This is a genomic window from Acidovorax temperans (assembly GCF_028596105.1).
Classification (GTDB): Bacteria; Pseudomonadota; Gammaproteobacteria; order Burkholderiales; family Burkholderiaceae_C; genus Acidovorax; species Acidovorax temperans.
The window spans coordinates 3611915-4065428 of the sequence record NZ_CP117193.1 but is presented as its reverse complement, the minus strand read 5'-3'; the positions used below and the strand labels follow the sequence as shown (position 1 = coordinate 4065428).

The 453514-nt window shown below is 64.1% G+C and carries 408 protein-coding genes, 6 tRNA genes, 1 other RNA gene, 10 pseudogenes and 1 riboswitch (1 of these 426 only partly in view); of the genes and pseudogenes, 272 read left to right on the top strand and 153 right to left on the bottom strand.

Annotated features, from left to right (window positions below):
- From atpA to PQV96_RS18995, 4 genes are all read left to right on the top strand, one after another.
- Positions 1-679 carry the 3' portion of a F0F1 ATP synthase subunit alpha gene (gene atpA, locus PQV96_RS19010; protein WP_044397386.1) on the top strand. Its footprint begins 875 nt before the window's first position, so the window shows 679 of its 1554 coding nt (coding positions 876-1554); the start codon falls outside the window, past its left edge; the stop codon is at positions 677-679.
- A gap of 18 nt (positions 680-697) precedes the next feature.
- Positions 698-1564, top strand: a complete 867-nt coding sequence (gene atpG / locus PQV96_RS19005; protein WP_044397383.1) for a F0F1 ATP synthase subunit gamma — start codon at positions 698-700, stop codon at positions 1562-1564.
- Positions 1565-1597: 33 nt separating this feature from the next.
- Positions 1598-3004: a F0F1 ATP synthase subunit beta gene (gene atpD / locus PQV96_RS19000; protein ID WP_044397381.1), complete on the top strand. Its 1407-nt coding sequence runs from the start codon at positions 1598-1600 to the stop codon at positions 3002-3004.
- Between the two features lie 75 nt (positions 3005-3079).
- Positions 3080-3496, top strand: a complete 417-nt coding sequence (locus tag PQV96_RS18995; protein WP_207373644.1) for a F0F1 ATP synthase subunit epsilon — start codon at positions 3080-3082, stop codon at positions 3494-3496.
- Between the two features lie 55 nt (positions 3497-3551).
- On the opposite strand, the gene PQV96_RS18990 is transcribed toward PQV96_RS18995, so the two are convergent.
- A complete protein-coding gene (locus tag PQV96_RS18990; RefSeq protein WP_273623891.1) occupies positions 3552-4859 on the bottom strand; it encodes an IS4 family transposase in 1308 nt (435 codons plus the stop codon).
- Positions 4860-5249: 390 nt separating this feature from the next.
- On the opposite strand from PQV96_RS18990, the gene PQV96_RS18985 reads away from it, so the two are divergent.
- The 3 genes from PQV96_RS18985 to PQV96_RS18975 all read left to right on the top strand — a co-directional run bounded on the left by PQV96_RS18985 (position 5250) and on the right by PQV96_RS18975 (position 7320).
- Positions 5250-5699: a YybH family protein gene (locus tag PQV96_RS18985; protein WP_273623890.1), complete on the top strand. Its 450-nt coding sequence runs from the start codon at positions 5250-5252 to the stop codon at positions 5697-5699.
- A gap of 81 nt (positions 5700-5780) precedes the next feature.
- On the top strand, positions 5781-6776 hold the full coding sequence (locus tag PQV96_RS18980; protein ID WP_207375429.1) for a YheT family hydrolase: 996 nt from the start codon (positions 5781-5783) through the stop codon (positions 6774-6776).
- 16 nt (positions 6777-6792) lie between these two features.
- Positions 6793-7320, top strand: coding sequence for a DUF2946 family protein (locus PQV96_RS18975; protein ID WP_273623889.1), 528 nt, complete (start codon positions 6793-6795; stop codon positions 7318-7320).
- Positions 7321-7473: 153 nt separating this feature from the next.
- On the opposite strand, the gene PQV96_RS18970 is transcribed toward PQV96_RS18975, so the two are convergent.
- From PQV96_RS18970 to PQV96_RS18955, 4 genes are all read right to left on the bottom strand, one after another.
- Positions 7474-7989: a c-type cytochrome gene (locus tag PQV96_RS18970; RefSeq protein WP_066691840.1), complete on the bottom strand. Its 516-nt coding sequence runs from the start codon at positions 7987-7989 to the stop codon at positions 7474-7476.
- 78 nt (positions 7990-8067) lie between these two features.
- Positions 8068-9474, bottom strand: a complete 1407-nt coding sequence (locus PQV96_RS18965) for an efflux transporter outer membrane subunit (protein WP_273623888.1) — start codon at positions 9472-9474, stop codon at positions 8068-8070.
- Positions 9467-12622: an efflux RND transporter permease subunit gene (locus tag PQV96_RS18960; protein ID WP_273623887.1), complete on the bottom strand. Its 3156-nt coding sequence runs from the start codon at positions 12620-12622 to the stop codon at positions 9467-9469. The genes PQV96_RS18965 and PQV96_RS18960 overlap by 8 nt, the downstream gene beginning before the upstream one ends.
- A gap of 11 nt (positions 12623-12633) precedes the next feature.
- Positions 12634-13884 (bottom strand): efflux RND transporter periplasmic adaptor subunit, encoded by a 1251-nt coding sequence (locus tag PQV96_RS18955; RefSeq protein ID WP_420482163.1) that lies wholly within the window; start codon positions 13882-13884, stop codon positions 12634-12636.
- 187 nt (positions 13885-14071) lie between these two features.
- Between PQV96_RS18955 and PQV96_RS18950 the strand changes: the two genes are divergently transcribed.
- From PQV96_RS18950 to PQV96_RS18845, 22 genes are all read left to right on the top strand, one after another.
- On the top strand, positions 14072-14707 hold the full coding sequence (locus PQV96_RS18950; RefSeq protein ID WP_273625284.1) for a TetR family transcriptional regulator: 636 nt from the start codon (positions 14072-14074) through the stop codon (positions 14705-14707).
- A gap of 64 nt (positions 14708-14771) precedes the next feature.
- Positions 14772-14847 (top strand) — tRNA-Arg (locus PQV96_RS18945).
- A 67-nt stretch (positions 14848-14914) separates the two neighbouring features.
- A tRNA-Tyr gene (locus PQV96_RS18940) sits at positions 14915-15000 on the top strand.
- Between the two features lie 55 nt (positions 15001-15055).
- Positions 15056-15129 (top strand) — tRNA-Gly (locus PQV96_RS18935).
- 55 nt (positions 15130-15184) lie between these two features.
- Positions 15185-15259: transfer RNA gene (locus tag PQV96_RS18930), tRNA-Thr, on the top strand.
- Between the two features lie 74 nt (positions 15260-15333).
- Entirely contained in the window at positions 15334-16524 is a 1191-nt protein-coding gene (tuf, locus tag PQV96_RS18925; protein WP_207373633.1) for an elongation factor Tu, read from the top strand.
- Between the two features lie 13 nt (positions 16525-16537).
- Positions 16538-16613 (top strand) — tRNA-Trp (locus PQV96_RS18920).
- 90 nt (positions 16614-16703) lie between these two features.
- Positions 16704-17090: a preprotein translocase subunit SecE gene (gene secE / locus PQV96_RS18915; RefSeq protein WP_273623886.1), complete on the top strand. Its 387-nt coding sequence runs from the start codon at positions 16704-16706 to the stop codon at positions 17088-17090.
- Entirely contained in the window at positions 17087-17680 is a 594-nt protein-coding gene (gene nusG, locus PQV96_RS18910) for a transcription termination/antitermination protein NusG (protein WP_273623885.1), read from the top strand. Before secE ends, nusG begins: the two co-directional genes overlap by 4 nt.
- 129 nt (positions 17681-17809) lie before the next feature.
- Complete coding sequence (rplK, locus tag PQV96_RS18905; RefSeq protein ID WP_044397362.1) at positions 17810-18241, top strand: 50S ribosomal protein L11; 432 nt, start codon at positions 17810-17812, stop codon at positions 18239-18241.
- Entirely contained in the window at positions 18242-18937 is a 696-nt protein-coding gene (gene rplA, locus PQV96_RS18900; protein ID WP_015012232.1) for a 50S ribosomal protein L1, read from the top strand.
- A 233-nt stretch (positions 18938-19170) separates the two neighbouring features.
- Positions 19171-19677, top strand: a complete 507-nt coding sequence (gene rplJ, locus PQV96_RS18895) for a 50S ribosomal protein L10 (RefSeq protein WP_044397358.1) — start codon at positions 19171-19173, stop codon at positions 19675-19677.
- Positions 19678-19719: 42 nt separating this feature from the next.
- On the top strand, positions 19720-20097 hold the full coding sequence (gene rplL, locus PQV96_RS18890) for a 50S ribosomal protein L7/L12 (RefSeq protein WP_005797571.1): 378 nt from the start codon (positions 19720-19722) through the stop codon (positions 20095-20097).
- Positions 20098-20386: 289 nt separating this feature from the next.
- Positions 20387-24499, top strand: a complete 4113-nt coding sequence (gene rpoB / locus PQV96_RS18885) for a DNA-directed RNA polymerase subunit beta (RefSeq protein ID WP_273623882.1) — start codon at positions 20387-20389, stop codon at positions 24497-24499.
- A gap of 131 nt (positions 24500-24630) precedes the next feature.
- Positions 24631-28863, top strand: coding sequence for a DNA-directed RNA polymerase subunit beta' (rpoC, locus tag PQV96_RS18880; protein ID WP_273623880.1), 4233 nt, complete (start codon positions 24631-24633; stop codon positions 28861-28863).
- A 150-nt stretch (positions 28864-29013) separates the two neighbouring features.
- Entirely contained in the window at positions 29014-29550 is a 537-nt protein-coding gene (locus PQV96_RS18875) for a hypothetical protein (RefSeq protein WP_273623878.1), read from the top strand.
- 91 nt (positions 29551-29641) lie between these two features.
- The gene (gene rsmB / locus PQV96_RS18870; RefSeq protein WP_409855592.1) at positions 29642-31102 is read left to right on the top strand and encodes a 16S rRNA (cytosine(967)-C(5))-methyltransferase RsmB; all 1461 of its coding nucleotides are present in this window, start codon (positions 29642-29644) and stop codon (positions 31100-31102) included.
- Positions 31103-31112: 10 nt separating this feature from the next.
- The gene (locus tag PQV96_RS18865; RefSeq protein WP_420482214.1) at positions 31113-31712 is read left to right on the top strand and encodes a DUF4390 domain-containing protein; all 600 of its coding nucleotides are present in this window, start codon (positions 31113-31115) and stop codon (positions 31710-31712) included.
- A gap of 26 nt (positions 31713-31738) precedes the next feature.
- Entirely contained in the window at positions 31739-34030 is a 2292-nt protein-coding gene (locus tag PQV96_RS18860; protein WP_273623876.1) for a sensor histidine kinase, read from the top strand.
- A 204-nt stretch (positions 34031-34234) separates the two neighbouring features.
- Positions 34235-34915 (top strand): response regulator, encoded by a 681-nt coding sequence (locus PQV96_RS18855; protein ID WP_142085642.1) that lies wholly within the window; start codon positions 34235-34237, stop codon positions 34913-34915.
- Positions 34916-34967: 52 nt separating this feature from the next.
- A tRNA-Phe gene (locus PQV96_RS18850) sits at positions 34968-35043 on the top strand.
- 171 nt (positions 35044-35214) lie between these two features.
- Entirely contained in the window at positions 35215-36570 is a 1356-nt protein-coding gene (locus tag PQV96_RS18845) for a tyrosine-type recombinase/integrase (RefSeq protein ID WP_270174445.1), read from the top strand.
- Here PQV96_RS18845 and PQV96_RS18840 read toward each other — a convergent pair.
- From PQV96_RS18840 to PQV96_RS18830, 3 genes are all read right to left on the bottom strand, one after another.
- Entirely contained in the window at positions 36506-36796 is a 291-nt protein-coding gene (locus PQV96_RS18840) for a helix-turn-helix transcriptional regulator (RefSeq protein WP_270174444.1), read from the bottom strand. The genes PQV96_RS18845 and PQV96_RS18840 overlap by 65 nt on opposite strands.
- A 193-nt stretch (positions 36797-36989) precedes the next feature.
- Entirely contained in the window at positions 36990-37220 is a 231-nt protein-coding gene (locus PQV96_RS18835) for a hypothetical protein (RefSeq protein ID WP_273623870.1), read from the bottom strand.
- A gap of 134 nt (positions 37221-37354) precedes the next feature.
- Positions 37355-38730 (bottom strand): IS3 family transposase gene (locus PQV96_RS18830; RefSeq protein WP_407655144.1). Its coding sequence is split into 2 segments (ribosomal slippage): positions 37355-38218 and positions 38221-38730, totalling 1374 coding nucleotides; the frame shifts between segments, so codons are not numbered across the junction.
- Positions 38731-38788: 58 nt separating this feature from the next.
- On the opposite strand from PQV96_RS18830, the gene tnpA reads away from it, so the two are divergent.
- From tnpA to tnpC, 3 genes are all read left to right on the top strand, one after another.
- A complete protein-coding gene (tnpA, locus tag PQV96_RS18825) occupies positions 38789-39127 on the top strand; it encodes an IS66-like element accessory protein TnpA (RefSeq protein WP_270174441.1) in 339 nt (112 codons plus the stop codon).
- Positions 39124-39456, top strand: a complete 333-nt coding sequence (gene tnpB, locus PQV96_RS18820) for an IS66 family insertion sequence element accessory protein TnpB (protein WP_270174440.1) — start codon at positions 39124-39126, stop codon at positions 39454-39456. The genes tnpA and tnpB overlap by 4 nt, the downstream gene beginning before the upstream one ends.
- Positions 39457-39534: 78 nt before the next feature.
- Entirely contained in the window at positions 39535-41067 is a 1533-nt protein-coding gene (gene tnpC, locus PQV96_RS18815; protein WP_270174439.1) for an IS66 family transposase, read from the top strand.
- Here tnpC and PQV96_RS18810 read toward each other — a convergent pair.
- Positions 40991-43489, bottom strand: coding sequence for an AAA family ATPase (locus PQV96_RS18810; RefSeq protein WP_270174438.1), 2499 nt, complete (start codon positions 43487-43489; stop codon positions 40991-40993). The genes tnpC and PQV96_RS18810 overlap by 77 nt on opposite strands.
- A 410-nt stretch (positions 43490-43899) precedes the next feature.
- Between PQV96_RS18810 and PQV96_RS18805 the strand changes: the two genes are divergently transcribed.
- The 4 genes from PQV96_RS18805 (at position 43900) to PQV96_RS18790 (ending at position 49442) form a co-directional block, all read left to right on the top strand.
- Positions 43900-44295: an ATPase gene (locus PQV96_RS18805; RefSeq protein ID WP_270174437.1), complete on the top strand. Its 396-nt coding sequence runs from the start codon at positions 43900-43902 to the stop codon at positions 44293-44295.
- Between the two features lie 621 nt (positions 44296-44916).
- Positions 44917-46977, top strand: coding sequence for a ParB/RepB/Spo0J family partition protein (locus tag PQV96_RS18800; RefSeq protein WP_270174436.1), 2061 nt, complete (start codon positions 44917-44919; stop codon positions 46975-46977).
- Positions 46978-47732: 755 nt separating this feature from the next.
- Positions 47733-48041 carry a DUF736 domain-containing protein gene (locus PQV96_RS18795; protein WP_270174435.1) on the top strand — a complete coding sequence of 103 codons (309 nt, stop codon included), beginning with the start codon at positions 47733-47735 and terminating at the stop codon, positions 48039-48041.
- A gap of 570 nt (positions 48042-48611) precedes the next feature.
- Complete coding sequence (locus PQV96_RS18790; RefSeq protein ID WP_270174434.1) at positions 48612-49442, top strand: DUF932 domain-containing protein; 831 nt, start codon at positions 48612-48614, stop codon at positions 49440-49442.
- On the opposite strand, the gene PQV96_RS18785 is transcribed toward PQV96_RS18790, so the two are convergent.
- The gene (locus PQV96_RS18785; RefSeq protein WP_270174433.1) at positions 49443-50243 is read right to left on the bottom strand and encodes a hypothetical protein; all 801 of its coding nucleotides are present in this window, start codon (positions 50241-50243) and stop codon (positions 49443-49445) included.
- Between the two features lie 11 nt (positions 50244-50254).
- Positions 50255-50542, bottom strand: coding sequence for a helix-turn-helix domain-containing protein (locus PQV96_RS18780; RefSeq protein WP_270174432.1), 288 nt, complete (start codon positions 50540-50542; stop codon positions 50255-50257).
- Positions 50543-50718: 176 nt separating this feature from the next.
- Between PQV96_RS18780 and PQV96_RS18775 the strand changes: the two genes are divergently transcribed.
- The 10 genes and pseudogenes from PQV96_RS18775 (at position 50719) to PQV96_RS18730 (ending at position 57884) form a co-directional block, all read left to right on the top strand.
- Complete coding sequence (locus tag PQV96_RS18775) at positions 50719-51060, top strand: DUF2958 domain-containing protein (protein ID WP_270174431.1); 342 nt, start codon at positions 50719-50721, stop codon at positions 51058-51060.
- 142 nt (positions 51061-51202) lie between these two features.
- Positions 51203-51400, top strand: a complete 198-nt coding sequence (locus tag PQV96_RS18770) for a transcriptional regulator domain-containing protein (protein WP_270174430.1) — start codon at positions 51203-51205, stop codon at positions 51398-51400.
- 91 nt (positions 51401-51491) lie between these two features.
- Positions 51492-51962: a DNA -binding domain-containing protein gene (locus PQV96_RS18765; protein ID WP_273623865.1), complete on the top strand. Its 471-nt coding sequence runs from the start codon at positions 51492-51494 to the stop codon at positions 51960-51962.
- Between the two features lie 122 nt (positions 51963-52084).
- A complete protein-coding gene (locus PQV96_RS18760; protein WP_270174428.1) occupies positions 52085-52384 on the top strand; it encodes a helix-turn-helix transcriptional regulator in 300 nt (99 codons plus the stop codon).
- 22 nt (positions 52385-52406) lie between these two features.
- Positions 52407-53222, top strand: a pseudogene (locus PQV96_RS18755) (replication initiator protein A); the annotation flags it as partial.
- Between the two features lie 201 nt (positions 53223-53423).
- Positions 53424-54209: a ParA family partition ATPase gene (gene parA / locus PQV96_RS18750; RefSeq protein ID WP_270174426.1), complete on the top strand. Its 786-nt coding sequence runs from the start codon at positions 53424-53426 to the stop codon at positions 54207-54209.
- Positions 54206-54469 (top strand): ribbon-helix-helix protein, encoded by a 264-nt coding sequence (locus PQV96_RS18745; protein WP_270174425.1) that lies wholly within the window; start codon positions 54206-54208, stop codon positions 54467-54469. The genes parA and PQV96_RS18745 overlap by 4 nt, the downstream gene beginning before the upstream one ends.
- Positions 54470-54489: 20 nt before the next feature.
- The gene (locus PQV96_RS18740) at positions 54490-54984 is read left to right on the top strand and encodes a DUF2840 domain-containing protein (protein ID WP_270175466.1); all 495 of its coding nucleotides are present in this window, start codon (positions 54490-54492) and stop codon (positions 54982-54984) included.
- Positions 54981-55514, top strand: a complete 534-nt coding sequence (locus PQV96_RS18735; protein ID WP_270174424.1) for a S26 family signal peptidase — start codon at positions 54981-54983, stop codon at positions 55512-55514. The genes PQV96_RS18740 and PQV96_RS18735 overlap by 4 nt, the downstream gene beginning before the upstream one ends.
- A gap of 408 nt (positions 55515-55922) precedes the next feature.
- On the top strand, positions 55923-57884 hold the full coding sequence (locus PQV96_RS18730) for a DUF3363 domain-containing protein (protein WP_270174423.1): 1962 nt from the start codon (positions 55923-55925) through the stop codon (positions 57882-57884).
- A 116-nt stretch (positions 57885-58000) separates the two neighbouring features.
- Here the strand turns inward: PQV96_RS18730 and PQV96_RS18725 are convergent, their stop codons facing one another.
- Both PQV96_RS18725 and PQV96_RS18720 read right to left on the bottom strand, forming a co-directional pair.
- Complete coding sequence (locus PQV96_RS18725) at positions 58001-58777, bottom strand: GntR family transcriptional regulator (protein ID WP_270174422.1); 777 nt, start codon at positions 58775-58777, stop codon at positions 58001-58003.
- 594 nt (positions 58778-59371) lie between these two features.
- Positions 59372-59560, bottom strand: coding sequence for a hypothetical protein (locus tag PQV96_RS18720; protein WP_273625299.1), 189 nt, complete (start codon positions 59558-59560; stop codon positions 59372-59374).
- Here PQV96_RS18720 and PQV96_RS18715 point away from each other — a divergent pair.
- The 31 genes from PQV96_RS18715 (at position 59489) to PQV96_RS18570 (ending at position 89362) form a co-directional block, all read left to right on the top strand.
- Complete coding sequence (locus tag PQV96_RS18715; RefSeq protein WP_273625281.1) at positions 59489-60289, top strand: alpha/beta fold hydrolase; 801 nt, start codon at positions 59489-59491, stop codon at positions 60287-60289. The two genes, PQV96_RS18720 and PQV96_RS18715, sit on opposite strands and share 72 nt — an antisense overlap.
- A gap of 85 nt (positions 60290-60374) precedes the next feature.
- Complete coding sequence (locus tag PQV96_RS18710) at positions 60375-61724, top strand: aromatic ring-hydroxylating dioxygenase subunit alpha (protein WP_262969327.1); 1350 nt, start codon at positions 60375-60377, stop codon at positions 61722-61724.
- Positions 61725-61833: 109 nt separating this feature from the next.
- Positions 61834-62397, top strand: coding sequence for an aromatic-ring-hydroxylating dioxygenase subunit beta (locus PQV96_RS18705; protein ID WP_012250636.1), 564 nt, complete (start codon positions 61834-61836; stop codon positions 62395-62397).
- 26 nt (positions 62398-62423) lie between these two features.
- Entirely contained in the window at positions 62424-62729 is a 306-nt protein-coding gene (locus PQV96_RS18700; RefSeq protein WP_269446929.1) for a non-heme iron oxygenase ferredoxin subunit, read from the top strand.
- A complete protein-coding gene (locus tag PQV96_RS18695) occupies positions 62729-63961 on the top strand; it encodes an NAD(P)/FAD-dependent oxidoreductase (RefSeq protein ID WP_012250638.1) in 1233 nt (410 codons plus the stop codon). The genes PQV96_RS18700 and PQV96_RS18695 overlap by 1 nt, the downstream gene beginning before the upstream one ends.
- Positions 63958-64785 carry a cis-2,3-dihydrobiphenyl-2,3-diol dehydrogenase gene (bphB, locus tag PQV96_RS18690; RefSeq protein ID WP_012250639.1) on the top strand — a complete coding sequence of 276 codons (828 nt, stop codon included), beginning with the start codon at positions 63958-63960 and terminating at the stop codon, positions 64783-64785. The genes PQV96_RS18695 and bphB overlap by 4 nt, the downstream gene beginning before the upstream one ends.
- 15 nt (positions 64786-64800) lie before the next feature.
- Positions 64801-65676: a biphenyl-2,3-diol 1,2-dioxygenase gene (gene bphC, locus PQV96_RS18685; protein ID WP_273623857.1), complete on the top strand. Its 876-nt coding sequence runs from the start codon at positions 64801-64803 to the stop codon at positions 65674-65676.
- A 123-nt stretch (positions 65677-65799) separates the two neighbouring features.
- Complete coding sequence (gene todJ / locus PQV96_RS18680; protein WP_273623856.1) at positions 65800-66606, top strand: toluene degradation hydratase TodJ; 807 nt, start codon at positions 65800-65802, stop codon at positions 66604-66606.
- A gap of 108 nt (positions 66607-66714) precedes the next feature.
- A complete protein-coding gene (locus PQV96_RS18675) occupies positions 66715-67665 on the top strand; it encodes an acetaldehyde dehydrogenase (acetylating) (protein WP_270174414.1) in 951 nt (316 codons plus the stop codon).
- A 10-nt stretch (positions 67666-67675) separates the two neighbouring features.
- Entirely contained in the window at positions 67676-68734 is a 1059-nt protein-coding gene (gene dmpG, locus PQV96_RS18670) for a 4-hydroxy-2-oxovalerate aldolase (protein ID WP_270174413.1), read from the top strand.
- 19 nt (positions 68735-68753) lie between these two features.
- On the top strand, positions 68754-70385 hold the full coding sequence (locus tag PQV96_RS18665; RefSeq protein ID WP_270174412.1) for an acyl-CoA synthetase: 1632 nt from the start codon (positions 68754-68756) through the stop codon (positions 70383-70385).
- Positions 70386-70516: 131 nt separating this feature from the next.
- Entirely contained in the window at positions 70517-71173 is a 657-nt protein-coding gene (locus tag PQV96_RS18660; protein WP_270174411.1) for an OmpW/AlkL family protein, read from the top strand.
- 14 nt (positions 71174-71187) lie between these two features.
- Positions 71188-71598: an ABC transporter substrate-binding protein gene (locus tag PQV96_RS22360; protein ID WP_270174410.1), complete on the top strand. Its 411-nt coding sequence runs from the start codon at positions 71188-71190 to the stop codon at positions 71596-71598.
- Positions 71599-71601: 3 nt separating this feature from the next.
- Entirely contained in the window at positions 71602-72585 is a 984-nt protein-coding gene (gene acuI, locus PQV96_RS18655; protein ID WP_270174409.1) for an acrylyl-CoA reductase (NADPH), read from the top strand.
- A 163-nt stretch (positions 72586-72748) separates the two neighbouring features.
- On the top strand, positions 72749-73636 hold the full coding sequence (locus tag PQV96_RS18650; protein ID WP_270174408.1) for a LysR family transcriptional regulator: 888 nt from the start codon (positions 72749-72751) through the stop codon (positions 73634-73636).
- 285 nt (positions 73637-73921) lie between these two features.
- Positions 73922-75976, top strand: coding sequence for a conjugal transfer protein TraG (locus tag PQV96_RS18645; protein WP_270174407.1), 2055 nt, complete (start codon positions 73922-73924; stop codon positions 75974-75976).
- On the top strand, positions 75973-76431 hold the full coding sequence (locus tag PQV96_RS18640) for a CopG family transcriptional regulator (protein ID WP_270174406.1): 459 nt from the start codon (positions 75973-75975) through the stop codon (positions 76429-76431). The genes PQV96_RS18645 and PQV96_RS18640 overlap by 4 nt, the downstream gene beginning before the upstream one ends.
- Positions 76428-77447, top strand: a complete 1020-nt coding sequence (trbB, locus tag PQV96_RS18635) for a P-type conjugative transfer ATPase TrbB (protein WP_270174405.1) — start codon at positions 76428-76430, stop codon at positions 77445-77447. Before PQV96_RS18640 ends, trbB begins: the two co-directional genes overlap by 4 nt.
- Positions 77444-77776 (top strand): TrbC/VirB2 family type IV secretion system protein, encoded by a 333-nt coding sequence (locus PQV96_RS18630; RefSeq protein ID WP_270174404.1) that lies wholly within the window; start codon positions 77444-77446, stop codon positions 77774-77776. The genes trbB and PQV96_RS18630 overlap by 4 nt, the downstream gene beginning before the upstream one ends.
- Positions 77773-78057, top strand: coding sequence for a VirB3 family type IV secretion system protein (locus tag PQV96_RS18625; protein WP_270174403.1), 285 nt, complete (start codon positions 77773-77775; stop codon positions 78055-78057). Before PQV96_RS18630 ends, PQV96_RS18625 begins: the two co-directional genes overlap by 4 nt.
- Positions 78058-78070: 13 nt before the next feature.
- Positions 78071-80512 carry a conjugal transfer protein TrbE gene (trbE, locus tag PQV96_RS18620; RefSeq protein ID WP_270174402.1) on the top strand — a complete coding sequence of 814 codons (2442 nt, stop codon included), beginning with the start codon at positions 78071-78073 and terminating at the stop codon, positions 80510-80512.
- Positions 80509-81240, top strand: a complete 732-nt coding sequence (trbJ, locus tag PQV96_RS18615; protein ID WP_270174401.1) for a P-type conjugative transfer protein TrbJ — start codon at positions 80509-80511, stop codon at positions 81238-81240. The genes trbE and trbJ overlap by 4 nt, the downstream gene beginning before the upstream one ends.
- A 7-nt stretch (positions 81241-81247) precedes the next feature.
- A complete protein-coding gene (locus tag PQV96_RS18610) occupies positions 81248-81535 on the top strand; it encodes an EexN family lipoprotein (protein ID WP_270174400.1) in 288 nt (95 codons plus the stop codon).
- Positions 81532-82902 (top strand): P-type conjugative transfer protein TrbL, encoded by a 1371-nt coding sequence (gene trbL, locus PQV96_RS18605; RefSeq protein ID WP_270174399.1) that lies wholly within the window; start codon positions 81532-81534, stop codon positions 82900-82902. The genes PQV96_RS18610 and trbL overlap by 4 nt, the downstream gene beginning before the upstream one ends.
- A 16-nt stretch (positions 82903-82918) precedes the next feature.
- Positions 82919-83623 (top strand): conjugal transfer protein TrbF, encoded by a 705-nt coding sequence (gene trbF / locus PQV96_RS18600; RefSeq protein WP_270174398.1) that lies wholly within the window; start codon positions 82919-82921, stop codon positions 83621-83623.
- Complete coding sequence (trbG, locus tag PQV96_RS18595) at positions 83620-84648, top strand: P-type conjugative transfer protein TrbG (protein ID WP_407655051.1); 1029 nt, start codon at positions 83620-83622, stop codon at positions 84646-84648. The genes trbF and trbG overlap by 4 nt, the downstream gene beginning before the upstream one ends.
- Before the next feature lie 2 nt (positions 84649-84650).
- The gene (locus PQV96_RS18590; protein ID WP_270174397.1) at positions 84651-85922 is read left to right on the top strand and encodes a TraB/TrbI/VirB10 family type IV secretion system protein; all 1272 of its coding nucleotides are present in this window, start codon (positions 84651-84653) and stop codon (positions 85920-85922) included.
- Positions 85919-86179, top strand: coding sequence for a DUF2274 domain-containing protein (locus PQV96_RS18585; protein WP_270174396.1), 261 nt, complete (start codon positions 85919-85921; stop codon positions 86177-86179). Before PQV96_RS18590 ends, PQV96_RS18585 begins: the two co-directional genes overlap by 4 nt.
- A gap of 272 nt (positions 86180-86451) precedes the next feature.
- On the top strand, positions 86452-86952 hold the full coding sequence (locus PQV96_RS18580; RefSeq protein WP_270174395.1) for a helix-turn-helix domain-containing protein: 501 nt from the start codon (positions 86452-86454) through the stop codon (positions 86950-86952).
- Positions 86949-87491 (top strand): hypothetical protein, encoded by a 543-nt coding sequence (locus PQV96_RS18575; RefSeq protein ID WP_270174394.1) that lies wholly within the window; start codon positions 86949-86951, stop codon positions 87489-87491. Before PQV96_RS18580 ends, PQV96_RS18575 begins: the two co-directional genes overlap by 4 nt.
- A 617-nt stretch (positions 87492-88108) precedes the next feature.
- Positions 88109-89362, top strand: a complete 1254-nt coding sequence (locus tag PQV96_RS18570; RefSeq protein WP_273623854.1) for an Hsp70 family protein — start codon at positions 88109-88111, stop codon at positions 89360-89362.
- A gap of 133 nt (positions 89363-89495) precedes the next feature.
- Here the strand turns inward: PQV96_RS18570 and rsmI are convergent, their stop codons facing one another.
- Positions 89496-90431, bottom strand: coding sequence for a 16S rRNA (cytidine(1402)-2'-O)-methyltransferase (gene rsmI / locus PQV96_RS18565; protein ID WP_273623853.1), 936 nt, complete (start codon positions 90429-90431; stop codon positions 89496-89498).
- Between rsmI and PQV96_RS18560 the strand changes: the two genes are divergently transcribed.
- From PQV96_RS18560 to PQV96_RS18550, 3 genes are all read left to right on the top strand, one after another.
- Positions 90431-90832 carry a YraN family protein gene (locus PQV96_RS18560; RefSeq protein WP_273623852.1) on the top strand — a complete coding sequence of 134 codons (402 nt, stop codon included), beginning with the start codon at positions 90431-90433 and terminating at the stop codon, positions 90830-90832. The genes rsmI and PQV96_RS18560 overlap by 1 nt on opposite strands.
- Before the next feature lie 202 nt (positions 90833-91034).
- The gene (locus PQV96_RS18555; protein WP_142085645.1) at positions 91035-91634 is read left to right on the top strand and encodes an SIS domain-containing protein; all 600 of its coding nucleotides are present in this window, start codon (positions 91035-91037) and stop codon (positions 91632-91634) included.
- A complete protein-coding gene (locus PQV96_RS18550) occupies positions 91634-92290 on the top strand; it encodes a BON domain-containing protein (protein WP_066785267.1) in 657 nt (218 codons plus the stop codon). Before PQV96_RS18555 ends, PQV96_RS18550 begins: the two co-directional genes overlap by 1 nt.
- 146 nt (positions 92291-92436) lie before the next feature.
- On the opposite strand, the gene PQV96_RS18545 is transcribed toward PQV96_RS18550, so the two are convergent.
- From PQV96_RS18545 to PQV96_RS18530, 4 genes are all read right to left on the bottom strand, one after another.
- Positions 92437-93351 (bottom strand): NAD(P)-dependent oxidoreductase, encoded by a 915-nt coding sequence (locus PQV96_RS18545; RefSeq protein WP_273623851.1) that lies wholly within the window; start codon positions 93349-93351, stop codon positions 92437-92439.
- Positions 93352-93449: 98 nt separating this feature from the next.
- Positions 93450-94586, bottom strand: coding sequence for a PilT/PilU family type 4a pilus ATPase (locus tag PQV96_RS18540; RefSeq protein WP_207374676.1), 1137 nt, complete (start codon positions 94584-94586; stop codon positions 93450-93452).
- Between the two features lie 66 nt (positions 94587-94652).
- Positions 94653-95288: a Crp/Fnr family transcriptional regulator gene (locus PQV96_RS18535; RefSeq protein ID WP_198847532.1), complete on the bottom strand. Its 636-nt coding sequence runs from the start codon at positions 95286-95288 to the stop codon at positions 94653-94655.
- A 66-nt stretch (positions 95289-95354) separates the two neighbouring features.
- A complete protein-coding gene (locus PQV96_RS18530; protein ID WP_044397331.1) occupies positions 95355-96398 on the bottom strand; it encodes a type IV pilus twitching motility protein PilT in 1044 nt (347 codons plus the stop codon).
- A 38-nt stretch (positions 96399-96436) separates the two neighbouring features.
- Here PQV96_RS18530 and PQV96_RS18525 point away from each other — a divergent pair, with 38 nt between their 5' ends.
- The gene (locus tag PQV96_RS18525; RefSeq protein WP_273623850.1) at positions 96437-97165 is read left to right on the top strand and encodes a YggS family pyridoxal phosphate-dependent enzyme; all 729 of its coding nucleotides are present in this window, start codon (positions 96437-96439) and stop codon (positions 97163-97165) included.
- A 16-nt stretch (positions 97166-97181) separates the two neighbouring features.
- Here PQV96_RS18525 and ltaE read toward each other — a convergent pair whose 3' ends face one another.
- A complete protein-coding gene (ltaE, locus tag PQV96_RS18520) occupies positions 97182-98252 on the bottom strand; it encodes a low-specificity L-threonine aldolase (protein ID WP_142085651.1) in 1071 nt (356 codons plus the stop codon).
- 143 nt (positions 98253-98395) lie between these two features.
- Here ltaE and PQV96_RS18515 point away from each other — a divergent pair, with 143 nt between their 5' ends.
- Positions 98396-99532, top strand: a complete 1137-nt coding sequence (locus PQV96_RS18515) for an aminotransferase class V-fold PLP-dependent enzyme (RefSeq protein ID WP_273623849.1) — start codon at positions 98396-98398, stop codon at positions 99530-99532.
- A gap of 36 nt (positions 99533-99568) precedes the next feature.
- The gene (locus tag PQV96_RS18510; RefSeq protein ID WP_273623848.1) at positions 99569-100894 is read left to right on the top strand and encodes a DUF445 domain-containing protein; all 1326 of its coding nucleotides are present in this window, start codon (positions 99569-99571) and stop codon (positions 100892-100894) included.
- A gap of 77 nt (positions 100895-100971) precedes the next feature.
- Here the strand turns inward: PQV96_RS18510 and PQV96_RS18505 are convergent, their stop codons facing one another.
- The 6 genes from PQV96_RS18505 to PQV96_RS18480 all read right to left on the bottom strand — a co-directional run bounded on the left by PQV96_RS18505 (position 100972) and on the right by PQV96_RS18480 (position 106538).
- On the bottom strand, positions 100972-101697 hold the full coding sequence (locus PQV96_RS18505) for an LrgB family protein (protein ID WP_044397321.1): 726 nt from the start codon (positions 101695-101697) through the stop codon (positions 100972-100974).
- Positions 101681-102043 carry a CidA/LrgA family protein gene (locus PQV96_RS18500; protein WP_273623847.1) on the bottom strand — a complete coding sequence of 121 codons (363 nt, stop codon included), beginning with the start codon at positions 102041-102043 and terminating at the stop codon, positions 101681-101683. Before PQV96_RS18500 ends, PQV96_RS18505 begins: the two co-directional genes overlap by 17 nt.
- Positions 102044-102052: 9 nt before the next feature.
- Positions 102053-103549: an FAD-linked oxidase C-terminal domain-containing protein gene (locus PQV96_RS18495; RefSeq protein ID WP_420482162.1), complete on the bottom strand. Its 1497-nt coding sequence runs from the start codon at positions 103547-103549 to the stop codon at positions 102053-102055.
- Between the two features lie 207 nt (positions 103550-103756).
- The gene (locus PQV96_RS18490) at positions 103757-104671 is read right to left on the bottom strand and encodes a LysR substrate-binding domain-containing protein (protein WP_273623846.1); all 915 of its coding nucleotides are present in this window, start codon (positions 104669-104671) and stop codon (positions 103757-103759) included.
- Positions 104672-104694: 23 nt separating this feature from the next.
- Positions 104695-105543, bottom strand: a complete 849-nt coding sequence (purU, locus tag PQV96_RS18485; protein WP_044397315.1) for a formyltetrahydrofolate deformylase — start codon at positions 105541-105543, stop codon at positions 104695-104697.
- 86 nt (positions 105544-105629) lie between these two features.
- The gene (locus PQV96_RS18480) at positions 105630-106538 is read right to left on the bottom strand and encodes a ChaN family lipoprotein (RefSeq protein ID WP_273623845.1); all 909 of its coding nucleotides are present in this window, start codon (positions 106536-106538) and stop codon (positions 105630-105632) included.
- Positions 106539-106632: 94 nt separating this feature from the next.
- Between PQV96_RS18480 and PQV96_RS18475 the strand changes: the two genes are divergently transcribed.
- The 16 genes from PQV96_RS18475 (at position 106633) to PQV96_RS18400 (ending at position 127850) form a co-directional block, all read left to right on the top strand.
- Positions 106633-108603, top strand: coding sequence for a type IV pili methyl-accepting chemotaxis transducer N-terminal domain-containing protein (locus PQV96_RS18475; RefSeq protein ID WP_273623844.1), 1971 nt, complete (start codon positions 106633-106635; stop codon positions 108601-108603).
- Complete coding sequence (locus PQV96_RS18470; protein WP_273623843.1) at positions 108600-109316, top strand: response regulator; 717 nt, start codon at positions 108600-108602, stop codon at positions 109314-109316. The genes PQV96_RS18475 and PQV96_RS18470 overlap by 4 nt, the downstream gene beginning before the upstream one ends.
- Positions 109317-109651: 335 nt before the next feature.
- Positions 109652-110941 (top strand): MFS transporter, encoded by a 1290-nt coding sequence (locus tag PQV96_RS18465; protein WP_273623842.1) that lies wholly within the window; start codon positions 109652-109654, stop codon positions 110939-110941.
- 22 nt (positions 110942-110963) lie between these two features.
- Positions 110964-112373: a NarK family nitrate/nitrite MFS transporter gene (locus PQV96_RS18460; RefSeq protein ID WP_207374931.1), complete on the top strand. Its 1410-nt coding sequence runs from the start codon at positions 110964-110966 to the stop codon at positions 112371-112373.
- A gap of 46 nt (positions 112374-112419) precedes the next feature.
- Complete coding sequence (locus tag PQV96_RS18455) at positions 112420-116220, top strand: nitrate reductase subunit alpha (RefSeq protein ID WP_207374930.1); 3801 nt, start codon at positions 112420-112422, stop codon at positions 116218-116220.
- 20 nt (positions 116221-116240) lie between these two features.
- Positions 116241-117764, top strand: coding sequence for a nitrate reductase subunit beta (narH, locus tag PQV96_RS18450; RefSeq protein WP_207374929.1), 1524 nt, complete (start codon positions 116241-116243; stop codon positions 117762-117764).
- A gap of 23 nt (positions 117765-117787) precedes the next feature.
- The gene (gene narJ, locus PQV96_RS18445) at positions 117788-118489 is read left to right on the top strand and encodes a nitrate reductase molybdenum cofactor assembly chaperone (RefSeq protein ID WP_066690176.1); all 702 of its coding nucleotides are present in this window, start codon (positions 117788-117790) and stop codon (positions 118487-118489) included.
- On the top strand, positions 118486-119217 hold the full coding sequence (gene narI / locus PQV96_RS18440; protein WP_066690174.1) for a respiratory nitrate reductase subunit gamma: 732 nt from the start codon (positions 118486-118488) through the stop codon (positions 119215-119217). Before narJ ends, narI begins: the two co-directional genes overlap by 4 nt.
- Positions 119218-119245: 28 nt before the next feature.
- On the top strand, positions 119246-120181 hold the full coding sequence (locus PQV96_RS18435; RefSeq protein WP_211360698.1) for a peptidylprolyl isomerase: 936 nt from the start codon (positions 119246-119248) through the stop codon (positions 120179-120181).
- 26 nt (positions 120182-120207) lie between these two features.
- Positions 120208-120882 (top strand): carbonic anhydrase, encoded by a 675-nt coding sequence (locus PQV96_RS18430; protein ID WP_142082423.1) that lies wholly within the window; start codon positions 120208-120210, stop codon positions 120880-120882.
- Positions 120883-120986: 104 nt separating this feature from the next.
- Positions 120987-123455: an adenosylcobalamin-dependent ribonucleoside-diphosphate reductase gene (locus tag PQV96_RS18425; protein WP_273623841.1), complete on the top strand. Its 2469-nt coding sequence runs from the start codon at positions 120987-120989 to the stop codon at positions 123453-123455.
- Positions 123452-124798, top strand: coding sequence for an NnrS family protein (locus tag PQV96_RS18420; RefSeq protein WP_273623840.1), 1347 nt, complete (start codon positions 123452-123454; stop codon positions 124796-124798). The genes PQV96_RS18425 and PQV96_RS18420 overlap by 4 nt, the downstream gene beginning before the upstream one ends.
- A 23-nt stretch (positions 124799-124821) precedes the next feature.
- On the top strand, positions 124822-125526 hold the full coding sequence (locus PQV96_RS18415; protein ID WP_420482161.1) for a nitroreductase family protein: 705 nt from the start codon (positions 124822-124824) through the stop codon (positions 125524-125526).
- Between the two features lie 46 nt (positions 125527-125572).
- Positions 125573-125986 carry a ribonucleotide reductase subunit alpha gene (locus PQV96_RS18410; protein ID WP_273623839.1) on the top strand — a complete coding sequence of 138 codons (414 nt, stop codon included), beginning with the start codon at positions 125573-125575 and terminating at the stop codon, positions 125984-125986.
- Positions 125987-126037: 51 nt separating this feature from the next.
- Positions 126038-126583 (top strand): hemerythrin domain-containing protein, encoded by a 546-nt coding sequence (locus PQV96_RS18405; RefSeq protein WP_273623838.1) that lies wholly within the window; start codon positions 126038-126040, stop codon positions 126581-126583.
- A 187-nt stretch (positions 126584-126770) separates the two neighbouring features.
- A complete protein-coding gene (locus PQV96_RS18400) occupies positions 126771-127850 on the top strand; it encodes an AbrB family transcriptional regulator (RefSeq protein ID WP_273623837.1) in 1080 nt (359 codons plus the stop codon).
- A 121-nt stretch (positions 127851-127971) separates the two neighbouring features.
- On the opposite strand, the gene PQV96_RS18395 is transcribed toward PQV96_RS18400, so the two are convergent.
- The 3 genes from PQV96_RS18395 to PQV96_RS18385 form a co-directional block, all read right to left on the bottom strand.
- Positions 127972-128268, bottom strand: a complete 297-nt coding sequence (locus PQV96_RS18395; protein WP_044395823.1) for a BTH_I0359 family protein — start codon at positions 128266-128268, stop codon at positions 127972-127974.
- Between the two features lie 192 nt (positions 128269-128460).
- The gene (locus PQV96_RS18390; RefSeq protein WP_273623836.1) at positions 128461-129627 is read right to left on the bottom strand and encodes a DUF3108 domain-containing protein; all 1167 of its coding nucleotides are present in this window, start codon (positions 129625-129627) and stop codon (positions 128461-128463) included.
- A 46-nt stretch (positions 129628-129673) separates the two neighbouring features.
- A complete protein-coding gene (locus PQV96_RS18385) occupies positions 129674-130456 on the bottom strand; it encodes an IclR family transcriptional regulator (RefSeq protein ID WP_066693290.1) in 783 nt (260 codons plus the stop codon).
- 121 nt (positions 130457-130577) lie between these two features.
- Here PQV96_RS18385 and PQV96_RS18380 point away from each other — a divergent pair, with 121 nt between their 5' ends.
- From PQV96_RS18380 to PQV96_RS18370, 3 genes are all read left to right on the top strand, one after another.
- Positions 130578-131597, top strand: coding sequence for a fumarylacetoacetate hydrolase family protein (locus tag PQV96_RS18380; RefSeq protein WP_273623835.1), 1020 nt, complete (start codon positions 130578-130580; stop codon positions 131595-131597).
- Between the two features lie 253 nt (positions 131598-131850).
- On the top strand, positions 131851-133014 hold the full coding sequence (locus PQV96_RS18375) for an iron-containing alcohol dehydrogenase (protein ID WP_273623834.1): 1164 nt from the start codon (positions 131851-131853) through the stop codon (positions 133012-133014).
- A gap of 231 nt (positions 133015-133245) precedes the next feature.
- On the top strand, positions 133246-133926 hold the full coding sequence (locus PQV96_RS18370) for a type 1 glutamine amidotransferase domain-containing protein (protein WP_207374917.1): 681 nt from the start codon (positions 133246-133248) through the stop codon (positions 133924-133926).
- 130 nt (positions 133927-134056) lie between these two features.
- Here PQV96_RS18370 and PQV96_RS18365 read toward each other — a convergent pair whose 3' ends face one another.
- Positions 134057-136132 carry a molybdopterin-containing oxidoreductase family protein gene (locus PQV96_RS18365; protein ID WP_273623833.1) on the bottom strand — a complete coding sequence of 692 codons (2076 nt, stop codon included), beginning with the start codon at positions 136130-136132 and terminating at the stop codon, positions 134057-134059.
- Between the two features lie 133 nt (positions 136133-136265).
- Between PQV96_RS18365 and PQV96_RS18360 the strand changes: the two are divergent.
- A pseudogene (locus tag PQV96_RS18360) lies at positions 136266-136712 on the top strand (ABC transporter substrate-binding protein); the annotation flags it as partial.
- 12 nt (positions 136713-136724) lie between these two features.
- Here PQV96_RS18360 and PQV96_RS18355 read toward each other — a convergent pair.
- Positions 136725-137291: a recombinase family protein gene (locus PQV96_RS18355; RefSeq protein ID WP_003159185.1), complete on the bottom strand. Its 567-nt coding sequence runs from the start codon at positions 137289-137291 to the stop codon at positions 136725-136727.
- 181 nt (positions 137292-137472) lie between these two features.
- Between PQV96_RS18355 and PQV96_RS18350 the strand changes: the two genes are divergently transcribed.
- The 5 genes and pseudogenes from PQV96_RS18350 to ltrA all read left to right on the top strand — a co-directional run bounded on the left by PQV96_RS18350 (position 137473) and on the right by ltrA (position 141424).
- Positions 137473-137724, top strand: coding sequence for an AbrB/MazE/SpoVT family DNA-binding domain-containing protein (locus tag PQV96_RS18350; protein WP_003108276.1), 252 nt, complete (start codon positions 137473-137475; stop codon positions 137722-137724).
- Positions 137721-138116 carry a type II toxin-antitoxin system VapC family toxin gene (locus PQV96_RS18345; RefSeq protein WP_003159186.1) on the top strand — a complete coding sequence of 132 codons (396 nt, stop codon included), beginning with the start codon at positions 137721-137723 and terminating at the stop codon, positions 138114-138116. Before PQV96_RS18350 ends, PQV96_RS18345 begins: the two co-directional genes overlap by 4 nt.
- Before the next feature lie 11 nt (positions 138117-138127).
- Complete coding sequence (locus PQV96_RS18340) at positions 138128-138664, top strand: hypothetical protein (protein ID WP_003159187.1); 537 nt, start codon at positions 138128-138130, stop codon at positions 138662-138664.
- A gap of 168 nt (positions 138665-138832) precedes the next feature.
- Positions 138833-139564 (top strand): annotated as a pseudogene (locus tag PQV96_RS18335) (ABC transporter substrate-binding protein); the annotation flags it as partial.
- Positions 139565-140038: 474 nt separating this feature from the next.
- The gene (gene ltrA, locus PQV96_RS18330; RefSeq protein WP_066691875.1) at positions 140039-141424 is read left to right on the top strand and encodes a group II intron reverse transcriptase/maturase; all 1386 of its coding nucleotides are present in this window, start codon (positions 140039-140041) and stop codon (positions 141422-141424) included.
- Positions 141425-141536: 112 nt separating this feature from the next.
- On the opposite strand, the gene argE is transcribed toward ltrA, so the two are convergent.
- Positions 141537-142694: an acetylornithine deacetylase gene (gene argE / locus PQV96_RS18325; protein ID WP_273623831.1), complete on the bottom strand. Its 1158-nt coding sequence runs from the start codon at positions 142692-142694 to the stop codon at positions 141537-141539.
- A 144-nt stretch (positions 142695-142838) separates the two neighbouring features.
- Here argE and PQV96_RS18320 point away from each other — a divergent pair.
- From PQV96_RS18320 to PQV96_RS18305, 4 genes are all read left to right on the top strand, one after another.
- Positions 142839-143593 (top strand): IS5 family transposase gene (locus PQV96_RS18320; protein ID WP_273623830.1). Its coding sequence is split into 2 segments (ribosomal slippage): positions 142839-143172 and positions 143172-143593, totalling 756 coding nucleotides; the frame shifts between segments, so codons are not numbered across the junction.
- A 43-nt stretch (positions 143594-143636) separates the two neighbouring features.
- Positions 143637-144848, top strand: coding sequence for a M20 aminoacylase family protein (locus PQV96_RS18315; RefSeq protein ID WP_066783268.1), 1212 nt, complete (start codon positions 143637-143639; stop codon positions 144846-144848).
- Positions 144849-144892: 44 nt separating this feature from the next.
- Positions 144893-145993, top strand: a complete 1101-nt coding sequence (locus tag PQV96_RS18310; protein ID WP_273623829.1) for a M14 family metallopeptidase — start codon at positions 144893-144895, stop codon at positions 145991-145993.
- 220 nt (positions 145994-146213) lie between these two features.
- Positions 146214-146468, top strand: a complete 255-nt coding sequence (locus PQV96_RS18305; RefSeq protein WP_066783264.1) for an acyl-CoA-binding protein — start codon at positions 146214-146216, stop codon at positions 146466-146468.
- Between the two features lie 80 nt (positions 146469-146548).
- On the opposite strand, the gene PQV96_RS18300 is transcribed toward PQV96_RS18305, so the two are convergent.
- From PQV96_RS18300 to PQV96_RS18280, 5 genes are read right to left on the bottom strand one after another with little or no spacing between them, the layout of a single operon-like run.
- On the bottom strand, positions 146549-148906 hold the full coding sequence (locus PQV96_RS18300) for an ATP-dependent DNA helicase (protein ID WP_273623828.1): 2358 nt from the start codon (positions 148904-148906) through the stop codon (positions 146549-146551).
- Positions 148903-150639, bottom strand: a complete 1737-nt coding sequence (locus tag PQV96_RS18295; protein ID WP_242638239.1) for a VRR-NUC domain-containing protein — start codon at positions 150637-150639, stop codon at positions 148903-148905. Before PQV96_RS18295 ends, PQV96_RS18300 begins: the two co-directional genes overlap by 4 nt.
- Positions 150640-150668: 29 nt before the next feature.
- Entirely contained in the window at positions 150669-151592 is a 924-nt protein-coding gene (locus PQV96_RS18290; protein ID WP_207374699.1) for a hydroxymethylglutaryl-CoA lyase, read from the bottom strand.
- Between the two features lie 10 nt (positions 151593-151602).
- Positions 151603-151914 (bottom strand): polyhydroxyalkanoic acid system family protein, encoded by a 312-nt coding sequence (locus PQV96_RS18285; RefSeq protein ID WP_207374698.1) that lies wholly within the window; start codon positions 151912-151914, stop codon positions 151603-151605.
- Positions 151907-153085 carry an aminopeptidase gene (locus tag PQV96_RS18280; RefSeq protein ID WP_207374704.1) on the bottom strand — a complete coding sequence of 393 codons (1179 nt, stop codon included), beginning with the start codon at positions 153083-153085 and terminating at the stop codon, positions 151907-151909. Before PQV96_RS18280 ends, PQV96_RS18285 begins: the two co-directional genes overlap by 8 nt.
- A gap of 96 nt (positions 153086-153181) precedes the next feature.
- Here PQV96_RS18280 and PQV96_RS18275 point away from each other — a divergent pair, with 96 nt between their 5' ends.
- The gene (locus PQV96_RS18275; protein ID WP_273623827.1) at positions 153182-153850 is read left to right on the top strand and encodes a DNA-3-methyladenine glycosylase I; all 669 of its coding nucleotides are present in this window, start codon (positions 153182-153184) and stop codon (positions 153848-153850) included.
- On the opposite strand, the gene arsC is transcribed toward PQV96_RS18275, so the two are convergent.
- The 3 genes from arsC to PQV96_RS18260 all read right to left on the bottom strand — a co-directional run bounded on the left by arsC (position 153851) and on the right by PQV96_RS18260 (position 155766).
- Complete coding sequence (arsC, locus tag PQV96_RS18270; RefSeq protein WP_066784252.1) at positions 153851-154273, bottom strand: arsenate reductase (glutaredoxin); 423 nt, start codon at positions 154271-154273, stop codon at positions 153851-153853.
- A 144-nt stretch (positions 154274-154417) separates the two neighbouring features.
- Positions 154418-155188 (bottom strand): DUF1045 domain-containing protein, encoded by a 771-nt coding sequence (locus PQV96_RS18265; protein WP_273623826.1) that lies wholly within the window; start codon positions 155186-155188, stop codon positions 154418-154420.
- Between the two features lie 89 nt (positions 155189-155277).
- Entirely contained in the window at positions 155278-155766 is a 489-nt protein-coding gene (locus tag PQV96_RS18260; protein ID WP_233099640.1) for an Lrp/AsnC family transcriptional regulator, read from the bottom strand.
- 70 nt (positions 155767-155836) lie between these two features.
- Between PQV96_RS18260 and PQV96_RS18255 the strand changes: the two genes are divergently transcribed.
- Together PQV96_RS18255 and PQV96_RS18250 are read left to right on the top strand one after the other, a co-directional pair.
- Complete coding sequence (locus PQV96_RS18255; protein ID WP_142082368.1) at positions 155837-156808, top strand: EamA family transporter; 972 nt, start codon at positions 155837-155839, stop codon at positions 156806-156808.
- A 194-nt stretch (positions 156809-157002) separates the two neighbouring features.
- On the top strand, positions 157003-157347 hold the full coding sequence (locus tag PQV96_RS18250; RefSeq protein ID WP_142082364.1) for a DUF1840 domain-containing protein: 345 nt from the start codon (positions 157003-157005) through the stop codon (positions 157345-157347).
- A gap of 44 nt (positions 157348-157391) precedes the next feature.
- On the opposite strand, the gene PQV96_RS18245 is transcribed toward PQV96_RS18250, so the two are convergent.
- From PQV96_RS18245 to PQV96_RS18205, 9 genes are all read right to left on the bottom strand, one after another.
- Positions 157392-158393, bottom strand: coding sequence for a Bug family tripartite tricarboxylate transporter substrate binding protein (locus PQV96_RS18245; protein WP_142082586.1), 1002 nt, complete (start codon positions 158391-158393; stop codon positions 157392-157394).
- 301 nt (positions 158394-158694) lie between these two features.
- A complete protein-coding gene (locus PQV96_RS18240; RefSeq protein ID WP_142082361.1) occupies positions 158695-159684 on the bottom strand; it encodes a tripartite tricarboxylate transporter substrate-binding protein in 990 nt (329 codons plus the stop codon).
- A 271-nt stretch (positions 159685-159955) separates the two neighbouring features.
- Complete coding sequence (locus PQV96_RS18235; RefSeq protein WP_142082358.1) at positions 159956-161203, bottom strand: phenylacetate--CoA ligase family protein; 1248 nt, start codon at positions 161201-161203, stop codon at positions 159956-159958.
- Positions 161204-161432: 229 nt separating this feature from the next.
- Positions 161433-162242 (bottom strand): ABC transporter ATP-binding protein, encoded by an 810-nt coding sequence (locus PQV96_RS18230; protein WP_066691827.1) that lies wholly within the window; start codon positions 162240-162242, stop codon positions 161433-161435.
- A 244-nt stretch (positions 162243-162486) separates the two neighbouring features.
- A complete protein-coding gene (locus PQV96_RS18225) occupies positions 162487-163815 on the bottom strand; it encodes an ABC transporter substrate-binding protein (protein ID WP_207374692.1) in 1329 nt (442 codons plus the stop codon).
- Positions 163816-164015: 200 nt separating this feature from the next.
- Complete coding sequence (locus PQV96_RS18220; protein ID WP_207374691.1) at positions 164016-165092, bottom strand: branched-chain amino acid ABC transporter permease; 1077 nt, start codon at positions 165090-165092, stop codon at positions 164016-164018.
- A 151-nt stretch (positions 165093-165243) separates the two neighbouring features.
- Positions 165244-166173 (bottom strand): branched-chain amino acid ABC transporter permease, encoded by a 930-nt coding sequence (locus PQV96_RS18215; protein WP_044395551.1) that lies wholly within the window; start codon positions 166171-166173, stop codon positions 165244-165246.
- Positions 166174-166452: 279 nt separating this feature from the next.
- Entirely contained in the window at positions 166453-167238 is a 786-nt protein-coding gene (locus PQV96_RS18210) for an ABC transporter ATP-binding protein (RefSeq protein WP_044395553.1), read from the bottom strand.
- 19 nt (positions 167239-167257) lie between these two features.
- Complete coding sequence (locus tag PQV96_RS18205; RefSeq protein ID WP_273623825.1) at positions 167258-169204, bottom strand: AMP-dependent synthetase/ligase; 1947 nt, start codon at positions 169202-169204, stop codon at positions 167258-167260.
- A gap of 218 nt (positions 169205-169422) precedes the next feature.
- Here PQV96_RS18205 and PQV96_RS18200 point away from each other — a divergent pair, with 218 nt between their 5' ends.
- Positions 169423-170157 carry a Crp/Fnr family transcriptional regulator gene (locus PQV96_RS18200; protein ID WP_066691803.1) on the top strand — a complete coding sequence of 245 codons (735 nt, stop codon included), beginning with the start codon at positions 169423-169425 and terminating at the stop codon, positions 170155-170157.
- Between the two features lie 25 nt (positions 170158-170182).
- On the opposite strand, the gene PQV96_RS18195 is transcribed toward PQV96_RS18200, so the two are convergent.
- Positions 170183-171850 (bottom strand): methyl-accepting chemotaxis protein, encoded by a 1668-nt coding sequence (locus tag PQV96_RS18195; protein WP_273623824.1) that lies wholly within the window; start codon positions 171848-171850, stop codon positions 170183-170185.
- Between the two features lie 433 nt (positions 171851-172283).
- On the opposite strand from PQV96_RS18195, the gene PQV96_RS18190 reads away from it, so the two are divergent.
- The 7 genes from PQV96_RS18190 to htpG all read left to right on the top strand — a co-directional run bounded on the left by PQV96_RS18190 (position 172284) and on the right by htpG (position 182334).
- Complete coding sequence (locus PQV96_RS18190) at positions 172284-173204, top strand: DUF4394 domain-containing protein (protein ID WP_273623823.1); 921 nt, start codon at positions 172284-172286, stop codon at positions 173202-173204.
- Positions 173201-173833 (top strand): methylamine utilization protein, encoded by a 633-nt coding sequence (locus tag PQV96_RS18185; protein WP_273623822.1) that lies wholly within the window; start codon positions 173201-173203, stop codon positions 173831-173833. The genes PQV96_RS18190 and PQV96_RS18185 overlap by 4 nt, the downstream gene beginning before the upstream one ends.
- Positions 173833-176163 (top strand): putative bifunctional diguanylate cyclase/phosphodiesterase, encoded by a 2331-nt coding sequence (locus tag PQV96_RS18180; protein ID WP_273623821.1) that lies wholly within the window; start codon positions 173833-173835, stop codon positions 176161-176163. The genes PQV96_RS18185 and PQV96_RS18180 overlap by 1 nt, the downstream gene beginning before the upstream one ends.
- A gap of 405 nt (positions 176164-176568) precedes the next feature.
- A complete protein-coding gene (locus PQV96_RS18175; protein WP_273625278.1) occupies positions 176569-177381 on the top strand; it encodes a pseudouridine synthase in 813 nt (270 codons plus the stop codon).
- 309 nt (positions 177382-177690) lie between these two features.
- Positions 177691-179019, top strand: a complete 1329-nt coding sequence (locus tag PQV96_RS18170; RefSeq protein WP_082758840.1) for an IS4 family transposase — start codon at positions 177691-177693, stop codon at positions 179017-179019.
- A gap of 27 nt (positions 179020-179046) precedes the next feature.
- Complete coding sequence (locus PQV96_RS18165; protein WP_066693869.1) at positions 179047-179982, top strand: exopolyphosphatase; 936 nt, start codon at positions 179047-179049, stop codon at positions 179980-179982.
- Positions 179983-180360: 378 nt separating this feature from the next.
- Positions 180361-182334 (top strand): molecular chaperone HtpG, encoded by a 1974-nt coding sequence (gene htpG, locus PQV96_RS18160; protein ID WP_066696826.1) that lies wholly within the window; start codon positions 180361-180363, stop codon positions 182332-182334.
- A gap of 145 nt (positions 182335-182479) precedes the next feature.
- Here the strand turns inward: htpG and PQV96_RS18155 are convergent, their stop codons facing one another.
- Positions 182480-184828 (bottom strand): hybrid sensor histidine kinase/response regulator, encoded by a 2349-nt coding sequence (locus PQV96_RS18155; protein ID WP_273623820.1) that lies wholly within the window; start codon positions 184826-184828, stop codon positions 182480-182482.
- Between the two features lie 21 nt (positions 184829-184849).
- Positions 184850-185374: a hypothetical protein gene (locus PQV96_RS18150; RefSeq protein ID WP_273623819.1), complete on the bottom strand. Its 525-nt coding sequence runs from the start codon at positions 185372-185374 to the stop codon at positions 184850-184852.
- Between PQV96_RS18150 and PQV96_RS22325 the strand changes: the two genes are divergently transcribed.
- Complete coding sequence (locus PQV96_RS22325; protein ID WP_337930957.1) at positions 185283-185738, top strand: exosortase H-associated membrane protein; 456 nt, start codon at positions 185283-185285, stop codon at positions 185736-185738. The two genes, PQV96_RS18150 and PQV96_RS22325, sit on opposite strands and share 92 nt — an antisense overlap.
- On the opposite strand, the gene PQV96_RS18145 is transcribed toward PQV96_RS22325, so the two are convergent.
- The 8 genes from PQV96_RS18145 to PQV96_RS18110 form a co-directional block, all read right to left on the bottom strand.
- Positions 185660-186442: a response regulator transcription factor gene (locus PQV96_RS18145; protein WP_082758822.1), complete on the bottom strand. Its 783-nt coding sequence runs from the start codon at positions 186440-186442 to the stop codon at positions 185660-185662. The genes PQV96_RS22325 and PQV96_RS18145 overlap by 79 nt on opposite strands.
- 253 nt (positions 186443-186695) lie before the next feature.
- Entirely contained in the window at positions 186696-187751 is a 1056-nt protein-coding gene (locus PQV96_RS18140; RefSeq protein ID WP_066696816.1) for a serine/threonine protein kinase, read from the bottom strand.
- 49 nt (positions 187752-187800) lie between these two features.
- On the bottom strand, positions 187801-188892 hold the full coding sequence (locus PQV96_RS18135; RefSeq protein WP_207375185.1) for a DUF2855 family protein: 1092 nt from the start codon (positions 188890-188892) through the stop codon (positions 187801-187803).
- 97 nt (positions 188893-188989) lie between these two features.
- Positions 188990-190420 carry a bifunctional serine/threonine-protein kinase/universal stress protein gene (locus PQV96_RS18130; protein ID WP_207375184.1) on the bottom strand — a complete coding sequence of 477 codons (1431 nt, stop codon included), beginning with the start codon at positions 190418-190420 and terminating at the stop codon, positions 188990-188992.
- Positions 190417-191187, bottom strand: a complete 771-nt coding sequence (locus tag PQV96_RS18125; protein ID WP_066695658.1) for a metallophosphoesterase family protein — start codon at positions 191185-191187, stop codon at positions 190417-190419. The genes PQV96_RS18130 and PQV96_RS18125 overlap by 4 nt, the downstream gene beginning before the upstream one ends.
- A gap of 141 nt (positions 191188-191328) precedes the next feature.
- Positions 191329-191745, bottom strand: coding sequence for an organic hydroperoxide resistance protein (locus PQV96_RS18120; RefSeq protein WP_044395577.1), 417 nt, complete (start codon positions 191743-191745; stop codon positions 191329-191331).
- An 80-nt stretch (positions 191746-191825) separates the two neighbouring features.
- Complete coding sequence (locus PQV96_RS18115) at positions 191826-192290, bottom strand: MarR family winged helix-turn-helix transcriptional regulator (protein ID WP_207375183.1); 465 nt, start codon at positions 192288-192290, stop codon at positions 191826-191828.
- A gap of 273 nt (positions 192291-192563) precedes the next feature.
- Positions 192564-193412 carry a 3-hydroxybutyryl-CoA dehydrogenase gene (locus tag PQV96_RS18110; protein WP_273623818.1) on the bottom strand — a complete coding sequence of 283 codons (849 nt, stop codon included), beginning with the start codon at positions 193410-193412 and terminating at the stop codon, positions 192564-192566.
- 155 nt (positions 193413-193567) lie between these two features.
- Between PQV96_RS18110 and PQV96_RS18105 the strand changes: the two genes are divergently transcribed.
- Entirely contained in the window at positions 193568-195160 is a 1593-nt protein-coding gene (locus tag PQV96_RS18105) for a GMC family oxidoreductase (RefSeq protein WP_273623817.1), read from the top strand.
- A 15-nt stretch (positions 195161-195175) separates the two neighbouring features.
- Here PQV96_RS18105 and PQV96_RS18100 read toward each other — a convergent pair whose 3' ends face one another.
- A complete protein-coding gene (locus tag PQV96_RS18100; RefSeq protein ID WP_273623816.1) occupies positions 195176-196024 on the bottom strand; it encodes an ABC transporter permease in 849 nt (282 codons plus the stop codon).
- 155 nt (positions 196025-196179) lie between these two features.
- Here PQV96_RS18100 and purT point away from each other — a divergent pair, with 155 nt between their 5' ends.
- Positions 196180-197394, top strand: coding sequence for a formate-dependent phosphoribosylglycinamide formyltransferase (gene purT, locus PQV96_RS18095; protein ID WP_207375395.1), 1215 nt, complete (start codon positions 196180-196182; stop codon positions 197392-197394).
- A gap of 110 nt (positions 197395-197504) precedes the next feature.
- On the opposite strand, the gene PQV96_RS18090 is transcribed toward purT, so the two are convergent.
- The gene (locus PQV96_RS18090; RefSeq protein WP_207375396.1) at positions 197505-198440 is read right to left on the bottom strand and encodes an ATP-binding cassette domain-containing protein; all 936 of its coding nucleotides are present in this window, start codon (positions 198438-198440) and stop codon (positions 197505-197507) included.
- Between the two features lie 194 nt (positions 198441-198634).
- The gene (locus PQV96_RS18085) at positions 198635-200134 is read right to left on the bottom strand and encodes an AMP nucleosidase (RefSeq protein WP_066785587.1); all 1500 of its coding nucleotides are present in this window, start codon (positions 200132-200134) and stop codon (positions 198635-198637) included.
- A gap of 250 nt (positions 200135-200384) precedes the next feature.
- Between PQV96_RS18085 and PQV96_RS18080 the strand changes: the two genes are divergently transcribed.
- From PQV96_RS18080 to dtd, 4 genes are all read left to right on the top strand, one after another.
- Complete coding sequence (locus PQV96_RS18080; RefSeq protein WP_066786296.1) at positions 200385-201638, top strand: MgtC/SapB family protein; 1254 nt, start codon at positions 200385-200387, stop codon at positions 201636-201638.
- A 34-nt stretch (positions 201639-201672) separates the two neighbouring features.
- Positions 201673-203085, top strand: coding sequence for an ATP-dependent RNA helicase DbpA (gene dbpA, locus PQV96_RS18075; RefSeq protein WP_066789120.1), 1413 nt, complete (start codon positions 201673-201675; stop codon positions 203083-203085).
- Between the two features lie 88 nt (positions 203086-203173).
- Positions 203174-204379 carry a YbfB/YjiJ family MFS transporter gene (locus tag PQV96_RS18070; protein ID WP_207375580.1) on the top strand — a complete coding sequence of 402 codons (1206 nt, stop codon included), beginning with the start codon at positions 203174-203176 and terminating at the stop codon, positions 204377-204379.
- Between the two features lie 77 nt (positions 204380-204456).
- Positions 204457-204924, top strand: coding sequence for a D-aminoacyl-tRNA deacylase (gene dtd, locus PQV96_RS18065; protein WP_273623815.1), 468 nt, complete (start codon positions 204457-204459; stop codon positions 204922-204924).
- Between the two features lie 54 nt (positions 204925-204978).
- Here dtd and PQV96_RS18060 read toward each other — a convergent pair whose 3' ends face one another.
- Positions 204979-205503: a hypothetical protein gene (locus PQV96_RS18060; protein ID WP_273623814.1), complete on the bottom strand. Its 525-nt coding sequence runs from the start codon at positions 205501-205503 to the stop codon at positions 204979-204981.
- Positions 205494-205952: a DEAD/DEAH box helicase family protein gene (locus tag PQV96_RS18055; protein ID WP_273623813.1), complete on the bottom strand. Its 459-nt coding sequence runs from the start codon at positions 205950-205952 to the stop codon at positions 205494-205496. Before PQV96_RS18055 ends, PQV96_RS18060 begins: the two co-directional genes overlap by 10 nt.
- Before the next feature lie 43 nt (positions 205953-205995).
- Between PQV96_RS18055 and PQV96_RS18050 the strand changes: the two genes are divergently transcribed.
- Together PQV96_RS18050 and PQV96_RS18045 are read left to right on the top strand one after the other, a co-directional pair.
- Positions 205996-206238, top strand: coding sequence for a ParD-like family protein (locus PQV96_RS18050; RefSeq protein ID WP_066787173.1), 243 nt, complete (start codon positions 205996-205998; stop codon positions 206236-206238).
- On the top strand, positions 206235-206516 hold the full coding sequence (locus tag PQV96_RS18045; RefSeq protein WP_066787174.1) for a type II toxin-antitoxin system RelE/ParE family toxin: 282 nt from the start codon (positions 206235-206237) through the stop codon (positions 206514-206516). Before PQV96_RS18050 ends, PQV96_RS18045 begins: the two co-directional genes overlap by 4 nt.
- Before the next feature lie 125 nt (positions 206517-206641).
- Here PQV96_RS18045 and PQV96_RS18040 read toward each other — a convergent pair whose 3' ends face one another.
- Positions 206642-207181, bottom strand: a complete 540-nt coding sequence (locus tag PQV96_RS18040; protein WP_156445217.1) for a hypothetical protein — start codon at positions 207179-207181, stop codon at positions 206642-206644.
- Positions 207178-207537 carry a hypothetical protein gene (locus tag PQV96_RS18035; RefSeq protein WP_066787178.1) on the bottom strand — a complete coding sequence of 120 codons (360 nt, stop codon included), beginning with the start codon at positions 207535-207537 and terminating at the stop codon, positions 207178-207180. Before PQV96_RS18035 ends, PQV96_RS18040 begins: the two co-directional genes overlap by 4 nt.
- 146 nt (positions 207538-207683) lie before the next feature.
- Here PQV96_RS18035 and PQV96_RS18030 point away from each other — a divergent pair, with 146 nt between their 5' ends.
- Positions 207684-208109 (top strand): helix-turn-helix domain-containing protein, encoded by a 426-nt coding sequence (locus PQV96_RS18030; protein WP_066694963.1) that lies wholly within the window; start codon positions 207684-207686, stop codon positions 208107-208109.
- A 72-nt stretch (positions 208110-208181) separates the two neighbouring features.
- On the opposite strand, the gene PQV96_RS18025 is transcribed toward PQV96_RS18030, so the two are convergent.
- From PQV96_RS18025 to cyoA, 8 genes are all read right to left on the bottom strand, one after another.
- The gene (locus PQV96_RS18025) at positions 208182-208922 is read right to left on the bottom strand and encodes a sulfite exporter TauE/SafE family protein (protein WP_044395607.1); all 741 of its coding nucleotides are present in this window, start codon (positions 208920-208922) and stop codon (positions 208182-208184) included.
- A gap of 168 nt (positions 208923-209090) precedes the next feature.
- Positions 209091-209624 (bottom strand): response regulator transcription factor, encoded by a 534-nt coding sequence (locus tag PQV96_RS18020; protein ID WP_273623812.1) that lies wholly within the window; start codon positions 209622-209624, stop codon positions 209091-209093.
- Positions 209614-210957 (bottom strand): ATP-binding protein, encoded by a 1344-nt coding sequence (locus PQV96_RS18015; protein WP_273623811.1) that lies wholly within the window; start codon positions 210955-210957, stop codon positions 209614-209616. Before PQV96_RS18015 ends, PQV96_RS18020 begins: the two co-directional genes overlap by 11 nt.
- Positions 210935-211717 (bottom strand): SURF1 family protein, encoded by a 783-nt coding sequence (locus PQV96_RS18010; protein ID WP_273625277.1) that lies wholly within the window; start codon positions 211715-211717, stop codon positions 210935-210937. The genes PQV96_RS18015 and PQV96_RS18010 overlap by 23 nt, the downstream gene beginning before the upstream one ends.
- A 68-nt stretch (positions 211718-211785) precedes the next feature.
- Positions 211786-212223 carry a cytochrome o ubiquinol oxidase subunit IV gene (gene cyoD / locus PQV96_RS18005; protein WP_066690014.1) on the bottom strand — a complete coding sequence of 146 codons (438 nt, stop codon included), beginning with the start codon at positions 212221-212223 and terminating at the stop codon, positions 211786-211788.
- Positions 212224-212859 (bottom strand): cytochrome o ubiquinol oxidase subunit III, encoded by a 636-nt coding sequence (gene cyoC / locus PQV96_RS18000; protein WP_044395617.1) that lies wholly within the window; start codon positions 212857-212859, stop codon positions 212224-212226. It abuts the gene before it with no gap.
- Positions 212852-214855: a cytochrome o ubiquinol oxidase subunit I gene (gene cyoB, locus PQV96_RS17995; RefSeq protein WP_066690015.1), complete on the bottom strand. Its 2004-nt coding sequence runs from the start codon at positions 214853-214855 to the stop codon at positions 212852-212854. The genes cyoC and cyoB overlap by 8 nt, the downstream gene beginning before the upstream one ends.
- A gap of 8 nt (positions 214856-214863) precedes the next feature.
- Positions 214864-215922 (bottom strand): ubiquinol oxidase subunit II, encoded by a 1059-nt coding sequence (gene cyoA / locus PQV96_RS17990; protein ID WP_273623810.1) that lies wholly within the window; start codon positions 215920-215922, stop codon positions 214864-214866.
- Positions 215923-216198: 276 nt separating this feature from the next.
- Here cyoA and PQV96_RS17985 point away from each other — a divergent pair, with 276 nt between their 5' ends.
- Positions 216199-217536, top strand: a complete 1338-nt coding sequence (locus tag PQV96_RS17985; RefSeq protein WP_273623809.1) for an MFS transporter — start codon at positions 216199-216201, stop codon at positions 217534-217536.
- 82 nt (positions 217537-217618) lie between these two features.
- Here PQV96_RS17985 and ybeY read toward each other — a convergent pair whose 3' ends face one another.
- On the bottom strand, positions 217619-218077 hold the full coding sequence (gene ybeY, locus PQV96_RS17980) for an rRNA maturation RNase YbeY (RefSeq protein WP_066690019.1): 459 nt from the start codon (positions 218075-218077) through the stop codon (positions 217619-217621).
- A gap of 60 nt (positions 218078-218137) precedes the next feature.
- Positions 218138-219088, bottom strand: coding sequence for a PhoH family protein (locus PQV96_RS17975; RefSeq protein WP_066784519.1), 951 nt, complete (start codon positions 219086-219088; stop codon positions 218138-218140).
- An 88-nt stretch (positions 219089-219176) separates the two neighbouring features.
- Between PQV96_RS17975 and ruvA the strand changes: the two genes are divergently transcribed.
- The 6 genes from ruvA (at position 219177) to PQV96_RS17945 (ending at position 225789) form a co-directional block, all read left to right on the top strand.
- Entirely contained in the window at positions 219177-219752 is a 576-nt protein-coding gene (ruvA, locus tag PQV96_RS17970; protein WP_066692719.1) for a Holliday junction branch migration protein RuvA, read from the top strand.
- A 231-nt stretch (positions 219753-219983) separates the two neighbouring features.
- A complete protein-coding gene (locus tag PQV96_RS17965) occupies positions 219984-221351 on the top strand; it encodes a trypsin-like peptidase domain-containing protein (RefSeq protein ID WP_273623808.1) in 1368 nt (455 codons plus the stop codon).
- A 36-nt stretch (positions 221352-221387) separates the two neighbouring features.
- Positions 221388-222446 (top strand): Holliday junction branch migration DNA helicase RuvB, encoded by a 1059-nt coding sequence (gene ruvB, locus PQV96_RS17960; protein WP_207373180.1) that lies wholly within the window; start codon positions 221388-221390, stop codon positions 222444-222446.
- Positions 222443-223777 carry an efflux RND transporter periplasmic adaptor subunit gene (locus PQV96_RS17955; protein ID WP_233099643.1) on the top strand — a complete coding sequence of 445 codons (1335 nt, stop codon included), beginning with the start codon at positions 222443-222445 and terminating at the stop codon, positions 223775-223777. Before ruvB ends, PQV96_RS17955 begins: the two co-directional genes overlap by 4 nt.
- Before the next feature lie 10 nt (positions 223778-223787).
- A complete protein-coding gene (locus PQV96_RS17950) occupies positions 223788-225035 on the top strand; it encodes an ABC transporter permease (protein WP_273623806.1) in 1248 nt (415 codons plus the stop codon).
- A 7-nt stretch (positions 225036-225042) separates the two neighbouring features.
- Positions 225043-225789 carry an ABC transporter ATP-binding protein gene (locus tag PQV96_RS17945; protein ID WP_066697752.1) on the top strand — a complete coding sequence of 249 codons (747 nt, stop codon included), beginning with the start codon at positions 225043-225045 and terminating at the stop codon, positions 225787-225789.
- Between the two features lie 106 nt (positions 225790-225895).
- Here PQV96_RS17945 and PQV96_RS17940 read toward each other — a convergent pair whose 3' ends face one another.
- The 7 genes and pseudogenes from PQV96_RS17940 to PQV96_RS17910 form a co-directional block, all read right to left on the bottom strand.
- Positions 225896-227650 carry a lysoplasmalogenase family protein gene (locus PQV96_RS17940; RefSeq protein ID WP_207373176.1) on the bottom strand — a complete coding sequence of 585 codons (1755 nt, stop codon included), beginning with the start codon at positions 227648-227650 and terminating at the stop codon, positions 225896-225898.
- Between the two features lie 37 nt (positions 227651-227687).
- A pseudogene (locus PQV96_RS17935) lies at positions 227688-228857 on the bottom strand (DSD1 family PLP-dependent enzyme).
- Positions 228841-229479, bottom strand: coding sequence for a histidine phosphatase family protein (locus PQV96_RS17930; protein WP_207373175.1), 639 nt, complete (start codon positions 229477-229479; stop codon positions 228841-228843). The pseudogene PQV96_RS17935 and the gene PQV96_RS17930 overlap by 17 nt, the downstream one beginning before the upstream one ends.
- Before the next feature lie 6 nt (positions 229480-229485).
- Complete coding sequence (locus tag PQV96_RS17925) at positions 229486-230100, bottom strand: DUF4136 domain-containing protein (RefSeq protein WP_420482160.1); 615 nt, start codon at positions 230098-230100, stop codon at positions 229486-229488.
- 132 nt (positions 230101-230232) lie between these two features.
- Positions 230233-231207 (bottom strand): tRNA 2-thiocytidine(32) synthetase TtcA, encoded by a 975-nt coding sequence (gene ttcA / locus PQV96_RS17920; protein ID WP_207373174.1) that lies wholly within the window; start codon positions 231205-231207, stop codon positions 230233-230235.
- A 4-nt stretch (positions 231208-231211) separates the two neighbouring features.
- On the bottom strand, positions 231212-231595 hold the full coding sequence (locus tag PQV96_RS17915; RefSeq protein ID WP_205621090.1) for a dihydroneopterin aldolase: 384 nt from the start codon (positions 231593-231595) through the stop codon (positions 231212-231214).
- 34 nt (positions 231596-231629) lie between these two features.
- Positions 231630-232415 carry an SDR family oxidoreductase gene (locus PQV96_RS17910; RefSeq protein WP_066698523.1) on the bottom strand — a complete coding sequence of 262 codons (786 nt, stop codon included), beginning with the start codon at positions 232413-232415 and terminating at the stop codon, positions 231630-231632.
- Positions 232416-232425: 10 nt separating this feature from the next.
- Between PQV96_RS17910 and PQV96_RS17905 the strand changes: the two genes are divergently transcribed.
- Both PQV96_RS17905 and PQV96_RS17900 read left to right on the top strand, forming a co-directional pair.
- A complete protein-coding gene (locus tag PQV96_RS17905; RefSeq protein WP_273625276.1) occupies positions 232426-233544 on the top strand; it encodes a class I SAM-dependent methyltransferase in 1119 nt (372 codons plus the stop codon).
- Positions 233545-233559: 15 nt separating this feature from the next.
- Positions 233560-233754 carry a DUF2905 domain-containing protein gene (locus PQV96_RS17900; protein WP_015015883.1) on the top strand — a complete coding sequence of 65 codons (195 nt, stop codon included), beginning with the start codon at positions 233560-233562 and terminating at the stop codon, positions 233752-233754.
- 54 nt (positions 233755-233808) lie between these two features.
- On the opposite strand, the gene otsA is transcribed toward PQV96_RS17900, so the two are convergent.
- The 3 genes from otsA to otsB are packed head-to-tail and all read right to left on the bottom strand — an operon-like array spanning position 233809 to position 237776.
- Positions 233809-235188, bottom strand: a complete 1380-nt coding sequence (gene otsA, locus PQV96_RS17895) for an alpha,alpha-trehalose-phosphate synthase (UDP-forming) (protein ID WP_273623803.1) — start codon at positions 235186-235188, stop codon at positions 233809-233811.
- 48 nt (positions 235189-235236) lie between these two features.
- The gene (locus PQV96_RS17890; RefSeq protein ID WP_273623802.1) at positions 235237-237042 is read right to left on the bottom strand and encodes a glycoside hydrolase family 15 protein; all 1806 of its coding nucleotides are present in this window, start codon (positions 237040-237042) and stop codon (positions 235237-235239) included.
- Entirely contained in the window at positions 237039-237776 is a 738-nt protein-coding gene (gene otsB / locus PQV96_RS17885; RefSeq protein WP_273623801.1) for a trehalose-phosphatase, read from the bottom strand. The genes PQV96_RS17890 and otsB overlap by 4 nt, the downstream gene beginning before the upstream one ends.
- Before the next feature lie 188 nt (positions 237777-237964).
- On the opposite strand from otsB, the gene trxC reads away from it, so the two are divergent.
- The 3 genes from trxC (at position 237965) to PQV96_RS17870 (ending at position 240392) form a co-directional block, all read left to right on the top strand.
- The gene (gene trxC / locus PQV96_RS17880) at positions 237965-238399 is read left to right on the top strand and encodes a thioredoxin TrxC (RefSeq protein ID WP_207373171.1); all 435 of its coding nucleotides are present in this window, start codon (positions 237965-237967) and stop codon (positions 238397-238399) included.
- Between the two features lie 119 nt (positions 238400-238518).
- Positions 238519-239562: an IS630-like element ISStma10 family transposase gene (locus PQV96_RS17875; RefSeq protein WP_207373170.1), complete on the top strand. Its 1044-nt coding sequence runs from the start codon at positions 238519-238521 to the stop codon at positions 239560-239562.
- Positions 239563-239637: 75 nt separating this feature from the next.
- Positions 239638-240392, top strand: a protein-coding gene (locus tag PQV96_RS17870) for an IS5 family transposase (protein ID WP_273623799.1) whose coding sequence is annotated in 2 segments (ribosomal slippage) — positions 239638-239971 and positions 239971-240392 — 756 coding nt in all. Because the reading frame shifts where the segments join, the coding sequence is not laid out codon by codon here.
- Positions 240393-240405: 13 nt separating this feature from the next.
- On the opposite strand, the gene PQV96_RS17865 is transcribed toward PQV96_RS17870, so the two are convergent.
- Positions 240406-241677 carry a multifunctional CCA addition/repair protein gene (locus PQV96_RS17865; RefSeq protein ID WP_207373168.1) on the bottom strand — a complete coding sequence of 424 codons (1272 nt, stop codon included), beginning with the start codon at positions 241675-241677 and terminating at the stop codon, positions 240406-240408.
- Positions 241678-241748: 71 nt separating this feature from the next.
- Here PQV96_RS17865 and PQV96_RS17860 point away from each other — a divergent pair, with 71 nt between their 5' ends.
- Positions 241749-242204 (top strand): hypothetical protein, encoded by a 456-nt coding sequence (locus PQV96_RS17860; RefSeq protein WP_066785782.1) that lies wholly within the window; start codon positions 241749-241751, stop codon positions 242202-242204.
- Positions 242205-242234: 30 nt separating this feature from the next.
- Here PQV96_RS17860 and PQV96_RS17855 read toward each other — a convergent pair whose 3' ends face one another.
- The gene (locus PQV96_RS17855; protein WP_207373167.1) at positions 242235-242918 is read right to left on the bottom strand and encodes a glutathione S-transferase family protein; all 684 of its coding nucleotides are present in this window, start codon (positions 242916-242918) and stop codon (positions 242235-242237) included.
- A gap of 357 nt (positions 242919-243275) precedes the next feature.
- Here PQV96_RS17855 and PQV96_RS17850 point away from each other — a divergent pair, with 357 nt between their 5' ends.
- Positions 243276-244484: a J domain-containing protein gene (locus PQV96_RS17850; RefSeq protein WP_273623797.1), complete on the top strand. Its 1209-nt coding sequence runs from the start codon at positions 243276-243278 to the stop codon at positions 244482-244484.
- Between the two features lie 25 nt (positions 244485-244509).
- On the opposite strand, the gene PQV96_RS17845 is transcribed toward PQV96_RS17850, so the two are convergent.
- The gene (locus PQV96_RS17845) at positions 244510-245082 is read right to left on the bottom strand and encodes a 5-formyltetrahydrofolate cyclo-ligase (protein WP_044395672.1); all 573 of its coding nucleotides are present in this window, start codon (positions 245080-245082) and stop codon (positions 244510-244512) included.
- 14 nt (positions 245083-245096) lie between these two features.
- On the opposite strand from PQV96_RS17845, the gene PQV96_RS17840 reads away from it, so the two are divergent.
- From PQV96_RS17840 to PQV96_RS17830, 3 genes are all read left to right on the top strand, one after another.
- Positions 245097-247082, top strand: coding sequence for a lytic transglycosylase domain-containing protein (locus PQV96_RS17840; RefSeq protein ID WP_207373165.1), 1986 nt, complete (start codon positions 245097-245099; stop codon positions 247080-247082).
- Between the two features lie 135 nt (positions 247083-247217).
- The gene (locus PQV96_RS17835) at positions 247218-247814 is read left to right on the top strand and encodes a DUF4124 domain-containing protein (protein ID WP_207373164.1); all 597 of its coding nucleotides are present in this window, start codon (positions 247218-247220) and stop codon (positions 247812-247814) included.
- Between the two features lie 150 nt (positions 247815-247964).
- On the top strand, positions 247965-249296 hold the full coding sequence (locus tag PQV96_RS17830) for an IS4 family transposase (protein ID WP_125958944.1): 1332 nt from the start codon (positions 247965-247967) through the stop codon (positions 249294-249296).
- Positions 249297-249356: 60 nt separating this feature from the next.
- On the opposite strand, the gene PQV96_RS17825 is transcribed toward PQV96_RS17830, so the two are convergent.
- Positions 249357-250286, bottom strand: coding sequence for an MBL fold metallo-hydrolase (locus tag PQV96_RS17825; RefSeq protein ID WP_207373163.1), 930 nt, complete (start codon positions 250284-250286; stop codon positions 249357-249359).
- A 102-nt stretch (positions 250287-250388) separates the two neighbouring features.
- A complete protein-coding gene (locus PQV96_RS17820) occupies positions 250389-252077 on the bottom strand; it encodes an AMP-binding protein (RefSeq protein WP_198845555.1) in 1689 nt (562 codons plus the stop codon).
- A 237-nt stretch (positions 252078-252314) separates the two neighbouring features.
- Between PQV96_RS17820 and PQV96_RS17815 the strand changes: the two genes are divergently transcribed.
- Positions 252315-253238, top strand: a complete 924-nt coding sequence (locus PQV96_RS17815; RefSeq protein WP_198845556.1) for an esterase/lipase family protein — start codon at positions 252315-252317, stop codon at positions 253236-253238.
- Here the strand turns inward: PQV96_RS17815 and phhA are convergent.
- From phhA to PQV96_RS17795, 4 genes are all read right to left on the bottom strand, one after another.
- The gene (phhA, locus tag PQV96_RS17810; RefSeq protein ID WP_207373161.1) at positions 253228-254070 is read right to left on the bottom strand and encodes a phenylalanine 4-monooxygenase; all 843 of its coding nucleotides are present in this window, start codon (positions 254068-254070) and stop codon (positions 253228-253230) included. The genes PQV96_RS17815 and phhA overlap by 11 nt on opposite strands.
- Before the next feature lie 17 nt (positions 254071-254087).
- On the bottom strand, positions 254088-255209 hold the full coding sequence (gene hppD / locus PQV96_RS17805) for a 4-hydroxyphenylpyruvate dioxygenase (protein WP_207373160.1): 1122 nt from the start codon (positions 255207-255209) through the stop codon (positions 254088-254090).
- Between the two features lie 146 nt (positions 255210-255355).
- Positions 255356-256315, bottom strand: a complete 960-nt coding sequence (locus PQV96_RS17800) for a lipase secretion chaperone (RefSeq protein WP_207373159.1) — start codon at positions 256313-256315, stop codon at positions 255356-255358.
- Positions 256316-256328: 13 nt separating this feature from the next.
- Positions 256329-257267 carry an esterase/lipase family protein gene (locus PQV96_RS17795; protein ID WP_207373158.1) on the bottom strand — a complete coding sequence of 313 codons (939 nt, stop codon included), beginning with the start codon at positions 257265-257267 and terminating at the stop codon, positions 256329-256331.
- A gap of 269 nt (positions 257268-257536) precedes the next feature.
- Between PQV96_RS17795 and PQV96_RS17790 the strand changes: the two genes are divergently transcribed.
- The 6 genes from PQV96_RS17790 to fabB all read left to right on the top strand — a co-directional run bounded on the left by PQV96_RS17790 (position 257537) and on the right by fabB (position 263515).
- A complete protein-coding gene (locus tag PQV96_RS17790) occupies positions 257537-258019 on the top strand; it encodes an Lrp/AsnC family transcriptional regulator (protein ID WP_207373157.1) in 483 nt (160 codons plus the stop codon).
- A 230-nt stretch (positions 258020-258249) separates the two neighbouring features.
- A complete protein-coding gene (locus PQV96_RS17785) occupies positions 258250-258981 on the top strand; it encodes a GNAT family N-acetyltransferase (RefSeq protein WP_066697438.1) in 732 nt (243 codons plus the stop codon).
- Positions 258982-259098: 117 nt separating this feature from the next.
- On the top strand, positions 259099-259974 hold the full coding sequence (locus tag PQV96_RS17780) for an HlyC/CorC family transporter (protein WP_273623793.1): 876 nt from the start codon (positions 259099-259101) through the stop codon (positions 259972-259974).
- On the top strand, positions 259974-261614 hold the full coding sequence (lnt, locus tag PQV96_RS17775; protein WP_273625275.1) for an apolipoprotein N-acyltransferase: 1641 nt from the start codon (positions 259974-259976) through the stop codon (positions 261612-261614). Before PQV96_RS17780 ends, lnt begins: the two co-directional genes overlap by 1 nt.
- 159 nt (positions 261615-261773) lie before the next feature.
- A complete protein-coding gene (gene fabA, locus PQV96_RS17770; RefSeq protein ID WP_273623791.1) occupies positions 261774-262295 on the top strand; it encodes a 3-hydroxyacyl-[acyl-carrier-protein] dehydratase FabA in 522 nt (173 codons plus the stop codon).
- Complete coding sequence (gene fabB / locus PQV96_RS17765) at positions 262292-263515, top strand: beta-ketoacyl-ACP synthase I (protein ID WP_273623790.1); 1224 nt, start codon at positions 262292-262294, stop codon at positions 263513-263515. Before fabA ends, fabB begins: the two co-directional genes overlap by 4 nt.
- Before the next feature lie 138 nt (positions 263516-263653).
- Here the strand turns inward: fabB and PQV96_RS17760 are convergent, their stop codons facing one another.
- Entirely contained in the window at positions 263654-265573 is a 1920-nt protein-coding gene (locus tag PQV96_RS17760; RefSeq protein WP_242638012.1) for a choice-of-anchor I family protein, read from the bottom strand.
- A gap of 243 nt (positions 265574-265816) precedes the next feature.
- On the opposite strand from PQV96_RS17760, the gene glyQ reads away from it, so the two are divergent.
- The 6 genes from glyQ (at position 265817) to PQV96_RS17730 (ending at position 272196) form a co-directional block, all read left to right on the top strand.
- Positions 265817-266722 carry a glycine--tRNA ligase subunit alpha gene (gene glyQ / locus PQV96_RS17755; protein WP_005799952.1) on the top strand — a complete coding sequence of 302 codons (906 nt, stop codon included), beginning with the start codon at positions 265817-265819 and terminating at the stop codon, positions 266720-266722.
- A gap of 188 nt (positions 266723-266910) precedes the next feature.
- Entirely contained in the window at positions 266911-269064 is a 2154-nt protein-coding gene (glyS, locus tag PQV96_RS17750; RefSeq protein ID WP_273623789.1) for a glycine--tRNA ligase subunit beta, read from the top strand.
- A 72-nt stretch (positions 269065-269136) separates the two neighbouring features.
- Positions 269137-269727, top strand: a complete 591-nt coding sequence (gmhB, locus tag PQV96_RS17745) for a D-glycero-beta-D-manno-heptose 1,7-bisphosphate 7-phosphatase (RefSeq protein WP_273623786.1) — start codon at positions 269137-269139, stop codon at positions 269725-269727.
- Between the two features lie 66 nt (positions 269728-269793).
- A complete protein-coding gene (locus PQV96_RS17740) occupies positions 269794-270579 on the top strand; it encodes a lysophospholipid acyltransferase family protein (protein WP_273623785.1) in 786 nt (261 codons plus the stop codon).
- Between the two features lie 117 nt (positions 270580-270696).
- Entirely contained in the window at positions 270697-271695 is a 999-nt protein-coding gene (locus tag PQV96_RS17735) for a M48 family metallopeptidase (protein ID WP_273625274.1), read from the top strand.
- A gap of 75 nt (positions 271696-271770) precedes the next feature.
- Positions 271771-272196, top strand: coding sequence for a rhodanese-like domain-containing protein (locus PQV96_RS17730; RefSeq protein ID WP_082753246.1), 426 nt, complete (start codon positions 271771-271773; stop codon positions 272194-272196).
- Between the two features lie 55 nt (positions 272197-272251).
- Here the strand turns inward: PQV96_RS17730 and PQV96_RS17725 are convergent, their stop codons facing one another.
- Together PQV96_RS17725 and PQV96_RS17720 are read right to left on the bottom strand one after the other, a co-directional pair.
- The gene (locus PQV96_RS17725; protein WP_044395700.1) at positions 272252-273223 is read right to left on the bottom strand and encodes a tripartite tricarboxylate transporter substrate-binding protein; all 972 of its coding nucleotides are present in this window, start codon (positions 273221-273223) and stop codon (positions 272252-272254) included.
- 75 nt (positions 273224-273298) lie between these two features.
- Positions 273299-274690: an alpha/beta hydrolase family protein gene (locus PQV96_RS17720; RefSeq protein WP_207373152.1), complete on the bottom strand. Its 1392-nt coding sequence runs from the start codon at positions 274688-274690 to the stop codon at positions 273299-273301.
- 189 nt (positions 274691-274879) lie between these two features.
- On the opposite strand from PQV96_RS17720, the gene PQV96_RS17715 reads away from it, so the two are divergent.
- Positions 274880-275686, top strand: coding sequence for an IclR family transcriptional regulator (locus tag PQV96_RS17715; RefSeq protein WP_273623781.1), 807 nt, complete (start codon positions 274880-274882; stop codon positions 275684-275686).
- 85 nt (positions 275687-275771) lie between these two features.
- Here PQV96_RS17715 and lysM read toward each other — a convergent pair whose 3' ends face one another.
- Positions 275772-276269 carry a peptidoglycan-binding protein LysM gene (lysM, locus tag PQV96_RS17710; protein ID WP_207373151.1) on the bottom strand — a complete coding sequence of 166 codons (498 nt, stop codon included), beginning with the start codon at positions 276267-276269 and terminating at the stop codon, positions 275772-275774.
- A 225-nt stretch (positions 276270-276494) separates the two neighbouring features.
- Here lysM and PQV96_RS17705 point away from each other — a divergent pair, with 225 nt between their 5' ends.
- Positions 276495-277271, top strand: coding sequence for a type III pantothenate kinase (locus PQV96_RS17705; RefSeq protein ID WP_044395704.1), 777 nt, complete (start codon positions 276495-276497; stop codon positions 277269-277271).
- Positions 277272-277321: 50 nt separating this feature from the next.
- On the opposite strand, the gene PQV96_RS17700 is transcribed toward PQV96_RS17705, so the two are convergent.
- The 3 genes from PQV96_RS17700 to PQV96_RS17690 all read right to left on the bottom strand — a co-directional run bounded on the left by PQV96_RS17700 (position 277322) and on the right by PQV96_RS17690 (position 279520).
- On the bottom strand, positions 277322-278101 hold the full coding sequence (locus PQV96_RS17700; RefSeq protein WP_273623778.1) for a tetratricopeptide repeat protein: 780 nt from the start codon (positions 278099-278101) through the stop codon (positions 277322-277324).
- Positions 278102-278142: 41 nt separating this feature from the next.
- On the bottom strand, positions 278143-278814 hold the full coding sequence (locus tag PQV96_RS17695; protein WP_273623776.1) for a TetR/AcrR family transcriptional regulator: 672 nt from the start codon (positions 278812-278814) through the stop codon (positions 278143-278145).
- Positions 278815-278989: 175 nt separating this feature from the next.
- Positions 278990-279520, bottom strand: coding sequence for a phasin family protein (locus tag PQV96_RS17690; protein ID WP_420482159.1), 531 nt, complete (start codon positions 279518-279520; stop codon positions 278990-278992).
- A gap of 204 nt (positions 279521-279724) precedes the next feature.
- Between PQV96_RS17690 and rfbB the strand changes: the two genes are divergently transcribed.
- The 12 genes from rfbB to PQV96_RS17630 all read left to right on the top strand — a co-directional run bounded on the left by rfbB (position 279725) and on the right by PQV96_RS17630 (position 293825).
- Positions 279725-280807: a dTDP-glucose 4,6-dehydratase gene (rfbB, locus tag PQV96_RS17685; protein WP_273623774.1), complete on the top strand. Its 1083-nt coding sequence runs from the start codon at positions 279725-279727 to the stop codon at positions 280805-280807.
- Positions 280804-281694, top strand: a complete 891-nt coding sequence (gene rfbD, locus PQV96_RS17680) for a dTDP-4-dehydrorhamnose reductase (protein ID WP_273623772.1) — start codon at positions 280804-280806, stop codon at positions 281692-281694. Before rfbB ends, rfbD begins: the two co-directional genes overlap by 4 nt.
- 66 nt (positions 281695-281760) lie before the next feature.
- The gene (gene rfbA / locus PQV96_RS17675) at positions 281761-282657 is read left to right on the top strand and encodes a glucose-1-phosphate thymidylyltransferase RfbA (protein WP_273623770.1); all 897 of its coding nucleotides are present in this window, start codon (positions 281761-281763) and stop codon (positions 282655-282657) included.
- Entirely contained in the window at positions 282657-283205 is a 549-nt protein-coding gene (gene rfbC / locus PQV96_RS17670; RefSeq protein ID WP_273623768.1) for a dTDP-4-dehydrorhamnose 3,5-epimerase, read from the top strand. Before rfbA ends, rfbC begins: the two co-directional genes overlap by 1 nt.
- A complete protein-coding gene (locus PQV96_RS17665) occupies positions 283205-284032 on the top strand; it encodes an ABC transporter permease (RefSeq protein WP_273623766.1) in 828 nt (275 codons plus the stop codon). Before rfbC ends, PQV96_RS17665 begins: the two co-directional genes overlap by 1 nt.
- Positions 284022-285434 (top strand): ABC transporter ATP-binding protein, encoded by a 1413-nt coding sequence (locus PQV96_RS17660; protein ID WP_273623764.1) that lies wholly within the window; start codon positions 284022-284024, stop codon positions 285432-285434. The genes PQV96_RS17665 and PQV96_RS17660 overlap by 11 nt, the downstream gene beginning before the upstream one ends.
- 34 nt (positions 285435-285468) lie before the next feature.
- Entirely contained in the window at positions 285469-288312 is a 2844-nt protein-coding gene (locus tag PQV96_RS17655) for a class I SAM-dependent methyltransferase (RefSeq protein ID WP_273623762.1), read from the top strand.
- Between the two features lie 168 nt (positions 288313-288480).
- Positions 288481-290295 carry a hypothetical protein gene (locus tag PQV96_RS17650; protein ID WP_273623760.1) on the top strand — a complete coding sequence of 605 codons (1815 nt, stop codon included), beginning with the start codon at positions 288481-288483 and terminating at the stop codon, positions 290293-290295.
- Positions 290270-291301, top strand: coding sequence for a glycosyltransferase family 2 protein (locus PQV96_RS17645; protein WP_273623758.1), 1032 nt, complete (start codon positions 290270-290272; stop codon positions 291299-291301). Before PQV96_RS17650 ends, PQV96_RS17645 begins: the two co-directional genes overlap by 26 nt.
- On the top strand, positions 291288-291638 hold the full coding sequence (locus PQV96_RS17640) for an EamA family transporter (protein ID WP_273623756.1): 351 nt from the start codon (positions 291288-291290) through the stop codon (positions 291636-291638). The genes PQV96_RS17645 and PQV96_RS17640 overlap by 14 nt, the downstream gene beginning before the upstream one ends.
- Before the next feature lie 370 nt (positions 291639-292008).
- Positions 292009-292725, top strand: a complete 717-nt coding sequence (locus tag PQV96_RS17635; protein ID WP_273623754.1) for a glycosyltransferase family protein — start codon at positions 292009-292011, stop codon at positions 292723-292725.
- Complete coding sequence (locus PQV96_RS17630; RefSeq protein WP_273623752.1) at positions 292722-293825, top strand: MraY family glycosyltransferase; 1104 nt, start codon at positions 292722-292724, stop codon at positions 293823-293825. Before PQV96_RS17635 ends, PQV96_RS17630 begins: the two co-directional genes overlap by 4 nt.
- Positions 293826-293850: 25 nt before the next feature.
- Here the strand turns inward: PQV96_RS17630 and PQV96_RS17625 are convergent, their stop codons facing one another.
- From PQV96_RS17625 to PQV96_RS17605, 5 genes are all read right to left on the bottom strand, one after another.
- Complete coding sequence (locus tag PQV96_RS17625; RefSeq protein ID WP_273623750.1) at positions 293851-295683, bottom strand: nitric oxide reductase activation protein NorD; 1833 nt, start codon at positions 295681-295683, stop codon at positions 293851-293853.
- Positions 295683-296564 carry a 4Fe-4S binding protein gene (locus PQV96_RS17620; protein WP_242638010.1) on the bottom strand — a complete coding sequence of 294 codons (882 nt, stop codon included), beginning with the start codon at positions 296562-296564 and terminating at the stop codon, positions 295683-295685. Before PQV96_RS17620 ends, PQV96_RS17625 begins: the two co-directional genes overlap by 1 nt.
- A gap of 115 nt (positions 296565-296679) precedes the next feature.
- The gene (locus PQV96_RS17615; RefSeq protein WP_066783103.1) at positions 296680-297522 is read right to left on the bottom strand and encodes a CbbQ/NirQ/NorQ/GpvN family protein; all 843 of its coding nucleotides are present in this window, start codon (positions 297520-297522) and stop codon (positions 296680-296682) included.
- Positions 297523-297524: 2 nt separating this feature from the next.
- Positions 297525-298955, bottom strand: coding sequence for a cbb3-type cytochrome c oxidase subunit I (locus PQV96_RS17610; protein ID WP_052520957.1), 1431 nt, complete (start codon positions 298953-298955; stop codon positions 297525-297527).
- A gap of 48 nt (positions 298956-299003) precedes the next feature.
- Positions 299004-299429, bottom strand: coding sequence for a c-type cytochrome (locus tag PQV96_RS17605; protein ID WP_044395751.1), 426 nt, complete (start codon positions 299427-299429; stop codon positions 299004-299006).
- Positions 299430-299661: 232 nt separating this feature from the next.
- On the opposite strand from PQV96_RS17605, the gene PQV96_RS17600 reads away from it, so the two are divergent.
- From PQV96_RS17600 to PQV96_RS17525, 16 genes are all read left to right on the top strand, one after another.
- Positions 299662-300252, top strand: coding sequence for a cytochrome c oxidase subunit 3 family protein (locus PQV96_RS17600; RefSeq protein WP_273623743.1), 591 nt, complete (start codon positions 299662-299664; stop codon positions 300250-300252).
- 22 nt (positions 300253-300274) lie between these two features.
- Positions 300275-300547, top strand: a complete 273-nt coding sequence (locus tag PQV96_RS17595) for a cytochrome C oxidase subunit IV family protein (RefSeq protein WP_240485268.1) — start codon at positions 300275-300277, stop codon at positions 300545-300547.
- 163 nt (positions 300548-300710) lie between these two features.
- The gene (argB, locus tag PQV96_RS17590) at positions 300711-301601 is read left to right on the top strand and encodes an acetylglutamate kinase (protein ID WP_044395884.1); all 891 of its coding nucleotides are present in this window, start codon (positions 300711-300713) and stop codon (positions 301599-301601) included.
- A gap of 13 nt (positions 301602-301614) precedes the next feature.
- Entirely contained in the window at positions 301615-302310 is a 696-nt protein-coding gene (locus PQV96_RS17585) for a response regulator transcription factor (RefSeq protein ID WP_142082184.1), read from the top strand.
- A 152-nt stretch (positions 302311-302462) separates the two neighbouring features.
- Positions 302463-303911 (top strand): sensor histidine kinase, encoded by a 1449-nt coding sequence (locus PQV96_RS17580; protein WP_273623734.1) that lies wholly within the window; start codon positions 302463-302465, stop codon positions 303909-303911.
- 268 nt (positions 303912-304179) lie between these two features.
- Positions 304180-304839 (top strand): nucleoid occlusion factor SlmA, encoded by a 660-nt coding sequence (gene slmA / locus PQV96_RS17575; protein WP_066783110.1) that lies wholly within the window; start codon positions 304180-304182, stop codon positions 304837-304839.
- 323 nt (positions 304840-305162) lie between these two features.
- Entirely contained in the window at positions 305163-305927 is a 765-nt protein-coding gene (locus PQV96_RS17570) for a TetR/AcrR family transcriptional regulator (protein WP_273623731.1), read from the top strand.
- A gap of 4 nt (positions 305928-305931) precedes the next feature.
- A complete protein-coding gene (locus PQV96_RS17565) occupies positions 305932-307728 on the top strand; it encodes an acyl-CoA dehydrogenase C-terminal domain-containing protein (protein ID WP_273623729.1) in 1797 nt (598 codons plus the stop codon).
- Positions 307729-307773: 45 nt separating this feature from the next.
- Positions 307774-308211: a DUF2147 domain-containing protein gene (locus tag PQV96_RS17560; RefSeq protein ID WP_044395767.1), complete on the top strand. Its 438-nt coding sequence runs from the start codon at positions 307774-307776 to the stop codon at positions 308209-308211.
- 66 nt (positions 308212-308277) lie between these two features.
- Positions 308278-310701, top strand: a complete 2424-nt coding sequence (locus tag PQV96_RS17555; protein ID WP_273623728.1) for a 3-hydroxyacyl-CoA dehydrogenase/enoyl-CoA hydratase family protein — start codon at positions 308278-308280, stop codon at positions 310699-310701.
- Between the two features lie 11 nt (positions 310702-310712).
- Positions 310713-311222, top strand: a complete 510-nt coding sequence (locus PQV96_RS17550) for a DUF4442 domain-containing protein (RefSeq protein WP_142082178.1) — start codon at positions 310713-310715, stop codon at positions 311220-311222.
- A 12-nt stretch (positions 311223-311234) separates the two neighbouring features.
- The gene (locus PQV96_RS17545) at positions 311235-312434 is read left to right on the top strand and encodes an acetyl-CoA C-acyltransferase (protein ID WP_066783117.1); all 1200 of its coding nucleotides are present in this window, start codon (positions 311235-311237) and stop codon (positions 312432-312434) included.
- A gap of 310 nt (positions 312435-312744) precedes the next feature.
- Positions 312745-313575: an acyl-CoA thioesterase gene (locus PQV96_RS17540; RefSeq protein WP_273623727.1), complete on the top strand. Its 831-nt coding sequence runs from the start codon at positions 312745-312747 to the stop codon at positions 313573-313575.
- 45 nt (positions 313576-313620) lie between these two features.
- Positions 313621-314397 (top strand): enoyl-CoA hydratase, encoded by a 777-nt coding sequence (locus PQV96_RS17535; RefSeq protein WP_207373130.1) that lies wholly within the window; start codon positions 313621-313623, stop codon positions 314395-314397.
- A gap of 123 nt (positions 314398-314520) precedes the next feature.
- Complete coding sequence (locus PQV96_RS17530) at positions 314521-315009, top strand: thioesterase family protein (RefSeq protein WP_273623726.1); 489 nt, start codon at positions 314521-314523, stop codon at positions 315007-315009.
- Positions 315010-315157: 148 nt separating this feature from the next.
- Positions 315158-315712, top strand: coding sequence for a bactofilin family protein (locus tag PQV96_RS17525; protein ID WP_273623725.1), 555 nt, complete (start codon positions 315158-315160; stop codon positions 315710-315712).
- Between the two features lie 23 nt (positions 315713-315735).
- On the opposite strand, the gene PQV96_RS17520 is transcribed toward PQV96_RS17525, so the two are convergent.
- Positions 315736-316164, bottom strand: a complete 429-nt coding sequence (locus PQV96_RS17520) for an acyl-CoA thioesterase (protein WP_044395885.1) — start codon at positions 316162-316164, stop codon at positions 315736-315738.
- A gap of 40 nt (positions 316165-316204) precedes the next feature.
- Between PQV96_RS17520 and PQV96_RS17515 the strand changes: the two genes are divergently transcribed.
- From PQV96_RS17515 to PQV96_RS17505, 3 genes are all read left to right on the top strand, one after another.
- Positions 316205-318031 (top strand): ABCB family ABC transporter ATP-binding protein/permease, encoded by a 1827-nt coding sequence (locus PQV96_RS17515; protein WP_207373127.1) that lies wholly within the window; start codon positions 316205-316207, stop codon positions 318029-318031.
- 28 nt (positions 318032-318059) lie between these two features.
- Entirely contained in the window at positions 318060-318992 is a 933-nt protein-coding gene (locus PQV96_RS17510) for a 2-hydroxyacid dehydrogenase (protein ID WP_273623724.1), read from the top strand.
- 100 nt (positions 318993-319092) lie between these two features.
- Entirely contained in the window at positions 319093-319443 is a 351-nt protein-coding gene (locus PQV96_RS17505) for a nucleotide pyrophosphohydrolase (RefSeq protein WP_420482158.1), read from the top strand.
- 15 nt (positions 319444-319458) lie between these two features.
- Here PQV96_RS17505 and dld read toward each other — a convergent pair whose 3' ends face one another.
- The 7 genes from dld to PQV96_RS17470 all read right to left on the bottom strand — a co-directional run bounded on the left by dld (position 319459) and on the right by PQV96_RS17470 (position 328192).
- Entirely contained in the window at positions 319459-321213 is a 1755-nt protein-coding gene (gene dld, locus PQV96_RS17500; RefSeq protein ID WP_142082170.1) for a D-lactate dehydrogenase, read from the bottom strand.
- Positions 321210-322349 (bottom strand): FMN-dependent L-lactate dehydrogenase LldD, encoded by a 1140-nt coding sequence (lldD, locus tag PQV96_RS17495; RefSeq protein WP_273623723.1) that lies wholly within the window; start codon positions 322347-322349, stop codon positions 321210-321212. Before lldD ends, dld begins: the two co-directional genes overlap by 4 nt.
- Positions 322346-323131: a transcriptional regulator LldR gene (gene lldR, locus PQV96_RS17490; RefSeq protein WP_142082166.1), complete on the bottom strand. Its 786-nt coding sequence runs from the start codon at positions 323129-323131 to the stop codon at positions 322346-322348. Before lldR ends, lldD begins: the two co-directional genes overlap by 4 nt.
- 22 nt (positions 323132-323153) lie before the next feature.
- The gene (gene lldP, locus PQV96_RS17485; protein WP_207373126.1) at positions 323154-324854 is read right to left on the bottom strand and encodes an L-lactate permease; all 1701 of its coding nucleotides are present in this window, start codon (positions 324852-324854) and stop codon (positions 323154-323156) included.
- Between the two features lie 450 nt (positions 324855-325304).
- On the bottom strand, positions 325305-326333 hold the full coding sequence (locus tag PQV96_RS17480) for a DctP family TRAP transporter solute-binding subunit (protein ID WP_207373125.1): 1029 nt from the start codon (positions 326331-326333) through the stop codon (positions 325305-325307).
- Positions 326334-326360: 27 nt separating this feature from the next.
- The gene (locus PQV96_RS17475) at positions 326361-327659 is read right to left on the bottom strand and encodes a TRAP transporter large permease (RefSeq protein WP_207373124.1); all 1299 of its coding nucleotides are present in this window, start codon (positions 327657-327659) and stop codon (positions 326361-326363) included.
- Entirely contained in the window at positions 327656-328192 is a 537-nt protein-coding gene (locus PQV96_RS17470) for a TRAP transporter small permease (protein WP_207373123.1), read from the bottom strand. The genes PQV96_RS17475 and PQV96_RS17470 overlap by 4 nt, the downstream gene beginning before the upstream one ends.
- Before the next feature lie 390 nt (positions 328193-328582).
- On the opposite strand from PQV96_RS17470, the gene PQV96_RS17465 reads away from it, so the two are divergent.
- From PQV96_RS17465 to PQV96_RS17440, 6 genes are all read left to right on the top strand, one after another.
- On the top strand, positions 328583-329521 hold the full coding sequence (locus PQV96_RS17465) for a LysR family transcriptional regulator (RefSeq protein WP_207373122.1): 939 nt from the start codon (positions 328583-328585) through the stop codon (positions 329519-329521).
- Positions 329522-329727: 206 nt separating this feature from the next.
- Positions 329728-330615: an amino acid ABC transporter substrate-binding protein gene (locus PQV96_RS17460; RefSeq protein ID WP_273623722.1), complete on the top strand. Its 888-nt coding sequence runs from the start codon at positions 329728-329730 to the stop codon at positions 330613-330615.
- 108 nt (positions 330616-330723) lie between these two features.
- Positions 330724-331623, top strand: coding sequence for an amino acid ABC transporter substrate-binding protein (locus PQV96_RS17455; RefSeq protein WP_066695037.1), 900 nt, complete (start codon positions 330724-330726; stop codon positions 331621-331623).
- Between the two features lie 108 nt (positions 331624-331731).
- Complete coding sequence (locus PQV96_RS17450; RefSeq protein ID WP_066696305.1) at positions 331732-332490, top strand: amino acid ABC transporter permease; 759 nt, start codon at positions 331732-331734, stop codon at positions 332488-332490.
- Between the two features lie 2 nt (positions 332491-332492).
- Positions 332493-333158, top strand: coding sequence for an amino acid ABC transporter permease (locus tag PQV96_RS17445; protein ID WP_044395812.1), 666 nt, complete (start codon positions 332493-332495; stop codon positions 333156-333158).
- 23 nt (positions 333159-333181) lie between these two features.
- Positions 333182-333919, top strand: coding sequence for an amino acid ABC transporter ATP-binding protein (locus tag PQV96_RS17440; protein WP_067513213.1), 738 nt, complete (start codon positions 333182-333184; stop codon positions 333917-333919).
- A 96-nt stretch (positions 333920-334015) separates the two neighbouring features.
- Here the strand turns inward: PQV96_RS17440 and PQV96_RS17435 are convergent.
- Positions 334016-334570, bottom strand: a pseudogene (locus PQV96_RS17435) (MurR/RpiR family transcriptional regulator); the annotation flags it as partial.
- On the opposite strand from PQV96_RS17435, the pseudogene PQV96_RS17430 reads away from it, so the two are divergent.
- From PQV96_RS17430 to PQV96_RS17400, 7 genes and pseudogenes are all read left to right on the top strand, one after another.
- Positions 334551-335051 (top strand): annotated as a pseudogene (locus PQV96_RS17430) (peptidase dimerization domain-containing protein); the annotation flags it as partial. The pseudogenes PQV96_RS17435 and PQV96_RS17430 overlap by 20 nt on opposite strands.
- A gap of 70 nt (positions 335052-335121) precedes the next feature.
- Positions 335122-335747: pseudogene (locus PQV96_RS17425) on the top strand (Bug family tripartite tricarboxylate transporter substrate binding protein); the annotation flags it as partial.
- 271 nt (positions 335748-336018) lie between these two features.
- Positions 336019-336375: pseudogene (locus tag PQV96_RS17420) on the top strand (Bug family tripartite tricarboxylate transporter substrate binding protein); the annotation flags it as partial.
- Positions 336376-336515: 140 nt separating this feature from the next.
- Entirely contained in the window at positions 336516-337556 is a 1041-nt protein-coding gene (gene pyrC / locus PQV96_RS17415) for a dihydroorotase (protein WP_207373118.1), read from the top strand.
- Positions 337541-338278, top strand: a complete 738-nt coding sequence (locus PQV96_RS17410; protein ID WP_273623721.1) for a DUF3025 domain-containing protein — start codon at positions 337541-337543, stop codon at positions 338276-338278. The genes pyrC and PQV96_RS17410 overlap by 16 nt, the downstream gene beginning before the upstream one ends.
- 217 nt (positions 338279-338495) lie before the next feature.
- Positions 338496-339374 (top strand): protease HtpX, encoded by an 879-nt coding sequence (htpX, locus tag PQV96_RS17405; RefSeq protein WP_207373117.1) that lies wholly within the window; start codon positions 338496-338498, stop codon positions 339372-339374.
- A gap of 181 nt (positions 339375-339555) precedes the next feature.
- Positions 339556-341138, top strand: a pseudogene (locus PQV96_RS17400) (methyl-accepting chemotaxis protein); the annotation flags it as partial.
- Between the two features lie 24 nt (positions 341139-341162).
- Here PQV96_RS17400 and PQV96_RS17395 read toward each other — a convergent pair.
- From PQV96_RS17395 to PQV96_RS17360, 8 genes are all read right to left on the bottom strand, one after another.
- Positions 341163-342677 carry a DASS family sodium-coupled anion symporter gene (locus PQV96_RS17395; protein ID WP_273623720.1) on the bottom strand — a complete coding sequence of 505 codons (1515 nt, stop codon included), beginning with the start codon at positions 342675-342677 and terminating at the stop codon, positions 341163-341165.
- Positions 342678-342869: 192 nt separating this feature from the next.
- Positions 342870-343418, bottom strand: a complete 549-nt coding sequence (locus tag PQV96_RS17390; protein WP_273623719.1) for a VUT family protein — start codon at positions 343416-343418, stop codon at positions 342870-342872.
- Positions 343415-345139 (bottom strand): NAD(P)/FAD-dependent oxidoreductase, encoded by a 1725-nt coding sequence (locus tag PQV96_RS17385; RefSeq protein ID WP_273623718.1) that lies wholly within the window; start codon positions 345137-345139, stop codon positions 343415-343417. The genes PQV96_RS17390 and PQV96_RS17385 overlap by 4 nt, the downstream gene beginning before the upstream one ends.
- Positions 345140-345315: 176 nt before the next feature.
- Entirely contained in the window at positions 345316-346329 is a 1014-nt protein-coding gene (locus PQV96_RS17380; protein ID WP_207373113.1) for a lysylphosphatidylglycerol synthase transmembrane domain-containing protein, read from the bottom strand.
- Positions 346307-347548, bottom strand: a complete 1242-nt coding sequence (gene clsB / locus PQV96_RS17375) for a cardiolipin synthase ClsB (protein WP_273623717.1) — start codon at positions 347546-347548, stop codon at positions 346307-346309. The genes PQV96_RS17380 and clsB overlap by 23 nt, the downstream gene beginning before the upstream one ends.
- Entirely contained in the window at positions 347545-348309 is a 765-nt protein-coding gene (locus tag PQV96_RS17370; protein WP_066691376.1) for an endonuclease/exonuclease/phosphatase family protein, read from the bottom strand. Before PQV96_RS17370 ends, clsB begins: the two co-directional genes overlap by 4 nt.
- Before the next feature lie 198 nt (positions 348310-348507).
- Positions 348508-349425 (bottom strand): cysteine synthase A, encoded by a 918-nt coding sequence (gene cysK, locus PQV96_RS17365; RefSeq protein ID WP_273623716.1) that lies wholly within the window; start codon positions 349423-349425, stop codon positions 348508-348510.
- Between the two features lie 172 nt (positions 349426-349597).
- Entirely contained in the window at positions 349598-350200 is a 603-nt protein-coding gene (locus PQV96_RS17360; RefSeq protein ID WP_207373110.1) for a class I SAM-dependent DNA methyltransferase, read from the bottom strand.
- A gap of 81 nt (positions 350201-350281) precedes the next feature.
- Here PQV96_RS17360 and rnpB point away from each other — a divergent pair.
- An RNA gene (rnpB, locus tag PQV96_RS17355) (RNase P RNA component class A) lies at positions 350282-350649 on the top strand.
- Positions 350650-350713: 64 nt separating this feature from the next.
- Here rnpB and PQV96_RS17350 read toward each other — a convergent pair.
- From PQV96_RS17350 to PQV96_RS17325, 6 genes are all read right to left on the bottom strand, one after another.
- Entirely contained in the window at positions 350714-351934 is a 1221-nt protein-coding gene (locus PQV96_RS17350) for a M48 family metallopeptidase (protein WP_207373109.1), read from the bottom strand.
- A 3-nt stretch (positions 351935-351937) separates the two neighbouring features.
- Positions 351938-353209 (bottom strand): YjgN family protein, encoded by a 1272-nt coding sequence (locus PQV96_RS17345; protein WP_207373108.1) that lies wholly within the window; start codon positions 353207-353209, stop codon positions 351938-351940.
- A gap of 131 nt (positions 353210-353340) precedes the next feature.
- Positions 353341-354126 carry an rRNA pseudouridine synthase gene (locus PQV96_RS17340; RefSeq protein ID WP_207373107.1) on the bottom strand — a complete coding sequence of 262 codons (786 nt, stop codon included), beginning with the start codon at positions 354124-354126 and terminating at the stop codon, positions 353341-353343.
- A 37-nt stretch (positions 354127-354163) separates the two neighbouring features.
- A complete protein-coding gene (locus PQV96_RS17335) occupies positions 354164-355843 on the bottom strand; it encodes an MBL fold metallo-hydrolase (protein ID WP_207373106.1) in 1680 nt (559 codons plus the stop codon).
- 80 nt (positions 355844-355923) lie between these two features.
- The gene (locus PQV96_RS17330; protein WP_047351093.1) at positions 355924-356676 is read right to left on the bottom strand and encodes a maleate cis-trans isomerase family protein; all 753 of its coding nucleotides are present in this window, start codon (positions 356674-356676) and stop codon (positions 355924-355926) included.
- Positions 356677-356768: 92 nt separating this feature from the next.
- Entirely contained in the window at positions 356769-357731 is a 963-nt protein-coding gene (locus tag PQV96_RS17325) for a Bug family tripartite tricarboxylate transporter substrate binding protein (protein WP_052952277.1), read from the bottom strand.
- 98 nt (positions 357732-357829) lie between these two features.
- On the opposite strand from PQV96_RS17325, the gene PQV96_RS17320 reads away from it, so the two are divergent.
- The gene (locus PQV96_RS17320; protein ID WP_047351092.1) at positions 357830-358699 is read left to right on the top strand and encodes a LysR substrate-binding domain-containing protein; all 870 of its coding nucleotides are present in this window, start codon (positions 357830-357832) and stop codon (positions 358697-358699) included.
- Between the two features lie 74 nt (positions 358700-358773).
- A pseudogene (locus PQV96_RS17315) lies at positions 358774-358893 on the top strand (LysR family transcriptional regulator); the annotation flags it as partial.
- Positions 358894-358920: 27 nt separating this feature from the next.
- Here PQV96_RS17315 and PQV96_RS17310 read toward each other — a convergent pair.
- Together PQV96_RS17310 and PQV96_RS17305 are read right to left on the bottom strand one after the other, a co-directional pair.
- Entirely contained in the window at positions 358921-359127 is a 207-nt protein-coding gene (locus tag PQV96_RS17310; protein WP_207373105.1) for a hypothetical protein, read from the bottom strand.
- A 113-nt stretch (positions 359128-359240) separates the two neighbouring features.
- Positions 359241-359945 carry a glutathione S-transferase N-terminal domain-containing protein gene (locus PQV96_RS17305; RefSeq protein WP_207373104.1) on the bottom strand — a complete coding sequence of 235 codons (705 nt, stop codon included), beginning with the start codon at positions 359943-359945 and terminating at the stop codon, positions 359241-359243.
- 94 nt (positions 359946-360039) lie between these two features.
- Here PQV96_RS17305 and dapF point away from each other — a divergent pair, with 94 nt between their 5' ends.
- The 4 genes from dapF (at position 360040) to lepB (ending at position 363570) form a co-directional block, all read left to right on the top strand.
- On the top strand, positions 360040-360930 hold the full coding sequence (gene dapF / locus PQV96_RS17300) for a diaminopimelate epimerase (protein ID WP_142082109.1): 891 nt from the start codon (positions 360040-360042) through the stop codon (positions 360928-360930).
- Positions 360927-361619 (top strand): DUF484 family protein, encoded by a 693-nt coding sequence (locus tag PQV96_RS17295; protein WP_207373103.1) that lies wholly within the window; start codon positions 360927-360929, stop codon positions 361617-361619. Before dapF ends, PQV96_RS17295 begins: the two co-directional genes overlap by 4 nt.
- A 173-nt stretch (positions 361620-361792) precedes the next feature.
- A complete protein-coding gene (locus tag PQV96_RS17290) occupies positions 361793-362770 on the top strand; it encodes a tyrosine-type recombinase/integrase (RefSeq protein ID WP_207373102.1) in 978 nt (325 codons plus the stop codon).
- Positions 362771-362889: 119 nt separating this feature from the next.
- Positions 362890-363570, top strand: a complete 681-nt coding sequence (lepB, locus tag PQV96_RS17285; RefSeq protein WP_207373101.1) for a signal peptidase I — start codon at positions 362890-362892, stop codon at positions 363568-363570.
- Positions 363571-363610: 40 nt separating this feature from the next.
- Here lepB and PQV96_RS17280 read toward each other — a convergent pair whose 3' ends face one another.
- Entirely contained in the window at positions 363611-365182 is a 1572-nt protein-coding gene (locus tag PQV96_RS17280; RefSeq protein ID WP_207373100.1) for a methyl-accepting chemotaxis protein, read from the bottom strand.
- A 104-nt stretch (positions 365183-365286) separates the two neighbouring features.
- Positions 365287-365799 (bottom strand): chemotaxis protein CheW, encoded by a 513-nt coding sequence (locus PQV96_RS17275; protein ID WP_207373099.1) that lies wholly within the window; start codon positions 365797-365799, stop codon positions 365287-365289.
- 227 nt (positions 365800-366026) lie between these two features.
- Between PQV96_RS17275 and PQV96_RS17270 the strand changes: the two genes are divergently transcribed.
- The 22 genes from PQV96_RS17270 to PQV96_RS17165 all read left to right on the top strand — a co-directional run bounded on the left by PQV96_RS17270 (position 366027) and on the right by PQV96_RS17165 (position 393465).
- Complete coding sequence (locus tag PQV96_RS17270; protein ID WP_273623714.1) at positions 366027-367262, top strand: class I SAM-dependent rRNA methyltransferase; 1236 nt, start codon at positions 366027-366029, stop codon at positions 367260-367262.
- 140 nt (positions 367263-367402) lie between these two features.
- Positions 367403-368512: a CobW family GTP-binding protein gene (locus PQV96_RS17265; protein WP_207373097.1), complete on the top strand. Its 1110-nt coding sequence runs from the start codon at positions 367403-367405 to the stop codon at positions 368510-368512.
- 167 nt (positions 368513-368679) lie between these two features.
- Positions 368680-369441, top strand: a complete 762-nt coding sequence (gene dksA / locus PQV96_RS17260) for an RNA polymerase-binding protein DksA (RefSeq protein ID WP_082758775.1) — start codon at positions 368680-368682, stop codon at positions 369439-369441.
- Positions 369442-369489: 48 nt separating this feature from the next.
- Positions 369490-371262, top strand: a complete 1773-nt coding sequence (locus PQV96_RS17255) for an STAS domain-containing protein (protein WP_273623711.1) — start codon at positions 369490-369492, stop codon at positions 371260-371262.
- Between the two features lie 73 nt (positions 371263-371335).
- On the top strand, positions 371336-371899 hold the full coding sequence (gene hslV, locus PQV96_RS17250) for an ATP-dependent protease subunit HslV (protein WP_066695630.1): 564 nt from the start codon (positions 371336-371338) through the stop codon (positions 371897-371899).
- Between the two features lie 94 nt (positions 371900-371993).
- Positions 371994-373319, top strand: coding sequence for an ATP-dependent protease ATPase subunit HslU (gene hslU / locus PQV96_RS17245; protein WP_273623709.1), 1326 nt, complete (start codon positions 371994-371996; stop codon positions 373317-373319).
- 425 nt (positions 373320-373744) lie between these two features.
- Positions 373745-374173, top strand: a complete 429-nt coding sequence (gene mraZ, locus PQV96_RS17240; RefSeq protein WP_273623707.1) for a division/cell wall cluster transcriptional repressor MraZ — start codon at positions 373745-373747, stop codon at positions 374171-374173.
- 7 nt (positions 374174-374180) lie between these two features.
- A complete protein-coding gene (gene rsmH / locus PQV96_RS17235; protein ID WP_207373094.1) occupies positions 374181-375104 on the top strand; it encodes a 16S rRNA (cytosine(1402)-N(4))-methyltransferase RsmH in 924 nt (307 codons plus the stop codon).
- Positions 375105-375189: 85 nt separating this feature from the next.
- The gene (gene ftsL, locus PQV96_RS17230; RefSeq protein ID WP_207373093.1) at positions 375190-375510 is read left to right on the top strand and encodes a cell division protein FtsL; all 321 of its coding nucleotides are present in this window, start codon (positions 375190-375192) and stop codon (positions 375508-375510) included.
- Positions 375507-377252 carry a peptidoglycan D,D-transpeptidase FtsI family protein gene (locus tag PQV96_RS17225; protein ID WP_142082088.1) on the top strand — a complete coding sequence of 582 codons (1746 nt, stop codon included), beginning with the start codon at positions 375507-375509 and terminating at the stop codon, positions 377250-377252. The genes ftsL and PQV96_RS17225 overlap by 4 nt, the downstream gene beginning before the upstream one ends.
- A complete protein-coding gene (locus PQV96_RS17220; RefSeq protein WP_082758795.1) occupies positions 377249-378778 on the top strand; it encodes a UDP-N-acetylmuramoyl-L-alanyl-D-glutamate--2,6-diaminopimelate ligase in 1530 nt (509 codons plus the stop codon). Before PQV96_RS17225 ends, PQV96_RS17220 begins: the two co-directional genes overlap by 4 nt.
- The gene (locus tag PQV96_RS17215; RefSeq protein WP_207373091.1) at positions 378769-380190 is read left to right on the top strand and encodes a UDP-N-acetylmuramoyl-tripeptide--D-alanyl-D-alanine ligase; all 1422 of its coding nucleotides are present in this window, start codon (positions 378769-378771) and stop codon (positions 380188-380190) included. Before PQV96_RS17220 ends, PQV96_RS17215 begins: the two co-directional genes overlap by 10 nt.
- A 43-nt stretch (positions 380191-380233) precedes the next feature.
- Entirely contained in the window at positions 380234-381412 is a 1179-nt protein-coding gene (gene mraY, locus PQV96_RS17210; protein ID WP_066691752.1) for a phospho-N-acetylmuramoyl-pentapeptide-transferase, read from the top strand.
- Positions 381413-381507: 95 nt separating this feature from the next.
- A complete protein-coding gene (gene murD, locus PQV96_RS17205) occupies positions 381508-383415 on the top strand; it encodes a UDP-N-acetylmuramoyl-L-alanine--D-glutamate ligase (RefSeq protein ID WP_420482213.1) in 1908 nt (635 codons plus the stop codon).
- The gene (gene ftsW, locus PQV96_RS17200; protein ID WP_066691441.1) at positions 383415-384704 is read left to right on the top strand and encodes a putative lipid II flippase FtsW; all 1290 of its coding nucleotides are present in this window, start codon (positions 383415-383417) and stop codon (positions 384702-384704) included. The genes murD and ftsW overlap by 1 nt, the downstream gene beginning before the upstream one ends.
- A 163-nt stretch (positions 384705-384867) precedes the next feature.
- The gene (gene murG, locus PQV96_RS17195) at positions 384868-385929 is read left to right on the top strand and encodes an undecaprenyldiphospho-muramoylpentapeptide beta-N-acetylglucosaminyltransferase (RefSeq protein ID WP_273623704.1); all 1062 of its coding nucleotides are present in this window, start codon (positions 384868-384870) and stop codon (positions 385927-385929) included.
- On the top strand, positions 385926-387359 hold the full coding sequence (murC, locus tag PQV96_RS17190; protein WP_066782425.1) for a UDP-N-acetylmuramate--L-alanine ligase: 1434 nt from the start codon (positions 385926-385928) through the stop codon (positions 387357-387359). Before murG ends, murC begins: the two co-directional genes overlap by 4 nt.
- Complete coding sequence (locus PQV96_RS17185) at positions 387356-388342, top strand: D-alanine--D-alanine ligase (protein WP_273623703.1); 987 nt, start codon at positions 387356-387358, stop codon at positions 388340-388342. Before murC ends, PQV96_RS17185 begins: the two co-directional genes overlap by 4 nt.
- The gene (locus PQV96_RS17180; protein ID WP_273623702.1) at positions 388339-389136 is read left to right on the top strand and encodes a cell division protein FtsQ/DivIB; all 798 of its coding nucleotides are present in this window, start codon (positions 388339-388341) and stop codon (positions 389134-389136) included. The genes PQV96_RS17185 and PQV96_RS17180 overlap by 4 nt, the downstream gene beginning before the upstream one ends.
- Positions 389137-389186: 50 nt before the next feature.
- Entirely contained in the window at positions 389187-390416 is a 1230-nt protein-coding gene (ftsA, locus tag PQV96_RS17175) for a cell division protein FtsA (protein ID WP_066691430.1), read from the top strand.
- Between the two features lie 154 nt (positions 390417-390570).
- On the top strand, positions 390571-391806 hold the full coding sequence (gene ftsZ / locus PQV96_RS17170) for a cell division protein FtsZ (protein ID WP_273623701.1): 1236 nt from the start codon (positions 390571-390573) through the stop codon (positions 391804-391806).
- Between the two features lie 327 nt (positions 391807-392133).
- Complete coding sequence (locus PQV96_RS17165) at positions 392134-393465, top strand: IS4 family transposase (protein ID WP_125958944.1); 1332 nt, start codon at positions 392134-392136, stop codon at positions 393463-393465.
- On the opposite strand, the gene PQV96_RS17160 is transcribed toward PQV96_RS17165, so the two are convergent.
- Positions 393458-395266, bottom strand: coding sequence for a methyl-accepting chemotaxis protein (locus PQV96_RS17160; protein ID WP_207374437.1), 1809 nt, complete (start codon positions 395264-395266; stop codon positions 393458-393460). The genes PQV96_RS17165 and PQV96_RS17160 overlap by 8 nt on opposite strands.
- A gap of 216 nt (positions 395267-395482) precedes the next feature.
- Here PQV96_RS17160 and lpxC point away from each other — a divergent pair, with 216 nt between their 5' ends.
- The 4 genes from lpxC to PQV96_RS17140 all read left to right on the top strand — a co-directional run bounded on the left by lpxC (position 395483) and on the right by PQV96_RS17140 (position 400730).
- Entirely contained in the window at positions 395483-396406 is a 924-nt protein-coding gene (gene lpxC / locus PQV96_RS17155) for a UDP-3-O-acyl-N-acetylglucosamine deacetylase (RefSeq protein ID WP_198846758.1), read from the top strand.
- A 10-nt stretch (positions 396407-396416) separates the two neighbouring features.
- Positions 396417-396593, top strand: coding sequence for a hypothetical protein (locus PQV96_RS17150; RefSeq protein WP_167336969.1), 177 nt, complete (start codon positions 396417-396419; stop codon positions 396591-396593).
- 34 nt (positions 396594-396627) lie between these two features.
- Positions 396628-396751: riboswitch (TPP riboswitch) on the top strand.
- Positions 396752-396865: 114 nt separating this feature from the next.
- Positions 396866-398758 carry a phosphomethylpyrimidine synthase ThiC gene (gene thiC, locus PQV96_RS17145; protein WP_198846759.1) on the top strand — a complete coding sequence of 631 codons (1893 nt, stop codon included), beginning with the start codon at positions 396866-396868 and terminating at the stop codon, positions 398756-398758.
- 322 nt (positions 398759-399080) lie between these two features.
- The gene (locus PQV96_RS17140; RefSeq protein ID WP_273623700.1) at positions 399081-400730 is read left to right on the top strand and encodes a methyl-accepting chemotaxis protein; all 1650 of its coding nucleotides are present in this window, start codon (positions 399081-399083) and stop codon (positions 400728-400730) included.
- Between the two features lie 68 nt (positions 400731-400798).
- Here the strand turns inward: PQV96_RS17140 and PQV96_RS17135 are convergent, their stop codons facing one another.
- From PQV96_RS17135 to gspG, 10 genes are all read right to left on the bottom strand, one after another.
- Entirely contained in the window at positions 400799-402187 is a 1389-nt protein-coding gene (locus PQV96_RS17135) for a GspE/PulE family protein (protein WP_066692732.1), read from the bottom strand.
- Positions 402188-402247: 60 nt separating this feature from the next.
- Positions 402248-404875: a type II secretion system secretin GspD gene (gspD, locus tag PQV96_RS17130; protein WP_273623699.1), complete on the bottom strand. Its 2628-nt coding sequence runs from the start codon at positions 404873-404875 to the stop codon at positions 402248-402250.
- A gap of 4 nt (positions 404876-404879) precedes the next feature.
- Positions 404880-405656, bottom strand: coding sequence for a type II secretion system protein N (gene gspN / locus PQV96_RS17125; protein ID WP_273625272.1), 777 nt, complete (start codon positions 405654-405656; stop codon positions 404880-404882).
- A gap of 115 nt (positions 405657-405771) precedes the next feature.
- Complete coding sequence (gspM, locus tag PQV96_RS17120) at positions 405772-406311, bottom strand: type II secretion system protein GspM (RefSeq protein WP_273623698.1); 540 nt, start codon at positions 406309-406311, stop codon at positions 405772-405774.
- On the bottom strand, positions 406308-407567 hold the full coding sequence (gene gspL / locus PQV96_RS17115) for a type II secretion system protein GspL (protein WP_273623697.1): 1260 nt from the start codon (positions 407565-407567) through the stop codon (positions 406308-406310). The genes gspM and gspL overlap by 4 nt, the downstream gene beginning before the upstream one ends.
- A gap of 62 nt (positions 407568-407629) precedes the next feature.
- Positions 407630-408643 carry a type II secretion system minor pseudopilin GspK gene (gene gspK, locus PQV96_RS17110; RefSeq protein WP_273623695.1) on the bottom strand — a complete coding sequence of 338 codons (1014 nt, stop codon included), beginning with the start codon at positions 408641-408643 and terminating at the stop codon, positions 407630-407632.
- Positions 408640-409383, bottom strand: coding sequence for a prepilin-type N-terminal cleavage/methylation domain-containing protein (locus PQV96_RS17105; RefSeq protein ID WP_273623694.1), 744 nt, complete (start codon positions 409381-409383; stop codon positions 408640-408642). The genes gspK and PQV96_RS17105 overlap by 4 nt, the downstream gene beginning before the upstream one ends.
- Positions 409384-409749, bottom strand: a complete 366-nt coding sequence (gspI, locus tag PQV96_RS17100) for a type II secretion system minor pseudopilin GspI (RefSeq protein WP_273623693.1) — start codon at positions 409747-409749, stop codon at positions 409384-409386.
- Positions 409746-410195: a prepilin-type N-terminal cleavage/methylation domain-containing protein gene (locus PQV96_RS17095; RefSeq protein ID WP_420482212.1), complete on the bottom strand. Its 450-nt coding sequence runs from the start codon at positions 410193-410195 to the stop codon at positions 409746-409748. Before PQV96_RS17095 ends, gspI begins: the two co-directional genes overlap by 4 nt.
- 78 nt (positions 410196-410273) lie before the next feature.
- Positions 410274-410726, bottom strand: coding sequence for a type II secretion system major pseudopilin GspG (gene gspG, locus PQV96_RS17090; protein WP_273623691.1), 453 nt, complete (start codon positions 410724-410726; stop codon positions 410274-410276).
- 49 nt (positions 410727-410775) lie between these two features.
- On the opposite strand from gspG, the gene PQV96_RS17085 reads away from it, so the two are divergent.
- The gene (locus tag PQV96_RS17085; protein WP_066782495.1) at positions 410776-411225 is read left to right on the top strand and encodes a type II secretion system protein N; all 450 of its coding nucleotides are present in this window, start codon (positions 410776-410778) and stop codon (positions 411223-411225) included.
- An 83-nt stretch (positions 411226-411308) separates the two neighbouring features.
- Here the strand turns inward: PQV96_RS17085 and PQV96_RS17080 are convergent, their stop codons facing one another.
- From PQV96_RS17080 to ilvA, 3 genes are all read right to left on the bottom strand, one after another.
- Positions 411309-411905: a histidine phosphatase family protein gene (locus PQV96_RS17080; protein WP_273623690.1), complete on the bottom strand. Its 597-nt coding sequence runs from the start codon at positions 411903-411905 to the stop codon at positions 411309-411311.
- A complete protein-coding gene (locus PQV96_RS17075) occupies positions 411902-412714 on the bottom strand; it encodes an adenosylcobinamide-GDP ribazoletransferase (protein WP_273623689.1) in 813 nt (270 codons plus the stop codon). Before PQV96_RS17075 ends, PQV96_RS17080 begins: the two co-directional genes overlap by 4 nt.
- A 72-nt stretch (positions 412715-412786) precedes the next feature.
- Positions 412787-414349: a threonine ammonia-lyase, biosynthetic gene (gene ilvA / locus PQV96_RS17070; protein ID WP_207374429.1), complete on the bottom strand. Its 1563-nt coding sequence runs from the start codon at positions 414347-414349 to the stop codon at positions 412787-412789.
- A 394-nt stretch (positions 414350-414743) separates the two neighbouring features.
- Between ilvA and PQV96_RS17065 the strand changes: the two genes are divergently transcribed.
- Entirely contained in the window at positions 414744-415193 is a 450-nt protein-coding gene (locus PQV96_RS17065; RefSeq protein WP_198846768.1) for an OsmC family protein, read from the top strand.
- Positions 415194-415228: 35 nt separating this feature from the next.
- Here PQV96_RS17065 and coq7 read toward each other — a convergent pair whose 3' ends face one another.
- Entirely contained in the window at positions 415229-415846 is a 618-nt protein-coding gene (coq7, locus tag PQV96_RS17060; protein WP_273623688.1) for a 2-polyprenyl-3-methyl-6-methoxy-1,4-benzoquinone monooxygenase, read from the bottom strand.
- Positions 415847-416146: 300 nt separating this feature from the next.
- Between coq7 and PQV96_RS17055 the strand changes: the two genes are divergently transcribed.
- The 9 genes from PQV96_RS17055 to PQV96_RS17015 all read left to right on the top strand — a co-directional run bounded on the left by PQV96_RS17055 (position 416147) and on the right by PQV96_RS17015 (position 427753).
- On the top strand, positions 416147-417211 hold the full coding sequence (locus PQV96_RS17055) for a porin (RefSeq protein ID WP_273623687.1): 1065 nt from the start codon (positions 416147-416149) through the stop codon (positions 417209-417211).
- Positions 417212-417541: 330 nt separating this feature from the next.
- Positions 417542-418672 (top strand): porin, encoded by a 1131-nt coding sequence (locus PQV96_RS17050; RefSeq protein ID WP_273623686.1) that lies wholly within the window; start codon positions 417542-417544, stop codon positions 418670-418672.
- 375 nt (positions 418673-419047) lie between these two features.
- Complete coding sequence (locus PQV96_RS17045; protein WP_207374426.1) at positions 419048-420622, top strand: ABC transporter substrate-binding protein; 1575 nt, start codon at positions 419048-419050, stop codon at positions 420620-420622.
- A 266-nt stretch (positions 420623-420888) separates the two neighbouring features.
- Positions 420889-421869 carry an ABC transporter permease gene (locus PQV96_RS17040; RefSeq protein ID WP_044399781.1) on the top strand — a complete coding sequence of 327 codons (981 nt, stop codon included), beginning with the start codon at positions 420889-420891 and terminating at the stop codon, positions 421867-421869.
- Positions 421869-423086 carry a M20 aminoacylase family protein gene (locus PQV96_RS17035; protein WP_273623685.1) on the top strand — a complete coding sequence of 406 codons (1218 nt, stop codon included), beginning with the start codon at positions 421869-421871 and terminating at the stop codon, positions 423084-423086. Before PQV96_RS17040 ends, PQV96_RS17035 begins: the two co-directional genes overlap by 1 nt.
- A 61-nt stretch (positions 423087-423147) precedes the next feature.
- Entirely contained in the window at positions 423148-424725 is a 1578-nt protein-coding gene (locus PQV96_RS17030; protein WP_273623684.1) for an ABC transporter substrate-binding protein, read from the top strand.
- A gap of 92 nt (positions 424726-424817) precedes the next feature.
- A complete protein-coding gene (locus PQV96_RS17025) occupies positions 424818-425729 on the top strand; it encodes an ABC transporter permease (RefSeq protein ID WP_273623683.1) in 912 nt (303 codons plus the stop codon).
- 30 nt (positions 425730-425759) lie between these two features.
- Positions 425760-426740: an ABC transporter ATP-binding protein gene (locus tag PQV96_RS17020; protein ID WP_273623682.1), complete on the top strand. Its 981-nt coding sequence runs from the start codon at positions 425760-425762 to the stop codon at positions 426738-426740.
- Positions 426737-427753 carry an ABC transporter ATP-binding protein gene (locus tag PQV96_RS17015; RefSeq protein WP_420482157.1) on the top strand — a complete coding sequence of 339 codons (1017 nt, stop codon included), beginning with the start codon at positions 426737-426739 and terminating at the stop codon, positions 427751-427753. The genes PQV96_RS17020 and PQV96_RS17015 overlap by 4 nt, the downstream gene beginning before the upstream one ends.
- Before the next feature lie 146 nt (positions 427754-427899).
- Here PQV96_RS17015 and PQV96_RS17010 read toward each other — a convergent pair whose 3' ends face one another.
- Positions 427900-428796 (bottom strand): LysR family transcriptional regulator, encoded by an 897-nt coding sequence (locus PQV96_RS17010; protein ID WP_198846776.1) that lies wholly within the window; start codon positions 428794-428796, stop codon positions 427900-427902.
- Positions 428797-428940: 144 nt separating this feature from the next.
- Here PQV96_RS17010 and PQV96_RS17005 point away from each other — a divergent pair, with 144 nt between their 5' ends.
- From PQV96_RS17005 to PQV96_RS16955, 11 genes are all read left to right on the top strand, one after another.
- Positions 428941-431061 (top strand): 3-hydroxyacyl-CoA dehydrogenase NAD-binding domain-containing protein, encoded by a 2121-nt coding sequence (locus tag PQV96_RS17005; protein WP_273623680.1) that lies wholly within the window; start codon positions 428941-428943, stop codon positions 431059-431061.
- Positions 431062-431202: 141 nt separating this feature from the next.
- Positions 431203-432402 carry an acetyl-CoA C-acyltransferase gene (locus PQV96_RS17000; protein WP_273623679.1) on the top strand — a complete coding sequence of 400 codons (1200 nt, stop codon included), beginning with the start codon at positions 431203-431205 and terminating at the stop codon, positions 432400-432402.
- A 39-nt stretch (positions 432403-432441) separates the two neighbouring features.
- Positions 432442-433638, top strand: a complete 1197-nt coding sequence (locus PQV96_RS16995; protein ID WP_273623677.1) for an acyl-CoA dehydrogenase family protein — start codon at positions 432442-432444, stop codon at positions 433636-433638.
- Between the two features lie 10 nt (positions 433639-433648).
- Entirely contained in the window at positions 433649-434782 is a 1134-nt protein-coding gene (locus tag PQV96_RS16990) for an acyl-CoA dehydrogenase family protein (protein WP_273623676.1), read from the top strand.
- Positions 434783-434786: 4 nt separating this feature from the next.
- Positions 434787-435623: an oxepin-CoA hydrolase, alternative type gene (locus PQV96_RS16985; RefSeq protein ID WP_273623675.1), complete on the top strand. Its 837-nt coding sequence runs from the start codon at positions 434787-434789 to the stop codon at positions 435621-435623.
- Positions 435620-436870: a CaiB/BaiF CoA transferase family protein gene (locus PQV96_RS16980; RefSeq protein ID WP_273623674.1), complete on the top strand. Its 1251-nt coding sequence runs from the start codon at positions 435620-435622 to the stop codon at positions 436868-436870. The genes PQV96_RS16985 and PQV96_RS16980 overlap by 4 nt, the downstream gene beginning before the upstream one ends.
- 80 nt (positions 436871-436950) lie before the next feature.
- Positions 436951-437958, top strand: coding sequence for a Bug family tripartite tricarboxylate transporter substrate binding protein (locus PQV96_RS16975; RefSeq protein ID WP_273623673.1), 1008 nt, complete (start codon positions 436951-436953; stop codon positions 437956-437958).
- Between the two features lie 180 nt (positions 437959-438138).
- The gene (locus tag PQV96_RS16970) at positions 438139-439152 is read left to right on the top strand and encodes a Bug family tripartite tricarboxylate transporter substrate binding protein (protein ID WP_207374416.1); all 1014 of its coding nucleotides are present in this window, start codon (positions 438139-438141) and stop codon (positions 439150-439152) included.
- 162 nt (positions 439153-439314) lie between these two features.
- The gene (locus PQV96_RS16965; RefSeq protein WP_273623672.1) at positions 439315-440064 is read left to right on the top strand and encodes an electron transfer flavoprotein subunit beta/FixA family protein; all 750 of its coding nucleotides are present in this window, start codon (positions 439315-439317) and stop codon (positions 440062-440064) included.
- Positions 440065-440997, top strand: coding sequence for an electron transfer flavoprotein subunit alpha/FixB family protein (locus PQV96_RS16960; protein WP_273623671.1), 933 nt, complete (start codon positions 440065-440067; stop codon positions 440995-440997).
- Positions 440998-441126: 129 nt separating this feature from the next.
- Positions 441127-442110: a tripartite tricarboxylate transporter substrate binding protein gene (locus tag PQV96_RS16955; protein ID WP_273623670.1), complete on the top strand. Its 984-nt coding sequence runs from the start codon at positions 441127-441129 to the stop codon at positions 442108-442110.
- Positions 442111-442162: 52 nt separating this feature from the next.
- On the opposite strand, the gene PQV96_RS16950 is transcribed toward PQV96_RS16955, so the two are convergent.
- Positions 442163-443008: a MurR/RpiR family transcriptional regulator gene (locus PQV96_RS16950; protein WP_207374800.1), complete on the bottom strand. Its 846-nt coding sequence runs from the start codon at positions 443006-443008 to the stop codon at positions 442163-442165.
- A 171-nt stretch (positions 443009-443179) separates the two neighbouring features.
- Here PQV96_RS16950 and tal point away from each other — a divergent pair, with 171 nt between their 5' ends.
- Positions 443180-444127 carry a transaldolase gene (gene tal / locus PQV96_RS16945; RefSeq protein WP_207374799.1) on the top strand — a complete coding sequence of 316 codons (948 nt, stop codon included), beginning with the start codon at positions 443180-443182 and terminating at the stop codon, positions 444125-444127.
- An 18-nt stretch (positions 444128-444145) separates the two neighbouring features.
- On the opposite strand, the gene PQV96_RS16940 is transcribed toward tal, so the two are convergent.
- Complete coding sequence (locus PQV96_RS16940; RefSeq protein ID WP_273623669.1) at positions 444146-445540, bottom strand: sensor histidine kinase; 1395 nt, start codon at positions 445538-445540, stop codon at positions 444146-444148.
- 81 nt (positions 445541-445621) lie between these two features.
- A complete protein-coding gene (locus PQV96_RS16935) occupies positions 445622-446338 on the bottom strand; it encodes a response regulator transcription factor (RefSeq protein WP_273623668.1) in 717 nt (238 codons plus the stop codon).
- 168 nt (positions 446339-446506) lie between these two features.
- Between PQV96_RS16935 and PQV96_RS16930 the strand changes: the two genes are divergently transcribed.
- From PQV96_RS16930 to gloA2, 7 genes are all read left to right on the top strand, one after another.
- Entirely contained in the window at positions 446507-447757 is a 1251-nt protein-coding gene (locus PQV96_RS16930; RefSeq protein WP_207374797.1) for an ABC transporter substrate-binding protein, read from the top strand.
- A 15-nt stretch (positions 447758-447772) separates the two neighbouring features.
- Positions 447773-448957, top strand: a complete 1185-nt coding sequence (locus PQV96_RS16925; protein WP_207374796.1) for a carbohydrate porin — start codon at positions 447773-447775, stop codon at positions 448955-448957.
- 141 nt (positions 448958-449098) lie between these two features.
- Entirely contained in the window at positions 449099-449977 is an 879-nt protein-coding gene (locus PQV96_RS16920) for a carbohydrate ABC transporter permease (RefSeq protein ID WP_066696759.1), read from the top strand.
- Positions 449967-450836, top strand: coding sequence for a carbohydrate ABC transporter permease (locus tag PQV96_RS16915; RefSeq protein ID WP_044400368.1), 870 nt, complete (start codon positions 449967-449969; stop codon positions 450834-450836). Before PQV96_RS16920 ends, PQV96_RS16915 begins: the two co-directional genes overlap by 11 nt.
- A 17-nt stretch (positions 450837-450853) precedes the next feature.
- A complete protein-coding gene (locus tag PQV96_RS16910; RefSeq protein WP_207374795.1) occupies positions 450854-451915 on the top strand; it encodes an ABC transporter ATP-binding protein in 1062 nt (353 codons plus the stop codon).
- Positions 451916-452040: 125 nt separating this feature from the next.
- A complete protein-coding gene (locus PQV96_RS16905) occupies positions 452041-453015 on the top strand; it encodes a glucokinase (protein WP_207374794.1) in 975 nt (324 codons plus the stop codon).
- Complete coding sequence (gene gloA2 / locus PQV96_RS16900; protein ID WP_273623667.1) at positions 453012-453464, top strand: SMU1112c/YaeR family gloxylase I-like metalloprotein; 453 nt, start codon at positions 453012-453014, stop codon at positions 453462-453464. Before PQV96_RS16905 ends, gloA2 begins: the two co-directional genes overlap by 4 nt.
- Positions 453465-453514: the final 50 nt, after the last annotated feature.

The following is a 453514-nucleotide window of genomic DNA, read 5'->3' as shown; positions in this document are numbered from 1 at the left end:
TGGCGACGTGTTCTATCTCCACAGCCGTCTGCTGGAACGCGCAGCCCGCGTGAATGCTGATTACGTCGAAGCCTTCACCAAGGGTGAAGTCAAGGGCAAGACCGGTTCGTTGACAGCGCTGCCTATCATCGAAACGCAAGCCGGTGACGTGTCTGCATTCGTGCCTACCAACGTGATTTCGATCACTGACGGTCAGATCTTCCTGGAAACCAGCCTGTTCAACGCCGGTATCCGTCCCGCCATCAACGCCGGTATCTCGGTGTCGCGCGTGGGTGGTGCTGCTCAGACCAAGCTGGTGAAGAACCTGTCCGGCGGTATCCGTACCGACTTGGCCCAGTACCGTGAACTGGCTGCTTTTGCGCAGTTCGCTTCCGATCTGGACGAAGCCACCCGCAAGCAGCTGGACCGCGGCGCCCGCGTGACCGAGTTGCTCAAGCAGGCACAGTACAGCCCCCTGTCCATCTCGTTGATGGGCGCAACGCTGTTCGCTGTGAACAAGGGCTTCATGGACGATATCGACGTCAAGAAGGTTCTCAGCTTCGAACACGGCCTGCACCAATTCCTGAAAACCAGCCACGCCGCATTGCTGGCCAAGCTGGAACAGGCCAAGGCCATGGACAAGGATGCTGAAGCCGAATTGACCGCTGCCATCGCCGCGTTCAAGAAGACGTTCGCTTAATCCGGACGAGGAGCCATCATGGCAGCAGGCAAGGAAATACGCGGCAAGATCAAATCGGTGGAAAACACCAAGAAGATCACCAAAGCCATGGAGATGGTGGCCGCATCCAAAATGCGCAAGGCGCAGGACCGGATGCGTGCAGCTCGTCCCTACAGCGAAAAGATCCGCAACATTGCAGCCAACCTCGGCAAGGCCAACCCTGAGTACACGCATCCGTTCATGCAAGTGAACGATGCGAAAGTGGCAGGCGTCATCGTGGTCACCACGGACAAGGGTTTGTGCGGCGGCATGAACACCAACGTGCTGCGCACGGTGACGACCAAGCTGCGTGAACTTCAAGCGGCAGGCATCTCTGCGGAAACCGTAGCCATTGGCAACAAGGGCTTCAGTTTCCTCAACCGGGTGGGTGCCAAGGTGGTTTCGCATGTGACAGGTCTGGGCGATACGCCCCATCTGGACAAGCTGATTGGCCCTGTGAAGGTGCTGCTGGACGCCTATGCGGAAGGCAAGATCAACGCGGTGTATCTGAGCTACACCAAGTTCATCAACACCATGAAGCAAGAGTCGGTGGTGGAGCAACTGCTTCCGCTGTCGTCCGAGCAGATGCAGGCTGACAAGACGGAACATAGCTGGGAATACATCTATGAGCCGGACGCACAAACCGTGATCGACGAGCTGCTGGTGCGCTATGTCGAGTCGCTGATTTACCAGGCAGTTGCAGAAAACATGGCGTCCGAGCAATCGGCGCGCATGGTGGCCATGAAGGCCGCAACGGACAACGCCGGCAGCGTCATTGGTGAGTTGAAGCTGGTCTACAACAAGACGCGTCAAGCAGCGATCACGAAAGAACTTTCGGAAATCGTCGCAGGCGCCGCCGCTGTGTAAGCAGCTCGACATACAACATTATTGGAGCGAAAAATGGCTCAAGTGCAAGGCAAGATTGTTCAATGTATCGGCGCTGTGGTGGACGTTGAGTTCCCACGCGACCAGATGCCCAAGATTTACGATGCTCTGAAGCTGGAAGGTTCGGCTCTGACGCTGGAAGTTCAGCAACAGCTGGGCGACGGCGTGGTGCGTACCATTGCCCTGGGTTCGTCCGACGGCCTGCGCCGTGGCCTGATGGTGACCAACACTGGCAACCCCATCACGGTGCCCGTGGGCAAGGCCACCCTGGGCCGCATCATGGACGTGCTGGGCACACCCATCGACGAGCGTGGTCCCGTGGGTCAGGAACTGACGGCTTCCATCCACCGCAAGGCTCCTGCGTACGACGAACTGTCGCCATCGCAAGAACTGCTGGAAACCGGCATCAAGGTGATCGACTTGGTCTGCCCGTTCGCCAAGGGCGGTAAGGTGGGGCTGTTCGGTGGCGCCGGTGTGGGCAAGACCGTGAACATGATGGAACTCATCAACAACATCGCCAAGGCCCACAGCGGTCTGTCGGTGTTTGCTGGTGTGGGCGAGCGTACCCGCGAAGGGAATGACTTCTATCACGAAATGGCCGATTCTGGCGTGGTGAACCTGGAGAAGCTCGAAGACTCCAAGGTGGCCATGGTGTACGGTCAGATGAACGAGCCCCCAGGCAACCGTCTGCGCGTGGCCCTGACCGGTCTGACGATTGCGGAATCTTTCCGTGACGAAGGCCGTGACGTGCTGTTCTTCGTGGACAACATCTACCGCTACACGCTGGCCGGTACCGAAGTGTCCGCTCTGCTGGGCCGTATGCCTTCCGCCGTGGGCTACCAGCCTACGCTGGCCGAGGAAATGGGCCGCCTGCAAGAGCGTATTACGTCCACCAAGGTTGGCTCGATCACTTCCATCCAGGCCGTTTACGTGCCAGCGGATGACTTGACCGACCCTTCTCCTGCAACCACGTTTGCTCACTTGGACTCCACCGTGGTGTTGTCCCGTGACATCGCTTCGCTGGGTATCTACCCTGCCGTGGATCCTCTGGATTCCACCAGCCGCCAGCTGGACCCCAACGTGGTGGGCGAAGACCACTACGCGACGGCCCGTGCTGTGCAGGGTACCCTGCAGCGCTACAAGGAACTGCGCGACATCATCGCCATTCTGGGCATGGACGAACTGGCTCCAGAAGACAAGCTGGCCGTGGCCCGCGCTCGGAAGATCCAACGTTTCCTGTCGCAGCCTTTCCACGTGGCTGAAGTGTTCACGGGCTCGCCCGGCAAGTACGTTCCGCTGTCGGAAACCATCCGTGGTTTCAAGATGATTGTGAACGGCGAATGCGATCACCTGCCAGAACAAGCGTTCTACATGGTCGGTACCATCGACGAAGCCTTCGAAAAGGCCAAGAAGGTCGCCTGATTGTCCGAGGGCTGAGCAACTGAGTTGTTCAGCCCCCTGTAGCAGTCAAGCCCCCACCTTTTCCTAGGAGCAATGATGAACACTATCCACGTTGATGTGGTCAGCGCCGAAGAGTCCATCTTCTCGGGTGAAGCACGTTTTGTCGCTTTGCCCGGTGAAGCTGGCGAGTTGGGCATTTACCCCCGCCATACCCCGCTGATCACCCGCATCAAACCCGGTTCGGTGCGCATCGAAACAGCAGACGGCAAAGAAGAATTTGTTTTCGTGGCCGGTGGCATTCTGGAAGTTCAGCCCAACTGTGTGACGGTTCTGTCCGACACCGCCATCCGCGGCAAGGATCTGGACGACGAAAAGGCAAATGCCGCCAAGGCAGCTGCCGAAGAAGCGCTCAAGAACGCCAAGAGCGATCTCGATTTGGCCAAGGCCCAGTCAGAACTGGCTGTGATGGCCGCCCAGATTGCTGCTCTGCGCAAGTACCGCCAGAAGAAGTAATTCCGCGCTGCGGAGTCGTACTCAGAAAACCAGGCCAACGCCCAATGCCAGTCAGTTAAGAGCTGACTGGCATTTTTTTCGTTGGGAATTTGGAAGCGCGTTTTTTGACGACCCTTGGGAAGCTGCGCCCAGTGCGGCGTGGCGGCAGCACGAAGTGTCGCGATTGCGCCAACAGGGCTGCCAACTGCTTGGGCAAGGTGCCGGCAGAGTCCAGGCTGGGGACCGCCAGTAAGTTCACGATGGCGTAGCTGGCTGTGTGGAAGCTGATGCGCTGGGGCTCGACCTGGACGTGCGCTGCCATCTCGCGCATCCAGCGGCGCAGCAGCGTGTAGGCGATCAGCACACCCCACAGCTCCTGGCGCACCAGCGCGGGCTGCTTGCTGCGCAGCACCGGCTCACCCTCCTGCAGGGTCTGCTTGATCTCCCGGAACCCCAACTCGATCTCCCAACGCTGGCGGTAGAGCTCGGCCAGCTCCTGCGCCGGATGCGTGCGGGGACACAGCAAGGATGTGATGAAGCGGCGCAGCCGTCCACCCACGCTCACCTCGATCAGGCGTGCCTGCCAGTGGCTGGGCAGATGCGGGTGTGCCTTGCGCGCTTGTGGGGACACCGGCATGCGGATCAGCGCATCGCCGCGCGCCAGTTGCTGGACGATCTCATGGCGCAGATTGTCCCGCGCGCGCATCAACCAGTGGCGCTGCGTACCCGCAGCCTGCCAGTCCAACAGGAACGCTGCCGAGAAGTACGCTCGGTCAAACAGGGTCACGGAGTGATCCTCGCCGCGCAACTGCGCTGCCAGGCTCAATTCGCCGCAGTCCATGGCGCCGAGCTTGGCATCAAGCATCTCGTGGCTGTGTGTGTCCATCAGGCAAGTGGCGCGGATCTGCGGCCAGGGCGAGAGGCCATGCTGGTTGCTGCAGCTGCCCAGTTCGACTCGATTCTCAGGGGTGTCCGGCGCCGACCAGACCACACCATCCACAGCCAGTACGCGCAGTGGCTGGCGCACATTCACCGCAGGACGGCTCCAGGCTTGGGTCAGTAGAGCGAACAGCTCGGCCAGAGGCTCCTCGCCCAGGCGCTGGCGGGCTTGCACGCTGACGCTCGGTGCGGGCGGCGCTTGTCCATCCAGGCTCAAATCCAGCTGCTGCACCACCTGCCACAGTGGCCGGTCGCGAAACAGCGCCAGTCCGATCACAAGCCACACGGCATGTTCGGCAGGCAGCTTGCGCCGGCGGATGGAGGCCTTGCCGCTGGTCCCCAGCGCCTGTGCGATCCAGGCAGGGTCTATCAACGCGCTGAGCTGCTCGAGGCGATCAGGTACTCGGGGCAGGGTCTGGCGCAAGGCGTTTGCAAGCAGGCTCATCAAGCAAAAAAGGGAACGTGTTGAACACGTCCCCTTTTTACTGGATCAAGCCGCCTGCGGGCTTAACTGACTGGCATTAGGCCCAGGCCGGGTTTTTTTTGGTCTTGAATTTCTTTAGACCCTCGTCAATGAAGACCTTGATGGGGAAGACGAGGGTTGCCTTGAGCGGGCTGAAGTCTGAAGGTAGCTCAGTTGCCGCCACAATAAGGGTTGTCTTCAAGATGACTTGGGCGCATCTGAATCGTGCAGCATTCGCCGGGCCCTCGCAGCTTGTGCAAGCCGAATGGGCCGCCCGGGGCATCAAGACGTCTGCCGCCCTTGGGGGCCTTGCTCGCCAGAGTTCTGCCAATTTGAACAGGTCAACTAATCCTCTATCTGGACAACCGTCGCATGCCACGTACCAAACTACCTGTGTCGCCCCACGGTGGCTCGCCCGATGAGACGGAAGCCATGTTCTATGAAGCCCTGCAAAAGGGCGATGTAGATCTGCTGATGTCTTGCTGGGCAGAGGATGACGAAATCGTATGTGTGCATCCTGGCGGTTCCCGCTTGATGGGTGCCGCAGCGATCCGTGCAGCGTTTGAGGGAATGTTTGCGCAGGGCAGCATCCGGGTGACGATTTCCCAGGTCCACCGTGTGCAGTCGGTTTCCAGTGCCGTGCACAACGTGGCTGAGCGGGTGGAAATCATGCTGCCTGATGGGCTACACGCAGCGTTTCTGATTGCCACCAATGTCTATCACCGTACGTTGGAGGGATGGCGTCTGGTGGCTCACCATGCCAGCACGGACGGCTCGCCGGAGGGTATCTCCGGTACTGAAACTTCGCAGTTGCTGCATTGAACGGTGTGGCGCAGGTTGCTGATGGTTTTGGGATATGAATAAAAAGTGGTTCTACCGCCCGTTGAATAAGCGCTAGCAGCTATGAAATATGTAGCACCTTGGTGGCTCCCTGGAGGTCAGATGCAAACCATCTGGCCTGCGGTGTTTTCGCGACGCACGCATGGCCCCGCGCCGGTTTTTCGACGTGAACGCTGGACAACGCCCGACGCTGATTTCATTGACGTGGATTTCTTGGCGGGTGGCGAAGATCGCCCACCTGCTGCGCACCCTGTCGAGACTCCGATGCTGGTGGTTTTTCACGGGCTGGAGGGATCTTCACGCAGCCACTACTGTCAGGCATTTGCTGAAGTGGCCCAGGAGCGGGGTTGGGCGTGTGCATTGCCCCATTTTCGCGGCTGCAGCGGTGAGCTCAACCACGCCCCGCGTGCCTATCATTCAGGCGATTACGAAGAGATTGCCTGGATACTGGCCCAGCTCCGTGCCCGCCATCCTGGGCCGGTGATTGCTGCTGGTGTATCGCTGGGCGGCAATGCTTTGCTGCGCTGGGCTGCGGAGGCTGGTTCAGACGCATCGAGTCATGTGAAGGCCGTGGCGGCGATTTGCTCTCCCTTGGATCTGGCGGCCGGTGGCCACGCCATAGGTCGCGGCTTCAATCGCCAGATCTACACCCGCATGTTCCTGCAAACCATGGTCCCCAAGGCATTGCGGAAATGGGAGCAACATCCTGGTCTTTTCGACCGGGACGCGCTGTTGGCCGCGCGTGATCTCTACGCTTTTGACAACGTCTTCACCGCGCCTGTGCATGGCTTTCGCAATACCGAAGACTATTGGCATCGCGCATCTTCCAAGCCACTCATCTCCCACATTCGGGTGCCCGCCTTGGTGGTGAATGCGCTCAACGATCCGTTTGTGCCTGCAAGCAGCCTGCCCCGGGCCGGGGAGGTGGGGCCATGCGTGACGCTGTGGCAACCCAGCCACGGTGGTCATGTAGGTTTTGCGCAAGGCCCGTGGCCTGGGCATGTGCGTGCGATGCCAGATGCTGTAAGCGCTTGGCTGACAGCGCAACTGCCCGGATGAAAGGCACAATTCGGTCATGGATGACATCGTCAAACAAGCATTGGCCAAATGGCCCAACGTACCGGATTGCTACGGATGGCTGGGGCTGGATGCGCGAGGTCGCTGGTTCATGCGCGACGACGCTGCCCAGGCCGCTGGAGATTTTCCGCAAAGCCGTGGTTCGTGGCTACGGCACGAAAAACTCATTGATTTCATCGGCCGCAATTATGAAAGCGACGACGAGGGGCAGTGGTTTTTTCAGAACGGACCGCAGCGCGTGTACATCGAGTTGGAGTGCACTCCGTGGATCTGGCTGGTTTTGCCGGACTACCGCTTGCAGTCCCATACCGGCTTGCAAACCAGTGCGGAGGAATGTCTTTTGGACGAAGAGGGGCGTTTGTATATCGCTTCGCCCCAAGGGCTCGGTTTGGTGCACTCGCAGGATATGGTGCTGGCTGCGGAAGCGGTAGAGCAAGGAGTCTGGGTGCCCCGTGATGTGGTGTCTGCCGACTTGCCAGCGCAGTACGGCTTTGTTCGCAGCCCTGCGAGGTCACAGCGACGTTAAGTTCCAGCAGCTGCGCGCAGAGATCTGACGCTGGCTGCTGATCGTGATGTGTCTTTAGAAAAATGGCTGGCCGTGGCATGTTCGGCATCAGCCAATAAAAAAGCCGGTGCAATGCACCGGCTTTTTTTGATCAATAGACTTGGGTCGCCTTAATCACTTGGCCTCTGCAGCAGCAGGCGCAGCGGGTTCCTCGAACTTGGCACCTGCTGCATTGCCCATGTAAGCCACGGCACGTGCAATTTCTGTGTCATTGAAATCACCACCGCCTTGTGGCGCCATGGCACCCTTGCCCTTGAGTGCGGATTGCACCAGCGCTTCAAAACCAGTCTTGATGCGCGGGGCCCAGGCTGCCGCGTCTGCCAGCTTGGGTGCGCCTGCAGCGCCCGTGGCGTGGCAAGCAGCACATTGGCCCTTGTAAACCTCTTCGCCTGCACGCAGGGGGCGGTTGGCGTCGCGCACTTCCACCATGCCTACTTTCTGGATGCGCTCAGCCAAGGCCTTTTCAGGGTTGGACGCGCCCGGTGCGGGCTTGTTGCTGGACGAGACGTACAGCACCAGGCCGATGATGGCAAAGATCGGCACCACGAACGAGAGGAATCCCGCCACGAGTAGTTGCTTAGGGGTCTTGATCGGGCCTGTATGCGCTTCTTCGTGGTGGTTGTCGCTCATGACGTCCTCTGGAGTTTCGGGGGCTTTGATGAAATCAACCTTAAATTATATCTACAGGCTGCGGAACTTTGTCCCCCATCAAGGCTTGGCGCTTGATGTCTCGTCGGTCCAGCCGCCGCCAAGTGCCTTGAATAACGACACCTGGTTTTGCAACTGGCTCAACCGGACTTGCACTACGCCCTGCTGGGTACTGAACAGAGACCTTTGCGCATCGAGCAAGTCCAGGTAGCTGGCCACACCATTTTGGTAACGCAGGTCTGCCAGCTTGAAGCGGATGGATTCTGCTTCGGCTTGCTTGCGCTGCGCTTCTAACTGCTCTGTGAGCGAGCTTTGGCTGGCGAGCGCGTCCGCCACTTCTCTGAACGCTGTCTGGATGGCTTTTTCATACTGGGCAACGGCTACGCTGCGAGACGCCTGAGCGCTCTCCAGATTGGCCTGATTGGCGCCCGCATCAAACAATGGCAGCAACAGTGAGGGCGCTAGGGTGAAGCCCCAGGAGCCGTTCTTGAACAGACCGGACAGTTCTCCACTCGACGTTCCGGCTTGGGCTGTCAGTGAAATGCGCGGGAAAAACGCGGCTCGCGCTGCACCAATGTTGGCATTGGCGGCGATCAGCTGTTGCTCTGCCTGGCGGATGTCAGGACGCTGCACGAGCAGATCGGAGGGGAGGCCCGCAGGCACGGTCTGCATGGATGGCGCTGCGTTCAGGTCACTGCGTCCGAGGGTAGCGCGGATGTCTTCGGGCAAGGGTTGGCCCAGAAGCAAAGCCAGCGCATTTTCATCCAGTGCCCGCTGGCGCTGCTGCTGGGCCAGCGTGGCCCGCGCAGCTTGCGCCAAAGATTCGGCCTGCCGGTAGTCGAGCTCGGACGCAGCACCAGAATCCAGCCGCAGTTTGGTCAGGCGAACCGACTCTTCGCGGGTAGCCAGAGTGCGTCGAGACAGTTCCAGCAATTCTTCTTCGGCCAGCAAGTTCAGCCACCCGTTGGCGACGGAGCTGATCAGGCTGACCTGGGCCGCATTGCGGCCTTCTTCGGTAGCCAGGTACTGCGCAAGCGCCTGTTCCTTCAAGCTGGCCACCCTGCCGAAGAAGTCCAGCTCCCACGCAGTCACAGCCAACCCAACGCTGAAGTTGTTGGTGATGTTGCCTGTGCCGGACGCAGGCGCGCGTGAGGCGTTGGCCGCCAGCCCCACAGCTGGGTATTGCGCAGCACGACGTACCTGGAACTGGGCTCGGGCTTGCTCTACGTTGAGGCTTGCAATGCGCAGGTCGCGGTTGTTGTTCAGCGCCAGCTCAATCAACTGCTGCAGCCGTGGTTCGGCAAAGTAGGTACGCCATGATGGCAGCGTGGCAGGACTTTCCGAAGCGGTCACGTTGGGGAAGCCCGTGGGTACGGGCGCGGCGGGGCGCTCGTACATTGGGATCATGGAGCACCCCGTCAGCAGGGTGACCAGGGCCAAAGCGAGATGTGTGATTTTCTTAGTCATGGTTTCCAATTCCGGCTTCTTCTGCGTGGCGGCGGTTCATCTCCTGCTGGCGTGCGCTGCCTTTGAACAGGCTACGCACCACCACGAAGAACACCGGAACAAAAAACACTGCCAGTACAGTGCCCGTGACCATGCCACCCAGCACACCGGTGCCGATGGCGCGCTGGCTGGCGGAGCCCGCGCCGCTGGCGATGGCCAGGGGCACGACACCCAGGCCGAATGCCATCGAGGTCATGATGATGGGACGGAAGCGCAGATGAGCGGCTTCCAGGGCAGACTCGATGAGCCCCTTGCCCTGTGCCTGCAGGTCTTTCGCGAACTCGATGATCAAAATGGCGTTCTTTGCCGACAAGCCGATGATCGTGATCAGGCCCACCTGGAAATAAACGTCATTGGCATAGCCGCGCATGAGGGTGGCCAGCAGAACACCCAGCACACCGAGTGGCACCACCAAGATCACCGCCAGCGGGATGGACCAGCTTTCGTACAGGGCCGCCAGGCAGAGGAACACGGCCAGGATCGCGAAGCTGTAGAGGATCAGCGACTGTGAGCCTGCCAGCTTTTCTTCGCGTGACTGTCCGGTCCACTCGAAACCAAATCCTGCCGGCAGTTGGCCAGCCAGCTTTTCCATTTCAGCCATGGCCGCGCCAGTGCTGTAACCGGGGGCGGGGCTGCCCGAGATGCGCATGGCCGGATAGCCGTTGTAGCGCACCGTTTGCTGGGCACCTTTGACCCACTTGGTGGAGGCAAAGGCTGACAGTGGCACAGGCTTGCCCTGGGTGTTGCTGGCGTTGAGCTTCAGCAAGTCGTCCGGCTGCATGCGCGCGGGTGCGTCGGCTTGCACCACCACACGCTGCAGGCGCCCCTGGTTCGGGAAGTCGTTGACGTAGCTGGAGCCCAAAGCAGTGGACAGCGTCGAGTTGATCGCATCGAAGGTGACGCCCAGTGCGTTGGCCTTGTCGCGGTCGATGTCGATTTGTAGTTGCGGGGCATCCTCCAGCCCGTCTGGCCGCACCTGCGTCAACACCTTGCTCTGCGAGGCCATGCCCAGCAACTGGTTGCGTGCATTGACAAGTGCCTCATGGCCTGCGCCGCTACGGTCTTGCAGACGGAAGGTGAACCCGCTGGCATTACCCAGCTCTGGGATGGGCGGTGGGCTCAAGGGGAAGATAAATGCATCGCGAATGCCGGACAAGCCGCCAAACGCGCGGCCTGCGACATCTTGTGCAGACTGGCCAGGGCCATGGCGTTCACTCCAGTCCTTGAGTGTCACGAAGGCCAACGCGGCGTTCTGTCCCTGACCGGAGAAGCTGAAGCCCAGAACGCCCACCATGCTTTGCACTTCGGGCTGCTTCAGGATGAATTGCTCCACCTGTTCCATCACAGCCAGCGTCCGCTCTTGCGTGGCGCCGGGCGGGAGCTGCACGTTCACGATGATGTTGCCCTGGTCTTCGCTGGGCAGGAAAGACGTGGGCAGCCGCATGTAGACCACGGCCACAGCTCCCACGATGGCTGCGTAGATCACAAGGTAGCGAACCGCACGCTTGAGCATGCGGGCCACCCAGCCTTCATAGCGCTTGGCGCCAGAGGCGAAGCTGCGATTGAACCAGCCAAAAAAGCCGCTCTTTTCGTGGTGATGGCCTGCTTCGACAGGTTTGAGCAGCGTGGCACAAAGGGCCGGCGTGAGCGACAGAGCCATGAATGCCGAGAACCCGATGGAGGCCACCATCACGGCCGAGAACTGGCGATAGATGTTGCCTGTGGAGCCTGCAAAGAAGGCCAGCGGGACGAATACCGAGATCAGCACCACGGTCACGCCGATGATGGCGCCTGAGATTTGGCGCATGGCTTTGCGCGTGGCTTCCAGCGGGGACAGCCCTTCCTCGCTCATGATGCGCTCGACGTTTTCCACCACGACGATGGCATCGTCCACAACGATACCGATTACCAGCACCATGCCGAACATGGTGAGCACGTTGATCGAGAAGCCCAGGGCCAGCAAGGTGGCGAAGGTGCCCAACAACGCGATGGGAACCACGATGGTGGGGATGACGGTGTAGCGCCAGTTTTGCAGGAACAGGAACATCACCAGGAACACCAGGGCGACGGCTTCGAGCAGCGTCTTGGCCACCTGGGTGATAGAGATATCCACGAAGCGCGAGCTGTCGTAGGGAATGCTCCAGCTCATGCCTTCTGGGAAGTAGCGCGAGAGCTCGTCCATCTTGGTGCGGACTGCTTTTGCGGCCTCCAGCGCATTCCCACTGGGCGACAGTTGGACGCCAATACCTACGGCGGGTTTGCCGTTCAGTCGCGCAGCGGTAGCGTAGGCTTGGCCACCCAACTCCACGCGCGCCACATCCTTGAGGCGAACGGTGGAGCCATCGGCGTTGGCCCGAAGAATGATGTTGGAGAACTGCTCGACGGTAGACAGCTGCCCGCTAACGACCACGGTTGCTGAGATGCCCTGGCCAGACAGGTTGGGCAGATCACCGATGGTGCCGCTGGCAACCTGCGCGTTCTGCGCCCGGATGGCGGCAGTGATCTCCGCGGTGGAGATGTTGAAGCTCAGCATCTTTGCGGGATCGATCCAGATCCGCATGGCACGCTCTGTACCGAAGAGCTGGGCTTGCCCAATGCCTTGCAGTCGCTGCAGCTCTGGCACCACGTTGCGGGAAGCATAGTCACCCAGAGCGACGGTATCGGTTTCGGGGTTGCTGGACGAAAGCATCGTGAACAGCAAGAAGTTGGACCGCGACTTGTCCACGCGCACGCCTTGTTGCGTGACGGTAGAAGGCAACCGCGGAGACGCGCGCGACAGGCGGTTCTGCACATCCACTTGCGCCAAGTCGGCGTTGGTTCCGGGTTGGAAGCTCAGGGTGATGCTCCCAGAACCATCGGCCTGGGCCACAGACTCCATGTAGATGAGCCCTGGCGACCCGTTCATTTCACGCTCGATCACGGAAAGAACGCTGTCCTCCAGCGTTTGCGCAGAAGCGCCCGGGTAAGACGCGTTGATAACGATCGAAGGCGGTGCAACCGGGGGATATTGCGAGATGGGCAGCTGCGTGATGGCAACGCCCCCCAGCACCATGATGAACAGTGCAATCACCCACGCGAAGATGGGACGGTCAATAAAAAACTTGGCCATGTGTATGCCTCTCAGGGCTTAGCGGCGGATGCGTCGGCGGCAGGCGCAGGTGCTGCTGCTTGGCTCGGTGCTTGCCAAGGGACCGCTTTCACGGGCGTGCCAGGTGGAAGCATTTGCAGCTTCTGGAAGCCGTCCACCATGACTTTCTCGCCCGCCTGTAGTCCTTCGCGAACAATCCAACGGTTGTTCTTCGCCGCGCTGATCTTGACTGCGCGCTGGCTGACTTTTCCGTCTTCAGCGACTACGTTGACGATGTCCCCTTGCTGTGTGCGTGTCACGGCCTGCTGCGGAAGGGTGATGGCATTGCTGGCCTGGGCTTGCTCCAGCTTGACCCGTAGGTACAAGCCGGGTAACAGTTCACCCTTGGGATTAGGCACCTCTGCGCGCAAGGTGATCTGGCCTGTGGTGGAGTCCACTGTCAGGTCTGAAAACAGGAGTTTTCCAGGGTGCTCGTACTCAGTTCCATCGCTCAAGATCAAGCGCACGCTCGCTGCGTCTTTACCCTCGGCACGCTTGAATTGGCCGCTGGCCACGGCTTTGCGCAGCTGAAGAATGTCGTTGGCAGATTGGGTGAAGTTGACGTAGACGGGGTCAATTTGCTGGATGACAGCCAGAGGCGTCGCCTCGCCTTGACCTACCAGCGCACCTTCTGTCACGAGGGCCCTGCCGATTCGGCCTGAAATCGGTGCTGTGACCGTTGCGTAACCCAAGTTGATGCCTGCGGTACGCACCGCTGCCTTGGTTGAGGCTACGTCTGCCTGGGATTGTTTGACTGCAGCCTCTGCGTTGACGAAATCTTGCTTGCTGATCGCATTGGCTTCGACCAACGGACGGTACCGTTCCAGCTGCGCTTGTGTTTGTGCCAGGCTGGCTTCTGCCTTGGCTTGGTTGGCCTTGGCGCTGTCCAAGGCTGCTGCGTAGGGGGCTTCATCGATACGGAACAGGGTTTGTCCCGCCTTCACGTCGCTGCCCTCGTTGAACATCCGTTGCTGCAAGATGCCTGCTGCCCTGGCGCGCACTTGAGCCACCCTGGAGGCCTCCACGCGCCCCGGCAACTCGGTGACCAGACCCACATCGCCTGGAGTCGCCGTGACAGTACCCACTTCAACGGCAGGCCTCTGTCCTGCAGCGCTGGGTGCCGTTGGCGCTTCCTTGGTGCAGCCAGCCGCTATCAGCGCGGAAGCGAGCATGCCGACAACAAGCCGTGCTTGCATGCGAGGTGGATGGTGTGGTGTGGATGGCGCGTCATGCAAGCTCTTCATGGAATTCCTTTGAAGCTGGAGCGAGGGCAGGTCGATCATTTCAGAAGCCGAAGAAGATGACCACAGTAGATTGCAGTCGAACGAAAGCCCGACGGATAAGGTGCGGGATTATACATACAATCGTGAATGTATAATTGAATGGTGACCGCGGATTTTCGGGTTGCCGTTAAAGAAATGGATGGTGGAGATGGCGCGCAGGACCAAGGAAGACGCAGCTGCGACACGCAATGGATTGATTGATGCGGCCGAGCGTGTGTTTTGTGAAAAGGGCGTGTCGCGGGCTTCGTTGAGTGACATTGCCTCGGCGGCGGGGGCGACGCGCGGGGCGCTCTACTGGCACTTCAAAGACAAGGTCGATCTGTTTAACGCCATGATGGATCGCGTGACGCTGCCTTTGGAGGAGGGCTGTGCTCAGTTCTCGTGTCTTGCGAGTGGCGATCCTGTGGGGCGTCTGCGTTCGGTGATGGCGTTCGTTTTGGGGGTTGTGGCATCGAATGCCCAGGCCCGGCGTGTGTTTGAAATTGCCATGTACAAAGTTGAGTATGTGGAAGAGATGGCTGCTATCCGGGATCGGCACATTGCTGCGTCGGGTGCTTTCACGGCGCAGCTTGCCAAAGACTTCGCTTTGGCGGCTGAAGTGAGTCCATTGCCGGTCTCTCTGTCTCCGCATGAGGCTGCGGTTGCTTTGCATGCTCTGTTTGATGGGCTCATTCAAAACTGGATCTTGTGCCAGGGGGCGTTTGATTTGGTGAAGGTGGGTGCGAGTGCGACCGACGCCTTTTTGTTGGGCCTGGGTCTCAAATGGTGTGATGGCGCGGTTTGATGTTCCAGTGTCGTTGTTGTTGTGTGCTTGCGTGCAATAATGTTGGGCTTGCACGTCAATTAGCGCGGCTGTAGCTCAGTGGATAGAGTATTGGCCTCCGAAGCCAAGGGTCGTGGGTTCGATCCCCGCCAGCCGCGCCAAATCTTTTGTCTTTTCGCCGATTTTTGTGGGTGTTGATGAAAGTCGTGCTAGAATTCGAAATTCTTCGGAGGGGTGCCCGAGTGGCTAAAGGGGGCAGACTGTAAATCTGTTGGCTTACGCCTACACTGGTTCGAATCCAGTCCCCTCCACCAAATTTAGTGAGTGGCTTGTCAGTCTGACGAGCTTCGCAGAGGCTGAAAAGCCAATGCGGGAGTAGTTCAATGGTAGAACCCTAGCCTTCCAAGCTAATGACGCGGGTTCGATTCCCGTCTCCCGCTCCACTTTTTTGGTTCTTTGGTTTTTCGTCTGTCATTATTTTTTGTGATGATCAGATTTGCCCATGTGGCTCAGTGGTAGAGCACTCCCTTGGTAAGGGAGAGGTCGCGGGTCCGATTCCCGCCATGGGCACCATTTGAAGGTGCGTCCGGTTCTGGTTGCGCCGAGATCCTGTTGTTTTGAGATAGATATTTTTCGGAGTCGGAAAAATGGCAAAAGGAAAATTCGAGCGTACCAAGCCCCACGTCAACGTGGGCACGATCGGTCACGTGGACCATGGCAAGACGACCCTGACGGCTGCTATCGCAACCGTGCTGTCTGCCAAGTTCGGCGGCGAAGCCAAGAAGTACGATGAAATCGACGCAGCGCCCGAAGAAAAGGCACGCGGCATTACCATCAACACTGCCCACGTTGAATACGAAACCGCTAACCGCCACTACGCTCACGTGGACTGCCCCGGCCACGCTGACTATGTGAAGAACATGATCACTGGCGCCGCTCAAATGGACGGCGCCATCCTGGTGTGCTCCGCCGCTGACGGCCCAATGCCCCAGACCCGTGAACACATCCTGCTGGCTCGCCAAGTGGGCGTGCCCTACATCATCGTGTTCCTGAACAAGTGCGACATGGTGGACGACGAAGAGCTGCTCGAACTCGTCGAAATGGAAGTGCGCGAACTCCTGGACAAGTATGACTTCCCAGGCGACGACACCCCCATCGTGCGCGGCTCCGCCAAGCTGGCTCTGGAAGGCGACAAGGGTCCTCTGGGCGAACAAGCCATCGACAAGCTGGCCGAAGCTCTGGACACCTACATCCCCACGCCTGAGCGTGCAGTGGACGGCGCTTTCCTGATGCCCGTGGAAGACGTGTTCTCCATCTCCGGTCGCGGTACCGTGGTGACCGGTCGCGTTGAGCGCGGCATCATCAAGGTCGGCGAAGAAATCGAAATCGTGGGTATCCGCGAAACGCAAAAGACCACCTGCACTGGCGTGGAAATGTTCCGCAAGCTGCTGGACCAAGGTCAAGCTGGCGACAACGTGGGCCTGCTGCTGCGCGGCACCAAGCGCGAAGACGTGGAACGCGGCCAAGTGCTGTGCAAGCCCGGCTCGATCAAGCCCCACACCCACTTCACCGCTGAAGTGTATGTGTTGAGCAAGGACGAAGGCGGCCGCCACACTCCCTTCTTCAACAACTACCGTCCTCAGTTCTACTTCCGTACGACTGACGTGACTGGCGCCATCGAGCTGCCAGCCGACAAGGAAATGGTGATGCCTGGTGACAACGTGTCGATCACTGTGAAGCTGATCAACCCCATCGCCATGGAAGAAGGTCTGCGCTTCGCTATCCGTGAAGGCGGCCGTACCGTGGGCGCTGGCGTGGTTGCCAAGATCATTGCTTAATTAGCGTGTTCGTAGGGGTATAGCTCAATTGGCAGAGCGTCGGTCTCCAAAACCGAAGGTTGTAGGTTCGATTCCTACTGCCCCTGCCACTTGAATGTGGCTCAAACAAAGCCCGCCAGGATCTGGCGGGCTTCGGTGTCTTGTGTGATGCCGTGTGAAATGAAGTGGAAATATTAAACATGGCTGCCTCACAGGTTGAAACCGTCAGTTCGGGTGCAGACAAGGCGAAGCTCTTTGCTGTTGCTGCCTTGGTCGTTGCTGCTGTTGCCGGCTTTTATTTCTTGGCAAAGCAAGGTGTCTATGTTCAATGGGGCGTCTTGCTGGTTGGCTTGGTGGCAGCGGCAGGCGTATTCCTGATCTCCGAGTCCGGTCGTCAGTTTGTTGCTTTCGCCCGTGATGCATGGCGCGAAGTCAAAAAGGTGGTGTGGCCTACGCGCAAGGAAACACTGCAGATGACTGCTTATGTGTTTGCCTTCGTTGTCATCATGGCGCTTTTTCTGTGGTTTACGGACAAAACCCTGGAATGGGTTTTTTACGACCTCATTTTGGGATGGAGAAAGTCATGACAATCGATGCTGTGATGGTAGATGGTGGTGCTTCGGCGCCTGCGGCGTCTTCTAATCCTGATTTGCGCTGGTATATCGTCCATGCCTATTCAGGCATGGAGAAGGCTGTAGAGCGCAATATTCTTGAGCGTATTGGCCGCGCAGGAATGCAAGACAAGTTTGGTCGCATTCTCGTTCCCACCGAAGAGGTGGTGGAGATGAAAAACGGCCAGAAGAAAACAACTGAACGCCGACTGTTTCCGGGCTATGTCTTCGTCGAGATGGTCATGGATGACGATACGTGGCACTTGGTAAAGCACACCAACAAAGTGACGGGTTTTGTCGGCGGTGCGAAGAATCGCCCTGCCCCGATCTCTGAAGAAGAGGTGCAAAAGATCGTTAGCCAGATGCAGGAAGGCACTGACAAGCCTCGCCACAAGATCGAATTCATGGTGGGTGAGTTGGTTCGTGTCAAAGAAGGCCCATTCACTGACTTCAATGGTTCGGTGGAAGAGGTCAATTACGAGAAGAATCGTCTGCGTGTGTCGGTGATGATCTTTGGTCGTTCGACTCCTGTGGAATTGGAATTTGGTCAGGTTGAAAAAACCTGATCTGAAAGTGGCCCTCGCATTTTTCGGCTCAATGCGAGGATTTGTTTGATGAGTCGTTAACCCCGGGGAGCCGGTTTTCGTACGCGACGGTGCACGAGAGCTGGCGTTACAACCCGCAAGGAGCAAAACATGGCGAAGAAAATCGTCGGTTTTATCAAGCTGCAAGTTCCAGCTGGTAAGGCCAACCCATCCCCACCAATCGGTCCTGCACTGGGTCAACGTGGTCTGAACATCATGGAGTTCTGCAAGGCGTTCAATGCCCAGACCCAGGGCGTTGAGCCAGGTCTGCCACTGCCCGTGGTGATCACTGCGTTTGCCGACAAGAGCTTCACCTTCATCATCAAGACGCCACCAGCGACGACCTTGATCAAGAAGGCCATCAAGCTCGAAAAGGGTTCTTCCAACGCGCTGAAGACCAAGGTAGGCAAGATCACACGCGAACAGCTCGAAGAGATCGCCAAGACCAAGATGAAGGACATGAATGCTGCTGACGTGAACGCCGCTGTGCGCACGCTGGCTGGTTCTGCTCGCTCGATGGGCGTGACGGTGGAGGGTTTGTAAATGGCCAAGTTGACTAAAAAGCAAAAGGCCCTGCAGGGCAAGGTAGACAGCACCAAGCTGTACGCTTTCGCTGATGCCGTGGCTTTGGTGAAGGAAGCAGCTACTGCCAAGTTCGATGAATCCATCGACGTGGCTGTGCAGCTCGGCATCGACGCCAAGAAGTCTGACCAAGTGGTGCGCGGCGCTGTGGTGCTGCCCAACGGCACAGGCAAGACAACTCGCGTTGCCGTGTTTGCACAGGGTGCCAAGGCTGAAGAAGCCAAGGCTGCCGGCGCTGACGTGGTTGGTATGGACGACCTGGCTGCCATGGTCAAGGCCGGTGACATGCCTTTCGACGTGGTGATTGCTGCTCCCGACGCGATGCGTGTGGTGGGTACGCTGGGTCAAATTCTGGGCCCACGCGGTCTGATGCCTAACCCCAAGGTTGGCACAGTGACTCCCGACGTTGCCACGGCTGTGAAGAACGCCAAGGCTGGTCAGGTGCAGTTCCGTGTCGACAAGGCCGGTATCGTGCACAGCACCATTGGTCGCCGTTCGTTCGACAACGAAAAGCTCCAGGGTAACCTGGCTGCGTTGATCGACGCGCTGAACAAGGCCAAGCCTGCTTCGAGCAAGGGTCTGTACCTGCGCAAGGTGGCTGTTTCCTCCACGATGGGCGTTGGCGTCCGCGTGGACACACAGTCCATCGCAGCGTAATTGCAAGAAATCTTCGGGTCTTTCGCGAGGCCCGATGTGGTGGGCTGGGAGTGCTGCACAAGAACTCCCAGGCCATCCAAGACCGTTGGTGTGCGCTGCTGCACTTAATCCGTTAGAGGGCCAACGCAGATGGCGATCCCGCTGCAGATGGAATTCGTTCCGAAACAGTTGGTCGCTGCAACAAGAGCGTGCATGAGGGTGAAAACCTGATTGCGCAAATGAAGGAGTAGACCTTGAGTCTTAATCGCAGTGAGAAAGAAGCGGTCATTTCTGAAGTGACCAGCCTCGCCGCAAAAGCTCAAACGCTTGTGATCGCGGAATACCGTGGCATCACGGTCGCCGACATGACCAAACTGCGCGTTGAAGCACGCAGCAAGGGTGTGAGCCTGAGTGTTCTGAAGAACACCCTGGCCCGCCGTGCTGTGGCTGGCAGCCAGTTTGACGTGGTGGCCGACCAGATGACTGGTCCCCTGATCTATGGCTTCTCCGAAGATGCCGTGGCCGCCGCCAAAGTGGTGGCCGATTTCGCGAAGACCAACGACAAGTTGGTGATTCGCGGCGGTGCTTTCGGTGGCAAGGCCCTGGATGTCAACGGCGTTAAGCAACTGGCCAACATTCCTTCCAAGGAAGTGTTGCTGGCCCAGTTGTGTGGCTTGCTTATGTCGCCTATTTCCCGCACCGCAGTGGTGTTGGGTGCCTTGGCGGCGAAAAAAGGCGAAGGCGAAACTGCCGCTGCTTGATAGCAGTGCAGTCACGTGTTAACCAATTGTTAGGAAATCAAAATGGCATTCGATAAAGACGCATTTCTGACCGCTCTCGACAGCATGACGGTCCTGGAACTCAATGACCTGGTGAAGGCCATTGAAGAGAAGTTTGGCGTGAGCGCTGCAGCCATGGCTGCTCCTGCTGCCGCTGGTGGTGGCGCTGGCGCTGCTGCTGCTGAAGAAAAGACAGAATTCAACGTGGTGCTGACCGATGCTGGCGCCAACAAGGTTTCCGTCATCAAGGCAGTGCGCGAAATCACTGGTCTGGGCCTCAAGGAAGCCAAGGACCTGGTGGACGGCGCTCCCAAGAACGTCAAGGAAGGCATTGCCAAGGCAGATGCCGAAGCCGCTGTCAAGAAGCTGGTGGAAGCCGGCGCCAAGGCCGAACTCAAGTAATTCGGTTCCTTTCAAGGGCTGGAGTGCTCCTCAAGGGCCTCCAGCCTTTGGCGCTTTCAGAGCGCACTCGAAAACCGGCTTGGCTCTTCATTCAAGGGCCTTGCAAACAGCCCAGGTTTTCGAGTGTCTTCTGACAACCCCGACAGCAGAAGATACCTTGGTTCGGGTGATGTGCAACGCATCGCCGTCCGCCATGGTTGGTAGTGGCCAACCGCCAAGCCCGCACAGGAACGCACCTTGCGGGTCAGTCGTCGAAGACCCAGGACTCATGTCTTTGCCCGGAGATCTCATGGCCTATTCTTACACCGAACGCAAGCGAATTCGCAAAAGTTTCGGCAGCCGCGATAGCGTGCTCGAAGTTCCTTACCTGCTGCAGATGCAGAAGGATGCGTACACCGCTTTCTTGCAGGCTGATACGCCCCCCCAGAAACGAACCATCGAAGGGCTTCAGGCCGCTTTCGACGCAGCTTTCCCTATCGTCTCTCACAACGGTTTTGTGGAGATGAAGTTCATTGAGTACAACTTGGCCAAGCCTGCCTTTGATGTACGTGAATGCCAGACCCGTGGTCTGACGTTTGCGTCGGCCGTGCGTGCCAAGGTGCAGCTCATCATTTATGACCGCGAGTCTTCGACTTCGCAGTCCAAAGTGGTCAAGGAAGTGAAAGAGCAAGAGGTCTACATGGGCGAAGTGCCCCTGATGACTGACAAGGGCTCGTTCATCATCAACGGCACGGAGCGCGTGATCGTGTCCCAGCTGCACCGTTCGCCAGGCGTGTTCTTCGAACACGACAAGGGCAAGACGCACAGCTCGGGCAAGTTGCTGTTCTCCGCCCGCATCATTCCTTACCGTGGCTCGTGGCTGGACTTCGAATTCGATCCGAAGGACATCCTGTACTTCCGCGTGGACCGTCGTCGCAAGATGCCCGTCACCACGCTGCTCAAGGCGATTGGCCTGAACCCCGAGTCGATCCTGGCGAACTTCTTCGTCAACGACAACTTCCGCCTGATGGACAGCGGCGCACAAATGGAGTTTGTGCCCGATCGCCTCAAGGGTGAAGTTGCCCGTTTCGACATCACCGACAAGAGCGGCAAGGTCGTCGTCGCCAAGGACAAGCGCATCACCGCGCGCCATACGCGCGAGCTGGAGCAGTCTGGCACGACCCACATCAGCGTGCCCGAAGACTTCCTGATTGGTCGCGTCGTGGCCCGCAACATTGTGGATGCGGACACTGGCGAAATCATCGCCAAGGCCAACGATGAGCTGACTGAAGCCCTGCTCAAGAAGCTGCGCTCCGCTGGCGTGCGTGACCTGCAAGTCATCTACACCAACGAACTCGACCAAGGCGCCTACATCTCGCAAACCCTGCGCATCGATGAAACGGCCGATGAGTTCGCTGCGCGCGTGGCCATCTACCGCATGATGCGCCCCGGCGAGCCGCCGACGGAAGACGCCGTGCAGGCCCTGTTCCAGCGCCTGTTCTACAACCCGGACACGTACGACCTCTCGCGCGTGGGCCGCATGAAGTTCAACGCCAAGATCGGCCGCGACGAATCCACGGGCCCCATGGTGCTGTCCAACGAAGACATCCTGGCCGTGGTCAAGATCCTCGTGGATCTGCGCAATGGCCGTGGCGAGGTGGACGATATCGACCATCTGGGCAACCGCCGCGTGCGCTGCGTGGGCGAACTGGCTGAGAACCAGTACCGCACCGGCCTGGCGCGTATCGAAAAGGCTGTGAAGGAACGTCTGGGTCAGGCTGAGCAAGAGCCGCTGATGCCCCATGACCTGATCAACAGCAAGCCGATCTCGGCTGCTCTGAAAGAATTCTTCGGCGCATCGCAGCTGTCGCAGTTCATGGACCAGACCAACCCTCTGGCCGAAATCACGCACAAGCGCCGTGTGTCCGCTCTGGGCCCAGGCGGTTTGACCCGTGAGCGCGCAGGCTTTGAGGTGCGTGACGTGCACGTGACCCACTACGGTCGCGTCTGCCCTATCGAAACGCCTGAAGGTCCCAACATTGGTCTGATCAACTCGCTGGCTTTGTACGCCCGCCTGAATGAGTACGGCTTCATTGAGACGCCTTACCGCCGCGTGGTGGACGGCAAGATCACCAACGAAATCGACTACCTGTCGGCCATTGAAGAAGGCAAGTACGTGATCGCCCAGGCGAACGCGCAGCTCGACAAGGATGGTCGCCTGACGGGTGATCTGGTGTCTGCCCGTGAAAAGGGTGAATCCATCCTCTGCAGCGCAGACCGTGTGCAGTACATGGACGTGTCTCCTGCACAGATCGTGTCGGTGGCTGCCTCGCTGGTTCCGTTCCTGGAGCACGATGACGCCAACCGCGCGTTGATGGGTGCGAACATGTCGCGTCAGGCGGTGCCTGTGCTGCGTCCCGAGAAGCCCCTGGTCGGCACGGGCATCGAGCGCGTGGCGGCGGTGGACTCCGGCACCGTGGTCACGGCCAACCGTGGCGGTGTGGTGGACTACGTGGACGCCACCCGCATCGTGGTGCGCGTGAACGACGCTGAAGCGGTGGCCGGTGAAGTGGGTGTGGACATCTACAACCTCATCAAGTACCAGCGTTCCAACCAGAACACGAACATCCACCAGCGCCCCATCGTCAAGAAGGGTGACAAGCTGGTCAAGGGCGACGTGATTGCGGACGGCGCTTCGACCGACTTTGGCGAAATCGCCATCGGCCAGAACATGCTGATCGCGTTCATGCCCTGGAACGGCTACAACTTCGAAGACTCGATCCTGATCAGCGAGCGCGTGGTGGCTGAAGACCGCTACACCTCGATCCACATCGAAGAGCTGGTTGTGATGGCCCGCGACACCAAGCTGGGCGCCGAGGAAATCACACGCGACATTCCGAACCTGTCGGAGCAGCAACTGAACCGCCTGGACGAGTCCGGCATCATCTACGTGGGTGCTGAAGTGCAGCCTGGCGACACGCTGGTGGGCAAGGTCACGCCCAAGGGCGAAACCACGCTCACGCCTGAAGAGAAGCTCTTGCGCGCCATCTTCGGCGAGAAGGCTTCGGACGTGAAGGACACCTCGCTGCGTGTGGACCAGGGCTCGTCGGGCACCGTGATCGACGTGCAGGTGTTCACCCGTGAAGGCATCCAGCGCGACAAGCGCGCCCAGCAGATCATCGACGATGAACTCAAGCGCTTCCGCCTGGACCTGAACGACCAGCTGCGCATTGTGGAAGCCGATGCGTTTGACCGTATCGAAAAGCTGCTGACTGGCCGCGTCGCCAACGGCGGCCCACAGAAGCTGGCCAAGGGCACGAAGATCGACAAGGCCTACCTGTCGTCGGTGGAGAAATTCCACTGGTTCGACATTCGCCCTGCCGAAGACGAAGTCGCGACCCAGCTCGAATCCATCAAGAACGCGCTGGAGCAAACCCGCCACAGCTTCGACCTGGCTTTTGAAGAAAAGCGCAAGAAGCTCACGCAAGGCGACGAGCTGCCTGCGGGCGTGCTCAAGATGGTCAAGGTGTACCTGGCCGTCAAGCGCCGCTTGCAGCCTGGTGACAAGATGGCTGGCCGCCACGGTAACAAGGGTGTGGTCTCCAAGATCGTTCCGGTCGAAGACATGCCTTACATGGCCGACGGCACCCCTGCCGACATCGTTCTGAACCCGCTGGGCGTGCCTTCGCGGATGAACATTGGTCAGGTGCTGGAAGTCCACTTGGGCTGGGCTGGCAAGGGCATTGGTCAGCGCATTGGCGACATGCTGCAGCAAGAAGCCAAGGCTTCTGAACTGCGCGCCTTCCTGGAAGAGGTCTACAACTCGCGTGGCCGCAAGGAAGACCTGTCGCAGCTGTCGGACGAAGACCTGATGGCCATGGCGCAGAACCTGACGGCCGGCGTGCCTTACGCAACGCCAGTGTTCGACGGTGCTTCGGAAGAAGAAATCAAGGACATGCTGAAGATTGCATACCCTGATGACATCGCCGAACGCAAGGGCCTGACGCCTACCCGCACGCAAGCCTATCTGCACGACGGCCGCACGGGTGACCGCTTCGAGCGTCCCACAACCATCGGCTACATGCATTACCTGAAGCTGCACCACTTGGTGGACGACAAGATGCACGCCCGCTCGACTGGTCCTTACTCGCTCGTCACGCAGCAGCCGCTGGGTGGTAAGGCGCAGTTCGGTGGCCAGCGTTTCGGGGAAATGGAAGTGTGGGCGCTGGAAGCGTACGGCGCCGCCTACGTGCTGCAGGAAATGCTGACCGTGAAGTCCGACGACGTGGTGGGCCGTACCAAGGTGTACGAGTCCATCGTCAAGGGCGAACACGCCATCGAAGCCGGCATGCCGGAATCGTTCAATGTGCTGGTCAAGGAAATTCGTTCCCTGGGCCTGGACATCGAACTCGAACGCTCCTGAACAGGATCGGGATTATTAAAAAAGTGAGCTGCTAGCGCTTGTTGATAAAGGCTTTGCGTATGTTTAAGCATCCAAAGCCCCGTGTATCAAGCGCTGGTAGCTATGATTTTTGACGAAAAGGAAAGAGTCACATGAAATCGCTACTCGACCTGTTCAAGCAATTCACGCCGGATGAGCACTTTGACGCCATCCGCATTGGCATGGCCTCGCCCGAGAAGATCCGTTCGTGGTCTTTCGGTGAAGTGAAGAAGCCCGAAACCATCAACTACCGTACGTTCAAGCCCGAGCGCGACGGCCTGTTCTGCGCCAAGATTTTTGGTCCCATCAAGGACTACGAATGCCTGTGCGGCAAGTACAAGCGCCTGAAGCACCGCGGCGTGATCTGCGAGAAGTGCGGCGTTGAAGTCACACAGACCAAGGTGCGCCGCGAGCGCATGGGCCACATCGATCTGGCCGCGCCTTGCGCCCACATCTGGTTCCTGAAGTCGCTGCCATCGCGTCTGGGCCTGGTGCTGGACATGACCCTGCGCGACATCGAACGCGTGCTGTACTTTGAAGCCTACGTGGTGACCGACCCCGGCATGACCCCGCTGAAGAAGTTCAGCATCATGTCCGAGGACGACTACGACGCCAAGCGCAAGGAATACGGCGACGAATTCATCGCCAAGATGGGCGCTGAAGGCATCAAGGACCTGCTTGAATCCATCGACATCGACCTGTCGATCGAGAAGCTGCGCGGCGACCTGACCGGCTCCGAAGTCAAGGTCAAGAAGAACGCCAAGCGCCTGAAGGTGCTCGAAGCGTTCAAGAAGTCTGGCATCAAGCCCGAGTGGATGGTGCTGGAAGTGCTGCCCGTGCTGCCCCCGGACCTGCGTCCGCTGGTGCCGCTGGACGGCGGCCGTTTCGCCACATCCGACCTGAACGACCTGTACCGCCGCGTCATCAACCGCAACTCGCGTCTGCGCCGCCTGCTGGAGCTGAAGGCCCCTGAAATCATCGCCCGCAACGAAAAGCGGATGCTGCAAGAGGCTGTCGATTCGCTGTTGGACAACGGCCGCCGTGGCAAGGCCATGACCGGCGCCAACAAGCGCGCACTGAAGTCCCTGGCTGACATGATCAAGGGTAAGTCGGGCCGCTTCCGCCAGAACTTGCTGGGTAAGCGCGTGGACTACTCCGGTCGTTCCGTGATTACCGTGGGCCCAACGCTCAAGCTGCACCAGTGCGGTCTGCCCAAGCTGATGGCGCTGGAGCTGTTCAAGCCATTCATCTTCTCGCGCCTCGAAGCCATGGGCATCGCGACGACGATCAAGGCCGCCAAGAAGGAAGTCGAATCCGGCACCCCCGTGGTGTGGGACATTCTGGAAGAGGTCATCAAAGAGCACCCCGTGATGCTGAACCGTGCGCCTACGCTGCACCGTTTGGGTATCCAGGCCTTTGAGCCCATCCTGATCGAAGGCAAGGCCATCCAGCTGCACCCCCTCGTTTGCGCGGCCTTCAACGCCGACTTCGACGGTGACCAGATGGCTGTTCACGTGCCGCTGTCGGTGGAAGCGCAGATGGAAGCCCGCACGCTGATGCTGGCCTCCAACAACGTGCTGTTCCCCGCCTCGGGCGAACCCTCCATCGTTCCTTCGCAGGACGTGGTGCTGGGCCTGTACTACGCCACCCGTGACCGTATCAACGGCAAGGGCGAAGGCCTGGTGTTTGCTGACACCGGTGAAGTGCAGCGCGCTCTGGACGCCGGCGAAGTGGAACTGGCCGCCCGGATCACCGTGCGCATGACCGAGTGGACCAAGGACAAGGAAACGGGCGAATTCGTGCCTTCGACCTCGCTGGTGGAAACCACCGTGGGCCGTGCACTGCTGTCCGAGATCCTGCCCAAGGGCCTGCCGTTCTCGTACATGAACAAGGCGCTCAAGAAGAAGGAAATCTCGCGCCTGATCAACGTGTCCTTCCGCAAGTGCGGTCTGAAGGAAACGGTGGTGTTCGCCGACAAGCTGCTGCAAAACGGTTTCCGTCTGGCCACGCGCGCTGGTATCTCCATCTGTATCGACGACATGCTGGTGCCTCCACAAAAGGCCAGCATCATCGAGCGCTCCGAAAAGGACGTGAAAGAGATTGCACAGCAGTACGCCTCCGGTCTGGTGACTTCCGGCGAGCGCTACAACAAGGTGGTGGACATCTGGGGCAAGGCCGGTGACGAAGTCTCCAAGGTGATGATGGCCCAGCTGTCCAAGCAGAAGGTGGTGGATCGCCACGGCAAGGAAGTGGACCAGGAGTCCTTCAACTCCATCTACATGATGGCCGACTCCGGCGCCCGCGGTTCTGCAGCCCAGATCCGTCAGGTGGCTGGTATGCGCGGTCTGATGGCCAAGCCAGACGGCTCGATCATTGAAACGCCTATCACCGCGAACTTCCGCGAAGGTCTGAACGTGTTGGAGTACTTCATCTCCACCCACGGTGCCCGTAAGGGTCTGGCCGACACGGCGCTGAAGACCGCTAACTCCGGCTACCTCACCCGCCGTCTGGTGGACGTGACGCAGGACTTGGTCGTGACCGAAGAGGATTGCGGCACTGCCAATGGTTCGCTGATGCGCGCCATCGTTGAAGGCGGTGAAGTGATCGAATCGCTGCGCGACCGTATTCTGGGCCGCACGGCAGCGGAAGATGTGCTGCACCCCGAAAACCGCTCGGTGCTGGTGCCTGCCGGCACGATGCTGGAAGAAGACCTGATCGAAGAGATCGAGGCTGTGGGCGTGGACGAAGTCAAGGTGCGCACGGCGCTGACCTGCGAAACCCGCTACGGCCTGTGCGCCAAGTGCTACGGCCGCGACTTGGGCCGCGGTGGTTTGATCAACCTCGGCGAAGCCGTGGGTGTGATCGCTGCCCAGTCCATCGGTGAACCCGGCACGCAGCTGACCATGCGTACCTTCCACATCGGTGGTGCCGCTTCGCGTGCTGCCATCGCTTCGAGCGTGGAAGCCAAGTCCAACGGCGTGATCGGCTTCAATGCCACGATGCGCTACGTGAGCAACACCAAGGGCGAGCTGGTGGTGATTGCACGTTCGGGTGAAATCATCATCCAGGACGAGCATGGCCGCGAGCGTGAGCGCCACAAGGTGCCTTACGGTGCGACGCTGACCGTGAAGGCCGACCAGGCCATCAAGGCCGGCACGATTCTGGCCAACTGGGATCCGCTGACCCGACCCATCATTACCGAATTCGCCGGTCAGGTGAAGTTCGAGAACGTGGAGGAAGGCCTGACAGTGGCCAAGCAGGTCGACGAAGTGACCGGCCTGTCCACCCTGGTGGTGATCGACCCCAAGCGCCGTGGCGCTGCCAAGGTCGTTCGCCCACAGGTGAAGCTGATCGACGCACAAGGCCAGGAAGTGAAGATCCCCGGCACCGACCACTCGGTGACGATCGGCTTCCAGGTGGGCGCTCTGATCCAGGTGCGCGACGGCCAGGACGTGGGCCCCGGCGAAGTGCTGGCCCGTATCCCTGTCGAAGGTCAGAAGACCCGCGACATTACCGGCGGTCTGCCCCGTGTGGCCGAGCTGTTCGAAGCCCGTACGCCGAAGGACAAGGGCACGCTGGCAGAAATGACCGGCACCATCTCCTTCGGTAAGGAAACCAAGGGCAAGGTCCGTCTGCAGATCACCGACCCCGAAGGCAAGGTGTGGGAAGAACTCGTGCCCAAGGAAAAGAACATCCTGGTGCACGAAGGCCAGGTGGTCAACAAGGGCGAATCGATTGTGGACGGCCCCGCCGACCCACAAGACATCCTGCGCCTGTTGGGTATCGAAGAGCTGTCGCGTTACATCGTGGACGAAGTGCAGGACGTGTACCGCTTGCAAGGCGTGAAGATCAACGACAAGCACATCGAGGTGATCGTTCGCCAGATGCTGCGCCGTGTGGTGGTCGAGAACGTTGGCGAGTCGAACTACATTGCCGGTGAACAGGTCGAGCGCTCCGAGATCCTCAACACCAACGAGGCACTGCAGGCCGAGGGCAAGATCCCCGCGACCTACAGCAACTTGCTGCTGGGTATCACGAAGGCCTCGCTGTCGACCGACTCGTTCATCTCGGCCGCTTCCTTCCAGGAAACGACCCGCGTGCTGACCGAAGCGGCGATCATGGGCAAGCGCGACGAGCTGCGCGGCCTGAAGGAAAACGTGATCGTGGGTCGCCTGATTCCTGCCGGTACGGGTCTGGCCTACCACCAGGCGCGCAAGGCCAAGGAAGCCATGGACGACGCCGAGCGCCGCGCCATTGCCGAAGCAGAAGCCGCCGAAATGGCCGCGACTGCCGACGACTCCGAGGTGGAGAGCAGCGCTTCGGCGTCTGACGCCGCTGCCGACTAAGCCCTTGGGCTTTGTCTGAAAGCGCTCCCGTCCTGCCGCTAGGTGGGCCGGGAGCGTTTTTTATTGGAACCGTCTTTCTCTTTTTCTCTGTGCTTTGGCTATTGGTGCCATGGCCCGCCAGGGCCGCGCATTGCCTTGTTTGTGCCCTGTATGTGGTCGTCCCCCCTGTTCTGGATCTTGGTTGCGGTGATGGTGTTCTGGGCGCTGGGCGCTTACAACCGCCTGGTGCGCCTGAGGGCTGCAGTGCAAGCGGCTGATACCCAGTGGCAGGAGGTGCTGCGCCGCTGGGTACAGACGTCACAGGCCTGGCGGGCGGCTGCCCCGGTGCAAGCTGCTGATTTGGCGGACGGCGCTGCCTTGGCGGCGACTGAGCGGCTGGAGCACGCGAGCCAGGTGCTGGAAGCGGCCCTGGTGGCCGCCCAGACGCAGGGTGGAGGGCGCCTGCCCAGCCACACGGAATGGGATGCTTGCCGCGCCTTGCTGGCGGCTGGGACCGACATGCTGGCCAACGCTGGCGGCACCGAGGGGGCAGAGATGGCGCCCTGGCGTGCGCAGGCTGCCGATTTGCAGGCCGTGACCACCATCGCCGCGCGCAATGCGGAGGACGCCATGCAGGCATACCAAGCGGCCATTGGCCAGTTCCCCGCCAGCGTGTTGGCGCAGGTTTGTGGCTTTGGTCCAAGGTAGCGGCGCCTCTGGCGCTACCGGCGAGCTGACCGCCCCTCTTTTTTGAAGCTGTTGCACACTGCTGCGTGCTGACTTGTCACTGGACTCCTTGATGAACCCCTCTGCCCCACGCCCCGCCCGACCCTCCCCCCGACCTGCGGCGCCGCGTGCCCAGGCCGCCGCTTCGCGCTCGCCCGCCGCCGCGTCCGGTGCGCCAGCGTCTGCAGCGCCTGCGGGCACCGGCGTGCCCTTGTGGCAGCAGCTGATGCTGGTGTGCCAGGCGTTGCAGGGCATTCGCGGAGGGCAGTCGGGTACGGCGGTGATCGAGGGCGTGGAACCGCGTCTGCGCCCCGGTGTGCAGGCGCTGTTGTTCCAGGTGCTGCGCAACCTGGGTCGGGCCGATGCACTGCGCAGCCAGCTCGTCGCCCGCAAGCCGCCCCCGGCGGCAGACGCGCTGCTGTGCACGGCGCTGGCGCTGGCGTGGGACCCGCAGGCCGCGCCCTATGAGCCCTTCACCTTGGTCAACCAGGCGGTAGAAGCCGCCAAGCGCGGCCAGGCCACGCGGGGGCAGGCCTCCTTCATCAACGCCTGCCTGCGCCGCTTTTTGCGTGAGCGTGATGCACTGGTGGCCTCCACCGACGGCGACCCCGTTGCGCGCTGGAACCACCCCGCCTGGTGGATTCGCCGGTTGCAGCAAGACTATCCGGCGGATTGGGAACGCATTCTGCAGGCCAACAACGCACATGCGCCCATGGCGTTGCGGGTCAATCAACAAAAATGCACTCTGGCGCAATACCAGCAAGCGCTAGCAGCTATCAATTTAGAAGCAAAAGTGGTGGGGCCGCAGGGCCTGGAGCTGGCACAGCCCGTGCCGGTGCAAGTGCTGCCTGGGTTTGCTGACGGCTGGGTGTCGGTGCAAGACGCTGCTGCCCAGCAGGCGGCGCCCCTGGTGCTGCAAGGGCTGGATTTGACGCAGCCCTTGCGCGTGCTGGATGCCTGCGCTGCGCCGGGTGGCAAGACTGCGCATCTGCTGGAACATGCGCCCGCGGGCTCGCCGCTGCAGGTCACGGCGCTGGAGGTGGATGAAAAGCGCAGTGCGCGCATCCATGACACGCTGGCGCGGCTGGGCTTGTCGGCGCAGGTGCTGGTGGCCGATGCGTCGCGCCCCCAGGACTGGTGGCAGTCGCAGTGCGGCGGAACCCCCTTTGACGCCATCTTGCTGGACGCGCCTTGCACCGCCTCGGGCATCGTGCGCCGCCATCCTGACGTGCGCTGGTTGCGGCGCGAATCGGATGTGGCGCAGCTGGCGCAACTGCAGCGTCAGATTCTGGAAGCGCTGTGGCCGTTGCTCAAGCCGGGCGGGCGCCTGCTGTACTGCACCTGCTCGGTCTTCAAGGCCGAGGGCGACTTGCAGATCCAAACGTTTCTTGCACACAACACCAACGCCCAGTTGCTGCCCTCACCAGGCCATTTAATTCCAGGAGTGGGGGAAAAATCCGGGCCTGTCCGGGACAATCCGGCAGGTGACCACGACGGTTTCTTTTACGCCCTGTTGCAAAAATCGGCCCATTGAGTCCCTGGTGATTCGCTGGCTGCGCTTTGTCGTGTGTTGCTGGGCCCTGTGGTGGGCCCCCGGCGCAGCTGTTTTTGCGCAGCAGGACGCTGGCGAGGCGCAGGGCTTGCGCATAGAGCGTGCAGAAGACGGCCTCTACCTGGGCGCGTCGTTCGACTTCACCTTGCCCGATCTGGCCGCGGATGCCTTGCACAAAGGCATTCCCATGTTTTTCGTGATGGAGGCCCAGGTTCGGCGCGACCGCTGGTATTGGTCGGACCGTGTGGTGGCCGAAGCCACGCGCTACCTGCGCCTGAGCTACCAGCCGCTCACGCGCCGCTGGCGGCTCAGCACCTCGTCGGTGCCGTTCACCAACAGCGGGCTGGGCGTGGTGCTGGGGCAGAACTTTGACGAGCTGGACGAAGCCCTGTCTGCCATGCGGCGGGTGATTCGCTGGCGCATTGGAGATGCTGATGTGCTGGAGCCCGACGCCGCGCACACGGTGCAATTGCGCTTCCGGCTGGACATGTCCCAACTGCCGCGGCCTTTGCAGATTGGTGCCGTGGGTCGCTCGGACTGGAGCCTGCTGGTGTTCCGCAGCCAGCGGCTACCTTCGCGCGCGAAGCCTTAATCCCGCTTTTTTCTGAGATGCCTGCTGTGCCGGACGCTTCCTCCGCCCCCCCATCCGCCTCCGCTGAAGCCGCCAGCCGCGCCTCGGTCGCCGTGCGCTGGGCTGTGGGCGTGGGCGCCGCCATCATGACGGCCATTGGCCTGGTGCTGCTGTTCCTGCTCACACTCGCCACCAACAACCGGGCGCTGTACGAGCGCAACTACGCATGGCTGTTTGGCGTCAACGTGCTGGTGGCGGCACTGCTGCTGGGGGTGCTGGTGTGGATTGGCGCCCGGCTGCTTTTGCGTTTGCGCAAGGGGCGGTTTGGCAGCCGCCTGCTGGTCAAACTGGCGGCCATCTTTGCCTTGGTGGGGCTGATGCCGGGGGTGCTGATCTATGTGGTGTCGTACCAGTTCGTCACGCGGTCGATTGAAAGCTGGTTTGATGTGAAGGTGGAAGGCGCGCTGGTGGCGGGGGTGAACCTGGCGCGGGTGTCGCTGGAGTCGCAGGCCGCCGACATGGCCGCCAAGACGCGCGCGGCCAGTGCCCAGGTCGCGCAGGGCTCATCCGCCACCGTGGGGCTGGCGCTGGAGCGCATCCGCGACCAGCTGGGCGCCACCGATGTGGTGCTGTGGAATGCCGCGGGCCAACCGATTGGCAGCGCGGGGCAGTCCCGCTTCAGCCTCAATCCCGAGCGGCCCAGCACCGCCTTGCTGCGGTCGGTGCGTGAGCAACGGGCTGTCACCCAGATCGAGGGGCTGGACGATATTGCCGACCCCAACGCCGTGCAGATGGCCCGTGTGAAAGTGCTGGTGCTGGTTACCAACCCGGGGCTGGGCCTGTTGACCGAACCCCGGTTTTTGCAGGCCACCTTGCCGTTGCCCCCCGCGCTGGTGTCCAACGCCATCGAGGTCCAGGAGGCCAACCGCCAGTATCAAGAGCGTGCGCTGGCGCGGGACGGCCTGCGCCGCATGTATGTGGGCACGCTCACACTCAGCCTCTTCCTGGCGGTGTTTGGCGCGGTGCTGCTGGCGGTATTGCTGGGCAACCAGCTGGCGCGGCCGTTGTTGGTGCTGGCCGAGGGCGTTCGGGAGGTGGCTGCAGGCAACCTCAGCCCGAAAGCGGCCTTGCAGGGCAAGGATGAACTTGGTGGTCTGACCCGGTCATTTGCCATGATGACGCAGCAGCTGGCCGATGCGCGGGCGGCGGTGGAGCAAAGCATGGTCAAGGTCGATGCTGCCCGCTCGAACCTGCAAACCATTCTGGACAACCTCACCTCCGGGGTGATCGTGCTGGGGGAGGGCGGGATCATCCGCTCCTCCAACCCCGGCGCCACCCGCATTCTTCGCGCACCCATGGCGGCGTACGAAGGCCGGCCATTGTCTGAAGTGCCTGGGTTGGCTGATTTTGCGGCGGCGGTAGAGCGGCATTTCCTGGCGTTTTTTGGTGACCGCGACCGCCACGGGCTGGACCACTGGCAGCAGCCTTTCGAGTTGCATGCATCGTCTGCTGGTGCGGGTCAGCACGCGACTAGCCTGGTGGCGCGGGGCGCAGAGCTGCCCGATGGCGCGCAATTGTTGGTTTTTGACGACATTTCAGAGATTGTTTCCGCCCAGCGCGCACAGGCCTGGGGCGAGGTCGCGCGCCGCCTTGCGCACGAAATCAAGAACCCGTTGACCCCCATCCAGCTGTCTGCCGAACGCCTGGAAATGAAGCTGTCGGGCAAGGTGCCGCCTGCAGAACAGGCCATCCTGGCCAAGTCGGTCAAGACCATCGTGGACCAGGTCGATGCGATGAAGCGCCTGGTCAACGAGTTCCGCGATTACGCGCGGCTGCCAGCGGCAGAGCTGCAGCCCCTGGACCTCAATGCCTTGATCGCCGATGTGCTGCATCTGTACGGCGAAGAAAACGCGTCAGTCCCCGTGAAAGCCGAGCTGGACCCGCGTTGTCCTCGCATCGCAGGCGATGCGCAACAGCTGCGCCAGGTCGTGCACAACCTGCTGCAAAACGCCCAGGACGCCACCATGCAGGCACGGGCAGAGGGCAAGGAAACAGAGCCTTTCGTTCGCATCTCGACCCGGTTGAGCGAGTCCTCGGGGCGGGTGCGGCTCAGCATTTCAGACAGCGGCACGGGCTTTCCTGCCCACATCCTGCAGCGTGCCTTCGAGCCCTATGTGACCACCAAGGCCCGGGGCACAGGCTTGGGTTTGGCGGTGGTGAAAAAGATCGCAGACGAGCATGGCGCCCGCATTGATCTGTCCAACCGCATGGAAAACGGCGAGTTGCGCGGCGCGCAAGTGTCGCTATCATTTGCCCCAGAAACCGCGGTGGTGTCTTAGTCACCCTCCGCACAACTCCTGCGGACTGTGTTAGTGCACACCTCGGGTGGTCGGGAAGTTGGCACCGGTGCTTGCGCATGGCGCCAACGGATCGTGGCCTCGGCACAGCCCATCCGGGCTGCAGTCCAGACTCCCGCCCAAAAGAAGCTGTGCAGAGAGTCCCATCGTTACCGCACGGCAGCATTCCTAGGCGCTTCTATACACATGGCAAATATTCTGGTGGTCGACGATGAACTTGGCATTCGCGACCTGTTGTCTGAAATCCTGAACGACGAGGGCCACAGTGTGGACCTGGCGGAAAACGCCACGCAGGCCCGCGCGGCCCGCCTCGCCAACCAGTACGACCTGGTGCTGCTGGACATCTGGATGCCCGACACCGATGGCGTGTCCCTGCTCAAGGAGTGGGCCGCCGCCAGTGTGTTGACCATGCCTGTGATCATGATGAGTGGCCATGCCACCATCGACACAGCGGTGGAAGCCACGCGCATTGGCGCTTTCTCCTTCCTGGAAAAGCCCATCACCATGCAGAAGCTGCTCAAGGCGGTGGAGCAGGGGCTGGCACGCAACCACGCGCGCCCGGCCGCTCCTGCCGCGGCAGCCCCCGCCGTCATGCAGGCGTCGGTGGATCCGAACGTGACCACATTCGCTGCCATCACCGTGCCTGTGGGCGTGGATCCCGGCCCGCATGCACACCAGGGCTTTGATCTGGATCGTCCGTTGCGAGAAGCGCGTGATGGCTTTGAAAAGGCGTACTTCGAGTTTCATCTCGCGCGTGAAGGCGGCTCCATGACCCGTGTGGCCGAGAAAACAGGCCTGGAACGCACCCACCTGTACCGCAAGCTGCGCCAGCTCGGCGTGGACTTGGGGCGCGGCAAGCGCAATTAATTTTCAGAAATTCCGTTTTACTGGAAATTCTCTGGTTATAATTTGAGGCTCAGGCCCGGTAGCTCAGTCGGTAGAGCAGAGGATTGAAAATCCTTGTGTCGGCGGTTCGATTCCGTCCCAGGCCACCATCTTTCTTTCTCAGACGATCCCAAGTCAGCTCAGAAGTCCTTGTAAATCAAGGGCTTAGCCCGAAAAGGCGGCTCAAGCGGTATCGTTTAATCTCACAAAATCCTGTTCTTGCGTGTACCCAACGGTGTACCCCAGACTGCTTTTCAACCGCAGTCATTTTTGGGTACACCATGGGTCAACTCAACGAGCTTCAGATCAAGGCGGCAGCGCCGCGTGACAAGGAATATTTGCTGGCGGACGGCGATGGTCTTTACCTTCGCGTGCGGCCGACCGGCAAGGTGTGGGTCTACCGCTACAAGCAGTTCGGCAAAGAAGCCAAGCTGACCCTCGGCCACTACCCGGTGGTCTCGCTCGCGGCGGCGCGCAAGAAGGCGCGCGCCGAGGCCGAGAAGCGCGCTGACGGTATCGATCCCCGAGAGGCGCGGCGTGTGGAAGAGGAGCGCGAGCGCGTTTCTCGTCTGAACACCTTCGAACTCACGGCCCGCGCTTGGCACGCTCAGGCGAAGAAGGATCAGGAATGGTCGGACGGCTATGCCGTCAAGGTGATGCGCCATCTGGAACTGCACATCTTTCCGTGGATCGGCGCACTGGCGATGGAAGCCATTGCCCCCACGGAAGTGGTCCGGTGCCTGCACCGCATCAAGGAGCGCGGCCATTTGGAGACGGCGCAGCGGGTGCGCGAAGCGGTGCAGCACGTGTTCCAGTATGCGGTGGATGTGGGGACGCTGGGGGCGGGGCAAAACTTCGTGAACAAGCGCACCGGCGGTTTGCCGGCGCCGCGTGCCCGCCACTACGCGGCCATTACCGATCCACAGAAGCTGGGGCAGTTGCTGCGAGACATCCAGGCCTACAGCGGCAACGTCATCACCCGTGCGGCCCTGCAGCTTTCGCCGTTGCTATTCCAGCGCCCCGGCCAGTTGCGCCTCGCGCATTGGGAGGACGTGAACCTCGACCAAGCCGTGTGGCGTTGCCCACCGGAGAAGATGAAGCTGCGGGAATGGAAGAAGCGCGACAGCCGCACGCCGACCCACCTCGTGCCATTGCCTACCCAGGCCGTCGCTATCCTGCGGGATCTTCTCCCGCTGACCGGCCCCACCGGACCGATCTTCAAGAGCATGGCCAAGCGCTCGGAGAAGACGCGCTACATGAGCGACAACACCGTCAACAGCGCCTTGCGAACGCTCGGCTACGACACGAAGGAACAGATCACGGGGCATGGCTTCCGTGCCACGGCGCGCACCCTGATCCGCGAACTGCTGGGCTGGGACCGCGAGGTGATCGAGCGGCATCTGGCGCACGTGTCGGACGAGGAGCTGGGCGGCAGCTACGACAGGACGACGCACTTCGAGCAACGCCGCCGGATGATCCAGGTCTGGGCGGACCTGCTGGATCACCTTGCTGCGGGCAAGCCGGTGGGGCCGGTGCGCGACCTGCGTCAGACCGACCCGGTGCCGCAGGAACTCAAGGAATGCTTTGCCTCGTTTGCAAGTGCTGAAAACGGGGAGGGCTTTCTGGCTGAGGCGTAGCCGTCCGATAGCCTGCTGGATCGTCGATCCATGCCTGAAGCTCGAAGCTGGACCACGCGGAAGCCCGACCTCCCAGGTGAACCGGGGCAGGAAAGCGCCCTTCCGCAACACGTCGGTAGATCGTCGAGCGGCTGAGAGCAGAGATCCGCATCACGTCGCGCAAGCGGTAGTAGGCGGGCGGAGCCTTGGAGGTGTTCGGCTTGGGGAGGGTCTGGTGGAAGAGCATGGCGATTCCTTATCGGGCAATGCCGAAAGGATGCGTCTCATCAAGGCCCAGACCAACCCAGGGGAGAGAGGCTAAGCGTACGCGGTACGAAAGTAGGGCATCCGCAGCCACGTTTACGACCACTTGCGCGGAGCCGTTGACCCAACGCCCAAGCGCCAATGACAGCAACCTGAGCCGTCTGCGAGAAAAAGGCCTACGGTGCTGCTGTGGTCTGTATGGCCGCGGGCCGGGCCTTACGCTTCTTGATCGTGTCTGCGCTTCGCTTCTCGATCTGCCCACGCCATGTTTCCAGCGCCATGATGTCGGCGAGGAGTTCATCAGGTTCCGGAATGGCGACGCCACCCATGAGCGCTTTGTCGTGCGCATAGTTGGAGCACTTCGCCATGCCCGCATTCACCTGGGCGTAGTCGTCATCCTCGACCACCACACCTACCAGCCGCTGGGTCTCGACACCTGTAAGCGCACGGTCATCCCACCCTTGAGGTTCACGACGTAAGCGGCAACGATGGTGTCCACCAAACGAGTGAACCGACCCCCAAACCTTGGACAGTTATGGTTTCATGCGGGCGCCGCGGCGGCCTGCGTCCTGTACGCCACTGGGCTCAGGCCTCCGAGCCCGATCTTGATGCGATCCACGTTGTAGTAGCGAATGTAGTCGTGAAGGGCGGCCTTCAACGTCTCGGTCGTGTCGAACTTGTTGAGATGGAACAACTCGCACTTCAGCGTTCCGAAGAAGCTCTCCATGGCTGCGTTGTCATAGCAGTTGCCCTTCCGCGACATGCTCTGAACGACCCCGCTTTGATGCAGGCGTTGGCGGTACGCGGGCATGCGGTACTGCCATCCTTGGTCCGAATGCAGGATCGGTCGCTGGCCTGAGTCGAGCCGGTTGAACGCCTTGGTGAGCATGTTCTTGATCATGACCGGCAGTGGACGCTCTGCAATCTCGTACGACACGATCTCGCGGTTGTAGAGATCCATCACCGGCGACAGGTACAGCTTCTGGTTGTTCACCTTGAACTCGGTCACATCGGTCACCCACTTCTGATTGGGCTCATCAGCCGTGAAGTCGCGCTCCAAGCGGTCCGGGGCCGTCTCGGAAGCTGCGCCGTCATAGGCCTTGTAGCGTTTTGGGCGGACCAGCGACTTCAACTGCATCTCGACCATCAGCTTTTGGACCGTCTTGTGGTTGACGACGAGACCTTGCTGGCGCAGCTCAGCGGTGACCCGTCGATAGCCATATCGGCCTTTGTGACGGTTGAAGATCTCGCGGATCTTCGCTTTCAGGTCGCAGCGTTTGTCACCCGTGCGGATAGCCTTCAGCTGGTAGTAGAAGCTGCTGCGCGCCAGCTCAGCCGCGCGCAGCAGATCGGCGAGAGGGAAGTGCGGCCTCAACTCGAGCACGATCAACGTCCTTTCACGGGCGCCGAGCGCGACTTGGTTCGAGTCAAGGCCTGCACTTTTTTTAGGTAAGCATTCTCCGCGCGCAGTTGCTGGAGATCGCGTAGCAACTCTTCGCGGCTGCGTTGGTCGTTCGTCACCGCCTCGCGGTCATCGTGCCTGCTCGGCGGCTTGCTCATCCTCGTCTGTTCCCATTTCCAGCCAGGCTGCAAAGCTGCTGCCCCATGAGCGGCGTACAACCGGCTCCACTCCGCTACCAGGTCGAGGCGCCGGATGTTGAAGAGGGCCGCAACCTGCCTACACGACAGACCCTTATCCTGCATCCGGCGCAGGACCTCGAGCTTGAAGTTCAGATCGTAGATGACGCGCCTTTTCGCCACCAGACCAGCTTTCCCATTGGCCTCGTACGCGGCGATCCACGCCCTCAGCGAATCAACGCCGACGTCGTGCGCGCTGGCGGTGGCGCGCAAGCCGCCAGCGCCCTTCCGGTAGGCCGTGACGGCAGCAAACTTCTGTTTCTCTGTGTACCTGGTCACTTCGATTCCTCGAATTCGTCCAGGTTTCGGGGGTCAGATCACGAGATAGGTGGACACCATGAACGAAGCCAAGAACAAGACCCGTCGGCGCCACAGCGCCGAGCTCAAGCAACAGATCCTGGCCGAGTGCGCCCAGCCCGGTGCATCGGTGGCCAGGGTTGCGCTCTCGCACGGCATCAACGCCAACGTCGTGCACAAGTGGCGCCGACTGGCCCATGCCCCCAGCACAGATGTGCAAGTCCCCACCTTCGTGCCGGTGGCGCTGCCTGCGCCCAGTTGCGCGCCGGCCCCGGACATCCGCATCGAGTTGCGCCGTGGCGCCACAAGCGTCTCGCTGACGTGGCCGGTCGGTGCTGCCGAGCACTGCGCAGCCTGGATGCGGGAGCTGCTCAAGTGATCCGCATCGATGCCCTGTGGCTGGCCACCGATCCACTGGACATGCGTGCCGGCACAGACACCGCTGTGGCCCGAGTGGTGGCCGTCTTCGGTGCTGCGCGCCCGCATCACGCCTACCTGTTTGCCAACCGGCGAGCCAACCGCATGAAGGTGCTGGTGCACGACGGCATCGGGGTGTGGCTGGCAGCACGGCGCCTGAACAGCGGCAAGTTCGTCTGGCCTCGTGAGGGTGCGTTGACCGCCACGCTCAGTCGCTCGCAGTTCGATGCGCTGGTGCTGGGCCTGCCCTGGCAGCGTCTGGGCGATGGTGGCGTCATCACCGTGATCTGACTGGCCTGTGCGCAAGCACTTGCCAATTGGGGCATGCGCCGATGGTGCGGCTGCACCGGCGCTGGCACAGTCCTGCCCATGGTGGTCGATCCGCAATCGCTGGAGAGTCTGAGTGCAGAACAACTGCGCGAGCTGACCGCTCGGCTGATGGTTCAGGTTCGCCACCAGAGCGCGCTGCTGGACAAGCTCACCCACGAGAACGCGCTGCTCAAGCGCATGAAGTTCGCCGCCCAGTCCGAGCGATTCAACCCCGAGCAGAAGAGCCTGCTCGAAGACGAGATTGAAGCGGACCTGGCGGCCGTGGCCAGCGAGATCGACGCCCTGGCGCAGACGCAAGCACCGGCCACCTCCGAGAAGAAACAAGCCAAGCGGCTGCCCTTGCCAGCGCACCTGCCACGCCGCGAGATCCGCCACGAACCCACGTCCACCAAATGCGCGTGTGGGTGTCAGATGAAGCGCGTGGGCGAGGACGTGGCCGAGAAGCTGGACTATGTGCCCGGCGTCTTCAGCGTCGAGCGCCACATCCGCGGCAAGTGGGCCTGCGCCCGGTGCGAGACCATTCAACAGACACCGGTCGACGCGCACGTCATCGACAAAGGTATCCCCACCACCGGCCTGCTGGCCCAGGTGCTGGTGGGCAAGTACGCCGATCACCTGCCGCTGTACCGGCAGGAGGCGATCTTCGGCCGCGCCGGCCTGGCCATCCCGCGCTCGACCCTGGCGCAGTGGGTGGGCACCTGCGGGGTGCGGCTGCAGCCGCTGGTCGATGCACTGAAGACCGAGAGCCTGGGCCACCGGGTGCTGCACGCCGATGAGACACCGGTGGCCATGCTCAAGCCCGGCGAGGGCAAGACGCACCGCGCTTACCTCTGGGCCTATGCGCCGGGGGCCTTCGAAGGCATCAAGGCTGTGGTCTACGACTTCTGCGAGTCGCGCTCGGGCGAACACGCCCGGCGCTTCCTGGGCCACGGCACCGACAAGGCCTGGAAGGGCAGCCTGATCTGCGACGACTTCAGTGGCTACAAGGCGCTGATCGCCAGCGGCGTGACCGAGGTGGGTTGCCTGGCCCACGCAAGACGCAAGTTCTTCGACCTGCACGCGGCCAACCAGAGCCAGATCGCCGGATTCGCGCTGCAGCAGTTCGCCCGGGTCTATGAGATCGAGCGCGGGGTCAAAGAGTTGGACACCGAGCAGCGGCAAGCCGTTCGGCAGCAGCAGACCCGGCCGATCCTGGACGCCCTGCATGAATGGATGACGCTGCAACGGCGCCAGGTGCCCGACGGATCAGCAACCGCCAAGGCGCTGGACTACAGCCTGCGGCGCTGGGATGCGCTGACCCGATTCGTGGATGACGGACAACTGCCGGTGGACAACAACTGGATCGAGAACCAGATCCGGCCCATTGCCATCGGTCGCAACAACTGGCTGTTTGCCGGCAGCCTGCGTGCGGGCCAGCGAGCGGCCGCCGTCATGAGCCTGATTCAGTCGGCCCGCATGAACGGGCATGACCCATACGCCTACCTCAAGGACATCCTCACGCGACTGCCCACGCACAAGGCCAGCCGCATTGACCAGCTATTGCCGCACCGCTGGAAACCCGCCGACGCCTGATCATCAGCCTCTGTGGACCTGTGTTTGCCGGACGCTTACCGACACCTTTGCGGAAGCGAAGGATGACCTCACGCAGCAGCACCTCTTCGACGGCGCGCTCCCACGCCATGCGCAAACGGAAATAGGCTTCAACGGTCAGTCTCCGGCATTCCTGTTCTTCGCCGTCCTTGTGGAGCTTGGCGACGGTTTGATGCTGGGCCTTCAGGGCACCGATCCGCTTGCTCGCGGTTTTTCCCTCGAACGGCAGATCCGGATCGGCAATCCCAAAACCTTCGGCGCGCCGGATCAGGCTTTGGGTGGCAATCGAGACGCCAGCCAGTTTCGCCTCCTCGGCGAGCAGGCACAGGAAGTAGATGTCATGGGTGAATACGATGACTTGGCGTTGTGCTGCCTCGACGGCCAGGCGCCTCGCGACACGCTCGCGCCGGCGGTGGTCGAGGGATGACACTGGATCATCAAACACGATGCCGCCCTTGCCCCCGCTCAGTCCCACTTCGGCCAGAAAGGAGCCGATCGCGATTGCGCGTTGCTCCCCCTCGCTCAGGATGTCGCCCGGACTGCGGCTTTGCGGCAACTCCAGCTTGAGTTTGTGCAGGGCTTTGCCCCGGTCCGAACGGCTCTGCAACGTCACGCGCAGTGTCCCAACGCCCAGCGCCTTGAACTCGCGGTTCAGCGCCTCGGCCAATTCCTTGGATACCACCTTTTCCGCCAGTTCCGATGCCTTCAACGAGATGGCGTTGGTCTTCACGGCCGATAGACATTTCGTGAGTTTGGCTTGATGGGCGAGCCGAGCGACGGCCGTGACGACGGCATCCTTGACCTGGCTAAGCCGCACCCGTGCATCCAGTTCCACGAACTGCTTTTGCAAGGCTGCTCGGGCCTTCTCATCCGAGGCCTTCTCCAGGGTCTCGGCTTCGGCATTCAGCTTGTTCGCCAACGCCTGAAGCCGCTCTGCCGGATTGACCAGGGCCTGATCGAGGCTGTCCCACTGGTGCGAGAGCACGGCCGCTTTGATGGCCTCCTGGCGAGCCGTCAGAAGAGGCTCGAAAGCCTTGGCATCGGTGGCAAGTTGCGCGTCCAGGGCTTCGATCTCTCCATGCGTCACATCATCGAGGTTCAGCGTCAGGATCTGTGCAATGAACGGCTTGTATTCGGCGTACAAAGCGACACGGCGTGCCTGGGATGTTTTCTCCGCTTCTTGTTGAATGAAGGCTTCGAAGCGCAGCAAGCGGTCAGCACCTTCGGCGAGAGGTTGCTGGCAAAGGGGGCAAGGAGCTTCCGCGCCCAGCTCGGGAAACGCCTTGTCCGGATGGGATTCGACCGCGAACTTGCGAGCTGCATCGAAAAGTTCGCGCCATGCCTCGCCGCCGGTGCCCGGCAGCAAATTCTCACCTTCCTTGAATTGCTTCGCCGCGAGCGCGGCCGCAGCCTGCGCCGTGCGATAGCTGTCCGCCAGGCCTTTCAGTTTGGCGACAACGGCTTGATCTACCAGCGCGCCTTTGTTGGACGCATTCGTCGCGATGGCCGCCACACGACGGGCACGCAAGCGCAGTTGAGTGGCTTTCTCCTTCGGGTTGTTCTCCTTCAGACTTTTGTCCAGGGACACATGCTGGGCAAGTTCCTCCGGGGTCAACGTAGCGAGTGCATCGATCTGGGCTTGGGTCGTTTTGGCAGAAAGAGACGCGATCAGCTTGCCGACGAGCGTGTCGCCCTGCAGGGGCGCGAACGCCGTGAGATCGGCGGCGGAATGTGCATACTCAGTCTCTACCGCCGCCTTGAGCTGCTTGCAGATCTTCGCCAGTCCCTCGAACACATCAAGCCCGTAGGGCACATAGGAAAAATCGTCCTCGCTATCGAGGTACGCACGAGCGCAGCGCGAGTCGAAAATCGCAAACGATGACAGCGCAGCCGGAGCCGGCTTTCCATGCACCCAGTGTGCATCCTGCGCAACTCCGTCGATGGCAATCTGGAAGATGGCTTCGGGGTTCCCGGCCTTGCCTGCAGGCAGATTGGCGTTCGGATGAATCGGTTCCGTCCGGTCGCGCGCACGACATGCGCGTTTGAGCACGCGCGAGTATCCCGATTTGCCTGAACCGTTATCGCCATAGATGACTGTCATCCCGGAAGCGCCGAAAGGCAGATGCTGATTCTCCGCAATCGCATTGACATGCCGCATGTTCTTCATGGCATGCAGTTCAACGTGGGTTGTCACTTTTACCGGAGCTGGAATCTGCTCGGCTGTGAGTGGCTGGGGCTTGCGGTCCTTGGGGTCCGGAATGCCATGCGCGGCCTTGAGCAACGCGAACAGGTCGTCCTGGTCTTCTATCGTGAGCGCTTGCTTGGCCAGCAGGCGTGCCACGGCATCGCTCTGCCAGGCAGGCAATCCCTTCGTCCAGTCCAGTATTTCCTGCAGTATCGACATGGGTCTCCTCCAGTCGTCGCTGTCTTACCGTCCAGAAGGCACCCACCTGATTGCGGAATGGCGTAGAGCGACGTTCGATGTTTCAAGTAGAAACATTATGGTGTCCCGGCGTTCCGCCGTCGGGCTCGCGGGCTGCGCCCCGCGCTTCGTGCCGAATCGCGGCCATCCGGCTTTGATCCCTGACACCTCCGGCCCTTGAGGCCTGCGCGCTGCGCTTGCCAATGCAGGTGTGGTGTGTGGTGGGCTGGCTTGCTGGTCCCCTTCATCCTTGCACACCGTTCTCGCGCTCAAGGTCTACGCGTGCCTTGCACGCTGGCGTCCTGTCGGCCGTCTTCGAACCTGTGACCGCTGCGCTGCGGCGTGCCGGGTGCCGGTTCCGGGCAATTCCGCCCGAGCAACCGGAGATCGTCATGAACGACAAATCACACGTTTCGCTGGAACAACACGTCTGCCTGGTCTGCGGCGTGGCTTTCGACACCGGCGCCATCCTGCTGGACAAGCGCCTGCGCGCGAGCCTGGAGCGCCACACGGCGACCGGCTGGGGCCTGTGCGCCGAACACCAGAAACTGGCCGATGATGGCTTCGTCGCGCTGGTCGAATGCGATCCGCAGCGCAGCGGCTCGCCGGCGAGCAACGGCAACCTGAAGCCCGAGCAGGCGTATCGGACGGGACGGCTGGCCCATCTCAAGCGCGAGGTGTTCTCCAGGCTGTTCAACGTGCCGATTAAGGACAAGCAGGCTTGCGTCTTCGTCGAGCCAGGCGTGATTGAGCAGTTGCAGTCGATGGTGGCGTCGGCGGCGGATTGATCGACCGCTGACACCATCGGTGCGTCGTCTCGCGGGACGGCGCACTTTTTTTGCTGCGCCTGGTGTCGATGACTCCGCGCCTTCGGCGCTGCGCGCTGCGCTTGCCCTCCAGGGGATCGGCCAGTGGCCCATCCCCGCCGCGCTGCGCTTGGCGCCCCTGCAAGCCCGCCGAACCGGCTGCGCCGGATCGGCCACCCCACTGAACAGCCGAAGCGCACCCCGCACACAGGGGCGTGCAGTGGAGGCCGGTCTATGCCCGGCCTGGGTGACTTCTGTCCTCCCGCTCGAACGTGTTCTCTCCGGTGGCGGGACCCGCCACCTGCGCGCCGCCCTTGGCGGCTTGCCTGGCCTCTGCGGGTGCTCCTTCCGTCAAGGGCCGCTACGGCGCCCGTGTCCTCGGCTTCGCCTGCGGGCCGCGCCAGCGCCTTCGCTTCCTCCCTTGACGGCGCACCCGCGCCGGCCCCAGCCGGCCCTCAAGGCCGCGAAAGCGCTTCGCGGCCCCTGCGGAGCCCGAACTTCCAAGGAGAGCGCCTATGCAGAGCACCGAGTGATCCACCCACCCCTGTTTCTTTTCTTTCCATTCCTGTTGAACGTCCCCGAGAGGGACAAGGAGTCATCATCATGAATACCGTTTCCCATTCCGAATCCCAGGCCCTGCATGCCGTGGCCGCTGCTGCCGCTGCAGCAGCGGCAGGCGAAGCCATCACCTTCCCGGTGGCCGCGCCCTATGAACTGCACCTGATCGCACTGTCCAAACTGCGGCCCTCGGCGCGCAACGTGCGCAAGAGCGGCGGCACCGCGATTCCCGAACTCGCGGCTTCCATCGTCCGGGTCGGGCTGCTGCAGAACCTCACCGTGATCGCAGCGCCCGATGGCGAGCACTTCGAGGTGGTCGCGGGCAAGCGGCGGCTGGCGGCATTGAAACTGCTTGCCAAGCGGCACAAGCTCGGGAGGGACCATCCGGTGCCCTGCCTGCTGGTGCCCGATGCGTCGGCGCGCACCGTCAGCCTCACGGAAAACGTGCACCGCGAATCCATGTCGCCGGTGGATGAACTGTTCGCATGGAAGGCGCTGGCGTCGGAAGGGCGGGCGCTGGAAGACATCGCGGCGGACTTCGGCGTCACGCCGCTGGTGGTCCGACGGCGGCTGAAACTCGCCAACGTCTCGCCGCGTCTGCTGGCGGACTACCAGCAGGGGTCCGTCTCGCTGGAGCAGTTGATGGCACTCGCCATCACAGACGACCATAAGGCCCAAGAGGCTGCGTTCTATGAAGCCCCGCAGTGGCAGCGCAGCGCGGAATCGCTGCGCGATCACCTGACCTGCGAAGAGATCGACGCCAGCCGCGATGCGGTGGCGCGCTTCGTGGGGGTGGAAGCCTACGAAGCGGCGGGCGGCGGCATCCGGCGCGATCTGTTCTCGGACGAGCAGAACGGGGTGTTTCTCACCGATGCCGGGTTGCTGGACTCTCTTGCGCGGGACAAGCTCAGCGCCGTGGCCGAATCCGTGCGGGCCGAAGGCTGGGGCTGGGTGGAGGCCGCCCCGCGTGCCACGGCAGCGGAACTGCATGGCTTCCAGCGGGTGCGGCCCACGCGCCGGGAGCCGGGCAAGGCCGAGGCCAAGCGCATTGCCAAGCTGGAGGCCGAGCAGAGCCGCATTCAGGACAAGCTCGACGACGAGGACGCCGACCTGTCCGACGATGGTGTGCAGGCGCTGCACGAGGAGCTGGACCGGCTAGGCGATGAACTGGACGCCATCGAGCAGACCTTGATGGTGTACGCGCGGGGTGTGGTGCCGGTGGCCGGGGCCGTGGTGTCGGTCGATCACATGGGCGCGGTCGTGGTGCATCGTGGGCTGCTGCGCGAGGAACAGGCCAAGGCGTTGCGGGCGCGGGAGCGGCAGGAGGCCGGGGGGACGGCCAGCGAAGGCGCCAGCGGCGGCGCAGATGCGGAGGATGCCGAACCGGCCAAGCCGGGCATTTCGGAGAGGCTGGCGAAGCGGCTGAGTGCGCACCGCACCGCCGCCTTGCAGGCTGAGGTGGCCCGGCATCCGCACATCGCGCTGGTGGCCGTGGTGCATCAACTGGCGCACCGCGTCATCCTCGGCGGCTATGGCGGCACGCCCATCAACATCACGGCATCCGCGCAGGACAGGCTGGTGCAATACGCGCCGGACGTGGACGAGGCCCCAGCGGCGGTGGGCCTGCGCGAGGTGCGGGAGGCCTGGGCGGCACGCCTGCCCGGCAACCCGCAAGCGCTGTTCACCGAACTGCTGGCGATGCCGCAAAGCGAACTGCTGTCGCTGCTGGCCGTGTGCGTGGGTTACACCGTCTCGGCCATCGCCTCGCACGAAAGCGAGGTTCCCGCTGCCGCGCTGGCGCAGGCCGTGGGCCTGGACATGCACGGCTGGTGGACGCCGACCGCTGCGGGTTACTTCGATCACGTGTCGAAAGCCAAGGCACTGGAGGCGGTGCAGGTGTTCGCGCCGGGCGAGGTTCACCGGCTGGCCAAGCTCAAGAAGGCGCAGATCGCCAGCGAGGCCGAGCGGCTGGCGGCGGGGTCGGGGTGGCTGCCGGTCATGTTCAGGCAACCGGAGGCGGTTGCCGCCGTAGAGCAGGCCGGGGTTGACGCGGATGCGGACAGCGTGGAGCTTGACGCAGACGAAGGAGCGCATGCCACGGCGTGAATCGGTGCCCCGGCTTCGGCCGGGGCTTTCCGGTCTTGTCCCGCGCCTCGGCCTGCGGTCTCGGCGCGGCGCGCGCGGCGGGTGTGCCGCGCGCGTTTGAACTTCTGGATTCCAGCGGGCTTTGCCCGTGCCTCCTGGCAAGGCGCCTCGCCGTGTGGTGCGCGGGCTTGCGATCGGCCTTGCTGCACCCGGTTGTGCGTGAGGGCGCTGTCCTCGATGCTGGCAGGGCGCAATCGCCGTGATCGACGGTGGCTCGCCGACAGGCCGGATGCCATGCTGACTTCTCTGCCGCTGCTTTCTTCCTCTCTGCTGTCGGGCCGATGCGGCGGGGCGTTCTGCCCTGTCCCTGGACTCTCTGGTCAGCCGGCTTGGCGTTCGGCGGGGCCGAACCCATGCCGGAAGGCGGTTGCCGTGTGGATGTTGCCTGTGCTCGTGGTCCTTTGCGAGGCGTTGGTCCGCTCCCACGGCCTTGTCTTTGAGCGTGAATCCTGGCGCGGGCACGGCACCCCTTCTCTTCGCTGCCGCTGCGTTGCGGTGCGCCTCGGGCTTGTTCGCCGCAACCGGCCTGCCCAACAAATTTCCCCTGCGCTGCGCGCATTCCTCGCGAGGCAAATTTCCCGGGCCTGCCGGTCCTCCACGTTGTTTCGGCCCTTCGCTGCGCTGCGGGTGCGGCGCGCCCGGCACCTTGCCTGACCGGATCACCGCACAAGGCCGCGATGGGCGCGGACCTGGCACCACCTCGAAAGGAAATCATCATGAGCACCATCGGCAACTTCACCGTTTCGGGCAACGGCTTCACTGGCACGGTTCGCACCCTGACCTTGAACGTCAAGGTCCGCATCGTGCCCAGCGACAAGGGCAGCGAGCACGCCCCGGACTACCGCATCGTCGCGTCGGCGGGGCTGGAGATCGGCGCGGCCTGGAAGAAGGTCAGCAAGGCCGACCGGCCCTACCTGTCGGTGACGCTGGATGACCCGTCGTTCCCGGCGACGATCTACGCCCGCTTGGTCGAGGGCGAGGACGGCACGCACAACCTGATCTGGACGCGCAGCAAGGGCGACTGATTGCCGCCCCGGCGCCCCGCTTCGGCGGGGCGCCTTGTTGCGTTCGGCATCGACCTGGCGTCTCGCTCGGCGGTGGCGGGCGTTGTGTGGGGTGTGCTGGATGAAGTGGCTGGAGTTTCCCGTGGCCGTCGTAAAGATGATTTTGCTGCCTTGTGCTTTGACGGGTCGTCGTAAAGGCGTACAGCCGATTTCACTCTTCGTCGGGTTTCGGAGAAAGAGGTTCTGCGGTTCAACGATTCCGTGCGTCTCCGGCGATGCCGGACCGCGCTCTTGTGCTGCGCATCGAGCCGCCAGGCGTCTCGACCCATTCGGGCGCCGATCGCTGACGCCTTCGCGCCTGCGGCGCTGCGCGCTTCGCTTGCGGAAAACCGTGGCAGGCTGAGGGTGTGTGTGGGGCTGGCTAGCTGGTGAGCCCATCGTGCCACGGCGGTCTCGCCGTCAAGGTCTGCGCGTGCCTTGCACGCTGGCGGCCACCTTGCAGGATGGCCGTCTGCGAACCCTGACTGCTGCGCTGCGCCGTGACCCGGAGGGCTCGGGCAATCCCGCCCGGCTTCCTTTCGGAGATCCATCATGCAACTCGCATCCCGTTTCGCTCATCATTCCCCGTCGCTGCGCAGTAGCTCGCCGCTGACCGACGACCAGATCCGCGCGGTGGCGCCGTCCATCTTCGCCTTGGACAAGCACGCGAGCCGGTCCGACCGCTACACGTACATCCCGACCGGCGAGGTGCTGACCGCGCTGCGCAGGGAAGGCTTCGAGCCGTTCATGGTCTGCCAGACGCGCGTGCGGCAGGACGACCGGCGCGATTTCACCAAGCACATGGTGCGGCTGCGCCATGCGCGGCACATCGGCGATGCCGAGGCCAACGAGATCGTGCTGCTCAACTCGCACGACGGCACCAGCAGCTACCAGCTGATCGCGGGCTTGCTGCGCTATGCGTGCAGCAACGGACTGGTGTTCGGCGACACGTTCTCGGACGTGCGCGTGCACCACAAGGGGCAGATCGTGGACCGCGTGATCGAGGGCGCCTACGAGGTGCTCGACGGGTTCGACCTGGTGCGCGAACGCCGTGACGCAATGCGTGCGATCACGCTGGATGCCCAGGAGCAGGCGATCTTTGCGCGGGCGGCGCTGGCGCTGAAGTACGAGCCCGATCCGGTGCGGCCGGCACCGATCACCGAGACGCAGGTGCTGGAAGCCCGGCGCAGCGCCGATGCGCGTTCCGACCTGTGGTCCACGTTCAACCGGACCCAGGAGAACCTGCTGCAGGGAGGCATTCCGGGACGCAGCGCGACCGGGCGCCGGATGCGCACGCGGGCGGTGCAGGGCATCGACCAGAACCTGAAGCTCAACCGGGCGCTGTGGATGCTGGCCGAGGAGATGCGTCGGCTCAAGGGCTGATCATTGATGCGGTGCGCTCGCACCGCTTGACGTCTCATCGGGAGGAGTGCGCTGCTTCAGTGCTCCTTCCTCGACGAGTCGCTCATAGCTTTCCCGCAGCATTTCACGGAACCGGGCATGCTCTTCCTTGCAGGTGCCCTCCATTTCCTTGAAGCCGGTATCGATGGTGGATTCAGGGTGTTGAATCAATCGAATGGTGTCGCGCCCGAACCAACGCGAGTTCCATTTCGGTGTGATTTCAAGGACCAGGCCATCATGATGTAGCTTGAACTCCGCGTAGACCTTCGTGTGCCCCTGCACAAACTCGTAAATTTGAATCTCTGCGCTGTTTCCGAAATGAGAAATGGTGCCCCGTACAAGTTTGAAGTCCTTTGGAGGGAAGATTCCGCACAGCCTCTTTTCCGACATACCACCGTCAATGGTGTTGCCTGATGCCTGCAATGCCAGTGTCATCGATGAGTCGTTGGAAAGATTCATCTCCTCTAGGTTCACGATGCCTTCGAAGAAGTTGCTGAAGTAGCCGTGCCAAAGCTCCGTCTTGTAGTGCCACGCGACGATACGATCCGCATAGCGCTTGAACGTCTCCTCGTCGCTGGCATGAACCTTCAGCAGTGTCAGGAGGCCGGTGACCAACGCAACCAAGGTGACCAGCACGCCGACGAAGAGCTTTGTTTTGGTCAAAGCGCCTTCTGACAGACCGAAGCGCCACCATTTCTTGTTCTTGGGCGTCGCGCGAAGGGAACTGGGCTTTCGCAGTTTCTTCTGCGGGATACGCAGGCTGCTCTTGCGATTGCTGTGCATCTGTATCGCAGTCAATTGCCGGGTAGCCGGGCCTCGGTTTCAAGAATGAGTTCCCCCGCACTACGCCCCAGTGCCCGTGCGATTTTCAGGATCACCGCCAGCGTGGGCATGTGCTCGCCGCGCTCGATCTTGCCCATGTGCGAGCGTTCGATGCCGGCCAGATGCGCGAGGGTTTCCTGGGCGATGCCTTCCTCCGTGCGGATCGCGCGCACGGCTGCGCCAAAGGCCAGGGCCGGCGCGGCCTCGAAGGTCGTTGCGCCGACGGGTCTTCCACGCTGGATTCCTCGCTTTGCTTGCATCGCAGCAAGCGTCGCGATGGATGCCTATTAAAACCACGTTAAAGATAACTATTTTTCACCAATGCACGCGGGACGGACCTAGAATTCCCGCTTATGCAAAGGCAGGCACAGCGCTCACCCATGCCCCACGGTATGCCCGGCCTAGAGGCCGGCCCTCTTTGACTCCTGGAGCTTCCATGGCCTTTCTGACCGATGAGCAGCGCCGCCGGATGCTGGCCAACGGTGTTGCCAGGGCGCGCGGCGAAGACAGCGATCCGTATCCGGTGGTCAAGCTCTACACGCCGGATGCCGGCGCTGCCTGGGTGCTCACGGCCCTGGCCGCCGATGGCGACCTGGCCTACGGGCTCATCGACGCGGGTACCGGGTTCCCTGAGTTGGGCGAGGTGAGCCTGGCCATGCTGGCCGGCATCAAGGGTCCGAAGGGCCTGCCCGTGGCGGTGGAGCCGCAGTACCGCCCACGCAAGACCTTGTCCGCCTACGTGGCGGACGCGCAGCGCGACGGCATGATCACAGACTAAGGGCCACTGGTTTCCGGCGGATACGCTCGGATGCCGAAGTTACCGCGCAGGCGCACCGCGCTGCGCTGCCCCGACGGGAAAGCGGCCCACACCGGCCTGATCCATGGCAGCTTGCCATCTTCAACCGAAGGAGCTTGCCGCCATGACGATGCACAGCGATCTCACCCCCGCGCCCTGGGCTGCCTCGGCCGCCTACCTCTATGCGCTGGACCTGGATGGGCCGACGCTGGCATGGGAGTATCTGCGCCGGCATCCCGGCTACCGCGTGGCCTGGCTCGGCGCGCCCCGCAAGCGGCGCGCCGCCATCGCACCACGCTGGGGCTTGCGATGTCGATCTTGATCCGCGCCTGGATGCGCGCGAGGCGCATCCGGTCTGGATCGGCGCCGAAGACCGGTTGCCGCACCTGCGCCTCGCGCAGGTGCGCGGCAGCGTGGGCGATGGTCCGGTCTTCGGCCTGTGGCGCATCCGTGGCCGCAAGCACCTGCTGCATGCGGGAGCCGATCTGATTCTTTGCGCACTGGACGGCCGGCAAAGGTTGCAGACCAGCGTGTCTCCCGCCTTGGCCGAGGGCTCGGCTTGCCGACTCTCCCTGCCGCCTGGCGGCGAAGCCGCGGCGGCCTCCGCCGCGCTGCAGGTCTTGCGCGGCGAACACCACGCACCGGCCTTTCGCCATGTTTCGCGCATGGACCTGCTGCACATGCGCGGCCTGCAGGCACTCGATGCCTTGCAGGCCGGCTGCGGCCACCGGGAGATCGCGGAAGCGGTCTTCGGCGCCGATGCCGCTGCCGGCCGCTGGCACGCCGACAGCGACCTGCGCGCCCAGATGCGCCACATCCTCTCCCGTGCGAAGGCCTTGATGGCGGGCGGCTACCTCCGGCTCGCTGGCGTGCGCCCCGGTTAGCGCCTGCCCACGGAGACGAGACTGGCCACCGAATCTCCCTTCGCAGCCCACCCCCCTTTGCCCAGACTGCCTCCATCGGGCCGCGAATCGTTTGCGGCCCATCCACCGAGATGGAGGCCTTCATGGCAGCAGGACATTCGATCCCTTCGCGCGGCGCGGCAGCGGCTGCGCCGCAGCCCGCCCCTGCGGTGCCGGCTGCAGCCGCAAAACCTGAATTCCTGACCACCGACGAGGCAGCCGCGCTGCTGCGGCTGTCGCCGCGCACGCTGGAGAAGCACCGCGTGCTGGGCGGCGGACCGCGCTTTCGGAAATTCGGCGCGCGCGTGGTCTACGCCATGGCGGACCTGCGCACCTGGGCCGACAGCCACACCTACGGTATGACCTCGGACCCCGGCTACGTGATGCGGGATTCGGTGCGCTGAGCGGAAATCGAAGGTGTCTGCCATGTCCCGGCGCTCCAGCGAACGCGAACAGCTCGCGCTGTTCCGCGCGCTGCCGGGCGACGACATGGCCCTGCGCGACGCGCAGGACCTGATGGCCTATCCCTTCTTCAGCCTGGCCAAGTCCCGGCGCACCGTGCCCATCCGCTTCGATGCCGGTGGCGTCTCGCTTACCGTCGAAGGCGTGCCCGAGCACGGCATCGCCACCATCTGGGACGCCGACGTGCTGATCTGGGCCGCCAGCCAGATCGTGCAGGCGCGCGATGAGGGCCGGCCCACCTCGCGCCTGATGGCCGCCACGCCCTACGAGATCCTGCGCTTCGCCCAGCGCGCCACGGGCCGGACCGAATACCTCGGGCTGCGCGCATCGCTGGACCGGCTGCAGTCCACCACGGTGCTCACCTCGATCCGACAGGCCGGCAAGCGCATGCACCGCTTCTCGTGGATCAACGAATGGCAGGAGCACGTGCGGCCCGATGGCCGCTCCGACGGCATCGAGCTGATCCTGCCGGACTGGTTCTATTGCGGCGTGATGGACGACGCGCTGGTGCTCACGCTCGATCCCGCGTACTTCCGGCTCACTGGCGGCATCGAGCGCTGGCTGTACCGCCTCGTGCGCAAGCACGGCGGGCGCCAGCGCAACGGGTGGCGCTTCGACATGCGCCACCTGCACCAGAAGTCCGGCAGCCTGCAGCGCTACCGCGACTTCGCGCTGCACCTGCGCGGCCTGGTGCTGCGCCAGGCCTTGCCGGGCTACCGGCTCGCCATCGAATGGGCCGGCCGCACCGAGTGGCTGACCTTCCGGCCCGATCCCGGCACACCCGACCGGGGCGACTTATTCACAGCACCTGTTGAAGAAGCTGTGGATAGCGCGGGGACGGACTCGGGAGATCACCGGCGCGGGAGTCGGGAAATCGCCGACGCCGCCATCGGGAAATCACCGGCGCAAAACCTTCCGCAAGCCGCGCCCTGCAACGGTTTGGGCCTTCCTTAACTTTTATCCAAAACAAGGACTAACTCTATGAATAAAAGATGGGGCGCCAACACCGCTGCGCAAAAAACAGGCAGTCTCGCATCCGGTGTATCTGAAAACAGCTTCCCAGAAACTCCGGCCAATGGGGTTGGCAAGGTCATCGCGCTGCTGAACCAGAAGGGCGGCGCAGGCAAGACCACGCTGTCCACGCACCTGGCCGGCGAGTTCGCCAGGCAGGGAAGGCGCGTGACGCTGATCGACGCCGATCCCCAGGGCTCGGCCTTGGACTGGGCACAGCGGCGCCTGCAGAGCGCCCAGGGGCGGCTCTACGGGGTTTTCGGGCTGGCGCGCGACACCCTGCACCGGGAAGTGCCCGAGATCGCCCTGCAGGCCGACTACGTGGTGATCGACGGCCCGCCCCGGGTCGCGGCGCTTGCGCGCTCCGCGCTGCTGGCCGCCGACCTGGTGCTGATCCCCGTGCAGCCCAGCGCCTACGACGTATGGGCGACGCAGGAGATGGTGGGTCTCATCACCGAGGCACGGGTGTTCCGGCCTGCGCTGCGCGCGGCCTTCGTCATCAACCGGCGCGTGGTCGGCACCGTGATCGGACGCGAGGCGCGTGCCGCGCTCGCGGATCAGCCGTTTCCAACGCTGCACGCCGACATTGCGCAGCGCATCGCGTTCGCCGACTGCGTGGCGGCGGGCAAGCTGGTGTGGGAGGTGTCGCCGAAGGGCGCGGCCGCGCGCGAGATCGCGGCGCTCGCACAGGCCGTGCAGAACGTGCAGAACGTGCTCGGCGATGCACTGGAAGAGAGCAGGGAGGTGCTGCGATGACAGGCACCGCCGATTCCCCGAAGCGGCGCCGCGCGCCGATCGGCCGCCGGCCTGCGGCCGATCCGGCCACGGCCTGGGTGCATCGTGAAGATGCCGCCGCTGCGCAGGCCAAGGCGGCGGTCTTCACCGCCCGGCTGACCATCGACGTGACGCCAGCGCTGCGCGGACGCATCAAGGTGATCGCGTTCCAGCGCGGCGTCACGGCCGCCGACATGCTGCGCGAACTGCTGGAGCGTGAATACCCGGAGGCACGGCCATGATGCCGGCGCGGGCACCTGGCATGCAGGCCTCGGCGCGGGCGGCGCTGCCGCCGCGCTTCACTCCTATGCGCGTGTCGCTCGCTTTCGTCGAGCACCGCGTGAACGTCTACTTGCGCTTCGGCCGGCCCGTGCGCGAAACCGTGCTGGACCGCTGGCGGCGCGCCGCGCTGTTCGCGCCGGGCGCGGTCTGCTGTCGCATCAAGTGGTTGGGCAACGACTACGGCACGGCACTGTGGCAGCTCATGGTGCTGCAGGCGCCCATGTCGTTTGATGACGCCCAGCGCGTGGCCGGCGTGTCGCCCGGCGCGCGCATTCTGCTGCGCGCCGATGGTGAACCGGCCGTCAAGGCGGTGCTCGCCGCCATCGATGCCATCGAGACGGACGGCATTGATCCGTGCGTGGTGGCCACCATCTACTGGCGCATGGTGGGAAACCGGCTGGCGGCACGCCGGCCGCTACCGGCGTATACGGCAGAGCGCCATGCGGCGCATCTCGCGCGCGAGGCGCTGCGATGACGCCGCGCATGTCTCGGGCGGCGCTGCTGGCCGTGGCAGGTATCGGCCTGGCGGCGCTGTGCGCGCCGGCCCTGATGCAACCTTCCGCGCGCATCGTCTACAACCCCAGCGCCAGCGTGGCGCGCGGCTGGTACCGCATCGCATCGCTTGCCCATCCCGGCTCGCTGCCGGTTGGCAGCATCGTGCTGGTCCGGCTTCCCGCCAGTGTGGCCACGTTCGCGGCGCAGCGCGGCTACCTGCCTGCGGGCGTGCCCATCCTCAAGCGCGTCGGCGCCGTAGCGCCGCAGCCGGTGTGTGTTCGGGGGCGCATCGTGCACGTCGATGGCGCTGTCGTCGCAACCGTGCTCGCGCACGACGGCGCGCATCGGCCTCTGCAGCCGTGGGCGCCATGCCGCGCACTGGCCGAGGGCGAACTGTTCCTGCTCAGCGACACGCATCCGGCCTCGTTCGACAGCCGCTACTTCGGGCCTGTCGATGCGTCCGCCGTACTCGGCGTTGCGCGGCCACTGTGGACATGGGGTGCACCATGAGCCTGTCGCCAGCCATGCACCGGCCGTGCGCCGATGCTGCATCCATCCGTGCGTCAGCCTTGCCGCCGAACTGCAGGCGAAGCCGCGCTTCGCCTGCACTCCAACGTGCAGGGATCCCGGCGCCAGCGTGCAGCGGACGCTGCACCCGCGCGGCCTTACGGGCTGCGCTGCGTGCCCCGTGCGCGGCTGGCGGCTCGCCGGAGCCGGGAGCGGATGCGGGGGCGCAGGCGGAGGGCAAGAGAAAAGGACCGGCACGTCTTCGCCCGCCTGCCCAGTCTGCACGTGGGTTGGGCACGGCACCGCGCCTGCGGCCGCGTGTGCCGTGCGGGAGCCGTTTCGCCATCGCTGCGGGCTGCCTGCGCGTGCCGTTCCCGATGCACTGCGCCCTGATGCGCTGGAGGTTCCACCATGGCATCCGCTGACGAAGACCACTTCCGCGTCCGCCCGAGCCCGCCCAAGGCGCGCTCCGGAGCGAAGCCGAAGGGCTTCGTGTCGCAAGTGCTCAAGGCCGTCTCCAAGTCCGGCGCCAAGGCCTCGGGCGCACGCGGCGCGCGCCCGGCATCGACCTTCGGCCGGGGCCGCGTGGCCGCTGGCATGGCGGGCCGCGGCCTGGGCGCGAACGCCCGGCGAGTGGTCATCAAGTCCCGCTTCGTGGTGCTCAGGCGCGCCGGCGCAACCGCCGTCTCGGCGCACCTGCGCTACATCGAGCGCGAGGGCGTCACCCGGGACGGCCAGAAGGGCCAGGCCTACGGTGCCGACACCGACGCGGCGGACCTCAGGGGCTTCGAGGAGCGCGGCCGGGGCGACCGCCACCAGTTCCGCTTCATCGTCTCGCCCGAGGACGCCGTGGACCTGGAAGACCTCAAGGGCTTTACCCGCCAGCTCATGCAACGCATGGAGACCGACCTGGAGACGCCGCTGGACTGGGTGGGGGTAGACCACTGGGATACCGACAACCCGCATACCCACATCGTGCTGCGGGGCTGGATCGGCAGCGGGCGCCAGGGCCGCGACCTGGTGATCGCGCCCGACTACATGGCCCACGGCATGCGGCTGCGAGCCAGCGAGATCACCACCGAATGGCTGGGCCCGCGCACCGAGGCCGAGATGCGTCGGAGCCTGCAGCGCGAGGTGGACCAGCATCGCCTGACCAGCCTGGACCGGCAACTGCAGCGGCAGGCCACAGTGAACGTCGTGGACCTGACTGAGGCGCCGGGCACTGCCCAGGGAGCGCAGCGCCAGACCCTGCTGCGCGCGCGACTGCAGCGGCTCGAAGCGATGGCTTTGGCCGAGCGCATCGATGCCAACCGCTGGCAGCTCTCGCCCAGCATGGAACAGACCCTGGCCGCCATGGGCGAGCGCGACGACATCCTGCGCACCATGCACCGCGCCATGAAGGGTGAGCAGCGGGAGCTGGTGACGGACCCGCCGGCGGATGCACCCGTCATCGGGCGCATCGCGGCCAAGGGCCTGGACGATGAACTGCACGACCGGCCCTATCTGGTGGTCGATGGCATCGACGGCCGGGCGCACTACCTGAAGCTGCCGGCCGGCACCGATCTGGCCGAGCTGCCCATCGACGGCATCGTGGAGGCCAGGCCACCTGCGCAGGTGAGGGCCGTGGACCGCAAGATCCTGGCGGTGGCCAGGGACGGCATCTACACCACGGCCAGCCACCAGGACCAGCTCGCGCAGATGGGCGACCGCGATCCGCAGGCCACGGCCGAAGTGCACGTGCGCCGGCTCGAAGCGCTGCGCCGCAGCGGCATCGTGGAGCGCGTGGCTGATGGCGTCTGGGCCGTGCCGCCAGATCTGCTGCAGAAGGCCCGGCAGCACGATGCGCACAAGGCCGCAGGGCATGCCATCGAACTGCGCTCGCACCTGCCTATCGAGCAGCAAGTCAAGGCGATGGGCGCGACCTGGCTGGACCGCGGTTTGGTGGCGGACGACGCCAACAGCCGACCGGCCGGGCAGGGCTTCGGCGCGCAGGTACGCGAGGCCATGGACCAGCGTGTGGACTTCCTGGTCCGGCAGGGGATGGCCGAGCGTCGGGGCCAGCGCGTCATCCTGGCGCGCAGCCTGCTGGCCATCCTGCGCGACCGCGAACTGGCCCAGGTGGGCCAGGAACTACAGCAGCAAACCGGCAAGGCCTGGCGCCCGGTGCAGGACGGTCAACTCGCCAGCGGCGTCTACCGCCAGTCCATCCAGCTCGCCAGTGGCCGCTTCGCCATGCTCGACGACGGCATGGGCTTCCAGCTGGTGCCGTGGAAGCCCGTGATCGAGCAGCGCCTGGGACAGCAGCTCAGCGCCGTGGTACGGGGATCGTCGGTAACCTGGAACCTTGGTCTTCAGCGCGGCGCTTCTCGTTGAGTCGGTCGTCTCGTGGATCGTTGTCAATCCGTGATGGCTCGAACTCGCCGTGTTGCGTTAACCCGGATATTTCGCGGCCACCATGCACATGGTCACGAGGCCGAGCGCGAGAAGCGTCATCTGGATTCTTCCTGCTCCTTTAGCAATCCGTTGGAACGGATTACATTGGCGGCTCGGCGAATGTGCTGCGAAAGCGCCGAAACCGCCTGATCCACATCACGGGCCATCGCGGCTTCGAAGATTGCCTTGTGCTCCTCGTGCACTTCGACAGGAAGTGGGCCTTGCGCACCGGACAACCTGCGATAGCGTTCGGAGTTGTGAAGCAAGATTCCTCTGAAGTTCGCGAGCCATTTGGACGGAGAGGCGGCCACGAGCGCGTTGTGGAATTCCTGGTTCCTCGTTTCCCAAGCGTCGAAGGCCTCTACCGGATCGGCTTCGAGCCACTCCTGCGCCCGAGCCAGTCGACGGAAACTGGTGACAAGCTGGTCTTCCCAGTCGCCGCCACCGAGTTGGATGCTCTCGACGAGGGCCGTGGTTTCCAACGTGATGCGTGCGTTCGTCAGGTCGTCGAGATCGCAAAGCGACATCGGGGCGACCTTGAACCCCTTCTGCCCTTCGGCGACGACGAAATGCTCTCCAATCAGGCGCGTTAATGCTTCGCGCAGCGTGCTTCCGCTGACACCCAGCGACGACTTGAGCGTTTCGAGGTGGAGCTTTGATCCCTGGGGGTAGCTTCCCTTGATGATCCGGTTGCGAAGGGTGGCATAGGTGGACTCGATGGCGGTTGAGGCTTTTCGCCTTTTCGGGCCGAGGTCGGGTTCCGCTGCTGGCCCTTCGGCCAGCTTTGCCGACTCAACCAATCGAGTCAGAACTGCTTGATCTTGCTGTGTCATGGTTTTCGTTTCGTTGTTTGGCCGCTATCGGCATTTTCCCGGTTGTGCGATCAACGGATGGAGTGGCCCCCTGTACGCGCGATGACGCAGGCCGCAAGACCGCTCCGCATGGTCGCCGTGGGTCGGTCCGTGCCACCCGAGGTCCGCCGTAGAAGCCAAAGCCGCCGCATGCCACACGCCGCGTCGCAGGACCAGCGTGCCGGCAGCCACACGAAGCAGCGGCAACGGCCGCCCACATGCCGTTGAAGCCTCGGGTAGCCAGACGGGCGGGCATGTGCTCTGAGTTGGCCACAACGCGGGGTTGCCGGTCTGCTCGTTCCCATCCGACTGAATGTCTGTGCCGAGAGGGTTCTTCCCCGGCTGATGCGCCGCAGCGCCTCTGCACTTCGGCGGAACCCCACTGAATGCCAAGTTGGCCCGTCGTTGGACTCTAGGCGTGAAGTGGAGGGTCGTCATAGGGTTATCCCTGTAGCTGAAAATTCGAGCATGCATGCAAAATCGTCTCATTGAAAGAATAACGTTATTTATTGAAAGTGACGACATGCTGATTGAAAAAAGACGCTTACGTATGGAGGCAATAGTGCCCTGCGGCGCTCATTCATGCAACCACATTGCGGCGATCGGAGGCAGCGCGCTGCCTCCGGCCGACTGCTGGGTCGCACCGCACCTGGAGTCCCGCAGATGACGAATGCAAACGCAGAAGTCGGTCGCATGGTGCGAGCCGGCAGCATCGACACCAATCTTCATGACGTCGGCGCCGGCAAGCCGGTCCTGCTCGTTCATGGTTCAGGCCCTGGCGTGACCGCCTGGGCGAACTGGAGAACGGTCATGCCCGAGTTGTCCCGGCGCCGGCGCGTCATCGCACCGGACATGGTGGGCTTCGGCTTCACGGAGCGGCCGCAAGGGATTCGCTATGGCCTCGATACGTGGGTCGAGCATCTGGTCGGGATTCTTGACGCCATGGAACTCGACCGTGTCGATTTCGTGGGGAATTCGTTCGGAGGCGGCTTGTCTCTGGCCTTTGCCATCCGGTTTCCGCACCGGGTCCGCCGGCTGGTGCTGATGGGATCAGCGGGCGTGAGCTTCAAGCTCACCGATGGGCTGGACGCCGTGTGGGGCTATGAGCCGTCCGTGCCCAACATGCGCAAGGTCATGGACTACTTTGCCTACGACCGAAGCCTCGTTTCCGATGAGCTGGCGGAACTGCGCTACGGCGCGAGCATCAGGCCCGGCTTCCAGGAGGCCTTCGCGTCCATGTTCCCCGCCCCGCGGCAGCGATGGGTGGATGCGCTGGCCAGCCCCGATCAGGACATCCGGGCGATCCGGCATGAAACGCTGATCTTGCATGGCCGTGACGACCGCGTGGTTCCCCTTGAAACGTCGTTGCGCCTGAACCAGCTGATCGAGCCCTCGCAGTTGCATGTCTTTGGAAGATGTGGCCATTGGGTGCAGATCGAGCAAAACCAAGGCTTCATCCGTTTGGTCAACGACTTCCTCGACACGGAGGACTGATCTCAAGACCGAAGCGCTCATTGATTTCGAAACCGCGCAATCACCCACCACCCACCCATCCACCACCATGAAACGTGAGGAGACAATGAATCACACCGACACCTCCCCTATCAAGCTGCGCAAGAACTGGAACGCCCGCGAGATGCAGGCGCTCTTTGACGAGCGCGCCGGACGTATCGACCCGCGCATCTATACGGATGAAGACCTGTACCAGATCGAACTGGAGCGCGTCTTCGGCAGGTCGTGGCTTCTGTTGGGGCATGAAACCCAGATCAAGAAACCGGGCGACTACACCACGAACTATATGGGCGAAGACCCCGTCTTGGTCGTGAGGCAGAAGGACGGCAGCATCGCTGTATTCCTGAACCAATGCCGCCACCGCGGCATGCGCATCTGCCGCTCGGATGCCGGCAACGCGAAGGCTTTCACGTGCAGCTACCACGGCTGGGCCTACGACACGGCGGGCAACCTGGTCAACGTCCCCTTCGAGGCTGAATCCTTCCCTTGCCTGGACAAGAAGGAATGGAGCCCCTTGAAGGCCCGGGTCGCGACCTACAAGGGCCTGATCTTCGCCAACTGGGACCACGACGCCCCGGATCTGGACACCTATCTGGGCGAGGCGAAGTTCTACATGGACCACATGCTCGACCGTACCGAGGCCGGCACCGAAGCCATCCCGGGTGTGCAGAAGTGGGTCATCCCCTGCAACTGGAAATTCGCCGCCGAACAGTTCTGCAGCGACATGTACCACGCCGGCACGACCTCGCATCTGTCCGGCATCCTGGCCGGTCTGCCGGACGGCGTTGAGCTGGCCGATCTCGCTCCGCCGACGGTCGGCAAGCAATACCGTGCGCCGTGGGGCGGACACGGAACCGGTTTCTATATTGGAGAACCCAATCTCCTGCTCGCCATCATGGGGCCGAAGATCACCAGCTACTGGACCGAAGGCCCCGCCTCTGAAAAGGCGGCCCAGCGCCTGGGCAGCGTCGAACGCGGCTCCAAACTCATGGCCGAGCACATGACTGTGTTTCCCACGTGCTCCTTCCTTCCAGGCATCAACACGGTTCGGACATGGCATCCACGCGGGCCGAACGAGGTGGAGGTGTGGGCGTTCACGGTGGTCGACGCCGATGCTCCCGACGACATCAAGGAAGAGTTCCGCCGCCAGACGCTGCGCACCTTCTCCGCTGGCGGGGTGTTCGAGCAGGACGACGGGGAGAACTGGGTCGAGATCCAGCACATCCTGCGCGGCCACAAGGCACGCAGCCGACCGTTCAACGCGGAGATGAGCATGGGCCAGACCATTGACGACGATCCGGTCTACCCCGGGCGCATCAGCAACGTCTACAGCGAGGAAGCGGCCCGCGGGATGTATGCCCAGTGGCTGCGGATGATGACCTCGTCTGACTGGGCCGCGCTGAACGCCACACGCTGAATCACGACACCTCACGCCGCAAAGTCGCGCTGGCCAGGAGCCGCGTCCGATTTCGGGCCGAGGCCGATTTAGCGACCCTTCTTCGATTTGAAATTATCAAGGAATGACCATGCTTGATTCCGTCAAGAGAGCCGACGTCTTTCTCCGTAAACCCGCGCCGGTGGCGCCCGAGCTGCAACACGAAATCGAGCAGTTCTACTACTGGGAAGCCAAGCTGCTCAACGATCGCCGCTTTGAGGAGTGGTTCGCCCTGCTGGCGGCTGACATCCACTACTTCATGCCGATCCGCACCACGCGGATCATGCGGGACGCACGCCTGGAGTACTCGGGCACCGGCGAGTACGCGCACTTCGACGACGATGCCGCGATGATGAAAGGCCGGCTGCGCAAGGTCACATCCGACGTGAGCTGGTCGGAGAACCCCGCTTCGCGCACCCGGCACCTCGTGAGCAACGTGATGATCGCCGACGGACCGGTAGAAGGCGAGTACGAGATTTCCAGCGCTTTCATCGTGTATCGCAATCGCCTGGAACGGCAACTCGACATCTTTGCCGGCGAACGCCGCGACACGTTGCGCCGCAACAAGACCGAGACCGGGTTCGAGATTGTCAATCGGACCATCCTGATCGACCAGAGCACCATCCTGGCGAACAACCTCAGCTTCTTCTTCTAGGGCGGGTCATGGCTTGGACGTACATCATGCGGCAGTCCGACCTGCCGCCAGGCGAGATGCAGCGCCATGAAGGCGGCCCCGAGCCGGTGATGGTCTGCAACGTCGACGGGGAGTTCTTCGCCGTGCAGGACACGTGCACGCATGGAAACTGGGCGCTATCGGATGGCTATCTGGACGGTGGCGTCGTCGAATGCACGCTGCATTTCGGCAAGTTCTGCGTTCGAACCGGAAAGGTGAAGGCGCTGCCAGCCTGCAAGCCGATCAAGGTGTTTCCCATCAAAGTGGAAGGCGGCGACGTGCATGTCGATCTTGACGCCGGCGAGGTGAAGTGATGGCGACGCATGTGGCGATCATCGGCAATGGTGTGGCGGGCTTTACGACCGCGCAAGCCCTGCGTGCTGAAGGCTTTGAGGGGCGGATCTCGCTGATCGGGAACGAACCGCATCTGCCCTATGACCGACCGTCTCTGTCCAAGGCCGTGCTCGGCGGCAGTCTTGAGCATCCGCCCGTATTGGCGGAAGCCGACTGGTACGGCGAGGCGCGCATCGACATGCTGTCCGGCCGAAGTGTCACCAACCTGAACGTGGACGCTCGAACGATCAGCCTAGACGATGGAAGCACGTTCGCTGCAGACGCCATAGTCATCGCCACGGGCAGCCGGGCACGAACGCTTGCGTTGCCTGGCAGCCAACTGACCGGCGTTGTCACGCTTCGCACCTACGACGACGTGCGGCCGCTGTGCCGTGGCTGGACGCCTGCAACGCGACTGGTGATCGCAGGCGGCGGATTGATCGGCTGCGAAGTCGCGACGACGGCGCGCAAGCTCGGCCTGGCGGTGACGATTCTGGAATCCGCCGACGAACTGCTGGTGCGTGTGCTGGGCCGGCGCATCGGCGCCTGGCTGCGCGGCCTGTTGACGGAACTCGGCGTACGGGTCGAGCTGGGAACAGGCGTGGCCGGCTTCTCTGGCGACGACCGGCTCGAAGAGGTACTGGCCAGCGATGGACGCCGCTTCGCCGCCGACAACGCGCTTGTCTGCATCGGCGCCGAGCCCGAGGATCAACTCGCGCGTCAGGCGGGCCTGTCCTGCGACCGGGGCGTCATTGTCGATGACCACGGCGCGACGCATGCCGAAGGGGTATTCGCAGTCGGCGATGCGGCCAGTTGGCCGCTGCGCGATGGCGGCAGGCGTTCGCTCGAAACCTACATGAACGCGCAGCGCCAGGCCGCCGCGGTGGCAGCGGCCATTCTGGGAAAGCATGGATCGGCGCCGCAGGTGCCCGTGTCCTGGACGGAGATCGCCGGGCATCGGATGCAGATGGCGGGCGATATCGAAGGGCCGGGCGAATTCGTCTTGCGCGGCACGCTGGGGGATGGCGCGGCGCTGCTGTTCCGGCTGCGGGACGGAAGGATTCAGGCCGTCGTCGCGGTCGACGCGCCGCGTGACTTCGCGATGGCGGCCCGATTGGTGGAAGCGCGTGCAGCCATCGAGCCGGCGCGGCTGGCAGATTTTTCAAACAGCATGCGCGATCTCGTGCGTGCACAACAAGGAGACTCAGCATGAAACTCAAAGGTGAAGTGGCATTGGTGACGGGCGGAGGCGCCGGACTGGGGCGAGCGATCGTCGATCGCTATGTCGCAGAGGGCGCCCGCGTCGCGGTGCTGGACAAGTCGGCAGCAGGCCTGGAGGAAATCAGGAAGCGCCACGGCGATGCCGTGGTCGGCATCGAGGGCGATGTTCGGTCGCTCGACAGCCATCGTGAAGCCGTGGCGCGCTGCGTCGAGACCTTCGGAAAGCTCGATTGCCTGATCGGCAACGCCGGCGTTTGGGACTACCTGACCCAACTGGCGGACATTCCCGACAACGGCATCTCGGAAGCCTTCGACGAAATGTTCGCGATCAACGTCAAAGGCTACATCCTGGCCGCCAAGGCCGCGTTGCCCGCGCTGTACAAGAGCAAAGGCAGCGCGATCTTCACCGTGTCGAACGCTGGCTTCTACCCTGGTGGCGGAGGCGTTCTCTACACCGCGGGCAAGCATGCCGTGATCGGCTTGGTCAAGCAGCTCGCGCATGAATGGGGGCCTCGCATCCGTGTCAACGGCATCGCCCCTGGAGGGATCCTCGGCAGCGACCTGCGCGGGCTCAAGACGCTGGGTCTGCAAGACCAAACCATTGCGACGATGCCACTGGCCGACATGCTGGGTCCTGTCCTTCCGACCGGGCGGGTGGCCACCGCCGAGGAATACGCCGGAGCCTACGTGTTCTTCGCCACGCGCGCGGATACCGTCCCGCTCACCGGCAGCGTGCTGAACTTCGACGGCGGCATGGGTGTGCGCGGCTTGTTCGAAGCCAGTCTTGGTGCGCAGCTCGATAAACACTTCGCTTGATAAAGGAGAAATGACATGAGCATTCAAAGACTGGGCTATATGGGCTTCGAAGTTGCGGATGTGCCGGCATGGCGCTCCTTCGTTACCAGCAAGCTGGGGGCGATGGAAGCCTCCGCCAACGAGGCGGAGGCCACGTTCCGGATCGACTCGCGCACCTGGCGGCTATCGGTCAGCAAGGGCACTGCGGACGACTACCTGTTTGCCGGCTACGAGGTGGACAGCGAGAAAGGACTGCAAGAAGTCAAGGAAAGCCTGGAGGCCCACGGCGTTGCTGTCAAGGTCGAAGGTCGGGAACTGGCCGCCAAGCGCGGTGTGCTTGGGCTTATTTCCTGTAGCGACCCGTTCGGCAACCGCGTCGAGGTCTACTACGGCGGCACCGAGCTGTTCGAGCGGCCGTTCGCTTCACCCACCGGCGTCACGGGATTCCAGACCGGCGACCAGGGTATCGGTCACTATGTACTCAGTGTCCCGGACGTGGACGCAGCGCTCGCCTTCTATACCAAGGGGCTGGGTCTCCAGCTTGCCGACGTCATCGACTGGACGGTCGGCGAGGGGATGACCCTGACCGTCTACTTCCTCTACTGCAACGGCCGCCACCACACTTTCGCATTTGGCAAGCTGCCCGGGCCGAAGAAGCTCCATCACTTCATGCTGCAAACCAACAGCATGGACGACGTTGGCTTGGCCTACGACAGATTCGATGCTGAACGCGCGATCGTCATGACGCTCGGCCGGCATACGAACGACCACATGGTTTCGTTCTACGGGGCCACGCCTTCGGGCTTTGCGGTCGAGTACGGCTGGGGTGCCCGTGAGATGCCCCCCCGCTGGTCGGTCGTGCGCTACGACCGCATCAGCATCTGGGGGCACAAGTTCCAGCCGCCCGCATGAACCGCCAGCCTGGCTGGACGCTAGGCTGACCCCCCCGCTCGCACCCGCATATGCCGTCGATCCCGAGCGGCAGGGCAGCGCACACGGAAATCGCAGAAGACATGAACTGAGGAGAAATATCGAATGAGCAAACCGGATACGGTGCTGACCAGTGCGGTAAGTGAAGCCGCCAACCTGCTGTACGAGGCGGCCCGGACCGGGGTGGCCGTGGCGCCGGTACGCAATCTGATCGGCGAGAGGGATCTCGACGCGGCCTATGCGGTGCAGGAGATCAACACCCAGCGGGCGCTGGCAGCGGGGCGGCGCCTGGTGGGACGCAAGATCGGACTGACCTCCGTGGCCGTCCAGAAACAACTCGGGGTTGGACAGCCGGACTACGGCATGCTGTTCGCCGATATGGCACGAACCGAGGGTGAAGAAGTCTCCCTCAAGGACGTGCTGCAGCCCAAGGTCGAAGCCGAGATCGCCTTTGTATTCGGCCGTGACCTCGAAGGTGATCAACTGACTGTGGCTGACCTCTTTCGCGCCATCGAGTTCGCGGTTCCGGCGATCGAGATCGTGGGCTCGCGGATAGCGAACTGGGAGATCCGCATCACCGACACCATTGCCGACAACGCCTCGTCGGGCCTATATGTGCTGGGTTCCACGCCGAAGCGGCTAAGTGACTTCGATGCGCGCCAGGCAGGCATGGTGATGGAACGGCAAGGCACGCCGGTGTCCTCTGGCGCAGGGTCGGCCTGCCTGGGTTCGCCGCTCAACGCAACGCTCTGGCTGGCCAAGGTCATGGCCCGGGCCGGTCGTCCGCTGCGTGCTGGCGATACCGTGCTTTCCGGTGCGCTGGGGCCGATGGTCGCCGTGGCGGGGGGCGATGTATTCGATGTACGCATAGCCGGACTTGGATCGGTGACCGCCGCCTTCGCGAAGGAATAAGTCTGTGCGAACGATCCCATTCACTGCCGGGGTCATCCCGGTCTCGCGCATACAGCAGCAGGCCTTGCGACCCGACGCGATGGCGAACTGATTCCAAGGAGCATCACCATGACCCGAAAACTCAAGGCTGCCATCATCGGCAGCGGCAATATCGGCACCGACCTGATGATCAAGATCCTCAGGCATGGCCAGCACATCGAAATGGGCGCCATGGTCGGCATCGACCCTGCCTCCGACGGCTTGGCGCGCGCGCAGCGCATGGGCGTGGCCATCACCCACGAAGGCGCCGAAGGCTTGACGCGCCTGCCGGTGTTCGCCGACATCGACGTTGTGTTCGACGCCACCAGCGCCGGCGCGCACGTGAAGAACGACGCCCTGCTGCGCCAGCACAAGCCCGGACTGCGCATGATCGACCTGACGCCGGCGGCCATCGGCTCCTATTGCATCCCGGTGGTCAACGGCGAGGCCCACCTTGACGCCAACAACGTCAACATGGTCACCTGCGGCGGCCAGGCCACCATTCCGATGGTGGCGGCGGTGTCGCGCGTGGCCAACGTGCACTACGGCGAGATCGTCGCCAGCATCTCCAGCAAGAGCGCGGGCCCCGGCACGCGCGCCAACATCGATGAGTTCACCGAAACCACGTCGAAGGCCATCGAGGTGGTCGGCGGCGCGGCCAAGGGCAAGGCCATCATTGTCCTGAATCCGGCCGAGCCGCCGCTGATCATGCGCGACACGGTCTATACCCTGAGCGACTTCGCCGACACCGACAAGATCGAGGATTCGGTGCAGCGCATGGCCGCCGCGGTGCAGGTCTACGTGCCCGGCTACCGCCTGAAGCAGCGCGTGCAGTTCGACCGTATCGAATCCGACCGGCCGATTCGCATCCCCGGCGTGGGCGACCGTCTCACCGGGCTGAAGACCTCGATCTTCCTGGAGGTCGAAGGCGCCGCCCACTACCTGCCGGCTTACGCCGGCAACCTGGACATCATGACCAGCGCCGCGCTGCGCACCGCCGAGAAGATGGCCGAGCGCTTGCTCGCCACCCTGGTTGCCTGAGGACACTTCCATGACACAGAAGAAGATATACATCTCTGACGTGACGCTGCGCGACGGCAGCCACGCCATCCGCCACCAGTACAGCGTTGAGAACGCCAGGACCATCGCCCGCGCGCTGGACGAGGCGAAGGTGGACTCCATCGAGGTCGCCCACGGCGATGGCCTGCAGGGCGGCAGCTTCAACTACGGCTTCGGCGCCCACACCGACCTGGAGTGGATCGAGGCCGTGGCCAGCGTGGTGAAGCACGCGAAGATCGCCACGCTGCTGCTGCCGGGCATCGGCACCATCCACGACCTGAAGGCCGCCTACGACGCCGGCGCGCGCATCGTGCGCGTGGCCACGCACTGCACCGAAGCCGACATCTCCAAACAACACATCGAGTACGCCCGCCACCTGGGCATGGAGGCCGTTGGCTTCCTGATGATGAGCCACATGAACACCCCGCAGGGCCTGGCCAAGCAGGCACAGTTGATGGAAAGCTACGGGGCAACCTGTTGCTACGTGGTCGACTCCGGCGGCGCCTTGTGCATGGATGACGTGCGGATGCGGTTCCGCGCCTTCAAGGACGTGCTCAAGCCCGAGACCGAAACCGGCATTCACGCCCACCACAACCTGAGCCTGGGCGTTGCCAACAGCATCGTGGCCGTGGAGGAAGGTTGCGACCGCGTCGATGCCAGCCTGGCCGGTATGGGCGCTGGCGCTGGCAACGCGCCGCTGGAGGTGTTCATCGCCGCCGCGGAACGCCTCGGCTGGGCTCATGGCTGTGACTTGTACAAGCTGATGGATGCGGCCGACGACATCGTGCGCCCGCTGCAGGACCGCCCGGTGCGGGTGGACCGCGAGACGCTGGCGCTGGGCTACGCCGGCGTGTACAGCAGCTTCCTGCGCCATTCGGAGGTGGCGGCCCAGAAGTACGGCTTGAAGACCGTGGACATCCTGGTGGAACTCGGAAAGCGCCGCATGGTCGGCGGCCAGGAAGACATGATCGTCGATGTCGCGCTGGACCTGCTCAAGCTGCAGAAGCACGAGCGCATCCATGCAGAGCCGGTTTCCAGCGAGGCGGGATGACGCCGTCAAGGGCACGATCATGGACACTACCGGACTGGAACGCAACGCGGCCAACCATGCGCCGCTCACTCCCCTCGTCTTCATCCGTCGTGCGGCCGAAGTTCACGGTGACCGCACGGCCATCGTCTATGGCAACGTGCGGCGCAATTGGCGCGAGACCTGGGCCCGTGTGCGGCGCCTTGCATCGGCCCTTCGTCGGCGTGGCATCGAGCCCGGCGACACGGTGGCGGCTTTGCTGCCGAACACGCCGGAGATGATTGAACTCCACTTCGCCGTGCCGTTGGCTGGCGCGGTGCTCAATGCGCTCAACACGCGTTTGGACGCAAACAGCATCCGCTACATGCTCGAACACGCCGAGGCACGAGTACTGCTGGTTGATCGCGAGTTCGCGCCGCTGGCCGACGAAGCCATCCGAGGCTGCGGGCAGTCGCTGCTCGTGGTGGATGTGGCTGATGCATCGTTTGGCGGCGAGCCGGCCGCGAGTGCCACAGTCGACTATGAAACGCTGCTGGCAGACGGCAACGAGCGTTTCGACGGTGTGCCCATCGCTGATGAATGGGATGCGATCTGCCTGAACTACACGTCGGGCACGACGGGCCGGCCAAAGGGCGTGGTCTACCACCACCGCGGGGCGTACCTCAACGCGGTGAGCAACATCCTGGAGTGGGATCTGCCGAGGCATCCCGTCTACCTGTGGACGCTGCCTCTGTTTCACTGCAACGGCTGGTGCTTTCCCTGGACCATCGCCGCGCGGGCCGGCGTCAATGTCTGCATGCGCAGGGTGGATGCGGAGAAAGCGCTGGCACTGATCGCAGAGCATCGCGTGACGCACTACTGCGGCGCACCGATCGTGCACAAGCTGCTGGCCAGCGCTCCCGCATCCTGCCGCGCGCACATCAGTCATCGGGTACATGCCATGGTGGCAGGCGCCGCGCCGCCTGCTGCACTGCTGGCGGAGATGTCGAGGATGGGCTTCGAACTGCGGCACGTCTACGGCCTGACGGAGGTCTATGGTCCCGCCGCCGTGTGCGAGCCGCAACTCGAATGGGATGGTCTCGATCCGGACGAACTGGCGCGCCTGAACGCCCGGCAAGGGGTGCGCTACCACTTGCAGGACGCCGTGGATGTGGTCGATCCAGAGACCATGGCGCCTGTGCCGGCGGACGGCGAAACGATTGGCGAGGTGGTTTTCCGCGGCAACATCGTCATGAAGGGGTATCTGAAGAACCCCGGAGCCACTGCGGATGCATTCGCCGGGGGCTGGTTCCGCACCGGGGACTTGGCGGTCAAGCATCCAGACGGCTATCTGAAGGTCAAAGACCGCAGCAAGGACATCATCATCTCCGGCGGCGAGAACATCTCGAGCATCGAGGTCGAAGATGTGCTGAGCCTTCACCCGGCAGTGCTGATGGCTGCGGTCGTGGCCTGTCCTGACGCGCACTGGGGCGAGACGCCCGGTGCTTTCGTCGAGCTGCTTCCCGGCGCCTCGGTGTCGGCGGAGGAATTGCGAGATCACTGCCGCCTTCACCTAGCCGGATTCAAGTTGCCGCGCCGATTCGAGTTCGGTGAATTGCCCAAGACGTCCACCGGCAAGGTCCAGAAGACCGTGCTGCGCGAAAAGATCAAGGCGGTGCACGCAATCGACGTTTGATCTGCCTTACGACAGTCTGCGCCAACGCTTCAAGTCAAGGCCGGCTTGCAGACGGAATGCAGGTCCGCGTCATTCAAACAGGTTCATCAGCATCGCTCTTTCGAAGCGATATCACACAAAGGAGGCACCTTATGTCAAAGCTGTTCTGGATGCGCATTGCATCCGCATTCTCGATGATGCTCACCCTGACCGCTCACGCGCAATCGGCCGACAAGAAGTTCTGGGCGCACGTCGGCCCGGTCGGGGTTCAGTTCAATACCGATACGCGACTGGTTGTCGCGGGCGCCCCTGTCAATGGCGCCAACGCCGATGCCAAGAACAATGTTTCGCTGGGCGTCGAGATAGGCTACGAAGTGGCTCCGTCCGTCATCGTGTCGCTGACCGCGGGCTTGCCGCCGACCACCACCTTGATCGGAAAGGGCGGCCCAGTCGATGGCTTGCAACTGGGCCGAGTGAAGTACGGTCCTGCGGTGCTGTCCGCGCACTATCACTTTGACGCCGGTTCGTTCAAACCCTATGTGGGAGCCGGCATCAACTACACGGCCGTACTGGAGTCCAAGGACGGTGCGGTCGCGGAGCTGGACGTGAAGAGTGCATGGGGCAGCGTGCTGCAGGTGGGGGTCGATGTGCCACTGTCCAACGGATGGGGGCTCTTTCTCGATATCAAGAAGATCTACGTGAAGACGACGGCCAGGGGCACGGTTCCTGCGTTCGGTGGCCCACCCGCGGAAGCCTCGATACGCCTGAACCCGCTGCTGGTCCATGCCGGCATTAGCTGGCGCTTCTGATTGGTTCCATTCAGATGGACGGACTCCATTCTCATTTGACCTCCCTCCCGGTCGTGAGGGGCGTGCGGCAGCGCATCCGAGCCTTGGGTGCGGCGCTTCTCTTCGCAGTTCTCGTGTGCAGCGTGTACGCGGCAGAGAAAGAAATCGTCGTTGCCCAAGTCGCGCCTTTCAGCGGTCCTGTGTCGTTCTACGCACGAGAAACTCAGTTGGGCGCGGCGGCCTATTTCTCAGCTGTCAACGCGAAGGGCGGTGTGCGTGGGGCCAAGATTCGCTTTGTCACCAGAGATGACGGATTGGATCCAACAAAGACCGTTGCGTTGTTTCGCGAGGTGGCCGGGGGCGAAGCGCCGGTCTACTCGCCTTGCAGCATTGATCATCCTTCTTGTGCACGTCGCGACTCTTCAATCACTTTGTCAGGGCAGTAGGCAATGTTCAAAGCCATCCTCATCGAAAAAGACGAATCCGGCTATCGCGCCACCTTGCGTGACATAGACGAAGGAATACTGTCGCAAGGCGACGTGACCGTGCAGGTTGAGCGCTCTACGCTGAACTATAAGGATGGGCTCGCCATCACTGGCAAGGCACCCATCGTCAAGCGCTTTCCAATGGTGCCAGGCATCGATCTATCTGGCACGGTGATCAAAAGTCAGCACCCGCGCTGGCAGTCAGGTGACCGCGTTGTGCTGAATGGCTGGGGCGTTGGTGAAGCGCATACGGGCGGTTTGGCACAGCGTGCGCGTTTGAGCGGCGATTGGCTTGTCCCGCTACCAGATGCGTTCACACCGGCGCAGGCGATGGCGATCGGGACTGCCGGCTACACCGCGATGCTGTGTGTGCTGGCGTTGGAACGGCATGGCGTCAAGCCCATAGATGGGCCTGTGGTGGTCACAGGCGCCGCAGGTGGTGTCGGCAGTGTTGCGGTGACTTTGCTCAGCCGGCTTGGCTATGCGGTAGCAGCGGTAACCGGGCGGCCACAGGAGGCCGATTATTTGAAGCAACTCGGAGCCAAGGAGATTCTGGCGCGGACTGACTTCAGTGCGCAGGGAAAGCCGCTGGAAGCGGAGCGCTGGGCAGGAGCCGTTGATACTGTCGGTAGCCACACGCTGGCCAATATTTGCGCGCAGATGAAGTATCGCGGCACTGTGACCGCCTGCGGGTTGGCCGGAGGCAGGGATTTTCCGGCGACGGTCGCTCCGTTCATTCTGCGCGGCGTGACGCTGGTGGGTATTGACAGTGTGATGTGCCCTCTGCCAGAGCGCCTGCTGGCTTGGCAGCGATTGGCGCGCGACCTTGATGTGACACAGCTGGCGTTGATGACGCGTGAGATTGGTCTCGGCGAGGCCATTGCCACTGCCTCCGAATTACTCGCCGGGCAAGTCCGTGGTCGCGTTGTGGTGGACGTAAACCGCTGACACAGAAGGCGCGAGAAGAAAGTCGGAGAAGGCCTTATCACGAGGCGACCGAAATGGGGTCACCAACATGCAGATTGGGTAGTCGCAGAATAGGTTCCCCCGAAGCATTGGTGAAGGTTCAGGGTGTGGACTTTTGAGTTTTTGATCTAAGGGGGAAAAGTGCGTGATCGAACTTCGCCACCTGCGCTACTTCATCGCTGTGGCGGAAGAACTGAACTTCACTCGGGCGGCCGAGCGCGTGCACATCGACCAGACGCCGCTGTCGCGCGCTGTGCGCGACCTGGAGGATGAACTGGGCGTGCAGCTGTTCGTGCGTAAGCCGCGCCAGCTGCTGCTGACCCCGGCTGGGGCGCGGCTGCTGGAGGAAGCGCGCAAGCTGTTCATCCGCTTCGAGCGGACCAAACGCGCTGTGCGCCAGACCCACTCCCTCTACCAGGCACCGCTGCGCATCGGCGTGGCCGATGGGATCTCGCAGCCTTTGCTTTCGGAGTGCTTCCTTCGTTGGCAGAGCGTTGCACCGGAAGTGCCGCTGGAGTTGATCGAGATGCGGGCGCGCGAACTGGCGGCCGCCTTGAAGCACGAAGATCTGGATATCGGCTTCTCGTTTGGCGTTCCCGAAGATGACGCGATCGCCCAGCGGCCGGCATGGAGGTACCGGCTCATGGCGATGCTGCCCTGTACCCATGAACTGGCTTCCCGCTCGGTGGTCTCGCTGCGGGAACTGCTGGCGTTTCCGCTGCTGTCGTGCAGTGAAGACCGCCTGCCGGGCATGTTTGCGCAGATGCGCGATATCGTGCGCCGCCACACGGAGCAGACCACCGTCGCCGACGTGGCATTTACAGCGCAGGGCTATGTCACCCGCATCGCTGCTGGCGTGGGGGTGGGACTTGCGGATGCGGGCCATGCCCAGACCTTGCATCGCAGCGACGTCGTGGTGATCCCGCTCGCGGAGGAGGAGCAGATCGTCACCTACGTGCTGCACAAGCATCAGCGCTTCGGCATCGCGGGGCCGGTGCAACGTTTCCTTACCCACGTCAGCACTCTGTCATAAACGTTACGCAACCCGGTGCTCCAGGGCATGGTCGCCTCTCCATCGGCCTTGGACTGTATGGCTCGCAGCGGAGATGCTTCATAGCCTGCGAAGCCGCGGGCCACCATGTCATCTGCTCCCAGGATTCCAGCCAGCCACCTGCGTTTTCTCTGACGCATCCGCCAGCCTGCGCTGCGCTACGCCCAGATGGGTGGCCTGTGCGACGCATCAATTCCAAACTCCTGCGATGCGTGCTGTGGGCACGCACGCACATGGCGCGCGCAGGCGCCGAAGGAACCAGCGGGCATGGCATCTCGATCCTATATCGGCGAGCACGGCGCATCCAGCGGGCACACGGGCATCCTGTTCGGCCAGATCGCGGCTGTCACGGCTGTTGCCCTGGGCGGCGTGTGGGCCGCCACGCAGTGGAGCGCACACGCGCTGGGCTACCAGGCGCGCTTGGGGCCGCCGTGGTTCTTCGCGGCGGATGTGCCGGTCTACGAACCCTGGAAGCTCTTCGAATGGTGGTACTGGTACGACGCTTATGCGCCAGAAGTGTTCTTGCGCGGAGGTGTCATCGCGGCGTCTAGCGGGTTGCTGGCCACGGGCGTGGCCATCAGCATGGCGGTATGGCGCTCGCGCATGGCCCGGCGCGTTACCACTTACGGCTCGGCCCGCTGGGCCGAGCACGAGGAGATAGCCAAGGCCGGGCTGACCGGCCCGGCAGGTGTCTTTCTGGGACGTGCGCCATCGAAGGAGGGCAGTTACTTGCGCCACGAGGGCCCGGAGCACGTGATGGCCTTCGCGCCCACGCGCTCGGGCAAGGGCGTCGGTTTGGTTGTGCCCACGCTGCTGTCCTGGCATGGCTCGGCCGTGATCCATGACATCAAGGGCGAGAACTGGCAGGTGACGGCCGGCTGGCGCTCGCGCTTCTCGCACTGCCTGCTGTTCAACCCGACCGATGCGAAGTCGGCAGCGTACAACCCCCTGCTCGAAGTGCGGCGCGGCGCGCACGAGGTGCGTGATGTGCAGAACATTGCGGACATCCTGGTGGATCCCGAAGGCGCGCTGGAGCGGCGCAACCACTGGGAGAAGACTTCGCACGCGCTGCTGGTCGGCGCCATCCTGCACGTGCTCTACGCCGTGGAAGACAAGACCTTGCGCGGCGTCGCCAACTTCCTGTCCGATCCCGCGTGCCCGTTCGAGGTGACATTGCACCGGATGATGACCACGCAGCATCTGAGCGATCAGGTGCACCCCGTCGTGGCCTCGGCCGCGCGTGAGGTCCTCAACAAGAGCGATAACGAGCGCTCGGGCGTGCTGTCCACCGCCATGAGCTTCCTGGGCCTGTACCGTGATCCGACGGTGGCCGAAGTCACCTCGCGCTGCGACTGGCGCATCGCAGACCTGATCTCGGCCGAGCATCCGGTGTCGCTGTACCTGGTGGTGCCGCCCTCGGACATCAGCCGCACCAAACCTCTGATCCGGCTGATCCTCAACCAGGTGGGCCGGCGCCTGACCGAATCGCTGGACGGCTCGGACGGCATCGCGCGGCGCCACAAGCTGCTCTTGATGCTCGACGAGTTTCCTGCGCTGGGCCGCCTGGATTTCTTTGAGTCGGCTTTGGCTTTCATGGCGGGCTATGGGCTGCGGGCCTTCCTGATCGCGCAATCGCTCAACCAGATCGACAAGGCCTATGGCCCGAACCACTCCATCCTCGACAACTGCCACGTGCGCATCGCGTTTGCCACCAACGACGAGCGCACGGCCAAACGGATCTCGGATTCGCTGGGCACCGCGACCGAGTTGCGTGCGCAACGCAACTACGCGGGGCACCGGCTCGCACCGTGGCTGGGGCACCTGATGGTGTCGCGCCAGGAGACGGCGCGCCCGCTGCTCACGCCCGGCGAGGTGATGCAACTACCGCCCGACGATGCGGTGGTGATGGTGTCGGGCCACCCTCCAATCCGTGCGAAGAAGCTGCGCTACTACCTGGACCGCAACTTCACGGCCAGAGTATCGCCAGCACCGGTCCTCGCGGGTGGGGTCTATGCGGATCGGCCCGTGGTGCGCCTGGACGACTGGAGCACGCTGCCCGTGCTTGTGGTTCAGTCAGCTGCAGGGGCCGGCGACGCTGCCGGCCTTGCCGACGAGGGCGGCCACCAGCTCAAGCCGGAATTGGAGGTGGTGGAGAAACCCATGCATGAGCCCGATGCCGGCGACCTGATCCTGCTCGACGACGAGCGCGATGACGATGGCGCGCCGCTGCTGCCGCGTGATTTCGACCGCCAGTTGGAGCGCGACTTGGTGCGCACTGCGCGTCTGGCCGCCCTGGACCCTGACGACGGGATCGCCCTATGACCCGCGCTCGCCTGAATATCTTCGTTGAGCCCGAGCATGCGAAGCGCCTGGAGGACTTCGCCGCGCACCGCGGGGTTTCGAAGTCGTCGGTGATCGCGGCAGCGCTGGCCTCGTTCCTGTCGCCCGATGCCATGGACCAGCGCGAGGCGGCCATGGCCAAGCGCTTGGACCGGCTCTCGCGCCAGTTCGACCGACTGGAGCGCGACCAGTCCATCCTGATCGAGACCCTGGCGCTGTACCTGCGCCATTACCTCACCCTGGCACTGCCGGTGCCCGAGCACCAGCAAGACGCCCTGCGCGCGCAGGGGCGAGCGCGCTATGCCCAGTTCATCGAACAGCTCGCGCGTCACATCCAGCGTGGGCGCAGCCTGGTGCGCGAGATCCATGAGGAGATGGGCCCGTCGGAGGAGGCTGCGCCAGTTGGAAACGAAGGCAATGGGGAGGGTATCGCATGAAACGCATCGACGGTTTGCCTGGCGATGAACCCGCTCAGCGCCGCATTCGCATGCTGCGCACTGCCATGGGGCAAGAGATCGCGGAAGCGCTCGAAGATCCTGAGGTGGTCGAGGTGCTGCTGAACCCGGACGGCTCGCTCTGGGTAGACCGGCTGGGCACCGGCCGCTCGCCCACGGGGCACGTGATCCCGCCGCCGGTGGCCGAACGCATCATCCGTCTGGTTGCCGCTCACGTGCGCGCCGAGGTGCATTCTGGCGCGCCGCTGCTGTCGGCCGAACTGCCCGAGACGGGCGAGCGCTTCATGGGTGCCTTGCCGCCCATCGTGCGTGCGCCGTCCTTCGCCATCCGCAAACGGGCGCTGCGCATCATGACGCTGGCCGACTACGTGGCCGATGGCGTCATGACCGGTGAACAGGCGGCCTTCCTGCGACAGGCCGTGCGGGAGCGCCAGAACATCGTCGTGGCCGGCGGCACCAGCACCGGCAAGACCACGCTGGCGAACGCGCTGCTCGATGAGATCGCGGTCACCGGCGACAGGGTGCTGATCCTCGAAGACACGGTGGAGCTGCAATGCCGCAGCGACGACTTTGTTGCCATGCGCACCGAACCGGGCGTCAGCACGATGGCCGACCTGGTACGCGCCACGCTGCGGCTGCGGCCGGACCGCATCGTGGTGGGCGAGGTGCGGGGCGCCGAAGCGCTGGACCTGCTCAAGGCCTGGGGCACCGGCCACCCCGGCGGCGTCGCCACCGTGCATGCGGGCTCGGCCCATGGCGCGCTCACGCGTCTCGAACAGCTCGTGCAGGAGGTCAGCGTGACCGTGCCGCGCGCACTGATCGCCGAAGCCGTGCACGTGATCGTCTTCATCGCCGGACGCGGCCATGCGCGCCGCGTGCGCGAGATCGTGCGCGTGATCGGCCACGGCAGCCAGGGCTACCAGCTCGATGCCTCTCTGGGGCCTGCGCTCCCCTCTATTTCCACACCACCGTCATCCACCACAGGAGAACCGACATGACGATTCCGCGTCTATCCGTAAAGCCGTATCTGCCAGCAGCGGCTCTGGCCGCATTGCTTCTGGTCGTGGCGCTGCCCGCGCACGCGGCCGGCTCCAGCATGCCCTGGGAGGCGCCGCTGCAGTCCATCCTCGAATCCATCCAGGGGCCGGTGGCCCGCATCGTGGCGGTGATCATCATCATCGCCACGGGGCTGGCGCTGGCCTTCGGCGATACCTCGGGCGGGTTCCGCAAGCTGATCCAGATCGTCTTCGGGTTGTCGATCGCCTTCGCGGCGTCCTCGTTCTTCCTGTCGTTCTTCTCGTTCTCGGGCGGGGCGGTGCTGGCATGAGCGCGCAGGGGATCGCTCCTGGGTTCGAGGTGCAGGGCTTTGAGGTTCCTCTTCACCGTTCGCTGACAGAGCCCATCCTGCTCGGCGGCGCGCCGCGCACGGTGGCGATCGCCAACGGCACGCTGGCCGCCGCCGTGGGCCTCGGGCTGCAGCTGTGGATTCCGGGCCTGGTGCTCTGGATCGCCGGCCATTCGCTGGCGGTCTGGGGCGCGCGCATGGATGCGCAGTTCATGGCCGTGTTCGCGCGGCACATCAAGCACCGTCCCTTGCTGGACGTGTGAAGGAGAGGCCGCTATGCTGAACCTCACCGAATACCGCCAGCGCCCGGCGCTGCTGGCCGACTGGCTGCCCTGGGCCGGCTTGGTCGCACCGGGTGTCGAGTTGAACAAGGACGGCTCGTTCCAGCGCACGGCGCGCTTTCGCGGACCGGACCTGGACAGCGCGACGCGGGGTGAACTCGTTGCCACGTCGGCGCGGCTGAACAACGTGCTGCGCCGCCTGGGTTCGGGCTGGGCGCTGTTCGTGGAAGCCGAGCGGTGCGAAGCCGCGGACTACCCCGAATCGTCCTTCCCGGAGCCGCTGTCATGGCTGGTGGACGAGGAGCGGCGCGCCGGCTTCGAGGATGCCGGGAGCCATTTCGAGAGCCACTACCACCTGACGCTGCTGTACCTGCCGCCGGAGGAATCGAGGGCGCGCGCGGGCCGGCTGCTGTACGAGAACCGCAAGACCGAAGGCGTGGACTGGCGGGAGCGTCTCGAAGCCTTCGTCGCCGAGTCCGAGCGCTTCCTGGGGCTGCTGGAAGGCGTGATGCCTGAGATCGGCTGGCTGGACGATGCGCAAACGCTGACCTATCTGCATGGCTGCATCTCGACGGCCCGGCATCCGGTGACCGTGCCCGAGGTGCCGATGCACCTCGATGCGCTGCTGGCGGACCGTCCGCTGGTGGGAGGGCTCGCGCCCATGCTGGGCGATGCCCATCTGCGCGTGCTGACGATCCGCGGCTTCCCGACCTCGACCTGGCCAGGGATCCTCGACGACCTCAATCGCCTGGGCTTCGCCTACCGCTGGAGCACGCGCTTCCTCTGTTTGGACAAGGCAGAAGCCGAGAAGGAACTGGGCCGCCTGCGCCGCCAGTGGTTCGCCAAGCGCAAGAACATCGTCGCGCTGCTGCGCGAGACGATCTTCAACCAGGAGAGCCCGCTGGTCGATACTGACGCGAGCAACAAGGCGTCCGATACCGACGCGGCGCTGCAGGAACTGGGCAGCGACCAGGTGGCCTTCGGCTACGTCACCGCCACCGTGACGGTGATGGACCGGGATGCTGCTGCCGCCGATGAGAAGCTGCGACAGGCCGAACGCGCGATCCAGGGGAGGGGCTTCGTCACCATCCCCGAGACCTTGAACGCCGTGGAGGCCTGGCTGTCCTCGATTCCGGGCAACGTCTACGCCAATGTGCGCCAGCCCATCATCTCGACGCTGAACCTCGCGCACCTGATGCCGCTGTCGGCCGTGTGGGCCGGGCAGGAGCGCAATGCACACCTCGACGGGCCGCCGCTGATCGTGACGCGCACCGACGGCGCGACGCCGTTCCGGCTGGTCACGCACATCGGGGACGTGGGCAACACGCTGCTGGTCGGCCCCATCGGCATGGGCAAGTCGGTGCTGCTGGCGACCCTGGCGCTGCAGTTCCGGCGCTATCCCGGCTCGCGCATCCTGGCCTTCGACATGGGCCGTTCCATTCGCGCCACCGTGCTGGGCCTGGGCGGCGATCACTACGACCTGGGCACGGATCCGGAGGATGGTGGAGCGATCGCCTTCCAGCCGCTCGCGCGCATCGACCGGGAGGGCTACCGCGCCTGGGCGGCCGAGTGGATCGAAGGGCGGCTGCTGCAGGAGGGCGTGGCCGTGGGGCCGCCCGAGAAGGATGCTGTCTGGTCGGCGCTGAACAGCCTGGCCAGCGCCCCGGTGGAGCAGCGCACGATGACCGGCCTGTCGGTGCTGCTGCAGAGCAACGCGCTGCGCCAGGCGCTGGCGCCCTACGTGCTGGGCGGCGCCCATGGGCGGCTGCTCGATGCCGATGCCGACCGGTTCGGCACGGCGGACGTGCAGGGCTTCGAGATGGAGGAACTGATGCCCAGCAAGGCCGCGGTCATGGCCGTGCTGGGCTACCTGTTCGCACGCTTCGGCGAGCGCTTCGACGGCGCGCCCACCCTGCTGATCCTCGACGAGGCCTGGCTGTTCCTGGATGACCCGGTGTTCGCGGCGCGCATCCGCCAGTGGCTCAAGACGCTGCGCAAGAAGAACGTGTCGGTCATCTTCGCCACGCAGAGCCTGGCGGACATCAAGGATTCCGCGATCGCGCCCGCGATCATCGAAAGCTGTGCGAGCCGCATTTTTCTGCCCAACTCGCAGGCGACCGAGCCACAGATCCGGGTGATCTACGAAGGGTTCGGGCTGAACAGCCGGCAGATCGACATCGTCGCTACGGCTCAGCCCAAGCGCGACTACTACTACCAGTCGCGGCTGGGCAATCGTGTTTTCGAGCTGGGCCTGGGGCCGGTGGCGCTGGCCTTCGCCGGGGCATCCACGCCAGAGGACCAGCGGGCCATCGATGCGGTGGTCTCCGCAGCCGGTGTGCCTGGCTTCGCATCGGCCTGGCTGCGCCATCGTGGCCTGGACTGGGCCGCCGATCTCATCCCTTCGTTTCCTTCACCACTTCAGGAGAACACGCCATGAAGAAGACTTTGCTTTCCCTCACCGCTGCCGCGCTCTTCGCGGCGGCTCCGGCCGCGCATGCGCAGTGGGTTGTGATCGACCCCACGAACCTCGCGCAGAACATCCTCACCGCCGCCAACACGCTGGAGCAGATCAACAACCAGATCCAGCAACTGCAGAACGAGGCCCAGATGCTGATGAACCAGGCGCGGAACCTGACCGGGCTGGATTTCAGCGCCTTGTCGCAACTGCGCTCGGCGCTGTCAGCGACGAACCGGCTGATCCGGCAGGCGCAGGGCCTGGCGTTCAACGTGCAGCAGATGGAGGTGCAGTTCAGCGAGCTGTATCCCGAGTCCTTCAGCGCTTCCGTCACCAGTGCCCAGATGGTGTTCGATGCGCGCAGGCGCTGGACCAACTCGCTGGAAGCGCTGCGCACCGCGACCCAGGTGCAGTCCCAGGCGGTGCAGAACTTCGCGGCGGACGAGCAGGCGCTGGCGGAGCTCGTGAACCGCAGCCAGTCCGCCGTGGGCGCGCTGCAGGCCATGCAGGCGACGAACCAGTTGCTCGCCTTGCAGTCCCGGCAGGCGATCCAGGCGCAGCAGCTGCAGCTCACGCAGGACCGGGCCGTCGCGCTGGAGCAGGCACGGCAGGTGGCCGTGCACGAGCGGGCCCGGGAGGTGCGGCGCCGCTTCCTGGGCAGCGGCACGCCGTACACGCCCCAGCCGGTGAATTTCTACGGCAACCCGTGAGGACACCATGAACAGACTTCTTGCCCTTACCGTAGCCCTCACGCTCGCTGCGTGCAGCAAGCCCGACCCCGTCGAATCGGTCGAATCGCTGGTCGCCAATCCCGAGCGCCTGAAGGAACTGCGCGCCGCCTGTAAGGCAGATCACGCCAAGGCGGGTGATGCGCAGTGCAACGCGGTGGCCGAGGCGACGCGCCAGCGCTTCATGCGGCCGACGCCCTCGCCGTACGCGAACGACCCCGTGAAGCCACCGCCGCCGCCCGCGTCGCCACCGGCGGCGAAGGACGGACCGCCGTGAACGACGTCTCGGTCATCGACCGCTTCCTGGACGTCTTCTCGCGCTACATCGACTCGGGCTTCGGCCTGCTGGGCGGGGAGGTCGCCTTTCTCACCGCCACCTTGGTGGCGATCGACATGACCTTGGCGGGCCTGTTCTGGGCCATGGGCCACGCCTCGGGCCAGGGTGACGACGTGATGGCCAGGCTCATCAAGAAGGTGCTCTACGTGGGTGCCTTCGCCTACATCCTGGGCAACTTCAACCGGCTCGCGGGCATCGTCTTCAACTCCTTCGCGAGCCTGGGCCTCACGGCCTCGGGTTCAGGCCTGTCGCAGGGACAACTGCTGCAGCCCGGACGTCTGGCGCAGGTGGGCATCGACGCGGGCCGGCCGATCATGGCGCAGCTCAGCGATCTGACGGGCTTCCCGGAGGTGTTCGCCAACCTCGACGTGATCGCCGTGCTGTTCCTCGCGTGGCTGGTGCTGATCGTGTGCTTCTTCGTCCTCGCGGTGCAGCTTTTCGTGACACTGATCGAGTTCAAGCTGACCACGCTCGCGGGCTTCGTGCTGGTGCCCTTCGCGCTCTGGAACAAGACCTCGTTCCTGGCCGAGAAGGTCCTGGGCAATGTGATCTCGTCCGGTATCAAGGTGCTGGTGCTCGCGGTGATCGTGGGCATCGGGACGGGGCTTTTCAGCGAGTTCACCGTGGCGCCAGGTGCGGACCCCAGCATCGATCATGCGCTGGTCATCATGCTCGCGGCGCTGGCCATGTTGGGCCTGGGGATCTTCGGGCCGGGGATCGCGACCGGGCTGGTGTCCGGCGCACCGCAGCTCGGCGCCGGGGCCGCAGCCGGGACAGCCATCGCGGCAGCGGGACTCGCTGTGGCCGGCGGAGCCGCCGTGGCGGGGGCGGGCTCCGCCGTCGCCGCGGGAGCCCGCATGGCGCCAGGAGCTGCGCGCGCGGCCATCGGCGGCGGTGCAGCGGCCGCGCGTTCGGCTTCCGCGTTGGCCAGCGGCGCCAAGGGCGCCTACCAGGCCGGCGCGGCCGCATCAGGCGGGGGGGCGGTTCGCGCAGCCGGTGCTGGCGTTGCCCATGTGGCGAAGGCCGGCGCCGCAGCTGTGGGACAGCGCATCGCTTCCGGTGCGAAGGCGGTCAAGGACCGCGCAGTCAACTTCGTGGCCGATACGGCGGCGCCGGCCACCGCTTCCGCAGCCAGTGCCGAGGTCGAGGCCTCGCCGGCTTCTGCCTCCGAACCCGCCTGGGCGCAGCGCATGCGCCGCAAGCAGCAGGCGACCCATGCGGCCATGACCACCGCGCACGTGCTGCGCTCGGGCGACCACGCGGGCGGCGGGACTGGCCCCAGCCTGCGCGACGACTCCAGTTCTTGACTTGAAAGGAATCTCCATGCGTTTCAAACGCCCCCTGGTGCGGTATTCGGACAGCCCCGTGCCTGCCACGCCGTACCAAGCTGCCGGCCAGGTGTGGGACGAGCGCATCGGCTCGGCCCGGGTGCAGGCACGGAACTGGCGGCTCATGGCCTTCGGTTCCTTGTCGCTCGCGTTGCTGATGGCTGGCGGCCTGCTGTGGCGCTCGGCGCAGTCCATCGTCACACCGTACGTCATCGAGGTGGACCCAGCCGGGCAGGTGCGGGCGGTGGGAGAAGCCGCTACGCCCTACAAGCCCAGCGACGCGCAGACGGCGCACCACCTGGCGCGCTTCATCTCGCTGGTGCGCTCCCTGTCCATCGATCCCATCATCGTGCGGCAGAGCTGGCTCGATGCCTACGACTACACGACCGACCGGGGGGCGGCCACGCTCAACGACTACGCCCGCGCGGCCGACCCGTTCTCGCGCGTGGGGCAGGAGTCCGTCACGGTGCAGGTCAACAGCGTCGTGCGCGCGAGCGATTCATCGTTCCAGGTGCGCTGGGCCGAGCGGCGCTACGTCAACGGCGCGGCCGCCGGGCTGGAGCACTGGACCGCTGTGCTGTCCATCGTGCTGCAGACGCCTCGTACCGAGGAGCGGCTGCGCAAGAACCCCCTGGGCATCTACGTCAACGGGCTGTCGTGGAGCCGTGAACTCGACGCCTCGCAAGGAGCAAAGCCATGAAGACACATTTGCACAAATCCGTACTGCCGGGGATCCCGCTGGCCGCATTCATGTTCCTCGTCGGCTGCGCCACGCAGGGCAAGCCGCCGCCGGTGATCTCGCTCGATGAGCCGGTGGCCGTTACGGCACAGCCGCTGCCCGACCCACCCAAGCCGATGGAGGTGGTTGCCGTGCCCCAGCCGCTGGCGCTGCCAGCGCAGTTGAAGCCCTTGCCGGAGATCGCGGAAACCAGGCCTGTGCCCGAATCGGCCGACGAGAAGATACGGGTGTCGCGCGCGAACGAGGAAGCGCGCGTGGCGCCCACGCGCGAGGGCTACGTCAATGCGATCCAGGTCTGGCCGTACAGCGACGGTGCGCTGTACCAGGTCTATGCGGCGCCAGGCCGCGTGACGGTGGTCTCGCTGCAGGCCGGCGAGGAGCTTGTGACAGTGGCCGCCGGCGACACGGTGCGCTGGATCGTGGGCGACACGTCCAGCGGCAGTGGCGATGCGTTGCGCGTCAACGTGCTGGTCAAGCCGGTGCGCTCGGGTTTGAAGACCAATCTGGTCATCACGACCAACCGGCGCACCTACCTGATCGAACTGACCTCGACCGAGAAGGTCTGGATGGCCTCGGTGTCCTGGGACTACCCCAAGGACCGCATGCTGGCCCTGCAGCGACAGGCGCACGCAGCGCAGGCGAGCGCGCCGGTCGATACCGGGTTGTCGCTGGAGAAGATCCGTTTCCGCTACGCGGTCAGCGGCAGCAATCCGTCGTGGAAGCCGCTGCGCGCCTTCGACGATGGCGAGAAGGTCTACATCCAGTTCCCGGCGGGCATTGCCCAGGGCGAGTTGCCGCCGCTGTTCGTGATTGGCGCGCAGGGCGACGGGCAGTTGGTGAACTACCGTTTCCGCTCGCCGTACTACGTCGTGGACCGGCTGTTCGGCGCGGCCGAACTGCGCCTGGGTGCCGACAAGGGCGACGTGGTGCGCATTGAACGCACCGATGGTGTGTCCGCTGCGTCGGCTTCGGTGCAAAGGGACTGACTATGAGCCAGGACGACACTTCCGGAATTGCCGCGCCGCCGGCGGGCAAGGTGGCACCCGAGGCGGTGGCGCTGCGCGCCCAGCCGCGCCCGGTGATGCGCCTGAACCGGCGCATGCTGGCGGTCCTGGCCGGTGGCGTTGCCGTGGCCGTGCTGGGCGCCACCATGTGGTCATTGCAGCCGCGCCAGCGTGGCGCCGGTGAGAACACCGAGCTTTACAACGTGGATCGCGTCTCGCGCTCCGATGGATTGAGCCAGCTTCCGTCCGACTACTCGAAGCTGCCGCCCTCGGTGCCCGAACTGGGGCCACCGTTGCCGGGCGATCTGGGGCCGGCCATCGTGAGGTCGCAGTCGCCGGTGGTGGCCAGCTATTCGCCGCCTGGTCATGACCCGGCTGCCGCCGAGCGCGATGCGTTGCGCAAGGAGGCCGATGCGGCGGCGGCTTCGTCGGTGTTCTTCCGGTCGGGCAACCAACGCGCGGCTGCGGTACCGGCGCAGGTCGCTGCGGCGCCAGCTTCCCGCCTCGCGGGCTTCGACCCGTTGGAGGCTGGTCCGGCTTCGACGGCCGCGCAGGCAGATCCGACAGCGGTGCAGAACCGGCAGGACCAGAAAGAGGCTTTCCTGAAAACCGGCTCCACGGAGACCCGCAATTCCGGCAGCCTCAAACTGCCGGCCTCACCGTACCAGGTGATGGCAGGCACGGTGATCGCGGGCGCGCTGGTGACGGGCATCAAGTCGGACCTGCCGGGTGACGTGATCGCCACCGTGACCGAGCCGGTCTACGACACGGCCACGGGGAAATACCTGCTGATCCCGCAGGGCTCGCGCATCCTGGGCAAGTACAACAGTCAGGTGAGCTACGGTCAGAGTCGCGTGCAAGTGGTGTGGAGCCGGGTCATCCTGCCGGACATGTCCTCGTTCCAGTTGGACAACCTCGTGGGCACGGACCCGGCCGGCTATGCCGGCCTGGAGGATAGTGTGGACTGGCATTGGGACCGCGTGTTCGCCGGCGCAGCGCTGACCACGCTGCTGGGCATCGGAGCCGAGCTGGCGGCACCCGAGAACCGCCAGGATGGCAACCGGGTGGTGATTGCCGGGCGCGACGGCCTGCAGGACAGCGTGAACCAGGTCGGACAGGAGATGACCCGGCGCAACATGAACATCCAGCCGACGCTGACCGCGCGGCCGGGGTTGCCGGTGCGCTTGCTTGTGAGCCGAGACATCGTATTGCGACCCTACCAGCCGCTGTTTTTCCAGAGGGGAGGAAGTCAATGAGCAAGGCAGGCCATCGCCTGAGCCTGGGGCCGATACCGAGGCCCGATGCGGTCAAGCTCACGATCACGCTGTCGGCGGAGCTGAAAGCGCAGCTCGATGCTTACGCGGAGGTGCATGGACGGATGCACCAGGCACCGGTGGATGCGGTGGCGCTGATCCCGCACATGCTGGCGGCGTTCATCGCGCGGGACCGGGGATTCAAGTCGAGGCTGAATGGCAAAAACCCAGCGGCCAAGGCTCAGACGCCTGCGGCGTGAGCTGGCTTGTTGTTTTCTGGCGCTGGCCACCATCTAGAATTTCGCCTATGGGGGGTGTTGATGCCCTCCAGTGGAAGGTGGCGTCGCCTCCCACCTGGGCGGTGTGTGCGCCCCCCGAAGAAGGATGCAGGGTAAGCACATCAAGCGATAGCACACGGAACATAGATAAGCGGGTGGGAGGTGCAGGTGCCTCCCTGGGGTACGGCCTGATCTCCGGGATCGCGGCCTTGGCTTGCTTATGCTGAGAGCCATCGAACGAACTGGAGATTGTCATGAGCGTTGCAGCAGTCGCACCTGTACCCGAGCTGGAATCCGATCCGAAGGCCGCGGTGCGAGAAAACGAAAAGAAATGGGGCAAGCCCCTGATGGATGCCGGCTGGACCTGCATTCCCAGCACCATCATCCTGCGTCAGCAGGCGCTGGGCCTGGACCCGGTTGACATGAATATCGTGCTGGTGATCGCGGCGCACTGGTGGAAGGCCAATCAGCTCGCATTTCCGTCCAAGAAGCTGATCGCCGACACGATCGGCAAAGACCCGACCACGGTGCGCCGGCGGCTGGCAAAGTTGGAAAAGGACGGAATGATCGAGCGCATCCTGCGGCCGCAGCCGGGCGGGCGCCACAACTCCAATGAGTATCGACTGACTGGCCTGATTGCTGGGGCGGAGCCGCTTGCGAAGGAGGAAATCGCCAAGCGCGCCGAGGGCAAGACTTACCGGAAGGCGCGTGCGGTCAAGAAGGGACTGGGCCTCGTGTCCGTGGTCAAACCATGATCGCATGGAGGCCATTCGTCCATGAGGGCACGAACTACGACCTGTCCCACCTGCACCCCTTCGTGCATACGTTCGAGCAGGCCGCACAGGCCGGCAAACCGGCGCGCGTTTATCCGGTCCAGGTGATCTTCAGCCTGCATTGCTTCACGCGCGGCGCGGACGGGATTGAGGACCCGAAGGGGCCACTGGGGTACGCGGATTCGCGCGAGACGCGCGTCTTTGATTTCGGGCGCTACGCACAGTCCCAGCAGTTGCCCGAGATCGTGCGTGCCTTGCCCACATCACCGTGTTTCCACACGGACCACGGCAACTTCTTCACAGTGAGGCTGCTCAACGCGGCGACTGGACAGGAGGACACCTACGAGGTGTACTTCACCGCCTCGCGGTCCAGCTCGAAGGCTGTCCCGTTGAACCTGTTCGTGCAGAGCGCCTACGTGCGCGACAGGCTGCATACCAACAGGCCGTCGCGCAAGAAGATCGGGTTCTTCGTGATCCTGCACAACACGCTGAACGGCCGGCCGATCAAGGCGCCGAAATGAAAACGCCCTCCACAGGGGAGGGCGTTGGAAAAAATCGGACCTCTTGGCTATCCCTACGCTTGGGTGGGGGCCCCTTACGGGGTGGGATCAACGCACAGCTTTCGCTGCTCCGTTCATACGCTGATGCATCGATGATAGCGCATCGGGGAGGACCACGCAACCGCCTCTGGGGGGCGCGGACGCCCGCCAGGGCGCTTGCCGGGGTTCGCCGCCGCCCTCTCTGGTGGCCCGGCATGCCCTCCGCTGGGATGCCCTTCTTCAGGGTACACGGACCGCCTGAATCGTGAGACAATCACATCCAGACTCGTGGTTCGATTCCACAGTTCCTCTTGGTTGGTCTGGTGTACCCAACGATGTACCCAGAGAACAGGAGAGATGAGAAAAGCTAGTGTTGGCACGGGTTGCGGACGATTTTTCGAACCAGTCCCAGGCCACCAAATTGAAAAGCCCTTGATCTCTGGTCAGGGGCTTTTTGCATTGCGCCTTCGGCTGGTGCTTCGATCCAAGCCACCCTTCAAAGCGCTCGCAATCGTGGCGCTTGCCGCGCACGTTTCCGTTTTCAAACTGCTTCAGGCCGGCGCAATTGGCGCGCTGGTCTGCATTCCCCCCGCTTCAAGATGGCTCTCCTGCAAGACGTCACCCTCGGCATCGACTTCGGTACCTCCAACTCGGCCATGTCCGTGCGCCAGGGGCAAGGCGCAGCGCGCATGATTTCGCTCGAAGGCGATGCCCGCACCTTGCCCACCGCCCTGTTCTTCAACGCGGAAGAGCACCGCACGCACTTTGGGCGGGATGCGATTGCGCAGTACCTGGAAGGAACCGAAGGCCGCCTGATGCGTTCGCTCAAAAGCCTGCTGGGCAGCGCGCTGCTGCAGGACAAGACGGCGGTGCACCAGCAGTTGATCAGCTACCAGGACGTCATCAGCCTGTTCCTGCGCATGCTGGCCCAGAAGGCGCAGGCCGATCTTGGCGGTATGCCGGGGCGTGTGGTGATGGGTCGCCCGGTGCATTTTGTGGATGATGACCCCGTGCGCGACCAGCAGGCCGAAGATGCGCTGCGCCAGGCGGCTGTGGATGCAGGCTTTGAAAACATCTCCTTCCAGCCCGAGCCGATTGCGGCGGCGCTGGATTACGAGCAGCGCATTGACCACGAGGCAGTGGTGCTGGTGGTGGACATTGGCGGGGGCACCTCGGACTTCACCGTGGTGCGCCTGGGCCCCGGCCGCATGGGGCGCGCTGACCGCCTGGACGATGTGCTGGCCACCACCGGCGTGCATGTGGGCGGTACGGACTTTGACCGCCGCCTGAGCCTGGAGCTGTTGATGCCGCTGCTGGGTTTTCGGCACCTGGGGCCCAGCGGGCGCGAGGTACCCAGCCGGGTGTTTTTTGACTTGTCCACCTGGCATCTGATCCAGTGGCTTTACTCACCCAAGGCGCTGCGCGACGCCCAGGCTTTGCGCACTGACTACGCCGACCAGCGATTGCATGCGCGTCTGATGACGGTGCTGAACGAGCGCTTGGGCCACAAGCTGGCCAACGCCATGGAGCAGGCCAAAATCGCCGCATCGGTGAGCCATGCAGATGCGCCCATCCCGCTGGACTGGATCGAACCTGCGCTGGCGTCCTGCGTCACGCCCGAGGGGCTGGAGCAGCACCTGGACGGCCCGCTGGCGCAGGTTGTGGCTTGTGCCCAGCAGTGCCTGCAGCGGGCAGGTCTTGAGGCGGCAGACCTGCATGCGATTTATCTCACCGGGGGCTCGTCGGCTTTACGGCCCTTGCGCGATGCGTTGCGCAAAGCGTTTCCCGACACTGCCCAGGTGGAGGGAGACTTGTTCGGGGGCGTAGCCATGGGGTTGGCTGTGGCCCCTTAGTTTGCTATCAAAAGAGAAGCTGCTTGCGCTTGCTGGATAAGCGTTAGCGCCGCTTTTTTCTTATAACCTCATCGGCCATTGAGCTGACCGGCGCGCGCCTGCCGATGGGGCTCGGCCTATGCGCCTGTCTCCCTCAAGCGTTGTCGTCGCCTTCGCCATCGCGCTTCCATTCCAGCGCGGTGTCGTACAGGGCGTTGCGCGATGCACCGCTCACTTCGGCCGCCAGCCGCACAGCGGTTTTCAGGGGCAGTTCCTTGAGTAGCAGGCGCAGCACGCGCAGGCTTTCGCCATTGCCATCGCTGGCCACCGCCACCGGGTGCAGCAGCACCACAAATTCTCCCCGTGCGCGTTGCGCCCCTCCTTCCAGCCAGGCCGTCAAAGCGTGGGCGGGCTGGGTGGTGATTTCTTCAAACTGCTTGGTCAGTTCACGGGCCAGGGTCACAGGCCGTTCGCCCAGCGGGGCCAGCGCCTGCGCCAGTTCCTGGATGCGGTGCGGGGCCTCCAGCAGCACGACGCAGCGCGGCTCGCCCGCCAGCACCTGCACCGCAGCGGCGCGCTCGGCTTGCTTGACGGGCAGGAACCCTGCAAACACAAATCCCCCCTGTTCAGCGCTGTGGGCCACGGCCCCTGCGGCGCTGAGGGCCGTGGTGATGCTGCTGGCTCCTGGCAGCGGCACCGAGCGCAGCCCTGCCTCGCGCACGGCCTGGGCCAGCCTGGCGCCGGGGTCGCTCACGCCGGGCGTGCCTGCGTCGCTCACATACGCCACGCGTTGCCCTTGCTGCAGCCGTTGCACCACCTGCTGGGCTGCCTCGGCTTCGTTGTGCTGGTGCACGGCCAGCAGCTGGTGTGCGCTTTTATCGATGCCGTAGGCCCGCAGCAGGGCCTGGGTGTGGCGCGTGTCCTCGCAGGCCACCGTGTCTGCGAGTTGCAGTACGTGCAGCGCGCGCAGGGTGATGTCGGCCAGGTTGCCAATAGGCGTGGCGACGACGTACAGGGCGCCCTGCGGATAATGCTGCGCTGCGGCCGCATCGCGTGCGGCGGCCAGTGCTGTTGCGAAAGATGCGCTCAATGAAATTCCTTGGAAAAAGGCCCGCCCCCACGGGCGCTGCGGCAAACGCCACCACCCGCCAACGCGGCAATGCTGCCGAAGACCGGGCGCTGGCGTATCTGCAGGCGCAAGGCTTGCAGTTGCTGGAGCGCAATTATCGAACGCCAGGGCGGGGAGGGGGCGAGATCGACCTCATCCTGCGCGAAAGTGACGGTACGGTGGTGTTTGTGGAAGTGCGCAGCCGCAGCAGCAATGCCTTTGGCGGTGCGGGCTCCAGCATCGGTGCAATCAAGCAGCAGCGGGTGGTGTTTGCCGCACGCCACTACCTGCTGCGCTACGCATCGCCGCCGCCATGCCGCTTCGATGCGGTCCTGATCGAGGGACAGGTGCAGTGGATCAGGGCGGCGTTTGATGCGCAGTAATCCCGCGTGGCAGAGGCCGTGGCGTGCACCGTGCATCTCTGTGCTGGTGCAAGGTCTGGGGCGGCAGTAGCGCTGGTAGCCCATGCCCGGGGTGCGTTGCCGCCGGCGCGGGCACTGGTGCTGGCTGCAGGCGCTGGGGCTTGCTGCGAGGCAACCCTTTGCTACAAAAGCGATAACAAGCGGCGGGTATCATCGGGCCCTCATGCTTGAGCAACGCATCCAACAACACTTCATCGACAGCGCCGATCTGAAATACCAAGCGGCGCAAGTCTTGAGCCAACCCATCGCCGCCGCCGTCCATGCCATCCTGGCCTGTGTGACCAGCGGTGGCAAAGTGCTGGCGTGTGGCAACGGCCCCTCTGCCGCCGAAGCGCAGCAGTTTGCTGCGTTTTGTGTGGCGGGGTTTGAACGCGACCGGCCCGAGCTTGCGGCCATGGCGCTGACAGCAGACAGCACGCTGTTGACGGCTTCGGCCAGTGGGCTGGACATGTCTTCCCAGCAGTTTGCCCGGCAGGTGCGGGCCCTGGGCCAGGCGGGCGATGTGCTGCTGGCGCTGTCGGTGTCGGGCAACGACGCCAACTTGCTGGCGGCCACAGAAGCCGCCCATGAGCGCGACATGACCGTGATCGTGTTGTCGGGTCGCACCGGAGGCCGTTTGGCAGCTGTGTTGCGGGAGACAGATGTGTTGATCAACGTACCCCATGACCGCGCTGCGCGCGTGCGCGAAGTGCATGCCCTGGTGCTGCATTGCATCAGCGATGGCGTGGACGCCCAATTACTTGGTGACCAGGAGATTTCTTGATGAAGCAGACCTTGAACCGCACCCTTTGTTCTTTGCTGGCCGCCGCTGCGCTGGCTGCCGGCCTGTCGGCTTGCGCACCCCTGGTGGTGGGCGGCGCCGTGGTGGGCACCATGATGGCGGTGGACCGCCGTACCACCGGCACGCAGGTGGAAGACGAGGGCATCGAGCTGCGCTCGGCCAATCGCCTGAGTGAGCTGCTGGGCGACCGTGGTCACGTCAACGTGACCAGCTTCAACCGCCAGGTGCTGCTGACGGGCGAAGTGCCCAGCGCTCAAGACCGTCAACGGGTCGAGCAAGTGGTGCTGGGGGTTGAGAACGTCCGCTCGGTGGTGAATGACTTGGCGGTGATGCCGCCCACCAGCCTGGGGCAGCGTTCCAACGACACTTTCATCACCGGCAAGGTGCGCGCCAGCCTGGTGGATGCCAAAGACCTGTCTGCCAGCGCCTTCAAGGTGGTGACTGAACGCAACGTTGTCTACCTGATGGGGCGTGTGACCCAGCGCGAGGCGCAGCGTGCGACCGAGATTGCCCGCGGCGTGAGCGGTGTGAGCAAGGTGGTGCGCGTGTTTGAAATGCTGACAGAAGAAGAACTGCGCAACATCACTCCAGCCCCAGTGGTGCAAGACGCACCCCCTGCGTCGACTCCCCGCAACTGATCGCTGGAGAGATGTGTTCGCCGGCCCCTGAGGGTGGCAGGGCGGCGAGCGTAATTTCATCTTTGGGGGAGGCACACATCCTCCGGGGTGGTGTGCCTGCAGGCTCCGCGCTTGCGGAAGTTCAGCGCGGGCCTTGGGGCTGATCTTTACTTGAGCCGCTTGATCAGGCTGGACGTGTCCCAGCGGTTGCCGCCCATTTTCTGAACGTCGGCGTAAAACTGGTCCACCAGCGCAGTCACAGGCAGACGCGAGCCGTTGCGCTTGGCTTCATCCAGCACCAGCCCCAGGTCCTTGCGCATCCAGTCAACGGCAAAGCCGAAATCGAACTTGTCGTCCACCATGGTCTTGCCACGGTTGTCCATCTGCCAGCTCTGGGCGGCACCTTTGCCAATCACATCCAGCACCTGCTTCATGTCGAGCCCTGCGTTCTGCCCGAACGCAATGGCTTCGGAAAGCCCTTGCACCAGGCCTGCAATGCAGATCTGGTTGACCATTTTGGCCAGTTGACCGGCGCCGCTGGAGCCCAGCAAGGTGAAGGCGCGCGAAAACGCCATGCCGACAGGTTGCGCTGCGGCAAATGCGTCGGCATCACCTCCGCACATCACCGTCAGCATGCCGTTTTGTGCACCGGCCTGGCCGCCCGAGACGGGGGCATCCACAAACTGCAAGCCCTGAGCCTTCGCGGCGGCATACAGCTCGCGCGCCACCTCGGCCGAGGCCGTGGTGTGGTCCACAAAGATGGCACCGGGCTTCATGCCTGCAAAGGCGCCGTTACTGCCCAGCGTGACCGAGCGCAGGTCGTCGTCGTTGCCGACGCAGCAAAAAACGATATCGGCGCCAGTGGCTGCTTCTCGCGGCGTAGCCGCACTGCGCGGCGCCGGGGTGGCGGCAAATTCCTCGCACCATGCCACGGCCTTGGCGGCAGTTCGGTTGTACACGGTCACCTCATGGCCGGCCAGGGCCAGGTGCCCAGCCATGGGGTAACCCATCACCCCGAGGCCTAGGAAAGCGACTTTGCGGCTGGCAATGGATTCGTAAGAGCGTGGGTTGGTGCTGGGCATGGTATGGCTCGGGAGGTCAAAGAAAAAACGCCTGCCTTGCGAACGGATTCCAAGGGCAGGCGCCGGGGTGGGAGTGGGGCGCGCCGCAGCGCAGGGGCTCAGACGATAGCGAAATGCTCGGTGCCCGAAGCCAGGTCAGGTGACCTGGCGCGCTGGCTGTTGAGCTTGATCTGCAGGCGCAGGTCGTTCAGCGAATCGGCATTGCGCAGTGCGTCTTCGTAACTGATCACATTGGCTTCGTACAAGTCAAAGAGCGACTGGTCAAACGTCTGCATGCCCAGGTTGCGGCTCTTCTTCATGATTTCTTTGATTTCCGAGACTTCACCCTTGAAGATGAGGTCGGAAATCAGGGGCGTGTTGATCATGATCTCCACGGCCGCCGCACGGCCTTTGCCGTCCTGCTTTGCCACCAGGCGTTGCGACACCATGGCGCGCAGGTTCAATGACAGGTCCATCAGCAGCTGAGCGCGGCGCTCTTCAGGAAAGAAGTTGATGATCCGGTCCAGTGCCTGGTTGGCACTGTTGGCATGCAGCGTGGCCATGCACAAGTGCCCGGTTTCCGAGAACGCGATGGCGTGTTCCATGGTTTCGCGGTCGCGGATTTCGCCCATCAGGATCACGTCCGGGGCTTGGCGCAGGGTGTTCTTCAGGGCCGCTTCCCAGCTGTCGGTATCAAGCCCCACTTCGCGCTGCGTGACCACGCAATTCTTGTGCGGGTGCACAAATTCGACAGGGTCTTCCACGGTGATGATGTGGCCGAACGAGTTTTCGTTGCGCCAGTCCACCATGGCCGCCAGGGTGGTCGATTTGCCCGAGCCTGTGGCACCCACCATGATGCACAAGCCGCGCTTGGTCATGGTGATTTCCTTGAGCACCTGGGGCACGCCCAGGCCGTCAATGGTGGGCAGCGTCAATGGAATCGTACGCAGCACCATGCCCACTCGGCCTTGCTGCACGAACGCATTGACCCGAAAGCGGCCGATGCCTGCGGGCGAAATGGCGAAATTGCATTCCTTGGTGCGCTCAAAGTCCGCCACCTGCTTGTCGCTCATGATGGCGCGCGCCAGTGTGAGCGTGTGGGTGGGGGTCAATGGCTGCGGCGATACCTTCGTCACCTTGCCATCGACCTTGATGGCGGGCGGGAACTCCGCCGTGATGAACAAGTCGCTGCCGTTGCGGCTCACCATCAACTTGAGCAGGTCATTGATGAATTTACTGGCCTGATCGCGTTCCATCCGAAATCCTCTCTGGCGTCATTGTCACCCGCTGGTGCGGATGTGATTTGTACTTCTTACGTGCCGTTATTTTTGGTAGTCGCTCAGGCGGGCACTGACCACACGCAAGCGCAGCGACAGTTTACGCGCCAGCAGGGCTACCAGGCTGGCCGCCAGTTGGGGGTCCTTTGACATCATTTCGTCCATGGCTTCAGCGCTGAGCACTGCAATTTCGCAGTCGGTCAACGTGGTGCAGGCCGAAAAGCGGATGCCGCTGTCCAGCAGGGACATCTCGCCGAGGATGTCGCCAGGGCGGGTTTCTGCCAGGCGCAGCTGCTCACCCCAGGGCTGAACGCGGTCCACCGCGATGGTGCCCGTCAGCAGCACCACCATGAAGTTGCCGTATTCGTCTTGACGAATCAGGTCGCGGTTCGATGGCACCGACGCAAATTCAAAGAAGCGCTCCATGCGCTCCACAGCGTCCTTGTCCAGGTGTGCCATGTACTTGTCTTTGGCCCACAAGCCTTGCAGCAGCTTGCCGCCCCGGCTGGCAGGTAGCCGCTTGGCGCCCACTTCTACCGCACGGGCTTCCCAGGGCACCAGCATGGAATCGTCCACGCCCTGGCCGGCGAACGCGGTGGAGAAGAGCATGGAGTCCGTGCTCTCGTCCTTGGGTTTGTTCACCAATGTTTTAGAACGCAGAAGGCCAAGAATGCCTTTCATAAGTTGCTCCGGTCTGCGGCAGGATGTGCCGCCAAGTGTGTTCGGGTGGGCTGGCGTGGGTGCCTGTCAGCCTGGGAAGTTTTCAGGGATCTTGGCTTTGCTGCGCGCTTCAGCAGGGCTGATGATGTTGCGGCGCACCAGATCCGTCAGGTTCTGGTCCAGCGTCTGCATGCCCACGCTGTTGCTGGTCTGGATGGTCGAATACATCTGCGCCACCTTGGCCTCGCGGATCAGATTGCGGATGGCACTGGTGCCCAGCATGATCTCGTGCGCAGCCACACGGCCCGAGCCGTCCTTGGTTTTGCACAGGGTTTGCGAGATCACGGCCTGCAGCGATTCCGACAGCATCGCGCGCACCATTTCCTTTTCTTCAGCCGGGAACACGTCGATGATCCGGTCGATGGTCTTGGCGGCGCTGGAGGTGTGCAGCGTGCCGAACACCAAGTGGCCTGTTTCGGCAGCGGTCATGGCCAGGCGGATGGTTTCCAGGTCGCGCATTTCGCCCACCAGAATCGCGTCCGGGTCTTCACGCAGCGCAGACTTCAGAGCTGCCGCAAACGACAGCGTCATCGGCCCCACTTCGCGCTGGTTGATCAGGCACTTCTTGGATTCGTGCACGAACTCGATCGGGTCTTCCACCGTGAGGATGTGGCCGTACTCGGTTTCGTTCAGGTAGTTGACCATGGCGGCCAGCGTGGTGGATTTGCCCGAGCCCGTGGGGCCGGTCACCAACACCAGGCCACGGGGCTTGAGGGCCAGGTCGCCGAAGATCTTGGGCGCGTTGAGTTGCTCCAGCGTCAGGATCTTGCTGGGAATGGTCCGGAACACGGCCGCCGAGCCGCGGTTCTGGTTGAATGCGTTGACGCGGAAACGGGCCAGGCCTTCGATTTCAAACGAGAAGTCAACCTCGAGAAATTCCTCGTACTGCTTGCGCTGCGCGTCGTTCATGATGTCGTACACCATCGCGTGCACGGTCTTGTGGTCCAGTGCTTCCACGTTGATGCGCCGCACGTCGCCGTGGACTCGAATCATGGGTGGCAATCCCGCGGACAAGTGCAAGTCGGAGGCCTTGTTCTTGACGCTGAACGCCAGCAATTGGGTGATGTCCACGGGGTTCCCTCTATCGTTTGGTACGCTTGGCGGCCATTATGACCACGATTGCCAACAACCTTCAACAAGTGAACGACCGCATTTCCCAGGCGTGCCAGGCCGCCGGGCGTGCGCGTGAAACGGTGTCCTTGCTGGCGGTTTCCAAGACATTTGGGGCCGCCGCAGTGGCCGAAGCCGCCGCTGCCGGCCAGCGGGCGTTTGGAGAGAACTACATCCAGGAAGGCGTGGACAAGATCCTGGCGCTGCGTGAGATGGTGCCGTATGCGTTGCAGTGGCACTGCATTGGCCCCATTCAGAGCAACAAGACGCGCCTGGTGGCCGAGCACTTCGACTGGGTGCACACGGTGGATCGTCTCAAAATCGCCCAGCGCTTGTCAGACCAGCGGCCCGCGCATCTGCCGTCGCTGAACGTTTGCATCCAGGTCAATGTGGATGGCGGCGACAACAAAGCCGGTGTGCCTCCCGAAGAAGCTTTGGAGTTGGCCCTGGCCGTGGCAAAACTGCCACGGTTGCAGCTGCGCGGCGTGATGAGCATTCCCGAGCCTTATCCCGAATTTGCCGCGCAAAAGGCAGTGCATGAAGCCGCGCATGCGCTGTTCGAAAAAATCCGGGCGGCTCTCGCGGCATATGCAGATATGCACAGCGCTCCATGGGACACCCTGTCGATGGGCATGACCGCCGACCTCGATGCCGCCATCCATGCGGGCAGCACCATGGTGCGCGTGGGCACGGGTGTCTTCGGTGCGCGCACCTACCCGGCTGCTTGAAAGAGTCCCCGGCCGGTCAGCCCGGTAGCGTAAAACGCGCCACGCAGTCGAGCGCAGCCTGTACGTCGGCAGCGTTCACGTCCAGATGCGTCACCCAGCGCAGGCGCGACTGCCCGCCGTACAAACTGCTGGTCACCCGGATCTGGTGCTGCGCCAGCCAGGCGGTGAATGCCGGTGCCACATCGGCCTGCACATCGGTGAACAGGATGTTGGTCTGCCAGGGGTGCACCGTGATGCGCCCGCGCAGAACCGGGTGGTTTTCACCCACGGCACGCAGGCCTGACGCCAGCGTGTGCAAATTGGCGTGGTCTTCTGCCAGACGCCTGACGTGGTGCTGCAGCGCGTAGTGGCCCGCCGCTGCCAGCACGCCAGCCTGACGCATGCCGCCCCCCAAAATCTTGCGCGTGCGGCGTGCCTGGCGAATAAAGGCCGCGCTGCCCAGCACCAGTGAGCCCACGGGGGCGCCCAGGCCCTTGCTCAGGCATACCGATACCGAATCAAAGTGGCTGCACAGCTCGCGCGCTTCCTGGTACACATCGGTGCCGCGGCGCGCTGCATTGGCCGTGGCTGCATTGAACAGGCGCGCGCCATCCAGGTGCAGTGCCAGCCCGCGCTGGCGCGCCAGTTGGGCCACCTCGGCCACGTACTCGGGCGGTAGCACCTGGCCGCCGGTGGTGTTCTCCAGCACCACGAGGCGGGTGCGTGCAAAGTGCGGGTCGTCGGGCTTGATGGCGGCGGCGATGTCGGCCAGGCGCAGTGTGCCGTCGGGCTGGGTTTCGACCGGCTGCGGCTGGATCGAGCCCAGCACCGCCATGCCGCCCGCTTCCCAGCGGTAGGTGTGCCAGCTCTGCCCCACGATGGCCTCGTCACCCCGCTGGCAGTGGCCCCACAGGGCGATCAGGTTGGTCTGCGTGCCGGAGGGGGCGAAGAGCGCTGCTTCAAAGCCCAGCAGCTCGGCCGCGTGCTCCTGCAGGGCATTCACCGAGGGGTCGTCGGCAAACACATCGTCGCCCAGCGGGGCCTTGAACATGGCTTCCCGCATGGCTGGGGTGGGCTGGGTCACGGTGTCGCTGCGAAAGTCGGGCATGGCGGTCCTGCGGATAAAAAGGGCATCGTAACGCCCTGCGTACATCAGGGCTGGCGCAGGTCTTTCGCGCTCTCTGCGTGCTAAGCTGACTCGTCTAGCCCGCCCCGTGCCGGGGCGGCATTCCTGTTGATGGAGAGGTTTACATGCCCGGACTGCTGCCCGATGTCGATCCCGACGGCCTGCTCGAATTCTCGGTGGTCTACACCGACCGTGCGCTCAACCACATGTCCAAGCGCTTCACCGGCGTCATGCAGGACATCCTGGCCATGCTCAAAGAGGTCTACCACGCCCATACCGCCGTGCTGGTGCCCGGCAGCGGCACGTTCGGCATGGAGGCCGTGGCGCGCCAGTTTGCCAACCAGCAAAAAGTGCTGATCGTGCGCAACGGCTGGTTCAGCTACCGCTGGAGCCAGATTTTTGATGCCGACAAAGGCCTGGGCGGCGGGGCCGTGGTTTGCAAGGCGCGCCGTCAGGGCGATGGCGCGCAGGCCCCCTGGGCACCTTGTCCGGCCGAGGAGGTGGCCGCCACCATCCGCGCAGAAAAGCCCAAGGTAGTGTTCGCGCCGCATGTGGAAACCTCCAGCGGCATCATCCTGAGCGACGACTACATCCGCACCGTGAGTGCTGCCGCACACGAAGTGGGCGCGCTGTTCGTGCTGGATTGCATTGCTTCGGGCGCGATGTGGGTGGACATGCAGGCCACAGGGGTGGACGTTTTGATCTCCGCCCCGCAAAAGGGCTGGAGCAGCAGCCCCTGCTGCGCCATGGTGATGCTGAGCGAACGCGCCCGGCAAGCCATTGAAGGCACGCAAAGCTCCAGCTTCGCGTGCGATCTGAAAAAGTGGATGCAGATTGCCGAGGGCTATGAAAAGGGCCAGCACGCGTACCACACCACCATGCCCACCGACGCGCTGGTTCGCCTGCGCGACGTGATGGCGGAAACGCGGGCCTACGGCTTTGAAAAAGTGCGGCAGGAACAGATGGACCTGGGCTCCAAGGTGCGTGCCCTGCTGGAGTCGCGCGGCTTTCCCAGCGTGGCGGCAGACGGCTTCAAGGCGCCCGGCGTGGTCGTGAGCTACACCAGCGACCCCGCCATCCAGAGCGGCAAGAAATTCCTCGAGGTGGGGCTCCAGACGGCTTCCGGCGTGCCCCTGCAGTGCGACGAGGGACCAGACTTCAAGACCTTCCGCATCGGCTTGTTTGGGCTGGAGAAGTGGCACAACGTCGATCGCACCGTGGGGCACCTGAGCGCCGCGCTCAACAAGGTTGCAGCTGCTTGATGCCTGGGATGCGCTGGATGGAGTGGCAGCCTTCGCATGCAGGGTAGCGAGCGCGTTGAGCACACCGCTGGGGCTGTGGAAACCCCGGCGCATGTAGCGCTGCGCCGGGCCAAGCGCCAAGCGCTGGCGCTGCTGCTGGTGGTCACAGCCGTATTTGTGGCTACCAGCCTGGTGGAGCGCGGCCTGCTGCTCAACTGCATCAAGGCCATGGCCGAGGCCGCGATGGTAGGGGCCCTGGCCGACTGGTTTGCCGTGGTGGCTTTGTTCCGCAGGCCGCTGGGGCTGCCCATCCCGCACACAGCGGTGATTGCCCGCAACCAGGAACGCATCGGGCGCAACCTGGGCACCTTTGTGCGCGACAAGTTCCTCGACGTGCCCTCGCTGGTGGCGTTGATTCGCAGGCACGACCCGGCTGAGCGCCTCTCGCAGTGGTTGCTGGCCCCCGGCAACGCGGCCTTGCTGGGCCAGCAGGCGGTGCGCCTGGCGTCTGCCGCGCTGGAGACGGTGCAGGATGCGCAGGTGGAGCGCTTCATCCAAAAGGCGGTGCGCACCCTCATTGGGCAACTGGATCTGTCGCGCGCCCTGGCGGCGGTGCTGGGTACACTCACGCACAACGGGCGCCACCAGGCGCTGCTGGAAGAAGTGCTGCACAAGCTCGTCGAGTGGCTGCAGAACCCCGAGACGCGTGAATGGGTGGCGCAGACCATCGTGGCCTGGCTGAAGAAAGACCACCCCCGCACTGAAAAGCTGCTGCCCACCGACTGGCTGGGCGACAAAGGCTCTGCCATGCTGGCCCGGGCGCTGGAGACCCTGATGTCCGAGGTCGCCGCCAACCCCCAGCACACGCTGCGGGCCCAGTTTGACGGCGCGCTGCAGCGCTTTGTCGAACGCCTGCGCCACGACCCCGAGTGGCTGCGCAAAGGCGAAGAAATCCGCACCTATCTGCAAACGGATCCGACCGTGGGTGAGTATGCGAAGACGCTGTGGGTGGACCTGCGGGCCGCATTGCAGCGCGATCTTGCCGACGCCGATTCCGTACTGGCGCGTCAGGTGGTCAAGCTGGGCGTGTGGTTGGGCGAATCGTTGGCGGCCGACCCGGCGCTGCGCCAGTCATTCAACACGCGAATGGAAGGCTGGGTGCAAGGCCTGGCGCCGGATGTGTCGCAGTTTGTGGCGCAGCACATCCAGGACACGGTGCAGCGCTGGGATGCCGAGCAGATGTCTGCCTTGATTGAGTTGAACATTGGCAAGGACTTGCAGTACATCCGCATCAACGGCACCGTGGTGGGCGGGCTGATTGGCTTGGTGCTGTTCGGGCTGTCTCATGCCCGCGAGATTGCGCGGGCCGTGGCCGGTGGCTGAGTGGTTGTGAAGTGTTTGCTATTAAAAATATAGCTACCAGCGCTTGTTGAATAAGCGCTGGAGCCACTTTTTATCACTTAAAAAAGCCGAAACACCAGCGGCATCAACACGGCCGCCAGCACCACCTGTAGGCCCAGTGCCAGCCCGGCATAGGCTCCGGCATCGGCATTCACCTGCATGGCGTGGGCGGCGCCAATGCCGTGGGAGGCTGTGCCCAGCGCAAAGCCGCGCAGGGCCATGCCCTCAGCGTCGGTGGGCAGGCGCATCAGGCCAAACAGCCAGCGGGCCGACAAGGCGCCCACCATGCCGGTCAGCGCAGCGAATACCGCCGCCAGCGCGGGCACGCCGCCAATCTGCGCGGCCACGCCCATCGCCACCGGGGCAGTGACGGATTTGGGGGCCAGGGACATCAGCACATCCCCAGGCAGACCCAGTGCCCAGCCCAGCCCCACGGCGCTGGCTGCCGCTGCGGTGCCCCCTGCCAGAGAGGCCAGCACCAGCCGCCCCCAGCGTGCGCGCAGGGCGGCCCGGCGCTGCCACAGCGGCCAGCCCAAGGCCACCACGGCGGGGCCCAGCAAGAAGTGGATGAACTGCGCGCCCGCAAAGTAGGTGGGGTACGCCGTGCCGGTGGCCAGCAACACCCCCGCCAGCACCGCCACCGAGAGCATCACCGGGTTGGCCCATGGGGCATGCCCGGCACGCAGTGACACCGCCTGTGCCAGCACATACACAGCCAGTGTTGCCGTCAATCCGAACAGAGGGGCCGACGACAGGTAGACCCAGAGTTCAACGAAGTTCTGCATGCTCACTCGCCTTGGGCTGCAAAAGGCGCAGCACCCCTGCCGTGACGGCCATGCCCACCCAGGTGGACACCACGATCACCGCCACCAGCTGCAGGCCGTGCGCACTCAGCAGGGCCAGATGCGTCATCACCCCCACGCCCACGGGCACGAACAGCAGCGACAGATGGCTCAGCAAAAAACCGGCCGCCGGTGCCACAGCCGCCTGCACGGGAGACCACCGCAACGCCAGCAGCAAAAGCACCATGCCCACCACCGGGCCTGGCACGGGCAATTTCAGGAAGTGGGAGAGTGCCTCGCCTCCCGATTGCATGAGCAACAAGAACGCCAGGCCTTGCAAGGGTCGCATGGGCAAGCGTCAGAACCGGGGCAGGTCCGGGTGCTTGATCTGCCCGCCGCGCACCAGCATCTTTCCGTACTCGGCGCACCGGTTCAGCGTGGGAATCACCTTGCCGGGGTTGAGCAGACCGGCCGGGTCAAACGCATGCTTGAGCCCGAACATCTGCGCGTTTTCCTCGGTGGTGAACTGCACGCACATGCTGCTGAGCTTTTCCACGCCCACGCCATGCTCGCCCGTCACCGTGCCGCCCATGGCCACGCTGGTCTCCAGGATGTCGGCGCCAAACAGCTCGCAGCGGCGCAGCTGGTCCGGGTCGTTCGCATCGAACAGGATCAGCGGGTGCAGGTTGCCGTCGCCCGCGTGGAACACGTTGGCGCAGCGCAGCTGGTACTTTTTCTCCATCTCGGCAATGGCCAGCAGGATGTCGGCCAGGCGCTTGCGCGGGATGGTCGAGTCCATGCACATGTAGTCGGGGCTGATGCGGCCGCTGGCGGGGAAGGCGTTTTTGCGGCCGCTCCAAAAGCGCAGGCGTTCGGCCTCGTCGCGGCTCACGCTGATGGCGGTGGCGCCTGCCGCGCGCAGCACCTCGCTCATGCGGCCAATTTCTTCTTCCACCTCTTCGGGCGTGCCGTCGCTTTCGCACAGCAAGATGGCTTCGGCGCTCAGGTCGTAGCCGGCGTGCACAAAGTCTTCCACGGCGGCGGTCATGGGCTTGTCCATCATTTCCAGGCCGGCGGGGATGATGCCCGCCGCAATCACGGCGGCCACGGCGTCGCCTGCTTTGCGCACATCGTCAAAGCTGGCCATGATGCAGCGCGCCAACTGGGGCTTGGGCACGAGCTTGACGGTGACTTCGGTGGTCACGGCCAACATGCCTTCGCTACCGATCACGGCGGCCAGCAGGTCGTAGCCGGGGGTGTCCAGCGCCTCGCTGCCAAATTCCACGGGCTCGCCTTCCACCGTAAAGCCCTTCACCTTGAGCACGTTGTGCACCGTGAGCCCGTATTTCAGGCAGTGCACGCCGCCCGAGTTCTCGGCCACGTTGCCGCCGATGGTGCAGGCGATCTGGCTGCTGGGGTCCGGCGCGTAGTAAAGGTTGTACGGTGCCGCCGCCTCGCTGATGGCCAGGTTACGCACACCGCACTGCACCACGGCCGTGCGGCTTTCGGGGTTCACTTCCAGAATGCGGTTGAACTTGGCCAGCGACAGCGTCACGCCCATGGCATGGGGCATGGCCCCGCCCGAGAGGCCCGTGCCCGCTCCGCGGGCCACCACGGGCACCTGCAACTGGTGGCAAGTGCGCAGCACGGCCTGCACTTCGTCGTACGTTTCGGGCAGGCACACCACCAGCGGGCGCTGGCGGTAGGCGGTCAGGCCGTCACATTCGTAGGGGGTGGTGTCTTCAGCGTTCCAGAGCAGGGCGTGGGCGGGTACCACGGCAGACAGGGCCTGCACCACACGGGATTGCAGCGCCTGGCGCTCGGCAGGGGAGGGGTGGGGTGTTTCGGTGATCACCTGCGCACTGTAACGCGGTGTACCGCTGCTTGGGAGGGATCCCGTTTTGAAGTTTTGTCACGCGCTGTGTGACAAAAGCGCTCGGAAGGTCTTTAGAGCGGCTAACAAAACTCTTCTGGCGTCGTTGCCGCGTCTTGTCGTACTACGCGTACTGCCTGCGACGCGGCGCCTAGCCAGAACCGCTTCGCTGAGTTTTGTTAGCCGCTCTTATAGCGTGGCCTTGAGCCACTGCGCAAAGGCCGAACACTCCCAGCGCTCCATGGCGCCCGTGCGCCAGCACAGGTAGTGGGCGTGGGGGCTGGGCGCTTCGATGGGGAGCAGGCGCACCAGCGTGCCGTGGTCCAGCCAGGGCGCGCCCAGCTTCAGGCGCACCAGGGCCACGCCCATGCCGGCAGCGGCTGCGTCGCACATCAGGCCAATGTCGTTGAACTGCGAACCCTCGCTGGGCTCTGCCCAGTCCAGGCCGCTGACCGAAAACCAGGTGCGCCAGGGCTCCAGCGGGCTGCGCAGCAGGGGCAGGCCCTCCAGGTCTTCCGGGCGCTCGAACGGGCCGTGTTCGCGCACAAACGCGGGCGATGCCAGCGGCGTGACCACGTCGCGTGCCAGCTCGATGTGTTCCACATCGGCGTAGTGGCCGGGGCCAAAGCGCACCATGAGGTCGGCGTCTTCCGCCACCACGTCCAGCAGCGGGATGGACACCTGCAGCGCCAGGTCGATTTCGGGGTACGCCTCGGTGAACTGGCGCAGCCGGGGAATGAGGATGGTGCGGGCGAAGGTGGGCGTGACGGCCAGCTTCAGCCGCCTGCGCCCCGGCGCCGAGGCCGCGCCTGGAAAACGCTGCAGCGCGCCCAGCCCCTCGCGCACATGGGCCAAGTAGGCGCTGCCTTCGGTGGTGAGCGAAAAATCTGCCCGGCCAAACAGCCGCACGCCCAGAATCTGCTCCAGCTGCTTGACCCGGTGGCTCACCGCGCTGGGCGTAACGCACAGCTCGTCCGCCGTCAGCGTCACGCTGCGCAGTCGGGCCAGTGCCTCAAAAGTAAGCAGGCACTGGATCGGCGGGATGCGCCGTGCGTTGCCTGCCTGGAAGGCCAGGGCGTTGCTGCTCACCGGGGGCTGGGCCATGCGGCGGGGTGTTGCGCCGCTGCTTAGCGGAAGACCACAGTCTTGTGGCCGTTGAGCAGCACGCGGTGTTCGCTGTGCCACTTCACGGCGCGGGCCAGCACCTGGCTTTCGGTGTCTCGGCCCCGGGCTGTCAGGTCTTCCACCGTGTCGGTGTGGTCTGCGCGGGCCACGTCCTGCTCAATGATCGGGCCTTCGTCCAGGTCCGCCGTCACATAGTGGGCCGTGGCCCCGATGAGCTTCACGCCCCGGTCGTGCGCCTGGTAGTAGGGCTTGGCGCCCTTGAAGCTGGGCAGGAAGCTGTGGTGGATGTTGATGGCGCGGCCTGCCAGCTTGCGGCACAGATCGTCGCTGAGCACTTGCATGTAGCGGGCCAGCACCACCAGTTCGGCGCCTTCGGCTTCGATGATCTCGAACTGCTTGGCCTCGGCCTGGGCCTTGGTGGCCGCAGTCACCGGGATGTGGTGGAACGGCACGTTGTAGCTGGCGGCCAGTTGGTAGAAATCGCGGTGGTTGCTGATGATGGCGCGGATGTCCACCGGCAGCAGGCCCGATTTCCATCGGAACAGCAGGTCGTTGAGGCAGTGGCCTTCCTTGCTGACCATCAGCACCGTCTTCATCGGCTCGGCCGTGGTGTGCAGGCTCCAGCGCATCTGGTGGGGCTCGGCAAAGGTGGCCAGGCGGGCCTTCAGGGTGGCGTGGTCGTGCTGGTCGCAGGCAAACTGAACGCGCATGAAGAACAGGCCTGTGGCGTTGTCGTTGTACTGGGCAGCTTCTTCAATGTTGCCGCCGTGTTCCATCAGGAACCCGGACACGGCGTGCACCAGCCCCAGTCGGTCGGGGCAGGACAGGGTAAGGATGTAGGCTTGGGTCATAGGCGCCCGATTGTCGCAGCACCGGCGCCAGTTTGCTGCGCAAGGCCTATGGTGGGCGCCCGCCAATGGCGCCCTTTTGCGTTGCGTCACTGCAATTGCTGGCGCAGTGTCTCGCAGTGGTCGGGCCCTTCGCGCCAGGGGGAAGCCCACACCAGGTCGGCATCGGCCGGAACGGTGCGCGCAATCGCCTGGGCCATCGCGTCGTCCGCCGGGGCGGGGGCTCCATCACTGGGCGGCGGCGCCTTGTGCTGCATGGCAATTACGATGCGCGCAGTGAGGTCTTTGGGGAGGTGCACTGGTACCCCCGCTGTGCGCAGCACATGGCCGGCGCCGGTGATCAGCACCGTCGTCTGGCCATATTGCCGCTGGGCCTCTACCAGGACCTGGGCCATGCTCTTGTCGCGGGCAATCTGGATGCGCGCCATGGCGGGCACCTGGGTTTCCGCCAGCAGGCGACAGTGCCCCTGGCGAATGGCCTCGCGCTGGCGCTCCAGGGCGGGGGGCGTCAAGACCAGGTCCAAGGTGTCATCGCGCATCGCGCTGCGGTTTTGTGTGCGGGGCAGGTTGCCCCCCAGCACCGGTACGCCAGCCCGCACGGCTTCCATGATGGCCGGGGCATAGGCGGCCCAGGGCCAGGCTGCGTCGTTCCAGCGCAAAGCGTTCTGCACCTGGGCGGGAGTGGCATCTGCCGGCAGGGCGGCAGTGCTGGTGCCACGTTCTGCCATCTCCAGCACCACGGCCCCCAACTGGTTGCGGATGGCCAGCCACTGCACGGCAGCGTGCTGCATGCGCTGGTGCTCAGGGTCGTCGTGCTGCTCGCCCAGCAGCAGCACCTCAGCGGGCAACACGGTGCGCAGCACCAGGGGCCATTGCTCCCCCTCGGCCACCGGGGGGCGCTGGGCGCAACCTGCCAGGGCCAGGCCCATCAGCAGGGCCAGCGCGGTGCGGCGCGTTGAAAGAGGGAGAAGAGGCAAACGGAAGGACATAAAGCGCATGCGCAAATGCTAAGCGCTTGCTTTGGTGAATGTGCGAGTGCGGGTCTTGACCTTGGTCAAGACTTGCTGGGCAGCCCATGCCTACACTGCGCCGATGCGAAATTCCCCGTCCCTCACAACCAAGCTGCTGGCGATGGGTGCAGGCTTCCTGCTCGTGGCCCTCAGCTCTATTGGACTGACCCTGTGGGTGACCTGGAAGCTGGAAGGCGGTGCCGCGGCCGTGAACGAGGCGGGGCGGCTTCGCATGAACATGCTGCGCATGGTGATGGTGCTGCAGACCGAGCCGGTGCAGGCCGTGCAGCAGCATGCCAAAGAATTTGACGCCAGCCTGGAGCTGCTGCGCACGGGCGATCCGTCCCGCCCCCTGTTTGTGCCATGGAGCGATGAAACCCGCCCCCGCTTCGACGCCATCCGACTCAACTGGGCCCAGCTGCAGCAACAGTGGACGCAGGAGCCCCGCCCCAGCCGGGACCAGGCCCTGGCGCAGGCCGACCACTTCGTCAGTGAGGTGGATCGGTTTGTAGAAACCATTGAGGTGCAGATCGCGGGCTGGACGGCCGGGCTGCACCTGTTTCAGCTGTGCATGATGGCCCTGGCCATTGCTGCGGCCGTGACCTTCATGGCCGTGAGCTATCTGCTGGTGATCAACCCCGTGGCCCGACTGCAAGGCGCGCAGGCGCGTCTGCGCCAGGGTGATCTTTCTACCCGCTTGCCGGTGGACACCGATGACGAATTCGGCCAGCTGTCTGCTGGCTTCAACCTGATGGCGCATGCGCTGCAGGCATCGCATGAGGGGCTGGAGCAGAAAGTGCAGGAAAAAACGGCCAGCATTGCCGTGCAGAACCAGCGGCTCGAAGCCCTGTACGCCGTGAGCGCCCTGGCCTCGGATGCGGCCAGCCTGACGGAGCTTGCCACTGCGTTTGTGCGCCAGGTCCGGAAAGTGGCCGGGGCCGATGCGGTGGCCGTGCGCTGGTCTGACGAAGCCAACGAGCGCTATGTGTTGCTGGCCAATGACGGCCTGCCCCGGGCCATGGCGGAAGAGGAACATTGCCTGCACACGGGCTCTTGCCATTGCGGCCAGCCCCAGGAACAGGCGCGCACCCGCGTCATCCCCATCACCCCCACATCCATGGTGGCGCTGCCCCATTGCCGCGAAGCCGGGTTTGAGACGATGGTGACCATTCCTGTGCAAATGCAGCAGCGCGTGCTGGGCGAGGTGGACCTGTTCTTCCGCTTCCCGGTGGCGTTGAACGATGATCTGCGCGAGTTGCTCGAAGCCATGACGCGCCACCTGGCCAGCGCCATGGAGGGCTTGCGTGCCACGGCCCTGGAGCGGGAAGCCGCCGTGGCGCAAGAGCGCAGCATGATCGCGCGGGAGCTGCACGACTCCATCGCGCAGTCGCTCGCCTTCCTCAAGATCCAGACCCAGCTGCTGCGCGATGCCGTGGCCAAGGGCGACGCCGCCAAGCGTGATCGCAGCATCGACGAACTGGATGTAGGCGTGCGCGAGTGCTACAGCGATGTGCGCGAGTTGCTGGTGCACTTTCGCACCCGCACCAGCGAGGAGGACATCGAGGCTGCGCTGCGCGCCACGCTGTCAAAGTTTGAGCACCAGACGGGCATGGCCACTTCGCTGTCCATGGCAGGCCACGGCGTGCCCCTGCCGCCCGATGTGCAGATCCAGGTGCTGCACATGGTGCAGGAAGCCTTGTCGAATGTGCGCAAGCACGCCAAGGCAACGCGGGTGGAACTGCGGGTGGAGCGCCATCCGCGCTGGCGCTTTGAAGTCCAGGACGATGGCATAGGCTTTGAGGTAGAGCAGGTTCCGCCCGATTCCTTGCACGTAGGCCTGGGTATCATGCGCGAGCGCGCCCAGCGCATTGGCGCGGTGGTGCAGGTGCAGTCGCACCGCGGGCATGGCACACGCGTGTGCATTGAGCTGCCCAGCAACCCCAGGCCACTCGCACCAGCCAATGCTGCCGCCAGCCCGACCCAGGCCGCGCCTGTGGGTGCCGCGCCCATCGCCCCCCATTCGCCCGCCCCCCTTCAGGAGCCATTGACGTGACCCAGCCCGCTGCCGCCGCCCCCGTGACCTTGCTGGTGGTGGACGATCACACCTTGTTCCGGCGTGGCCTGATCGCCCTGCTGGGGCAGGATGCCGGCCTGCATGTGGTGGGCGAGGCGGGTGATGCCGCCGAGGCCTTGAGGCTGGTGCCCACCTTGCAACCCGATGTGATCTTGCTGGACAACCATCTGCCCGGCGTGATGGGGGTGGACGCCATTCGCGGCTTGCGTGAAGTGTCTCCACGCTCGCGCGTGCTGATGCTCACGGTGAGCGAAGACTCGCAAGACCTTGCTGCGGCGTTGCGCAACGGCGCCCAGGGGTATCTGCTCAAAACCATTGACGGCGATTTGCTGGCGCAGGCCATTCGCCGTGCCGCGCAGGGGGAGCCTGTGGTCAGCCCGGAACTCATGGGCAAGCTGGTGGCGGCCTTCCAGTCGCAAGGGGCGCCTTCGGCGGCCAGCCCGACGCCTGCGCCGGAGGTGGTCGAAGCCTCTGGCAGCGCCGCGTCTGACAGTGGCACCCCTCTGTCCCCGCGCGAAGAAGAAGTGCTGCGCGAGATTGCGCGCGGTATGAGCAACAAGGAAATCGCACGGGTGCTGGACATCGCCGAGACCACGGTGAAGATCCATGTCCAGCACATCCTGCGCAAGCTCGGCCTGACCTCGCGCGTGCAGGCGGCGGTGTACGCATCCGACCGCCAGCGCGCGGAATAGCCGCCACGCCCCGACCTTTCATTCCTTGGCAATGAGCCCCTGCGGGGGCTCTTTTCATTTCTGCTATCAAAAAAAGAGCTGGTGGCGCTTATCCATAGGCACTTTCAGCCCATTTTTGCTTGAAATTCAGATGTGCCACATCTTCGTCACGGTGGCGTTCTACAACCAGCGGTGCGGTCAGCCCCTTCTGCGGCAGACGGGGTAGTAGTTCTTTCGAACGATGCGCTTGCACGGTGACTACTACCTCTGCCGTGCTGCACATGGTCTAGCGAAGGATGGGCAAAACCCTCGGTAACGCGGACGATACCTCCCATACGAAAGAGAGGAACAGCGCAATGGTTAACGAAACCCTGCCCCAGGGCGCAAGCCCCCAGCGCACGCGACAGGCTTGGTCGGTGCTCATCGTCAGCACCTTCGCCTTCACCGTCTGCTTCATGGTCTGGATGATGTTCGGCGTCATCGGCATCCCCATCAAGAAGATGCTCAACCTGAACTCCACGCAGTTCGGGCTGCTCATGTCCATGCCCGTGCTCACCGGCTCGCTGGTGCGGGTGCCGTTGGGCATCTGGACGGACAAGTACGGCGGCCGCATCGTGATGGCCGCTGTGATGGCTGCCACCGTGCCCGCCATCTGGATGATGGGCTACGCCACCGAATACTGGCACTTCCTGACCATCGGCCTGTTCGTGGGTCTGGCGGGCGGCTCCTTCTCGGTGGGCACCCCTTACGTTGCCCGCTGGTTCCCCAAGAATCGCCAGGGCACGGCTATGGGTATTTATGGCGCAGGCAATTCGGGCGCGGCCGTCAACAAGTTTGTTGCGCCGGTCATTCTGGTGGCCTTCGGCTGGACCATGGTGCCCCAGGTGTACGCCGCCATCATGCTGGGCACGCTGGTGCTGTTCTGGCTGTTCAGCTACAGCGACCCTGCCCATCTGGTGCCCAGCAACGTCAAGTTCACCGACCAGCTCAAGGCGCTGAAGGACCCCAAGGTGCTCAAGTACTGCCAGTACTACAGCATCGTGTTCGGTGGCTATGTGGCCCTGTCGCTGTGGATGGTGCAGTACTACGTGGGAGAGTTTGGTCTGGACATCCGCGTGGCCGCCTTGCTGGCTGCCTGCTTCTCGTTGCCCGGCGGCGTGCTGCGCGCCATTGGCGGTATGCTGTCTGACAAGTACGGCGCCCACAGCGTGACCTGGTGGGTGATGTGGGTGAGCTGGATCTGCCTGTTCCTGCTGAGCTACCCCCAGACCGATTTCACCATCGCCACCGTCAACGGCCCCAAGACCTTCCACATCGGCCTGAACGTGTACGTGTTCACCGGCATCATGTTCCTGCTGGGCATTTGCTGGGCGTTTGGCAAGGCCAGCGTGTTCAAGTACATCAGCGACGACTACCCCCAAAACATCGGAACCATCAGCGGCATCGTCGGCCTGGCTGGTGGCATGGGCGGGTTCGTGCTGCCCATCATGTTCGGTGCGCTGATGGACCTCACCGGCATCCGCTCCAGCGCTTTCATGCTGATGTACGGCGTGGTGTGGGTCTCGCTCATCTGGATGTACTTCACCGAAGTGCGCCGCGCCCCCGTCATGGGTGCGCAAGGTGCCGCGCAAGCCGGCAACCGCTGATTTTTTCGAAGGAAACCTCACCATGTCTGCCACCACCACCAGCGGGCGCCAGGGGCGTCTGCTCACCATCTGGGCACCGGAGGACAAGTCCTTCTGGGAGCGCGAAGGCGAAGCCATCGCCAAGCTCAACCTCTGGATCTCGGTGCCTGCGCTGTTCCTGGCCTTCGCCATCTGGCAAGTCTGGAGCGTGGTCGCTGTGAGCCTGCCAGGCCTCGGCTTCAAGTATTCGACCAACCAGCTCTTCTGGCTGGCCGCAGCGCCTGCTCTCTCGGGCGCCACGCTGCGCATCTTCTACTCGTTCATGGTGCCGCTGGTGGGCGGCCGCCGCTGGACAGCCATCTCCACCGCCTCGCTGCTGATCCCGGCCATCGGCATTGGTTTTGCGGTGCAGGACAACACCACGGCCTACCCGACCATGCTCATCCTGGCGCTGCTGTGCGGGCTGGGTGGCGGCAACTTCAGCTCCAGCATGGCCAACATCAGCTTCTTCTTTCCGAAGGAGCGCAAGGGCTCGGCACTGGGTGTGAATGCGGGCCTCGGTAACCTGGGCGTGTCGGTGGTGCAGTTCCTGAGCCCTCTGGTCGTCACGGCCGGCATCTTTGGAGTTTTTGGGGGTGAACCCCAGACCATCGTCAAGAACGGCCAGACCGTGCAGGTGTGGACGCAGAACGCCGCCTTCATCTGGGTGCCATGGATTGCCCTCACGGCCCTGGCTGCCTGGTTTGGCATGAATGACATTGCCGACGCCAAGGCCTCGTTTGCTGCACAGGCCGCCATCTTCAAGCGCAAGCACAACTGGCTGATGTGCTTGCTGTACCTGGGCACCTTCGGTTCGTTCATCGGCTATGCCGCAGGCTTCCCGCTGCTCATCAAGAGCCAGTTTCCCAATGTGAACCCTCTGGCATACGCGTGGCTCGGCCCATTGGTGGGTGCGGTGGTTCGTCCCTTTGGTGGCTGGCTGGCGGACAAGCTCGGCGGTGCTCGCGTCACGCTGTGGAACTTCATCGTCATGGCCATCGCAGTGGTAGGCGTCACCGTGTTCTTGCCATCGGCTGGCAATGAAGGCCACTTTGGCGGCTTCTTCGTGTGCTTCCTGGTGCTGTTCCTCACCACCGGCATCGGCAACGGATCGACCTTCCGCATGATCCCAGTCATCTTCCTCACGGAAGCCATGCGTGGCGTGGACAAGAACAACGCCGCCGCCGTGGCCCAGGCCAACAAGGAAGGCAACACCCTGGGCGCTGCCACGCTGGGCTTTACGGCTGCGATGGCTGCCTACGGCGGGTTCTTCATTCCCAAGAGCTACGGCAGCTCGATCGCACTGACCGGCGCCCCACATGCCGCGCTGTGGTGCTTTGCCGCCTTCTATCTCGTGTGCATTGCCGTGACCTGGTGGTACTACGCGCGCAAGCACGCCGAAATGCCTTGCTGATGGCCGTTTGACCCATCTGCACCCCCTATAGAACAAGGAGCCCCCGATGAGCCATTTTCTTGATCGCCTCACGTACTTCTCGCAACCCCGCGAGACATTTGCACAAGGCCACGGCGAAACCAACGGTGAAGACCGTACCTGGGAAGATGCCTACCGCGACCGCTGGGCACACGACAAGATCGTGCGCTCCACCCACGGTGTGAACTGCACGGGCTCTTGCTCGTGGAAGATCTACGTCAAGGGCGGCATCGTCACCTGGGAAACCCAGCAGACCGACTACCCCCGCACCCGCCCCGACCTGCCCAACCACGAGCCCCGTGGCTGCGCACGCGGCGCCAGCTACAGCTGGTACCTGTATAGCGCCAACCGCGTGAAGTACCCCATGGTGCGTGGCCGCCTGCTCAAGCTCTGGCGCGCTGCCATTGCCCTGGCCAAGAGCCCGGTGGACGCCTGGGCCAGCATCGTCGAGAACAGCACTTCGCGCAGCGACTGGCAAAAGCAGCGTGGCCTGGGCGGCTTCGTGCGCAGCACCTGGGATGAAGTCAACCAGATGATTGCTGCGGCCAATGTCTACACCATCAAGAAGCACGGCCCCGACCGCATCATCGGCTTCTCGCCCATCCCTGCGATGTCGATGATTTCCTACGCAGCCGGTTCGCGCTACCTGAGCCTGATTGGCGGCGTGTGCATGAGCTTCTACGACTGGTACTGCGACCTGCCCCCCAGCAGCCCGCAAACCTGGGGCGAGCAAACCGACGTGCCCGAGTCGGCCGACTGGTACAACAGCTCGTACATCATTGCCTGGGGCTCGAACGTGCCCCAGACGCGCACGCCCGACGCGCACTTCTTGACCGAGGTTCGCTACAAGGGCACCAAGGTCGTGTCCATCACGCCCGACTATTCCGAAGTGGCCAAGCTGGGTGACTTGTGGATGCACCCCAAGCAGGGCACCGATGCGGCCGTGGCCATGGCCATGGGCCATGTGATCCTGAAAGAGTTCTACTTCAAGGACGGTGGCAAGGGCCGGAGCAGCTACTTTGACGACTACGCCCGCCGCTACACCGACCTGCCTCTGTTGGTGGTGCTCAAGGAAAAGACGCTGCCCGACGGTCGCAAGGCCATGGTGCCTGACCGCTACGTGCGCGCCAGCGACTTCCCCAACAAGCTCGACCAGTCGAACAACCCTGACTGGAAGACCGTGGGCTATGACGAGCTGGGCCAGGTCACGCTGCCCAATGGCTCCATCGGCTTCCGCTGGGGCACCGACGGCCGCCCCGACCAGGGCCTGTGGAACCTGGAGAACAAGGACGCCCGCACGGGCAATGACGTCAAGCTCAAGCTGTCGGTGATCGAAGACGGCGAGCAGCCCCACGACGTGGCGGATGTGGCCTTCCCTTACTTTGGCGGCGTGCATGCCCCCAACTTCACCGCCAACGACCAGGGTGGTGACGTGATGGTGCGCCGCGTGCCTGTGAGCCATCTGGAGCTGGACGGCCATGAAGTCCAGGGCCGCGTGATGGTGGCCACGGTGTTCGACCTGCTGGCAGCCAACTACGGCATCGACCGTGGCCTGCCTGGTGAAGAACCTGGTGGCAGCTATGACGCCGATCGCCCCTTCACCCCTGCATGGCAAGAAAAGATCACCGGTGTGCCGCGTGAGCAGATCATCACCGTGGCCCGCCAGTTTGCCGACAACGCCCACAAGACGCATGGCAAGTCCATGGTCATCATCGGCGCGGCCATGAACCACTGGTACCACAGTGACATGAACTACCGCGGCATCATCAACATGCTGATGCTGTGCGGCTGTATTGGCCAAAGCGGTGGTGGCTGGGCGCACTATGTGGGCCAGGAAAAGCTGCGCCCGCAGACCGGCTGGACGGCCCTGGCCTTTGCGCTGGACTGGATCCGCCCACCCCGCCAGATGAACAGCACCAGCTTCTTCTACGCGCACACCGACCAGTGGCGCTACGAAAAGCTGGGCATGGAAGAGATCCTTTCGCCGCTGGCCGACGCCCGCGCCTACCACGGGGCCCAGATCGACTACAACGTGCGCGCCGAGCGCATGGGCTGGCTGCCTTCCGCGCCCCAGCTCAAGACCAACCCCATGCAGGTGGCCAAGGACGCTGCTGCGGCGGGCATGGACGCGAAGGACTACGTCGTCAAATCGCTCAAGGACGGCAGCCTGACCATGAGCTGCGAGGACCCAGACCACCCAGACAACTGGCCGCGCAACATGTTCGTGTGGCGCTCCAACATCCTGGGTTCGTCGGGCAAGGGGCATGAGTACTTCCTCAAGCACCTGCTGGGCACCACGCACGGTGTGCAGGGCAAAGACCTGGGCAAAGACGAAGCCAAGCCCGAAGAAGTGCAGTGGCACGCGAATGCGCCTGAAGGCAAGCTGGACCTGCTGGTCACGCTCGACTTCCGCATGAGCACGACCTGCCTGTACTCCGATATCGTGCTGCCCACGGCCACCTGGTATGAGAAGAACGACCTCAACACCAGCGACATGCACCCCTTCATCCACCCGCTGTCCACCGCGGTGGACCCTGCCTGGCAAGCCAAGAGCGACTGGGAGATTTACAAGGGCTTTGCAAAGGCTGTGAGCGAGGTCAGTGTGGGCCACCTGGGCGTGGAAAAAGACGTGGTGCTCACCCCCATCATGCACGACACGGCCGGCGAAATGGCCCAGCCCTACGGCGTGCGCGACTGGAAAAAGGGCGAGTGCGAACTCATCCCTGGCAAGACTGCTCCGCAGATCACGGTGGTCGAGCGCGACTACCCGAACCTGTACAAGCGCTTCACCGCTCTGGGCCCCTTGATGGACAAGGTGGGCAACGGTGGCAAGGGCATTGGCTGGAACACGCAGACAGAAGTGGGCCAGCTGGGCGACCTGAATGGCCGCGTGAAGGAAGAGGGCGTGACGCAGGGCATGCCCCGCATCGTGACCGACATTGACGCCACCGAAGTGGTGATGATGCTGGCGCCTGAGACCAACGGCCATGTGGCCTGCAAGGCTTGGGAAGCCCTGGGCAAGCAGACGGGCCGTGACCACGTGCACCTGGCACTGCACCGCGAAGACGAGAAGATCCGCTTCCGCGACATCCAGGCGCAGCCGCGCAAGATCATCAGCTCGCCCACCTGGTCGGGGCTGGAGAGCGAAAAGGTCAGCTACAACGCCGGCTACACCAACGTGCACGAGTACATCCCATGGCGCACCCTCACCGGACGTCAGCAGTTCTACCAGGACCACCCTTGGATGCGCGACTTCGGCGAAGGCTTTGTCAGCTATCGCCCACCGGTGCACCTGAAGACGCTGGAAGAAGTCGAAGGCAAGAAGCCCAACGGCAACAAGGAAATCCAGCTGAACTTCATCACGCCGCACCAGAAGTGGGGCATCCACAGCACGTATAGCGACAACCTGATGATGCTGACGCTGAACCGGGGCGGCTCGGTGGTGTGGCTGAGCGAAGACGACGCCAAGAGCGCCGGCATCGTGGACAACGACTGGGTGGAACTGTTCAACGCCAACGGTGCCATTGCGGCCCGTGCGGTGGTGAGCCAGCGTGTGAACCCCGGCATGGTGATGATGTACCACTCGCAAGAGAAGATCATCAACACCCCCGGCTCCGAGATCACTGGCACCCGTGGCGGTATCCACAACTCGGTCACGCGCATCGTGCTCAAGCCCACCCACATGATTGGTGGCTACGCACAGTACAGCTACGGCTTCAACTACTACGGAACCATTGGCACCAACCGCGACGAGTTTGTGCTGGTGCGCAAGATGGACCGCGTGGACTGGCTGGACGACGAAGTGTCTGACACCGGCGCACACGCCTGAGCCCGCAAGGAGAAAACACGATGAAAATTCGCGCACAAATCGGCATGGTGCTGAATCTGGACAAGTGCATTGGCTGCCACACCTGTTCCGTCACCTGCAAAAACGTCTGGACCAGCCGCCCCGGCATGGAATACGCCTGGTTCAACAACGTGGAAAGCAAGCCCGGCATTGGTTACCCCAAGGAATGGGAAAACCAGGACCGCTGGAACGGCGGCTGGGTGCGTAACCCTGACGGCTCCATCGCGCCCCGTCAGGGCGGCAAGTGGAAGCTGCTCATGCGCATCTTCGCCAACCCCAACCTGCCGCAGATCGACGACTACTACGAACCCTTCACGTTCGACTACGACCATCTGCAGTCGGCGCCTGAAAGCAAGGCTGCGCCCACGGCCCGCCCGCGCAGCCTGATTACCGGCAAGCGCATGGCGAAGATCGAGTGGGGCCCGAACTGGGAAGAAATCCTGGGCGGCGAGTTCAGCAAGCGCAGCAAGGACAAGAACTTCGACGATGTCCAGAAGGACATCTACGGCCAGTTCGAAAACACCTTCATGATGTACCTGCCGCGCCTGTGCGAGCACTGCCTGAACCCTGCCTGCGTGGCATCGTGCCCCAGCGGCTCGATCTACAAGCGCGAGGAAGACGGCATCGTGCTGATCGACCAGGACAAGTGCCGCGGCTGGCGCATGTGCGTGAGCGGCTGCCCCTACAAGAAGATCTACTACAACTGGCAGTCGGGCAAGGCCGAGAAGTGCATCTTCTGCTACCCCCGCATTGAGGCGGGCCAGCCCACCGTGTGCTCGGAAACCTGCGTGGGTCGTATCCGCTATCTGGGTGTGCTGCTGTACGACGCAGACCGCATTCAGGAAGCCGCCAGCGTGGAGCGCGACCGCGACCTGTACCAGGCCCAGCTCGACATCTTTCTGGACCCTAACGATCCAGACGTCATCAAGCAGGCCCGCATCGACGGCATTCCCGACAGCTGGATGGAAGCCGCCCGCAACAGCCCGGTCTACAAGATGGCCGTGCAGTGGAAGGTGGCCTTGCCGCTGCACCCCGAGTACCGCACGCTGCCCATGGTCTGGTACGTGCCACCCCTGTCGCCCATCACGGCCGCAGCCAACGCGGGCCATGTGGGTGTCAATGGCGACATTCCCGACGTCTCGCAACTGCGCATTCCGGTGCAGTACCTCGCCAACCTGCTCACCGCTGGCGACACCGGCCCCGTGGTGCGAGCCCTGGAGCGCATGCTGGCCATGCGCACCTACCAGCGCGACAAGCACGTCGAGCAACGCCAGAACCTGGCCGTGCTGCAGCAGGCGGGCCTGTCGATGGCCGAGGTGGAAGAGATGTACCACGTGATGGCGATTGCCAATTACGAAGACCGCTTCGTGATTCCGACTGCCCACCGCGAGTACGCCGAAAACGCTTTCGACATCCGTGGCGGTTGCGGATTCTCGTTCGGCAACGGCTGCTCGGACGGCGCGACCGAAGTCAGCATGTTTGGCGGCAAGAAGCCACGCACCATCCCGATCAAGGCCACGGTCTGAAGCGGGCGCAAAAAGGAACCACCATGTTCAAGAAGAACCCGACCTCTTTGCGACTGACGCTGCGTGCACTGGGCTACCTGCTGAGCTACCCCGATGCACAGCTGCGCAGCGTGATGCCTCAGCTCGTCGATGCCCTGCGCTCCGAAGGCGCCTTGACCAGTGAGCGCATGTCTGAAATCGAAGCCGTGTGCCAGCACCTGGCGGCGCTCGACCCCCTGGAAGTCGAAGCCCGCTATGTGGACAACTTCGACCGGGGCCGCCAGACCTCGCTGCACCTGTTTGAGCATGTGCATGGCGACTCGCGCGACCGTGGCCCGGCGCTCATCGATCTGATGCAGACCTACGAAAAGGCGGGCCTGCAATTCAACGCCGACGAGCTGCCCGATCACCTGCCCGTGGTGCTGGAGTTTGCCTCCACCCAGCCGCCCGAAGTGGCCAAGGAATTCCTGGGCGAAATGGCCCACATCCTCAATGCGCTGTTCAGTGCGCTGGTGGCTCGCAACAGCCCCTACGCCAGTGTCATCGCCGCCGTGCTCGAAGTCTCGGGCCAGCGCGTGCAATCGGTGGCGCTGACCCCCGAGCCCGAAATGGACGAGGTCTGGGCGGAGCCCGAAGCGTTTGGGGGTTGCAGCACCCAGGGTCAGTCCAAGCCTGACCAGCCGCAACCCATGCATTTTGTTCGTACCCCCCGCGCCGAGCGGGCACCAGAAGGAGTCTCCGTATGACCGCCTGGCTTGATACCCTGTTGTTTGGCATCTATCCCTATATTTGCCTGGCCGTGTTCTTCATTGGCAGCTGGGCGCGGTTTGACCGCGACCAATACACCTGGAAGAGCGACTCCTCGCAGCTGCTGCGCACCGGCAGCCTGCGTTGGGGCAGCAACCTGTTCCACATCGGCGTGCTGTTCCTGTTCTTCGGTCACACCTTCGGCATGTTGACGCCCCACGTGGTGTACGAGCATTTCATCAGTGCTGGCAACAAGCAGTTGATGGCCATGGTCTCCGGCGGTATCGCTGGCGTGCTCGCCTTTGTGGGCGTGACCATCCTGCTGCACCGCCGCCTTTCAGACCCACGCATTCGCGCCACCTCCAAGACCAGCGACATCGTTCTGCTGTTCCTGCTGTGGCTGCAACTGGCGCTGGGCCTGGCCACCATTCCGCTGTCTGCGCAGCACCTGGATGGTTCCATGATGATGAAGCTGGCCGAGTGGAGCCAGCGCATCGTGACCTTCCGCAGCGGTGGCGTGGAGCTGCTGGCTGATGCGGGCTGGATCTTCAAGACCCATATGTTCCTGGGCATGAGCATCTTCCTGATCTTCCCGTTCACCCGTCTGGTGCACGTGTGGAGCGGCTTTGGCACGCTGGCCTATGTGCTGCGCCCCTACCAGGTGGTGCGTGCACGCCGCATGAACCTGCCCGCAGGCCATATGCAGTCGCAAGACCGCCGCGCCTGAAACCCACGATACCCAAGGAGCACACACCATGAGCGGATGTGGAACCGGGAGCTGCGGCTGCAGCTCCACAGAAAGCAGCCAGGCGAGCGCGCCCGCCAGCACGCTGACACCAACGCAGGCTGCGGCCTATGAGGCTCTGGCGGCATCCATGGTCGATGCCCCTGTGCAGTCGGCGCCTTCATCCGCGCCCAGTGCCGGGGCTGCCCCTGTGGCTCGCGTCAACGGCGTGCCGTTGAACACGCCCAGCGAATGGCTGGACGAGGAAACGCTGCGCCAGCGCGCCTGCACTGAATTGCTGCGCCAGGCGGCGCAGCAGGCAGGCTTGCTGTCTGCCCACGATGCTCCGGGCGTCGAAGGTGCCACCAGTGCGGAAGCATCGAATGCCATTGAGCAATTGCTCGACCGCGAGCTGAACATCCCCGAACCCTCGCTAGAGGCTTGCCGCCGGTACCACGAGGCCCATCCCGCCGCCCACGCGCAAGGCGAACGCGCCCATCTGCGCCACGTGCTCTTTGCCGTCACGCCAGGCGTGGACGTGAAGCAGCTGCGTCTGCGGGCCGAAGCCCTGTTGATCGAGCTGCGCTGTGCTGATGATGGTGGCGCCAAGTTCGCGCAAGCGGCTGCTCAGTGGTCCAACTGCCCCAGTGGCCAGCAAGGCGGTGACCTGGGCTGGCTCACGCGGGCCGACTGTGCCCCCGAATTTGCCCGCGAAGTCTTTGGCGGAGCCGAAGTGGGCGTGCTGGCACGCCTGGTGCACAGCCGCTTTGGCCTGCATGTGGTGGAAGTGGTAGCCCGCGATCCAGGCCAGCAGCCTTCCTTTGAGGAAGTGCGCCAGGCCATTGCCCTGACCTTGCGCCAGCAAGCCTGGGTGAACGCTTTGCGCCAGTACCTGCAGTTGCTGGCTGGTGCAGCCACGGTGGAAGGGGTGATGCTGGACGCGGCCGACACGCCGCTGGTGCAGTAAGCCCTGGCACCTTTGCGGATGACACCATGCCTGATGAACTGCTAGACCGCCTGCGTCGTTTTCACAACGATGCTTTTCCGCAGTACCGCGAGCAGTTCCAGAACCTGGTGGATGAGGGCCAACACCCCACCACCTTGTTCATCGGCTGTTCGGACTCGCGCCTAGTGCCCTATCTGCTGACGGGTGCCGGGCCGGGGGAGCTGTTTCTTGTGCGTAACGTCGGTGCCTTTGTGCCACCGTACGACGGCTCGCATGGCCACCACGGCACTACAGCCGCCATCGAATTTGCCGTGCTCAACCTGCAGGTGCGCCGCATCATCGTGTGCGGCCACAGTCACTGTGGGGCTATCAAGGCGATGTATGGTGAGGTGTCGCCCGAGGCCCCCAACCTCAACCGTTGGCTGGATCTGGGGCGCGAGGCCTTGCTGCCGGTGCAGCCAGGCCCCGAGGCCCTGCGCCGCACAGAACAGCGGGCCGTGGTGCTCCAGCTGGAACGGCTGATGGAGTACCCCATGGTTCGCAGTCGCGTGCAGTCGGGGCAGATCAGCCTGCACGGCTGGCATTTCGTGATTGAAGATGGGGAAGTCCACGTTTTTGATGTGCAGACGGGCGGTTTTGTGCCCGCATCGCGTGCCGACAACAGCGGCACCGGGCCCTACCACCCCTATGTGGAGCATGACGGCCAGGTGCTGCTGGACTAGCCTTTGCCGCCCTGGCGTGTTGCCAGGGTGGTGGGGCGTTGCTTTTACCCCTTCTTGATGGAGCGCAAGGCCGCCGCCAAGGGAACCTTGAATCATTCCGAGCCATGAAGCGCGAAACTCCCCCCTCCCTTACCCCCTCCATCTCCCCCCTGCAGCCCATCAGCCTGGATGTGCTGCGCGAGAAATACCTCAAACCCGGCGAGAGCAGCGTCGAAGACCTGTACAGCCGCGTGGCCCGTGCCCTGGCCTCTGTCGAGGCCCCGGCCCTGCGTGAAAAATACGAAGCCCTGTTCCTGGCCAACCTGCATGCGGGTGCCATCGGCGCCGGTCGCATCATGAGTGCAGCGGGCACAGACATCCAGGCCACGCTCATCAACTGCTTTGTGCAGCCCGTGGGTGACTGCATTCAGGGCGTGGACGAAGAAGGCTACCCCGGCATTTACGAAGCCCTGCGCGAAGCGGCCGAAACCATGCGGCGCGGTGGCGGCGTGGGCTATGACTTCTCGCGCATCCGCCCACGCGGCGCTGAAGTCAAAGGCACCCACTCCATGGCGTCGGGGCCCTGCAGCTACATCAATGTGTTCGACCAGTCCTGCTCCACGGTCGAAAGCGCGGGCTCGCGCCGTGGCGCGCAGATGGGCGTGCTGCGCATCGACCACCCCGATGTGAAGGAGTTCATCACCGCCAAGCGCACGCCTGGCCGCTGGAACAACTTCAACGTGTCGGTGGGCGTGTCCGATGCGTTCATCGAAGCCGTTCAGGCCGATGCCCCGTGGGAGCTGGTTCACCGCGCGCGGCCGGGCGCGGCCCTGCAGGCGCAAGGCGCCCACCAGCGCGCTGATGGGCTGTGGGTGTACGCGACCGTGCCTGCGCGCGAGTTGTGGGACACGATCATGAAGTCGGCCTACGACTTTGCGGAGCCCGGCATTTTGTTCCTGGGCCGCATCAACGAGGACAACAACCTCCACTACTGCGAAGACATCGCCGCCACCAACCCCTGTGGCGAACAGCCTCTGCCATCGTACGGCTGCTGCGACCTGGGGCCCATCATCCTGACGCGTTTTGTGCGCAACGCTTTCGGGCGGGGCGGTGCCGCAGCGTTTGACTTTGAAGCCTTTGAACGGGCCGTGGCCTTGCAGGTGCGTGCGCTTGATAACGTGCTGGACGTCACCTTCTGGCCCCTGCCGCAGCAGCGCGACGAGGCCATGGCCAAGCGCCGCATTGGTGTGGGCTTTACCGGCATGGGCAACACGCTGGCCATGCTGCAACTGCGCTACAACGCACCCGAAGGCCGCGCCATGGCCGCCCGCATCGCCGAGCGCATGCGCGACGCGGCGTACGAGGCATCGGTGGCGCTGGCCCAGGAAAAGGGCGCGTTCCCCAAGTTCAATGCAGATGGCTACCTGGCCCCTGGCACCTTTGCCAGCCGCTTGCCTGCGGCTCTACAAAAAAGCATCCGCAAGCATGGCATTCGCAACAGCCACCTGCTGTCCATCGCGCCCACCGGCACGGTGAGTCTGGCCTTTGCCGACAATGCATCAAACGGCATCGAGCCACCGTTTTCGTGGATGTACAAGCGCAAGAAGCGCGAGGCCGATGGCAGCACCAGCGAATACGCGGTGGAAGACCATGCCTGGCGCCTGTACCGCGACGGGGGCGGTGACGTCAACGCGCTGCCCGACTATTTTGTGTCGGCCCTGGCCATGTCGGCCCAGGACCACATCGCCATGATGGAAGCCGTGCAGCCCTTCGTGGACACGGCCATTTCCAAGACGGTGAACATCCCGGCCGACTACCCGTACGAAGACTTCAAGGACCTGTACCTGCATGCCTGGCGCGCACGGCTCAAGGGCCTGGCCACCTATCGGCCCAACGCCATCCTGGGCTCTGTGCTGGAAGTGAGCACGCCCGCCCCGGCACCGGCCGCCGCAGCCCCGGCACCGGCCGCCGCAGCCCCGACGCCTGCGCCCGCAGCGCCCGTGGTGGACCCCATGCGCACCGTGATTGAAAGCCGCCCCAAGGGCGGCCTATCGGCCGTGGCCGAGAAGGTCGAATACTGGACGCAGGAAGGCCACAAGACGCTGTACATCATCGTCTCGTTCCTGCCTGTGCCCACAGGCGTGGGCAACCACACAGTGGACCGCGCCATCGAATTCTTCATGCCCGTGGGGCAGAGTGGCGAGTCGCAGCAGTGGATCACCTCCAGCATGCGGCTGCTGTCGCTCGCAGCGCGCGGCGGCTTTCTGGAGCGTGCCTTGTCGGACATGCGCAAGGTGGCGTGGGACCGCGGGCCCGTACGCTTGGGCACGCACCAGCGCGCCGATGGCGCCATGGTGCCCATGTGGCACGACTCGGAAGTGGCTGCCATCGCCTTTGCCGTGCAAAACATTCTGGCCCGCCGCGTGGCCGAGCCGCAGCAGCAATCCCTGCCGCTGGACGAGCCTGAAGCGCCCGCTGGCATGCCGCCTGCCATGGCAGGAAAGAAGTGCAGTGAATGCGGCGCGCACGCCGTGATTCGCAAGGACGGCTGCGACTACTGCACCCAATGCGGCCACCTGGGTAGCTGCGGATGAATGCCCCTCGCCCCACCATCCCGCTGAAGGTCGCGTCAGGCAAGCCCTCCAAAGAAGCGCTGGCGCAACTCGACAAGCACTGGCGCGTGCAATACCTCATGCTGGCCCCCCACCGGCTGAGCTTCTTTCTGGCCATGGTGGTGCTGGTGGCGTCTGCGCTGTGGTGGGGCGCTGTGCAGGTGGACCGGGCCACGGGCTGGCTGGGCTTGCCCTATGCCTCGGGCTACGCTGTTTCACCCACGCTGGTGCATTCGGCGGTGATGGTGCTCGGCTTCATTCCGCTGTATTTCGCAGGCTTCCTGTTCACCGCTGGCCCCAAGTGGCTGGGGGTGGATCCACTGCCCGTGTCTGCCGTGCGGCCCCCGCTGTTGCTGCAAGCCCTTGGGTGGTTGCTGTGGCTCGCCGGTGCGCATTTGCATGCTGCTTTGGCACTGGTCGGCCTGGCGCTGGCGTGCGCCGGGCTCGCGTGGATGACCGTGCAGTTCTGGGGCCGGGTGCGGCTGAGCCAGGCGGAAGACCAGCTCCATGCCCGCGTGATCGGCTTTGCCTGCGTGCTGGGCACTTTGAGCGCGGCGGGCGTTTGGGTGGCCATGCTGCTGCAGGCCCATACGCTGGCCCGGGTGTGGGTGTTTTGCGGCCTGTGGGGCTTTGTGGTGGTGGTCTATGTCACCGTGGCGCACCGCATGATTCCTTTCTTCACCTCCAGCGCCATGCCGCTGGTGCAGGCCTGGCGTCCGTTCTGGGTGCTGTGGCTCATGCTGGCCGCCGCGGGCATGCAGGTGCTGGCTGCGTGGCTGGAGTGGGGCGGCATTGCCGCCAGCCCGGCGGGGCCCGCATGGGCGGTGGTGCACGGCACGCTGCAGGTGCTGGTGGGCGGTGTTCTGGTGTGGCTGGCGTGGGTGTGGGGGCTGGTGCAAAGCCTCAAGAACAAGCTGTTGGCCATGTTGCACATTGGATTTTTGTGGCTGGGCGTCGCCTTCTTGCTGGGTGGCCTCGCGCAGTGGCTGGCGGTGGGGCTGGGCCTTGGCAGCCTGGGCCTGGGCGCACTCCATGCGTTGTCGATGGGCTGCTTGGCGTCGCTGATGCTGGCCATGGTCACGCGGGTGTCGTGTGGCCACGGCGGGCGGGCTCTGGTGGCCGACCGCATCGTGTGGTCGCTGTTCTGCCTGTTGCAGCTGGCCACCTTGCTGCGCATTGCAGCCACCTTGCCTGTGTGGCCAGCGGGCGCATTGCCTTGGTTGTTGCTGGCCAGCGCCAGCGTGTGGCTCATCACCATGGGGGTGTGGGGTGGGCGGCTGGCGCGCTGGTATGGCCGCTTGCGCCCCGATGGGCGCCCCGGCTGACCCCTGGACGAAAGGACTTCCTCATGTCTGTCATCCCTTGGCCCTTGGATCCCGTGCGCGGCGGTGGCCGCCGCAGCACCGGGGCACTCAAACATGCCATGATCGAACACATGCCCAGTGCCGATGACACCGCCGGTCTTGCAGCGGCGTTGATCCAGTCCCGCCAGACCATCTTGCCCAAGCGCCTGGGGGCGCCGGGCCCCAACGTGGCCGAGCTAGCGGCCATCCTGCAGTCGGCCGCCCATGCGCCAGACCACGGTCAGCTCACGCCCTGGCGCTTTGTGCTGGTGCCCGACACCTCGCGCACGCTGCTGGCCGATGTGTTTGCCGAGGCCCTGCTGGAGGGTGACCCCGACGCCGCGCCCGAGCAGGTGGAGCAGGCGCGTGAAAAGGCCTACCGCTCCCCCGTGTTGCTGCTGGCCATCGTGGATGGCGAGCGGGGCGATGCAGACATCGAGGTGGCCGAGCGTATGGTGTCGGCCGGCTGCGCCATCCAGAACATGCTGCTCATGGCCACTGCCCAGGGATATGGCTCGGCGCTGACCAGCGGCAAGGCCCTGAAGGCTTCGAGCCTGCGTGCGCTGTTCCGGCTGGCTCCGGGGGAGCAGGCGCTGTGCTTTGTGAGCATTGGCACCGTGGTCTCGCGCAAGGGCGCACGGCTGCGGCCCACGGCCAGCAGCTACGTGAGCACGCTGGACGAACACCGGGGCATACTGCCCGGCTTCTAAAAACAGGTTCTAACCCATTGATTGATCGCACTTCAAAAGACTACCCATGGACATCTCCAGCTTTGACGATTTGCTGCACGCCGCGCGGCTGCAACCCGAGCCCCAGCGCCTGCTGTTTGTGTTTGTCGGCGTGGAGCTGCCCGATGACGCCACCCCGGCCCAGCGTGCGCGCTTTGAGCAAGGGCAGGGCGGTGCGCTGGTGCCCCTGATGTGTGTGGACAAGACCCCACAGGAGCTGCCATCGTTTGCCGCCCTGGTGACCGAAGCCCAGCAGTTCACGGCGCCGGGGCATGACTGGGTGATGGTGTTTGCTGCCGCCATGTCGGGCACGCTCAACCAGGCCCCCACCAGTGCGGACGCCGAAGCCCCGCTGCAACGCATGGTCGATTCCATCAAGCGTGGCGCCATCGAGGCCTTCATTCCGTTTGACCGCCAAGGGCACCCCGTGCGCCTGGGCTGAATCAGGTCGCGGCATTCTTCTGACGACCTGCAACTCCACCTGTCCACTCACATGGCCACGTCCGCCGGCTTGCCCGGATTCAACACCCCCGCCGTAGGGTTCGAGCAGCCCTTCGCGATGCTGGAGGCTTGCCACGAGCGCGTTGAGCGCACCCTGACCCTGCTGTCGCGGCTGCGCTCCTACCTGCGTGAGCAGGCGGTAGATGATGCCGCCCGCCAGGCGGCCCGCGACGTGCTGCGTTACTTCGACATTGCTGCGCCCTTGCACCATGAAGACGAAGAACTGCACGTATTTCCGCTGCTGCTGGCGCGGGGCGCACCATCGGTGGTGGCGCTGGTGCGGCAGCTCCAACAAGACCATGTGCACATGGCGGCCGATTGGGCCGCCGCCCGGGGCGCTCTGGCGGCTCTCGCCGATGGCAGCGCTGCGGGCCTGAGCGCTCAGGACGAAGCGCTGCTCGAGCAGTTTGCCCAGCGCTACGGCCAGCACATCCAGGCAGAAGAAGGCACCGCCTACCCCAGCGCACAGGCCCTTTTGGGCGAGGGCGACCTGCGCACCATGGGGCTGGAGATGGCGGGCCGCCGCCGCGCTTCGTAAATAATTACTACTGAATTGATAGCTGGTAGCGCTTTGTGTATAAGCGCTGGAGGCACTTTTGGCTTGAAATAGGCCATCCACACTCCCTCTTAGGGTGGACGGCTTCGGTTGGCAAGACTGCCTCGCCACCGGCCCCGGCAGCGCGATACTCGGCAGCTTGCTCTTTTCTGCGCTCTTCCCGCCCCCGATGTCTGTGAAATTTCTGCTCCGCGTTGCGGGCACCCTGCTGCTGGCCTGGGCCGCTGCGGCTGCCTGTGTGGCGCTGCACACCCCGCTGCCCTGGATGCTGGGCCCCCTGGTTGCCACGTCCGTGCTGTCCATGGCCGGTGCGCCCACCGAAAGCTGGGGGCCGTTGCGCAATGGCGGGCAGTGGGCGATTGGCGCCGCGCTGGGCCTGTATTTCACGCCCGAGGTGTCGGCGCTCGTGGGCAGCCTGTGGTGGGCCATCGTGCTGGGCATTGGGTGGGCGCTGCTGCTGGGCTGGGGCTTTGGCGCGTGGCTCTACCGCCTGCACGCGCCCCGCATGCACGGCGTGCCCGCTTCGATGCTGCGGTCTACCAGCTACTTCGCAGGGGCGATTGGGGCCGCGTCTGAGATGACCCTGCTTTCCGAGCGAGAGAACGCCCGCACCGATCTGGTGGCCGCCAGCCACAGCCTGCGCCTGCTCATCGTCACGATCACCATTCCATTTGCCCTGCAGTGGAGCGGCCTGCAGGGGCTGGACATTCTGACCCCCACCGTGCGCGAGGAGAGCTGGCCGGGCCTGGCGCTGCTCGCCTTGCTGACCGGCGCGGGTGCTTTGGTGATGGACCGCCTGGGCCGCGCGAACCCGTGGTTCATGGGGGCGATGCTGGTGTCCATGGCGGTCACCATGGCGGGGCTGCATCTGTCGGCAGTGCCGCAAGCGGTGGTCAATGCCGCGCAGCTCGTGATCGGTGTCAGCCTGGGCGTGCGCTTTCGCGCGGAATTTCTGCACACGGCGCCGCGCTGGCTGGCTTCAGTGGCCGTAGGCACGTTCGGTTTGATGGGCATTTGCGCAGCATTTGCCGCCGTGCTGGCATGGGCCACGGGGCTGCCCTGGGTCACGCTGCTGCTGGGCACCTCCCCCGGCGGCATCACCGAGATGGCCATCACGGCCAAGGTGCTGCAACTGGGTGTGCCCGTGGTCACCGCGTTTCAGGTGTGCCGGCTGATTGCCGTGCTGATGCTGGTTGGGCCGATGTACCGCAGGATCTACCCGCCAACGAAGGATGGTTCTGCAACCTGAAAAAAGAACCGCCCTCGTTGACACTGGCGCGCGGTCGTCGCGCAGGACGACAAGCAAGGGCCGCCCCGCAGCAAGGTCGTCGTCCCCCTTGGGGGAAGGCGCGCAGCGCCTCAGGGGGGATTCAATGCACCACTACAGGGTTTTGTGCCAGGCCAGCATACCGATCCAGCGCGTCTTCCACTTCTTCCTGCGTGGGCGTGTCGCGCTGCCAGGCCAGGATTTGCTGCTGGAACATCTCTGCCCAGGAGCCATCCAGGTACACCTCCTTGCCCGAGCGCTTGTCCACGATTTCAAAGCCGTGGCGCGCCAGTTGGGGGCGGGGTGGTGCCGTGTCGTTGAGCGCCTGGGTTGATGTCTCCACGGCGTCGGGCAGCATGTGGACCACCACAAAGGATTCAGAGTCGTAGAGCATTTGCATGGTGTTACCCCGGTCGATACCCAGGTCAGATTGCAGCGGTTGCGCAGAGTTCAAGGGGGAAGCCCCTGAACCTTCTTCCTGGGTCGCAACCAGTATTTCATGAAATCCGCAGGTGCGCGGCCTGGCAGGGCTTTTTTGCAGGGGTGGCGCGCGGGCGCAACAGGCCTTTGAACAGGTTTTTTGAACAGGCTCTCAGGGCGGGCTGCTGTTGCGCAGGCGCAGGTCGGCAAAGTCGCCATTGGCCTGGGTGATCTTGATGCGCACGGGCAGGTAGCCCATGTCCGGGGCCAGCCACAGCTCGGCCTTCTGGTCGTAGTCGCGCCGGGGCAGGCGTTGTAGCTTGAGGGCGGGCAGCGTGCCTGCGGGCAGGTTCAGGGTTTCGGTGGCTTCCACGGTGAAGGTCCAGCGGTCGGCGCCGGTGGCGCTCACGGTGGTCAGCGTCAGCTGGGTGCCGGGCACAAAGCGGTCGGGCGTGGCGGCCAGAAGGCCGGCCAGCTGGATGAAAACGCTCAGGCGGTCTTGTGCGCCAGGGCCAATGGCGGCTTCGGGCGTGTTGGCGCTGAAGGTGACGCGGCCGCGCTGGTAGTCGAAATGGGCGGCGCGCTCGCTGCGGTTGCGGTCGCCAAAACGCTCGGGCTGCAGGCCCTGCGTCGTCACCAGGCCGGTGCTGCGCTGGGTGCGCGAACCCACTAGGAATGCGCTCACTTCCTGCCGCGCTTCGTAGCGGGCGCCATCGTGCTGCCACACCAGTTCCGCCCGGGCCTGGTAGTCAAACTTTTTGGCCTGCCCCGCCACGTCAAACGCCAGCTTGATGGGCGCAGGCAGGCGCACGGGGGGCGCAGCGGTGCTGGTGCCTTGCCCAGGGGTGCCGCCCGGCGGGGTGATGTCTACGCCCGAACCATCGGCCACGGGCAATGGGACTGTGGCGCTGGCAGCCGCCGCTGGTGCTGCGGCCACCGTTGCGGAAGCCTCTGGCGCAGGCGCTTCGGCAGCCGAAGCGGTGGTGCCGTCCGTCCCCTGTTCGGTGTTGCCCGTCGGCTCGGCCACCTCCGGCTCCGCTGTGGTCACGTCGGCGGGCTCGTTCGGTGCGGGGGCTGGCTCTGTGGTGGCAGGGCGCGTGGGCGCAGCCTTGCGCGGTTTGGTGGGCTGGGGCGGCGCAGCCGCAGGGGGCGCGGCGGCAGGGCTGGGTGATGGCGCGGGGGCTGCCGCTACCGCAGGCGGCGCTGCCACGCTGCGGGTGGTGAACACCTTGCCTGCTGGCGCAGCAGAGCCGTCCCAGGCCAGGGGCACGCCTTGCAGCACCAGCCAGTGAACGGCCAGCACCAAGGCGGTCAGGATCCACAGGGTGCGCCGTGGCATCAGCGGGCCCTGGCAGTGCAACAGGCCTGGGGCCAGGCGCAGCGGCTCATGCGCTGCCTGCGCCCAGGTCGGTGGAAAGCTGGGCGGCGGCAGCGCGCAGCGGCACCTCGATGGCGCCACCCCATTCCGGGTCGAACGTGGCCACCGAGCCCAGCGTGGTGATGCCCAGCGCCAGATGGCCGCCCGCATCAAACACCGGGGCGCAAAACGCGACGATGCCGGGCAGCAGTGTGTCCACCACCCGGGCCATGCCGCGCTCGCGCACATCGGCCAGCACATCCTGCGCCTGCTCCAGCGTGGCGGGCAGGTCCGTACGCCGCAGCTTGGCGGCCTGGGCCAGCTCCTGTTGCAGCAAGGGCGCCACGGCTTCGGGCGGCATGTAGGCAGCAAAGCAGCGCCCGGTGGCGGAAGACAGCAGCGGCATCACATCGCCCAGGCGCAGGTTGGCGGTGACGGCCTGGGGCGATTCCTCCCAGTGCACGATGGTGGGGCCATGGTTGCCCCACACCGCCAGCGCCAGGGTGTGGCCGATCTGCTCCATCCAGCCGGGCACGCGCTCGCGCGCCAGCCGCATGGCGTCCAGCCGCGCCAGCGATGCCAGCCCCAGCTTGAGCGCGGCGGGGCCCAGGTCGTAGCGCGCAGTGCGCGCGTCTTGCGTGACCAGCCCCAGGCGCTGAAAGCTCACCAGGTAGCGGTGGGCCTTGGCCGCGCTCATGCCGGCGGCAGCGGCCACATCTTTGAGCATGAGCGGCCCGCGCGCGCGGGTCAGCCCTTCCAGCAGGGCAAAACCGACTTCCACCGACTGGATGCCTGCGCGTTCTTTGTCCATGTGCACTAGAATTTGCGAGTTTTGTTTAGTTAAATCAATTTACCAAATCGTAATTTGGCCAGGGCTTCCAGCCATTCGGTTTGGTGCCTTGCCACTCTGAGAGACAAAGGTCCCCGCCACCATGAAACTCGCTACGTACAAAGACGGCTCGCGCGACGGCCAGCTGGTTGTGGTCTCCCGTGATCTGGGAACAGCCCATTATGCGACCGGCATTGCCAGCAAGCTGCAGCAGGTGCTGGACGACTGGAGCTTCCTCTCGCCCCAGTTGCAAGACCTGTATGACCAGCTCAACAGCGGCCGCGCACGCCACCCCTTCCCCTTCGATCCGGCCCAGTGCATGGCCCCGCTGCCCCGCGCCTACCAGTGGGCCGACGGCTCGGCGTACATCAACCACGTCGAACTGGTGCGAAAAGCGCGCAACTCCGAGGTGCCTGAGAGTTTTTACACCGACCCGCTCATGTACCAGGGCGGCAGCGACGACTTCATTGGCCCCTGCGACCCGGTGGTGGTGCCCAGCGAATCCATGGGCATCGACTTTGAGGCCGAGATCGCCGTCATCACCGGCGACGTGAAGATGGGCGCCACGCCTGAGCAGGCACTCGAAGGCATCCGCCTGGTGATGATTGCCAACGACGTGAGCCTGCGCAACCTGATTCCGGCCGAGCTGGCCAAGGGCTTTGGCTTCTTCCAGAGCAAGCCCGCCACCGCGTTCAGCCCCGTGGCCGTGACGCTGGACGAGCTGGGCGACGCCTGGGACAAGGGCCGCGTCAACCTCACCGTGCAGTCCACCTGGAACGGCCGCAAGGTCGGCATGTGCGACGCCGGGCCCGAGATGACCTTCCACTTCGGCCAGCTCATTGCCCACATTGCCAAGACGCGCAACGTGCGCGCTGGCTCCATCGTGGGCAGCGGCACCGTCAGCAACAAGGGCGTGGAGCAGAACGGCCGCATGGAATGGCCCAAGGGCTACAGCTGCATTGCCGAAAAGCGCTGCATCGAAACCATCCAGGACGGCAAGCCCACCACCGAGTTCATGAAGTTTGGCGACACCATCCGCATCGAGGTAAAGGGCAAGGACGGCGCCAGCATCTTCGGCGCCATCGACCAGGAAATTGCCGCACCCGGTGCTGCAACCTATTGATCCGGCACGGTTTATTGCAGAGTCCCGATGCCGTTCAACTTGAGCCCGTCGAGGGGCTTCGACACCTCAGCCCGAGCAAGGTTTACGAATAAAGCCTGCCGGATCAATAAGTTTTAAGTAGAAAGTGCCCCAGGCGCTTGCCTATCAAGCGTGAGCAGCTATCAATTAGATAGCAACTGGGGCGGCTGTCACCCTTGTGCGGCCAGGGGTGGGCAAAGGCGCTACGCTGCGCCTTTTAGCCCAAGGTCAGTTCATGCTCAATTTTGACTTTCACAACCCCACCCGCATCCTGTTTGGCCAGGGCCGCATTGCCGACCTGGACAAGCAGGTGCCCGCTGCCGCCAAGGTTCTGATCCTGGTGGGCGGCGCGAGTGCTGAAAAAAACGGCACCCTGGCCGAAGTGCGCGCCGCGCTCGGCAGCCGCCAGCACGCCACCTTCACCGGCATTGAGCCCAACCCCAGCTACGAAACCTCCATGCAGGCCGTGGCGCAGATCCGCGAAGGCGGGTTTGACTTTCTGCTGGCCGTGGGCGGCGGCTCGGTCATCGACGCCACCAAGTTCATCGCTGCCGCCGTGCTGTTTGAAGGCGGCGACCCCTGGGCGATTCTGGAAAAGTTTGGCCGCAACGTGCAGCGCGCCATGCCGTTTGGCGCCGTGCTCACGCTGCCCGCCACGGGTTCGGAGATGAACAACGGCAGCGTCATTACCCACCGCGCCAAGGGCGCCAAGCTGCCCTTCAGCAGCGAGCACACCTACCCCGTCTTCTCGGTGCTCGACCCCACCAAAACCTACACCCTGCCGCCCCAGCAGCTGGCCAACGGTGTGGTCGATGCCTTTGTGCACACGGTGGAGCAGTACCTGACTTACCCCGTCAACGCCCTGGTGCAAGACCGCTTTGCCGAAGGCATCCTGCACACGCTGATCGAGGTGGGCCCGCGCCTGCTCACCGCCACCGAGCCCGTGTACGACGACCGCGCCAACCTGATGTGGGCCGCCACCATGGCGCTCAATGGCTTGATTGGCGCTGGCGTGCCGCAAGACTGGGCCACGCACATGATTGGCCACGAGCTGACAGCGCTGCACGGCATTGACCACGCCCGCACCCTCGCCATCGTGCTGCCCGCGCTGCTCAATGAGCGCCGTGGCCCGAAGCGCGCCAAGCTGTTGCAGTACGCCGAGCGCGTGTGGGGCATCACCACCGGCAGTGAAGACGAACGCATCACCGCCGCCATCGAACGCACCCGTGATTTCTTTGAGAGCATGGGCATCCGCACCCGCCTGTCCGGCTACGGCCTGGGCGCGGAAGTGATCGACACCGTCATCACCCAGCTTGAAGCCCACGGCATGGTCAAGCTGGGCGAGCAGCGCGAGATCACGCCTGCGGTGAGCCGCCGCATCCTCGAAGCAGCGCTGTAAGCCAACGCCGCGATTTGACGCGCCGCAGTACCCGGCAGCCTTGGTTGGGGGTACGGTGGCGTTTTGGTTTTTTACAACCGGTTTTTGGAGCGGCTAACAAAACTCAGCGAAGCGGTTCTGGCTAGGCGCCGCGTCGCAGGCAGTACGCGTAGTACGACAAGACGCGGCAACGACGCCAGAAGAGTTTTGTTAGCCGCTCTTAGACTCCCCTGAACAAAGAAAGCGACCCCCATGGCACACATCCTCATGGTTCTGACGTCCCACGACCAACTGGGCAACACTGGCAAAAAGACCGGCTTCTGGCTGGAAGAGTTTGCCGCTCCGTACTACGTTTTCAAAGATGCTGGCGTGCAGATCACGCTGGCATCGCCCCGGGGCGGCCAGCCGCCGCTGGACCCCAAAAGCGATGACGAGAGCGCCCAGACGGACGCGACGCGCCGCTTCAAGGCCGATGCCGAAGCGCAAAAGCAGCTGGCCAGCACGGTGCCGCTGTCGAGCGTGAAGGCCGAGGCGTTTGACGCCGTGTTCTACCCCGGCGGCCACGGCCCGCTGTGGGACCTGGCTGAAGACGCACAGTCCATCGCACTCATCGAACAGACCTTTGCCGCTGGCAAACCGCTGGCGCTGGTGTGCCACGCGCCGGGCGTGCTGCGCCACACCAAGGCACCCGATGGGACCCCGCTGGTGAAGGGCAAAAAGGTGACGGGCTTTACCAACACCGAAGAAGACGCCGTGCAGTTGACCGACGTGGTGCCTTTTCTGGTGGAGGACATGCTCAAGGCCAACGGCGGCGTGTACTCCAAAGGCCCTGACTGGGCTCCTTATGTGCTGACCGACGGCACCCTCATCACGGGGCAGAACCCCGCCTCGTCCGAGGCGTGCGCCCATGCGGTGCTGAAGTTGCTGGGGTAACTCCGCAGCGCATGCCCTTCGCCTGCCAGCCGCATGGGTGCTGAATTTTGATGAAAATGGCCGCCAGCGCCCGTCAAATAAGCGCTGGCAGCTATTCAATCAATAGCGTTCTAGCCGGGCTGCGCGTTCTTCAGGCGGCGGCGCTGGCTTCCACTTCCACCAGGCAGTCATAAAACGTGGGCGCGCGGCCCAGGTCAGTCAAGGCCTGGCTGGTCAACTCGTTCACGTTGGTGCCGTTCAGCCCCAGCTTGCGCCACCAGATGCCCAGGCCGTTCACCACGCCGGGGCGGGCGCGGGTGGACACTTCGGCGTGGCATTCGTAGCTGCCCCGGTCGTTGAACACGCGCACGGTGCTGCCGTCGGCAATGCCGCGTGCGGCGGCGTCGTCGGGGTGCATTTCCAGCAACGGGCGGCCTTCGATGGTGCGCAGGCTTTTGACGTTGACGAAGGTGGAGTTGAGGAAGTTGCGCGCGGGCGGCGAGATCATGGCCAACGGGTAGCGGGCGTCGGTGCCCTGCAGTTCGTGGTTGGGAACGTGGTCGGGCAGGCCGTCCATGCCTTGCGCGGCCAGCCGGGCGCTGAAGAATTCGCAGCGGCCCGAGGGCGTGGGGAAGTGGCCTTCGGCAAATGGCGCATCGGGCACGCTCAGCGTGGCAAAGCCCTGGCGTTCGAGCAGGGCGTAGTCCACCGCGTTGCCAAAGGCCTGGCGGCACAAGGCCTCGTCGCTGTCGGTAAAGCAGGGGTCGGCAAAGCCCATGCGCGCCGCCAGGTCGCGGAAGATTTGGGCGTTGCTGCGTGCCTGGCCCACGGGGGCAATGGCGGGGCGGTTGAGCATCACGTCGGTGTGGCCGTAGGCCAGGTGCACGTCCCAGTGCTCCAGCTGCGTGGTGGCGGGCAGGATGTAGTCGGCGTAGTCGGCCGTGTCGGTGTGAAAGTGCTCCAGCACCACGGTGAACAAATCCTCGCGGGCAAAGCCCTGCACCACCTTGCCCGAATCGGGTGCTACTGCCACGGGGTTGCTGTTGTAGACCACCACGGCTTCGACCTGGGGGCCGAAGGTGGGCGAGGCCTCGCGCAGCAGGTCGTCGCCAATGGTGGACATGTTGATGGTGCGCGGTGTGCGCCCGGCCAGCAGGTCTGGGCGGTGCAGCGCGGCGCGATCCACCGGAAACTGGCCCGAGCTGGACAGCAGCAGCCCGCCCGCCCGGTGCCGCCACGCACCGGTGAGCGCGGGCAGGCAGGCCACGGCGCGCACTGCGTTGCCACCGCCGCGCACGCGCTGCATGCCGTAGTTCAGGCGGATAGCGGCGGGCTTGGTGGTGCCGTAGTCGCGGGCCAGTTGGCGGATTTGTTCGACCGGAATGCCGCACACCTCGGCCGCGCGTTCGGGCGGCCATTGCAGGGCGCGGTCACGCAGCTGCTCCCAGCCCAGGGTGTGCTGGGCGATGTAATCGTGGTCCAGCCAGTCGTGGGCGATCAGCTCGTGCATCAGCGCAAGCGCTAGGGCCGCGTCGGTGCCGGGGCGCAGTGCGATGTGTTCATGGCACTTGTCGGCGGTTTCGCTCTTGCGGGGGTCGATGCACACCAGCTTGGCGCCATTGCGCTTGGCCTGCTGGGCGTAGCGCCAGAAGTGCAGGTTGCTGCCAATCGAATTGCTGCCCCAGATGAGGATGAGCTTGGATTCGGCAAAGAACTCCACCTTCATGCCCACCTTGCCACCCAGCGTCTGCACCAGCGCTTCGCCGCCGGCGGACGCGCAGATGGTGCGGTCCAGCAGCGAGGCGCCCAGGTGGTGGAAGAAGCGGCGGTCCATGCTCTCGCCCTGCACCAGGCCCATGGTGCCTGCATAGCTGTAGGGCAGGATGGCCTCGGGGGCGCGGGCGGCAATGGCTTGCAGGCGCTGGGCAATGTCGCTTAGCGCTTCGTCCCAGGTCACGGGCGTGAACTGGCCGCTGCCTTTGGCGCCGCTGCGCTTGAGCGGCGTGAGGATGCGCTCGGGGTGGTAGGTGCGCTCGGTGTACTTGCTCACTTTCGCGCACAGCACGCCATCGGTGTGGGGGTGGTCCGGGTTGCCTTGCACCCGGGTGGCCACGCCGTTTTCCACAGTGGTGACCAGGCCGCAGGTGTCGGGGCAGTCGTGCGGGCAGGCGCCGCGAATGCTCAGAGGCGCTGCGGGTGTGGGGTTTTCGCTAATAAATGCAGACATTTGTTCGTGGCCGTCTGAAAATTCGACTGTAATGATTTGTGGACGCAAGCTCGCGACTTGCCCGCGCTGCAGCAAGGGCCGGTGTGGCGGTTATACGTTGCCCCTGACACAAAACCAACCCTCAACACCCACCATGCAACCCTCCGTTTTGAACCGCAGACAGTTTTCCCTAGGCATTGGCGCTACCGCGCTGGCCGGTTTCGGCGTGGCACGGGCCCAAAGCGAAGGCCGCATCGTGCTGGGGCAGTCTGCTGCATTTTCAGGCCCTGCCGCGCAATTGGGTATCCAGTTCAACCAGGGGGCCAAGCTGTTTTTTGACCAGCTCAACGCCGCCGGAGGCGTGGGCAAGCGCATGGTGGAAATCCGCACGCTGGACGACGGCTACGAGCCCGACCGCTGCGCAGAAAACACCCGCAAGCTCATCGCTGACGACGTGTTTGCACTGTTTGGCTATGTGGGCACACCCACCAGCCTGGCGGCAGTGCCCCTGTTCAACCAGGCCAAGGTGCCGTTTTTCGCCCCGTTCACGGGGGCTGAGTCGCTGCGCCAGCCGTTCAACCGTGTCATTTTCAGAAGACGACTGCACGGAATATCAGGAGTCGGCTGCACTGGTGGATTGCAGCGCGGTGTACAGGGCCGTCTTGCTCACCTTGAGCCGTGTAGCGGCCTCTCGGACATTAAGCCCGTTGGCGATGTGCTCCCGCGCTCGCTGCAACTTGTCGGCGGTGACAACCGGCTTTCGCCCGCCCTTCCTCCCACGAGCGGCGGCGGCAGTCAACCCGGCCTTGGTGCGCTCGCGGATCAAGTCGCGCTCGAACTGGCCCAGCGCGCCGAACACGTGGAAGATGAGCCGCCCGCCTGGCGTGGTGGTGTCGATGGCTTCCGTCAGAGAACGGAAGCCGACGCCTCGCGCTTCCAGCGCGCCTATCGTTTCGATTAGGTGCGGCATAGAGCGCCCGAGCCGATCCAGCCGCCAGACGGCCAGCACGTCGCCGTCGCGCAGGTAGGCCAGCGCATCAGCCAAGCCGGGGCGGTCGGCCTTGGCCCCGGAAGCCGTGTCCTCGAAAACGCGCTCGCAGCCTGCCTTGCGTAGCGCATCCGTCTGCAAGGCGGTGTCCTGTTCCGCCGTCGATACCCGCGCATAGCCGATCAGTGCCATTTGCCGCCTCTCTTGTCCGTCATTCCGTCCGCCTATCTTAATGTCCGACAACCCGTTGTGCAATAACTTTGCTGGACAGTGTCCGGCATGGCCGACTAATGATCGTTTGACGGACATTGACGGTAAGGCATTTTTGCATTACTATGTGAAGCATCAACCTTGATTGCGAGGGCAAACCACCATGACCACATTGACCGTTACCGCACGGGGACAAGTGACGTTTCGGAAGGACGTACTGCAACACCTCGGCATCAGGCCAGGCGACAAGATCGAGCTGGACTTGTTGCCAGACGGTCGGGGCGTGCTCAAGGCGGCACGGCCCGCAGGGACGATAGCCAGCTTTGTCGGCCTGCTCGCGGGCAAGACGCAGAAGGTTGCCACCATCGAAGAAATCAACGAGGCGGCGGCGCAAGGCTGGGCAGGTAAGCAATGAAGGTCGCAGTCGATACCAACGTCCTTGTGCGTGCGGTTGTGCGTGACGATCCCGCACAAGCGGACGTTGCCGCCGCAGTCTTGACCGACGCCGAGTTGATCGCGGTCGCGCTGCCGTGCCTATGCGAATTTGTTTGGGTGCTGCTGCGTGTCTACGGCTTCCAGCAAGCCGACGCGGCCAGCGCGATCCGGGCACTACTGGCCGCCGCGAATGTGGAAGTGAACCGGCCTGCCGTGGAGGCTGGCTTGCTGGTGCTCGACGCGGGCGGAGACTTTGCCGATGGCGTCATTGCCTACGAAGGCAACTGGCTTGGCGGGGAAACCTTCGTTTCCTTCGATAAGAAGGCGGTGGCACTTCTCACGGCGCAAGGGCAATCAACGCGCCTTTTGTGACGGACATGAGCATGAACGAATTCCGCCGACTGGCCGCGAAGATCGACCAACACATGCAGCAGCTTGCCGCCCAGGGTGTCAGCGAGGCCCATGCCATCATCAATCGCATGATGGGGTACGGGCCTGACCTGCACAGGATTTGGGTCGGCACATCCGATCAGCAGCTCATGGCGCTGTCCCGCGAGTTCCCAGGGTTCTACCGCTACGCCCGCATCATGGAAGAGGCATCCGAAGCCGAGCGCCGCAAGGCTTCGCGGCCCTATGACGGCATGGCCGAGTTCTCCGAACAGCACAAGCAAATGGGCGCGCAACTGCTGACCACGGCGGCCACGCTTGAGCGTGGCTACCAGGCGTTTCGTGCGAGCGGCAGTCTCCAAGACTTCCGGCCTCAGCTCGACGAGCTGGGCCGCCTGCATCGGCAATGGCTGTCCGACCTGGAAGCCTTCAAAGACTCGCTGCGCACGCAGGGCGCAGAACCCAAGGTGCTGGAATACGTGAACGAGGCTTTCGGCCGCCTGGCCGAGCGCATCAAGCAGCTTGCCGGTTGATCGCCGGAATTTTCGGCGGTTCCGGCTTTGTCGCGCCGTGCACAAGAGTTCTGAGCAATTCCGATCTCTCGCGGCGCTTCGTGCATAGAACTTCTGACCGTTCCCGGTCAGAAGTTCTATGCACACACGGCGGCCAGCCCAGTGAACTGGTGCAGTCGCCTTCTGAAAACGACAAACCGGCTGGTGTTCCATGTGCGGGCTTCGTACTACGACGAAACCGCGCTCATTGTGCGGCAACTGGTCAATCTGGGCGTCAAGAAGATTGCCGTGTTCCACCAGAACGATGCCTACGGCAAGGCCGGGCTTGACGGCGTGAACAAGGCGCTGGCCGAGCACAAGCTGCCCCTGGCAGGTGCCGCCACGGTGGAGCGCAACTCGGTGGACGTGGCCGCTGCCGTGGAAAAGCTGGTGGCCGCCAAGCCCGATCCGGTGGTGCAGATCGCCGCCTACGGCGCCAGCGCCGCCTTTGTGCGCGCCGCCCGCAAGGCAGGTTTCGGTGGCACGTTCTACAACGTGTCGTTCGTGGGCACGCAGGCGCTGGCCGACGAGCTGGGCAAGGATGGCGCCGGTGTGGTGGTGTCGCAGGTGGTTCCGTCGCCCTACCAGCCCTCGCGCCAGATCACCCGCGAGTTTCTGGATGCCATCAAAAAGGCAGGCGACAAGGTGCAGCCCAACTACTCCAGCATGGAAGGCTTTCTGGCCGCCCGCATCTTCACCGAAGGCCTGCGCCAGGCAGCAGCCAGCGGCAAGATCAGCCGCGACAGTTTCATCTCTGGCATGGAAGGCCTGGGCTCCCAGGTGATTTCGGGCTTCCCGGTGTCGTTTGGCCCGAATGACCACACGGCATCCAGCTTTGTGGAAATGTCGATGCTCACCGGCGACGGGCGGGTGAGAACCTGACACGCTGCGCAAGCACTGCAATCACCATTCAAGCCCGGCGCGAAAGTGCCGGGCTTTTTTTTTGGTGCGCCCAGCATGGGCGCACACCTGCGGGTGCAAGTCCTGCTGCGAGCTGGTCACAGTGAGTAAAGTGAAGCGCAACTGCATGAGGGTGACCGAATGTGGGGAGGAAGCGTGGAGCGTAAATCGTGAGCCGATGAACAAGAACCGCATAGAAGGCGCTGCCGAGCAGGGTGAGTGGGCCATTTACCACGAAGCTCTTGTGACCAAGGCTTGGGCGGCGTAGATGCGGCGGTTGTGCGATGAAGGTGTGCGACCCTTACCTGGGGAGATCTCGCCTTGTGCCTGAAAGGGTGACGGTTATGCCGTAGCGAGAAGTCAGCAAAGGTCGTAGTAGTGCAAGTCCGAAACCCGAAGGGGAGGTGTGGCGAGCACGAAGGGCCGAACGAGAGTGAGTGAACGAGGACACGTGTGATGTCAAAGGCCATGCGTCAGATGCCAGGGCGACCTGGGCGGGTGAGCGCAGCGCACGGTGAAGCCGTGCGTGATCTCATCAGCGACGAAGCCAGCGGCCCGCCGCGTGAACACCCGGACACAGGGTCGGCAAGGCAGCCTGCAGGCACAGGTGGCTTGCTGGAAGCGGCGCTGACGAGACAGAACCTGCAACTGGCGTGGAAACGGATCAAGGCCAACAAGGGCGCAGCCGGGGTGGACGGGCTCGACATCGAGCAAACCGCCCAGGTGATACGCCAGAGATGGCCCGACATACGCCAAGCGCTGTTGCAAGGGCGCTACCGGCCCAGCCCGGTACGCAAGGTGATGATTCCCAAACCTGACGGCAGCCAGCGCGAGCTGGGCATCCCGACGGTGCTGGATCGGCTGATCCAGCAGGCACTGCTACAAGTGCTGCAGCCGCTGATAGACCCCACCTTCAGCGAACACAGCTACGGGTTTCGTCCCGGTAGGCGTGCACATGACGCAGTCAAGGCTGCGCAGACGTACGTCCAATCGGGCAGACGCGTGGTGGTGGACGTGGACTTGGTCAAGTTCTTTGACCGGGTCAACCATGACATCCTGATCGACAGGCTCAAGAGGCGCATAGACGACGCTGGCGTCATCCGGCTGGTGCGAGCGTACCTGAAAGCCGGGATCATGGATGACGGGGTGGTGGTCGAGCGCCATCTGGGCACGCCGCAAGGCGGGCCGCTATCCCCATTGCTGGCCAACGTGCTGCTTGACGAAGTAGACAAGGCGCTAGAGGCGCGGGGCTGCAGCTTTGCGCGCTACGCTGACGACTGCAATGTCTACGTGGGCAGCACCAAGGCCGGCGAGCGGGTGATGGCCTACCTCAGGAAGCTATACGGCGGCCTGAAGCTTGAGGTCAACGAAGCCAAAAGCGCGGTGGCCTCAGCCTTCGGGCGCAAATTCCTGGGTTATGCGCTGTGGGTGGCCAAGGGCAAAGAAGTCAAATGTAAGGTGGCCGCCAAGCCGCTGCAAAACTTCAAGGCCCGCATCCGGCAACTCACACGCCGCTCGGGCGGGCGCAGCATGGAGGAGGTCGTTGACAAACTGCGGCCCTACCTGCACGGATGGAAGGCGTACTTTGGGTTGGCGCAGACACCCGGGGTCTGGCGGGAGCTGGACGAATGGCTGCGCCACCGACTGCGAGCCATCCAGCTGCGGCACTGGAAGCGATCCAGGACGATCTACCGGGAACTCAAGGCACTGGGGGCGTGCGACGATGTGGCCAACCAAGTGGCGGGCAACTGCCACCGTTGGTGGCGCAACAGCAATGGAGTCATCAGGCGCGTGCTGACGATTGCGTACTTCGACTGGCTGGGAGTGCCCAGGCTGTCCTGACCTCAAACTCTCGAACCGCCCGGTGCGGACCCGCATGCCGGGTGGTGTGGCAGGGGCGCCTCCTATCAGGGAGGCCCCCTATGCCGATCCTCATGGTGGGACAGGTGCGGCGTCAGTCCATGGACTGGGTATTCGCCAGCCCCTGCATGAACGCTTCACAGCGCCCCAACTGTTCCAGGCTCACGAACTCGTCGGGCTGGTGGGCTTGCTGGATGCTGCCGGGGCCGCACACCACGGTGGGGATGCCGGCGTTTTTGAACAGCCCGGCTTCGGTGCCGAAGGCCACCAGCGTGGTGCCGGTTTCGCCGCTCAGCCGCTGGGCCAGACGGGTTGCGGCGTCGTCCTTGCTGCCCAGAAAGCTCGGGATCTCGCAGATGGTCTCAAAGCCAAAACCTGCGTCTGGCGCCACCTTCTTCATCGCGGGCTCCAGCGACTTGGCATACGCCAGCACTTCCGCTTGCATCTGGGCGGCGTTGGCCGTGGGCAGGTCGCGGAATTCGTAGCGGAATTCGGCGTCGCGTGGCACCACGTTGTCGGCAATGCCACCGTGGAACTGGCCGACGCTGGCGGTGGAAAAGGGCACGTCAAAGCCTTCAAAGCGGGGCTCGTGCTGCTCAAAGCCCTCGGCCATGTCGCGCACGCGACCCACCACGCGGGCGGCCATTTCAATCGCGTTCACGGAGTGTGGGGTCAACGAAGAGTGCGCCTCTTTCCCGCGCACACAGCACTTGTAGCGGTACACACCCTTGTGGGCAATGGCGGGCACCATGAGCGTGGGCTCACCCACAATACAGGCCAGGGGCTTGATGCCGGCGTCGCGCAGGTCGGCAATCAGCTCTTTCACACCAAAGCAGCCCACTTCTTCGTCGTAGCTGAAGGCGAAGTGCACTGCGAACGGGGCCTGGCTGTTCAGGAAGGCTTCTGCGTGGGCCAGGGCCAGGCCGATGAAGGCCTTCATGTCGGCACTGCCGCGGCCGTAGAGCTTGCCGTCCTGTACCAGCGCGCTCAACGGATCCATGCTCCAGTCTTGCCCCGTCCAGGGCACGGTGTCGGTGTGACCCGAGAGGATGATGCCGCTGGGCTTGCCTTCGCCCAGCGTGGCGAACAGGTTGGCCTTGGTTTTGTCTGCATTGAACGTGAGGCGGCTGGTGACGCCCAGCTTGGCCAGCGTATCGCGCACAAAGTGGATGAGCTCCAGGTTGGAGTTCTGGCTGACGGTGTTCATGCGCACCAGGGTTTGTGCAAGTTCGAGGGCGTGGGCAGAGAGCATGGGCGGAACCAGGGCTGAAGGTGGAAATACCCGTCTCGGCAAAAGGTGGTCTGCCACCACTAGCGTGGCAGGGCTCTTGCTGGCGGGCTAGGGTCTGTTGAGAATCATTCTGAGATGCGTGAATGGATGTGTTGCAATAGGCGCATGAGCATTCGACGGGTACTGACAGACGAGCAATGGGCCAAGATGGAGCCGCACTGCCTTGGCAAGCCAAGTGATCCTGGACGCAGCGGCACCGACAACCGCCGCTTCGTTGAGGCAGTGCTGTGGATTGCCCGCACAGGCAGCCCTTGGCGAGACCTGCCGCCAGAGTTTGGCAAGTGGAACACGGTGTTCAAGCGCTTTAGAGACTGGCTCAAGGCCGATGTGTTCCAACGTCTGTTCGATGCAGTGAGCGAGCAGCCGGACATGGAATATGCGATGGTGGATGCCACGATTGTGAAAGTGCATCGGCACGGCCAGGGGGCAAAAGGGGGACTTCGGGCCAGGCCATAGGCCACTCGAGGGGCGGCATGACCACGAAGATACTGGCGCTGACAGATGCATTGGGCAATCTGGTGAAGTTCGTCTTGATGCCAGGGCAGCGCCACGACACCAAAGGGGTCAGAGAGCTGATTGCCGATGTGCGCTTTGATGCCTTGCTTGCCGACAAGGCCTTCGATGTGAATTGGCTGATCCAGGAGTTGGGCAAGCGCGGGGCGCAGGTGGTGATCTCGCAGATGCCGCGAAGGAGAGCGCCACTGGAGATTGACCGGGAGGTCTACAAATGGCGTCACTTGATCGAGAACTTCTTTGGCAAGCTCAAGGAGTTCAAGCGAATTGCAATGCGCAGCGACAAGACGGATAGCAGCTTCGCAGCGATGATCTATCTCGCGGCTGGGGTTATCAACTCTCGGTGATTCTCAACAGCCCCTAGACTGTGCGATCGTAAGGATGCATATCATGAACGTTATCGACTCCATCGTCACCCAGGCCGCGGGTATTGCAGCGGTGCGCCGGGATATCCACGCCCACCCCGAGCTGTGCTTTGAAGAAGTGCGTACCGCCGACGTGGTGGCGGGCAAGCTCACCGAATGGGGCATTCCCATCCACCGCGGGCTGGGCAAGACCGGTGTGGTGGGCATCGTGCATGGCCGCGACGGCGGCGCCTGCGGGCGTGCCATTGGCCTGCGCGCCGACATGGACGCCCTGCCCATGCAGGAGTTCAACACCTTTGAGCACGCCAGCAAACACCACGGCAAGATGCACGCCTGCGGCCACGATGGTCACACGGCCATGCTGCTGGCAGCGGCGCAGCACTTTGCCAAGCACCGCAATTTTGACGGCACGGTGTACCTCATCTTCCAGCCTGCGGAAGAGGGCGGCGGCGGGGCCCGCGTGATGATTGAAGACGGCCTGTTTGAGAAATTCCCCATGCAGGCCGTGTACGGCATGCACAACTGGCCGGGCATGCCCGCAGGCACCATGGCCGCCAGTGCGGGGCCGGTGATGGCATCCACCAGCGAATTCAAGATCACCGTGCGTGGCAAGGGCGGCCACGCTGCCATGCCCCACATGGGGGTGGACCCGGTGCCGATTGCCTGCCAGATGGTGCAGGCCTTCCAGACCATCATCAGCCGCAACAAGAAGCCGGTGGATGCGGGCGTGATCTCGGTCACCATGATCCACACCGGCGAGGCCACCAACGTGGTGCCCGACAGCTGCGAGTTGCAGGGCACCGTGCGCACCTTCTCTTTCGAGGTGCTCGACCTGATTGAAAAACGCATGCGCCAGGTGGCCGAGCACACCTGCGCCGCGCACGACGCGGTGTGCGACTTTGAATTTGTGCGCAACTACCCGCCCACCATCAACACCCCGGCCGAAGCGCAGTTTGCCCGCAAGGTCATGGCCAGCATCGTGGGCGAAGACCGGGCGCTGGACCAGGAGCCCAGCATGGGCGCGGAAGACTTTGCCTACATGCTGCAGGCCAAACCGGGCGCCTACCTGTTCATTGCCAACGGCGATGGCAGCCACCGCGAAATGGGCCACGGTGGCGGGCCTTGCACGCTGCACAACCCCAGCTACGACTTCAATGACGACCTGATCCCGCTGGGCGGCACGTTCTGGGTGCGGCTGGCCGAAGAATGGCTGGCGGCCCAGGCCAAGGCTGCCTGAGAGACCACCCCACCTGCCCTGCCGTTGACTGAAAGAACCGCTCCATGATTGGTATCCCCGAAGCCTTTTCGCCCACCTACGCGGTAGCCCGCCGGAAGTTTCTGGAGGCCGTCGCCGCAGGCGGGCTGGAGGTGGAGTCCCACACCCACCCGCTGGCCGGGCGTGACGGCGAGGTGCTGGCCATGGACGTGGCTTTGGACGGCCCCCGTGGCGCAGACAAGCTGTTGATGGTGAGCAGCGCCTGCCACGGGGTGGAGGGCTACTGCGGCAGCGGCGTGCAGGTGTTTGCGCTGCACGACGCCGAGTGGCGCGCCAAGGCGCGCGATGCTGGTGTGGCGGTGCTCTACATCCATGCGCTCAACCCGTACGGCTTCTCGCACATTCGGCGCGCCACGCATGAAAACGTCGATCTCAACCGCAACTTCCATTCCTTCACCGGGCCCTTGCCAGACAACGCTGCCTACCGCGAGGTAGCGCCCCTGCTGCTGCCCGACGTGTGGCCGCCCAACGCCGCCAACGTGCAGGCGGTGCAAACCTTCATTGCCGCGCGCGGCGAGTCCGCCTGGCAGGCCGCCATCACCCGGGGGCAGCATGAGTTTGCGCAGGGCTTGTTCTATGGCGGCACCGCACCCACCTGGAGCAACCAGACCTTGCGCCAAGTGCTGCGCGAACACGGCACCCGTGCGCAGCGCCTGGCCTGGATTGACCTGCACACGGGCCTGGGCCCGAGCGGCCTGGGTGAGCGCATTTACGCGGGCAAGGATGATGCCGCCGCCGTGCAGCGCGCGCGCCAGTGGTGGGGTGGCGGCGGTGCCACGCCCGTGACTTCGATCTACGACGGCTCATCCACCTCGGCCTTCCTCACGGGGCTGATGTGGACGGCCATTTATGACGAGTGCCCGCAGGCCGAATACACCGGCATTGCCATGGAATACGGTACCGTGCCGGTCACCGAAGTCATCCAGGCGCTGCGCGCCGAGCACTGGCTCAATATCCACCCCGAAGCCCCGGCCGAGCTGGCCGCACAGATCAAGGCCCAGATGCTGGCCGCCTTCTACACCGACACCGATGCATGGAAGGGCCAGATCATCAGCCAGGCGCGGCAGTCGCTGTTCCAGGCGGTGGATGGTTTGACGGGTTGTTGATAAAAAAGCCCTGCAGCGCTTATCTGGTAAGCGCGATACGCTATCAAAATATGAGCATTTTGGTGAAGGCCCATGCGTTACTGGCGCTGCCGGGGAGTGTCGTGTGGACGTCGCTCGCCGGCCGCAGCACTGGGCAGTGGCGGGCAGAGGCTCTAAGATGGCGCGGCTCATTTTTTGCGCTTTTTTGCATCCTTTCCCCATCCGATACGGAGACAACCGCATGTCCGACCTGAACGCCGCTTTTGAAGCCGCCGTCGCCAATTCCAAGAACCTGTCCGAGCGCCCCGACAACGCGACCCTGCTCAAGATCTACGCCCTTTACAAGCAAGCCACCGTGGGCGACAACACCGAGAAGAAGCCCAGCTTCTCCGACATGGTGGGCCGTGCCAAGTGGGACGCCTGGGAAAAGCTCAAGGGCACCGCAGCCGATGCCGCCAAGCAGCAGTACATCGACCTGATCACCGAGCTGAGCTGATCGCATTTTTCAAGGCGCCACCTTCCGTGGTGCCTTGCCCTCCAGCGGCCTGCGGGCCGCTTTGTTTTTGGGGCCGGCGTTTACCTGCCGGGCTGGTGCGGCGAAGCCCGATCCAGTGCCCACCACGCGGGCAGCAGGGCCCGCACTGCGGCGCGGCGGTAGCGGTCGTCGATCAGGAACACCACGCCCTGGTCCTGCTCGGTGCGAATCACCCGGCCCGCCGCCTGCACCACCTTGCGCAGGCCCGGAAATAGGTAGGTGTAGTCATACCCCTTGCCCGCGCCAAAGTGCCGGTCCATCGCGCGGCGCATTTCTTCGTTCACCGGGTTGACCTGCGGCAGCCCCAGCGTGGCGATGAAGGCGCCAATGAGCCGGTGGCCGGGCAAGTCCACCCCTTCTGAGAACGCCCCGCCCAGCACGGCAAAGCCAATGCCCTGGCCACCTTCCTGAAAGCGGTCGAGAAACGCCTGGCGGGCCGCGTCGTCCATGCCTGCGGTTTGCTGCCACTGGGGCACCTCGGGGTGGGCCTGCTGCAGCTGCGCCGCAATGCGCTGCAGGTAGTCAAAGCTGCTGGCAAAGCACAGGTAGTTGCCCGGCAGGCGCGCAAACTGCTCGGCCATCAGGTGGGCGATGGGGTCCAGCGACTGGGCCCGGTCGGCAAAGCGGGTGGACAAGTGCCCCACCGTGTGCACCGCCAGTTGCCCGCTGTGAAAGGGCGATTCCACATCCACCCAGCCCGTCTCGGGCGGCAGACCCAGAAGGTCGCGGTAGAACGCGGGCGGCGTGAGCGTGCCAGAAAACAGCACGCTGCTGTGCGCCGCCGCGTGGCGCGCCGCCAGGTGCGGGGCGGGCACCACGTTGCGAATGCACAGTGTGCTGGATCGACCCCGGCGCCCGTAGCGCGGCGGGGCGAGCGTCACGTCCAGCAGCGCGTGGCTGCCGAACTGCTCGGCCATGGCGGCGAAGTGCAGCGCGTCCAGGTACAGCGCCAGCACCGGGTCGCCGGGCAGCAGGGGCGCATCGGTCTGCGCCTCGGCCACCGCGCCAATGGCGCGCTGCAGCGCCTGCACAAAGGCCTCGGGCAAGGCAGGGTGCGCGCAGTACGCATCGACCTGGTCGCGGTGGATGGCGTTCCACTGCCGCTGCATTGCGTCCAGCGCCTTGCGCACGGCTCCGGTGGCGGCCGCGCGGGCGTCGGCCAGCGTGCCTTGGTGCAGCTCGGCGGTGTACATGCGGCGGGCGCGGTCGGGCAGGTTGTGGGCTTCGTCCACCAGCACGCCCACCTTCCAGCCATGCGCCACCGTCAGGGCATGCAGCATGGCGGCGCTGTCGTAGAAGTAGTGGTAGTCGGCCACCGCCACATCGCACCAGTGCGCCATCTCCTGCGCCAGGTAATAGGGGCAGATGCCATGCGCCAGCGCCGTGGTGCGCACGGCGGGGCCATCCCACAGGCGGGTGTGCTGCGCCAAGGCATGGCGCGCAGCAGGCAGCCGGTCGTAAAAGCCCTGCGCCAGCGGGCAGGATTCGCCGTGGCAGGCCTTGTCGGGGTGCTCGCAAACCTTGTCGCGGGCCAGCACGTCCAGCACGCGCAGGGGTGGGATCTGTTCGGGCGGAGCCAATTGGTCGTGCACACGTTCCAGCGCGTCGAGCGCGAGTGCGTGGCCCGTGCCCTTGGCCGTCAGGAAGAACACTTTGTCCAGCCCCTTGCGCGCGCTGGCCTGCAGCATCGGGAACAGCGTGCCCAGCGTCTTGCCGATGCCAGTGGGGGCCTGGGCCAGCAGGCAGCGGCCGCCGGTCTGGTTGCCATCCTGGCCTTGGCCCACGTTGCGGTACACGGCCACGGCCAGCTCGCGTTGCCCGGCGCGAAAGCTGCCGTGCGGAAAGGCCAGTGCGGCCAGCGCCATGTCGCGGGACTGGCGGTGCTGTTGCTCGCTGTGCGCCCAGGCGAGGTAGCGCGCGCACAGTGCCTCAAAGTGCGCTTGCAGGTCGGCGGCGGTGTGGGTTTCTACCAGCTCGGTCTCTTGCCCCGTGCCGGTTTGCACATAGACCAGTGCCACCTGCAGGCGCGTGAACCCCCGCGCCTGGCACAGCAGGTGGCCGTACACGCGGGCCTGGGCCCAGTGCAGTGCACGTTGGTGGGGGCGCACGCCATCCAGCTGACCCCGGTAGGTCTTGATCTCTTCGAGCTGCTGGCGGGCTGCATCAAATCCGTCGGCCCGCCCGCGCACCGCGAGCTGCTGGAACAGCCCGCTCAGCGGCACCTCGGCCTCGTAGCCATCGCCCCGGCGGCCTTGCACCAGGCGGTGGCTTTCCATGCCCTCCAGCGCGCTGGGGGCGGGGGTGAAGCGCAGGTCCAGGTCGCCCGTGCGGGCGGTGAAGGCGCACAGGGCACGCACCGAGACCGCCAGTGGGGCCGGAGTGGGAAGGGATGCGGTCATGCGGCCGCCGAGCCCGCAGAGTGTTCCACGTCGGGCGCATCCAGCCAGCGCACATGGCACACGCTGGCGGGTAGGCCATGTGCGTGGCAATACTGCAGCCAGCGGATCTGGTTGTCCTGCAGCTTGTCGCCAGGGCCTTTGACTTCGACCAGTTCGTAGCGCTGCTCGGCAGGGCGTGTGGGCCAGAACCGCACCAGGTCCGGCAGGCCGCTGCGGTGGGCCACCGGGGCTTGAAGCAAGCGCTCAAAAAAAAGGCGCAGGTGCGCGGCGGGAATACAGTGCAGGGCCAGCTCGAGCAGCGGCGCGCTCAGCGCCCCCCAAAACACATAGGGCGACTGCCGCCCGTGCTTGCTGGCAAAGCGCTCCCGGATGAGAGCGCGGTAGCGGCCATCGTTCAGCGTCTGCAGGCACTCGGCAAACAAGGCCGAGCGGCGCTCTGCAAAATCGGGCGCGCTCAGGTCGGCCGGTGCGGCTTGAAACGGGTGAAAGAACGCACCCGGCAGCGGCGCAAAAATGGCGGGCCAGCACAGCAGGCCGAACAGGCTGTTGATGAGCGCATTCTCGGTGTAGTAAACGGGCGCCTCATCGGTGTGCCAATGTGCGCGCAGGGCCCATTCCACCGACGTGGCCGGGCCGGGGTAGGGCAAGGCCAGCTCCAGCGGGGGCGGCAGGGTGCGGGCGCTGCGCGGGGGCTTGGCTGCGGGCGCGGCAGCACTGCCTGGCTGCGCTGCGGCACGCTGCAGGCGCGGCAGCATGCGCGCCAAGCGCTGGGCTTCTTCCTCGCTTTCGGGCGCGGCCAGCGCCAGCAGGGCCAGTGCCAGCGCGTCGGCATGGCGGCCCATGCGCTCGTGCACGCGGATGCGCCGGTGCCGTGCGCCGGGGTGCTGGCTGTGGGCGTAGGCCTGCTCTGCCAGTGGCCAGTCGGCCGCCTTTTCGCAGGCCTGGCCCAGGCGCATCAGCAGTTTGGCGCGGCGGCGTTCCAGCCAGGGGTTGGGGCTGGTGGCTTGCACTGCGGCGGCCAGAAGAGGCGCGCGTTCTGCGCCATCGTCCAGCGCCTGGCGCAGGGCGTGCAGCGCAAGGTAGTGATCCACATCGGCGCGGCATTGAAACGCCCTCGATTGCGCATCAAACGGCACCACCTCGTACTGGAACAGCCCCAGGTCGGCCAGTACGAATTCCGACCAGCTTTGGTGCAGGTTGCCAAAGAACATGAGCCGCAGCCGGGTGCACAGCGCCGTCACCCCTTGTGCCACGCGCCACACGGCTTCGGTGCTGGCGGGGTGCCACTGGCCGTGAGGCAGGGCGGTGGGGTAGTGCGGTTGCAGGGCTTGCAGCAGGGCGCCTTTGGTCAGCGATCTGGGCTGGGGCGGGTGCGGGCAGGTGGCGGCAAACAACGTCGCCACCTCGCGATGCGTGTGTGCCGCAAACAGCTCGGCTAGCGTCATCGGGGCCGCCGCATCCAGCCAGCCAAGGGCCAGCAGCGGTGCGGCTGCGGCGTGGATGTCGCCAATCTCTTCGTACGCCAGCTTGCCCGCACGAAACCACGGGCCGCGTCGCATCACCAGCCGCACCAGCAGCGCTTGGGCGGGTTCGGGCAGTTGCGCAAAGCGGGCGATGAAGTCCTGCTCCGGCGCGCCCAGCACGTCGGCATAGCGGGTGCGCAGCCAGTCGAGCGCACGCACAAAGTTGTGCAGGTAGTACAGGCGGTGCGGGGGCAGGGCGGTGGTGCCCAAAAGGCGGTCTCCGTCGGGGCTTGGCTGGGTCAGGCCGCGGGCTGCCAGCCCTTGGGCAGCCCGGCTAAGGGAGTCATGCCGTACAGGGGCTCGTCAGGCAGGCCCGCTTGCAGCGCTTCACGCGCAGACATCAGCAGGTTGTAGTCCACGCCGGTGGCGATGCCCATCGCTTCGAACATGAAGACCAGGTCTTCCGTGACGACGTTGCCCGAGGCTCCGGGCGCGTAGGGGCAGCCGCCCAGCCCGCCTTGCGATGCGTCGAACGTGCGCACACCCACGTCGTAGGCGGCCAGGCAGTTGGCCAGGCCCAGGCCGCGCGTGTTGTGCATGTGGGCTGCGCCTGCTTTGGTGCCCAGCTCGGCGCGCAGGCGGGTGAACAGGCGGCGCACCTGGGCCGGGTTGGCCATGCCGGTGGTGTCCGACAGGCCCACCTCGTCCACACCCGCTTCGGCGCATTGCACGGCCAGGCGGATCACCTCGTCCTCGGGTACCGCACCTTGCAGCGTGCAGCCAAAGGCGGTCGATAGGCCCACTTCAATCAGCGCATGCGGTGCGGTGGCAGCGCGCAGTTGCACCACGGCCTGCAGCTCCTGCACCATGGCGGCGGGTGTCTTGCGCACGTTGGCCAGCGAATGCGCTTCGCTGGCCGACACGGGCAGCGTCACCTTGTGCGCTCCGGCCTGCAAGGCGGCTTCGGCGCCGCGCAGGTTGGGGGCCAGCGCCATCACGGTGATGTGCGGGTGCTGGGCCACGGCATGGCGCACCACCTCGGCCACATCGGCCATTTGCGGCAGCAGCTTGGCAGGCACGAAAGAGCCGACCTCGATCTCGCGCAGGCCAGCGGCCACCAGCGCATCCACCCAGCGCAGCTTGTGTGCGGTGGGCATGGTGGTGGCGATGGACTGCAGCCCGTCGCGCGGGCCGACTTCGCTGATGAGAACGCTGGGGGCCATGCTGGGCACGTCAGGCCACCGAGGTGGGGTTGGGCGTGCCCAGCAGCTCGTCGAGCTGACCGCTGATTTCTGTTTCGATGCGATCCTTGAAGGCACTGAACAGGAAGCCGAGCTTGGCCGTCATGCCGAACTGCTGCGCGTCCACCACCAGGGTGCCGTTCACGCCTGCGCGGGTGAAGCTCAGGGTGTCCTGCGTGTCGCCTTCTTCGTAGGTGCATTCCATGTCGAATTTTTCCTCGGCCTTGCGGGCCCAGGCACGCGCCACTTCACGGGCACGGGGCAGGCCCAGGTGGTGGTCGCGTTGTATGTGAAGGTCAGACACCGGGTTTCTCCTTGGATGGGGTCAGAGGCTGAGAGTTTCTTGCAAGTGCCCGCAGCGCGGCGTGGCGCTCGGGCTGGGGCAATTGGGTGAGTTGTCGCACGGCATCATAAAACCGGGGCCAGTCGCGGCCCTCGCGCTCGAACAGGGCTTCAAACGCGGGCACCAGTTCGTCGTAAGCCGCCTGGGCCGCAAAGCTGGCGTTGTTGGCCTTGGCCACCCAGCGGTCGTAGCCCGCCAGCTGGGTGTGGGGCGTATTGCTGGGCATGGCCGCCAGCCACTGCGCACGCAGCTGGGCATAGTTTGCCCGAAAGCGCTGCATTGCTTCTGATTTGATAGCTGCCAGCGCTTGTGTATCAAGCGCTACAGCCTTATTTTGTTCATAAATGGCTTGCAGCTCGGCGCGGGTGGTGCGGGTCAGGGCGCGCCACTGGGCGCGGCGCTGCTCGCTGGTGGCCAAGGCGGCGCGGGCCTCGGGGGTGCTGTGCTCTGCCATCCAGCGGGCGCTGCCCAGGCGCTCCACCGCCGTGGCAAACGATTCGTTGAATACCGTGTGCCCCTGGGCGTACACCACCTGGTGCGCCAACTCGTGGAACAGCAGGCGCACAAAGTCGCCCTCGGGCCAGCCGATAAAGGTGCTCAGCAGCGGGTCGCCCCCAGCCCAGTTCATGTAGCCCAGCGTGGAGTAGGCGGGCACACCGTACACATCCACCTCCAGCCCCTGGGCGGCCAGCCGGTCGGCCTCGGCCTGCGCGTCGGCCTGGTCAAAGTAGCCCCGGTAGCCAATGCAGCCTGTCACCGGAAAGCACCAGGTGTGGAGCTTGAGGGCATCGGGCGGCGCGGCCACCACGTTCCACACGGCGGCGGGGCGCTTCAGGTCGGCATAACGGCGGTAGCTGGCGTTGTCGGGCAAGTGCAACTCCGTCACCGCAAAGGCGCGGGCGCGCTGGGCCAGTTGCAGGCGCGTGCGCAGGGCGGGCGGGGTGCCCTGCTGGGCAATCCATTCGTCCAGCGGCCGGGCGGCTTGCATGAGCTGTGCGTGGCCGTGGGCCGACTGCCAGTAGTAGCCCAGTGCATCGCGCGTTTGGGCGCAGCCCAGCAGCAGTGCGGGCAGCGCCAGCGCGCCAATCAGGGCGATACAGCGGGGGCGGGAAAAGCAAAAACGCGGGCGCATGATGTCAGAACAGGTGCTAAGGGTACGACATGGCGCGTCCTGGTGGGTGGGCGGGGTAGTCAGCAGCATGGCGCGACCCCTTCCTAGAATGGCCGCATGAACGAAGCCCTTTCACCCGACAGCGCGGCCCCCTTGCCCGAGGGCCTTTTTGCGGATGACGAAGCCTGCCCGCGCTGCGCCTGGTGCAAGGCCAGCCCGCTGTACCGCCACTACCACGACCACGAGTGGGGATTCCCGGTGGCGGACGAGCGGCGTCTGTTTGAAAAGATCTGCCTGGAAGGCTTTCAGTCGGGCCTGAGCTGGCTGACCATCCTGAACAAGCGTGAGGGCTTTCGCGCCGCGTTTGCCCATTTCGACGCGGAGCAGGTGGCTGCCTTCGACCAGGCTGATGTGGAGCGGCTGGTGCAGGACGCCGCCATTGTGCGCCACCGGGGCAAGATCGAGTCCACCATCAACAACGCCCGCCGCGTGCTGGAGCTGCGCCGCGAATTTGGCTCGCTGGCCCGCTACGTGTGGCAGTACGAGCCGACCGCGGCCGACCGGCCTGCGGTGTTGACGCTCGAAGCCGCGCGCACGCTCACGTCCAATGCGGCGTCGGTGGCCTTGTCCAAAGACCTCAAAAAACGCGGCTGGAGCTTTGTAGGCCCCACCACGGTGTACGCCTTCATGCAGGCCATGGGCCTGGTCAACGACCATCTGGAAGGCTGCCACGCCCGAGCCAAGGCGTTGCAGGCGCGCGCCGCCTTTGTCGTGCCGCGCGGTTGATCAGGCCCGCTGACCCTGTGCGTTGACCACCACCTCACCATCTTCCTTGGTGAACGCGCCTTGTTGCGGGGCGGGCAGGATGTCCAGCACCAGCTCGGAAGGGCGGCACAGCCGCGTGCCCAGTGGGGTGACGACGATGGGCCGGTTGATAAGGATGGGGTGCGCGAGCATGGCGTCGATCAGCTGCGCATCGGTCACGCCCGGCGCGCCCAGCTGCAGCTCGGTGAACAGGGCTTCCTTGGTGCGCACGGCGTCGATGACGGGTTTGCCGGTGGCGGCGATCAGCGCCTGCAGCGTGGCGCGATCGGGTGGCGTCTTGATGTATTCGATGACCTGGGGCTCCGCGCCGCTGTTGCGGATCATGGCCAGGGTGTTGCGCGAGGTGCCGCACTTGGGGTTGTGGTAGATCGTGATGTCAGACATGGTGTTGGAGCTGGTTCTGAGGGGCAGGCCGGGGCAGAAGTGTGCCATTGGTGCCTGCTGCCTGGCGGCCGGTCATTGCTGACCGCCCTTCGACTTTCAGCGCAGTGTCGTCGAGCGCTCACGAACCTATTGATCCGGCAGGCTTTATTCGTAAACCTTGCTCGGGCTGAGGTGTCGAAGCCCCTCGACGGGCTCAAGTTGAACGGCATCGGGACTCTGCAATAAACCGTGCCGGATCAATAGTTCGAGGTGGTCGAGCAGCACGAAGTCTGCGCCAGGCGTGGGTTCGGCGAACAAGGCCAGCTGGTTGAACTGGAGTGTGGGCAGGTCTGAGAAGAACTGCTGCGCTGCGTCCAGCACCAGGGCCTGTGTGCCTTCATCGACCAGCGACAACGGCCCCGTGAGCGGCATGTGAAAGCGGAACTCCTCTGCTGCGCGGCGCTGGGCCAACTCATCGCCAGACGGGCGTGCCGCGAGCGGCTGCAGTTGCGTGACGCAAGCGGCCGCTGCCGCGTTGATGGCTGCGTTGGCTGGGTGCGATGGCATGGGCACGAGTGCCAAAAAATCGTCGATGCGCTGCACCTGCATGGGCGGCATGGTGAAAGGCGTCAGGCGGCGCGCCACCTGCTGCACGGCGTGGTGCAGCGTGAGCCAGTCGGTGCCCGGTGCAAGGGCAAAGGGTGCTTTCAGCGTGGCATGCCAGCCATGGCGTCGCGGCGCTGCCGTCAGGCGCTGCAGGTCGGCAGGGGCCACACCATGGATGTCCAGCTGCGGCAGGGGTCGCAGTTGGGCCGCACAGCGCCCGAGCCAGTGGCTGCCGGCCAGCCAGCCCAGGGTGCCGGGGCTGGGGGCGAAGTACACCGCGTAACGGTGGGCGGTGGTGGCTGCCTGCGGGGTGGTGGATTCAGTGTTCATGGGGGTCTGTGGTGGGCGCCGTGCAGCTGCCCGCCTTACAGGTTCAGAAGCGATGCGGCTTCGCACGGGGCTGTGCGCCCTCACGCGCTTCAGTCGGCCTTGGCGGCATTCACCCAGGACAGGTCCAGCGGCCGGTCTTCAAATTCGGTGTTGAGCACCACGGTGCTGGTGGTGCGGGCCACACCGGCAATGGCCTTGATTTCATAGATCACGTCTTCCAGCGCCCGCGCGTGCGTGGTGCGGATCTTGGCCAGGAAGTCGTATTCCCCCGCCACGCTGTGCAGCTCTTCCACCTGCGGCATGGCCCGCAGCCGGGGCGCCACGTCACGGCAGTGGATGCCGCCGTCGTTGCGGATGGCCACGAACGCCGTGAAGTTCAAACCCACGCGCTCCGGGTCCACGCTGATCGAGAAACGGCGGATCACGCCCTTGTCCAGCATCTTCTTCACGCGCTCGTGCACCGCGGCGGTGGACAGGCCCACCTCGGCACCGACATCGGCGTATGAACGTCGGCCATCAGCCCCCAGGGCCGAAATAATTCTGGCATCGATGTCGTCTGTCTGAATATTTGCTTGCATTGGGGCCTGTTTCTGGTAAAAATTCCGAAAACCTCAAGGTTTCCATAAATTATTCGGTAAGGTGAAGAATATGCCGGCAAATTTCAATGTGCAAGCGCGTTCCCGTGGTTCCTGGGCGGTTGCCACGGCTCTGTTGCTGGTTTATGTGGTGTGGGGCACCACGTATTTCGCCACCAGCATCGCCCTGCAGACCATGCCCCCGTTGCTGATGAACGCGGTGCGCTTTCTGTGCGCGGGCGTGGTCATGTTGCTCATTGCGTTGTGGCAGGGCCATGCCTTGCCCACGGCGCTGCAGTGGCGCAACTCGGCGCTGGTGGGCGGGCTGATGGTGTTCTTGGCGATGAACTTCATCGGCTTTGCGCAGAAGCTGGGCATTGGCTCGGGCTTGATGGCCACGGTGGTCACCACCATGCCCATGTGGCTGGCGCTGTGGACGCGCTGGGGTGGCGAGCGTGTGCCCCTGACGAGCTGGATCGGCCTGGGCCTGGGCGTGGTGGGCGCGCTGCTGCTGGCGAGGGAGGGCGACTTCTCTGCCACCTGGGTGGGCGCATCGCTGGCTTTTGCTGCACCCCTGTGCTGGAGCCTGGGCTCCTACGCCTCACGCAAGCTCTCGCTGCCTGCACCGGCCATGGCGGCGGCAGCCCAGTGGTTTGTGGGGGGCGCGATGGGGCTGGTGGTGGCGCTGTGCGTGGAGCCCGTGCCCGCGCTGTCGCAGATCAGCGGCAAGTCGTGGGCTGCCTGGCTCTACCTGCTGGTGTTTGGCACCATGGTGGCCCTCAATGCCTACCTGTGGCTGCTGCAAAACACCACGGCCGCACTGGCGGGCAGCTATTCGTTTGTGAACCCGGCCGTAGCCCTGTTGGTGGGCGTGGCGCTGGGGGGCGAGCTGCTCACCGGCTGGGTGTTTGCGGCCTTGCCGCTGATTGCTGGCGCGCTGGGCTGCATTCTCTACGGGCCCATGGTGCTGGGCTGGTGGCAGCGCCGCGTGCTGCCCCGCTTGCGGGCTGCCTGTGCGCCCGCCGGTTGCCAGGAGCAGGGTTGATGCTATTGAAAATATAGCTGATGGCGCTTGATGGATAAGCCTTGGAGGCACTTTTTACTCAAAATTGAATCAGAGTGCATTTGCCTGGCTCCTAGGGCGTTGATCGGTATGCGCTGACACGCTTCCGCGCAGTTGCGGTTAGGCTAATGCTTTGGTTACCTCACCGAGCAACCTGCCATTCGGAGTTATGCGCCATGTTGTACAAATTCAAATCCCGCGCTGCGGCGGACCTCATCCTGCTGGAGCCGCACGGCCGGCAAATTTTGGAAATCATCGGCAAAACGCCGGGGCCCACAGGCATCGTGACAGCGGCGCAAATCCCCGCCGCCCTGGCCGCGCTGGAGGCCGCCGTGGCCCGTGATGAAGCCCGCCTGCGCGCTGCCCAGGCAGTCGCTCAGCAAGAGCCGGGTTCTGCTGATGCGAACCCGGCTGAAGACGAGCCCAACGACACCATCCACCTGCGCCAGCGCGCCACGCCTTTCATCGACCTGCTGCGCCGCAGCCAGCAAGAGGGCTGCGACGTGGTGTGGGGTGTGTAGCGGCTGACACGGTCTGACGCAGAGGGCTGCGTCAGCGCCCAATATCAATCGACCTTCGCGCCGGAGGCTTTCACCACCCCGGCCCATTTTTGGTGTTCGTTGTCGATGTGCCGCGCAAACTCGGCCGGTGTGTTGCCGCCAGGAACGGCGCCCTGGGCCATCAGCCGCTCTTTCACCGCCGGGCTGGCCAGTGCCTTGGCCGTTTCTTGCTGAATGCGGTTGACGATGTCTGCGGGCGTCCCGGCCGGGGCCAGCAGGCCAAACCAGGAACTCGCTTCATAGCCCTTGAGCGCCGCGCCACCGGCCTGTTCCACCGTGGGCACATCGGGCAGGGCGGTAGAGCGCTGGCTGCTGGTCACCGCCAGTGCCACCAGTTTGCCTGCCTTGATCTGCGCCATGGACGAGGGCAGGTTGTCAAACATCACATCGGCATTGCCCGCCACCATGTCCATCAGCGCCGGGCCCGAGCCACGGTAGGGCAGGTGCAGCATGTAGGTGCCAGTCATGCTCTTGAACAGCTCGCCCGCCAGGTGGATGGAGGTGCCGTTGCCGCTGGAGGCCATGTTCAGCTTGCCAGGGTTGGCCTTGGCCGCCTTGATGAACTCCTGCACATTGGTCACACCCAGGGCCTTGGCCTTGTCGGGGTTCATCACCATCACATTGGGCACAGCGGCCACCAGGGTGATGGGGGCGAAATCCTTGATCGGGTCGTAGGGCAGCCTGGCATACAGCGCGCGGTTGATGCCGTGCGTGCCCACGGTGCCCATGAGCAGCGTGTAGCCATCGGCGGGCGACTTGGCCACCACTTCGGCCCCCACGTTGCCGCCCGCGCCCGCGCGGTTGTCCACGATGAACTGCTGGCCGAACGCGCGGCTCAGCTCGGGCGCCATGGCGCGCGCCAGGATGTCAGTGGTGCCGCCGGGTGCAAACGGCACCACGATGCGCACCGGCTTGGTGGGCCAGCCCGCAGTGCTGGGCGCGGCTTGCGCGTGCGCGTTGCCCGGTGCCAGCAGGGCGGCAGCCGCAGCCAGCGCCATGGCGCCCATGGCCGTGACGGTGAGGCCCAGCGCCAGGGCCTTGCGGCGGCTGCGGGCCCGGCTGCGGGCCTGGATTTGTGCTCGGGAGCTGGCGGGGGTGCGGAAGTGGTGCTGCGATGTCATGGGGCCATTCCTTCTCGAATCGGGGGCGTTGCTTGTGCGATACCTTGTGCCCTCAGTTCTACGCGCGGGGGTGCTGCAAGGGCAGATGGATTACCCGAACACGCGGCCGCCAACCCATGAAAAAAGCCACCGGGCCGGGAGGCGCGGTGGCTGGTGTGGCTCGGGCAACTCCTGCCCATCGCAGAGCTTAGTCGGCGTAGGTGCCGGCGGCCTTGATCACCGCGCCCCACTTGTCGATTTCAGACTGCACAAACTTCTTGTGCTCGGCAGGCTCGATGCGCTTGTCGGTGGCGACCACGGCACCCAGGCCTTCTTGCTTCTTGATGAATTCAGGGTCTTTCAGCGCGGCCTTGATGGCCTGGTTCAGCTTCTTGAGCACGTCAGCCGGTGTGCCCTTGGGGGCGTACACGCCGTGCCAGATGGTCACGTTGAAGTCCTTCAAGCCCGACTCGGCCAGTGTGGGCAGGTCTTTGAGCGCAGGCGTGGTGAGGCGCTTGGTGGTGGTCACGGCGTAGGCCTTGACCTTCTTGCCTTCGATCTGGCTGGTGGTGTTGGTGGTCTGGTCACACAGCAGGTCGATCTGGCCGCCGATCAGGTCGGTGATGGCAGGGGCCGTGCCCTTGTAAGGCACAGGCGTCATGTCGATCTGCAGAGCGCTTTGGAACATCAGGCCGCACAGGTGCGAGGCAGAGCCCAGGCCGGCATTGCCCAGGTTGATCTTGCCCTTGTTCTGGTTGATCCAGGTGGACAGTTCCTTGTAGTTGTTGGCCGCCATGCTGGGCTTGGCGATCAGCGTCATGGGCACATCGTTGATGATGCCCAGGTATTCAAAGTCGTTCACCACGTTGAAGGCCAGCTTGCGGTACATCGTGGGCATGGTGGACATGCTGATGTGGTTGAGCAGCAAGGTATAGCCATCGGGCGTGGCGCGTGCAGCCTTGGCGGTGCCGATGGTGCTGCCTGCACCTGCCGCGTTGTCCACCACCACGCTCACGCCGCCCAGGGGCTTGCGCAGTGCTTCGGCCAGGTCACGGGCCACGCGGTCTGTGGGGCCGCCCGCTGCATAGGGCACGACCAAGGTCACCGTCTTGTCTTTGGACGGGAACTCTTGCGCTTGCGCACCGAAGGCTGTGATAACGGCAGTGGCGGCCAGCGAGAGTTTCAGCAATGTTTTCATGGATGCTCCTTTGATTAACGGCGCGATGATAACGAGGGCGTTTTTTTGGGGTAATGCGGGTTGTACGTAGCCGCCACGCTGTAATGTCTTTAACGAAAAATAGCTGCAGCGCTTTTGTGTCAAGCGCTGCAGCTATGTATTTGATAGCGTTTGCGCGGGTTATCCCTGACGCAGGCGGGCGTTTGCAGCCCGCCGGTTGGCGCTTCAGGTGCCCGGTATTTGTGGCAAATCAACAGCGCAGGCGGGGCCTGCGCTGTCACACCACGCGCAGTCAGCGGTAGCTGCGAGCGTCTTCAATCACCTTGCCATCGTTGGGCAGGGTGCCGGGCGGCACCATTTCCACATCGCCGCGCAGCTTGGTCACTTCGCGGATGGCGTCGCCCAACTGGTGGGCCAGGCCCTCGGCCGTTTCGGTGGTTTCCACCCGCAGCACCATCTGGTCGTTGGCCATTTCGCCGCTGACCACCAGCCGCGCGCGCTGCACCTGCGGGAAACGCTTGGCGATGGCGGCCACCTGACCGGGGTGCACGAACATGCCGCGCACCTTGGTGGTCTGGTCGGCACGGCCCATCCAGCCCTTGATGCGGGTGTTGGTGCGGCCCGTGGGGCAGGTGCCCGGCAGCACGGCAGACAGGTCGCCAGTGCCAAAGCGGACGAGCGGGTAGTCGGGGTTGAGCGTGGTGATGACCAGCTCGCCCACCTCGCCCTCGGGCACCGGGTCGCCCGTGCCGGGTCGGACGATTTCGACGATCACGCCTTCATCCAGCACCAGGCCTTCGCGGGCCGAGGTTTCATAGGCAATCAGGCCCAGGTCGGCCGTGGCATAGCACTGGTAACCCGCAATGCCCTGCTGCGCAAACCAGTCGCGCAGGCTGGGCGGAAACGCCTCGCCAGAGACCAGAGCCTTGGTCACCGTGGGCAGGGCCACGCCCATCTCGGCGGCCTTCTCGATGATGATTTTGAGGAAGCTGGGCGTGCCGATGTAGCCCGCAGGCCGCAGCTCGGCCATGGCATGCACTTGCTGTTCCGTCTGGCCCGTGCCGCCGGGGAAGACGGTGCAGCCCAGCGCGTGGGCGCCGGTTTCCATCATCGAGCCCGCAGGCACAAAGTGGTAGCTGAAGCTGTTGTGGATCAGCTCGCCGCGCCGAAAGCCCGCCGCATAAATGGCCCGCGCCATGCGCCAGTAATCGGGCCGCGTGCCCTCGGGTTCGTAGATGGTGCCGGGGCTGGCAAACACCCGCGTCATGCCCGGCCCAAAGCCCAGCGCGCTGAAGCCGCCAAACACATTGGTGGCTCGGCCCGCCTGCTGGCGCTCCAGCAGCTCGTGCTTGCGTGTCACGGGCAACTTGGCCAATGCCTCGCGGCTGGTGACCGCACCAGCATCCACCCCCGCCAGAATGCTGGCGAACGCGGGCGATGCCTTTTGGGCATGGGCGATCTGCTGCGGCAGCGCCGCCATCAAGGCCGCTTCGCGCTCAGCGGGGCTGCGCGTTTCCAGGGCGTCATAGAAGGTGCTCATGCCTGTGTTTCCTTGTGAGGTGGTGGTTTTGAATGAAATCGGCCTCTGGCGCTTATCCATCAAGCGCAAGCAGCTATCAAATTAAGAGTAATTTCGTCCAGCGTCTGAAAAGGATGACTGCCCGGGGCGCCCGCGCTGCCGAAGGCCAGCGCACCCGTGGAACTGGCTTTGCCAGGCCACCGGGTGCGTCCCCCTGAGGGGGAAGGCGCGCAGCGCCACAGGGGGCACCCTAAGCAAGCCAGCGCTTGCGCCGCTTGTAACTCTTGACATCCTTGAAGCTCTTGCGCTCGCCGCCGCCCATGCCCAGGTAGAACTCCTTCACGTCCTCGTTGCTGGCCAGGTCGCTCGCGGCGCCGTCCATCACCACGCGGCCACTTTCCATGATGTAGCCGTAGTCCGCGTACTTCAGCGCCATGTTGGTGTTCTGCTCCGCCAGCAAGAAGGTGACCTTCTCCTTGGTGTTCAGGTCTTTGACGATGTTGAACACCTCTTCCACGATCTGCGGCGCCAGGCCCATCGAGGGCTCGTCGAGCAGCACCATGCTGGGGTTGGCCATCAGCGCGCGGCCAATGGCGCACATCTGCTGCTCGCCGCCCGAGGTGTAGGCCGCCTGCGAGGTGCGGCGCGTTTTCAGGCGCGGGAAGTAGTTGTAGACCTTCTCCAGGTTGGCCTCGATTTCGCCCTTGCTGGTGCGGGTGTAAGAGCCCGTCATCAGGTTCTCTTCGATCGTCAGGTGGGCAAAGCAGTGACGGCCTTCCATCACCTGCACCACGCCGCGCTTGACCAGATCGGCGGGCGACAGGTTTTCAATGCGTTCGCCGCGCAGCTCGATGCTGCCCTTGGTCACCTCGCCGCGCTCACCCTTGAGCAGGTTGGAGATGGCCCGCAGCGTGGTCGTCTTGCCCGCACCGTTGCCACCCAGAATGGCCACGATGCTGCCTTCGGCCACCTGCAACGAGACGCCCTTGAGCACCAGGATCACGTGGTTGTAGATGACCTCGATGCCGTTGACGTTGAGAACAATGTTTTTAGAGTCCATGGTGTTGCCTTCGCTGTGCCAATCCAAAGAGCTGCAAGCAATTCTTTGGATTGGCGGCTGTTCTGCGTGGGAGCAGCCGCTTTGTTACCAGCCATTGATACGGTCGCGGCCCAGAGGCCAGGAACGCCGCGCAAGGGCCTACGCCGGCCGCGCCGCCCCGCCGCGCTGGCGTTGTCCCCCTTCCCGCAGCGCGAAGCGCTAAGAGAGAAGGGGGAAGGCGCGCCAGCGCCTCAGGGGGATGACCTCAAGAGTTGCAATCAGCAGGATCGCGTCGTGTCATCTTCTTGTCGGCCAGGTACTTGTCCGCGCCTGCCTTGATCATGGGCTTCAGGATCTGCTCGTCGGCCTGGTACCAGTCAGACGAGAAGTTCCACTTTTTGCCGTCCCAGGTGTGCACGCGCGACCAGGTGGAGCCCATGTGGTCGGCGCAGCTGGTGGACAGCGGGCGCATCACATCGTTGAAGCCCAGTGCGTCCAGCTTCTTCTGGTCCAGGGCCAGGTTTTCCATGCCCCAGCGTACTTGTTCGCCCGTCATGACCTTGCCCTTGCCAAAACGCTCTTGCGCGCGGCGCACGGCTTCCACGGCCAGCATCTGGATGATCACGCCGCGGGTGTACAGCACCGAGCCCACTTCGTCCTTCGGCCCTGTGCCCTGGCCCTTGTCGTGCACGTGCTTCATGATGTCCTGGATCACCTTGGACTGGGTGCCGTAGCCGTTCAGAGCCAGCGCGTTGTAGCCCTTGGCGCCTTCGCCCACGTCACGCACATCGGGCTCGGCACCGGCCCACCACACGCCATACATCTTGTCGCGGGGGTAGCCAGTGGCCTGGGCTTCCTTCAGGGCGGTGGAGTTCATCACGCCCCAGCCCCACAGCAGCACGTAGTCGGGGCGGCTTTGGCGCACCTGCAGCCAGGTGGCTTTTTGTTCCACGCCGGGCGCGGTCACTGGCAGCATCTGCAGCTCAAAGCCATGCATCTTGGCGCGCTCCTGCAGCACCGGGATGGGCTCTTTGCCAAACGGGCTGTCGTGGTAGACCAGCGCGATCTTCTTGCCCTTGAGTTTGTCCAGACCGCCATTGACCTTGCCCAGGTGCTGGATCAGGATGTCGGCGCCCGTCCAGTAGCTGCCCATGAAGGGGAAGTTCCACTTGAAGGCCTGGCCGTCCTGCGCCACCGACAGGCCGTAGCCCAGCGTCATCAGCGGGATCTTGTCCACGGGGGCTTTTTCGGTCAGCGCAAAGGTGATGCCGGTGGCCTGGGGGTCAAACAGCGAGACACCGGGGCGGCTCTTCAGGCGCTCGTAGCATTCCACGCCACGGTCGGTGGCGTAGCCGGTTTCGCACTCTTCAAACGTCAGCTTCACGCCGTTGATGCCGCCATCGCGGGCGTTGATCATCTTCAGATAGTCCTGCTTGCCATTGGCCCATGGCACACCGTTCGGCGCGTAGGGCCCCGTGCGGTAGGACAGCAGCGGGAAGAACTGTTCCTTGGCCTGGGCCATGGCGCTGGTGGCCAGCGACGACGCACCGGCGGCAACCACTGCGGCGGCGATCACGATTTTGGAAAGCTTCATGGATGTCTCCTTTGGATGAATAGGGTGAAGCAAGCACGGGAACAAACTTGGCTACGTTTCAGGGCGCCACCGTAAAAACTGGCGCTACCCAGGCCGGGGCAGCCGAGCAAGGGCCGCCCCGCAGCGAGGGCTGCGTCCTCCCTCCCGCGCGCAGCGCGAGAGAGGGGGAAGGCGCGAAGCGACTCAGGGGGTGTTTCATGTCAGTGCGGGAAGGGCCACAGGCGCAGCTTCTGCTTGGCGGTGGACCACAGCTTTGCGAGGCCATGCGGCTCGACGATGAGGAACCACACGATCAGGGCGCCGAAGATCATCAGCTCGGCATGGGACACGCCCGCCGTCGAAATCTCGATGCCGAACAGGCCCAGAAAGGCAGGCAGAAACTGGTTGAGCACGATGGGCAGCACCACGATGAAGGCCGCGCCAAAGAACGCACCCATGATGGAACCCAGCCCGCCGATGATCACCATGAACAGCAGGCGGAAGGACACTTCGACCGAGAACGCGGCAGGCTCCCAGGCACCCAGGTGCACAAAGGCCCACAGCGCGCCGGCCATGCCGACGATGAAGGAGCTGACGGCGAAGGCGCTGAGCTTGGCGTATATGGGGCGGATGCCAATCACGGCGGCGGCCACATCCATGTCGCGAATGGCCATCCACTCGCGGCCAATGGCACCGCGCACCAGGTTCTTGGCCAGCAGGGCCACCAACACCAGGATGGCCAGGCAGAACACGTACTTGCTGGTGGCGCTGTCAATCGGCATGCCCAGCACTTGCAGGTTGGTCACGGACACCGAGCCCGAGTCAGAGTTGTTGGTGAACCACTTGATGCGCAGGAACATCCAGTCGCTGAAGAACTGCGCCGCCAGCGTGGCCACGGCCAGGTACAGGCCCTTCACGCGCAGGCTGGGCAGCCCGAACAGAATGCCGAAGAACGTGGCGCACAGCCCGCCCAGGATGAGTGCCGGAATCAGCGGCATGCCCGGAAAGCGCACAAAGAAGTTGTAAGCCCCATAGGCCCCCACGGCCATGAAGGCGCCCGAGCCCAGCGAGATCTGCCCGCAGTAGCCCACCAGGATGTTCACCCCCAGGGCGGCCAGTGCCATGATGACGAAGGGAATCAGGATGGCGCGGAAGATGTAGTCGCTGGCAAACGCAGGCACCACCAGGAAGGCCGCCGCGAGGATGAGCCCGATGGCAATGCGGTCCTGCGCAATGGGGAAGATCTGCTGGTCAGCGCGGTAGCTGGTCTTGAACTGGCCGTTTTCGCGGTAGAGCATGGTGTGTCTCCTGTTGTTCTTGTGGTGGGTTAGGCGCGATCAATGATCTTTTGCACGGGGGCGCACCTGCGGTGCCACGCGGAGCCTGCGGCCCCGCTGACAACGCGCGGTGCGCGTTGTGCCTCCTTCGAAAAATTATTGATCTCGTATGTCATACGCGATCAATAATTTTTTCTCCGAACAAGCCCTGAGGCCTGAAGAGAAGGAACACCAGCGCCAGCACATACGCAAACCAGATCTCGATGCCCCCGCCCACGAACGGGCCCAGGTACACCTCCGACAGCTTCTCGCCCACACCGATGATCAGACCGCCGATGATGGCGCCGGGCACCGAAGTCAGGCCGCCCAGAATCACCACGGGCAGGGCGCGCAGGGCCACGGTGGTCAGCGAGAACTGCACCCCGAGCTTGCTGCCCCAGATCATCCCGGCCACCAGGGCCACCACACCGGCCACGCACCACACGATCACCCAGATGCGGTTAAGCGGAATGCCGATGGATTGCGCGGCCTGGTGGTCGTCGGCCACGGCGCGCAGCGCACGGCCGGTGGAAGTCTTCTGGAAGAACACCGACAGCAAGGCCACCAGACCCGCAGCAATGGCGGCGGCAATCACGTCTTCCTTGTTGATCAGGATGCCGCCCTGGAACACGGAGTCCAAGGCGAAGATGGGCTCCTTGGGCATGCCCACGTCGATCTTGTAGATGTCGCTGCCAAACAGCGTCTGGCCCAGGCCTTCGAGGAAGTAGGTGATGCCCAGTGTGGCCATCAGCAGGGTGGCGCCTTCCTGGTTGACCAGGTGGCGCAGCACCAGCTTTTCAATCAGCCAGGCCACCACGAACATGATGGCGCCTGCGATCACGAAGGCGGCCAGGTTCGCCACGATGGGGTTGTCGATGCCAGTCCACTTCGGAATCCACTCGGCAAAGCGGGCCATGGCCAGCGCTGCGAACAGCACCATGGCGCCCTGGGCAAAGTTGAACACGCCTGAGGCCTTGTAGATCAGCACAAAGCCCAGCGCGACCAGCGAATACAGCATGCCGGCCATCAGGCCGCCGATGAGGGTTTCAAGAAAGAATGCCATGTTGTTGTTCTCAGAGTCTGTTCAAAGTCTTTTCATGGAGTACGTTGCCCCGCAAAGGCAGTGGGTGCAAGGCGTCCACCGCAAGCCGCACTTGTGTGCGGCGAGGATGGGCAACGCCGCAGACGCTGCCTTTGCGGGACAACCCGAAGGGCATGGCAACAAACGGCCACGCTCGTTGTTGCCCGCCTTGCCCAGGCCGCCAGCATGTGCCGCGGCGGGCGCCTAGATCGTGTCCGTTTGTTGTCATGCGTACCCCGTGAAAAGGCTTCGAACAGACTCTTAGTGCGATGTGCCCAGATAGGCGCTGATCACGTCTTCGTTGTTGCGCACTTCGTCAGGGCTGCCGTCACCGATCTTCTTGCCGTAGTCCAGCACCACCACGCGGTCGCTGATGTCCATCACCACACCCATGTCGTGCTCGATCAGCACGATGGTGGTGCCGAACTCGTCGTTCACGTCCAGGATGAAGCGGCACATGTCCTGCTTCTCTTCCACGTTCATGCCGGCCATGGGCTCGTCGAGCAACAGCACCTGCGGCTCCATGGCCAGGGCGCGGCCCAGGTCCACGCGCTTTTGCAGGCCGTAGGGCAGCTGGCCCACGGGGGTCTTGCGGAAGGCCTGGATTTCAAGGAAGTCGATGATGTGCTCGACGTATTCGCGGTGGCGGATTTCCTCGCGTTCGGCAGGCCCGATGCGCAGCGCCTGCAGCAGCAGGTTGCTTTTGATCTTGAGGTTGCGGCCGGTCATGATGTTGTCGATCACGCTCATGCCCTTGAACAGCGCCAGGTTCTGGAAGGTACGCCCGATGCCCATCTCGGCCACCTGGCGGCTGTTCATGTGGTCAAACGTCTTGCCCCGGAAGGTGATGGAGCCTTCGGACGGCGTGTACACCCCGTTGATGCAGTTGAGCATGGAGCTCTTGCCGGCGCCGTTGGGGCCGATGATGGAGCGGATCTCGTGCTCTTTGACGTTGAAGGAGATGTCGGTCAGCGCCTTTACGCCACCGAACCGGAGGCTGATGTTCTTGACGTCGAGGATGACGTCGCCGATCTTTTTGGTGCTCATGGGTTGCTTCCTGGCGCGTTCAGGCGGCGCTCTTGACGGGCGGGAAAGTCTTGGTGTCCATCAGCTTGAGCGTGGCGCTCACGCTGCCGGTGCGGCCGTCCTCGAACTTGACCTGGGTCTCGATGTACTGCTCGGTGCGGCCTGCGTACAGCGCATCGACGAGCACGCCGTACTTCTCGGCGATGAAGCCCCGGCGGACCTTGTTGGTGCGGGTGAGTTCGCCGTCGTCGGCGTCCAGCTCCTTGTGCAGCACCAGGAAGCGGCTCACCTGGCTGCCAGCCAGCATACTGTCGCCCGCCAGGTCGGCGTTCACCTTCTCGATGCATTCGCGGATCAGCTCGTACACCTCTGGCTTTTGCGCCAGGTCGGTGTAGCCGGCGTAGGGCAGGTTGCGGCGCTCGGCCCAGTTGCCCACGGCGTCGAAGTCGATGTTGACCATCACGCACACTTTCTCGCGCTTGTCGCCCAGGGCCACCACTTCCTTTATGTACGGGAAGAACTTGAGCTTGTTCTCCACATACTTGGGCGCAAACATGGCACCGTCGTTGGCACCGCCCATGATGCGGCCCACGTCCTTGACGCGGTCGATGATCTTGAGGTGACCGTGCGCATCCAGAAAACCGGCATCGCTGGTGTGGTACCAGCCGTCGGCCGTGAGCACTTCTGCGGTGGCTGTGGGATTCTTGTAGTACTCCTTGAGCAACCCTGCCGACTTGACCAGGATCTCGCCGTTGTCGGCCACCTTGATCTGCACCCCGCGGATGGGCACGCCCACCGTGTCGGCGCGGGCCTGGTTGTCGGGCTGCAGGCACACGAACACGGCGGTTTCGGTAGAACCGTAGAGCTGCTTGAGGTTGATGCCGATGGAGCGGTAGAAAGTGAACAGGTCGGGGCCAATGGCCTCGCCCGCTGTGTAGGCCACCCGCACGCGGCTGAAGCCGAGGTTGTTGCGCAGCGGGCCGTACACCAGCACGTTGCCCAGCGCGTACTTGATGCGGTCCAGCGTCCCCACGGGCTCGCCGTCCATCAGGGCGGGGCCCACGCGTTTGGCCACACGCATGCAGGCCTCGAACATCTTGCGCTTCAAGGTGCCAGCGTCTTCCATGCGGATCATCACGCTGGTCAGCAGACCTTCAAAAATGCGGGGGGGTGCAAAGTAGTAGGTGGGGCCCACTTCCTTGAGGTCGATGGTCACGGTGCTGGCCGATTCGGGGCAATTGACCACGTAGCCGCAGGCCAGCCACTGGGCGTAGCTGAAGATGTTCTGGCCGATCCATGCCGGGGGCAGGTAGGCCAGCACTTCTTCGCTGCTGGTGAGCTTGTCGAACTCGGCGCCTGCCGTGGCGCGGTCGAGCAGCGTGCTGTGGGTGTGCACCACGCCTTTGGGGTTGCCCGTGGTGCCGGATGTGAAGAACATGGCCGCCACATCGTCTGGCTGGGCCTTGGCCACCTCGGCTTTGAACCAGCCGGGGTTCTTGGCCACAAAGGCGCTGCCGGTTTCGATCAGCGAGTCCAGCGCATCCAGGCCTTCTTCGTTGTAGTTGCGCAGGCCACGGGGGTCGTCGTAGATGATGCGTGCGATCTGCGGGCACTGCTCGCGGATTTCGAGCAGCTTGTCCACCTGCTCCTGGTCTTCCACCAGGCAAAAGCGCACTTCGGCATTGTTCAGCGGGAAGATGCATTCGGCGGCCACGGCATCCTGGTACAGCGGCACCGGAATCGCGCCCAGCGACTGGGCTGCCAGCATGGTGGCGTACAGGCGGGGGCGGTTGGCGCCGATCACCACCATGTGTTCGTGGCGCTGCAATCCGGCCTGTTGCAGCCCGGCTGCCACCTTTTCCACCAGCTGGGCCAGGTCTGCCCAGGTGTGGGTTTGCCAGATGCCATATTCTTTTTCGCGCAGCGCCGGGCTCTGGGGCCTCTGGGTGGCGTGCTGCAACAGCAGCTGGGGAAACGTCGTCTTCATTCCGTGTCCTCTTTGATCGGTATCTGTCCCGGGTGCAACAGACCTTCTCAGCTGCCAGGTGCCGCCGCGAGGTGTTGCTCTGGCATAAATACTAGGACTGGCTTTGACGTTATTCTGTCTTTTGGACGACAATTTACGGGAAACTCCTCATCGGGTTAAACCCTCCCTGTCCCGTGACGTTGCCGGTTTTTGCCGGCTTTTGGGTGACGCTTGCCGGCATGAATCACGATTTGTCTTTGCATCAGCGCCGCCGCGCGCCCACTTCAGAGGAATTGAAGGGCATTCCGTGGCTGGCACAGCTTCAGCCAGCCGCGCGCACGCGCGCTGTGGCTTCCCTGTTGGTGGGTGATGCCCTGCCCGGTGACTTCGTGTGCCGCGTCGGCAAGCCCGTGACGTACTGGTTCGGGGTGGTGGAGGGGCTGCTCAAGATGAGCAGCGACAACGCCCAGGGCCAGACCATGACGTTCACGGGCGTGCCCCCTGGCGGCTGGTTTGGTGAAGGCACGGCCATGAAGCGCGAACCCTACCGCTACAACATCCAGGCGCTGCGCAAGAGCGTGGTGGCGGGCTTGCCCATTGACACGTTTCACTGGCTGCTCGACCACTCCATCGCGTTCAACCGGTTCGTGATGCACCAGCTCAACGAACGGCTGGGTCAGTTCATTGCCGCGCGCGAAATCGATCGCCTCACCAACCCCGATGTGCGCGTGGCCCGCAGTCTGGCGTCCCTGTTCAACCCGGTGCTCTACCCCGGCGTGGGCGAGGTGCTGCGCATTACCCAGCAGGAACTGGCCTACCTGGTGGGGCTGTCGCGCCAGCGGGTCAATGAAGCGCTGATGGCACTGCAGGCGCAAGGCGCCATTCGTGTGGAGTACGGCGGCGTGCGTGTGCTGGACCTGGCGGCGTTGCAGTCCAGCGTGTTTGTCCGCAGGGCCTCTACCAATGAAGACTGAGCGCCGATTGCTTGGATTCCGTAGGCTAGCTGCGAGGCAGGGCGATGCGTTGATTCGCTCGCGCCTGGTCTGCAATGGCCGGGGCGGTAGGTGCTTCCCATGCCCGGGCCTGGGCGTGTTCGCGGGTGAGGCGGAAGGTGTGCACCATCTGCGTCAGGCGCCCCGCCTGGTCCTTGAGGCTTTCGGCGGCGGCAGCGCCTTCCTCCACCAGTGCAGCGTTCTGCTGCGTCATTTCTTCCAGCGACCCCACGGAGTGGCTCACTTCGGTGATGCGCTGGCTTTGCTCCTGCGTGGCGGCGGTGATCTCGGCCATGATGCTGGAGACCTGCCGCACCGATTGCACCAGCTGCGCCATGCTGTCGCCCGCGTGGTTGACGAGCGTGGCGCCCGCCTGGACCTGCTGGGTGCTGTCGTTGATGAGCGCCTTGATCTCGCGCGCCGCGTTGGCCGCGCGACCTGCCAGGCCACGCACCTCGCTGGCCACCACGGCAAAGCCCCGGCCTTGCTCGCCCGCGCGCGCGGCTTCCACGGCGGCGTTGAGCGCCAGGATGTTGGTCTGGAAGGCAATGCTGTCGATCACGCTGGTGATGTCGGAAATCTTGCGCGAGCTGGCGCTGATGGCGTCCATGGTCTGCACCACCTGGGTCACCACTTCGCCTCCTTCTGCCGCCGCGGTGGATGCTTTGGCCGCCAGGCCGTTGGCCTGATGGGCGGCCTGCGCACTTTGCGCCACGGTGCCCGTCAGATCACCCAGCGCCTGGGAGGCACCTTGCAGGTTGTGAGAGGTCTGCTCGGTGCGGATGCTCAGGTCCTGGTTGCCTGAAGCCACCTCAGAGCTGGCCACCAAAATGGAGTCTGCTGCCTGCCCGATCTCGGCCACCAGGCTGCGCAGCCGGTCTTGCATGGCGGCAATCGCTTCCAGCAGCCGGCCGGTTTCGTCGTGGATGCGCACTTCCACTTGCGACGTCAGGTCGCCCCGGGCAATGCGCTCTGCCACCACCACGGCGCGGGCGATCGGTTGGGTGATGCTGGCGGTGATGCGCCAGGCAATCAGCAGCCCGAGTGCCATGGCTGCCACCACCAGCACGCCGCCGATCCAGCGCGCACGGCTCTGGATGGCTTCGGCCGACGCTGCGGCCTCGTCATTGAGCCTGTTTTGCAGCGCAATCAACTCGCCCAGCTGTTGCCGCCAGATCGATTCAGCCGGCGCGGCGCGGGTCATCAGGTTCAGGCTGGCGGTGACGGTGTCGCCATCGTCAGCTGCTTGAATCGCGCTCTCAATCTCTGGCTTGGCCTTTTGGGCTGCTGCCTGCACCTGCTGCAGCAACGCAGTCTCGGCGGCGCTGGCGGTGGCTGGGGTCATGAGTTGTGCGAGCTGCGCTTCCTGCTTGGCGTATTCCTGCAAGGTCTTGCGCACGGCCTGGATTTGCTCCTGCGCCTGCTTGGGGTCGATTTCGTTGAGCATGGCGCTGGAGCGGCTTTGAATGCCCAGCGAGCCCACGCTTTCCAGCATGCTGTTGACCAGCTTGGTCTTGGTTGCCCCTGCGCCGGTCATCTCCTGCATTCGGTTGTTGACCTGGTTCAGGGAAAGCTGGCCCACCGTTGCCATCGCAACCAGAAGCACCAGCAGGCAGCCAAACCCCAGGCCCAGGCGGGCGGAGATGGACAAGGATTTGAAAATAGAGGAACTCATGGTTTCTTTCGTGGCGCACACAGCAGGGCTGGTTGGCGCCGTCATGCCGCAGCAAAGCCCTTCTGGGGCGCTGTGGTGGTCATGCCGCACTTGGTGCGTGCAATCAAGTTTTGCTTGCTCGGGGTTCGCGGTGGCTGCGAGTGCTGAAGTCTAGAGAGAACCGGGTTTTTGCGTGATGAACCTTTCGGATGGACTCATGCCTTTGCGGCATGGAGATGTTGTTACAGGTTTTCGATTTGTATCGCGAACCGGCGGCGCTTGCAGAAAGTTGGGAAGATTGCCTGTGTGGATAACAAGGTCATCGCCAGCGCTTTCTGGTATTGGTTTTGGTGCTATGAAAATTGACAGCATAGTTTTCTTGCGCAGTGTGCGCGGACTCAGTGCAACAATGTTCGCCTGTGTACGGCCTTGTTACATCTTTGGGAGCTGCTCCATGCCTTCGCTGTCTCTGCTTTCGCGCTTGCATTTCCGTTGGCAAAGCCCCTTTGGCCTTGCCGCAGCGTTGGCTGTCGCCAGCTTGGCGGCGGGTTGTGCAGCCCCTGTTCAAGAACCACTGGAGCTGCGCGAACAAGTCGTTGCCGTGACTGCTGCACATGAGCTGCTGACGTTCAACGCTGCAAGGCCCGACCACATCCTGGAGCGCAGACCGTTGCAGGGCTTGCCGGCGGGTGACAAGCTGGTGGGCATCGACTTTCGCGTGGCGCGGGGTGTGCTGTATGCGCTTGGACAATCAGGGCGCCTGTACACGCTGGAGTTGGGCACAGGCCAGCTCACCCCCGTGGGCGCTGGTACACCGCCCGTGGCGTTGAAAGGCTCGGCGTTTGGTGTGGACTTCAACCCTGCGGCTGACCGGGTGCGGGTGGTGTCGAACCTGGGGCAGAACCTGCGTCTGCACCCTGACACGGGCGCCCAGGTGGATGGCGACAACTTGCGCCCAGGGCTGCAGTCGGACCCCTATCTTCGTTATGCGTGGAGTGATGTGAACCACGCGCGTGCGCCCGAGGTGGTCGCTGCCGCGTACACCTACAACCCCAACGACGGCAAGCTGACCACCAACTACGCCATTGACCGGGCCTTGGGGGTGTTGGTCATGCAGGGATCGCGCGAGGGTGAAACCCCCGTGGTCTCGCCCAACACAGGGCAACTGCGTACCGTGGGCTCCTTGGGCCTGGGGCCGTTGACGGATGCCTCCATGGACATTTCCGACGTGAACAACACCGCCTTGGCGGCCGTGCGAACGGCAGCCGACCCGAAGACGCGGCTGCACCTGATTGACCTGAAGACTGGCAAAGCCACGCTGCTGGGGGTGGTTGCTGACGGCAGCCCCCTGGTGGGCATGGCGATTGAGCCATGACGCAGTCGGGTGCTTGCTGGCGGTGGGCCGCGCGCGCCGTGGTCTGCTGGGCTGTCTTCAGCAGCGCGGGCGCATGGGCCGCCAGCGTGCAGGTGGATGTGGTGGATGAAGCGGGCCGCCCGGTGCACGGTGCGGTGGCGTTTCTGGAGTCTGCTGCCGCCAGTGCCCAGGCCAAGCCCCTGGCGGGGGCCGAGATGGCGCAGCAAGGCAAGCAATTTTTGCCTGACGTGCTGGTGGTACCGGTGGGCACTTCCGTGCATTTCCCGAACCGCGACAGCGTGCGACACCATGTGTACTCGTTTTCTCCTGCCAAAAAATTCGAGCTCAAGCTCTACACCGGCACGCCCGCCAATCCCGTGGTGTTTGACCGGGCGGGCGTGGTCACCCTGGGTTGCAACATCCACGACCGCATGGTGGGCTGGATTGTGGTGGTGGACACGCCGTACTACGCGCGGGCTGCCGAGGGCGCCGCGCAGGTGCAGATCAACGGCGTGCCGGCCGGCAACTACAAGCTGCGCGTCTGGCACCCCCGCATGGCACCGGGCGCTGCCGCCCATGAGCAACCGGTGGCAGTGCCTGCCACCGGCAATGTGCGCGCTGCGGCCAAGCTAGTAGGGTTGGCACCTTGATGTGGAGGATCCTCGGCCGTAGCCTGATCCTGCGCCTGGTGGAGGTGTCCCTGTTGCTGCTGCTGATCGTGCAGCTGGCCGGGTTTGCCGTGGTGCGCGCCGGCATCGAGCGCAACGCCCGCAGCCAGATTGCGCGCCAGCTCGATGTGGACGAAAACGTGTGGCTGCGCCTGCTGGAGCAAAACGCCGAGCGTCTGCGCCAGGGCTCGGCCCTGCTGGCGGCTGATTACGGGTTTCGGTCTGCGGTTCATTCTGGCGACGAGGAAACCATCCAGTCGGTGCTGGAAAACCATGGAGAGCGCATCGGCGCAGCAGCCACGGCGCTGCTGGATACCAACATGGTCTACCGCGCACTGACGGCTCCGTCGTCCGCCCAGGCCTTCATTCCCACTCTGGAGCAAGTGGCGCCGCAACTGGCGCGCAGCCCCCAGGGCAGCCAGATTGCCGTAGTGGATGGCGTGCCCTACCAGTTTGTGATGGTGCCCATGCGCGCGCCTGTGCTTATGGGCTGGGTGTTGATGGGCTTTCCGCTTGACCAGGCGCTGGCCGATGAAATGCGCCGGTTGTTGTCGGTGCAGGTGGCGCTGGTGGTGCAAGAGGCCGATGGACGAGTGACTGTGCCCGTGAGCACGCTGCCAGCCACCCTGCGTGACCAGATCGTTGCGCAAGGCGGTCAGGTGGATGAGATCGATTCGCCCGACGGGGTACTGCTGTCACGCTCCAGCCCTCTGCCCAGTGTCAATGGCCAGGTGCAAGCATTGCTGCTGCGGTCGGTGGACGCGGTGGTGGCACCCTACCGCCAGTTGCAGCTGCTGCTTGCATTCATTACCGCTGGCGGCGTATTGCTCTTTGCGCTGGGCAGTGGCCTGATGGCCCAGCGCGTGATCACCCCGTTGCAATCCCTCATGCGCGCCACCCAGAGCCTGTCGCGGGGTGAGTACGACACCCCCATGGAGCACACCCGCAGGCAGGACGAAATTGGCCGGCTGGCGCGTTCGTTCGACCGCATGCGCGTGGACATCGGCGCACAGCAAAAGGAAATCATGCGGCTGGCCTATTGGGACCGGCTGACAGGCCTGCCCAACCGCGAGCGCTTTCGTGAAACCCTGGTGCGGGCCTTGGAACCAGGCGCAGGCCAAGCCCCGCCGGTGAGCGTGCTGACGCTGGATCTGGACCGCTTCAAGCATGTGAACGACGTGATGGGGTACGCCTTTGGCGACCGTTTGCTGCAAGCCGTGGCGCAGCGGATGGCTGACCTGGTGACGTCGCCCGACGATATGGTGGCGCGCCTGGGGGGCAATGAATTTGCCGTGCTGCTGCGGGGCGTCGAAGCCCCTGGGGCGCTGGCGGTGGCCCAGCAGATCCTGACCTCGTTTGAGCAGCCCCTGGCCCTGCAGGACCAGACCGTGGACCTGAGCGCCGGCATCGGCATCGCTTGCTGGCCCGGCGATGCAGAAGACGCCGACATGCTGCTCAGCCATTCCGAAATCGCCATGTATGCCGCCAAGCGCAAGCTCAGTGGCGCGTTGCGCTACGACGCCTCCATTGATTCGAGCAGTGCCCAGAATCTGTCGCTGCTCACGGAGCTGCGCCGCGCGGTGGAACGCAACGAACTGCGGCTGTACCTGCAGCCCAAGGTGCCCCTGCACGGCCAAAGCGGCTGGGCGGCAGAAGCTCTGGTGCGCTGGCAGCACCCCCAGCGCGGCATGGTGCCGCCGATGGAGTTCATCCCCTTTGCCGAGCAAACCGGGTTTGTGCGCCAGCTCACCCTGTGGATGTTTGAGGAGGTAGCGAAATTCCTTGCCCAGCCCGCGCAGCAGAGCCGGGGATTGCGGGTGTCTGTGAACCTTTCCACGCGCGACCTGCTGGACCCCGATCTGAGCCACAAGCTGGCTACCCTTTTAGATCGCCACGGGGTCAAGGCGTCATCGTTTTGCCTGGAGATCACCGAAAGCGCCATCATGGACGACCCCGTCCGCGCCGAAGACATGCTCAACCGGTTGTCCGAGCAAGGCTTCAAGCTGTCCATCGACGACTTCGGTACGGGCTATTCGTCGCTGGCCTACCTCAAGCGGCTGCCGGTGGATGAGCTCAAGATCGACAAGTCGTTTGTGATGGGCATGGAGCAGGGGAAGGACGACGCGATGATCGTGCGCTCCACCATTGATCTGGCCCACAACCTGGGCCTGACCGTGGTGGCCGAAGGCGTGGAGACCGGCGGCATTCTGGAGCGCCTGCGCGCGCTGGCATGTGACGAAGCCCAGGGTTACCACATCAGCCGGCCGATGCCTGCGCAAGAATTTCTGGCGTGGCAGCAAAGGCAGGGGTAATCTTCGCAATGCCAGATGAGCAGGCGCCGCCCGGCGGCGACAATACGCCCAATGTCTTCATCCAGTTCCCGTCCACCCCAAAGCCCCGCCAGTGCCGCTGCGCCTGCTGAGGGCGCTTCCGCGCGGCCCGTGCTGCGCCGCCCCACCTTGTCGGCCAAGCCAGCACCTGCCGCACCGGCTCCGTCCAGGGCCTTTGCACGGCCTTCCGCAGCAGGCGCGGGGCCTGCTGCGGCGCGGTCCGAGCGCGCCATCGGCCCCACGTCTACTCGCACCTGGTCTGCCGATGCAGGCGGGCGGCCTGCGCCAGTGCTGCCTCAGCGGCCCCCGGCAGCACGCTCTGCAGCCCCCCGGCCTGCCGCTGCGCCGGCGGCGCGGCCCGCGTCGGCTGGTGGCGATACATCGCGCTTGAACAAGCGCATGGCCGAGCTGGGTTTGTGCTCGCGCCGCGAGGCCGATGACTGGATTGCCCAAGGCTGGGTCAAGGTCAATGGCAAGGTGGCGACCATGGGGCTGCAGGTCACCGCTGCAGACCGCATTGAGGTGGACAAGATTGCCCAGGGTTTCCAGGAGCAGCGCGTCACCATCTTGCTGAACAAGCCGATCGGCTATGTCAGCGGGCAGGCCAAGGATGGCCACACGCCCGCAGTGGCGCTGATCAATCCCCGCACCCACTGGCGCGAGGACCCCAGCCGCAACCGCTTCTCTCCGCCGCAGTTGCGGGGACTGGCGCCTTGCGGACGGCTCGATATCGACTCGGTGGGCTTGTTGGTGCTGACCCAGGACGGGCGTGTGGCACGGCAGATCATTGGCGAAGACTCTGAGGTGGACAAGGAATACCTGGTGCGCGTGGTCTACCAGGCACCGGGCCAGGCGGTGCCACGCCACCCCGGCGAGCGCTCTGCGCCGTTGCAGGAAATCGACGAGCGTGACCCTGTCAGCACCAACGTGCAGGCGGTGTTCCCCAAAGAGTTGCTGGAACGCCTGCGCCATGGCCTGAGCCTGGACGGTGAGCCGCTCAAGCCCGCCAAGGTGGAGTGGCAAAACCCCGAGCAGCTGCGCTTTGTCTTGACCGAAGGCAAGAAGCGCCAGATTCGCCGCATGTGCGAGCTGGTGGGGCTCAAGGTGGTGGGGCTCAAGCGCATCCGCATCGGCCGTGTGACCCTGGGCAACCTGCCTGTAGGCCAGTGGCGCTACCTGGGACCGCACGAGCGGTTTTGAGATTTTTTTTGCGGCCGCACGGGGTGCGGCACCAGGGGCGTTGCTAGCATGACCGCACCCGCCTGTTCTAAGAGCGGCTAACAAAACTCTTCTGGCGTCGTTGCCGCGTCTTGTCGTACTACGCGTACTGCCTGCGACGCAGTGCCTAGCCAGAACCGCTACGCTGAGTTTTGTTAGCCGCTCTAAGAGGCATCCCTTTCAAGGTGTTGTCCCTGCTCCCGCAGCAGTAACCTTCGCCCCACAGAGGGAGAACTGCGGATGTGGAAAGAAGTCTTGGAGAGGTTTGAGAGCCATGCGCCGGTGAGCGTGATGACCCGGGTGGCGTTGGAGCATGCCTTGCCGGCGTGCTGGGTGGATGAAGTGTTCCAGACCAGCCGCCAACGCCAATATCCACGCGAGTTGCTGTTCTCCAGCGTGGTGGAGCTGATGATGCTGGTGAGCCTGGGGCTGCGCCCCTCGCTGCACGCGGCGGCCAAGAAGATGGCGCAGTTGCCCGTCACGCTGGCGGCGCTGTACGACAAGGTCAAGCGCACAGAGCCCCAGGTGCTGCGGGCACTGGTGCAAGGCAGCGCGGCGCGCCTGCAGCCGGTGGTTGCTGCGGTAGGCAGCCAGCCCAGCCTACAGGGCTGGCAACTGCGCATTCTCGATGGCAACCATTTGCCAGCCAGTGACAAACGCCTGGCGCCACTGCGCTCGCACCGGGGAGCGGCCATGCCGGGCCACACGCTGGTGGTCTACGACCCCGACAGCGCCCTGGTCACGGACATCCTGGCCTGCGAGGACGCGCACGAGAGCGAGCGCGTAGGCGCGGCCACCTTGCTGCAGCAGGCCCAGCAGGGCCAGGTGTGGATCGCCGACCGCCACTTCTGCACCCGCACCCTGCTGCAGGGCTGGCAACAGCGCCAAGCGGGCTTTATCGTGCGTGAGCACGCCAGGCACCCGAAGTTGGACAATACCGGCCCCTGGAGCGAAGCCGTGCCAACAGAGACAGGGCAGGTGCGTGAGCAAGCCATTGAGCTGGCGGCCACCCAGGAGACGGTGCTCGCCCCGCCGTCCTGGCGCCGCATCGAGATCCAGTTGCAGGCGCCCACCGAAGCGGGTGACCAAAGCATTGCCTTGTGGAGCAACCTGCCGGCGAGCATCGACGCGGCCACCATTGCGCAGTTGTACCGCAAGCGCTGGCGCATCGAGGGCTTGTTCGGACGGCTCGAATCGGTGCTGCACAGCGAGATCCGGACCTTGGGCCACCCGCGTGCGGCGCTGTTGGGGTTTGCTGCAGCAGTGCTGGCGTTCAACGTGTTGGCGCTACTCAAGCGCTGCGTGGAGCAGGCGCACTGCGAGCGAGCGCCTGGTCTGGATGTCTCGACCTATCACCTGGGCGTGCATGTGGCCAGCGACTACCAGGGCATGCTCATCGCGCTGCCATCTGAGGTGTGGCAATCGTGGTGCGAGGCGTCAGGCGGGGAGGTTGCGCAGCATCTGCTGCGCTTGGCAAGGACGGTCAACCCGCGCAGTGTTGCCACGGCCAAGCGCGGCCCCAAGAAGGAAAAGCCTGGGGGATACGTGGCTGGCGCTGTGGCTCGCAAGCAGCTGTCCACCGCTCGTGTCCTCAAACAGGCTGCGGGGACAAGACCTTGAAAGGGATGGCTCTAAGAGGAGATGTCTGTGAGTGAAGAGAAATACCGGTTGGTCACCCGCAGTGACTTCGATGGCCTGGTGTGCGCCGTTTTGCTCAATGAACTGAACCTGATTGACGAGATCACGTTCGTCCACCCCAAGGACATGCAGGATGGCAAGGTTGCCATCACGTCGCGCGACATCACCACCAACCTGCCCTACGTGCCGGGTGCGCACCTGGTGTTCGACCACCACGAGTCGGAAACCGTGCGCAATGCAGGCCGCCGTGACACCAACCACATCATTGAGGCCCATGCCCCATCCGCGGCGCGCGTGGTCTATAACCATTACGGCGGCAAGGCCGCGTTCCCCCGCATCACCGATGAGATGATGGCGGCGGTGGACCAGGCCGACTCGGCCCAGTATTCGCGCGAAGACATCCTCGACCCGCAGGGTTGGGTGCTGCTGAACTACCTGATGGACTCACGCACCGGCCTGGGCCGTTTCCGCGATTTCCGCATCAGCAACTACGCGCTGATGATGGATTTGATCAAGTACTGCCGCGACCACACCATCGAGGAGATTCTGGAGTTGCCCGACGTGCAGGAGCGCGTGGCCCTGTACCGCGAGCATGCCGTCAAGGCCAGGGAGCAACTGGAGCGCTGCGCCATTGAGCTGGGCAACCTGGTGGTGCTGGACCTGCGCCAGGAAGAAACCATCTGGGCCACCAACCGGTTCACGATTTACGCGCTGTTCCCGCAGGCCAACATCTCTATCCACGTGATGTGGGGCCTGCAAAAGCAGAACACCGTGTTTGCCACGGGCAAGTCCATCCTTAACCGCAGCAGCAAGACCCATGTGGGCAACCTGATGCTGGAGTTTGGCGGTGGCGGCCACGCCGCTGCGGGCACCTGCCAGGTGGCCAACGAGAAGGCAGACGCGGTCCTCAAGATGCTGGTAGAACGCATCAACACCGACGGTTGAAGCTTGCTGCTTGCATATTGATCCGGCAGGCTTTATTCGTAAACCTTGCTCGGGCTGAGGTGTCGAAGCCCCTCGACGGGCTCAAGTTGAACGGCATCTGGACTCTGCAATAAACCGTGCCGGATCAATAAGAGCGGCTAACAAAACTCAGCGAAGCGGTTCTGGCTAGGCGCTGTGTCGTCGGCAGTACGAGCAGTACGACAAGACACAGCAACGACGCCAGAAGAGTTTTGTTAGCCGCTCTAAGTGGGGGGCTCGCCCCCTCTTGAAACCTTCACCCCTGCCCATAAATCACGCCTGCCGGGCTGGCACGCGTGATTTTTTTGTGCCCCCCGTTGTGCGATTCCATTCAAAAATTTACCGAGAGAGAACCCTCCCATGAGCAAGCAAACCCTGTCGTTCCAGGCCGAAGTGGCCCAGCTGCTGCACCTGGTCACCCACTCGCTGTATTCCAACCAGGAAATCTTCCTGCGCGAGCTGATCTCCAACGCCTCGGACGCCTGCGACAAACTGCGATTTGAGGGCCTGAACAACGCCGCGCTGTTTGAAGACGCCCCCAACCTCGAAGTGCGTGTGACCTTCGACAAGGCCGCCAAGACGCTGACCATCACCGACAACGGCATCGGCATGAGCCAGCAAGAGGCCATCGACCACCTGGGCACCATCGCCAAGAGCGGCACCAAGGACTTCATGGGCAAGCTCAGCGGCGACCAGAAGGCGGACGCCCAACTCATCGGCCAGTTCGGCGTGGGCTTCTACTCCGGGTTCATCGTGGCCGACAAGATCACCGTGGAGTCGCGCCGCGCGGGCCTGAAGCCCGAAGAAGGTGTGCGCTGGATCAGCAGCGGCACGGGCGACTTTGAGGTCGAAACCATCACGCGCGCCCAGCGCGGCACCAGCATCATCCTGCACCTGCGCGAGGATGCCGAGGAATACCTCAACGCCTGGAAGCTCAAGCAGGTCATCGCCAAATACTCCGACCACATCAGCCTGCCCATCCTGATGGAAAAGGAAGAGTGGAAAGACGGCGAGCTGATCAACCCCAACGATGAAAACGGCGGCCGCCAGCCCGGTGGCATGGTCAAGACGGGAGAGTGGGAAACCATCAACAAGGCCAGCGCCCTGTGGACGCGCCCCAAGAAGGACATCACCGACGAGCAGTACGCCGAGTTCTACAAGACCATCAGCCACGACCACGAAGCCCCACTGACCTGGGCGCACAACCGCGTGGAAGGCAACACCGAATACACGCAGCTGCTGTACATCCCCGCCAAGGCGCCGTTCGATTTGTGGAACCGCGACAAGAAGGCTGGCGTGAAGCTGTATGTGAAGCGCGTGTTCATCATGGACGACGCCGAAGCGCTGTTGCCCACCTACCTGCGCTTTGTGAAGGGCGTGATCGACTCGACCGACCTGCCGCTGAACGTGAGCCGCGAGCTGCTGCAGGAAAGCCGCGACGTGCGCTCCATCCGCGAGGGCTCGACCAAGCGTGTGCTGAGCATGCTGGAAGACCTGGCCAAGCACGACAAGCACACCACGGGTGAAGGCGCCGATGGCGTGACCGACGTGGTGAGCGAGGAAGACAAGGCCAAGGAAGGCAAGTACACCAAGTTCTATGCCGAATTTGGCGCGGTGCTGAAGGAAGGCCTGGGCGAAGACTTTGCCAACCGCGAGCGCCTGGCCAAGCTGCTGCGTTTTGCCTCCACGCAGAGCGATGCCGTGACAGTCTCCTTTGCCGACTACAAGGCTCGCATGAAGGAAGGCCAGGAGGCGATTTACTACATCACCGCCGACACGCTGGCCGCTGCCAAGAACAGCCCGCAGCTCGAAGTCTTCAAGAAGAAGGGCATCGAAGTGCTGCTCATGACCGACCGCGTGGACGAGTGGGCGCTGAACTACCTGCACGAGTTTGACGGCACCCCGCTGCAAAGCGTGGCCAAGGGCGCGGTGGACCTGGGCAAGCTGCAGGACGAGGCCGAGAAGAAGGCCGCCGAAGAGGCAGCTGAAGCCTTCAAGCCCGTGCTGGCCAAGCTGAAGGAAGCGCTCAAGGACAAGGCCGAAGACGTGCGCGTGACGACCCGCCTGGTCGATTCGCCTGCCTGTCTGGTGGTGCAGGACGACGGCATGAGCACGCAACTGGCCCGCATGCTCAAACAAGCTGGACAACAGGCGCCCGAGACCAAGCCCGTGCTGGAGGTGAACGCTGAGCACGCGCTGGTCAAGAAGCTGGACGGCAGCGTGCACTTCCACGACCTGGCCCACATCCTGTTCGACCAGGCCCTGCTGGCCGAAGGCGGCCTGCCGGAAGACCCGGCAGCCTACGTCAAGCGGGTGAACGCCTTGCTGGCCTGACAAGGGCCAAAATGGCTGCTAGCGCTTACGGATAAAGCGCTGGCAGCTATTGAATTGATAGTGCTTGTGGCCCCGGCGGCATGTGATGCCCCGGGGCTTTTTCGTGCTTGTGTAGCGGTGCCTCTGTCGGGCTTGTCGTGCTGGGCTACCCGCCCTGGTGGGAGGCCGGGTTTTCCAAAGCCTGTGCGTGGGCGCGCAATTGCTCCAGCCCTTGCTGGGCCAGTTGCTGCAACTCGGCGATGCAACGGTCGGTGGCTGCCGCATCCTGGGTCTTGGCGGCGGCTTCCAGCGGGCGGGTCAGCTCGCCCAGGGTGGACAAGCCGAAGCTGCCTGCCGTGCCACCCAGGTCATGCGCTTGGCGGCGCAGGGCTTCCCATTGGCGGGCCTGGGCGGCTTCGGTGATGCGTGCGACGCGCCGTTCGCAGTCCTGAACAAATTGTGCAATCAGCGGCAGCAGCCGTGCCGTGGTGATGGACTCCTGCAAATCCTGCAGCAGCGCCACGTCGAATACTGGTGCCCGCGCTGCAGCGGCTTCTGCGCTGGTCGGGCTGGTCGGGCTGGGTTCCGGGGCTGGTGGGGGCGGTACGGTGCCCGCAGCGTGATGGGCCGGTAATGCGCTCGCCGAACGTGCCAGCCAGCGCGACAGCGTCTGCCACAGCGGCGCCTCCAGCAGCGGCTTGGCAATGTGGTCGTTCATGCCACAAACGCGGGTTCGCTCCATGTCGGCCGGGGCGGCGTTGGCCGTCATGGCGATGATGGGCAGCGCTTCAAAACGGGGCAGGGCGCGCAGGGCACGCGTGGCGCTCAGGCCATCCATGACGGGCATCTGCATGTCCATCAGCACAGCGGCGTAGGTGTGGTCGGCTGCGCGGGTCAGCTGGTCCACGGCTTCGGCACCGTTGCGTGCCCGGTCCACCTGGAGGCCACCGGCTTCCAGCAGCCCCTGGGCGACCTGCAGGTTCACCTCGTTGTCGTCCACCACCAGCACACGCAGCCCTGCGGTCTGGCCCACGCCCAAGGCTGGGGGGCTCAGGGGTTGTTCCAGTCCCTCGTGCGCCCAGTCTTTGGCGGGGGCGCGTTGCAGGCGCGCCGTGAACCAGAAGGTGCTGCCACGGCCCGGTTCGCTGTGCACGCCCGTCTCTCCGCCCATGGCCTGCGCCAGCTGGCGGGCAATCACCAGCCCCAGGCCGGTGCCGCCAAAGCGGCGGGTGATGGAGCTGTCAGCCTGGCGGAAGGCTTCGAACAAGCCTTCCATCTGCTGCGCCGTCATGCCAATGCCGGTGTCTTGCACTTCGCTGCGCAGCAGCAGGTGGTACCCGTCTTGCTCGACCACGCGCAGGCGCACCACCACCTCGCCCTGGTGGGTGAACTTGATGGCGTTGTGCACGTAGTTGATGAGAATCTGCGAGAGCCGTTGGGCATCGCCCACGCAATGCTCGGGCACGTTATCGTCGACCTCCATGCGCAGCTGCAGCGAGTTGGCCAGCGCCTTGGGGCTGAGCAGATCGGCCAGGGTGCCCATGATCGACGACAGCGAAAACGGCTTGTGCTCCAGCTGCAGGTGGCCGCCGTCGATCTTCGAAAAATCCAGGACGTCGGTGAGGATGCCCAGCAGGTGGCGGCTGGCCCGTCGGATCTGCTCCACGCGCTCGCGCTGCTGCGCGGGCAGCTCGTCCTTCAACGTCAGCTGTGCCATGCCCAGAACGGCGTTGAGCGGCGTGCGGATTTCATGGCTCATCACGGCGATGAAACGGGCGCGTTCCTGCGCAGCCCGTTCTGCCGCCTCTTTGGCAGTGGCCATGGCGTGTGTCTGGCTCTTTTGCTCGGTCACGTCCATCCACACGCCGTGAAACAGCACGCTGCCATCCGCCAGCCGCCGCGCGGTGGCAGAGGTTTGCAGCCAGCGCGATGCGCCCTCGTGCTGCACCTCGGTGTCAAAGTCCAGCGGCTCAGGGTTGCGCAGCCGTTCCATGAACGCGGTCTGGATGCGCTGGCGCACTGGCCGAGGCACGGCATAGGCCTCGCCCACCGGCCCGCCGCTGCGCAGCAGCGCCAGTACCCGCAGCCCAGGCATCGCACCGGCCTTGTCGCTCACTAACAGAAACCGGCATTTGCCGTTGGCCTGCAGATGGAGTTGAAACACCACGCCAGGAATTGCGCTGGTCAGGTCCATCAACTGTTCCGAAAGCCTGCGCGCCTCCTCGCTGCGCTGCACTTGCGCCGTGAGCTGGTCCGCGCCCTCCATCGTGTTCTTGAAGACCTGCAACGCACGGGCCATGGTGCCCACCTCGTCGCGCCGGTCTGTGGCCGGAATCACATCGTCGTATTGGTGCTCTGTGAGCCGCTGCATGATGCGCGCCAGCTGGCTCACAGGGCGTGAAATCTGCGTCAACGCCACATAGGCCGACAGCACCAGAACCCCCGCCAGCGCCGCAGCCACAGCCGCGGCAATGCGCCACAGGGTTTTTTCCGTCGCCAGATTTTGCTCGTTCATGAGCGCTGAAAATTCGCCGTGCTAGCGGTTGCGAAAGGCGTCGAGGTCTTGCTTCAGTTCCAGCAGGGCTGGCTCAAACGCCTGGTACAGCAAGGTGGTCGCCGCCTCCTTGTACCCTTTGGTGGCCGCATCCAGCACCTGATCGCCTGCATCAAACACCTTCTGCGAGCGCGAGCGCAAACCCATCAGTTCGCGGCCCTGGTGCGGGATGTCCTTGGCAATGTCGTTGAGCTCCGTCTCGAACTCGCGCTGCAGGGTGCGCAGCCGCTGCGAGGCTTCGGCCGCCAAGGGGGCGGCGGCGCCCTGGGACGCGCTGTGCGCGGCATGCACTATCCGCTGGGATTCGCCCAGCAGCACGCCCGTGCGGCCAAAGCTCTGCGCCAACTCGGACTCCAAGGAGATCAGCGTGCGGTACTGCTCGTCCATCTGGCGCATGTGCACCATGGCGTAGCCGATGATGGCCATCGACACCACGCCCATCAGCCCCACCAGCAAGGTGATCTTGCCCGCCAGGGAGAGGTTGGAGAAGAGCGATTCGCGGGGCATGGGTGAAAGCGGTTCGAAGCGGAGTCTGGCCAGACAGTTGCGTGTGCCGTCTCCAGTCCAAGGCACGCACAGCATGGCTGTGTGCGTTCACGCGAACTGGCCAAAGGTGGCTGCCTTCGTTCACACTCGTGCAGCTTACGATACCCGCAGCGGCGGTGAGCCCTGCCACATGGCAAGCTCACTCACGAGGTCACAGTTTCGGTTTTCTGTGATGTACGGCTACCAGGTGGGCTCTTTGGTGGTGCCCACGCTGGCGCCCATTCTGGTGTGGCTGTGGCTAGACCGTCAGTTCGTGGCCAAGGTGGTGGTGCCTGCCTGGAAGCCCTCGGCGCCGGCCTCGCCATCGGCTGCCGATCCGTCCTGACCTGCGGGCGGTGTCGCGTTGGCGTCCACGGCGTCCAGGCGGTAGCCCATGCCGTAGATGGCGCCCACCACGTAACCGTTGGCAGGGGTTAGTTCCAGCTTGGTGCGCAGGCGCGACATGTGGGTGTCCAGCGAGCGTGAAGGTGCTTCGCTGGTTTCGCCCCACACCACTTCACGCAGGTGGGCGCGCGAGAGCAGGCGGCCTGCGTTGCGGAACATGAACAGGGCCAGTTCGTATTCGCGGTTCTTGAGCTCCACGGGCTGGTCGCGCAGCCACAGCGAACGCTTTTCGGGGTCGAACCGGTAGGGGCCGAACACCAGGTTGTCGCTCATGGCCTGGGGGTACGCGCGGCGCAGCAAGGCAGTGGTGCGGGCCACCAGCTCACCCATGCGCAGGGGCTTGGTCATGAAGTCGTCGGCGCCGCAGGACAGGGCTTCGATCACGTCTTGCTCTTCGCGGCGGCGGGTGACGAACAGGATGGGCAGGTGCCGCCCTGTCGTCTGGCGCACGGCGGAGACCACCTCGGGGCCTTCCATGTCGGGCAGGTGCCAGTCCACGATGAGCAAATCGAAGGTCTCGTGCCGGATGTCCTGCAGCAGCTGGGTGCCTGTCAGGTAGGTGTGGCAGACGTGGCCATGTTGCTCGGTGGTGGCTTTGATCAGCTCCAGCAGGATCGGATCGTCGTCGAGGGCGGCTATTCGCATGGCGTGGTCACAGCGCTGGGGCGCACTTTGGAGGGGTCAAAGAAAACCTTCTGATGTTGCCTCAGAACCGACGCCTGGTCGAATTTCTGACAATCGTTTGCACTCGTTGAAAAACGAAGTCAACAATCGCGCCACCGAAGTATCATTTGTGCGTTATTGTAAGCGCTTTGTTAAAAGTTAACAATCATATTTGCCATATATGGCAAATATTTTGAGATCACATGCGCAGTTCCATTCCCTCTTTCGGGTGTCTTCAGGCGTAAAGCGGCTCTTCGCCCATGGCTTCGATTTGCTCGTGCAGCATGTCCACCTGGCCGCGCCAGTAGTCGCTGCTGCCAAACCAGGGGAAATTGACGGGAAACACCGGGTCTTGCCAGCGCCGCGCGAGCCATGCGCTGTAGTGGATGAGGCGCAGCGTGCGCAGGGGCTCGATGAGCGCCAGCTCGCGGCGGTCAAAGCTGCGAAATTGCTCGTAGCCTTCCAGCAGCGCGCTGAGCTGCTGGGTGCGCTGGCTGCGGTCGCCCGACAGCAGCATCCACAAGTCCTGCACGGCAGGGCCCATGCGGGCGTCGTCCAGGTCCACAAAATGGGGACCGCCGCCGGGCTGGTCGGTAGGCGTCCAGAGGATGTTGCCGGGGTGGCAGTCGCCGTGCAGGCGGATCTGGCGCGCCTGGTTTAAGCCAAATTGGCCTCCATCGCCCGTGGATAAAGCGCTGCTAGCTATCAATTTAAGAGCGTTCTCGCAGGCGCCTTGCCAGGCCGATTGCATGTCCAGCGGAATGATCTCGTGGGCCAGCAGCCAGTCGCGCGAGTCAGCACCAAAGGTCTGCACGGTGAGCGCCGGGCGGTGCGCAAAAGGCTGCGCCGCCCCCACGGTGTGGATGCGCGCCAGAAAGCGGCCAATCCACTCCAGCACCTCAAAATCGTCCAGCTCGGGCCCGCGCCCGCCGCGCCAGGGGCTGACCGAGAAGGAAAAACCGCCATGCGTGTGCAGCGTGGTGCCGCCCAGCACCAGTGGGCCTATGGCGGGCACCTCGGCGGCGGTCAGTTCGGCGGCAAAGGCGTGTTCTTCCAGAATCTGGGCCTGGCTCCATCGCTCGGGGCGGTAAAACTTGGCCACCACGCGCTGGCCGTCTTCCAGCGTGACCTGGTACACCCGGTTTTCGTACGACGACAGCGCCATCAGTCGCCCGTCACCGTACAGCCCCACGCTGGCCAGTGCGTCCAGCACCACGTCGGGCGTCAGGGCGGCAAAAGGGTGTTGGGCGTTGGCGGCGGTGTTCGTCGCAGTGTCGTTGTGGGCGTGCATGCAGAGATTGTCGTCGCTGCCTGCCTGAAACAGGCACTCAATCGGGTGATTACGCCAGCAGACTGGCCATATGCCCAATACGCGGGCTGCCCTGGCCGCCCAGCACTTGCAGGTACACCGCCTGCGTCGCGGCACTGCCTTGGTGGTGCTGCACCACCAGCCAGGGCTGTGGCGGTGCCTGTACTGCGGTGCTGAACTGTTGCCAGGCCTGCACCAGCCGGTCGTTCAGGCCCTGGGCGCCCCAGTCAGCGTTGCGCTTTTTGACCTGTGCCGGGGCAAAGAACATGGTGGGGCGGGGGCCGGGCAGGTTGCCTGCGCCGCCCAGGTCTTGTACATGGCTGGCACCCACGGCGCAGCTGTAGGCAAGCCCTGTCAAATGCCGGTGGATGCGCTCGCGCAGCGCCACGCTGCCGGCAAAGTCCACGTACACGCTGGCCGGTTGGGCGGGCAGCTGTTCCAGTTCTTCGTAGGCCAGCACCCGGTGGTAGCAGCCCAGGCTTTCGCAAAACGCGCGGTTGGTGGCAGAGGTAAGCCCCACCACCTGGATGCCTGGGCGCTTGGCCAGCTCAAATGCCGTGCCGTAGGCCGTCTTGCTGGATGCGCTGGACAGCAGCACGGTGCTGGCGCCAAAGAACTGCTGGTCGGCCAGAAAGTCATCAATGAGCCACGAAGTGATGAACAGCGGCCGCAGCAGGGCCTGGATGTCTTCATTGAAGGGCTGGTAGAACGGGTCGGTGTTCGTGCGCAGGTAGTGGTTGTAGACCGCATGCAGCCCCGCGCGGTGCGGTGCGCCATCGCTGAAACCGGTGTTGCTCACGCGGTGCGGGGCCAGCACGGCATGGGTGGCCATGGGCCAGTAGCCATACAGGTGTTCGCCCACCGGTATGTCCGGGTGCCGCGACTCTTGCACCGTGCCAAAGCCCCACACCGGAATGATCCCCCAGCCCGCTTCACCCGAGGGGAAGAACTGCCAGTACTGCAGCATCTCGCCCATGGCCGCGTAGGTGATGTTGTTGCTGGTGAGGGCGAACCGGTCCACCTGGACGCGGATCTCGCCGTCTTGCAGCGCTGAATCAGCTGTGGTGCGCACAGCGGTGTCGGCCAGCTGGTTCTGGCGCACGAGAAGGGTGGTGGTGCTCATGCCCGCACGCTAAGGCAAAGGCGGCGCCGGCTCAAGTGCCGGGCGCCGCGTTGGCGACAGGCCACAGCGCGGCCAGCCCCGTTCTTGGAACCGGTGCTCAGCTGGCACCCGCCAGGCGCGCAAACGGCAGCGACTGTTTGACGAGGATGACGGTGCAGGGCGCGTCGCGCGCCACGCGCATGGGCACGGTGGCAATGAAGCGCTGGGTTTGCAGCCCGTGGGTGGCGGCGCCCAGGATCATCATGTTGACGTGGTTGCCCTCGGCGTAGCGCACCAGGGCATGGGCCACGTCGCTGGATTCGAGTACGTGGTAGCTCACCGGGTGCTCGGTCAGGTCCAGCGGTTGCGCCCACTGGCGCAGGCGGGCGTGGTGCAGGCGGTGCAGGGCGGTTTCGCTGCGGGTGCTGTCGCTGGTGCTGCTGGCCGAGGGCGACAGCACCGTGACGCAGGCCAGCCGCGCCCCCGGCCGGATGCCCAGTGAGCGCGCCACCGCTTCGCGCAGCGAGTACAGCGTGGCGTCCGTCACATCGCTGTGCGGCACCGCCACCATGACGATGGGGGTCTCTTCAATCTGCCGCGAGGGCAGCGGGCTGGGCTGGTAGTGCATGCCCGCCGCCCGCAGCCAGCGCTTGAAGTGAGTGCGAAACGGCGTGCCCTGGGTGCGGTGCCCTCGCTCGGTGATGCGCACCTGGGTGGGGTGGGCCAGGTCCAGGGCCAGGTGGGCGGCCGAGGGGTAGCGGCGCGCGGCTTCGGGCTCCAGGCAGCGCAGGATGATTTCCTGCAGCCACGGGGCCAGGTCGGGCCGGTGCTTGCGCGGCGGGGCGGGGGCCATCCACAGGCGCTGGCGCAGACCGCCCGTGGTGGTGGGGGCGCCAAACGGCAGCTCGCCCGTGGCCAGCTCGTACAGCATCACGCCAATGGCGAAGATGTCGCTGCGCGGGTCGCCCCGCACGCCCACCACTTGTTCGGGTGCCATCCACGCGGGCGAGCCCACGGCCTTGCGCTGCTCTTCGGCCAGCAGGTCGGGGAAGTGCGCGTGCCACGACAGGCCAAAGTCCAGCAGCACGGCATGGTTCTCGTGCGTGAAGAGCACGTTGCCGGGCTTGAGGTCGAGGTGGCAGGCGTTTTGCTGGTGCAGGCTGTGCACCGCGTGGGCCAGGGCGGTGCCCAGGCGGGCGATGAGTTCTTCGTCGGGCCGCTCGCTCGCGTCCAGCCAGTGCTGCAGGGTGTGGCCCTGCAGGTATTCCATGGTGATGTAGGGCAGCCGGTGCAGGTCGCCAGCGGCCACAAAGCGCGGCACGTGTGGCCCGGTGAGTGCGGGCAGTATTTGCAGCTCCACCTCAAAGCCCACGATGTTCTCGGCCCCGTCGCCCGCGGTCATGCGCGGGATCTTCATGGCCATGGGAAAGCCAGGGTCGGGCGCGCCGCTGGCGTATTCCACCCGGTAGATATGGGCCATGCCCCCTGCGTGGATGCATTCGCGCACCACAAAGCCGTCCACCACGGCGCCGGGTTCCAGCAGTTTCATCGGCCTACCTCCAGGCGGTGCGCAAAGCTTGCGGGCAAGGCGCCGCCAGTAGCGAGGATGGCGGCCGCTGCATCGGCTACGGCATAGGGCACCCGCTCAAAGCGCAGATGCCAGTGGTCGGTGTCCAGCAGCGCGTACATGGCGCGCGGGTCGCCGTCACGCGGCTGGCCAACCGAGCCCACCGTGCCCACCCACTGCCGGTGGGGCGGCACCGGCACCGGCACCCCGGCCGTGGGGGTGAAGCGCATCAGCCCCCGCCCGGTGCCCCGGTAGTACAGCGTTTGCTGGTGCACATGGCCGCAAAAGACATGCTTCACGCCCGGGTGCTTGGTGGCGGCTTCCAGGCATTCGGCGGCCACGATTTCGTTGTCTACATAGCGCCAGTTTTCGGGCGCTTCGGCGCTGGCGTGTACCAGCAGCACCCCGCCCACCTGGGCGGTGAGGGGCAAATGGGCCAAAAAGCTGCGCTGCTCGGGGCTGAGTTGTTCGTGTGTCCACAGCGCGCCCTGTGCGGCCATGCTGTGGGCGCCCTTGTCGGTTCCTGCGGGGGGCTGCACGGCAAAGGCGTCGTGGTTGCCGCCAATCACCGTGTAACCGGCAGCGACCAAGTCCATGGCCTGCTGCACCACGTAGGCCGGGTCGGCGCCATAGCCCACCAGGTCGCCCAGCAGGGCAAAGTGATCGGCGCCATGCGCGCGGGCGTGCTGCAGGCAGGCGTCCAGCGCCTGGCGGTTGGAGTGGATGTCTGACAAAAGGGCCAGTTTCATGGTGTTCTCCCCATGGCTGCATCATGCCCCAGGGCGAAGGGGCGCCGTCTACGGTTTTCTCCGGGGGCACCCCAAAAAGCACACCGCCGGTGCTCCCTGGGCGGGGGCACCGGCGGTGTGGGGTGGGCAGAGCCCGGGGCGTTACACCAGCGTGATGGTCACGTCGATGTTGCCGCGGGTGGCGTTGGAGTAGGGGCAGACCTGGTGAGCTGCGTCCACCAGGGCCTGGGCGGCGGCGCGGTCCATGCCGGGCAGGCTCACGGCCAGGCGGGCGGCGATGCCGTAGCCCTGGCCGACCTTGCCCAGGTCCACGCTGGCGTCGATCGAGAGGTCAGCAGGCAGGCTGATCTTTTGCATGCCGGCCACGGCCTTCATGGCGCCGATGAAGCAGGCGGAGTAGCCCGCAGCAAACAGTTGCTCGGGGTTGGTGCCGGTGCCTGCGGTGCCGGGGGGCGAGAGCTTCACGTCCAGACGGCCGTCATCGGTGCGCGATGCGCCGTCGCGGCCGCCAGTGGTGTGGGCGTTGGCGGTGTAGAGAACTTGGTCGAGCTTGGCCATGGTGTCTTCCTTTGAGGTGATGCCCGCAGCGCGGGACGGTGGTGAGAATCAGTGATGCAGGAGCAACGTAGGCAGGCGGCTCAGCGCTGGCTGAGCCGCTCGCGCAGGGTTTTGAGCTGGCTGGTCAGCGCCACCAGCTCGGGCAGGGTGCACTGGCTGCTTTCCAGCACGCAGTGCGGAATGCGCTCGGCCTGGTTGCGCAGGCCCAGCCCTTGGGGCGTGAGGGCGATGCGCACCCGGCGCTCGTCCTGCGCATCGCGGGTGCGGCGGATGTGGCCGCTGGCTTCCAGCCGCTTGAGCAGCGGGGTGAGCGTGCCCGAGTCCAGGTACAGGCGCTCGCCCAGTTCCGAGACGGTGATGCCGTCCTGCTCCCACAGCACCAGCATGACCAGGTACTGCGGGTAGGTCAGCCCGATGTCGTCCAGCAGGGGCTTGTACAGCTTGGTCATGGCCAGCGATGCGGAATACAGCGCAAAGCAGACCTGGTTGTCCAGCCGCAAGGCGGCGGGGCTGGGGCTGTTTTCGGAGGTGGGCGTGCGGGGCATGGGTTGAATTGTTGTGTTCAATTAAATTGTGTGCAATTTAATTGGTGAATGCCTGCGCTGCGGGCATGGGATTGCCACTGCTTCCGAATGGAGCTCTAAATGCTATGAAAAACGTAGCTAATGGCGCTTGCTGTGAAAGCGCTAGAGGCTGTTTTCGTCTAAATATTCCAAGGGCTACATCGGTGCCGCGCCCAAAAAAATGGCGGCCCGCAGGCCGCCAAGGGGCGCAGCACGGTTGCGCTGCGCGTGGGGGAAGGGGCGCGAGGGCGCCGCTCAGTACGTGTAAACGCCCTGGCCCGTCTTGCGGCCCAGGCGGCCTGCGGCCACCATTTCCTTGAGCAGCGGGCAGGGGCGGTACTTGCTGTCGCCAAACTCGGTCAGGTACACATCCATCACGGCCAGGCACACGTCCAGGCCAATCATGTCGGCCAGCGCCAGCGGGCCAATCGGCTGGTTGCAGCCCAGCTTCATGCCGGCATCGATGTCCTCGGGGGTGGCCAGGCCTTCGGCCAGCACGAAGAAGGCTTCGTTGATCATGGGCACCAGAATGCGGTTGACCACAAAGCCAGGCGCGTTCTTCACGGTGATGGGGCTCTTGCCCAGGGCCTCGGCCAGGGCCTTCACGGCGTCGTGTGTGGCGTCTGAAGTCTGCAGACCGCGAATGATCTCCACCAGCGCCATCATCGGAACGGGATTGAAGAAGTGCATGCCGATGAAGCGGTCGGCGCGGCTGGTGGCGGCAGCCAGCTTGGTGATGGAGATGGACGAGGTGTTCGACGCCACGATCACTTCAGGCGCCACGATGGCGTCCACCTGCTTCAAGATCTTGAGCTTGAGTTCGTAGTTCTCGGTGGCGGCTTCGATGACCAGTTGCGCGGCCTTCAGGTCGTCGTAGCTGGTCGATGTCTTGATGCGCGCCAGGGCCGCATCCTTGTCGGCAGCGGTGATCTTTTCCTTCTTGATCAGGCGATCCAGGTTGCCCGCCACCGTGGCCAGGCCCTTTTGCACGGCCGCGTCCGAAATATCCACCATCACCACACTGATGCCCGACACCGCACAGGCCTGTGCAATGCCGTTGCCCATGGTGCCTGCGCCGATGATGCCAACCGTTTGAATCGTCATAAAAAGAGCTTTCTTCCAAGTGAAACAGACGCCTGCATGGTAAGGGACGCGGTGGTGCGGGCCGTTGGAACCCCGGGAAAGTTCCTGAGTAAAAAGCACGGCCGTTCGGTTATCTTGGGGGCGGCCACTGTGCTTGGCCGGGGGAAGACACAAACATGTTCGACTACATCGTGGTGGGCGGGGGCTCGGCAGGGGCCGTGCTGGCAGCGCGTTTGACGGAGGACCCCGCCGTGCGGGTGTGCCTGCTGGAAGCCGGGCCGGCCGACCGCAGCGTGCTGATCCACTGCCCCGCAGGGCTGGCCGCCATGGCGCGGCTGGAGCTGAACAGCTGGCGCCAGAGCACGGTGCCGCAACCGGGGCTCAACGGCCGGCGCGGCTACCAGCCCCGGGGCAAGGTGCTGGGCGGCAGCAGCTCGGTCAACGCCATGATTTACGTGCGTGGCCAACCGGCCGACTACGACCACTGGGCCGCCCAAGGCAACCCCGGCTGGGGCTGGGCCGATGTGCTGCCCTACTTTGTGCGGGCCGAGCACAACGAAAGCATCCGCGGCCCCCTGCACGGGCAGGGCGGGCCCTTCAACGTGGCCGACCTGCGCTCGCCGCACCGCGTGAGCCAGAGCTTTGTGCACGCCGGGGTGCAGGCGGGCTACCCGCACAACCTGGACTTCAACGGGCCAGACCAGGAAGGCGTGGGCCTGTACCAGGTCACCCACAAGAATGGGGAACGCCACAGCACCGCCAAGGGCTACCTCACGCCGCACCTGGGCCGGCCTAACCTGCAGGTCATCACCGGCGCGCAGGCCACGCGGGTGCTGATGGAGGGCCGCCGTGCGGTGGGCGTGCAATACCGCCAGGGTGGGCAGCTGAAGGAAGTGCGGGCCGCGCGCGAAGTGCTGCTCAGCGCCGGGGCGCTGCTGTCGCCCCAGCTGCTGATGCTCTCAGGCATTGGCCCCGGCGCGCAGTTGCAGCAGCACGGCATTGCGGTGGTGCACGATTTGCCTGGCGTGGGCGAGCACCTGCACGACCACCCCGACGTGGTGCTGCTGTATGACGCGCCACACCTCAAGGACCTGTTCGGCGTGTCGGCCGTGGCGGCGGTGCGCATTGCGCGCGGTGTGATGGACTGGCGCCGCGCCCGCACCGGCATGCTCACCACCAACTACGCAGAGGCGGGTGGCTTCATCCGCAGCAGCGCGGCCGAGTCGGCACCCGATCTGCAACTGCACTTCGTCATCGGCAAGCTGGTGGACCATGGCCGCAAAACCGCGCTGGGCCACGGCTATTCATCGCATGTGTGCCTGCTGCAGCCGCGCAGCCGGGGGCGGGTGGCCCTGGCCAGTGCGGACCCCATGGCCCTGCCGCTGGTAGACCCGAACTTCCTGGCCGATGAGGACGACCTGCAGCGCATGGTGCGCGGGGTGCGCCGCATGCGCGCCATCCTGTCGCAACCGGCCCTGGCCGACCTGGGCGGCAAGGAGCTGCCCGTGTCTGCAAGTGCGCAGACGGATGCCGAGATTGCCCAGTTCATCCGCAGCCATGCCGACTCCATCTACCACCCCGTGGGCAGCTGCCGCATGGGCCCTGGGCCCATGGACGTGGTGGATGCGCAGCTGCGTGTGCACGGCGTGCAGGGGCTGCGGGTGGTGGACGCCTCCGTCATGCCCCGCATCACCAGCGGCAACACCAACGCCCCCACGGTGATGGTGGCCGAAAAGGCGGTGGACTTGCTGCGCGCCAGCGCCGCCTGAGGCTCTTGGGCCGCTTCAGCCGCGAAAGCGCCGCCGCGTCAGCGCCAGTGCCAGCCAGAAGGCCACCACCGTGGTGGCTGCCAGCACAACGGCGTGGCGCAGCGGCTGTTGCGGCCACTGGTCCATGAACAGCGGGCGCACCAGCTCCACTGCGTTGGTCAGCGGCAGCCAGTCCGAGATCGCGCGCACCAGCGGTGGCAATTGCTCGCGTGGGAAAAACACGCCCGACAAGAACATCATGGGCGTGAGCACCAGCGTGAAGTAGTACGTGAAAAAGTCATACCCCTTGGCCAGCGCATTGAAGATGAGGGCAATGCTGGAAAACATGATGCCCACGCCCAGCAGCACCGGCCACGCCACCAGCAACTTGGGGCTGTGGCTGATGCCCAGGGCCAGCATCACACCCAGGATGGCCGTCACGGTGAAAAGCGCCTTGAACGCCGCCCACAGCATTTCGGCCAGCACCACGTCGTCCAGGCTCACCGGCGCGTTCATGATGCCGTCCCAGGTCTTTTGCACATGCATGCGCGAGAAGGCCGAGTACAGCGCCTCGAAGCTGGCCGCGTTCATTGCGCTCATGCAGATCGAGCCGCTGGCCAAAAACAGGATGTAGGGCACCTTGGCATCGCCACCCGCGCCGCCCACGCTCACCTGCCCCACCAGCGCGCCCATGCCGTAGCCAAAGGCCACCAGCCACATCAGCGGCTCGGCAATGTTGCCCACCAGGCTGGGAATGGCCAGCTTGCGCCACACCAGCAGGTTGCGCAAAAACACCGGCCACCAGCGGGCCGACAACGCAGGCGGGCGCCAGACCGAAGCCGGTGCGGGCGGGCGGGGGCGCAAGGCGCTGGGCGTGGTATTCATGGGGCTATTGTGCGGCGTGCGGCAGAGCCTGTGGATGCGCTGCTGCGAGAGGCGCAGCAGGTTCTCAGGCTTTGCGCAGCAGGCAAAATCCAGGCCGACCCTGTTCAGCATGGTCCCGACTTCGTTTTCACAATCACCGTTTGAAGGCCCCGCCCATGACCACCCTCGGAACCCCCCTGTCTCCCCACGCCACCAAAGTCATGCTCCTGGGCTCGGGAGAGCTGGGCAAGGAAGTGCTGATCGCGCTGCAACGCCTGGGCGTGGAAACCATTGCGGTAGACCGCTACGACAACGCCCCCGGCCAGCAAGTGGCCCACCACGCGCGCACCATCACCATGAGCGACCCGGCCCAGCTCAAGGCGCTGATCGATGCCGAGAAGCCCCACCTGGTGGTGCCCGAGATCGAAGCCATTGCCACCCCCATGCTCGAAGAGCTGGAAGCTGCCGGTGTGGTGCGCGTCATCCCCACGGCCCGCGCCGCGCGCCTCACCATGGACCGCGAAGGCATCCGCGTGCTGGCCGCCGAAACGCTGGGCCTGCCCACCAGCCCGTACAAGTTCTGCAACTCTCTCGAAGAGCTGCAGGCTGCGATTGATGGCGAGAACGGGAAAGGGGTGGGCTACCCCTGCATCGTCAAGCCCGTGATGAGCAGCTCCGGCAAGGGCCAGAGCAAGATCGACGGCCCGGAAGATGTGAAGAAGGCTTGGGACTACGCCATGGCCGGTGGCCGCGTGAGCCACGGCCGCATCATCGTCGAAGGCTTTATCGACTTTGACTACGAAATCACCCAGCTCACCGTGCGTTCGGTCGGCGCCGATGGCCAGATCGTCACCAGCTTCTGCGACCCCATCGGCCATGTGCAGGTGAGCGGCGACTATGTGGAAAGCTGGCAGCCCCACCCCATGCACCCCGCTGCGCTCGAAAAATCGCGCCAGATCGCCAAGGCCGTGACCGACAGCCTGGGCGGCCAGGGTCTGTTTGGCGTGGAGCTTTTCGTCAAGGGCGAGCAGGTCTGGTTCAGCGAAGTCAGCCCCCGCCCGCACGACACGGGTCTGGTCACGCTGTGCACCCAGCACCAGAGCGAGTTTGAACTGCACGCCCGCGCCATCCTGGGCCTGCCCGTGGACACCAGCCTGCGCAACCCCGGCGCCAGCGCCGTGATCTATGGCGGCATGGAAGCCCAGGGCATTGTGTTTGACGGCGTAGACGAAGCCCTGCGCGTGCCCGGCACCGACCTGCGCCTGTTCGGCAAGCCCGAGAGCTTCGCCAAGCGCCGCATGGGCGTGGCCCTGGCGCGTGCGGCGGATGTGGAAACAGCGCGCAGCAACGCCAAGCTGGCGGCTGGCAAGGTCAAGCCGCGCAAGGCTTGAGGCTGTTTTTTAAGTGAAATGGGCCGCTAGCGCTTATTCAGAAAGCGCTGGTAGCTATCATTTTTGATAGTGTGGGTGGGTGTGCAGTCACCTGACGCCACGCTGGCGCCTCACTCCCGAATCTGCCGTCCCGTCAGCTTGAGGAACAAGTCCTCCAGGTTCGCAGGGCGGTGCAGCGTGCGCAGGTGGCCATGCTGGCCCAGCGCCTGCAACAGGGGCTGCGCGTTCTGGGTGTAGAAGAACACCGTCTCGCCGCTGATCTCCACGCGCGCGGCCAGGGCACGCAGGTGGGCGTCCTCGGCCAGCGCCACGGCGCCCACGCCGAAGACTTCGACCACATCGCTTTCCAGGTGCTCTGCAATCAGCTCGCGCGGCTTGCCTTCGGCGATTTTCTTGCCGTGGTCCAGCACCAGCAGGCGCGAGCACAGGCGCTCGGCCTCGTCCATGAAGTGCGTGGTCAGCAAGATGGAAGTGCCTTGTTGCAGCAGCAGTTGCAGGCGCTCCCACATCAGGTGGCGGGCCTGCGGGTCCAGGCCGGTGGTGGGCTCGTCCAGCAGCAGCAGGCGCGGGCGGTTGACGAGGGCGCGGGCCAGTGACAGGCGCCGCTTCATCCCGCCCGAGAGTTCGCCCGGCTTGGCGTCTGCTTTGTGCGTGAGCGCGGCAAACTCCAGCAGCTGGGGCACGCGCTCGTCCATGGTGCGGCCCTTGAGCCCGAAGTAACGGCCAAACACGCGCAGGTTTTCAGCGCAGGTGAAGTCCGGATCCAGCGTGTCGAACTGGGTGACCACGCCCAGCTGCGCCTTGATGGCCAGCGCATCGCGCGGCATGTACAGCGGCTCGGTCGCGCCCTCGGGGTAGAACAGCACGTTGCCGCTGTCGGGCGCCGTCAGGCCCAGGCACATGCGGATGGTGGTGGTCTTGCCCGCCCCGTTGGGGCCGATGACGCCAAGGCATTCGCCGGGGGCGATGGCAAAAGACACATCGTTCACCACCGTGGCGTCGCCATAGTGCTTGTACAGGTTCTGGGCAGCAAAGAGTTCGCTCATGCCGCCATTGTGGCGGCATTGGGGTTGCGTTGCTTCAGGGCTTGCGGAGAAATAGGCCTCTAGCGCTTATTGGATAAGCGCTGGCAGCTATTGAAAAGATAGCGTTTTGCGTGGGGCTGCTCAGCGGGGCGCCACCCCAGCACCGTGGGCGCGGGGCGGTAGTGGAGTGCGCAGCCTTTGAAACGGTGCAGCGCTTACTGGAAAGCGACTTCCGCAAAGCTGCGCAGCTTGCGGCTGTGCAGGCGGGCCATGCCTTCGGCTCGCAGCATTTCCAGGGCGCGGATGCCGATGCGCAGGTGCTGGTCCACGCGCTCGCGGTAGAAGTGGTTGGCCATGCCGGGCAGCTTGATTTCGCCGTGCAGGGGCTTGTCGCTTACGCACAGCAGGGTGCCGTAGGGCACGCGGAAGCGGAAACCGTTGGCGGCGATGGTGGCGCTTTCCATGTCCAGCGCCACGGCGCGGCTCTGGCTGAAGCGGCGCTGGGGCTGGTTGTCGGGCAGCAGCTCCCAATTGCGGTTGTCGGTGCTGGCCACGGTGCCGGTGCGCATGATGCGCTTGAGGTCGGCACCGCTCACGCCAGTCACGCCTGCCACGGCGGATTCAAGGGCGAGCTGAATCTCGGCCAGCGCGGGGATGGGCACCCACAGCGGCAGTTCTTCGTCCAGCACGTGGTCTTCGCGCACATAGCCGTGGGCCAGCACGTAGTCGCCTAGTTGCTGGCTGTTGCGCAGGCCCGCGCAGTGGCCCAGCATGATCCAGGCGTGCGGGCGCAGCACGGCGATGTGGTCGGTGATGTTCTTGGCGTTGGCCGGGCCCACGCCGATGTTGACCATGGTGATGCCGCTGTGGTCGGCCCGCACCAGGTGGTAGGCGGGCATTTGCGGCAGGCGCGGGGGCGGGGCGCCCAGCTCGTCGCCGGGCTCGGCGCTCAACCCCACACGGCGCGTCACCACGTTGCCGGGTTCGATGAAGGCGATGTATTCGCTATCAGGCTTGGCCATTTCTTCATGGCCCAGGCGCACAAATTCGTCGATGTAGAACTGGTAGTTGGTGAACAGCACAAAGTTCTGGAATGCGCGCGGCGAGGTGCCGGTGTAGTGGCGCAGGCGGTGCAGTGAATAGTCCACGCGCGGTGCGGTGAACAGCGACAGGGGCTGCGCCTCGCCGGGCTTGGGCGCCCAGGTGCCGTTGGCAATGCCGTCGTCCATGGCGGCCAGGTCGGGCAGGTCGAACACGTCGCGCATCAGGGTGCGGCGCTCTTGGCTCATCTGGCCTTCCACATGGTCGTGTTCGCTGAACGAGAAGTGCACCGGGATGGGCTGGTGGCTGGTGCCCACTTCCAGCTCCACGCCATGGTTTTGCAGCAGCAGCTGGAATTGCTCCAGGTAGTACGCGTGGTACAGGTCGGGGCGCGTCAGCGTGGTCTCGAACCGGCCGGGCCCGGCCACGAAGCCATAGGCCAGCAGGGCCACGTCGGGGTGGGGCTTGGCGCGGGCCACGGTGTCCGTCTGAATGCGCACATAGGGGTAGCAGGCGCGCACGTGGCCTGGCAGGGTTTCGCCAGCGACAAAGCGCTGCATGCTGTCGCGCAGCAGCCCGATCTGGTGGTTGTAGATGTGGTGCACCTGGGCCAGAGCCGATTCGGCCGTGGTGTGGCGGGTGGGGGCGATGAAAGCAGAGGATGTGGGGGCCATGGCGCTATTGTCCACAAGCTTTCGTGACAGGTTGTGGCAAGGGATGTCCTGCATAACTCCCTGCGGTCCGTGATAGCGCGGCCTCGGGCAGTCCGCTGCGTTGCTTTTCTTGCCAATAGCCCGGCTATTGGCTGCAAAAAGACGCCTTGCAGCCTATCCCGATCCGCACTACCACCGACTCGCGAGGGTTATGCAGGACATCCCACGCTGCCAGAATGGCGAGAGGCATCCGTGGGGTGCAGGAGCGGGCATGCAGGATTTGCAGGGTTTTTATGCCGCGCTGGCCGTGCTGGCCAGCGCTTTGGGCTGTGGGTTGTTGATGGGCATTGAGCGCGAACGCCGCAAGGGCAGTGGGCCGCACCGCGCTCTGGCAGGCGTGCGCTCGTTCACGCTGGCAAGTTTGACGGGCGCGGCGGCGGCGTTGTCGGGTTCGGTGGCCCTGCTGGGGGCTGGTGCCGCGTTTGTGGCCGCGCTGGGCGTGGTGGCCTATGCCCGCGACCGCTCGGAGAATCCCGGCGTTGCCACCGAAATCGCCCTGCTGCTGGCCTACCTGATTGGCGTGCTGTGCGCCAGTGACCGCCTGCTGGCCGCCGCCCTGGCGGTGATGGTGACCGGGTTGCTGGCACTGCGGGCGCCGCTGCACGAATTTTCGAGCCACTGGCTGCAGCCAGGCGAGGTGCGCAGCGGCCTGGTGCTGGCGGCACTGGTGCTGCTGGTGTTCCCGCTGGTGCCCAACCAGCCCATGGTGCAGGGTTTGCTGAACCCGCAGGTGGTGTTCCGCCTGGTGATCGTGCTGCTGGTGATCCAGTCGCTGGCGCATGTGGCGCGGCGGCTGATGCAGGCGCGCCAGGCCGTCGTGCTGTCGGCCCTGGCTTCGGGCTTCGTTTCCAGCACGGCCACGATTGCCAGCCTGGGCATGGATGTGCGCGCCGGCAAGGCGCCCGCCCGTACGCAGGCCGCAGGGGCTGTGTTGTCGTGTGTGGCCACGGCCCTGCATGTGCTGGTGGTGGCGGCCACGGTTCAGCCGCATTGGCTGCCGTACCTGGCGCTGCCTGCGCTGGCTGGGGCCGGGGTGGCCGCCATTTGGGGCTTGTGGCTGCTGTGGGGTGCGGCCGACCAGTCCACCGCCAAAGCGCCGCTGCAGGCCGATGCACCCATGTTCAAACTGCGCGACGTGGTGTTGATCACCCTGCTGCTCACAGGCATCCAGGTGGGCGTGGCGTGGCTGGAGCGCACCCAGGGCAACGCCGGGATGATGGCAGGCGCTCTTTTGGCCGCGCTGGCCGATGTGCACGCTGCCGCTGCGGCGGTGCTGATGCACGCCCTGCCCACCGAGCCCGAGGCCGTGGGCGTGGAACGCGCCCTGATGGCGGCGCTGCTGGTGCACGCAGTGAGCAAAAGCGTGGTGGCCTGGGTGAGCGGCGGCGGCGCTTACGCGCTGGCGGTGGCGCCGGGGGTGCTGGCGCACACGCTGGCATTCGTGGGGGTGCTGGTACTGCTTTGAGGCCCGCCAGGGCGGGGGCCGGATAATCCGGCCCATGACCTCCAAAGAAAACCAAGCCAGCACGGACTTCAGCACGCTGGCGCTGAGCCCTGCCACGTTGGCGAACCTGCAGCAGCTGGGCTACACCACGATGACCCCGATCCAGGCGGCCAGCCTGCCCCCTGCGCTGCTGGGCAAAGACCTCATCGCCCAGGCCAGCACCGGCAGCGGCAAAACCGCCGCGTTTGCCCTGGCCCTGCTGGCCAACCTCAACCCCCGCCGCTTCGCCGTGCAGGCCCTGGTGCTGTGCCCCACGCGCGAACTGGCCGACCAGGTGACTGCCGAGATCCGCCGCCTGGCGCGGGCCGAAGAAAACATCAAGGTCGTGACCCTGTGCGGTGGCGTGCCGCTGCGCGGACAAATGCTGAGCCTGGAGCATGGCGCGCACATCGTGGTGGGCACACCCGGCCGCGTGATGGACCACCTGGAGCGCCAGCACCTCACGCTCGAAGCGCTCAACACCCTGGTGCTGGACGAAGCCGACCGCATGCTGGACATGGGTTTCTTCGACGACATCGTCACGGTGGCGCGCCAGTGCCCCAAAGAGCGGCAAACCCTGCTGTTCTCGGCCACCTACCCCTTGGCAATAGCCAAGCTCAGCGCCCAGTTCATGAAGCAGCCCGTGCAGATCACGGTGCAGGCCCAGCATGCCGAAGGCAAGATCGAGCAGCGCTGGTACGAAGTGAAGAACAGCGAGCGCCTGCATGTGGTGTCGCAGTTGCTCAACCACTTCCGGCCTGAATCGTCAATTGCCTTTTGCAACACCAAGCAGCAGTGCCGCGACCTGGTGGGCGTGCTGCAGGCCCAGGGCTTCAGCGCGCTGGCGCTGTATGGCGAGCTGGAGCAGCGCGAGCGCGACCAGGTGCTGGTGCAGTTTGCCAACCGCAGCTGCTCGGTGCTGGTGGCCACCGACGTGGCCGCGCGCGGGCTGGACATTGCCAACCTGGCCGCCGTCATCAACGTGGACGTGACGCCCGACCCCGAAGTCCACATCCACCGCATTGGCCGCACCGGCCGGGGCGATGCCCAGGGCCTGGCGCTGAACCTGGCCAGCATGGATGAGATGGGCTACGTGGGCAAGATCGAGGTGCTGCAAGGCCGCGAATCCACCTGGTTCCCTCTGGCTGACTTGAAGCCCACGGGCAACGGCCCGCTGGTGCCACCCATGGCCACCATCCAGATTGTGGGTGGGCGCAAGGAAAAAATCCGCGCCGGTGACGTGCTGGGCGCGCTGACGGGCGACATGGGCTACACCCGCGAGCAGGTGGGCAAGATCAACGTGAACGACTTCTCCACCTACGTGGCGGTGGACCGGGCCATTGCCGCGCAGGCCGCGGCGCGCCTGAACAGTGGCCGCGTCAAGGGCAAGAGCGTGAAGGCGCGCCTGATCGAGGACGAGCGCGGCTGACATCTCTGGCGGCCGGCGCAGTCGTGGCGTTGACAGCTGCCCTGCCCGGTGGTCGCTACCATCGTTGCTCCTGAACCGTGGAGCCCACATGCACGCCCCTCTTGCGATCAAGCAACCCGCACGCTGGCGTGTCATCGTGGCGGGCATTTGTGCGCTCATCCTCACGGTGGGGCTGGCGCGCTTTGCCTACACGCCCATGCTGCCCATCATGCGCGAGCAGGCGGGCCTCACGCACTGGGCGGCGGGGTGGCTGGCCACCGTCAACTATGCCGGCTACATGGCGGGCACCTTGCTGGCAGCCTCTATCAACGACCTGGGGCGCAAGTACCTGATCTACCGCTGCGGTCTGGTGATTGCCGTGGTCAGCACGGCGGCGATGGGCTGGACAGACAGCGTGCCCGTCTGGTCCGTGCTGCGGTTTGTGGCGGGGTTTTCCAGCACGGCGGGGCTGCTGCTGGCGTCGGGGCTGGTGCTCAACTGGCTGATTCGGCAGGGGCACCGGCCGCAGCTAGGGCTACATTTTGTGGGGCTGGGCTTGGGCATCGCCGTCTCTGGCGTGGCGGTGGCGGCGCTGGTGCAGGGCTTGCCGTGGGACCGCCAGTGGCTGGGCCTGGGCTTGCTGGGCATTGTCTTTTTTGGGCCTGCATGGCTCTGGATGCCGCCCCCCGTGACTGTGCAGCCTGCAGCCGCCCAGGCTGCGCCCACTTCCACCACGCCGCCCCGGCGCTGGATGTGGTTGCTCATCGCCGCCTACTTTTGCGCAGGCTTTGGCTTTGCCATGGGCGCCACGTACACGGTGGCCATCTTGGTCAAGTTGCCATTGCTGGCCGACAAGGGCGGGTGGGTGTGGGTGATTGTGGGGCTGGCGGCAGCGCCGTCGTGCTTCCTGTGGGACCGCGTGGCGGATGCGGTGGGGCAGATCCGCGCGCTGATGATGGCTTTTGGCTTGCAGATGGTTTCCGTCCTCATGCCCATCGCCACCGATAACGCCTGGTTCAACGTGGGCGGCGCCATGCTGTTCGGTGCCACCTTTGTGGGCATCGTCAGCCTCACGCTCACCCTGATCGGGCGCTGCTTTCCGGCCAACCCGGCCAAGGCCATGGCGCGGATGACCCTCAGCTACGGCGTGGCCCAGATCATTGCGCCCGCCATGGCGGGCTACATCGCCACGGCCAGCGGCAGTTACCACGGGGCTCTGGTGGTCACGGCGCTGGTCATGGGCTGCGGTGTGGTGGCGTTGCAGGCACTGATCCATGAAGAAAAGCGTGCAGCCCAGGCGGCTGGCGCCCGTTGAGGGCGAATGCCGCCCGCGGCGCCTTCTCGCTGGCGGCACAATCGCACGCTCTACCTTGACGGACAAAGAGGCTTTTCTTGATCGCTGTATCGCAACGGGTGCGGCAAGCCCGCGTGGAAGTGGACGGTGCCGTGGTGGGCGCCATTGGCCCTGGTTTACTCGTGCTGGTGTGCGCCGAGCGGGGTGACACCGAAGCCGAGGCCGACAAGCTGCTGGCCAAAATTCTCAAGCTGCGCATCTTCAGCGACGACGCGGGCAAGATGAACCGCAGCGTGCAGGATCTGGACGGGCAGGGCGCCTGTGGCGGCCTGCTGCTGGTAAGCCAGTTCACCCTGGCGGCAGATACCACCGGCGGCAACCGCCCCAGCTTCACCCAGGCCGCAGCGCCTGACGAGGGCCGCAGGCTGTACGACTACGCCGTGGCCCAGGCCCGCAAGCTGCACCCCGAGGTGGCCACCGGCCAGTTTGCGGCCGATATGCAGGTGCACCTGGTCAACGATGGGCCGGTAACGATACCGCTGCGAATGCCGCCAGCGGTTAATTAGTATCAATTTGATAGCTGTTAGCGCTTGTTGGATAAGCGCTAGAGGCCAATTTGGCTAAATAAGGCTGGTTTGCAGCGAAGCATTCGCCAGAGGCCGCAGTCGCGCATAGTCCAGAAGCTCTGCCAGCCGCGCGCCCTTGGCCTGCCACTCGTAGACCACGTTCTCCGCCAGCAGCACGTAATGCCATGGCGGGCCGCCGCGCTGCTCGGGTGTGAGGGCGTTGATGCGCTCACACCACGCCAGCGCGGCCTTGAGCTTGCGCTGCACGTTGGGGTGCGCGGTTTGCTGCTGGGCTTTGGTCTCCGCCAGGTACACCGCACCCGCCGTGCGCACCAAAAAGTCGGGCGAGTAGAACGCGGGCAAACCGTCTTCCTTCACATAGCGCAGCCGGGCAAAGGTGTGGCGGTTGTCGTGTATAAAGGCAAACACCGCATCACGGTGCTCCTCGGGCATAAACAGATCGGCAAACTTGAACACATCGGAAGTGCTGAAGTCCCGCGAACTGGTGTCCGCTACCAGCTTCCCGCAAAAGGCGTCCAACAGTCGCTCGTACGCAATCAGCCCCGGCGTCACCACCATGAACAGGCGGGTAAAGCGCGCATCGTCCCGCCCTCGGCCAGGGCGGCGTTTTTGTTCAGCAGCTGCCAGATCAACAGCGCCTGCAATACCCAGGTTTTACCCGTGCCGGTGGCCATCTTGAAGCAGTACTTGGGGTGCGCGTGTTTGGCCGCCGACACCTCCGCCAGCCGGTTCCCCGCCAGCAGCGCATCGGGCGCTACATGTTGGTACAAGGCCAGCAGCGTGGCCGCACCCAGCACCTTGTGCGCCACGATGGCATTCAGGATGGCTTGCTTTTGCCTGGCATGAAAATTCAGCCTGCTGCGCGCCGCCACCATGTCTTCGCCAAACCACCACCACCGCAGCAGCTCGGCGGCGCCATGTTCAAGCCCCAGCGCCAGCGCGTTGGTGCGGGTGGTAAGGCGGCGGAGAGGGCCAGGGGAAATTCGTTGTTCAAAGCCATGCGGCAATCCGGGTCTGCCTACAATTGTGGTAATTCAAGAAAGGAATGCAATGTCCACCATTTCTGTTCGCATCGACGAGGCCCTGGTTGATGCTGCCCGCGCCGCCGCGAAGGCGGAATTTCGCACTGTGCAGGGGCAGGTCGAGTTCTGGGCCAAGGTGGGCCGGGCCGCGCTGGACAACCCCGATCTGCCCGCCTCCTTCATTGCCGAAAGCCTGATGGGCCTGGCCGAGCCCCGCGAAGACGCCACGCCCTTCGTGCCGCGCAGCACCGTCGCCGGGCGCCCCGCATGAGCTGGGAAGTGCGCCAAACCCGGCGCTTTGCCCGCACCTACAAGAAGCTGACCAACGCCACGCTGATTGCCGACACCGACGCGGCGGTGGCCACCGTGGCGCAAGACCCCGATGTAGGTGAGCGCAAAAAAGGCGACCTGGCGCAACTGTGGGTGCACAAGTTCCGCAGCAACGGCCAGCTATACCTGTTGGGCTACACGCGCGAAGACGCTGTGCAGCTGGTTTATCTGGAAGCGCTGGGACCACACGAGAATTTCTATCGGGATGTGAAGCGCTGACACTTATTCACCAGTCTTCACGCAGCATCATCCACCATGGTCACCATTTCGGTTTCAAAGCCAAATACATCCACCATGTGCAGCGCGTCGGCATCGTTGGCGGTGTTGCCCGGTGGCTCTGTCAATCAATCGGTCTTCATCATGAGCAGGTCATTGATGAGGAGCTCGATGTTCTTTTTGATGGATCCCTCGGTCGCAAGGCGCACCCGAGTGGCACCCAAGGGCGAGTCGGAAAAACCAGCGGTAAACGGTGCGCGGATCAGCCGTGAGTACACCTCTTTGCCGGTTTTGGTATCGACGACGGTGTATTTGATGGATGACGTCACGGTCATGTCAAAACCAAAAGCAGGCTGTTCCAGTTGGTTCAGGTCAGCCGTCAGCCGGTATTTGCTGGCAGACAGTACGCGCTCGAAAACACCGGCGTTTGCCAAAGAGTCCTCCAGCGCGCTGCGGAAGGCGTCGCTGGCCACCTGTGAAACCCACAGCGGATTGGTTTCCCGGCCGCCTGTTACATCGGCTACGGCAATGGCGTTTTTCAAAGCGGCGGGCGCTGTGCGTTGGGTGGTGTAGACGCTCATGTTGCTGACCGCTGCGGGCGTGGCGCAGCCTGCCAGCAAGGCCAGCAGCACCGTGCTGGCTACCAAGTGAGGGATTCTTTTCGTCATGCTGCGCATTTCTTGGTGGTGGATGTCGCCTCGATCGCGTCGTATTCACCCTTCAGCCGTGACAGTTCCGCCTCTTGCTGCTTGGTGCCGCCCAGCGCGAAGAGCGCAGGCCAAAAAAGAATCATGCCGACGCCAGCGATCGCTTTGTCGTTGCTGGCAGCTTCATCCAACCGGCCAGTGAGTTGGTTGACGCGACCGCTGATGCGCATGGACTCTGCGCGCAGTTGATCGCAGTCGTAGTTGGCGTACTGCATGGGTGATACATAGCTGGATGCAACATCTTTGCCCGCCGTGGCGCAGGCGGTCAGGATGCCGCTGGCGACCAGAGCGGCGATGGATTTGCTGAAACGAATCATGAGAACTCTCCGGGGAAAACAGGTGACTGCCTTGGCTTGCGAAGGGCGGTAGTGCTTCTTTTTTCAATCGTTTAGACAACAAACGATTGAATTAATAGTACAACAAAGAGTTCAATGCAAATTCAACCGAAATTTAACGTTTCGGCATGGATCAGAAGTTGGAATTTGCCGAACGCCTGCAAGCGGCTATGCGCGCTGCGGGGCTGGAGCCGCGCCCGGCGGTGCTGCTCAATTTGTTCAATGCCAACTATTGGGGGCGATCCGTCACATTTCAGGCCGTGTCGCGTTGGTTGCGCGGTGAATCCATTCCGGCGCAAGACAAATTGATCGTGTTGGCCCAGGTGCTCAAGGTCGAGCCGGAGGTGTTGCGCTTTGGCGGCACGGTGCGCAAGTCGGTGCGGGAGCACCACCAGCGCTGGCAAGAGGGCGTGGGCTACCTGGAGCGTGAGACGTTTGACGCGTTTTTGCAGCTGCCCGCCCCGCAGCGCAAGCTGATCCGTGAAGTGATTTTGACGTTTGCCAAAGTGCACTCGCCAGATGCGAGCGCGCCCGCTGACCAGGCGGGCGATTGATGGAACTTCAAATTTGATAGCTGCCAGCGCTTGCCAGATAAGCGCTGGAGCCTGATTTGGCTTGTAGTCTGCTCACTGCCGCCAGAAGAACAGCCCGGCCATCACCAGCCCCGTGACCACGATGCCGCCACGCAGCCAGGGGGCGGGAATGCGCCGTGCCACGCGCGCGCCGCCGTAGCCGCCTGCGGTGGCGGCCACCATCATCATCAGCGCCTGGGGCCACTGCACCACGCCGCCTGCGGCGTAGATGACCACGGCAATGGCCGTGAGCAGGGCCGAGACCCAGTTCTTCAAGCCGTTCATGGCGTTGAGCTGCGTTTGCCCCAGCAGCCCGAACAAGGCCAGCAGCAAGATGCCCAGCCCGCCGTTGAAATAGCCGCCATAGGCCGCCACCGCCAGCACGCCCACCGTGGCCTTGGCGGTAGACGGCTTGCCGCCCGCCAGCATGGAGCGCAGTTGCGGGCCGAAGGCGAACAGCGCCGTGGCCGCCAGCAGCAGCCAGGGCACCACGCGGCGGAAGGTGGCATCCGGCGTGATGAGCAGCAGCGCCGCGCCCGCCGCACCGCCGATGAGCGACAGCACCACCAGCAGCCGCATCGACAGCCCCGGTGGCGGCGCGGTGTCTTCGCGAAAGCCCCAGGCCCCGGCGATGTAGCCGGGCAGCAGGGCCACGGTACCGGTGGCATTGGCCACCACGGGCGGCACGCCGGTGAAGACCAGGGCGGGCAGGGTGAGGAAGCTGCCGCCTCCGGCCACAGCATTGAGTGCACCGGCCACAAACGCGGCAGCCAGCAACAGGGCGCTATCGAACATGTCTTCTCCAGGGGCAGATGGGCGGTGGCGCTGCTTTGGCGCCAGATGGCTGGATCTTAGGAGAGTTGCCACCCGCCCCGGGCCTTGAGGCGGCGCAGCGGGCGTAAAGGTGTTTTGCTCAAAAAGGTGGGGATGCGGCCGGGTGCGCAGCGCCTTTTGAGCGGCTTCTTACACCCGCTGTTTGCCCAGCTTGCGGCTGAGGGTGCGACGGTGCATGCCCAGGCGGCGCGCGGCTTCAGAGATGTTGAAGTCGCTCTCGGCCAGCACTTCGTGGATGCGCTCCCATTCCAGGGTCTTGATGGAGCTGGAGCGGTTGGTCAGCTCTACCTCGGTGTTGCCTTCCTGCAGGGCAAAAGCGGCTTCGATGTCGTCGGTGTTGGACGGCTTGGCCAGGTAATGCCCCGCGCCGAGCTTGATGGCTTCCACCGCCGTGGCAATGCTGGCAAAGCCGGTCAGCACCACGATGCGCATTTGCGGGCTGTGCGCGTGCAAGGCGCGTACGCAGGCCAGGCCGTTGGCTTCGCCCTTGAGCTTGAGGTCTACCACCGCGTACTGCGGCGTGTGCACGGCCAGCAGTTCTTCCATGCGGGCGATGCCCTCGGCGTGCAGCACCTGATACCCGCGCCGCTCGAACGAGCGCGCCAGCGTGCGGGCAAACGCTTCGTCGTCTTCCACGATCAGCAGCTGGCGGTCAGTGTCCATGGTCTTCCGAGTCGGTGTCTTGCAGGGTGATGGCAGCCAGCGAAAGCGTGATGGTGACTTCGGCGCCGCCTTCGGGGCGGTTGCGTGCCACCACGCTGCCGCCCAGGGTGCGCGCCACGTTCATCGACAGAAACAGCCCCAGGCCGCCCCCCGGCCGCCCTTTGGTGGACTGGTAGGGCGTGCCGATGTGGCGGAGCACGGCGGCCGAAAAGCCGGGGCCCCGGTCGGTGACCACGATTCGCAACGCATCGGCATCGCACTGCGCCTGCAAGCGCACCCAGTGCGGCGATGCATCCCGGGCATTGTCCAGCACATTGAAAACCATTTGCTCCAGCGTGGCATCGGCCACCATGGGGCTGTCGCCTTCCAGCAGGTTGTCGTAGACGAAGGTGTCCACCGAGCGCGTGGCGCGCCAGTTCTGCACCAGGGTGTCGAGAAACTGGCGCACGGTGGTCTGGCTCGACGCTTCGCCGCGCGCCTCGCCGGCAGACAGCAGGATGCCGCTGACGATGGTCTTGCAGCGCTTGACCTGGGCTTCCATCTCGGCAATTTCTTCCTGCAGCACCGGGTCCTGCGTCAGCGCGGGGATGCGCTTCCAGTCGCCCAGGATCACGGCCAGGGTGGCCAGCGGCGTGCCCAGTTCATGCGCAGCGCCCGATGCCAGCAGCCCCATGCGCACGATGTGTTCTTCTTCTGCCGCCCGCTGGCGCACGGCGGCCAGGCGCGCATCGCGCCGGCGCAGGTTGTGGCTGATGCGGGTGATGAACACCACCACCAAAATGGCGTTGAGCATGAAGCACACCAGCAGGCCCAGCACGTAGGGGCTGGCCCAGCCGTCGCGCACATTGGTGGCCAGGGGCAGGGGCTGGCTGTGTTGCGCCAGCAGCACCACGCAGGCCGATGCCACCACCACGATGGACCAGATGTAGCCGCCGCGCAGCAGCATGGCCCCCACCGCAATCTGCAGCAGGTACAGGAACACGAAGGGGTTACCGATGCCGCCGCTCAGGTACAGCTGGGCGGTGAGGGCGGCCACGTCGATCAGCAGGCCGATGAACAGCTCCACATCGTGCACGCCCCGGCGCGTGCGCCAGCGCAGCAGGCTGGCAATGTTGAACACCACCATGCCCGCCACGATGGACAGCATGGCCTGCAAAGGCAGCGGCAGGCCCAGGCTGTAATGGGTGGCCTGGATGGTGAGCAGCTGCCCCACCACGGCAATCCAGCGCAGCTGGATGAGCTGGTGCAGGTTGCGCAGCCCGGCCGAGGTGTTGGCCGAACTGGCTTTGCTCACGGGCTGCTGGAGGGCTTTAGAGAATGTGCTGCGGTTCATGGGTGGTGTGGCTGCGATAGGCCGCACGCAGCCTGGATTCGTAGCGTGCCACAACCACCGCAGCCCCCACCACCATCAGTGCCAATCCAAACCAGGTCAGCGCATACACCAGGTGGCTGTTGGAGAAGCGCACCACCGTCAGCCCCTCACGCGGCCAGGGGCCGCTTTGCGCCGGGGGCAGGTCGGCTGACGCGAGGCTTTTGAGCGAGGGCAGGCCCGCGTCCACAAAGAAAGGCGCCGGGCGTGCCAGCTGCAGCGCCTGCGCAATGGCCGCTACATCGCGCGAATGCCAGCGCTGCTGCGCAGGGTCGTTGCTGCGCAGAAAGCCGCCGCCGGGCTCGCTCATGCGCAGCAGGCCCACCACGGTGGCGGGTGTGCTGGCAGATGTATCGGCACCTGCTCCGCCTTGCCAGCGCGCGCGTTGGTCCTGGGGCACAAACCCGCGGTTGACCAGCACCTGGGTGCCCTCGCTGGTTTGCAGCGGGGTCAGCACCCAATAACCGGCGCCGAGGGCTGTGGTGGCCTGGGTGAGCACGGTCTTGTCGGCCAGCCACTGGCCTTGCAGGCGCACGGGCTGGTATTCATATGCCGCAGCCGTCACTTCAGGCCATTGCACAGGCGGGGGTAAGGGCTGGGGCGGGGCCTTCAGGCGCTGGTCCACGCGCTCGATGAGGTCGAGCTTCCAGGACAGGCGTTGCACCTGCCATGCGCCCAGCGCCACAAAGCCCAGAAAAAGGGCGATGCCCACCGCAGTGAGCATCGCCAGAATCAGCGGGGAATGCGGACGCCGGGGCAGCGCTGCAGCGTGTGCCACGGCCAGCTCCCGCGTCAGGGCGCCGCGTGGTGTGCGCCGCCAGCGGCAGGAGCCTGCTGCCCGGCGGGGGCGATCTGCGGATGGTCGGGCATCATGTTCGCGTTCATGTGGAACATGACCCACAGCGTGCCCGCAATCGCGATGGCTACGAACACCACGGTGAAGATGGTGGACAGCATGGTCCAGCCGCCTTCGATCTTGCCGTTCATGTGCAGGAAGTACACCATGTGCACCACGATCTGCACCACGGCAAAGGCGCCCAGTACCAGCACGGCGGTGTTGCGGTCGGCAATCACCTTGGCCATGACCAGCCAGAACGGAATGGCCGTGAGGATGATGGACAGGATGAAGCCCGTCATGTACCCCGACAGCGTGCTGTGCGGGCCGTCGTCGTGGTGGTCGTCATGCCCGCCGTGGCCGTGGGCTGCGTGGGTTGTGTGTTGTGCGCTCATTTACAGCACCCCCATCAGGTACACAAAAGTGAAAACGCCGATCCAGACCACGTCCAGAAAGTGCCAGAACATCGACAGGCACATGAGGCGACGGTTGTTCTCGGGGATCAGGCCGTGCTGCTTGATTTGAATCATCAGCACCACCAGCCAGATCAGACCGAAGGTGACGTGCAGCCCGTGCGTGCCCACCAGCGTGAAGAAGGCCGACAGGAAGGCGCTGCGCTGGGGCGTGGCGCCCTGGTGGATCAGGTGGTAGAACTCGTACAGCTCCAGACCCAGGAAGCACAGGCCGAACAGCCCGGTAATGGCCAGCCACAGCAGGGTGCCGTTCACATCCTTTTGCTGCTTGCGCAGCATGGCAAAGCCGAAGGTGATGGACGACAGCAGCAGGAAGGCCGTGTTGATGGCCACCAGCGTCAGGTCAAACAGCTGCGCGCCGGTGGGGCCTGCCGCGTAGCTGCGGCCTAGCACGCCATAGGTGGCAAACAGGGCGGCAAAGATGAGGCAGTCGCTCATCAGGTACAGCCAGAAGCCCAGGGCGGTGCCGTTTTCGGGATGGGGCTCGTGCGCGAGGTGGTACTCGCGTGGGGCCAGGGCGCCTGCGGCGGCGCCAGCGTTAAGGCGAAGTTCAGACATGGCGGGCCAGTTGGAGTGTGCGAGCTTCTTCGGTGGCCTTCACTTCGGAGGCCGGGATGTAGAAGTCACGTTTGTAGTTGAACGTGTGGATGATGGAAGCCAGCAACAGCGCCGCGAACGACGCGCCCGCCAGCAGCCACATGTGCCAGATCAGTGCGAAGCCGAACACCAGCGAAAGGCCCGAGATCACGACACCCGCGCCGGTGTTGGCAGGCATGTGGATGGGCTGGAAGCCGGTGAGCGGACGCTGGTAGCCGTGCTTCTTCATGTCCCACCAGGCGTCAATTTCGTGCACCACGGGGGTGAAGGCGAAGTTGTAGGCAGGTGGAGGCGACGATGTGGCCCATTCCAGCGTGCGGCCGTCCCAGGGGTCGCCGGTCTCGTCACGCAACTGGTCGCGCTTGAGGTAGCTGACCAGCAGTTGCATCAGGAAGCAGCCAATGCCGGCCGCGATCAGGCCTGCGCCGATGGCGGCGATGATGAACCAGATCTGCAGGGATTGGTCTTCAAAGTGGCTGACGCGGCGGGTAACGCCCATCAGGCCCAGAACATACAGCGGCGTGAACGCGACCCAGAAGCCCACGACCCACAGCCAGAAGGAGCGCACGCCCCAGGTGCGGTCGAGCTTGTAGCCGAAGGCCTTGGGGAACCAGTAGCTGATGCCGGCAAACATCGCGAACACCACGCCGCCAATGATCACGTTGTGGAAGTGGGCGATCAGGAACAGGCTGTTGTGCAGCACGAAGTCGGCTGGGGGCACGGCCAGCAGCACGCCGGTCATGCCGCCGATGGCGAACGTCACCATGAAGGCCACAGTCCACATCATGGGCAGCTCAAAGCGGATGCGGCCCTTGTACATGGTGAACAGCCAGTTGAAGATCTTCGCCCCCGTGGGGATGGAGATGATCATGGTGGTGATGCCGAAGAAGGTGTTCACGCTCGCGCCCGAGCCCATCGTGAAGAAGTGGTGCAGCCACACCAGGTACGACAGGATGGTGATACACACCGTGGCGTACACCATGGAGGTGTAGCCGAACAGGCGTTTGCGGCAGAAGGTGGCCACCACTTCGGAGAACACGCCGAACGCGGGCAGCACCAGGATGTACACCTCAGGGTGGCCCCAGATCCAGATCAGGTTCACGTAGAGCATGGGGTTGCCGCCCAGCTCGTTAGTGAAGAAGTTGGTGCCCACGTAGCGGTCCAGCGACATCAGAACCAGCGCGGCCGTCAGCACAGGGAAGGACGCCACGATCAGCGCATTGGTGCACAGGGCAGTCCAGGTGAAGACAGGCATCTTCATCAGGTTCATGCCGGGTGCCCGCATCTTGATGATGGTGACGATCAGGTTGATGCCCGAGAGCGTGGTGCCCACCCCGGCAATCTGCAGCGCCCAGATGTAATAGTCCAGCCCGGTGCTGGCGCTTTGTGAGCCCAGGTTGGACAGTGCCAGCCAGCCGGAGGTGGAGAACTCACCCAGGAACAGGGACACCATCACCAGCACGGCGCCAGCGGTGGTCATCCAGAAGCTGAAGTTGTTCAGGAACGGGAACGACACGTCGCGCGCACCGATCTGCAGCGGCACGAGGTAGTTCATCAGGCCTGTGACCAGCGGCATCGCCACGAAGAAGATCATGATCACGCCGTGGGCGGTGAAGATCTGGTCGTAGTGGTGCGGCGGCAGGTAGCCCATGTTGTCGCCAAAGGCCATGGCCTGCTGCAGGCGCATCATCACGGCGTCGGCAAAGCCGCGCAGCAGCATCACCAGGCCCAGGATCATGTACATGATCCCGATCTTTTTGTGGTCGATGCTGCAGATCCAGTCGCGCCAGAGGGTGCCCCACAGGCGGAACTTGGTGATCAGCGCCATCACGGCGATGCCGCCCAGCACGACGGCAATGAAGGTCCACAGCACGATGGGCTCGTGCGCCATGGGCACGGCGTCCCAGCTCAGGCGGCCCAGTGCCCAGTGGGCAGGAGTTGCGTTTTCAGGGGTCATAGCGAGGCTCATTGACGGATGCTGGCGCCGGAGGTTGGGGCCGGTGCATTGCGGGTTTCAAGCGCGGCCACCACTTGGGCGGCGTTTTGTGCGGTGCACACGTCCTGGGGCAGGTTCAGGCCGGCAGCGCGCATGTACGCTTCTCCACCCAGGGAGTCGATGGCCATCATGTGGTGCATGCACATCTTTCCTTCTTCCACGCAGCGGTTGAGCACCTTGTCGTACAGGCCCTCTTCCACCGAGGCAAAGCGCTGCACGGGGTCGCGCTCGCTGGGCTTGGCCAGGTTCAGGTAGGTGGCCTTGTCCAGCGGCTTGCCTTCGGACTTGGCTTTTTGCACCCATTGGGCAAAGTCTTCGTTGCTCAGGCCGTGGAACTTGAACGTCATGCCCGAGAAGCCTGCGCCGCTGTAGTGCGACGACATGCCGTGGAACACGCCAGGCTTGTTGATCACCGCGTTCAGCTCGGTCTGCATGCCGGGCATGGCGTAGATCATTCCGGCCAGGTCGGGCACGTAAAACGCGTTCATGGTGGACGTGGCCGTGAGCTTGAACAGGATGGGGCGATCCACCGGCGCGGCCAGTTCGTTCACCGTGGCAATGCCTTGCTCGGGGTAGAAGAACAGCCACTTCCAGTCCATCGCCACCACCTGCACTTCAAGTGGCTTCACATCGGCGGGCACGGCGCGCTGCGCGTCGATGCGGTCCAGGGGGCGATAGGGGTCGAGCTTGTGGGTGCCGATCCAGGTGAGTGCACCCAGGGCGATGATGATCATCAGGGGCACGGTCCAGATCACCAGTTCCAGCGTGGTGGAGTGGTGCCATTCGGGGTCGTACTCGGCTTCGGTATTGCTCTGGCGGTATTTCCAGGCAAAGAACAGCGTGAGTGCGATCACCGGCACGATGATGATGAGCATCAGCAAAGTGGCGGTAATGACCATCTGGCCCTGTTGGGCGGCAATGTCACCAGCCGGGTTCAGGACAACGGCCTTGCTGCAACCGGCCAGGCCGGTTGTCAGTGCGATCGCTGCCAGACCGGCGGGCCTGCGGAGTTTTTGGGTGTTCAACATGCGAAGAGCGCGACAAAGGCGCGTTTAGGTGTAAACGCGAATGACTGAGGGTTCGCAATGTAGTACGGCTAGCGAATTTGTCGATTGGACATTTTGTCCAACATCAAAGGCGCACGACTGTTTTTCACTCTTTCGCAGGAGTCTTGATCTGTCGCAGTGCCGAAAACGCCCTGCGCAATCAGGGTTTTCCTACGCGCAGCCTAGCGAAACCTCACTTGTGGCGCGGCAGGGTGGCGTGTAGAACGGAGCCGTATCACTTGCTTGAGGAGCGTCAATATGTACAGCCCAGGTTCTGCGGCACTGCCTGTTCCAGGCTTTGAAAGTTCGGTCTCCCTCGCACGTGCCCACACCGACGAGGACGTCACCCCTGGTGAGATCGCGGTGGGGGTCATCATTGGGCGTTCGTCTGAATATTTCGACTTTTTTGTCTTTGGTATCGCCAGCGTGCTGGTGTTTCCCTCGCTGCTATTTCCGTTTGTGTCGCGGCTTGACGGCACGTTGATGGCATTTGCCATCTTCGCGCTGGCTTTTGTGGCCCGCCCGGTGGGCACGGCCATTTCCATGGCCGTGCAGCGGCGCTGGGGCCGGGGCACCAAGCTCACGCTGGCGTTGTTCCTGCTGGGCGCTTGCACGGCGGGTATGGCGTTTTTGCCCAGCTATGCCTCGGTGGGCAGCACGGCCATTGTGGCGCTGGTCATCTTGCGCATTGGCCAGGGGCTGGCGCTGGGCGGCACCTGGGACGGCCTGCCCTCGCTGCTGGCGATGAGCGCGCCCCAGGAACGGCACGGCTGGTTTGCCATGATCGGACAGCTGGGCGCGCCAGTGGGCTTTGTGCTGGCTGCCAGCCTGTTTGCCTACCTGTACGGCAGCCTGAGCACGGCAGAGTTTCTGGACTGGGGCTGGCGCTATCCTTTCTTCGTGGCCTTTGCCATCAACGTGGTGGCGCTGTTTGCCCGCCTGCGCCTGGTGGTGGGCCAGTCATACGCCGAACTGTTGCAGCAGCGTGAGCTGCAACCCGTGAGCGTGAGCCAGGTGGTGCGTGATGAAGGCGGCAATGTGCTGATTGGCGCGTTTGCCGCGCTGGCCAGCTTTGCGCTGTTTCACCTGGCTACGGTGTTCCCTCTGTCGTGGATCGTCATGTATTCCGAACAGTCCATCACCGAGGTGCTGAGCGTGCAGATTGTTGGCGCCTTCCTGGCGGCGGGGGCGATCATGCTGTCGGGCTGGCTTGCCGATCGCATTGGCCGACGCAATCTGCTGGGTTCCATGGCGGTGTTGATTGGCCTGTTCAGCTTTGCGGCGCCCTGGCTGCTGGGTGCAGGGTCTGCGGGCAACAACGTGTTCCTGCTGGTGGGCTTTGTGCTGTTGGGTCTGTCTTATGGGCAGGCTTCGGGCACCGTCACGGCCAATTTCTCGGCCCAATACCGCTACACGGGCGCGGCCCTGTCTGCAGACCTGGCCTGGTTGCTGGGCGCAGGTTTTGCGCCGCTGGTGGCGCTGGGGTTGTCGGCCAAGTTTGGCCTGGGCGCCGTGTCGGTCTACCTGCTGTCGGGTGCGGTGTGCACTTTGGCCGCGTTGCGTATCAACCGGTTAATTGAGCGGCGCGAGTCTTGAAAAGTGCCATCACCCGCCGCCTCTGGCGCGGCGGGTGGCAGGCCTTTTCCGGGCCTCTTCTTTGGACCTTGAGTTTTTCGGGTTACTTGGCGTACGGGTCCGCAAACCCCAGCTCTTGCATGATGGCGGTCTCGTAAGACTCCATCTCGTCCGCGTCTTCGGCACTGGTTTCGTGGTCCCACCCCTGGGCGTGCAAGGTGCCGTGCACCAGCAGGTGGGCGTAGTGCTCTTGCAGACTCTTGTTCTGCTCCACCGCCTCGCGCGCCACCACGGGCGCGCACAGCACCAGGTCGGCCGTCACCACAGGTTCCTGCGTGTAGTCGAAGGTGAGTACGTTGGTGGCGTAGTCCTTCTTGCGGTATTCGCGGTTGAGCTGCTGCCCTTCCTCGGTGCCCACAATGCGCACGGTGATTTCCGCGTCGCTCGACAAGGCGTGGCGAATCCAGCGCGTGACCTTGTGGCGTGACAGCACAGCGCGGTGTTCCGCCACGCCATCAAACTTGCCAAATTGCAGGGACAGCGAGAGTTGGTTCAGAGTCATATTGGCACCTGGCGCTTATCCAATAAGCGCAAGCAGCTATCAAATTAATAGTAAAAATAATCAACTACGCGCTGCCAGGGCCCGGCGGGGCGCATCGTACGCATCCACAATGCGCGCCACCAGCGGGTGGCGCACCACGTCGGCGCTAGTGAAGCGCGTGATGGCAATGCCTTTGACGCGCTTGAGCACCCGCTCGGCGTCGATCAGGCCGCTCATGGCACCCTTGGGCAGGTCGATCTGGCTCACGTCGCCTGTGACCACCGCGCGCGAGCCAAAGCCGATGCGGGTCAGGAACATCTTCATCTGCTCAGGCGTGGTGTTCTGCGCCTCGTCCAGGATCACAAAGGCATTGTTCAGCGTGCGCCCGCGCATGAAAGCCAGCGGGGCAATTTCAATGGCGTTGCGCTCAAACGCTTTTTGCACCTTGTCGTGGCCCATCAATTCATACAGGGCGTCGTACAGCGGGCGCAGGTAGGGGTCCACCTTCTGCGCCAGGTCGCCCGGCAAAAAGCCCAGGCGTTCGCCCGCCTCCACCGCCGGGCGGGTCAGCACAATGCGCTGCACCGAGCTGCGCTCCAGTGCATCCACGGCGCTGGCCACTGCCAGGTAGGTTTTGCCCGTGCCCGCAGGGCCAATGCCGAAGGTGATGTCGTGGGTGGCAATGTTCTGCAGGTACAGGCTCTGGGTGGCAGTGCGCCCGCGCAGGTCGGCCCGGCGGGTGCTCAGCACGATGGCGTCCTCGGGCGCGTCCAGCAGGTCGCTGTCGCCGGCCAGCATCAGCTGCAGGTGGTCTTCCGGGATGGGGCGCTCGGCAATTTCGTACAGCGCCTGCAGCAGCTCCATCGCCTGCGTGGCCTTGGCCTTGGGGCCGTCCACCTTGAACTGCTCGTGCCGGTGGGCAATGCCCACGCCCAAGGCCACCTCGATGGTGCGCAGGTGCGCGTCCGCCGGGCCACACAGGTGGGTCAGGCGGGTGTTGTTGTGCGGGAGGAAGGTGTGGCGCAGGATCACGCTGATAATTCCAGTCGGCAAAAAAGCCAATGACGGCAAAAACGAGGGCGCCACCCGCATCGGCATGCGGCGGCGCCAAAGGACTCCAATGATAGGCAAATTGACCGGCACCCTGCTGGAGAAGAATCCCCCCGAGGTGCTGCTGGACTGCCACGGCGTGGGCTACGAGGTGAATGTGCCCATGAGCACGTTCTACAACCTGCCCGCCGTGGGCGAGCGCGTCAGCCTGCTCACGCAGTTCATCGTGCGCGAGGATGCGCAACTGCTCTACGGCTTTGCCACGGCCCCGGAGCGCCAGGCATTCCGCGAGCTGATCAAAATCTCGGGCGTGGGCCCGCGCACGGCGCTGTCCATTCTGAGTGGCATGGGCGTGAGCGATCTGGCGCAGGCGATTTCGCTGCAGGAGGCGGGTCGTCTGGTGAAGGTGCCGGGCATCGGCAAAAAGACCGCCGAGCGTTTGCTCCTGGAGCTCAAGGGCAAGCTGGGAGCGGACATCGGTGCTGTGCGAGGTGCCGCCAACAGCGATGCGCAGGCCGACATTCTGCAGGCCCTCCTGGCTTTGGGGTACAACGACAAGGAAGCGGCGGCGGCGCTCAAGGCGCTGCCCGCGGAGGTGGGGGTGAGCGAGGGGATCAAGATGGCGCTCAAGGCGCTGGCGAAGTAGTGGATGGGATTCAACCAGAAGGGGATGACTGAGATGATGATGTATCGCGCTTTGCTTCAAGGTGCCGGACTGTTGGTAGTCTTAGCGGTGGCTGCCTGTGGCGGAGGCGGCGGCGACTCGCCAGCCGCACCGCCGGCCCCGTCCACGCCGGTGGCCCCGGAGCAGCCTAACCCGCCCCTCACTCCCGCACCACCTTCCGCACCGCCGCCGCCTCCCGTCACACCTGTGCCCGTGGTTACCGACCGCATCGAGGCGCTGGATACCGGTCTTCCCAGGCTGGCCCCCCAAATGTCGGCTACGGCGGTGGCGCGCCGCACGGGTGGGCCGGTCGCCACCCCCGTGAACCTCGGCCCGCTACCCAGCGCTCAAGGGTTTGAGAAAAAGGCCACCGAGCGTGCGGCGCTCGCCAAAGGCGCCCCGCAGCAGATCGGTGTGGCCCGCCCCGTGGCCGCCACCGCCAGGCCGCGCGATATGCTGGGCCAGCTCCAGTGGCAGGCCGTGGGCGGCGGCTTGCAGCGGGCGGCCGTCAGCTTCAAGGCCGAGGGCGCGCATGGCGTTCGGCTGGGGGTGTTGGTGCGCAATTTGCCGGCCGGCACCGTGCTGCGCTTTTATGCCCAGGCGGGCGGCGATGCCGTGCAGATCACGGGCGAAGAGGTGCTACGCACCATTCAGCGCAATCTGGACGCGGGTGACAAGGGCGATGCCGCACGCACCTACTGGGGGCCCGATTTTGGCGGCGCCGAAACCACGCTGGAATTGCAGGTGCCGGTGGCGGCACGGCTGGAAGAGCTGGATATCGCCGTGCCCACGCTCTCGCACTTCTTCGTCTCGCCCGATCAGGCCACGGCCGCGTCGTTTGCCAAGGTGGGCGAGTCGGGCAGCTGCAACATCGACGTGTCGTGCAAGGCCGAGCTCAATGCAGAAAGTCGCGCCGTGGCACGCATGATTTTCGTACAGGAAGGCGGCAGCTACCTTTGCACGGGCACGCTGCTCAACGACATATCGTCGAGCAGAATTCCGTACTTCCTGTCGGCACACCACTGCATTTCAACCCAGACCGTTGCGTCGACGCTGACCACTGACTGGTTCTACCGCTCCACGTCATGCAACACGGCCAGTGCCAACCCGGGCGCGCAAAAGGTCACCGGAGGCGCTGCGCTACTGTTTGCTGATTCGCAGACCGACACATCGTTCATGCGCCTGAACAGTGCGCCGCCTCAGGGCGTCGTGTACGCGGGCTCGTACTTTGGGCCGGTGACGCAGTCCTCGCCGGTGGTGGGCATCCACCATCCACGCGGTGACCTGCAAAAGACCAGCGCCGGGAGCGTTGAAGCGTTCAGTTACTGCAGCAACGAGCAATGTTTCCCCAGCACCCAGCAAGACGGGCGTTACTACTCGGTTGGCTGGGTGTCAGGCACCACAGAGGGTGGCAGCAGTGGCTCGGGACTGTTTTCAACCATTGATGCGAAACGCTACGTGGTTGGCCAGCTCTACGGCGGCGCTTCCAGCTGCCAGGCGCCTACAGGCCGCGATTTCTATGGGCGGTTCGACCTGCCGTTCCAACTGGCCATCAAGACCTGGCTGACGCCCGGTTTGTAATCAGCAATCCTCAACCGTGCGTGCAAGCCTGCCCGAATGACCATCCAGACCGACGACTTCACTCCCGCCCCCGCCAAGCGCGTGATCTCCGCCGCCCCCGTCTCGCCGCAGGAAGAGGCGCTCGAGCGGGCGCTGCGTCCCAAGCTGCTGCAGGAATACGTCGGGCAGGCCAAGGCGCGGGAGCAGCTGGAGATCTTCATCGGTGCGGCCCGCAAGCGGGGCGAGGCGCTGGACCATGTGCTCTTGTTCGGCCCGCCCGGGCTGGGCAAGACTACGCTCAGCCACATCATTGCGGCCGAGTTGGGGGTGAACTTGCGGCAGACCAGCGGGCCGGTGCTGGAAAAGCCCAAGGACCTGGCCGCCCTGCTCACCAATTTGGAAAAGAACGACGTTCTTTTCATTGATGAGATCCACCGCCTCTCGCCCGTGGTCGAGGAAATCCTCTACCCCGCGCTGGAGGACTACCAGATCGACATCATGATCGGTGAGGGCCCGGCGGCGCGCAGCATCAAGCTGGACCTGCAGCCCTTCACGCTGGTGGGCGCCACCACGCGGGCGGGCATGCTCACCAACCCGCTGCGCGACCGCTTTGGCATCGTGGCGCGGCTGGAGTTTTATACGGCCGACGAGCTGGCCAGCATCGTCCAGCGCAGTGCGGGGCTGCTCAATGCGCCCATGGACGAGGAGGGCGGTTTTGAAATCGCCCGCCGCTCGCGCGGCACACCGCGCATTGCCAACCGGCTGCTGCGCCGGGTGCGCGACTATGCCGAAGTCAAGGGCGACGGTCGCATCACCAAATCCATTGCCGACAAGGCACTGGCTATGCTGGATGTGGACCCGCAAGGGTTTGACGTGATGGACCGCAAGCTGCTCGAAGCCGTGATCCACCGTTTTGACGGCGGCCCAGTGGGGCTGGACAACATCGCAGCCAGCATTGGGGAAGAGGCAGGCACCATTGAGGATGTGATTGAGCCCTACCTCATCCAGCAGGGCTACCTGCAGCGCACGCCCCGTGGCCGCATCGCCACGCTGGCGGCGTTCCGCCACCTGGGGGTGGCGCCACCGCAAGCGGCCGGTGGGCTGTTTTCTGAATGAGCAAAAACGCAGCAACTGGCAGCCAGGGTGGTCGGGTGAATCGACGCTGGCTGGCATGGGCGCTGGGCGCTGCCGTCTTGCTGGCGGCGGTTGCCATGGGCGCAGCCACACTGCGCGGCCCGCAGGTTGATGCCCTGGTGGTTCCATCGGCGCCGCTGGTGCGCACGCTACAGTTTTCAGCGCGTGTGGCCACGTTGTCGCGGGTGGAGGTGGGCAGCACCGTCACCGGCCGTGTGGCCCAGGTGCGGGTAACGGAGGGAGCCGCCGTGCGCCAGGGCGATGTGCTGGTGCAGCTCGAATCCGACGAATTGCGCGCGGCTTTGACCCAGGCTGTGGCTTCAGAACGCCAGGCAAAGGCGCGGCTGGAAGGCCTTCGCAGCACGGGCCGCACTGCCGCGCAGGCAGCCCGGGCGCAGGCCGATGCCTCGCTGCAAGCCGCCAGCGCCAGCTTGGCGCGGGTGCAGCAGTTGGTGACCGAGGGGTTTTACAGCCCGGCGCAGCTTGACGAGGCACGCCGTGCGGTGGACGTGGCGCGGGCGCAGCATCTCAGCGCGCAAGCGCAACTGCAAGCCAACGCCGACGCGGGCACTGAGGTAGCCCAGGCCCAGGCCGAGTTAGCGCTAGCCCAGGCGGCCACGGTGGCTGCACAGGCCCGCCTGGCACAAGCCACGCTGGTGGCCCCCGCCGATGCGCGCGTGCTGGTGTGTGAGGTGGAGCCTGGGCAGATCGTGCAGCCGGGCAAGGCCTTGCTCAGCCTGGCGCTGGCCGGGCCCACGCAGCTGGTGGCCCAGGTGGATGAACGCTTTCTGGAGCAACTGCAACTGGGCCAGCCGGCCTGGGTGGTGGCCGATGCCTTTGCGGGGCAGCGCTTTGCGGCCCGCGTGCTGTCCATCGCGCCGGCGGTGGATGCGCAGCGCGGCGCCATTGAGGTGAAGTTTTCGATTGAGCAGACACCTGCCTTTTTGCGCGAAGACATGACCTTGTCGGTGGAGGTGGAGACCGCCCGACGCGAGCGCACCCTGGTGCTGCCCCAGGCCGCTTTGCGCGGCCCGGCCGGTGGCGATCAAGCCAGCGTGCTGGTGCTGCAGGATGGGCGCGCCCAGGTACGCAACGTGCGGCTGGGCCTGCGCACGCTGGATGCGGTGGAGGTGCTTGACGGCCTGAAGGAAGGCGACATGGTGCTGCGCGGCAACGCGAGCTTGCAGGAAGGTCAACGCGTGCGTGCCCGCACGGCGCCATGGACCACTGCTTCGTCCGCGCCCACTCCGGCGGCCCAAGGCAATCAGGGCGGTGGCGCGGGCCCTGCGTTGACCGGCACCATGGGCCGTTGAGCCTGCCGCCATGTGGATCTGGCCTGGTTTCGAGTTCCGCGTGGCGCTGCGCTTCTTGCGCGAGGGGCGCATGCAGACCGTGCTCATCATCGTGGGCGTGGCTGCGGGCGTAGCGGTCATTGCCTATATCTCGGCGCTCATCAGCGGCTTGCAGGCCAACACCCTGGCCAAAACACTGGGTGCGCAGGCGCACGTCACGCTGCGCGCGCCGGACGATCTGGTCACCCCGGCCGCCCCGGCCGCCCCGGCGGCGCCGGATACTGCCGCGTTGACCGAAACCCAGCCGCGCGCGCAGCGCTTGCGTTCCGTAGCCAACTGGCAGGCGCTGGTGCCGCTGCTGGAAGGGTTGCCTGCCGTGGCTGGGGTTTCGCCCATGGTGTCGGGCTCGGGCCTGGCGCTGCGCGGCGAGGCATCGCAGGCGATTGCCCTTATGGGCGTGGAGCTGGACCGCTATGACCGCCTGGTGGGCTTGCGCGCCAAGGTCGTCAGCGGCAGTGCGCGGCTGGCGCCAGGGGAGGCTGTGATAGGCCGCGAGCTGGCGCAGGACCTGGGGGTGCGCGTGGGCGACCGCCTCTCGGTACAGACGGGCAGTGTGAGTGGAACAGTCAGCGACTCGGTGCGCGTGACCGCGCTGGTGGACCTGGGCGTGAAAGACCTGAACCGCCGCACCGTGATCGTGCCGCTGCGTGCCGCGCAAAGCCTGCTGGCGCTGCCCGGTGGCGCCACCCAGCTGGACCTGACCCTCAAGGACGTGTGGGTGGCCCAAACCCTGGCGCGAGAGCTGCAAAGCCAGTTCCCCTACAAGATCGAGAGCTGGCAAGAGAGCAATGCCCAGCTGGTGTCAGCGCTCAACGCGCAGTCCATCAGCACCTCCATCATCCGGGGCGTGGTGCTGGCGGTGGTGGTGCTGGGCATTGCCAGTGTGCTGGTGGTGTCGGTGGTGCAAAAGGGGCGCGAGATCGGCATCCTGCGCGCCATGGGCGCCACGCGGGGCCAGGTGCTGCGGGTGTTTCTGGTGCAGGGCGCTGTGGTGGGCGCACTGGGCTCGGTGCTTGGTCTGCTGCTGGCGGTGGCGCTGATCTGGGTGTTCACCCACTTCGTGCGCGGCTCGGATGGCCTGCCGCTGTTTTCAATTGCGTTGCCGCTGCCCATGGCGCTGCAGATCGCGCTGATTGCCTCGGTGTGCGGCGTGCTGGCGGCTGTGGCCCCGGCGCGGCGCGCGGCGGCGTTGGACCCGGCGCAAGCCATCCGCATGTGAGGCCTGGATGAACACTGCGGATGCTGCAGTACCTCCTGAGCTGATTGCGCTCGACGCCGTGCGCAAAAGCTACAACCTGGGCCGCCCCAGCGAGGCCGAGGTACTGCACGGTATCGACCTGCAGGTGCGCCGGGGCGAATTCATCGCGCTGATGGGGCCCTCGGGCTCGGGCAAGAGCACCTTGCTCAACATCCTGGGCTTGCTGGAGCGCATGACCTCGGGCAGCTTTCGGCTGGATGGCGAAGAAGTGCGGGGCCTGGACGATGCGGCCCTGACTTTGCGCCGCCGTAGCACGCTGGGCTTTGTGTTTCAGTTCCACCATCTGCTGCCCGCGTTCTCGGCGCTGGAGAACGTCACGTTGCCCGCCCTCATGGCCGAGGGCCGCGTCAGCACCGCCCACCGCGACCATGCCCGCAGCCTGCTGGACGCCGTGGGCCTGGCCCAGGCCATGAACAAGCGCCCGGCCGAGCTGTCAGGCGGCATGCAGCAGCGCGTGGCCATTGCGCGTGCGCTGGTCATGAACCCGCCGCTGGTGCTGGCCGATGAGCCCACGGGCAACCTTGACACGGCTTCTTCTGCCGAAGTGTTTGCCCTGCTGCGCCGCATTCACGCTGAACGCGGAACGAGCTTTGTGGTCGTCACACACGACCCGCGCCTGGCGGCGCGCTGCGACCGGCTGGTGGAGCTGATTGACGGCCGCATTGCGCGCGATGAGGCCATCGCCGAGGGTGTGGAGCCGGCACCGCACGGGTGAGTTAGACAGGGTAGATGCTATTAAGTTAATAGCTGCTTGCGCTTTATAGAAGAGCGCTAGAACCTGATTTGATTAAAAATGGCTTGGCGCGGCAAGCTGTGGGGCCTCAGGTGCCGGCTACTGCCGTGTCTGGTGCCTCGTGCGCCAGCCAGCCGCTGACGATCAGCACCTGCGCTGCGTAGTACGTGGACAGCACCCACACCGGGGCCCATGGCAGGGGCGTCACAAACCGGTCGGTCGCCAGCAAGGAATCGCTCAGCATGAAGCACCCCGCCCCCAGCGCCACCCGCAGTGCTGGCCCGCTGCGCAGCACCGTCGCCCGGCCCATGGCCTGCGCGGCCATCAGCGCAATCACCAGAACGTAGGCGGCCACCGGCACGCGCAGGGCCGGGGGCAGGCCTCCCGTCCATAAAAAGGCGTACATGCCCACGCCAATACCCAAGGTGGCAGCCAGCGCGCCCCGGTGGGGAAACCACACCTGCCCGCGTTTGAACAGCGCGACATAGAACAGATGCGCCACCAGAAAACTCACCAGGCCAGGGATGAAAAAGCCCTGGAACATGAGGAACACATCTCCCGCCAGCGATCCAGCCAACGCGGCAGCCAGCAGAAGCGAGGTTTTTGAATCAAATAGGCCTCTGGCGCTTGTTGAGTAAGCGCTAGCAGCTACTAAAAAAAGAGCAAAAATCATCGTCAGCGGTTTGAACAGCCAGTGCCATTCGGTGAACCCCAGCGCGCTGGTGGCGGTGGCCAGCGCAGCGCTTTGCAGCATCAGTGCCATCAGCATGCCGATGCGCCCCTGCATCACCGCGCCCAAAGCCCATTGCCCCACCAGCAGCACCGCAAACCAGATGGCGTTGTGCGCCAGTGGTGCGGTGTCGGCTTGCCATAAAAAAGCGCCCACCCCCGTGAGCAGCACCGCAAACTGCACCAGCGCAAACCACTGCACCGCGCGTGACATGGGCGGCTGAAAGATCTGCATCTGCGCCATGCTGAAGGCGGGCTTGGGAAAACGCTCCGCCACATCGGCGGGCCGCCAGCCCGGCGGCTTGATCCAGACCTTGAGCTTGTCTGCCCAACTGCGCGCATGCCAGCTGTCGTGCGCCAGCCCGGCGTACACCTGCGCGTTGGCCCACAGCGGATCCCAGCTGTTGAGCAGCCCACGTGTGCCGTACGCGCATCGGTCAAGCGCATCCTCCTCCTTGAAGGTGCCAAACAGCCTGTCCCACAGGATCAGGATGCCGCCGTAGTTCTTGTCCAGATAGGCATCGTTCACTGCGTGGTGCACGCGGTGGTTGCTGGGGCTGCAGAACCAGCGGTCGAACCAGCTGAGTTTGCCCACCTGCTCGGTGTGCACCCAGAACTGGTAGAGCAGGTCGATGAGCGCCACCACGCCAAACACCAGCGGCGGCACGCCCGCCAGCGCCATGGGCACATAAAAGACCCAGCCCAGCAGCGCGCCAGAACTGGTCTGGCGCAGCGCGGTGCTGAGGTTGTAGTCCTGGCTTTGGTGGTGCACCGCGTGCGCCGCCCACAACACGGCCGACTCGTGCCCCATGCGGTGCAGCCAGTAGTAGCAAAAATCGTAGAACACCAGTGCCAGCAGCCAGCCGGGCAGGCTGGTCCAGAACGCGTCGTCGCGCCACAGCGCGACATGCTCGAACACGGCGGTGTAGATACCGATGCGCAAGAGATGCGTGAACGCCGCGCTGGTCTGGCTCAGCATGCCAAGGCTGATGCTGCTGACCGCATCGGCCAGCCGGTAGGTGTTGCGCTGGCGCCGCCAGCCCACGGCCAGTTCGATGGCGATGAGCAGCAAGAAGACAGGGGTGGCGAGGACGATGATCTGGCTGGGGCTCATGGAGGACACCAAAATTGTCCGCCGATTGTTTCCCTGATCAGGTCAGCGCGCCTCTGGCATCAACCCTGATGATCCGCTCCACCACGCCTTGCGCCAGCCCACCCCGCACACCGATCATGAAGTCGTACAGGTTCACCGTCGGGTCGCAATGGCCGGGCACCAGCCACAGCATGCGGCCCAAGGCCGGCAGGCGGGCTTTGTCGCCCTCGGCATACAGGATGCCGTGCTCGTCACCCCCATTGGCGTAGCGCAGCGCCCGGTCTGCGGGCAGGTGGGCCACGGTGGGCAGGCCCGAGTCGATGGCGTGGCTCTTGTGGCCCGCGTCGCACACCGCGTGGGTGTCGCGCACGGAAATCACCTGGGTCTTGACGAACAGGGCGTGCTCGAACGCGGGCTGGGCCGGGTCGCGTTCGTTGCGGGCGTAGTCGGCGTCCATGAAGAGGAAGGAACCCGCCTGCAGTTCGCCATACACCCCGCTGGCCGCTTCGTTCACCAGTGTGCCGGTGCCGGAGCCCGTGACCAGCGGCACGGGCAGCCCGGCGGCCTCGATGAGGTCGCGCGTGTGCGCGGCTTGCTGCACGGTGCGCGCAATGGCCTCGCGCCATTCGGCAGCGTTGGCAAAGTGCTGGGCGCGGCCGTGTTAGGCCTGCAGGCCTGCAAAACGCAGCCGTGGGTGGCGGGCTACGGCCAGTGCCAGCGCCACGGCGGCGTCGCCCGGCGGCACACCGCAGCGGCCCTGGCCCACGTCAATCTCTACCAGCACATCCATGCCCGCGTCGCTGCCAGACTGCGCCATCGCTTCGGCCAGGCGCTCGATGCCCTCCGCGCTGTCCACCGCCACGCCCAGGCGGCCGCCCCGGCTGGCAAGGGCCGTGGCCAGCCGCGCCGCGCGGTGCAGCTTGGGCATGGCAATCACTTCGTTGGTGATAGCGATGTCCCGCACGCCGCCAGCGGCCAGGGCTTCGGCCTCTGACACTTTTTGTACGCACACGCCCTGTGCCCCGGCTTGCTGCAGCAACAAGGCCAGCTCGGCGCTTTTGTGCATCTTGGCGTGGGGCCGCCAGCGCACCTGGTGCTTGCGGGCGAAGTCGGCCATGCGCTGGATGTTGCGGTCCATGGCGTCCAGGTCCACCACCAGGGCGGGGGTGTCGATCAGGTCTACCCGCTGGCCGATGAGGGCGGCGAGGGCGTCAGGCGTGGTTTTCATCGCGTACGGCGTTGTCCAGGTGCTGTGTGTCGGCCCAGCCCACCAGGCTGAGGCCGTCGGGTGTCCAGAGCAGGCGGTTGATGGCCGCATTGCCCAGCTGCCAGGTGCGCGGGGCTTGAATGTCCTGTCGGGTGGCGGCGCGGTACAGCACGTCCAGCACGCCGCCGTGGGCCACCAGCACGATCTGCCCGCCCACATGCCGGGATGCCAGGGCGTGGGTGGTCGCGGTGATGCGCTCGCGCAGCGCGATCAGCGATTCGCCACCCTCGGGCGCAAAGGCGGGGTCGCGCTTGCGCCAGCGGTAGGCTTGTTCCGGCTCTTTGGCTTCCAGCTCTTCAAAGGTGTGGCCTTGCAGCACGCCAAAGCTGCGTTCACGCAGGCCCTGGTGGGCGGCCAGCGGCGCCTGTGTGGTTTCTGCGATGGCCTGGGCCGTGACCCAGGCGCGTTGCAGGTCACTGCTGTAGATGGCGTCGATGGGCTCATCGGCCAGCGCCAGGGCGGCCTGGCGGGCTTGCCACAGGCCCACGTCGTTCAGCGGAATGTCCAGATGGCCCTGGAGGCGGCTGTCCACGTTCCAGGCGGTCTCTCCGTGGCGGATGGCGATGATGCGGGTGGCGTCCATGCAATGTCAGGGCTGGGTCGGTAAGGGGATGCGCACCTGGCGCGGGCCTTGGGGGGGCTGGGGAAAGCCGTTGAGCGCGGCGTCGAACAGCACGCCGTACACCGCGGGGTCAGACACCCACACGTCTTCGTGCACGGCCGAGGTTTCGTACACCACCTCCTGCGTGCGCGCATCGCGCATCACGATGCTGACCACGCGCCGGTGCAGTGGGGCGGGTGCACCCACCTGCCACAGGCCGCTCATGCCCCAGCCGCTACGCCCGCCGTACCAGCCCCAGCCGCCAAAGGCCCAGGGCGGGTGGTCATCAAACGGGTCGCGGCGCGGGGTGAAGCCCGCCTGCGCGCCCAGTTGCACCACCCACTGGCCGCTTTCATCATTGCGCTGCAGCCCGGCGCGCGCCAGGGCTTGCTCGGCCAGCGCCAGGATGGGGTCGAACGAGGGTGTTTGCTGCGAAGGCAGGCGTTCCAGCCGGTACGTCATGGGCTGCTGGGCGCTGGCAGCGGCGGGCAGTCTGGAGAAGCTGCGCACATCGCCTTCCACCACGCGGTGGGTGGCGCACCCGGCCAGCACGGCCGCCATGCCCAGTAGCACGGCACATTTCTTCCATTGCAAAGTCATCATGGCAAGTCTCCTGAAACGGTTGCGGTGGATGGCTGCAGTGGTGCAGCGCGCGGGCTGGGGTGGCCTTCAGGGGGCGCGGCCGCCTGGCTAGGGATTCAAGCAGTCAGAGCGTGAAGCTGGGTCAAAGATTCCTCAACCGATCTGCACCACCTGCACGCCGGGCAGTGTGGGTGCGGGCGCAAACTCTTCCTTGTCAAACGCCTTGTCGCCGTTTTCGTCGGCCACGCCGGTGGCCCGGGCGTTCTTGAAGTCGTAGAGGCTGCCATCCAGCAGGTGCGATGGCACCACGTTCTGCAGGGCGTTGAACATGTTTTCGATGCGGCCGGGAAAGCGCTTCTCCCATTCGCGCAGCATCTCGCCCACCTGTTTGCGTTGCAGATTTTCCTGACTGCCGCACAGGTTGCACGGGATGATGGGGAAGTTGCGGTGGGCGGCCCAGCGGGCGGTGTCTTTCTCGGCCACGTAGGCCAGCGGGCGGATCACCACATGCTTGCCGTCGTCGCTCACCAGCTTGGGCGGCATGCTCTTCATCTTGCCGCCAAAGAACATGTTGAGCAGCAGCGTTTGCAAAATGTCGTCGCGGTGGTGGCCCAGCGCGATCTTGGTGCAGCCCAGCTCATCGGCCACGCGGTACAAAATGCCCCGGCGCAGGCGGCTGCACAGGCTGCAGGTGGTCTTGCCCTCGGGGATCAGCTTCTTGACGATGCTGTAGGTGTCTTCGTTTTCGATGTGGAAGGGCACGCCGGTGCTGGCCAGGTATTCGGGCAGCACATGCTCGGGGAAACCCGGCTGCTTCTGGTCCAGGTTCACCGCCACCAGGTCAAAGTGGATGGGCGCGCGGGCCTTGAGCTTGAGCAGGATGTCGAGCAGCGCATAGCTGTCTTTGCCGCCGGACATGCACACCATCACCTTGTCGCCTTCTTCAATCATGTTGAAGTCGACGATGGCCTTGCCCACCTCGCGGCACAGGCGCTTTTCGAGCTTGTGGGTTTCGCGTTCGATTTTCAGGCGGGCCGCGTTGGCCGTGGGCTCTTGCGGTGCTTCGGCCTCGTCGGTCCAGCCGGTGTGGGTGGAAGTAGGGATGGGGTTGTTGATCACTGCGTTCATAGGTTTACCACTGCCCCGTTTCCATGCGAATCGCCACTTCGCAGTCGTCAAAAATTTCCAGCTTGGCGATCTTCACGCGAACGCCCAGCACGCCGGGCAGCTGCATCAGGCGGTTGGCCAGCTTGCCGATCAGGCTCTCCAGCAAGTTCACATGCTCGGCGGTGCATTCGTCGATGATGATCTGGCGCACACGGCGGTAGTCCAGCACATGGCTGATGTCGTCGTCGCGCGGGGCCAGGGGCTGCACGCCCAGGCTCAGTTCGGCATCGACCTGGATGGGCTGGGGATCGATTTTTTCGTGCTCAAGGATGCCCAGGTTGGCATCAAAGCGCAAACCGGTCAGCGTCAGGATCTGCGTGCCAGTCATCTGGGAAGGGGTCTGTGTCATGGTGGGGGGCTCGTTCTGTGCGCAAGCGCCGGGCTCACATCAGGGAGAAGTCGCGTTCAAATTTCATCAGGTGCTGGCCCCCGTCCACCAGCAGCGTGGTGCCGGTGATGGACTGGTTTTCCAGCGCAAACTTCACTGTGGCAGCTACGTCTTCGGGCGTGGACGAGCGGCCCAGGGGGCTCAACGCGTGCAGTTGGGCGAATTTTTCGTCGCTCAGCATGTGACTGGTCAGCGTCAGGCCCGGGGCCACGCCCACCACGCGCACGCGCGGGGCCAGCGCCAGGGCCAGCATGGTGCCCGCCGCCTCCAGCGCCGCTTTCGAGAGCGTGTAGCTCATGAAGTCGGGGTTCTGGTTCCAGAGCTTCTGGTCCAGCAGGTTGACCACCGCGCCGCGTGCATCGGCTTCGCCCGCCGCCGCGCGGTCGGCCACATGTCGGTGCAACGCCTGGGCCAGCAGCACCGGCGTGGCCGTGTTGCTGCGCAGGTGCTTTTCCAGCGCGGCAAAGCCGAAGGTCTGCACATCGTCGTGCTCGAACAGCGATGCGCTGTTGACCACCGCGTCCAGGTGGCCAAAGTGCGTGATCACCCGTGGCACCAGGTTGCGTACGGCATCCTCGTCTTCAAAATTAGCATCAAAATGGGCGCTAGCGCCCGCCATATCAGCGCAGGCAGCTACGGTGTCGATAGCGTCCTGGGCCGAGGCACGGTAATGCACGGCCACTTGCCAGCCCCCGGCGGCCAATGCCAGGGCAATGCTGCGGCCCAGGCGCTTGGCAGCGCCGGTGACCAGAACGGTGCGAGGACGGGAGGTGGGGGACATGTGGTGGACAATGCGGGCCGTGACCCAAAGCCCCGACAGTTTAACGACCGCCCTTCACCAGTACATTGCCCAGGCCATTGCCGCCGAGGGCGGATGGCTGGGTTTTGACCGCTTCATGGCCTTGGCGCTGTACACGCCCGGCCTGGGCTACTACGCCAACGACTCCACCAAATTCGGCGCCATGCCCGAATCGGGCAGCGACTTTGTGACTGCCCCTGAACTCACGCCCCTGTTCGGCCAGACGCTTGCCGTGCAGGTGGGCGAGGCGCTGGAGCGCACCGGTACCGACGAAGTTTGGGAGTTTGGTGCGGGCTCGGGCGCGCTGGCGCTGCAGTTGCTGGATGCGTTGGGCGATCGGGTGCAGCGCTACACCATCGTCGATCTGTCGGGCAGCCTGCGCGCGCGCCAGCAGGCCAAGCTGGTGGCCCACGCGCACAAGCTGCGCTGGGTGGATGCGCTGCCCGAAAAGTTCAGCGGTGTGGTGGTGGGCAATGAAGTACTGGACGCCATGCCCGTGCAATTGCTGGCGCGCCACGGTGGCCAGCAGGGCGGTGTGTGGCATGAGCGCGGCGTGGTGGTGGCTGAAGACGGCAGTTTTGCCTGGGCCGACCGCCCAACGGCCCTGCGCCCGCCCATCGATATCGAAGGCCCACAGGACTACCTGACCGAAATCCACGCCCAGGGCGAAGGCTTCATCCGCATGCTGGCCGACCGGCTCACGCGCGGTGCGGCGTTTTTGCTGGACTATGGCTTTGGCGAAGACGAGTACTACCACCCCCAGCGCCACATGGGCACGGTGATGTGCCACCAGGGCCACCTGGCCGATGGCGACCCGCTGGTGGAGGTGGGCCGCAAAGACATCACCGCCCACGTCAACTTCACCGCCATGGCCCTGGCCGCGCAAGAGGCTGGTATGCAGGTGCTGGGCTACACCACCCAGGCGCACTTTCTCATCAACTGCGGTTTGCTATCAAAAATGGAGCTGCTCACGCAAGCAGAGCGGGCGACAGCGGCCAAATTGATCATGGAGCACGAAATGGGCGAGCTGTTCAAGGTGCTGGCCCTGGGCGCGGGCGATGCGTGGGAGCCCGTGGGGTTTGCGCGCGGAGACCGGTCGCACCGGCTCTGACCGCGCAGGCACCCCATGCTCCGCTGGCTCATCGTCATCTTCCTCGCGCTGGTGTTCATCAACGGCCTGTCGCCGCTGCTGCAGCGCCTGGGGCTGGGCCGCCTGCCGGGCGACTTCAAGTTCAAGCTGTTTGGGCGCGACTGGTTCATTCCGCTGGCCAGCACCGTGCTGCTCAGCTTTGTGGTCAGCCTGATTGCCAAGTGGGTGTGAGCGGAGTTGCAGGAGAGGCCTGAGCGCCCTCATCAGTGACGAGTGTCGAGGGCTTCAGTCCGCAGCGGCCTGCAGCGCATCCATGAATGCCTTGCGCCACCAGTGCACATCGTGTTCCTGGATGCGCGCCATGAGCTTCTGGTGGCGCGCCTGCCGCTCGGCCAGTGGCATCTGCAGCGCATGCTGGATGCTGTCGGCCATGCCCTGGGGGTCGTAGGGGTTGACCAGCAGCGCTTCTTTCAGCTGCTCTGCCGCACCGGCAAAGCGTGACAGTACCAGCACGCCGGGGTTGTCCGGGTCTTGCGCCACCACGTATTCCTTGGCCACCAGGTTCATGCCGTCGCGCAGCGGTGTGACCAGCCCCACGGCGGCGGCGCGGCACAGGCCCGGCACACGTTTGCGCGCCACCATGCGGTGGATGTAGCGCACGGGCATCCAGTCCAGCTCGCCATAGTCGCCGTTGACCGAGCCGCACAGGCCCTCCAGCTCCTGGCGCAGGTCGGCATAGGCGTGCACGTCATCGCGGCTGGGCGAGGCGATCATGATCATCGTCGCGCTGCCCCGGTTTTCGGGGTAACGGTCCAGCAGCTCGCGGAAGGCCCGCACGCGGTGCGGGATGCCCTTGGAGTAGTCGAGCCGGTCAATGCCCAGCAGCAGGCGCCTGCGCGAATACTCGTCGCGCATGTTCTCGTAGGTCTCCACCGCGTCGGGGGCGTGCGTGAGGCGCGTGAACTCGTCCACGTCGATACCGATGGGAAAGGACTGCACCACCACCGTGGCGCCGAAGGCGCGCACGCGCTTTTCGTCTACCGCTTCGGCGCTGCCTTCGTTGCGCACATAGCGCGTGAAATGCGCCACATCGGCCTCGCTTTGCAGGCCCACCAAGTCGTAGGCGAACAGCGACCGCATCAGCCACTCGTGCTGCGGGATGGCCGCCATGATGAGCGGTGGGGGCATGGGGATGTGCAGGAAGAACCCGATGCGCTGCTTGCAGCCCATGGCGCGCAGCTCGGCGGCCAGCGGGATCAGGTGGTAGTCGTGCACCCAGATCACATCGTCGTCGCGCAGCAGCGGCAGCAGCTTGCGCGCAAACATCTGGTTCACGCGCCGGTAGCCCGCGATGTAGCTGGCGTTGAAGTCGGCCAGGTCCAGCCGGTAATGGAACACCGGCCACAGCACGCTGTTGCTGTAGCCGTGGTAGTAGCTGTCGTGGTCTTCGCGGCACAGGTCTACGGTGGCCAGGGTGACGGGGCCGGCCTGGCGGGTGTGCAATTCGCCCTCGCCGGGCGTGCCGCCTTCGACCACGGTGCCGCTCCAACCAAACCAGAGTCCTCCGGTCTGGTTCAGGGCTTCACCCAGGGCCACAGCCAGGCCCCCGGCTGCGGGTTTGCGGGGATCGGCAAGGCGGTTGGAGATGACGACAAGACGGCTCATGGGGGAAGCATCCGTGCAGACCGCCCCCGGCCGCTGTCGGACAGCGCCTCAAATCACGCTGTCCCAGGGCGCCGACAGGCGCACGGCGGCGTTGATCACGCCCACCATGGAATAGGTCTGCGGGAAGTTGCCCCACATCTCGCGGGTGTCGGGGTGCGTGTCTTCCGACAGCAGTCCCAGCGGGTTGCGGGCGGCCAGCATGGTCTCGAAGATGGCCCGTGCCTCGGCCTTGCGGCCAATGCGTGCCAGCGCGTCGATCCGCCAGAAGGTGCAGATGTTGAAGGCTGTCTCGGGCTTGCCAAAGTCGTCGGCCGCTTCGTAGCGGCGCATGTAGGGGCCATCGCACAGGCTCTTTTCCATGGCCTCCACGGTGCTCACAAAGCGCGGGTCCTTGGGGTCGATGAGGCCCACCTCGGCCATCAGCAGCACGCTGGCGTCCAGCTCGTGCCCGCCAAAACTCTCGGCAAACGCCTGGCGTTCTTCGCACCACGACTTGTCGAGAATCTCGGCGCGCATGCGGTCGGCATGTTGCTGCCATTGGCTGGCACGGTCGGCCAGCTGCAGCGTGGCGGCGATCTTGGCCAGGCGGTCGCAGGCGGCCCAGCTCATCAGGGCCGACGAGGTGTGTACCCTGGCGCGCGTGCGCAGCTCCCACATGCCGGCGTCGGGCTGGCCGTACACACGCACGGCGTTGTCGCCCACCTGTTCCAGCCGCTTGAATTCGGCCAGGCCCGCGCGGTGCAGCAGGCGGTGGTCGTGGAAGGCCTGGGCCGCGCCCAGCACGATGTTGCCGTACACGTCGTGCTGAAAATGCTCGGCCGCCTGGTTGCCCACGCGCACCGGGCCCATGCCCCGGTAGCCTGCCAGCTGGGGCACAAAACGCTCGGGCAGGTCTTTCTCCAGCCCAATGCCATACAGCGGCTGGATGTGGCCGTCACCGCCTTCAACCACCACGTTGCTCAGCCAGCGCAGGTAGTCCTCCATCGTGCCCACCTCGGAGATGCTGTTGAGCGCGCGCACCACAAAAAACGCATCGCGCAGCCAGCAGTAGCGGTAGTCCCAGTTGCGGCCGCTGTGGGCAGATTCGGGGATGCTGGTGGTCATGGCAGCCACGATGGCGCCGGTTTCTTCGTACAACGACAGCTTGAGCGTGATGGCTGCGCGGATCACCGCGTCCTGCCACTCCAGCGGAATGGCCAGCGCGCGGCTCCAGCCGCGCCAGTAGGCCGTGGTCTCCTGCTCGAAGTGGCGGGCGGTGTCGGCAATGCCGTCCACCAGCGTCTCGTCGGCGCCCAGCAAAAAGTTGTGCTCGCGCGTGAGCACAAACGCCTGGCCCGACAGCACATGCGACACCGGCGCATCGGTGGACAGGCGCAGCGTCATGCTCTCGCCCACATAGCGAATGTGGTTGCTGCCGCGCGTGATCTCGGGGGTGGTCTGGCCCCAGTCGTAACGCACCTTGAGCGCCACCCGGATGCGCGGCGCGCCCTGGATGGGCCGCACCCGGCGCACCAGCGTCATGGGCCGGAAGTAGCGCGAGCGATTGTAAAAGCGCGGCGCAAAGTCGGTGATCTCGATGCCATGTCCCGCCTTGTCGAATAACTGCGTGCGCAGGATGGCGGTGTTCGGCTCGTACCACTGGTGGGCCGATGCCAGGTCTTCCACCTCGATCGCAAAGTGGCTGCCCTCATCCCCGGGCTGCAGCAGGGCGTTGAACACCGGGTCGCCATCAAAGCGCGGCAGGCAGCACCACACCATGCGGGCGTGGTCGTCGATGAGTGCGCTGATGGCGCAGTTGCCGATCATCCCAAGGTTGAGCGAGCCCGCTTGGGGGTGTGTGGTGGCGGTGTTCATCGTTCGCGCTCCAGCGTTGTGCGTGCAGACGACAGCCAGCCCCGCAGTGCGGCTGATGTCATGCAGCGGTGTTGTGCCATGGTGGGCCCTTCGCCCACCTTGATGCCCCAGCCGCCGAGTGCCTGAACGGCGGCAAAGCCGGCCTCGTCGGTAACGTCATCGCCCACAAAGACCGGCGTGCGGCCCGCAAAGGGGGGCTGCGTCATGAAGTCGATGATGGCCTGGCCCTTGTGAACGCCACGGGGTTTCACTTCAAAGACGCATTTGCCGCGCAGCAGTTCCACACCGTCCACCTCCCGCATGGCTTGCACCAGCGTGTCGTGGCACAGGGATTCGAGGTGGGGCGCCAGGCGGTAGTGCAGGGCGACGCTCACGCGTTTGGTTTCCACTAGCAGGCCGGGGTGGCGTGCGGCCAGGGCTTGGGCGGCCTGCAACACGGGTTCGAGGGCCGGTGGTGCGGTGGCGGGCACCGAAGTGTCAAAGAGGCGGTATTGGGCCCCATGTTCGCTCGCCAGTGGCAGGCGCAGCGGCGCCAGAAATCCGTCGATGTCGGCTTCGGGTCTGCCGGTCACGATGGCCAGTGCGCCACCCAGCTGGGCGTGCAACGATGACAACGTGGGAATCAGGCCCGATGCGATGCGCACCGCCTCAGGGCGCGGCGCCAGCTCGGTGAGCGTGCCATCGAAATCCAGAAAAAGCGCATGGGCAGTTGTCAGTGTAGGGAGCAGCTGCATGCGCTAAACCATAGCAGACGCCGCAATGCAGGCAAGGCCACCAGGGCGATTCAGGGCTGGTAAACGCGCGCAAGGTCTGCGACCGGTTGCAACTGGGGTGGCCGCAGATTGCCGCGCGGACTCTTGAAACCGCGCGCCTGCGGCGCCAAGTGCTCACCAAGCTTTTTGCCTTTAACTCTTGCTGCGCCATGACCGAAGCCCTGCACATCGTCTGCCCCCATTGCCACACCACCAACCGCGTGCAGAGCGCTGACCTGGGCAGCGCGCCCGATTGCGGCCAATGCCATCGGCCCCTGTTTGCAGGGGCGCCGCTGGAGCTGGATGCGACCAGCTTTGACAAGCATGTGGCGCGCAGCCATATCCCGGTGCTGGTGGACTTCTGGGCCCCGTGGTGTGGACCTTGCCGCCAGATGGCGCCCGCCTTCGCGCAGGCCGCCCGCGAGCTGGAACCCCGCGTGCGCCTGGCCAAGCTCAATACCGAAGACCAACAGGCCATCGCTGCGCGCTATGCCATCCGCAGCATTCCGACCATGATCCTGTTCCAGCAAGGGCGCGAGGTGGCGCGCATCTCGGGCGCGCTGGGGGCTGCGGACATCGTGCGCTGGGTGCGCTCGGTGGTGTGAAGCCGCGAGCCGCAGCGATTCGATTCTGCGGGGGCTGTCGGCTTCTCGCGTCTGCCGTGCACTATAAACTCGGCATGATTTATTCATGAACTTTTGTAGATTGCGTGAGTCGAACGTTCATGGAAAAAGAAGATGCACGCAAGCAGTCGCGGGAAGTGCTGCATGAACGGCGCAAGCAGGTCATTCGCTTGCATCGAAAAGGTGTTGGCGTGATGCAGATCGTTGAGCAAACCGGGCTCAGTTGGTCTGGGGTTAACACTGCACTGCGCCTGTTCGAGCAAGGCGGTGCGGCCGCACTCAAGCCCCACGCCAGGGGAAAGAAACCAGGTAGTGGACGCAGCCTGAGCACTGAGCAAGAGCGCGTGATTCGAATGACCATCATCGACAAACGCCCAGAGCAGATCAAGATGGAGTTCGCGCTTTGGAGTCGGCCCGCAGTGCGCGAACTCATTGAACGCGACCTGGGGATCAAGCTGTCTGTGCGGGCGGTGGGCGACTATCTGGCACGCTGGGGTTTTACACCGCAAAAGCCGATCAAGAAAGCCTACGAGCAGCGGCCCGAGGCCGTCCAGGCCTGGCTCGAAGATGAATACCCCACCATTGAGGCCAGAGCCAAGCGTGAAGGCGCAGAAATTCATTGGGGTGACGAAACAGCGCTGGTCAACACGGATGTGCGTGGCAGAAGTTACGCACCTGCGGGCCAAACACCAGTGACGCGCGCAGTCGGCGGAACGCGGCAAAAGCTCTCCATGATTGCCACCGTCACCAACCAGGGCAAAACGCGCTGGATGATCATTGACGAGGCGTTCAATTCAGACAGGCTGATCGAGTTCATGCAGGCCTTGATCAAGGAGTCGCAGGGCAAGAAGATATTCCTGATTCTGGACAACCTGAGGGTGCACCACAGCAAGCCAGTCAAGGAGTGGGCGACACAGCACAAACAGGACATTGAATTGTTCTACCTGCCCAGCTACAGCCCTGAGCTCAACCCAGAGGAGCGGCTGAACGCTGATTTGAAGCATGCGATTGGCAGCACGGTTCCGGTGCGAACCAAGGCCAAGCTGCGCGCAGCGGCGACTGAACACATGACGATGTTGGAGAACACACCAGAGCGGGTCAAGAAGTACTTTGGTGACAAGCATGTCGCCTATGCGGCCTCATGAATAATCCCCGCCGGATCAATAGGGGCTGTTGAGAATCAAACACAACGGCTCGGAGGGCTGTGATGCAATAGGCGCATGAGCATTCGATGGGTACTGACAGACGAGCAATGGGCCAAGATGGAGCCGCACTGCCTTGGCAAGCCAAGTGATCCGGGGCGCAGCGGCACAGACAACCGCCGCTTCGTTGAGGCAGTGCTGTGGATTGCCCGCACAGGCAGCCCCTGGCGAGACCTGCCGCCAGAGTTCGGCAAGTGGAACACGGTGTTCAAGCGCTTTAGAGACTGGGTTAAGGCCGATGTGTTCCAACGTCTGTTCGATGCAGTGAGCGAGCAGCCGGACATGGAATATGCGATGGTGGATGCCACGATTGTGAAAGTGCATCGGCACGGCCAGGGGGCAAAAGGGGGACTTCGGGCCAGGCCATAGGCCACTCGAGGGGCGGCATGACCACGAAGATACTGGCGCTGACGGATGCATTGGGCAATCTGGTGAAGTTCGTCTTGATGCCAGGGCAGCGCCATGACACCAAAGGGGTCAAAGAGCTGATCGCTGATGTGCGCTTTGATGCCTTGCTTGCCGACAAGGCCTTCGATGTGAATTGGCTGATCCAGGAGTTGGACAAGCGCGGGGCGCAGGTGGTGATCTCACAGATGCCCCGCAGGAGAGCGCCACTGGAGATTGACCTGGAGGTCTACAAATGGCGCCACTTGATCGAGAACTTCTTTTGCAAGCTCAAGGAGTTCAAACGTATCGCAATGCGCAGCGACAAGACGGATAGCAGCTTCGCAGCGATGATCTATCTCGCAGCTGGGGTTATCAACTCTCGCTGATTCTCAACACGTCCTAGGCCCCGTGGGGCTCTGGTGAAGGTGATGCACCGCTGTGCAGCCACTGCGCTACGGCTTCGATGCGTGCCTGGTGGATGAGCTGGCCTACCTGCGGGCCCACCAGGCCGTGGGCGGCGGCGTGGGCCGCAATGTCGCGCGTGACCACACTTTGCACAGCGGCTAGCACACCCAGCAGGCGTGGGCGCTGCGGGTAGGCGGCTTCCTCAAACCCCAGGCGGCCCCGCGCATCGCATTCGCAGGCCAGCAGCACATCGGCAAAGCGCTCGGGCTTGCGGATGGCGTCGCAGCGCTCCAGCAGGCGCACCAGTGCTGCCGCGCCCAGGTCGCCGCTGCGGTGGATGTTGCCGTGCTCGCGCGCCACCACGTCGGCGGTTTCGCGGCAGTCCACGGGCACGCGCAGGCGCTCGGCCACATTGCGCAGCAGTTTGGCGCTGCGTTCCTCATGACCAATGTGCCGGGGCAGCACATGCTGCGGCGTGGTGCCCTTGCCAAAATCATGTGCCAGGCAGGCAAAGCGCACCACCAGCGGCGCGTTCAGCCGGGCGGCCATGTCCAGCACCATCATCAGGTGCACGCCGGTGTCCACCTCGGGGTGGTGCTGGGGGGGCTGGGGCACGCCCCACAGGCGCGCCACTTCGGGCAGCAGCACCTGCAGCGCCCCGCACTCGCGCAGCACCTCGAACATGCGCGAGGGCTTTGCTTCCATCAGGCCACGCGCCAGCTCCTGCCACACGCGCTCGGGCACCAGGTGGTCCACCTCGCCATGCTCCACCATCTCGCGCATCAGCTGCATGGTTTCGGGGGCCACGGTGAAGTCGGTAAAACGCGCCGCAAAGCGGGCCACGCGCAGGATGCGCACCGGGTCTTCGCGGAACGAGTCGGTCACATGCCGCAGCAGCCGGGCCTGCAGGTCTTGCACGCCGTGGTATGGGTCGAATAGCACGGTAGCGCCCGTTGAATCTGCGCTGCTAGCTATGGAATTGATAGTGAGGTCGCGCCGGGAGAGGTCTTCTTCCAGTGTGACGTTGGGCGAGCTCTCCACCACAAACCCCCGGTAACCGCGCCCGCTCTTGCGCTCGGTGCGCGCCAGCGCGTATTCCTCGCGCGTTTCGGGGTGCAGAAACACCGGAAAATCGCGGCCCACCGGCAAATAGCCCAGCTCCAGCATCTGCTCGGGGGTGGCGCCCACCACCACCCAGTCGTGGTCATTGACGGGGCGGCCCAAAAGGCGGTCACGCACCGCGCCGCCAACCATGTAAATTTGCATGGGGCCGAGTTTATAGAGCCGGGCCCACCCTGCTGCTGTTGTGTGTAGCGCCTTTATCGTTCTGTCTGCCCATGTCCATCGCTTCTTCCCTCACCATCGCCCAGCCCAACCCCGACGGCAGCCTGCCCGTGCCTGCAGCGCCTGATGCTGCCGCCAATGCCGCTGCCGAGGCACTGCAGCGCGAAGCGCAATTGGAAGCGCTGCAAGCCCAGGTGGCGCAGTTGCAGGAAATTCTGGCCAAGCCGCTGACCGAGATCCTGGCCGAGCACGACAAGGCCAAGGAAGCTGCCGCCGCGTGGGATTCGTTCGGGGCGATGTGGATGCTGTCGCAGCGCGCCATGCGCCGGGTGGCGATGGACTTGGCCGCCCAGCAGGGCGTGAGCGAGCAAGAGGTGGTGGCCCGCGCCCTGGCCTATGCCAACCAGGTGCTCAATGTCGAAGACGAAGACCTGGGCGGCACCGTGGCCCCGGCGCAGTTGGCGCACATTGCGCGGCACAAGGCGTTTTTGCGCAAGCAGTTTCGGTAGGGCCGAACTGCAGCGCGCACACCCCGGACTTCAGCGCCCCAGCCGGTAGGGTTCTTCAAAGTCCAGAAAGTCTTTTTCCGCCAGCGCTTCGTCAATCCAGGCCTTCACGCCGGGCAGCTCGCGCACGCGCTGCACGTAGGCGGCGATGTGGGGCGGAACAGGCAAAGCGTAGGTGTGCAGGCGCATGCACACGGGGGCAAAGTAAGCGTCGGCCACGCTGAACTGGCCGAACAGCATGGGCCCGCCGTGCTCCTGCAGCAGTGCGCCCCACATCTCCACCAGGCGCTGCACGTCGGCGCGTACGCCGGGCTTGTCGCGCCAGATCAGGGCGCCGGTGTCGGCCAGGTCGGCCTCGATGTTCATGGGGCAGTGGCTGCGCAGAGCGGTGAAGCCGCTGTGCATTTCGGCGCACACGCTGCGCGCCCGGGCGCGGGCTTTTGCGTCGGCAGGCCAGAGCTGCTTGTCGGGCCAGGTTTCGGCCACGTATTCGGCAATGGCCAGGGTGTCCCACACCACCAGATCGCCATCGACCAGCACGGGCACTTTGCCGGTGGGGCTCACGGGGCCCATGGCGCGTTTGAAGTCGGAGTCTGCGTCAAAGCTGTCGAAGCGAACCAGCACTTCGTCAAACGCAATGCCCGCCTGCTTGAGTAGCACCCAGGGGCGCATGGACCAGGACGAGTAGTTCTTGTTGCCGATGTAGAGCTTGAGCATGGGGTTCCTGTCAGTCATTCCAGATGGAGCGCGTAGCAATGGATCCGGCCTGAGCTGCTTGACCCGTTCACTGAACGCAGTCGGTGTGCCGCGCACAGGTCGAAAAGCTCCACCTGAACGGATATTTCAAGTTCAAAGAGGCCGACTCGATGACCATGCTAGCGCAGTCTTTAGGTTGGCAGGGCTTGCCACTGATGATCATTTGCGCGGCCATTGATGCGCCCTCCGCATGGGCTTCCCACCGATCCCGGCTGGCGCCGGGTGTCGTCCGGCTGCTGTGTGGTTTTACACTACGCAGCATCGCCTGCCGCGCCTTGTCTAGGGCGTGGTTCCGCTCCCTCTTTGCAAATGACCATAATGGATTCTTCCCAGGCAGATTTTTTTGGCGACGGACAGTCCCCGTCTACGCACCATTCCCCTTCCACGCCGGAGGCCAGTCGTCTCAAGGTGTTGCCGCGTGGACGTGAAAAGCTCAGTCCCGCGCAACAGCGGTTCAATAAATTGCTGGCCCGTGTGGAAAACCTGGGCCGCCAGTTGCAGGACCTGCAGCAGCTGGCTGACAAGCTGCGGCCCCCTCATTTGGCGCGGATGGCGGAGCTAAAGCGCAAGATGGACGAGGCGCGCCGCGAGATGCTGGTGTTTCTGCACCAGCGTTTGCAGCGCAAAGGCTTGACGGCTGCGCAACAGAAAGCGATGCGCGAAATTTTGCAAAGCCTGTTGCCATCGAGCGGCCCCGTGGATGAGTCCGACCCTGAGTTGGCCGAACTGTGCTCTATCTATGCACCACCGCCTCTCGAAGACGACTTGGGTGACCAGGCCAATATGGTGCGTGAGCAGATGCTGGATATGGCTCAGAGCGTGTTGGGCAAAAACTTGGACCGGGAGGCGTTCAAGGGCATCGATTCGCCGGAAGAGTTGATGGAAGCGCTGATTCAGCAAGTGCATACCTTTCAGGAGGCAGAGGATGCGCGGCAGGCCGCGCGCCGCTCTCGCCGTCCTCCATCGGCCCGTCAGCTCAAGGCCCAGGAGCAGGCCCAGGATGCCAAGGCCGCGTTGCGCTCCATTTACCGCCAGCTCGCCAGCGCACTGCACCCCGACCGCGAGCCTGACCCCGTGGAGCGCGAGCGCAAGAGCGCGTTGATGAGCCAGGCCAACGCAGCGTATGAGCGGGGTGACCTGACGGCGCTGTTGCAGTTGCAATTGCAGGCCGAGCAGGTGGACGAGGCTCATATTGCCCAAATGGCCGACGACAAGCTGGCCGCTTTGTCGCTGCTACTCAAGGATCAGGTTAAAACGCTGGAAGGCGAATTGGGAGACGCAGAGATGCGCCTGAGCGTTGAGTTGGGCATACCCGTGGGCGCCCGGATGAAGGAGGCACTGCTCACGCGCCTGCTGCAGGAAGAGCAAGAGGAGCTGGCCGATGTCGTGTCGCAGATGCAGGACGACTTGGTGCGGGTGCGTGACGACGCACAGCTCAAGCTCTGGCTGCGTGAGCAGGCGGCACTGGCCCGCGAACAGGAGCGGGAGGAGGCCTTTTTGGCGCGCCTGGGCGGCGGGTTTTTCTGACCCGCCCTCCCAGATCCAGGGGGGATCACACGGGCCAGACCACGCCGTTGTCGTTCAGGATGGCGTCCAGCGGCAGGTCGAACTCTTCGGGCTCGAACTCGTCCAGATAGCCGTTGGTGAAGCCCAGCCCCACGGTGAAGGGTTTGGGCTGCAGCGTTGCCAGGGTGCGGTCGTAAAAGCCGCCGCCGTAGCCCAGGCGGTAGCCGCCAGCGGCGTAGCCCACGCAGGGCACAAACAGCAGCGTGGGCACGATCATTTCGGTGTCTTTGGGCTTGGGGATTCCGTAGGCGTCTGGCTCCATGGGGCAGCCGGGGTACCAGGCGTGGAAGGTGAGCGTCTTGTGCTCCTTGTTCACCACCGGCAGACCGATGCGACGGCGCAGGGGCTCGTCGAGCAACTCGCCGTCTTCCTTCCAGCGGTGCAGGGCTGGCAGGGGGTCGAATTCGCCCTTGATCGGCCAGTAAGCGCCGATCACGGTGTCGGGCCGGTTGACCAGCCAGATGCGCATCACCTGTTGTAACAAATCGGCCCGATGTAGGCGATCAGGCAGGTTGAGGCGTTCTTCAATCAATGCGCGCCGAAGGGCTGCTTTGTCCATCAGATAATTCCCCCATGCAATTGCTCAGAGCGATTTTGACACCCCTTGTGGCCGCCGCTGTGCTGGCCACTGCAGCGCCCCTTGTCCAGGCGCAAAACCGTGGCGACGACACCTTGCTGGAAATGCACCAGGCCTTCCGCAAGGGCGACCGCAAGAAGCTCGAACAGCTGCTGCCCGCCGCACGCGGCCACGCCCTGGAGCCCTGGGCGGCTTACTGGGAGCTGAAACTGCGCCTGGGCGAGGCCAGCCCGGCAGAAATCCAGGCCTTTTTGAAGCGCTACGCCGGCACCTACCAGGAAGACCGCCTGCGCAACGACTGGTTGCTGCTGCTGGGCCAGCGCCGCGACTGGGCGCAGTTTGCCGAGCAGCACCCCAGCTACCGTATGTCGGACGACAAGGAAGTGCGCTGCTATGCCCTGCTGATCGAGACCCTGAAAGGCACTGCACCGGCCACGGCCGCCGACGAGGTGCGCCGCAACTGGTATGCCCAGCGCGACAGCGATGACGGTTGCACCCATGCGGCGGGCGAGCTGTACAGCTACAAGCAGCTCACGGCCCACGATGTCTGGCGCAAGGCGCGCCTGGCGGTGGAAGCCAACCGCATGCGCTCGGCACGCGCTGCGGTGGAAATCGTCTCGCCTGAATCTTCGGCCCAGGTGAAGGAACTGATGGATTCGCCCACCAAATACCTGCAGGCCCGCGCCACCGCGCGCGGCCAGGTGCGCCAGGAGCTGGTGACGCTGGCGCTCATCAAACTGGCGCAGGGCGATGCGGACAACGCCGCCACGCAGCTCGACAACAAATGGAGCGTGCACCTCTCGCCCGAGGAGCGCAACTGGGTGTGGGGCGTGATTGGCAAGCAGGCAGCGCAGCGCCTGTCGTCCGATGCCGTCACCTACTTTGGCAACGTGACCAAGGACTCTGACCTGACCGACGACCTGCTGGGCTGGAAGGCCCGCGCAGCCCTGCGCGCCGGCCAGTGGAAGGTGGTGCGCAAGGCCGTGGAAGCCATGGGCGACGATGCCCGCCGGGACAGCACCTGGGTGTATTGGCATGCCAAGGCGGTGCTCAATGGCAAGCCCAGCGATGCCGAGCGCGCCGAAGCCCGCCAGGCGCTGGAGAGCATTGCCAGCCCCAAGGGCTTTTACGAGCAGCTGGCCCTGGAAGAGCTGGGCCAGCGCGTGGGGGTGCCCCCAGCGCCTGCGCCCCTCACGGCCGAGGAAAAGGCCGCTGCCCGCGCCAACCCCGCGCTCAACCGCGCGCTGTATGCCATCTTGCTGGGCATTCGCGGCGAAGGCGTGCGCGAGTGGAACTACGCCACCAACCTGCACACCCCTGGCGGCATGAGCGAGCGTGAACTGCTGGCGGCTGCCGACTTTGCCTGCCAGCGCGAGGTGTGGGACCGCTGCATCAACACCAGCGAACGCACCAAGACCGTGATCGACGTGACCCAGCGCTTCCCCATGCCGTTTCGCAATACGGTGGTCGAGCGCGCCCAGGGCATTGACCTGGACCCGGCCTATGTTTACGGCCTGATTCGGCAGGAAAGCCGCTTCATCATGGATGCCCGCTCGCATGTCGGCGCCTCTGGCCTGATGCAGGTGATGCCCGCCACCGCGCGCTGGACGGCCAAGAAGATTGGCCTGACCGGCTTCACGCCCGATCAGATCTCGGACCGCGACACCAACATCACCATCGGCACCGCTTACCTCAAGCTGGCGCTCGATGATTTTGCGGGCTCCATGCCCCTGGCTGCTGCCGCCTACAACGCCGGCCCCGGCCGCCCCCGCAACTGGCGCAACGGCCCGGTGCTGGACGCCGCCATCTGGGCCGAAAACGTGCCCTTTGCAGAAACGCGCGACTACGTGAAGAAGGTGCTGGCCAACACCACCAACTACGCTGCGTTGCTCACCGGCCAGCCGCAGTCGCTGCGCAGCCGCCTGGGCACCGTGGGGCCACGCGATGCAGCGTCTCCCGTGGTGAACGCCGACTTGCCCTGAGAGGCCAGCGGCGGGCGCGGAATGGGTTGCGGGCACTGACCGTGCCCAGTGTGAGTTTGCTATAAAAAGAGAAGCTGCTGGCGCTTGCTGCATAAGCGCTAGAGGCATATTTGATTCATAAAGAGGGAGGGCGCCATGGCGCGAGGGAAGCTGGCGGTTTTGGCCGCTGTGTTGGTGTGGTCGGTGGGCTTGCAAGCGCAGCCCGTGTACAAGTGGGTGGATGCCAACGGCAAGACGCATTACGGCTCGCAGCCTCCGGCGGATAAGGACGATGCCGCCCCGATGAAGCTGCAGGGCACCAATGGCACCACCACGGGCAGTGCGTCGGGCCCCGCTGGTTCAGGGGGCGGAAAGAGCACTTCGACCAAAGGGGTGGAGTACAACGCCGACGGCACCAAGAAGATTCCAGAGGGCGTCAAAGACATGGCCGAAGGGCTGCGCAAGTCGCTCGGCACGGTCGATAGCAAGCAGGTGCCCATGAACTGCGCTGTGGCGGTGAGCAACATCCACTACCAGGCTGACCTGATGCTGGAGGTGGGCCAGAAAAACGTGCGCGATGGCTACATGACCCAGGCGGCCTTCGACACCACGGCCCCCAAGATCCGCGAGGCCAAGGGCAAATACAGCGTGGGCGACTGCCAGTCGTCCAGCGGCAACAAGAAGTCGTTTTACCAGTGCATGTCCAGCAGCAACAACCACGTGACGGGCTGCGACCGCCAGTTCAAGCACTGAGCCCGACGGCCCCAGGCCAAACCTCCACCCAAACAGCCCGCCTTCGCGCCAATGCCAGTAAGTTAAGCAAAGGCCCTTCGGGGTCTTTGTTGTTTGTACAGTGCAGGCTTGATCAATTGAGCTTTGGCCATAGAGGTCAAGCGATAGCCAATGCTGCTGCAAGAGTACCTGAACGATACCCATGAGTTTGCGAGCCCCGAACAATGGGGTGTCGTTCAAAGCAACATACCCCAGCAGTGGATTGAACAGGCCTTGCAGATGACGGGTGTAGCCACGCTGCGCAAGCGGCGACTGCCCATGGAGCAGGCACTTTGGCTGGTATTGGGTGTGGCCTTGCTTAGAGACCGCTCCATCGTGAACGTGGCCGAGGTACTGGAGCTGGCACTGCCTGGGCAGCACAATGAACCCATCAGCTCCAGCGCGCTGAGCCAGGCGCGCCAACGGCTGGGCAGTGAGCCCCTGCAATGGCTGTTTCGCCACACTGCTGCCCATTGGGCGCACCAGCAGGCCGCTCGCCACCGCTGGCAAGGCTTGGCGCTGTACGCATTGGATGGCGTGGTCTGGCGTACCCCCGACACACAAGACAACCGCCAGCACTTTGGTTGCCAGCGCAACCACGCAGACCACCAAAGTCCCTTCCCCCTGGTGCGCATGGCCTGCTTGCTCGATGCCAGAGCTCGTTTATTGGTAGATGCCAGCCTGGATGCCTACGACACCAGTGAGTACGCATTGGCTGAACGCTTGTGGCCGAAGTTGCCGCCTGACTCGCTGGTGATTGTGGACAAAGGGTTTTACTCGGCAAGTCTGCTGTGGCCGCTGCAACACCGCCAGGGACGTCACTGGCTGATCCCTGCGCGTGCCGGACTCAGGGGCGAGGTGGTGCAAACGCATGGCCCTGGCGATGTGAGCTTGCGCATGAAGGTCTCGCCCCAAGCTCGCAAGAAAGACCCCGGCTTGCCGCTCACGTGGGAGGTGCGCGCCATCACCCGTGAACTCGATGGCAAACCCAGAACCTTGTTCACGTCCCTGATGGATCCGGCACGCTACAAGGCCGAGGAGGTGTTCGCGCTGTACCACGAACGCTGGGAGATTGAGCTGGCCTATGGAGAGATGAAGACGGACATGCTGGGCCAGGCGATGACGTTGCGCAGCCAGCAACCCGATGGGGTCAAGCAAGAGCTGTGGGCAACCTTGCTGATGTACAACCTGATCCGCTTGGAGATCACGCGCATCGCAGACGAGGCCAAAGTGCAGCCCTGTCGCATCAGCTTCATCACGGCGCTGCGCTACATCGTGGATGAGTGGCTGTGGAGTTCAGGATCACACACCCCTGGGGCCATCCCGGCCAAGCTTGCGGCCATGAGAAAGAACATCCGCCGCTTCGTGCTGCCGCCTCGCAGATCCCACAGGCGGTATCCGCGTGAGGTTCGTATGACCAAGACCCAGTATCCCGTCAAAAAAATGCCGCTCAGACTTAACTGAGCGGCATTGCGCCTTCGCGCGGGCTTTTTTGCGCTTGCCGCAGCGGCCTGGGGCAGCCGTTCAGGCGTTGTGCAGCGCCTCGCCCTGGCGCACGGCGGCGCCGGAGCGTTCCAGGTCCGCCACCAGGCTGTGCAGCCATTGCGCCTTGGGCTGGTCGGCAAAGTGGGCCTGGTGCAGCAGGCCGAAGTAGGGCGTGCCATCGGCCCACTGCTGTAGCGCGGGCACGGTGGTGTGCTGCAGTTCCAGCAGCTTGTACTTGAGCAACACCTTGGCGGCATACAGCGCATGTTTGCCGGGGCTGCGCACAAAGCCTTCCAGGCGTTTGCGCGCCGTGGCCAGGGCGCGGGGTGCATCGGTGAATACCGGACCGTGGCCGGGGATCACGGTGCGCGGAGCCAGCCTCTCGATCACGTCCAGCGTGGCGGCCACTTCGTCAAAGGCGGCTGTGCCCTCGATTTCCGGGAACACCACGCCGAAGCCGTTCTCCCACAGGGCGTCGGCAGAAATCAAGGTAGCGCTGACTGGCTCAAACAGCACCACCGAATGCGGGTCGTGCCCGGGCGCTGCATGCACCTCCCAAGCCAGCCCCGCCAAGGGCACCGTGGTGCCCGGCTGCAAGGGCGCATCGGCGCGAAAGCGGGGGCAGTCCTGGCCCGTGGGGGTGTAGCTCAGTGCGCTGGCGTCCCACTGCTCTACCAGCGCCATCTGGCCTGGCGGGATGTGGGTGGTGGCGCCGGGCCAGGCCGCCTGCAGCGCGGCGTTGCCACCGCAGTGGTCGCTGTGCAGGTGGGTGTTGAAGATGCGCTGAAGTGGCTGCGCGCCCAGCAGCCCTTGCACCAGGGCTAGGGTTTGTTCGCTGTGGGTGCAGTAGCCGGTGTCTACCACTGCGGCCCCCTCAGGGCCAATGCAGACCACGTTGTTGGCCGAGAGCCAGCCGCGCTCCAGCACGGTGATGCCGGGGGGCAGTGGGGCGGGAGGGAATGCAGTCATGGGGGCGGTAGGCAGGACAATGGCAACGGCTTCAGCGTACCGCACAGCGGGGCTGCGTGGGGCCTCCAAAACCCGTGATGGTCTTGTGGCCCTCGCCCGCGTTCAGGCAGTGGGGTTGCGCAACTCCCGCCGCAAGATTTTGCCCACGTTGGTCTTGGGCAGATCGTCGCGGAATTCGATGTACTTGGGGCGCTTGTAGCCGGTGAGGTTTTCGTGGCAGAACGCTGCCACGTCGTCCTCGGTCAGGGCGGGGTCGTTCTTGATGATGAACACCTTGATGGCCTCGCCCTGCTTCTCGTCGGGCACGCCAATGGCTGCGCATTCCACCACGCCAGGGCACAGGCTGATGACCTGCTCCAGCTCGTTGGGGAACACGTTGAAGCCGCTCACCAGAATCATGTCCTTCTTGCGGTCGATGATGCGGGTGTAGCCCTGCGCATCCATGATGCCGATGTCGCCCGTGCGCATGAACCCGTCGGCCGTGAAAGCCTTGGCGTTTTCTTCGGGTTGGTTGTAGTAACCCGTCATCACGTTGGGGCCACGGATGCAGATCTCGCCCGACTCGCCCTGGGGCAGGCTGTTGCCTGCATCGTCTTTGATGGCGATATCAATGCCCGGCAGGGGCAGGCCGATGGAGCCGGTGAACTCGGTATTGGTGACCGGGTTGTTGGTGCCGATGGCGCAGGTCTCGCTCATGCCCCAGCCTTCGATCATGGTGCTGCCTGTGACCTTCTGCCACTGCTTGGCCGTGCCTTCGCTGGCGGCCATCCCCCCGGCCTGCGACACGCACAGGTGCGAGAAGTCCAGTGCGCGGAACTGGGCGTTTTGCAGCAGCGCATTGAACAGCGTGTTCACGGCGGGCAGCATGTGGAAGGGGCGTTTTTTCAGCTCGGCCACAAACTTGGGGATGTCCCGCGGGTTGGGAATCAGCGTGAGGCTGGAGCCCTGGCGGATGGCCAGCAAGCACAGCGTCAGCGCGAAGATGTGGTACAGCGGCAGCGCGGCGATGCTGTTGGCCTTGGTCACATCGCCGATCTTGGCGAGGGCGGGGGTGAACCAGGCCTCGGCCTGCAAGGTGGCTGCCACGATGTTGCGGTGGGTGAGCACCGCGCCCTTGGACAGGCCCGTGGTGCCGCCGGTGTATTGCAAAAAGGCAATCGAATCGAGCGTGGCGGTGCTGGGCGCGAGGGTGCGCCGCTCGCCCAGGGCCAGGGCCTTCTTGAAGGAGACCACCTTGCGCCCGTTGGTCAGGGGCAGCTCGTACGCGGGCACCATCTTGGCCAGGTGGCGCACGGCGAAGGTGATCCATTTGCCAAACCAGAAGCCCAGCAGGTCGCCCATCGATGCCATCACCACATGCTGCACGTTGGTGTGGTCCACCACATCGGCCAGGGTGTGGGCAAAGTTCTCAAGAATGACGATGGCGGTAGCGCCCGAGTCCTTGAGCTGGTGCTCCAGTTCACGGGCGGTGTACAGCGGGTTCACGTTCACACAGGTGTAGCCTGCGCGCAGCACGGCCGCCATGGTCACGCCAAACTGCGGAATGTTGGGCAGCATGATGGCCACACGCGCACCGGGCTGCAGGCCCAGGCCTTGCAGGTAGGCGCCCAGTGCGCCTGACAGCCGTTCCAGCTCGCCGTAGTTCATCCACCGGTCCATGCAGACCGAGAACGGGCTTTTTGCGTGTTTGCGGAAGGACTCTTCCAGCAGGTGGGCCACAGAGCGGTACTGCTCGGGGTTGACGTCGTGCGGTACGCCCGGGGGGTAGCTCTTGAGCCAGATCTTTTCCATGCGCTTTCCTTGTGCTCGCCAGTGGGTGGATAGACAGATAAAACAGCTTCGGTCCCATTCTGGAGCGTGGAGGGCGCCAGGGGTTATCGGGCTTGTCCTAGGGTGCGAGGCATATCCGTCTCAAAGGCGACAGAAAAGCCCACAAACACAGGGGGCGGCGGGCACAGGCCTTCGTGCAAACTCAGGGGCTTCGGCTTGAATAGTCCTTTGTCTCATCGGGTCTTGTGCCCCCTTCTCATGATCGCGCGCCTTCAGACAACTTTCCTGCTCTTTGCGGTGCTATACGGCGCTGCCTGTTTGGTGTGTTGGTGGCCGCAGCAGCCCCTGTGGGCGGTGCTGATGGCGCTGCTGCCGCTGTGGGGGCTGGCGGCGGTGCTGGCTGTCGAGCTGGTGCTGATGCAGCGCCTCAACCGGCGCGATGCAGTGCCTTTGGCCACCGCAGCGCAGCTGCTTCGGGCTTGGTGGTATGAGGTGGGTGCGGCCCTGTTGATTTTTGGCTGGCGCCAGCCTTTGTGGTGGCGCAGTCCGCCCGACTGGTTGCCCGAGCAGCCTACCGGGCGCAGGGGCGTGGTGCTGGTGCATGGCCTGATGTGCAACCGGGGCGTGTGGCTGCATTGGCTCGGACATCTGCGCGCTGCAGGCCACGCGCATGTAGCCGTGAATCTGGAGCCCGTGCTGGGCTCAATTGATGGGTATGCCAAAGCCATTGATGAAGCGGTGCAGCGGGTGACCGAGGCCACCGGCCTGCCACCCGTGCTGGTCTGCCACAGCATGGGCGGCTTGGCCGCCCGGGCCTGGCTGCGCGCCTATGCGGCTGACGCGCGCGTGCACCGTGTGCTGACGCTGGGAACGCCACACACAGGCACTTGGCTGGCCCGCTTCAGCCACACAGAAAATGGCCGCCAGATGCGGATGAACAGTGCCTGGTTGCAGGCGCTCAAGGCCCAGGAGCCGCCCGGCCGGGCGAAGCTGTTTGTGTGCTGGTATTCCAACTGCGACAACATCGTGTTCCCCGCCACGGTGGCGGCTTTGCCAGGGGCGCAGCACCGGCTGGTGACCGGCGTGGCCCATGTGCAAATGGTGCTGGACCCCCTGGTGGTGCAGGCGTGCCTGCGGGAGCTGGAAGCCCCCGTGTCTGAGCTGCCTGCGCTTACGCGGTGAGCGCTTCCTCGCGCTCGTTCGCTGCAAACTCGGGCTGGCCTTTCAGCGCCTGGTAGATGGGCGAGAAGTCTGCCGCCGTCATGTCGAACAGCTGCTGGAAGCTGTCGATCACAAAGTAGGTTTGCTGGAACGTGTCGATCTTGTAGCGGGTGCGCATGGTGCGCGCCAACTGCAGCGGCAGGCGTTGCGGCTCGGGGCTCTGCACAGAGTACGGCAGTTCCCCTGAAGAGCTGAGGATGCCCGCACCATAGGCCCGCAGCCCTTCGCTTTCGCGAATCAGCCCGAACTCGATGGTGTACCAGTACAGCCGCGAGAGCATTTCGCAAGCGCCCAGCCCATGCGCCTTGAGACCGCCCTGGCCATAGCGTTGCACATAGTCTGCGAACACCGGGTTGAACAGCAACGGCACGTGACCGAACAGGTCGTGGAAGATGTCGGGCTCGACGATGTAGTCGAACTCCTCAGGCGTGCGAATCCAGTCGGTGACCGGAAACTTGCGGTTGGCCAGCAGGGTGAAGAACGGCACCTCGGGGATCAGCCCTGGCACGGCCACCAGTTCCCAGCGGGTGGCGCGGTAAAGCCGCTCGTTCACTTCATCGAAGCGCGGGATCCGGTCGCGCTCGCCCAGGGAGGGGAGGGCGTCGATGAACGCCTGGCTGGCCAGGCCCGGCAGCAGCCGGCTCTGGCGCTCGTACAGGCGCCGGTAGGTGTCGTGGTCGGCCTCGGTGTAGGCCGCGTAGTTCTGAGCGCAGGTGTAGTCTGCGCCCGCGCGGGCATAGTCGCCGCGCGGTGGGCGCTCGCTGGCGCCGTAGACAACGGGTTCAACGGCCATGGTGCCTCCGTTCGGGGTCAGGCCTTGTCGGCGGCAAGCACGCCACGGCGGATCTGGTCGCGCTCCAGCGACTCGAACAGCGCCTTGAAGTTGCCCTCGCCAAAACCGTCGCGGTAGTCGCCTTCGCGCTGGATGAATTCAAAGAACACCGGGCCCAGCATGGGTGTGGAGAAGATCTGCAGCAGCAGGCGGGGTGTGCCGTCAGCGGTGGTGCCGTCCAGCAAGATGCCGCGCGACTGCAGCTCAGGCACCGGCTGGCCGTGGCCTGGCAGGCGGGTGTCCAGCATTTCGTAGTACACGTCGTTGGGGGCGGTGGCCAGTGGCACGCCCGCCATGCCCAGCTTGTCCACCACGTCCAGCAGGTTGTCGCAGATCAGCGCGATGTGCTGGATGCCTTCGCCGTTGAACTGCATCAGGAATTCTTCGATCTGGCCGCCGCCCTGCTTGGACTCTTCGTTCAGCGGGATGCGGATTTTGCCGTCAGGCGCGGTCATGGCTTTGGAAGTCAGGCCCGTGTATTCGCCCTGGATGTCGAAGTAGCGGATTTCGCGGAAGCCGAACAGCTTTTCGTAGAAGTTGGCCCAGAAGCCCATGCGGCCCCGGTACACGTTGTGCGTGAGGTGATCAATCTCGTTCAGACCGTGGCCCACGGGGCGGCGGTCCACGCCTTCGATGAATTCGAAGTCGATGTCGTAGATGGACTTGCCATCTTCAAACCGGTCAATCAAATACAGCGGCGCGCCGCCGATGCCCTTGATGGCGGGCAGGCGCAGCTCCATGGGGCCGGTGGGGATCTCGATGGGCTGGGCGCCCAGTTCCAGCGCGCGGTTGTAGGCCTTGTGGGCGTCCTTCACGCGGAAGGCCAGGCCGCAGGCCGAGGGGCCATGCTCGGCGCCAAAGTAGGCCGCCTGGCTGTGGGGCTCGCGGTTCAGGATGAAGTTGATGCCGTTCTGGCGGTACAGCACCACGTCCTTGGAGCGGTGCTTGGCGACCAGCGTGAAGCCCAGCTTTTCAAACACCGCTTCCAGCGCACCGGGCTGGGGCGAGGTGAACTCGACGAACTCGAAGCCCATCAGGCCCATGGGGTTGTCCCACGCGGCGGTTTCTTTCAGGGCTTGGGCGGGCAGGGCGGCGTTCATGGTGTCTCCGAAAAATTGATGAATGTCACGCACTGTAGGCGCGCCATTCATCACGATTTCGGCGTTCTGGGCGCAGATTGTTTGCGCGAATGCATGAATATTGCGCGCGGTCAATGCGGCGCGCAGTGTTTTGCGATTGTGCGGTGTCAGCGCTGTGATTGCCGCAGCGCCAAGGCCGCTTCCAGCCGCAGTTGTTCCTGGGGGGTGAACAGCTGTTCGCGCAGTGCCTGCATCTGGCTGGGGTCATGGGCTTGGGCCTTGGCAGCGGCGTAGTCGTCCAGCTTTTGGTTCCAGGCGCGCTCTTCTTGGTCCAGGCGCGCCAGGGCCTGTGCGGCGTCGGTGCCGTAAGTGGCGCTGCGCAGCTGGTAGCGGGTGCGATCGTCCACGCCGCGCGTTTCAAAGTCTTGCGTTTGCGCCGCTGCGCCCAGGTGGGCCACGGCATGGGCGCGGTCTGCCCGCTGCTCTGGCGGCAGTTCTGCCTCGGTGTCTTTGAGTGCGCGGGCTTTTTCTTCTTTCGTTAGCCCGGTGTTGTGCTGGATTTCCAGGCGGGCCAGGGTGTAACGGTCCAGCGCCGATTCGCGCTCAAACAGGGCCTCATGTTCTTCCGGGGCGAAGTAGCGCTCGCGAAGACGCTCGCGTGCGTTCAGGCTGTTGCGCAGCGCCGTGGGGTCGTCCGGCCGGGGGGCTTTCAGCGTGCCCAGGGCCACGCGGTAGTCCACGTAGCGCTCCGCCAGGGCCAGCGCCCGGGTGGCCAGATCGGCGCCAAAGTGTTTGCGCACAAGCTGGCTGAGCCGGAGCTTGAGCTCTTCGGGTGTGGTGGCGTCGCCCGCGTCCAGCAGCATGGCTTCGATCTGGTAGCGCAGGTCCGGGGTGAGGAAGGGGTCGGCTGCGGTGTGTGGGTCCAACGGCAAACGGGTCGTCGTCTGCGGTACGCCGCTCGCGCTCGGTGCGGTGGCCGCGCGAGTCAACGCGCTTCCGCCACTTGGCAAGCCAGGCGGCGGGTCGGCCCGCCCCACCAGCCAAAGAACGATCAGCGCTGCGGCCAGCGCGGCGCCCCCGCCCACCACGGCAGAGATGCGCGCACGCCAGGGTGAGGGTGGGTTCATGCGCGCATGCCCTTCACAAACCCGCTTGTTGCAGGCGGTTGGCGTGCTGGCGGTACAGCGTGACGGGGTCTGCAGAGAACCAGTCTCGCAACCCCACCATCTGGTTCACTTCGTCCAGATGGTTCTGGCGGTAGTCGCCCAAATGCTTGCCCAAGCGGGACGAGCACGCCGACACCAGTCCGTCATTGGCCTCACCAAACGTCCAGCCCAGGGTGACCAGAAAGGCGTCGCTGGGGTCGAGCAGGTTGGTGGCCGTTTTGGTGCCCGTCCATGAGTAATAGCGCACGCCGCTGACCAGTTCAGCACCGTTGCCGCAGTCCGCCGGGATGCCTTGAGGAAATTTCTGGTTGAACTTGGCGGAGCCTTGGGTGGTGAGGGAATCCAGCGCTGCCGTGGGCATCTGCTGCAAGCCTGTGCCGCCAGAGAGCAGATTGATCATGCCGACCAGCGCGGTGGCGGCGGTGTTCGCTACCGTTTCGCTGACCGACCCTGCAGGCGCCACGCCGCGCACGATGTCTGCCACGCGAGAGCCCCGGTTCACGCCTGCCACCGAGGTGGCCGATGCCACGAGCTGGGGCGCCACGCCCGCCACATAGCGAATGGTGGGGCCACCATGCGAGTGGCCGATCAGGTTGACCTTGCTGGCCCCCGACAGGGCCAGGATGTTTTTCACCTGGGCCAGCAACTGCTCGCCCCGCACCTCCGTGCTGTTGGCTGCGGACACCTGCGCCACATACACCTTGGCGCCGCTTTGGCGAAGCGCATCGGGAATGCCATAGAAGTAGTCGACGCCCAGCACCGAGTCAAAACCGAACAGCCCGTGCACCAGCACGATGGGATGCCGGGTGGCGGTGTATCCGGTCTGTGCCTGGGCTGGTGGGCCCAGAAGCAGCAGGGCGGTGGGCACCGCGATGGCCAGGCCCTTGATGAAGCGTCCAAAGATTCCAGTCATGGTTGTCTCCGTTGTGATGTTGTTTGACGCCACCCACACCTTCCGGCAGAGCCTCCGCTCCCTCTCCGCCAGCCAGGCATTGAGCAGTTCTGCAGTGCCTGGGCGTTGAACCTGCTTCCAACCGCGCAAGGCTGCAATTGCAAAAAAGAACGGGCGTTCATTTTTGCGAGAACCATTGTTCTGGCGCCGCCCGCTCCCCACCATCAGGACATACCCGTGAAGAGAAAACACCTGCGTTTAGGTGCTTTTCGTTCATAAAATCTTGCGCCATGACCACCCCAGACGCACTCGACAAGCTCGACAAGGCCATCTTGCGATGCCTGCAAAAGAACGGCCGTGAGACTTATGACGTGATCGGTGCGGCCATCGGGCTCTCGCCCAGCGCGGTGCTGCGCCGCGTCAAGCGGCTGGAGGAAGCGGGTGTGATCGGCCGTTACGTGGCGCTTGTCAAACCCGAAGCCGTGGGACTGGGGCTCATTGCTTACTTGAATGTGCGCCTGGAAAAGCACACCGAGAGCCACAAGCGCAACCCCATGGATGTGTTCCGCGCCAGCGTGCAGACCTGGCCAGAGGTGGTGGAATGCTCGTCGCTCACGGGCGAGATGGATTACCTGCTGCGCGTGGTGGTGGCTGACATGGCCCACTACAGCCGTTTCATCATGGACACCTTGCTCAAGCACCCCAGTGTGCAGGATTGCAAAACCAGCTTTGTGCTGGACAGCGTCAAGGCTACGACGGCGCTGCCTGTGTGATGGATCGGGGCGCGAAGTCACGGGATTTCGCCACCCCTGTCTGCGCGGCAGGGGCGTAGAGAAAACCCTGTCTTGAAAGTGGGTGTCTGGGCCGTTAAGGTGCTTCGGCTGCTGTGGCAGCACCCGATCAGTGGCAAAGTCCGCTGGCGGCCAAGCGTCCTGGGTGGGTTTTTTGCTGCGTTGCAACAAAGTGCTGGAAATTATCAGGGAAAACCCTTAAAGTTCAGCCCATGATCGCTACCAAAGCCCTGCTCAAGGCATCCTGGCACGCCAGCACTGGCATGCTGCGCACCCGTAACAGTCATTCTTTGAAGGAGGCTGCTATGCCTTCCACGCCCCTGATGGTCCCCATTCGCTCTCTGGGCCCGTCTTCCCGCGAGCGCATCACTGCCCATTTGCTCAAACTGGAGCCCGCTGACCGCTACCTGCGCTTTGGCTATGCCGCCAATGACGAGCAGATCCGCCGCTATGCAGAGCAGCTCGACTTCAGCCGCGACGAAATCTTCGGCATCTACAACCGCCGCCTGGAGCTGATTGCCATGGCCCACCTGGCTTTCTCCGAGCACCCTGAGCACAAGCACTGCGCCGAGTTCGGCGTCTCGGTGCTCAAGCATGCCCGTGGCCGTGGTTTCGGCAACCGCCTGTTCGAGCGTGCTGTCATGCACGCCCGCAACGCTGGTGTGAACATGGTCTTCATCCACGCCCTGTCTGAAAACACGGCCATGCTGAAGATTGCGCGCAACGCTGGTGCCACAGTGCACCGCGATGGCTCCGAGTCCGAGGCGTATCTGCAGATTCCCCCGGCCAACTTCGACACCCGCATGACCGAAATGGTGGAGCAGCAGTTCGCCGAGGTGGACTACCAGGTCAAGAAGCAGGCCAAGCAGTTCTGGGACTTCCTGGCCGGCGTGCAAGAAGTGCGCCGTGGCGTGCAGCACGCGCGGCACCAGTCGGCAGAGTAAGCCGGCACAGCCCCCGCCCGGTACTGCAGTGGTGCATTGCCGGGCGTTGTCTTGTCAAGACAATCCGCTATCCTTGGGCCCTGTCCACCACAACTGCAAGTCCTGCAATCCACGACAGTGTCCGATCCACACCCCGATCGTTTGCCTGAAAAAGAAGACAAGCGCAGCTTTCTGCAAAAAGTGGCCGAGTTCATTCACCCCGGCCCCGACTCTGCGGAAGAACTCATCGAAACCCTGGCGGAAGCCGAAGACAACCAGGTAATCGGCGCTGACTCGCGCGTGATGATCGAGCGCGTGATTCGCATGGCCGACATGACCGCTGGCGATGTCATGGTGGCGTCTCCGCGCATGGACATGATCGACATCGATGAGACGCCCCATGCACTGCTGCGTTCGGTGATTGATACCGGCCACTCGCGCTTTCCGGTGTTCCAGGGGGAGCGCGAAAACATCATCGGCATCCTGATGGCCAAGGACCTGCTCAAGCTGCAGCGGTCCCCAGATCTCCACATCCGCACGCTGATCCGGCCTGCCGTGTTTGTGCCCGAGAGCAAGGGCCTGAACGATCTGTTGCGTGAATTCCGAGGCAACCGCAATCACCTGGCCATCGTGATCGACGAGTTTGGCCGCGTGGCGGGCCTGGTCACCATCGAGGACGTGCTCGAACAGATCGTGGGCGAAATCGAAGACGAATTCGACATTGCCGAAGACTCGGGCGACATTTTTGGTCTGGCCGACAAGACCTACCGTGTGAGTGGCGACACGCCCATCGATCGGGTCTCCGAAGCATTCGGGGTACCCATTCAGGGCAGTGCGCCGGGCGAGGACTTTGACACCATCGGCGGGCTCATCACGCATGAAATGGGCCGGGTGCCCAAGCGTGGCGAGCATCTGCAGTTGTGCGGGCTGCACTTTGTCGTGCTCCACACCAAAGGCGGCGCGGTGCGCTGGTTCAAGGTGTCGCGGGTGGACGACAGCGTCCCTGCCAATTGATGGGGGCCGTTCTGTACCCGCTTTCCCACTCCCCCGCATGGGGTTCCTGGGCGCGCATCGGCGCCATTGTCGTGGCAGCCCTGGCGGGCTTGGCGCAAGCCGCCTCGCTGGCACTGCCGGGCACCGGGCAGCCTGTGTGGTGGCTCCAATGCGTGTCGATGGTGGTGCTGGCGGGCTTGCTGCACCGGCTGCGGCCGACCTGGCGGCAAGGCGCCTTGCTGGGGTTTGCCTTTGCTTTGGCCTGGCTGTGCGGCACCTTCTGGTGGCTGTTCATTTCATTGCACACCTATGGCGGCTTGGCCGCGCCGCTGGCCGTGGCAGCCGTGGTGGCGCTTGCGGCGTTTCTGGCCATCTACTATGCGCTTGCTTTAGGGCTTTTTAGCCTTCTAGCGCCCGCCAATAAAGCGCTGGCAGCTATGCTTTTTGCAGCATTGTGGCTGCTGGCCGAGTTGCTGCGCGGCACCTGGTTCACCGGCTTCCCGTGGGGCGCAGGGGGCTATGCCCACGTGCAGGGGCCCCTGTCGTCCCTGCCGCGGGTGGTGGGGGTGTATGGCGTGGGCGCGATTTCGGCGGGGCTGGCCATGGCGCTGGTGCAATGCCGCTGGCGCGATCTGCGCCACTGGCGTACCTGGGTCGTAGCACTGGTGCTGCTGGGGGCAGGAGGTTTTGCCTGGGTGCAACGCCATTGCGCGGTAGAGCTGTGCCACACCCCGGCGCAGGCGGCGAAGGCGCCGCTGAAGCTGGCGCTGCTGCAGGGCAATATTCCTCAAGACGAAAAATTTGAACAGGGCAGCGGCGTGCCGCTGGCGCTGGCCTGGTATGCCGAGCAGTTGCGCAGCGAAACCGCTTCGCTCGTGGTGGCGCCTGAAACCGCCATTCCGCTGCTGCCCCAGCAGTTGATTCCCGGCTACCTGGAGGGGCTGCAGGCCCGCTACACCCAGGGCGATCAAGCGGCCCTGCTCGGCATACCGCTGGGCAATGCGCGCGAGGGCTACACCAATTCGGTGCTGGGCTGGCGCCCGGCTGCGGGGGCGGCGCCCGAGCCAGCCTACGTCTACCACAAGCACCATCTGGTGCCATTTGGTGAATTCATCCCGCCGCTGTTCAAGTGGTTCACCGAGATGCTGAACATTCCCCTGGGCGACTTCAACCGGGGCACGGTGGGGCAGCCCTCGTTTGAGTGGCAGGGGCAGCGCATTGCCCCCAACATTTGCTACGAAGACTTGTTTGGCGAGGAACTGGCAGCACGGTTTTTCGACCCCGCCCAGGCACCCACCGTGCTGGTGAACTTCAGCAACATTGGCTGGTTTGGCAACACCCTGGCGGTAGACCAGCACCTGCAAATCAGCCGCATGCGCGCCCTGGAGCTGGAGCGGCCCATGGTTCGCGCCACCAACACAGGGGCCACCGTCATCATTGACCACCGTGGGGTGGTCACGCATGCGCTGGAGCGCTTCAGCCGGGGTGTTTTGCGCGGCGAAGTGCACGGGCGCGGGCTGGGGGTGTCGGGTGGTGCTGCCATCACGCCCTTTGCCTGGTGGGCTTCGCGCTGGGGGCTGTGGCCGCTGTGGCTGCTTGCTGGCCTCGGTGTGGCGGCCGGCTGGCTGGGCAGGCGCCGCCGCACGCAGGCTCAGGCTTGATGCAGGTCACGCTGGCACGGGGAGCCCAACCAGCAATGAGGGTGTATACGCGCCAGTGGCCACGCTTACCTTGGATAATAGGGGCCCGCAACCAGGGGCTACGGTTGCACGAACGATGATTTGAGGCGGCCAAGCCGCCGTTCTGGAGCACGACTGAAAATGGCAGATTCCTTTTCCTACGAACAACTGATCGCCTCGGGCGAGGGACGGCTGTTCGGCGCTGACAGCGGGCGCCTGCCGCTGCCACCCATGCTGATGTTCGATCGCATCACGCACATCGACAGCGATGGGGGCGCGCACGGTTTGGGAAAGATCCGCGCGGAACTGGACGTCAAGCCCGACCTGTGGTTTTTCGCCTGCCACTTCCAGGGCGACCCTGTCATGCCCGGCTGTCTGGGCCTGGATGCCATGTGGCAGCTCATCGGTTTTTACCTGACCTGGCTGCAATTGCCCGGCCGTGGCCGCGCGCTGGGCGCGGGCGAAGTCAAGTTCACAGGCGAAGTTGGCCCCGACGTGAAGCTGGTGACGTACGAAATCGACATCAAGCGCGTTATCAAGCGCAAGCTGGTCATGGCCATTGGCGATGCCCGATTGCTGGCCGATGGCGAGGAAATTTATGTCGCCAACGACCTGCGTGTAGGTTTGTTCAAACGTGAGGAAGACGGCAAGGACGCAGCATGACCAAAAAGCGCGTAGTCATCACCGGCGCGGGCATCGTCTCGTGCATTGGCAACGATCTGGCCACCGTGGAAGCCTCGCTGCGTGCGGGCAAGAGCGGTATCAAGGCCGTGGAAAAGTTCAAGGAACTGGGTCTGCGCAGCCAGGTGGGCGGCGCGCCTGAGATCGACATCGAAGCGCGCATCGACCGCAAACAGCTGCGCTTCATGGGCGACGCGGCTGCCTATGCGCAGATCGCTCTGGAAGATGCGATCCAGCAGGCGGGCCTCACGCCCGAGCAAGTCAGCCACCCACGCACTGGCCTCATCATGGGCTCGGGCGGCGGCTCGCCCGCCAACCAGATCGAAGCGGCCGACACGCTGCGCGAAAAGGGCATCCGCCGCGTGGGGCCGTACCAGGTCACGCGCTGCATGAGCTCCACGGTGTCTGCCTGCCTGGCCACCAACTTCAAGGTCAAGGGCATCAACTATTCCATCACCTCGGCCTGCTCCACCTCGGCGCACTGCATTGGCGCGGCAGCCCAGCAGATCGCCTGGGGCATGCAGGACGTGATGTTTGCTGGCGGTGGTGAGGAGCTGAGCTGGGGCATGTCGCTGCTGTTTGACGGCATGGGTGCCATGTCCAGCAAGTACAACGAAACGCCCGAGAAAGCCTCGCGCGCCTACGATGCGAACCGCGACGGTTTCGTGATCGCCGGCGGCGGCGGTGCCGTGGTGCTGGAAAGCCTGGACCATGCCCTGGCCCGTGGCGCCAACATCCTCGCCGAAGTGGTGGGCTTTGGTGCCACCAGCGATGGCGAAGACATGGTGGCCCCCTCGGGCGACGGTGCCATTGCCTGCATGCAGCAGGCCATGGAAGGGCTCGACACCCCCATCGACTACATCAACACGCACGGCACTTCCACACCAGTGGGAGACATGCAGGAAGTGCGCGCCATGCGCGCGCTGTTTGGCGACAAGGTGCCGCCGTTCTCCTCCACCAAGTCGCTCACCGGCCACTCGCTGGGCGCCACGGGGGTGCAAGAGGCGATCTACTGCACGATCATGCTGAACAAGGGCTTCATCGCTGGCTCTGCCAATGTGGAAACGCCCGACCCAGCGCTGGGCGACATGCCCTTGGTGACGCAGACGCGCGATGCGCAGCTGAACACGGTGCTGTCCAACAGCTTCGGTTTTGGTGGCACCAACGCCAGCCTGGTGCTGCGCCGCTGGACTGGCGCTTGACGGACGGGGCGCTTTCCCGCAGCCCCAGGTAGACTGATAAAAAAGGGCGTTGGCTTTTAAAGCCAACGCCCTTTTTTTGGACTGCATCGGGGGAGCCCTGGCGCGCAGTGCATGCGCCGCGCCAGGGTTCATCGGCGGTCAGTACGCCAGGTTGAGCTGGAAGATCGCGGTGCTGCCGCTGACTTCATTGCCCACCAGCAGCAGGGGCTTGCCATTGGGCGAATCCTTGGCGGGAACGAAGGCCAAGCCTTCGGGGCCCAGATCGCCCACCTTGTCCAGTGCGGGTGGGGTGGCGGCGCCAAATGCAGTTGTCCAGTTTTCACGGGTGTTGATGTAGTCCACGCGCTTGGGTGTCTTGGCATCGGTGATGTCGAACACCAGCACGCCGCCCATGCGCTCCAGTCCCACGAAGGCAAACGTCTTGCTGCCGATGGTGCCCACAGCCAGGCCTTCTGGCTCTGGTCCCTTGGCAGAGCTGCGTGCATCCAGGGCAGCGGTGGCGTCATGGCCGCTGTTGAAGTAGGTCTTGCAGGCGATGTCGCGCTTGGCACCCAGCTTGCAGTCGTCGCTGGCCAGGAACTGCTCGATGGCTGCGCCCGAATCCCACACCTGCTTGCCCTGGGCATCCCAGATGGAGATGGAGCGGCCGCCGTAGGCATAGAGCTTGTCGTACATCAGGCGATTGCCTGCGGGGTCTACCTGACCTGCGGCGTTGTACCACTTGGGGCTGCCGTCGGCGTTGGTCTGGTAGCCCTGGGTCCAGGTCACCTTGAGGCGGCCGAGCTTGTCGTCGTCGCGGCAGGTCTTGGGGTCGCCGGCCACGGCGCCGCACCAGGCGAAGTTGGCTGGGTTGAGCAGTGCGCCGCCGTTGCCCTTGGCCAGGGCGATCAAGTGGGCGGGCAGGTCATCGTCAGCACGGCGCAGGAAGCCGTCCTTGTGCACCAGGTGCTTGACGCGCCACTCTTCCACGAAGCCCTTGGTCACATCGCCAGGGCCTTTGGCGCCGTTGCCAAAATAGGCTGGCGTGCCTTCGCCCCAAGCGCGGGCGTCGCCCTCGTTGGCGCTGACCAGGTAGGTCTGGCCGTCGCCCGCCTGGTAGGCGGCAATGGCGTCGGGCTGGTACATGCCCAGCACGTTGGGGGCGGTGGTGATGTTGATCACGGGGCTCTTGCCGTCGCTGTCGGCAAAGTCTAGGGCGTTGGCGGCCACGCCGTGGTCCTTGTAGCCCAGTGCCACGATGTCGGTGACGGCGGCCTTGGCGATGTCCACGATGGCCAGGGCATTGTTCTCTTGCAGGGTCACCCAGGCGGTCTTGCCATCGGCCGATACGGCAATGTATTCGGGCTCCAGATCCTGTGCCACCGTGGCGCGGCCCTTGCCGTCTGCTGTGGGGCCAAACAGGCGCACTCCCTTGGCCATCAGCTCAGCGGCGCGGCTGTTGAAGGCTTTGAAGTCGGCGGTGCGCACCACGGGCGCGCCGGGGTTGCTCACATCCACCATGCTGATGGAGCCTTCGGGGTCAACCTGGTAGTCATCGCTGGGCTCGGCTTCGTTGGCGACCAAGATGGTCTTGCCATCGGGCGTGAAGGTCAGCATGTCGGGCAGTGCACCGACGGGGGCGGAGCCTAGCAGCTTCAGGTCTGCGGCCTGGTAGATGGCGATGCGGCCAGCATCGGTCTTGGGCTTGGCCTGAATGGCGATGGCCACCAGCCCGTTCTTTACGGCCACGCTGTTGACTTCGCCGTTGGTCAGTACGGCTGCGCCGTTGACTTCCCCGACTTTCTTGGGGTTCTTGGGGTCGCTCAGATCCAGCACATCCAGCTTGCCTGACTGTGCATTGACCACGAAAGCGCGCTTGGAGGCTGCATCAAAAGCAGGAATTTCTGCCGCACTCTTGAGGAACTGCCCGGCAGAGTAGCCGCCAATTTTTTCGAGCTGCAGCGAGGCGGGGGTGCGTTCGGGCTCATCGTCGCTACCGCCACAGGCGGCAAGGGCGGCCACGGCCAGCAGGGAGATACCGAAAAGCTTGCGGTGAGAGGCGTTCAACAGAGGATTCATGTGGGGTAGTTGCTGGTGAGAGGGGCAAAACAGATCACGCTGGATTGAATGTCACCACCATGACGGTTTTGTGAATGTCATGGTGTGGCCTAAGGTGGCCTGCATCTCTGGTGTGCAGTGCGTGCCCTGGAGGCTGTTCCCCCGTCCGGGTGCGATGGGCGCCGTAAAATCGACGTTTGCGCAGTGCAAACTGCCCTCGATTCACCGGCGCAGGCTCCGCCTGCGGTAAGTCAGACACCATCCATGCTCACCTTCCAACAAATCATCCTGAAGCTGCAGTCTTACTGGGACGCCCAGGGCTGCGCCCTTTTGCAGCCCTACGACATGGAAGTGGGCGCAGGCACCTCGCACACCGCCACCTTCCTGCGCGCCATTGGCCCCGAGCCCTGGAAGGCCGCTTACGTGCAGCCCAGCCGCCGCCCCAAGGACGGCCGCTACGGCGAGAACCCCAACCGCTTGCAGCACTACTACCAGTACCAGGTGGTTTTGAAGCCCGCCCCGGCCAACATCCTGGAGCTGTACCTGGGCTCGCTCGAAGCCCTGGGGTTTGATCTGAAGAAGAACGACATCCGCTTCGTGGAAGACGACTGGGAAAACCCCACGCTCGGTGCATGGGGCCTGGGCTGGGAAGTCTGGCTCAACGGCATGGAAGTGACGCAGTTCACCTACTTCCAGCAGGTGGGCGGCATCGATTGCAAACCCGCCACCGGCGAAATCACCTATGGCCTGGAGCGCCTGGCCATGTACCTGCAGGGCGTGGACAACGTCTACAACCTGCAGTGGACCGATACCCTGAAGTACGGCGACGTGTACCACCAGAACGAGGTGGAGCAGTCCACCTACAACTTCGAGCACAGCGACGCCGACTTCCTGTTCACCGCGTTCAACGCGCACGAAAAGCAGGCCAAGTACCTGATGGAGCAACAACTGGCGCTGCCTGCGTACGAGCAAGTGCTCAAGGCTGCGCACAGCTTCAACCTGCTGGACGCACGCGGCGCCATCAGCGTGACCGAGCGCGCTGCGTACATCGGCCGCATCCGCAACCTGGCCCGCGCCGTGGCGCAAAGCTACTACGAGAGCCGCGAACGCCTGGGCTTCCCCATGGCGCCGCGCGAGTGGGTGGAGCAGATGCCCAAGAAGGCTGCTTGAAGTGAACACCCCCCTGAGCCGCTGCGCGTCTTCCCCCCGCTCTCGCATTGCCAAGCAATGCGGGCAGGGGGACGCAGCCAGCGCGGCGGGGCGGCCCTTGCGCGGCTGCTTGCGCATGGGGCACGCCAGTTTTCAGGCATCGCTTGCGTAGCGGATGCCGTAATGAATGACGGAATAGAGCCGACAACATGACAACCCAAAACCTCCTCGTCGAACTGTTTGTGGAAGAGCTGCCCCCCAAGGCGCTCCAGAAACTGGGCGATGCCTTCGCCACCGTGCTGGGCGACCAGCTCAAGACCCAGGGTCTGGCCAGCGCCGCCTCGGTGATCACACCGTTCGCCTCGCCCCGCCGCCTGGCCGCCCATGTGACCGCCGTGGCCGACAAGGCCGCCGACAAGGCTGTGCAGCAAAAGCTGATGCCCGTGACCGTGGGCCTGGACAAGGACGGCAATGCCACCCCTGCGCTGCTGAAAAAGCTGCAAGCGCTGGGTGCGGATGTGTCCAACCCCACAGCCGCCGTGGCCGCCTTGAAGCGCGCCCAGGACGGCAAGGCCGAAGCCCTGTTCTACGACAGCGTGGTGCCCGGCGCGACGCTGCAGGCCGGTTTGCAAAAGGCCTTGGACGAAGCCATCGCCAAGCTGCCCATCCCCAAGGTGATGAGCTACCAGCTCGAAACCGATTGCGGCATGGACAACTTTTTGCCCGGCTGGACCAGCGTGAACTTTGTGCGCCCCGCCCACGGCCTGGTGGCGCTGCACGGCAGTACCGTGGTGCCCGTGAAGGCGCTGGGCCTGACGGCTGGCAACAGCACCACGGGCCACCGTTTTGAAGCCGCCGTGTCGCCCGTGGTGCTGGCAGATGCCGACAGCTATGCCGCCACGCTGCAAAAAGACGGTGCGGTGATCGCATCGTTTGCCGAGCGCAAGGCCGAGATCGCACGCCAGCTGGCCGGTGCCGCTGCCAGGGTCGGCAACGGCGCCCGTCCCATCGAAGACGAAGCCCTGCTCGACGAAGTGACCGCGCTGGTCGAGCGCCCCAACGTCGTCATCTGCCAGTTTGAAGAGCAGTTCCTGGGCGTGCCGCAAGAGTGCCTCATCCTCACGATGAAGGCCAACCAGAAATACTTCCCGCTGCTGGACGCCGCTGGCAAGCTGACCAACAAGTTCCTGGTGGTCAGCAACATCAGCCCCGAAGACACCAGCTTTGTGACCGGTGGCAACGAGCGCGTGGTGCGCCCGCGCCTGGCCGATGCCAAGTTCTTCTTTGACCAGGACCGCAAGAAGACCCTGGCCTCGCGCGTTGAGAGTCTGGGCAAGGTCGTGTACCACAACAAGCTGGGCACACAGGGCGAGCGCGTGGAGCGCGTGCGCGCCATTGCCAAGGCCATCGCACAGCAACTGGGCGACGCTCAATTGGTGGCAGACGCTGACCAAGCCGCGTTGCTGGCCAAGACCGACCTCGTGACCGACATGGTGGGCGAGTTCCCTGAGCTGCAAGGCATCATGGGCGGCTACTACGCCCTGAACGACGGCCTGGGTGAAACCGTTGCCCACGCCATTGAAGACCACTACAAGCCCCGCTTTGCGGGCGATGCGCTGCCCCGCAACACCGCAGGCGTGGTGGTGGCCCTGGCCGACAAGCTCGAAACCCTGGTCGGCATGTTCGGCATTGGCAACCTGCCCACCGGCGACCGCGACCCGTTCGCACTGCGCCGCCACGCGCTGGGCGTGATCCGCATGCTGGTCGAAAAGGACTTGCCGCTCAACTTGAACGCCTTGCTGGCCGGTGCCGTGCCCGCCTTTGGCGACAAGATCACCGACGCATCGGTGCAACTCGCCGACTTCATCTACGACCGCCTCGCAGGCAGCCTGCGCGAACAAGGCTACAGCGCTCAAGAAGTGGATGCCGTGCTGGCCCTGCGCCCGCAGCGTCTGGCCCTGGTGCAAAAGCAGCTGGCGGCCGTGCGGGCCTTTGCCGTGCTGCCCGAAGCACCCGCGCTGGCGGCCGCCAACAAGCGCGTGGGCAACATCCTGAAGAAGGCCGAAGTGGAAGGCCCCGTGGACGCACACGTGAACCCCGCGCTGCTGCAAGAGCAGGCCGAGAAGGATTTGTTTGCCGCCCTGCAGCGCTTTGTGCCTGAGGCCAATGCGCAGTTTGATGCGGGCGACTACACCGCCAGCCTGCAAACCCTGGCCGTGCTGCGCGCGCCCGTGGACGCCTTCTTTGACGACGTGATGGTGAACGCCGAGCAGATGGACGTGCGCATGAACCGCCTGGGCCTGCTCAAGATGCTGCACAACGCGATGAACCGCGTGGCCGATCTCTCGCGTCTGGCGGCTTGAGGCCCTGCGGCCCCATGCACATTTGTTGGCTCTGGTAGGCTGGTGCTGGTGACCTCGCAACGGAAGCAACCCATGAAACTCGCCATCCTCGACCGTGACGGCCTGCTCAACGCCCTGGGCGATGACTACATCACCTCGGCAGACGACTGGGTGCCCGTGCCGGGCGCGCTGGAGGCCATTGCACGGCTGAACCACGCGGGCTGGCATGTGGTGGTGGCCACCAACCAGCCCGGGCTGGGCCGGGGCTTGCTGGACGTGGTGGCCCTCAACGCCATCCACACCAAAATGCACCGGCAGATGGCGGCGGTGGGCGGGCGCATCGACGCCGTTTTCTACTGCCCCCACACGGCCGAAGAGGAATGCAGCTGCCGCAAGCCCGCCCCGGGCCTGCTGCAGCAGATTTGCGAGCGCTATGGCGTGGAGCCGCACGATGTGCTGGTGGTGGGCAACTGCCAGGCGCACCTGCAAGCGGGGGCCGCCCTGGGGGCCAAGTTGCACCTGGTGTGCACCGGCCATGCCGCAGGGCTGCAGCCGGGGCAGGCGTTGCCCGAGGGCTGGCCTGCGGGCATTCAGGTGCATGCCAGCCTGGCGCAATGGGTGGAGCAACTGTTGCCCGCAACGCCGCAGTCGCAGCCTGTTCCGGCACCGTCGGCGGTGGGTTGATACTATAAAAAATATAGCTGCTGGCGCTTGTATATAGGGCGCTGGAGGCCAGAAAGACTGAAAACTATGGCGCTGATCCGTTCCATCATCCACATGCTGTGGATGGCCATCACCGTGGTGCCCTACACCCTGGCCATCGTGCTGGGTTCGTTGTTCGGGATGCGCGGCACGTCGCTGTACCGCATTGCCCGCGCCTGGCTGTCGATTTGTGTGCACAGCGCTCGTCCGCTGCTGGGCATCCAGTACCGCGTCACCGGCATGGAGCACCTGCCCCAGGGCGAGAAAAGCGGTGCGGTGTTGCTGTGCAAGCACCAGTCCACGTACGAGACGTTTTTGATGCCAGCCATCATGCCGCACCCCCTGGCCTACGTGTTCAAGAAAGAGCTGCTGTACGTGCCGTTCTTTGGCTGGTCCATCGGTCGCCTGGACATGATCCACATCGACCGCAGCCTGCGCGCCAAGGCGTTCCACAAGGTGGTGCAGCAGGGCAAGGCGCTGCTGGCCAAGGGCACCTGGGTCATCATGTTCCCCGAAGGCACGCGTGTGGAGCGGGGGCAGAAGGGCCAGTACAAGAACGGCGGCACCCGGCTGGCCATCGACACCGGCGTGCCGGTGATTCCGATTGCCGTCACATCGGCCAAGGTGTGGCCCCGCAAGGCCTTCATCAAAAAGCCGGGCGTGGTGGATGTGTCCATCGGCCCCGCCATTGCCTCCGCCGGCCGCCAGCCCGACGAGCTGATGCGCGAGGTGGAAGCGTGGATCGAGGCCGAAATGCGCCGCCTCGACCCCGAAGCCTATCCCGCAGAGCCCCAGCCCCTGGCCGCGCCCGCACAGGGCGGCAGCGCCGACTGATCTCGCTTCACGCAACCCTGCCATGCGCCAGCACCCCGCACAACGCCACCCGCCGGTGCCCGCCGTTGACGGCCCCAGCGCATGGCGTGGCCCGCGCGTGGCGGCTGGCAGCCTGTGATGAAGCGCCTGGTGCAGTTGGCCCTGGATTTTTTTGACGCCTCGGCAGGGGCGCGTGGCACAGCGCAACCGCCCGCCGCTTCGCCTGCCCACCCGCGCAGCGGCACTCAGCCCAGCGTGCCTGGCCCCTCGGGTTTGAAGCCAAAAGTGCCTGCAAGGCGCACCCGCAAAGCGCCGCCAGCTCCTGAAAACATAGCAATTTCTGCGCTGCCCACGGCGCCATTGCCAACGTTGTTGGCCCCTGCTGAATTCCGCCACCCCCAGGCCAACCGCGAGGTGCTGCTGGGCGACGCCCTGGTGGCCTATGCCCTGCACCGCTCGCGCAGGCGCACCATTGGCTTCACCGTGGGGGCGGATGGCCTGGCCGTGCGCGCCCCCAGCTGGGTGGCCCTGTCGGCCGTGGACACCGTGCTGCGCCAACGCAGCGCCTGGGTGATGACCAAGCTGGTGCAGGCGCGCGAGCGCCAGCAGCGCCTGGAAAGCGGCCGCATTGTGTGGGCCGATGGCGTGCAGCTGCCTTACCTGGGCCAGCCCCTGCAGGTGGTGCTGGATGCCACGCAAAGCCGCAGCGGCCGGGGCGGGGCCCTGCATGCTGCCGCGCCCGACACCCCGGCGCGGCTGGTGATTGGCCTGCCGGCAGATGCCAGCGCCACGCAGATCCGCGATGCCGTGCTGGCCTGGCTGATGCGCGATGCGCGCCGCCACTTCACCGAGCGGCTGGACCATTTCGCGCCGCTGCTGGGTGTGCAGTGGACGAGCCTGCGCCTGTCCAGCGCCGAAACCCGCTGGGGCAGCGCCAAGGCCGATGGCTCCATTCGCCTGAACTGGCGCCTGCTGCACTACCGCCCCGCCGTCATCGACTACGTAGTAGCGCACGAACTGGCCCACTTGCGCGTGATGGACCACAGCCCGCGCTTTTGGAACACCGTGGCCACCGTGGTGCCCGACTATGCTGCGCTGCGCAACCACCTGCGTGAAGAGCCCGCGCCCCTGTGGTGATGGAGCGCTGCCGAAGCCACACCGCTTTTCAAGAACAAGCCCGATTGAACCGACTGAACGGAAAGGATTGCACCCATGACCTCATCTGCTACCCCCACCGTGATCCCCGCCGAAGGCTACGCCGGCGACGTCACCCCCCAGCAAGCCTGGCAGTGGGTGCAGGAAGGCAAGGCCGTGCTGGTGGATGTGCGCAGTTCGGCCGAAATGGAATGGGTGGGCCGCGTGCCCGGCGCCGCGGCTGTGCCGTGGAAGCAATGGCCCGGCATGGCCATGAACCCCGACTTTGATGCCCAGCTGCGCGCCGCCGTGCCCGCCGGGCAAAGCGCCGTGCTGCTGTGCCGCAGCGGCGTGCGCTCCATCGCCGCCGCCAAACGGGCTACCGAACTGGGGCTCACCGCCTACAACATTCTGGAAGGCTTTGAGGGCGACCCGGATGACAACGGCCAGCGCGGCAAAAAGGGCGGCTGGCGTTTTCGCGGCCTGCCCTGGCGGCAGGGGTAGGGGCATCTCCGCGCGGCGTTACCGCTCTGCAGAGATGGTCGTCCGCCGAAATCGCCTACTTGCCCATGCCTAGTTTTTCAATGATGGCCTTCTCGGTTTTCATGGTGTCCAGCGCGTACTGCTTGTAAGTGGCGCTGTCCATGTAGTAGGTGTCCATGTCGAACTTGGCCAGGGACTCCTTGTAGTTGGGCATGTCCATGGCTTTTTTGAATGCGTCATGCAGTGTCTGAACGACCTTGGGATCCGTGCCCTTGGGTGCCACCAGGCCAAACGGCGACGTTTGGATCAGGTTGATACCCGATTCCTTGAGTGTCGGCACATTCGGAAATTTGGCTGAGCGCTTGTCGCCCCAGGTGGACAGCAGACGCAGCTTGCCCTGCTCCACATAAGGCGCCCAGCCGGGCGTGTCAGCCACCGACATCACGTGTCCGCCCAGCACCGCCTGCAGCGACTCGGAGTTGCCCTTGAAGGGAATGTGGTTGAGCGTGACGCCTGCCTGCATGGCGATGTTCTCCATCGTCAGGTGCAGCGTGGTCAGCGGGCCCGGGGTGCCGTAGTTCAGTTTTCCGGGGTTTGCCTTCGCGTAGGCGATGTAATCCTGCATGGATTTGATGGGCGAGTCTGCTGGCACCACCAGGCCAAAGGCGTAACCGGCCAGGCCGATCACATACTGCAGATCCTTGGATGGGTCCCAGTCAATCTTCTGCGTGTACGGCAGGCGGAACACCGGCAGCGGGACCTGCGCCAGCGTGTAGCCGTCCGCAACGGCGTTCTGCATCATCTGAGCGGGTAGCACGCCGCCAGCACCTGGCTTGTTCTCGATGATGACGGGCTGGCCCAGGATTTTGGAGGCGTTTTCCGCAAGTACGCGGAATGGTATGTCGGTCGATCCGCCGGCCGTGAAGCCGATCATGACCTTGATGGGGCGGCTCGGGAATCGGTCAGCCTGTGCCAGGGCGGGGCCGGCCACGAAGCCAGCGGCCAGCAGCAAGGCCAGGGTGCGGCGGTGGATGAGAGGTGGGGTCATGGAGTGGTCTTCCAGTCAGGTCAGGTCGATGGCCCCGGTGCCCCAGTGTGGGCGGCCAGGGCCGTTGGTAGAAAATCAGGAGGCTGGGCAGGCGTTCGGAGTGCGCGAGCGCGAGGAGAACTTGCAGCCGTAGTGCGGGTGGGCCACCGTGGCGCGGTCCAGTACTTCGTCACCCTCGGGCTTGACACCCTTTTGGTCCCACAAGGCCATGGCATCAAAGGCCGAGGCCTGCTCTTCCACGGTGAAGTCGCAATGGGACACGCCGCGGATGGCGCGCTGCACCAGCCATTTGTCCGTGCCCTGCGCCATGGCGCGGCGCTTGTAGATCTGCTCCATGCTGAAAGGCACGTACACATCGCCCAGCGTGTGGATGGTCACCACCGGCACGTTGATGCGCGCGTTCGTCTTGGGGAACCAGCGCAGGCCGTCGCGGCGCAGACGATTGGCTTCGGGGTCGGCGCGCAGCCGGTAGGCCGTCTGGTTGAAGGATTGCTCGGTAGCGGTGAGCGCCGGATCGTTGTCGAACTGGTAAACGATGCCGGTGGTGTCGTAGCCTTCGCGGTTGAGGATGCCGTTGATCGTGCCATCGCGTCCGAACGTGCCCCATACCGTCGCGTTCATGCTGCCAGCAAAGCCCTCGTTGAACATGGGCCGCTCGCCGCCTGTGAGTTGCTTGACGATTTCCTTGTACTGGTCGCCCTGAGGGGTGGTCGCGGTCGGGAAGGTGGTGAACAGTGCGGAGCGAACCTTGGGGCCTTGTTCCGCCCAGTTGGGCACGGGCCAGGTGGTGACAGGCATGCCAGCCAGCTGCTGGGCCGCGATCTGCGAGGCGCCGAAGTAGTTGTAGAGCTCGGTATCGCCCAGCACGCCGCACATGGGAACGGACCCGTCGTAACGCACTTTGTTGTTGGCGGTCTCCTGCGTCTCGGCGTCCACCGCTGCGGCAGCAATGTGCCCGCCCATGGAGGTGCCGACAATGTAGGTCTTGGTCGGTGCCGCCAGCGTGCGGCCGTTTTGAGCTGCGATGCGCTGGAATGCGAGCGCGAGACCGTTCGTGTCCTCAATGCCAGCGCGCACGTCGTAGTAGTTCTTGGAGAAGCTGGACGCGCCCCAGGCGTAACCATTGCGGATCAGGTGCTCTCGGATCGGGGGGTCGCTGACGTTGACAGTGGGCCCTGTGCCGCCGTAGCCGTGGGCGTACATCACCAACATGCCATTCCAGTTCTTGGGCACTTCCACACGATATCCGGCGCCATCCAGCACACCCCACCAGCGATCGGTTTCCGGGGCGCCTGCCACAGCACTGAACGGAAGACGGGAGGGATCTGGCGAGAACTGGCGGCTGTCCTGCGCGCGCGTTTCCTCGGGCTCTGGCTGGGTGCTGCCTCCTCCGCATGCGGTCAATGCGAGGGTACTCAGCAAGGTCATGGTGGCGGCCCAGCGGCCGCGCGAGATAGTGAATGCCACAGCGTCAGTCTCCTTATTGATGATTTTGTAAATTAATTTCACCGTGCGGAATTAATGGTTTCAAGCATATCGGCACAGCACAATCAGTATCTGCGTATAGAAAATTGAACATTTATAGGGAAATCCCCAAAAGCACCATAAATATTACTGAAAAATAATTCCGTCAGAAGAAATTAATTGGAGTGAGCCATGGCGCGAACCAGACATCTTGACTTTGACGAAGGCGCAGACAGCAGTCGCTTTGTGACGGCGCTGGCCCGGGGGCTGGACGTGCTAGCCTGCTTCCATGTGGACGAGAAGTGGTTGACCAATGCCGAGATCGCTTCGCGCACGGGCCTGCCCAAGCCGACGGTGGTGCGCATGGCGTATACCCTGTGTGTACTGGGCTATCTGCGCCAGTCGCATGAGAGCGGCAAGTACGCGCTGGGAGACAGCGTGGCGGCGTTGGGTATCACGATGGTGTCCAATCTCAAGCTGCGGCGCATCGCTCGGCCCTACATGCAGGATTTGGCAAACCGCTATGACATCTCGGTATCGCTCGGTATCCGCAATGGTCTGTCAGTGCTGTACGTGGAGAACTGCAGATCCGGGGCGCCGCTGTCGCTGGGGTTGGATCTGGGCGCCCGCATCCCGATTGCGGAGACGGCCATGGGACACGCGCTGCTGGCCGTGATGGAGTCTCGCGAGCGCGAGCGACTCCTGGCCGAGATTTGTAAGGACGAAGGGGAGCAGCGGTGGCCCCAGGTGCTACAGACCATCAATGCGGGTTGTGCCCACTGGCGTGCGCGTGGCTTCACAGTTGTGGTGCGTGATTGGCAGACTGATATTGTTGGCGTAGGGGCCGCCATCCGCCAGCCCGACGGACGTGTTATCGCCTTCAACGCGGGGGGGGCAGCCAGCAAGTTCCCGCGCGAGCTGTTGGAGCAGGAGGTCGGGCCCCAGCTGGCGCGCATGGTCAAAGGGCTGGAGTCATTCGTGCGCAGCGACGAGGTTTGAGCGCGCCCGTCCCATCCCCGAATACGCCTGCAGAACAGCGCGTTTCCGCGCTGCCGCGAGGCCTGAAACGGTGCAGGCGGAGTTGTCAGGCCAAGGGTGGAATGCGCAGCTTCTGGCCAGGGTAGATCTTGTCGGGGTGGCTCAGCATGGGTTTGTTCGCCTCGAAAATCACGGGGTACTTGTTGGCGTCGCCGTAGAACTTCTTGGCAATGGCCGACAGGGTGTCGCCGCGCACCACGTCGTGGTACTGGGCTTCGGGCGAGGGGGCCGACACGGCCATCAGGTTGTCCACGTCTTTCACACTCGCCACGTTGCCGCAGCACAGGGTGACTTTTTCCTTGGCTTCCTGCGTGGGGGCCTGGCCTTGAACCACCACCTTGCCGCTGGCGCCGTCAAACGCCACCTGCACGCCCTGCACCCCCAGGTTTTGCGAGGCGATATAGGCCTCAATGGCGCGCGCAGCCTTGTCGTTCAGGTCTTGCAAGGGGGCCGGGTTGCTGGCCGCTTGCGCCGCTGCGGCCTCCACCTCTTTGCCGCCAAACAGCTTTTCACCCGCTTCTTTGATAAAACTGAAAAGACCCATGAGATACCTCCTAGTGCAGCCAACATTGGAAAGGCCACTGTAGACCGAGTGTGCGACAAATGGGTGTAGGCCAAGCGCGCATGAAAATTGTTGGCAATCACACGGTGCGGCTTGCAGCTTGCCCTGGCCTGCCGTGGCGGCCATTTCGTTCAGCGGGTGACAGTGCCTGTATCTTTGTGTACCCCCTGTGCAGGGGGCTTGGCAAAACTCGGGATAATCCGCGCCATGACATTTTTGGCCATCGACGTCGGCAACACCCGTCTCAAGTGGGCGTTGTACGACGCTCACCGCCCCGGCGCAGCGCTCATCGCGCATGGTGCCGAGTTCCTCGACCACATCGACCGCCTGGCCGAAAGCAGCTGGGCCCAATTGCCTGTGCCCACGCGCATGCTGGGCTGCGTGGTGGCCGGGGACGCCGCCAAGCGCCGGGTGCAAGAGCAGATGGAGCAAATGGTGCGCTGGGACGTGGAGCCGCAATGGGTGGTGTCGTCGGCTGAAGAGGCGGGGCTTACCAACGGCTACGACCACCCTTCGCGCCTGGGGTCAGACCGCTGGGTGGCGATGGTGGGCGCGCGCCACCATGTGCTGGCCCGGGGCCCGGCACGGCCCCTGGTGGTGGTGATGGTGGGCACCGCCGTGACGGTGGAATGCATTGATGTGGACGGCAAGTTCCTGGGCGGCCTCATCCTGCCGGGCCACGGCATCATGCTGCGCGCACTGGAAACCGGCACCGCTGGCCTGCATGTGCCCACGGGCGAGGTGCGGCCCTTTCCCACCAACACCAGTGATGCCCTGACCAGCGGCGGCACCTACGCCATTGCCGGCGCGGTGGAGCGCATGTACCAGCACCTGCTGCAGCACAGCGGCCAGGAGCCCGCCTGCATCATGACCGGCGGCGCGGGCTGGAAGATGGCGCCGAGCATGACCCGGCCTTTCGAGTTGGTGGACAACCTGATTTTTGACGGCCTGCTCGAAATTGCCTCGCGCCGCTTTGGCGCCTGAGGTGGTCAGCGGCAGGTAGCCGCTGGTAGTTGCTGGGGCGTGGGGCTTGCTCAGCTTTCCTCGTGCAGCTCGGCCCGCGCCATGGCCACGTGCAGCTCTTCCATCGCGTCTATCGGCTGGCAGGCTGCGGCGCGTTCATACAGCGCGGTGGCTTCGTCAATGCGTTCGTCGCCTTCGAGCATGACCAGGGCGTTGGCGTAGTCCACTATGCCAATGGCCGAGCCGGGTTGCAAGGCCAGCGCTTCTTCAAACAGCTGCAGGCCAACTTCTTTCTTGGCGCCATAGGTCATGCCGCCCACCATCGCCCCCACTTTGTCGATGACTTCTGCGTGGAAGGTGCCCAGCGCAATGCGCGCTTCCACATGCCGGGGCGACAGGGCTATGGCTTTTTCCAGCGATTCTTTCACCTGCTGGCCGAGCCCCTGCGCCAGGGCCTTGGCCACGCTGATGCCCTGGCAGTAGCGGCCCAGGGCGTAGGCGTTCCAGTACCAGGCGTTGGCGTGCTGCGCGTTGGCGGCAGCCTGTGCCTGGGCACGCTCGGCAATCTGCATGAACAGCCCGAGCCGCGTTTGCTCGCGCGGCTCCAGGTAGGTAGCGTACACCGCCGTTGCCTTGTTGGCAGCCGTGATGCCCGCGCCGCCTGCGGCCAGGCCAGCTTCTGCCGCCTTTTGAAACTCGCCGTTATGGAACAGCGCCCAGGCGTGCAGCACGGCGGGGTCCTGGGGCAGGGGCTCCGCGTCTCCCAGGTGCAGCTGGCTCCATTGTTGCTGCACACGGGTGGTATCCCAGGCGTAGTCGCCTGCGTGGGGGAAGGGGGTCCAAGGTGCCATGGGTGTCTCCGTCATGTTGTTGTTGATCGTGTGGTGGCGAGTCAGCCCGCCGGTGGGGCATAGGCCTGCGCCAGGGCTTGCAAATGGGCACGCTGCGTGGCTTCCAGGTAGGGCTCCAGCAAGTTGAGCACATGCCGCGCGCCGCGCAGCAGGGCATGGTGGGCGTTGCCGGGTTCCAGCGCATGGCGCGGGTCGCGCACGTATTCGTAGCTGAGCCAGTAGGTCAGTACCACCACCATGCTGGTAGCGGTGGTGGGCAGGGCCGCACGGGTCTCAGTGCCGGGCAGCAGCGCATGTGCTTGCTGCATGCCTTCAAGCATGGTGTGCACGGCCTTTTCCTTGCGGTGCAGCACCGCCTGGAAATGGGTTTCCAGGCGGCGGTTTTTGGACAGCAGGTCGTTGAGGTCGCGGTACAGAAACCGGTATTCCCAGATCAGCTCGAACAGGGTGTGCAGGAAGAACCAGGCGTCTTCCACGTTGTGCACGCTGTCGCTGGCGTGCAGCAGCCCATTCAGTGCCTCTTCGTACTGGTCGAACAGGGTGTTGATCAGCGCGTCTTTGGCAGGGTAGTGGTAATACAGATTGCCGGGGCTGATGCCCAGCTCGGCAGAAATGGCGGTGGTGGACACATTGGGCTCGCCGAACCGGTTGAACAGGTCCAGCGTCACTTCCAGAATGCGTTGCGCCGTGCGGCGTGGCGCTTTCTTAGCCATGGGAGTTGCCCTTTTCGCGCTGAGTGGGATGCGTCTGTGCCCACCACTCTAACGCAGCCCCATTTGCTGCGATGCAGCATTCACCGCAGCAATGCTTGGGGGTTTCCCGGCCGGTGTCGGCTTGGCTGCGTGCGGGCCTTGCGCGCTGGGCTTCGCGCAAGGCTGGGGTGGCCGCCTACTTGGCTGCAGGCTTGCGGGCGCGGGGTGCAGCCTTTTTGGCGGGCGTGGGGGGTGTTGGCTTGCCTGCCGTTTTGCCTGCGGCCTTGGCGACCCGGGCGGCCGGGGCCTTGCGGGTTTTGGCCAATTCCTCGGTCAATGCGTCGATGCGCTCGTTCAGCGCCTGCAGGTCGCGTGCGGTGGGTATGCCCAGCCGGCCCAGGGCCTTGGCCACGCGGTCTTCAAAAATGGTTTCCAGCTTGTCCCACTGACCGGCAGCACGCGAGCCCATCTCTGTGGCTGCGCTGGTCATGCGCTGGGCGGCTTCGGTGATTTTTTCCTCTGCCACCGTCTGGGTCTTGCGCTGCATGTTCACGCCTTCCTTGACCAGCGCCTCAAACACCTTGCCGCCTTCGGCCTGTGCCTTGGAAAACGCCCCCAGCCCCGCCAGCCAGATCTGCTGGGCCGATTCCTTTACGGCGTCGCTGAACGGAACGGCGCCGGATGCCATGTCTTCGGGACCGAAGGGGAAAGACTTCTTGCTTGCCATGTAGAGCCTCCTGTGGCGGTTGGTGAACAAACACATTCCACTGTACGGCGGGTTGGGGCGCATGGGTTAGGGGCGTGTGCCTAGAAAGCGGCGAGTCTGGCGGTGCCGAGTGGCGCACCCTGGCACAAATCCTGTTACAGGCCAGGGGCCATGGATGGGATAATCGCCAGCTTCGCCTGCAGGCGTATCAACACTGCCCATCCTATGATTTTGGTAACTGGCGGCGCCGGCTTCATTGGCGCCAACTTCGTGCTCGACTGGATAGCCAACGGCGACGAGCCCGTGGTCAACCTCGACAAACTCACCTACGCTGGCAACCTGCACAACCTCGATAGCGTGCAGGGCAACCCCCGCCACATCTTTGTGCAGGGCGACATTGGCGACACCGCCTTGCTCGAACGCCTGCTGGCCGAGCACCAGCCCCGTGCCATCGTCAACTTCGCGGCCGAATCGCATGTGGACCGATCCATCCACGGCCCCGAAGACTTCATCCAGACCAACGTCGTCGGCACTTTCAGGCTTTTAGAGGCTGCAAGGCAATACTGGCAAGCGCTGCCAGCTATCAAAAAAGAAGCATTCCGCTTCCTGCACGTCTCCACCGACGAGGTCTACGGCACCCTTTCAGCCACCGACCCCGCCTTCAGCGAAGACAACCGCTACGAGCCCAACAGCCCGTACTCGGCCAGCAAGGCTGCATCCGACCACCTGGTGCGTGCTTGGCACCACACCTACGGCCTGCCGGTGCTCACCACCAACTGCAGCAACAACTACGGCCCGCTGCACTTCCCGGAAAAACTCATCCCCCTCATGATCGTCAACGCCCTGGCAGGCAAAAACCTGCCCGTGTACGGCGACGGCATGCAGGTGCGCGACTGGCTGTACGTGCGCGACCACTGCAGCGCCATCCGCCGCGTGCTCGAAGCCGGGCGCCTGGGTGAGACCTACAACGTGGGCGGTTGGAACGAAAAGCCCAACATCGAGATCGTCAACACCGTGTGCGCCCTGCTCGACGAGCTGCGCCCCCGCGCCGACGGCCAGAGCTACAAGATGCAGATCACCTACGTCACCGACCGCCCGGGCCACGACCGCCGCTACGCCATCGATGCCCGCAAGATCGAGCGCGAGCTGGGCTGGAAGCCCGCCGAGACGTTTGACACCGGCATCCGCAAGACCGTGCAGTGGTACCTGGACAACCCTGAATGGGTGGCGCAGGTGCAATCGGGTGCTTACCGGGAGTGGGTGCAGAAGCAATACCAGGCCAACACCACGGCAGGGAGCGCCGCATGAACATCCTGCTCTTCGGTAAAGGCGGCCAAGTGGGCTGGGAGCTGCAACGCAGCCTGGCCGTGCTAGGCCGCGTCACGGCGTTGGACCATGACAGCACCGACCACTGCGGCGACTTTGCCAACCCCGAAGGCGTTGCCGCCACGGTGCGCGCCCTCAAGCCCGACGTCATCGTCAACGCAGCCGCCCACACCGCTGTAGACAAGGCCGAGAGCGAGCCCGAACTGGCCCGCCTGCTCAACGCCACCACCCCCGGCGTGCTGGCCCGCGAGGCCGCCGCCCTGGGCGCCTGGCTGGTGCACTACAGCACCGACTACGTGTTCGACGGCAGCGGCACCCGCCTCTGGGTCGAGACCGACACCCCTGCACCCTTGAGTGTGTACGGCCGCACCAAGCTCGAAGGCGAACAGCTGATCCAGCAGTCGGGCGCCAAGCACCTCATCCTGCGCACCAGCTGGGTGTACGCCGCACGCGGCGGCAACTTTGCCAAGACCATGCTGCGCCTGGCGCAAGAGCGCGAGCGCCTCACCGTCATCGACGACCAGTGGGGCGCCCCCACCGGTGCCGAGTTGCTGGCCGATGTGACAGCCCACGCCATCCGCCACCTGCAGCAGCGCCCGCAAGACGCGGGCCTGTACCACCTGGTGGCAGGCGGTGAGGTGACCTGGAATGGCTATGCAAAATTCGTGATTGAGCACGCCAGTAAAGCGCAGTCAGCTATCAAAATAGTAGCTAAAGAGGTCGCGCCTGTGCCCACCAGTGCCTTCCCCACGCCCGCCGTGCGCCCGCACAACTCGCGCTTGAATACGTCCAAGCTGCAAACCACCTTCGGCCTGACCTTGCCGCACTGGCAAGCCGGTGTCGAGCGCATGCTGACCGAAATCCTGTAAGCCCATCCGGACAGCGGCGCCCCTTGCGCCCTGCACCGATGGGCTGGCCCCTTGAGGACTTGCCCCATGACCCCAACCACCTCCCAGCGCAAAGGCATCATCCTGGCCGGCGGCTCTGGCACGCGCCTGCACCCGGCCACCCTGGCCATCAGCAAGCAACTGCTGCCGGTGTACGACAAGCCCATGATCTACTACCCGCTCAGCACCCTCATGCTGGCGGGCATCCGCGACATCCTCATCATCAGCACTCCGCAAGACACGCCGCGCTTTGAACAACTGCTGGGCGACGGCAGCCAATGGGGCCTGAACCTGCAATACGCCGTGCAAGCCAGCCCCGACGGCCTGGCCCAGGCCTTTGTGATTGGAGAGCAGTTTGTCGGCAACTCCCCCTCAGCCCTGGTGCTGGGCGACAACATCTTCTACGGCCACGACTTCCACGAGTTGCTGGGCAACGCCATGCAGCGCGAACAAGGCGCCAGCGTCTTTGCCTACCACGTGCACGACCCCGAGCGCTACGGCGTCGCCGAATTCGATGCCCAGGGCAAAGTGCTGAGCCTCGAAGAAAAGCCCCAGGCCCCCAAGTCCAGCTACGCCGTCACCGGCCTGTACTTCTACGACAATCAGGTCGTAGACCTGGCCAAGAGCCTCAAACCCTCCGCGCGCGGCGAATACGAAATCACCGATCTGAACCGCCTGTATCTCGAGCAAGGCCAGCTCAACGTCGAAATCATGGGCCGCGGCTACGCCTGGCTGGACACCGGCACCCACGAAAGCCTGCTCGAAGCGGGGCAATTCATCGCCACGCTGGAGCACCGCCAGGGCCTCAAGATTGCCTGTCCGGAAGAGATTGCGTGGCGCTATGGGTGGATTGATGCGGCTCAGCTGGAGAAGCTGGCCAAGCCGCTTGCCAAGAACGGGTATGGGCAGTACCTGCAACGAATTCTGAAAGAGACGGTGTACTGATGAAAGCAACGCGACTGGCCATCCCTGAAGTCGTCCTCATCGAGCCCAAGGTGTTTGGTGACGCCCGAGGCTTTTTCTTTGAAAGCTTCAACCAGAAGGCCTTTAACGAGGCCACGGGCACCAATCACCAGTTCGTGCAGGACAACCACAGCCGCAGCTCCAAGGGCGTGCTGCGTGGCTTGCATTACCAGATTCAGCAGCCCCAGGGCAAGCTTGTGCGTGTGGTGCGAGGGGCTGTATTTGATGTGGCGGTGGATATCCGCAAAAGTTCGCCCACCTTCGGTCAGTGGGTAGCTGAGGAATTGAGCGAGGACAACCACCGCCAGCTTTGGGTGCCGCCCGGTTTTGCGCATGGGTTTGTGGTGCTGTCCGAGATGGCGGAGTTTTTGTACAAAACCACTGACTACTATGCGCCGCAATTTGAGCGCTGCATTGCATGGAATGACCCGGATCTCGCTATTGACTGGCCGAATATGGGCATGGCTCCGTTGCTTTCCGCCAAAGATGGTGCTGGGCGAAAATTATCTAACGCAGATTGTTTTAATTAATGAATCCTCATGCCGTGCCGCCTGCATCATTGCAGGGTATGTTTCGTTCCTTGTGGGTGCATCGCCAATTAATTGCGCGTATGAGTCAACGCGAGATCATAGGTCGATATCGGGGCTCTACCTTGGGATTGGTCTGGTCATTCCTGACACCCTTGTTCATGTTGGCCATTTACACCTTTGTGTTTTCTGTGGTGTTTAAAGCCCGCTGGGGTACAGGGGAAGAATCGCGCACAGAATTTGCTGTAATTCTTTTTGCCGGGCTTGTCGTTCACGCACTTTTTGCGGAGGTCATTAACCGAGCACCCGGGCTGGTACTTGATAATGTCAATTATGTGAAGAAGGTGGTATTTCCTCTCGAAATTTTGCCGGTAATACAGTTGGTTGCCGCAACTTTTCATGGGCTGGTCAGTGTCGTGGTTTTATTGGTGGCAAAGTTTTTTTTGACGGGCTCTGTGCCCGTTACGGCGGTCTTTTTTCCGATAGTGATCTTGCCGTTGTTAATATTAATCATGGGGTTATCTTGGGGGCTGGCGTCGCTAGGTGTTTTTGCACGTGATGTGGGGCAGACGATTGGGTTGATTACATCCGTCATGCTTTTTATGTCACCAGTATTTTTTCCGATTCAGTCCTTGCCTGATTTTTTGCAGCCATGGATGCAACTGAATCCACTCACTTTCATTATCGAGCAGATGCGTGAAGTGCTTGTTTGGGGGCGTCAGCCTCAGTGGTTTGGTCTTTTGGTGTACGGGTTGCTCGCTCTAGCTGTGGCGTGGTTGGGTTTTGCTTGGTTTCAGAAAACACGTAAGGGATTTGCTGATGTCCTTTGATGCGATAAGCGATGCGCCGGTGGCTATTCGTGTCAACGCGCTGCACAAGTGTTTTCAAATTTATGCTACGCCGGGGCAGCGTTTGCGGCAGTTTGTTCTGCCCCGGTTTCGGCGTTGGTTGGGGTTGGATGCTGCTAACTATTACCGTGAGTTTTGGGCTCTGCGTGATGTTTCTTTCGAAATAAAAAAGGGTCAAACTGTCGGAATTATTGGGCGTAATGGCTCTGGTAAATCAACCTTGCTGCAAATGATTTGTGGTACCTTGCACCCTACCGAAGGAAATATTGAGGTGCAGGGGCGGGTTGCGGCGTTGCTTGAGTTAGGTTCAGGATTTAACCCTGAATTTACAGGGCGCGAAAACGTATTTTTTAACGCAGGTGTGCTAGGCCAAAGTGAAGAGCAGACTCGCAAAAAATTTGCTGATATCGAAGCCTTTGCTGATATTGGTGATTTTATGGATCAGCCCGTCAAGACCTACTCCAGCGGTATGCTTGTACGCTTGGCATTCGCCGTGATTGCTCATGTGGATGCAGATATCCTGGTCATTGATGAAGCCTTGGCGGTGGGAGATGCTTTCTTCACACAGAAATGCATGAGATTTCTACGTAGCTTCATGCAGCATGGCACCGTGCTTTTTGTCAGTCACGACACCGCTGCCGTGAAAGGTCTGTGCAACCACGCCATCTGGCTCGATAAAGGGCAGGTGCGCGAACAAGGTGACCCTAAAACTGTTTGCGAGCATTATTTACAGGCCTATTACGAAGCCCAGCAGGCTGACCAGGCGGCAGACGGCACGTTGTTGCCTGTTGCTGCCTCAAAGGGCGAAGCTGTTGACATCTCAAAAAGCCAGGCCTTCAAGCCGGCGGTGATGCGTTTCGACCAACGCCTGCCTTATTTGAATGCCAGCAACCTTCGTAATGATCTGCGCCTTTTTGAGTTCGATCCCGATGCTCCGTCGTTTGGAATGGGCGGAAGTCGTGTGGTGCGTGTGGAGTTGTGTAACGACCACGGGCAGCCTTTGGCTTGGGCTGTGGGTGGTGAGAATGTGGAGCTGGTGGTGGAGGCCGTGGCCTTGCAGCATTTGAGCAGCCCCATTGTGGGTTTTGTCGTCAAGGATCGACTGGGTCAAACCTTGTTTGGCGACAACACATTCATCGCATACGAGCACCGGCCATGCGAGTGCAAAGTTGGGCAGACCTTGTGTGCCAGGTTCCAATTTCAGATGCCCCGTATGCCTGTGGGTGATTACAGCATTACCATTGCCATCGCCGACGGCACGCAGCAAGAGCACGTGCAGCACCAGTGGATTTTTGATGCGATCACGTTCCGCTCCGAATCCACCAGCATCGCTGCGGGACTAGTGGGTATTCCCATGGCCCACATTTCCATGGATGCACGATAGCAATATTCCGTTGCTCTGAGCCTTATCTTTTTTCATGAACTTCATTACACCTGCCGCTCTACTGGAGCCTCAGCATTTTTCTGTGCCCGCACCATGGGCGGGGCATATTCCTTTTGCCTCCTGGCTTGTAGCGGTACAAAAACCAGAGACACTAGTGGAATTGGGTGCGTATTCAGGCATTTCGTACATGGCGTTTTGCCAGGCCATTAAAGAGCAGGGCCTGCCTACCAAGGCGTATGCTGTGGACACTTGGCTAGGCGACGCGCATGCCGGCGCCTACGGCGAAACCATCTACCAGACGCTACAGCGGGAGCACGATCCGCGTTATGCCTCGTTCTCGACGCTGCTGCGCATGACCTTTGACGAGGCTCTGCCGCAGTTTTCCAATGGCAGCGTGGATCTGCTGCACATCGACGGCTTGCACACCTACGAAGCGGTGCGCCATGATTTTGAAACTTGGCTCCCAAAAATGTCGCACCGCGGAGTGGTTCTTTTTCATGACACCAATGTATTCCGTGATGATTTTGGCGTTCACAGGTTATGGGCTGAACTTTCGGTACGTTACCCATCCATGCAGTTCTCCCACAGCAATGGATTGGGTGTGCTCCTGGTCGGGGCGCAGCAACCACCTGAGCTACTGCAGTTGTGTGGCGCATCCTCTGATGCAGCGACTGGACTCACGCCTGGGGCGGCTCGCCAAGTGTTTTGCATTTTGGGGGGGCGACTCGAGCAACTTGCCCAGGTACTGATACTGCAAAACCAGTTGCATGATGCTCGCGAACGCGAAACCCAGCTGGAGCAGGCGGGTCAGCAGCGCCACGAATGGATAGAGAACCTGGACAGGCAACTGCTTGATCTGCAGAACCAGCTGATGCATTCCCAGCAGCGGGAGGCAGAGTTGGAGCGGGCGGGTCAGCAGCGCCACGAATGGATAGAGAACCTGGACAGGCAACTGCTTGACCTGCAGTGGCGCAACACCGAGGCCGAGAAGGTTGTCGAAGCTGTCAACCAACTGCTGAACGTGCGTGATGCCGAAGTGCATGAATTGCGCCAACGGCTAGTGGTTGCCGATGCACAAGTGCAGGAAATTTATCAATCGCGAAGCTGGCGCGTGACAGCCGGCCTGCGTGCTGCCGGTAAGCTGGCTCGTCGTTGGGGTCTGGGCACCTTGGTGCGCCGTGCGCTCAAGGCAGCAGGATATGCTGTGCGAGGGGACTGGCGTGCGTTGGCTGGTCGCTTGGCTGCGGTGCGTCGCGAAGCTGTCCTGGAACAACAGTTGAGCATTGCCTCTGATGGCGCTCGACATGTCGGTGTGATGGCCACACCGCACACCCTATTTGTGGCGCATTTGCTGGCCCAGGCACTGCACAAGGCCGGAATCACTGTGGATGTGATGACAGAGCCGCCTGCGGAGGGTTTCGGGCTCGACGGGTATTTCGTTGTCTGCCCACAAATGTTCAAGCATCTGCCGCCTGGCGAGAAGCGCATTGTGTTTCAGATGGAGCAATCGGTAAGCCCTCGCTGGTTCACGCCTGAATACCTTCACACGCTTGAAAACTCTCTCGCTGTGCTGGATTACGCGCAGGCCAATCTTCAATTTCTGGAGAAGCGCGGCATTGCCTATCCGCACACGTTCTTGGTGCCTGTGGGGGGATTTGCAGGCTATCGTGACTACCTCCGACACAACAACCTGCAGCCTCAGGGTGTGGATGCGCCTTGTGATGTGCTTTTTTACGGTGATGCCAACGCCCCGCGCCGCCAGCAACTGCTTGAAGCCGTTGGCGAGCGTTTCCAGCTGCGTATTGTGGGGAACCTGTTTGGCCCCGAACTGCACCGTGCCATCGCCAGCGCTCGTGTGGTTGTCAACCTGCACTACTATGAGGGCGCACTGCTCGAAACCACACGCATCTACGAATGCCTATCGCTGGGGGTGCCGGTAGTATCAGAAACCAGCGCCGATCAGGCGGAGCACGCCGCTCTGGACGGTGCTGTGCGCTTTGTTCCCGTGGGCGACCTGCCTGCGCTGCTGCAGGCTCTTGATGAAGTGCTCCATGTCAGCTCCCAGCAAAGCGCTGCTGCCCAGTCTGATCGTGAGGCTGCCGTGGAGGCCTCACAGGCTCGCTTTGAATTCATGCTCTACCGGATGCTGCTAGCGCGGCGCTGGCTTGATTACACGCAGTTTCAGACACTCACGAGCACAACCCCCTTGCCTGGACCGCGTCTGGCGTTGAGTCTTCCCGAAACCACTGCGCGGCGCGCCATGTTCGTCAGCCATCAAATGCCTGGTGTGCAGGTGTTCGACGGTGTGCGCTACAGCCCTGGCTGGATAGGAGCAGCGCTCAGCTACAAATATTTGGCACAGCAAGCGCTGGCCGCCCAGTGGCCGCAGCTTGAAGTGATGGAGGACGATGTGCTCTTTTTGCCTGACTACGTCGAGCACAAAGCGGTGGTTGACGCCTACCTGGCCCAGCGCAGCGGTCAGTGGGATGTGTTTGTGGGCCTGATTGCCATCATGCACCCTGACACTCGAGTGCTGGGTGTAGAGCGCCAGGGCGGCCTGGTGTTTATCACCATCGACCGCATGATCAGCATGGTGCACAACATCTACGCTCCCACGGTATTGCGCCTGCTAGCCCAATGGGACGAGCGCCACGCCGACCCTGAGACCAACACCATCGACCGATACCTACAAACACAGTCGCAACTACGGGTCGTTACCACCTTGCCGTTTTTGGTGGGCCATCACGAAGAGTTGCATTCGTCGCTGTGGGGTATTCAAAACAGCCAATACGCGGAAATTATTGCGAAGGCTCAGTCCGAGCTGGAGGCCAAAGTGCGGGCGTTTGAGCAAAATACATCGTGCCACGGGGTGACGTAACCCGCTCCCGCAGCAAAAGATCTGGTTCGATGAAGGAGGGCTGGGGTTGTACTCGCTCAACTTTTTCGGCGGTTCCAACCGCCGCGGCCGGTATGTGACTTGCGTTACCGAAGGGCCAGCTCAGAAGTGAAATCGTAAGCTTGATAAAAAAACAGAGAATGGCGCGCAATGTTGACTGAGTTTGTTATTGCTTTGGCTTGGTGTCTGGTGATTCTTGCCTGGGTGCAGGGCACGGGTATAACTTTGTATGGGGCATTTTTCTCAAAAGCATGTGAGGCGGATCAGGAGTTGCCAGTGTTGCTGCGCATCTTCTTTCAGCAGGTCTTGGGGCTCACTGCATTCATCGGTGTTCTTGCCCTATTGGCGATAGGGCATGAAATGACCAGGGAGGCGCTTTGGCTGCTGTTTGGCATTTCTGGGCTGGCAGGGGGAGTTGCCTGTTGGCGGAGGATGAAAGTCAATACGCTCCGGGTTGAGCTTGTGAGCTTGCGCCCAGCCTCGGATATCTTTTTGCTGGTGAGCGTTTTTGTGATTCTCATGCTCCGAGCCTTTCAAGCGCCTGGCCATTGGGATGACGTGTCTTACCACCTTCCTCTCGCTCGCTTGTTTGTGGAGCATCAGGGGCTCGCGGTCAGCGAGCATCTGCGGTTCCCATATTTTCCGGCCAACATGCAGCTGCTATTCAGCGCCGGACTGTTGCTGTCTGGCGATGTATTGGCCCAAATGCTTGCGACTCTGCCTGTGTTCATCACCTTGATCGGCTTGGCAGGGGTTGCTCATTGGTTGCTGGGTTCCAGCGCTTGGGGTTATATCGCTGGTGTCCTCTACATCACCTTGGATCCAGTACGCCAGACATTGGGGTTTGCCTATGTGGACAACGGCTTAGCGCTTTTTTGCACGGCAGCACTTATTGGTGTGGCGGTGTGGCTGCGCCTCGGCATGCAGGGCAACCGCTGGCTGATTTTTTCCGGGCTAGTCGCAGGGGTTGCGGGGGGCATCAAATTGTTGGGTTTGGTCTTTGCTGCGGTGTTGAGCCTTGCTATCTTGGCCGCCAGCCGCAAGTGGCGGGCGCCATGGGTATTCGGGTTGATGTGTGCGGCTGTAGCCGGAGGTTGGTACTTGCGCAGTTACCTGCTGTCCGGTGACCCTGTGCATCCGATAGGTGGACCCGTGTTTGGCTTTCATTTGTGGAGCTTGGAGGATTTGGTGTCACAGCAGGGTGAGCAGTCCCGCCACGGGGTGCCAAAGCACTGGTACAACTTCTTTGCAGCGTTTTCGCATGCCCACCTTCAGGTTGTCTGGGTGGCGCTTGCTGCCATCGTGTTCGCGCCCCGTCTGCCAAGACCCGTGGTAATGCTCTGGGCTGTGTTGGTCATGTTCTGCCTCTTTTGGTTCAGCGTATCGCAAGTCAACAGATACCTCATTCCAGCGCTGCCAGTGGCATGCTTTTTGGCAGTGACTTTTGCGCTGGAGCTTTGGCGCACGACGGGATGGCCAGCGCTATTGACACACCGACTTCCCGTCCGGGGGGCGTTGCTGGGTACCATGGTTGCGTGGGTGGGGGTAGCTTCTGTCACTGTATTCCTGGCCGTGGGTTGGACGAGGCAACCTTCAATACAGGCGCAGCTCAACGCCCAACCGGCTTATTTGCTTTCCAAAAAAGCCGATGACGTCGCAGCGCAGTTTGGCCCGCAGATGATGAACGTAGGCTTTGAAAATGCTCACTACTTCTACAAAGGCCAACTCTTGGGCGACTGGTTTGGCAAAAATCGTTTTACAGACTACGCGGTCTATCAAGATGGCGGCTGGCGCATGCGGCCAGCCCAGGAAGTGCTGGCGCGCATGCAGAAAAATGGCGTCAACTTATTGCTCATTCACAGTGGCTCGTTTGCTTTCGACGCAGCAGACTACGGTGAACATTTCGAATTGCTGCTGAATGCAGGGCCTGGCTATCTCTATGCAAAAAAACCATCTTCAAACTGACGCCCAGGGCGGCGCCAAAGTGGCAGTCATCATTCCTTGTTACAAAGTAGTCAGGCATGTGCTGGGGGTTATTGAATCCATCGGGCCTCAGGTGCATGCCATCTACGCTGTGGATGATTGCTGCCCCGACGGGTCCGGCCGCTACATCCAGGCGCACTGCAAAGACCCGCGCGTGCGAGTGTGCTTTAACGCCGAAAACCAGGGCGTCGGTGGCGCTGTCATGGCGGGCTACCAGCAGGCTATCGCAGATGGCATGGATATTCTGGTCAAGATCGATGGTGACGGTCAGATGGACCCCGCCCTCCTCGACGATTTCATCGCCCCTATCATTCACGGAGAGGCTGACTACACCAAGGGCAACCGCTTTTTCGACCTGGAAGGTGTTCGCACCATGCCGCCGGTGCGCATTTTTGGCAATGCTGTGCTGTCCATCATGTCCAAGTTCTCTACGGGCTACTGGCATCTGTTCGACCCTACCAACGGCTACACCGCCATTCATGCCGCTGTGGCCAGTCGCTTGCCGTTCAGCAAAATCAGTCGACGCTATTTTTTTGAAACCGACATCCTGTTTCGCCTCAACACCCTGGGCGCGGTGGTGCTGGATGTGCCCATGCAGGCGCATTACGGCGACGAGGTCAGCGGCCTGCACATCCGCAAAATCGTGGGTGAATTTTTGGTGAAACACCTGCGCAACAGTGCCAAGCGTGTTTTCTACAACCACTACCTGCGCAACGTCTCCATTGCATCGCTGGAACTTCCGTTGGGCGTGCTCTTGTTGCTCGCGGCCGCCACCTATGGGGGGTACCACTGGGCACAGTCTGCCGCCGCTGGTTTGACCACGCCGGCCGGCACTGTCGTGCTGTCTGCCGTGTTGCTGTTGGCTGGGTTGCAATTTCTGCTGGCCTTTCTGGCCGCCGACATGGCAGCCTTGCCCACACGGCCATTGCATTTGACCCAAAGTGTGCGGCTGGGCCGCAAGCAGAAGGTGCCCCATGACGCCCTTTAGCCTAGCCGCCATCATTGGCACTGTGTTTATGCTGGCCGTGGGCCAGGTGCTGTTCAAATTTGCCGCCAACGGCATCGACATTGCCCAGAAGGGCTTCGTGGGCGCCGTACTGCTCAACAAGTGGCTGATCGTGGCGCTGGTGGTCTACTTTGTGGCCACGGTGCTGTGGCTGCTGGTGCTTCGCAAGGTGCCACTGAACCTGGCCTACCCGTTTGTGGCGTTGGCTTTCATTTTTGTGCCCGTGTTGGGGCACTATCTACTGGGCGAACCGCTGCGCCTTCAGTCGCTTCTGGGCGCCGCACTCATTGGTCTTGGTGTCTGGGTGTCGGTGCGTTGAAAGGCGATTGATCAATCATAGCCAGCAGCACGGGTCTGGTAGGGGGGCCGCAATTCCAATAGACCCACTCGCAATAGCGCTGCTGTGCAGGGGAGCGTCACACCCAACATGTCGTAGTACGAAAAACATGGTTCTATTATCGCCTCCGATCATTAGCCGACCATGTTCATAAGGTCATGAAGTGGCATACAGCTGGTTGATGGCAAGGTTCGCCAAGCGGAAGGGCCCCGCGATCAAGGGTCAAGTGGGTGGAGGAGAATGGGAACCAATGAAATTTTCTTTATCGCCCCCAAGCATTACTACTGTTGTGCATCCATGCCGCCCAGGAGGTTTGGTGATTTCTATTGTGAGTCACGGACACGGAGTTTCCGTGCAGGAGTTGATTTGGACGCTGGCACGTCTGCGTTCCGGAGTGATCTCGCGAGTTGTGTTGACGCTGAATTTGCCAGAGACCGATCCTGTGCCGCCGGCGGATGGTTGGCCGTTTGTTTTTCAAATAATCCACAATGCGCGCCCTGCGGGTTTTGGAGCCAATCACAATCGGGCGCTTGCGGGGGCAATGGAGCCTTTCGTGTGTGTGCTTAATCCAGATGTGAAATTGACTGAGTACGACCCTTTTGTCGATTTGGTGTGTTCGGCGGCCATGCCTGGAACGGGGTGTGCTTACCCTCTACAGATAGACGCTCAAGGGCGGCTGCAGGACAGCGAGCGTGCGTTGCCCACACCTTGGGCGCTTTGGCGCCGCCGGATTTTGGGGCTGCGCGAAACAAAAGTGGATTGGGTTAACGCCGCTTGCCTGGTATTGCCGCGGCCGGTGTGGCAAAAGTTGGGTGGTTTTGACGAGACATATTTCATGTACTGTGAGGACGTGGACCTGTGTCTGCGACTGCGGCTGGCAGGGTTGGCTCTGAAACGTTCGCCTGTTCAACTTGTGCACACTGGGCAACGCGCCAGCCACCGACGCTGGGCGCATTTCCGTTGGCATGTGCGTAGTCTTCTCCACCTGTGGAGTTCGCCTGTGTATAGGCGCGCATGCCAATTGTTACGAGCACAGGACGATGTCGCAGGTACCATCGGTCGCTCATGATCTTGTTGTCTTTGGTGGCTTTTGTCGTGGCGGCGCTGGCGGCGGGGCTCATTGTCCGGTGGATGGGAAGGCGCGCGTCCGTCTATGGCAACGGTATGCCCCAGCGCTTTCATCTGGGAGATGTGCCCCGCGTGGGAGGTGTCGCGGTGCTGTTGGGGATGTGCTGTAGTTGGGGGCTTGGGGTGGTGCAGTCGCAATCGTGGGGGGACTCTGGTTCTCTTCGGTTGGGCGGCTGGGTAGGGCTGTGGCTATTGGTGATGTTGCCGGCAACTGTTAGTGGTATTACCGAAGATCTGACCCAACGGCTAGCCGTGCGCTATCGACTCGCCTTCACCGGAATGTCGGGTCTGCTGACTATCGGCTTGTTGGATATGTCAGTGCCGCGTTTGGGCATTCCATGGCTGGACACCCTGTTGTTGGCTGCACCCTGGCTGGGTTTGTGCATTGCGCTGCTGGCTGTGACGGGGCTCCCCCACGCATTCAATATCATTGACGGTTACAACGGTCTGGCGGCTATGGTCGCCATCATCGTCTGTCTTGCGCTGGCCCATGTTGCGCTGCAGGTTGGGGACCGTGGGCTGGCTGCTCTGTTGGTATCGACTGCGGCTGCTACCGCGGGCTTTTTGGTGTGGAACTATCCACGTGGCATGCTGTTTGCCGGTGACGGCGGCGCTTATATCTGGGGGGTGGTGATTGCGTTGGCTAGCATCTCCCTGGTGCAGCGCAACGCAGAGGTGTCACCGTGGTTTCCCATGCTGTTGCTGATTTACCCGGTATGGGAAACGATTTTTTCCATCTACCGCAAGGCGGTGCGTGGTGTCTCTCCCGGCGTGGCTGATGCTTTGCACTTCCATCAGCTCATCTATCGCCGTATTGTCCGTGGCTTTTTCCATGATGACGAGTCCCGCCGGGTGTTGATGCGTAACAACCGAACCTCGCCGTACCTCTGGGGGTTCACGCTGTTGACCGTGGTGCCTGCGGTGCTGTTCTGGAACAACACGTGGCTGTTGATGGGCTTTTGCTGCCTGTTTGTGATCAGCTATGTATCCGCGTACCTGGCCATCGTGCGCTTCAAGGTGCCTCCCTGGCTGCGCCATTGAAAGCGTTTTCCGGGACCGCCGTTGGTTATCTGGTGAGTGTGGTCCAGGCCTGCGTGAGGTGTTTGACCAGATCCTGAGGGCGGTGCACCAGCGCATAGCCTTGTGCCCCAAACAACATGGGCAGGTACTGGTGGGCTTCGTGGTCAATCGTGACGCAAAACGGAATCAGCCCCGCAGCCCGTGCTTCCTGAATGGCGTGGCGGGTGTCTTCCAGGCCGTAACGTCCTTCGTACACATCAATGTCGTTGGGCTTGCCGTCCGTCAGTACCAGCAGCAGGCGCTGGCGTTCAGGGCGGGCCGATAGCCGTTGGGTTGCATCGCGCACCGCTGCGCCCATGCGGGTGTAGAAGCCGGGTTTCAAGGCGCCAATGCGGGTGTGTATCGCGTCGCTCCAAGGTTCATGGAAGCCCTTGATGTGCTGGATGCGCACATGCTGTCTGCGCACGGAGCTGAACCCCAAAATCTCAAAAGCGTCGCCCGTGCCTGACAGTGCTGAGCCAAAAACGTACAGAGCTTCGCGAATGACATCAATCACGCGGGCGTTTGACGTTGCGTAAGCGTCCGTGGACAGCGAAAGATCTGCCAGCAGCAGGGTTGCCAAGCTGCGTTCTGTCCGTTGGCGATGGGCGTACACCGGGGGGGTGTCGCTGTGGATGTTGCCGCCGCAGGCTTCGCTTTGGAAGCGTACCCATGCATCGATATCGATCTCGTCTCCACTGACCTGGGCTTTATGCCAGCGGGGTGCTGCTTGCAATATCTCCAGACGTCGGCGCACGCGGCGGGCCGTGGCTTGCAGATGCGCTGGGGGGCGATAGGGTTCTCCGGCGCGGGCCACCACGCACTGCAGCGCGCAGTAGTCGGGCCGCAGTTCGTTGCGGCGCCAGTCCCATTCTGGGGTTTTGGTCCCCGGCCCCAAGGGCAGGTCGTCCGCGCTGGCGCTGGGCAAATCCAGGTCAAAGCGCACGCGAGATGCAGTGGTTTGTTCCGACCGGGCCAGAGACAAGGTGTCCATGTCGTTGGCTGCGGCCGAAGCGTTGTCATCCGCAGAGTCGTCCGTGCCGCGATCCAGGCGTATCAGTTCACTCCAACTCGTCAGCGAGTCGGTCTTGGCGGCCAAAAGCATGGAGTTGCGCGATGGCTGGTGCTTGATATTGCGAGCGCGGCGGCGGTGCGCATCCAGAGGGGAGGAGGCGGGCTCTTCTTCCGATGTGCCGTTGGATGGTGTGGGCGTAGCGGCTGGCTCTGCTCCTCCCCCCGTTTCGCAGGCGTTCAGCCACAGCCACACGGGCGCGACTTCGCGCGGGGTCACGAACAAGGCCGTGTGTTCTTCCCCGCGCAGGGCAGCCTGTACTGCTGCTTCCCAGGGTGCGTCCTTGGCACGCAGGCTGCTGAGCAAAGGGCGCTGCGCCAAGTGCGCGGCCGTCAAGCGGTGGTGGCGTTCACGTAGCCCTGCGAACCGCTGCAGTGCGCGTGCGGTAGCAGCACGGTTATCGGCAATCCAGTCGCCCGTAGGTTCAAAAACAGAGGCCAGTGCAGCAAGCCAGAGGTACAGGTCGCGGTTCAGCTCTACAGAGTCGAATACGCTGATCACGGGGGGTAGCGCGAGTGTCTGTGCATCCAGTTCTGGCATGGCACTGCGCAGGCCCGAGCCTGCCACTTTTTGAAGCCAATGCCGGGGGCCACCGTGACGGCTGGCCGCCACCGGTGTTACCCGCACGGCTGCGTCGCCACCGCCTGCACGGTAGAGCAGCGAGATGCTGCGTTGCATGTCTTTCAGGGCCACTTGCACATGCGTGCGCTGCGGTTCTGCCAGATGGGTGATGGCGCGGTGCCACCATTGGCCAATCCACTCTTCCATCAAGAGGCTCCATCGCGCCGTTGGCGCAGCGTTTCTTTCACGGCATCCAGTCCAATCTTCCACTCCAAGGTGGGCGTGCGTCCTTGCTGCCCTTGGGTGGTATCGCAGGCAGTGAGGCACTGGCCACACTGCACGCAAGAAAACATCATGCGCTTGATATTGCGCGGATGCAGGCGCATGGGGCATCCGTGGTCGCAGGCGCTGCCACGGGGGCTGTCGCAAGTACGGCATTCACGGGCCCGGTCTCTGGCGAACGAGACGACCATGCCCTTGGGGTTGGCCATCCAGGCCAGGCTTTGAAACAGGCCCACCGCGCAGCCAAATCGGCAAAACAGGTGCCGCGCCAGGGTGAACTCCAGCGTGAAGACCAGCGTGCCTATTGCCAGAAACCGCATCTGGTTGGCGGTGAGCGTGCCGTGCCAGAGATTGCCCCAGATTTCGGCTGGTGGCAGCAGGTAAGTGAGCAGGGTGATCGCCCAGGCAAAGCCACAGACTAGGCAGGCGGTCAGAAAAAGAGGCCACCAGCGCGCGTTGGGTTGGCGTGTGGCGTGGGGGGTGGGGGAGTTGTCCCAGATGCTGAACTTGCCCGTTGCGCGGTGCAGCAGGTCGTTCAGAGTTTCCACCATCGAAAAGTGGGGGCACAGCCAGCCGCAATACAAACGACCATAGCGGTAGGCAATGCCCAGGAAGATGGCGATCAAACCCAGAGCGGGCAGAAAGCCGCGCCAAAGAATAGCCCAGCCGGTCTGCACTGCCGTGGCTTCACCGCGCAGGAAGGCATCAATGCCCAAAGACCAGCGCATGCCAAGAACCCACAACTGTGTTTCGTTGAGGTCAAAGCGCAAAAGGTTCAGCGCAGGAGCCAACAAGAAAAGCGCCATGAAGGAGCCTTGCAGCCACCTTCTGCGGCGCTGAAGGGGAATCCCGCTCCACAGCGCATGCAGTCCGTCAGGCGCTGTGTGGCACTCCATGGGAGTGCCGCCGGGAGGCTCGGTTTCAGTCCTCATCACCCACCACCGCACGCACCACCTCATCCAGTGCGAGGACGGTGTCCAGGTCATCGCTCAGCGCATCGACGACAGCGGCACGGCAGGCCTGGCGCAAGCCCATTCCGGCAGAAGCCAGCCGGGCTGCCATGACCAGCAGGCGGGTGCTGGCAGTCTCTTCCAGGTCGTGATCCGTCAGCCTGCGCAGCGCTTGGGCCAGTTGCACCAGCCGTGCGGCCACGGCGGGTGACGCGCGTCCCTCTTTTTCAAGAATGCTGCGCTCCACGGCGGGGGCAGGGTAGTTCAGCGTCAGCGCGGTGAAGCGCTGGCGTGTGCTGGGCTTCAGCCCCTTGAGCAGGTTTTGATAGCCTGGGTTGTAGGAGATGACCAGCATGAATTCTGGCGGCGCCTTGAGCTGCTCACCCGTGCGCTCGATGGGCAGAATGCGCCGGTCGTCTGCCAGCGGATGCAGCACCACCGTGGTGTCCTTGCGGGCCTCCACCACCTCGTCCAGATAGACGATGGCGCCCTCGCGCACAGCCCGTGTGAGCGGGCCATCCGCCCACACGGTGCTGCCGTTGCCAATCAGGTGACGCCCCACCAGGTCGGCGGCGCTCAGATCATCGTGGCATGACACGGTGATCAACGGCCGCCCCAGGCGCGCCGCCATGTGCTCGACGAACCGCGTTTTACCGCAGCCTGTAGGGCCCTTGATGAGCAGAGGCAGCTGCTGTGCGTGGCACTGTGCAAACAGGGCGCACTCGTCGCCTTGCTCCGCATAGAACGGCAGGCTGCTGCTTGCAGCTTGGGCTGCCGTGGCGGCTTCGCGCTGGAGGGTGGGGGTCGTCGTCATGGTCAGGCCCGTTGCAAGCGTGTGCTTACGCCAAGGGACAGGCTTTCTTCATCTGCGGCAGGGCCGATAAAGAAGCTGCTCAGGTAGGCCAGCAGGCCCAGCAGGAACATCACGCCACCCGCCACACGCACCCAGTAAAAGAACACCAGCTGGTCTTGCGTGGCCATGAAAGGCATGGCACCGGTGGTGGGCATGCGTTGCAGCCACACTTGCAAGATGCCGGCGCCGCTCAGGGCCAGCACCATGACGGCCATACCAATGCTCATGATCCAGAAGCTCCACATTTCCACACGCTGTGCACGCAGGGGGTTGGCTTCACGGCCACGCAGAATGGGCATGGCGTAGCTGATGATGGCAAGCACCACCAGAACATAGGCGCCGTAGAAGGCCAGGTGTCCGTGGGCTGCGGTGACTTGCGAGCCGTGGGTGTAGTAGTTGACGGTGCTGAGGGTGTGGATAAAGCCCCACACGCCAGCGCCCAGGAAGCCGATCACGGCAGTGCCCACGGCCCACAGCACAGCGGCCTGGTTGGGGTGTTCACGGCGGCGGCGTTGCACCATGTTGAAGGCGAACAACGTCATCATGAAGAAGGGGATGGGCTCCATGGCTGAGAACACGCTACCCACCCAGTGCCAGTAGCCTGGCAGACCGATGAAGTAGAAGTGGTGGCCTGTGCCCAGGATGCCGGTGATCAGCGCAAAGGCCACGATCATGTACATCCACTTGTCGATCACTTCACGGTCTACACCGGTGGTCTTGACCAGCACGAAGGCCAGCAAAGAGGCCATGATCAGCTCCCAGGTGCCTTCCACCCAGAGGTGCACCACAAACCACCAGTACATCTTGTCGCGCACCAGGTTGCTGGGGTTCACAAAGCTGAACAGGAACATCAGCGCCAAACCCCACAGGCCCATGAGCAGCACCATGGAGATGGCGGTCTTGCGGCCCTTGAGCACGGTCATGCTGATGTTGAAGAGGAAGCCCAGCGCCACCACCACAATGCCGAGCTTGGTCGGCAGGGGTTGCTCCAGGAACTCCCGGCCCATGGTGGCCAGCAGGTCGTTGCCCGTCATTTCGGCCAGCTTGGCGTAAGGCACCAGCAGGTAGCCGAGGATGGTGGCTGCGCCAGCTGCCAGGAAGACCCAGAACAGCACTTTGGCGAACAAGGGGCTGTACAGCTCGGTCTCGCTCTCTTCGGGCACCATGTAATAGGCAGCGCCCATGAAGCCGAACAGCAGCCACACGATCAGCAGGTTGGTGTGAACCATGCGGGCGATGTTGAAGGGGATCGCCGGGAACAAGAAGTCACCGATGACGTATTGCAGGCCCAGCGACAGACCGAAGACGATCTGGCCAGTGAACAGGCCCAGTGCGGCAATGAAGTAGAGCTTGGCTACCGCCTGCGACTGGTATTTGATGGTTGCGGGTTGCATAGGATGATCCTGAAGGGTTGGATATGACATCGCGTGAGGCGCAGGCGCTCACCCTTCGATGTTGGGAGGCCACTTCTCGGTGTTGATGCCGTTCGACCAGCGCAGGAACTCCACGAGATCGTTCAGTTGATCGTCGGTGAAGTTGAACTGCGGCATCTGACGGCGACCGGGGGTATTCGTCGGCATGGCCTTGATCCATCCCTTGATGAAGTCAGGGCCGCGGCGCTCATACACATTGCCCAGCTCTGGTGCGAAGTAGGCGCCTTCGCCCAGCAGCGTGTGGCAGCCGATGCAGTTGCGCGTTTCCCAAAGGTGCTTGCCGCGCACGACGGCCGGGGTCAATTCCGCGGATTTGGATCGCTCGGGAATCTTGGTTTCGGTGTGAAAGATCAGCGCCGCAAAAAGCAGTACGAAGAACGTGGTGCCTCCGTAGAAGATGTTGCGCGCCATCTGGCTGGTGAAGCCTTGGCTCATGGTGGGTTACCTCTCTGTAGTGGGACGAGGGATACGGTACTGATCTCTCACAGGTCCGGGGTTGATTTCTCTCAATAAGATTCATTTTGCGTGAATCTTTGTTTATCATACCCACACTCGAACGCCAAATCCAGCCTCTGTTACTTCTTCAACGTGGCTGGCTGGCGCGTCACCAAGCGGGTTACGCACCTTCTGTTGCGCAGAAGCGTGACCCATCCATGGGGAGTTCCCGGTGCCATCCATTCCATTGCCGCACGCTCCAGAGTCCGCGCCGCGCTTGCGCGGCGACCTGGGGGTGTGGTTGATCATCCTGGCCGAGCTGTTGACCTTCGGCATCTTCTTTGTGTCGTACGCGTTTGCGCGCAGCCGCGATGTGGCGGGCTTCAACGCAGCGCAGGCCACGCTGGACCTGCATTCCGGCGCGTTCAACACCGTGCTGCTGATCACGGGCAGCTGGTGCGTGGCCCGTGCCGTGCAGGCGGTGCGTAGCGATGCGCGCAGCGCCGGCCTGCGCTGGTTGCTGGCTGCGATGGCTTGCGGCGCAGGCTTTGGCGTGGTGAAGCTGGCTGAATACGCGGCCAAGCTGAACCAGGGCATCGACCTGACTTCCAACACCTTCTACACGCTGTATTTGATGCTCACCGCATTCCACTTCCTGCACGTGGTGGTGGCCATGCTGGCGCTGGGCTACCTGGCGCTGCGCTTGCAACGCGGCGCCTACGGCAGCCACGACAGCCATGCCATGGAGACCGGCGCTGCGTTCTGGCACATGGTCGATTTGCTGTGGATCGTGCTGTTTCCGCTGGTCTATGTATTGCGCTGAGATGGCTGCGAAGGAGAAAGCTGTGCACGAAACCCGCTGGTTGAATGCTGCCTGGGTGCTGCTGTTGGCCGCCACCGCCATCACCTATGTTCTGGGGGAGATGGGCCTCGTGTCGCAAGCAGGAGGCTGGTTCCTGGCAGGTCTGGGTGTCTTGACTGTGGTCAAGGGCGTCGTAGTCATCCAGGTGTTTTTGGAGATGCGCCATGCCCCCGCGCTGTGGCGCTGGCTGCTGCTGGGGTGGCTGGCGTTGGTGATCGCGCTGGTAGCGCTGGCCTACCTGTTGGGGCGGACGTGAGGTTCTCGGACGAAGCCCCTGCCGCCACATAGATTTGCTGACGATTTTTGGGGCGCTGGGCAGATCAGCCCCTGGGTGGATGGGCTTGCGCGCGCCAGCCTTCCGGGCGGGCGTGAATGCGGCACAATTGCGCCTCATTGTTTTCACCGGATGGCACGCCTCCATGACCGACCTTCTTTCGATTGCCCCCCGCGACAAGGCTGAAATTCTGGCCCAGGCGCTGCCCTACATTCGCAAGTTCCATGGCAAGACCATGGTCATCAAGTACGGCGGCAACGCCATGACCGACCCCGCCCTGCAGGCCGACTTTGCCGAAGACGTGGTGCTGCTCAAGCTGGTGGGCATGAATCCGGTGGTGGTGCACGGCGGTGGCCCGCAGATCGAAACTGCGCTCAACCGCCTGGGCAAGAAGGGCCAGTTCATCCAGGGCATGCGCGTGACGGACGCCGAAACCATGGAAGTGGTGGAATGGGTGCTGGCCGGTGAAGTGCAGCAAGACATCGTGGGCCTGATCAACCAGGCAGGCGGCAAGGCCGTGGGCCTGACCGGGCGTGACGGCGGCATGATCCGCGCGCGCAAGCTCAAGATGGTGGACAGCAAGGACCCCAACATTGAACACGATGTGGGCCAGGTGGGCGATATTGTCTCCATCGACCCCAGCGTCGTGAAGGCGCTGCAAGACGACGCCTTCATCCCCGTCATCAGTCCCATTGGCTTTGGCGAAAACAACGAGAGCTACAACATCAACGCCGACGTGGTGGCCAGCAAGCTGGCCGAAGTGCTCAAGGCCGAAAAGCTCATGCTGCTGACAAACACGCCCGGCGTGCTCGACAAGGCCGGCAACCTGCTGACTGACCTGACAGCCCGCCGCATCGACGAGCTGTTTGCCGACGGCACCATCTCGGGCGGCATGTTGCCCAAGATTGCGGGCGCGCTGGACGCCGCCAAGGCTGGTGTGAACGCCGTGCACATCATTGATGGCCGCGTGCCGCACGCCATGCTGCTCGAAATTCTGACCGAGCAGGCCTACGGCACCATGATCCGGTCGCACTGAGCGCGCACGCACCATGCGCCTGCTTCTGGTCGAAGACGATGTGATGGTGGCCAGCGGCATCAAGCTGGGGCTCACCGACGCGGGCTATGCCGTGGACTGGGTGGGCAGCGGCGAGCGGGCTGAGGATGTGCTGCGCAACGAATCGTTCGATGCGGCCATCATCGACATTGGCCTGCCGGGCATGGATGGGCTGGAGCTGACCCGGCGCTTGCGCCGCCCCGATATGCCCAGCCGCAGCATGCCGGTGCTCATCCTTACCGCGCGCGATGCCCTGCATGACCGGGTGCAGGGGCTGGACCTGGGGGCCGACGACTACATGGTCAAGCCCTTCGAGCTGCCCGAACTGCTTGCACGCCTGCGTGCGCTGCTGCGGCGCTCACAGGCCGCCACCACGGCGGTGCTCAGTTTTGGACCGCTGGAGCTGGACACCGCAGGCCGCCGTGCCTGCGCCCGCGTGGACGGGGTGGAGCACGTCATTGAGCTCGGGCCGCGCGAATGGACGGTGCTGGAGTACCTGCTCATCCACGCCCCCAAGCCCGCCAGCAAAGACAAGCTCTTGCAGGCCTTGACGGGCTGGGACAAGGAAATCACGCCCAACGCGGTGGAGGTGTATGTCTCGCGCCTGCGCGGCAAGCTGGAGCCGCACGGCGTGGCACTGCGCTCTATCCGGGGCTTTGGCTACCGGCTGGAACTGGCGCAGCAGGCCTGAAGCCGAGGAGGACTGCCCATGCCAGCACACCGTGAAGCCTGTTCGTGTTGGCATGGTCGCGCAGCGCTTCAAGGCCGCTGCAATCCTTGAGGAGGCATCGCTGCATGTCTTTCCATAGGCCACGTCCCGTAACCCGTCTTGGCTTGAGCGGGATGACCTCTGACTTGCGCAACCGCCTTCTGCTGCTGCTGGTGCTGCCGCTGTGCGTGCTGGCTGTGGTCGGCGTGTGGATGGATTACCGCTCAGCCGACGACGCTGCCAGCCGGCATGACCAGCGGCTCTTGCGCCTGCTGCCAGCGCTGGCCGACTCCGTGGTGGCGCCTTCCATCCATGAACATGGCGCGCCCCTGCTGCTGCTGGCCCCGCCCGTGGAGGACTTTTTGCGCCAGAACGCCGGGTTCGCGGGCTACAGCGTGCGTGACAGCGACGGCCAGTTGTTGCTGGGAGATGAGTGGGTGGATGGCGTGGTCCCCACCACCGCCCAGCCTGAATTCCATAGCCTGGAATATGGCGGCGTGACGTACCGGGTGGCGGTGCAGCGCGGGCGCACCGGGGCTGGGGAGCTGGTGATGGCGATTGCCGATGGTTCAGACCCCCGCCAGCAATGGGCTCAGCAGCTGCTCTTGCGGGTGCTGCTGCCCAACCTGGTGCTGGTGGCTGCCGCCGCGCTGGCCATCCACTGGGCCGTGGGCCGGGCTTTCAAGCCCTTGGTGGACCTGGCCGAGGCGGTGGCGCATCGTTCGCCGCGCGATCTCAGTCCCATCGACGAAAGCGCCTCGCCCACCGAGGTGCGTCCGCTGGTGCATTCGCTCAACCGCTTGTTTGCCCTGGTCAACGCGCAGGCGGAGGGGCAGCGCCGGTTTGTGGCCGACGCAGCCCACCAGTTGCGAACGCCGCTGGCAGGCCTGCAGGCACAGGTGGAAGCCTGGGCCATGATGGCCAAGGCGGCTGGGGTGGTGCAGGGTGATTCTGCTAATTTAGATAGAAAACAGCCTCTAGCGCCCGCCCACAAAGCGCAAGGTGCTATTGTTTTAGGAGTTGAGCAGATTGAGAAGCTGCGCAATGCCACCCGTCGCACTTCGCAGCTGGCGCACCAGCTGCTTGCCTTGTCGCGGGCCGATGAGCGCAGCATGGACGCGCAGCCGCTGCAGCGCGTGGATTTGAAAGACCTGTGCGAGACGCTGCTGGAAAACTTCCTCGACGCGGCCACCGGCAAGGGCCTGGATCTCGGGCTGGAAGTGCAGCCGGTGCACGTCACCGGCCACGGCTGGCTGCTGCGGGAGTTGATGTCCAACCTGGTGGACAACGCCATCAAATACACCCCGGCGGGTGGGGTGGTCACCATGCGCTGCGGGCAGCGGCTGGTGCCTTCGGGGGCATTGCGGGTGTATCTGGAAGTGGAAGACGACGGCCCGGGCGTGCCCGAGAGTGAGCGCTCTCGCGTCATGCAGCGGTTTTACCGGGTGCCCGGCGCGGTGGGCGAGGGCACGGGTTTGGGCTTGGCCATTGCCGACGAAATCAGCCGGGTGCACCGTGCAACGCTCACGCTGGACACGGGAGCGCATGGCCGAGGCCTGCGCGTGACGGTGCTTTTCCCCTAGTCATCGTGACCCAGCCGGAGTGCGGCTGTGGTGTACCGTCTGGCTGTGGGGGCTGCGCGCAGTCTCGCCGTCAAGGGCTGCGTTTGCAAACCATTTGCAAACCGACGGCGAACGGGTGTGCGAGAATCATTTGCACACAGGATTTACGCCCTGCCGCGCGCTTGAAGGCGCCCGGGTGTTCTTCCAGCCTACCGTGCTACCGGTCGCACTCCACCAGTCCGGGGCTCCGTCTACTTGGCCTGTGGGTCTTTCTCTTTGTTGTTTGCGCATGTCTGATACCTCGTCTCTGATTGAACCTGCCGACTCCGTTGACGCTGAAGAAGCGCCAGCGGCCCGCAAGCGGCCCAAGCCAGGCGAGCGGCGCGTGCAGATCCTGCAAGCGCTGGCGGCCATGCTGGAACAACCCGGCGCCGAGCGCATCACCACGGCCGCACTGGCTGCGCGCCTGTCGGTGAGCGAAGCGGCGCTGTACCGCCACTTCGCCAGCAAGGCGCAGATGTTCGAAGGGCTCATTGACTTCATCGAGCAATCCGTGTTCACGCTGGTGCAGCAGATCACCGGGCGTGACGTGCCTGCCCCCGACCAGCCTGCCGAAGTGGGGCTGCGCCAGGCCAGCCGCATCATCGCGCTGCTGCTGCAGTTTGGCGAACGCAACCCCGGCATGGTGCGGGTGATGGTGGGTGATGCGCTGGTGTTTGAGCATGAACGCCTGCAGCAGCGCATGAACCAGTTTTTTGACCGCATCGAGTCCACCCTGCGCCAGTGCCTGCGCACCAGCGGTTCAGAAACGCCCACCGTGCACGCCCAGGTACAGGCCAGCGTGCTCACCTCATTTGCGCTGGGGCGCCTGCAACGTTTTGCGCGCTCGGGCTTTCGCCGCAACCCGACCGAGCACCTCGACGCCAGCCTGGCGCAGATGCTGCATTGATGGGCTTGCGTTAAATAGGGCGCAGCGCCCGGTCTGCCTTTCCTTCCAAGCCCCACGCTCAACGGTGTGGGGCTTTTTTGTTGGGCGAGACCTGGGTGGGTGGCTCCGTGCTGGCGTTTTCCCTGCTGCACCGGGCGGGTGGGCGGCATAAACTGGTCACTGGGTTGACTCGCGCCCCTGCGCGCGGCCCCGTTCGCGCTTCGGTGTCACACAGGTGGCTGCAGAACAACAGGCTTTGGGTGTTACCTCTTTTTTTCGAGGGGGCTTTCCCCGAAGATCAAAAATGCTGCAAAATAGAACGAACGTTCGTTTTATTTGCACGCATGCCCGCCAAATCTGATTCTTCCGCTCCACGCGCCCCCCGCACCCGTGCCACCACTGGCCGGGCCATGCAAAAGGGCCCGCAGACCAAGGCGGCCATCGTTGAAGCCGCCCTGGGCCTGGCCACGCACATTGGGCTGGAGGGGTTGTCGATTGGCGCGCTGGCGGACATCACCGGCATGAGCAAGTCGGGTGTGTTTGCCCACTTTGGCTCGCGTGAAGAGCTGCAGATTTCCGTTATCCGCGAATACCACACGCGCTTCGAGCAAGAAGTTTTCTACCCCGCCATGTCTTCGCCCCGCGGCATCGCGCGTTTGAGCGCGATGTTCGACAACTGGATGAAGCGCACCTCCATCGAAATCGACTCGGGCTGCATCTACATCAGCGGCGCTGTGGAGTTTGACGACCGCACCGGCCCCGTGCGCGATGCGTTGGCGGGCTCGGTTATGACCTGGCACGCCGCCATGCGCCGGGCCATCACGCAGTGCAAGGACTGCGGCGAACTGCGTCCTGAAACCAACGAAGACCAGATGCTGTTCGAGATCCATGGCCTCATCCTGGCACTGCACTACGACGCTCGTTTCTTGCAAAACCCCGGCTCCATCGAGCGGGCCGTGATGGGTTTTCAAAACATTCTTGCGCGCTACCGCACCGAAGGTGCAGCAGCGCGGGCGGCATCGCCCGCCAAAGCCGCCCCGGCGGCACACCGACCTGCCGCTGCGCGGCGCAAAGTTTCCGTTTCAACGACCACCCCCTCCAAGGAGTAAACCGATGCCTACCTACACGCCGCCCCTGCGCGACATGCAATTCGTGATGCATGAAGTCTTCAAGGTCACCGATGAATTCAAGGCCATGCCCCAGCATGCCGAGGTGGATGTGGACACCATCAACGCCGTCATCGAAGAGGCGGGCAAGTTCGCCTCTGAGGTGATCTTCCCGCTGAACATCAGCGGCGACACCGAAGGCTGCGTGCTGGACAAGGCCACCCACGAGGTCAAGACCCCCACGGGCTTCAAGGAAGCCTATGACAAGTACGTCGAAGGCGGCTGGGCGGCGCTGAGCTGCGACCCCGCCTATGGCGGCCAGGGCCTGCCCTTCGTGCTGAACCAGTGCCTGTACGAGATGATGAACTCGGCCAACCAGGCCTGGACCATGTACCCCGGCCTGAGCCACGGCGCCTATGAAGCCCTGCATGCGCATGGCACCGACGAGCAAAAGAAGCTGTACCTGCCCAAGCTGACCAGCGGCGAGTGGACTGGCACCATGTGCCTGACCGAACCCCACTGCGGTACTGACCTGGGCCTGCTGCGCACCAAGGCCGAACCCCAGGCTGATGGCACCTACAAGCTCACCGGCAACAAGATATTCATCAGCGCTGGCGAGCACAGCATGGCTTCCAACATCGTGCACCTGGTGCTGGCACGCCTGCCCGATGCGCCCAAGGGCAGCAAGGGCATCAGCCTGTTTGTGGTGCCGAAGTTCAAGGTGAATGCCGATGGCAGCCTGGGCGAGCGCAACCCCATTTACTGCACGGGCCTGGAGCACAAGATGGGCATCCACGGCAATGCCACGGCGCAGATCGCCATCGACGGTGCCGTCGGCACCCTGGTCGGCCAGCCGCACAAGGGCCTGGCCGCCATGTTCGTGATGATGAACGCCGCCCGCCTGGGCGTGGGCAACCAGTCGCTGGGCCTGACCGAAGTGGCATTCCAGAACGCGCTGGCCTACGCCAAGGACCGCATCCAGATGCGCTCATTGAGCGGCACCAAGGCCAAGGACAAGGAAGCCGATCCCATCATCGTGCACCCCGACGTGCGCAAGATGCTGCTCACCGCCAAGGCCTACGCCGAAGGCGCCCGCGCGCTGCAGATCTACTGCACGCTGCTGCTGGACAAGGTGCACAGCCACCCCGACGAAAAGGTGCGTGCCGAGTCTGAAGAACTCGTGGCCCTGCTGACTCCCATCGTCAAGGCCTTCATCACCGACAACGGACATATCTCCACCAACCACTGCATGCAGGTCTTTGGCGGCCACGGCTTCATCAAGGAATGGGGCATGGAGCAGTACGTGCGCGACAACCGCATCAACATGATCTACGAAGGCACGAACACCGTGCAGTCGCTGGACCTGCTGGGCCGCAAGATCCTGGGCAACAACGGCGCCACGCTGAAAAAGCTGGGCAAGCTGATTGGCAAGCTGGTGGAAGAAGAAGGCGTGAACGAGAAGATGGCCGAGTTCATCAACCCGATCGCGATGCTGGGCGACCAGATGACCAAGTTCACCACCGAAATCGGCTTCAAGGGCATGCAAAACCCCGACGAAGTGGGCGCTGCCGCTGTGGACTACCTGCGCGTGGCCGGCCACCTGGTGTTCGGCTACCTGTTTGCCCGCATGGCCCAGGTCGCGCTGCGCGAAATTGCCGCTGGCAACACCGACCCGTTCTATGGCGCCAAGCTGCAAACCGCACGCTTCTACTTCGCCAAGCTGTTCCCCGAAACGGCGACGCTGATGCGCACAGCGCGCGCTGGCAGCAAGGTGCTGATGGACACCGATCTGGCCCTGGCCTGATCGGCGTCGGATGCGGATTTCAAGTCTTTTTGCCATGGAGCGCTTATGTATAAAGCGGTAGCAGCTATTGTTTTGGTAGCAAGTGCCTTGCCGGCCTGGGCGCAGATGACGCCCGAAGGCCTGTGGCGCAACATCGACGACAAGACCGGCGAGGCCAAGGCCGAAATCCGCATCCGTGACACGGGTGCGGGTGGGTTGCTGGGGGTGCTGGAAAAGCGCCTGTCCAAGGACGCCAAGCCGGACGATGTGTGCAAGGAATGCACCGATGACCGCAAGGACAAGCCGGTGCTGGGCCTGGAAATCATCCGTGGCGCCAAGAAGGCCGACGGCAAGGACGTGTGGGAAGGCGGCAAGATTCTCGACCCCGAGAACGGCCGCAACTACACGCTGCGCCTCACGCCCATCGAGGGCGGCAAGAAGCTGGAAGTGCGTGGCTCCATCGGGCCGTTTGGCCGCACGCAGACCTGGATCCGCATCCAGTAACCCCCATTCCCGTGGCCGCGCGCACCCCGGCGGGGTGGCGCCGCGCCCCAACAAGGAACCCAACCCATGTCCCGATTCCAAGTGAAAAAAGTCGCCGTGCTCGGCGCAGGCGTGATGGGCGCGCAGATTGCCGCCCACCTCGTCAACGTGAAGGTGCCTGTGGTGCTGTTCGACCTGCCTGCCAAGGAAGGCCCGAAGAACGGCATCGTCACCAAGGCCGTTGAAGGCCTCAAGAAGCTCAAGCCTTCGCCCCTGGGTGTGGCTGATGATGCGGCGCTGATCCAGCAGGCCAACTACGAAGAGCACATGCACCTGCTCAAGGAATGCGACCTCGTGATCGAGGCCATTGCCGAGCGCATGGACTGGAAGCTCGACCTGTACACCAAGATCGCGCCCCACGTGGCCAAGCACGCCATCCTGGCGTCCAACACCTCGGGCCTGTCGATCACCAAGCTGAGCGAAGTGCTGCCGGAGAGCATCAAGCCCCGTTTCTGCGGCATCCACTTCTTCAACCCCCCGCGCTACATGACGCTGGTGGAACTGATCAACACCCCCACCACCCAGCCTGAAGTGCTGGACCAGCTCGAAGCCTTCGTCACCAGCGGCCTGGGCAAGGGCGTGGTGCGCGCGCACGACACGCCTAACTTCGTGGCCAACCGCGTGGGCATCGCGGGCATGCTGTCCACGATGAAAGAGGTGGAGAACTTTGGCCTGACCTACGACGTGGTGGACGACCTCACGGGCAAGAAGCTGGGCCGTGCATCGAGCGGCACCTTCCGCACCGCCGACGTGGTGGGCCTGGACACCATGGCCCACGTGATCAAGACGCTGCAGGACAACCTGAGCCTGGAGACCGACCCCTTCTACGAAAGCTTCGGCACGCCCGCGGTGCTGAAGAAGCTGCTGGAGCTGGGCAACCTGGGCCAGAAGACCAAGGCCGGTTTCTTCAAGAAGGTTGGTCGCGACGTGATGCGCTTCGAGCTGGAAAGCGAAGAGTATGTGCCCGCCGGCCAGAAGGCCGACGAGGTGTACGCTCGCATGCTCAAGAAGCCCGCCGCTGAACGCCTGCGCCTGCTGCGCAACGCCGAAGGCGCGCCCGGCCAGTTCCTCTGGGCCATTTTGCGCAACAGCTTCCACTACGCTGCCGTGCACCTGGCCACTATTGCCGACAACGCCCGCGACGTGGACCAGGCCATGCGCTGGGGCTTTGGCATGAAGCAAGGCCCCTTCGAGCTGTGGCAGGAAGCCGGCTGGCTCGAAGTGGCGAAGATGATCCAGGAAGACATCGACGCGGGCAAAGCGCTGTGCAAGGCACCGCTGCCCGAGTGGGTGTTCAAGGGCCCTGTGGCCGACGCCGGTGGCGTGCACACCGCGCAAGGTTCGTGGAGCGCATCGCAAGGCAAGTTCGTGCCCCGCCGCCAGCTGCCCGTGTACGAACGCCAGATCTTCCCCGAGGCGCTGCTGGGCGAAACCAGCCTGCCCGACTGGCGCACCGCTGGCACCACCATTGCCGAATCGAAAGCCCTGCGCACCTGGACGCTTGACGAGGATGGAAGCCCCTTCGGTGGGCGGGTCCTCATCGCCAGCATCAAGAACAAGATGCACGCCATCAGCCCCGAAGTGATGGAAGGCTTGGCCGAAGCCCTGGAGCTGGCCGAGCGCGAATACGACGGCATGGTCATCTGGTCGGGCGATGCGCCTTTCAGCGTGGGTGCCGACCTCGAAGCCACCATGCCCGCCTTTGCCGTGGGCGGCCCCGACGCGGTGGAAAGCATCGAGCAGGAACTGCAAAACCTGATGATGCGCATCCGCTACGCGCAGGTTCCCGTGGTGGCTGCCATCCACGGCATGGCGCTGGGCGGCGGCTGCGAGCTGGCCGTGTATTCGGCCAAGCGCGTGGCGCACATGGAAAGCTACATCGGCCTGGTCGAAGTGGGGGTGGGCCTGGTGCCCGGCGCCGGCGGCCTGACCTACATCGCCCGCCGCGCGGCCGAGAACATGGCGGCCTCGACGAGCAAGGACATCCTGCCCTTCCTGACCGAAGGCTTCACCGCCGCCGCCATGGCCAAGGTGGGCACCAGCGCGCTGGAGTCGCGCAAGCTGGGCTTCCTGCTGGACAGCGACGTCATCGTTCCGCACAAGGACGAGCTGCTGTTCGTCGCCATCAACGAAGCCAAGTCCATGGCTGCCAGTGGCTGGCGTGCACCGCACAAGCGCCTGTTCCCCGTGGCGGGCCGCAGCGGCCTGGCTACCATCAAGGCCCAGCTGGTGAACATGCGAGACGGCGGCTTCATCAGCGCCTATGACTTCAAGATCGGCGCCATGATCGCCGAGGTGGTCTGTGGCGGCGATGTGGATGCGGGTTCAATGGTGAGCGAGGAATACCTGCTCACGCTGGAGCGCAAGGTGTTCTGCCACCTGATCGCCCAGCCCAAGACGCACGAGCGCATCCTGGGCATGCTGTCCACCGGCAAGCCTGTCCGCAACTGACCGCCTTCGCCGTGACGGACCACCGCCCCAACAAACTCCAGCGCTCGCTGATGCGTCTGGACGAAGCACCCGCCTTCATGCGGGGCTTTGTGCAGAACATCATCCTGCGCCGGGCCGTGCCTTTCACCGGCACGGCCGGGGTGAAGTTCGTGTCGCTCACGCCCGAGCGTGTCGAGGTGCATCTTGCCAACGAGCACCGCGTGCAGAACCACATCGGCGGCGTGCACGCCTCGGCCATGAACCTGCTGGCCGAAACGGCCACCGGCATGGTCGCGGGCATGAACGTGCGCGACGACTGCCTGCCGCTGGCCAAGGAGTTCAGCATGGCGTTCAAGAAGCGCGCCACGGGCGGCCTGAAGGCCGTGGCCACGCTCACCGCCGAGCAGCGCGCCGCCATGCAGGGCAGCGACAAGGGTGAGGTGCAGGTGAAAGTCACCGTGACCGACGAAGCCGGTGTGGAGCCGGTCGAATGTGTATTTACGTGGGCCTGGGTTCCTTCCAGCCGCCCCCCCAAGAATTGAAGGAGTTTCACCATGGCTCAAAAACAAGTTCAGGACGCCTACATCGTCGCCGCCACGCGCACGCCCATCGGGCGCTCGGGCCGCGGCTATTTCAAGAACACCCGCCCCGACGACCTGCTGGTCGCCGCCGTCAAGAGCGCCATGCTGCAGGTGCCCACGCTGGACCCCAAGGCGATTGAAGACGCCATCATTGGCTGCTCGTTCCCCGAAGGCGAGCAAGGCATGAACATGGCCCGCATTGCCATGGGCCTGGCGTTCGACCACCCCGTGGGCGGCGTGACGGTGAACCGCTTTTGCGCATCGGGCATCACCGCGCTGCAGATGGCGGCCGACCGCATCCGTGTGGGCGAGGCCGACGTGCTGATCGCCGGTGGCGCCGAGTCCATGAGCCTGGTGCCCATGGGCGGCAACAAGCCCTCGTTCAACGCCGAGATCTTCGCGAAGGATGAAAACGTGGGCATCGCCTATGGCATGGGCCTCACCGCAGAAAAGGTCGCCCAGCAGTGGAAGGTGAGCCGCGAAATGCAGGACGCGTTCGCGCTTGAGTCCCACCTGCGCGCCATCAAGGCGCAAAAGGCCGGTGAGTTCACCGACGAAATCACCCCCATCGAAATCGTGGAACGCTCGCCCAATCTCGCCACCGGCGAAGTGGTGGAAAAGCGCCGCACCGTGAGCCTGGACGAAGGCCCACGCCCCGACACGTCCCTGGAAGGCCTGGCCAAGCTCAAGCCCGTGTTTGCCGCACGCGGCAGCGTCACGGCGGGCAACAGCTCGCAGACCAGCGATGGCGCGGGCGCCCTCATCGTGGCCAGCGAAAAGGCCGTGAAGCAGTTTGGCCTCACGCCGCTGGCCCGCTTTGTGAGCTATGCCGCGCGCGGCGTGCCACCCGAGATCATGGGCATTGGTCCCATCGAAGCCATTCCGGCGGCCCTGCGTTATGCGGGCCTCAAGAGCGATGACATTGGCTGGTATGAGTTGAACGAAGCGTTCGCGGCGCAGTCGCTGGCGGTGATCAATACGCTGGGGCTGAATCCTGCGAATGTGAACCCGATGGGCGGCGCGATTGCGCTGGGCCACCCGCTGGGGGCGACCGGTGCGATCCGTGCGGCTACGGTGGTGCATGCGCTGCGCCGGCACAAGCTGAAGTACGGCATGGTCACGATGTGTGTAGGTACAGGCCAAGGCGCCGCCGGCATCATCGAAGCTCTTTGAGTTGACTGGCTACTGCGCGGCTTTCATGCGTCGTTGGGCGGTGCTCGCAATCCTCACGTACCGCAAGTACGTTCCGGTTGCTGCGCTCCGTCCGCCTAGCCTGAAAGTCGCTCGCTACGCCCTTGAGGGTGGGGTGTGAAGGCAGGGGCAACGCCCTGCCTGTTTTTGTTTTCCATTCAAGCCGGTACAGATCGGTTTAGCGCGAGGAGACATATTTGGCTCACTTCGGCAAATCGGTGTCAGACGGTGCGCGGTGGCGGCAGTCGCCGTTACGACGCCCTGGCGTTCGGTTTCGCGGCACACTAGCGGAATGACTTCATCCATCCATCCTTTGGACGAGGCGCTTGCGCTGACGTCTTCCGCGCCCGGGCAATACACGGGTCAGACCCATGCCGGCTACTGGAACATGGTGGGGCCGTTTGGCGGCGTGACTGCGGCCACGCTGCTGCAGGCCGTGATGCAGCACCCTGACCGGCTGGGCGACCCCTTGTCGCTCACCGTCAATTACGCGGGGGCGCTCACGGCGGGGGCCTTTACCGTGCAGGCCACGCCCGTGCGCACCAACCGGTCCACCCAGCACTGGACTTTGACCATTCTCCAGGCCGATGCCGAAGGCGCGCCCGTGGTGACCACCACGGCCACGGCCGTGACCGCCGTGCGCCGCGATACCTGGAGTGCTGGCGATGTGCCCATGCCTGCCGTGCCCGGCCCCACCGCCCACCCCGCCATTGAACACGGGCCCGAAGCCATGGAATGGCTCAACCGCTATGAAATGCGCCCCATCACTGGCGCCTTGCCCCGTGCCTGGGATGGCAGCGGAGACCATAGCCTGACCCAGCTTTGGATGCGCGACGCACCGGCCCGGCCGCTGGACTTCTGCGCCCTGTCTGCGCTGGCCGACCTGTTCTTTCCCCGCGTGTGGTTGCGCCGCGCGCACCGCGTGCCCGCAGGCACCGTGTCCATCACCGTGTACTTCCATGCCAGCGCCGAGCAACTGGCGCAGACCGGCACCGGCTACCTGCTGGGCCAGGCGCGCGGGCAGGAGTTCCGCAACGGGTTTTTCGACCAGACCGTGCAGTTGTGGAACGAAGCCGGCACCATGCTGGCCACCAGCCACCAGATCGTTTACTACAAGGAGTGAGCGCACCACCGTGCGCCGCTACGTTCCTCATTCACCTCTTTGACCATGACCGAAACCACCAAAGACATCCTCGTTCACACCGAAGCCGGCGTGACCACCATCACCTTCAACCGGGTGGACAAGAAAAACTCCATCACCACCACGATGTATGCCGCCATGGCCGACGCCCTGGCCGCTGCTGAGCAGGACGCCAGCGTGCGCGTGGTGGTGTTCCAGGGCGATGTGGCCATCTTCAGCGCTGGTAACGACATTGGCGACTTTTTGCAGCAGCCCCCTGCCACGCAGGAGTCGCCCGTGTTCCGTTTCCTGCACCGTCTGGCCGCCTTCCCCAAGCCCGTGATCGCCTCGGTGTGCGGCCCGGCTGTGGGCATTGGCACCACCATGCTGTTCCACTGCGATCTGGTGTACGCGGGCGACAACGCAGCGTTCTCCATGCCCTTCGTCAACCTGGGCCTGTGCCCTGAAGCCGCATCCAGCCTGCTGGTGCCGCAAATGCTGGGCTACCACCGCGCCGCCGAAGCACTGCTGCTGGGTGAGCCCTTCTTTGCCGAAGCTGCCCTGGAAGTGGGTCTGGTCAACCGCGTGTTGCCACCCACCGAATGCAACGGCGTGGCGCAAGCCCAGGCCAAGAAGCTGGCAGCCAAGCCCCTGTCTTCGCTGATCGAGACCAAGCGCCTGATGAAGAAGCACCAGCTGCCCCAGATCGCCGCCGTGATGGCCGAAGAAGGCGCCAGCTTTGGCCGCATGCTGCGCGAGCCCGCCGCCCGCGAAGCATTTGGCGCGTTTATGGAGAAAAGACATCCTGATTTCAGCAAGGTCTGAAGGCTGCTACTGATGTCCGTGATTTAAGCGAAATTGGCTTCCGGCGCTTTATTGACAAGCGCTGGCAGCTATCAAAAGCATAGTAAAGATGGCGGGTGGCCCGCCGCAGCCTCAAGGGTGTTTATGTCCGCTTCGTCCGCTTCCGCTGCCGCCATCGTGTTCGAGCCCGAGTTCCTCGCCGGGCTCACCACCATCTTTGAAGAGCAGATCGTCTTCAACCAGCTGCTGGGACTCAAGGTCACCAGCATTGCCCCGCAGCAGGTGGTGGCGCGCATCGACATGCGGCCAGAGCTGGTGGGGCACTATGCCTACAACCGCATCCACGGGGGCGTGATCAGTGCCGGGCTGGATGCCATGGGCGGGCTGGCTGTGATGGCCGCCATTGGCGCCAAGCACATGAGCGAGCCGCCCGAGCAGCGCCTGCACCGCTTTGCCAAGCTGGGCACCATCGACCTGCGCATTGACTACCTGCGCCCCGGCATTGGCAGCCACTTTGAGCTGCGGGCCGAGGTGCTGCGCCTGGGCTCGCGCGTGGCCACCACGCGCATGGAATTCTTTGGCCCCGATGGGCAGCTCATGTCGGCCGGGGCGGCGGCCTATATCGTTTCGTAAGTTGTGCTGCGCCGCAGGCGGTGGGCGTGTGGTCCTGCAAGCCTTGCAAGCGCATGCTACGAACGAACCGTTTGGTTACTGCTTTTGCGGAAGATGGCAACTTTTGCCGGCATGAAAACCTAGGATGCATCCTTTTCAAGGAGATCTGATGGCCGTGCAAAACCCCTTCTTTGGCAAACGCGAACCCGAACCCTTCCAGCGCCACACCACCCCTGCCAATGGTTTGAACACGCTCGCCTCGGGCTCCGCCCCAGCGGTGGGCGCGCCAGCGGGCGGCCTCACGGGGCACAAGCCACAGGCCTCTTCGGTGGGCGACAGCTCGGGCAGCAAGCTCACGGTGGGCCCCAACATCAAGCTCAAGGGCGTGGAGATCACCGACTGCGACACGCTGGTGGTGGAAGGCACGGTAGAAGCCACCATGGATTCGCGCGTGATCCATATCTCGGAAAACGGCGCATTCAAGGGCTCGGCAGAGATCGACATTGCCGAGATCCATGGCGAGTTCAACGGCACCCTCACCGTGCGCCAGAAGCTGGTGATCTACAGCACGGGCAAGGTCAACGGCAAGATCCGCTACGGCAAGCTCGTGGTGGAAGAGGGCGGGCAGTTGGCGGGCGAGATCGAAGCTGGCATCGGCGCTGGTGTGCGCGCATCGGTGGCGCCTGCTGTGGTGCGCGCAGAGCCTGCCGCCATGGCGGCCTGAGGGCTCAGAAAACCGCCCGGGGCTCAGCCCTGGGCAGGCGCCTGCGGCTTGGGCAGCGGGCGTGGGCGCCCATTGGCGTCTATGGCCACATAGGTCAGCGTGGCCTCGGTCACCTTCACATAGCGGCCCTGGTCGGAAAAGCGCTCGGCATACACCTCAACCTGCACGGTGACCGAGGTGTTACCCACGCGCGTGATGTGCGAGAAGAACGACAGGATGTCGCCCACGCGCACCGGCTGCTTGAAAATGAATTCATTGACGGCCACCGTGGCCATGCGGCCCTGCACGTAGCGCGCGGGCAGCACCGATCCGGCCAGGTCCACCTGGGCCATCACCCAGCCGCCAAAAATATCGCCGTTGGCGTTGCAGTCGCCAGGCATGGGAATGACTTTGAGCACCAGTTCGTGCTCGGAGGGCAATGCGGCGGGTGGCGGGCTGAAAGAGGCAGACATAGGCACAATCACTAAATAACAACAATCAGGATTGTCCCCCATGCGCCAACGCGGTGAATCCGGCCCTCCACATTCCCCATCGTCTCCTCCATCCGAGCAGCGATCCCGCACCGACTGGCTGACCCTGCAGCGCCTGTTGCCCTACCTGTGGCAGTACAAGTGGCGCGTGGTGGCTGCCATCGCCTTCATGGTGGCCGCCAAGCTGGCCAACGTGGGCGTGCCCCTGCTGCTCAAGACCCTGGTCGATGCCATGAGCTTCAAGCCGGGCGATCCGGCCGCCATGCTGGTCGTGCCCGTGGGCCTGCTGGTGGCCTACGGCGCGCTGCGCCTGTCCACTTCCGTGTTCAACGAGTTGCGCGAGCTGGTCTTTGCCAAGGCCACGCAGGGGGCGGCGCGCTCGATTGCGCTGCAGACCTTTGAGCACCTGCACGCGCTGAGCCTGCGCTTTCACCTGGAGCGGCAAACGGGTGGCATGACGCGCGACATCGAGCGCGGGGTGCGCGGCATTGAGTCGCTGATCTCGTTCTCGCTGTTCAATGTGTTTGCCACGCTCATTGAGGTGGTGCTGGTGCTCAGCGTGCTGGCCGTGAAGTTTGACGCCTGGTTTGCCTGGATCACACTCACCGCGCTGGTGCTGTACATCGCCTACACGGTGCTGGTGACCGAGTGGCGCACCAAGTTCCGCCGCGAGGCCAACGAGTTCGATTCGGCTGCGCACACCAAGGCGGTGGATTCGCTGCTGAACTACGAGACGGTGAAGTACTTCAACAACGAAGGCTTCGAGGCCCGTCGCTACGACGAAAGCCTGGAGCGCCTGCGCCGCGCGCGGCTCAAGAGCCAGACCACGTTGTCCATGCTCAACGCGGGCCAGCAGCTCATCATTGCCGTGGGGCTGGTGGCCATGCTGTGGCGCGCCACGCAGGGCGTGGTCGATGGGCGCCTGACGCTGGGCGATCTGGTCATGATCAACGCGTTCATGATCCAGCTCTACATTCCGCTCAACTTTCTGGGCGTGATCTACCGCGAGATCAAGCAGAGCCTGACGGACCTGGACAAGATGTTCGTGCTGATGGACAAGGAGCGCGAGGTGGCCGATGCCCCCGGCGCGCAGCCGCTGCAAGGCCTGGCGCAGCCCACGGTGCGGTTTGAAGATGTGCACTTTGCCTACGACGCTGCGCGGCCCATTCTGCAAGGCGTGAGCTTTGAAATCCCTGCGGGCAAGACGGTGGCGGTGGTCGGGCCCTCGGGCTCGGGAAAATCCACGCTGGCGCGGCTGCTGTTCCGCTTCTACGACATCCAGCAAGGCCGTATCACCATCGCCGGGCAGGAGATTCGCAGCGTGACGCAGGCCAGCGTGCGCCAGGCGATTGGTATCGTGCCGCAGGACACCGTGCTCTTCAACGACACCGTGGCCTACAACATTGCCTACGGCCGCACGGGTGCCACGCAGCAAGAGGTGGAGGCCGCCGCTCGCGCCGCGCGCATCCACGACTTCATTGCCGCCACGCCCAAGGGCTACGCCACCATGGTGGGCGAGCGGGGGCTCAAGCTCTCGGGCGGTGAAAAGCAGCGCGTGGCCATTGCCCGCACGCTGCTCAAGAACCCGCCCATCCTTATCTTCGACGAGGCCACCAGCGCGCTGGACTCTGCCAACGAGCGCGCCATCCAGGCCGAGCTGCAAAGCGCTGCGCAAAACAAGACCACGCTGCTCATTGCCCACCGCCTCTCCACGGTGGTGGACGCGCACGAGATTCTGGTGATGGATGCGGGCCGCATCATTGAGCGCGGCACGCACGCGCAGCTGCTGGCCCAAGGCGGCCGCTACGCCAACATGTGGGCCTTGCAACAAAGCGATGGCGCCGCCTGATCCCCCCTGTATTTGGAACCTTGAACCCATGAAGCCTCTCCTGCTTGCCCTCACTTTTCTCTCGGAAGAACACCGCGCCCAGATGGCCGAGGTGTTTGAAGTGGTCTACGCGCCCGATGCAGCGCAGGCTGCGGCCGCGATTGCTGAACACGGCCCGCGCGTGCGGGTAGCGCTCACCATCGGCGCCATCGGCCTGTCGCCCGCGCAGATCGACGCGCTGCCCGCGCTCACGCTGATCTGCGTGCTGGGCGCGGGTTATGAAAACGTGGCGGTAGACCACGCCAAGGCGCGCGGCATTGTGGTGGCCACCGGTGCGGGCACCAACGACGACTGCGTGGCCGACCACACCTGGGGCCTGCTGATTGCCGCGCAGCGCCGCATCCTGCCGCTGGACAAGGCCACGCGGGCCGGTGTGTGGCGCACGGCGCTGCCGCTGCCCCCCAACGTGTCGCACAAGCGCTTGGGGCTAATCGGCCTGGGCACCATCGGCAAGAAGATTGCGCAGCGCGCGCTGGGCTTCGAGATGGAGGTGGGCTACCACAACCGCAGCGCCCGCACCGATGTGCCTTACCGCTACTTTGCCGATGTGGCTGCGCTGGCCGAGTGGGCGGACTTTCTCGTCATCGCCACGCCCGGTGGTGCTGCTACCCGGCATCTGGTCAATGCCACCGTGCTGAACGTGCTGGGCCCGCGCGGCGTGGTAGTCAACATCGCACGCGGCAGCGTGATCGATACTTCGGCCCTGGCCGCCGCGCTGCGCGAAGGCCGCATCGCTGCAGCCGGCCTGGACGTGTACGAGAGCGAGCCCGCGCCCCCGGCCGAGCTGCTGGGCCTGGACAACGTGGTGCTCACACCCCATGTGGCGGGCTGGTCGCCTGAAGCGGTGCAGAACTCGGTGGACCGCTTCATGGAAAACGCCCGCCGCCACCTGGCGGGCGAAGCACCTGTGACGCCGCTATGAGCATCAAATCGGCCTCTAGCGCTTTATTAACAAGCGCAAGCAGCTATGAAATCAATAGCATTTGCGTTGGGCGATGTGTGGGTCAACCCAGGAGCGGCGCATGACGCTGGACCTGACCGACCTTCAGCAACGCCTGCGTGCCTTTGCCGCTGCACGGCAATGGCAGCCGTACCACACGCCCAAGAACCTGGCCATGGCGCTGATGGTGGAGGCGGCCGAGCTGCAGGAGCTGTTCCAGTGGCTCACGCCCGAGGAGTCGCAACAGCTCACCGCCGACCCCGCGCAGAAAGAGCGTGTGGGTGAAGAGATGGCCGATGTGCTGCTCTATCTGCTGCAACTGGCCGACCACACCGGCGTGGACTTGCGCGACGCGGTGGAGCGCAAGCTGGTGAAGAACGCCATCAAGCACCCGGCGCCGCCCGCTGGCCCGACTTCGGCCGATGGACCATAGCTGGGCTGCGCGCGCTCAGGCGTTTTCGGAATACCCCTTGGGCCAGCCGCCGTTGGCGTGGTTGCACTCCTGCCAGTTGCGCCCGCGCGGGGTGTGGCCGATGCCGGGATTGAAGGTGTTGGTCGGGTCCAGCGACTGGTAGAAGCCTGCCAGCGCGGGCTTGGCCACGTAGAGGTGGCCCACGTTGTGCTCGGCGGGGTATTCGGCGCGGCGCGCGTCCAGCAGCTCCCACATGCGGTGCTCCATGGCCAGCGGGTCCACGCCTTTCTTCACGATGTAGTCCTGGTGGAACACATGGCAGAAGAAGTGGCCGTAGTACAGCTTGTGCACCACATCGCGCTCCACGTCCTGCGGCAGTTGCTCCACCCATTCGCGGTCGTTGCGGCGCAGGGCGATGTCCAGCGCCACGATGTCTTCGACCTCGCTGCGGTGCACCTCGCGGTAGCGGATGGCCGCGCCTGCGATGGCAAAGCGGTGCAGGAAGGCTTTGCGGCCCTCGTCGGCATCGCACTCGAACCAGCCGCCCTGGGTGCTGTTCGCAAAGTGCTCGGTCAGGAATGCACGGGTGGCTTCCACCTGGTCGTTCGATACGCGCACCAGCAGGTGGTGCTCGTACAGATCGCGCCACTGGCGCACGCGCCGGGGCAGGTGGCTGGGCAGCAGGCGTGTCACGGCCTGGATGGCGTGGTCCACAAAGCCGCGCATGCCCAGGCGTTCAAAGAACCCATCAAACCGGCTTTTGAGCGCAAAGGCCGCAGGCACGCGGGCCGTGCCAAAGCGGTCGATGAGCAGGAAGGTGTCCTTGCCGTACTTCTCGCCAATGTCAAACGCGGTGCGGTGGATGTATTCACCGGCAATGGGCGGGCGGGGCAGGGCGGTGAGCAGGTGGCGGCGCACGGCGGTGAGGTCATCGGGCGTGTTGCTGCCGATGTAGAACACGGTGCTGGGTTCCTTGGGGAAGGTGTCCAGCCGCACGGCAAACAGGCACACCTTGCCTGCGGAGCCCGAGGCCTCGAACAGGCGGGACGGGTCGGCATTGAAGCGGGCGGGGGTGTCTGCATCCACGGCACGCACGTCCTGGGCGTAGCGGGCGTCGGAGGCGACCCGGCCGGTGTCGCGCTGGATGTCGGCCTCGGCGTAGTCGCCGTTTTGCAAGCGCGTCAGGATTTCTTCGGGTGTATCGCCCAGGGCGATGCCCAGGTGGTTCACCAGCTCCAGCGTGCCGTCGTCCTTCACGCGGGCGTACAACGCCAGCTCGGTGTACGCCGGGCCCCGGCGCACCAGCGCGCCGCCCGAGTTGTTGCAGATGCCACCCAGCACCGACGCGCCGATACACGACGAGCCGATGACCGAGTGGGGCTCGCGCCCCAGCGGGGCCAGCGTCTGCTCCAGCTTGTCCAGGGTGGCACCGGGCAGGCACACCACCTGATCGCCCCCGGCAATCACTTGCACACCGGTGATGCGCAGCGTATTCACCAGCACGATCTCGCGGTCGTAGTTGGCACCGTCGGGGGTGGAGCCGCCGGTCAGGCCCGTGTTGGCGGCCTGCATGATGACGATGCGGCCCGCCGCCACAGCGGCCTGCAGCACCTTCCACTGCTCCAGCAGCGTGCCGGGGCGCACCACGGCCAGCACCGGGCCTTCGCCCGTGCGGTGGCCTTTGCGAAAGCGCCGGGTGGCCTGGTCGTCGGTGAGGACATGGGCAGCACCCACGGCGTTGCGCAACTGTGCAAGCAGGGCTTCGCGTGGAACCTGGGGGGCGCTGCTCACGCTTCGCGCACCAGCAGATCGCCCGAAATGTCCGCCACTCGTGCCACGCTGGTCAGCGTCATGGCCACGCGCATTTCTTTTTCCAGCAGCTCCAGCAGGTGCTTGACGCCCGCCTCACCCGCTGCGGCCAGCGCGTAGATGTAGGCGCGGCCAATCATGGCGCAGTCGGCGCCCAGGGCAATGGCGCGCACCACGTCCAGCCCGTTGCGGATGCCCGAGTCGGCCAGGATCTTGATCTGGCCCTTCACCGCGTCCGCAATGGCGGGCAGGGCGCGGGCGGACGACAGCACGCCGTCGAGCTGGCGGCCACCGTGGTTGGAGACGATGATGCCGTCCGCGCCAAAGCGCACGGCGTCCTTGGCGTCCTCAGGGTCCAGGATGCCCTTGATGACCATGGGGCCCTTCCAGAAGGCGCGAATCCATTCCAGGTCTTTCCAGGAGATGGATGGGTCGAAGTTGGCGCCCAGGTAACCCATGTAGTCCTGCAGGCCTGTGGGGCTGCCGCGGTAGGCCGAGATGTTGCCCAGGTCGTGCGGGCGACCCAGCAGGCCCACGTCCACCGCCCAGCGGGGGTGCGTCATGGCCTGCCAGTAGCGGCGCAGCGGGGCGTTGGGGCCGCTCATGCCCGAATGCGCGTCGCGATAGCGGGCGCCGGGCACGGGCATGTCCACCGTGAACACCAGGGTGGTGCACCCTGCGGCTTGGGCGCGCTCCAGCGCGTTTTGCATGAAGCCACGGTCTTTCAGCACGTAGAGCTGGAACCACATGGGGCGCTGGATTTTGGGCGCCACTTCTTCAATGGGGCAGACCGACACGCTGGACATGGTGAACGGAATGCCGTGGCGATCAGCCGCGCGGGCCGCCTGCACCTCGCCGCGGCGGCGGTACATGCCGGTCAGGCCCACGGGCGAGAGGGCGACGGGGATGCTGAGCTTTTCGCCAAACAGCTCAATGCTGGTGTCGAGCTGGCTCATGTCCTTGAGCACGCGCTGGCGCAGCGCCACGGCGGCGAAGTCGTCCACATTGCGGCGCAGCGTTTGCTCGGCATAGGCGCCGCCGTCGATGTAGTGGAACAGGAAGGGCGGAAGAAACTGTTGCGCTGCTGCGCGGTAGTCGGCGCTGGAAGAGATGATCATGATGGTGGCTGTTTCAGGTCTTGGGGGGCTAGATCCAGGGGAAGGCGTGTGGAACGTTCGCGCCGGGCGCGGTCTTCGTCCATGCGCTGGATGGTGGTGCGCACATGCTCCAGGTGCTCGCCGATGCATTCGCGTGCGTGCTGCGGATCGCCGTCCAGAATCGCCTGCATCAGCTTCTGGTGCTGCGCCGTCAGCGCCTGCAGCGTGATGGGCGCGCTCAGGCGGAACATGTCGTGGCGGTTGCGCTCCACGGTGGAGAGCACCACGGTGAACAGGCTCTGCATCACCTGCACCAGCACCAGGTTGTGCGAGGCTTCGGCAATGGCCAGGTGGAACTGCGCATCGGCGCGGGCGGCCAGTTCGGCATGGCCGCTTTGCTGGTGCTGCAGCATCACTTCAAAGCAGCGCTGGATGTGGACTTTGTCTTGCACGGTGGCGCGCTGTGCGGCCAGCCAGGCGGTGCTGGTTTCCAGCGCGTGGCGCGTCTCCAGCACGTCGTAGCGGTAGTGCGGGTCTGATTCGATCAGGCCCGCCAGCGGCACCATGGCTTCTTGCAGCCACTCTGCGGGCTTGTGGATCTGCTGCACATAGGTGCCATCGCCGCGCCGGGCCGAGAGCACACCCTGGCTGGTGAGCTTCTGGATGGCTTCGCGCACCGAGGTGCGCGACACCCCCAGCTCCTCGGCCAGTTGCCGTTCTGCGGGCAGCTTCTGTCCGGGCTGCAGTCCGCGGTCTTGCACGAGGGCAAGCAGTTTCTCGACAACGTGATCGGCCAGGCGCATGGGGGCTCTCAGATGCAGGGTTTCAATGACCCGGAATCATCCACGTAAACACATAGGCCTGCAACGTGCAGATGATGCCGATGATGGCAGCGAACACCAGGCTGTGCTTGACGGTGAAGCGGAACAGGTCCGATTCCTTGCCCGCCAGGCCCACGGCCGCGCAGGCAATGGCGATGGACTGGGGCGAAATCATCTTGCCGGTGACGCCACCCGTGGTGTTGGCCGCTACGGTGAGCACGGGCGACAGGCCCAGCTGGTTGGCCGTGGTGGCCTGCAGCGCGCCAAACAAGGCGTTGGCCGAGGTGTCCGAGCCCGTGAGGAACACACCAATCCAGCCCAGGAAGGGCGAGAAGAAGGTGAACGCCTTGCCCGTGTGGGCCAGCGCCAGGGCCAGCGTGGCCGACAGGCCGGAGTAGTTGGCCACGAAGGCAAAGGCCAGCACCATGCCGATGGAGTAGATGGGGATGACCAGTTCACGCACCGTCTCGCCCAGCGTGGCCACGGCCTTGGCGGGGGAGAAGCGGGCGAAGGCGATGGTCAGGACGGCGGCGATCAGGATGGCCGTGCCAGTGGCGGCCAGCCAGTTGAAGGTGTACACCGCGCCGTAAGGCGTGGCCTGCGCGACCACCGGGGGCATCTTGGCGACCAGCTTGTCGAGCATGGGCACGGGGATGCTGATGATGGTGGAGGCCAGCGGGCCACCGGCAGCAAACAGTGCCTTGAAGGGCTTGAGGCTCCACAGCGTGACCATCGCGGTCAGGATGATGAAGGGCGACCAGGCCTTGAGGATGGCGCCTGCGGTAAGTGGGGCAGCGGCACCGGCTTGGGGCTTGGCTGCAGCGGGTGCGTTCGTGCCGGTGGTCTGGCTGGTCGTGCTTTCTGCCGTATCAAAACGGAAGATGCGCTTGGGCTGCCACACCTTGAGGAAGGCTGTGAGGGCAATCAGCGAGACGATGGCCGAGGTGATGTCGGGCAGCTCGGGGCCAATGTAGTTGGCGGTGAGGAACTGCACCACGGCGAACGAGCCGCCACCCACCAGCACAGCAGGCCAGGTCTCCTTCACGCCGCGCCAGCCGTCCATGATCGCCATGATCCAGAACAGCACCAGGATGGTCATGAAGGGCAACTGGCGCCCGGCCATCTGGCCGATGAGGAAGGGGTCGATGCCCGACACCTGCCCGGCCACGATGACCGGAATGCCCATCGCGCCAAAGGCCACGGGGGCGGTGTTGGCAATCAGGCACAGACCGGCGGCATACAGCGGCTTGAAGCCCAGGCCCACCAGCAGCGCAGCGGTGATGGCCACGGGGGCGCCAAAGCCGGCAGCGCCTTCCAGAAACGCGCCAAAGCAAAAGCCCACCAGGATGAGCTGCAGGCGCTGGTCGTGCGTGACGGACAGGATGGAGCTGCGGATCACATCAAACTGCCCGGTCTTGACCGACAGCTTGTACAGAAACACGGCCGCCACAATGATCCAGGCGATGGGCCAAAGTCCGTAGAAGAAGCCATACACGGCCGAGGCCAGCGCGGCGCTCACGGGCATTTTGTAGAACAGCAGCGCCACGCCCAGGGCCAGCAGCACCGTGACGGTGCCCGCCTGGTAGCCCTTGAGCCGCAGTTTGGTCAGGGCCAGAAAGAAAAAGACGATGGGAATGAGGGCTACGAGCGCGGACAGCCAGATGTTCCCGGCCGGGTCGTAGTTTTGCTGCCAGAGGGTTTGCATAACGAAGACAAAGACATTGAAACGCAGACAGGGGCCCAGGGCCCATGGCTTTCTTCACCGCAGTGGACGCGCCGACCAGGCGGCGTGGTCTCCTGAGGCTCGCGTTGCGGGTCGGCGGGCGACCTGTGCTTGCGGGCCTGCGTGAAAGGGGCGGGCGGCGCCTTGCTTTCACAGGTAGACGTTGGTCTAAATTGGTGTGACCAAAAAATGCTAATCCATGCGAATTGGCGAGATTCTGGGTCTTTCTAGGAGCTATGCCTGATAGGGTTAATACTGATTTATGGTCTTTGTAGCTTTATTTTTCTTTATTGGTATTACCAATGTTGAATCGTTAGCTTGCGTTGTCTCAGTCGGGCCTATGCCCAGTTGGGGTCAGGGTTTTAGGCATAAAAAAAGCTTCTAGCGCTTGCTGTACAAGCGCTAGAAGCTATGGTTTTAGGAGCGTTACGCTTACTTGCGTGCGGCAATTGCCTTTTCAGCGGCGGTCACCAGGTCGGCGCCGATCTGGTTCTTCCACTTGTCGTACACGGGCCGGGTGGCCTTGACGAAGGCTTCGCGCTCGGCGGCCGACAGCTGGGTCACCGTTACGCCGTTGGCGGCAATTTCCTTGAGCAGGGGCTTGTCGGCCTCGACCATGCCTTTGCGGGCGATGGCGATTTCTTCCTTGCCTGCGTCAATGGCGGCCTGCTTCACGATCTCGCGGTCGGCGGGTGTCCAGCTGTTCCAGATGTCTTTGTTCACCACAAAGATCAGCGGGTCGTTCACGTAGCCCCACATGGTGATGTGCTTCTGGGCCACGGTGTGCAGCTTGGCGGCCTGGTACACGGCGATGGGGTTCTCCTGGCCGTCCACCGCGCCGCTGGCGAATGCGGGCTGGGCATCGGCCCAGCTCATCTGTGTGGGATTGGCGCCCAGGGCGGTGAAGGTGTCCAGGAACAGGGGCGAGCCCACCACGCGGATCTTCAGGCCCTTGAGGTCGGCGGGCGACTTGATCGCGACCTTGGAGTTGGAGATTTCGCGGTAGCCGTTTTCGCCCCAGGCCAGGGGCACCACGCCCGCCTTGTCCAGCGTCGCGAAGATTTGCTTGCCCACGTCGCCTTGCGTCACCGCGTCCACGGCTGCGTAGTCGGGGAACAGGAAGGGCAGCGAGAACAGGTTGAGTTGCTTGACCTGGGGCGACCAGTTGATGGTGGAGCCCACGGCCATGTCGATCACGCCTTGGCGCAGCGCGCTGAATTCACGCGTCTGGTCGCCTTGGATCAGCGATACGCCAGGGTACAGCTTGATGTTGATGCGGCCATTGGTGCGCTCGCGCACTTTGTTGGCCCACAGCTCGCCGCCCTTGCCCCAGGGGAAGGCGGTGCCCAGCACCAGCGACATGCGGTATTCGCTCTTGTACGCGGTTTGCGCCAGGGCGGCAGGGGTGGTGAAGGCCAGGGCGGCAGCCACGGCAGAGGTCAGGAAGGTACGCAGTTTCATCGGGTCAGTCTCCTTGTTAGAAATCAATCAATAGCCCATTTTGGCGGGCAGCCACAGGGCGAGTTGGGGGAAAGCGATCACGGCCACCATCACCAGGAACATGGCCAGCAGCATCCAGCCGACCCAGCGCACGGTGGACTCCATGCGCACACCGGCGATGCGGCACGACACCATCAGGTTCACGGCCAGCGGCGGGGTGAACTGGCCCAGCGCCACCTTGAGGGTGAGGATGACGCCGAACCAGACAGGGTCCCAGTGGTAGTGCTGCATGATGGGCAAGAGCAGCGGCACAAAGATCAGGAAGATCGAGATGCCGTCGAGGAACATGCCCACGGTGATGAGCAGCACGATGAGCAGCGCCAGCACGCCGTATTCGCCCAGGCCCGAGTTCACGATGGCCTTGGCCACGGGGTCGATCACGCCGAGGGTAGACAGCGAATAGGCAAAGATGCCCGCCAGCGACACGACGATGAGGATCACCGCCGACAGCTCGCCCGACTCGCGCAGGATGGGGAACAGGTCGCGCACCTTGATCGTGCGGTGTATCACCATGCCCACGAACAGGCCGTAGAACACGGCCACCACGGCAGCTTCCGTCGGTGTGAACCAGCCAGCGCGCATGCCGCCCAGAATCAGCACCGGTGCAGCCAGGCCCCAGGTGGCTTCGCGCAGGCTCTTCCAGAACGGTGGGCGGGGCATGGTGGCCTCAAGCGCGCCCATCTTGTGTTTGCGGGCCATCCACACGGCGGGCACGATCAGCGCAATGCCGGCCAGCACGCCGGGCACCATGCCGGCTGCGAACAGCGCGGGCACCGAGGCGCCGGGCACCAGCACCGAGTAGATGATGAACGCCACCGAGGGCGGGATCAGGATGTCGGTAGCCGCTGCTGCGCCCACCACGCTGGCCGAGAACGAGGGCGGGTAGCCCGCGCGCGACATGGCCGCAATCATCACGCCACCCACGGCGGCCGCATTGGCGGGGCCGGAGCCCGAGATGCCGCCCAGGAACATGGCCACGGCAATGGCGACCAGTGGCAGCATGCCGGGGCCACGGCCGACCATCGCCACGGCGAAGTTGACGAGCCTCAGTGCCACGCCCGAACGGTCAAAAATCGAGCCCACCAGCACGAACATGGGAATGGCCAGCAGCGGGTATTTGCCCAGGCCCGCGTAGAAGTTCTGCGGCACGGCCAGCAGGCCAAACCACTGGCTGTCGGCATTGGCCAGCGCAATGGCGGCGGCACCCGCCAGGCCCAGCGCAGCGCCAATGGGCACGCCCACGAACATCAGGCCCAGAAAGGCCACAAAGAGCAGCGTGGCGATCATGCTTGGGGCTCCTGTGGGCGGGCGGCTTCCGAATCATCGACCTTGCTGCGGCTGCGGCGGATGAACAGGCCCACGGCACGCAGCGTGATGAGGGCCGAGAACACGGGCAGCCAGATCGAATACCACCACTGCGGCACGCCAATGCCGGGCGAGGTTTCGCCAAAACGGTAGTCGTCCCACACCACGCGTACGCTGAGCACGGCAATCACGCCAAACAGCACAGCCACGGTGGCCGCGCCCAGCATGGACAGGCGCTTGCTGCGCAGGGCCGAGCCGCCCTCGGCAAAGTACTCGATGCGGATGTGCTGGTCGCGTGCGACGGCGGCAGAGCCTGCAATGAGTGCCAGGGCAATCATCAGGAAGACGGAGATTTCTTCCGTCCAGGCGAACGACGAATTGGTGAAGTAGCGCACCAGCACATTGGCAAAGGTGATGAGCGCCAGGGCCGCCATGACGATGACGGTGAGCCAGTCTTCAAACTGCAGTGAGCGGGGCTCCTGCTCGGACGGGCTGGGGGGAGGGGTGGAGGACATGGAGAGCGGGTGCGGAAAAACGGAACAGGTTTCAGAACCTGTTCAGAGTCTCTTTGCTGGCTTCAACGCAACCCTGTGGGCGAGTGCCTCGCCGCCCGATCTGCTGCGGGCCATGCTGGGTGAGCAACAGCGCCGGCAAGCGTACGGGGCGATGGAGCGCATTCCAGGCCTTGCCCTCATCGCGGCAAGCCATGTCAGCAGCACCAAAAAGACTTTGAACAGGTTCTCAATGTCGATGCCCCGAGGATGTTGTGCAACCCAAGGCAGGACGTGGGCGCGTGGTTGAAGCCCCCGTTACATTATGCGACGCTTGAAGCGCCACCCATTCCGCAGGGCCTGTCGGCCGGGTTGCGTGCGCAAGGTTCCAGTCAGGCGCGGATAATGTTGCCGATGGAAACCAAGTGGTTAGAAGATTTCGTCAGCCTTGCGGAGACCCGCAGCTTCAGCCGTTCAGCCCAGCTGCGGCATGTGACACAGCCCGCGTTCTCGCGGCGCATCCAGGCCCTGGAAGCCTGGGCGGGCACTGATCTGGTGGACCGCAGTTCGTACCCCACGCGTCTCACGCCCGCGGGCAAGACGCTGTACGACCAGGCGCTGGAAATGCTGCAGGCACTGCAAAACACGCGCGCCATGCTGCGCGGACACACCAGCGCCGGCAAGGACATGATCGAGTTTGCCGTGCCGCACACACTGGCGTTCACGTTCTTCCCGGCCTGGGTGTCGAGCCTGCACGAAAAGTTCGGGCCCTTCAAAAGCCGCCTGATTGCGCTGAATGTGCACGACGCCGTGATGCGGCTGGTGGAAGGTGGCTGCGATCTGCTCATTGCCTACCACCACTCATCCCAGCCCTTTCAGCTGGATGCCAACCGCTACGAAATGGTCAGCCTGGGGCAGGAAGTGCTGTCGCCCTACAGCAAGCCCGACGCCGATGGCGACCCGCTGTTCCGCCTGCCGGGCCGCGCCGGGCAGCCACTGCCCTACCTGGGCTATGCGCCGGGGGCCTACCTGGGGCGGGTGACGGAGCTGATCCTGAAAGAGTCCCACACGCCCATCCATCTGGAGCGGGTGTACGAAACCGACATGGCCGAAGGCCTGAAAGCCATGGCGCTCGAAGGGCATGGCGTGGCCTTTCTGCCCCACAGTGCGGTGAAAAAGGAACTGCGTTCCAAGCGCCTGGTAAGTGCTGCACCCGCCGATACCGAAGGCTTGCAGATGACCATGGATGTGCGCGCCTACCGTGAAAAGCCTGCGGGCAAGGAGTCTGCCAAAGGCACGGCCCAAGCCCTCTGGGCCTACCTGCAAACGCAGTCTGGCCCATGCCTAGGGTAAATACGGGTATAAAAGTTTTGCATAACAGGGCGCGCAATCAGCATTGGTGTTTCACCAAACTGAAACGTACAGTCGCGCCTTGATCTGAAAGTCTGCAGTAAGTTTTTAGTTGGCCCGCGCGGGTGAATTGCACTTGCTGGCCGCCACCGGCGGGCAATGGCGCAAAGTTTGCAAGGTGCTTTCTGGGTCACGCAGGGAAACTTTGTATGACTAAACAATATTGGGGATTTGCATGGTGCCTTGCGGCCCTGTGCTGTGTGCCTGCCGCAACGGCCGCCACGGTGCTGGAGCGCATCAGCGCCGGGGGCAAGCTGGTGATTGCACACCGCGAATCTGCCGTGCCGTTTTCGTACGTGGCTTCGGGCAAGCCCGTGGGCTATGCGGTAGACCTGTGCCTGCGCCTGGCCGAAGTGGTGCGCAAGAAGACGGGCGCCAAGGACATGGCGGTGGAGTTCGTCATGGTCTCACCCGCCAACCGCATCGAAATGATCGAGCAGGGCAAGGCTGATCTGGAATGCGGATCCACCACCAACAATGCCGAGCGCCGCCAGAAGGTGGCTTTCACGGTGCCCCACTTCATCACGGGCGCACGCTTGTTGACCAAGGCCTCCAGCTCCATTGATCGCCTCGAAGACTTGCAGGGCAAAATCCTCGCTTCGACGCAAGGCACCACGCCCCTCAAGGCGGTGACGCAAGCCAATCGCGAGCGCCTGATGGGTATCAAGATCGTGGAGGCGCCAGACCATGCCCGTGGCGTGGAAATGGTCGAGAAGGGTGAGGCCGATGCGTTTTTGATGGACGATGTGCTCCTGTACGGTCTGGCAGCTGCTCGCCCAGACCCGAAAGCACTCAAGGTGGTGGGCCGATTCGTCACCACCGAGCCCTTGGCCATCATGCTGCCCAAGAACGACCCCGAATTTAAAAAGCTGGTGGACGAAGAAATGAAGCGTCTGATCACCAGCCGCGAGATCTATCCGATTTACGATAAGTGGTTTGCCCAACCTATCCCACCCCACAACAAGCCGTTGAACATACCGGTCAGCTATTTACTCAGGGACTTCTGGAAATACCCTACCGACCAGGTTCCGTTCTGAATAAGATGACCGCCCACGGCTTATTGCTGGAAGCACTTGCCTCGCCGGCACGATTGGCATGCAAGCGCGCTTCCGATTCTCTCTGTCCTATCCACTAAGGAGACCTCTATGAAAAAGCATTTGTTGGCTATTGCCGTCACCGCCTTGGCTGCTGGCAGCGTGTTTGCTCAGGCGAACGACACGCTGGCCAAAATCAAGGCCTCCGGTAGCGTAACCCTCGGAGTGCGTGAGTCCTCCGGCTTGTCCTACACCCTGGGCAACGGCAAGTACGTGGGCTTCCACACCGAGATGGCTGAAGTCATCCTTGCCGATATCCAGAAGCAACTGGGCTTGCCCAAGCTGGACATCAAGTACCAGCCCGTCACCTCGCAAAACCGCGTGCCCCTGGTGACCAACGGCACGGTGGACCTGGAGTGCGGCTCCACCACCAACAACGCCGCCCGCCAGAAGGACGTGGCGTTTGCCGTGACCACCTATGTGGAAGAAGTGCGCATTGCCACCAAGGCCAACTCGAGCATCAATTCCATCAAGGACCTGAACGGCAAGACCGTGGCCACCACCACCGGCACGACCTCGGTGCAGACCCTGCGCAAGCACGAACGTGCTGGCGGCATCGACTTCAAGGAAGTGTTCGGCAAGGACCACGCTGACAGCTTCCTGATGCTGGAAACCGGCCGTGCCGACGCATTCGTGATGGATGGCTCCATCCTGGCCGCCAACATCTCCAAGTCCAAGAACCCTGCCGACTACAAGATCGTGGGCGAAGTGCTGAGCGTGGAACCCATCGCCTGCATGTTGCGCAAGGATGACCCCGCCTTCAAGAAGGCTGTGGACGACTCCATCAAGCGCCAGATCAAGGACGGCTCGCTGGCCAAGCTGTACGACAAGTGGTTCATGCAGCCCGTGCCTCCAGCCAACGTGAAGATCGGCCTGCCTTTGTCTGAAGCCACCAAGGCTGCCTGGGCCAACCCCAACGACAAGCCCATGGAAGACTACGCCAAGAAGTAATTCCTGGATCACCTGCGCCCCTTCGAACAGTGGGTTTGAAGGGGCGTTTTTTGTTGGGCTTCCAAGCGGTGGCGCCAACGCAATATCAAATAACTAAGGGGTGATCCTATGAGTTGGGATTGGCAGGTGTTCTGCCAGGACACCATTGAACGGGAAGTGGTGCAAGGCTGCTTTGGCAAAGGCGGCGACATCACTTACCTCGACTGGATGCTGTCGGCCTGGGGGTGGACGGTGTCTGTATCGCTGCTGGCTTTGTTGCTGGCGTTGGTCATTGGCTCGCTGATCGGCACGTTGCGCACGTTGCCCAACAGCCCCATCGTGACCCGGTTGGGCAACGCGTGGGTGGAGCTGTTCCGCAACATACCGTTGCTCGTGCAAATTTTCTTGTGGTACCACGTGGTGCCGACCCTGGTGCCAGCCATGAAGGGCGTGCCGGGGTTTGTGCTGGTGGTGTTTGCCTTGGGCTTTTTTACCTCGGCGCGTATTGCCGAGCAGGTGCGCTCGGGCATCCAGGCGTTGCCACGCGGCCAGCGCTATGCAGGCATGGCCATGGGGTTCACCACGTTCCAGACGTACCGCTATGTGCTGCTGCCGATGGCGTTTCGCATCATCGTGCCGCCGCTGACCAGCGAGACGATGAACATCTTCAAGAACTCGTCGGTGGCGTTTGCCGTTTCGGTGGCTGAGCTCACGATGTTTGCCATGCAGGCGCAGGAAGAAACCTCGCGCGGCATTGAGGTCTACCTGGCGGTGACCGGGCTTTATATCGTGTCGGCCTTCGCCATCAACCGCATCATGGCCTTCATTGAAAAGCGCGTGCGCATCCCCGGCATGGTGGTGGCAGGCGGAGCGGGCGGAGGTCACTGAACATGAATCTCGACTTTTCCTTCTACAACTGGGACCTGATCTCCAACTTCGTCCTGAAGGGGCTGTACTTCAGCCTGATGCTCACCCTGGTCGCCACCATTGGCGGCGTGCTGTTTGGCACGGTGCTGGCGCTGATGCGCCTGTCGGGCCGCAAATGGCTGGATGTGCCCGCCACCATTTACGTCAACGGCATGCGCAGCATTCCGCTGGTCATGGTGATTCTGTGGTTCTTCCTGCTGATGCCCGCCATCATCGGTCGCCCCATTGGTGCTGAGTTGTCGGCGGTGGTCACCTTCATCGCGTTCGAGGCCGCGTACTTCAGCGAAATCATGCGTGCGGGTATCCAGTCCATTCCGCGTGGGCAGGTGTATGCCGGGCAGGCGCTGGGCATGACCTACAGCCAGAACATGAAGCTGGTGGTGCTGCCCCAGGCCTTCCGCAACATGCTGCCTGTGCTGCTGACCCAGACCATCATCCTGTTCCAGGACACCTCGCTGGTGTACGCGATTGGCGCCTACGACATGCTCAAGGGCTTTGAAGTGGCGGGCAAGAACTTTGGCCGACCCATCGAGGCGTACCTGGCCGCTGCCGTCCTGTACTTTGTGATGTGCTACGCGCTGTCCTGGGCTGTGAAGCGCCTGCACCAGAAGATCGCCATCATCCGGTGATCCGAGAGACTGAGGAATAAAACATGATCGAACTCAAGAACGTATCCAAGTGGTATGGCCCAGTGCAGGTGCTCAACGAGTGCTCGGCCACCATCAGCAAAGGTGAAGTGGTGGTGGTGTGCGGCCCCTCGGGCTCGGGCAAGTCCACGCTCATCAAGACCATCAACGCGCTCGAACCCTTCCAGAAGGGCGAAATCACGGTAGACGGCATCAAGCTGCACGACCCCAAGACCGACCTGCCCAAGCTGCGCAGCCGCGTGGGCATGGTGTTCCAGCATTTCGAGTTGTTCCCGCACCTGTCGGTGACGGACAACCTGACGATTGCGCAGATCAAGGTGCTGGGCCGTACGGCCGATGATGCCAAGAAGCGCGGCCTGAAGATGCTGGAGCGCGTGGGCCTGATCGCCCACAAGGACAAGTTCCCAGGCCAGCTCTCGGGTGGCCAGCAGCAGCGCGTGGCCATTGCGCGCGCGCTGTCGATGGACCCCATCGTGATGCTGTTCGACGAACCCACCTCCGCGCTCGACCCTGAAATGGTGGGCGAAGTGCTGGACGTGATGGTGGGCCTGGCCAACGAAGGCATGACCATGATGTGCGTGACCCACGAAATGGGCTTTGCCCGCAAGGTGAGCAACCGCGTGATCTTCATGGACGTGGGCGGCCGCATTCTGGAAGACTGCTCGAAAGAGGAGTTCTTCAACAACCCCGACGCACGCCAGCCCCGCACCAAGGACTTTCTCAACAAGATCCTGCAGCACTGATGACTCTGCGGCGCGCTGCCGCAGTGCGTTGGTTCAAAGGCAGCCTCGGGTGCCTTTTTTCATGCCGCCTTGCGGTGAGGGCGTGGCGGGCTGGCGCTACTTCTTGTCTGCTGGTTTGCGGCGCGTACCGGCACTGCGGCAGGCGGGAGGATCCAGCAAGCGCTGTGATTCAAACTGGTCCCACAGGCTGTCGCGCCGGGCCAGCACCTGCGGCACTGCCCCGTGCCGTAGCTGGGCCACAGCAGAGACGAGCGCGTTGCACAGGAAGAACGCGGCGGTTTATGAATCGAACGGCGAGGCGTTTGAGGTATGCACTTGAAGATGGTGGTGTGCCAGCGTCGCCACGGGTGCGGCCGGGCTGTCGGTAATCGCCAGTACCTGGCCCCCCGCGTCGCGAAAGTGCTGCGCCACTTTGGCAGGGCCACTGGCGTAGCGGCGGATGCTGAAGACCAGCAGCACATCGTCGGGCTGCACCCACAGCAGTTGGTCGGTGGTGTCCATGGCGCCAGCGCCCAGTTCCTGCACGCCGGGGCGGCACATGTTCAGGTGCAGGGCCAGCCACGAGCCCACGGGTGCACTGTTGATCTGCGCCAGCACATGCACCCGGCCCTTGTCCTGCGCCAGGCACGTGGCCCTGGCCCGCAAGACGCTGGCCCTGCACGCGCTGACCGACCCTGCCACTGGCGTCACCGCCAACGTGGGTGTGGTGCACGGCGGTGTGGTGTCCAACATGGTGGCCCCCCATGCCCGGGCGGAGCTGGACCTGCGCTTCACTGCCGACACCAACCCGGAGGATCTGCTGGCCCGTGTGCGCGCCATCATCGAAGAAGAAAGCGTGCCGCGCACCCAGGGCCGCATCACCGTGGCCCGCAGCACCTTGCCCATGAAACCCACGCCCGACTACCTTCTGGCGCTGTACCAGGAGAGAGCGCGCGCGCTGGGCTTTGAAGTGCAGGGCGAGTTCACTGGCGGCGCAGCCGACAGCGGCCTCACCGCCTCGGTGGGCGTGCCCACCCTGTGCGCCACCGGGCCCGTGGGCGGCCACCCGCACACCGAGCGCGAATATTGCGAGCTGACCACCTTTGTGCCGCGCGCACAGGCCGTGGCACTGGCCGTGCTGCGGCACCCCTGAAGCCTACGGTGCAGCCGTGGAGCGCGCTCATTGAAGACTTTTTATTGATCCCGTGAGACCTTTGAGCCCTATGAAATTCTCTTCCCGCCGACTTCTCCTTTCCATCGGCCTGGGCCTGGCTGGCCTGGCTGCGCTGCCTGCCGTTGCGCAAGACAAATACCCTTCGCGCCCCATCACCATGGTGGTGCCCTTCCCACCCGGCGGCTCGGTGGACATCATGGCCCGCCAGTATTCGGAGCCTCTGTCGCGCGTGCTGGGCGTGCCCATCGTGGTGGAAAACCGTCCCGGTGCGGGTGGCTCTGTGGGTGCGCAATACGTGGCGCGTGCCAAGGCCGACGGCTACACCCTGGTGGTGTCGTCGCAAAGCAGCCATCTGGCCAACCCGCTGACCCAGCCCCAGGTGGGCTACGACCCGGTCAAGGACTTTGAAAACATCGCCATCCTGGGGCGCCTGCCCAACGCGCTGGTGGTGCACAGCAGCCTGCCGTTCAAGACCTTCAAGGAGTTCATCGACTACGCCAAGAAGAACCCCGGCAAGCTCAACTACGGCAGTGGCGGCGTGGGCAGCATGGGCCAGTTGAACGTGGAAATGCTCAAGGCCTCCACGGGCGTGTTCACCACGCACATTCCCTACCGTGGGGCACGCCGCTGATCACGGGCGTGCTGGGCAACGAGGTGCAGTTCATCCTCGACAACCCAGGGCCTGTTCACGCTATTTTTGGGGATCGCGTTGCCCGGCCTGGGGGCTGGATGCCAGGTGCCCGCGCGCGGCAAGGTAGGTACCTTGCAAGCGCGGGCAACGCCGCAGACGGCCCCTCAGGCCGGGCAACCCGAAGGGAAGGCCCTTGCCGACGCGCCACTCGTCGTTGCGCTCCTTGCGTGTGCACATGCACACGCGGCGTCACGCGCCTAGATTGACCCGTCGGCAAGAGCCTTCGCGACTCCAAAAATAGCGTGAGCAGGCCCTGTCATCATGCTGCCGCACATCCAGGCGGGCAAGGTGCGTGCACTGGCGGTAGCCAATGACCAGCGCCTGCCCCAACTGCCCGATGTACCGACCCTGGCCGAAGTGGGCTACCCCCAGCTCAACCTCACGTCCTGGATCGGCATTGCCGCACCCGCCGGTACGCCCGACGCTGCGGTGCAAACCCTGCACAAGGCCGTGCGCCAGGTGGCAGCATCGCCCGCGATGATCGCCAACCTCAAAGACCGTGGCGTCATCCCGCCCGAAGAGATGACGCCTGCCGCCTTCGAAAAGATGATGGCCGAGCGCATGGTGAAGTTTGGCGACGTGGTCAAGCGCGCTGGCATCAAGGCCGAATAACTTCAATGTCGGGCACGGGCGCGTGAATTGAAGCCAATTCAGGCTCTAGCGCCCGAATAGAAGGCGCAAGTAGCTATTAAAAATATAGCAATGCTGCAGAAGGCTGTGGCAGGGCTGGAGGCAATGGGACAATGGAGCCCATGACTGCAGCACCCCACACCCTCACCATCACCCGCCCTGACGACTGGCATCTGCATGTGCGCGACGGCGAACCCCTGCACACCGTCGTGCCCCATACGGCCGCCCAGTTTGGCCGAGCCATCATCATGCCCAACCTGCGCCCGCCGGTCACCACGGCAGAGCAGGCCCTGGCCTACAAGCAGCGCATCCTGGCCGCCGTGCCCGCAGGTGTGAGCTTTGAGCCGCTGATGACGCTGTACCTCACCGACAACCTGCCGCCCGAAGAAATCGTGCGCGCCAAGGCCGCAGGCGTGGTGGCCTGCAAGCTCTACCCCGCTGGCGCCACCACCAACAGCGATGCGGGCGTGACCGACCTGCGCAAGACCTACAAAACGCTCGAAGCCATGCAAAAGGCTGGCATGCTGCTCTTGGTACACGGCGAAGTGACCAGCAGCGACATCGACCTGTTTGACCGCGAGGCCGTGTTCATCGAGCAGCAGCTCATCCCGCTGCGCCGAGACTTCCCCGAGCTGAAGATCGTCTTCGAGCACATCACCACCAAAGACGCTGCCGACTACGTGGCCCAGGCGGATCGCTTCACCGCCGCCACCATCACCGCGCACCACCTGCTGTACAACCGCAACGCCATCTTTGTGGGCGGCGTGCGCCCTCATTACTACTGCCTGCCCGTGCTCAAGCGCGAAACGCACCGTGTGGCGCTGGTGCAGGCCGCCACCAGCGGCAGCAGCAAGTTCTTCCTGGGCACCGACAGCGCCCCGCACCCCGCGCACCTCAAGGAACACGCCACCGGCTGCGCCGGCTGCTACACCGCCCACGCGGCCATGGAGATGTACGCCGAAGCGTTTGACAACGCGGGCGCGCTCGACAAGCTCGAAGGCTTTGCCAGCTTCCACGGCCCCGACTTCTACAGCCTGCCGCGCAACACCGGCACCATCACCCTGCGCCGCGAGTCGTGGACGCCGCCCGAAAGCTTTGTGTTTGGCGAAGCCAACCTCAAGCCCCTGCGCGCGGGTGAAGCGTTGCCGTGGCGCCTGGTGTAGAGCGCATCGACTGGGCTGCACCCTGGCTGCAGCCCTGGAAGACCCGGGGAGAGCCTCTGGCGGCGGCGCTGCAAGCGCCCGGTGTGCCAGTGCATGCCGCGCTTTCAGCCGCCCCCGCGCCGGTGCGTTTTGTGCCCCAGAGCGATCTGCCCGAGGGGCAGGCCTACGAGCAATTCATCTGGGACACCCGCTGCGTGCCCACGCGCGACAACCTGCACGATTTTTTCAACGGCCTGGTGTGGCTGGAATTTCCGCAGGCCAAGCGGCGCATCAACGAACTGCAGGCCCAGGCGATTGCGCAAGACGGCGTGGGCGCGGTGCGCGGTCCGCTGCGTGACGCGCTCACGGTGTTTGATGAAAACGGGGCTCTGCTGCAAGCGCCCGCTGCGCTGTGGCAGGCCCTGCGCGCGCGGGACTGGCAGCGCCTTTTCATCGAGCTGCGCCCTTTGTGGGCCGAGGCCCGGCTGTTGCTGTTCGGCCACGCCCTGCTGGAAAAGCTGGTTTCACCACGAAAACCGATGGTGGCGCACGTCTATCAAGCGCCGGAAGCTATAAAATCCATAGCTGCTTTAGATGGCTGGCTGGCGCAGGCCATGCAGCCCCAGCCCTGGGATACCAAGCCTTTCGCACCCCTGCCGGTGCTGGGGGTGCCCGGCTGGTGGCCGGATAACGAAGCGCCGGAGTTTTACGCAGATGCCCAGGTGTTTCGCCCGCCCCGGTGAGCAGACTCGCGCCAGGGGCATATCCTGGGCAGGCGGCGTAATTCCCGCCGCGGCCTGTGTGATAAGCCCTGCAGTCAGTTTGCCCCTACCATAGCGCGATGCAATCGCGTCCATGAAGGGGCGGTGGGCCGGCAATCCTGCCATCCATGCTTGAACTGCACGGAACCAGCCCCCACATGAGCGAACAAACACTTGTTGTTGACCCCACGGAGAGAACATGAAACGGATCTTGTTATTTGTACTGACCAACCTGGCCGTCGTGCTGGTGCTTGGGGTGGTGGCCAGCCTGCTGGGTGTAAACCGCTATCTCACCGCCAACGGCCTGAACCTGGGCGCGCTGCTGGGCTTCGCGCTGGTCATGGGCTTTGGCGGCGCCATTATCTCGCTGCTCATCAGCAAGCCCATGGCCAAGTGGACCTCGGGCGTGCGCGTGATTGACGGCAGCGGCTCGCCCGACGAGCGCTGGATTGTGGACACCGTGCGCAAGTTTGCCGACAAGGCCGGCATCGGCATGCCCGAAGTCGGTATCTTTGAAGGCGACCCCAACGCGTTTGCCACAGGGGCCTTCAAGAACAACGCCCTGGTGGCCGTGTCCACAGGCCTGCTGCAAGGCATGACCCGCGAAGAAATCGAGGCCGTGATCGGCCACGAAGTGGCCCACATCGCCAACGGCGACATGGTGACCATGACGCTGATCCAGGGTGTGATGAACACCTTCGTGGTGTTCCTGTCGCGCGTCATTGGCTATGCAGTGGACAGCTTCCTGCGCAAGAACGACGAGGAAAGCTCTGGCCCCGGCATCGGTTACTACGTGACCACCATCGTGCTCGACATCGTGCTGGGCTTCCTGGCTGCGATCATCGTGGCCTGGTTCAGCCGCCAGCGCGAATTCCGCGCCGACGCCGGTGCCGCCCAACTGATGGGCCGCCGCCAGCCCATGATCAACGCCCTGGCCCGCCTGGGCGGCATGCACCCTGGCGAACTGCCCAAGAGCCTGGCCGCCATGGGCATTGTCGGTGGCATTGGCAAGCTGTTCAGCACCCACCCACCCATTGAAGAGCGCATTGCCGCCCTGCAAAACGCGCAGCAGCAATAACTGACCGGCGCAACGCCTTCTCGGCCCTCAAGGCCGCCGCAGTCTGGTACTGCGGCGGCTTTTTGTTTTTGGGGTTGCTCTCGCGCGCAGGGGTCTGGTATCGATTCGTTCAAGGGTTCGTCGCCATTTGTCGATATCACTTCGGCAGCAGCCGCACCGGTGGGGCCGCGATATTCATTTCATACTCTCGAGAGCCTCCACGTCTATCTCCCATGCACGTGTTGCAGTCCGCTTGGCCCTCGCCTTTGGGGTGGTCTGTCTCGTCATGTCCCTGTCTGCAGCGGTGGGCATCTGGCGACTGGCGGGCTTGCAAGACATTGCGGATGACCTGGGCGGTGCATCGTCCGAGCGCGCATTGCTGGCGCGTGAACTGCACGCGATCGTGGTGCTCAGCTCCGCCCGCGCGGAAACGCTGTTAGAGATCGACAACCCAGCTTACGCCGCGCGCATCGACGCCGACCGCAAAGCCACGTCGGCCCGCTCCTCTGAAGTGCGCAAGCGCCTGGACGAGCTGGCAGCAGATGCAGAGTCTCAGGCGCTGTTCGACGCTATCGACAAGGCTGGCAATGGCTTTCGCACGGTGCGGGATGACCTCGTAAAGCGCCGCAAGGCGGGCGAGGCTTTGCCGCCAGACGCCATTGCCAACCAACTGCGGCCTGCGGCCGATGCCTATGCAGCGGCGGTGAACAAGCTGGCCGAATTCCAGCGCCAGCGTGTGGCCGAGGCCCGTGAGGCCGCCGCGCGCAGCGAACGCCAAGGCATCACGCTGTTGGCGGCGGGCTCGCTGGTGGGCCTGTTGCTCAGTCTGGCCTGTGCTTGGCTGCTGTCGCGTTCCATCCTGCGGCCTCTGGCACATGCCTCCGAAGTGACCGATCGCATTGCCGAAGGTGACCTCACCTCGGCGGTGCCCGAGCCGCAAGCGGGCAGCCGGGACGAACTGCGTGCCCTGTTGGCGCGCCTGTCGGGCATGCAAGCGCGCCTGGCGGAATTGGTGGTGGGCATGCGCCAGGCCAGTACCTCGGTGGCGGGCGCCAGCAGCGAGATCGCCGCAGGCAATAGCGATCTGTCGGCGCGCACCGAACAGACGGCCTCCAACCTTGAAGAGATCGCTGCGAGCATGGAGGAACTCCTGGCCACCGTGCGGCACAGTGCTGATGCGGCTGTACAGGCCAGCACACTGGCCACGGATGCAGCAGCATTGCCCAGCGCGGCCGTGACGCTGTGGACCGTGTGGTGGGCACCATGGACGGTATCGCACTGTCGTCGCGCCGCATTGCGGACATCACCAGCGTGATTGACGGCATTGCCTTCCAGACCAACATCCTCGCTCTGAATGCGGCAGTCGAAGCCGCCCGGGCCGGTGAGCAGGGCCGGGGTTTTGCGGTGGTGGCCAGCGAGGTGCGCAGCCTGGCGCAGCGATCGGCCACGGCGGCCAAGGAGATCGGCGGGCTGATCAGCGACAGCGTGCGGCAGGTGGATGAAGGTACCCAGCTGGTTCACGCTGCGGGCGGCACCATGGGCGAGATTGTCCAATCGGTGCAGCAGGTGGCCACGATCATTGGCGAGATCAGCACTGCCGCCCGTGAACAGACCACGGGCCTGAGCCAGGTGAGCGAAGCCGTGTCGCAGCTTGACCAGATGACCCAGCAGAATGCCGCGCTGGTGGAGGAATCTTCCGCTGCCGCGCAGGGCCTGCGGGTGCAGGCGCAGCAGCTGGCAGGCTTGGTGGAGGCCTTCCGCTTGCCTGCTGGTGCCGGTGGGCAGAAGGCGCTGCGCTCACGGGGCGCTTCAGGCGCGCGTCACCATCAGCCCCAGCCAGGGCCAGTAGGTCAGCGCAAACACCACCAGCAGAACCACCGCCGCCAGCGTGATCACAATACCGGTGCGCACGAAGTCGCGCGCCTCGAAGGTGTCGGTGCCGTAGGCAATCATGTTCTGCGGTGCGTTCACCGGCAGGATGAAGCCGAAGCTCACCACGAACTGCAGGATCATCGTCATGCCCACGACGTTGATGCCGGGTGTCTGCACGGTGCTCAGCACGCTGATGACGATAGGGATCATGGTGGACGCCAGTGCGGTGGCGCTGGCGAAGCCCAGGTGGATGACGATCAGGAAGGCCGACAGCAGCATCAGAATCACGAAGGCCGACGCCATTTGCAGGCCCAGGTTGCTCACGATGAGTTGCGCCAGCCAGCCTGCGGCCTTGGTCTGCAGCAGCGCAGACCCCACGCTGATGCCCACGGCAAACAGCACCACCGTGCCCCAGGGGAAGCCCTTTTGCGACTGCTTCCAGTCCATCACGCCGATGCGCGGGAACAGCATCAGCGCTACGGCGGCGATGGTGGTGGAGGTGGTGTCAAAGTTGTGCAGCACCTTTTCGGTGGACCAGAAGCCCAGCAGCACCAGCACCACCGCCAGTAGTTTCCACTGGTTCAGCGTCATGGGGCCCAGCTCGGCCAGTTGCTGGCGAATGGTCTCCTGGCCGCCTGCAATTTCCTTCATCTCGGGCTCCATCATGCGCGTCATGATGAAGAACAGCGCCACCGTCATCAGCGCGGCAAACGGTGCCGCTGCCACAAACCATTCACCCCAGGTGATCTGGGCGCCCAGCTGCTTTTCGATGAAGCCGATGGCCACCATGTTCTGTGCGGCAGCCGTCTTGATGCCCACGTTCCAGATGCTGGCGGTTTGCGCTGTGGTGATGACCAGCAGGGCGGCAAAGCGGCTCTTGCGGTCCACCTTGAAGGCGAGCACGAAGCCCATCATGATCGGCATGAGGCAGGCCACGCGGGCCGTGGTGCTGGGCACGATGAACGACAACAGAAAGCCCACCACCATGGCGCCGATCACGATGTGGTGCGTCTTGGCCCCTACCTTGGACAGCACCGTGAGTGCAATGCGCCGGTCCAGCCCGGTAGCCGTCATGGCCGATGCGATGAAGCACGCTGCTGCCACCAGTGCCACGGCACTGTTGGCAAAGCCCGAAAGCGCCAGGTTCAGCGCCGCGCCGGTGCCCATTTCTGGCCCATCGGGCTTGGCCACGCTGGGCGCATAGGCCAGCAAAAACACCATCAGCGCAGCAATCACCACCGCGCTTGCCGAATATTCGAGCGCCTCGGTCATCCACACGATCACAGCGAACGCCAGGATGGCCAGCATCGTCTGCCCCGCCAAGGGCAAGCCCGCCGGGGTGGGCAGCGCCAGCACCAGGATCAGCGCGAGCACCGCGCCGACCAGGCCGAGCCGTTGGGAGAGACTGCCTGAAGGGGCGGCGGGGGTTGCACTGGGCGCGGTGGAAGACATGGAACAACTCCGGTTTGTGAAGGCACGGGAGCGATCCGCCGAAGGCCACTTCAGCGAGACGCGCGGAGACCCCAAGTGTTGCGCGCTGCCCGGCGCGCGGGGTGATGCAAGTCAAGAGAGGGGCGCGGTGCGGTCGCACCAGCGCTCTGCCTCCCCGCAGCCAAGTCCGCGTGAGCGTGGCACCGAAGCCCGTCAGGCGGCGCGCTGTGCCAGCTGGCGGCCGATGAACAGGCGAAACGGCAGCAGCAGCGCCACGCCCAGGGCCAGCTTCACGGCCAGGTCGCCCAGCGCCCAGGTCACCCAGGGGTCCTCGGTTCCCGCAAAGGCAATGCTCCAGAACACGGCGGTGTCCAGCACCGCGGCGAGCAGGGTGGCCACCAGCGGGGCGCGCCACCAGGTGGCATGCCGCAACCGGTCAAACACAGCAATGTCCAGCCATTGCGACAGCAAAAAGGCGGTGCCTGAGGCTGCGGCAATGCGCGCAGGCGCCAGCACCAGCGATGCCGCTACGGCTGCGGCAAAACCCACCCAGGCCACGCGCCGGGCTTGCGCTGGCCCATGGGCGCGGTTGACCAGCTCGCTCACCAGGAAGGCCACCGGGTAGGTGATGGCGCCCCAGGTCAGCCAGTCGTTGATGGGGAACTGCACCAGGATGTTGGAGGCCAGCACCACCACCGCCATGGCCAGCGCTGCGGCGGCAAACTGCGCCTTGCTGGGGCGTTGCAGGGTCGCGCCCGTCATGCGGCACCTGTGCCCAGCAGGCTGCGTGCCACGGCTTCGCCCACCTTGATACCGTCCACCCCTGCCGACAAGATGCCGCCCGCGTAGCTCGCGCCTTCGCCCGCCGGGTACAGGCCGGCGGTGTTCAGGCTTTGCAGGTTATCGCCCCGCGGTATCTTGAGTGGCGAGGACGTGCGTGTTTCCACCCCCGTCAGCACCGCGTCGTGCATGTCAAAGCCCTTGATCTTGCGGCCAAAGGCAGGGAGCGCCTCGCGCATGGCCTCGATAGCGTAGCCAGGCAGGGCGGCGTGCAGGTCACCCAGGGCCACGCCGGGCTTGTACGAGGGCTCCACCCCGCCCAGTTGGGTGGACGGCTTGCCCGCAATGAACTCGCCCACCAGCTGGCCCGGCGCGCTGTAGTCGCGCCCGCCCAGCACAAAGGCGTTGGACTCGAGCTGGCGCTGCAGCACGCTGCCCGACAGCGGGTGGAACTGCCCGGCAGGCAGCGCCTCCACGCCATAGGTCTGGCCCAGGTGGGCCTCGAACGCAGCGGGGTCGTGTGGGTAGTCGCGCGGGTCAATGCCCACCACCATGCCTGCGTTGGCGTTGCGTTCGTTGCGCGAATACTGGCTCATGCCGTTGGTCACCACCCGGTTGGGCTCGCTGGTGGCGGCCACCACGGTGCCCCCAGGGCACATGCAGAAGCTGTACACCGCGCGGCCGTTTTGCGCGTGGTGCACCAGCTTGTAGTCGGCCGCGCCCAGCAGCGGGTGGCCCGCGTGGCGGCCCCAGCGGGCGCGGTCGATGACGCTTTGCGGGTGCTCGATGCGAAAGCCGATGGAAAACGGCTTGGCTTCCATGGCCACGCCGCGCTCGTACAGCATGGCAAAGGTGTCGCGCGAGCTGTGGCCCAGCGCCATCACCACGTGGTCGGCGCGCAGCTCGGTGGTTTCGCCCGTGGCCTGGTTCAGCACCTTCAGACCGCGCAGGTGGCGCTGGCCCTGGGCGTCGTTCTCGACGATCACGTCCGTCACGCGCTGCTCGAAGCGGATTTCGCCGCCCAGCGCAATGATCTGCTCGCGCAGGTTTTCCACCACCTTCACCAGCTTGAAGGTGCCGATGTGCGGGTGGGCGACGTACAAAATTTCTTCGGGTGCGCCGGCCTTGACGAACTCGTTCATCACCTTGCGGCCCAGATGGCGCGGGTCTTTGATCTGGCTGTAGAGCTTGCCGTCCGAGAAGGTACCAGCGCCGCCCTCGCCAAACTGCACGTTGCTCTCGGGGTTGAGCGCGCGCTTGCGCCACAGGCCCCAGGTGTCTTTGGTGCGCTCGCGCACGGTCTTGCCACGCTCCAGCACGATGGGCTTGAAACCCATCTGCGCCAGCACCAGCGCGGCAAAGATGCCGCAGGGGCCGAAGCCCACCACCACCGGGCGCAGGGGCAGGTCGGCCGGCGCCTGGCCCACCGGGTGCCAGGCCATGTCGGGCGTGGGCTGGATGTGCGGGTTGCTGGCGAACCTGGCGAGCAGCGCGGCTTCACGCTCGGGCTGGGTCAGCGTGACATCGACGATGTAGACGGCCAGCAGGTCGGCCTTGCGGGCATCAAAGCTGCGCTTAAAAACGTGGATGTGCGCGATGTCGGAGGCAGGCAGGCCCAGCAGTTGCGAAACGGCAGCGCGCAGGGGCGCCTCGGGGGCCTCGGCCACCGTGAAGGGCAGCCGGATTTCAGAAAGTCGGATCATGGTTTTGCGGGCCCGTGTCGATCGGGCGGCAGGCAAAGTCGAGGGGCCGTGATTTTACCGGGGGTGGCCTTCCTGCGCATCGCCAAAACCGTGCGGCGCCCGCTTGTGGTGAATGCACTGATTCAAAATTGATAGCTGCCAGCGCTTGTGTAATAAGCGCTACAGGCCGATTTGCCCTAATTTTTGGCAGGAGCTGCTGCACTGTGGCGCCAGCGCAGTTCTGCTGCACCCAGGGCCAGCGAAGCTAGTACCAGGGGCACGAAGTAATACAGCGCACGGTAGGCGAGCAGGGCAGCCAGCACCTTGTCCTGCCCCAGGCTGGGGCTGGTCAGCAGGGCAACGCCCACGGCTTCCAGTACCCCCAGGCCCGCGGGAACCCGCAGCACCAGCCCCGCCACGGCGCCCAGCAGCACGGTAGCCAAGGCAGCGGGGTAACTCACCTGCGCCTGCAGCGTGGCCCACAGCGCGGCACCCATCAGCATCCAGTTGCCGGCCGACGCAGCCATTTGCCACAAGGCTACGGGCCAGCGGGGCAGTGCAAACGCGTGGCCCCGCAGCGTGAGGGCACGCCCCGCGCGCAGCGCACACACCACACCGTAAGCCAGTGGAATGCAGCCCAGCAAGGCGCCGCCCAGGCGCCATTGCCATGCGGGTGCACTCCAGCCTGCCAGAGGCGGCGGTGCCCACAGCCAAGGCAGCACGGCAGCCAGCAGCAGGTAGCCTACCCAGTTGGTCAATACGCTGGTGCCCACCACCTGGCCGATGGTGCCCGCATCCACCCCGCGCCGCGCATAGAGCCGGTAGCGCACGCCCACCCCTCCCACGAGCGAGCCCAGGTTCAGTGTGAAGGCATAGCTGGTCATGGCAATGTCCAGCGTGGTGCTGCGCCGCAGGTGGTGCCCGCAGCAGTGGCGCGCCACCAGGTCAAACGTGCCATACAGGCAGTGGCTGGCCAGCGCCAGCGCACCGGCCACGGCGAGGGTGCCCGGGGGCAGGGCACGCAACGCCTGCAGCACGGCGGGCCAGTCCACCGTGCGGGCCTGGCGAAACAGCAACCCGGCCACAAGCACAAAGAATGCCGCGGCAGCCCCGCGTGTCAGCCAGGGCCACCACGGGCGTTGCGCAAGGCTGCGCCAGCCGTGCCGCTGCTCATGCTGCTGGTGCAGTTCAGGCAGGGCTGCGGGTTGCATGGCGCGTGGGCTCTGCGGCTGAATCGGCTTTGGCCTTGGTGATGACCGGCTCATGGCGGGGCAGCCATCCGGCCCAGGTGGGGAACCAGCGCATGAGGTGGAACACCACATAGCTGCGCAGCAGGCGCAGCCCCTCCCACGGCCCGGAGGGCGAAGCTTGCACCTGGCGGCAGCTGTGGGTCATCAGGTGCGAGAGGCGGCGGTGCAGCTGCGCGTTGAAGGCGCGGTCCTGGATGATGACGTTGGCCTCCAGGTTCAGCGACAGGCTCAGCGGGTCGAGGTTGCTGGACCCCACGGTGGCCCAGGCCTCGTCCACCAGCGCCACCTTGCCGTGCAGAGGGCGGTCGCAGTATTCGTAAATGCGCACCCCGGCGCGCAACAGGTGGTCATAGAGCAGCGACGCGGCCGTGCGCACGATGGGCATATCGGGTTGCCCCTGCAGGATCAACCGCACATCCACACCGCGCTTGGCCGCGCGGCGCATTTCTCGAATGAAACGGTAGCCTGGAAAGAAGTAGGCATTGGCAATCACCACGCGGCTGCGCGCAGCCCGCAGGGCCACGCGGTAGTGGCGCTCAATGTCATTGGTGTGCTGTTGGTTGTCGCGTGTGACGAACATGGCATGCGCCGTGCCCGCGTGCGGGCGCCCCAGCACGCCCGCCTGCCGGGCGCGTTGGCGTTCTGCCTTGGGCAGCACGGCTTGGCGCGTGAAGTGGTGCAAGTGGGCCACCACGGGGCCGCGCACCTGTACGGCGTAGTCCTGCTTGGCCTCGGGGCCGAATTCGGCCACATGGTCGGCAGAGTAGTTGATGCCGCCGATGAAGCCCAGCTGCCCGTCCACCACCACGATCTTGCGGTGCATGCGCCGCAGCACGTTCAGCCGCTGGCCCAGAATGCGCCGCCCCGGGTCAAAAATGCGGAAATGCACTCCGGCGGCCACCAGACTGCCCACAAACTGTTCAGACAGGTCGGGCGAGCCAAAGCCGTCCACCAGCACATGCACTTCCACGCCACGTTGCGCGGCGCCCAGCAGCGCTGCGTGCAGTTGCTGGCCGATCTTGTCTTCAAACAGGATGAAGGTCTCCAGCATCACCTCGTGCCGGGCGTTGGCAATCGCATCGAACACGCGGGGGAAGAACTCCTCGCCGTTCTCCAGCAACTCGAAGTGGTTGCCCGGCACCCAGCGGGCAGAGCGCGGTGCAAAGAAGGGGCGGGTCATAGCAGAATCTCCGCCGCCAGGGGGGCGTGGTCCGAGAGTTGGTCCCAGGGTTTGCGGGGCAGTTCCAGTGGGGCGTGCACGGCGGCGTTGCGCACGTAAATGCGGTCCAGCGCCAGCAGCGGCATTGATGCCGGAAAGGTGCGCACCGCACGGCCGAATGCATGGACGAACACCTCTTGCAAACCGGCTTCGCGCTGCAGCACGGCGTGGGCGCGGTGGCGCCAGTCGTTGAAATCGCCCGCCAGCACCACGGGCTCGTCGGGCGGAAAACTGTTGATCAGATCGCACACGCGCTGCAACTGCTGCTGGCGGTGCGATTCCTGCAGCCCCAGGTGCACGCACACCGCGTGCACCGGCAGGTGGTGGCCCGGCGGCTGCAGGACGCAATGCAGCATGCCGCGCCGCTCTGGCCCCCGGATGGAGATGTCGTGGTTTTCGTAATGCGTGATGGGAAACTTCGACAGCAGGGCATTGCCGTGGTCGCCGTTGTCATAAACCGCGTTGCGCCCGTAGGCGTATTGCGACCAGATCGTGTCGGCCAGAAATTCGTAATGCGGCACCTGCGGAAAATTGGCCACGCGCTGCGCATGGCGCTGGTGGCTGCCTTGCACCTCTTGCAAAAAGACCAGGTCTGCCGCCACACCGCGCACGGCCTCGCGCAGCTCGTGCAGCATGAAGCGCCGGTTGAACGTGGTGAAGCCTTTGTGCACATTCACGGTGAGCACCTTGAACGCAATCGGCAGGGAGGGTGGGGTGGCCATGGGTGAACAGATCGTTGTGAACAAGCCCCCTGGAGCGACCCGCGCTACGGGCGTGCCAAGGGGTGCAAACGATTGTTGAATCCGCTGGGCCTCACCCGTGTAGGACGGCTGGCCGTGGCGGTGTGCTGCTGTTCCCCAAAAAACAAGGGCCCCGAAGGGCCCTGGTCATTCAGGTGCGTTGCTGCACCGTGAGCGGCATCACGCGGGCAGGAAGCCCTCGACCGACAGGTAGCGCTCGCCCGTGTCGTAGTTGAAGCCCAGCACCTTGGCGCCAGCGGGCAGCTCGGGCAGCTTTTGCGCGATGGCGGCCAGTGTGGCCCCGGAGGAGATGCCCACCAGCATGCCTTCTTCGCGTGCGCTGCGGCGTGCGTATTCACGGGCGGCTTCGGCTTCAACCTGGATCACGCCGTCGAGCAGGCTGGTGTCCAGGTTCTTGGGGATGAAGCCCGCGCCAATGCCCTGGATGGGGTGGGGTGCCGGTGCGCCGCCCGAGATCACGGGCGATGCCGTGGGCTCGACCGCGAACACCTTGAGCTGTGGGAACTTGGCCTTGAGCACGCGTGCGGTGCCAGTGAGGTGGCCGCCCGTGCCCACGCCGGTGATGAGCGCGTCCAGCCCATCGGGGAAGTCGGCCAGGATTTCCTGGGCGGTGGTGCGTACGTGGATGTCGATGTTGGCGGGGTTTTCAAATTGCTGCGGAATCCACGCACCGGGGGTTTGTGCCTGCAATTCTTGCGCGCGGGCGATGGCGCCCTTCATGCCCTTTTCGCGGGGCGTCAAGTCAAACTGCGCGCCGTAGGCCAGCATCAGGCGGCGGCGCTCGATGCTCATGCTGTCAGGCATCACCAGAATCAGCTTGTAGCCCTTGACGGCGGCCACCAGGGCCAGGCCAATGCCGGTGTTGCCCGAGGTGGGCTCGATGATGGTGCCACCGGGCTGCAGCGCGCCCGATTTTTCTGCGTCTTCCACCATGGCCAGCGCAATGCGGTCCTTGATCGAGCCGCCGGGGTTGCTGCGCTCGGACTTCACCCACACGTTGGCCGACGGGCCGAACAGGCGGTTGATGCGAACGTGGGGCGTGTTGCCGATGGTTTGCAGAATGTTCTCGACTCTCATGGCGTCTCCTGGAGAAGGGGATGAAAAGGTGTCGCCCATTCTGAACCACTTGTTCTGCCTGCCTGGGCATATGGATATGCCGCTGCAAAAAGATGCGGATTTAGTGCCAAAACACCGTCTAGCGCCCATGCAGAAAGCGGCAGGTGCTATGGTTTTTGAAGGGCGTGCTGGCTCAGGGCTTGTGCCCCGTCATCAGAAACAGCGGGTACTCGCGCCCATTGGGGCGGTGCACGCGCAGCACTTCGGTGAATGCAATGCCCTGCAGCCCTGCCTGCTCGGCCAGCGCCTGCAGTGCATCGGGTGCAAAGCCCAGGTGGTGCACGCCCTTGGCGGCGTTGTCGCCGTGGAAGCTGCCGTCCTCGGCATACAGGTCCACCAGCGCGATGCGGCCGCCGGGCTGGAGTGCGTCGGCAAAGGCCTGCATGAGGGCGCGCGTGTCCGGCACATGGTGCATGGCCATGCAGCTCACCACGGCGTCGTAGCGCTCGGGCAGGCCGTCGAAGATGTCCTGCTGCAGCGTGGTGATGTTGGCAAAGCCCTTTTCCTGCAGCACCTGCAGCATGGGGCCGGAGCTGTCCAGCGCGGTGACCTGTGCCACGTGCGGGGCGATGGCGGTCGCCAGCAGGCCGGTGCCTGCGCCAAAGTCCAGCACGCGGTCAGTGGCGGCGAAGGGAACCTGTGCCAGCAGGCGCGGGGGCACGGCGGCCAGTTGCAGCGAGGTGGGGCGCTGGTCCCATTCGCGGGCGCCGGTGTCGAAGTGGGTGGGTTCTGTCATGGCTCGTCGGTGGCTGGTGGAGCATCTATTTTCAATGCCCTCGGCGCAGCGCACGCCATGCTCTGGGATAATCAGCGCCGTGAAGCACGCCAGACCGCCGCTGGTGCAATCTGGGAAACCAGGCACTGGAGGAACGTCCGGACTGCACAGGACAGCGTAGCAGCTAACGGCTGCCCACCGTGAGGTGAGGATCAGAGCAACAGAGACGAGTCCCAGGGGAGTGCCGCAAGGTAGACCACTGGGGGTGAAACGGGCAATCTCTACGCGCAGCAATACCAAGTAGGCCAACCACGGGAGCAGGGCGACCTCTCTCGACCTTGTGGATCCGCGGGGAGAGTTGGCGGGTAGGTAGCACCGAGCCGTGGTGGCGACACCCGGCCCAGATTAATGGCGGTCACACTGCGGGCAACCGTGGTGCACAGAATCCGGCTTATCGGCGCGCTTCACACTTTATTTTCAAGGGCTGGACTGCCAACGCAGTCCGGCCCTTTTGCTTGGGCGCGCTCAATACGCTCAACGCGCGCAATGCGGCGCGTGCCCTTGCTGCAACTCGGTGGCGCGCTGCACGGTATCGGGGTGGGAGGCCAGCAGCGACCACACCGGGCTGGACTCCCGTGGGGTGGCCGCTTTGTCCTTGGCCTTGGGGGCAGAGGCCGGCTCGGCGGCAGGGGCAGTCGATTCAGCAGGCTTGGTGCCCTTGGGCTTGCGGGCCTCGTCTTCCTCATCGTGCGCAATCGCCAGCAGCAACTGGCCCATGGGGGCCGTGGGCAGCGATGCCTGGCGCATGAGGGCGATGGCATAGCAGTCGGCCTCGCGCTCGTGGCTGCGGCTGTAGGCGCGGCTGGTGAGCAGGGTGGCGCCGGTGGACACCACGCCCGACACATCGCCCAAAGCCAGCCCCAGGCCCATGTTCAGCACGCCTTGTTCCACCACCATGCGCATGCCGTGGCGGTGCACCACGTGGCCGATTTCGTGGGCCAGCACGCCCACCAGGGCGTCATCGCTGATGCCCTTGTCAGCCGCAGCCTGGACGATGGCGTCTGTCATCACCACCGTGCCGCCCGGCAGGGCAAAGGCGTTGGCAGGCATGCCAGAGCGGAACTCCAGCTTGAGTGGCGGCCGGTAACTGGCGTAGCGCTGGGCGGCGTGGGGGGCTTGCTGGGCCAGGGCTGCAAAGCGTGCGTTGAGCTGGGCTCGCCGCTCAGCGGGCAGCTTGCTGGGCTTGAGGAAGCCGTCGTCCAGGCGCTGTAGAAGGTCGCCGGACAGGCGCGTTTCCCACCCCAGGGGCACCCAGCGCGTGAGCTGCGCCGCTGCCCACGGGGTGCCATAGCGGTAGAACAGCCCGAGCGCCACGACGGACACCACCACCGCGCCCAGCAGCAAGGGCCAGCGCGTTTGCATGCGCTGGGCCACACCGGGCCTGGCGCCCGCAGCTGCCCAGGCGCTGTACCACGCGGCCACGGCGTCCACCTCCAGGCTGCCGCGCTCGCGCAGGTCCACCACCACACGGCGCTGGGGGCGGCGGTCGCTCCAGGCCTCGGGCCAGCCCACCTGGGCGTGGGTGAACACCTGGGGCGCAGCGCCCGGTTCGTTCAAGGGGTGCAGCAGCAGCGAAGGCCCCTTGGCCCCGGCCTGCAGCACCACCATCACGGGGCGTGGCTTGCTGCTGAGCCCATCAAACCAGCGGGCGGGCAGCATGGGGGCCGTGGCCTCTGGGCCTGCGGTGGGGGTCATGCGTCAGCCAATCAGGTCCAGGCCAGCGGCGTCGGCCAGCGCATCGCCCAGGCCACCTTCTTGCTGGCGCACCAGCACGCCTGCCACCTGGTCGGCCCCGCCCTTGATGTGCAGGGTGACCGATTCGATCTTCATACGGTATTCGCTGACCCGTGCGAAGGGGCGGTAAAAGCCCAGGGTCAGCAGCGTCAGCACCATATTCTTCAGGCGCAGCCGCACATAGCGGCCGGCGCGCAGGTTGCACTTGAAGCGCGCGATCTGGCTCACGCCGATGTTGTTCCACAGCAGCTGGAACATGCGCGCCTCGCGGTAGGCGCGGGCGGGGGCCGATGCGAGCAGCAGCAGAAAGAAGAAGCCGATCACGCCCACGATGGCAATCACGATGATCCAGAAGATGTTGCCCTTGCCCGCGCCCTTGCTCATCAGCAGCATGGCGATGGAGCCGCCCGTGAGCGCCGTCACGGCCAGCCACACCACCAGCACGCAGGCAATGAACACGGCCACGGTGGCCAGCCACACCTTCACGAAATCGGTGTACACGGGCTTCCAGCGCCCGTGCTCGTTGCCCAGGCGGGCGCGCAGCACCAGCAGGCTTTTGTAGTTGTATTCCAGCCGGATAAAGCACAGGATGGACAGCAGCAGTCCCAGGCCCAGCAGGGCGCCCATGGGGGCGGTGAACTGGGGCTTGACCTTGGCACCGCCGCTGGCGGCTGGGCCATCGAGGGCCTGGGCCAGTTCGGGCGAGAGCATCTGCATGCCAAAGAAAACACCAAACCACACCAGCGCCAGGGCAAACACGGGCCAGCTGGCCAGATACACCTCTTTCCAGGTGGCAGAAAACTGCAGCCGCAGCCCTTTCCAGCGCGTGGCCCCCAGCCGAAAACGCATGGCGCTGGCCCACAGGTAGGGGGCCAGCACGGCGCCGGCCAGCAGCATCAGTCCCACGGCCAGGTCCTGCCCCGTTTTGGCGGCAATTTGGTAGGCGATGGAAATGAGGGCCAGCAGCACGAAGCCCAGCACCATCTTGCGCTGCTGCGCGGTGAATTCGAGCGGGCTGTGGGCGACCAGGCTGTGGCCGTAGAAATACATGGCGGTGCGCCGGCGCGCCCAGGGGGTGTAGAACCCCAGCGTGACGATGCCCAGCAGCACGTTCACGATCCAGACCCGGAAGTACTCACCGCCCCTGCCGGTGAATTCCATGGGATACGCCTCAATGTTTTGAGACATGAAAACCGACGGCTGTTCTGCAGCGCCGCCTTGGGTGTTGTGGTGCATTCTCTCCCTCCCTTTTGTGGGCGCAGTTTAGCAGCCGATCAGGAGGGGTTTGCTTGAGGCGAAAAGTGCCTCTAGCGCAATCGTGGCAAGCGCTGGCAGCTATGGTTTTGGTAGCTCTGGGGTGGGCGCAGTCAGAACTTTTCCCAGGGCTGCAGGTAGCGCCACTGCCCTTCAGGCACCTTGGCCAGCGGCACCCGCCCGATGCGGATGCGCTTGATGCCCAGCACGCGAAGGCCCACAGCCTCGCACATGGCCGGAATCTGGCCGGGGCGGATGCCCTTCAAGGCAAAGCGCAGTTTGGTCTCGTTTTGCCAACTCACCTTGATGGGGGGCAGTGGCCGCCCGTTGAACGACAGGCCGTGGCACAGGCGCTGCAGCCCGTTGGGCGCAATCTCGCCTGCCACCTCGACGATGCATTCCTGCTCCAGCGACTCAATGTCTTCTGCCAGCTTGCGCGCGATGCGCTTGTCTTGCGTGTAGACCACCAGGCCGCTGGCTTCGGTGGGCAGCGGTGTGAAGCACTCTTGCTGCTTGAAGTGGCGCTGCAGCACACGGATGCCGCTGGCGTCTTCAGGCAGGTGCGATGCTGCGCTCAGCAGCGTGATGGCCTGCGCCGCGCCCTGGCTGCGGCTGCCGTGCGCAGCAGCGCCCTGCGGCAGGCCCAGGCCCGCTTCAAAGCCCACAGGCTTGTGCAGCAGCAGCGTGACCGGGGTCAGCTCCAGCAGGCTGGCGTCGGGCGCCACGGTGACGACCTGGTCCGGGCGCACGCGCGCGCCGGGGGCTTCTTCCAGCTGCCCGTCCACGCTCACAAAGCCGCCCTCGATCAACTGTTCTGCGGTGCTGCGCGAGCAGTTCAACTGCTCGGCCACGCGCTTGGCAAGGCGGATGTGGTTGGGGTCGGGATTCGGTGCGGTCATGGGGCGGGGCTCGTTTTTCTTGTGGAGGGGGCGGGGGTCAATCGTTGCCCGGTGGCAGGGTGCGGATGCGCTCGACATGGGCCAGCAGCGAACGCTGGGCCACAGGCCACATGCGCGGGGGCACATCGCTGTAGGCGTGGCGCACCCAGTCTTCGGGTGTGCCGTCGGGCAGGGCCTGCATGGCGGCCAGCACTTTCGCTTCGCGCGCCAGGCGGTGGGCCTTGAGCTGGGCGATGGCGCCCCGCGCATTGTCCAGCACATAGCCGTGTGCGGGCAGGATGAATTGCACGTCATGTTCGGCGCACAGGGCATCGAGCCGGTCGAGCGAGTCGAGGTAGTCGGCCATGTTGCCGTCGGGTGGGTCGATCACGGTGGTGCTGCCGTTGAGGATGTGGTCTCCGCTGAACAGCAGGCCGTCTTCGCGCAGGATCAGGCACAGGTGGTTGGCTGCGTGGCCGGGGGTGTGCACCACTTGCAGGGTATGGGTGATTTCGCCTTCTAGCGCTTTGCCAGTAAGCGCCAGTAGCTCATTATTTTGTAGCGCTCTGTCGGGTGTGAACTGGCTCACCACCCGCGCGGTGGGGGCCGATGGCAGGCCCAATATGGGCGGCTTGGCCCGGCCTGCGCGTTCGCACATCGCTTGCAGCGGGGCTGCACCAGGGGAATGGTCGGGGTGCGAATGGGTGCACACGATCATGCGGATATCGCCGCCCGCCGCGCGCCAGAGCTTTTCCAGATGGTCGGGGTCGGCCGGGCCGGGGTCGATGGCGATGAAGCCGGTGCCCGGCTCGCCCACCAGGTAACTGTTGGTGCCGGGGCCGGTCATCACGCCCGAGTTGGGCGCGGTGAGGCGCTGCACGTTCTTGAGCAGCGGCACGGGCCGCTCGCTCTGCCAGTCCAGCGGGTGGGCGATCTGGCCGTCGGGGCACACCAGGGCCAGCTCGCCAAAGGGGGCGTCGCCTTCCATGTAGTGCGCTTCCTTGCCCGCCAGCAGGCCGGCGCGTGGGCAGCTAGTCCACAGTGGCTGCTCGTGCGCCAGGGCGGCCAGTACGGCGTTGGTGTTGGCAAAGCGGGCCAGCCGTTGCAGGGTGCGGATGGTCGGGAAGATCATGAAGAACTGCCCCGCCTCGTGCCGCGCCAGCGCGTCGGCCGGGCGCACCCACACGGGCTCGAACTGCTCGGTTTCGTCGGCCACGGGCTCTTGCCCCTCGGGCATGCGCGCCACCAGGAAGGGCACGGCAAAGCGCCGGGGCAGGTCGCGGTCGGCCGTCCAGTGGGCCAGCAGGAACACGCTGTCGGCGGCCAGACGCAGGCCGCGGGCGCTGCATTGCTCGGCAAAGGGCTGTTGGCGGTCTAGTGCGGCAATGTCCTGCGCGTCGGCCATCTGGCCTTGGCGGGGGCCGCTGGCATGGCGCGCCAGCAAGATGCCTAGCTCTTCAAAGCTCTCGCGAATGGCCGCGATGGCCTGGGTGAGGTGTTCGTCGCTTTGCGTGGGGCGCCGGTCGGCCACGGGGTGAGCCAGGCGGTCTGCCTCGTCAATGCCCCCGCCGGGGAAGACGTACGCCCCCGGCGCAAAGCTGGCTTTGCCAGAGCGCCGGGTCATCAAAACTTCAAGATCGCCGCCCGGCGAGGCATCGCGCAGCAGCAGCACGGTGGCTGCGTGCAGGGGGCTCACGGGCTGGCGGGAGGGGTGCAGGTGCTGGCTGGTGCGTGGCATGGGGCCATTATCCGGTGTTGCCCTGCAGCCTGCCCGTCTGCTGCTTTCGTCAACGGACAGGCCGGTTGCCCTTGGGGAGGTCAGTAGGCGCCAGAGAGCAGGGCCCCTGCGTTGGGTACCCGCGTTTCCAGCCCCAGGCGCTTGAGCATCGCCCAGGTGGTGCAGGCTGCAGCGGACACGACAGGAATGCCCAACTGGTCCTGTGCCATCTGCACCGACGCCAGCGAGGGCATCTGCACGCAGGCCGAGATCACCACCACGTCCACGCCGCGCGTGTCCAGCCGTTGCACGAGCTGGGCCGGGGCGGCGGGGTCCTGCGCGCCCACCTGCAGGTTGTCGGCAATTTCCAGCGACAGGCTGTCGTGCACGGCAATGCCCTCGTGCTCAATGTAGTCCACCACCAGTTGCGTGAGCGGCTTCATGTACGGCGTGAGCACCGACACCTTCTTGGCGCCCATGGCCTTGAGCCCTTCGACCAGCGCGCCTGCGCTGGACACCACGGGCGCGGGCTTGCCATTGGCCACGGTGACCTCATGCAGCCGCTTTTCGGATGCGCGGTGGTAGCCCAGGCCCATGCTCATGATGGCCACGAGGCAGGCATAGCCCATCACGTCCATCTTGCCGTCCGACAGCTCCAGCGCGCAGCGGTCGGAGTCGCGGTCCATCGCAGCCAGCTCTTCCTTGGTGACCTTCTGCATGCGCATGCGGCTGGCGTGGAAGCTGAAGCGTTCGGGCAGGATCTGCTCGCGGGCGCGCAGCATGGCCGGGATCTCGGTCTCCATGGTGGTGTTGGAACTGGGCACGATCTGCCCGATGCGGTAGGTGCGTTGCATGGTGGTCTTTCAGGAATCAATGGTCAAAGCGCTGCCCGCCCGGCGCGCGGAGCGCCGGGAATGGGATCGCGCAGGGGATGTCTGTGGGCCGGTCAGTCGGCCTTGATACCGGCGGCCTTGATGGTCTTGGCCCAGTAGGCGGTTTCGGTCTTCACCAGCTCACCGAGGGCGTCGGGCGGCAGGTAGCGCAGTTCGATGCCCGCCGCGTCTGCGCGCTGGCGCGTCTCGGGCATGTCCAGCGCCTTCTTCACATCGGCCGTGAGCTTGGCCACCACGGCGGGTGGCGTGGCGGCTGGGGCGAACAGGCCCACCCAGGCCTCGAGCTTGAAGTCGGGCATGCCGGCCTCGGCCACGGTGGGCACGTTGGGCAGGCCCGGGTGGCGTTTGGTGCCGGTGACGGCAAAGGCCTTGAGCTTGCCGCTGACCACATGCTGCATGACCGACGGTGGCGTGGTGATGAACACCTGCACCTGGCCTGCCAGCACATCGGCCACCGCTGGGCCCGAGCCACGGTAGGGGATGTGGGTCATGAAGGTGCCGCTTTGCTGCTTGAAGATCTCGGTGCCGATGTGCGACAGCGAGCCGTTGCCCTGCGAGGCGTAGTTCACCTTGCCCGGGTTGGCCTTGAGGTAGGCGATGAATTCCTTGAGGTTGTTGGCTGGCACCGAGGGGTGGGCCGCAATCACGTTGGTGGCCACGGTGAGCAGTGCGACGGGGGCGAAGTCCTTGGCCTCCCAGGGCAGGCTGGGGGTGAGGGCCGGGTTGCCCACGTGGTAGGCCGAGTACGAGATCAGCAGGTTGTAGCCATCGGGTTTTGCGCGGGCTACGGCGCCGTAGGCCACGTTGCCGCTGCCGCCCGCCTTGTTGTCAATCACCACGGGCTGGCCGATCACGCGCGCCAGGGGCTCGTTGAGCAGGCGGGCTGAGGTGTCCACCACGCCGCCGGGCGGGTTGGGCACGGTGAGCGTGATGGCCTTGCTGGGGTAGTTGTCTTGCGCCATGGCCAGGCCCGAGAGGGCCAGCGTGGCAGCCAGCAGGCTGTGCTTGATCGTCATGTTTGTCTCCACCAGATGTTGTAGTGAGGGTATTGTGGAAACAAGCGAATCAACAGTCCAATATATTGTTGGTCTTGACCAAGACCTGAAAAGTATCAATGGAACTGCGCCATCTGCGTTACTTCGTCGCCCTGGCGGAAGAGCTGAGCTTCACACGCGCCGCGCAGCGCCTGCATGTCTCGCAGCCGCCGCTGAGCCTGCAGATCGCCCAGCTGGAACAGGAACTGGGCGCCCAGCTGTTCGTGCGCACCAGCCGGCGCGTGGAGCTGACGCTGGCAGGCCAGGCCTATCTGGTGGATGCACGCGCGGTGCTGGAGCGGCTGGACACGGCGCGCCAGCGTGTGGCGGCCATCGGCCAGGGGCAGGCGGGGCGCATTGAGGTGGGACTGTCTGGCTCGCATTTCCTCGGGCCGTTTCCGGCGGCGCTGGCGCGCTACCGGCAAAGCCATCCGGGCGTGGATGTGGTGCTGCACGAGATGCAGCCTTCGCTGCAGCAGGCGGCCCTGCGCGACAAACGCATCGATGTGGGCATCTCGCGCACGGCAGTGAATGACGACCAGCTCGCCAGCACCCTGCTGTGGCCCGACCCTGTGGTGGCGGCTTTGCCGCCCGGCCACCCGCTGGCGGCGCGCAAGGCACTGGCCTTGAAGGACCTGCGCAGCGAGGCCTTCGTGATGCTGCGCCGCGACTCATCAGCCCATGCCGAGCACATGGTGCAGTGCTGCGTGCAGGCCGGCTTTGCGCCCCGGGTGGCGCAGACCACGGTGGAGCTGGCGGCCGTGCTGAGCCTGGTGGCGGCCGGGCTGGGCGTGGCCCTGGTGCCGTCGTCCCTGGGCATGCTGTTTGGGCCGCGCGTGGTGTTCAAGCCCCTGGGCGCCAAAGCGCCGCGCGCCGATGTGCATGCGGTGCAGCGGCGCGACGACCTGCTGGGTGTGGTGCCGGCTTTTGTGCGCGTGATGGCTGACTGAGAGGGGAGGCTAGAGGCAGACCGACCTTCGGGATGGACCCTGCTCCGCATTGGTCCACTGCGGGGGCCTGGTGCCTGCTGGCCAAGGACACGATGGACGTGCGCCAGTCCATCAGCGCGGCGTACTACCGCAACACGCAGCTGGCGGCACGCATCACGTGTTTTCTGGTTTTCTTGCAGGAGCGTCTGGGCTGACCGTCTTGCGGGCTGGTGGACTGGTTCTCAGCGCAATCCACGCAGCTGCTGCAAGCGAAGCAGCACCGCGTCGATGACGGCGTTGGCGCCCTCCACATCGCAGCTCCACAGCATTTCGAGCAACTCGATCAGCGCGATGGCGTTGGTTTCCTGCAGCGCTGCGCGGGCGGCAGCCTGCAGGTCGTGCAGGTCGTGCAGCTCCAGATCCTGAAGAACATCAACGGTCAATCCCATGGGGTGCTCCCTGTTTTTTTGAGGAGGCCCATGGTAGATGCGTGGCGCCCGGGTGCCGGGCTGCGCGGCATGATCAAGATCAAGGGCGGATGAGAAACCCGGCGCCCTAGCCGTCAGCCGCGTGCCGGAATGGCCAGCCCCCGGGCCACCGCCGGACGCGCCACGAAGGCGGCGAGCACGCGCTGCACCTCCTTGAACTGGTCAAACTCCACCAGGTCGCCCGCGCCGTAAAAGCCCACCAGGTTGCGCACACAGGGCAGGATGGCGATGTCGGCGATGGTGTACTGGTCGCCCATCACCCATTGGCGGCCCGCCAGGCGCTCGTCCAGCACCTTGAGCAGGCGCTTCGACTCAGCGACATACCGGTCGCGCGGGCGTTTGTCTTCGTAGTCCTTGTCCGCAAATTTGTGGAAAAACCCGAGCTGGCCAAACATGGGGCCCACGCCGCCCATCTGCCACATCACCCACTGCAGGGTTTCGAAGCGCCCGGCGGTGTCCTGTGGCATCAATTGGCCGCTCTTGCTGGCCAGGTACACCAGGATGGCCCCGGACTCGAACAGCGCCAACGGCTGGCCGTCCGGGCCGTTCGGATCCAGGATGGCCGGGATCTTGTTGTTGGGGTTGAGCGAGAGGAATTCGGGCGTGGTCTGGTCGTTGGTCTCAAAGCTCACCAGATGGGGCTCGTAGGGCAGGCCCAGTTCTTCCAGCGCTATCGACACCTTCACGCCGTTGGGCGTGGGCAGGGAATACAGCTGGATGCGGTCCGGGTGCCGGGCGGGCCATTTGCGGGTGATGGCAAAAGCGGAAAGATCGGTCATGCGAGGTTCCTGAAAAGCCGGTGGAATCGAGAGAAGCTGCCAAGCGTACGCCCGCACGCGGTTTGGCGCAGGGGCGGGGCCATAATCCCGTCCCATGCAGATTCGCTTCACCAAAATGCAGGGCGCTGGCAACGACTTTGTCGTGCTGGACGAAACCCAGGGCCGCCTGGGCCTGACGCCTGCGCACTACCGCTACCTGGCTGACCGCCACTTTGGCGTGGGCGCGGACCAGATCCTCACCGTGCGCCGACCCACCGCAGATGCTGCCGCTGAAGGCATCGATTTCGAATACGTGATCCACAACGCCGATGGCGGCGAGGTGGAGCAGTGCGGCAACGGCTCGCGCTGCTTTGCCCGCTACGTGCGCGACAAGGGTCTGACGGACAAGGACACCATCCGCGTGCAAACGCTCAGCGGCGTCATCGCCCCCCGCCTCACGCCCGATGGCCGAGTCACCGTGGACATGGGCCGCCCCGTGCTGGAGCCTGCCCGCGTGCCCTTTGACACCACCGGCCTGCAGCCGGTGGCGCAAGGTTCAGGGCAAAAATGGCCGCTAGCGCTTGATGTGCCTGCGCAACCAGCTACAGTTTTGGTAGTGGTGGTGTCCATGGGCAACCCCCACGCCGTGCAGCTGGTGGACGATGTGGACACCGCCCCGGTGGCCCTTTGGGGCCCCCTGGTGGAGCGGCACCCGCGCTTTCCGCAGCGTGTGAATGCGGGCTTTATGCAGGTGGTGGGCCGCAACCACGTGCGCCTGCGCGTGTTCGAGCGCGGCACGGGCGAAACACTGGCCTGCGGCACGGGCGCTTGCGCGGCCGTGGCGGCAGGCATTCGCCTGGGGCTGCTCGACAACGAAGTGCATGTGGACATGCGCGGCGGCCGCCTCACCATCGCCTGGACCGGCCAGGACACCGACACCCTTTACATGACCGGCCCGGCCACCACCGTGTTCGAAGGCCAGATCGACATCCCAGACCACCTATGACCAGCACCCACGTTCCCCCGATCACCGAAGAAGACATCGCCAACTTTCTGACCAACACCCCCGGCTTTTTCGAACGCCATGCCGAGGTGCTGGCCAGCGTGCAGATCACCAGCCCCCACGGCCAGCGCGCGGTGAGCCTGCAAGAGCGCCAAGCCGAGATGCTGCGCGAGAAGATCAAGGGGCTGGAGCACCGCATCATGGACATGGTGCGCAACAGCAACGACAACACCGCCATTGCCACCAAGGTGCACCAGTGGACCAGCGCCTTGCTGCGCGTGAAGGACCCGTTCGACCTGCCCGAGGCGGTGGTCAACGGCATCCGCACCCTGTTCGACGTGCCCCAGGCGGCCGTGCGTGTGTGGACAGTGGCTGGCCCCTACATCGACGCCGACTTTACGCAAGGCGCGAGTGAAGACGCGCGGGCGTTTGCCTCGTCGCTGACCATGCCGTTTTGCGGCCCCAATCTGGGCTTTGAGCCTGCGGGCTGGCTGGCGCAGGAGGCGGGCGAGCCCGCCCAGTCGCTGGCCTTGCTGCCCCTGCGCGAAGGCGCCATCGACAGTGCCACGCCAGCGTTTGGCCTGCTGGTGCTGGGCTCGCCCGACCCGCAGCGCTTTGACGCCACCATGGGCACGGAATTTCTCTCACGCATTGCGGAGCTGGCCAGCGCGGCGCTGGTGCGGTTGAAGTGACGCCCCCCCTGAGCCGCTTCGCGTCTTCCCCCCCCAAGGGGGGGACGCCACCCCTGGACCGGCAAAGCCGGCTCCACGGTGGCACTGGTCTGGGGCCGCGCCGGTTGCACACGCTGCGCCACAGTGGGGGCACGGACACCTTGGGACCTGCGCTCACGGCCTTCTGAATCCCCATGCCCGACGCCCTGGTCGCTTCGCTGCCCACCGATCCGCACGTTCTGCGCTACCTGGAGCATGTGCGGGTAGAGAAGCGGCTGGCGGCGCGCACGCTCACGCTGTACACGTTGGATCTGGAAAAGCTTGCGCAGTTTGCGACGGGGGTCAATCTGCCGTTGCTGCAACTCACCAGTGCGCACATCCGCCGTTTTGTGGCGCAGATGCACAGCGGCGGGCGCAGCGGGCGGGGGATTGCGCTGATTCTGTCGGGCTGGCGCGGGTTTTACACCTGGGCCGGGCGCCAGGGCCTGGTGGCGCACAACCCGGTGCAGGACGTGCGCGCGCCCAAGGCGCCGAAGCCGCTGCCCAAGGCCCTGGGCGTGGACGATGCGGTGCGCCTGGCCGATTACGAAAACAACGGGTCCGACCCCTGGCTGGAAGCGCGCGATGCGGCCATGGTCGAGCTGCTCTACGGCTGCGGCCTGCGCGTGGGCGAACTGGCGGGGCTCGATGCCATCCCCAACGCCGACACCCAGCGCCAGGGCCGCGGCTGGGTGGACCTGCAAGCCGGCGAGGCCCATGTGTTCGGCAAGGGCAGCAAGCGGCGCAGCGTGCCGGTGGGCGCGGCTGCCACGGCCGCGCTGCAGGCCTGGCTGCAGCTGCGGGCCACACCGTTTGGGGGCGAGGGCTCTGTGCGGCTGGACACCGCCCTGTTCGTGGGCCAGCGCGGCAAACGCCTTACCGCCCAGTCCATCTGGCTGCGCCTGCGCCAGCGCAGCCAGCAGGCGGGGCTCACCACACCGGTGCACCCGCACATGCTGCGCCATTCGTTTGCCAGCCACCTGCTGCAAAGCAGCGGCGACCTGCGCGCGGTGCAGGAGCTGCTGGGACACGCCAACATCACCACCACGCAGGTCTACACGCGACTCGATTTTCAGCACCTGGCCAAGGTGTATGACGCCGCCCACCCGCGTGCGCGGAAGAAGTCCCCCTGAGCCGCCGCGCGGGTCTCCGCGAAAGCGAAGCAACCGCCCGCCCGCCGCGCGGAACCAAGTGGCCCCCCGGCGCCTCCGATCCATCTGCCGCCCGCCGTGGGCGCCCTGGAGTTGTCGTCATGCTGCTGAACTGGATCCAATCGAACCTCAAATCGAACCGGTGGTTCATCGTGCTGCTGTTGTGCTTTGGCGTCTTTCGCACTGCCGTGGCTGACTGGAACCCCATTCCATCGGGCTCGATGCGGCCCACGCTGCTGGAGGGGGATGTGGTGCTGGTCAACCGCCTGGCCTACGACCTGAAGCTCCCGCTCACCGACGTCATCCTGGCGCACATCGACGACCCGCAGCGCGGCGATGTGGTCACCTTCTCGTCCCCGCTGGACGGCGCCCGCCTGATCAAGCGCATTGCGGCCTTGCCCGGCGACACGGTGGAGATGCGCAACGAGGTGCTCTACGTCAACGGCCAGGCCGCCGAATACGAGATGCCCGATTCTGTGCAGGAGCCGGTGCTGCCAGGCCAAACGCTCACCGCCACGCGCTGGACGGAGCGCCTGCTGGGGCATGAGCGCCGCGTGCAGTGGCTGCAGGGCGTGACGGCGCGCAGCAGCTTTGATCCGGTGCAGGTGCCTGAGGGCGAATACCTGGTGCTGGGTGATAACCGGGACAACAGTGCCGACTCGCGCTACATCGGCCTGGTGCCGCGCCATCTGCTCATCGGGCAGGCGCACCGCGTGCTGCTGTCGGCCGATGTGCTGGGCCACTGGGCGCCGCGCCTGGAGCGCTTTGGACTGCCGCTATAAGTGGCGCATCGACGGCTTTGCTGTCGCCTTGGCCTTTTCGTTACCTGGCTCCGATCAGTGCGTGCGCACCGCCGGGGAGCTTGAAGCTTGACACGGTCATGACCAGATCGCGCGCCTGGGTATTGAGGCCAGCGGCCGCTGCGGCCATTTCTTCTACCAGGGCCGCGTTCTGCTGGGTGACCTGGTCCATTTGCGCAACGGCCTCGTTGACCTGGGTGACGCCCTGGCTTTGCTCCGAGCTGGCGGCGCTGATTTCAGCCACGATGTCGCTCACCCGCTGGATGGCGCCGACGACCTGGTCCATCGTTTCGCCAGCGCGGTCCACCAGCGCGGTGCCTGCTTCCACACGCTCCACGCTCTCACCGATCAGGCTCTTGATTTCACGGGCGGCTTCGGCAGAGCGGCCCGCCAGGTTGCGCACTTCGCTGGCCACGACCGCGAAGCCGCGCCCTTGCTCTCCGGCGCGGGCGGCCTCCACCGCAGCGTTCAGGGCCAGGATGTTGGTCTGGAAGGCGATCCCGTCAATGACGCCAATGATGTCGCTGATGCGCTTGCTGCTCTCGTTGATGCCTTTCATGGTCTCGACCACTTCGGCCACCACCTGCCCACCCTGGGCGGCCACGGCCGATGCGCTCTGTGCCATCTGGTTGGCCTGACGCGAGTTGTCGGCGTTCATGCGCACGGTGGAGTTGAGCTCTTCCATGGAGGCGGCCGTCTCCTGCAGCGCGCTGGCCTGGCGCTCTGTACGTGCCGACAGGTCGTCATTGCCTTGCGCGATTTCGCCCGAGGCCGCGGAAACACTGGCTGCACCCTGGTGCACCGCGCTCACCAGCGTGACCAGTGAGGTTTGCATGGCCTTGAGCCCGTGCAGCAGTTGCTCGGTCTCGTTGCTGCCACGCGCTTCGATCTGTTGCGTGAGGTCGCCACGGGAAATCGATTCAGAGTACGCGATGGCGCGGCGCAGCGGTTGGGAGATGGAGCGGATGACCCAAATGCCGAGAGCCAGCGCCAAGCCAGTGCCGACCACGAGTGCCACGACGAACCCGACGGTCATACGACGGTAGAGCGTTTCTGCATGCTCATACTCAGCTTTGGCAATGTCCAGTTGCACCTGCACCAGTTTGCCCAGAACGTCCTGCAGCGGGTCCATGGCCGGATACATGTCTTTGGCGGCGAAGGCCGTGAGTGCGGCGATGTCTGCAGACTGCAGGATGCGCTCCAGGCTGGCGACGGACGCGTCAGCCGTGGCCTGCAGTCCACGAAACTGCGTGGCGAGCTGCACTTCCTGGGGCTCCAGTTCGGTGGCGAGGTACGCAGACCATTGCTCCTGGATGTCTTTGCGCGCCAGCGCCACGGACTGCAGGCCTTGGGCTGGCGTCATGGCACCGTCGCGCACCTTGTGCGCGGTGTCGACGATGTTGATGGCGTAGGCGTCGGAGACCAGCTTGATCTGCTTGAGCGGCACCACCCGGTCCTGGTACACGGCGTTCAGCCCCTGATTGGCACGCTGCATGCCCAGCAAGCCAGCAACGCCCAAGGCAGCGGCCAACAGGCACAGAGCCGCCAGCAACAGGGCAAGGCGGGTGGAGATTCGGACGTTATCGAGGTTCATGACAGTATCTTTTTTGAATGCGCAGCCGCCATTCAGTGCTAGCAGTTGGAGATCCAGGAAGGCATGTTCATGCGGGGAGGTGGGAAAAACGGGCTGCGCCGCCCTTATTGCAGCGTGGCTCCGGGCATGCCCAGTACCGTGTCTTGCAGAAATTTCTCGATGTCCAGCAGGATCAGCATGCGCGGGCCGACCGAGCCGATGGCCAGCAGGTGTTCGGGCTTGACGTTGCCGCGCAGGGCGGGCACGGGGCGCAGCTGTTCGCGCTCCAGCGTGAGCACGTCGGACACGCCGTCCACCACCACACCCACCGTCCGCTGTCCGATGTGCAGCACGATCACCACCTTCAGGTGGTCGTACTGCACAGCGGTCTGGCCCAGCTTCAGGCGCAGGTCAATGATGGGCACGATCACGCCGCGCAGGTTCATCACGCCCAGCAATTCGCCCGTGGCGTTGGCAATGGTGGTGGGCTTCTCGTACGACCGGATCTCCTGCACGCGCAGGATGTCCACCCCGTATTCCTCATTGCCGATCTTGAAGGCCAGAAATTCGCGCAGGTCGGTCATCACGGCCTGTGCCGTGCCGGGCGCGGGGGCGAGGCGGGTGGCGGAGGTGGTCATCGGAGTGTTTCGATAAAAATGCTAATTTCCGTCATGTTGTCGATTGATAATCATAGTTGTCAAATATGCAGTTTCGAGAGAGTGAATAGGCCGGGTGTTTGCCGGGCGAAGAGGGGCGTGCGGCGCGTGTCAGACCAAGGCGTGATCAGGTGTGGTGATGGCTTCTGCGCGCTTTTTTCCGTCGGCGGGGCACTCTCCCGTGCCCGCCAGCCCGCACAATCCGGGGCATGAAAACCCTTCGACTCCGCGCAGGCAAAGAGCGCTCGCTGCTGCGCCGCCATCCCTGGATCTTTGAATCGGCCATCGCCAAGGGCGGCGGCGACAGCGGCGAGACCGTGCGCGTGGAATCGCACGAAGGCCAGTTTCTGGCCTGGGCTGCGTACAGCCCCAGCTCCCGCATCCGTGCCCGGGTGTGGAGCTTTGATGAGGCACAACGCATTGATGCTCCGTTTTTTATAGCTGCTTGCGCACGCTCCATCATCGCCAGGGCACGTTTTGACGTGCAAAGCGATGGCGTACGTCTGGTGCATGGCGAGTCCGACGGCCTGCCCGGGCTCATCGTGGACCGCTATGGCGATACCCTGGTGGCGCAGTTCACCAGCGCGGGCACCGAGCGCTGGAAAGGCGTGATTGCCGATGCGCTGCTGCGCGAGACGGGGCTCACCAAGCTGTACGAGCGTTCGGACGCCAGCGTGCGTTCGCTGGAGGGTCTGGAGCCCGCCACCGGCTGGCTGCGCGGCGGGCCCTCGGGTGCGGCAGGTGATGGCGAGGGGCCGCCGCTGGAACTGACGATCCGCGAGCACCAGTGGCGCCTGACCCTCAACATCGCTGAGGGCCACAAGACGGGCTTTTATCTGGACCAGCGCGACAGCCGCAAGCGGTTTGCCGACTACACCCAGCGCCTGGGCTTCAAGCATGTGCTCAACTGCTTTTGCTACACCGGTGGCTTCAGTGTGGCGGCACTGGCGGGCATGCGTGCGGCAGGCAATGTGGCCGATGGGCACGTGACCTCCATCGATTCTTCCGGCCCCGCCCTGGAGCGCGCCCGCGCCCATGTGGCGCTCAATGGGTTCGATCCGAACCGCGCCACCTTCCTCGATGCCGACGTGAATGCCTCGCTGCGCCAGTTCCTCAAGGATGGCCAGCGCTTTGACGCCATCATCCTGGACCCGCCCAAGTTTGCGCCCACTGCGGCGCACGCCGAGCGCGCCGCACGCGCCTACAAAGACATCAACCGCCTGGCGCTGCAACTGCTGGAGCCGGGCGGTGTGCTGTTCACCTTCTCGTGCTCGGGTGGCATCAGTGCCGATCTGTTTCACAAGATCGTGGCCTCTGCCGGGGCCGATGCGGGGGTGGATGGCTACATCACCGAACGCCTGGGGGGCGCACCTGACCACCCGATGACACTGGAGTTTCCTGAAGGGGAATACCTCAAGGGCCTGGTGGTGATGCGCAAGGCCTGAGCGGGCACACTTTGTCGCCCGCAGGGGCTTGACACGATCGCTACACTGGAAAAAACCAGTTCTGCCCCGATCTGCGGACACGGTTATCCAGCGGGCAGGGGGCTGTGGCCCCCGCCTTAGTTCATTTGAAAGAGATTCCCATGGCACTCATTCCAGTCACCATCCTCACGGGCTTTTTGGGCTCGGGCAAAACCACCTTGCTCAAGCGCGTCTTGACCGAGGCCCACGGCCAGAAGATCGCCGTGATCGAGAACGAGTTTGGCGAAGAAAACATCGACAACGACATCCTGGTGACAGAGTCGAAAGAGCAGATCGTGCAGATGAGCAACGGCTGCATCTGCTGCACCATCCGCGAAGACCTGCGTGAAACCCTGCAACTGCTGGCCGCCAAGAAGCGCAAGGGCCTGCTGGACTTTGAGCGCATCGTGATCGAGACCACCGGCCTGGCCGACCCTGGCCCCGTGGCGCAGACTTTCTTCATGGACGAAGAGATTGCCGAGACCTACCTGATCGACTCCATCATCACCCTGGTAGACGCCAAGCACGCAGCGCAGCAGCTCAATGACCGCCAGGAAGCACGCCGCCAGGTGGGCTTTGCCGACCAGATTTTCCTGTCCAAGACCGATCTGGTGAGCGCCGAGGATGTGGATGCCCTGACGCACCGCCTCAAGCACATGAACCCGCGTGCGCCCATCAAGGCGGTGCATTTTGGTGAGGTGCCTCTCAAGGAGGTGCTGGATCTGCGGGGCTTTAACCTCAACGCCAAACTGGACATCGACCCCGACTTCCTCAAGGAAGACGAGCACGACCACAGCCACTGCGACCACGACCATGGGCATTGCGACCACGATCACGACCATGGCCATGAGCACCACGACCATGCGCCGGGCGAGGAGTGCAACCACCCCTCGCACCAGCATGGCCACGGGCATGGTCACCACCATCACCACGATGACGACGTCAAGAGCTTTGTCTACCGCTCCGACCGTCCGTTCGACCCCGCCAAGCTGGAAGACTTCCTGGGCGCCATTGTCAACATTTATGGCCCGCGCATGCTGCGTTACAAGGGTGTCTTGAACATGAAGGGCACCGACCGCAAGGTGATCTTCCAGGGCGTGCACCAGCTCATGGGCAGCGATTTGGGTCCCCAGTGGGCTGAAGGCGAGGCGCGGGTGAGCAAGATGGTGTTCATCGGCATCGATCTGCCGCAGGACATCTTCCGTCAGGGTCTGGACCAGAGCCTGGTCTGAGGCCGTTTCCCTCGGGGAAACACCGGGGTGTGTTGTATCTGCAACGTTTTCGTTTGCGGCGGCGCAGGTCGATACAATCGCGCCCCGGTAAAACCCCGGAAGGCTTGCCATCCGTCCCTGACTGCCCCCGCAGCCGGGGCCTGCCCGTATAGCGAGGAGACCAGGAAGTGAAAGCCGATACCAGCAAACCCAAAGCGGTGACCAAAGCGCCTGCCACTGCGGCCAAAGGTGCTGCCGCCCCGGTATCCGCCAAGGCGACCAAGCCTGCGGCTTCCGCCAAGGCTGCCGCTGTCGCTCCGGCCCCCGTGGCCGAGAGCCCGCAAGTTCCGCTGCGCGCCACTCGGACTTCTTCGCGATTGGCCCAATTGACCGTACCATCGATGGCCCAGGCAGTGGCTTCCACCGCTGCCAAAGCCAGTTACCAACACACCATGCCCACGACCGCGCCAGTGCAACCTACCTACACCGCTGCCAAAAAAGACCCCAAGCTCGCCAACAACTGGAAGACCAAGACGGCCGAGGAGCTGACAGACGCTGAAGTGATGGCGATGCCTGACAGCGAGTACATGAACGACAAGCAGATGGCGTTTTTCCGCCTCAAGCTCGTTCAGCTCAAGCAGGACATCCACAACAGTGCCGGTGAAACCACCGAGCATCTGCGCGAAGACACCGTGGTGGTGCCCGACCCCGCCGACCGTGCCACCATCGAGGAAGAGCACGCCCTGGAGCTGCGCACCCGCGACCGCGAGCGCAAGCTGCTCAAGAAGATCGAGCAATCGATCGCGCGCATTGATGCGGGCGACTACGGCTACTGCGACGAGACGGGCGAGCCCATCGGCGTGGGCCGCCTGATCGCACGCCCCACGGCCACGCTGTCGCTGGAAGCCCAGCAGCGCCGCGAACTCAAGCAAAAGATGTTCGGGGATTGAAGCAGGCTGTATCCTGAGTAGCCTCTTCACCACCGTACCCGCATCACCATGAGCAAGGAAGAAACCCCACCAGCCGGTGGACTGCTGTCCAAGATGGTGAGGTTTGTGCGCAATCCCACCGTGCAGTGGACAGAGCTGGATTCTCTGCAAGATGACCGGGAGAGCCAGTACAGCAAGCAGATGCTCAAGGAGATGATTGAGCGCAAGCGCCGCAACGACTTTGTGCGCCGCCGCGAGTTCGATCAACTGCGCAAGCTGCGCCAGCGTGAGGTGTTGCAAGGCCATCGCACTGAAGATGCGAGCAACCGGCCTTCGCTCTTCCAAAGCAGCATGGCCTCGCCCGACGAGCGCGCCGTGACGCTCAAGAAGATCGACGAGATCGAAGCCCAGATGTCGCAGCAGTGGTGGAAGAGCAAGCAGTCGGGCAACGAGGCTGGCGAAACCATGCCGCTCACCATGCCCACTGGCGAGACACAGCCTGCACCGGGGCCAGACGCCCAGGCGGCCGATGCCCGAGCATTTGCGCCCACTGCGCCGGTTACCCTGGTCAGCCCGTTGGCCGCCAGCGCCGCTGCGCCTACGGCCCCCAGCCCGGTGGCGCCCTTGTTTGCCAACGACAGCATGGCGGTAGGCCGCTTTGGCGGTGTGGACGCTGCGCTGCAAGCGGAACCAGAGGTACACCCTTCTTTCAGCCCCACCGTGCCAGGCGGGGTTGCCCCTGTGGTCGTCCAGCTGGAGAGATTCGTGCATGACCCCGATCTTGAAGAAGCGGCCATCCGCTATGCCAACGGTGACCATGAAGGCGCTGAGTCGGGCTTGCTGCAGGTACTGGAGCAGCACCGGCAGGATGACCCTGAACAGCAGCTGGAACTGTGGATGACGCTGTTCGACCTGTACCGGGCCACCGGGCAGCAAGACCGCTTTGAAAGCCTGGCCATTGATTTTGCGGCGCAGTACAGCCGTTCCGCCCCACTGTGGTTCTCGCTGCCTGACCAGTTGGGCTTGCAAGTTTCCTCGTCTGACCCTGCTGGTGATGCGCCGGGGCACCGTGAGTTCAGCTGGAATGCCCCTCAGCGGCTGGCTGTGTCCTCTATAGCTGCATTGCAGGCCTCTGTCGAGCGGGCTGCTTCCCCTTGGACTTTGGCCTGGTCGCGCATTGCGGGTATTGACGATGCTGCGGTGCCGCTGCTGGCCGATCTGTTCACCCGCTGGGCCGACAAGCAAGGCCAGTTTGTTTTTTCTGGTGTGGATCGGTTGGAGACCCTGCTGGAGATCATGACCCAGTCGGGAGATCGCACCTCCGGCACGGAATGGTGGCGTCTGCGCATGTCGGCTTTGCGCCTGATGGGGCGCCCGGATGAATTCGAACTGGTCGCGCTGGACTACTGCGTGACATTTGAAGTTTCGCCTCCATCGTGGGCGGCGCCCAAGTGCGGTTATTCCGATGACAACGCGTCGGCCAACGCGCAGCCGCAGGCCAACGAGCGCGACATGCTGGCCTCTGATTTTGGAGAGCTGACACTGCCGCCTCCCATCGACAACGGGCCGGCAGCGCTGCTCAGTGGCGTCATTGAGGGCGATGCAGTGCCTTTGCTGCAACCGCTGCAAGAGCTGGTCAAACCCGGCGTGCCTCTGGTCATTGCGTGCGACAAGCTCATGCGCATTGACTTTGCGGCGGCTGGCTCCGTGCTTAACTGGGCGGCCGATCTGCAATCGCAGGGCCATGTGGTGCATTTTCAAAACCTGCACCGCCTCATTGCCGTGTTCTTCAACGTGATCGGCATCAACGAGCACGCCTGGGTCATTCCGCGCAAGAACTGAAGCCCTTGCTGTGGCGGCGTTTCTCCTGCGGGAGTGCTTGCAATTGCGCAGACCGCCCCCACCTGCGGCAGCTATGGACTCAACACACAACACACCGGTGTTTCATGGCACCACGATCTTGAGCGTGCGCCGCCAGACGCCGCAGGGCATGCAGGTCGCCATCGGGGGCGATGGCCAGGTCACGCTGGGCAATATCGTCGTCAAGGGCTCGGCACGCAAGGTGCGCAAGCTGTACCACGGCAAGGTGCTGGCGGGGTTCGCGGGCGCCACGGCCGATGCCTTCACGTTGTTTGAGCGCTTTGAGGCCAAGCTGGAAAAGCACCAGGGCCACTTGACGCGTGCAGCCATCGAGCTGACCAAGGATTGGCGCACCGACCGCGTGCTGCGCCGCCTTGAAGCCATGCTGGCCGTGGCCGACCTGGAAGCCTCGCTCATCATCACGGGCAATGGCGATGTGCTGGAGCCGGAGCAGGGCATCGTGGCGATCGGATCGGGTGGGGCGTATGCACACTCGGCTGCCAAGGCGCTGCTGGTCAACACGGATCTGTCCGCGCAGGAGATCGTGAAGAAGTCGCTCGAAATCGCGGGCGAACTTTGCATCTACACCAACATGAACCACACCATCGAGACGCTCTGAGCGGCGACTGCGCAGGTTTACTATTATTTTGATAGCTGCTAGCGCTTTATTGATAAGCGCTAGCGCCATTTTTGATTGAATTCAGGCTGACACCATGTCTTCCATGACCCCCCAGGAAATCGTCTCCGAGCTGGACAACCACATCGTGGGCCAGGCCAGCGCCAAGCGTGCCGTGGCCATCGCGCTGCGCAACCGCTGGCGCCGCCAGCAGGTCGAAGGCAGCCTGCGCCACGAGATCACCCCGAAGAACATCCTCATGATTGGCCCCACGGGCGTGGGCAAGACCGAGATCGCGCGCCGCTTGGCCAAGCTGGCCGATGCTCCCTTCATCAAGGTCGAGGCCACCAAGTTCACTGAAGTGGGCTATGTGGGCAAGGATGTGGACGCCATCATCCGCGACCTGGCCGAGATGGCCGTCAAGCAGACGCGTGAAGCCGAGATGAAGAAGGTGCGCACCCGCGCCGAAGACGCGGCCGAGGAGCGCATTCTGGACGTGCTGATTCCTCAGGCCCGCACGGCTGCCGGGACTGAGCCCGCTGCCGATAACACTGCGCGCCAGGTGTTTCGCAAGAAGCTGCGCGAAGGCCAGCTGGACGACAAGGAGATCGAGATCGACGTGGCCGATGCCCGCCCGCAGGTCGAGATCATGGGCCCCCAGGGCATGGAGGAAATGGCCGACCAGCTGCGTGGCATGTTCAGCCAGCTGGGCCAGGACCGTCGCCGCACCCGCAAGCTCAAGATCGCCGAGGCCCTCAAGCTCATCACCGACGAGGAAGCAGGCAAGCTGGTGAATGAAGAGGAAATCAAGATCCGCGCCATTGCCAATGCCGAGCAAAACGGAATCGTCTTCATCGACGAAATTGACAAGGTGGCTGCGCGCCAGGAAACCAGCGGTTCTGACGTTTCCCGTCAGGGGGTTCAGCGTGACCTGCTGCCCCTGGTAGAAGGCACTACCGTCTCCACCAAGTACGGCATGGTCAAGACCGATCACATCCTGTTCATCGCCTCGGGGGCCTTCCACCTCTCCAAGCCCAGCGACCTCATTCCTGAGTTGCAGGGGCGTTTCCCCATCCGTGTGGAGCTGGAGTCGCTGTCGGTGAAGGACTTTGAGGCCATCCTCACCCAGACCCATGCGTCGTTGGTCAAGCAGTACCAGGCCTTGCTGGCCACAGAAGGTGTGACGCTGGAATTTCTGCCTGAGGGCATCACGCGCCTGGCCCACATTGCCTACGAAGTGAACGAGCGCACGGAGAACATCGGCGCCCGCCGACTGTCCACCGTGATGGAGCGCCTGCTGGACGAGGTGAGTTTTGACGCCGCCCGCCTGGGCGGTCAAACCGTGCGCATCGATGCGGCCTATGTGGATGCACGTCTGCAGTCGCTCAGTCAGGATGAAGACCTGTCGCGTTACATCCTTTGATCCAAGAGGGCGCGGGTTTGCGCCATTGCCTGCCTGGAGTCAGCCCCGCCCCACTTGGCGGGGCTTTTTTATGCCGGTAGCGAGCAAGTCGCCCGATTTCGGGGTGTCCTGTCTGCGCTGATGAGAGCCGATCGGGTGTGCCTATCGGCAGGTCACCAAGGTTAACAAGTCCTATCGGCTTGCCTGTGCTTCAGGTATCACTTGCATAGCCTGTTCTAAGTGCTTATTTTTGAACATATTTTCTCGCCTTGTTACCTTGCGATTCAGTGCTAAGTCATTGATTTCATTGAAAAACTTTGTAGCGGCCCTGTTGATCAAGTTGGTTTTCCTGCTACAGTGGAAAAAAGTGCAAATAAGTGGGGGAAAGTGCCATTTGCTCCGATTCGCGGAGCGTCTGGCGGTCCGCCAAGCTGGGAAATCCATCCGTGTTCCAAGGTGCCTCATCGCTCAGTCTCGATGCGAAGGGTCGGCTTTCCGTGCCGACCCGGCATCGTGACGTCCTGGCGGCGACGGCATCCAGCCAGCTCACCATCACCAAGCACCCGCACGGTTGTCTGATGGTGTTCCCACGCCCTGAGTGGGAGAGGTTCCGCGAGCGTCTGGCGCAGCTTCCCATGTCCGCCCAGTGGTGGAAGCGCATCTTTTTGGGCAACGCCATGGACGTGGACATGGACGCAACGGGCCGTGTGTTGATCTCCCCAGAACTGCGCGCAGCCGCAGGCCTGACCAAAGAAGCCGTGCTGCTGGGCATGGGCAACCACTTCGAACTGTGGGACAAGGCCACATACGACGAGCAGGAGGCACAAGCCATGCAAGGCGAAATGCCCGATGCCTTCAAGGATTTTTCTTTCTGAGGCCGCGGTGACTCCATCTCTTCAACACACCACGGTTTTGCTGCATGAGGCAGTCGATGCCTTGCTGGGCAATGCTGGCCCCGAGCCTTCCGGTACCTGGGTGGATGCCACCTTCGGGCGAGGGGGGCATTCCAGGCTGATCCTGCAGAGGCTGGGGCCACAGGGGAATCTCGTCGCATTCGACAAAGACCCCGAAGCCATCCAGGAGGCAGCGCGCATCACCGATGCGCGTTTTTCCATTCGGCATGAAGGTTTTCGCCATCTGGGCGAGTTGCCTGCGGGCAGTGCCTCTGGCGTGCTGATGGACATCGGGGTGAGTTCGCCCCAGATCGACAGCCCCGAGCGGGGTTTTAGTTTCCGTTTCGATGGCCCGCTGGACATGCGCATGGATACCACGCGCGGCGAAAGCGTGGCCGAGTGGCTGGCCACGGCCGAAGTCGGGCAGATTGCGGAGGTGATACGTGAATACGGTGAAGAACGGTTTGCTGGCCCCATTGCAAAGGCGATTGTTGCTCGGCGCGAGGAACGGGGCCCCCTTGCCACCACCTCCGAGCTTGCCGATCTCGTGGCTGGCGCGGTCAAGACCCGCGAGGCGGGCCAGAACCCTGCAACGCGCACATTTCAGGCTCTACGGATTTTCATCAACGCTGAGCTTGAAGAGCTGCAGCAGGCCCTAGAGGCCAGCCTGTCGGTGCTGCGCCCCGGTGGGCGGTTGGTGGTGATCAGCTTCCATTCTTTGGAAGACCGCATCGTCAAGCAGTTCATCGCCAAGCATTCCAAAGAGGTGTTTGACCGCCGTGCGCCGTTTGCCGTGCCGCAAGCCATGAAGCTCATCGCGCTGGATCGCATCAAGCCCAGCGAGCAAGAAGTGGCGGCCAATCCCCGCTCACGCAGCGCCATCATGCGCGTCGCACAAAGGACGGATGCATGATCTTGCATTGCGCACCACTGCACACCGCAGCCCCCGTGTGTGGCAGGGGTGAGTGCGTGTGCGCGCACTGCGTTCAGGAGGCTCCATGGCGCGCCTGAACCTGGTGTTGTTGCTGGCGGTGCTGGTGAGTGCCCTGTACCTGGTGCATACCCAATACCAGTCGCGCCGCCTGTTCACCGAACTGGACCGCGCGGTGGCCGAAGCGCGCCGCCTGGATACAGAGCACCAGCGACTGCAAGTGGAAAAACGCGCGCAGGCCACGCCGCTGCGCGTGGAAAAGATGGCCCGCGCCCAGCTGAACATGCGCACAGCCACGCCGGCCATCACGCAGTATGTGGGTGACCCGGCCGGGGCAGAGGCAGCAGCTGCCAGCGCGAAGACAAAACCTGGGGAGGGCGCGCGATGAGCCGCAGCGTGCTCTACACCTCCAGCCCGTTGCTGGCGAGCAAGACGCCCGTCTGGCGCAGCAAGTTCATCGTGGCGATGATCGGGCTGGGCTTTGTGGGCCTGGGCGCCCGCGCAGCCTATGTGCAGGTGTTTGGCAATGATTTTTTTCAGCGGCAAGGCGAGGTGCGCTTTGCCCGCACGCTGGAGCTGCCCGCCAACCGCGGCAAGATTCTGGACCGCAACGGGCTGATCCTGGCGTCCAGCGTGCCCGCTGCCAGCATCTGGGCGATTCCTGAAGACGTGGAGCACGAAAAGCCCGAGGTCAAGGCCAAGCTGCGCCAGCTGGCCAAGCTGATGGAAATGCCTTTTGCCGACCTGATGGCCAAGCTCTCCGACGAAGACAAGACCTTCGTCTGGGTGAAGCGCCAACTGGACTGGGATGTGGGCCAGAAGATTGCGGCACTCGACATCAAGGGCATCTACCAGCGCAAGGAATACAAGCGCCAGTACCCCGAGGGTGAAGCGGCAGCCCATATCGTTGGCTTCACCAATGTGGAAGACAAAGGGCAGGAAGGCATGGAGCTGGCCTTCAACAGCCAGCTGGCTGGCAAGCCTGGCTCACGCCGCGTGATCAAGGACCGCCTGGGTCGCGTGGTCGAGGGCGTGGGCGAGACCATTCCACCCATCGACGGAAAAGACATGCAGCTGTCCATCGACAGCAAGGTGCAGTTCTTCGCCTACCAAAAATTGCGCGACCAGGTGGCGCTGCACAAGGCCAAGGCGGGCAGCGTGGTGGTGATGGACGCTCACACCGGCGAGCTGCTGGCCCTGGCCAACTACCCCAGCTACGTGCCCGACAAGCGCCAGAACCTGACCGGCGAGCAGCTGCGCAACCGCGCGCTCACCGACGTGTTTGAGCCCGGCTCGACCATGAAGCCTTTCACCATTGGCCTTGCGCTGGAGTCTGGCCGCGTCAAGCCTGAAACCGTGATCGACACCTCCCCAGGGCGCATCAACATCACTGGCTCCACCATTTCCGACACGCACAACTACGGCGCGCTCACCGTTGAAGGCGTGATCCAGAAGTCCAGCAACGTGGGCACCACCAAGCTCGCCATGCAAATGCCCGCCAAAGAGATGTGGGAAACCTTCTCGGCCGCTGGCTTTGGGCAGAAGCCGCAGATCGGCTTTCCCGGCGCCATCAGTGGGCGCTTGCGCCCCTACAAAACCTGGCGCCCGGTGGAGCAGGCCACCATGTCCTACGGCTACGGCCTGTCGGCCAGCCTGTTCCAGATGGCCCGCTCGTACACCGTGTTTGCCAACGGCGGGCGCGTGATTCCTGCCACGCTGCTCAAGACCGATGAGCCCGCTGTGGGCGTTCCCGTTTTTTCTGAGCGCACCGCCGACCAAGTGCGCAAGATGCTGCAGATGGCGGCAGGCCCCGGCGGCACGGGCCAGAAGGCCCAGACGGTGGGGTACTCGGTGGGTGGCAAGTCGGGCACGGCCCGCAAGCAGGTGGGCAAGAGCTACGCCGCCGGCAAATACCGCGCATGGTTCACCGGCTTGGCCCCCGTCGACAAGCCCCGCATCATCGTGGCCGTGATGGTGGATGAGCCCAGCGCAGGGCAGGTCTACGGCGGCCTGGTGGCCGCCCCGGTGTTCAGCGAGGTGGTGCAGCAAACCCTGCGCATGATGAATGTGCAGCCCGACATGGCCGTCAAACCCCAGATCGTGGCCAACCCGGTGGAGGAGTCGCTGTGACAGCCCCCTTGACCACCCTGCACCAGGCGGCTGAAGCCGTGGCGTGGCTGCGCGCGCGCGTCACGGGTACTTTGCAGACGGACAGCCGCAGTGTGCAGCCGGGAGACGGCTTCATCGCCTGGCCCGGTGCTGCCACCGATGGCCGCGCCCATGTGGCAGATGCGCTTCAGCGCGGTGCTGCGGCCTGCTTGGTCGAAGCCCAGGGCGTGCAGGACTTTGTCTTTCCGGCAGCTGCGCCCATCGCCGCGTTTGCTGGACTCAAGGCCGCCACGGGCGAGATGGCATCCCAATGGTTTCATGACCCGTCCCACGCCCTGCAGGTGCTGGCCGTGACGGGCACCAATGGCAAGACCAGCAGCACCTGGTGGTTGGCAGAAGCCTTGAATTTGCTATCAAAAAATGAGCTGCCTGCGCTTGCTGGTTGTGCGGTAGTGGGTACTTTGGGTGTGGGTGTTCCGCCCTCTCTGCTCACCACTGGCATGACCACTCCCGACCCCGTGCGCCTGCACCGGGCCTTCCGCCAGTTTACCGACCAAGGCTTGGCAGCCTGTGCGATCGAAGCGTCATCCATTGGCTTGGCGGAGCACCGCCTGGCGGGCACCCAGATCCGCGTGGGCGTGTTCACCAACTTCACGCAGGACCATCTGGACTACCACGGCTCCATGGCCGACTACTGGCTGGCCAAACGGGCCTTGTTCGACTGGCCTGGGTTGCGCACCGCAGTAGTGAACATCGACGACCCCCACGGGGCGCAGTTGCACGCTGAGCTGCTTCAGCGCAGCGGTGCCAGTGCTTTGGACGTGTGGAGTGTGTCTGCTGCGGGCGAAGCACGCATTGCCGCACGTGACATTGCCGCCGGTACGCAAGGCCTGCAGTGGCTGGTGGTCGAAGGGGCGGAGCAGCACCTGCTGCAATCCCGCGTGGTGGGCCATTACAACGTGCTCAATCTGCTGGGCGTGGTGGCCACGCTGCGCAGCCTGGGGGTGCCGCTGGCGGATGCCGTGCACGCCTGCGCACAGCTTAGCCCTGTGCCCGGCCGCATGGAGCAACTGGCGCTGCCCGGCCAGCCCCTGGTGGCCGTGGACTATGCCCACACGCCCGATGCTCTGGAAAAAGCGCTGCAAGCATTGCGCCCCCTGGCGCAGCAGCGCGGTGGGCAGCTGTGGTGCGTTTTCGGCTGCGGAGGGGATCGTGATGCCACCAAACGCCCACTGATGGGCGCCGCAGCCCAGCACCATGCCGACTGGGTGGTGGCCACCAGCGACAACCCCCGCAGCGAAGACCCCGCCCACATCCTGCGCCAGATTTTGCAGGGCACCATTGCCGGCGAAACCGTGCGGGTGGAGCCCGATCGCGCCGCCGCCATCGCCCTGGCATTGAACGAGGCCGACCCCGCGGATGTGGTGCTGATTGCTGGTAAGGGGCACGAGGATTACCAAGAGGTGGCGGGCGTGCGCCGCCCGTTTTCAGACATGGCCCAGGCGCGTGCAGTGCTGCAGGCCCGCGGAGGCAGCACATGGGCATGATGACACTTCAACAGGCCTTGGGCTTTGTCCGTCAGCGCATCCCCAGCGCCCACCTGGTGGGTGATGGCGCCACGCCCCTGGCCCGTGTGCACACCGACACCCGCACCTTGCAAGCCGGCGACCTGTTTGTCGCGCTCAAGGGCGAGCGATTTGACGCCAACGCCTTCCTGCCCCAAGCCAAGGCCAGCGGCGCTGCGGCCGCCCTGGCGCATGGTGGCGTGGCAGCGGCGGGGCTGCCCGGCATTGAAGTGCCAGACACTCTGGCTGCGTTTGGCGCCCTCGCGGCAGGCTGGCGCGCCCAGTTCACTTTGCCGCTGATCGGCGTGACGGGTAGCAACGGCAAGACCACCGTCACGCAGATGATTGCCTCCATCCTGCGGGCCTGGAAGGGCGAGGCGGCCTTTGCCACGCAGGGCAACTTCAACAACGACATCGGCGTGCCGCTGATGCTGCTGCGCCTCACCGCTGCCCACGAGGCTGCCGTGATCGAGCTGGGCATGAACCACCCCGGCGAAATTGCCACGCTGGCGGCCATGGCCCAACCCACGGTGGCCCTGGTCAACAACGCCCAGCGCGAACACCTGGAGTTCATGCACACCGTGCAGGCGGTGGCGGAAGAAAACGGCTCCGTGCTGACCGCCCTGCCTGCCGACGGGGTGGCCGTGTTCCCGGCACAAGACACTTACACACCGTTGTGGCGCCAATTGGCGGGTGGGCGCCGCTGCATCACCTTTGGTGAAGGCGGCGATGTGCAGTGCACGCAGGCCCGTTGGGAGAAAGGGGCCTGGAGCGTGGCTGTGGCCGCCCCTGCGGGCGCAGTGCGCTTTCGGCTGCACATTGCAGGCCGCCATAACGTTGTCAACGCCTTGGCCGCTGCTGCTTGTGCGTTGGCAGCCGGCGCGCCGCTGGAGGCCGTGGCCCAGGGTCTGCAAGCATTTGTTCCCGTCAAGGGCCGCTCACGCGCCCTGCAAATCACCCATGGCGGTCGCGGCATCACCGTGGTGGACGACAGCTACAACGCCAACCCCGATTCGATGCGTGCTGCGATCGACGTGCTGGCCGATCTGCCCGCCCCCCAGTTGCTGGTGATGGGCGACATGGGCGAAGTGGGCAACCAAGGCCCCGCGTTCCATGCAGAAGCGGGTGAGCACGCACGCAGCGCAGGCATTTCGCACGTCTACACGCTGGGCGCGCTGTCGGCCCACGCGGCTGCGGCTTGTGGCCCGGCCGCACAACATTTTGAAGACATGGCATCGCTGCTGGCAGCGGTGCGCAAGGTGCTGCCCCAGGTGGGCAGCGTGCTGGTGAAGGGATCCCGGTTCATGAAGATGGAACAGGTGGTGGAGGCGATGGTCGCCACCGCACAAGAACAACAACAGCCCGCCGCAGCAGGCGCAGGGGGCGTGCAGTGATGACTCAGGCAATGAACCAGGTCACGGTGCAGGGAGGAATCGCATGCTACTGATGCTTTCGCAATGGCTGCAGGGGCTCTCGCCCGAGTTCGGCTTTTTTCGGGTCTTCCAGTACCTTACCTTTCGCGCCGTGATGGCAGCGATGACAGCGCTGCTGATCGGGCTGGTGGCGGGCCCGAAGGTGATCCGTGTGCTCACGGCGCTCAAGATCGGTCAGCCCATTCGGGGCTACGGCATGCAGTCGCACCTGTCCAAAAGCGGCACGCCCACCATGGGTGGGGTGCTGATTCTGTTGTCGATTGCGATCTCCACCCTGCTGTGGTTTGACCTGTCCAACCGTTTTGTCTGGATCGTGCTCATCGTGACGCTGGGCTTTGGCGCCATTGGGTGGGTGGACGACTGGCGCAAGGTCGTCAACAAAGACCCTGAAGGTATGCGCTCGCGCGAGAAGTATTTCTGGCAGTCGGTCATTGGCCTGGTGGCGGCCCTGTACTTGGCGTTCAGCATTTCGGAAAGCTCCAACGCCAAGGTGCTGGAGCTGTTTATGAGCTGGGTGCAATCGGGTTTCTCGCTCGATTTGCCGCCCAAGGCTGGCTTGCAACTGCCCTTCTTCAAAGAGGTGAGCTACCCACTGGGTGTGCTGGGCTTTGTCATCCTGACCTACCTGGTCATCGTGGGCTCCAGCAATGCCGTGAACCTCACCGACGGGCTCGATGGCCTGGCCATCATGCCGGTGGTGATGGTGGGCTCGGCCCTGGGCGTGTTTGCCTACGTCACCGGCAGCTCGGTGTACTCCAAGTACCTGTTCTTCCCGCACATCCCTGGCTCGGGCGAGTTGTTGATCTTCTGTGCGGCCATGGCCGGTGCGGGGCTGGCCTTTCTGTGGTTCAACGCCCACCCCGCGCAGGTCTTCATGGGTGACGTGGGCGCTTTGGCGCTGGGCGGCGCGCTGGGCACCATCGCCGTCATCGTGCGCCAGGAAATCGTGCTGGCCATCATGGGCGGCATCTTCGTGGTGGAAGCCCTGTCCGTGATGCTGCAGGTGACCTGGTTCAAGTACACGAAAAAACGCTACGGCGAAGGCCGTCGCCTGCTCAAGATGGCGCCGCTGCACCACCATTTTGAAAAGAGTGGCTGGAAAGAAACGCAAGTGGTCATCCGCTTCTGGATCATCACCATGCTGCTGTGCCTCATCGGCCTGTCCACGTTGAAACTGCGATGAATACGCTGGATTCCTCTTCTCTGAACCACGGTGCCGAAGTGCCGGGCGCGGCTGAGCCTGCCGGACTGGAGGGAGCTGCGTTGGAACGTCAAGAAATGCCCGCAGCGAGCGAGCCTGCTGACAGCGCTGGCCTTGCCGGCGAGGCCGTACAGCCCGCAGCAGAGTGCGCCATGGCGGATGCGCCTGATGAACAACCTGCAGCGGACCCAACCGCGTCCGACAATCTGCAACCCAGCGCAGGTGAGCCTCCAGCAGAAGGTGCCGAACCCGTAGCAGAGTCCACCCCCAGCGTGGCGGTGCTAGACAACTATGTGGCGCCTGCTGTTTCTGCGGCCAAGGCCGCTGCCGATTTTGTCGCCCAGATTTTTGCCGAGGTCCGCGCGAGCGATGTGCCCGAGGGCGCCGCGGCACCCGTGGTCAATGACCTTCCTGTGGCTGAAGCGCAGCCCGCTGAACTGGAGCCTCAGGGGCGTCCCGGCGAAGGCATGGCCCCCATGCAAGGCCAGAACGTGCTGGTGCTGGGTTTGGGCGCTTCGGGCCTGGCCATGGCCCGCTGGTGCGTGCGCTGCGGCGCCCAGGTCACGGTGGCCGACACGCGCGAAGCGCCCCCGCAACTGGCTTTGCTGCAGCAAGAGCTGCCGCAGGTGCGGTTTGTGGCAGGGCCCTTCGATGCTTCACTGGTCGATGGCAAGGGTCTGCATGCGGTGTACCGTTCTCCTGGCCTGAGCCCGGCCACGTTTGCCCCGGTGTTCCAGGCAGCCCAGGCGATTGGCCTGGTCACGGGCAGCGAGTTGACCTTGTACGCTGCAGCGCTGGCCTACCTGCGCAGCCAGCACGGCTACGCACCGTGCGTGCTGGCCATCACTGGCACCAATGGCAAAACCACGGTCACATCGCTCACCGGGCAACTGGTGGAGCGTGCTGGCAAAACCGTGGCGGTGGCCGGCAACATCGGCCCTACGCTGCTTGACACCTTGGCAGGTCATATCGATGCGGACACATTGCCCCAGGCCTGGGTGCTGGAGCTGTCCAGCTTTCAGCTCGATGGCGTGGCTGGCTTTGAGCCTACGGCCGCCACGGTGCTGAACATCACGCAGGATCACCTCGACTGGCACGGCGACATCAACGCCTATGCTGCAGCCAAGGCCCGCATTTTTGGCCAGACGGGCCTCATGGTGCTCAACCGCGAAGACCCCGAGGTGATGCAGATGCTGCCCCCGCCCGTGCGGGTGAAGCTCCAGAAGCCGCAGCAGCGCGAACACGTCACCTTTGGCGCCGACATGCCGCGCCGGCCGGGCGATTTTGGGATTGAAATCGTCAACGGCATGCCCTGGCTGGTGCGCGCGCTGGAAGCCGACGAAACCCGCAAGCGCAGCCGCAGCGAGGCGGAGGAAGAACTGCACATCCAGCGCCTCATGCCTGCCGATGCCCTGCGCATTCGTGGTCGGCACAACGCCACCAATGCCCTGGCTGCCCTGGCTTTAGCCTCTGCCGCTGGTTGCCCGCTGGCGCCCATGCTGTACGGCCTGCGCGAATACCGCGGCGAGCCGCACCGCGTGGAGCCTGTGGCGTTGGTCAATGGCGTGGAATATTTTGACGACAGCAAGGGCACGAACGTGGGCGCCACAGTGGCCGCGTTGACGGGCCTGGGGGCGGATCGCCGCATCGTCCTCATCCTGGGTGGTGAAGGCAAGGGGCAGGATTTTTCGCCGCTGGCAACGCCCGTGGCGCGGTACGCGCGTGCCGTGGTGCTCATCGGCCGCGATGCCCCGCAGATCCGCAGCGCCTTGTCCGACACGGGCGTGGCCCTGATCGACGCGCCCGACCTGCCTCAGGCCGTGGCCCTGGCCACGCAGCGTGCGCACGCGGGCGATGCAGTGCTGATGTCCCCTGCCTGCGCCAGCTTTGACATGTTCAAAGACTACGAACACCGCGCGCACGTGTTCTGCGACACCGTGCGCAGCCTGGCGCAAGACGCAGGCCAAACCCTGGAGGGCGAGTGATGTCCGCATCCGCCGACACATCCCCCGAATCCGGCACAGGCTGGCTGTCACGCCTGGGCGGCTGGTTTGGCAGCCTGACAGGCAAGGCCGGTGATGTGCTGCCCGTGCGCGTGGGCGGCACGGAGTACCGCCAGTCCACCACCACGCCTGCCAGCGTGCTGGGCTACGACCATGCGCTGATGTGGGTGGTGGTGGCATTGCTGGCCTGGGGGCTGGTGATGGTGTATTCGGCATCCATTGCGTTGCCAGACAATCCGCGCTTTGCCAACTACGCCCCCACCCATTTCCTCACCCGGCACCTGATGTACTTGGTGTTTGGCTTTGTGGCGGCGCTGCTGGCTTTTCAGGTGCCCATGAAGGTGTGGGAGCGCCTGGCGCCCTGGCTGTTTGTGGGCGCGCTGCTGTTGCTGGTGGCGGTGCTCATCCCTGGTGTGGGCAAGGTGGTGAACGGCGCCCGTCGCTGGCTGTCCATCGGCCCCATTGGCTTTCAGCCTTCTGAGGTGGCCAAGCTGGCCGTGCTGATCTACGCCGCCGATTACATGGTGCGCAAGATGGAAGTGAAGGAGCGCTTCTTCCGCGCCGTGCTACCCATGGGCGCTGCGGTGGGCATCGTGGGCGTACTGCTGCTGGCCGAGCCCGACATGGGCGCCTTCATGGTGGTGGCGGTGATTGCCATGGGCATTCTGTTTCTCGGGGGCGTCAACGCCCGCATGTTCTTCCTGATTGCTGGCGTGCTGGTGGGGGCCTTCGCCTTGATGATTGCCAGTTCCCCCTGGCGGCGTGAGCGCGTGTTTGCGTACCTCGATCCGTTCAGCGAGCAACACGCCTTGGGCAAGGGCTACCAGCTGTCGCATTCGCTGATCGCCATCGGGCGCGGTGAGGTTTTTGGCGTGGGGCTGGGTGGCAGTGTGGAAAAGCTGCACTGGCTGCCCGAAGCACACACCGACTTTTTGCTGGCCGTGATCGGCGAGGAGTTTGGCCTGGTGGGCGTGATCACGCTCATCGTCCTGTTCCTCTGGATGACGCGCCGCATCATGCACATTGGCCGCCAGGCTATTGCCCTGGACCGTGTCTTCTCGGGTCTGGTCGCGCAGGGCGTAGCCATCTGGATCGGCTTTCAGGCCTTCATCAACATGGGCGTGAATCTGGGTGCCTTGCCTACCAAGGGGCTGACCTTGCCGTTGATGAGTTTCGGCGGCTCGGCGATCCTGCTCAACCTGGTGGCCCTGGCCATCGTGATGCGCGTGGACTATGAAAACAAGCTGCTCATGCGCGGAGGCCGCGTATGAGCAGCTTGTTTCATCAAAGCAAGCAACTGCAGCGCGTCAGCGCTGCCGAATGCAAAGCATTCGATGCGCGGAGGCCGCGTATGAGGAGCTTGTTTCACCAAAACAAGCTGCAGCAGCGTGCAATGCTGCCGAATGCGAAGCATTCGATGCGCGGAGGCCGCGTATGAGCCAGAAGACTGCACTCATCATGGCGGGTGGCACTGGCGGCCACATCTTCCCAGGCCTTGCCGTGGCCGAAGAGCTGCGCTCCCGCGGCTGGCGCGTGCACTGGCTGGGCGCGCCCGGGAGCATGGAATCGCGCATCGTGCCCCAGCACGGCTTTGCGCTGGAGCTGATTGATTTTTCTGGCGTGCGCGGCAAGGGTCTGGTCACGCTGGCCTTGCTGCCGCTGCGCCTGCTGCGTGCGTTCTGGCAGGCATTGCAGGTCGTGCGCCGCGTCAAGCCCGATGTGGTGGTGGGCCTGGGTGGCTACATCACCTTCCCGGGCGGGATGATGGGCGTGCTGTGTGGCAAGCCGCTGGTGCTGCATGAGCAGAACTCGGTGGCGGGCATGGCCAACAAGGTGCTGGCGGGCGTGGCCGACCGGGTGTTCACCGCCTTCCCCAACGTGTTCAAGAAGGCCCAGTGGGTGGGGAACCCGCTGCGCACTGCGTTCACGCGCCAGGCGGCACCGGCAGAGCGTTTTGCCGGCCGCACCGGCCCGCTGCGGCTGCTGGTGGTGGGCGGCAGCCTGGGCGCCCGGGCGCTCAACGAGATCGTGCCCCAGGCGCTGGCCCTGATTCCGCCCGAGCAACGCCCCGTAGTCATCCACCAAAGCGGGGCGACGCAGATCGATGCCTTGCGCGCCAATTACGAGGCCGCTGGCGTGCAGGCCGAGCTGACCCCCTTCATCGAGGACACGGCCAGTGCGTTTGCCCACGCCGACATCATCGTCTGCCGCGCCGGGGCCAGCACCGTGACCGAAATTGCCGCTGTGGGTGCCGCGGCCATCTTTGTGCCATTCCCTTCGGCGGTGGACGACCACCAGACCACCAACGCCCAGTTTCTGGTGGGCGCGGGCGGCGGCTGGCTGGTGCAGCAAAGCGACCTGACCCCCGAGGGCTTGGCCAAGATGCTATTGAATTCAGAGCGCCCAGCGCTTGTAGAGATTGCCGAGAAGGCCAAAAACATGCAAAAAATCAATGCCACCCGCGAAGTGGTGGCCGCGTGCGAGGAGTTGGCATGAAACATGCCATCCGTCACATTCACTTTGTAGGCCTGGGCGGCGCCGGCATGAGCGGCATTGCCGAAGTGCTGTTCAACCTGGGTTACCGCATTTCGGGTTCAGACCTGGCCGACAGCGCCACGCTGCGCCGCCTGCAGGGCCTGGGCATCAAGACCTGCCTGGGCCACGCCGCGGAGCACATCGATGGTGCCGACGCCGTGGTGACCTCCACCGCCGTCACCGCTGACAACCCCGAGGTGCTAGCGGCACGCGCCAAGAAGATTCCTGTGGTGCCCCGCGCTCTCATGCTGGCCGAGCTGATGCGCCTGAAGCAGGGCATTGCCATCGCAGGCACCCATGGCAAGACCACCACCACCAGCCTGGTGACCAGCGTGCTGGCCGAGGCGGGGCTGGACCCGACATTCGTCATCGGCGGCAAGCTCAACAGCGCGGGCGCCAATGCCAAGCTGGGCAGCGGTGACTACATCGTGGTGGAGGCGGACGAGTCCGACGCCTCGTTCCTGAACCTGCTGCCGGTGATGGCGGTGGTGACCAACATCGACGCCGACCACATGGAAACCTACGGCCATGACTTTGGCCGGCTCAAGGGTGCGTTTGTGGATTTTCTGCACCGCATGCCGTTCTATGGCACCGCAGTGCTGTGCGTGGACAGCCCCGCCGTGCGCGAGATCTTGCCCCACGTGACCTGCCCGGTGACCAGCTACGGTTTCTCGGAAGACGCGCAGGTGCGTGCCGTCAACGTGCGCGCCCAGGCGGGGCAGATGCATTTCACGGTGCAGCGGCGCAACGGCGTCACGCTGCCGGACTTGGACATCGTGCTCAACCTGGCGGGCGAGCACAACGTGCTCAATGCGTTGTCGGCCATCGCCATTGCGGTGGAGCTGAACATCCCCGACGCCGCCGTGCAGCGCGCGCTGGCGGGCTTCAAGGGCGTGGGTCGGCGCTTCCAGAGCTACGGCAACCTGCCCGCCAAGGATGGCGGCCAGTTCACCGTGATCGACGACTACGGCCACCACCCGGTCGAGATGGCCGCCACGCTGGCCGCCGCGCGCGGTGCCTTCCCTGGGCGCCGGCTGGTGCTGGCCTTCCAGCCCCACCGCTACAGCCGCACACGCGATTGCTTTGAAGATTTCGTGAAGGTGATTGGCAGTGCCGACGCGGTGTTGCTGACCGAGGTGTACGCCGCTGGTGAGGCTCCGGTGGTCGCCGCCGATGGCCGTTCTCTCGCCCGCGCGCTGCGCGTGGCGGGCCGCGTGGAGCCGCTTTTTGTGGACAACGTGGCGGATCTGCCACAGACCATTGCCGACAACGCACGCGATGGCGATGTTGTCATGTGCATGGGCGCTGGTTCCATAGGGTTGGTGCCCGGAAAGGTGGTCGATTTGCTACAAAATAGTGAGCTAGCACCGCTTGCAGGGAAAGCGCAATGACGCAATTGAATACCAATGTTGATGTGAAGGCCCTGGGCAAGGTGGCCGTGTTGATGGGCGGCTCCTCGGCAGAGCGCGAGGTTTCGCTGATGTCGGGCACCGGCGTGCTGCAGGCCCTGCGCTCGCGCGGTGTCGATGCCCATGCGTTCGACCCCTCGGAAACCGATCTGATCGAACTCAAGCGCGGTGGTTACGCCCGCTGTTTCATCGCGCTGCATGGCCGCCACGGCGAAGACGGCACCGTGCAGGGCGCGCTCGAGCTGCTGGGCATTCCGTACACCGGCCCTGGCGTGATGGCGTCCAGCATTGCCATCGACAAGATCATGACCAAGCGCATCTGGCGCTTTGAAGGTCTGTCCACCCCCGACTGGCGTCTGGTGTCCAGCGCAGCGGAAACCGAGCAGGCGCTGCAGGCGCTGGGCGCCCCCATGATCGTCAAGCCCTCGCGTGAGGGATCGACCATCGGGCTGACCAAGGTCACCTCGGCCGAGCAATGCGCCAAGGCGTATGCGCTGGCTTCGCAATACGACCCCGAAGTGCTGTGCGAACAGTTCATCGAAGGCGATGAAACCACCTGCCCCGTGCTGGGCGAGGGGGCTGCTGCCCAGGCACTGCCGGTGATCCGCATCGTGGCGCCCGAGGGCAACTACGACTACCAGAACAAGTACTTCACCGACACCACCCAGTACCACTGCCCGAGCGGCTTGCCAGCGCATGAGGAAGCCGCCATCCAGCGCCTGGTGGAAAAGGCCTTCCGGGCCCTGGGTTGCCGGGGCTGGGCACGTGCCGACATCATGATTCGTGCCAGCGACCGCCAGCCCTTCCTGCTGGAAATCAACACCTCGCCCGGCATGACTGGCCATTCGCTGGTGCCCATGTCGGCCCGCGCAGCGGGGCTTAGCTACGAAGACCTGTGCGTGGGCATTTTGGCCACCGCGTCGCTGGACTCTGCCTCTGGCCATGAAGGAGCCATTCAGCCATGACCGCCGCCATGCCAGCACCGCTGGACGTCAAGCTCATGAACATGACCGCCTCGGTCCTGTTCGTGGGCTGCGCCCTGCTTGTGCTGGCAGCGGGTGCCTGGTGGGTGATGCGCTACCCCGGCTTTGCGATTGCACGCATCGTGGTGCACGGAGACTTGGTGCACAACAACGCTGTCACCCTGCGGGCCAATGTGGGGCCCCGGCTGGCGGGCAACTTTTTCACGGTGGACTTGCGTGCAGCGCGCGAGGCGTTCGAGCAGGTGCCCTGGGTGCGCAAGGCGGCTGTGCGCCGCGAATACCCCGGCCTGCTGCATGTAGAGCTGGAAGAGCACGACGCTGTGGCGTATTGGGGCCCGGAGTCGGGCTCGGCGCTGGTCAACAGCCAGGGCGAAGTATTTGAAGCGAACGTGGGCGATGTCGAGCAGGAAGACCTGCCGCGCCTGTCAGGCCCCGAAGGCAGTTCGCAAGAGGTATTGGCCATGTACGGCGTGGTGGCCCCGGTGTTCAAAACCATGGGGCTGGAGCTGGAAGAGCTGGAGTTGAACGGACGCGGCGGCTGGCGCGCCAAGCTGGCGAACAACGCCGTGGTGCAACTGGGCGGTGGCGACGAGCAAGAGCTGCTGCAGCGCACGCACCGCTTTGCCCGCACGCTGGCACAGGTGGCAGCGCAATACCAGCGGCGGGCGGATGCGCTGGAATCGGCAGATTTGAGACATGTTGGGGGCTACGCGTTGAAGCTGAGGGGGGTGACCACCACGGCTGGGGTGGAAGCAACCCCCGCCGTGCGCCGGTGACGCCAGAGGCAATGCGCAGCAGAAAAGAACCATGAAGGGCAGAAACTGATATGGCAAGAGAATACAAAGACGTGGTGGTGGGCCTGGACATTGGCACAGCCAAGGTCATGGCCGTGGTCGCCGAAGTCCTGCCCAGTGGCGAGCTCAAGCTGGCCGGGCTGGGTGTGGCACCCAGCAATGGTCTCAAGCGCGGTGTGGTGGTCAACATCGACGCCACGGTGCAGAGCATTCAGCAGGCCTTGAAAGAAGCCGAGCTGATGGCGGACTGCAAGATCCAGCGCGTCTACACCGGCATCACCGGCAGCCATATCCGTGGCCTCAATTCGAGCGGCATGGTGGCCGTGAAGGACAAGGAAGTCACCGCGGCCGACGTGGCGCGTGTGGTGGAGACGGCCAAGGCCATCAACATCAGCAGCGACCAGCGCCTATTGCTGGTGGAGCCACAAGAGTTTGTGATCGACGGGCAAGACGTGAAAGAGCCTATCGGCATGAGCGGCATCCGCCTGGAAGCCAAGATCCACATCGTGACCGGTGCCCAGAGCGCGGCCGAGAACATCATCAAATGCGTGCGTCGCTGCGGCCTGGAAGTGGAGCAGCTGTTGCTCAACCCCCTGGCCAGCAGCCAGGCCGTGCTGACCGATGACGAGCGCGAGCTTGGCGTGGTGGTGGTGGACATTGGCGCAGGCACGACCGATGTGGCCATCTTCACCGGCGGTGCCATTCGCCACACGGCGGTGATCCCGATTGCGGGCGACCTCATCACCAGCGACATCGCCATGGCGCTGCGCACGCCCACCAAAGATGCTGAAGACATCAAGGTCGAAAGCGGCTACGCCAAGCAGTTGCTGGCCGACCCCGAAGCCCAGGTGGAAGTGCCAGGCCTGGGCGACCGCAGCCCCCGCATGCTCAGCAAGCAGGCGCTGGCCGGTGTGATCGAGCCGCGTGTCGAAGAAATCTTCTCGCTGGTGCAGCAGGTGGTGCGCGAGTCGGGCTACGAAGAAGTGCTGTCTTCGGGCATTGTTCTCACTGGCGGCAGTTCTGTGATGCCCGGCATGATCGAACTGGGCGAAGATATCTTCCTCAAGCCCGTGCGCCGTGGCATGCCCAAGTATTCCAGCGCACTGGCCGACATGGTGGCCCAGCCCCGTGCTGCCACCGTGATGGGCCTGCTCGAAGAGGCCCGCCTGGCCCGTCTGCGCGGCTTCAAGGTGGCGCAAAAGAGCGGCTCTGTGAAGACCGCGTTTGGCCGTTTCAAAGACTTCATCGTGGGGAATTTCTGATGCAGCACTTCCCCACGACCCTCGCCCGGGAAAGCCCTCACCTGCGCCACCGTGAGCGATGGCGATGTACCGGACCGCCAGGCTCACCACCCGCGAAGTTGACCCCATTCATTCATTGGCAAATCCATACCCGTAAAGAAACAGGAGCTCCCAGATGTCCATCGAAATGATCGAAGCCGAAGAATTCAACCAGGGCACCCAGATCAAGGTGATCGGCGTGGGCGGTGGCGGCAGCAACGCCGTTGAGCACATGATTGCCCGCAGCGTGCAGGGCGTGGAATTCGTTTGCGCCAACACCGACGCGCAGGCCCTTACCCGCAGCTCGGCCCACCGCATCATCCAGCTCGGCGGCAGCGGCCTGGGCGCTGGCAGCAAGCCCGACAAGGGCCGTGATGCCGCAGAAGCGGCCGTGGAAGACATCCGCGCCGCCATTGATGGCGCGCACATGCTGTTCATCACCGCTGGTATGGGTGGCGGCACGGGCACGGGCGCAGCCCCTGTGATCGCTCGCGTGGCCAAGGAAATGGGCATCCTCACGGTGGGCGTGGTGACCAAGCCTTTCGACTGGGAAGGTGGCCGCCGCATGCAAAACGCCGACAACGGCCTGGCCGAGCTGGAAGCCAACGTTGATTCGCTGATCGTCGTGCTGAACGAAAAGCTGCTCGAAGTGCTGGGCGATGACATCACCCAGGACGAAGCCTTTGCCCACGCCAACGACGTGCTCAAGAACGCCGTGGGCGGCATTGCCGAAATCATCAATGAATACGGCCATGTGAACGTCGACTTTGAAGACGTGCGCACCGTGATGAGCGAGCCCGGCAAGGCCATGATGGGCACGGCTACCGCCAGCGGCCCTGACCGCGCCCGCATCGCTGCCGAGCAGGCCGTAGCCTGCCCACTGCTCGAAGGCATCGACCTGTCGGGCGCCAAGGGCGTGCTGGTGCTGGTCACGGCCAGCAAGGGCAGCCTCAAGCTGTCCGAGTCGCGCCTGGCCATGAGCACCATCAACGCCTACGCTTCGCCCGACGCACATGTCATCTACGGCGCCGCCTACGACGACAGCCTGGGCGATGAGATTCGCGTCACGGTGGTGGCTACCGGCCTGTCGCGCCCCAACGCACGCCGCCAGCCCATTTCGGTGGTGCAGGGTGGCCTGCGTACCGGCACCGACAACATCGCCTACCAGATGCCTGTGGCCGGTGCCATGGGCGCCGTGGGCGGTGCGGTCGGCGTGGCCGGTGGTGCACAGGCGGCGGACTACGGCAGCATGTCGGTGCCCAGTGTGTGGCGTACCAACCGCACCCAGGCCGCAGCCCGTGTGGACGCGCTGTCGTCCGGTGGCATGGACGATCTGGAAATCCCCGCGTTCCTGCGCAAGCAGGCTGACTGAGGCGGCTTGCGGCCGGGGCGCATGGCTATGCGCCCCTGGCTGCCCACCAGAAACTCAGGGCCGCGCAGTCACAGGAGTGCTATGAAAAAGAGAGCTGATTACGCTTTATTTGCAGGGCTTTGAGGGTTTTAAGCCTAAAAAGTCTTATGAAATAAGCGCAAGCAGCTATGTAATTAATAGCGTTGTACCCGTTCTGCATTGCCCACAAAAAAGCCCCGTCACCGGGCAATGCCAGTAAGTTAAGCAAAGGCCCTTCGGGGTCTTTGTTGTTTGTACAGTGCAGGCTTGATCAATTGAGCTTTGGCCATAGAGGTCAAGCGATAGCCAATGCTGCTGCAAGAGTACCTGAACGATACCCATGAGTTTGCGAGCCCCGAACAATGGGGTGTCGTTCAAAGCAACATACCCCAGCAGTGGATTGAACAGGCCTTGCAGATGACGGGTGTAGCCACGCTGCGCAAGCGGCGACTGCCCATGGAGCAGGCACTTTGGCTGGTATTGGGTGTGGCCTTGCTTAGAGACCGCTCCATCGTGAACGTGGCCGAGGTACTGGAGCTGGCACTGCCTGGGCAGCACAATGAACCCATCAGCTCCAGCGCGCTGAGCCAGGCGCGCCAACGGCTGGGCAGTGAGCCCCTGCAATGGCTGTTTCGCCACACTGCTGCCCATTGGGCGCACCAGCAGGCCGCTCGCCACCGCTGGCAAGGCTTGGCGCTGTACGCATTGGATGGCGTGGTCTGGCGTACCCCCGACACACAAGACAACCGCCAGCACTTTGGTTGCCAGCGCAACCACGCAGACCACCAAAGTCCCTTCCCCCTGGTGCGCATGGCCTGCTTGCTCGATGCCAGAGCTCGTTTATTGGTAGATGCCAGCCTGGATGCCTACGACACCAGTGAGTACGCATTGGCTGAACGCTTGTGGCCGAAGTTGCCGCCTGACTCGCTGGTGATTGTGGACAAAGGGTTTTACTCGGCAAGTCTGCTGTGGCCGCTGCAACACCGCCAGGGACGTCACTGGCTGATCCCTGCGCGTGCCGGACTCAGGGGCGAGGTGGTGCAAACGCATGGCCCTGGCGATGTGAGCTTGCGCATGAAGGTCTCGCCCCAAGCTCGCAAGAAAGACCCCGGCTTGCCGCTCACGTGGGAGGTGCGCGCCATCACCCGTGAACTCGATGGCAAACCCAGAACCTTGTTCACGTCCCTGATGGATCCGGCACGCTACAAGGCCGAGGAGGTGTTCGCGCTGTACCACGAACGCTGGGAGATTGAGCTGGCCTATGGAGAGATGAAGACGGACATGCTGGGCCAGGCGATGACGTTGCGCAGCCAGCAACCCGATGGGGTCAAGCAAGAGCTGTGGGCAACCTTGCTGATGTACAACCTGATCCGCTTGGAGATCACGCGCATCGCAGACGAGGCCAAAGTGCAGCCCTGTCGCATCAGCTTCATCACGGCGCTGCGCTACATCGTGGATGAGTGGCTGTGGAGTTCAGGATCACACACCCCTGGGGCCATCCCGGCCAAGCTTGCGGCCATGAGAAAGAACATCCGCCGCTTCGTGCTGCCGCCTCGCAGATCCCACAGGCGGTATCCGCGTGAGGTTCGTATGACCAAGACCCAGTATCCCGTCAAAAAAATGCCGCTCAGACTTAACTGAGCGGCATTGCCGTCACCGGGGCTTTTTTGTGGGTGGCCAACGCCTTGCGATCAGAAGCTTTCCCAATCGCCTGAGTCTTCAGAGGCGGGCTTGGGCGGCAGCGCCGCTGCTGGCTTGGGGGCGGGGGGCGCGCCGTGACTGCAGGAGACTTGGCCTTGGGCAGCGTTGTGGCGGCGCGGGGCGCAGCAGCGCGGGCTGGTGCTGGTGGAGCGGGTGGGCGTGGCGTGCTGGCCGAGCTGCCGCTCACGCGGAACAGCGCGACGACTTCGGTCAGCTTGAGGGCCTGCTCGCGCAGGCTGTCGGCGGCGGCGGAAGATTCCTCCACCAGGGCCGAGTTCTGCTGCGTCATCTGATCCAGCTGGTTCACTGCCGTGTTGACCTGCTCGATGCCTTGGCTCTGCTCGGATGTGGCGGCACGGATCTCGCCAATGATGTCGGTCACGCGCTGCACGCTGGCCACGATTTCGTTCATGGTGGCTCCGGCATTGCCCACCAGAGCGGTGCCAGATTCCACCTTCTCGACCGAGGCGTTGATCAGCGACTTGATTTCCTTCGCGGCATCCGCACTGCGCTGGGCCAGGCTACGCACTTCACCAGCCACCACGGCAAAACCGCGGCCTTGTTCGCCAGCGCGCGCAGCTTCCACCGCCGCATTCAGCGCCAGGATGTTGGTCTGGAAGGCAATGCCATCGATCACACCGATGATGTCGGAGATCTTGTTGCTGCTGGCGTTGATGTCCTGCATGGTGGACACCACTTGCGCTACCACCTGGCCACCGCGCGCTGCCACTTCGGCGGCCGAGGTCGCCATCTGGTTGGCGGTCTGGGCCGAGTCGGAGGTCTGCTTCACGGTGCTGGTCAGCTCTTCCATGCTGCTGGCCGTGGTCTGCAGGTTGCTGGCCGTGTCTTCCGTGCGCCGCGCCAGGTCGTTGTTGCCCTGGGCGATTTCGGTGGATGCCGTGGCAATGCTGTCGGTGGCCGACCGCACTTCTGTCACCAGGCGGCGCAGTGACGTCACCATGTGCGCCAGCCCGTTGAGCATGGAGCCAGGGTAGGCGTTGGGAATCTGCGTGTCCAGGTTGCCCTGCGCCACTTGCGACATGATGCCGATGGCTTCGCTGGGCTCGCCCCCGATTTGGCGCAGCACCGAGCGCGCCACGGTGAAGCCCACACCGCCCACCACCGCCATTACCACCAGCACCAGCACCAGGTCAGCCAGCAGGGTCTTGCGCACCAGGGCGTCGATGTCGTCGGTGTACAGCCCCGAGCCCACCATCCAGTTCCAGCCATCCACGCGAATCACGTAATGCAGCTTGGGCACCAGCGCCTGCTGGCCCGGCCGCGCAAACATGGTGGGCACGAACACCCGCCCGTCTTTGCTCGCCTTGAGCGCGTCGGAGATGGTCTTGAGGATGTCGGTGCCTTCACCGTCCTTGACCTTGCCGGCCATGTCCTGGCCTTCCCATTCGGGCTTGATGGGGTGCATCACGCCCTTGGAGTCCAGCGTCCAGATGTAGAAGTACTCGGTCTTGCCGTCGGGGCCGCCGTAGCGGGAGACCCGCAGCGCATCCTTGGCCGCCTTCTGGGCATCTTCCTGGCTCATGGCACCGCTGGCGGCCTTGGCCTGGAAGGCTGCCACGATGCTGTGCGCCGACTGCACGGCCGTGGCCAGTTGTTCGCGCCGCGATTCGATGATCAGCGAGCGCTCCTGCAGTAGCGTTGTGATGGCCATGAACAGCAGCGCCACCAGCGCGGTGCCGAGCATGGGCAGCACCTTCATTTTGAAACCGAGTTTATTCATTGTGAGTCTCCGTGGGGCTTCCAAAGCTGTAGCAACGCTTGGCGGTTTCGGGGGGGCATGCCAGAGGTCTGTGAAGATGTCTTGATATGCAACAATAAGTAACCACATAGGTTCTAGGGCTGATCGGGTCACTTGGCTGTCAGGGAAAACGTGTCTGTGAAAGGGCTGGTCGATGTCGATCAAGCGCGATGGAGCCTGGGAAACTAAAATGCCCGGATGCTCCAGCAACGCACCCTCAAAACCTTGACCCGCGCCGTTGGCGTGGGATTGCACAGCGGACAGCGCGTGGAGCTGACCCTGCGCCCGGCCCAGCCGGACACAGGCATCGTTTTTCGGCGCGTGGATTTGCCGCAGCCGGTCGATATCCCGATCAACGCAGAAGCCGTGACCGACACGCGCCTGGCCTCCACCATTTCGGTGGGCGGTGCCAAGGTGCACACCGTCGAGCATCTGATGTCGGCCTGCGCGGGCCTGGGTATCGATAATCTTTACGTGGACATCACTGCAGAAGAAGTGCCGATTCTGGACGGTTCTTCGGCATCGTTCGTGTTTCTTTTGCAAAGCGCAGGCATCGAGTTGCAACGCGCGCCCAAGCGCTTTATTCGCGTCAATCGCCCCGTCGAAGTGCGCGAGGGCGAAGGCGCCAATGCCAAGTGGGCGCGCCTCACGCCGTACCACGGCTACAAGCTCAGTTTTGAAATTGACTTCCACCACCCCGCCGTGGACTCCACCGGCCAGCGGGTGGAGTTTGACCTGGGGCAAGGCAACTACAGCCGTGACATTGCCCGTGCGCGCACGTTTGGCTTCACCCGTGATGTGGAGATGATGCGCTCCAACGGTCTGGCCTTGGGCGGTGGGCTGGACAACGCCATCGTGATGGACGACTACAAGGTGCTCAACAGCGACGGTCTGCGTTATGACGATGAATTCGTCAAGCACAAGATACTGGATGCCATGGGCGACTTGTATCTCATTGGCAAGCCGCTGCTGGCCGCCTACAGCGCGTTCCGCTCGGGCCATGCCATGAACAACCTGCTGCTGCGTGAGTTGCTGGCCCAGCGCGATGCCTGGGACGTGGTCACGTTCGAGGACGAGCGCCAGGCACCCACGGGCTTTGCTCAGCCTGCACGGGCCTGGTAAATCACGTGTCATGCTGATCGTCCGCTGGCTGGCCCTGTTCCTGTTGCTCGCATCTGCCGTGTGTTTCGGTTTTTATGTGGGCACCGGGCAAGCGTTCTACAAACGGCTGGGGCTGGTGATTCTCAAGTGGACGACCATCGCCGCTGTCGTCTTCTTTGTGGTGGTTCTCTTCGAGCGATTGCTCTGACCACACAGCACCACAACGGAGCTAGCCTATACTCGCGCCTGCTCCGGGGTGTGCTGATGCGCTGAGATGCAAGAGACCTGAAGAAATTCAGGCGAGCTTGCGAACCCGACGAACTTGATCCGGTTCATACCGGCGGAAGAAGAGCTGACCTTCTTGTCCCGTGCCTGCATCCATTGCGGGCACCGCTTGCCTTAGGTGCTGCCGCACCCGAGGGGTGCACAGGTCCATTCCGGAGCACAACCCACCGCTACCGGAACCAGGAGACCTGCACCATGAACGCCCCCGACCCCATCACCCGCGAGAAATTTGCCGAACTGCTGGCGCTGACGCGTGAGCCTTTCCCCGCATCGCGCAAGGCCTACATTCCCGGCCAGCTGCACGCCGACCTGCGCGTGCCTGTGCGCGACATTGCCTTGACGAATGGCGAGGTGGTCAGCGTGTATGACACCTCGGGCCCTTACACCGACCCCGATGCCCTGATTGACGTGCGCAAGGGCTTGGCCAGCGTGCGCGGCGGCTGGATCACCGGCCGTGGCGATGTGGAGCACTACGAAGGCCGCGCGCCCGTAGCGCTGGACGACGGGCAAAAGAGCGAGGACGCCACCCGCCTGGCCCAGCTGCGTGCCGAGGCCGCCGCGCTGCAGCGCAAGCCCCTGCGTGCCAAGGCAGGCGCCAATGTGACGCAAATGCACTACGCCAAGAAGGGCATCATCACCCCCGAGATGGAATACGTGGCCCTCCGCGAAAACGGCAAGCGCGAGTGGATGGAGCAATACATGGCCGACGGAGGCCGTGAAAAGCGCCTGATGGGCAACCCCCTGGGTGCGAGCATCCCGCGCATCATCACCCCCGAATTCGTGCGCGACGAAGTGGCCCGGGGCCGCGCCATCATCCCCGCCAACATCAACCACCCCGAGGTGGAGCCGATGGCGATTGGCCGCAACTTCCTGGTCAAGATCAACGCCAACATCGGCAACTCGGCCGTCACGTCGAGCATCGAAGAAGAAGTGGAAAAGCTGGTGTGGGCCATCCGCTGGGGCGCCGACAACGTGATGGATCTCTCGACCGGCAAGAACATCCACACCACACGCGACTGGATCGTGCGCAACTCGCCCGTGCCGATTGGCACGGTGCCCATCTACCAGGCGCTCGAGAAGGTGGGCGGCGTGGCCGAAGACCTGACCTGGGAAATCTTCCGCGACACGCTGATCGAACAGGCCGAGCAGGGCGTGGACTACTTCACCATCCACGCGGGTGTGCGCCTGGCCTACATCCACCTCACGGCGCAGCGGCGCACGGGCATCGTCTCGCGTGGCGGCTCCATCATGGCCAAGTGGTGCATGGCGCACCACCGCGAGAGCTTTCTGTACGAGCACTTCGAAGACATCTGCGACATCATGAAGGCGTACGACGTGTCGTTCAGCCTGGGCGACGGCCTGCGCCCCGGCTGCGCATCGGACGCCAACGACGAGGCCCAGTTTGCCGAACTGCACACCCTGGGAGAGCTGACCCAGGTGGCCTGGAAGCACGACGTGCAGACCATGATCGAAGGCCCCGGCCATGTGCCCATGCACATGATCCAGGCCAACATGACCGAGCAGCTCAAGACCTGCCACGAGGCGCCGTTCTACACCCTGGGCCCGCTGACCATCGACATCGCGCCTGGCTACGACCACATTGCCAGCGCCATAGGCGCGGCCATGATCGGCTGGATGGGCACGGCCATGCTGTGCTACGTCACGCCCAAGGAGCACCTGGGCCTGCCTGACCGTGACGATGTGAAGCAGGGCATCATTGCCTACAAGATCGCCGCGCACGCCGCCGATGTGGCCAAGGGCCACCCCGGTGCCCGCGCGCGCGACGATGCGCTGAGCCAGGCGCGCTTCGACTTCCGTTGGCAGGACCAGTTCAATCTGGGCCTGGACCCCGAGACGGCCAAGGAATACCACGACGAAACCCTGCCCAAGGACTCGGCCAAGGTGGCGCATTTCTGTTCCATGTGCGGGCCTAAGTTCTGCTCGATGAAGATCACCCAGGAAGTGCGCGACTTTGCCGCGCAGAAGGGGCTGGATGAGCAGAACGCGCTGGCACAAGGCATGCAGGTCAAAGCGGTGGAATTCCAGCGCAATGGCGGGCAGTTGTATGTGCCGCTGAAAGCTGAATAAGCAGCGCTAATGGGTTGGGCATTTCCCTGTTCAAGGCGGGGTCACGGGTGAATACCCTCTGGAGCGCGACGGCCGTGGCATCTACAGTCGCGCTCAGGTTTTCACTCGCCCCAGGGCTGCCTGCCTTGGGGGTTTGCTCAAGCGATTGGCATGGGTGGTCTGCAGTGTCAGCCTGGCGTGGCTCGTCCCATGAGGACTCTATTTTCAGGGGCGGCAGACACTGCCCACCAGCGTGCCATGGCGTCTAGGGCAAACGCTACATCTCAATGGCGCCAAAGTTGCTATCCCGTAGTCGATTTGTTAAAAAGTGCAAGGAAGCGCCATGAACGCTCTGAATCGACTCTCCATTCGCACCCGCCTTTATTTCGGTACTGTCTTCTCTTTGGTCTTGCTGGTCGTGATCGGTGCAATGGGGTATCTGGCGCTGGAGCGGACCCGTAACACGCTGGAAGTGCTGTTCACCCAAAGGGTGCAGACCATGACCGACATGGGCGAGTTGCGAACCACTTTGGGGGATCTGCGCCGCGCTGAAAAAGACATCATCATCAACTTCAACAACACGATTGAAGTGTCGAATGGGCGGGACTTGTGGAAGAAGTCGCTGCAAAACCTGAACAAGGGTATGGTCGATGTGCGCAAGGTGCAGGCGGGCGATGCGAGCTTTGCAGAAGCCATCGACAAGGCCTTGGCCGAAGTGAAAGAGTACGAGGCCGGCATTTCGCCCGTGTTCGAGCAGATCGAGCGTGCGCAGATCGATGGTGCAGTGGGCGGCGCTTATGCCGAGAAATACAAGAAGCACATGGAGGCCAGCGACAAACTGCTGTTCGACCTCGCCATGGACGCCCGCAAGAAGATGGACGAAGCCCGCCAGGGTGTGGACGTACTGGCTTCCACCATGTCTGGAATGATTGGCGGGGCTCTGCTGCTGGCGCTGGCCGTGCTGATTCCGCTAACGTTCTTCAGCGTGCGTTCCATCACCCAGTCGATCTCGCAAGCGAGTGAATTGGCCGAGCGCATCGCGGGTGGTGACCTCTCGCGTGATGTGCAAGTGACTTCCAGCGATGAAGTCGGGCAACTGGTGGGAGCAATGGCCCGCATGCAGGATGCGCTGCGCGGGCTGGTGCACCAGGTGCAAGAGGCTGCCAGCAACATTTCTACCGCCAGCTCGGAAATTGCCACTGGCAACCACGACCTGAGCCAACGCACTGAGCAGACTGCAGCCAACCTGGAGGAGGCCGCCTCGTCCATGGAAGTGCTGACAGGCACCATCCAGCAAAGCGCCCAGTCTTCACGCCAGGCCAGCGACTTTGCATCGTCTGCCGCTCAAGTGGCGGCCCGTGGTGGCGCCGTGGTGTCGCAGGTGGTGACCACCATGGACCAGATCACCGCCAGCTCGCGCAAGATTGCCGACATCACCGGCGTGATCGATTCCATTGCTTTCCAGACCAACATTCTGGCGCTCAACGCGGCCGTGGAAGCAGCCCGCGCGGGCGAGCAGGGGCGCGGTTTTGCGGTTGTGGCCAGCGAGGTGCGCAGTCTTGCCCAGCGCAGCGCCGAAGCGGCCAAGGAAATCAAGGGCCTGATCGGATCGTCTGTGGAACGCGTTGAAGATGGCTCGCGCCTGGTGAGCCAGGCGGGGGAGACGATGACAGAGATCGTGAGCAGCGTGCGCCGCGTGTCCGGCATCATCGAAGAGATCACCGCAGCGTCTTCTGAGCAAAGCGACAACGTGGCGCAAATCAGCCAGTCGGTGAGCCAGCTGGACAACATGACTCAGCAGAACGCGGCGCTGGTCGAGGAATCGACCGCGGCCTCCGAATCGTTGCGTGAACAGGCCGTGCAGCTCACGCGTGCGGTGGCTCAGTTCAAGTTGCCTGCAGAGGGTATGCGTCTGAGTCGGCATGAGGATGATGGCTACAGCCACGATGCTCCTACAGCCTTGCTGGGGCAAGCAGTGCCCCGACTGGCCTGACCCAGGGCCCTGGGTTAGGGCCGGTTTGCTTCACCTGAGCGGTGGGGCTCCTTCACCTGCTGCGGTGCTCAATCCCTGGTGACTCGCAGCACTTCCTCGCGGCTGGTGATGCCTGCAGCAATCAGCCGCTCTCCGTCCTCGCGCATCAGCGTCATGCCAGCAGCCAGGGCTGCGGTGCGAATTTCGGCCTCTGACGCCTGGGCGTGGATCTGAGCGCGGATGGCATCGTCCGTCACCAGCAACTCAAACACCCCGGTGCGCCCTGCATAGCCTGTGTGCCCGCAGGCCTCGCAGCCCTTGCCGTGGCAGCTGCCGCAGTATTTGCGCACCAGCCGCTGGGCCAGCACGCCCAGCAGCGAGGACGACAGCAGGAAAGGCTCCACCCCCATGTCGATCAAGCGCGTCACGGCGCTGGCCGCATCGTTGGTGTGCAGCGTGGCCAGCACCAGGTGACCGGTGAGAGAGGCCTGGATGGCGATCTGCGCGGTTTCGAAGTCGCGAATCTCACCGATCATGATGATGTCCGGGTCTTGGCGCAGGATGGCGCGCAAGGCCTTGGCAAACGTCAGGTCGATCTTGCTGTTCACCTGCGTCTGGCCCACGCCGGGCAACTCGTACTCAATCGGGTCTTCCACCGTCATGATGTTGTTGCGCGTGGCGTCCAGGCGGCCCAGGCCAGCGTACAGCGTGGTGGTTTTGCCCGAGCCTGTGGGCCCTGTCACCAAAATGATGCCGTGCGGCTGGCTGATCAGCCCCTCAAAGCGGCGCAGGGTTTCGCCCTGCATGCCCACGGCTTCCAGGCTGATCTTGTTCTCGCTCTTGTCCAACAGGCGCAGCACGGCGCGCTCGCCATGGGCGCTGGGCAAGGTGGATACGCGCACGTCGATGGCGCGCGTGCCCAGGCGCAGGCTGATGCGGCCGTCTTGCGGCAGGCGCTTTTCCGAAATATCCAGGTCCGCCATGATCTTCAGGCGCGAGATCAGGGCCGCATGCAGCGCGCGGTTGGGCTGCACCACTTCACGCAGCGTGCCGTCCACGCGAAAGCGCACGCTGCTGTGGCGCTCGTACGGCTCGATGTGGATGTCGCTCGCCCCATCGCGCGCGGCCTGCGTCAGCAGGGCGTTGAGCATGCGGATGATGGGCGCGTCGTCTGCGGTTTCCAGCAGGTCTTCCACCGCAGGCAGGTCCTGCATCATGCGTGAGAGGTCGGCATCGCTCTCGACCTCGCTCACCACCGTGGCAGCGCTCGATTCTCCCTGCGCGTAGGCGGCGCTGATGCGCTGCGCCAGGCTGGTAGCGTCCAGCGACAGCAGGTGCCTCACCTTGTGCTTGCGCAAGACCTCCGACAGCGCGGTCACGTCGGGCGCAGGGCCATGCCAGAGAACAAGCTGTTGCCCATCATCCTCCAGCAGAAGCTGTGATGAGCGGGCAAAGGCATAGGGCAGGGGGTGGCGCATGGCGTGTCGATCAGCGGTTCTATCGGAGGGGTAAAAGGGCCAAAAAGGTGAGCCTGTGCCTCACTGGCGGATCACGTCGGCTTCGAGCGCCAGCGCCCGCACCGATACCGCTGCCTTGTCGGCCGCCTTCAATGTGTTGAAGGGCCCCACCCGCACGCGGGTGCGCGAACCACGGTTGGTGTTCACGGCCTGCACATTCACGGGCAAGTCTGCTTTGCGCAGCTTGGCCACGGTGTCGCGCGTCGTCTTGCCGTTGGAAAAAATGCCAACGTTCACGAAATAAGAGGGCTGCAGTGCATTGGCAGGCGCTGGCGATGGGGCGGCTTCAGCTGGTTCCGCTTCCGCTGCGGGCGGCAATGTCGCCACGACAGGTGCTGGTGCCGCAAGGGCCGCAGGCACAGCCGTTTGTGGCGGCATGGGCGCGGGCGGCTGTGCCGCAGCGGGAACAGGGGCGGGCTGCAGTGCAGGCTCTGCTGCTGGCATTGCGCGGGGCTCCAGCGGTGGCAGGATGGGGGCGCCTGACACCGAACGCATCACCAGGTTGTTGTCAGGCTGCACCACTTGCTGCAGCGCGCGAATGGCTTCGTAGCGGTCGGTCATCAGCGCATCGCTGGTCATGGAGTCGCGCACCACCACGGGGCGCAGGAACACCATCAGGTTGGTCTTCTTGCGCGAGCGGTTCTCGCTGCGGAACAGCGCACCCACCACGGGGATGTCACCCATCACCGGCACCTTGTCCTCGGCTTGCGAGTAGCTGTCTTCCAGCAGACCGCCAATCACGATGATGTTGCCGTCGTCCACCACCACGTTCGACTCGATGGAGCGCTTGCTGGTGGTGGGGCCATTGGTGTCCTTCAGCGTGGCGGCGTCGATCTTCGACACCTCCTGGTAGATCGACATCTTCACCGTGCCGTTTTCGCTGATCTGGGGGCGCACGCGCAGCATCAGGCCCACGTCCTTGCGCTCCACCGTGTTGAACGGGTTCACCGCACCAGAATTGCCGCCGGTGTTGGCGTAGGAGCCCGTGACGAACGGCACGTTGTTGCCGATCACGATCTTGGCTTCCTCGTTGTCCAGCGTCATCAGGTTGGGGGTGGAGAGCACGTTGGCATCGCCGCTGTTTTGCAGGAAGTTGGCCAGCGCGCCCAGGTAGTACTGGCCGTTGATGCGGGGTGCCAGCGCCATGTTGAGCCCGCCGCCCAGCGAGCCAACGGCGGTAGCGATGGTGGTGGCGTTGCCCGAGGCAATGGCCGCTGTCGCGCCCAGGATGTTGGCGCCTGCTGTGCCCGAGTTGGTGCCGATCACGCCCACCGTGCCGTTGTTGCCCGCACCGATGGTGCCTTGCCACTGAATGCCAAACTGCGCGAGCTTGCTGGCCGACACTTCCACAATCAGGCTTTCCACCAGCACCTGCGCCCGGCGGCCGTCCAGCTTGTCGATCACTGCGCGCAGCTGGCGGTATTGGGGCTCGGGCGCGCTGATGATGAGCGAGTTGGTGGTCGGGTCGGCCTGGATCTGCCCGCCGGTGGAGGGCTGGTTGCTGTTGGTATTGCTGCTGTTGGCTCCAGCCCCCAGAGCGGTGCCAGAGCCCAGGCCTGCGGAACTGCTGCTGGTGCCGCTGCCCAGCATCGATGTGTTGGTGATGCCGGTGGTGGTGCTGGGCGTGGACGAGCCATTGCCGCCTGTGCTCGTGGCGGCCGCGCCGCTGGCGCTGGACATGGCCGCACGCAGGGTGGTGGCCAGTTTGGTGGCGTCGGCATTCTTCAGGTACACCACGTGGATGTTGCCGGTGGATGCGCTGCTGCCGGGTGCTGGCGGCTGGTCCAGCTTCTCGACCAGCGAACGCACCATGGCCACGCGGGCAGGGTTGGCAGCCCGGAGAATCAGCGAATTGCTGCGGGGCTCGGCCAGCAGCGTGGTCTTGAAGGCGTTGTCGGTTTGCCCCTGCACAGCACCTGGCGCTGCGCCGTTGCTGCCGCCATCAATCAGGCGCGACACCAGCGGCACCAAATCGGCGGCAATCGCATTGCGCAGTGGAATCACCTCCACGTCGGTGGCGTTGGACACATCCATGGCCGCCACGATGCGCGCCAGGCGCTGCAGGTTGTCGGCATAGTCGGTGATCACCAGCGAGTTGTTGCCGGGGTTCACGTTGATGGTGTTGTTGGGACTGATCAGCGGGCGCAGCACCGGCACCAGATTGGCTGCGTTTTCAAAGTTCAGCTTGAAGATCTGCGTGACGATCTGCCCACCGGCAGGCCCTCCCGTGGCACCGCCCTGCGACACGCTCACGCTGCCGCCTTGCAGCTTGGCATCGGCTTCCGGCACCACCTTGTACAAACCTGCAGACTCCACCACTGTGAAACCTTGCAGGCGCAGCGCCGCCAGGAATTGCTGGAACGCGGCCATGGGCGGCACCGCCCGTTCGGTGATCAGCGTGAGCTGGCCTTTGACGCGGGGGTCCACCACCACGTTGCGCCCGGTGATGGTGGCCATGGTGCGGGCCACGGCTTCGATCTCGGCATTGGCGAAGTTGAGCGTGACCGGCTCCCCGGCGCGCACGCTGCTGGTGCCCGTGCCTACCGCAGTTTGTGCATGAATTTGGCCGCTAAGGCACGCCAGGAAAGCGCTGACAGCTATTCTATTCATAGCAAAACGCAGGCGTGGCGAAAGGATGGAAGTCGTCATAGGGTCAACCCACGGTGATGAGGGAGCGTGCGCCGCTGCGCCGCCCGATGATATTCAGGAGATTGGCCAGTGCCGCTTCGCGGTCTGGCGCGGCAGAGGCTTCGCCCGCAAAGCGCAGGCGCTGGCTCACCCATTGGCCGCTGCCCGTCAGTTGCAACGGCCCCTGCAAGGTGCTGAGGGCCAGGGCTGGCACTTCGCCGCCCGTCAGCTCCAGCCGGTAACTGCCCATGGGTCGCAAAGTCGATAGTCGCGATGACATGGACATGGCGTCAAGCTGGGCGCGCCCGGCCAGGGCCATGCGGCCGGCGGACCAGACGGCCTCCAGCCCCTGGGTCTGCAGCATCAGCTGCCCTTGTGGTTGCAGGGTGTTCCACGGCGTGCCCAGACCTGCCAGCACGGCAGCGGGCCATTGGCTGCGGCTGTCTTGCAGCGCCACGCGCACCTGCCCCAGTTGCACACGAACCTGTGCCAGCAGGGGCAGTGGAGTGCAGCAGGTGGCGTTAAGCTGGAGCCGCAGGCCGTTCCAAGACGGGCGCAATTGCCACTCCAGCCTGCCGGGCAGGGCTGCGCTGTCCTGGCTGGCGCCGCCGCCGGTCAAGACGAGTTGGGCCGATCCAGTCCAGACGGTGCCGCGGGCCTGGGTCAGTTGCACCTGTCCGCCCGTGGCGGCCCCCAGGCGCTGCGTCAGCCACTGCGCTGGCGCGAACGCGACGATGGCGGGCAACACCCCCGCCAAGGCACCCGCCACGGCCCAGCCCCAGGGTGCACGCGCCGCTGCCATCGGCAGTGCGCGCGAGCGCGACCGTGCCTTGCCGCGAGGGGCTGCATCGGCAGAACGGGGGCTGGATCGGGTGCGGTTGAACACGGCGTAGGGCGTTGGCTGGGCGAGTGAGAAATTAACGGGCGGGCAGGGCCAGCACCACGGTGCCGTCCCAGCGCGGGGCAGCAGGGGTGGCGGCATTGCCCAGTGTGGCCGGGCCGGCATTGGAGGGCGCTGCGGCGTTGCTGCGCGTCAGCCGCGCCTCCACCGTCACGGCCCGCGCATTGGTGCGCGCCAGGGCCAGCCATTCGGCAGTGGCATCGGCAGGGGCGGCCTTGAGCGTGACCGTCACGCGGTCACCCAGCACGTTCATTTGCGCGGCAGTGCCCAGGCGCTGCGTCAGCGCGGTGCGCAGCGCACCCACGGCATCGCTGGGCGAGGTTTGTGGCTGGGCTTGCAGTTGTTGTGCTTCTGCCTGCAGGCGCTGCATGTGCTGCAGTTGCTGATCGAGCTTGCGGTGCAACTCAGGGGCCTGGCGCAGCGTGGCCAGCGCGGGCGCCAGGGCCACCCACCAGACCAGCGCGAGGGCAACGATGCCGCCAGCGGCCAGCACCAGGTTTTGCTCGCGCGGTGCCAGCGCCTTCCAGCGCGCCAGCAGGGCGGTGGTGCGGCTCATGGCGTGCCCTCGCTGCGCACCAGCAGGGTGCCATCTTCGGTCCGTGCGCGGTAGCCCGCAGCTTGCAGTCGGGTGTTGAACACAGATTCCTCATCAGGGGCCAGGGTCACGCCACGCAGGCGCAGTTCACCGGGCGCAAATTCCACCGCACTGGGCACGCGGCCATCGGGTAATGCGCCCCCAGCAGCGGCCATCAGGGGTTCCAGGTCGCGGGGCGATACGCTGCCAGCCTTCTGGCGCAACAGGGTCAGCTCGCGCTCCATTTGCACGGGGGCATCGACGACCACCTTGACCTGGGGGAACGTTGTGGTGAGCGCGCCGCGCACGGCCGCTTGCTTGGCCGCCAGGGTCTGCTTTTCTTGCCATGCCCAGGCATTCAGGCCCACCAGGTGCGCCGCTGCCAGCAGCCCTGTCGCCCAGCGTGCTGCGCGCCACTGGGGGCCATACAGGAAGGCACTGGCTGCGGAGCCCGCCTTGCGCATGGCCCGCAGGCGGCCGGTGCTGGCCAGCTCGAACTGCGCCAGATCCCAGTCACCGCGTGCTGCGTCCAAAGCACGTTGGGTGGATGTGTGCAGCGTGACCGGGCGGCCCAGGGTGCGCTCTGCGGCCTCGGCCACCGCCGGGTCGGCGCGCACCACGGGGGCGGCAGCATCGTCGTCGGCTTGCGGCGTCAGACCGGCCAAGGCCAGCACGGCGGCCGAGAGCGGCAGCATGGTGACGCTGTGGTCTGCCCCCTGGCCGCACAAAACCATCTGCGGGTCGTCAGGAGTGCCGATGGCAAAGATTTCAGTGCCGCCACTGGCGGTGGGGCCGGGGGCAAATTCAGGCACCACGCGAGATACGGGTCGGCCTGCTGCCTCCAGCGCCTGCAGGTGGTCGCGCAGCCAGCTGCGGTCGCACACGGCCACCCACACCGGGCTGCCAGCGCGGGCGCCAGGCTGCAGGGCAAAGTGCAACTGGGCGGGGTCGTCGAGCAAGCGGTCTTCCAGCAGGCCTTCCAGAATGGAGCGCAGGCGGGGGGTCTGCTGGTTGGCCCCCAGCGGAATGCCAGGCGGCAGCTGCACGCGTTGCCACGACAGAGCGGCCAGGGGCACTACCGCCACCACTTCGCCGCCAGGGCGCGATGGCTCGGGCAGCAAACCGGCAGCCGCGTGCGCATGGGCCGCGGCCGTGTGGCCGTCGGATGTCAGCGCGTAGCTGTAGGTGGTGGCGATGCCCGGTGGCGTCAGGGGCAGGGTAAGGATCAGAGAGCTCATGGGCAGGTTTTGCAAACCATTTTAGGGGGCTGGCATGACGGTAGTGCGCTGCTGGCAACGCGTCAGCGCAGAGGCTGTGCGGCTGCGGCGGAATCGCGGTCTAAAACACCACGTTGGCGCCACAGCGTGGTGGCCACGGCGCCGTCTTTTCGCACCAGCGAAAGCTCATCCACGGTGGAGGGGCCCAGGCGTAAGCGCCCACGCACTTCAAAGTAGCGTGAGGCGATGGCGTGCAACTGGTCATCCCACGGCATGTTGGCGCCCAGCACCTCTTTCACATCGTCTGACCTGCGGAAGTGACGCGATTCGCGTGCCGCGACGAGCTTTTGCGCGCCAGCCAAGTCAATGCCGTCGATGGCGGCCCACAGCACATCCAGCTGGGCGGTGTTGAGATTCACCGGGGTGCGCACGGGCAGGATGGTGACATGCGGTGCCAGTGAGGCCACCGTGCTGGCGGGCAGGCCCAGCCAGCCCAGTTGAGACACCATTTGCGGCATCAGCGGTGCGTTGGCATCGTCCTTGCCCGGCGCTGCCTGGGCGTTGCGCAGGGCTTCCACCAAGGCGTTGAGCTGCTGCGGGGGCAACCCCAGGCGCTCAAAAAGCCGCGTGAACTGCCGCAGGGCGCCGGCCTGTACCTGCCCGCCTTCGACCAGGCTGGTGAGGTTGAGGCGGCTTTGCATATCGATGATCTGGCCGGAGAGGAAGGCGTCCGTGGTGTCAGTGCTGGCATCGTCCACCTGGGCCACGTTGCGGTCTGCCGCGAGGAAGGTGGACAGGCGTGCCTCTTGCAGCGGAATGGCCCAGGGCTCAGCCAGGTGGTCGGGGCCACCGGCACGGCCGTCGGACGCAAGAATCAGCCGTGACCAGTCAAGGGCGCCCACCAGAATCCATGCGGATTGCACGCGGCCCCGTTCGGCCGTCTCCACCTCGACCGCGCGCCATTGCTGCCACATGGCCGAGGCCGCCAGGGTGGCTACCAACGTGACCGTGAGCATGGCGGCCAGCAGGGCCGCCCCCCGCTGCCGGCGGCGGCCTGCGGGCTCGTCAATGGTGTGCTGCGCTATGGGCTTGGTCATGTGCGGCGCCCTCCCAGCGCGGGGTTCACCCAGTCACGCACCAGCTGGCCACTCAGGGCCCCGCCGGGTGAGAGCGTGAGCTGCAGCCGGATGCCCTCGGGAATAGCGCTGCTCGGGTCTGCACCCTGGGCCACTCCCGGTGCGGTGCCTTGCGGTGTGCCCGCGCTGGAGAGTGCGTTGGACCAGGCCCCGCCGCGGTAATAGAACACCTGCCAGCCGTCGATGGGGATCAGCGCCACTTCATAACGTCGGTCTGCATCGCCCGGTGTGCGTGCCCATTGGGCCGCCTGGGCCCAGGCTTCTTGCCACTGGGCGCGGGTGCGCACGGGGGGCGATTGCCAGCGCAGCCATTGGGCGCCATTGTTGGTGGCGCGGCGCGTCCACGCCACGACCACCGGGCCTTCGTCGGGGAGGGCGGAGCTGCGACGCGTCATGCGCAGCACTTGCCCGTCCCAGTCCAGGGGCGTTGTGTACGCCAGCGGGGCCAGGGCGTCCAGATCGGCACCCCACTGCGCCAGGGCGGCCTGCAGCACCAGCATTTCGTCCGCGCGCTGGCGGGTGGCCTCTTGGGTGCGCACCATGCCGTCAATGCCGCGCCAGCTCAAAATGGCGATCAGAGCCATGACACTGATGGCCACCAGCAGCTCAATCAGCGTGAAGCCGCGCGCTGACGGCACCGCCCCTCTGGAGCAGCGGCTGCGCAAATGGATGAAGAAAGCCGAGCGGCGCAGCGTGGCCATTCAGTTCCTTCCGATGATGGTGGAGATGCGCAGGATGGGCGTGTCGGCATCAAACACCTGCGCGTCCATGCGCCTGAATTGCGGGTTGGGGGTGGGGCGCACGATCACGCTCACGCTGAACTGCCTCCCCGCCTGTTCGCACATCTCGGTGCTGTCGCCCACGCTGGGCATCTGGCGCGACAGGCGTGCCTTGACGAGCTCGTTCTCGGCGCACAGGTGGGCCAGAACGATGTCCGTCTGCCGCTGTGCATTGCTCGTCAGCGTGCTGGCCGCCCGCGTGCCCGCCAGCAGCGCAATCGCCACGATGGCCAGCGCCACCAGCACTTCCACCAGCGTGAACCCGCCTGCCGCGCGCTGCGCGCTCATGGCATGGACTCCACGGTGAACGGGCGCAGCCCGTCGGTCACCACGCGCAAGGCCTGGTCGGGCCGCTGCTGGTGCGACAAGATCACTTGCTGGGGGCCGATCAAGGGCTCAGGCCACAGCACCACGATGGCCTGGCCGCGCACGATGATGCCCGGGTCCAGCCACTGGCTGGGCAGCGCCGAAGGGGGCAGGCCTTCAAACCGAAAACCTTGTTCCGTCACGCGCCAGCGCACCATGGCCCCGGTGGCGCGGGACTGGGCCCGGCCCGACTCCAGCAGCGCAGCAAGCCGAGCGCCTTCGCGCTCCAGCACCGTCTGGCCGTTGTCGCGCATGGCGATGGAAACACCCGCCGTGGCCAGCGCCATGATGCTGATGACCACCAGCAGCTCCAGCAGCGTGAAGCCACGCGCCGGGCGGGCGGTGTGGAAAAGGTTCAAGGCAGGCAGCCGCACGGGCACGGCGGAATCAGCAGGCCAGCCAACAATGATGCGGGGACATGCACGCGAGGGCGGCGGTGCGTGGCGTCACTGCCAGCTGCCAATGTCCGCGTCCTTGCCTTCGCCGCCCGATTGCCCGTCTGCGCCGAAAGACATCACATCGATCTCGCCCTTGATGCCGGGGCTCAGGTATTGGTAGGGGCGGCCCCAGGGGTCGTTCGGCAGCTTGTCCAGGTAAGGCTTCCAGTTGTTGGGAATGGGGCCGGACGTAGGCTTGGCGATGAGCGCCTGCAGGCCTTGCTCTGCCGTGGGGTAGCGCTGGTTGTCAAGGCGGTACATCTTGAGCTGCTGGACGATGTTGGCAATGTCGGTCTTGGCCGCGGTCACGCGGGCGTCGTCGGCGCGGTCCAGCACGTTGGGAACGATCAGCGCGGCCAGCACGCCAATGATGACCATCACCACCATCAGCTCGATGAGCGTGAAGCCACGGGCCAGGCTGCGGCGTGCGCGGCGCAGAGAGAAGAAAGAGGGGGTGTTCACTGCAAGCGTTCTCGGGGTGGTCTCGAATCGGCTGAATCATAATCGCCACATGGTGACAAACACACACTCTCAATGGGGCATCCGACTGGCAACTTTGGTCTTGTGGGCCGCTGCGGGTGCCAGTGTGGTTTATTGGGGGCTGCGTTTGTCCTCGCGGCCTTCGGGCATGGCGGCACCCGTGGCCCCCGCGCCCCAGGCTGCGCCGGATGGCACGGCGCTGGCGCGCCTGCTGGGTGCAGTACCCGCCGGGCCTGCGGCACCGGTGGCCGTGGCCGCGCCTTCCAGCCGGTTCGCGCTGCTGGGCGTGCTGTCAGGCCGCAGCAGCGGTGGCGGCGCGGCGTTGATCTCTCTGGATGGCAAACCGGCCCGCCCGTTCCGCGTGGGCGCGCAGGTGGATTCGGGGCTGGTGCTGCAGTCGCTGGGCCCGCGCCAGGCGTCGTTGGGTGCGTCGGTAGATGGACCCACCACGGTGCGCCTGGAGATGCCTCCCAAGGGCTGACGGTTTCTCTTATTCACCGGGCCTGCTTTTTGGGGCTTACCCCTTGCTGTGGTCGGCAGGTGGGCTTTTTCTTCTACGACCCGTTACGTCTGTTGCGCCGGTGCTTCACCGGTCAAACCGGGTCGGACCATCACCCAATCTCCCCAGCCTGGCGCTTCCAGCGGCCATTGGTGCGATAGCGGCAGTTTGCCTCCGTGATTGCTCAGCCACGCCACGCAGCGCGTGACGCCTGCGTGCGTGATCCACGCCACAGGGCGGCCTTGCTCCAGGGCCTTGAGGGCTTCGCGCCGTGCTGCGTCTACACGGGCGAGCATGGAGTGCAGGCTCTCACCGGCCCCGGGGCGGTAGTGGGCAAAGTCTTGCGTCCAGGCGTCGATCTCGCCACGCGCAATGTCGGCCCACGGGCGACCTTCCCAGTCGCCAAAATCCATTTCGCGCAACCGCGGGTCGGGGTTGCTAGCCAAATCGGGTCGCAGCGCAAGCAGGTAGTGCGCAAGCTGCTCACATCTTTGTAGCGGCGAGTGGCTCATCAGCGTACCCGTTGGCAGGGCCTCGGCCAGTCGCAGTGCTGCTTGCTGACTGGCCTGGGGGTCGGCAGGCACATCCAGCGCGCCGTAACAGGTGCCTGGCGCTACCTGCGGAGCAGCGTGCCGCACCAGCCACCACGCAGCCGGTGTCACCGCGCTGCGCCCAGGGCCAGGGCGGCACCCAAGTAAAAGCCGATTTCGCCCACCTGCTGGGTGGCGCCCAGGCAGTCACCCGTGAAGCCTTGCAGGCGTCGCGCAAACCAGCGCCCCATCCACGCGGCAGCCGCCATACTGGCGGTGATAGATGCTATTAAAAATGTAGCTGCTTGCGCTTGATAGACAAGCGCCAGAGGTAAAAAACACCACAAAACTGCCACTGCCAGCGCGCCGCGTGAAATCTGGTCGGCCAGTGGCTTGCTTTTGGATCGGGCCGTGTCACCCACATGCGGCAGCCACCGCACGATGAACAGGGGCCACAGCCGCGAAAGCACATGGCCCCCCGCCAGCGCCGCCAGCGCCGCCCCCAGGCTGTGCGCGCCCAGCAGCGCCAGCAGGCTGACCTTGGCCAGCAGCGCCAGTACCAGGGCCATGGCGCCAAAGGCACCAATGCGCGAGTCCTTCATGATGTCCAGCGCGCGCTCGCGGTCGTAGCTGCCGCCCAGGCCGTCGGCCACGTCGGCCAGGCCATCCTCGTGAAAGCCGCCAGTCATCATCACTGTGGCTGCGGTGCACAGCACCGCAGCCACCAGGGAGGCCAGCGGCTGCTGCGCACCCAGCCCTAGGTACAGCAAGGCAAATACGGCGCACGACAAGGCTGCCGCGAGCCAGCCAATGCCCGGAAAATGCGCCGCGCTGGCGCGCAGCATGGCTGGGCTGTAACCCACCCACGCAGCCAGCCGCCCCGTGACGGGGATGCGGGTGAAGAACTGCACGGCCAGCAGGTAGTGGCGCAGGGCTTGCATCGGTTGTGTTGAGGATGCTATTGATTCAGTAGCTGCTTGCGCTTGCTGAATAAGCGCTAGAGGCCATTTTGATCAAGACCCTGCGCGCAGGAACAGGCGATACGCCGGGTTGTTCGTCTCTTCCACGTAGGGGTAGCCCAGCGTGTCCAGGAACGCGTCGAACGTGGCCGTGTCTTCGGCGGGCACCTGCATGCCGACCAGGATGCGTCCGTAATCGGCCCCCTGGTTGCGGTAGTGGAAGAGGCTGATGTTCCAGGTCGGCTGCATTAAGCTGAGGAACTTGAGCAGTGCGCCGGGGCGCTCGGGGAAGACAAAGCGCAGCAGGCGCTCGTCTTGCGCCAGGGCCGAGTGGCCGCCCACCAGGTGGCGCAAATGCTCCTTGGCCAGCTCGTCGTGCGTCAGGTCCAGCGTTTCAAACCCCTGCTGGTTGAAATGCTGCGCAATCGTGGTCGATTCACCCTTGCCGCGCGTGGTCAGGCCCACGAACACATGAGCCTTGGTCGCGTCGCTGATGCGGTAGTTGAACTCCGTCACGTTGCGCGGGCCGCCGGGCAGGGCGCCCACGGCTTCGCAGAAGCGGCGGAAGCTGCCGCGCTCTTCTGGGATGGTGATGGCGAACAGTGCTTCACGCTCTTCGCCCACTTCGGCACGCTCTGCCACGAAGCGCAGGCGGTCGAAGTTCATGTTGGCGCCGCACAAAATGGCGGCGTAGGTCTCACCTTCGGTGTGGTGCGTGTCCACATACTGTTTGATGGCGGCCACGGCCAGGGCACCGGCGGGCTCGACGATGCTGCGCGTGTCCACAAACACGTCCTTGATGGCGGCGCAGACGGCATCGGTGTCTACGGTGATGAATTCATCGACCAATCCGGAAGCGATGCGGAAGGTTTCCTCGCCCACCAGCTTGACGGCGGTGCCGTCCGAGAACAGGCCCACATCGGGCAGGGTGACACGCTCGTGTGCCTTGACGGACTGGATCATTGCGTCCGAGTCGTTCATCTGCACGCCAATGATCTTGACTTCGGGCCGCACGGCCTTGATGTAATTGGCCACACCGCTGACCAGCCCGCCGCCGCCAATCGCCACAAACACCGCATTGAGCTGGTTGCTGCCCAGGCTTTGCAGTTGCCGCAGGATTTCCATGGCAATCGTGCCTTGTCCGGCAATCACGTCGGGGTCATCGAAGGGGTGCACGAAGGTCAGGCCCTGTTCCTTTTCGAGCTTGAGCGAGTGGCCGTAAGCGTCCGAGTAGCTGTCGCCAAACAGCACCACTTCGCCACCCAGGCTCTTCACCGCGTCAATCTTGAGCTGCGGGGTGGTGGTGGGCATCACGATCACGGCACGCACGCCCAGTCGCTTGGCGCTCATGGCCACGCCCTGGGCATGGTTGCCGGCCGAGGCGCAGATCACGCCGCGTTCCAACTGTGCAGGCGTCAGGTGCGCCATCTTGTTGTACGCCCCCCGCAGCTTGAAGCTGAAGACAGGCTGCTGGTCTTCACGCTTCAAGAGCACCCGGTTCTTCAGGCGCTGGCTCAGGTTTTTGGCAGGCTCCAGGGGGGACTCCACGGCCACGTCGTACACACGGGCGGTGAGGATTTTTTTCAGGTAATCGGCGGGGGTGAGTGGCTGTGTCATGGGGCGATAGGATCACCCGCCCAGCAGAGCAGGCGGGGCACACATCATAGTGGGGGCGGTTGGCGCCTTTTTTTTGAGCAGTCTCTGCGGTGCTGGCCGGGGTGACGCTGGGTTCATTGCGACCAAACCCGGGGCAAAAAAAAGCCCCAGGCCGTGAGGCTTGGGGCTGAATCCATCCTTTGAGGAGATGGAGGAGACAATCGGTGCGAGCAAACCAGCGTTTGTACTGATTGCTTTTGGTTGTTTGTTTGAACAACCGCGCATGGGTGAATTGTATCCTCATGCTTGTTGCGATGCAGCAAAAATTCGCAGCCGTTTTGGACGGCTTGGTAAAACCGTAAGAAAAAAACCACGCATGGGTCCTGCGCCCATGCGGTCCCTAGGAGAAAAACACATGGAATGCACAGTCAGTTGGACGGCCGCGGCCGGTACCCGGTCCGGAATGGGCTTTGTCGCAGAAACCGGGAGCGGCCACGTTTTGGTCATGGATGGTGCGCCCGACGCGGCCAATCCCGCCAATGGTGGCCAAAACCTGGCTCCCAGGCCGATGGAAACCGTGTTAGCCGGTACCGGCGGTTGCACGGCTTATGACGTGGTGCTGATCCTCAAGCGGGGGCGCCACGATGTGCGGGGCTGCAGCGTCAAGTTGACTTCCGAGCGGGCCGACACAGACCCCAAGGTGTTCACCAAGATCCACATGCAGTTCACCGTAACGGGGCGGGGCATTCCTGCGGCGGCAGTGGAACGTGCCATTGCGATGAGCCACGAAAAATACTGTTCCGCCAGCATCATGCTGGGCAAAACGGCCGAGATCACCACCGGTTTTGACCTGGTAGAGGCCTGAGGTGGCTGCAGGAGGGGCGTCTCCTGGCGCGCCCCTCAGATGCGGTGCGCTGTGGTTGTCATCACCTTGGCTGCAAAACGCATCAAGCCCTGGGCTGCTTTGGGCAGGGGCAAGGCGCCGCGGTGTGCAGCCTCCTCGGCATGCCGTTCCTCGTCCTGCTTCATGCGTTCAACCACTGCGCGGGAGGCAGCATCTTCCTCGGGCAGTCGGGAGAGGTGGCTTTGCAGGTGTTCTGTCACTTGGCGTTCCGTTTCCACCACAAAACCCAGGCTGGCCCGGTCACTCACCTTGGCGGCGACAAAGCCCAGCGCAAATGCCCCTGAAAACCAGAGGGGGTTGAGCAAACTGGGGCGGGCGCCCAGCGCTTGCAGTCGCTCGTGGGTCCAGGCCAGGTGGTCTGTTTCTTCTCGGGCTGCCTGGAGCAAATGCTGTCTCAAATGCTCGTCTTTGGTGGCCAGGGCCTGCGCGCTGTACAGCGCCTGGGCGCAAACTTCACCCACATGGTTCACCCGCATCAAGGCTCCCGCCAGTTTTTTCTGCTCGTCGTTCAACGCGGCTTCGTCCACCCCCTGGGCTGGTGACTTCTCATGCGCATGAGGCTGAGCAAACAAGGTGCGCAGGGCATTGTCGAGACTGGAAAGTAGGCGATCCATGCTTCAAAGGTGTTTTGACGTATCAATTTCACAAAGATACAAAATCATGCCGCACAGATCCTTCTTTGCAAGGAAATGCTGCGAATTGATGACTCTGGTGGATGTTGCACCACTGCAACGATTTTCTCCGTTCCGGCCGATTGTGGGCGAATTCCTTTGCGAAACCCGGCCGGGTCTGGTTCAATAAGAGCAACTTCCCCACCAGGAGGCTGGCCCGGGAAACCGGCGGGACTGTGCAGGTGCTTTCACCATAGACCCCCCCGTACCGGAGCCCGATGTTTAACCTTGGAGTAACTCGCAATGAAAAAATCCCTGATTGCCCTGGCTGTGCTGGCTGCTTCCGGCGCTGCAATGGCTCAATCTTCCGTGACCCTGTTCGGCGTGGTTGACGCAGCCTACGCTTACGGTTCCGGCAGCGTCTCTAACACGTCGCAACTGAAGAGCTCCGGCTACTCCAGCAGCCGTCTGGGTTTCCGTGGCGTTGAAGATCTGGGTGGCGGTCTGTCCGCTTCGTTCTGGCTCGAAGCTGGCCTGAACAACGACAACGGTTCCGGTGACACCACCAGCACCAACAACCAAGGCGCAAGCGGCGTCACCGGCGGCGGCTTGACCTTCAACCGTCGTTCGACCGTCAGCCTGAACGGCGGCTTCGGTGAAGTGCGTCTGGGCCGTGACTACACGCCCCAATTCTGGAACCTGACCGTGTTCGATCCGTTCGGCACGGTCGGTGTTGGCACGGTCGGTGTTGGCACGACCCAAACCCTGAACTCCAGCCTGGGTGGCCCAACCACCGTGCGCGCTTCGAACTCCATCGGCTACTTCCTGCCTGGCAACCTGGGCGGTTTCTACGGCCAAGTCCAGTACTACATGGGTGAAAACCTGAGCAACGCAGCGAACAAGAAGGACGGCAACGGCCTGGCTCTGCGCGCTGGTTACGCTAACGGCCCCATCAACGCCGCTATCGCTTTCTCCGAAACCAAGTTCCTGGCCGGCAACATCAAGGCTGTGAACCTGGGCGGTTCCTACGACCTGGGCATGGCTAAGATCATGGCTCACTACAACCAAGACAAGATCAGCGGCGGCAACGACGGCAAGGGCTTCCTGATCGGTGGTCTGGTGCCCGTGGGCGCTGGCGAAGTTCGTCTGGCTTACTCCACCTACAAGATCGACACCGTTGGTGCTGATCCACGTACGAACAAGCTGGCTCTGGGCTACGTGCACAACCTGTCCAAGCGCACTGCTCTGTACGCAACGTACGCTCGCCTGTCCAACAAGAACGGCGCTGCACAAGCTCTGAACGGCGCTGTGACTGGTTTGAACAGCAACTCCAACGGTTACGACTTCGGTATCAGTCACAGCTTCTAATATCGTCAGCTGGCTTTGGCCAGTTGTTGATACAAAAGCTTAAAAGCCGCCTTCGGGCGGCTTTTTTCATGTCCGTTCGATAGTGTGCCGGGTTGGCTGTTTTTGTCTCTTTGTCTTTTGAGCGCTGTTCTTGATTTTGCTCTGGCTGGGGGTGTTTTTGGGGGATGGTTTGGCTGGGTGTTTGCGACAGACTCACCACTATTTTAGAAATAGAACCACCGTTCTATTAGGGAAACCCTGTGTAGGGATTGAGCAACAAAGGGGTCCTGATAGGGAGGGGACTTACTAAACTGCCCTCAGCCACTTCAACCTCAGAAAGAGATGGGATCCATGAAAAAAGTCGCTGCTAAGAAACTCTTTGCTCTGGGAGCTATTGCTCTCGCCTCCGGTTCTGCATTTGCACAAGCCAGCACCAGCACCAGTTCGGTGCAGCTTTACGGCATCGTTGATGTGGCTTATCGCTATACCAACAACGAAGGAGCCACTGGAAATGGTTCGCTGAATCAACTCGTTGGTGGTGGTATGTCCCAAAGCCGCTGGGGCATCAATGTGAACGAAGACCTTGGGAACGGCATGAAGGCTCTGGTCAATCTGGAGAATCGCTTTACTGCGGATAACGGCGCCACGGCGGGAGGCTACCCGAACGGCTCTTACTTCCAGCAGTCGTGGGTCGGACTGCAAGGCGAGTTTGGTCGCGTGACCATGGGGCGCCAGTACAACGTGCTGTTCGATTTGGTGACTTCTACCTACGCCTCTTATCCGTATTCACCCTACATGGAGGCGTACAAGCCTGAAATTGGTTTCTCCTTGTTGGCGCGCGCCGATAACATGATCAAGTACACAGCCGAAGTTGGGGCCATTCGTGGTGCGCTGCAGTACTCTTTTGACGAAAAGGCTGCTACGGGCGGGAAAACCATGGGCGGATATCTGCGCTATGAAGCGAATGGGGTGGCCGCTGGTGTCGGTTACCAAGACTATGAATTCGCCTCGGGCAAGAAGATCAAGGCCTGGACGCTGGGTGGCTCCTATCGCACTGGCCCCATGTACTTCAACTTGGGATATGGCGAGAACAAGGTTGACAGCAATCTGCCCGCCACCGATGCTCGTGTCTTGGGTGCGATGTGGGGTTCGGCTGCCAATGGTGGCTTTGGTGGTGGCGCCATGTTCCTGAACGCAAACAAGCGCACCATTTACAAGATTGGTGCCGGTTACCAGCTCACCCCTCAAATTAATCTGGGTGCACACTACTTCCATACTAAGCAGACAGGTGCAACCGCTGCGACAAATGCTACCGCTAACTTTCTGACACTGGCTGCTGACTATGCGTTCTCAAAGCGCACGGATGCATATGTTGAAGTGGATAGCACTAAGCTCAAGGGTGGCAACATCACGTTCAACAATGTCAGTAATGGCCCCACATCCCGCACTGGCTTCACGGTGGGTCTGCGCCACCGCTTCTGATCTTTTGGCCTGCCTCGGCTGAATCCAGAGAGGCAGGTCTGAGAGTCAAACCGGCTTGAATGGTGGGGTTTTACAAGCCGATTTGAATTCAACACTGGGTGTTTCGCTGCCGCTCCTGGGAGTGGTTTGTGAAGTACCCAGTGTTTTTTTTCATTGATGATTTGACTATCTGCATCAGGGCATTTCATTCAAGAGCCTGCTGTTGATGTCATTGAGTGTGTCAGGTGGTGGAGCCGGCCTGGCATCGAATTTGCAGAGACATCGTGGTTTGATCGCGCCTCTAAAGGGCACCATGACGTGCGGGAATTCAGGGATACCCCCTTGGATTTACCGTATCTTTACTTCATGGTAAAAATTTTTAAAAGAGATTGCTCCATGAAAATCAAACACGTTTTATTGGCGACTGCTGTAACGCTGTGTTTTGTACCTGCGCTGCATGCAAAACCCTTCAAGTGGACCAGCCAGGGTGAAATTTCGACATGGGACATCCATTCGCAAAACAATGCCCTGCAAAGTGGTTTGCACGCCAATGTGTATGAAAGCCTGGTGTACTACAACAGCCGTACATTCCAGGTGGAGCCCGTCCTGGCCACTGCGTGGCGTGAAATCAGCCCCACGCAAATGCGTTTCACCCTGCGCGAAGGCGTGAAGTTCCATGACGGTTCGGTGATGAATGCAGACGATGTGGTCTATTCGCTCAATCGTGCGATGGCCAAGACATCCAATTTCACTCCCTTCACCCAAGGGATCTCCAAAGTGGTGAAGGTGGACGCGAAGACCATTGACATCATTCTGGTCTCGCCCAACCCCGTCTTGCTGCGCCAACTGACTGAGCTGCGCATCATGAGCAAGGCCTGGGCAGAGAAGAACAAGTCCGTCGAGCCCAAGGACATGAAGGGCACCGACGAAACCTTTGCCCACCGCAATGCGATGGGTACAGGCCCCTACACACTCGAATCCTGGCAGCCGGACGTGCGCATGGTGTTCAAGCGCAACCCCAACTGGTGGGGCAAGATGGACGGCAACGTGACAGAGATTGTCTACACCCCCATCAAGTCTGCAGCGACACGCATTGCTGCGCTGCTGTCGGGCGAAGTGGACTTTGTGCTTGACCCCACACCCCAGGACTTGGCGCGTCTGCGTGCGAACCCCGACCTGAAAGTGGTCGATGGTTTGGAAAACCGCACCATTTTCCTGGGCATGGACCAGTTCCGTGACGAGCTGCCTGGCTCCAATGTCAAAGGCAAGAACCCGTTGAAGGACCTGCGTGTTCGCAAGGCCCTGTACCAGGCAATTGATGCGGACACCATCTCGCGCAACATCATGCGCGGCCTGGGCAAGCCCACAGGCACTCTGGTCGCTCCGCAGGTGGCTGGCTGGACCGAAGCTGTCGGCAAGCGCATGCCCTACAGCGTGGACACCTCCAAGAAGCTGCTGGCCGAAGCGGGCTACCCCGACGGTTTTGAAGTTGACTTCGCTTGCCCCAACAACCGCTATATCAATGACGAAGCCATCTGCCAGGCAGTGACTGCCATGTGGTCGCGCATTGGTGTGAAGGCCAAGCTGCGCACCCTTCCATTGGTGAACTACTTCCCCATGATTCAGCGCAACGAAGCCAGCATCTACATGCTGGGTTGGGGCGTGCCCACGTTTGATGCGCTCTACAGCCTGCAGTCTCTAGTCCGCACCGTTGGCACCGGTGGTGACGGCAACTACAACGTAGGTCGTTACAGCAACCAGCGCATGGACTACCTGGTTGACCGCATCAAGGTGGAAACCGATGCCCCAGTGCGCTCCCGCATGCTGACCGAGGCGCTGCAGTTGTCCAACGACACGGTGTCGCACATTCCATTGCATGACCAGGTCATTCCTTGGGCGATGAAAAAGAACGTGGAGATGATCCACCGCGCAGACAACCGTGTAGACATGCGTGCTGTGAAGGTGAACTGAAGTACTGCCGAGAAGACCGTGGATGAGAGCCGGGCGCGCGGTGCCCCGGCTTTCCATTGAAGCCGGTGAGTCACCACACATCGCGAGGCCTTTGCAGAACCTGTGAAATGTGGTGCCTCAACGGCTTGCTCGGCATGGCAGAGGCGCGACAATACCTGCTTTGGTACCCAGCACGGGGAGCGCACGCTACCCCGGACGATTTCAACCAGTGTCACCGTGGCCAAAAGCGACGTTGACACGCTTTCGAAAACAAACTCGACCTTCCGATGCTTGCTTTTATCTTGCGCCGCCTCATTCAGGCCGTGATTGTCATGGTCACGGTGGCTTTCATTGCTTTCATGCTGTTCCAGTATGTGGGCGATCCCGTGGTGTTCTTGCTGGGGCAGGACGCCACCCCTGAGCAAATTCGTGAATTGCGCGCACAACTGGGGCTGGATCAGCCCTTCATCGTGCAGTTCTGGCACTTCTTGGTCAATGCGGCGCAGGGCGAGTTTGGCCTGAGTCTGCGTCAGGGGGCGAAGGTGTCGCGCCTGATTGCAGAACGCTTCCCCGCTACCCTGGAACTGGCGCTGGTAGCCGCGTTCCTCGCCCTGATTGTGGGCGTTCCGATGGGTGTGTACGCGGCGCTGAAGCGCGGTACCTTCACCAGCCAGCTGTTCATGACGATCTCGCTGCTGGGCGTATCGTTGCCCACCTTCCTGATCGGTATCTTGCTGATTCTGGTGTTTTCGGTGACGCTGGGCTGGTTCCCCAGCTTTGGTCGGGGGCAGGTCGTGCAGATGGGTTGGTGGAGCTCGGGGCTGATGACAGCCAAGGGCTGGCACCACATCACTTTGCCAGCCATCACGCTGGCCATTTTCCAGCTCACGCTGATCATGCGTCTGGTGCGTGCTGAAATGCTGGAAGTGCTGCGCACGGATTACATCAAGTTTGCCCGCGCCCGTGGTTTGTCCAACCGGGCCATCCATTTTGGTCATGCCCTCAAGAACACGCTCGTTCCAGTGCTCACGATCACGGGTCTGCAGCTGGGTGGTCTGATCGCATTCGCCATCATCACCGAGACGGTGTTCCAGTGGCCCGGCATGGGCTTGCTGTTCATCCAGGCGGTGACGTTCGCTGACATCCCTGTGATGGCTGCCTACCTGTGCCTGATTGCCTTGATCTTCGTGGTCATCAATCTGGTGGTGGACTTGCTGTACTTCGTGGTCGACCCGCGCCTGCGCGTGGGCAAGGCCGGGGGGCACTGATGCAAGGCTCTCGCCTGAAAGCGGGCGGGCGGGCGTTTGCCCACATTGCCCAGTTTCATCCTGAGCTGACTGCATTGCGCCGCGACCTGCACGCGCATCCTGAACTGGGTTTTGAAGAGGTTTACACCGGCAAGCGGGTGGTAGAGGCGCTCAAGGTATGCGGGGTGGATGAGATCCACCAAGGCATCGGCCGCACAGGCATCGTGGCGGTGATTCGTGGGCGCAGCGTAGCCAGCGGCGCCATGGTGGGCTTGCGGGCTGACATGGATGCGCTTCCGCTGACGGAGCACAACGACTTTTCCTGGAAGTCCTGCAAGCCGGGGCTGATGCACGGTTGCGGCCATGACGGGCACACGGCCATGCTGGTGGGAGCTGCGCGTTACCTCGCGCAAACGCGTAACTTCGACGGCACGGCCGTGCTGGTATTCCAGCCGGGCGAGGAAGGCTTTGCTGGTGCGCGGGCGATGATGGAAGACGGATTGTTTGACCGCTTTCCGGTGCAGTCTATCTACGCCATGCACAACTGGCCCGCCATGAAGCCGGGCACGATTGGCATCAACCCTGGCCCCATGATGGCCGCGGCAGACCGCATCACCATCGAGATCACAGGCCGTGGCGGCCATGGCGCACACGCCTACCAGACGGTGGACGTGGTGCTGGTGGCAGCCCACATCATCACGGCGGCGCAGAGCATCGTCTCGCGCAACGTGCGCCCGATTGAGAGCGCAGTCATCAGCCTGTGCGCGATGAAGGCTGGCGATCTGGGGGCCTTCAGTGTGCTGCCCGGGTCGGCCACGCTGGTGGGCACCGTGCGCACGTTCGATCCCCTCGTGCAGGAGATGGTGGAGAACCGCCTCAAGGAACTGTGCAACGCCATTGCCCTGGGCTTTGGCGCCACCGCCACGGTGCATTACGAGCGCATTTACCCCGCCACCATCAACACCGAAAGTGAAGCGCTGTTTGCTGGCGATGTGGCTGAATCTCTGGTGGGGGCGGACCATGTGGTGCGCGACCTGGAGCCCAGCATGGGCGCCGAAGACTTCTCTTTCATGCTGCAGACCAAGCCTGGAGCCTACCTGCGCATAGGGCAGGGCACCGGCGCCAGCGGCAGTGCGTTGCACAACAGCCGCTACGACTTCAATGACGACATTCTGCCGCTGGGCTCTGCCTTGCATGCGAGCCTGATCGAGCAGTCCATGCCGTTGCCCATGCCTTGAAGCAACCCGTTTGACGATGATGGGCACACCCGCAATTCCCAACCCCTCCCAGGAGAACCGTATGAAGATCCAACCGAAAATGGCCGCGACAGCATTGTTTGTTGCACTGTCTGCAGCCGGCGTTGTGGCCAGCGCGCAGACTGTGCGCATCGCCAACCAGGGCGACGCCCTGTCGATGGATCCGCACTCGCTCAACGAGACCCTGCAGTTGAGCGTGACGGGCAACGTCTACGAACCCCTGGTGGGCCGTAACAAGGACCTGAGCCTCACCCCCATGCTGGCCACCAGCTGGAAGCAGACATCGCCCACGGTGTGGCGCTTTGAGCTGCGCAAGGGCGTGCAATTCCACGACGGCACTCCTTTCACCGCCGATGACGTGGTGTTCAGCCTGGCCCGCACCCAGGTCGAAGGCTCGGACATGAAGAGCTACACCAACGACTTCAAGGAAGTGCGCAAGATCGACAGCCATACCGTCGAGATTGAAACCAAGACGCCTTTCCCCATCCTGCCCGACGTGCTCTCGCTCGTGTACATCATGAGCAAGAAGTGGTGCGAGACCAACCAGGCCACCGTGCCTGTGGACCGCCGCAAGGGGGTGGAGAACACGGCATCGTTCAAGGCCAATGGCACTGGGCCCTTCCGGGTGCGCGAGCGCCAGCCCAACGTGCGCACCGTGTTCACGCGCAACGGCTCTTACTGGGGCAAGATCGAAGGCAATGTGACCGAGGTGGTGTTCACCCCCATCGGCAACGATGCCACCCGCGTGGCGGCCTTGCTGTCTGGCGAAGTGGACGTGATGGAGCCCGTGCCCGTTCAGGACATTGACCGCGTCAACAGCAGCGCCAACACCCGCGCCATCACCGGCCCTGAGCTGCGCACCATCTTCCTGGGCATGGACCAAAAGCGCGATGAGCTGCTGTATTCCAACGTCAAGGGCAAAAACCCCTTCAAGGACAAGCGCGTGCGCCAGGCCTTCTACCAGGCCATCGACATTGAAGGCATCAAGAAGACCGTGATGCGCGGTGCTTCCAACCCCTCCGCGCAACTGGTGGGCCCTGGTATCAACGGCTTCCAGCCCGAGATGAAGCGACTGCCCTACGACGTGGAGGCTGCCAAGAAGCTGATGGCTGAAGCCGGTTACCCCAACGGCTTTGAAGTGTCGATGAACTGCCCCAACGACCGCTATGTGAACGACAGCCGCATCTGTCAGACCGTGGCCGCGAATCTCTCGCGCATCAATGTCAAGATCAACCTGCAGGCCGAAACCAAGGGCACCTACTTCCCCAAGGTGCTGCGCCGCGACACCAGCTTCTACATGCTGGGCTGGACCCCCGCGACCTACGACGCGCACAACGTCATGAATGCCATCATGCGCTGCGTGGACGACAAGGGCGCAGGCCAGTTCAACCTGGGGGCATATTGCAACCCCAAGGTGGACGAGCTGACCCTCAAGGTCCAGGCCGAGACGGACAAGGCCAAGCGCAACGCCTACATCAAGGAAGCGTTTGACCTGCATGCCGCCGATGTGGGCCACATTCCACTGCACCAGCAAGCACTGGCCTGGGGCGTGAACAAGAAGGTCAAGCTCGTGCAGCTGGCCGACAACTTCATGTACTTCAAGTGGATCAGCCTGCCCTGATCCCACGCTGTTTCCTGTCTCGCTTTTTCTGTTGACCGCAGCGCACGAAGGCCACAAGCCTGGTGCGCTGGCGGATGTCTCTGGTTCTTACGATGAAAAAAACACTCGCCCGCTGGCTCGACAGCGACGTTGGCTACAGCTTCCGCACCTCGCCCATGGCGATGTTGGCGGCCTTGATTGCACTGGTGTGCGTGTTCTGTTCGGTCTTTGCCGGCTGGGTGGCACCGCACAACCCCTTCGATCTGGCCACGCTCGAATTGAGCGATGCGCGCCTGCCACCCGCCTGGAGCGAGCATGGCACCACCAAATATCTGCTGGGCACGGACGACCAGGGCCGTGACATTCTTTCTGCTCTGATCTACGGCGCCCGCATCTCGCTGGTGGTGGGTCTGGCGTCGGTGCTGCTGTCGGTGGTCGTGGGCGTGGGCCTGGGCCTGCTGGCCGGTTTTCGGGGCGGCTGGATCGATGCCGTGCTGATGCGCCTGTGCGACGTGATGCTGTCGTTCCCCGCCATCCTGGTGGCTCTGTTGATCGCTGGCGTGGGCCGGGCCTTGTTCCCCAACGCGCACGAGTCGCTGGCGTTTGGTGTGCTCATCATCTCGATTTCGCTCACCGGCTGGGTGCAGTACGCACGCACCGTGCGCGGCTCCACCCTGGTGGAGCGCAACAAGGAATATGTGCAGGCAGCCCGCGTCACCGGCGTCTCGCCCCTGCGCATCATGCGCAAGCATGTGCTGCCCAACGTGCTGGGCCCCGTCATGGTGCTGGCCACCATCCAGGTGGCCACGGCCATCATCACCGAGGCCACGCTGTCCTTCCTGGGCGTGGGCGCGCCTCCCACATCTCCCTCGCTGGGCACCCTGATCCGCATTGGTAACGACTACCTGTTCTCGGGCGAATGGTGGATCACCGTGTTCCCCGGCGCCATGCTGGTGCTGATTGCGTTGTCCGTGAACCTGCTGGGCGACTGGCTGCGTGATGCCCTGAACCCGCGCCTTCGCTAAGCCATCACAAGAACAAAAGTCGATACTCCCATGAGCCTTCTAGAAGTCAAAAACCTCGTCGTCGAATTTCCAGGCCGTCGCGGCACCCTGCGCGCCCTGGACGACATCTCCTTCTCCATCGCACCCGGCGAGATCCTGGGCGTGGTGGGTGAATCGGGCGCGGGCAAGTCGCTCACCGGCGCGGCCATCATCGGCCTGCTCGAACCTCCAGGCCGTGTCGCCTCGGGCCAGATCCTGCTCGAAGGCCAGCGCATCGACAACCTGGGCGACGAAGAAATGCGCCACATCCGTGGCCGCCGCATCGGTGCGATTTTTCAGGACCCGCTGACCTCGCTGAACCCGCTGTACACCGTGGGCCGCCAGTTGACGGAAACCATCCTGGCCCACCTGCCGGTGAACGCGGCCGAAGCCCGCCAGCGCGCCATCCAGCTGCTCAAGGACACCGGCATTCCCGCGGCCGAAGAGCGCATCGACCACTACCCGCACCAGTTCTCGGGCGGCATGCGCCAGCGCGTGGTGATTGCCCTGGCTCTGGCGGCAGAGCCCAAGCTGATCGTGGCCGACGAGCCCACCACGGCGCTGGATGTGTCCATCCAGGCGCAGATCATCACGCTGCTCAAAAACATCTGCAAATCGCGCGGTGCCGCCGTCATGCTCATCACGCACGACATGGGTGTGATTGCCGAGACCTGCGACCGGGTGGCCGTGCTGTACGCCGGGCGCGTGGCCGAGATTGGTCCGGTGCACGATGTGATCAACCAGCCCTCGCACCCCTACACCGCCGGCCTCATGGCCTCCATCCCCGACATGGAGCAAGACCGCGAGCGCCTGAACCAGATCGATGGCGCCATGCCGCGCCTGAACGCCATTCCCCAGGGCTGCGCCTACAACCCGCGCTGCCCACAGAAATTTGACCGCTGCATGACCGACCGCCCCGACCTGATGAGTGCCGGAAACACCCGCGCCGCCTGCTGGCTACACGCTGCTGACAACGCCAAGGTGGCCGCATGAGCAGCGCCGTGAATTCCACACACAAGCCCCTGGTGCAGGCGCACGACCTGGCCAAGACCTTCGACGTATCTGCCCCCTGGCTCAACCGCGTGCTGGAGGGCAAGCCCCGCACGCTGCTGCACGCTGTGGATGGTGTGAGCTTTGAAATCGAGAAGGGCAAGACGCTGGCCCTGGTGGGCGAATCCGGTTGCGGCAAGAGCACCGTGGCCCGCCTGCTGGTGGGCCTGTATGACCCCACGCGCGGTGGCCTGACTTTTGACGGGCAAGACGCCCACGCCGCCTTCAAGGGCAGCAACGCCAAGGCCATGCGCCGCCGCATCCAGATGATCTTCCAGGACCCCTACGCCAGCCTGAACCCGCGTTGGCTGGTGGAAGACATCATTGGTGAGCCGCTCAAAGAGCATGGCCTCATCACCGACAAGGCACAGCTCAAGCAGCGTGTGGGCGAGTTGCTGCAGTCGGTGGGCCTGTCGCCGCTCGACATGGTGAAGTACCCGCACCAGTTCTCGGGCGGCCAGCGCCAGCGCATCTCGATTGCGCGCGCCCTGGCGACCGAGCCCGAGTTTCTGGTGTGCGACGAGCCCACCAGCGCGCTCGACGTGTCGGTGCAGGCGCAGGTGCTCAACATCATGAAGGACCTGCAGCGCGAGCGGCAGCTCACCTACCTGTTCATCAGCCACAACCTGGCCGTGGTGCGCCACGTGAGCGACCAGGTGGGCGTGATGTACCTGGGCCGCCTGGTGGAACTGGCCGACAAGCACACGCTGTTTGACACGCCGCGCCACCCCTACACGCGCATGCTGCTCGATGCCATCCCCAAGATGCACGACACCGGCAAGGCGCGCACGCCCGTGCAGGGCGAGGTGCCCAACCCGCTCAACCCGCCACCGGGCTGCGCCTTCAACCCGCGCTGCCCCCACGCGAATGACCGATGCCGCACCGAGCGTCCCAAGCTGCAAAGCATTGGCGGCATCCGCATTGCATGCCACGCGGTGGAAGAAGGGCGCATCTGAGGGGGCGTGAAAACGCACACTCGGTACGCTCTCTGATTTCAACAGCCATCTCTGCCCACACTGGTGGGTAGACGTTTGCTATAAAAAGCATAGCTTCTGGCGCTTATCTATCAAGCGCTAGAGGCTATTTTGTATGTGGATCTCAATCACGCCTGCGTGGGCAGGGCGCGCCCCAGCAGGTAGTCGATGCAGGTGCGCACCGCGCGCGTCTGGTGCCGGTCGGGCATGTAGAGCATGAACATCTGCGTGCCGAAAATGCTCAGGCGCCATTCGTCCAGCGTGGTCAGCACCTCACCGCTGGTCACGGCGTCCTGCACCACGTAGTCGGGCACCAGGCCCACGCCCAGCCCGGCCAGAATGCCCTGGCGCAGAAACGGAAAGTGCTCGGAGATGATGGTTGGCTCCAGCAGCACCTCCTGGCGCTGCTCACCCTGGTAGCCCCGCAGGCGCAGCTGCTTGCCCACCACGCCTGACGTGATCACCGGCGCAGCCCGCAGCGCCTCGAAGGTTTGCGGCAGGCCCTGCGCTTCGGCATAGGCGCGGGATGCGCAGGCGATGTAGCGCACGCTGCCCAGGTCGCGGGCCACCAGCGTGGGCGGGGGCTCGGGCATCACGCGGATGGCGATGTCCACTTCGTCGCGGATCAGGTCGTCTACCCGGTTTTCAAAGCGCACATCCAGCACGATGCCGGGGTACAGGCGCTTGAAGTCGATCAGCCAGTCCGACATCACCATCTGCCCGTAACCGCTGGGCACGCTCAGGCCCACGCGGCCCTGCAGGCCCTGGCCCAGCGTCGCAATCGTTTCGCGCGCAGCCAGCATCTCGTTCTGGATGGCGCGGCCATGCGCGTACAGGCGCAGGCCCACTTCGGTCGGCTCCACCCGGCGCGTGGTGCGGCGCACCAGTTGCACGCCGACTGACTTTTCCAGCTGGTGCAGGTGGTAGCTCACGTTGGCCCGCGTCATTTTCAAATTGCGGGCCGCCTGGCTCAGGTTGCCCGCGTCCAGGATGTCCACCAGCACGGTGAGCGAAGTGAGTTCCATAACAAAGGTGGTGTGATGAGGCCATGCGCCGCTTTTGTCAAAAGCGTTTTGACAGTCTGTCAATGGACTATGTAATTGTCAAGATAGTTTCGCGCATCAACAATCACCCGGTCATCAACAGCCACTGACCAGGAGACTCCCCGCATGGGCGCTGCCGCTTCCGCCTCTTCCGTTGTTACCACCGCCTTGCATGGTGACGTGCTGGTGGTCACCATCGACAACCCACCGGTCAACGCCCTCGGCGCTGCCGTGCGCCAGGGCCTGCTGGCCGCCATGCAACAGGCGCAGGCCGACGCGGCCGTGGCCGCCGTGCTGCTGGTGGGCGCAGGCAAGGCCTTCATTGCCGGGGCCGACATTCGCGAATTTGGCAAGCCGCCCGTGCCCCCGGCACTGCCCGAGGTCTGCCGCGCCATCGAAGGCTCGGACAAGCCCGTGGTGGCCGTGCTGCACGGCGCAGCGCTGGGTGGCGGGCTGGAAGTGGCCCTGTCGGCCCACTACCGCCTGGCATTGCCTGCCGCCACCCTGGGCCTGCCCGAAGTGAACCTGGGCCTGCTACCCGGCTCGGGCGGCACGCAGCGCGCACCGCGCCTGATGGGCGTGCAGGCTGCTACCAGCCTCATGCTAAGCGGTCAGCACCTCAAGGCCCAGGCGGCATTGCAAGCCGGTCTGGTGGATAAATTGGTTGAAGGCGCCGACGCGCAGGCCGAAGGCCTGGCCTATGTGCGCGAATTGCTCGCCGCCAAGGCCCCCGTGCGCCGCACCCGCGACCTGGCGATTGCCGAACCCCAGGCCGCGCTGGCCTGGCTGGAAGAGCAAAAGGCCGAGACCGCGAAGAAGGCCCGCGGCCTGTTCTCGCCCCTCAAGATCATCGAATGCGTGCAAGCCGCCGTGCAACTGCCGTTTGACGAAGGCCTGGCCCGCGAACGCGCGCTGTTCATCGAATGCCTGGACAGCCCCCAACGCGCCGGCCTCATCCACGCCTTCTTTGCCGAGCGTGAAGTGGCCAAGGTGCCTGAAGCCCAGGCCGCGCAGCCACGCCCGGTGGCCAGCATTGCCGTCATCGGTGGCGGCACCATGGGTGCGGGCATTGCCGTGGCGGCCCTCGATGCCGGCTTGCCCGTCACCATGATCGAGCGTGATGCCGAGTCCATCGCCCGTGGCCGCGCCAATGTCGAGAAGGTCTACAACGCCCTGGTCTCCAAAGGCCGCATGACCGACGCCGCCAAGGCCGCCGTGATGGCGCGCTACACCGGCAGCACCGGCTATGCCGACATCGCCCAGGTGGACCTCGTGATCGAGGCCGTGTTTGAAGACATCGAGGTCAAGAAGGCCGTGTTCCGCGAGCTGGACCGCGTGTGCAAGCCCGGCGCGGTGCTGGCCACCAACACGTCCTACCTCGACATCGACGCCATCGCCGCCGCGACCAGCCGCCCGCAGGACGTGATTGGCCTGCACTTCTTCAGCCCCGCCAACATCATGAAGCTGCTGGAGATCGTGGTGCCCGCCAAGGTCGCGCCCGATGTGGTGACCACGGCGTTTGAGCTGGCCAAAAAACTCAAAAAGGTGCCTGTGCGCGCCGGTGTGTGTGACGGCTTCATCGGCAACCGCATCTTGGCTGTCTACAAGCAGGCGGCTGACTACCTGCTGGAAGACGGTGCCAGCCCCTACGAGATCGACGCCGCCGTGCGCGGCTTTGGCTTTGCGATGGGCCCCTTCCAGGTGACGGACCTGGCCGGTGGCGACATTGGCTGGGCCACCCGCAAGCGCCGCGCTGCCACGCGCGACCCCCAGGCCCGCTACGTGGAGATTGCCGACCGCATCTGCGAGCGCGGCTGGTTTGGCCAGAAGACCGGGCGCGGTTTTTACCTCTACCCCGAAGGCTCCCGCACGGGCCAGCCCGACCCTGAAGTGCTGGCCATTGTGGATGCCGAGCGCGCCAAGAAGGGCGTCACCCCCCGCAGCTTTACCGCTGACGAGATCATGCGCCGCTACATGGCCGCCATGGTCAACGAAGGGGCCAATGTGGTGCACGAGGGCATTGCCCTGCGCCCGCTGGATGTGGACGTGACCTTTGTGGCGGGCTATGGCTTTCCGCGCCACCGCGGCGGCCCCATGAAGTGGGCCGACATGACGGGGCTGGACAAGGTGCTGGCCGACATCCAGGCCTTTGCCAAGGAAGACCCACTGTTCTGGAAGCCCGCGCCGCTGCTGGAACAACTGGTGGCCGAAGGCCGCAACTTCGACAGCCTGAACAAGGCGGCTTGATCGCCCCAGCCGTCATCAAAAACAGGAGCTGCCAGCGCTTGTATTTCAATGATTTCAAAGGGTTTTCATACTGAAAGACCCGTGAATAAAGCGCTAGCAGCTATCAAAAACAAAGCACTCTCACACACCCAGGAGCCCGCCATGCGCGAAGCCGTCATCGTTTCCACCGCCCGTACCCCGCTGGCCAAGTCGCACCGCGGCGAATTCAACCAAACCCCCGGCGCCCAGCTGGGTGCCTTCTCGGTACAGGCTGCCGTGCAGCGCGCAGGCATTGACCCCGGCCTGATCGAAGACTTGATCTGGGGCTGCGGCTACCCTGAGGGCACCACCGGCCGCAACATTGGCCGCCAGACGGCGCTGCGCGCAGGCCTGCCCGTCACCGTGGGCGGCACGGTCATCAACCGCTTCTGCTCCTCGGGCCTGCAGGCCATTGCCGTGGCTGCCGGGCGCATCGTGCTCGAAGGCGTGCCTGCCATGGTGGCGGGTGGCGTGGAAAGCATTTCGCTGATGAACCCCGCAGGCCGCAGCGGTGCATCGCACCTGGACCCCTGGCTGGTGGAGCACAAGCCCGCGCTGTTCATGGAAATGATCGACACCGCCGATGTGGTGGCCCAGCGCTACGGCATCACGCGGGAAGACCAGGACGCTTTCTCGCTGCAAAGCCAGCAGCGCACCGCAGCCGCGCAGGCCAGCGGTGTGTTCGACAACGAAATCGTGCCCTGCAAAACCACTATGGCCGAGAAGAACAAGGACACCGGCGAGGTGACCTACCGCGAGGTGGTGGCCACCATGGACAACTGCAACCGCCCCAGCACCACGCTGGAGGGCCTGGCCAAGCTGGAGCCCGTGAAGGGCGCGGGCAAGTTCGTCACGGCAGGCAATGCCTCGCAGCTGTCAGACGGCTCGGCCGCCTGCGTGATGATGGAAGCCAAAGAGGCCGAGCGCCGTGGCCTGCAGGCCCTGGGCGCTTTCCGTGGCTTTGCCGTGGCGGGCTGCGAGCCCGACGAGATGGGCATTGGCCCCGTGTTTGCCGTGCCCCGCCTGCTGGAGCGCGCGGGCCTCAAGGTCGAAGACATCGCCCTGTGGGAGCTGAACGAGGCCTTTGCCTCGCAAGCCCTGTACTGCCAGCGCCAGCTCGGTATTCCGATGGAGCGGCTCAACGTCAACGGCGGTGCCATCTCAATCGGCCACCCCTTTGGCATGACGGGCGCGCGCCTGGCCGGTCACATCCTGCTCGAAGGCCAGCGCCGCAAGGCCAAGGACTCTTCCGTGAAGTGGGCCGTGGTGACCATGTGCATCGGCGGCGGCCAAGGCGCAGCCGGCCTGTTCGAGATTTTCTGATCCACACAACGCAACTTTTTCCTGAAGCAGACGACCGACATGGACCTGAATTTCACCCCTGAAGAAGAAGCCTTCCGCGCCGAGGTGCAGGCTTTCCTGAAAGACAAGCTGCCCGCACGCATCGCCAACAAGGTCAAGGCTGGCCAGCGCCTGACCAAGGCCGACCAGGACGAGTGGCACGCCATCCTCAACGAACGCGGCTGGCTGGCCAACCACTGGCCCGAGGAATACGGCGGCCCCGGCTGGGGCGCGGTCGAGAAGTTCATTTTCGACACCGAGTGCGCCCTGGCCGGTGGCCCGCGCATCGTGCCCTTTGGCGTGAACATGCTGGGCCCGGTGCTCATCAAGTTTGGCAACGAGGCGCAGAAGAAATACTGGCTGCCGCGCATCCTGAGCGGTGAGGACTGGTGGTGCCAGGGCTACTCCGAACCCGGCGCGGGTTCGGACCTGGCTTCCGTGAAAACCACGGCAGTGCGCCAGGGCGACCACTACATCGTCAATGGCCAGAAGACTTGGACCACCCAGGGCCAGCACGCCAACATGATCTTCTGCCTGGTGCGCACGGACCGCGAAGCCAAGGCCCAGTCGGGCATCAGCTTTTTGCTGGTGGACATGAATTCGCCCGGGGTGGAGCTGCGTCCCATCCGCACGCTCGATGGCGACAAGGAAGTCAACGAGGTGTTCTTCACCGACGTGAAGGTGCCCGTGGAAAACCTGGTGGGCGAGGAAAACAAGGGCTGGACGTACGCGAAGTACCTGCTGACCTACGAACGCACGGGCATTGCCGGCGTGGGCTTTTGCATTGCCGCGCTGGCAAAGCTCCAGGTGATTGCCGCCAAGGTCATGAAGAACGGCAAGCCGCTGGACCAGGACCCGCTGTTCGCCGCCCGCATGGCCCAGGTCGAGATCGACCTGGAGAACATGAAGACCACCAACCTGCGCGTGATTGCCGCCGTGGCCGGTGGCGGTGTGCCCGGTGCGGAAAGCTCCATGCTCAAGATCCGTGGCACCGAGATTCGCCAGGAGATTTTGTCGCTGATGCGCCGTGCTGTGGGCCCGTACGCGCTGCCCTTCATCGAGGAAGCCCAGTACGAAGGCTATGCCGACGAGCCCGTGGGCCCGAAAGAGGCTGCCACGGCTGCTGCCAACTATTTCAACTACCGCAAGCTGTCGATCTTCGGCGGCTCCAATGAAATCCAGAAGAACATCATTTCAAAAATGATCTTGGGCCTGTGAGGTTGCCGCGATGAACTTTGAACACAACGAAGACCGCCGCATGCTGGCGGACACCCTGAACCGTTTTGTGGCCGAGCAGTACGGCATCGAAACCCGCAACCACATTGCCTACGGCGACAACGGCATGGACCCGGCGCTGTGGGCCCGCTTTGCCGAACTTGGCGCGATTGGCGCGCTGTTCCCCGAAGCCGATGGCGGTTTTGGCGGTGCAGGCTTTGACGTGGCCGTGGTGTTTGAAGCCCTGGGCAGTGGCTTGGTGGTGGAGCCGTTTGTGGGCGCGCTGGTGGTGGGCCGCGCGCTGGGCTTGGCGGGCAGCGCAGCGCAAAAGGAACACATCGCCAGCCTCATCGACGGCAGCACCATCGCCGCACTGGCGCACGAAGAGCCTGGCGCGCACTACGCACTGAACCGCGTGACCACCCGCGCCGTGCGCAGTGGCGATGGCTGGCAACTCACCGGCCACAAGGCCGTGGTGCTGCATGGCGACCAGGCGCAGTGGCTGCTGGTCAGTGCCCGCACCTCGGGCGCTGTGGACGATGAAGACGGAATTTCGCTGTTCCTGGTGCCCACTGATGCCGCAGGCCTCACACGCCGTGGCATGGGCCGCATTGACGGTGGCCGCGTGGCCGAAGTCACGCTGCAGAACGTGCAAGTGGGCGCGGGCGCGCTGCTGGGCGCGGAAGGGCAGGGCTTTGCCACGCTGGAGCGCGCCGTGGGCTGGGGCATTCTGGCCGTGTGTGCCGAGGCGCTGGGCGCCATGGATGTGGCCAAGAAGCACACGCTGGAATACCTGCAAACGCGCAAACAGTTTGGTGTGCCCATTGGCAGCTTCCAGGCCCTGCAGCACCGCATGGCCGACTTGCTGCTGGCAGTGGAGCAGGCCCGCTCGGCCGTCATCAACGCCGCCGCCGCCATGGACAGCACCGACCGCGCCGAGCGCGAGCGCGCGCTGTCGGCCGCCAAGGTCACCATGGGCCGCATCGGCGCTCTGGTGGCGGAAGAAAGCATTCAGCTGCACGGCGGCATTGGCATGACGTGGGAGTTGCCCTTGTCGCACTACGCCAAGCGCCTCGTCATGGTGGACCACCAGTTTGGTGATGAAGACCACCACCTGGCGCGCTTTATCGAACTTGGCCGGAACTGAAGCCATGGAGCAGCCACTGCCTCTGCTGCAACGCCGCGAGGGCGCGGTGTTGGTGCTCTCCAACAACAACCCGGCCGCGCGCAACGCACTGTCGCCCGCGTTCTACGCGGCGCTGACGGAGGCCTTGGCGCAGGCCGAGGCCGACCCCACCGTGGGCGCCATCTTGCTCACGGGCGAAGGCGGGCATTTTTGCGCGGGCGGTGACTTGCGCCAATTGGCCAAGCGCCGCGAACTGCCCATTGAAGAACGCCGCGCCAAGCTCGAAGGCCTGCACGACCTGATCCGCACCGTGCGCGATTGCCGCAAGCCGGTGATTGCCGCAGTGGAGGGCGCTGCTGCCGGTGCCGGCCTGTCGCTGGCGCTGGCTTGCGACATGCTGGTGGCTGCGCGCAACGCCGTGTTCTCGGTCGCGTACGTGAAGGTTGGGCTCACGCCCGATGGTGGCGCCACGGCCTTCCTGGCCGAGTTCGTGTCGCGCCAGGTGCTGACCGAGCTGTGCCTGACGGGCGAGCGCATTTCGGGCGAGCGGCTGCACGCGCTGGGCCCCGTCAATCGTTTGGCAGAACCCGGCGAGGCCCTCACCCAGGCGCTGGCGCTGGCCGCGCAGGTGGCCACTGGCCCCGATGTGGCCATGGGCCGTATCAAGGCGCTGTGCCGCAGTGCCTACACGCAGCCGCTGGACGACCAGTTGGAGCTGGAAGCTCAGCTCATGGTGCAGTCGCAAGCCACCGAAGAATCCCGCGAAGGCATTGGCGCATTTCTGGAAAAGCGCCCGGCCGATTTTGCACGCCTGCGCCAGATCAATGCACCGCGCACTGGCAATGAAGAGACTCAGCCATGACCCAGCAAAACTCTCCCACCCCATCGCTGCCCGAGGGCATGGACTTCCCGCTCGAAGGCGTGCGCGTGCTCGACCTCTCGCGCGTGTTTGCAGGCCCGCTGTGCGGCCAGGTGCTGGCCGACTTTGGTGCCGATGTCATCAAGGTGGAGCACCCCGGCCGGGGTGACGACACCCGCGACTGGGGCATGCGCATCGGCAAGACCGAGACCACCTACTACAACAGCATGAACCGCAACAAGCGGTCCATCACGGTGGATTTGCAAACGCCCGAAGGCGTGAAGATCATCCATAGCCTGCTGCCGCAGTGCGACGTGGTGATCCAGAACTTCAAGACCGGTGGCGCCGAAAAACTGGGCCTGGGCTACGAGCAGCTCAAGGCCATCAAGCCGGATCTGATCTATTGCTCGGTGTCCGGCTACGACAGCTCGGGGCCCGAAGCCAAGCGGCCGGGCTACGACCTGGTGATCCAGGCCGAGGCGGGGCTCATGGCCATCAACGGTGAAGCCGGCCAGCCGCCGCTGAAGTTTGGCGTGGCCGCGGTGGACATGATGACCGGCATGTACGCCGCGCAGGCCGTGCTGGCCGCGCTGTTCCGCCGCGAACGCACGGGCAAGGGCCGCCACATCGAGATGGCGCTGTACGACTGCGGCCTGATGATCACCGGCTACTACGGGCTCGATGCCCTGCTGCTGGGGCACGACCCGCAGCGCTATGGCAACGCGCACCCTTCCATCGTGCCCTACGGCATGTACGACGCGGCCGATGGCCCGCTCATCATCGGCGTGGGCAACAACGCGCAGTTCGACAAGTTCTGCCGCCAGGTGGTGCACCGCCCCGACATCGTCGAAGACCCCCGCTTTGCCACCAATGTGGAACGCGCCAAGAACCGCCTGGTGCTGGGCCCCATGCTCAAGGAATTGATTGCCGGCTTCCCGCGCGAGTTGCTGCTGGAGCGCCTGTCGGCAGCCGGCATTCCCTGCGGCAAGGTGGCTGGTTTGCATGAGGCGCTGACCAGCGAACGCACGCGCCGTGGCGGCCTGCTCCAAGAGATGCCTCACCCCGTGGCGGGCACCACGCATGTGTTTGCGCCGCCGTACCGGCTCGATGGCCAGCGCCTGCCTATTCGCAACGCGCCGCCCACGCTGGGCGCGGCCACGCGCGATGTGCTGCAGCAGCTGCTGCAACTGCCCGAGGCCGAACTGCAAGCCCTGCGCGACAAGGGTGTACTGACCCTTCCACCGCTTTGATTGCTATATAAGTAATAGCTGCTAGCGCTTTTAAATAGGGCGCTGCAGCCGGTTTTCACTACAACCCAAGGAGACAAAACATGCGTACATCGAACATCCACCGCCGCAGCGTATTGCGAGGCCTGGCCGCTTTGGGCAGCACGGGCCTGCTGGGCTCGGCCCTGGCCCAGGCGGGCAAAGACGGCTGGCCCAGCAAACCCATCCGGCTGGTGGTGCCCTACCAGGCGGGCGGCGCGACCGACATCACGGCCCGTACCCTGGGCGAAAAGCTCTCGGCCCGCCTGGGCCAGCCCGTGTTGGTGGACAACCGGGGTGGCGCGGGCGGCGTGAGCGGCACCGACCACGCCCTCAAGTCGCCAGCCGATGGCTACACGCTGCTGGTGTCTTTGGGCACCACCATGCTCATCAACCAGTTCCTGTACGAGCGCCTTCCCTACCAGCCGCAAAAAGACCAGGCCCTCATCACGCAGATTGCCCTGGCGCCGGTGGTGCTGCTGGTGCACCCGCAACTGCCGGTGTCCAACGCGCAGGAGCTGATGGCGTACATCGACCGCAACAAGGGCAAGGTCGCCTACGGCTCGTGGGGCGCGGGCTCGTATGCCCATCTGGCGGGCGCGTGGCTGTCGGACAAGCTCAAGGCCGACATGAACCATGTGCCCTACAAGGGCGAGGCGCCCATGCTGCAAGACCTGGTGGGTGGTCAGCTCCAGATGGCGTTTGCCAGCCTGCAGTCGGCTCGGCCCTACATCGATTCAGGCCGACTCAAGACCTTGGCTGTGACCGGCACGCAGCGCATGGACGCGCTGCCCAAGATTGCCACCATGTCCGAACAGGGCATCAAGGATGAGGTGTTCCAGGTGACCGGCTGGCTTGGCATGAGCGCACCTGCCAAGACGCCTCCTGAAGTGGTGGCCCGCCTGGGCACCGAGCTGCAGGCCGTGATCGCCATGCCCGAAGTGCGCGAGCGCATTCAGCAGATGGGCTTCATCCCGGTGGGTAGCAGCCCCGAGCAGTTCAACGCCCAGTTCAAGAAAGATGCGCCTGTGTGGGAACGGGTGGTGAAGATCTCTGGCGCTAGACTGGATTAACACCCCCTGAGCCGCTGCGCGGCTTCCCCCGCTCTCGCAACGCTGCGCGTTGCGGGCAGGGGACGCAGCCAGCGCGGCGGGGCGGCCCTTGCGCGGCTGCTCCCGCTTCGGCCGCGCCAGTTTCGGACGGCGTGGGCCTACGCAGCGCTAAAGACCACTGAAAGACAAGACGTTTTCGCCATGAACAAACCATCCCTTTTCCCCGCCACCTTTTCGCGCCGCGCGGTGCTCGCCGCAACTGCAGCAGTCTCTGCCATCGGTCTGCTGGGCACGGCCCCGGCGCATGCCCAGGCCTGGCCCACCAAGATGATCAAGCTGGTGGTGCCATTCCCGGCGGGCGGCCCCACCGACACGGCCTCGCGCATCGTCGGTCAGCGCCTGTCTGAGCGCCTGGGCCAGCCGGTGGTGGTGGAAAACCGCGCAGGTGCTTCGGGTTCCATCGCGGCAGCCCAGGTGGCCAAGAGTCCGGCCGATGGCTACACGCTGATGATGCTGGCCACGCCCACGCTGCTGGCGCCGCACCTCTACAAGAAGGCAGGCTACGACACGACGAAAGACTTCACGCCCGTGGCCACGGTGTACGACCTGCCCATCGTGGTGGTCGTCAACCCCGCGCAGATGCCTTCGGTGACCGATGTGCAAAAGCTCATCACCCACGCCAAGGCGCGGCCTGGCCAGCTCAACTACACCAGCTCGGGCGCAGGCAGCTTTGGCCACCTGAGCATGGAACTGCTCAAGCAGATGGGTGGCTTTGAAATGCAGCACGTGCCCTACAAGGGCGGCGTGCCCGCCATCACCGACACGATCGGCGGCCAGGTGCCGCTGATGTATGCCGACCTGGTGGCAGCACTGCCCCACATCCAGGCAGGCAAGCTGCGCGCCATTGCCGTGGGCTCACCCCAGCGCGTGGCCATGCTGCCCGATGTGAAGACCATTGCCGAGCAGGGCTTCAAGGGCTACGAAGCCGTGTCGTGGGGCGGCCTGATGGCGCCACCCGGCACGCCCAAGGCTGTGGTGGACCGCATCGCCAGCGAGGTCAAGCAGATCCTGGCCGACAAGGAAATTCAGGACAAGCTGCTCACCGCCGGTGCCATCGCCGCCTTCCAGTCGCCTGACCAGATGGCCCAGCGCATCAAGAGCGACTACGCCAAGTGGGGCGCTGTCATCCGCGACAAGGGCATCTCGAACGAGTAAGAGCAGCTCCCAAAACTCCCCTGGCGTCGTTGTTCCGCCTTGTCGTACTGTTTGTACTGTCTGCGGCGGAACGCCTAGCCAGGGCCGCTTCGCCGAGTTTTGTCAGCCGCTCTCAATGTGCCACCCGCACACCCACAACAAAAACCAAGGAAAGACGCTCCCATGAAAGTTCTCGTACCCGTCAAGCGCGTGGTGGACTACAACGTGAAGGTCCGCGTGAAGTCGGACAACACAGGTGTGGACATCGCCAACGTGAAGATGAGCATGAACCCCTTTGACGAAATCGCCGTTGAAGAGGCCGTGCGCCTGAAAGAAAAAGGCCTGGTGACCGAAGTCATCGCAGTCTCCTGCGGCGTGGCCCAATGCCAGGAAACCCTGCGCACCGCCATGGCCATCGGCGCTGACCGCGCCATCCTCGTGGAAACCGATGCCGAACTGCAGCCCCTGGCCGTGGCCAAGCTCCTCAAAGCCCTGGTCGACAAAGAGCAACCCCAGCTCATCATCCTGGGCAAACAAGCCATCGACGACGACGCCAACCAGACCGGCCAAATGCTCGCCGCATTGGCAGACCTGCCCCAGGCCACCTTTGCCAGCAAGGTTGAACTCGCTGCCGACAAAGTCAGCGTGACCCGCGAAGTCGACGGCGGCCTCGAAACCCTGGCATTGAGCCTGCCCGCCGTCATCACCACCGACCTGCGCCTGAACGAACCCCGCTACGTCACCTTGCCCAACATCATGAAGGCCAAGAAAAAGCAGCTGGACACCGTCAAGCCAGAAGACCTCGGCGTGGACGTGGCTCCGCGCCTGAAGACCCTGAAGGTGACCGAACCCGCCAAGCGCGGCGCAGGCATCAAGGTGGCTGACGTAGCTGCACTCGTTGAAAAACTCAAGAACGAAGCGAAGGTGATCTAAATGTCGGTACTCGTTATTGCTGAACACGACAACGCCAGCATCAAAGGCGCAACCCTCAACACCGTCACTGCCGCTGCAGCTTGCGGCGGCGACGTGCACATCCTCGTCGCCGGCCACAACGCCGGTGCCGCCGCACAAGCCGCTGCCCAGATCGCCGGTGTCGCCAAAGTCATCCACGCCGACGCAGCCGGCCTGGCCCACGGCCTCGCAGAAAACGTCGCTGCACAGGTCTTGGCCATCGCCAGCAACTACAGCCACATCCTCTTCCCCGCCACCGCTGGCGGCAAGAACGTGGCACCCCGCGTGGCTGCCAAGCTCGACGTCGCCCAGATCAGCGACATCACCAAAGTGGTGAGCGCCGACACCTTCGAGCGCCCCATCTACGCCGGCAACGCCATCGCTACGGTGCAAAGCGCAGATAGCGTCAAAGTCATCACCGTGCGCACCACCGGCTTTGACGCAGCAGCCGCCACTGGTGGCTCTGCCGCCGTTGAAACCGCAGCCGCCACAGCCGACAACGGCAAGAGCAGCTTCATCGGCAGCGAAATCGCCAAGAGCGACCGGCCTGAACTCACCGCCGCCAAGATCATCGTCTCCGGTGGCCGGGCTTTGGGCAGCGCCGAGAAGTTCAACGAAGTCATCACCCCACTGGCCGACAAGCTGGGCGCAGCCATTGGCGCCAGCCGCGCGGCGGTGGATGCGGGCTACGCCCCGAACGACTTGCAAGTGGGCCAGACAGGCAAGATCGTGGCGCCGCAGCTGTACATCGCTGCTGGTATCTCGGGTGCGATCCAGCACTTGGCCGGGATGAAGGATTCGAAGGTGATCGTGGCGATCAACAAGGATCCGGAAGCGCCGATCTTCAGCGTGGCTGACTACGGGCTGGAGGCGGACTTGTTCACGGCTGTGCCTGAATTGGCCAAGGCGCTCTGAACTGCCCAGGCCTTTCACCATCGGCCCGCATGTGCAAGGCTGATTGCTACTAAAAACATAGCTGCTAGCGCTTATCCATAAAGCGTTAGCAGCTATTTTTACTTGAAAAACGATACAGGAGACAACACCATGAACGCATCCCTTTCCCGCCGCCGCATCGTGCAGGCCACGGGCGCTGCGCTGGCCACGGCCGCGCTGCCCGCACTGGCGCAGTCCGGCTGGCCCAGCCGCCCCATTCGCATCGTGGTGCCGTACACCGCCGGTGGCTTCACCGACCAGATGGCGCGCCTGCTGATCGTGGGCCTGCAAAAGCAGTTGGGCCAGCCCGTGGTGATCGACAACAAGCCCGGTGCCAACAGCATCATCGGTGTGGAAGCCGTGGCCAAGGCCGCGCCCGACGGGCACACGTTTGGTGTGGTGATTCCGGCCTTCACCGCCAACACCACGCTGTACCCCAAACTGCCGTACAACCCGCGCAAGGATCTGGTGGGCGTGTCGCTCATGGGCGTGTCGCCCCTGGTGGCTGCCGTGGCGCCCAATGCGCCGTTTAAAACGGTGAAGGAACTGGTGGCTTACGCCAAGGCCAACCCGGGCAAGGTGAGCTTTGCTTCATCAGGCACCGGCTCGGCCGCGCACCTGACGAGCGAGCTGCTCAAGTCGCTCACGCAGACGTTCATGGTGCACATTCCCTACCGTGGCGCGGCACCGGCGCTCACTGATCTGCTCGGTGGGCAAGTGTCGTTGTTTCTCGACCCTCCGCCCAACCTGATCCAGCCCGCCAAGGCGGGTCGTATCACGCTGATTGGCGTGGCCAGCGAAAAGCGCCTGCCCATGCTGCCCGATGTGCCCACCTTCATCGAGCAGGGCATTCCCGGCATGGTGGGCAGCACCTGGGCCAGCATGATTGCTCCGGCAGGCACGCCGCGCGACATCGTCAAACGCATGTCCGACGCGGTGAACGCCATCATCCAGAGCGAAGAAACCAAGGCGAAGCTCGAAGCCATGGGCACCTTCGGCGAAGGCACCACGCCCGAGGCCTGTGATGCCTTCCTGGCGGCCGAGACTACCAAGTGGGGCAAGGTGATCCGCGACGCAGGGGTGACGCTGGATTGATCTGGTGCCGGGCCTGGGGTCTGGCCTTTGAGCCGGCTTGGGGAACGGGCGCTTACGCGTAGCGCTTGGCCCGCAGGTTTTCCTTCATCTGCTGCAGGATGGGCTGCAGCGAACTGCCAATGCGCAGCGCCACGCAGGTGGCCAGCACGTCGATGATGAGCAGGTGCATCAGGCGCGAGACCATGGGACTGTAGCGGTCGTAGCCCTCGGGGTGGTCGGCGGCCAGGTGGATGTGGCAGGTGCTGGCCAGGGGCGAGCCGCTGGCGGTGATGGCGATGGTGGTGGCGCCGTTCTTGCGCGCAATGTCGGCGGCGTCCATCAGGTCGCGCGTGCGGCCCGAGTTGGAGATGATCACTGCGCAGTCGCCAGGGCCGAGCAGGGTGGCGCTCATCACCTGCATGTGGCCGTCGCTGCTGGAGATGGAGGTGACGCCCAGGCGGAAGAACTTGTGCTGCGCATCCTGCGCCACGATGCCCGAGTTGCCCACGCCGTAGAACTCGATGCGCTTGCCCTTCTTCCAGGTGTCAGAGATGGCCTGCGCCGCACGCTCGAGCGCCACGGTGCTGGCTGCGTTGCGGTATTGCAGGAAGGCCGCCACGGCGTTGTCTACCACCTTCACCAGCACATCACCCGTCTTGTCGTCCACGTCCACACTGCGGTGGATGAAGGGCACGCCCTCGCTCACGCTGCCAGCCAGCTTGAGCTTGAAGTCGGCCAGCCCGTCGTAACCCATGCTGCGGCAAAAGCGCACCACGGTGGGCTTGCTCACATGGGCGCGCTCGGCCAGCTCGCGCACGGGCAGGCGGGCAAAGGCGCGGGGGTCGGTCAGCACCAGCTTGGCCACGCGCTGCTCTGCCGGGGCCAGGGAACTCAAGGATGCGGTGATGCGTTCAAGCATGGGAGATCCACAGAAAACGAAACGAGGTAACTGCAATGTAACTTGGTTTCATGCAGCGGGGGTTACCGGTAACGGTGCGCGTCTACACTTGCTATCAGCGCTGGCCCGCCTGTGCCCCCGGTCATTCGCGATGCCTTGCCCTGTTCGCTGTCCACTTTTGAGACCATTGCCATGAACCAACTCGACGCCCTCAAACAGTTCACCACCGTGGTTGCCGACACCGGCGACTTTCTGCAACTGGCCCAGTTCCGTCCGCAGGACGCGACGACCAACCCATCGCTGATCCTCAAGGCGGTGCAGAAGCCCGAATACGCACCCCTGCTCAAGGACACCGTGGCCAAGTGGCAAGGGCGGGCGATGGACGAGGTGATTGACCGCCTGTTGGTGCGCTTTGGCTGCGAAATCCTCCAGCATGTGCCGGGCCGCGTTTCCACCGAAGTGGATGCCCGCCTGAGTTTTGACGCTAGTGCCACCGTCACGCGCGCCGAACGCATCATCGAGCTGTACCAAGCCGAAGGCATCCACATCAACCGTGTGCTCATCAAGATCGCCGCCACGTGGGAAGGCATTCAGGCTGCTGCCCAGCTGGAGCGCAAGGGCATCCACACCAACCTCACGCTGCTGTTCTCGTTCGCCCAGGCCGTGGCTTGCGGCCAGGCCAAGGTGCAACTGATTTCCCCGTTTGTGGGCCGCATTTACGACTGGTACAAGAAGCAGGCGGGCGCGAGCTGGGACGAGGCCGCACGCAGCGGGGCCAACGATCCTGGTGTGCAGTCCGTCACGCAGATCTACAACCACTACAAGCGCTTTGGCATTGCCACCGAGGTGATGGGCGCGAGCTTCCGCAACGTGGGGCAGATCACGGCATTGGCGGGCTGCGATTTGCTCACCATTGCCCCCGAGCTGCTGGCCCAACTGGCCGCCACCGAAGCCCCACTGCAGCCTGCCTTGAGCGCCGATGCCGCCAAGGCGATGGATCTGCCCTTCGTGACCTACGACGAACCAAGCTTCCGCTATGCCTTGAACGAAGACGCGATGGCGACGGAAAAGCTGGCAGAAGGCATTCGCGCGTTTGCGGTGGATGCGGTCAAGCTGGAAAAGCTGATTCAGGCCATCTGAGCAGGGTTCCTGCCAGCCTTAGGGCAGGGCTGGCAGCGAGATCCCCACGCGCAAGCCGTGGGGTGCCACAGGCTCTGCAAAGGTGTGCCCTGCATGGCGCAGTGCAATCTCGTCCACGATGGACAAGCCCAGGCCGCAACCGCCGGCCTTGTCTGACCCGCGCCAGAACCGCGCGAACAGGTCGCCCAGGTGCTCTGCGGGCACCCCGGGGCCATCGTCTTCCACTGCCAGCGCAGCCATGCCAGGGGCGGGGATCTGCACCCGCACGGTGACGGTAGCGCCGGTGCCAGCGTAGTGCAGTGCGTTGTCAATCAGGTTGTTCAGCGCTTCGCGCAGCAGCAGGGGGTGGCCCAGCACGCGGAGTTGCTCCTCGCCTTCGTAGCCTAGGTCAATGCCCGCGGCCAGGGCCTTGGCGGTCCATTCGCGTGCCACTTCGCAGGCCAGTTGCGGCAGATCCAACGGCTGCATGGGCACGTTGCTTTCGGACCGTGCCAGTTGCAGCAGCTGGTGCACCAGGTGGGCACTGCGCTGGGCGGCCGACAGCACTTTGTGCAGCCGCTCACGCACCTGGGGCTCATGGCTTTCGTGCAGGGCCAGTTCGGTCTGGCCAATCAGGCCTGCCAGCGGCGTACGCAGCTGATGGGCAGCATCGTTGAGGAAGCGCTTTTCCTTTTGTTGCCCACGGGCCACCGCTTCCAGCAAGCGGTTGATGGTGCTGGCGAGGGAATACACCTCTTGCGGGGCCGAGGTCAGTTCAATGGGCGGTAGCGGGTCTGCTGCGTTGTGGCTGCGCTTGCCAGCCCGCTCAATCTGCGCTTCCAGCCGCTTGAGGGGCTGCAGGCCGCGCAGCACGCCGGCATACACCAGTGCGCTCAGCACCAGGCCCATCAGGCCCATGGGCAGCAGCAGCTGTTCGAGCAGCTCCTGCGCGATGCGTTCACGCACCGTCAGGCTCTGCGCCACCTGCACCCGCAGGCGCTGGCGGGCAGGCTCGCTGCCGTAGTCCACCTCCAGCAAGGCCACACGCACGGTGCGGCTGTCCACCTGTGCGTGGTACAGCAACGGCTCGCCCAGCGTGATGGGCTGTGCGGGCGGCGCAGGCAGCTGCGCGTTGCCCAGCAGAAAGCGGCCGGGCGGGGACGACACCATGTAGGTGATGCGGTCGGCGGGGTCTTGCTCCAGGATGTCTTGTGCGGCTTTGGGAAAGTCCACCAGCAGCCCATCGCCCACCGGCTTGATCTGCCGCGCGAGCGCGCGCACCGACTGGGTCAGCGTCTGGTCAATGCCTTTTTCGCCGTTCTGCAGCGCAATGCGCCACGCCAGAAAGCCACCCGAAAGCCACAGTACCAGCTGGGGCAGCAGCAGCCATAGCAACAGCTTGCGCTGGAGAGAAACACCGGGAACCTGGCGCATGGGATGGGCCTCAGGAGGGAGTTGCGCAGGCCACAAAAACGCCACTGCCCTGGCGATGGCTGCAGGGCCACAGCGACAGGCTCATGGCTTTTCGAGCATGTACCCCAGGCCGCGGATGTTGCGGATGTTGAGGCTGGACTGATCGAGCTTTTTGCGCAGGCGGTGTACGTACACCTCCAGGGCGTTGGAATTGAGCGGGGCGGCGGTCTGGCCAGGCTCGGGGGGGCTGGCGCGCCATGCGGCCAGCACGTCGTCGCGCGTCACCACCTCGCCGCAGCGGTTCACCAGCAACTCCAGCAGTTCCCACTCGCGCTGCGTCAGCTCCAGGGGTTGGCCATCCAGGGCGGCAACGCGGCCTTGGTGGTCGAGTTGCAGGTTGCCAATGGTGGTGCTGGGCCCACCCTGGGCACTGGTGGCCTGGGTAAAGGCTGGCTGGCGCGCGCGCCGCAACATGGCCTGCAGGCGGGCCTGCAGTTCCTGCATGTTGAAGGGTTTGGTGAGGTAGTCGTCAGCGCCGGCGTTGAGGCCGCGCACGCGGTCGTCAATGCCATCACGGGCGGTGAGGATGAGCACGGGCAAGCCCACAATGCGGGTGCGCGCCCAGGTCAGTAAGTCCAGTCCGTCAGCATCGGGCAGGCCCAGGTCCAGAATGATTCCGTCCACGGCCTGGTCCTGCAAAACCGACATGCCTTGCGCCACGCTGGTTGCCGTGCAAACGCCGTAATTCAGTTGCTTGAGTTGCCCGGTGACGGCGTCTTGCAGCAGTGCGTCGTCTTCGACGATCAGTATCGTGGCCATGGGTTTGAGCATAGCAAAGCCCCTGCGAGCGCTTCGTGAATGAGGCCGATCACACCTCAGGGAAAGCCCTGAGCATTTCTTTAATTATTGTAATTAAAGTACGGGCTGCGCTGAACGCAACAATCCTGTGGTGCACCGCCGCAGGCAAACAACCAGGAGACAAGGGATATGTGGAAACTGACAAAAGTCGCCGCTGTGGCGGCTGCCCTGGCAGCAGCAGTGGCTGCACATGCGGGTGAGGTGGAGGTGCTGCACTACTGGACTTCCGGCGGGGAAGCCAAGTCGGCTGCGGAGCTCAAGAAGATGATGCAGGCCAAGGGCCACACCTGGCGTGACTTTGCCGTGGCCGGCGGCGGCGGCGACAGCGCCATGACGGTGCTCAAGAGCCGCGTGATTTCGGGCAACCCCCCATCGGCCGCGCAGGTCAAGGGCCCTGCCATTCAGGAATGGGCATCGGAAGGTGTGCTGGGCAACATGGACGCCCTGGCCAAGTCCGAGAAATGGGACGAGGCGCTGCCCAAGGTCGTGGCCGATGTGATGAAGTACAAGGGCAACTATGTGGCTGCCCCAGTCAACGTGCACCGCGTGAACTGGATCTGGGCCAGCTCTGATGCGCTGAAGAAGGCCGGCGTTGCCGCCATGCCCAAGACCTGGGACGAATTCTTTGCCGCCGCTGACAAGCTCAAGGCTGCGGGCCTGATCCCTGTGGCACACGGCGGCCAGAACTGGCAGGACTTCACTACCTTCGAATCCGTGGTGCTGGGCGTGGGTGGCCCCAAGTTTTACCAGGACGCGCTGGTGAAGCTGGACGACAAGGCCCTGACCAGCGACACCATGAAGAAATCGCTGGAAACCTTCCGCCGTATCAAGACCTACACCGACCCTGGCGCCCCAGGCCGCGACTGGAACCTGGCCACGGCCATGCTCATCCAGGGCAAGGCAGGTTTTCAGCTGATGGGTGACTGGGCCAAGGGTGAGTTCATTGCCGCAGGCAAGGCTCCTGGCAAGGACTTCATGTGCGCCGCAGCGCCCGGCACGGCCAATGCGTTCACCTTCAACGTGGACTCGTTCATTCTGTTCAAGCTGAAAGATGCTGCTGCGCAAAAAGCGCAGAGCGACCTGGCCAGCGCCATCATGAGCCCAGGCTTCCAGGAGGTCTTCAACCTGAACAAGGGCTCCATCCCGGTGCGTGCAGGCCAATCCATGGACAAGTTTGACGACTGTGCCAAGGCATCTGCCAAAGACTTTGCCGATACCGCCAAGTCCGGTGGACTGGTGCCCAGCGTGGCCCATGGCATGGCCATTGCCCCTGCCACGGAAGGCGCCATCAAGGACGCTGTGAGCCAGTTCTGGAACGACGACAAGGTCAGCGTCGCCGATGCCATGAAGAAGATCGCGACCGCCGCGAAAAACAAGTAACGAGGAGGCAACCCAATGAAGACAAGAAACCGCCTCACGGCGGTGGCTTTGGCCGCCGCATGCGCGAATGGTGCCTTTGCTATGGATGTAGCAGGCTTTGAGTTCACCGGTTATTCACGGGGTGGCCCCGTGTTCAACCAAACCGACGGTGTCAAGGGCAACCTGACCCTGGGTGGTGAGCTGCAAAAGTACCGCCTGGGTAACGAGGGAGACAACGGCATTGAAATCGACCTGATCAAACGGTTCGAGACCAGTGGCATCAAGTGGAAGGTCCACTACATGCCCGCCAAGTGGGGCAGTGGCGATGTGGGCACCAACCAGGCCTACGTCGAAATGACCGGCTTCGACTTTGCCCCCGAGGCCAAGTTCTGGGCGGGCCAGCGTCGCCTGCGCATTCAGGACGTGCACATCGTGGACAACTTCCTGATGAACTATGGAGAAAACCAGGGCGCCGGTGTCACCGACATCCCCCTGGGCGGCGCCAAGTTGGGTCTGGGCGTGTTCACCGGCGACAAGTTCGACAACAACCAGCCGGCCAACGTGAAGGCTCGCCGCATCAATGCCGACATCTCCGAGATCAATGTGAATCCGGGCGGCACGCTGCGGGTGTTGCTGACGGCTGTGAACGGCACAGGGCAGGTCAACGGGGGCTCTGGCTCCGGGATTTCTATCTCGCACAACCAGAAAGACTTCCTCATGCCTGGCATGAGCAATGCGCTGTTCCTGCAGGGTTCCCGTGGGCATGCCCGCATTGATGGGCAGTTTGAGTCGATTGATGGCAAGAGCGCGGGCAAGCGCGTCTTCCGCATCGCCGACTCGATTGGCTGGCAAATGGGCCGCTTCGGCGGGCAGGCCTTGATTGGTTATCAGACCAACAAGGCCGATTTGACCAACGTGGAGACCAAGGACTTCTCGCTGGGTGCGCGCGGTTCTTACGCCTTCACCAAGCACTTCAAGGGCCTGGCAGAACTGTCCACCACCACGCGCAAGGGCGCGGGCGCGGACCAGCGCTTGTCCAAGGTCACCCTGGCCGGTGCCCTGGCATTGAACGAAGACTTCTGGTCGCGCCCCGAGCTGCGGCTGTATGTGACCAAGGCCAACTGGAACCAGGCAGCCGCGGTGGCCAACGCCGCCACGTTTGGTGCCAATGGCAAGACCTCACGCACGTTGGTGGGCGTGCAGTACGAGGTGTGGTGGTGAGAGTGTGAAAAAGCGAGTGAGTCTGAGGTAGTTACTTTGTTCGTTTGGGGGAGCTCTGGGCGCTCCCCCCTTTTTTCATGTGCACAACATGACTCGTGGTGACTGGACAGGACCGCGTTTGGTGATGCAACCGAGACTTCCATGAAGAATTCTTTTGAAACCTGGCTTCCCAAGCTGGTGGTGGCGCCAGCCTTTGTGCTGGGATTCGCATTTATCTATGGGCTGATGGTGTGGAACGGGGTGTTGAGCTTCTCCGCCTCGCGCATGCTGCCCAACTACGAATGGGTGGGCCTGGCGCAGTACGAGAAGCTGTGGACCATGGATCGCTGGTGGGTGGCGCTCAAGAACCTGGGCATCTTTGGCGTGGGCTACGTGGGTGGCTCGCTGGCCATCGGTGTGCTGCTGGCCGTGCTGTTGGACCAGAAGATCCGCACCGAGGGCGCGCTGCGCACCATTTATCTGTACCCCATGGCCTTGTCGTTTGTGGTGACGGGTACCGCCTGGAAGTGGCTGCTGAACCCCGGCCTGGGCATTGAAAAAATGGTGCGCGACTGGGGCTTTCCCAATTTTGAATTTGGCTGGCTGGTAGACACCGACATGGCGATCTACTGCGTGGTGATTGCCGGCATCTGGCAAAGCGCAGGCTTTGCCATGGCGCTGTTTCTGGCCGGGCTGCGCGGCATTGACGACAGCATCATCAAGGCCGCGCAGGTCGATGGTGCCTCGCTGCCGCGCATTTACTGGCGCATCGTGCTGCCGGCCCTGCGCCCGGTGTTCTTCTCCACGCTCATGGTGCTGTCGCACCTGGCCATCAAGAGCTTTGACCTGGTGATGGCGCTCACGGCCGGCGGCCCCGGTTTTGCCACCGACGTGCCCGCCACCTTCATGTACACCATGTCGTTCTCGCGCGGGCAGATCGGCCTGGGCGCGGCCAGCGCCACCATGATGCTGGCCACGGTGGCGGCACTGGTGGTTCCCTATCTCTACAGCGAATTGCGCTCCAAGCCCCATGACCGCTAAGCCCTCACTTTTCCCTTCCGTCGGCCGCGTGCTGGTGTATGGCGTGCTGCTGCTGGCGGCAGCGTTCTTCCTGTTGCCGCTGTACGCCATGCTGGTCACCTCGTTCAAGGATGCGGAGGAAATCCGCACCACCTCGCTGCTGGCCCTGCCCGGCGGGCTGAACTGGTCGGCCTGGTCCACCGCGTGGTCCAGTGCCTGCACTGGCGTGGACTGCAATGGCCTGCGGCCGTTCTTCTGGAATTCCGTGACCATGGCCGTGCCAGCTGTGCTGATCTCCACCCTGTGGGGGGCGCTCAACGGCTACGTGCTGAGCCTGTGGAAGTTTCGCGGCAGCGATGTGCTGTTTGGCCTGCTGCTGTTCGGCGTCTTCATGCCCTTCCAGGTGGTGCTGCTGCCCATGAGCCAGGTGCTGGGTATGCTGGGGCTGTCCAGCTCCATCACCGGGCTGGTGCTGGTGCACTGCCTGGCGGGGCTGGCGGGCACCACGCTGTTCTTTCGTAACTACTACGCCGCCATTCCGAAGGAGCTGGTGAATGCGGCGCGCATGGACGGGGCGAACTTCTGGCAGATCTTCTGGCGCATCGTGCTGCCGCTGTCCACACCCATCTTCATGGTCACGCTGATCTGGCAGTTCACCAACATCTGGAACGACTTCCTGTTCGGCGTGGTGTTCTCGGGCACCGAGTCCAAGCCCATCACCGTGGGCCTGAACAACCTGGCCAACACCAGCAGCAGTGTGAAGGCCTACAACGTGGACATGGCCGCCGCCATCATCGCGGGCCTGCCCACCATGGCCATCTATGTGCTGGCTGGAAAGTTTTTTGTGCGCGGGCTCACCGCTGGCGCCGTCAAAGGTTAAGAGGGTTAGGAAAGATCATGGCGTCATCACTCGAAATTGCAGGCATCAACAAGCGCTTTGGCAGCGGCGACAAAAGCGTGGAGGTTCTGCGCCGCGTGGACATCCACGTTGCGCCGGGCGAGTTCCTCATCCTGGTGGGCCCCTCGGGCTGCGGCAAATCCACTTTGCTCAACATCATTGCGGGCCTGGACGACCCGACCGAAGGTGAGGTGCGCATTGGCGGCAAGAACGTGGTGGGCATGCCCCCGCGCGACCGCGACATTGCCATGGTGTTCCAGAGCTACGCGCTGTACCCCACCATGAGCGTGGCCGACAACATCGGCTTTGCGCTAGAGATGCGCAAGATGCCCAAGGCCGAGCGCCAAAAGCGCATCGACGAAGTGGCCGCCATGCTGCAGATCAGCCACCTGCTGGACCGCCGGCCCAGCCAGCTCTCGGGCGGCCAGCGCCAGCGCGTGGCCATGGGCCGGGCGCTGGCACGCCAGCCGCAACTCTTCTTGTTTGACGAGCCGCTGTCCAACCTGGACGCCAAGCTGCGCGTGGAGATGCGCGCCGAAATCAAGCGCCTGCATCAGGCCAGCGGCATTACCAGCGTGTACGTCACGCACGACCAGGTCGAGGCGATGACGCTGGGCTCGCGCATTGCGGTGATGAAGGGTGGCGTGGTGCAGCAACTCGGTACGCCCGACGACATCTACAACCGCCCGGCCAACACCTACGTGGCCACCTTCATCGGCTCGCCCACCATGAACCTGCTGCGCGGCGCGGCCACAGGCGGGCAGTTTGGCATCCAGGGTGCGGCGCTGAACCTGGCAGCCCCCGCCAGTGCCAACGAGGTGCTGCTGGGCGTGCGACCCGAGCATTTGGTGATGAATGACAGCGCCCCCTGGCGCGGCAAGGTCAGCGTGGTGGAGCCCACAGGTCCCGACACCTACGTGGTGGTGGATACTGCTGCAGGCAGTGTGACGCTGCGCACGGACGCGCAGACCCGCGTGCAGCCCGGCGACTCCGTGGGCCTGGCGGTGGAGCCCGCCAACGCCCACTGGTTTGACGCCAGCAGCGAAAATCGTCTGGCGTGACAGAGGGAGCCCGCCTGCGGGTGCGTTCTCCGCTGTGGCAAACCAGTCGATCAATTGCTATGAAAATAATAGCTACTGGCGCTTGTTGAATAAGCGCTGGAGGCTATTTTTGTTTAAAGTACCGCATGACACCCCTGCGCCTGCTGGCCGACATCGGCGGCACCAACATTCGCCTGGCCTGGCAAGACCAGCCTGATGGCCCCTTGCACGACACCCGCGTGCTGCCCTGCGCCCAGTTCCCCACGGTAGACGCGGCCATTGCCGCCTATCTGGCCGAGGTGAACATCCCCACCCCACGCGAGGCCGCCTTCGGCATTGCCAACCCGGTGACAGGCGATGAAGTGCGCATGACCAACCACAGCTGGTGTTTCTCGCAAAGTGCGCTCAAGGCGTCGCTGGGCCTGCAGCGCCTGGTGGTCATCAACGACTTCACCGCGCTGGCGCTGGCCTTGCCCACGCTGGCCCCCGCGCAACTGCGCCAGGTGGGCGGCGGTGCGGCTGTGGCGGGCAGCGCCATTGCACTGGTGGGCCCTGGCACGGGGCTCGGGGTGTCAGGCCTGGTGTTCCCGCCGGGTGCCAGCCACGGCGTGCCGCTGTCGGGCGAAGGCGGGCATGTGACGCTGGCCGCGCAGACCCAGCGCGAATTTGATGTGCTGGCCATCCTCCAAGAGCGCTACGGCCATGTGTCGGCCGAGCGCGCTGTGTGTGGTGCCGGGCTGGTGGACCTGTACCACGCCCTGCGCAGGCTGGCGCAGCGCTGCGGCAAGGAAGTCAGCTCTGCCGCCCAGGTGACCGATCTGGCTCTGCAGTCGAACGACGCCCTGGCGCTGGAGGCGCTTGACTTGTTCTGCGGCTTTCTGGGCAGCGTGGCGGGCAACCTGGCCCTCACGCTGGGCGCGCGGGGCGGCGTGTATCTGGGCGGCGGCATCGTGCCGCGCCTGGGCACCTGGTTTGACCAATCCTCGTTCCGCGCGCGGTTCGAGTCCAAGGGGCGCTTTCAGCCGTATCTGGCCGGCATTCCGTGCTGGATCATCGACCCCACGGCCACCCCCGCATTGCATGGCGCTGCACGCGCGCTGGACATTGCGGGCACCGAATGAACGCTGTGGCAGATTCCTCACCCCACCCGTTACAGATCTCGGGCCTGCACCACGTCGCGATCATTGCGTCGGACTACGCCCGCTCCCGGCACTTCTACACCCAGGTGCTGGGCCTGCCGGTGGTCCATGAGATGTACCGCGCCGAGCGCCAGTCGTACAAGCTCGACCTGCAGCTGCCCGATGGCACGCAGCTGGAGCTGTTTTCGTTTCCTTCGCCACCATCGCGCCCCTCCTACCCCGAGGCGTGCGGCCTGCGCCACTTGGCCTTGCGCGTGGCCGACATGGACGCGAGCGTGGCGTGGCTCGCAGCGCATGGAGTGGCCGTGGAGCCTGTCCGCACCGATCCGGTCACGGGCGATCTGTTCACTTTTTTTGCGGACCCGGATGGTTTGCCCATTGAGCTGGTCGCGCCCTCGGGCTCTGCTGCGCCGGGCGTGTCGGCTGGCTGACCTTCAGCCGTTAGCGGGCATGGCGAATGGGCCCACCGCTGCGCACAATG

Bases quoted from the DNA above. Each gene is read 5' to 3' on its own strand.
- atpG (WP_044397383.1), top strand. From the start codon at position 698: ATGGCAGCAGGCAAGGAAATACGCGGCAAGATCAAATCGGTGGAAAAC.
- atpD (WP_044397381.1), top strand. From the start codon at position 1,598: ATGGCTCAAGTGCAAGGCAAGATTGTTCAATGTATCGGCGCTGTGGTG.
- PQV96_RS18995 (WP_207373644.1), top strand. From the start codon at position 3,080: ATGAACACTATCCACGTTGATGTGGTCAGCGCCGAAGAGTCCATCTTC.
- PQV96_RS18990 (WP_273623891.1), bottom strand. From the start codon at position 4,859: ATGAGCCTGCTTGCAAACGCCTTGCGCCAGACCCTGCCCCGAGTACCT.
- PQV96_RS18985 (WP_273623890.1), top strand. From the start codon at position 5,250: ATGCCACGTACCAAACTACCTGTGTCGCCCCACGGTGGCTCGCCCGAT.
- PQV96_RS18980 (WP_207375429.1), top strand. From the start codon at position 5,781: ATGAAATATGTAGCACCTTGGTGGCTCCCTGGAGGTCAGATGCAAACC.
- PQV96_RS18975 (WP_273623889.1), top strand. From the start codon at position 6,793: ATGGATGACATCGTCAAACAAGCATTGGCCAAATGGCCCAACGTACCG.
- PQV96_RS18970 (WP_066691840.1), bottom strand. From the start codon at position 7,989: ATGAGCGACAACCACCACGAAGAAGCGCATACAGGCCCGATCAAGACC.
- PQV96_RS18965 (WP_273623888.1), bottom strand. From the start codon at position 9,474: ATGACTAAGAAAATCACACATCTCGCTTTGGCCCTGGTCACCCTGCTG.
- PQV96_RS18960 (WP_273623887.1), bottom strand. From the start codon at position 12,622: ATGGCCAAGTTTTTTATTGACCGTCCCATCTTCGCGTGGGTGATTGCA.
- PQV96_RS18955 (WP_420482163.1), bottom strand. From the start codon at position 13,884: ATGAAGAGCTTGCATGACGCGCCATCCACACCACACCATCCACCTCGC.
- PQV96_RS18950 (WP_273625284.1), top strand. From the start codon at position 14,072: ATGGCGCGCAGGACCAAGGAAGACGCAGCTGCGACACGCAATGGATTG.
- tuf (WP_207373633.1), top strand. From the start codon at position 15,334: ATGGCAAAAGGAAAATTCGAGCGTACCAAGCCCCACGTCAACGTGGGC.
- secE (WP_273623886.1), top strand. From the start codon at position 16,704: ATGGCTGCCTCACAGGTTGAAACCGTCAGTTCGGGTGCAGACAAGGCG.
- nusG (WP_273623885.1), top strand. From the start codon at position 17,087: ATGACAATCGATGCTGTGATGGTAGATGGTGGTGCTTCGGCGCCTGCG.
- rplK (WP_044397362.1), top strand. From the start codon at position 17,810: ATGGCGAAGAAAATCGTCGGTTTTATCAAGCTGCAAGTTCCAGCTGGT.
- rplA (WP_015012232.1), top strand. From the start codon at position 18,242: ATGGCCAAGTTGACTAAAAAGCAAAAGGCCCTGCAGGGCAAGGTAGAC.
- rplL (WP_005797571.1), top strand. From the start codon at position 19,720: ATGGCATTCGATAAAGACGCATTTCTGACCGCTCTCGACAGCATGACG.
- rpoB (WP_273623882.1), top strand. From the start codon at position 20,387: ATGGCCTATTCTTACACCGAACGCAAGCGAATTCGCAAAAGTTTCGGC.
- rpoC (WP_273623880.1), top strand. From the start codon at position 24,631: ATGAAATCGCTACTCGACCTGTTCAAGCAATTCACGCCGGATGAGCAC.
- PQV96_RS18875 (WP_273623878.1), top strand. From the start codon at position 29,014: ATGTGGTCGTCCCCCCTGTTCTGGATCTTGGTTGCGGTGATGGTGTTC.
- rsmB (WP_409855592.1), top strand. From the start codon at position 29,642: ATGAACCCCTCTGCCCCACGCCCCGCCCGACCCTCCCCCCGACCTGCG.
- PQV96_RS18855 (WP_142085642.1), top strand. From the start codon at position 34,235: ATGGCAAATATTCTGGTGGTCGACGATGAACTTGGCATTCGCGACCTG.
- PQV96_RS18845 (WP_270174445.1), top strand. From the start codon at position 35,215: ATGGGTCAACTCAACGAGCTTCAGATCAAGGCGGCAGCGCCGCGTGAC.
- PQV96_RS18840 (WP_270174444.1), bottom strand. From the start codon at position 36,796: ATGCTCTTCCACCAGACCCTCCCCAAGCCGAACACCTCCAAGGCTCCG.
- tnpA (WP_270174441.1), top strand. From the start codon at position 38,789: ATGAACGAAGCCAAGAACAAGACCCGTCGGCGCCACAGCGCCGAGCTC.
- tnpC (WP_270174439.1), top strand. From the start codon at position 39,535: ATGGTGGTCGATCCGCAATCGCTGGAGAGTCTGAGTGCAGAACAACTG.
- PQV96_RS18810 (WP_270174438.1), bottom strand. From the start codon at position 43,489: ATGTCGATACTGCAGGAAATACTGGACTGGACGAAGGGATTGCCTGCC.
- PQV96_RS18805 (WP_270174437.1), top strand. From the start codon at position 43,900: ATGAACGACAAATCACACGTTTCGCTGGAACAACACGTCTGCCTGGTC.
- PQV96_RS18800 (WP_270174436.1), top strand. From the start codon at position 44,917: ATGAATACCGTTTCCCATTCCGAATCCCAGGCCCTGCATGCCGTGGCC.
- PQV96_RS18795 (WP_270174435.1), top strand. From the start codon at position 47,733: ATGAGCACCATCGGCAACTTCACCGTTTCGGGCAACGGCTTCACTGGC.
- PQV96_RS18790 (WP_270174434.1), top strand. From the start codon at position 48,612: ATGCAACTCGCATCCCGTTTCGCTCATCATTCCCCGTCGCTGCGCAGT.
- PQV96_RS18785 (WP_270174433.1), bottom strand. From the start codon at position 50,243: ATGCACAGCAATCGCAAGAGCAGCCTGCGTATCCCGCAGAAGAAACTG.
- PQV96_RS18780 (WP_270174432.1), bottom strand. From the start codon at position 50,542: ATGCAAGCAAAGCGAGGAATCCAGCGTGGAAGACCCGTCGGCGCAACG.
- PQV96_RS18775 (WP_270174431.1), top strand. From the start codon at position 50,719: ATGGCCTTTCTGACCGATGAGCAGCGCCGCCGGATGCTGGCCAACGGT.
- PQV96_RS18770 (WP_270174430.1), top strand. From the start codon at position 51,203: ATGACGATGCACAGCGATCTCACCCCCGCGCCCTGGGCTGCCTCGGCC.
- PQV96_RS18760 (WP_270174428.1), top strand. From the start codon at position 52,085: ATGGCAGCAGGACATTCGATCCCTTCGCGCGGCGCGGCAGCGGCTGCG.
- parA (WP_270174426.1), top strand. From the start codon at position 53,424: ATGAATAAAAGATGGGGCGCCAACACCGCTGCGCAAAAAACAGGCAGT.
- PQV96_RS18745 (WP_270174425.1), top strand. From the start codon at position 54,206: ATGACAGGCACCGCCGATTCCCCGAAGCGGCGCCGCGCGCCGATCGGC.
- PQV96_RS18740 (WP_270175466.1), top strand. From the start codon at position 54,490: ATGCAGGCCTCGGCGCGGGCGGCGCTGCCGCCGCGCTTCACTCCTATG.
- PQV96_RS18735 (WP_270174424.1), top strand. From the start codon at position 54,981: ATGACGCCGCGCATGTCTCGGGCGGCGCTGCTGGCCGTGGCAGGTATC.
- PQV96_RS18730 (WP_270174423.1), top strand. From the start codon at position 55,923: ATGGCATCCGCTGACGAAGACCACTTCCGCGTCCGCCCGAGCCCGCCC.
- PQV96_RS18725 (WP_270174422.1), bottom strand. From the start codon at position 58,777: ATGACACAGCAAGATCAAGCAGTTCTGACTCGATTGGTTGAGTCGGCA.
- PQV96_RS18715 (WP_273625281.1), top strand. From the start codon at position 59,489: ATGGTGCGAGCCGGCAGCATCGACACCAATCTTCATGACGTCGGCGCC.
- PQV96_RS18720 (WP_273625299.1), bottom strand. From the start codon at position 59,560: ATGAACGAGCAGGACCGGCTTGCCGGCGCCGACGTCATGAAGATTGGT.
- PQV96_RS18710 (WP_262969327.1), top strand. From the start codon at position 60,375: ATGAATCACACCGACACCTCCCCTATCAAGCTGCGCAAGAACTGGAAC.
- PQV96_RS18705 (WP_012250636.1), top strand. From the start codon at position 61,834: ATGCTTGATTCCGTCAAGAGAGCCGACGTCTTTCTCCGTAAACCCGCG.
- PQV96_RS18700 (WP_269446929.1), top strand. From the start codon at position 62,424: ATGCGGCAGTCCGACCTGCCGCCAGGCGAGATGCAGCGCCATGAAGGC.
- PQV96_RS18695 (WP_012250638.1), top strand. From the start codon at position 62,729: ATGGCGACGCATGTGGCGATCATCGGCAATGGTGTGGCGGGCTTTACG.
- bphB (WP_012250639.1), top strand. From the start codon at position 63,958: ATGAAACTCAAAGGTGAAGTGGCATTGGTGACGGGCGGAGGCGCCGGA.
- bphC (WP_273623857.1), top strand. From the start codon at position 64,801: ATGAGCATTCAAAGACTGGGCTATATGGGCTTCGAAGTTGCGGATGTG.
- todJ (WP_273623856.1), top strand. From the start codon at position 65,800: ATGAGCAAACCGGATACGGTGCTGACCAGTGCGGTAAGTGAAGCCGCC.
- PQV96_RS18675 (WP_270174414.1), top strand. From the start codon at position 66,715: ATGACCCGAAAACTCAAGGCTGCCATCATCGGCAGCGGCAATATCGGC.
- dmpG (WP_270174413.1), top strand. From the start codon at position 67,676: ATGACACAGAAGAAGATATACATCTCTGACGTGACGCTGCGCGACGGC.
- PQV96_RS18665 (WP_270174412.1), top strand. From the start codon at position 68,754: ATGGACACTACCGGACTGGAACGCAACGCGGCCAACCATGCGCCGCTC.
- PQV96_RS18660 (WP_270174411.1), top strand. From the start codon at position 70,517: ATGTCAAAGCTGTTCTGGATGCGCATTGCATCCGCATTCTCGATGATG.
- PQV96_RS22360 (WP_270174410.1), top strand. From the start codon at position 71,188: ATGGACGGACTCCATTCTCATTTGACCTCCCTCCCGGTCGTGAGGGGC.
- acuI (WP_270174409.1), top strand. From the start codon at position 71,602: ATGTTCAAAGCCATCCTCATCGAAAAAGACGAATCCGGCTATCGCGCC.
- PQV96_RS18645 (WP_270174407.1), top strand. From the start codon at position 73,922: ATGGCATCTCGATCCTATATCGGCGAGCACGGCGCATCCAGCGGGCAC.
- PQV96_RS18640 (WP_270174406.1), top strand. From the start codon at position 75,973: ATGACCCGCGCTCGCCTGAATATCTTCGTTGAGCCCGAGCATGCGAAG.
- trbB (WP_270174405.1), top strand. From the start codon at position 76,428: ATGAAACGCATCGACGGTTTGCCTGGCGATGAACCCGCTCAGCGCCGC.
- PQV96_RS18630 (WP_270174404.1), top strand. From the start codon at position 77,444: ATGACGATTCCGCGTCTATCCGTAAAGCCGTATCTGCCAGCAGCGGCT.
- PQV96_RS18625 (WP_270174403.1), top strand. From the start codon at position 77,773: ATGAGCGCGCAGGGGATCGCTCCTGGGTTCGAGGTGCAGGGCTTTGAG.
- trbE (WP_270174402.1), top strand. From the start codon at position 78,071: ATGCTGAACCTCACCGAATACCGCCAGCGCCCGGCGCTGCTGGCCGAC.
- trbJ (WP_270174401.1), top strand. From the start codon at position 80,509: ATGAAGAAGACTTTGCTTTCCCTCACCGCTGCCGCGCTCTTCGCGGCG.
- PQV96_RS18610 (WP_270174400.1), top strand. From the start codon at position 81,248: ATGAACAGACTTCTTGCCCTTACCGTAGCCCTCACGCTCGCTGCGTGC.
- trbF (WP_270174398.1), top strand. From the start codon at position 82,919: ATGCGTTTCAAACGCCCCCTGGTGCGGTATTCGGACAGCCCCGTGCCT.
- trbG (WP_407655051.1), top strand. From the start codon at position 83,620: ATGAAGACACATTTGCACAAATCCGTACTGCCGGGGATCCCGCTGGCC.
- PQV96_RS18590 (WP_270174397.1), top strand. From the start codon at position 84,651: ATGAGCCAGGACGACACTTCCGGAATTGCCGCGCCGCCGGCGGGCAAG.
- PQV96_RS18585 (WP_270174396.1), top strand. From the start codon at position 85,919: ATGAGCAAGGCAGGCCATCGCCTGAGCCTGGGGCCGATACCGAGGCCC.
- PQV96_RS18580 (WP_270174395.1), top strand. From the start codon at position 86,452: ATGAGCGTTGCAGCAGTCGCACCTGTACCCGAGCTGGAATCCGATCCG.
- PQV96_RS18575 (WP_270174394.1), top strand. From the start codon at position 86,949: ATGATCGCATGGAGGCCATTCGTCCATGAGGGCACGAACTACGACCTG.
- PQV96_RS18570 (WP_273623854.1), top strand. From the start codon at position 88,109: ATGGCTCTCCTGCAAGACGTCACCCTCGGCATCGACTTCGGTACCTCC.
- PQV96_RS18560 (WP_273623852.1), top strand. From the start codon at position 90,431: ATGAAATTCCTTGGAAAAAGGCCCGCCCCCACGGGCGCTGCGGCAAAC.
- PQV96_RS18555 (WP_142085645.1), top strand. From the start codon at position 91,035: ATGCTTGAGCAACGCATCCAACAACACTTCATCGACAGCGCCGATCTG.
- PQV96_RS18550 (WP_066785267.1), top strand. From the start codon at position 91,634: ATGAAGCAGACCTTGAACCGCACCCTTTGTTCTTTGCTGGCCGCCGCT.
- PQV96_RS18545 (WP_273623851.1), bottom strand. From the start codon at position 93,351: ATGCCCAGCACCAACCCACGCTCTTACGAATCCATTGCCAGCCGCAAA.
- PQV96_RS18540 (WP_207374676.1), bottom strand. From the start codon at position 94,586: ATGGAACGCGATCAGGCCAGTAAATTCATCAATGACCTGCTCAAGTTG.
- PQV96_RS18535 (WP_198847532.1), bottom strand. From the start codon at position 95,288: ATGAAAGGCATTCTTGGCCTTCTGCGTTCTAAAACATTGGTGAACAAA.
- PQV96_RS18525 (WP_273623850.1), top strand. From the start codon at position 96,437: ATGACCACGATTGCCAACAACCTTCAACAAGTGAACGACCGCATTTCC.
- ltaE (WP_142085651.1), bottom strand. From the start codon at position 98,252: ATGCCCGACTTTCGCAGCGACACCGTGACCCAGCCCACCCCAGCCATG.
- PQV96_RS18515 (WP_273623849.1), top strand. From the start codon at position 98,396: ATGCCCGGACTGCTGCCCGATGTCGATCCCGACGGCCTGCTCGAATTC.
- PQV96_RS18510 (WP_273623848.1), top strand. From the start codon at position 99,569: ATGCAGGGTAGCGAGCGCGTTGAGCACACCGCTGGGGCTGTGGAAACC.
- PQV96_RS18505 (WP_044397321.1), bottom strand. From the start codon at position 101,697: ATGCAGAACTTCGTTGAACTCTGGGTCTACCTGTCGTCGGCCCCTCTG.
- PQV96_RS18500 (WP_273623847.1), bottom strand. From the start codon at position 102,043: ATGCGACCCTTGCAAGGCCTGGCGTTCTTGTTGCTCATGCAATCGGGA.
- PQV96_RS18490 (WP_273623846.1), bottom strand. From the start codon at position 104,671: ATGGCCCAGCCCCCGGTGAGCAGCAACGCCCTGGCCTTCCAGGCAGGC.
- purU (WP_044397315.1), bottom strand. From the start codon at position 105,543: ATGACCCAAGCCTACATCCTTACCCTGTCCTGCCCCGACCGACTGGGG.
- PQV96_RS18480 (WP_273623845.1), bottom strand. From the start codon at position 106,538: ATGCGCTTTATGTCCTTCCGTTTGCCTCTTCTCCCTCTTTCAACGCGC.
- PQV96_RS18475 (WP_273623844.1), top strand. From the start codon at position 106,633: ATGCGAAATTCCCCGTCCCTCACAACCAAGCTGCTGGCGATGGGTGCA.
- PQV96_RS18465 (WP_273623842.1), top strand. From the start codon at position 109,652: ATGGTTAACGAAACCCTGCCCCAGGGCGCAAGCCCCCAGCGCACGCGA.
- PQV96_RS18460 (WP_207374931.1), top strand. From the start codon at position 110,964: ATGTCTGCCACCACCACCAGCGGGCGCCAGGGGCGTCTGCTCACCATC.
- PQV96_RS18455 (WP_207374930.1), top strand. From the start codon at position 112,420: ATGAGCCATTTTCTTGATCGCCTCACGTACTTCTCGCAACCCCGCGAG.
- narH (WP_207374929.1), top strand. From the start codon at position 116,241: ATGAAAATTCGCGCACAAATCGGCATGGTGCTGAATCTGGACAAGTGC.
- narJ (WP_066690176.1), top strand. From the start codon at position 117,788: ATGTTCAAGAAGAACCCGACCTCTTTGCGACTGACGCTGCGTGCACTG.
- narI (WP_066690174.1), top strand. From the start codon at position 118,486: ATGACCGCCTGGCTTGATACCCTGTTGTTTGGCATCTATCCCTATATT.
- PQV96_RS18435 (WP_211360698.1), top strand. From the start codon at position 119,246: ATGAGCGGATGTGGAACCGGGAGCTGCGGCTGCAGCTCCACAGAAAGC.
- PQV96_RS18430 (WP_142082423.1), top strand. From the start codon at position 120,208: ATGCCTGATGAACTGCTAGACCGCCTGCGTCGTTTTCACAACGATGCT.
- PQV96_RS18425 (WP_273623841.1), top strand. From the start codon at position 120,987: ATGAAGCGCGAAACTCCCCCCTCCCTTACCCCCTCCATCTCCCCCCTG.
- PQV96_RS18420 (WP_273623840.1), top strand. From the start codon at position 123,452: ATGAATGCCCCTCGCCCCACCATCCCGCTGAAGGTCGCGTCAGGCAAG.
- PQV96_RS18415 (WP_420482161.1), top strand. From the start codon at position 124,822: ATGTCTGTCATCCCTTGGCCCTTGGATCCCGTGCGCGGCGGTGGCCGC.
- PQV96_RS18410 (WP_273623839.1), top strand. From the start codon at position 125,573: ATGGACATCTCCAGCTTTGACGATTTGCTGCACGCCGCGCGGCTGCAA.
- PQV96_RS18405 (WP_273623838.1), top strand. From the start codon at position 126,038: ATGGCCACGTCCGCCGGCTTGCCCGGATTCAACACCCCCGCCGTAGGG.
- PQV96_RS18400 (WP_273623837.1), top strand. From the start codon at position 126,771: ATGTCTGTGAAATTTCTGCTCCGCGTTGCGGGCACCCTGCTGCTGGCC.
- PQV96_RS18395 (WP_044395823.1), bottom strand. From the start codon at position 128,268: ATGCAAATGCTCTACGACTCTGAATCCTTTGTGGTGGTCCACATGCTG.
- PQV96_RS18390 (WP_273623836.1), bottom strand. From the start codon at position 129,627: ATGCCACGGCGCACCCTGTGGATCCTGACCGCCTTGGTGCTGGCCGTT.
- PQV96_RS18385 (WP_066693290.1), bottom strand. From the start codon at position 130,456: ATGGACAAAGAACGCGCAGGCATCCAGTCGGTGGAAGTCGGTTTTGCC.
- PQV96_RS18380 (WP_273623835.1), top strand. From the start codon at position 130,578: ATGAAACTCGCTACGTACAAAGACGGCTCGCGCGACGGCCAGCTGGTT.
- PQV96_RS18375 (WP_273623834.1), top strand. From the start codon at position 131,851: ATGCTCAATTTTGACTTTCACAACCCCACCCGCATCCTGTTTGGCCAG.
- PQV96_RS18370 (WP_207374917.1), top strand. From the start codon at position 133,246: ATGGCACACATCCTCATGGTTCTGACGTCCCACGACCAACTGGGCAAC.
- PQV96_RS18365 (WP_273623833.1), bottom strand. From the start codon at position 136,132: ATGTCTGCATTTATTAGCGAAAACCCCACACCCGCAGCGCCTCTGAGC.
- PQV96_RS18355 (WP_003159185.1), bottom strand. From the start codon at position 137,291: ATGGCACTGATCGGCTATGCGCGGGTATCGACGGCGGAACAGGACACC.
- PQV96_RS18350 (WP_003108276.1), top strand. From the start codon at position 137,473: ATGACCACATTGACCGTTACCGCACGGGGACAAGTGACGTTTCGGAAG.
- PQV96_RS18345 (WP_003159186.1), top strand. From the start codon at position 137,721: ATGAAGGTCGCAGTCGATACCAACGTCCTTGTGCGTGCGGTTGTGCGT.
- PQV96_RS18340 (WP_003159187.1), top strand. From the start codon at position 138,128: ATGAACGAATTCCGCCGACTGGCCGCGAAGATCGACCAACACATGCAG.
- ltrA (WP_066691875.1), top strand. From the start codon at position 140,039: ATGTCAAAGGCCATGCGTCAGATGCCAGGGCGACCTGGGCGGGTGAGC.
- argE (WP_273623831.1), bottom strand. From the start codon at position 142,694: ATGCTCTCTGCCCACGCCCTCGAACTTGCACAAACCCTGGTGCGCATG.
- PQV96_RS18315 (WP_066783268.1), top strand. From the start codon at position 143,637: ATGAACGTTATCGACTCCATCGTCACCCAGGCCGCGGGTATTGCAGCG.
- PQV96_RS18310 (WP_273623829.1), top strand. From the start codon at position 144,893: ATGATTGGTATCCCCGAAGCCTTTTCGCCCACCTACGCGGTAGCCCGC.
- PQV96_RS18305 (WP_066783264.1), top strand. From the start codon at position 146,214: ATGTCCGACCTGAACGCCGCTTTTGAAGCCGCCGTCGCCAATTCCAAG.
- PQV96_RS18300 (WP_273623828.1), bottom strand. From the start codon at position 148,906: ATGACCGCATCCCTTCCCACTCCGGCCCCACTGGCGGTCTCGGTGCGT.
- PQV96_RS18290 (WP_207374699.1), bottom strand. From the start codon at position 151,592: ATGGCCCCCAGCGTTCTCATCAGCGAAGTCGGCCCGCGCGACGGGCTG.
- PQV96_RS18280 (WP_207374704.1), bottom strand. From the start codon at position 153,085: ATGCGCCCGCGTTTTTGCTTTTCCCGCCCCCGCTGTATCGCCCTGATT.
- PQV96_RS18275 (WP_273623827.1), top strand. From the start codon at position 153,182: ATGAACGAAGCCCTTTCACCCGACAGCGCGGCCCCCTTGCCCGAGGGC.
- arsC (WP_066784252.1), bottom strand. From the start codon at position 154,273: ATGTCTGACATCACGATCTACCACAACCCCAAGTGCGGCACCTCGCGC.
- PQV96_RS18265 (WP_273623826.1), bottom strand. From the start codon at position 155,188: ATGAACACTGAATCCACCACCCCGCAGGCAGCCACCACCGCCCACCGT.
- PQV96_RS18260 (WP_233099640.1), bottom strand. From the start codon at position 155,766: ATGCAAGCAAATATTCAGACAGACGACATCGATGCCAGAATTATTTCG.
- PQV96_RS18255 (WP_142082368.1), top strand. From the start codon at position 155,837: ATGCCGGCAAATTTCAATGTGCAAGCGCGTTCCCGTGGTTCCTGGGCG.
- PQV96_RS18250 (WP_142082364.1), top strand. From the start codon at position 157,003: ATGTTGTACAAATTCAAATCCCGCGCTGCGGCGGACCTCATCCTGCTG.
- PQV96_RS18245 (WP_142082586.1), bottom strand. From the start codon at position 158,393: ATGGGCGCCATGGCGCTGGCTGCGGCTGCCGCCCTGCTGGCACCGGGC.
- PQV96_RS18240 (WP_142082361.1), bottom strand. From the start codon at position 159,684: ATGAAAACATTGCTGAAACTCTCGCTGGCCGCCACTGCCGTTATCACA.
- PQV96_RS18235 (WP_142082358.1), bottom strand. From the start codon at position 161,203: ATGAGCACCTTCTATGACGCCCTGGAAACGCGCAGCCCCGCTGAGCGC.
- PQV96_RS18230 (WP_066691827.1), bottom strand. From the start codon at position 162,242: ATGGACTCTAAAAACATTGTTCTCAACGTCAACGGCATCGAGGTCATC.
- PQV96_RS18225 (WP_207374692.1), bottom strand. From the start codon at position 163,815: ATGAAGCTTTCCAAAATCGTGATCGCCGCCGCAGTGGTTGCCGCCGGT.
- PQV96_RS18220 (WP_207374691.1), bottom strand. From the start codon at position 165,092: ATGCTCTACCGCGAAAACGGCCAGTTCAAGACCAGCTACCGCGCTGAC.
- PQV96_RS18215 (WP_044395551.1), bottom strand. From the start codon at position 166,173: ATGGCATTCTTTCTTGAAACCCTCATCGGCGGCCTGATGGCCGGCATG.
- PQV96_RS18210 (WP_044395553.1), bottom strand. From the start codon at position 167,238: ATGAGCACCAAAAAGATCGGCGACGTCATCCTCGACGTCAAGAACATC.
- PQV96_RS18205 (WP_273623825.1), bottom strand. From the start codon at position 169,204: ATGAAGACGACGTTTCCCCAGCTGCTGTTGCAGCACGCCACCCAGAGG.
- PQV96_RS18200 (WP_066691803.1), top strand. From the start codon at position 169,423: ATGAATCACGATTTGTCTTTGCATCAGCGCCGCCGCGCGCCCACTTCA.
- PQV96_RS18195 (WP_273623824.1), bottom strand. From the start codon at position 171,850: ATGAGTTCCTCTATTTTCAAATCCTTGTCCATCTCCGCCCGCCTGGGC.
- PQV96_RS18190 (WP_273623823.1), top strand. From the start codon at position 172,284: ATGCCTTCGCTGTCTCTGCTTTCGCGCTTGCATTTCCGTTGGCAAAGC.
- PQV96_RS18185 (WP_273623822.1), top strand. From the start codon at position 173,201: ATGACGCAGTCGGGTGCTTGCTGGCGGTGGGCCGCGCGCGCCGTGGTC.
- PQV96_RS18180 (WP_273623821.1), top strand. From the start codon at position 173,833: ATGTGGAGGATCCTCGGCCGTAGCCTGATCCTGCGCCTGGTGGAGGTG.
- PQV96_RS18170 (WP_082758840.1), top strand. From the start codon at position 177,691: ATGACCCGGGTGGCGTTGGAGCATGCCTTGCCGGCGTGCTGGGTGGAT.
- htpG (WP_066696826.1), top strand. From the start codon at position 180,361: ATGAGCAAGCAAACCCTGTCGTTCCAGGCCGAAGTGGCCCAGCTGCTG.
- PQV96_RS18155 (WP_273623820.1), bottom strand. From the start codon at position 184,828: ATGAACGAGCAAAATCTGGCGACGGAAAAAACCCTGTGGCGCATTGCC.
- PQV96_RS22325 (WP_337930957.1), top strand. From the start codon at position 185,283: ATGATGGCCATCGACACCACGCCCATCAGCCCCACCAGCAAGGTGATC.
- PQV96_RS18150 (WP_273623819.1), bottom strand. From the start codon at position 185,374: ATGCCCCGCGAATCGCTCTTCTCCAACCTCTCCCTGGCGGGCAAGATC.
- PQV96_RS18145 (WP_082758822.1), bottom strand. From the start codon at position 186,442: ATGCGAATAGCCGCCCTCGACGACGATCCGATCCTGCTGGAGCTGATC.
- PQV96_RS18140 (WP_066696816.1), bottom strand. From the start codon at position 187,751: ATGCACGCCCACAACGACACTGCGACGAACACCGCCGCCAACGCCCAA.
- PQV96_RS18135 (WP_207375185.1), bottom strand. From the start codon at position 188,892: ATGAGCACCACCACCCTTCTCGTGCGCCAGAACCAGCTGGCCGACACC.
- PQV96_RS18130 (WP_207375184.1), bottom strand. From the start codon at position 190,420: ATGAAACTGCTGGAACCCGGCGCCGTGGTGGACGGCTTTGTGGTGCGC.
- PQV96_RS18125 (WP_066695658.1), bottom strand. From the start codon at position 191,187: ATGAAACTGGCCCTTTTGTCAGACATCCACTCCAACCGCCAGGCGCTG.
- PQV96_RS18120 (WP_044395577.1), bottom strand. From the start codon at position 191,745: ATGGCCAAGCTCGACCAAGTTCTCTACACCGCCAACGCCCACACCACT.
- PQV96_RS18115 (WP_207375183.1), bottom strand. From the start codon at position 192,290: ATGCCCCGCACGCCCACCTCCGAAAACAGCCCCAGCCCCGCCGCCTTG.
- PQV96_RS18110 (WP_273623818.1), bottom strand. From the start codon at position 193,412: ATGACGATTCAAACGGTTGGCATCATCGGCGCAGGCACCATGGGCAAC.
- PQV96_RS18105 (WP_273623817.1), top strand. From the start codon at position 193,568: ATGTTCGACTACATCGTGGTGGGCGGGGGCTCGGCAGGGGCCGTGCTG.
- PQV96_RS18100 (WP_273623816.1), bottom strand. From the start codon at position 196,024: ATGAATACCACGCCCAGCGCCTTGCGCCCCCGCCCGCCCGCACCGGCT.
- purT (WP_207375395.1), top strand. From the start codon at position 196,180: ATGACCACCCTCGGAACCCCCCTGTCTCCCCACGCCACCAAAGTCATG.
- PQV96_RS18090 (WP_207375396.1), bottom strand. From the start codon at position 198,440: ATGAGCGAACTCTTTGCTGCCCAGAACCTGTACAAGCACTATGGCGAC.
- PQV96_RS18085 (WP_066785587.1), bottom strand. From the start codon at position 200,134: ATGGCCCCCACATCCTCTGCTTTCATCGCCCCCACCCGCCACACCACG.
- PQV96_RS18080 (WP_066786296.1), top strand. From the start codon at position 200,385: ATGCAGGATTTGCAGGGTTTTTATGCCGCGCTGGCCGTGCTGGCCAGC.
- dbpA (WP_066789120.1), top strand. From the start codon at position 201,673: ATGACCTCCAAAGAAAACCAAGCCAGCACGGACTTCAGCACGCTGGCG.
- PQV96_RS18070 (WP_207375580.1), top strand. From the start codon at position 203,174: ATGCACGCCCCTCTTGCGATCAAGCAACCCGCACGCTGGCGTGTCATC.
- PQV96_RS18060 (WP_273623814.1), bottom strand. From the start codon at position 205,503: ATGGTGGTGACGCCGGGGCTGATTGCGTACGAGCGACTGTTGGACGCC.
- PQV96_RS18050 (WP_066787173.1), top strand. From the start codon at position 205,996: ATGTCCACCATTTCTGTTCGCATCGACGAGGCCCTGGTTGATGCTGCC.
- PQV96_RS18045 (WP_066787174.1), top strand. From the start codon at position 206,235: ATGAGCTGGGAAGTGCGCCAAACCCGGCGCTTTGCCCGCACCTACAAG.
- PQV96_RS18040 (WP_156445217.1), bottom strand. From the start codon at position 207,181: ATGACGAAAAGAATCCCTCACTTGGTAGCCAGCACGGTGCTGCTGGCC.
- PQV96_RS18035 (WP_066787178.1), bottom strand. From the start codon at position 207,537: ATGATTCGTTTCAGCAAATCCATCGCCGCTCTGGTCGCCAGCGGCATC.
- PQV96_RS18030 (WP_066694963.1), top strand. From the start codon at position 207,684: ATGGATCAGAAGTTGGAATTTGCCGAACGCCTGCAAGCGGCTATGCGC.
- PQV96_RS18025 (WP_044395607.1), bottom strand. From the start codon at position 208,922: ATGTTCGATAGCGCCCTGTTGCTGGCTGCCGCGTTTGTGGCCGGTGCA.
- PQV96_RS18020 (WP_273623812.1), bottom strand. From the start codon at position 209,624: ATGGACACTGACCGCCAGCTGCTGATCGTGGAAGACGACGAAGCGTTT.
- PQV96_RS18015 (WP_273623811.1), bottom strand. From the start codon at position 210,957: ATGAACCGCAGCACATTCTCTAAAGCCCTCCAGCAGCCCGTGAGCAAA.
- PQV96_RS18010 (WP_273625277.1), bottom strand. From the start codon at position 211,717: ATGCTCACTGCGGTGGGCATCGCCCTTTTTCTGGGCTTTGTGGCGCTG.
- cyoD (WP_066690014.1), bottom strand. From the start codon at position 212,223: ATGAGCGCACAACACACAACCCACGCAGCCCACGGCCACGGCGGGCAT.
- cyoC (WP_044395617.1), bottom strand. From the start codon at position 212,859: ATGTCTGAACTTCGCCTTAACGCTGGCGCCGCCGCAGGCGCCCTGGCC.
- cyoB (WP_066690015.1), bottom strand. From the start codon at position 214,855: ATGACCCCTGAAAACGCAACTCCTGCCCACTGGGCACTGGGCCGCCTG.
- cyoA (WP_273623810.1), bottom strand. From the start codon at position 215,922: ATGTTGAACACCCAAAAACTCCGCAGGCCCGCCGGTCTGGCAGCGATC.
- PQV96_RS17985 (WP_273623809.1), top strand. From the start codon at position 216,199: ATGTACAGCCCAGGTTCTGCGGCACTGCCTGTTCCAGGCTTTGAAAGT.
- ybeY (WP_066690019.1), bottom strand. From the start codon at position 218,077: ATGACTCTGAACCAACTCTCGCTGTCCCTGCAATTTGGCAAGTTTGAT.
- ruvA (WP_066692719.1), top strand. From the start codon at position 219,177: ATGATAGGCAAATTGACCGGCACCCTGCTGGAGAAGAATCCCCCCGAG.
- ruvB (WP_207373180.1), top strand. From the start codon at position 221,388: ATGACCATCCAGACCGACGACTTCACTCCCGCCCCCGCCAAGCGCGTG.
- PQV96_RS17955 (WP_233099643.1), top strand. From the start codon at position 222,443: ATGAGCAAAAACGCAGCAACTGGCAGCCAGGGTGGTCGGGTGAATCGA.
- PQV96_RS17950 (WP_273623806.1), top strand. From the start codon at position 223,788: ATGTGGATCTGGCCTGGTTTCGAGTTCCGCGTGGCGCTGCGCTTCTTG.
- PQV96_RS17945 (WP_066697752.1), top strand. From the start codon at position 225,043: ATGAACACTGCGGATGCTGCAGTACCTCCTGAGCTGATTGCGCTCGAC.
- PQV96_RS17940 (WP_207373176.1), bottom strand. From the start codon at position 227,650: ATGAGCCCCAGCCAGATCATCGTCCTCGCCACCCCTGTCTTCTTGCTG.
- PQV96_RS17930 (WP_207373175.1), bottom strand. From the start codon at position 229,479: ATGGACGCCACCCGCATCATCGCCATCCGCCACGGAGAGACCGCCTGG.
- PQV96_RS17925 (WP_420482160.1), bottom strand. From the start codon at position 230,100: ATGATGACTTTGCAATGGAAGAAATGTGCCGTGCTACTGGGCATGGCG.
- ttcA (WP_207373174.1), bottom strand. From the start codon at position 231,207: ATGAACGCAGTGATCAACAACCCCATCCCTACTTCCACCCACACCGGC.
- PQV96_RS17915 (WP_205621090.1), bottom strand. From the start codon at position 231,595: ATGACACAGACCCCTTCCCAGATGACTGGCACGCAGATCCTGACGCTG.
- PQV96_RS17910 (WP_066698523.1), bottom strand. From the start codon at position 232,415: ATGTCCCCCACCTCCCGTCCTCGCACCGTTCTGGTCACCGGCGCTGCC.
- PQV96_RS17905 (WP_273625276.1), top strand. From the start codon at position 232,426: ATGCGGGCCGTGACCCAAAGCCCCGACAGTTTAACGACCGCCCTTCAC.
- PQV96_RS17900 (WP_015015883.1), top strand. From the start codon at position 233,560: ATGCTCCGCTGGCTCATCGTCATCTTCCTCGCGCTGGTGTTCATCAAC.
- otsA (WP_273623803.1), bottom strand. From the start codon at position 235,188: ATGAGCCGTCTTGTCGTCATCTCCAACCGCCTTGCCGATCCCCGCAAA.
- PQV96_RS17890 (WP_273623802.1), bottom strand. From the start codon at position 237,042: ATGAACACCGCCACCACACACCCCCAAGCGGGCTCGCTCAACCTTGGG.
- otsB (WP_273623801.1), bottom strand. From the start codon at position 237,776: ATGCAGCTGCTCCCTACACTGACAACTGCCCATGCGCTTTTTCTGGAT.
- trxC (WP_207373171.1), top strand. From the start codon at position 237,965: ATGACCGAAGCCCTGCACATCGTCTGCCCCCATTGCCACACCACCAAC.
- PQV96_RS17875 (WP_207373170.1), top strand. From the start codon at position 238,519: ATGGAAAAAGAAGATGCACGCAAGCAGTCGCGGGAAGTGCTGCATGAA.
- PQV96_RS17865 (WP_207373168.1), bottom strand. From the start codon at position 241,677: ATGCAAATTTACATGGTTGGCGGCGCGGTGCGTGACCGCCTTTTGGGC.
- PQV96_RS17860 (WP_066785782.1), top strand. From the start codon at position 241,749: ATGTCCATCGCTTCTTCCCTCACCATCGCCCAGCCCAACCCCGACGGC.
- PQV96_RS17855 (WP_207373167.1), bottom strand. From the start codon at position 242,918: ATGCTCAAGCTCTACATCGGCAACAAGAACTACTCGTCCTGGTCCATG.
- PQV96_RS17850 (WP_273623797.1), top strand. From the start codon at position 243,276: ATGGATTCTTCCCAGGCAGATTTTTTTGGCGACGGACAGTCCCCGTCT.
- PQV96_RS17845 (WP_044395672.1), bottom strand. From the start codon at position 245,082: ATGGACAAAGCAGCCCTTCGGCGCGCATTGATTGAAGAACGCCTCAAC.
- PQV96_RS17840 (WP_207373165.1), top strand. From the start codon at position 245,097: ATGCAATTGCTCAGAGCGATTTTGACACCCCTTGTGGCCGCCGCTGTG.
- PQV96_RS17835 (WP_207373164.1), top strand. From the start codon at position 247,218: ATGGCGCGAGGGAAGCTGGCGGTTTTGGCCGCTGTGTTGGTGTGGTCG.
- PQV96_RS17830 (WP_125958944.1), top strand. From the start codon at position 247,965: ATGCTGCTGCAAGAGTACCTGAACGATACCCATGAGTTTGCGAGCCCC.
- PQV96_RS17825 (WP_207373163.1), bottom strand. From the start codon at position 250,286: ATGACTGCATTCCCTCCCGCCCCACTGCCCCCCGGCATCACCGTGCTG.
- PQV96_RS17820 (WP_198845555.1), bottom strand. From the start codon at position 252,077: ATGGAAAAGATCTGGCTCAAGAGCTACCCCCCGGGCGTACCGCACGAC.
- PQV96_RS17815 (WP_198845556.1), top strand. From the start codon at position 252,315: ATGATCGCGCGCCTTCAGACAACTTTCCTGCTCTTTGCGGTGCTATAC.
- phhA (WP_207373161.1), bottom strand. From the start codon at position 254,070: ATGGCCGTTGAACCCGTTGTCTACGGCGCCAGCGAGCGCCCACCGCGC.
- hppD (WP_207373160.1), bottom strand. From the start codon at position 255,209: ATGAACGCCGCCCTGCCCGCCCAAGCCCTGAAAGAAACCGCCGCGTGG.
- PQV96_RS17800 (WP_207373159.1), bottom strand. From the start codon at position 256,315: ATGAACCCACCCTCACCCTGGCGTGCGCGCATCTCTGCCGTGGTGGGC.
- PQV96_RS17795 (WP_207373158.1), bottom strand. From the start codon at position 257,267: ATGACTGGAATCTTTGGACGCTTCATCAAGGGCCTGGCCATCGCGGTG.
- PQV96_RS17790 (WP_207373157.1), top strand. From the start codon at position 257,537: ATGACCACCCCAGACGCACTCGACAAGCTCGACAAGGCCATCTTGCGA.
- PQV96_RS17785 (WP_066697438.1), top strand. From the start codon at position 258,250: ATGATCGCTACCAAAGCCCTGCTCAAGGCATCCTGGCACGCCAGCACT.
- lnt (WP_273625275.1), top strand. From the start codon at position 259,974: ATGGGGGCCGTTCTGTACCCGCTTTCCCACTCCCCCGCATGGGGTTCC.
- fabA (WP_273623791.1), top strand. From the start codon at position 261,774: ATGGCAGATTCCTTTTCCTACGAACAACTGATCGCCTCGGGCGAGGGA.
- fabB (WP_273623790.1), top strand. From the start codon at position 262,292: ATGACCAAAAAGCGCGTAGTCATCACCGGCGCGGGCATCGTCTCGTGC.
- PQV96_RS17760 (WP_242638012.1), bottom strand. From the start codon at position 265,573: ATGAATCCTCTGTTGAACGCCTCTCACCGCAAGCTTTTCGGTATCTCC.
- glyQ (WP_005799952.1), top strand. From the start codon at position 265,817: ATGCTCACCTTCCAACAAATCATCCTGAAGCTGCAGTCTTACTGGGAC.
- glyS (WP_273623789.1), top strand. From the start codon at position 266,911: ATGACAACCCAAAACCTCCTCGTCGAACTGTTTGTGGAAGAGCTGCCC.
- gmhB (WP_273623786.1), top strand. From the start codon at position 269,137: ATGAAACTCGCCATCCTCGACCGTGACGGCCTGCTCAACGCCCTGGGC.
- PQV96_RS17740 (WP_273623785.1), top strand. From the start codon at position 269,794: ATGGCGCTGATCCGTTCCATCATCCACATGCTGTGGATGGCCATCACC.
- PQV96_RS17735 (WP_273625274.1), top strand. From the start codon at position 270,697: ATGAAGCGCCTGGTGCAGTTGGCCCTGGATTTTTTTGACGCCTCGGCA.
- PQV96_RS17730 (WP_082753246.1), top strand. From the start codon at position 271,771: ATGACCTCATCTGCTACCCCCACCGTGATCCCCGCCGAAGGCTACGCC.
- PQV96_RS17725 (WP_044395700.1), bottom strand. From the start codon at position 273,223: ATGACCCCACCTCTCATCCACCGCCGCACCCTGGCCTTGCTGCTGGCC.
- PQV96_RS17715 (WP_273623781.1), top strand. From the start codon at position 274,880: ATGGCGCGAACCAGACATCTTGACTTTGACGAAGGCGCAGACAGCAGT.
- lysM (WP_207373151.1), bottom strand. From the start codon at position 276,269: ATGGGTCTTTTCAGTTTTATCAAAGAAGCGGGTGAAAAGCTGTTTGGC.
- PQV96_RS17705 (WP_044395704.1), top strand. From the start codon at position 276,495: ATGACATTTTTGGCCATCGACGTCGGCAACACCCGTCTCAAGTGGGCG.
- PQV96_RS17700 (WP_273623778.1), bottom strand. From the start codon at position 278,101: ATGGCACCTTGGACCCCCTTCCCCCACGCAGGCGACTACGCCTGGGAT.
- PQV96_RS17695 (WP_273623776.1), bottom strand. From the start codon at position 278,814: ATGGCTAAGAAAGCGCCACGCCGCACGGCGCAACGCATTCTGGAAGTG.
- PQV96_RS17690 (WP_420482159.1), bottom strand. From the start codon at position 279,520: ATGGCAAGCAAGAAGTCTTTCCCCTTCGGTCCCGAAGACATGGCATCC.
- rfbB (WP_273623774.1), top strand. From the start codon at position 279,725: ATGATTTTGGTAACTGGCGGCGCCGGCTTCATTGGCGCCAACTTCGTG.
- rfbD (WP_273623772.1), top strand. From the start codon at position 280,804: ATGAACATCCTGCTCTTCGGTAAAGGCGGCCAAGTGGGCTGGGAGCTG.
- rfbA (WP_273623770.1), top strand. From the start codon at position 281,761: ATGACCCCAACCACCTCCCAGCGCAAAGGCATCATCCTGGCCGGCGGC.
- rfbC (WP_273623768.1), top strand. From the start codon at position 282,657: ATGAAAGCAACGCGACTGGCCATCCCTGAAGTCGTCCTCATCGAGCCC.
- PQV96_RS17665 (WP_273623766.1), top strand. From the start codon at position 283,205: ATGAATCCTCATGCCGTGCCGCCTGCATCATTGCAGGGTATGTTTCGT.
- PQV96_RS17660 (WP_273623764.1), top strand. From the start codon at position 284,022: ATGTCCTTTGATGCGATAAGCGATGCGCCGGTGGCTATTCGTGTCAAC.
- PQV96_RS17655 (WP_273623762.1), top strand. From the start codon at position 285,469: ATGAACTTCATTACACCTGCCGCTCTACTGGAGCCTCAGCATTTTTCT.
- PQV96_RS17650 (WP_273623760.1), top strand. From the start codon at position 288,481: ATGTTGACTGAGTTTGTTATTGCTTTGGCTTGGTGTCTGGTGATTCTT.
- PQV96_RS17645 (WP_273623758.1), top strand. From the start codon at position 290,270: ATGCAAAAAAACCATCTTCAAACTGACGCCCAGGGCGGCGCCAAAGTG.
- PQV96_RS17640 (WP_273623756.1), top strand. From the start codon at position 291,288: ATGACGCCCTTTAGCCTAGCCGCCATCATTGGCACTGTGTTTATGCTG.
- PQV96_RS17630 (WP_273623752.1), top strand. From the start codon at position 292,722: ATGATCTTGTTGTCTTTGGTGGCTTTTGTCGTGGCGGCGCTGGCGGCG.
- PQV96_RS17625 (WP_273623750.1), bottom strand. From the start codon at position 295,683: ATGGAAGAGTGGATTGGCCAATGGTGGCACCGCGCCATCACCCATCTG.
- PQV96_RS17620 (WP_242638010.1), bottom strand. From the start codon at position 296,564: ATGGCGCTTTTCTTGTTGGCTCCTGCGCTGAACCTTTTGCGCTTTGAC.
- PQV96_RS17615 (WP_066783103.1), bottom strand. From the start codon at position 297,522: ATGACGACGACCCCCACCCTCCAGCGCGAAGCCGCCACGGCAGCCCAA.
- PQV96_RS17610 (WP_052520957.1), bottom strand. From the start codon at position 298,955: ATGCAACCCGCAACCATCAAATACCAGTCGCAGGCGGTAGCCAAGCTC.
- PQV96_RS17605 (WP_044395751.1), bottom strand. From the start codon at position 299,429: ATGAGCCAAGGCTTCACCAGCCAGATGGCGCGCAACATCTTCTACGGA.
- argB (WP_044395884.1), top strand. From the start codon at position 300,711: ATGACCGACCTTCTTTCGATTGCCCCCCGCGACAAGGCTGAAATTCTG.
- PQV96_RS17585 (WP_142082184.1), top strand. From the start codon at position 301,615: ATGCGCCTGCTTCTGGTCGAAGACGATGTGATGGTGGCCAGCGGCATC.
- PQV96_RS17580 (WP_273623734.1), top strand. From the start codon at position 302,463: ATGACCTCTGACTTGCGCAACCGCCTTCTGCTGCTGCTGGTGCTGCCG.
- slmA (WP_066783110.1), top strand. From the start codon at position 304,180: ATGTCTGATACCTCGTCTCTGATTGAACCTGCCGACTCCGTTGACGCT.
- PQV96_RS17570 (WP_273623731.1), top strand. From the start codon at position 305,163: ATGCCCGCCAAATCTGATTCTTCCGCTCCACGCGCCCCCCGCACCCGT.
- PQV96_RS17565 (WP_273623729.1), top strand. From the start codon at position 305,932: ATGCCTACCTACACGCCGCCCCTGCGCGACATGCAATTCGTGATGCAT.
- PQV96_RS17560 (WP_044395767.1), top strand. From the start codon at position 307,774: ATGTATAAAGCGGTAGCAGCTATTGTTTTGGTAGCAAGTGCCTTGCCG.
- PQV96_RS17555 (WP_273623728.1), top strand. From the start codon at position 308,278: ATGTCCCGATTCCAAGTGAAAAAAGTCGCCGTGCTCGGCGCAGGCGTG.
- PQV96_RS17545 (WP_066783117.1), top strand. From the start codon at position 311,235: ATGGCTCAAAAACAAGTTCAGGACGCCTACATCGTCGCCGCCACGCGC.
- PQV96_RS17540 (WP_273623727.1), top strand. From the start codon at position 312,745: ATGACTTCATCCATCCATCCTTTGGACGAGGCGCTTGCGCTGACGTCT.
- PQV96_RS17535 (WP_207373130.1), top strand. From the start codon at position 313,621: ATGACCGAAACCACCAAAGACATCCTCGTTCACACCGAAGCCGGCGTG.
- PQV96_RS17530 (WP_273623726.1), top strand. From the start codon at position 314,521: ATGTCCGCTTCGTCCGCTTCCGCTGCCGCCATCGTGTTCGAGCCCGAG.
- PQV96_RS17525 (WP_273623725.1), top strand. From the start codon at position 315,158: ATGGCCGTGCAAAACCCCTTCTTTGGCAAACGCGAACCCGAACCCTTC.
- PQV96_RS17520 (WP_044395885.1), bottom strand. From the start codon at position 316,164: ATGTCTGCCTCTTTCAGCCCGCCACCCGCCGCATTGCCCTCCGAGCAC.
- PQV96_RS17515 (WP_207373127.1), top strand. From the start codon at position 316,205: ATGCGCCAACGCGGTGAATCCGGCCCTCCACATTCCCCATCGTCTCCT.
- PQV96_RS17510 (WP_273623724.1), top strand. From the start codon at position 318,060: ATGAAGCCTCTCCTGCTTGCCCTCACTTTTCTCTCGGAAGAACACCGC.
- PQV96_RS17505 (WP_420482158.1), top strand. From the start codon at position 319,093: ATGACGCTGGACCTGACCGACCTTCAGCAACGCCTGCGTGCCTTTGCC.
- lldD (WP_273623723.1), bottom strand. From the start codon at position 322,349: ATGATCATCTCTTCCAGCGCCGACTACCGCGCAGCAGCGCAACAGTTT.
- lldR (WP_142082166.1), bottom strand. From the start codon at position 323,131: ATGCGCCTGGCCGATCACGTTGTCGAGAAACTGCTTGCCCTCGTGCAA.
- lldP (WP_207373126.1), bottom strand. From the start codon at position 324,854: ATGCAAACCCTCTGGCAGCAAAACTACGACCCGGCCGGGAACATCTGG.
- PQV96_RS17480 (WP_207373125.1), bottom strand. From the start codon at position 326,333: ATGAAACTGCGTACCTTCCTGACCTCTGCCGTGGCTGCCGCCCTGGCC.
- PQV96_RS17475 (WP_207373124.1), bottom strand. From the start codon at position 327,659: ATGATCGCCACGCTGCTCTTTGTGGCCTTTCTGGGCCTGATGTTCGTG.
- PQV96_RS17470 (WP_207373123.1), bottom strand. From the start codon at position 328,192: ATGTCCTCCACCCCTCCCCCCAGCCCGTCCGAGCAGGAGCCCCGCTCA.
- PQV96_RS17465 (WP_207373122.1), top strand. From the start codon at position 328,583: ATGGAAACCAAGTGGTTAGAAGATTTCGTCAGCCTTGCGGAGACCCGC.
- PQV96_RS17460 (WP_273623722.1), top strand. From the start codon at position 329,728: ATGACTAAACAATATTGGGGATTTGCATGGTGCCTTGCGGCCCTGTGC.
- PQV96_RS17455 (WP_066695037.1), top strand. From the start codon at position 330,724: ATGAAAAAGCATTTGTTGGCTATTGCCGTCACCGCCTTGGCTGCTGGC.
- PQV96_RS17450 (WP_066696305.1), top strand. From the start codon at position 331,732: ATGAGTTGGGATTGGCAGGTGTTCTGCCAGGACACCATTGAACGGGAA.
- PQV96_RS17445 (WP_044395812.1), top strand. From the start codon at position 332,493: ATGAATCTCGACTTTTCCTTCTACAACTGGGACCTGATCTCCAACTTC.
- PQV96_RS17440 (WP_067513213.1), top strand. From the start codon at position 333,182: ATGATCGAACTCAAGAACGTATCCAAGTGGTATGGCCCAGTGCAGGTG.
- pyrC (WP_207373118.1), top strand. From the start codon at position 336,516: ATGACTGCAGCACCCCACACCCTCACCATCACCCGCCCTGACGACTGG.
- htpX (WP_207373117.1), top strand. From the start codon at position 338,496: ATGAAACGGATCTTGTTATTTGTACTGACCAACCTGGCCGTCGTGCTG.
- PQV96_RS17395 (WP_273623720.1), bottom strand. From the start codon at position 342,677: ATGTCTTCCACCGCGCCCAGTGCAACCCCCGCCGCCCCTTCAGGCAGT.
- PQV96_RS17390 (WP_273623719.1), bottom strand. From the start codon at position 343,418: ATGACGGGCGCGACCCTGCAACGCCCCAGCAAGGCGCAGTTTGCCGCC.
- PQV96_RS17385 (WP_273623718.1), bottom strand. From the start codon at position 345,139: ATGATCCGACTTTCTGAAATCCGGCTGCCCTTCACGGTGGCCGAGGCC.
- PQV96_RS17380 (WP_207373113.1), bottom strand. From the start codon at position 346,329: ATGCAACCCGCAGCCCTGCCTGAACTGCACCAGCAGCATGAGCAGCGG.
- clsB (WP_273623717.1), bottom strand. From the start codon at position 347,548: ATGACCCGCCCCTTCTTTGCACCGCGCTCTGCCCGCTGGGTGCCGGGC.
- PQV96_RS17370 (WP_066691376.1), bottom strand. From the start codon at position 348,309: ATGGCCACCCCACCCTCCCTGCCGATTGCGTTCAAGGTGCTCACCGTG.
- cysK (WP_273623716.1), bottom strand. From the start codon at position 349,425: ATGAGAGTCGAGAACATTCTGCAAACCATCGGCAACACGCCCCACGTT.
- PQV96_RS17360 (WP_207373110.1), bottom strand. From the start codon at position 350,200: ATGACAGAACCCACCCACTTCGACACCGGCGCCCGCGAATGGGACCAG.
- PQV96_RS17350 (WP_207373109.1), bottom strand. From the start codon at position 351,934: ATGACCCCCACCGCAGGCCCAGAGGCCACGGCCCCCATGCTGCCCGCC.
- PQV96_RS17345 (WP_207373108.1), bottom strand. From the start codon at position 353,209: ATGCACCACAACACCCAAGGCGGCGCTGCAGAACAGCCGTCGGTTTTC.
- PQV96_RS17340 (WP_207373107.1), bottom strand. From the start codon at position 354,126: ATGACCGCACCGAATCCCGACCCCAACCACATCCGCCTTGCCAAGCGC.
- PQV96_RS17335 (WP_207373106.1), bottom strand. From the start codon at position 355,843: ATGCCACGCACCAGCCAGCACCTGCACCCCTCCCGCCAGCCCGTGAGC.
- PQV96_RS17330 (WP_047351093.1), bottom strand. From the start codon at position 356,676: ATGCAACGCACCTACCGCATCGGGCAGATCGTGCCCAGTTCCAACACC.
- PQV96_RS17325 (WP_052952277.1), bottom strand. From the start codon at position 357,731: ATGACGATCAAGCACAGCCTGCTGGCTGCCACGCTGGCCCTCTCGGGC.
- PQV96_RS17320 (WP_047351092.1), top strand. From the start codon at position 357,830: ATGGAACTGCGCCATCTGCGTTACTTCGTCGCCCTGGCGGAAGAGCTG.
- PQV96_RS17310 (WP_207373105.1), bottom strand. From the start codon at position 359,127: ATGGGATTGACCGTTGATGTTCTTCAGGATCTGGAGCTGCACGACCTG.
- PQV96_RS17305 (WP_207373104.1), bottom strand. From the start codon at position 359,945: ATGACCGATCTTTCCGCTTTTGCCATCACCCGCAAATGGCCCGCCCGG.
- dapF (WP_142082109.1), top strand. From the start codon at position 360,040: ATGCAGATTCGCTTCACCAAAATGCAGGGCGCTGGCAACGACTTTGTC.
- PQV96_RS17295 (WP_207373103.1), top strand. From the start codon at position 360,927: ATGACCAGCACCCACGTTCCCCCGATCACCGAAGAAGACATCGCCAAC.
- PQV96_RS17290 (WP_207373102.1), top strand. From the start codon at position 361,793: ATGCCCGACGCCCTGGTCGCTTCGCTGCCCACCGATCCGCACGTTCTG.
- lepB (WP_207373101.1), top strand. From the start codon at position 362,890: ATGCTGCTGAACTGGATCCAATCGAACCTCAAATCGAACCGGTGGTTC.
- PQV96_RS17280 (WP_207373100.1), bottom strand. From the start codon at position 365,182: ATGAACCTCGATAACGTCCGAATCTCCACCCGCCTTGCCCTGTTGCTG.
- PQV96_RS17275 (WP_207373099.1), bottom strand. From the start codon at position 365,799: ATGACCACCTCCGCCACCCGCCTCGCCCCCGCGCCCGGCACGGCACAG.
- PQV96_RS17270 (WP_273623714.1), top strand. From the start codon at position 366,027: ATGAAAACCCTTCGACTCCGCGCAGGCAAAGAGCGCTCGCTGCTGCGC.
- PQV96_RS17265 (WP_207373097.1), top strand. From the start codon at position 367,403: ATGGCACTCATTCCAGTCACCATCCTCACGGGCTTTTTGGGCTCGGGC.
- PQV96_RS17255 (WP_273623711.1), top strand. From the start codon at position 369,490: ATGAGCAAGGAAGAAACCCCACCAGCCGGTGGACTGCTGTCCAAGATG.
- hslV (WP_066695630.1), top strand. From the start codon at position 371,336: ATGGACTCAACACACAACACACCGGTGTTTCATGGCACCACGATCTTG.
- hslU (WP_273623709.1), top strand. From the start codon at position 371,994: ATGTCTTCCATGACCCCCCAGGAAATCGTCTCCGAGCTGGACAACCAC.
- ftsL (WP_207373093.1), top strand. From the start codon at position 375,190: ATGGCGCGCCTGAACCTGGTGTTGTTGCTGGCGGTGCTGGTGAGTGCC.
- PQV96_RS17225 (WP_142082088.1), top strand. From the start codon at position 375,507: ATGAGCCGCAGCGTGCTCTACACCTCCAGCCCGTTGCTGGCGAGCAAG.
- PQV96_RS17215 (WP_207373091.1), top strand. From the start codon at position 378,769: ATGGGCATGATGACACTTCAACAGGCCTTGGGCTTTGTCCGTCAGCGC.
- mraY (WP_066691752.1), top strand. From the start codon at position 380,234: ATGCTACTGATGCTTTCGCAATGGCTGCAGGGGCTCTCGCCCGAGTTC.
- murD (WP_420482213.1), top strand. From the start codon at position 381,508: ATGCCCGCAGCGAGCGAGCCTGCTGACAGCGCTGGCCTTGCCGGCGAG.
- ftsW (WP_066691441.1), top strand. From the start codon at position 383,415: ATGTCCGCATCCGCCGACACATCCCCCGAATCCGGCACAGGCTGGCTG.
- murG (WP_273623704.1), top strand. From the start codon at position 384,868: ATGAGCCAGAAGACTGCACTCATCATGGCGGGTGGCACTGGCGGCCAC.
- murC (WP_066782425.1), top strand. From the start codon at position 385,926: ATGAAACATGCCATCCGTCACATTCACTTTGTAGGCCTGGGCGGCGCC.
- PQV96_RS17185 (WP_273623703.1), top strand. From the start codon at position 387,356: ATGACGCAATTGAATACCAATGTTGATGTGAAGGCCCTGGGCAAGGTG.
- PQV96_RS17180 (WP_273623702.1), top strand. From the start codon at position 388,339: ATGACCGCCGCCATGCCAGCACCGCTGGACGTCAAGCTCATGAACATG.
- ftsA (WP_066691430.1), top strand. From the start codon at position 389,187: ATGGCAAGAGAATACAAAGACGTGGTGGTGGGCCTGGACATTGGCACA.
- ftsZ (WP_273623701.1), top strand. From the start codon at position 390,571: ATGTCCATCGAAATGATCGAAGCCGAAGAATTCAACCAGGGCACCCAG.
- PQV96_RS17165 (WP_125958944.1), top strand. From the start codon at position 392,134: ATGCTGCTGCAAGAGTACCTGAACGATACCCATGAGTTTGCGAGCCCC.
- PQV96_RS17160 (WP_207374437.1), bottom strand. From the start codon at position 395,266: ATGAATAAACTCGGTTTCAAAATGAAGGTGCTGCCCATGCTCGGCACC.
- lpxC (WP_198846758.1), top strand. From the start codon at position 395,483: ATGCTCCAGCAACGCACCCTCAAAACCTTGACCCGCGCCGTTGGCGTG.
- PQV96_RS17150 (WP_167336969.1), top strand. From the start codon at position 396,417: ATGCTGATCGTCCGCTGGCTGGCCCTGTTCCTGTTGCTCGCATCTGCC.
- thiC (WP_198846759.1), top strand. From the start codon at position 396,866: ATGAACGCCCCCGACCCCATCACCCGCGAGAAATTTGCCGAACTGCTG.
- PQV96_RS17140 (WP_273623700.1), top strand. From the start codon at position 399,081: ATGAACGCTCTGAATCGACTCTCCATTCGCACCCGCCTTTATTTCGGT.
- PQV96_RS17135 (WP_066692732.1), bottom strand. From the start codon at position 402,187: ATGCGCCACCCCCTGCCCTATGCCTTTGCCCGCTCATCACAGCTTCTG.
- gspD (WP_273623699.1), bottom strand. From the start codon at position 404,875: ATGACGACTTCCATCCTTTCGCCACGCCTGCGTTTTGCTATGAATAGA.
- gspN (WP_273625272.1), bottom strand. From the start codon at position 405,656: ATGGCAGCGGCGCGTGCACCCTGGGGCTGGGCCGTGGCGGGTGCCTTG.
- gspM (WP_273623698.1), bottom strand. From the start codon at position 406,311: ATGAGCCGCACCACCGCCCTGCTGGCGCGCTGGAAGGCGCTGGCACCG.
- gspL (WP_273623697.1), bottom strand. From the start codon at position 407,567: ATGAGCTCTCTGATCCTTACCCTGCCCCTGACGCCACCGGGCATCGCC.
- gspK (WP_273623695.1), bottom strand. From the start codon at position 408,643: ATGACCAAGCCCATAGCGCAGCACACCATTGACGAGCCCGCAGGCCGC.
- PQV96_RS17105 (WP_273623694.1), bottom strand. From the start codon at position 409,383: ATGGCCACGCTGCGCCGCTCGGCTTTCTTCATCCATTTGCGCAGCCGC.
- gspI (WP_273623693.1), bottom strand. From the start codon at position 409,749: ATGAGCGCGCAGCGCGCGGCAGGCGGGTTCACGCTGGTGGAAGTGCTG.
- PQV96_RS17085 (WP_066782495.1), top strand. From the start codon at position 410,776: ATGGTGACAAACACACACTCTCAATGGGGCATCCGACTGGCAACTTTG.
- PQV96_RS17075 (WP_273623689.1), bottom strand. From the start codon at position 412,714: ATGCAAGCCCTGCGCCACTACCTGCTGGCCGTGCAGTTCTTCACCCGC.
- ilvA (WP_207374429.1), bottom strand. From the start codon at position 414,349: ATGACACAGCCACTCACCCCCGCCGATTACCTGAAAAAAATCCTCACC.
- PQV96_RS17065 (WP_198846768.1), top strand. From the start codon at position 414,744: ATGGAATGCACAGTCAGTTGGACGGCCGCGGCCGGTACCCGGTCCGGA.
- coq7 (WP_273623688.1), bottom strand. From the start codon at position 415,846: ATGGATCGCCTACTTTCCAGTCTCGACAATGCCCTGCGCACCTTGTTT.
- PQV96_RS17055 (WP_273623687.1), top strand. From the start codon at position 416,147: ATGAAAAAATCCCTGATTGCCCTGGCTGTGCTGGCTGCTTCCGGCGCT.
- PQV96_RS17050 (WP_273623686.1), top strand. From the start codon at position 417,542: ATGAAAAAAGTCGCTGCTAAGAAACTCTTTGCTCTGGGAGCTATTGCT.
- PQV96_RS17045 (WP_207374426.1), top strand. From the start codon at position 419,048: ATGAAAATCAAACACGTTTTATTGGCGACTGCTGTAACGCTGTGTTTT.
- PQV96_RS17040 (WP_044399781.1), top strand. From the start codon at position 420,889: ATGCTTGCTTTTATCTTGCGCCGCCTCATTCAGGCCGTGATTGTCATG.
- PQV96_RS17035 (WP_273623685.1), top strand. From the start codon at position 421,869: ATGCAAGGCTCTCGCCTGAAAGCGGGCGGGCGGGCGTTTGCCCACATT.
- PQV96_RS17030 (WP_273623684.1), top strand. From the start codon at position 423,148: ATGAAGATCCAACCGAAAATGGCCGCGACAGCATTGTTTGTTGCACTG.
- PQV96_RS17025 (WP_273623683.1), top strand. From the start codon at position 424,818: ATGAAAAAAACACTCGCCCGCTGGCTCGACAGCGACGTTGGCTACAGC.
- PQV96_RS17020 (WP_273623682.1), top strand. From the start codon at position 425,760: ATGAGCCTTCTAGAAGTCAAAAACCTCGTCGTCGAATTTCCAGGCCGT.
- PQV96_RS17015 (WP_420482157.1), top strand. From the start codon at position 426,737: ATGAGCAGCGCCGTGAATTCCACACACAAGCCCCTGGTGCAGGCGCAC.
- PQV96_RS17010 (WP_198846776.1), bottom strand. From the start codon at position 428,796: ATGGAACTCACTTCGCTCACCGTGCTGGTGGACATCCTGGACGCGGGC.
- PQV96_RS17005 (WP_273623680.1), top strand. From the start codon at position 428,941: ATGGGCGCTGCCGCTTCCGCCTCTTCCGTTGTTACCACCGCCTTGCAT.
- PQV96_RS17000 (WP_273623679.1), top strand. From the start codon at position 431,203: ATGCGCGAAGCCGTCATCGTTTCCACCGCCCGTACCCCGCTGGCCAAG.
- PQV96_RS16995 (WP_273623677.1), top strand. From the start codon at position 432,442: ATGGACCTGAATTTCACCCCTGAAGAAGAAGCCTTCCGCGCCGAGGTG.
- PQV96_RS16990 (WP_273623676.1), top strand. From the start codon at position 433,649: ATGAACTTTGAACACAACGAAGACCGCCGCATGCTGGCGGACACCCTG.
- PQV96_RS16985 (WP_273623675.1), top strand. From the start codon at position 434,787: ATGGAGCAGCCACTGCCTCTGCTGCAACGCCGCGAGGGCGCGGTGTTG.
- PQV96_RS16980 (WP_273623674.1), top strand. From the start codon at position 435,620: ATGACCCAGCAAAACTCTCCCACCCCATCGCTGCCCGAGGGCATGGAC.
- PQV96_RS16975 (WP_273623673.1), top strand. From the start codon at position 436,951: ATGCGTACATCGAACATCCACCGCCGCAGCGTATTGCGAGGCCTGGCC.
- PQV96_RS16970 (WP_207374416.1), top strand. From the start codon at position 438,139: ATGAACAAACCATCCCTTTTCCCCGCCACCTTTTCGCGCCGCGCGGTG.
- PQV96_RS16965 (WP_273623672.1), top strand. From the start codon at position 439,315: ATGAAAGTTCTCGTACCCGTCAAGCGCGTGGTGGACTACAACGTGAAG.
- PQV96_RS16960 (WP_273623671.1), top strand. From the start codon at position 440,065: ATGTCGGTACTCGTTATTGCTGAACACGACAACGCCAGCATCAAAGGC.
- PQV96_RS16955 (WP_273623670.1), top strand. From the start codon at position 441,127: ATGAACGCATCCCTTTCCCGCCGCCGCATCGTGCAGGCCACGGGCGCT.
- PQV96_RS16950 (WP_207374800.1), bottom strand. From the start codon at position 443,008: ATGCTTGAACGCATCACCGCATCCTTGAGTTCCCTGGCCCCGGCAGAG.
- tal (WP_207374799.1), top strand. From the start codon at position 443,180: ATGAACCAACTCGACGCCCTCAAACAGTTCACCACCGTGGTTGCCGAC.
- PQV96_RS16940 (WP_273623669.1), bottom strand. From the start codon at position 445,540: ATGCGCCAGGTTCCCGGTGTTTCTCTCCAGCGCAAGCTGTTGCTATGG.
- PQV96_RS16935 (WP_273623668.1), bottom strand. From the start codon at position 446,338: ATGGCCACGATACTGATCGTCGAAGACGACGCACTGCTGCAAGACGCC.
- PQV96_RS16930 (WP_207374797.1), top strand. From the start codon at position 446,507: ATGTGGAAACTGACAAAAGTCGCCGCTGTGGCGGCTGCCCTGGCAGCA.
- PQV96_RS16925 (WP_207374796.1), top strand. From the start codon at position 447,773: ATGAAGACAAGAAACCGCCTCACGGCGGTGGCTTTGGCCGCCGCATGC.
- PQV96_RS16920 (WP_066696759.1), top strand. From the start codon at position 449,099: ATGAAGAATTCTTTTGAAACCTGGCTTCCCAAGCTGGTGGTGGCGCCA.
- PQV96_RS16915 (WP_044400368.1), top strand. From the start codon at position 449,967: ATGACCGCTAAGCCCTCACTTTTCCCTTCCGTCGGCCGCGTGCTGGTG.
- PQV96_RS16910 (WP_207374795.1), top strand. From the start codon at position 450,854: ATGGCGTCATCACTCGAAATTGCAGGCATCAACAAGCGCTTTGGCAGC.
- PQV96_RS16905 (WP_207374794.1), top strand. From the start codon at position 452,041: ATGACACCCCTGCGCCTGCTGGCCGACATCGGCGGCACCAACATTCGC.
- gloA2 (WP_273623667.1), top strand. From the start codon at position 453,012: ATGAACGCTGTGGCAGATTCCTCACCCCACCCGTTACAGATCTCGGGC.